The organism is Serratia sp. ME47, assembly GCF_903970925.1.
Classification (GTDB): Bacteria; Pseudomonadota; Gammaproteobacteria; order Enterobacterales; family Enterobacteriaceae; genus Serratia; species Serratia ureilytica.
Map to the genome: position 1 here is coordinate 57672 of NZ_CAJCKE010000002.1, position 330230 is coordinate 387901.

At 60.4% G+C, this 330230-nt stretch carries 292 protein-coding genes, 3 tRNA genes, 1 other RNA gene, 1 pseudogene and 1 riboswitch (1 of these 298 only partly in view); of the genes and pseudogenes, 129 read left to right on the forward strand and 168 right to left on the reverse strand.

Annotated features, from left to right (window positions below; all coding sequences use genetic code 11):
* From lplT to H7A77_RS02475, 3 genes are all read right to left on the reverse strand, one after another.
* On the reverse strand, positions 1-307 hold the 5' end (the start) of the coding sequence (gene lplT / locus H7A77_RS02465; RefSeq protein ID WP_033644843.1) for a lysophospholipid transporter LplT. 878 nt of this gene lie to the left of the window's left edge; 307 of the gene's 1185 nt are visible here — the first part of the coding sequence; its start codon is at positions 305-307; the stop codon falls past the left edge of the window.
* On the reverse strand, positions 307-2460 hold the full coding sequence (aas, locus tag H7A77_RS02470) for a bifunctional acyl-ACP--phospholipid O-acyltransferase/long-chain-fatty-acid--ACP ligase (protein WP_182073775.1): 2154 nt from the start codon (positions 2458-2460) through the stop codon (positions 307-309). The genes lplT and aas overlap by 1 nt, the downstream gene beginning before the upstream one ends.
* A gap of 343 nt (positions 2461-2803) precedes the next feature.
* Positions 2804-5062 (reverse strand): molybdopterin guanine dinucleotide-containing S/N-oxide reductase, encoded by a 2259-nt coding sequence (locus H7A77_RS02475; RefSeq protein WP_182073776.1) that lies wholly within the window; start codon positions 5060-5062, stop codon positions 2804-2806.
* Between the two features lie 220 nt (positions 5063-5282).
* Between H7A77_RS02475 and galR the strand changes: the two genes are divergently transcribed.
* From galR to H7A77_RS02490, 3 genes are all read left to right on the forward strand, one after another.
* Positions 5283-6302, forward strand: coding sequence for an HTH-type transcriptional regulator GalR (galR, locus tag H7A77_RS02480; RefSeq protein WP_182073777.1), 1020 nt, complete (start codon positions 5283-5285; stop codon positions 6300-6302).
* Positions 6303-6460: 158 nt separating this feature from the next.
* Positions 6461-6805, forward strand: a complete 345-nt coding sequence (locus tag H7A77_RS02485) for a type II toxin-antitoxin system RelE/ParE family toxin (protein ID WP_033652133.1) — start codon at positions 6461-6463, stop codon at positions 6803-6805.
* A 5-nt stretch (positions 6806-6810) separates the two neighbouring features.
* Positions 6811-7113, forward strand: a complete 303-nt coding sequence (locus H7A77_RS02490) for a helix-turn-helix domain-containing protein (RefSeq protein ID WP_025304078.1) — start codon at positions 6811-6813, stop codon at positions 7111-7113.
* Positions 7114-7140: 27 nt separating this feature from the next.
* Here H7A77_RS02490 and lysA read toward each other — a convergent pair whose 3' ends face one another.
* Positions 7141-8403 carry a diaminopimelate decarboxylase gene (lysA, locus tag H7A77_RS02495; RefSeq protein ID WP_033644838.1) on the reverse strand — a complete coding sequence of 421 codons (1263 nt, stop codon included), beginning with the start codon at positions 8401-8403 and terminating at the stop codon, positions 7141-7143.
* A gap of 133 nt (positions 8404-8536) precedes the next feature.
* Between lysA and H7A77_RS02500 the strand changes: the two genes are divergently transcribed.
* The gene (locus H7A77_RS02500) at positions 8537-9460 is read left to right on the forward strand and encodes a LysR family transcriptional regulator (RefSeq protein ID WP_047026615.1); all 924 of its coding nucleotides are present in this window, start codon (positions 8537-8539) and stop codon (positions 9458-9460) included.
* Positions 9461-9487: 27 nt separating this feature from the next.
* On the opposite strand, the gene H7A77_RS02505 is transcribed toward H7A77_RS02500, so the two are convergent.
* Positions 9488-10396: a LysR family transcriptional regulator gene (locus H7A77_RS02505; protein ID WP_033644836.1), complete on the reverse strand. Its 909-nt coding sequence runs from the start codon at positions 10394-10396 to the stop codon at positions 9488-9490.
* Between the two features lie 108 nt (positions 10397-10504).
* Between H7A77_RS02505 and H7A77_RS02510 the strand changes: the two genes are divergently transcribed.
* Both H7A77_RS02510 and H7A77_RS02515 read left to right on the forward strand, forming a co-directional pair.
* The gene (locus H7A77_RS02510; protein ID WP_046687735.1) at positions 10505-11389 is read left to right on the forward strand and encodes an MBL fold metallo-hydrolase; all 885 of its coding nucleotides are present in this window, start codon (positions 10505-10507) and stop codon (positions 11387-11389) included.
* 68 nt (positions 11390-11457) lie between these two features.
* Positions 11458-12105 carry a DsbA family protein gene (locus H7A77_RS02515; protein WP_033644834.1) on the forward strand — a complete coding sequence of 216 codons (648 nt, stop codon included), beginning with the start codon at positions 11458-11460 and terminating at the stop codon, positions 12103-12105.
* Positions 12106-12133: 28 nt separating this feature from the next.
* Here the strand turns inward: H7A77_RS02515 and H7A77_RS02520 are convergent, their stop codons facing one another.
* On the reverse strand, positions 12134-12841 hold the full coding sequence (locus H7A77_RS02520) for a hypothetical protein (RefSeq protein ID WP_033644832.1): 708 nt from the start codon (positions 12839-12841) through the stop codon (positions 12134-12136).
* A gap of 205 nt (positions 12842-13046) precedes the next feature.
* Here H7A77_RS02520 and H7A77_RS02525 point away from each other — a divergent pair, with 205 nt between their 5' ends.
* Positions 13047-14774 carry an ABC transporter ATP-binding protein/permease gene (locus H7A77_RS02525; protein WP_182073778.1) on the forward strand — a complete coding sequence of 576 codons (1728 nt, stop codon included), beginning with the start codon at positions 13047-13049 and terminating at the stop codon, positions 14772-14774.
* A 30-nt stretch (positions 14775-14804) separates the two neighbouring features.
* Here the strand turns inward: H7A77_RS02525 and agaF are convergent, their stop codons facing one another.
* Genes agaF through agaR form a run of 6 tightly spaced genes read right to left on the reverse strand, consistent with a single transcriptional unit; the run spans position 14805 to position 19485 of the window.
* Positions 14805-15239, reverse strand: coding sequence for a PTS galactosamine/N-acetylgalactosamine transporter subunit IIA (gene agaF, locus H7A77_RS02530; RefSeq protein ID WP_033644830.1), 435 nt, complete (start codon positions 15237-15239; stop codon positions 14805-14807).
* A gap of 10 nt (positions 15240-15249) precedes the next feature.
* Positions 15250-16143: a PTS system mannose/fructose/sorbose family transporter subunit IID gene (locus H7A77_RS02535; protein WP_033644827.1), complete on the reverse strand. Its 894-nt coding sequence runs from the start codon at positions 16141-16143 to the stop codon at positions 15250-15252.
* A complete protein-coding gene (gene agaW, locus H7A77_RS02540; protein ID WP_182073779.1) occupies positions 16133-16912 on the reverse strand; it encodes a PTS N-acetylgalactosamine transporter subunit IIC in 780 nt (259 codons plus the stop codon). Before agaW ends, H7A77_RS02535 begins: the two co-directional genes overlap by 11 nt.
* Positions 16913-16926: 14 nt before the next feature.
* The gene (gene agaV / locus H7A77_RS02545) at positions 16927-17403 is read right to left on the reverse strand and encodes a PTS N-acetylgalactosamine transporter subunit IIB (RefSeq protein WP_182073780.1); all 477 of its coding nucleotides are present in this window, start codon (positions 17401-17403) and stop codon (positions 16927-16929) included.
* A 1-nt stretch (position 17404) separates the two neighbouring features.
* The gene (locus tag H7A77_RS02550) at positions 17405-18688 is read right to left on the reverse strand and encodes a D-tagatose-bisphosphate aldolase, class II, non-catalytic subunit (protein ID WP_182073781.1); all 1284 of its coding nucleotides are present in this window, start codon (positions 18686-18688) and stop codon (positions 17405-17407) included.
* Positions 18689-18711: 23 nt separating this feature from the next.
* Positions 18712-19485, reverse strand: a complete 774-nt coding sequence (gene agaR / locus H7A77_RS02555) for a transcriptional repressor AgaR (RefSeq protein ID WP_033644822.1) — start codon at positions 19483-19485, stop codon at positions 18712-18714.
* A gap of 503 nt (positions 19486-19988) precedes the next feature.
* Between agaR and H7A77_RS02560 the strand changes: the two genes are divergently transcribed.
* Positions 19989-21209, forward strand: a complete 1221-nt coding sequence (locus H7A77_RS02560; protein WP_182073782.1) for an MFS transporter — start codon at positions 19989-19991, stop codon at positions 21207-21209.
* Here the strand turns inward: H7A77_RS02560 and H7A77_RS02565 are convergent.
* The 3 genes from H7A77_RS02565 to H7A77_RS02575 form a co-directional block, all read right to left on the reverse strand.
* A complete protein-coding gene (locus H7A77_RS02565) occupies positions 21206-21367 on the reverse strand; it encodes a hypothetical protein (RefSeq protein WP_172448720.1) in 162 nt (53 codons plus the stop codon). The two genes, H7A77_RS02560 and H7A77_RS02565, sit on opposite strands and share 4 nt — an antisense overlap.
* 23 nt (positions 21368-21390) lie before the next feature.
* Positions 21391-21504 (reverse strand): YmiA family putative membrane protein, encoded by a 114-nt coding sequence (locus tag H7A77_RS02570; RefSeq protein ID WP_071883595.1) that lies wholly within the window; start codon positions 21502-21504, stop codon positions 21391-21393.
* A 389-nt stretch (positions 21505-21893) separates the two neighbouring features.
* The gene (locus tag H7A77_RS02575; protein ID WP_042785285.1) at positions 21894-23546 is read right to left on the reverse strand and encodes a multidrug ABC transporter permease/ATP-binding protein; all 1653 of its coding nucleotides are present in this window, start codon (positions 23544-23546) and stop codon (positions 21894-21896) included.
* A gap of 372 nt (positions 23547-23918) precedes the next feature.
* On the opposite strand from H7A77_RS02575, the gene H7A77_RS02580 reads away from it, so the two are divergent.
* Positions 23919-24470 (forward strand): tyrosine-type DNA invertase, encoded by a 552-nt coding sequence (locus H7A77_RS02580; RefSeq protein WP_033644817.1) that lies wholly within the window; start codon positions 23919-23921, stop codon positions 24468-24470.
* Positions 24471-24690: 220 nt separating this feature from the next.
* On the opposite strand, the gene H7A77_RS02585 is transcribed toward H7A77_RS02580, so the two are convergent.
* The 17 genes from H7A77_RS02585 to H7A77_RS02665 form a co-directional block, all read right to left on the reverse strand.
* Positions 24691-25374, reverse strand: a complete 684-nt coding sequence (locus H7A77_RS02585; protein WP_096242564.1) for a response regulator transcription factor — start codon at positions 25372-25374, stop codon at positions 24691-24693.
* Between the two features lie 45 nt (positions 25375-25419).
* Entirely contained in the window at positions 25420-26115 is a 696-nt protein-coding gene (locus H7A77_RS02590; protein WP_047026621.1) for a response regulator transcription factor, read from the reverse strand.
* A 59-nt stretch (positions 26116-26174) separates the two neighbouring features.
* Entirely contained in the window at positions 26175-26702 is a 528-nt protein-coding gene (locus H7A77_RS02595; protein ID WP_089192206.1) for a fimbrial protein, read from the reverse strand.
* Between the two features lie 60 nt (positions 26703-26762).
* Complete coding sequence (locus H7A77_RS02600; RefSeq protein ID WP_182073783.1) at positions 26763-27821, reverse strand: fimbrial protein; 1059 nt, start codon at positions 27819-27821, stop codon at positions 26763-26765.
* 10 nt (positions 27822-27831) lie between these two features.
* The gene (locus tag H7A77_RS02605; protein WP_089192207.1) at positions 27832-30381 is read right to left on the reverse strand and encodes a fimbria/pilus outer membrane usher protein; all 2550 of its coding nucleotides are present in this window, start codon (positions 30379-30381) and stop codon (positions 27832-27834) included.
* Positions 30382-30486: 105 nt separating this feature from the next.
* Complete coding sequence (locus H7A77_RS02610; RefSeq protein ID WP_089192208.1) at positions 30487-31164, reverse strand: molecular chaperone; 678 nt, start codon at positions 31162-31164, stop codon at positions 30487-30489.
* Between the two features lie 87 nt (positions 31165-31251).
* Positions 31252-31776 (reverse strand): fimbrial protein, encoded by a 525-nt coding sequence (locus H7A77_RS02615; RefSeq protein ID WP_042785288.1) that lies wholly within the window; start codon positions 31774-31776, stop codon positions 31252-31254.
* A gap of 482 nt (positions 31777-32258) precedes the next feature.
* The gene (locus tag H7A77_RS02620) at positions 32259-32807 is read right to left on the reverse strand and encodes a tyrosine-type DNA invertase (RefSeq protein ID WP_033644811.1); all 549 of its coding nucleotides are present in this window, start codon (positions 32805-32807) and stop codon (positions 32259-32261) included.
* A gap of 543 nt (positions 32808-33350) precedes the next feature.
* Entirely contained in the window at positions 33351-33593 is a 243-nt protein-coding gene (locus H7A77_RS02625) for an acyl carrier protein (protein ID WP_033644937.1), read from the reverse strand.
* Between the two features lie 11 nt (positions 33594-33604).
* Positions 33605-34867: a beta-ketoacyl-[acyl-carrier-protein] synthase family protein gene (locus tag H7A77_RS02630; RefSeq protein ID WP_047026626.1), complete on the reverse strand. Its 1263-nt coding sequence runs from the start codon at positions 34865-34867 to the stop codon at positions 33605-33607.
* Between the two features lie 2 nt (positions 34868-34869).
* Positions 34870-36219 (reverse strand): efflux transporter outer membrane subunit, encoded by a 1350-nt coding sequence (locus H7A77_RS02635; RefSeq protein WP_047026658.1) that lies wholly within the window; start codon positions 36217-36219, stop codon positions 34870-34872.
* Between the two features lie 26 nt (positions 36220-36245).
* Positions 36246-38204: an ABC transporter permease gene (locus tag H7A77_RS02640; RefSeq protein ID WP_182073784.1), complete on the reverse strand. Its 1959-nt coding sequence runs from the start codon at positions 38202-38204 to the stop codon at positions 36246-36248.
* Complete coding sequence (locus H7A77_RS02645; RefSeq protein WP_370528295.1) at positions 38194-39315, reverse strand: efflux RND transporter periplasmic adaptor subunit; 1122 nt, start codon at positions 39313-39315, stop codon at positions 38194-38196. The genes H7A77_RS02640 and H7A77_RS02645 overlap by 11 nt, the downstream gene beginning before the upstream one ends.
* A gap of 43 nt (positions 39316-39358) precedes the next feature.
* On the reverse strand, positions 39359-41476 hold the full coding sequence (locus tag H7A77_RS02650) for a peptidase domain-containing ABC transporter (protein WP_042785293.1): 2118 nt from the start codon (positions 41474-41476) through the stop codon (positions 39359-39361).
* 19 nt (positions 41477-41495) lie between these two features.
* Complete coding sequence (locus H7A77_RS02655) at positions 41496-42440, reverse strand: ABC transporter (protein ID WP_147881120.1); 945 nt, start codon at positions 42438-42440, stop codon at positions 41496-41498.
* On the reverse strand, positions 42440-43105 hold the full coding sequence (locus tag H7A77_RS02660; RefSeq protein ID WP_047026629.1) for a DsbA family protein: 666 nt from the start codon (positions 43103-43105) through the stop codon (positions 42440-42442). The genes H7A77_RS02655 and H7A77_RS02660 overlap by 1 nt, the downstream gene beginning before the upstream one ends.
* Before the next feature lie 171 nt (positions 43106-43276).
* Complete coding sequence (locus H7A77_RS02665) at positions 43277-43480, reverse strand: DUF4762 family protein (protein WP_033652154.1); 204 nt, start codon at positions 43478-43480, stop codon at positions 43277-43279.
* Positions 43481-43905: 425 nt separating this feature from the next.
* On the opposite strand from H7A77_RS02665, the gene H7A77_RS02670 reads away from it, so the two are divergent.
* The 3 genes from H7A77_RS02670 to lldD all read left to right on the forward strand — a co-directional run bounded on the left by H7A77_RS02670 (position 43906) and on the right by lldD (position 47915).
* Entirely contained in the window at positions 43906-44826 is a 921-nt protein-coding gene (locus H7A77_RS02670) for a LysR family transcriptional regulator (protein WP_033644801.1), read from the forward strand.
* Positions 44827-45149: 323 nt separating this feature from the next.
* Positions 45150-46733, forward strand: coding sequence for an L-lactate permease (locus H7A77_RS02675; protein ID WP_182073786.1), 1584 nt, complete (start codon positions 45150-45152; stop codon positions 46731-46733).
* 42 nt (positions 46734-46775) lie between these two features.
* Positions 46776-47915 carry an FMN-dependent L-lactate dehydrogenase LldD gene (gene lldD / locus H7A77_RS02680; protein WP_182073787.1) on the forward strand — a complete coding sequence of 380 codons (1140 nt, stop codon included), beginning with the start codon at positions 46776-46778 and terminating at the stop codon, positions 47913-47915.
* Position 47916: 1 nt separating this feature from the next.
* Here lldD and H7A77_RS02685 read toward each other — a convergent pair whose 3' ends face one another.
* Together H7A77_RS02685 and H7A77_RS02690 are read right to left on the reverse strand one after the other, a co-directional pair.
* A complete protein-coding gene (locus H7A77_RS02685) occupies positions 47917-48726 on the reverse strand; it encodes a MoaF C-terminal domain-containing protein (protein WP_033652157.1) in 810 nt (269 codons plus the stop codon).
* 36 nt (positions 48727-48762) lie between these two features.
* Positions 48763-50028, reverse strand: a complete 1266-nt coding sequence (locus tag H7A77_RS02690; protein WP_046687745.1) for an MFS transporter — start codon at positions 50026-50028, stop codon at positions 48763-48765.
* A 670-nt stretch (positions 50029-50698) separates the two neighbouring features.
* Here H7A77_RS02690 and H7A77_RS02695 point away from each other — a divergent pair.
* Both H7A77_RS02695 and H7A77_RS02700 read left to right on the forward strand, forming a co-directional pair.
* Positions 50699-51616 (forward strand): TIGR03571 family LLM class oxidoreductase, encoded by a 918-nt coding sequence (locus tag H7A77_RS02695; protein ID WP_108681883.1) that lies wholly within the window; start codon positions 50699-50701, stop codon positions 51614-51616.
* 158 nt (positions 51617-51774) lie between these two features.
* Positions 51775-52206 (forward strand): VOC family protein, encoded by a 432-nt coding sequence (locus tag H7A77_RS02700; RefSeq protein ID WP_033644796.1) that lies wholly within the window; start codon positions 51775-51777, stop codon positions 52204-52206.
* 6 nt (positions 52207-52212) lie between these two features.
* On the opposite strand, the gene H7A77_RS02705 is transcribed toward H7A77_RS02700, so the two are convergent.
* Positions 52213-53757 carry a BCCT family transporter gene (locus tag H7A77_RS02705; RefSeq protein WP_182073788.1) on the reverse strand — a complete coding sequence of 515 codons (1545 nt, stop codon included), beginning with the start codon at positions 53755-53757 and terminating at the stop codon, positions 52213-52215.
* Positions 53758-53915: 158 nt separating this feature from the next.
* Here H7A77_RS02705 and betI point away from each other — a divergent pair, with 158 nt between their 5' ends.
* On the forward strand, positions 53916-54512 hold the full coding sequence (betI, locus tag H7A77_RS02710) for a transcriptional regulator BetI (protein ID WP_042785301.1): 597 nt from the start codon (positions 53916-53918) through the stop codon (positions 54510-54512).
* Positions 54513-54521: 9 nt separating this feature from the next.
* On the opposite strand, the gene H7A77_RS02715 is transcribed toward betI, so the two are convergent.
* Positions 54522-56291, reverse strand: a complete 1770-nt coding sequence (locus H7A77_RS02715) for an ABC transporter ATP-binding protein/permease (protein WP_182073846.1) — start codon at positions 56289-56291, stop codon at positions 54522-54524.
* Positions 56292-56472: 181 nt separating this feature from the next.
* Here H7A77_RS02715 and H7A77_RS02720 point away from each other — a divergent pair, with 181 nt between their 5' ends.
* On the forward strand, positions 56473-57330 hold the full coding sequence (locus H7A77_RS02720) for a GyrI-like domain-containing protein (RefSeq protein ID WP_033652160.1): 858 nt from the start codon (positions 56473-56475) through the stop codon (positions 57328-57330).
* 34 nt (positions 57331-57364) lie between these two features.
* Here H7A77_RS02720 and actS read toward each other — a convergent pair whose 3' ends face one another.
* Positions 57365-58120: an amidase activator ActS gene (gene actS, locus H7A77_RS02725; RefSeq protein ID WP_033644792.1), complete on the reverse strand. Its 756-nt coding sequence runs from the start codon at positions 58118-58120 to the stop codon at positions 57365-57367.
* A 148-nt stretch (positions 58121-58268) separates the two neighbouring features.
* Here actS and H7A77_RS02730 point away from each other — a divergent pair, with 148 nt between their 5' ends.
* The 6 genes from H7A77_RS02730 to H7A77_RS02755 all read left to right on the forward strand — a co-directional run bounded on the left by H7A77_RS02730 (position 58269) and on the right by H7A77_RS02755 (position 64075).
* Entirely contained in the window at positions 58269-58838 is a 570-nt protein-coding gene (locus H7A77_RS02730) for an HdeD family acid-resistance protein (protein ID WP_033644791.1), read from the forward strand.
* A 136-nt stretch (positions 58839-58974) separates the two neighbouring features.
* Positions 58975-59313, forward strand: coding sequence for a hypothetical protein (locus H7A77_RS02735; protein WP_033644790.1), 339 nt, complete (start codon positions 58975-58977; stop codon positions 59311-59313).
* Between the two features lie 259 nt (positions 59314-59572).
* A complete protein-coding gene (locus H7A77_RS02740) occupies positions 59573-60187 on the forward strand; it encodes a 2OG-Fe dioxygenase family protein (RefSeq protein ID WP_223524591.1) in 615 nt (204 codons plus the stop codon).
* The gene (locus H7A77_RS02745) at positions 60184-61416 is read left to right on the forward strand and encodes a cysteine desulfurase-like protein (RefSeq protein ID WP_182073789.1); all 1233 of its coding nucleotides are present in this window, start codon (positions 60184-60186) and stop codon (positions 61414-61416) included. The genes H7A77_RS02740 and H7A77_RS02745 overlap by 4 nt, the downstream gene beginning before the upstream one ends.
* 149 nt (positions 61417-61565) lie before the next feature.
* Positions 61566-61913 carry a hypothetical protein gene (locus tag H7A77_RS02750; RefSeq protein WP_052752701.1) on the forward strand — a complete coding sequence of 116 codons (348 nt, stop codon included), beginning with the start codon at positions 61566-61568 and terminating at the stop codon, positions 61911-61913.
* Between the two features lie 164 nt (positions 61914-62077).
* Entirely contained in the window at positions 62078-64075 is a 1998-nt protein-coding gene (locus tag H7A77_RS02755) for a choline BCCT transporter BetT (RefSeq protein WP_182073790.1), read from the forward strand.
* A 98-nt stretch (positions 64076-64173) separates the two neighbouring features.
* Here H7A77_RS02755 and H7A77_RS02760 read toward each other — a convergent pair whose 3' ends face one another.
* Positions 64174-64563, reverse strand: coding sequence for a DUF3224 domain-containing protein (locus tag H7A77_RS02760; RefSeq protein ID WP_182073791.1), 390 nt, complete (start codon positions 64561-64563; stop codon positions 64174-64176).
* Positions 64564-64810: 247 nt separating this feature from the next.
* On the opposite strand from H7A77_RS02760, the gene H7A77_RS02765 reads away from it, so the two are divergent.
* Positions 64811-65650, forward strand: a complete 840-nt coding sequence (locus H7A77_RS02765; RefSeq protein ID WP_182073792.1) for a helix-turn-helix domain-containing protein — start codon at positions 64811-64813, stop codon at positions 65648-65650.
* A 118-nt stretch (positions 65651-65768) separates the two neighbouring features.
* Here the strand turns inward: H7A77_RS02765 and H7A77_RS02770 are convergent.
* From H7A77_RS02770 to xerD, 6 genes are all read right to left on the reverse strand, one after another.
* Positions 65769-65842: transfer RNA gene (locus H7A77_RS02770), tRNA-Gly, on the reverse strand.
* Positions 65843-65989: 147 nt separating this feature from the next.
* Positions 65990-67507: a lysine--tRNA ligase gene (gene lysS / locus H7A77_RS02775; RefSeq protein ID WP_004931697.1), complete on the reverse strand. Its 1518-nt coding sequence runs from the start codon at positions 67505-67507 to the stop codon at positions 65990-65992.
* Between the two features lie 9 nt (positions 67508-67516).
* Positions 67517-68615 (reverse strand): peptide chain release factor 2 gene (gene prfB / locus H7A77_RS02780; protein WP_099783420.1). Its coding sequence is split into 2 segments (ribosomal slippage): positions 67517-68539 and positions 68541-68615, totalling 1098 coding nucleotides; the frame shifts between segments, so codons are not numbered across the junction.
* 168 nt (positions 68616-68783) lie between these two features.
* A complete protein-coding gene (recJ, locus tag H7A77_RS02785; RefSeq protein ID WP_033639478.1) occupies positions 68784-70517 on the reverse strand; it encodes a single-stranded-DNA-specific exonuclease RecJ in 1734 nt (577 codons plus the stop codon).
* A gap of 6 nt (positions 70518-70523) precedes the next feature.
* The gene (gene dsbC / locus H7A77_RS02790) at positions 70524-71240 is read right to left on the reverse strand and encodes a bifunctional protein-disulfide isomerase/oxidoreductase DsbC (RefSeq protein WP_033644784.1); all 717 of its coding nucleotides are present in this window, start codon (positions 71238-71240) and stop codon (positions 70524-70526) included.
* A 26-nt stretch (positions 71241-71266) separates the two neighbouring features.
* On the reverse strand, positions 71267-72166 hold the full coding sequence (gene xerD, locus H7A77_RS02795; RefSeq protein WP_033644935.1) for a site-specific tyrosine recombinase XerD: 900 nt from the start codon (positions 72164-72166) through the stop codon (positions 71267-71269).
* Positions 72167-72272: 106 nt separating this feature from the next.
* Between xerD and fldB the strand changes: the two genes are divergently transcribed.
* Positions 72273-72791, forward strand: coding sequence for a flavodoxin FldB (gene fldB / locus H7A77_RS02800; protein WP_033635825.1), 519 nt, complete (start codon positions 72273-72275; stop codon positions 72789-72791).
* Positions 72792-72856: 65 nt separating this feature from the next.
* On the opposite strand, the gene H7A77_RS02805 is transcribed toward fldB, so the two are convergent.
* Both H7A77_RS02805 and sdhE read right to left on the reverse strand, forming a co-directional pair.
* A complete protein-coding gene (locus H7A77_RS02805; RefSeq protein WP_042785308.1) occupies positions 72857-73279 on the reverse strand; it encodes a protein YgfX in 423 nt (140 codons plus the stop codon).
* Positions 73260-73526: an FAD assembly factor SdhE gene (sdhE, locus tag H7A77_RS02810; protein ID WP_019455657.1), complete on the reverse strand. Its 267-nt coding sequence runs from the start codon at positions 73524-73526 to the stop codon at positions 73260-73262. The genes H7A77_RS02805 and sdhE overlap by 20 nt, the downstream gene beginning before the upstream one ends.
* Positions 73527-73846: 320 nt before the next feature.
* Between sdhE and ygfZ the strand changes: the two genes are divergently transcribed.
* Positions 73847-74839 carry a tRNA-modifying protein YgfZ gene (gene ygfZ, locus H7A77_RS02815; protein WP_047573794.1) on the forward strand — a complete coding sequence of 331 codons (993 nt, stop codon included), beginning with the start codon at positions 73847-73849 and terminating at the stop codon, positions 74837-74839.
* A gap of 38 nt (positions 74840-74877) precedes the next feature.
* Here ygfZ and H7A77_RS02820 read toward each other — a convergent pair whose 3' ends face one another.
* Both H7A77_RS02820 and H7A77_RS02825 read right to left on the reverse strand, forming a co-directional pair.
* Positions 74878-75375, reverse strand: coding sequence for a DUF2165 family protein (locus tag H7A77_RS02820; RefSeq protein WP_072627048.1), 498 nt, complete (start codon positions 75373-75375; stop codon positions 74878-74880).
* A gap of 150 nt (positions 75376-75525) precedes the next feature.
* Positions 75526-76200, reverse strand: coding sequence for a hemolysin III family protein (locus tag H7A77_RS02825; RefSeq protein ID WP_033644772.1), 675 nt, complete (start codon positions 76198-76200; stop codon positions 75526-75528).
* A gap of 183 nt (positions 76201-76383) precedes the next feature.
* Between H7A77_RS02825 and H7A77_RS02830 the strand changes: the two genes are divergently transcribed.
* Positions 76384-76992, forward strand: coding sequence for an HD family hydrolase (locus tag H7A77_RS02830; protein WP_033644771.1), 609 nt, complete (start codon positions 76384-76386; stop codon positions 76990-76992).
* Between the two features lie 40 nt (positions 76993-77032).
* On the opposite strand, the gene rbsK is transcribed toward H7A77_RS02830, so the two are convergent.
* The 12 genes from rbsK to H7A77_RS02890 all read right to left on the reverse strand — a co-directional run bounded on the left by rbsK (position 77033) and on the right by H7A77_RS02890 (position 87108).
* Positions 77033-77959 (reverse strand): ribokinase, encoded by a 927-nt coding sequence (gene rbsK, locus H7A77_RS02835; RefSeq protein WP_033644768.1) that lies wholly within the window; start codon positions 77957-77959, stop codon positions 77033-77035.
* Positions 77956-78864, reverse strand: coding sequence for an allose kinase (alsK, locus tag H7A77_RS02840; protein ID WP_182073793.1), 909 nt, complete (start codon positions 78862-78864; stop codon positions 77956-77958). Before alsK ends, rbsK begins: the two co-directional genes overlap by 4 nt.
* Positions 78865-78874: 10 nt before the next feature.
* Positions 78875-79546 (reverse strand): D-allulose 6-phosphate 3-epimerase, encoded by a 672-nt coding sequence (gene alsE / locus H7A77_RS02845; protein WP_033644765.1) that lies wholly within the window; start codon positions 79544-79546, stop codon positions 78875-78877.
* Between the two features lie 30 nt (positions 79547-79576).
* On the reverse strand, positions 79577-80611 hold the full coding sequence (locus tag H7A77_RS02850) for an ABC transporter permease (RefSeq protein ID WP_147838252.1): 1035 nt from the start codon (positions 80609-80611) through the stop codon (positions 79577-79579).
* Positions 80612-80621: 10 nt separating this feature from the next.
* Positions 80622-81608 carry an ABC transporter permease gene (locus H7A77_RS02855; protein ID WP_182073794.1) on the reverse strand — a complete coding sequence of 329 codons (987 nt, stop codon included), beginning with the start codon at positions 81606-81608 and terminating at the stop codon, positions 80622-80624.
* A complete protein-coding gene (locus tag H7A77_RS02860) occupies positions 81601-83118 on the reverse strand; it encodes a sugar ABC transporter ATP-binding protein (RefSeq protein WP_033644760.1) in 1518 nt (505 codons plus the stop codon). Before H7A77_RS02860 ends, H7A77_RS02855 begins: the two co-directional genes overlap by 8 nt.
* A gap of 2 nt (positions 83119-83120) precedes the next feature.
* Positions 83121-84104: a substrate-binding domain-containing protein gene (locus H7A77_RS02865; protein WP_182073795.1), complete on the reverse strand. Its 984-nt coding sequence runs from the start codon at positions 84102-84104 to the stop codon at positions 83121-83123.
* A 48-nt stretch (positions 84105-84152) separates the two neighbouring features.
* A complete protein-coding gene (locus H7A77_RS02870; protein WP_033644759.1) occupies positions 84153-84971 on the reverse strand; it encodes a DeoR/GlpR family DNA-binding transcription regulator in 819 nt (272 codons plus the stop codon).
* Positions 84972-85352: 381 nt separating this feature from the next.
* The gene (locus H7A77_RS02875; RefSeq protein ID WP_016929995.1) at positions 85353-85670 is read right to left on the reverse strand and encodes a BrnA antitoxin family protein; all 318 of its coding nucleotides are present in this window, start codon (positions 85668-85670) and stop codon (positions 85353-85355) included.
* Complete coding sequence (locus tag H7A77_RS02880; RefSeq protein ID WP_182073796.1) at positions 85633-85956, reverse strand: BrnT family toxin; 324 nt, start codon at positions 85954-85956, stop codon at positions 85633-85635. The genes H7A77_RS02875 and H7A77_RS02880 overlap by 38 nt, the downstream gene beginning before the upstream one ends.
* A 77-nt stretch (positions 85957-86033) precedes the next feature.
* Positions 86034-86777: an SDR family oxidoreductase gene (locus H7A77_RS02885; protein ID WP_182073847.1), complete on the reverse strand. Its 744-nt coding sequence runs from the start codon at positions 86775-86777 to the stop codon at positions 86034-86036.
* Between the two features lie 97 nt (positions 86778-86874).
* Positions 86875-87108 (reverse strand): hypothetical protein, encoded by a 234-nt coding sequence (locus tag H7A77_RS02890; RefSeq protein WP_182073797.1) that lies wholly within the window; start codon positions 87106-87108, stop codon positions 86875-86877.
* Between the two features lie 189 nt (positions 87109-87297).
* Between H7A77_RS02890 and H7A77_RS02895 the strand changes: the two genes are divergently transcribed.
* Genes H7A77_RS02895 through H7A77_RS02905 form a run of 3 tightly spaced genes read left to right on the forward strand, consistent with a single transcriptional unit; the run spans position 87298 to position 89907 of the window.
* Entirely contained in the window at positions 87298-87957 is a 660-nt protein-coding gene (locus H7A77_RS02895) for a response regulator (RefSeq protein WP_033652176.1), read from the forward strand.
* Between the two features lie 4 nt (positions 87958-87961).
* Complete coding sequence (locus H7A77_RS02900) at positions 87962-89380, forward strand: ATP-binding protein (protein ID WP_182073798.1); 1419 nt, start codon at positions 87962-87964, stop codon at positions 89378-89380.
* Positions 89380-89907, forward strand: a complete 528-nt coding sequence (locus H7A77_RS02905; protein WP_049866730.1) for a GNAT family N-acetyltransferase — start codon at positions 89380-89382, stop codon at positions 89905-89907. Before H7A77_RS02900 ends, H7A77_RS02905 begins: the two co-directional genes overlap by 1 nt.
* A 9-nt stretch (positions 89908-89916) precedes the next feature.
* On the opposite strand, the gene H7A77_RS02910 is transcribed toward H7A77_RS02905, so the two are convergent.
* The 8 genes from H7A77_RS02910 to H7A77_RS02945 all read right to left on the reverse strand — a co-directional run bounded on the left by H7A77_RS02910 (position 89917) and on the right by H7A77_RS02945 (position 100411).
* Entirely contained in the window at positions 89917-90882 is a 966-nt protein-coding gene (locus tag H7A77_RS02910; protein ID WP_042785323.1) for a zinc-binding alcohol dehydrogenase family protein, read from the reverse strand.
* 108 nt (positions 90883-90990) lie between these two features.
* Positions 90991-93870, reverse strand: a complete 2880-nt coding sequence (gene gcvP / locus H7A77_RS02915; RefSeq protein WP_015378983.1) for an aminomethyl-transferring glycine dehydrogenase — start codon at positions 93868-93870, stop codon at positions 90991-90993.
* A 92-nt stretch (positions 93871-93962) separates the two neighbouring features.
* Positions 93963-94349: a glycine cleavage system protein GcvH gene (gcvH, locus tag H7A77_RS02920; protein WP_025304150.1), complete on the reverse strand. Its 387-nt coding sequence runs from the start codon at positions 94347-94349 to the stop codon at positions 93963-93965.
* A gap of 46 nt (positions 94350-94395) precedes the next feature.
* Positions 94396-95493: a glycine cleavage system aminomethyltransferase GcvT gene (gene gcvT, locus H7A77_RS02925; RefSeq protein WP_004931631.1), complete on the reverse strand. Its 1098-nt coding sequence runs from the start codon at positions 95491-95493 to the stop codon at positions 94396-94398.
* A 506-nt stretch (positions 95494-95999) separates the two neighbouring features.
* Positions 96000-97202: an FAD-dependent 2-octaprenylphenol hydroxylase gene (gene ubiI, locus H7A77_RS02930; protein ID WP_182073799.1), complete on the reverse strand. Its 1203-nt coding sequence runs from the start codon at positions 97200-97202 to the stop codon at positions 96000-96002.
* Between the two features lie 78 nt (positions 97203-97280).
* Positions 97281-98459: a 2-octaprenyl-6-methoxyphenyl hydroxylase gene (gene ubiH / locus H7A77_RS02935; RefSeq protein ID WP_182073800.1), complete on the reverse strand. Its 1179-nt coding sequence runs from the start codon at positions 98457-98459 to the stop codon at positions 97281-97283.
* Between the two features lies 1 nt (position 98460).
* Positions 98461-99777, reverse strand: a complete 1317-nt coding sequence (pepP, locus tag H7A77_RS02940; RefSeq protein WP_033652182.1) for a Xaa-Pro aminopeptidase — start codon at positions 99775-99777, stop codon at positions 98461-98463.
* A 55-nt stretch (positions 99778-99832) separates the two neighbouring features.
* A complete protein-coding gene (locus H7A77_RS02945; protein WP_004931622.1) occupies positions 99833-100411 on the reverse strand; it encodes a YecA family protein in 579 nt (192 codons plus the stop codon).
* Positions 100412-100730: 319 nt separating this feature from the next.
* Here H7A77_RS02945 and zapA point away from each other — a divergent pair, with 319 nt between their 5' ends.
* The 3 genes from zapA to H7A77_RS02960 all read left to right on the forward strand — a co-directional run bounded on the left by zapA (position 100731) and on the right by H7A77_RS02960 (position 101944).
* A complete protein-coding gene (gene zapA / locus H7A77_RS02950) occupies positions 100731-101060 on the forward strand; it encodes a cell division protein ZapA (protein ID WP_004931621.1) in 330 nt (109 codons plus the stop codon).
* 41 nt (positions 101061-101101) lie between these two features.
* Positions 101102-101284, forward strand: a non-coding RNA gene (gene ssrS, locus H7A77_RS02955) — 6S RNA.
* 51 nt (positions 101285-101335) lie between these two features.
* On the forward strand, positions 101336-101944 hold the full coding sequence (locus H7A77_RS02960; protein ID WP_047026646.1) for a 5-formyltetrahydrofolate cyclo-ligase: 609 nt from the start codon (positions 101336-101338) through the stop codon (positions 101942-101944).
* Between the two features lie 48 nt (positions 101945-101992).
* Here the strand turns inward: H7A77_RS02960 and serA are convergent, their stop codons facing one another.
* Both serA and rpiA read right to left on the reverse strand, forming a co-directional pair.
* Positions 101993-103231: a phosphoglycerate dehydrogenase gene (serA, locus tag H7A77_RS02965; RefSeq protein WP_182073801.1), complete on the reverse strand. Its 1239-nt coding sequence runs from the start codon at positions 103229-103231 to the stop codon at positions 101993-101995.
* Positions 103232-103523: 292 nt separating this feature from the next.
* The gene (gene rpiA, locus H7A77_RS02970; RefSeq protein ID WP_033644746.1) at positions 103524-104180 is read right to left on the reverse strand and encodes a ribose-5-phosphate isomerase RpiA; all 657 of its coding nucleotides are present in this window, start codon (positions 104178-104180) and stop codon (positions 103524-103526) included.
* Between the two features lie 204 nt (positions 104181-104384).
* Between rpiA and H7A77_RS02975 the strand changes: the two genes are divergently transcribed.
* Positions 104385-105278, forward strand: coding sequence for a LysR family transcriptional regulator ArgP (locus H7A77_RS02975; protein ID WP_004931613.1), 894 nt, complete (start codon positions 104385-104387; stop codon positions 105276-105278).
* A 48-nt stretch (positions 105279-105326) separates the two neighbouring features.
* On the opposite strand, the gene H7A77_RS02980 is transcribed toward H7A77_RS02975, so the two are convergent.
* Together H7A77_RS02980 and argO are read right to left on the reverse strand one after the other, a co-directional pair.
* A complete protein-coding gene (locus H7A77_RS02980; protein ID WP_031300626.1) occupies positions 105327-106058 on the reverse strand; it encodes an oxidative stress defense protein in 732 nt (243 codons plus the stop codon).
* A 121-nt stretch (positions 106059-106179) separates the two neighbouring features.
* The gene (gene argO / locus H7A77_RS02985) at positions 106180-106797 is read right to left on the reverse strand and encodes an arginine exporter ArgO (RefSeq protein ID WP_004931603.1); all 618 of its coding nucleotides are present in this window, start codon (positions 106795-106797) and stop codon (positions 106180-106182) included.
* Between the two features lie 214 nt (positions 106798-107011).
* Here argO and H7A77_RS02990 point away from each other — a divergent pair, with 214 nt between their 5' ends.
* Positions 107012-107710, forward strand: a complete 699-nt coding sequence (locus H7A77_RS02990) for an RluA family pseudouridine synthase (RefSeq protein ID WP_182073802.1) — start codon at positions 107012-107014, stop codon at positions 107708-107710.
* Between the two features lie 7 nt (positions 107711-107717).
* On the opposite strand, the gene H7A77_RS02995 is transcribed toward H7A77_RS02990, so the two are convergent.
* Entirely contained in the window at positions 107718-108257 is a 540-nt protein-coding gene (locus H7A77_RS02995; protein WP_033644743.1) for a DUF2058 domain-containing protein, read from the reverse strand.
* Between the two features lie 316 nt (positions 108258-108573).
* On the opposite strand from H7A77_RS02995, the gene H7A77_RS03000 reads away from it, so the two are divergent.
* The 3 genes from H7A77_RS03000 to H7A77_RS03010 all read left to right on the forward strand — a co-directional run bounded on the left by H7A77_RS03000 (position 108574) and on the right by H7A77_RS03010 (position 112145).
* A complete protein-coding gene (locus H7A77_RS03000; protein ID WP_033652185.1) occupies positions 108574-109551 on the forward strand; it encodes a DUF1852 domain-containing protein in 978 nt (325 codons plus the stop codon).
* A 25-nt stretch (positions 109552-109576) separates the two neighbouring features.
* A complete protein-coding gene (locus tag H7A77_RS03005) occupies positions 109577-110608 on the forward strand; it encodes a methionine synthase (RefSeq protein ID WP_033644741.1) in 1032 nt (343 codons plus the stop codon).
* A gap of 187 nt (positions 110609-110795) precedes the next feature.
* Positions 110796-112145, forward strand: coding sequence for an MFS transporter (locus tag H7A77_RS03010; RefSeq protein WP_182073803.1), 1350 nt, complete (start codon positions 110796-110798; stop codon positions 112143-112145).
* Between the two features lie 81 nt (positions 112146-112226).
* On the opposite strand, the gene mscS is transcribed toward H7A77_RS03010, so the two are convergent.
* Positions 112227-113093 carry a small-conductance mechanosensitive channel MscS gene (gene mscS, locus H7A77_RS03015; RefSeq protein WP_015378992.1) on the reverse strand — a complete coding sequence of 289 codons (867 nt, stop codon included), beginning with the start codon at positions 113091-113093 and terminating at the stop codon, positions 112227-112229.
* A 204-nt stretch (positions 113094-113297) separates the two neighbouring features.
* Here mscS and H7A77_RS03020 point away from each other — a divergent pair, with 204 nt between their 5' ends.
* A complete protein-coding gene (locus H7A77_RS03020) occupies positions 113298-113966 on the forward strand; it encodes a DUF1345 domain-containing protein (protein ID WP_033644737.1) in 669 nt (222 codons plus the stop codon).
* A gap of 218 nt (positions 113967-114184) precedes the next feature.
* Here the strand turns inward: H7A77_RS03020 and fbaA are convergent, their stop codons facing one another.
* From fbaA to H7A77_RS03040, 4 genes are all read right to left on the reverse strand, one after another.
* Complete coding sequence (fbaA, locus tag H7A77_RS03025; protein ID WP_025304179.1) at positions 114185-115264, reverse strand: class II fructose-bisphosphate aldolase; 1080 nt, start codon at positions 115262-115264, stop codon at positions 114185-114187.
* A 116-nt stretch (positions 115265-115380) separates the two neighbouring features.
* On the reverse strand, positions 115381-116544 hold the full coding sequence (gene pgk / locus H7A77_RS03030; protein WP_025160206.1) for a phosphoglycerate kinase: 1164 nt from the start codon (positions 116542-116544) through the stop codon (positions 115381-115383).
* A 70-nt stretch (positions 116545-116614) separates the two neighbouring features.
* Complete coding sequence (gene epd, locus H7A77_RS03035; protein WP_004931582.1) at positions 116615-117631, reverse strand: erythrose-4-phosphate dehydrogenase; 1017 nt, start codon at positions 117629-117631, stop codon at positions 116615-116617.
* Between the two features lie 311 nt (positions 117632-117942).
* A complete protein-coding gene (locus tag H7A77_RS03040) occupies positions 117943-118902 on the reverse strand; it encodes a LysR substrate-binding domain-containing protein (protein ID WP_172698345.1) in 960 nt (319 codons plus the stop codon).
* Positions 118903-118984: 82 nt separating this feature from the next.
* On the opposite strand from H7A77_RS03040, the gene H7A77_RS03045 reads away from it, so the two are divergent.
* The 5 genes from H7A77_RS03045 (at position 118985) to H7A77_RS03065 (ending at position 125698) form a co-directional block, all read left to right on the forward strand.
* Complete coding sequence (locus H7A77_RS03045; protein WP_182073804.1) at positions 118985-120070, forward strand: tartrate dehydrogenase; 1086 nt, start codon at positions 118985-118987, stop codon at positions 120068-120070.
* Positions 120071-120434: 364 nt separating this feature from the next.
* Entirely contained in the window at positions 120435-122045 is a 1611-nt protein-coding gene (locus H7A77_RS03050; protein ID WP_069100438.1) for a BCCT family transporter, read from the forward strand.
* Between the two features lie 26 nt (positions 122046-122071).
* A complete protein-coding gene (locus H7A77_RS03055; RefSeq protein WP_033644732.1) occupies positions 122072-123196 on the forward strand; it encodes an aromatic ring-hydroxylating dioxygenase subunit alpha in 1125 nt (374 codons plus the stop codon).
* 46 nt (positions 123197-123242) lie between these two features.
* Positions 123243-124691, forward strand: a complete 1449-nt coding sequence (locus H7A77_RS03060; RefSeq protein ID WP_182073805.1) for an NAD-dependent succinate-semialdehyde dehydrogenase — start codon at positions 123243-123245, stop codon at positions 124689-124691.
* A gap of 41 nt (positions 124692-124732) precedes the next feature.
* Positions 124733-125698 carry a PDR/VanB family oxidoreductase gene (locus tag H7A77_RS03065; protein ID WP_042785339.1) on the forward strand — a complete coding sequence of 322 codons (966 nt, stop codon included), beginning with the start codon at positions 124733-124735 and terminating at the stop codon, positions 125696-125698.
* A gap of 30 nt (positions 125699-125728) precedes the next feature.
* Here the strand turns inward: H7A77_RS03065 and H7A77_RS03070 are convergent, their stop codons facing one another.
* From H7A77_RS03070 to H7A77_RS03080, 3 genes are all read right to left on the reverse strand, one after another.
* Positions 125729-126799 carry an ABC transporter ATP-binding protein gene (locus H7A77_RS03070; protein ID WP_033652192.1) on the reverse strand — a complete coding sequence of 357 codons (1071 nt, stop codon included), beginning with the start codon at positions 126797-126799 and terminating at the stop codon, positions 125729-125731.
* Positions 126792-128561 (reverse strand): iron ABC transporter permease, encoded by a 1770-nt coding sequence (locus tag H7A77_RS03075; RefSeq protein ID WP_033644727.1) that lies wholly within the window; start codon positions 128559-128561, stop codon positions 126792-126794. The genes H7A77_RS03070 and H7A77_RS03075 overlap by 8 nt, the downstream gene beginning before the upstream one ends.
* Before the next feature lie 78 nt (positions 128562-128639).
* A complete protein-coding gene (locus tag H7A77_RS03080; protein ID WP_147838243.1) occupies positions 128640-129728 on the reverse strand; it encodes an ABC transporter substrate-binding protein in 1089 nt (362 codons plus the stop codon).
* A gap of 569 nt (positions 129729-130297) precedes the next feature.
* Between H7A77_RS03080 and brnQ the strand changes: the two genes are divergently transcribed.
* A complete protein-coding gene (brnQ, locus tag H7A77_RS03085) occupies positions 130298-131620 on the forward strand; it encodes a branched-chain amino acid transport system II carrier protein (protein ID WP_182073806.1) in 1323 nt (440 codons plus the stop codon).
* A 69-nt stretch (positions 131621-131689) separates the two neighbouring features.
* Here the strand turns inward: brnQ and tkt are convergent, their stop codons facing one another.
* Positions 131690-133684: a transketolase gene (gene tkt, locus H7A77_RS03090; protein WP_108681712.1), complete on the reverse strand. Its 1995-nt coding sequence runs from the start codon at positions 133682-133684 to the stop codon at positions 131690-131692.
* 238 nt (positions 133685-133922) lie between these two features.
* On the opposite strand from tkt, the gene H7A77_RS03095 reads away from it, so the two are divergent.
* Positions 133923-134675: a M48 family metallopeptidase gene (locus H7A77_RS03095; protein ID WP_004937650.1), complete on the forward strand. Its 753-nt coding sequence runs from the start codon at positions 133923-133925 to the stop codon at positions 134673-134675.
* A gap of 41 nt (positions 134676-134716) precedes the next feature.
* Here H7A77_RS03095 and H7A77_RS03100 read toward each other — a convergent pair whose 3' ends face one another.
* From H7A77_RS03100 to H7A77_RS03165, 14 genes are all read right to left on the reverse strand, one after another.
* A complete protein-coding gene (locus tag H7A77_RS03100) occupies positions 134717-136357 on the reverse strand; it encodes a thiamine pyrophosphate-binding protein (RefSeq protein WP_182073807.1) in 1641 nt (546 codons plus the stop codon).
* A 52-nt stretch (positions 136358-136409) separates the two neighbouring features.
* Entirely contained in the window at positions 136410-137879 is a 1470-nt protein-coding gene (locus H7A77_RS03105) for an aldehyde dehydrogenase (protein WP_182073808.1), read from the reverse strand.
* Positions 137880-137895: 16 nt separating this feature from the next.
* Positions 137896-138690: an aspartate dehydrogenase gene (locus H7A77_RS03110; RefSeq protein ID WP_182073809.1), complete on the reverse strand. Its 795-nt coding sequence runs from the start codon at positions 138688-138690 to the stop codon at positions 137896-137898.
* A 15-nt stretch (positions 138691-138705) separates the two neighbouring features.
* Positions 138706-139500 (reverse strand): SDR family oxidoreductase, encoded by a 795-nt coding sequence (locus tag H7A77_RS03115; protein ID WP_033644722.1) that lies wholly within the window; start codon positions 139498-139500, stop codon positions 138706-138708.
* Positions 139497-140315 (reverse strand): alpha/beta fold hydrolase, encoded by an 819-nt coding sequence (locus H7A77_RS03120; RefSeq protein WP_072627020.1) that lies wholly within the window; start codon positions 140313-140315, stop codon positions 139497-139499. Before H7A77_RS03120 ends, H7A77_RS03115 begins: the two co-directional genes overlap by 4 nt.
* Complete coding sequence (locus tag H7A77_RS03125) at positions 140315-140839, reverse strand: cupin domain-containing protein (protein WP_004937634.1); 525 nt, start codon at positions 140837-140839, stop codon at positions 140315-140317. The genes H7A77_RS03120 and H7A77_RS03125 overlap by 1 nt, the downstream gene beginning before the upstream one ends.
* A gap of 32 nt (positions 140840-140871) precedes the next feature.
* Positions 140872-142128, reverse strand: coding sequence for an MFS transporter (locus tag H7A77_RS03130; RefSeq protein WP_072627019.1), 1257 nt, complete (start codon positions 142126-142128; stop codon positions 140872-140874).
* A gap of 23 nt (positions 142129-142151) precedes the next feature.
* Positions 142152-143363, reverse strand: coding sequence for an NAD(P)/FAD-dependent oxidoreductase (locus tag H7A77_RS03135; protein ID WP_182073810.1), 1212 nt, complete (start codon positions 143361-143363; stop codon positions 142152-142154).
* Positions 143360-144301 carry a VOC family protein gene (locus H7A77_RS03140; RefSeq protein WP_182073811.1) on the reverse strand — a complete coding sequence of 314 codons (942 nt, stop codon included), beginning with the start codon at positions 144299-144301 and terminating at the stop codon, positions 143360-143362. The genes H7A77_RS03135 and H7A77_RS03140 overlap by 4 nt, the downstream gene beginning before the upstream one ends.
* A gap of 109 nt (positions 144302-144410) precedes the next feature.
* Positions 144411-145205, reverse strand: a complete 795-nt coding sequence (locus tag H7A77_RS03145) for an IclR family transcriptional regulator (protein ID WP_004937625.1) — start codon at positions 145203-145205, stop codon at positions 144411-144413.
* A gap of 37 nt (positions 145206-145242) precedes the next feature.
* The gene (locus H7A77_RS03150; RefSeq protein WP_108681955.1) at positions 145243-145998 is read right to left on the reverse strand and encodes an SDR family oxidoreductase; all 756 of its coding nucleotides are present in this window, start codon (positions 145996-145998) and stop codon (positions 145243-145245) included.
* Entirely contained in the window at positions 145995-147038 is a 1044-nt protein-coding gene (locus H7A77_RS03155) for an aromatic ring-hydroxylating dioxygenase subunit alpha (protein ID WP_033652735.1), read from the reverse strand. Before H7A77_RS03155 ends, H7A77_RS03150 begins: the two co-directional genes overlap by 4 nt.
* A 20-nt stretch (positions 147039-147058) precedes the next feature.
* Positions 147059-147367 carry a recombinase-like helix-turn-helix domain-containing protein gene (locus H7A77_RS03160; RefSeq protein WP_019456046.1) on the reverse strand — a complete coding sequence of 103 codons (309 nt, stop codon included), beginning with the start codon at positions 147365-147367 and terminating at the stop codon, positions 147059-147061.
* A gap of 2 nt (positions 147368-147369) precedes the next feature.
* A complete protein-coding gene (locus H7A77_RS03165) occupies positions 147370-147687 on the reverse strand; it encodes a non-heme iron oxygenase ferredoxin subunit (protein WP_004937614.1) in 318 nt (105 codons plus the stop codon).
* Between the two features lie 397 nt (positions 147688-148084).
* Between H7A77_RS03165 and H7A77_RS03170 the strand changes: the two genes are divergently transcribed.
* A complete protein-coding gene (locus H7A77_RS03170) occupies positions 148085-149326 on the forward strand; it encodes an MFS transporter (protein ID WP_182073812.1) in 1242 nt (413 codons plus the stop codon).
* 110 nt (positions 149327-149436) lie between these two features.
* Here H7A77_RS03170 and H7A77_RS03175 read toward each other — a convergent pair whose 3' ends face one another.
* The 3 genes from H7A77_RS03175 to speA form a co-directional block, all read right to left on the reverse strand.
* Positions 149437-149589 carry a Hok/Gef family protein gene (locus H7A77_RS03175; RefSeq protein ID WP_182073848.1) on the reverse strand — a complete coding sequence of 51 codons (153 nt, stop codon included), beginning with the start codon at positions 149587-149589 and terminating at the stop codon, positions 149437-149439.
* A 337-nt stretch (positions 149590-149926) separates the two neighbouring features.
* Positions 149927-150847: an agmatinase gene (speB, locus tag H7A77_RS03180; protein ID WP_004937606.1), complete on the reverse strand. Its 921-nt coding sequence runs from the start codon at positions 150845-150847 to the stop codon at positions 149927-149929.
* 194 nt (positions 150848-151041) lie between these two features.
* Positions 151042-153018 carry a biosynthetic arginine decarboxylase gene (gene speA, locus H7A77_RS03185; protein ID WP_028127388.1) on the reverse strand — a complete coding sequence of 659 codons (1977 nt, stop codon included), beginning with the start codon at positions 153016-153018 and terminating at the stop codon, positions 151042-151044.
* 908 nt (positions 153019-153926) lie between these two features.
* On the opposite strand from speA, the gene metK reads away from it, so the two are divergent.
* Positions 153927-155081, forward strand: a complete 1155-nt coding sequence (gene metK / locus H7A77_RS03195) for a methionine adenosyltransferase (protein ID WP_033644710.1) — start codon at positions 153927-153929, stop codon at positions 155079-155081.
* A 124-nt stretch (positions 155082-155205) separates the two neighbouring features.
* Here metK and H7A77_RS03200 read toward each other — a convergent pair whose 3' ends face one another.
* The 7 genes from H7A77_RS03200 to hrpB form a co-directional block, all read right to left on the reverse strand.
* On the reverse strand, positions 155206-155358 hold the full coding sequence (locus tag H7A77_RS03200) for a Hok/Gef family protein (protein WP_004937610.1): 153 nt from the start codon (positions 155356-155358) through the stop codon (positions 155206-155208).
* Positions 155359-155668: 310 nt separating this feature from the next.
* On the reverse strand, positions 155669-157657 hold the full coding sequence (fhuB, locus tag H7A77_RS03205) for a Fe(3+)-hydroxamate ABC transporter permease FhuB (protein ID WP_182073813.1): 1989 nt from the start codon (positions 157655-157657) through the stop codon (positions 155669-155671).
* Positions 157654-158562: a Fe(3+)-hydroxamate ABC transporter substrate-binding protein FhuD gene (gene fhuD, locus H7A77_RS03210; RefSeq protein ID WP_164106403.1), complete on the reverse strand. Its 909-nt coding sequence runs from the start codon at positions 158560-158562 to the stop codon at positions 157654-157656. Before fhuD ends, fhuB begins: the two co-directional genes overlap by 4 nt.
* Entirely contained in the window at positions 158562-159359 is a 798-nt protein-coding gene (fhuC, locus tag H7A77_RS03215; protein ID WP_033651341.1) for a Fe3+-hydroxamate ABC transporter ATP-binding protein FhuC, read from the reverse strand. Before fhuC ends, fhuD begins: the two co-directional genes overlap by 1 nt.
* A gap of 47 nt (positions 159360-159406) precedes the next feature.
* Complete coding sequence (fhuA, locus tag H7A77_RS03220; protein ID WP_182073814.1) at positions 159407-161599, reverse strand: ferrichrome porin FhuA; 2193 nt, start codon at positions 161597-161599, stop codon at positions 159407-159409.
* A 251-nt stretch (positions 161600-161850) separates the two neighbouring features.
* Positions 161851-164343 (reverse strand): bifunctional glycosyl transferase/transpeptidase, encoded by a 2493-nt coding sequence (mrcB, locus tag H7A77_RS03225; protein ID WP_182073815.1) that lies wholly within the window; start codon positions 164341-164343, stop codon positions 161851-161853.
* Between the two features lie 118 nt (positions 164344-164461).
* Positions 164462-166900, reverse strand: coding sequence for an ATP-dependent helicase HrpB (gene hrpB, locus H7A77_RS03230; RefSeq protein WP_182073816.1), 2439 nt, complete (start codon positions 166898-166900; stop codon positions 164462-164464).
* Between the two features lie 190 nt (positions 166901-167090).
* Between hrpB and thpR the strand changes: the two genes are divergently transcribed.
* From thpR to folK, 6 genes are all read left to right on the forward strand, one after another.
* Positions 167091-167633, forward strand: a complete 543-nt coding sequence (gene thpR, locus H7A77_RS03235) for an RNA 2',3'-cyclic phosphodiesterase (RefSeq protein WP_089192239.1) — start codon at positions 167091-167093, stop codon at positions 167631-167633.
* On the forward strand, positions 167630-168337 hold the full coding sequence (gene sfsA, locus H7A77_RS03240; protein ID WP_004937572.1) for a DNA/RNA nuclease SfsA: 708 nt from the start codon (positions 167630-167632) through the stop codon (positions 168335-168337). The genes thpR and sfsA overlap by 4 nt, the downstream gene beginning before the upstream one ends.
* Before the next feature lie 183 nt (positions 168338-168520).
* On the forward strand, positions 168521-168976 hold the full coding sequence (gene dksA, locus H7A77_RS03245) for an RNA polymerase-binding protein DksA (protein WP_004937569.1): 456 nt from the start codon (positions 168521-168523) through the stop codon (positions 168974-168976).
* Positions 168977-169171: 195 nt separating this feature from the next.
* Positions 169172-170083, forward strand: coding sequence for a tRNA glutamyl-Q(34) synthetase GluQRS (gluQRS, locus tag H7A77_RS03250; protein ID WP_033644703.1), 912 nt, complete (start codon positions 169172-169174; stop codon positions 170081-170083).
* A 61-nt stretch (positions 170084-170144) separates the two neighbouring features.
* Positions 170145-171692, forward strand: coding sequence for a polynucleotide adenylyltransferase PcnB (gene pcnB, locus H7A77_RS03255; protein ID WP_182073849.1), 1548 nt, complete (start codon positions 170145-170147; stop codon positions 171690-171692).
* Complete coding sequence (gene folK, locus H7A77_RS03260) at positions 171692-172192, forward strand: 2-amino-4-hydroxy-6-hydroxymethyldihydropteridine diphosphokinase (RefSeq protein ID WP_004937558.1); 501 nt, start codon at positions 171692-171694, stop codon at positions 172190-172192. The genes pcnB and folK overlap by 1 nt, the downstream gene beginning before the upstream one ends.
* 5 nt (positions 172193-172197) lie before the next feature.
* On the opposite strand, the gene qseC is transcribed toward folK, so the two are convergent.
* On the reverse strand, positions 172198-173556 hold the full coding sequence (gene qseC, locus H7A77_RS03265) for a quorum sensing histidine kinase QseC (RefSeq protein ID WP_042785354.1): 1359 nt from the start codon (positions 173554-173556) through the stop codon (positions 172198-172200).
* Complete coding sequence (qseB, locus tag H7A77_RS03270) at positions 173553-174215, reverse strand: quorum sensing response regulator transcription factor QseB (RefSeq protein WP_033651337.1); 663 nt, start codon at positions 174213-174215, stop codon at positions 173553-173555. Before qseB ends, qseC begins: the two co-directional genes overlap by 4 nt.
* A gap of 166 nt (positions 174216-174381) precedes the next feature.
* Here qseB and panB point away from each other — a divergent pair, with 166 nt between their 5' ends.
* From panB to panD, 3 genes are all read left to right on the forward strand, one after another.
* On the forward strand, positions 174382-175176 hold the full coding sequence (gene panB / locus H7A77_RS03275; RefSeq protein WP_004937548.1) for a 3-methyl-2-oxobutanoate hydroxymethyltransferase: 795 nt from the start codon (positions 174382-174384) through the stop codon (positions 175174-175176).
* Positions 175177-175199: 23 nt separating this feature from the next.
* On the forward strand, positions 175200-176054 hold the full coding sequence (gene panC / locus H7A77_RS03280) for a pantoate--beta-alanine ligase (RefSeq protein WP_033651336.1): 855 nt from the start codon (positions 175200-175202) through the stop codon (positions 176052-176054).
* 145 nt (positions 176055-176199) lie between these two features.
* Positions 176200-176580 (forward strand): aspartate 1-decarboxylase, encoded by a 381-nt coding sequence (gene panD / locus H7A77_RS03285; protein WP_004937544.1) that lies wholly within the window; start codon positions 176200-176202, stop codon positions 176578-176580.
* 36 nt (positions 176581-176616) lie between these two features.
* On the opposite strand, the gene H7A77_RS03290 is transcribed toward panD, so the two are convergent.
* The 3 genes from H7A77_RS03290 to H7A77_RS03300 all read right to left on the reverse strand — a co-directional run bounded on the left by H7A77_RS03290 (position 176617) and on the right by H7A77_RS03300 (position 179762).
* Positions 176617-177894, reverse strand: a complete 1278-nt coding sequence (locus H7A77_RS03290; protein WP_033644697.1) for a polysaccharide deacetylase family protein — start codon at positions 177892-177894, stop codon at positions 176617-176619.
* A gap of 177 nt (positions 177895-178071) precedes the next feature.
* On the reverse strand, positions 178072-178842 hold the full coding sequence (locus H7A77_RS03295) for an ABC transporter permease (protein WP_033644696.1): 771 nt from the start codon (positions 178840-178842) through the stop codon (positions 178072-178074).
* Complete coding sequence (locus H7A77_RS03300) at positions 178839-179762, reverse strand: ABC transporter ATP-binding protein (RefSeq protein ID WP_033644695.1); 924 nt, start codon at positions 179760-179762, stop codon at positions 178839-178841. The genes H7A77_RS03295 and H7A77_RS03300 overlap by 4 nt, the downstream gene beginning before the upstream one ends.
* A 211-nt stretch (positions 179763-179973) precedes the next feature.
* Between H7A77_RS03300 and can the strand changes: the two genes are divergently transcribed.
* Positions 179974-180630 (forward strand): carbonate dehydratase, encoded by a 657-nt coding sequence (gene can / locus H7A77_RS03305; RefSeq protein ID WP_015379031.1) that lies wholly within the window; start codon positions 179974-179976, stop codon positions 180628-180630.
* A 37-nt stretch (positions 180631-180667) separates the two neighbouring features.
* On the opposite strand, the gene hpt is transcribed toward can, so the two are convergent.
* Positions 180668-181204: a hypoxanthine phosphoribosyltransferase gene (hpt, locus tag H7A77_RS03310; RefSeq protein WP_048234659.1), complete on the reverse strand. Its 537-nt coding sequence runs from the start codon at positions 181202-181204 to the stop codon at positions 180668-180670.
* 98 nt (positions 181205-181302) lie between these two features.
* The gene (cueO, locus tag H7A77_RS03315) at positions 181303-182979 is read right to left on the reverse strand and encodes a multicopper oxidase CueO (protein WP_182073817.1); all 1677 of its coding nucleotides are present in this window, start codon (positions 182977-182979) and stop codon (positions 181303-181305) included.
* Positions 182980-183198: 219 nt separating this feature from the next.
* Here cueO and H7A77_RS03320 point away from each other — a divergent pair, with 219 nt between their 5' ends.
* The 3 genes from H7A77_RS03320 (at position 183199) to speD (ending at position 185355) form a co-directional block, all read left to right on the forward strand.
* Positions 183199-183546, forward strand: a complete 348-nt coding sequence (locus H7A77_RS03320) for a YacC family pilotin-like protein (RefSeq protein WP_033644927.1) — start codon at positions 183199-183201, stop codon at positions 183544-183546.
* 123 nt (positions 183547-183669) lie between these two features.
* Positions 183670-184533, forward strand: a complete 864-nt coding sequence (gene speE, locus H7A77_RS03325) for a polyamine aminopropyltransferase (protein WP_016930071.1) — start codon at positions 183670-183672, stop codon at positions 184531-184533.
* A gap of 27 nt (positions 184534-184560) precedes the next feature.
* Positions 184561-185355, forward strand: a complete 795-nt coding sequence (speD, locus tag H7A77_RS03330) for an adenosylmethionine decarboxylase (protein ID WP_004937510.1) — start codon at positions 184561-184563, stop codon at positions 185353-185355.
* A gap of 32 nt (positions 185356-185387) precedes the next feature.
* On the opposite strand, the gene yacL is transcribed toward speD, so the two are convergent.
* From yacL to pdhR, 6 genes are all read right to left on the reverse strand, one after another.
* Positions 185388-185750 (reverse strand): protein YacL, encoded by a 363-nt coding sequence (yacL, locus tag H7A77_RS03335; RefSeq protein WP_117187623.1) that lies wholly within the window; start codon positions 185748-185750, stop codon positions 185388-185390.
* Positions 185751-185889: 139 nt separating this feature from the next.
* Entirely contained in the window at positions 185890-188487 is a 2598-nt protein-coding gene (gene acnB / locus H7A77_RS03340; protein WP_033644692.1) for a bifunctional aconitate hydratase 2/2-methylisocitrate dehydratase, read from the reverse strand.
* A gap of 514 nt (positions 188488-189001) precedes the next feature.
* On the reverse strand, positions 189002-190426 hold the full coding sequence (gene lpdA / locus H7A77_RS03345; RefSeq protein WP_033644926.1) for a dihydrolipoyl dehydrogenase: 1425 nt from the start codon (positions 190424-190426) through the stop codon (positions 189002-189004).
* A gap of 233 nt (positions 190427-190659) precedes the next feature.
* Complete coding sequence (aceF, locus tag H7A77_RS03350; RefSeq protein WP_182073818.1) at positions 190660-192543, reverse strand: pyruvate dehydrogenase complex dihydrolipoyllysine-residue acetyltransferase; 1884 nt, start codon at positions 192541-192543, stop codon at positions 190660-190662.
* Between the two features lie 13 nt (positions 192544-192556).
* On the reverse strand, positions 192557-195220 hold the full coding sequence (gene aceE / locus H7A77_RS03355; RefSeq protein ID WP_033632104.1) for a pyruvate dehydrogenase (acetyl-transferring), homodimeric type: 2664 nt from the start codon (positions 195218-195220) through the stop codon (positions 192557-192559).
* Positions 195221-195385: 165 nt separating this feature from the next.
* Positions 195386-196150 carry a pyruvate dehydrogenase complex transcriptional repressor PdhR gene (pdhR, locus tag H7A77_RS03360; RefSeq protein WP_004937490.1) on the reverse strand — a complete coding sequence of 255 codons (765 nt, stop codon included), beginning with the start codon at positions 196148-196150 and terminating at the stop codon, positions 195386-195388.
* Between the two features lie 631 nt (positions 196151-196781).
* On the opposite strand from pdhR, the gene H7A77_RS03365 reads away from it, so the two are divergent.
* On the forward strand, positions 196782-198158 hold the full coding sequence (locus H7A77_RS03365) for an amino acid permease (RefSeq protein ID WP_004937488.1): 1377 nt from the start codon (positions 196782-196784) through the stop codon (positions 198156-198158).
* Between the two features lie 63 nt (positions 198159-198221).
* Here H7A77_RS03365 and H7A77_RS03370 read toward each other — a convergent pair whose 3' ends face one another.
* From H7A77_RS03370 to H7A77_RS03380, 3 genes are read right to left on the reverse strand one after another with little or no spacing between them, the layout of a single operon-like run.
* Positions 198222-199457 carry a cytochrome c gene (locus H7A77_RS03370; protein WP_182073819.1) on the reverse strand — a complete coding sequence of 412 codons (1236 nt, stop codon included), beginning with the start codon at positions 199455-199457 and terminating at the stop codon, positions 198222-198224.
* Entirely contained in the window at positions 199454-200008 is a 555-nt protein-coding gene (locus H7A77_RS03375; RefSeq protein ID WP_163966480.1) for a (2Fe-2S)-binding protein, read from the reverse strand. The genes H7A77_RS03370 and H7A77_RS03375 overlap by 4 nt, the downstream gene beginning before the upstream one ends.
* Complete coding sequence (locus tag H7A77_RS03380) at positions 200005-202794, reverse strand: xanthine dehydrogenase family protein molybdopterin-binding subunit (protein ID WP_182073820.1); 2790 nt, start codon at positions 202792-202794, stop codon at positions 200005-200007. Before H7A77_RS03380 ends, H7A77_RS03375 begins: the two co-directional genes overlap by 4 nt.
* Before the next feature lie 208 nt (positions 202795-203002).
* Between H7A77_RS03380 and H7A77_RS03385 the strand changes: the two genes are divergently transcribed.
* Both H7A77_RS03385 and H7A77_RS03390 read left to right on the forward strand, forming a co-directional pair.
* On the forward strand, positions 203003-203587 hold the full coding sequence (locus H7A77_RS03385; RefSeq protein WP_164106414.1) for an NTP transferase domain-containing protein: 585 nt from the start codon (positions 203003-203005) through the stop codon (positions 203585-203587).
* Between the two features lie 8 nt (positions 203588-203595).
* Positions 203596-204648 (forward strand): XdhC family protein, encoded by a 1053-nt coding sequence (locus H7A77_RS03390; protein ID WP_182073821.1) that lies wholly within the window; start codon positions 203596-203598, stop codon positions 204646-204648.
* Here H7A77_RS03390 and H7A77_RS03395 read toward each other — a convergent pair.
* Together H7A77_RS03395 and fumA are read right to left on the reverse strand one after the other, a co-directional pair.
* A complete protein-coding gene (locus H7A77_RS03395; protein ID WP_182073822.1) occupies positions 204572-205438 on the reverse strand; it encodes a helix-turn-helix domain-containing protein in 867 nt (288 codons plus the stop codon). The genes H7A77_RS03390 and H7A77_RS03395 overlap by 77 nt on opposite strands.
* 151 nt (positions 205439-205589) lie before the next feature.
* A complete protein-coding gene (gene fumA / locus H7A77_RS03400; RefSeq protein WP_089192247.1) occupies positions 205590-207236 on the reverse strand; it encodes a class I fumarate hydratase FumA in 1647 nt (548 codons plus the stop codon).
* Between the two features lie 349 nt (positions 207237-207585).
* Here fumA and H7A77_RS03405 point away from each other — a divergent pair, with 349 nt between their 5' ends.
* The 6 genes from H7A77_RS03405 (at position 207586) to ruvX (ending at position 211790) form a co-directional block, all read left to right on the forward strand.
* Entirely contained in the window at positions 207586-208098 is a 513-nt protein-coding gene (locus tag H7A77_RS03405) for a SprT family zinc-dependent metalloprotease (protein ID WP_089192248.1), read from the forward strand.
* Between the two features lie 101 nt (positions 208099-208199).
* Positions 208200-208895 (forward strand): deoxyribonuclease I, encoded by a 696-nt coding sequence (gene endA / locus H7A77_RS03410; RefSeq protein ID WP_025304243.1) that lies wholly within the window; start codon positions 208200-208202, stop codon positions 208893-208895.
* A 69-nt stretch (positions 208896-208964) separates the two neighbouring features.
* A complete protein-coding gene (gene rsmE, locus H7A77_RS03415) occupies positions 208965-209696 on the forward strand; it encodes a 16S rRNA (uracil(1498)-N(3))-methyltransferase (protein WP_025304244.1) in 732 nt (243 codons plus the stop codon).
* A gap of 10 nt (positions 209697-209706) precedes the next feature.
* A complete protein-coding gene (gene gshB, locus H7A77_RS03420) occupies positions 209707-210657 on the forward strand; it encodes a glutathione synthase (protein WP_033651325.1) in 951 nt (316 codons plus the stop codon).
* A gap of 147 nt (positions 210658-210804) precedes the next feature.
* Positions 210805-211368 (forward strand): YqgE/AlgH family protein, encoded by a 564-nt coding sequence (locus H7A77_RS03425; RefSeq protein ID WP_004937452.1) that lies wholly within the window; start codon positions 210805-210807, stop codon positions 211366-211368.
* Entirely contained in the window at positions 211368-211790 is a 423-nt protein-coding gene (gene ruvX / locus H7A77_RS03430; RefSeq protein WP_015379046.1) for a Holliday junction resolvase RuvX, read from the forward strand. The genes H7A77_RS03425 and ruvX overlap by 1 nt, the downstream gene beginning before the upstream one ends.
* Here ruvX and H7A77_RS03435 read toward each other — a convergent pair.
* Entirely contained in the window at positions 211787-212809 is a 1023-nt protein-coding gene (locus tag H7A77_RS03435) for a type IV pilus twitching motility protein PilT (protein WP_182073823.1), read from the reverse strand. The genes ruvX and H7A77_RS03435 overlap by 4 nt on opposite strands.
* Before the next feature lie 20 nt (positions 212810-212829).
* Here H7A77_RS03435 and H7A77_RS03440 point away from each other — a divergent pair, with 20 nt between their 5' ends.
* From H7A77_RS03440 to hemW, 6 genes are read left to right on the forward strand one after another with little or no spacing between them, the layout of a single operon-like run.
* Positions 212830-213537 (forward strand): YggS family pyridoxal phosphate-dependent enzyme, encoded by a 708-nt coding sequence (locus tag H7A77_RS03440; protein WP_042785369.1) that lies wholly within the window; start codon positions 212830-212832, stop codon positions 213535-213537.
* A 19-nt stretch (positions 213538-213556) separates the two neighbouring features.
* Positions 213557-214378 carry a pyrroline-5-carboxylate reductase gene (gene proC, locus H7A77_RS03445; protein ID WP_033651322.1) on the forward strand — a complete coding sequence of 274 codons (822 nt, stop codon included), beginning with the start codon at positions 213557-213559 and terminating at the stop codon, positions 214376-214378.
* Between the two features lie 31 nt (positions 214379-214409).
* Entirely contained in the window at positions 214410-214964 is a 555-nt protein-coding gene (locus H7A77_RS03450; protein ID WP_042785370.1) for a YggT family protein, read from the forward strand.
* The gene (gene yggU / locus H7A77_RS03455; RefSeq protein ID WP_004948014.1) at positions 214961-215251 is read left to right on the forward strand and encodes a DUF167 family protein YggU; all 291 of its coding nucleotides are present in this window, start codon (positions 214961-214963) and stop codon (positions 215249-215251) included. The genes H7A77_RS03450 and yggU overlap by 4 nt, the downstream gene beginning before the upstream one ends.
* A 17-nt stretch (positions 215252-215268) precedes the next feature.
* Positions 215269-215862, forward strand: a complete 594-nt coding sequence (locus tag H7A77_RS03460) for an XTP/dITP diphosphatase (protein WP_182073824.1) — start codon at positions 215269-215271, stop codon at positions 215860-215862.
* The gene (hemW, locus tag H7A77_RS03465) at positions 215855-216997 is read left to right on the forward strand and encodes a radical SAM family heme chaperone HemW (RefSeq protein WP_182073825.1); all 1143 of its coding nucleotides are present in this window, start codon (positions 215855-215857) and stop codon (positions 216995-216997) included. Before H7A77_RS03460 ends, hemW begins: the two co-directional genes overlap by 8 nt.
* 37 nt (positions 216998-217034) lie before the next feature.
* Here the strand turns inward: hemW and H7A77_RS03470 are convergent, their stop codons facing one another.
* The 5 genes from H7A77_RS03470 to trmB all read right to left on the reverse strand — a co-directional run bounded on the left by H7A77_RS03470 (position 217035) and on the right by trmB (position 220507).
* Positions 217035-217469 (reverse strand): DUF29 domain-containing protein, encoded by a 435-nt coding sequence (locus tag H7A77_RS03470; protein ID WP_016930094.1) that lies wholly within the window; start codon positions 217467-217469, stop codon positions 217035-217037.
* A gap of 100 nt (positions 217470-217569) precedes the next feature.
* Complete coding sequence (locus H7A77_RS03475) at positions 217570-218292, reverse strand: DUF2884 domain-containing protein (protein ID WP_015379052.1); 723 nt, start codon at positions 218290-218292, stop codon at positions 217570-217572.
* Positions 218293-218322: 30 nt separating this feature from the next.
* Positions 218323-219246: a glutaminase B gene (gene glsB, locus H7A77_RS03480; protein WP_042785792.1), complete on the reverse strand. Its 924-nt coding sequence runs from the start codon at positions 219244-219246 to the stop codon at positions 218323-218325.
* A 215-nt stretch (positions 219247-219461) separates the two neighbouring features.
* Entirely contained in the window at positions 219462-219788 is a 327-nt protein-coding gene (locus tag H7A77_RS03485) for a YggL family protein (RefSeq protein WP_004937412.1), read from the reverse strand.
* Positions 219788-220507, reverse strand: a complete 720-nt coding sequence (trmB, locus tag H7A77_RS03490; protein WP_004937410.1) for a tRNA (guanosine(46)-N7)-methyltransferase TrmB — start codon at positions 220505-220507, stop codon at positions 219788-219790. The genes H7A77_RS03485 and trmB overlap by 1 nt, the downstream gene beginning before the upstream one ends.
* A gap of 175 nt (positions 220508-220682) precedes the next feature.
* Here trmB and mutY point away from each other — a divergent pair, with 175 nt between their 5' ends.
* The 3 genes from mutY to mltC all read left to right on the forward strand — a co-directional run bounded on the left by mutY (position 220683) and on the right by mltC (position 223192).
* On the forward strand, positions 220683-221783 hold the full coding sequence (gene mutY / locus H7A77_RS03495; RefSeq protein ID WP_182073826.1) for an A/G-specific adenine glycosylase: 1101 nt from the start codon (positions 220683-220685) through the stop codon (positions 221781-221783).
* The gene (locus H7A77_RS03500; protein ID WP_004937404.1) at positions 221780-222052 is read left to right on the forward strand and encodes an oxidative damage protection protein; all 273 of its coding nucleotides are present in this window, start codon (positions 221780-221782) and stop codon (positions 222050-222052) included. The genes mutY and H7A77_RS03500 overlap by 4 nt, the downstream gene beginning before the upstream one ends.
* A 63-nt stretch (positions 222053-222115) precedes the next feature.
* Entirely contained in the window at positions 222116-223192 is a 1077-nt protein-coding gene (gene mltC, locus H7A77_RS03505; RefSeq protein WP_033644661.1) for a membrane-bound lytic murein transglycosylase MltC, read from the forward strand.
* Positions 223193-223240: 48 nt separating this feature from the next.
* Here mltC and speF read toward each other — a convergent pair whose 3' ends face one another.
* On the reverse strand, positions 223241-225406 hold the full coding sequence (gene speF / locus H7A77_RS03510) for an ornithine decarboxylase SpeF (RefSeq protein WP_072626992.1): 2166 nt from the start codon (positions 225404-225406) through the stop codon (positions 223241-223243).
* A gap of 706 nt (positions 225407-226112) precedes the next feature.
* On the opposite strand from speF, the gene H7A77_RS03515 reads away from it, so the two are divergent.
* From H7A77_RS03515 to H7A77_RS03620, 22 genes are all read left to right on the forward strand, one after another.
* A tRNA-Phe gene (locus tag H7A77_RS03515) sits at positions 226113-226188 on the forward strand.
* Between the two features lie 637 nt (positions 226189-226825).
* Positions 226826-227398, forward strand: coding sequence for a sorbitol dehydrogenase family protein (locus tag H7A77_RS03520; RefSeq protein ID WP_182073827.1), 573 nt, complete (start codon positions 226826-226828; stop codon positions 227396-227398).
* Positions 227399-227401: 3 nt separating this feature from the next.
* On the forward strand, positions 227402-229057 hold the full coding sequence (locus tag H7A77_RS03525; protein WP_033651316.1) for a GMC family oxidoreductase: 1656 nt from the start codon (positions 227402-227404) through the stop codon (positions 229055-229057).
* On the forward strand, positions 229054-230472 hold the full coding sequence (locus H7A77_RS03530; RefSeq protein WP_182073828.1) for a cytochrome c: 1419 nt from the start codon (positions 229054-229056) through the stop codon (positions 230470-230472). The genes H7A77_RS03525 and H7A77_RS03530 overlap by 4 nt, the downstream gene beginning before the upstream one ends.
* Positions 230473-230704: 232 nt before the next feature.
* Positions 230705-231907 (forward strand): lactonase family protein, encoded by a 1203-nt coding sequence (locus H7A77_RS03535; RefSeq protein ID WP_182073829.1) that lies wholly within the window; start codon positions 230705-230707, stop codon positions 231905-231907.
* Between the two features lie 1024 nt (positions 231908-232931).
* Positions 232932-234227 carry a lysine N(6)-hydroxylase/L-ornithine N(5)-oxygenase family protein gene (locus H7A77_RS03540; RefSeq protein WP_089195187.1) on the forward strand — a complete coding sequence of 432 codons (1296 nt, stop codon included), beginning with the start codon at positions 232932-232934 and terminating at the stop codon, positions 234225-234227.
* 50 nt (positions 234228-234277) lie between these two features.
* Positions 234278-235162: an ATP-grasp fold amidoligase family protein gene (locus tag H7A77_RS03545; protein WP_182073830.1), complete on the forward strand. Its 885-nt coding sequence runs from the start codon at positions 234278-234280 to the stop codon at positions 235160-235162.
* Between the two features lie 615 nt (positions 235163-235777).
* On the forward strand, positions 235778-236692 hold the full coding sequence (locus H7A77_RS03550; RefSeq protein ID WP_182073831.1) for an alpha/beta hydrolase: 915 nt from the start codon (positions 235778-235780) through the stop codon (positions 236690-236692).
* A gap of 416 nt (positions 236693-237108) precedes the next feature.
* The gene (locus tag H7A77_RS03555; protein WP_182073832.1) at positions 237109-237519 is read left to right on the forward strand and encodes a GNAT family N-acetyltransferase; all 411 of its coding nucleotides are present in this window, start codon (positions 237109-237111) and stop codon (positions 237517-237519) included.
* A 27-nt stretch (positions 237520-237546) separates the two neighbouring features.
* Positions 237547-238236 (forward strand): PAS and helix-turn-helix domain-containing protein, encoded by a 690-nt coding sequence (locus H7A77_RS03560; RefSeq protein ID WP_033644646.1) that lies wholly within the window; start codon positions 237547-237549, stop codon positions 238234-238236.
* A gap of 20 nt (positions 238237-238256) precedes the next feature.
* Positions 238257-239558 carry a cytosine permease gene (locus H7A77_RS03565; protein ID WP_033644921.1) on the forward strand — a complete coding sequence of 434 codons (1302 nt, stop codon included), beginning with the start codon at positions 238257-238259 and terminating at the stop codon, positions 239556-239558.
* Positions 239559-240092: 534 nt separating this feature from the next.
* Positions 240093-240707, forward strand: coding sequence for a helix-turn-helix transcriptional regulator (locus tag H7A77_RS03570; RefSeq protein ID WP_033644644.1), 615 nt, complete (start codon positions 240093-240095; stop codon positions 240705-240707).
* Positions 240708-241604 (forward strand): queuosine precursor transporter, encoded by an 897-nt coding sequence (locus tag H7A77_RS03575; protein ID WP_033644642.1) that lies wholly within the window; start codon positions 240708-240710, stop codon positions 241602-241604.
* The gene (gene queF / locus H7A77_RS03580; RefSeq protein WP_033651311.1) at positions 241582-242421 is read left to right on the forward strand and encodes an NADPH-dependent 7-cyano-7-deazaguanine reductase QueF; all 840 of its coding nucleotides are present in this window, start codon (positions 241582-241584) and stop codon (positions 242419-242421) included. The genes H7A77_RS03575 and queF overlap by 23 nt, the downstream gene beginning before the upstream one ends.
* Before the next feature lie 122 nt (positions 242422-242543).
* Positions 242544-244691, forward strand: coding sequence for a phosphocholine-specific phospholipase C (locus H7A77_RS03585; protein ID WP_182073833.1), 2148 nt, complete (start codon positions 242544-242546; stop codon positions 244689-244691).
* Between the two features lie 86 nt (positions 244692-244777).
* Positions 244778-245914, forward strand: a complete 1137-nt coding sequence (locus H7A77_RS03590) for an ABC transporter substrate-binding protein (RefSeq protein WP_033644639.1) — start codon at positions 244778-244780, stop codon at positions 245912-245914.
* Positions 245915-246074: 160 nt separating this feature from the next.
* Positions 246075-248198 carry a TonB-dependent siderophore receptor gene (locus H7A77_RS03595; protein ID WP_182073834.1) on the forward strand — a complete coding sequence of 708 codons (2124 nt, stop codon included), beginning with the start codon at positions 246075-246077 and terminating at the stop codon, positions 248196-248198.
* 197 nt (positions 248199-248395) lie between these two features.
* Positions 248396-249322: an aminoimidazole riboside kinase gene (locus H7A77_RS03600; protein ID WP_033651307.1), complete on the forward strand. Its 927-nt coding sequence runs from the start codon at positions 248396-248398 to the stop codon at positions 249320-249322.
* A gap of 195 nt (positions 249323-249517) precedes the next feature.
* A complete protein-coding gene (locus H7A77_RS03605; protein WP_089192637.1) occupies positions 249518-250927 on the forward strand; it encodes a carbohydrate porin in 1410 nt (469 codons plus the stop codon).
* Between the two features lie 63 nt (positions 250928-250990).
* Positions 250991-252361, forward strand: a complete 1371-nt coding sequence (locus tag H7A77_RS03610; RefSeq protein ID WP_033644635.1) for a sucrose-specific PTS transporter subunit IIBC — start codon at positions 250991-250993, stop codon at positions 252359-252361.
* Positions 252361-253839: a GH32 C-terminal domain-containing protein gene (locus H7A77_RS03615; protein ID WP_182073850.1), complete on the forward strand. Its 1479-nt coding sequence runs from the start codon at positions 252361-252363 to the stop codon at positions 253837-253839. Before H7A77_RS03610 ends, H7A77_RS03615 begins: the two co-directional genes overlap by 1 nt.
* A 21-nt stretch (positions 253840-253860) precedes the next feature.
* The gene (locus H7A77_RS03620) at positions 253861-254904 is read left to right on the forward strand and encodes a LacI family DNA-binding transcriptional regulator (RefSeq protein WP_182073835.1); all 1044 of its coding nucleotides are present in this window, start codon (positions 253861-253863) and stop codon (positions 254902-254904) included.
* A gap of 56 nt (positions 254905-254960) precedes the next feature.
* On the opposite strand, the gene exbD is transcribed toward H7A77_RS03620, so the two are convergent.
* Entirely contained in the window at positions 254961-255383 is a 423-nt protein-coding gene (gene exbD / locus H7A77_RS03625) for a TonB system transport protein ExbD (RefSeq protein ID WP_004937307.1), read from the reverse strand.
* Between the two features lie 3 nt (positions 255384-255386).
* The gene (exbB, locus tag H7A77_RS03630) at positions 255387-256364 is read right to left on the reverse strand and encodes a tol-pal system-associated acyl-CoA thioesterase (protein ID WP_072626976.1); all 978 of its coding nucleotides are present in this window, start codon (positions 256362-256364) and stop codon (positions 255387-255389) included.
* 430 nt (positions 256365-256794) lie between these two features.
* Between exbB and metC the strand changes: the two genes are divergently transcribed.
* On the forward strand, positions 256795-257991 hold the full coding sequence (gene metC / locus H7A77_RS03635) for a cystathionine beta-lyase (protein WP_089192257.1): 1197 nt from the start codon (positions 256795-256797) through the stop codon (positions 257989-257991).
* 145 nt (positions 257992-258136) lie between these two features.
* The gene (locus H7A77_RS03640) at positions 258137-258799 is read left to right on the forward strand and encodes a DedA family protein (protein ID WP_033644630.1); all 663 of its coding nucleotides are present in this window, start codon (positions 258137-258139) and stop codon (positions 258797-258799) included.
* 10 nt (positions 258800-258809) lie between these two features.
* Here H7A77_RS03640 and H7A77_RS03645 read toward each other — a convergent pair whose 3' ends face one another.
* On the reverse strand, positions 258810-259730 hold the full coding sequence (locus H7A77_RS03645) for a LysR family transcriptional regulator (RefSeq protein WP_042785382.1): 921 nt from the start codon (positions 259728-259730) through the stop codon (positions 258810-258812).
* Positions 259731-259837: 107 nt separating this feature from the next.
* On the opposite strand from H7A77_RS03645, the gene H7A77_RS03650 reads away from it, so the two are divergent.
* The gene (locus tag H7A77_RS03650) at positions 259838-260866 is read left to right on the forward strand and encodes an NAD(P)-dependent alcohol dehydrogenase (RefSeq protein WP_033644628.1); all 1029 of its coding nucleotides are present in this window, start codon (positions 259838-259840) and stop codon (positions 260864-260866) included.
* Positions 260867-260885: 19 nt separating this feature from the next.
* Here the strand turns inward: H7A77_RS03650 and H7A77_RS03655 are convergent, their stop codons facing one another.
* A complete protein-coding gene (locus tag H7A77_RS03655; protein ID WP_202396379.1) occupies positions 260886-261773 on the reverse strand; it encodes an AraC family transcriptional regulator in 888 nt (295 codons plus the stop codon).
* A 226-nt stretch (positions 261774-261999) separates the two neighbouring features.
* On the opposite strand from H7A77_RS03655, the gene yqhD reads away from it, so the two are divergent.
* The 3 genes from yqhD (at position 262000) to H7A77_RS03670 (ending at position 265023) form a co-directional block, all read left to right on the forward strand.
* Entirely contained in the window at positions 262000-263163 is a 1164-nt protein-coding gene (yqhD, locus tag H7A77_RS03660; protein WP_033644626.1) for an alcohol dehydrogenase, read from the forward strand.
* 287 nt (positions 263164-263450) lie between these two features.
* Positions 263451-264275 carry a 2,5-didehydrogluconate reductase DkgA gene (dkgA, locus tag H7A77_RS03665; protein WP_016930128.1) on the forward strand — a complete coding sequence of 275 codons (825 nt, stop codon included), beginning with the start codon at positions 263451-263453 and terminating at the stop codon, positions 264273-264275.
* Positions 264276-264417: 142 nt separating this feature from the next.
* On the forward strand, positions 264418-265023 hold the full coding sequence (locus tag H7A77_RS03670; RefSeq protein WP_033644624.1) for a transglycosylase SLT domain-containing protein: 606 nt from the start codon (positions 264418-264420) through the stop codon (positions 265021-265023).
* 62 nt (positions 265024-265085) lie between these two features.
* Here H7A77_RS03670 and H7A77_RS03675 read toward each other — a convergent pair whose 3' ends face one another.
* Both H7A77_RS03675 and H7A77_RS03680 read right to left on the reverse strand, forming a co-directional pair.
* Positions 265086-267254, reverse strand: a complete 2169-nt coding sequence (locus H7A77_RS03675) for a YgiQ family radical SAM protein (RefSeq protein WP_182073836.1) — start codon at positions 267252-267254, stop codon at positions 265086-265088.
* Positions 267255-267334: 80 nt separating this feature from the next.
* The gene (locus H7A77_RS03680; protein WP_033644622.1) at positions 267335-268069 is read right to left on the reverse strand and encodes a GntR family transcriptional regulator; all 735 of its coding nucleotides are present in this window, start codon (positions 268067-268069) and stop codon (positions 267335-267337) included.
* 658 nt (positions 268070-268727) lie between these two features.
* Between H7A77_RS03680 and H7A77_RS03685 the strand changes: the two genes are divergently transcribed.
* A complete protein-coding gene (locus H7A77_RS03685; RefSeq protein WP_042785387.1) occupies positions 268728-270125 on the forward strand; it encodes a cytosine permease in 1398 nt (465 codons plus the stop codon).
* On the forward strand, positions 270122-271054 hold the full coding sequence (locus H7A77_RS03690) for a PfkB family carbohydrate kinase (protein WP_182073837.1): 933 nt from the start codon (positions 270122-270124) through the stop codon (positions 271052-271054). Before H7A77_RS03685 ends, H7A77_RS03690 begins: the two co-directional genes overlap by 4 nt.
* A 34-nt stretch (positions 271055-271088) precedes the next feature.
* Here the strand turns inward: H7A77_RS03690 and H7A77_RS03695 are convergent, their stop codons facing one another.
* Positions 271089-272339, reverse strand: coding sequence for a nucleoside permease (locus H7A77_RS03695; protein WP_033651349.1), 1251 nt, complete (start codon positions 272337-272339; stop codon positions 271089-271091).
* 81 nt (positions 272340-272420) lie between these two features.
* Positions 272421-273242 carry a xanthosine phosphorylase gene (gene xapA / locus H7A77_RS03700; protein ID WP_182073838.1) on the reverse strand — a complete coding sequence of 274 codons (822 nt, stop codon included), beginning with the start codon at positions 273240-273242 and terminating at the stop codon, positions 272421-272423.
* A gap of 136 nt (positions 273243-273378) precedes the next feature.
* On the opposite strand from xapA, the gene H7A77_RS03705 reads away from it, so the two are divergent.
* The gene (locus tag H7A77_RS03705; protein ID WP_042785390.1) at positions 273379-274290 is read left to right on the forward strand and encodes a LysR family transcriptional regulator; all 912 of its coding nucleotides are present in this window, start codon (positions 273379-273381) and stop codon (positions 274288-274290) included.
* Positions 274291-274307: 17 nt separating this feature from the next.
* Here the strand turns inward: H7A77_RS03705 and ftsP are convergent, their stop codons facing one another.
* From ftsP to parC, 3 genes are all read right to left on the reverse strand, one after another.
* Entirely contained in the window at positions 274308-275723 is a 1416-nt protein-coding gene (gene ftsP, locus H7A77_RS03710; RefSeq protein WP_033644615.1) for a cell division protein FtsP, read from the reverse strand.
* Between the two features lie 132 nt (positions 275724-275855).
* Entirely contained in the window at positions 275856-276590 is a 735-nt protein-coding gene (locus tag H7A77_RS03715) for a 1-acylglycerol-3-phosphate O-acyltransferase (RefSeq protein ID WP_004937266.1), read from the reverse strand.
* Positions 276591-276836: 246 nt separating this feature from the next.
* Positions 276837-279110 (reverse strand): DNA topoisomerase IV subunit A, encoded by a 2274-nt coding sequence (gene parC, locus H7A77_RS03720; protein ID WP_004937261.1) that lies wholly within the window; start codon positions 279108-279110, stop codon positions 276837-276839.
* Between the two features lie 325 nt (positions 279111-279435).
* Between parC and H7A77_RS03725 the strand changes: the two genes are divergently transcribed.
* Entirely contained in the window at positions 279436-280017 is a 582-nt protein-coding gene (locus tag H7A77_RS03725; protein ID WP_042785391.1) for an NAD(P)H-dependent oxidoreductase, read from the forward strand.
* Positions 280018-280050: 33 nt separating this feature from the next.
* Positions 280051-280359: a putative quinol monooxygenase gene (locus H7A77_RS03730; protein ID WP_033644613.1), complete on the forward strand. Its 309-nt coding sequence runs from the start codon at positions 280051-280053 to the stop codon at positions 280357-280359.
* Between the two features lie 8 nt (positions 280360-280367).
* Here the strand turns inward: H7A77_RS03730 and H7A77_RS03735 are convergent, their stop codons facing one another.
* The 6 genes from H7A77_RS03735 to nudF form a co-directional block, all read right to left on the reverse strand.
* Positions 280368-281264 (reverse strand): LysR substrate-binding domain-containing protein, encoded by an 897-nt coding sequence (locus H7A77_RS03735; protein WP_033651296.1) that lies wholly within the window; start codon positions 281262-281264, stop codon positions 280368-280370.
* Positions 281265-281346: 82 nt separating this feature from the next.
* Positions 281347-283242, reverse strand: coding sequence for a DNA topoisomerase IV subunit B (gene parE / locus H7A77_RS03740; RefSeq protein WP_025304305.1), 1896 nt, complete (start codon positions 283240-283242; stop codon positions 281347-281349).
* A gap of 46 nt (positions 283243-283288) precedes the next feature.
* Positions 283289-283873, reverse strand: a complete 585-nt coding sequence (gene yqiA / locus H7A77_RS03745) for an esterase YqiA (RefSeq protein WP_004937252.1) — start codon at positions 283871-283873, stop codon at positions 283289-283291.
* Positions 283873-284700 carry a 3',5'-cyclic-AMP phosphodiesterase gene (gene cpdA, locus H7A77_RS03750; RefSeq protein WP_103101379.1) on the reverse strand — a complete coding sequence of 276 codons (828 nt, stop codon included), beginning with the start codon at positions 284698-284700 and terminating at the stop codon, positions 283873-283875. Before cpdA ends, yqiA begins: the two co-directional genes overlap by 1 nt.
* 27 nt (positions 284701-284727) lie before the next feature.
* Positions 284728-285153 (reverse strand): DUF1249 family protein, encoded by a 426-nt coding sequence (locus H7A77_RS03755; RefSeq protein WP_033651295.1) that lies wholly within the window; start codon positions 285151-285153, stop codon positions 284728-284730.
* Positions 285153-285785, reverse strand: a complete 633-nt coding sequence (nudF, locus tag H7A77_RS03760) for an ADP-ribose diphosphatase (RefSeq protein ID WP_004937242.1) — start codon at positions 285783-285785, stop codon at positions 285153-285155. The genes H7A77_RS03755 and nudF overlap by 1 nt, the downstream gene beginning before the upstream one ends.
* 347 nt (positions 285786-286132) lie before the next feature.
* Between nudF and hasF the strand changes: the two genes are divergently transcribed.
* Both hasF and dhaR read left to right on the forward strand, forming a co-directional pair.
* On the forward strand, positions 286133-287650 hold the full coding sequence (gene hasF, locus H7A77_RS03765) for a multidrug efflux transporter outer membrane subunit HasF (protein ID WP_033644608.1): 1518 nt from the start codon (positions 286133-286135) through the stop codon (positions 287648-287650).
* A gap of 150 nt (positions 287651-287800) precedes the next feature.
* Positions 287801-289750, forward strand: a complete 1950-nt coding sequence (dhaR, locus tag H7A77_RS03770) for a dihydroxyacetone kinase operon transcriptional regulator DhaR (RefSeq protein WP_164057061.1) — start codon at positions 287801-287803, stop codon at positions 289748-289750.
* On the opposite strand, the gene dhaM is transcribed toward dhaR, so the two are convergent.
* The 4 genes from dhaM to H7A77_RS03790 are packed head-to-tail and all read right to left on the reverse strand — an operon-like array spanning position 289747 to position 294052.
* The gene (gene dhaM / locus H7A77_RS03775) at positions 289747-291177 is read right to left on the reverse strand and encodes a dihydroxyacetone kinase phosphoryl donor subunit DhaM (protein ID WP_182073839.1); all 1431 of its coding nucleotides are present in this window, start codon (positions 291175-291177) and stop codon (positions 289747-289749) included. The two genes, dhaR and dhaM, sit on opposite strands and share 4 nt — an antisense overlap.
* An 11-nt stretch (positions 291178-291188) precedes the next feature.
* Positions 291189-291821 (reverse strand): dihydroxyacetone kinase subunit DhaL, encoded by a 633-nt coding sequence (gene dhaL / locus H7A77_RS03780; RefSeq protein WP_047026469.1) that lies wholly within the window; start codon positions 291819-291821, stop codon positions 291189-291191.
* A gap of 9 nt (positions 291822-291830) precedes the next feature.
* A complete protein-coding gene (dhaK, locus tag H7A77_RS03785) occupies positions 291831-292901 on the reverse strand; it encodes a dihydroxyacetone kinase subunit DhaK (protein ID WP_033644603.1) in 1071 nt (356 codons plus the stop codon).
* A gap of 50 nt (positions 292902-292951) precedes the next feature.
* A complete protein-coding gene (locus H7A77_RS03790; protein WP_182073840.1) occupies positions 292952-294052 on the reverse strand; it encodes a glycerol dehydrogenase in 1101 nt (366 codons plus the stop codon).
* A gap of 353 nt (positions 294053-294405) precedes the next feature.
* On the opposite strand from H7A77_RS03790, the gene H7A77_RS03795 reads away from it, so the two are divergent.
* Entirely contained in the window at positions 294406-295068 is a 663-nt protein-coding gene (locus tag H7A77_RS03795) for a DUF1190 family protein (protein WP_004937226.1), read from the forward strand.
* 3 nt (positions 295069-295071) lie between these two features.
* The gene (locus H7A77_RS03800; protein ID WP_033644600.1) at positions 295072-296232 is read left to right on the forward strand and encodes a glutathionylspermidine synthase family protein; all 1161 of its coding nucleotides are present in this window, start codon (positions 295072-295074) and stop codon (positions 296230-296232) included.
* A 47-nt stretch (positions 296233-296279) separates the two neighbouring features.
* Here the strand turns inward: H7A77_RS03800 and ygiD are convergent, their stop codons facing one another.
* The gene (gene ygiD / locus H7A77_RS03805; protein WP_108682014.1) at positions 296280-297062 is read right to left on the reverse strand and encodes a 4,5-DOPA dioxygenase extradiol; all 783 of its coding nucleotides are present in this window, start codon (positions 297060-297062) and stop codon (positions 296280-296282) included.
* A gap of 325 nt (positions 297063-297387) precedes the next feature.
* Here ygiD and H7A77_RS03810 point away from each other — a divergent pair, with 325 nt between their 5' ends.
* Positions 297388-298920, forward strand: a complete 1533-nt coding sequence (locus H7A77_RS03810; protein ID WP_182073841.1) for an alkaline phosphatase — start codon at positions 297388-297390, stop codon at positions 298918-298920.
* 52 nt (positions 298921-298972) lie between these two features.
* Here the strand turns inward: H7A77_RS03810 and ribB are convergent, their stop codons facing one another.
* Positions 298973-299626: a 3,4-dihydroxy-2-butanone-4-phosphate synthase gene (gene ribB / locus H7A77_RS03815; RefSeq protein WP_033636071.1), complete on the reverse strand. Its 654-nt coding sequence runs from the start codon at positions 299624-299626 to the stop codon at positions 298973-298975.
* A gap of 109 nt (positions 299627-299735) precedes the next feature.
* Positions 299736-299896, reverse strand: a riboswitch (FMN riboswitch).
* Between the two features lie 147 nt (positions 299897-300043).
* Between ribB and H7A77_RS03820 the strand changes: the two genes are divergently transcribed.
* The gene (locus H7A77_RS03820; RefSeq protein WP_004937216.1) at positions 300044-300319 is read left to right on the forward strand and encodes an accessory factor UbiK family protein; all 276 of its coding nucleotides are present in this window, start codon (positions 300044-300046) and stop codon (positions 300317-300319) included.
* 51 nt (positions 300320-300370) lie between these two features.
* Here H7A77_RS03820 and hldE read toward each other — a convergent pair whose 3' ends face one another.
* The 3 genes from hldE to H7A77_RS03835 form a co-directional block, all read right to left on the reverse strand.
* Positions 300371-301801, reverse strand: coding sequence for a bifunctional D-glycero-beta-D-manno-heptose-7-phosphate kinase/D-glycero-beta-D-manno-heptose 1-phosphate adenylyltransferase HldE (gene hldE / locus H7A77_RS03825; protein WP_033644597.1), 1431 nt, complete (start codon positions 301799-301801; stop codon positions 300371-300373).
* Positions 301802-301878: 77 nt separating this feature from the next.
* Entirely contained in the window at positions 301879-304716 is a 2838-nt protein-coding gene (gene glnE / locus H7A77_RS03830; protein WP_182073842.1) for a bifunctional [glutamate--ammonia ligase]-adenylyl-L-tyrosine phosphorylase/[glutamate--ammonia-ligase] adenylyltransferase, read from the reverse strand.
* A 45-nt stretch (positions 304717-304761) separates the two neighbouring features.
* Positions 304762-306069: an inorganic triphosphatase gene (locus H7A77_RS03835; protein WP_182073843.1), complete on the reverse strand. Its 1308-nt coding sequence runs from the start codon at positions 306067-306069 to the stop codon at positions 304762-304764.
* A 277-nt stretch (positions 306070-306346) separates the two neighbouring features.
* On the opposite strand from H7A77_RS03835, the gene H7A77_RS03840 reads away from it, so the two are divergent.
* Together H7A77_RS03840 and H7A77_RS03845 are read left to right on the forward strand one after the other, a co-directional pair.
* The gene (locus tag H7A77_RS03840) at positions 306347-306967 is read left to right on the forward strand and encodes a TIGR04211 family SH3 domain-containing protein (RefSeq protein ID WP_033644594.1); all 621 of its coding nucleotides are present in this window, start codon (positions 306347-306349) and stop codon (positions 306965-306967) included.
* Between the two features lie 122 nt (positions 306968-307089).
* Positions 307090-308334 (forward strand): multifunctional CCA addition/repair protein, encoded by a 1245-nt coding sequence (locus H7A77_RS03845; RefSeq protein WP_033644593.1) that lies wholly within the window; start codon positions 307090-307092, stop codon positions 308332-308334.
* A 40-nt stretch (positions 308335-308374) separates the two neighbouring features.
* On the opposite strand, the gene bacA is transcribed toward H7A77_RS03845, so the two are convergent.
* Both bacA and folB read right to left on the reverse strand, forming a co-directional pair.
* A complete protein-coding gene (bacA, locus tag H7A77_RS03850) occupies positions 308375-309199 on the reverse strand; it encodes an undecaprenyl-diphosphate phosphatase (RefSeq protein ID WP_033644592.1) in 825 nt (274 codons plus the stop codon).
* 132 nt (positions 309200-309331) lie between these two features.
* Complete coding sequence (gene folB / locus H7A77_RS03855) at positions 309332-309691, reverse strand: bifunctional dihydroneopterin aldolase/7,8-dihydroneopterin epimerase (RefSeq protein ID WP_015379095.1); 360 nt, start codon at positions 309689-309691, stop codon at positions 309332-309334.
* Positions 309692-309798: 107 nt separating this feature from the next.
* Between folB and plsY the strand changes: the two genes are divergently transcribed.
* A complete protein-coding gene (gene plsY, locus H7A77_RS03860; protein ID WP_033644590.1) occupies positions 309799-310443 on the forward strand; it encodes a glycerol-3-phosphate 1-O-acyltransferase PlsY in 645 nt (214 codons plus the stop codon).
* 30 nt (positions 310444-310473) lie between these two features.
* On the opposite strand, the gene tsaD is transcribed toward plsY, so the two are convergent.
* Complete coding sequence (gene tsaD, locus H7A77_RS03865) at positions 310474-311487, reverse strand: tRNA (adenosine(37)-N6)-threonylcarbamoyltransferase complex transferase subunit TsaD (RefSeq protein WP_004937199.1); 1014 nt, start codon at positions 311485-311487, stop codon at positions 310474-310476.
* A gap of 325 nt (positions 311488-311812) precedes the next feature.
* Here tsaD and rpsU point away from each other — a divergent pair, with 325 nt between their 5' ends.
* From rpsU to rpoD, 3 genes are all read left to right on the forward strand, one after another.
* The gene (gene rpsU, locus H7A77_RS03870; RefSeq protein WP_001144069.1) at positions 311813-312028 is read left to right on the forward strand and encodes a 30S ribosomal protein S21; all 216 of its coding nucleotides are present in this window, start codon (positions 311813-311815) and stop codon (positions 312026-312028) included.
* 136 nt (positions 312029-312164) lie between these two features.
* A complete protein-coding gene (gene dnaG / locus H7A77_RS03875; protein ID WP_025304325.1) occupies positions 312165-313913 on the forward strand; it encodes a DNA primase in 1749 nt (582 codons plus the stop codon).
* 157 nt (positions 313914-314070) lie between these two features.
* Positions 314071-315912: an RNA polymerase sigma factor RpoD gene (gene rpoD, locus H7A77_RS03880; protein ID WP_025304326.1), complete on the forward strand. Its 1842-nt coding sequence runs from the start codon at positions 314071-314073 to the stop codon at positions 315910-315912.
* A gap of 55 nt (positions 315913-315967) precedes the next feature.
* Here the strand turns inward: rpoD and H7A77_RS03885 are convergent, their stop codons facing one another.
* Together H7A77_RS03885 and mug are read right to left on the reverse strand one after the other, a co-directional pair.
* Positions 315968-316420, reverse strand: a complete 453-nt coding sequence (locus H7A77_RS03885; RefSeq protein WP_033651285.1) for an ester cyclase — start codon at positions 316418-316420, stop codon at positions 315968-315970.
* Between the two features lie 16 nt (positions 316421-316436).
* Complete coding sequence (gene mug / locus H7A77_RS03890) at positions 316437-316925, reverse strand: G/U mismatch-specific DNA glycosylase (RefSeq protein WP_072626956.1); 489 nt, start codon at positions 316923-316925, stop codon at positions 316437-316439.
* Between the two features lie 146 nt (positions 316926-317071).
* On the opposite strand from mug, the gene H7A77_RS03895 reads away from it, so the two are divergent.
* The 3 genes from H7A77_RS03895 to aac(6') all read left to right on the forward strand — a co-directional run bounded on the left by H7A77_RS03895 (position 317072) and on the right by aac(6') (position 318391).
* Positions 317072-317147 (forward strand) — tRNA-Ile (locus tag H7A77_RS03895).
* Between the two features lie 212 nt (positions 317148-317359).
* On the forward strand, positions 317360-317836 hold the full coding sequence (locus H7A77_RS03900; RefSeq protein WP_072626947.1) for a GNAT family N-acetyltransferase: 477 nt from the start codon (positions 317360-317362) through the stop codon (positions 317834-317836).
* 114 nt (positions 317837-317950) lie between these two features.
* Entirely contained in the window at positions 317951-318391 is a 441-nt protein-coding gene (gene aac(6') / locus H7A77_RS03905) for an aminoglycoside 6'-N-acetyltransferase (RefSeq protein WP_147838576.1), read from the forward strand.
* Here the strand turns inward: aac(6') and H7A77_RS03910 are convergent, their stop codons facing one another.
* Positions 318392-319108, reverse strand: coding sequence for an HPP family protein (locus H7A77_RS03910; RefSeq protein WP_089192273.1), 717 nt, complete (start codon positions 319106-319108; stop codon positions 318392-318394). It abuts the gene before it with no gap.
* 162 nt (positions 319109-319270) lie between these two features.
* Here H7A77_RS03910 and yfcF point away from each other — a divergent pair, with 162 nt between their 5' ends.
* Positions 319271-319906 carry a glutathione transferase gene (yfcF, locus tag H7A77_RS03915; protein WP_004937171.1) on the forward strand — a complete coding sequence of 212 codons (636 nt, stop codon included), beginning with the start codon at positions 319271-319273 and terminating at the stop codon, positions 319904-319906.
* 73 nt (positions 319907-319979) lie between these two features.
* Here the strand turns inward: yfcF and H7A77_RS03920 are convergent, their stop codons facing one another.
* From H7A77_RS03920 to H7A77_RS03930, 3 genes are read right to left on the reverse strand one after another with little or no spacing between them, the layout of a single operon-like run.
* Positions 319980-321221 (reverse strand): amino acid permease, encoded by a 1242-nt coding sequence (locus tag H7A77_RS03920; protein WP_042785408.1) that lies wholly within the window; start codon positions 321219-321221, stop codon positions 319980-319982.
* Positions 321222-321279: 58 nt separating this feature from the next.
* Entirely contained in the window at positions 321280-322734 is a 1455-nt protein-coding gene (locus H7A77_RS03925) for an NAD-dependent succinate-semialdehyde dehydrogenase (protein WP_042785409.1), read from the reverse strand.
* 12 nt (positions 322735-322746) lie between these two features.
* Entirely contained in the window at positions 322747-324012 is a 1266-nt protein-coding gene (locus tag H7A77_RS03930) for a 4-aminobutyrate--2-oxoglutarate transaminase (protein ID WP_079451624.1), read from the reverse strand.
* Between the two features lie 121 nt (positions 324013-324133).
* Here H7A77_RS03930 and H7A77_RS03935 point away from each other — a divergent pair, with 121 nt between their 5' ends.
* A complete protein-coding gene (locus tag H7A77_RS03935) occupies positions 324134-325606 on the forward strand; it encodes a PLP-dependent aminotransferase family protein (protein ID WP_042785411.1) in 1473 nt (490 codons plus the stop codon).
* Positions 325607-325628: 22 nt separating this feature from the next.
* Here the strand turns inward: H7A77_RS03935 and H7A77_RS03940 are convergent, their stop codons facing one another.
* Positions 325629-327248 (reverse strand): ABC-F family ATP-binding cassette domain-containing protein, encoded by a 1620-nt coding sequence (locus tag H7A77_RS03940; RefSeq protein ID WP_182073844.1) that lies wholly within the window; start codon positions 327246-327248, stop codon positions 325629-325631.
* Between the two features lie 424 nt (positions 327249-327672).
* On the opposite strand from H7A77_RS03940, the gene H7A77_RS03945 reads away from it, so the two are divergent.
* Positions 327673-329694 carry an NADPH-dependent 2,4-dienoyl-CoA reductase gene (locus H7A77_RS03945; protein WP_182073845.1) on the forward strand — a complete coding sequence of 674 codons (2022 nt, stop codon included), beginning with the start codon at positions 327673-327675 and terminating at the stop codon, positions 329692-329694.
* A 194-nt stretch (positions 329695-329888) separates the two neighbouring features.
* On the opposite strand, the pseudogene H7A77_RS03950 reads toward H7A77_RS03945, so the two are convergent.
* Positions 329889-330128: pseudogene (locus H7A77_RS03950) on the reverse strand (methyltransferase); the annotation flags it as partial.
* Positions 330129-330230: the final 102 nt, after the last annotated feature.

A 330230-nucleotide genomic window follows, 5' to 3' on the forward strand; every position in this document is an offset into this window, starting at 1 on the left:
CCAGAAACGGATTACCCCCAAAACAGATCACCAATGCCCCCGCCAATTTCAGGGCGTTGGCGAACATCATCACCCGCCCTTTGGCAAAGCTGTCGGCGATCTGGCCGACGAACGGAGCCAGAATGATATAGGTGGCGACAAAGGCCATCTGCAGGATCGGCTGGCTCCAGTCCGGATACAGCTGCTGCTTGATCAACGCCAGCGTGGCGAACAGCAACGCATTGTCGCCGAACGCCGAAAGGAACTGCGCGCTGATCACCGCGATCATGCCGCGTGACAACAAAGGGGATTCGGTCGAAGGATTCATCAGGCACTCTCCGGCTGTTCGGCCATATGACGCAGGGTGACGAAATCAGGTTTGCCGCTGCCGAGCACCGGCAGCGTTTTCAACAGACGAATATCGCGCGGCACCGCCAGCTCCGGGCTGCCCAGTTCGCGCGCCACCCGCAGCAATGCCTCGCGGGTAATGGCGGGATCGGTGGTAAACAGCACCAACGCCTCGCCTTTGCTGCTGTCGCTTTTGACCGTGGCGGCATGCAGTTTATCCGGCGACAGCCGTTGCGCCAGCAATTCGACGCTCTCCAGCGACACCATCTCGCCCGCCAGCTTGGCGAAGCGCTTCACGCGCCCGCGAATGGTGCAGTAACCCTGCTCATCCAGGCTGACGATATCGCCGGTGTCATACCAGCCCGGCTGCAGCACGCCGTTCGCATCTTCCGCCGCCGGCGGCTCCAGTTCGCCGGGGCGTTCAACCCGCAGATAGCCTTTCATGATATTCGGCCCCTTCAGCTGCAGACGGCCGCCGTTATCAATACCCGGCACCGCGATCAGACGCGCCTCCATCTGCGGCATGATACGGCCGACGGTGCCCACCTTGGTCGCCAACGGCACGTTGATCGAGACCACCGGCGCGCACTCGGTCACGCCATAGCCTTCCAGAATGCGGATGCCGTATTTGTCCTGATAGATCTGTTTGGTGCTATCCGCCAGTTTCTCCGCGCCGGCCACGACATAGCGCAGGCGGGCAAAATCATACGGATGCGCGAAGCGCGCATAGTTGTTAAGGAAGGTCGCCGTGCCGAACAACACCGTGCAGTTACGGTCATACACCAGCTCCGGTACCACGCGATAGTGCAGCGGGCTGGGGTAGAGGAAAATGCGGCTGCCGGTGATCAGCGGCGTAAGCAGCCCCACCGTCAGTCCGAACGAGTGGAACAGCGGCAGCGACGACATGAAGCGGTCGCGCGGCGTGAAATCGGCGATGGTGCGGATTTGTTCTACGTTGGCCAGCAGGCTGGCGTGCGAATGCACCACGCCCTTGGGATGGCCTTCGGATCCGGACGTGAACAGGATCAGCGCCGGGTCCTCCGGACGTTGCGGCAACGCCGCGCGCTGCGGCTGCAGCAAGTGACGCAGGATCCACAGCTTATCCGCCAGCGTGACCGTATCTTTCAGATCTTCCAGATACACCCAGTTAGCCTGCGGCACCTGTTCCGGCAGGTGGGTCAGCTTGCCTTTCTCCAGAAACTGGCGCGAGGTGACGATGGTCTTGATGCCGGCGGCCGTCATCGCGCTGTTCAGGCCGTTGGCGCCGGCGGTGTAGTTGAGCATCGCCGGGATGCGATTGCGCAGCGAAGCGCCGAAGATCGCCGCCGCGGTAATGGTGGCGTTGGGCAACAGCAGCCCAACGTGCTCCCCCTCGGCAGTAAAGCGCTGCAGAATGCGGCTGACGCCCAGCGATTTCTTGACTAGCGTCTGGTAACTGTCTTCTTTGAAAGCGATGTCTTCGATGCAAGGCTTGCGGCGCCCATAGCGGTGCTGCGCCGCCAGCAAAGCATGGAACAGCGTTTGCGGCTCGCGCGTCTCCATCCGCGCCCGCATCATGATCTGCATCAGCCGATCGCCCGCCAGCGCCCGGCGTTCACGCGCGCGCGGCGCTTCCGGCATCGGCAGCGTGGTCGGCGGCAAGATGCGGATGCTGATTTGCGGGAACCAGCGGATCTTGAACACCCCGGCCATGCGGCCAAACGGGCTGAACTCCGGGCCATCGATCCGCACCGGCACCACGGTCGCGCCCGATTTGGCGGCGATAAACGCCGCTCCGTCGTAAATTTTCATCAGCGCGCCGGTCACGGTGATGCGCCCTTCAGGGAACACCACGATCGGCCGTCCCTGCTCGACCATGCGCACCAGTTGCTTGATGGCCATCGGCTTGGTGGGATCGAGCGAGACAAAATCGATGTAAGGCCGCAGCCAGCGCATAAACCAGCTCTCGCCGATACTGGCATAGACCGCAAACACCGGTTTTATCGGCAGGAACAGCGCCAGCAGTACGCCGTCGAGGAAAGAGACGTGGTTCGGCGTAATCAGTAATTTTTGCCGTTCGAAGTGCTGGACGTCCCCTTCGACCCGTACCCGAAACAACAGGCGAAACAGCGCGCGCAGCAGTGAAAAGATCATGCCCTTCTCCCTTGGCCATGGAGGCGTAAATCGTTGTAGGGAAAAGAATACTATATGGCAGGCAAAAAAAAACCTACGCATCCGCGTAGGTTGGTGCAATTGAAAATGGCTTCAGCATGCAAGGCACGCTGATTTCTCACCAATCAATACCTCTGGGATCACCTACTCTAGAGAGATGGCGTGCAGGAAACTACCGGCGAATCGCAAGAGTTCTGCTCCAAATGCAACCAGCTGTAAATTTCCCACGATCTGCTGTAATAACTCAATGAAACTTAAACCTTCCCGCAGCGACGAAAATAAATATAACAACGACGAGCCAGTGACCCAGACGTGACATCTTCGCTCATCGTGCGCTGACCTCGACCAGGCAGCTCATGGCGTTCGGCCCCTGCGTCAGCGGCGAGGTGCCGATATCCAGCGTCAGCACGTTCGGGTTGCCCGCCTGCTCGACCGGCCGGCGCTGCGCGTCGAAACCCGGCTCGAACCAGGCACCGGTCGCCATCAGCACCACGCCGCGCGTCACGCCATCGGTGAGCGATACCCCCGCCAGACAGCTGCCGCGCGCGTTGCTGACCAGCACTTCGGCGCCGTCCGCCACACCGCGCGGCGCCGCATCGTCCGGATGCATGTACAAGGTTTCTCGCCCGGCGGTCTTGTTGCCCTGCGCCAGCGGCGCCGGATCCATCTGGCTATGCAGGCGATCGCTCGGCTGAATGGAGATCAGGTGCAGCGGCCAGTTTTTGGCCTGCGGCGCGCCCAGCCACTCCACCGGCGGCCGCCACTGCGGATGCGGAGCGAAATCTTCGTAGCGATAGCCGGCGATCCGCTCGCTGAACAGCTCTATCTTGCCGCTGGGCGTTTGCAGCGGGTTAGCCTGCGGATCGGCGCGGAATGCGTCAAAAAATACGAACTCTTTAGCCGGCGCGGGCAGCTCGACATAGCCCCGTAGCCAGAAGGCCTCAAACTCGGGCCAGGCGACGCCGGCGCGCTGCTGCGCTGCGCCGCATTGCCGGTAGATAGCTTCGATCCAGGCCCGCTCGTCGCGATTCTCGGTAAAGCGCTCACGATAGCCGAGACGCTCCGCCAGATCGGCGAAGATATCGAAATCGTTGCGCGCCTGATGCTGCGGCGCAATGGCCTGATGCATCGCCAACACGTAGCGATCGCGCGACGAGCCGCCGATATCGTTACGCTCCAGCGAACTGGTGACCGGCAGCACGATGTCTGCCATTTTGGCCGCCGCCGTCCACCAGATATCTTGAACGATCACCGTGTCCGGCTTCTGCCAGCCCTCCACCAGCCGATTCAACTGCTGATGATGATGGAACGGGTTGCCGCCGGCCCAGTGCACCAAATGGATATCCGGATAATGCCGCGTCTCGCCGCAAAATTGATAGGCCTCACCGGGGTGCAACAGCATGTCGCAGATGCGCGCCACCGGGATCGCCAGCCCGGCCGGATTTTCGCCTACCGGCATGGTCGGCGCAGGCGTGTCCACGCGTGGATTGCCGACGCCGTTCATCGAGCCGTGGCCGAACGAGAAACCGCCGCCCGGCAGCCCCACCTGGCCCAGCATCGCCGACAGCGCGATCATCATCCAATACGGTTGCTCCCCCCGATGCGCGCGTTGCACGGAGTAGGAACAGGTGATAAAACTGCGCACGCCGATCAGTTGCCGCGCCAGCAGCGCGATGCGCGCCGCCGGAATGCCGGTAATGGCGCTGGCCCAAACGGGGGTTTTCGCCACGCCGTCACCGGCGCCGTTCAGGTAATCCGCCAGCTGTTGATAGCCCACGCAGTGGCTGTGCAGGAAGGCTTCATCCTGCGCGTCCAGCCGCTGGATTTCGTAAGCCAGCGCCAGCATCAGCGCCACGTCGGTATTCGGCCGGATCGGGATCCATTCCGCGTTGACAAACTCGGGACAATCATCGCGCATCGGGCTGATGTTGATAACCGGCGTGCCCTTGCGCGCCAGCTTTTGCAGCCAGGGCTTGAGCGCATGTTCCGCCGCGCCGCCGGAAGAGACCTGAGCGTTTTTCAGCGCCAATCCGCCAAACGCCACAAACAGCTCGCAATGCTCCACCACGCTCGGCCAACTGGTGACGCGCCCGGTCAAGGGGGAAAAAGTGCCGATCACATACGGCAGAAAGAACTGCGCCGCGCCCCAGCTGTAGTTGCCCTGCTGATCGACGCCGCCGCCGCCGCTGAAGTAGAACCGCCGCACCAGCGAGCGGGCATGGTGCAGCCGCCCGGCCGACGACCAGCCATAAGAGCCGGTAAACAACCCGGAGGCGCCGTAACGCTCGCGCACCCGGCGATTCTCTTGCGCCACCAAATCGAGCGCCAATTCCCAGTCCACCTCGACGAAATCTTCCCTGCCGCGCAGCGTCCGGTCGCTGCCCTCGCGCTTTTGCAGCCACGAGCGGCGCACCGCCGGCTTGCGGATGCGTTTATCGGAGTAGACCATCGGGACGATGGAATCGAGCAGCGGCGAAGGGTCAGGATCGTCGACGAAGGGTTCACAACGGATAAGCCGGCCGTCTTCAACCACGGCGGTATAAGCGCCCCAATGGGCGAGCTGCGGATAGCGTTTAATGGACATGGCGTTCTCGGCGCAAATCGGAATGCACAGACGTTACCTCAGCCCGCCGCCAGTGCCAACGTACAAATTGCGCTATCGTTCGGTAGCAGTCGGTTATGCGTACAGACGCGAAGAGATTCTGCAACCGCCGCCACAAGTTGCGCACGAGACCGCTTGCAGCCCCGGTTTTTTTCCGCAAAACTGGGGGATGTAAGCGATTACCCAGGATGTGTTGACTGATATGGCTACGATAAAGGATGTTGCCAGGCTGGCGGGTGTTTCCGTGGCCACGGTATCCCGCGTGATAAACAATTCCCCCAAGGCCAGCGAAGGGTCGCGCACTGCGGTGCAGGCCGCCATGGAACAGCTGCAGTATCACCCTAACGCCAACGCACGAGCGCTGGCGCAGCAATCCACCGAGACGCTGGGGCTGATCGTCTCCGACGTTTCCGATCCCTTCTTCGGCGCGATGGTCAAGGCGGTCGAGCAGGTGGCCTACGCCACCCACAATTTTCTGCTGATTGGCAACGGTTACCACGACGCCGAAAAAGAGCGTCAGGCGATTGAACAGCTGGTGCGGCACCGCTGCGAAGCGCTGGTGGTGCACGCCAAAAGGCTGAGCGATCAGGAACTTTGCGGCTGGATGCAACAGATCCCGGGCATGGTGCTCATGAATCGCACGCTGCCGGGGTTTGAAACGCGCTGCGTGGCGCTCGACGATCGCTACGGCGCCTGGCTGGCGACCCGTCATCTGATCCAGCAAGGGCACCAGCGCATCGCCATCATCTGCTCCACCCACCAGATTTCCGACGCCACCGATCGTCTGCAAGGCTATCTCGACGCGCTGCAGGAACACGGCATTGCGGTGGATGAAAAGCTGATCGCCTACGGCGAACCGGACGAGATCGGCGGCGAACAGGCGATGACCGAATTGCTCGGCCGCGGCCGTTCGTTCTCCGCCATTACCTGCTATAACGATCCGATGGCCGCCGGCGCGCTGTCGGTGCTGAGCGATAACAGCGTCGACGTACCGGGAGAAATTTCGCTGATCGGTTTCGACGACGTGTTGATTTCGCGCTACCTGCGCCCACGCCTGACCACCATTCGCTACCCTATCGTGGCGATGGCCACCCAGGCGGCGGAGCTGGCGCTGGCGCTGGCCAACCGGCAACCGCTGCCGGAAATCACCAACATGTTCAGCCCAACGCTGGTGCGCCGCCACTCGGTCGCCACCCTCAACAACGCGCACGAACAGCCGTAATCATGCCGCCGCATGGGTGAGCCGTCACCCATGCGCTCAGATTGCGCAGCCCGCCGCATTTCTCACTTTTGGATTTTTTCCGCTCCCTGCATTCGTGCAGATTGTTGGCACAATAACCTTTACGCTATATAGCATAAACACTATATTCGAAGCGCATCATGTGGCAAGTGGTGACCGTCGAACGATTCGACGACTGGTTTTTGGCGCTGAACAACGCCCAGCAAACAAGCATCCTGGCGGCGATCTTCAAATTACAGACGTTCGGCCCGCAGTTGGCGCGGCCGCACGCCGATACGCTGCATTTTTCCGACGCGGCCCGGCAGTTGAAGGAGTTGCGCGTTCAACATCGCGGGCGCCCTTTCAGGGTGTTTTTCGCCTTTGACCCACAGCGGCAAGCAGTATTGCTGTGCGGTGGCGATAAAACCGGCGACAAACGCTTTTACCAGCGCATGTTGCCCATCGCTGCCATGGAATTTTCACATTATCTGGCAACCCGGAGGTAGTGCAGATGGCCAAACCGTTATCCCAACTGATCGACAAGCTCGATCCCGCCGTCGTTGCCGCAGCCAGGCAAAAAGCGGACAAGGAAATTTTCGAACTGCGGCTGGCAATGCTGAGGGAAGAGCTGGCGGTCTCTCAGGTTGAATTGGCGAAGCGGCTCGGCATCAGCCAACCCTCCGTCGCCAATTTGGAAAAGCGCGGCAGCGAAATAAAGCTGTCGTCGCTCAAACGCTATATCGAGGCGATGGGCGGCACGCTGTCGCTGGATGTGCAATTGCCCAATGGCCAGCACCGCCGCATGACGCTGTGAAGCGGGCGCAAGGCGCCCGCCCGCTTATCAGATAAGTTCCAGCGCGATCAGTTCTTCGATGGTTTGGCGGCGGCGGATCAAACGCGGCTCGCCGTTTTCGAACAGCACTTCAGGCAACAGCGGACGGCTGTTGTAGTTGGAGGACATCGATGCGCCGTAGGCGCCGGTATCGTGAAACACCAGATAATCGCCGATCTGCACCGGCGGCAGCTCGCGGGTTTCCACGCCGCCGCCCGCCTGCTGGGTGAAGACGTCGCCGGATTCGCACAGCGGCCCGGCGATCACCGTGTCGCGCAGCGGTTGTTCCGAGGTGTCGCGCCCATCGGCCGGCAACAGCGAAATATGGTGATAGCTGCCGTACATCGCCGGGCGCATCAGATCGTTAAAACCGGCATCCACCAGCACAAAGTGGCGGCTCCCCATGTCTTTTACCGCCCGCACCTCGGCCACCAATACGCCCGCCTCCGCCATCAGGAAACGTCCGGGTTCAATCTCCAACTGCACCGGGTGCCCCAGATGCGCGGCGATGCGCTCACGCGCCCGGTTCCACAAACCGAAATAGTGTTCGGTATCGATCGCCTCTTCGCCGTACTGATACGGGATAGACAGGCCGCCGCCGGCGGAAATGGCGCTGATGTCATGACCGAGATCGATCACCTGCTGCACCATCGCATCGCAGACGCGCTCCAAATGCTGGTAATCGACGCCGGAGCCGATATGCATATGCACGCCGATCAGCTTCAGGCCGTAGCGGCGGATCTTCTCCACCGCCTGCGGCAGGTCGGCATACCAGATGCCGTGCTTGCTGTTCTCGCCGCCGGTGTTGGTTTTCTGGCTGTGGCCATGGCCAAACCCCGGATTAATGCGCAGCCACACCGGATGCCCTGCGGAAGCCTGGCCGAGCTGATCCAGCATATCGATGGAACCGGCGTTGACCGGGATCTTCAATGCGCTGACGCGCGCCAGCGTCGCGTGATCCAATACGTCCGCGGTAAACACGATATCGCTCGGCTCGCCGCCCGGCTGAAAACCGGCCTGCAGCGCCCGCTCGATTTCGCCGAGCGACACCGAATCCACCTTCACGCCCTGCTCGCGCATCAGGCGCAAAATATGAATGTTCGAACAGGCTTTCTGCGCGAAACGGATAGTGTCGAAGTGGCGCAGCTGCGCGATGCGCTGGCTGATGATGTCGGCATCATAAGCCCAGACCGGGCAACCGAAGCGCTGCGGCAAGGCCAGCAGGTTAGCGGCGTTCAACGCGGTGGAGGTGTCGTGCAACGGGCGTGGCATGGCGATATTCCCAATTCGAAAGTGACGGCAGATAAGCCCATAGTGCCGCACGCTGAATCGGGTGGAAAATATCTATTTAGCCGTAGTCTATTCATTTATGATATAGCTTTCTCTACAGTCGAGCAGCCTCGTCATGCACAGCATCTCTTTGCGGCAGATAGAAATCTTTCGGGCGGTGATGACCACCGGCAACCTGACCGAGGCGGCGGCCCTGCTGCAAACCTCGCAACCCACCGTCAGCCGTGAGCTGGCGCGCTTTGAGAAGCTGATTCGGCTGCAGCTGTTCGATCGGGTTCGCGGGCGCTTGTCCCCCACGGTGCAGGGCCTACGGCTGTTCGAAGAGGTGCAACGCTCCTATTATGGCCTCGATCGCATCGTCAACGCCGCCGCCGGCATTCGCCAGTTTCAGCAGGCGCAGCTGTCGATCGTGTGCCTGCCGGTATTTTCCCAATCGCTGCTGCCGGCGGTGTGCCGGCCCTTTATCGAACGTTACCCGGAAGTCAGCTTCAGCGTGATCCCGCAAGAATCGCCGCTGCTGGAAGAGTGGCTGTCGGCCCAGCGCCACGATCTGGGGCTGACGGAAACCACCCTGACGCCGGCGGGCACCGAGCGGGTAACGCTGATGACGTTGAATGAGGTCTGCGTGCTGCCGGCGGGCCATCCTTTGCTGGCGAAAGGCCAACTGACGCCGCAGGATTTCGCCGGGCAAAACTTTATCAGCCTGTCGAGCACCGACAGCTATCGCCACTTGCTCGATGCGCTGTTCGCCGAGCAGGGCGTCGAGCGCCGCATGGTGATGGAAACGCACAGCGCGGCGTCGGTGTGCGCCATGGTGAGAGCCGGCGTGGGGGTCTCGATCGTCAACCCGCTGACGGCGCTCGACTATGCCGGCAGCGGCGTGCACGTGCGGCCATTCAGCATCGACGTGCCGTTCACCGTCAGCCTGATACGGCCGCTGCACCGCCCTTCATCGGCGCTGGTGACGGCCTTTATCGACCATCTGCATCAACAGGCGGCACTGTTCTCCGCCCGCCTGGCCGCCGCCGTCAAACGGTGAAAACGGCGTGGGAATGTTGCCGCGGCCTTAGCGCAGCGTCGCCTGCCACTGCGGATCGCTGGCGAACCATTCCACCAGAAAGTCCAGCATGGTGCGCAAGGTGGCGGGCATTTGTCGGCGTGAGGTGTAGATGCCGTAGATGCCCATCGATTGCGGCCGGTAACCCGGCAGCAGCTCCACCAGTTCGCCGCTGGCCAACAGCGGCGCCGCCGAATAGTAGGGCTGCAGGGAGATGCCCGCGCCCTGCACCGTACCGGCCATCAGCACCACCGATTCGTTGGCGCTCAGGTTGCCGCTGACCGCCACCGCCGATTTCACCCCCTGAGCGTCGAAATGCCACAGGCTTTTGCCGAAATAGGAATAAGTCAGGCAGTTGTGTAACGCCAGATCCTGCGGCTGGCGCGGCGTGCCGTGCGCCGCCAGATACGCCGGCGCGGCGCACACCACCGACGCGCAGGTGGACAGCGGCCGGGCGATCAGGTTGGGATCCAGCTCATTGGTGATGCGCAGCGCCAGATCGATGCGCTCTTCCACCAGGTTCACCGCCCGGTTGTTCATCTGCAGATCGACCGCCACCTGCGGATGACGCTTCAGATACTGGGCGACGGCCCCCACCAGCGCCGTTTGTCCGAGCGATTGCGAACAGGTGATGCGCAGCAGGCCGCGCAGTTCGTCGCTCTGCCCTTCCTCCACCAGATCGATTTCCCCCGCCAGCGCCAACATTTGTCGGCAGCGCTCCAAAGTACGTTCACCGGCGTCGGTCAGACTAAGCTTACGGGTAGTGCGGTGCAGTAAACGCGCCCCGGCCCATTGCTCCATCTGGGCCAGGTAGCGAGTGACCATCGCGCGCGACATCTCCAGCGTTTCCGCAGCGGCGATCATGCTGCCGCGATCGACGATGGTGACAAAAACCTCAGCGGCGGTAATGCGATCCATGATTAGTCCGATTTATGCAACGAATAATTGCTTATTATCCGGTTTTTCTATCGCTTTATGCAACCTAACATCATTACAACATTAACCGATACCTAAGGACCTCTGCCCATGTTTAAGAAATCACTGTTAACTCTGGCCTTCACCGGCGTCGCCACCCTGAGCACCTACGCCACCGCTGCCGATACCCTGACCATGGAAGTGTATAACCCGGGCGAGAAAAGCGTGTTCCCGGTGTCTTCCGAAATCATCAGCGGCAAACACGAAGTGGCGCTGATCGACGCACAGTTCCAGCGCAACGATGCCGAAGAGCTGGTGAAAAAGATCAAGGCGACCGGCAAGAAACTGACCACCGTCTACATCAGCCACTCAGATCCGGATTTCTATTTCGGTCTGGACGTGATTAAGGCCGCTTTCCCGGAGGCGAAAATCATCGCTTCGCCTGGCACCATCAAGGACATTAACGCCACCAAAGACGGCAAAATCGCCTACTGGGGCCCAATCCTGAAAGACAACGCGCCGAAAACCGTGATCGTGCCGCAGCCGCTGCAGGGCGACAGCTTCACCATCGACGGTCAAAAAGTGGAAGTGAAAGGCCTGAACGGCCCGACCCCCGATCGCACCTTCGTGTGGATCCCGGCGCTGAAAGCGGTCGTGGGCGGCGTGGCGGTCGCCGGTGACAATATCCATCCGTGGATCGCCGATAACCAGAGCGTAGAATCGCGCCAGCACTGGCAGCAAACGCTGAAAAACATCGAAGCGCTGAAGCCGCAGGTCGTCGTGCCGGGCCACTTCCTGCCGGGTGCCGCACAGACGCTGGCATCGGTGCACTTTACCCAAAAATACCTGACCACGCTGGAAGCCGAACTGCCGAAAGCCAAGGATTCCGCCGCGCTGATTGAAGCGATGAAAAAGCACTACCCGACGCTGAAAGACGAATCGAGCCTGGAACTGAGCGCGAAAGTGCTGAAAGGCGAGATGAAGTGGCCGCAATAAGCGCCCGTGCGTGATTGAACCAGCCCTGGCGCCGCGGCGGCTTGCCGCGCGCCAAGCGAGGAGTAAAAATGACCGAAACCACTCTGCATTACATTTTCGATCCGCTGTGCGGTTGGTGCTACGGCGCCGCGCCGCTGGTGAAAGCGGCTCAGAGCCTCCCCGGGCTGAAGGTCGTGCCGCACGCCGGCGGCATGATGACCGGCAACAACCGCCGTCAGATCACCGACGAATGGCGCAACTACGTCATTCCGCACGACAAGCGCATCGCCGAGATGACGGGCCAGCCTTTCGGCGAAGCCTATTTCAACGGCCTGCTGCGCGACACCACGGCGGTGATGGATTCCGAGCCGCCGATCACGGCTATCCTGGCGGCGGAAAAACTGGCGGGACGCGGGCTGGACATGCTGCACCGCATTCAGCAGGCGCACTATCAGGAAGGGCGACGCATCGCCGACACGCCGGTGCTGGAAGCGTTGGCGAAAGAGCTGGGGTTGCCTTCGGCGGCGTTTATCGCCGAAATGCGCTTCAACAGCGGTGCGCCGACCGCGCAACACATCGCGGAAAGCCGGGCGCTGCTGGCCAAAGTGCAGGGCCAGGGCTTCCCGACCTTTGCGCTGCAGGATAGCGAGGGCCAGCTGCATCTGCTGCCGGCCGGCAATTATCTGGGCAATGTGGAAGCCTGGAAGAATCTGTTGGGCGCCGCCGCGCTGGCGTAACCCTTCTCGCCCCGGCCACCGGGGCGGGTCATTCGACCCGCACGAACCGCCCTTCCGCCCGCACATTGTGGCCGAACCCGCAATCCCCCCGCGTATGCATCTCCAGCGCTTGCTCGCCAAACGCCATCGTCACGTCGCAGACCTGCGCGCTTTCCGAGTCATGTTGATGGTAGACGGCCTTGCCGTGCTCAATGGGCAGCTCGGCGGTGAAGTCGCCCATGTTCGGGCCGTAATACAGCCCCATCTGCGGCATGGCGTAGCCGGAAAAATCGATCAGCCAGCGCTCGCCCTGCGGCTTCACCACCACTTCGCTCCACACCCCGCGCCCGGCGTATTGCCAGTACACGCCGCCCGGCCCCTGCGGCTGCGGCCGCTGCGCCAGGCGTTGGCGCAACAGACTCATGTTGTGCTGCGATTTGTCATCGTGCGGCGCCAGCGCCAGATAGGCCTGCGCCTTGAGCAATTCGCCGGCGTGCATCAGCGACAGCGCCACGTTGTTGTAAGCCGTGGCGACAGCCTGCTCGCTCAGACCGCAAAACTCGCTCCAGGCCGCCTGATCGCGAAAGATGTCGGCGGCTTTGGCGTAATCCTGGCGCTGATAGGCCTTTTTTCCCAGTTCGGCGTAGCTCGCCACCTTTTGGCAGTCGGCGGCGATGTCCGGCTCGTCAATGTGCGCCCAGGCCCGGGCGCTGGCGAAGACGCCGCAGGTCAGCAACAGGGGAAACCAAGCCTTCATCGTTTATCCTTTCTGCAAAAATTCGGCGCCAGTATAACCGCCCGGCGCCGGAGTGTATGCCGCAATTGCGCTCACCTGCGCGCCGCCGGCGATTCAGCCGCCTTATTTCAAACGGTTAGCGGAGTCAAAACTGCTTACAGTCGCGGTTTGTTTGTTACCGGCCCGCAGCCCATGCTGAACAAAATACCGCAATTATCGAGCCGTTATGAACGCAACCCCCTTGCAGAGACACGCCATTTGGCAGTTGATCAAACCCTTTTGGGTGTCGGAGGAACGATGGCGCGCCTGGATGATGCTGATCGCCATCGTCGTCCTGTCGCTCGGCCTGGTCTATATCAGCGTGCAGATCAACCAGTGGAACCAGGTGTTCTACGACGCGCTGCAGAACAAAAACTACCCGGTATTCAAGGCGCAGCTGTGGCGCTTTACCTATCTGGCGCTGATCTTCATCGTGCTGGCGGTCTACAAGATCTACCTGACTCAGGGGCTGCAGATGCGCTGGCGGCGCTGGATGACGGAAAGGTTCATGGGAAAATGGCTGGCGCACCAGGCGTATTACCACACCGAGCAGCAGCAGATCGTCGATAACCCCGATCAGCGTATCGCTGAAGATCTCAACGTGCTGACCCAATATACCCTGTCGCTGTCGCTCGGGCTGCTCTCCAGCCTGGTGACGCTGTTTTCCTTTATCGACATTTTATGGCACGTCAGCGGGCCGATGACCTTCGCGCTCGGGCAACACGCCATCACCTTGCCCGGCTATATGGTGTGGTTCGCGCTGCTGTATGCGGTGTTGGGATCGCTGCTGATCTGGTGGGTCGGCAAACCGCTGGTCATGCTGGGCTTCAACCAGGAACGGTATGAGGCGAACTTCCGTTTCGGCCTGATCCGCATCCGCGAAAACAACGACGCCATTGCGCTGTACCACGGCGAACCGCGCGAGGCGCAGCAGTTGGGCGACCGTTTCGACACCATTCGCAGCAACTGGTGGGCGATCATGCGCATCACCCGGCGGCTCAACATCGCCACCAACTTCTACGGCCAGTTCGCCATCGTGTTTCCCCTGCTGGTGGCGGCGCCGCGCTACTTCTCCGGCGCCATCCAGATGGGCGGCCTGATGCAGATCGCCTCGGCCTTCGGCCAGGTGCAGGGCGCGCTGTCGTGGTTTATCGACGCATTTAACGATTTGGCGACCTGGAAAGCCTGTGTTAACCGTCTGGCCGGCTTCAACGCCGCCGTCGATCAGGTTCACCATCAGCCGCGCGGCATTCAACTGCGGGAGGAGACCGCCCATCCGTTAACGCTGGACAACCTCAGCCTGCACTTGCCCGACGGCCAGCCGCTGCTGACCGGCGCCGAGATGACGCTGCAACGCGGCGATCGCCTGCTGATCGTCGGGCCTTCCGGCTGCGGCAAGTCAATGCTGCTGCGCGCCATCGCCGGTATCTGGCCTTACGGCGCGGGCGCCATCGGGGTAGAGGGCAACGCCAACATGCTGTTCCTGCCGCAGCGCAGCTACATTCCGATCGGCACGCTGCGCGAAGCGCTGAGCTACCCGAGCCTGGCGTCGGAATACAGCGACGCGCAGCTGATGCGGGTGTTGGAAAACTGCCGCCTGAAGCACCTGCAGCGTTGGCTGGACACCTCCGCCAACTGGAGCCATCGCCTGTCGCCGGGCGAGCAACAGCGGCTAGCCTTCGCCCGCGCCCTGTTGATTCGCCCGAGCATCCTGTTCCTCGACGAGGCCACCAGCGCGCTGGACGACGAAACCGAGCAACTGATGTACTGCCTGCTGGTGGATGAACTGCCGGACGTGACGCTGGTCAGCGTGGCGCACCGCAACAGCGTGGCGAAATACCACCAGACCTGCTGGCGCTTCAGCCGCGGCGAAGACCAACCGGCGCGTCTGGCGCTGAGTCCGTTGCCGGCCTAACTCACGGAGCCGGGCGCGCCCGGTTTTCGTTCAGATGCCGTCGGCCTGCGCGTCTTCGCACTTCACTCGGCGGCGTTCATGCCACAGGCTGGTCAGGCCGCGTTTACCGCACGCCAGCGCCACCTCGCGAAATTCATCCAGGCTCAGTCCGTCACGTTCCAGCATCATTTCCGCCGCCAGCTGCATGTTGACGCCGGTCAGCACTTCGCAATCACCCCGCGCATCCGCCAGTTCACAGGCGCTGCGAAACGGCGAACCGCCGAGCATGTCGGTCAGGAACACCACGCCGTCCGGCTGCGCCACCGCGACCAGCGCCGAGCGTAAGGCGTCCCTGAGCTGCGCGGTGCTCATCTGTTCGGGGAAATCGACCGCCGCGCAATGTCGCTGCGGCCCCACCACCTGTTCCACCGCCTGCAGCAGCCCGGAGGCAAAGCCGCCGTGGCCGGTAATCACAATGCCTGGCATATCCCGCTCCTCATAAAATGCCGATAAATTTGCCCGCCACGCCGATCGCTACCGTGACGCCAATCAGCTTCACCGGCGAGAATCCGCGCTTCATCAGGAAGAAAATGAGCAGCGTGAAGCACAGCGGCAGCAAGTTGGGCATCAACTTGTCCAGCACGTCGGTCTGCAGCGCCACGCTGGCCTTGCCGGCGTGCATCACCAGCGGCGTGGACAGGTGCACGTACGAGGCCACCAGCGCGCCGATCACCGTCATGCCGACAATGGAAGCGGCGTGAGAAATGCGCCGGGTATGGGTCTTCAGCAGCGCCAGCGCGCTGGTGCCGGCCTGATAGCCGTAGTGCGCCAGCCCAAAACGCAGGCCGAAGTGGAACAGGTTGAACAGCAGCAGGAAGACGATCGGCCCGAACAGGCTGCCCTCCAATGCCAGCGAAGCGCCTATGCCGGCGCAGATCGGCAACAGCGTCAGCCAAAACAGCGCATCGCCGATACCGCCGAGCGGCCCCATCAGCGCCACTTTCACCGCGCGAATGGTGGAGATCTTTTCCTTGTTCTGCTCCATCGCCAGCACCAGGCCGGACAGGAAGGTGACGTCGAACGGGTGCACGTTGATAAATTCCATGTGCATCTTCATCGAGTTGGCCAGATCCTGCGGGTTGCGGTGGATCTTGCGCAGCGCGGGGATCAGCTGATACAGCCAGCCGCCCGCCTGCATGCGCTCGTAGTTGAACGACGCCTGCAGCAGCAGCGAACGCCAGGCCATGCGGTTGATGTCGCCGCGCGTCAGCGCTTCGGCGGGCCGGCTGTCCAGATAGTCGTCCTGCTCCACCTGGCTGGTGGCCAGCGCCTGCGCCATACGCTGCTCGGCCTTTTGCGCCAGCAGATCGTCGGAATCGTTAAATGCCATCTTCGGCGTCCTCCTGCGGAGCGGGCCGGGCCGTCGCCTCTGCCGCGCCGCGTTGCGTGTTGAAGAAATCAATCAAAGCGATCGCCAGGGCGCCCAGCGCCACCGCCAGGATCGGCAGCTTGAGAAACGTGACCGAGATGAAACCGAGGATAAAATAGGCCACGTAGGTTTTTTTCATAATCACCTTCATCAGCAGCGAGAAACCGATCGCCGGCATCATGCCGCCCGCCACCGCCAGCCCGTCCAGCAGCCAGCCCGGCGCTTTCTGCACCATGGCGCTGGCCGCATCGGCGCCGAAGTAAATCGGCAGGAACGCCACCACGAAATAGAAGATGAACAGAATGCCGATGCCGAGATAGTTCACCCGTTCAATGCCGCGCCAGTTCAGCGCTTTCACCATGCGATCGCAGCGGTGCATCATCGGCGAGAACAACGTAAACAGCAGCGTGATGCAGCCCTGCACCGCGATCGAGAACGGCACCGCCACGCCGATCGCCACTTTAGGATCGGCTTTGGTCAGAATGGCGAATGCGGTGCCGATCACCCCGCCGATCACCACGTTAGGCGGTTGGGCTCCCGCCAACGGCACCATCCCCATCCACACCAGCTCCAGCGTGCCGCCCACCAGCAACCCGGTATAGACATCGCCCAAAATCAGCCCCACCAGCGGCCCCATCACTACCGGCCGGTGGAAGTGGGTCAGACCGTCGAACAGGTCAACCCCCGCCAGCCCGGCCAACAGCGCAATCAATAACGCATCCGTCAACATGCTTTCCCCCTGGCTCAAAAGAGCAGTTTGCCGATCGCCTCACCCGCTTCATCCGGCACCCGGCGCACTTCGCACTCCACGCCCAGTTCCGCCAGCGCGCGGAACGCGGCCACGTCGCCGTCGTCCAGCGACACCGTTTTGTGCACCTGCCGCTTCCCCTCGGCGAAGTGCATATTGCCGATGTTGACGAAACGGATCGGCACCCCGCCGCGCACCAGCGTCAACACGTCCTGCGGCGTTTTGCACACCAGAAAGATCTTCTGCCGATCCGCCGCCTTGTGGATCACGTCAATGGTTTTCTGCAGCGTGAAATAACGGGTCTGCACCCCTTCCGCCACCACCATGTCCATCAGGTTCTGCTGCACCGGATCGGCGGCGGCCTCGTCGTTGGCCACCACCACCAGGTTGGCGCCGAGGGTATTGGTCCAGGTCACGCCCACCTGGCCGTGCACCAGGCGATTGTCGATGCGGGTCATTAAAATGTTCGGCATGCTAGCGGCCCTCCGGGTAACAGGCGGCGTGGTAATCGTCGAGTACCTGCGTCACTTTATGCAGCACCCACTCCTGCGGATCGGCGCTCAATTCGCCGGCGTTCAGCGCCCGCGCCTGATCCGGCAGGTACTGGCTGAGCAGCGCCAACGGCGCCGGGTTGCGGCGCAGGTTATCCAGCAAGCCGTCGACCGCCTGCTGCACCTGCGGCTGCGGCCAGTAGTAACGCACCCGATCGCTCAGGCTGTAGTGGCGATCGAGATACTGTTGGTGCGGCGTGCCGTGGTAATAGCGGCTCCACTGCTGCGGCTGCTCGCGCATCACCTGTTCCAGCGTGGCGCGCAGCTGCGACGACTGGCGTTCCCCCAGCCATTCACGCTCGATGCGATCGAGGGCGAACAGCGCTTCTCGCAGCGCAAAGGTCAGCGCCGGCCCCACCTTCAGGATGGCGAAGTGATCGCGCACCAACTGGCGATAGGCCTGCGGCGGTTGGTAATCCGTAGAGTGCGCTTCATAGATCATGCCCGGCTGCCGTTCGATGAAACAGCTCAATGCGTCGGCGCGCTGCGGCTGATAACGTTCGACGCTGTGGTGATCGAACTCGACGCCCGGCTGCACCACCAGCGCAATGGTTCGCTGCCAGGCATCGTTCAGCTCGGCTTTTTGCCAGGCGATACGGTGCATTTCCAGCGTTTGCGCCACCGCCTGCGGCGTGGTGACCTGCAGGCCCGCCAACGCCTCCTGCGCGCCGCCCGGCACCGGCACCTCGGTGCCGATCACATAGACCGGCGCTTCGCCGCCGCTCTGCGCCCAGGCGCGTTCTGCCACCGCGCACAGGCGTGCCGCACGCTCGGCAACCGCCGCATCACCCAGGGGCGAGGGATCGCCGGCGCACGACATGGAACAATCGAGATGAATTTTGCGAAATCCGGCGCGAACGTAATCGTCGATCAACGTTTCCGCCAGCGCCATCGCTTCCTGAGCCGGGCGATCCTGCCAGGCGTTCGGCCCCAGATGGTCGCCGCCCAGCCACACGCGCTCGCGCGCCAGGCCAACCTCATCCGCCAGACGCCAAAGCGCATCGCGGAACTGGGCCGCCGTTTGGCCGGTATAGCCGCCGAACTGATTGACCTGGTTGGAGGTCGCTTCCACCAACACCGGCGTGCCGCGGCTTTTAGCCTGCCGCAGCGCGGCCTTCAGAACCCAGGGATGGGCGGAACAGACGGAAAAAATCCCGACCGGCATACCGGCCTTGTGCTGCTCGACAAGCTGTAACAACTGCTGCATGAAGCCCCCATGCAGGCGCCGTGCTACCGATCGGCGATGATGACCTCCACGCCCAGCTCGGTTAACGCCCGCTCGTAATCGTCCGGAAGACGGCTGTCAGTGATCAGCCGATGGATTTGTCCGGCTTCGCGAATCATGCAAAAGCTCTTGCGACCGAATTTGCTGGCATCCGCCACCGCGATAATCTCGCGCGCCACCTCGCACATCACGCGATTGAGGTGCGCTTCACCGGGGTGAGGCGTGGTGATGCCGGCGCTCAGATCGAACCCGTCGACGCCCAAAAACAGCTTGTCGAAGCGGTACTGACGCAATTGCTGCTCGGCAGCCGGACCGTAGAGCGAGTAAGAGTTGCGGCGCACGCTGCCCCCCAGCACCATGACTTCCACCCCGTCGTTTCCCGAAAGCTCATAGGCAATGTTCAGCGCGTTGGTCATCACCACCAGATCGCGCCGCCCCTTCAGGAACGGCACAATCTGCGCGGTGGTTGAACCGGAATCGAGGATCAGCGCCTCGCCGTCGCGCACATAGCCGGCCGCCGCGTTGGCGATCAGCGTTTTGACATCGCGATTCAACCGCCCTTTGTCCCGCAGCGGCCGATCGAAAGCGAATTGCTGATTGAGCATTGCGCCGCCGTAAGCGCGCAGCGCACACCCTTTTCGTTCCAGAAAGCGCAGATCGTTGCGGATCGTCACCGTGGATACTGCAAACTGTTTGCTGAGCTGTTCCACACGCACGCTGCCGTGCTCGCATAACAGATCGATGATGTGTTCACGTCGCTTTGCGGTATTCACTGGCATGAGCTGCGGTCCTCAGGTTTCCGGTATCGCCGGGGAGAAGATGGCTTTCGCTCTACTGCGCTGGCATTACAGCAAAGCGAAAGCAATGAAATTGTGATCGGGCTTACAGCCCCGTTTTAGCAAAAAAACCGCCAAAAAACCTTTCGAATCGAAACGAATCGAAAAGCAAAAAAATGGAATGGGAGAAAAATGAAATGCCATGACGAGCATGAGCGCCGGAGAGCAGCCGCACCGGCGGCGGCAGAAGTGAAAGCGCTGCAGACCCCGTCCTGCTCCATGACTTTTAGTTCGCTAAGTGACCAGGATCACATAATGGTAATTATCCTGCAGCCGGCGGGGGTCAGCCCTCTCCATCCCGCCGGGCCATCCCCTTGTCAGCACGAGCCATCTTCCCTACACTTGCGATCAGATATCGGCTCCTTGTCGGTACGTAAGCGTTAACGTCAATCAACGCATCACGCCATGCAGCGCTGATTGTCTGCATGCCCTGGTGCGAGGAACTCATGCCGCAACCCGCTTCATCTTCATCATCCATCGCGACCCCGCGTCGCCGTTTGCATCGCCCTGCTCTGCTGATCGTTGGCATCATGCTGATCGCGGCTAACCTGCGCGCCGCCCTCACCAGCGTCGGCCCGCTGCTGGAACAGATTCAGCAACAGCTGGCGTTGTCCGCCACCGCCGCCGGCCTGATCAACTCGCTGCCGCTGATCCTGTTCGCCGTCCTCTCGCCACTCACCCCGGCGCTGGCGAAACGCTTCGGAATCGAACGCACCCTGGGCTTCGCCCTCGCACTGCTGGTTTGCGGCATCGCGCTGCGTTCCCTGCCGCAAGACGCCATGCTGTGGCTGGGAAGCGTTCTGATCGGCGCCGCCATCGCCTTCGCCAATGTGGTGCTGCCAACGCTGGTGAAAAGAGATTTTCCTCATCGCGCCGCCGCGATGATAGCGGCCTATGCGGCGGTGATGTCACTGGTCGCCGCCATCGCCTCCGGTCTGGCGGTGCCGCTGGCTTCCCTGGCCGATCTCGGCTGGCGCTTCTCCTTGCTGTGCTGGGGATTACCTGCGCTGTTGGCGCTGTTGATCTGGTTGCCCCAGCTGCGGCGCACAGCCATACCCGCAGCCAAAGAGCCACAATCGGCAGAGCCGCAACGCTATCGCTCTCCCTGGGGCAGCGCGCTGGGCTGGCAAGTGGCGATGTTCATGGGGCTGCAATCGATCGCCTTCTACACCATTATCGGCTGGTTCAGCACCTTTGCCGTCAGCCACGGCGCCTCAGCCCAGCAGGCGGGCTTCGAGCTGTTCGTTTATCAGGTGGTGGCGATCGTCGCCAACTTTGTCATGGTGGTGATTTTGCCGCGCGCGCGCGATCAGCGGGCGATAGCGCTGGGCAGTTCTCTGCTGATCTTTATCGGCGTCGGGGGATTATTGGTGCAACCCGCCAGTTCACTGGTGTGGCTGACGTTTGCCGGGTTGGGAGCGGGGAGTTCGCTGGTGCTGGCACTGTCGTTCTTTGGATTGCGCAGTCAGCATCATCATCAGGCGACGCTGCTGTCGGGCATGGCGCAATCCGTCGGTTATCTGTTGGCGGCGCTGGGGCCCACCTTATTCGGCCTGTTGCACGATCTGACGGAAGGCTGGCGCTGGCCGTTGATCGCTCTGCTATGCCTGACCGTCTTGCAAATGCTGTTCGGCGCGCTGGCCGGCCGCAGCCGCGTGATCGGCTAACGTCGCTGAGCGATGGGCCGCGCCGCTTCGGGGTCGGTATCCTGCCATAAATCTTCAATAAAGGCGCGCTGCTCATCGCTCAGCCCCCATGAAGGCGGAATTTTTGACTGCGCGCGACGCTGAGCGCCCTCACGGTTTTTAGCCTGCTTCTTGTTCACGAATCGTCTTCCTGCTTAACCTGCTAACTCAGTAACCAGTAAATCACGGCAGCGGTTAGCAGCCAGAACAGCCCACTAACGATAAACACGCATAGCCATGCTTTACGTTTGATATTTGATCCATCCTTGCTCACCACAGCGCCCCTAACCAATAGATTAAACCACTCAAAATAAAATTATTGATCTATTTTAACGATCAATAAAGTCGTTTTTTCCTATGGAAATTTAAAAAAATGCTGCTACCCATAGGTCTGCATTGCCGAATCAGCCAGAACGGCACCGTGGATATCACTGTTATCGGCAGGCGAGAACGTGTTTTGATAGGCGAACGAATGCGCAGTGTGCCACACCTTTAAAGGTCAAAATTAAACCACCGGTAAATAATTCAAACATCAATTATTTGACTGGTCGTAAGCCAAATCGGCAGCAGACAGCATTGGAGGAGGGAGAGAAAATGAAGCGACGCACTGAAATAATGCGCGGGAGAAGCGCCGGCCCGTTTTGGTCTGGCACGGGCCGACGTAAGTTAACCGATCCTGCTGACGGAATCCCGGCTGGCGTGTTCACGCTCGCTGCCGGTCAACTCGCGTAAATGGCCTGAGCGCATCTCCAGCAACCGATCGGCGTGTTCGAAATAGTGATCGTCATGGCTGATGGCGAACACCGTTTTGCCTAACGCGCGCAGCGCCGGCAACAGTTCGCGATAGAAAATGCGCCGGAACTGCGGATCCTGATCAGCGGCCCATTCATCCAACAGCAAAATATCGCGTTGTTCCGCCACCGCCAGCAACAGGGCCAGACGTTTGCGCTGCCCCTGCGACAGTTGCGGGTTGGTCACTCTGGCGCCGTCGAACTGCAATTTGCTTTTCATATTCAACCGTTCAAGCCAATGCGCGACCAGCGCCGCATCAGGTTCGCCGCCTTCCGGTCCTTGTAAACGATCGAACTGATGAAAATCGGTGAAAATCGCTGAAAACAGCCGGCGATAGTCCGGCATATCCGCCGCGGTCTGTGCGACACCATCCAGAACGATGTGCCCGCTTACCGGCCGATACAATCCGGTCAACAGCATCGCCAGCGTTGACTTGCCGCTGCCGTTGCCGCCGATAAGAAACACCAGCTCACCGCGCCGCAGCGTCAGATTGAGCGGCCCGACGGTAAAACCGGGCTGTTGTTCCGCATCTGCATAGTGAAAAACCACGTCGCGCAGCTCCAGCGTCTGCCAGGAACGGCCAACGGCGGCTGGAAACCCCGGCTGATACTCGGCCAAACGCAGCGCTTTCAGCTTGTTGAAGGCCACTTCGGCGCCGACCAGCGTCGGAAACGCCCCCACGGCCTGCAGTAAGGGCGTGCGCAAGAACAGCAGCGTCAGCGAGTAGGTCGCGGCCACCGTCGAGTCCGCCCATCCCAAACTGTTGGCCATAAAGAACACCAGCCCGATCGCCCCTAACATCATGATGTTTGACCAATTGAGCGCACTCAAATGGAAGGTATCGGCGCGAATGATATGGTAGCGATAGGCTTGCGCGTCGGGCTGATAGGCCTGCTCGTATAACGCCTGCGCCCGTTTGCGGTTCAACGTCAGTTCCTTACGGCCGTCAATCACCGATTCATAACGATGATAGAGACGCTCTTCTGACTCGCGCAAACTGGCCATATGGCGATAAACCCGTGACACCAGGCAGCCGCTACCCACCACGGTCACCGCCACCCAAACCGCCGTGACCGCCAGCATTTTCGGCGATAACCACCCCAGATAGGCCGCTGCCCCCAGGGTCAAAATCACCCCTTGCACCAATTCGGGCAAGCGCACGAAGGCGATGGTGATATTGCGGATGTCACTGGACAGACTGGCCAGCAATGAGGCGCTGCCTAACTGTTCGAGGCGCTCGATCTCGGTATCCAGAATGCGCTTCACCAGTTGCCCACGCAGCCGATAGACGAAGTAATGGCCCAATGTGGTCAGCGCCAGCTGTGAACCCAACGTGACCGCTATCAACAATGCCAGCAGGGCGAGAAACATCGGCAACACGGCCAATGGGTTGCCGCTGACGTCCATCAGATATTGATTGATAAAAGCAATGATACCGATGCCTAACCCGGCGCTGGCCATGGTCAATGCCATAACCGCCAGAAATGGCCAACGATACTGGCGATAAACCACCCGTAGCAGTTCCATGAACAAACCTCTGAAGTCGCGATCTGGCAGGCATTGTAAGCGGCGTGAGAATGAGATCAAGACGAATTCTCATCGCAGCTTATCAAGCACCGGTTGGGGTGAGACGTTATCGCGGTTGCCGCCTGCCGGCGGCCAATTCGCAGCATCGTTCGCTCTGGGCACTAAATATTCGCCAATTAAATAAGCTGCTAAAGAAAATAGATCTATAAAATCAAAATACATTCACTAAAAGAATAACAAAAAGAAAAATATAAAATAAACCCATGCTTTAGCAAGTAAAATTATTTATTTTCTTTGCCGCCTATTATGTTCCAATGCTTTAATAAAACTTCATGATGGAAATCGACAGTACCAGATACGCAGGAAAGGAAAATGAAAAAAAGGAAATTCCTTAGCCAGATTGAAATTGAACAACTGATTGCCGCCGTGCATGAGGGTAAAAATAGCATTCGAGATCGTTGTTTACTATTAATGTGCTTCATTCACGGCTTGCGGGTGAGCGAACTGCGATCATTACGCCTGCAAGATATTGATCTTACCTCCCATCGGATCCATATATCTCGGCTAAAGAACGGTTTTTCCGTTCAGCACCCCATTCAGCCGCGAGAACGACAGGCGCTGTTAAACTGGCTGGCCCAGCGGGCGAACTATCCTGACGCCAATTCCCCATGGTTATTTCTGTCGCGCCACGGCGGGCAAATTTCACGTCAGCAACTGTATCGCCTAATGAGAATGTACGGTGAAATGGCCGGTATTAGCGTTCAAGTTCATCCTCACATGCTGCGACACTCCTGCGGTTACGCGCTTGCAGATAACGGGGTCGATACGCGCTTGATTCAGGATTATTTAGGGCACAAAAATATCCAGAATACGGTGATCTACACCGCAACCAATGTAGAGCGATTCCGCACGATCAGCATTTAATCTTACGATGGAAATAACGGTGCAGGCGCTCATCTTCTTTTAACATGCGCATCGAGTAAGGTAAAAATATCGGATGGAAAAATGCAGCCCGGCACGTCAACAACGGTCTAATTCAGCACTATTCCAACGCCGAGCTGCTTTCATCCACCCGCCCAGGGGAACACTTGTTTGATTGTTTTTTCAACGCCTATGCTACCTGCTTATACCCTGTCATTAACGATTAAGTCCCCTTTGACCACTTCCCGCCAAATTGCCGCGTAATATTGCCGTGCAATGAAAATAGTTCGCTGTCATTCTTCACCTGCAGTTTGCGCATGGCGCTGCATTTATGCGCGCTGATCGTCTTGATGCTGCGGCGTTGCAATTCGGCAATTTGCCGCAGGCTCATGCCGTTGAACAAAAAGGCCAACACATCAGTCTCGCAGCGAGTCAGCTTTCGGGTGAACACCTCATCTGCGCTAACCGAGGGTGCCAGAAAAGTCCCTATCTGTGGGCTCAACACTCGCTCCCCAAGCAAGACCCGATTAAAAAACTCCGCCACCAGCGGTAAAGCGTCATCTCTGGCGACGATGCTGACATTGGGCTGAGGCAACAATCGCCCTAACTCTTCTGCATTACGGCAACGGGTATAGGCAATCACCCGTAATTCGGGCAGTTGCGTGCACAGGGCCAGCAACGCTTCCCTGCCCTTAGCGGGCGTCTCATCTTCACCGTCCAGTTCGGTAATCAGCACGTCAGCCTGCTGATAGACCACGCTATCCACTACCGCACGTACGCTGGTTTCCTTTACGACGACTTTTACCTGGGTTGGCAGCGTTTTTAAAAAACTGGCCAACCCTTCCAGCGTCAATGGACATCTGTCCATTAATGCTATGTTCAGCGGTTGCTGACGCCATAAATGCATAATCTGCTCCTATGCTTGCTTGCCCACGAGACCTCGTGCGCTTGCCTAGCGAACCAAGGATGAACCTTGCGCAGCCATCCATTTCCCCTGAAGATACAGTTCCCCATCGCTGTGAAACCCCAGCTTCAACATCGCATTGCGTTTATGGGTGCTGACGGTGCGGATATCACGGCACATGGTCAGCGCCACGCTGGTCACGCTCTTACCGGAAAACAGTTGGGTCAACACATCCAATTCCTTCGCCGTCAGCGGTTTATCGGCGCCAGCCTCATGCAATTGACGTTGGCGTACCCGGTGGCTGAAGCTGCAACTGCCTGTCAGGACTTGCTGAACACAGTGGGTCAATGCAATAGCCGGTTCCTGCTTCAGCATCAGGCCGCGAATGCCGGAAGCGATGAGCTGCCGCAACAGCCTCGGTTCATCCAATGCCGTACAAATGACAATCGCGGTGTCCGGCGAATTTTCCCGCACCTCAGCGATCAGCTTGAATCCCTCCAATACCGACTCTGATTGACCACACAGCTCCATCACCAATAAACGATGCGGATGCTCAGTCAATAAGGCTCTCAGTTCCACCAGATTCGCCACCTGCCGAATGTTGCCAGGTTGGAGACCGCAGGATTCAATCAACCGGTTTCTCATCCCCAGAGCCGTCATGGCGCAGGGTTCCATGATAGCCACGGCACTCGCCGCTTCATTGCCCGCCGCCAAGGCCATTCCATTGGGATAATTGATTTTCATATCATAACCTTAACTCTGTCGTTAACCTTCCGCCCACGCCGGCCCTTTTGTCCCATTGCCTACTGATAGACAAAAGTGACCTGCAGAGCGCCGTCTATTGAACCTGGCGTCGATCCGCCATGGGTGCTGTATGCGCGCGCACGCAAATCGAATCTGGCATTATTCGTCGCGCGATCCACCAGTTGCGTCATGCTCTTGCCATTGCCCAGGTTGGCCCCCTGGCTATTCTGCAACTCAATTTGCACCCGACGAGAGCCGCCGTTGCTCTTGTACAAGCTGGCGCTTTCCTCGGCGGGCGTCCCGCTGAAGGTCGCGACAACAGAGGTGGTGGTGCTTGGGCAGTTTTTTAACGTCAGAGGAAACTCTATCCAGGGGCTGAAAGCCCCGGACGTCGCCAGGGTAGCAGCGGAAATATCGTCTCCCAAATTGACGGACACAGTGCCGTTCGCACCGTCGATTTCGCAGGGGGCGGCTTTAATGTTGCCGCTAATCACTATTTTCGATACCGCGTGCGCCGCCGATACGGTCAAAAGCAACGCGCCGGTCAGCGCCAGGTTGCAGCCAAAACGATTACACATTTTCACCATAATCTGCTCCTTGTCGTTAAACGCAGGGGCCCGTCAGCCCACTGCCGTTGAAATATCCGTTTATTGGATTTCGGCCTGAATGGTTGCCGTGGCATTGAACTGCCCCACTGAAGGGGCTTGCCCGGTGGTATTGATCGGATATACGCTGATCCGCGAACTGCCGCTTTGGTCGGGATAGTTGAAGTCATCGATGGGCAAGCGCCCGCTCTGCGGCCGAATCACATTGCCCTGCATATCCTTAATCATCACGCCGATGTCGCGGTTGCTGGTCTTCAGCGCCTCCGGCATGTTGCCGTCGGCCTCGCCGCGAAATGACAGGCTGACTTTGACGCCCTCGGAAATATTGCGACAAGACAGCGTCAGCGTTCTCTCTGCCGGTGTGAAGCGAGGTGGCATCGCGCCTTTCGTTTGGAAATGGGTGCTGACGATATCGCCAAAGTCGACCACCACCGTCTGGGGACTGATCTCGCAACTCTGCGGCACCGTCACGGTACCGCTCATAGAGATGGTAGAAACCGGCGTATCGCTTTTCACGCCACTCACTACCGATACATACGTTTCCACCAGTCGGGTATTCGGGATCGCCGTCACGCCAACGAAGGGCCGACGGAAATACAGGTGAATGCGCCCACGCGCGCCGCTGTTGTAGGGCGAACGGGCGCAGGATTCATCATCGCCATCCATGCTGGTCTTACGGTTAGTTTCATTGGTAAAGGGTGCCGCAAGGTATTCATTGCGCTGCCCCGCCACGAAGACCTCGCTGGCGACGCCCAGATATTCGTTCAACGCGTAATACGTCAATCCGCCCTCCTGAAATACCGGGTTGGTCAACAGCATTTTGGCGGTGATGTAAGAAGCCGTGCGAGCGGTACATTCGCATTTCACATAATACGAACCGGGCAAGTTCCATGCGTTCTTATCCGCGTTCTTGATAATCCGCCCCGTCACGTTTTGCGATGGGTCGCTTAAGCTTGGGGAAAAGGCAAATGAAAAGCCGTGCGTTCCTGATATCGGCGTACACTGCCCTGGCGCCGCCTGCGCCTGCTGTACAGCCAGTATTGCGCACGCCAGCAGCCCACCGGCGATCGCCCTGCGTTGAATCGATATTCCTGTCGCCATTGTCTGCACCTTATAAACACTGTCCGTTAACGAGACGTATTCCGCCGCTCTCTGGCTGATTAGCCAATTGATAGTTAGCCTGACACTGCTGAGCCGCGTCATTGCCCCACTTAACCTGCAGCCGGCCACTCTCCGCCATGCCGGCCAAATAAACCTGCCCGCCGTCGCCGACAATGCCGGCATTATCAGAGGGGCTATTGAGATTGCTGACGGTGGCGCCGAACGGCACCGGATTGCCACTGCGCGTCAGTAATGTCAGCAACACGCGGGCACCAACATCCGGATTGAAGCTGGCACGCACCACGGCGCCACGGGTTGGGATCACAGTTTGGCTGCTCAAGGTCATGTCGACATCCTCGGCGAAAGACTCGCCGTCCAGGCCGACGGTATTGCGCCGATAAGGCGTCAGGTAAGGCACAACCGCATAGCCGCGCCAGTCGGTGCTGACCCCGGTCTGGTTCAAAACATCCACCCCTGAAGCGCCGGGTGCCTGCACTAATGCCACCGTATCGCCCAGCGGCTGCGACAGCGTGACGCCGTTTTGATGCACCAGAACACCGCCCTGCACGCCGTAGTTCACCTGTTGGCGATGGCGATCGTAGCCATATCCCAGGTTCCACTCGGCGAGGGCGCCTTTGTAGTCCGCCTGAATATTGCCGTTCGCCCCCACGCCCCTGCCGGTGTAGCCCTGGCTGATGCTGTAGTTCAGGTTGTTGCCCGGCAAAGCGGTGCCGCTCAACCCAAGGTTGTTGCTGGTGGCACCGTTGCGGCTGGCGTTCATGTTGTAGGTGGCGTAGCTGCCTGGCAGCCATTTGCTGAGCGGCACGCTGACGTTGAAGGCCACGATATGGTCGCGAATATTGCTGCGGTTGCCGTTGTTGTCATACCCGTTTTGGCTGAAGGTGTAATTCAGTCCGTAACTGACAGCTTCCCAACTGTTGTTGTAGCTGAGGCTGACCGACTGCGAACGACGATTGTCATTCCAGTAGTCTTCGTTAAACAGGCTGAGCGACAGCGTTCCCCCCAGATCCCACAGGCTCTGGCTCATCGTCAGCTCGGCGCGGCTCTTTTTGTGATCGTTATAGATCGCGCTGTTGCCGCCGTAGCTCTCCAGCGCCTCTTGCAGGTTATAAAAACCGCGCGTGGAATAGCGGTAGCTGGCCAAGCTGAAGTTAGTGCCGGTTTCAATGAAGTTTTTGCCGTAACGCAGGCGCCATGATTGCCCTTGCTCTTTCGGCCGAGTTTCCTGCTTGGTCCATGCCTGAGTGACATCAGCGGACAGCGCCCCCAGCGCCCCCATGTTCTGCCCCCACCCCAGCGCCAGAGACTGGTACTTACTGGCGGCTTGCACGCCGCCGTACAACGTGGCCCCCCACGGCAAACCGTAGATGCCGGTGGCCTGGCTGAACGGACGTTCATCAACGCCGCCGCTGTATGAACGGTATTTCCCGCTGGTCAGGCTGTATTTGAAACGCCCTTCGCGCTGAAGCACCGGCACCACGGCGTAAGGCACCACGAAATGTTGCTCCTGCCCGTCAGCCTCACGCACGCTGACGTTCAGATCGCCGCTGCCGCCCGTGGGGTACAGATCGGTAATTTCAAACGCACCCGGCGGCACATAACTTTGATATATCACGTAGCCGTTTTGCCGGATCACGATTTGCGCGTTAGTGCGCGCAATCCCGCGCACCACCGGCGAGTAGCCCTTCATGCTGTCCGGCAGAATGTCATCTTCAGAAGCCAATTGCCCGCCGCGGAACTGTACGCTGTCGAACACCTCGCTGGACGTTGTGCTGTCGCCCAGAGTCAGGCGGCTTTGCAACGCAACAATATCGCGCTGCAGATAGGTATTGATTGAACGCCAGGATGAAGCGCCGCCGGTGTAGTGATTCCAGATGGAATAGTTACGCAAACGCCAGGCGCCCCAGTTAATGCCCGAGCGCAGATTGAGGTAATAGTTATTGTTGTTCTGCCGTTCGCTGTCGCGTGTTTGGCTATTGGCGCCGCTGAAGTTGTAATTGACCAACAGCGCCGGTATGCCGGAGTCCCATTTATCCGGAGAAACATAATCGCGCGCATTTAAGTTCAATGCCGCTTGCGGAATGCTCAGATTCAATCTCAGCTGATTAAACAGGAACACCGCCGAAGCCTGAGGAATGGCCTGCGCCAGATTGACACAGCGCTCCTCCGCCGCAATCGCCGGGAACATGGAGACTCTCACCCCCAATTCGGCCAATTTTTCCGCGCTGAAACAAGGCTGCAGCGCTTGCTTTCCGCCAGCCGTCGGCATCAGCCGGAACTCGACGTCTAGACTGTCAACCTGTTCGCCGTTAAGGTAAAGATCGACCCGATAAGTGCCGGGCGCCTGGCTGTTGTTTTCCTCAAATACGGAGAGATCGGCGCCGCGCAGCGCCGGGTTGTCAATCTCCAACAGCGCCGGGTTGAAGTAATCGCGCGCATGCGCCGCACCGATTGGATAAAGCAGCGCCACCTGGCAAGACATCAAACCGGCCAAAATCGATCGTGTCCCTGGTAAACCAATGCAATTCGGGTTATTCATCCTTTTAACTCCCTGTCCCGATTGGCTCAGCCGCCTAAAATTCAGGTAAGCCGAACGCCGGCCCCAGCGTTACTCCGGGACCAAAAAACACGCATCGCGGCCCGGCTATAACGTGCCGGTAAAGGTCTGGCCGGTTCCGCCATAGTCGTTGATGATTTGCCAGCTCAGACTGCCTCCCCCACCTTGCGCCATCGGTAACGGAAAACTGGCGGTAGCTTGCGGCGCAACCATGGTGTTGCCGGTAATGGCACTGCCGTTCAGCTTCAAATTAAAAAAGGTGAGGTAATAGGGTGAAGGGTTGGTCACCTGCAGCCGATCGCCGCTGCGCCGCCACGTCACTTTGCCGGCCGCTTCTTCCGGATTGCCGGCCAGCCCCTGGGGACGATAAATCAGCTTGATGCGGGTCTTGATCGCAATTTGCAGCGTGTTTTCTTTCTTTTCTACCGAAGGAATAGACTTCACATTCAGCCAATACAGCGATTCTCTGTCCGTCGGCAAATTGCCGCCCGCACGCACTACGCGCAGCAGGTTATTTTGGCCACCATCCAAGCGAAACAACGGAGGCGTGATGATGAAAGGCGCTTTAGCGCTTTCACCTTCTTGAGCATCGACCCAGGATTGGATCAAATAAGGCACCGCATCCGGATTATTGATATTCAGAGCGGACTCTTTTTTACCCCCGTCGTATATCAGCCGAGTCCCGCCCACGATCACGCCGGCCTGAGCCGGAGCCCAAAGCGCCATCAATAACGCTGCCGTCAGCGCAAAATATCCCGCTTTCATTTTGTTACCTTCCCCGATGAATAAAGAGCCAGAGACGCAGCCTCTGGCCCATTTTTCTAACGCTCACGCCGACATAACGGCGTGAATTTACTGATAGACAATAGTGAAGTTGGCGGTGGCGTTCGCACTACCGACAGAGACGGTGTCGTAAGCGAAGTAGCGCGCCACGAAGCCCAGAACGTTGTCTTTGTTCTCTGCCAGCGCATATACGCGGGAATCGTTGCCGATATTGAGTACGTTGCTGCCGTCGTCCAGCAGCTGTACGCCAATGCCGCCTGCCACCCCAGGGGTGCCGGCGCCGGTCAGTTTCAGCAGCCCGGACTGACCCTGCACCTGAGTGCCATCAAAGCGAACGGTAGCGCCAGTCACGGTGTCCGGGCAGTTTTTCAGGATCAGGTTGAACGCTTTGGCGCCAGCGGTGGCGCCAGCGTTAGGAAACGCATCTTTAGCGATTTTGCCCAGAGCAACCTGCTTGTTCTGGGAATCCGGATCGACGGTGCAAGACTGATCGGTAATGGTGCCAGTGATATTCAGCGCGCCGTCAGCAGCAAATACAGAGGTGGTAAATGCAGACGCGGTCAAAACAGCTACAGCCAGCAGATTCTTTTTCATCCTACTTTCCTTAAAATTATGCAAAATATGCATGGTTTTATTTCCGACATATCCTTAATGTCATTCCCTTTTATTTAGTTCCACGAAGAGCAAATACCCTTGACCAAACTTATTGATGGCCTAAGGCTTATTCACCCAAACGATTCATTTTGAACTAAAGTGACTCCTTTGGTTTTTAAAACCAAAAAACAAATAAAAGACAGAATTTAAAGCCAAATAGAAAACAAAATAACCTCAAATCAGACCAAAAAACCAAGGGATTGGCCGATTGATTTAAAATGACTTTTCTTTGATTAGGATTTTGCTTAGATGGCGGGAGTGCGGAAGAAATGAAACATGAACACAACGATATGTTTTTAAAAAAAATTTTCCTTTATCAGGCAAAGTGAGCGTAGGAATATTGACATTGTTTTTACGCGTCCTTACAGTATGTTTCAGTTTAGTTCAAAGTGACTCCTTGCCGTTACTCTATTAAATCGCGCTTACCAAATTTCTTTAAAGCGCTGTGCATTGCTGGCGGTATAAATCACTGTATTCTGAATATTTCGATGCCCGAGGTAATCCTGAATTAATCGGGTATCGATACCTCGGTCCGCCAACGCAAATCCGCAACCATGCCGCAGCATATGCGGATGGGCGTTAATCTCCAGTTTCGCCACCTTACTGTAATGACGAAGCAGGCCGTAAATACGTTGGCGCGACAAACGCCCGCCCCGATTGGAAAGAAATAACCATTCCTGATCGGCCCAGCGGTGTTGCCGGCGTTTATCCAGCCAACGCCGCAAACATTGCCTTTCTCGCAGATACAGCGGATGTACCGTGGAAAAACCATTCTTCAAACGATGAACATAAATGTTGCCGCCTTCCAGATCGATGTCCGACAAACGCCATCCCCCAATTTCGCTGGCGCGGCAACCATGAATAAAACACATATAAATCAGACAATAATCGCGTTCTGGATTCTTTCCATGCAGCGTGACCTCAAGCAGTCTCTCCACTTCAGAAGGCGTCAGATGTTTACGATTAGACATACAACCTCATTACTTTGATCGGAAAAATGTGGCTGTCATTTTCCTTTTACATCACCACAATGGACACTCAGGGTTTCCCCTGGCTATGGATAGGTTCCTGCATCCAGCGCGGAGTATAACGGATTTGCCAAACGCGAACAGTGTACAGGGATTAATCCCCCCTTCAGCGCCCCCCTTGAGGCCCCCTCATTAATGAAAACCGCAGCTCAACTGCCACCATCAGAAATAATAAGGACGGCATACTTCCCGATTCACTTTAGTTTGCGTTAATACTTCCATTTCACACATGCGCTGAAATTGGCAAACAAACCGACAAAACAAAGAAAAATCCTAATAAAATCGCGAGGCGCCATGGGTTTCAAAGCGTTATACGGCTCGTAAAAAAACGAAATAAATCCGCCGGCGCGAACGTATCTTAACCAAACCGATAAGTTTTAATCTTTATGTGAATCGATAAGAGGAAAAATCAGGGCAGGAGGAAATAAAGTCACGATGGGGAATAACCCAGGCCTGACCGCATCACACGGCCGCCTGGGGGGAGAATTATTGACTGGTCATAACGTGACACAGCTCGCCAAGGGTCAGGTCAGGCCGTTCGATAAACATTTCCGCATTGAGCGTAATGCCGAACTCACGCCTAACCAGCAGCATCAACTCCATATAATCCAGGCTGTCCAACCCCAACTGTTGCAGCGGCATATCGGCCGACAGCAGCGTTCTGTCCAATCCTTTGGCTTCATACAACAGGCCGCAAATCGCCTCATACAATCGATGATACTTTTCCATAGGCCCTACCGTTATTCATTGTGATAACCAAATACCAGCGCCGCATTAGCACCGCCGAAACCGAAGTTGAGACTCATGACATTGCGCAAACGACCGCGACGATGCCCCTCGCGAATATAATCAAGATCGCATTCGGGATCGCTCTCGTGCAAATGGCAGGTTGCCGGCATCATTTGCTGCTGCAATGCCTGTAGGCAGACGATCGCCTCAAAGCTGCCGGATGCGGCGAGCAAGTGCCCGGTATAGGATTTCGTGCTGGAAATCGGCGTGCGATAAGCATCGCGCCCCAGCGCCGCCTTGATCGCAACGGTTTCGTTCACATCGCTTTGCGCCGTCGACGTGCCATGCGCATTGATATAGTCGATCTCATGATTGCTTAGCCCCGCCTGCTCCAGAGCCCGTCGAATGGTTTTCACCTTGGCCTGCGGATCCTCCGCCGGCGCGGTAAGATCAAAAGCGTCTGAAAAGTTGCCGTATCCCTTGACCTCCCCCAGTATTGTCGCGCCGCGCGCTAAAGCCGCCTCTCGCTCCTCGAGACACAACACGGCGGCCCCTTCCGCCAACACGAAGCCGCTGCGCTCCCGGCTGAACGGGCAACTGGCCTTGGTGATATCCTTTTGCTCCCGACTCAGCAAACGCAACGCGTCGATGTTCCATATCGCGCCATTGCCGCTCAGTGATTCCGACGCGCCGGCCAACATCATTGAAGCGCGGCCGCTGCGGATCACCTCAAACGCATCGCCAATCGCGATGCCACCGGTCGCGCAGGCCGCCGCCGGCGAGCCCTGATAGCCCCGCAGCAACCAATGTTGGCCGCATATGGCGGTCGCGATATTGGGCATCGCGTGAAAACAGCCAAACAGCTGCCCCATGCCGGATTGCAGATAATCCGCATTGTTTTGCATGATCTCATCCTGGCCGCCCCAGCCGCTGCCGATAATCGCCCCGCACTCCAACGACGAATAAAAGTGCGCAGGCCCCACAAAACTGGATGAAAACGCCATGTCGATCGCCTCCGAGGCGGCGGCCAACGCCAGCCTGGCGAATCTGGGCAGCCGGCGGCTTACCCGCGCGGCTACGCCTTCCAGCGCCGGTTCGGCCTCCAGCAAAGCAAAAAAGCGCGCGTGGATCCCCGCCGCCGATTTATCGTGATAGCGATAGGCCAAACGGTTGGCCATGATAGCCTGCCAGTTTTGCTGCGCGTTGCCACCCAGCGCGGTGACGGCGCCGTAACCGGTGACCACCACACGTCTTGTATTCCGTTCTTTGTCCATGCTTACTCCCCTTGCCCGGATGCGAAAGCCTCGTTGCCGCCCAGCGCCAGCCAGAGCTGCATCGTGGCGTTCAGGTAGCGATATTGCAGTGCCGACAGTGAATTCTCGCTGGCTAACACCGCCTCTTGCGCGTCCAGCAACGTTTGCAGCGCGACGGAACCGGCCTGATATTGATGGCGGGCCAATGCCACGGCTTGTCGCCCCATCGCCAGATGCCGCTGCTGATTGCCGATTTGCCGCTGCGCTTCCAGACGTTCCCGCATAGCGCTGTCTACCTCTGCCAGCGCGCGGTAAACCGCATCGCGAAATTGAATCTCCGCGCGCTGCGCCTGCAACGTCGCTTTGTCGCTGGACAAGCGCATCTTGCGCCACTCGATGAACGGCAGCGTCAACGTCGCGCCCAGCGAGCGCGAAGGTTCACTGAACCATTGGCGGAAAAGCCCGCTGCCGGCATCCAGTGCGGCATCCAGACTCAGCGCCGGATAAAAACGCAATGTAGCGGCCTCCGCACCGGCCAGCGCCGCCCGCAGGCGCCGCTCCGCCGCCTGCACATCCGGCCGTCGCGCCATCACCGCCGCCGGCAGACGTGGCGCAATGGGCACCTCGTTGATCGGTAGCGCTCGCCTTTCGCTGTATCGCAGCAAGGGTGAACGGCCGAACAACAGCGCCAGCGAGTTGCGAGCGTCTTCCCGCTGCCGTGCCAGTTCATCCCGTTGATTCTCACGCGCCAATAGGTTTTGCTCCGCCTGCAACAACTCGAATCGGCCGACGTCGCCGGCGGTGTGACGTGCCGCCACCAGCCGTACAGTCTCACGCGCGAACGCCACCGCCTGTTGCTGATGGGTGACTTGCTGATTCAAATCGGCGATCTGCCAATACCCGCGAGCGGTAGCGCCGATCAAAGTCAACGCGGTATTGCGCCGATCCAACTCCGAAGCGACGGCCAGCCACTGAGCCTGCTCGCGAATGCGCGCCAGCTTGCCCCATAAATCCAGTTCATAACTCAGTGACAGTCCTGCGCGGTAACTTTCTTGCGGCCGCGCCGCGCCGCGCAATGCCTTGGTATTGCGGCCACTCAGGCTGGCGGCCAGGTCGGGGGTCGCATTGCCGGCTACCAACCCGGCCTCCAACATCGCCTCACGCCACTGCAATCCAGCCAGCGCCAGATCCTGATTCGCGATGAGAACGCCATCGATCAGCGAGGAAAGCTGCGGATCATTGAAGTTTTCCCACCAGGCGACGCCTGCCCGCAATGAACCGGAACGTTCATCGACCACGCGCCACTGCTGCGGCAACGACGGTGGCGCCGTGGCGTCGATCGGCCGCCCTCCGCAAGCGCTCAAAGACAGCATGACCAGTCCATAAATCCAAAGTCGGTTCATTCTCGCGCCAACGCCTCCACCGGCTGCAGGCGCGCGGCGGCACGGGCTGGAAAGAAGCCGAACCCGACGCCGATCAACGCCGAAAACCCGCAGGCCAGCAGCAATGGCGGCCAAGTAAAGATCATCGTCACCTGCGGCGCCAAGCCGCTCAGAATCCCTTTAACCAGCGCGGCGCAGGCGATCCCCAACACGCCCCCCAGGCTGCAGATCACCACCGCCTCAATCAAAAATTGCCGCATAATGTCTTTCTCAGCGGCGCCCACCGCCAATCGAATGCCGATCTCATGGGTTCGTTCCGTCACCGAAACCAACATGATGTTCATCACCCCCACCCCACCGACCAGCAGCGAGATGGCGGCAATCGCGGTAATCAGCAATCGCATGGAGTCGGAGGCACGCTGAATGGATTGCGTCAGTTGATCGTCAGTCAGCGTGAAAAAATCCCGCCGGCCATGTTCTACGGTCAAACGCCGGGTCACATCCCGCCTTGCCGCTTCCAACGTCAATTTTTCATTCACTCGCATCACAATCGATTCCAGCGGCATATCGCCGGCGATGCGGCCAGTCAGGGAGGTATGGGGCAGCCAGGCAAGCGGTTGAGAACCGGCGTATTGGGCGCCGCGGCGCTGCGCGACGCCGATCACCCGATAAGGCACACCCGCGATCAGCAAAACCGCGCCCACCGGATCTTGCCGGGAAGAAAACAGAGCCTGTTGCAGCAAGGGATCGATCACCGCCACCGGTGCGCGGTCACTCAGATCCTGCGCAGTAAACAGGCCACCGGAAAGCAGCCGAATGCCCTGCGTGCGGAAATACCCTTCGCCGACGCCCATCACGGCGAGCGGCACCTGCTTGCCTTCGCGCACGGCCGACAGTTGAGTGCTGATAACCGGCGAAACGCTGTCGACATAAGGCAAGGCCGCCAGCAGCGCTGCATCCCGCGCACTCAGCGAACGCGCAAAATCGGGACGCGTTTTTTCCCATCCCAATCCGGGACGAATGTCCAACGTGCTGGAGCCGAGCTGGCTGATTTCCCTGAGGATGCTTTGGCGCGTGCCTTCACCGATGGCGATGGCGGAAACGACCGCCGCAATGCCGATGATGATGCCGAGCATTGATAATAATGCCCGAACCCGATGCCCTAATAATGCCCGCCAAGCCATGCCGAGCGCCTCTCGCAGCGCCGCCCAAGGGCTCATGCGTTTCAGCGGCGCAGCCAACGCCAGCGGCCTCTCGAACGCAAAACGCTGTCGGGCGGCATCGTGGCGACGATCCGCCACGATCTCGCCGTCGCCGATCTCAATGATCCGCTGCGCCTGCTCGGCGATCCGCCGATCGTGCGTCACGATGACCACGGTGTGTCCGACAGCGTTCAGCTCATGCAAAATGGCCATCAGCGCCTGACCGCTGGTGCTATCCAACGCGCCGGTAGGTTCATCGGCCAAAATGATTTCCGCGCCGTTCATAAGAGCTCGGGCAATACTGACCCGCTGTTGCTGCCCACCGGAAAGCTGCGCCGGACGATGGCCACCTCGCTGCGCCAACCCGAGGCGAGCCAACAAATGCGCGGCCCGCAAGCGGCGCTCGGCGGCCGGCATGGCGGTATACAATGCAGGGATCGCCACGTTCTCACCGGCCGTCAGATAGGGCATCAGATGATAGCGCTGGAAAATAAAGCCGATATGCCGACTGCGGAGCCGCGCCAGGCGATTGCCGTCGGCTTGCCCAATCGCCACCCCGTTGATGTACACATCCCCCTGAGAAGGCTTGTCCAGACAACCGATAATATTCATCAACGTCGATTTTCCGGAGCCGGAGGCGCCGACGATAGCGACCATTTCTCCCCGCTGAATGCTCAGGGAAACGCGTTTGAGGACCGTGATTTTCTGCTCTCCGGCTTGAAACTCGCGCGAAACGTTCTCCAAAACGATAATGGGATCCGTGCTAGCTGACATGCTCACCCTCCGTATCTGACTGGTGTTCCAGCAGCACTTGCTCACCCACTCTCACGCCTTCCAACACTTCCGCATAGCGGCGATCGCGCTTCCCGATGCGCACGCTGCGCGCGACAACCCGCTGGCCTTCCAACACTCTGATCTGATAGCGCTCGCCATCCCGAGCCTCTCCCAATGCCGCCATCGGCAGCCGCACCACCCCCGTGGCGCGTTCGGTAATGATGAATACCTGCGCCGTCATCGAGGTGCGTAATCGACGTTCGCCGTTGGCGACGGCAAATACGCCGTTGTAATACACCGCCGCCGTTTGCTGGCTTGAATTTCTGCCCAGCGGGTCGGCTTCCAGCGCTTCTGCCGGCGCTTGCTGTATCGCGCCCATGACCCCCTCATATCGGCGGCGGGGATCGGCGGCGACATAAAACCACAGCGGCTGCCCCGCCCTCACCTGCAAGATGTCATTTTCCGATATGCGGGTATGCACCATCATCGTATCCACGTCCGCCATCACCAAAATGGTCGGTGCGCTTTGCGATGAGACGATGGTTTGCCCTTCCTGAGTGACGATACCCAGCACTTCGCCGTCGATAGGCGCGGTAATACGGGTAAAAGCCAGGTTGGCTCTCGCCGTTTCCTGCGCGACTTCGGCCTGAACGATCTGCGACTCGTTCACTTTCAACTGCGCCAGTTGCGCGTCGTGCTGCGCCTGCGCTTTTTCCAAATCGCTGGCCACGCCGGCACGATCTCGCGCCAACGCCCTTTGCCGCGCCAACTCCAGTTGGTACTGCTTGAGCTGCGCCTGACTCGCCAATTTCTGCGCCTGCGCGCTGCGTAATTCGGCCTGCGACTTGCGCAGTTCGTTAAGTTGCAACGTCGGATCTATCTCGGCCAACAGCTGGCCCTGAGCCACTCTGTCCCCCGGTTTGACATACAGTTTTTTCAGTTGGCCGTTGACCTGCGCGCCAACGTTCACCTGCCGGGCCGGTTTCAAAATGCCGGTAGCCAACACGCTTTTTTCGATGTCGCCGCGATCGACGCGCGCCGTCTGTGGCGGTGATACGTCAGGCGCCCGATTCAACCCTAACAGCCCGCCGGCCAGCCCCCCCAACACGATCGCCACCAGCGCCACACGCCGCCAGCGTTTCTTTCCGGGCACGTCACTCCACCTCAGCACAGTCATTCATCCTGGTGTCGACGGCGGCCAACAACCGGCCCTGCGACAAGTGCAGCACCCGATCAAACAACGGCAGCAGCCGCGGGTTATGCGTCACGGTCACCAGGGTTTTACCCTTCTCACGGCAATGCGCTACCAGAGCCGACATCACCGCCGCAGCGGTTTTTTCATCCAGATTCGCCGTCGGTTCATCCAGCACCAACACCGGACAACGGCTGTACATGGCACGCGCCAGCAACAGACGCTGCCGTTGCCCCAGCGACAGCCCGGCATGGCTCTCTCGCACCAGAGCGTTCACGCCTCCGGGCAGCTGCGCCACCGCATCCGCCAGCCCCAAACTGCATAGCGCCTGTTCCACTTGTCTCTGCTGGCCCGGCGCCGACGGGGCGAACAGCGTGACGTTTTGCAATACCGAGGCATTGAACAGAATGTCCTCCTGGCTTTGCAGGAAGAACAGCCGCTGCGCGGCGGCGTTAGCCAGCACGCGGCCATCCAGCGTCAGTTCCCCCCGCTGCGGCGTCAACAGACAGGCGAGCACCTTCAGCAAGGTGCTCTTGCCCGCGCCGGAACCGCCGCAGATGGCGATACACTCGCCCCGTTCCAGCGTCAGCGACAGGTCGCGCAAAACCGGTTGGCCGGCGTCGTACGCGAAGCTCACCCCCCGATACGCCAACTGCACATCAAAATGGTTCACGCTTTCGTCGCCAGACCCGGTACGCAGAGATACGGCAGGAAACAGATCCCGCGCGCGCTCATCGATCACGTGCAGTTGGTTTTTCTGCAGGACGGCAAAAAAGATCTTGCTGGTGTAAGAGGTAAAAATTTCGCGCAGAAAGCTGTAGGCGAAGAATGCCCCCAGACTGAGTTCGCCACCCTTTAGCAGCGGCAGCGCCAGCAGCATGAACACCACCATTTCCAGGCTGCCAATCAGTTGATAAATGCTGCCCTTGACCTGCTCATAGACTTTTTGCCGCTGCAGGCAGTTGAACAGCGAACGGGCATGCTCGGCAAAGCCCTCTTGCCGCTGGCCGGCGAGCCCGGCGGACTTGATGGTCGAAAACCCCTGAATGGTTTCCAGAATAAAATCATTCTGCGCCGCCCCTCTCACCTGCAGCTGCTGGGTGAAGTGGCGATCGCGATAAATGGCCCAAACGCTGATCGCCCCCATCAGCAGTACGCCGGCAATCGGCACCAGCGCCAACATCGGGCTCAAATAGCCCATCACCGCCAGCGCGATAGCAGCGATGATCCAGTCGGTGCGCAGGCCGTTATCCAGCTCGATTTTCTGGCCGGCGGCCATCTGCCAGCTGGTGAAACGACTGAAAATCTCGCCGGGCGCGCGCTTGCTGAAGAAATTCAGCGAATTTTCCAGCAGGCGGGAAAACCCGGCGGCGCCGTGCAGCAACACGAAGTTTTTGATAAAACGCTCGGTGATGATGCGCGCCATCAGGGCCAGCGCCGTGGATGCCACAAACGCCAGCAGATAGTAGGCGTAAGGAAACGCGACCTCACCGGCCATGGCGAACACCTGATTGATCGCGCTGGCGACCATCATCGGCATGATGAACAGCGTCAGCGAGATAAGAAACGTCATCGCCGCCAGGCGATAAATGCCGGCGATGCCGGCGGTATCCTTCAGGCTTAAACTGGCGAAAGCACCGCGTCGGTGGCTCCGCGCGGCGGGGGTGGTGGACGGTAAATCGTCGCGATCGAGCACCAATGCGTAGCCGCTGATTTCCGCTTTCAAAGCGGCGTACGGCAGCAGCTGTTGCCCCAACGCCGGATTCATTACGCACACGTAACCGCCCTGACGATATGCCAGCAATACATAGTGGCCCGCGCCGTAATGCAGAATCGCCGGTAAAGGCAGCGCCGCCAGATCCCGGTGCTCGAACGCCACCGGATAAGCCGGCAACGCCAGCTCCCCTAAAATGGCGCACAGCGTCGCCAGCGAAGTGCCGTGTTGCGAAGCGGGGTAACGCTCACGCAGTTCCGTCAATGGCGCGCGAACGCCCTGCGTTTCCGCCAGCATGGCGATGCAGGCCAGCCCGCACTCATTGATTTCGCTCTGCAAGACCGGCGTAGGGAGGGTGTTTTCCATGCGTAGTGATATCCCTGACTTATTCGTTGATAAAAAATAGAGAGTGCGAATGCCACAGCAGCCAATCATCCGCATGTCGCCACAGGGTGCGCTCGACGATCTCCGGCACGGCGCGGCCGACCAGCTCTGTGGCAATCGGTTCTTCTATGTGAATGCGAACGCCGCGATCGTAATAAAGCGAATAGCACACCACTCGAGCCCGCATCGCTCGGGATAATCGAACGATGCCGCTATGCAAATGCGCTGGCCGGTTGAACAAACGGCAAGCCAGTTTGGCCGAGGCGTCCCGGGTGCTGTTCAAGGTGTAATCCGGCGTGATGTCCGGGAAGAGGATGATGTTGCGCCGATGCTCCGTCGCCTCCAGCAGCGCCTGCGACAAGGTGCCGGCAATATGCCGGGGATCGTCGTGAATCGAGCAATAGTCGAGCCGCTGCCGCCATTCCCCCTCAGGCGCTCGCCGCGCTAACGTCTGTGCGTCACCGGAAACGATCACCGTTGCCCGCCCGGGATAAACGCCCGCGCCGACCAGCGTCGCCAACACATCGGAAACCGTGTGCATCGGCGCCAACAACACCGGCACCCCGGCGCGATGCAGCGGCTCCACCACCTGATTGAGCTGTGAAGTGCACTGCGCCAAATGCTCCATCAACACGGCGTTGCGGGCCTGGATCGCCGCCAAATCCAGCCATTGCCGCCGCTGCATCAGCCAGGCGAAGTCCAGCCTGCCGTCGCCCAACAGGCTTTGGCGATTCGCCTCAGCGACCGCTTGCCGGTGGCGAAAACGGCGTTGCTGCAGACTCCACCTCAACCACCTCTGCATCTTTAGCCACAGGCGATAATCCACGCGCCGCAGCAGAGCGCACGTCAGACTCCGGCTCACCCCGGTGCGGACAGCAGAGAGACGCGCCACGGCGTCCAGGCCGTTACGCCAGGCCAGATAACCCCGAACCGCGAGCAGGCGCATCAGGGGGCCAGCGGCTTATCGTGCTGCAACAGCGACAGCAGTTGCTGGCTGAAAGCGGAAAACTCGCGGTCTTGCAACGCCAGCCATTTGCGATTGACGATAAAGCTGGGGGTCGCGTTGACCTGGTAATAGCGGCTTACCGCCGTCATATACGCCAACAGTTCCTTGACCCGCTCTGAATCTCTGGTCCGCTGATAGGCGGCCTCGTCGATGCCGTTGGCCACCAACCAGGCACTGAGTTGCTTTTCATCCGCCAGATTGAGGTTTTCTTTGATAATGGCGCGGTAAGCGGCGGGACGATGCTGCGCCTCGATCCCCATGACCGTCAGGGTGGCGAAGAGGGGCGCAAAGGCCGCCATGCCGGCGTGATCGTCGTCGCTGAGATGCAGGCGCACCAATTTGGCTCCCGCCGGTAAGCGTTTTTCCAGCTCGGCCACGCCGCTTTCGTTAACTTCACAATAGTGGCAGGCGTAAGAGAAGACTTCGACAATGGCGTTATCGTCTTGCAATGGGCTTTGCTCTATTTTTTCCGGAGAGATAAAACTCAGGCTTTCCGCCGCCGGCGAGGCCATAACGTAATGCTGGAAATAAAGTGCAGTCAAAAAAGAAGAGGCGAAAATAATGACGAGCGTGTAACTAAAAAACAGCAAAGGACGTTTATACATAGCAGACGCATCCTGCGCATAAATAAATACTCACTTGAGCATGAGCGTTATAAATCAGAAAGGGAGATTGACGGTTCAGCGATAAAAAAGGAATTCATCTCCGTTATCAGGCGGTGCGCGCAAGCGCCCCGCCTGTCCATCACTAACCTAACTGCAAGCGTTCAGCTCGCATCAGCTCGGGATTGTCGGCGTGGAAGGGCAGCTCGCCACCGGCGCCGGACGATAGTTTTTGGTCACGCCGCCAAACTTATCGGAACAGGTGGTCACCAGTTGGCAAGTGCGGTTATTGCCACCGCCCACCCAGGCAAATTCCTTGGTACACACAAAAGTACCGCCGACGATGTTTGCCGCTTCAGACAGATTGATTTTCTTCATTACAATATCCTTATATATATTAAAATATAAACACACTACCCATCACTCTGCCTGCAAGACAGAGTAATTCTTCAATACATTGAAAAACATTTAATTGATAACAATGAGAGCGCCGCGGGAAAAAGAATAGCCCTCTCACACAAGCAGATCAATACAATTATTTACACTGCACCGCAGGCTTAGTGGAATAAGTAACGTTTGATATAAGGATTATTCTAATTTAATTACTTATAAAAACATGGAAGTTAATTTCACCCCCGGAATAGCCTCGATTTATTTGAAGGATAATTCTCAGTTTAAGAGGTAATTAACCAAGAAAATTTCAGATCCGACCAGTTAACCGGCACTGGAAACAGGCTGAAAAGATTGCTTCCTGCCGCGCCGGACTTACACTGGGCAACAGGACTCTCACTCTTAGGATGCCCATGCTCGCGACTCACGAATACGCCAACGACCTGATTCTGTTTGCCCTGATTGTCGACTGCGGCTCGTTCAGCAAGGCGGCGGAGAGCGCCGGCATTACCAGTTCGGTGGTCAGCAAACGCATCGGGCGGTTGGAAAAATCGCTCGGCGCCCGGCTGATGTACCGCACCACCCGCAGCCTGACGCTGACCGAAAGCGGCCAGGCGCTCTACCAGCAGGCCAAGGAGATCGGCGCCAAAGTGCAGGAAGCGCTGTACGCCGTCAGCGAAAAGAGCGAAGAGCTGACCGGCACCATTCGTATGTCGGTGCCGACCATTTCGGGTGAGCTGCTGCTGAGTGAAAGCGTGGCGGAGTTTTGCGCCCAGCACCCCAGCCTGAAGGTCGAGATGCGGCTGGAAAACCGCTTCGTCGATCTGGTGGAAGAAGGCATCGATCTGGCGATCCGTACCGGCACCATGCCGGACTCCAGCCTGATTGCGCGGCCGATCTTCGATTCCCGCTGGGTGATCGTCTGCTCGCCGGGCTATCTGGAGAACCACCCCGAGCCGCGCAATCCCGACGATCTGCTTAGCCACAACTGCCTGACCTATACCTATCAAGAGAGCGGCACCGCCAACTGGCTGATGAAGCGGCCAGGGCGCAACGAAATCTACGAGCTGCAGGTTGACGGCAACCTGTCGGCCAATAATGCGCGGGCGATCCGCAAAGCGGTGATCGGCGGCCATGGCATCGCCATGGTGCCGCGCTGCATGGTGTACGAAGATTTGCAGGAAGGCAAACTGACGGAGATCCTGGCCGGCCACTGCGGCAAGGTATTGGGCATTTACGCCGTCTACCCTTATACCCGCAATCTGCCGTTAAAAACTCGCCTGCTGATCGAACATATCATCGGTTCCTATCAAAATATCAGCCACTACTTTTAAGTTTCCACTCCTGATTATTTCCACGCGTCGTAAAGTACCGCGTGGATTACCGCATTTTTGGACATGAACTCGTGAACATTAACGCCTAATTAATGTGATCCAGCGCATTCATTACACAACATAAAAACCCATCCAATTGATTTTAAATCAATTTAATTCAGCCTCAACAGCCGACATTTTTCCCGCCGCCGGCACCATTCGCCGACGTTAAAAAATTATCGCGTGGCATCATCGCCAACGTTGTGATTAGAATGAAAATGTTGCGGTAATTAACCTTTCAGTTACATATCTCTGCCCATAAAAATAATAACCCTGAGGATCTTATGCCCCTGCTTTTCAGTATTGCGCCCATCGTCCTGCTGATATGGATGATGACCAAAAGGAATGGCGTGCCCTCTTATCTGGCCCTGCCGCTGACGGCCGCCGTGGTATATGCCCTGCAGCTCTGGTGGTTCGATGCCTCACTGCGGCTGCTGCATGCCAATATCATCACTGCGCTGGTCTCGACGCTGACGCCGATCACCATCATTGCCGGCGCCATCCTGCTCAACAAACTGATGCAGGTAAGCGGTGCGGAAAACGTGGTGCGCCGCTGGTTGGAAACCGTTAGCCCCAACCCGGTGGCCCAACTGATGATTATCGGCTGGGCGTTCGCCTTTATGATCGAGGGCGCCAGCGGCTTCGGCACCCCGGCCGCCATCGCCGCGCCGATTCTGGTCGGGCTGGGCTTCAACCCGCTGCGCGTCGCCCTGCTGACGCTGGTGATGAACTCGGTACCGGTCTCCTTCGGCGCCGTGGGCACCCCCACCTGGTTCGGCTTCGCCAACCTCGGCCTGTCGGACGCCAGCCTGCTGGAGATCGGCCGGCAAACCGCGCTGATCCACGTTGTCGCCGGCTTCGTCATTCCTCTGCTGGCGCTGCGCTTTATCGTTTCCTGGCAGGATATCCGCCGCAACCTGCCGTTTATCTTGCTCAGCGTGCTGAGCTGCACCGTCCCCTATCTGCTGCTGGCCCAGGTGAACTATGAATTCCCGGCGCTGGTCGGCGGCGCTCTCGGTCTGGCGCTGTCGGTGCTGCTGGCGCGCGGCGGCATTGGCCTCGCCCGCGCGGAAAAACCGCAGAGCGCCGCGCAGGCGGTGCCGTTCATGCAGGTGGTCAAGGCGATGACGCCGACCCTGCTGCTGATTGCTATCCTGATAGTGACGCGCATTCACCAGTTGGGCCTCAAGGCGCTGCTCAACACCACCACGCTGCTGTGGCAGGAAAACCTCGGCTGGCTCGGGGAGCTGCGCATCAGCCAGGCGCTGATCGTCGAACTGCAGCAGGTGCTGGGCACCGCCGCCGCCGCTGGCTACAAAACGCTGTATGTCCCGGCGCTGATCCCGTTTCTGCTGGTGGTGGTGTTGTGCATTCCGCTGTTCCGTCTGAATGGCGGCCAGGTGCGGCAAATGTTCAGCGAAACCGGCGGGCGCATCACGCGCCCCTTTATCGCCCTGTTCGGCGCGCTGGTCATGGTCAATCTGATGATGCTGGGCGGCGACAACGCGCCGGTGATCCTGATCGGGAAAGCGTTGGCGGCGATGACCGGCGACAGCTGGCTGCTGTTCTCTTCGTTCCTCGGCGCGCTGGGCTCGTTCTTCTCCGGTTCCAACACCGTTTCGAACCTGACGTTCGGCGGCATTCAGCAATCGATCGCCCAGAGCAGCGGCCTCGACGTCAATCTGACGCTGGCCTTGCAGTCCGTCGGCGGCGCCATGGGCAACATGGTATGCCTGAACAACATTATCGCGGTCTGTTCGATCCTGGGGATCGGCAACGCCGAAGGCAAAATCATCAGAAAGACCGCGCTGCCGATGCTGGCGTACGGTGGGATCGCGGCCGCTATGGCGGCGATCCTCTCGCTCTGACTGACAACCCGTTATTTGCAAGAAGACAAGAAGGTAAACACTATGATCATCTCCGCGTCAACCGACTACCGGGCCGCCGCCCAGGCCAAACTGCCGCCGTTTCTGTTTCACTACATCGACGGCGGGGCCTACGCGGAGCATACGCTGAAGCGCAATACCGCAGATCTGGCCGATATTGCCTTGCGCCAGCGCGTGCTGCGTAATATGTCCGAACTCAGCCTGGAGACCACGCTGTTCGGCGAGCAGCTGGCGATGCCGGTGGCGCTGGGGCCGGTGGGGCTGACCGGCATGTACGCCCGCCGCGGCGAAGTGCAGGCCGCGCGCGCCGCGGCCAAAAAAGGCATTCCGTTCACGCTGTCCACCGTGTCGGTCTGCCCCATCGAAGAGGTGGTCCCGGCGATCGATCGGCCGATGTGGTTCCAGCTCTACGTGCTGAAAGACCGCGGCTTTATGCGCAACGCGCTGGAGCGCGCCAAAGCCGCCGGCGTGAAAACGCTGGTATTCACCGTCGACATGCCGGTGCCCGGCGCCCGTTACCGCGACGCCCACTCGGGGATGAGCGGCCCCAACGCCGCCCTGCGCCGCGTGCTGCAGGCGTTTACCCATCCGCAGTGGGCCTGGGATGTCGGCCTGTTCGGCAAGCCGCACGATCTGGGCAACGTCTCGGCCTACCGCGGCAAACCGACCAGCCTGGAAGACTACATCGGCTGGCTGGGCGCCAACTTCGATCCGTCGATTTCCTGGAAAGATCTGGAGTGGATCCGCGAATTCTGGGACGGCCCGATGATCATCAAAGGCATTCTGGATCCGGAAGACGCCAAAGACGCAGTGCGCTTCGGCGCCGACGGCATCATCGTCTCCAACCACGGCGGCCGCCAGCTGGACGGCGTGCTGTCGACCGCGCGCGCCATGCCGGCGATCGCCGACGCGGTGAAAGGCGACATTACCTTACTGGCCGATTCCGGCATCCGCAGCGGCCTGGACGTGGTGCGCATGATCGCGCTGGGCGCCGACAGCGTGCTGCTGGGGCGCGCCTTCGTCTATGCGCTGGCGGCGGCCGGCGAAGCCGGGGTGGCTAACTTGCTGGATCTGATCGACAAGGAAATGCGCGTCGCCATGACGCTCACCGGCGCGAAAACCATTGCGGAGATCAACGCCGGATCGCTGGTCAGAAACGCCTGACTCACAGCGGCTGCACGCCCTCCGGGTAGACGTTGTAGCTCATCTTGCTGATGAAGGCCCCGGCCGGTGACACCAGAACCCGGCCGGCGGCGTCCAACCCGAGGAAGGTGCCGGTGCAGCGCCCGGAGATAAAGTCGAAGAAGAACACCGAGCACACCGGGATAATCTTTTCCCGGAAGGTGAACAGGAACATCTCGTCCTCAAACTTGTAGTAAGTGGCGTAATCCATGTCGCCGTGCCCGAACTGCTCGCCGCGCAGGTTTTGCCAGGCATAACGCTCGGTGTTGACGTAGAAGTGCTCATAGTAATGGTTGGGGCTGTAAACGTTCAGCGTGCGATAACCGATCAGCTCGCGGGTCAAATGCGGCGCGATGCCGCCCGGCGTGACGCCGGCAATCAGCCCAACGTGGAAGCTTTGCTTGAGGCGGGATCCCTTTTCCACCGTTTGTTCGGGCAACAGCGTGCTGCGCACCAGCAGCGCCCGGCCGCTGTCGCGGTTGAGCACCAGCGTCAGGCATTCGTTGCCCGGCGACTGCAGCGGAATATTGAAGAAATAGCGCGCGGCGGAGGTTTGCACCTCTTCGTAAGCGTCCTCACCGCTCTCCCCTCCCCAGGCCCACAGCACCCGTTGCCGGTCGGCGCTGAAACGCAGCGTGATGTCCCCGCCGTCTTCAAAGGCGATCTGCAGCGTTTTGCCGCGCCAGTCCTGGGTACCCGGCAACCGGTTGGTATCGATGCCACGCGCGAAATCGTCGTAATTCTTCCAGTCCGGCTCGGCATTTTGATTCAGTACGGATGATTCTGCTGACATCTTCGCTCTCCTTGATTGAATGGGATAAAAATCGTCTCAAACGTCGGCGACGCCCGCCGGCTTCACCGCTCGGCGGTTCACCACGGCAGGGGCGGTTTCATCGAGAAAACAACTCAGTACCCCGGCGCACACGGCACCGGCGGCCGCCAGCCACATTACGCTGACCAGGCCGTAGCGATCGGCGATCAGCCCGGCGATAAACGGCGCCAGGCAGCCGCCAATCACCTCGCCGATCCCCATCACCAGCCCCAACGCGGTGGCGATGCGCGCCGGCGACACCGTTTCCGACGGGATGGTGGCCATAAACAGCGTGAAACAGCCAAGGCCGGTATAAGACAGGAACACCAGCACGCCCAGCAGCCACGGATTGGCGACGTAGCTCAGGAACAGCGGGCAGCACACCGCCAGCAGCGAAAAGAAAATCAGCGTCGGTTTGCGCCCGAGGCGATCGGAGATCGCCGGTACCGCCACGCCCCAGAACACCCAGGCGGCGCCGATGGCGCTCATGATGCCGCCCATCGTGCCTTCACCGAAGCCACGGTCGGTCACCAAAAAGTTAGGGGTGAAGGTTATGATGATCATGAACCAGGTGACGAACACGCAGGAGATCAGAATGCACAGCGCCACGTTCTTGATTTTGAACAGCTCGCCGTAAGCGGCCTTGCCCGCCGGCTTACCGGCCGCCGGCGCGGCGCTGAAAGCGGGATCCTTTTTGCCGTTCACATAGCGATAGATCAGCCACGCCAGAATGATGCCCGGCACGGCGGTCAGGTGAAACGCCATGCTCCATCCCCACTTCTGCGCCAGATAGATGATCAGCGGCGGCGCGATGATGCCGCCCAACAGCCCTGGCGCCGCGCCCTGGATCAATCCCATGTTGAAACCGCGGCGCTGCGGCTGCGATCTTTCCACCATCAACGATTGCGCGATCGGCAATACCGGCCCCTCAGCAATCCCCATCAGCGCCCGGAAGATCAAGAGCATGGCAAACCCGCTGACCAGCCCCGACAGTGCGGAGAACAGCGAAAACACCAGGATCGACAGGATCAGCATCGGTTTACGGATATTAAACCGATCGGCTATCGCCCCCAACCCGGCGCCGGACAGCGCCCAGGTTAGCGCCAACACCGCCGACAGCGTGCCGAGATGCACATTGCTTAACTTGAGGTCGGCGGCAATCATCGGAAACAGAAACGAGATGGTCAGACGATCGACGAACACGCAGCCGAACACGAAAAACAAAATAATCAGCAACCGGTTCTCTTCACTTAATGCTCTGCGTGCCGCTGGCGATGTATTCATAGCGTCATTTGTCCATAAGTTAACTTATGAATGGCGACCCGCCATGGCATAAGTGTGTTAAGCGCTCGGCCAAGAGAGAAATTGGCCCTCCGTCACGACAACAACTCATTAACATGTTAATGACATAAAATTATCGCAAGCCGGCGGTCTGTCAACCGGCGCTCTTCGAGAGACAAATGAAATTCTGAACGGGTACTATTTCAATATCGCATTATCACCTTCAGGTTATTTATCCTTCTGTTCTTGATACATATAAAATAATGTCCGGTACTTTCTTGCGATTAAAAAAAGCCTGTTTGCGCGTTATTTGCGAATAATCCCATCGATGACGCTTCAGGCTTATTAATTTTTTATCGGCATTGAATGATCCCCGCTCGTGCTTCAGAGCCATTTTTATCTATTGAATCATCTCGTTTTATTTTAAGGCCGCAGAAAAAACTAACTCTTACGAGGGAAAGGCCAACGGCGGGGTTATATAACCCCGTCTGGACAATAACAAAAGCGCAGAGCGTGACGTAAATCACGACAAGCATGCCGCATCCAGCAAAGCAATTATGCTCGCAACAGCAATTATCTATTGCGATTAGGGCTGTTTATCTCAATTAAGCGCCATGCAACACTTCGTGCCATCGTTCGACACCGCGCCGCAAGGCCTGAGACGGAGTGACACATGAGCATCGAAAAATTAACCCGGGAGCCGCTTTCCATCGGCATCGAGTTGCCGCTGGACAACGATTGGTCCACCAGCGGGCAGCTGAAACGCCAGCAGGACGGGCGGCCGTTCGGCGTGCCGGACATGAGCGAACACGCTGCGCGCATCAAGCTGGCCGATGAGCTCGGCTTTCGCGCCGCCTGGGTTCGCGACGTGCCGCTGTATGATCCGGACTTCGGTGACGCCGCGCAGGTGTTTGAGACCTTTACCTACCTCGGCTACCTGTCCAGCCTGACGCGCAATATTCTGCTCGGTACCGCGGCCGTGGTGCTGCCGCTGCGGCAGCCGTGGCTGGTGCGCAAAGCGGCTTCCACGCTGCAAACGCTGAGCGGCGATCGTCTGTTGCTCGGCGTCGCCAGCGGCGATCGCCCCGTGGAGTACCCGCTGTTCGGCGCCGATTACGCCGCGCGCGGTGAAAGCTTCCGCGCCAGCGTCGGCATTCTCAAAGGGGAAGCCGACAGCGCGCTGCAACCGGGACTGCGCCTGCTGCCGGCCACGCCGCCGCCGCCGCTGCTGGTCGCCGGGCTGGCGCAACAAACGCCCGAGTGGGTGGGGAAAAATATGGATGGCTGGCTGTCGTATCCCGGCACGCCTGCGGACCACGTTTCGCGGGTCAAACTCTGGCGCAACGTAGCCGGTGACAAGCCCTACGTCAGCTTTATTCATCTCGACCTCACCGATAACGCCGACGCGCCGATTCAGCGTCATCGCTTCGGCATCAAGAGCGGCCGCAATGGATTGATTCAGGAACTGAGCGCCATGCGTGACACCGGGGTCAATCACATCGGCCTGCATTTCCGCCGCAACCAGCGGCCGCTGGAAGAGACGATGCAGGAGATCGGCCAACTGGTGTTACCGGAATTCCATCGCGCCTGACGCCCGCTTTAGCCCGCTATTCCGACCTGAGCGGGTCTTTGCCCCGTTACCGGGGCTTTTTTATTTCCGCCGCTGCTGGTTCATAACAACTCGGTCTAATCCCTGCCGTCAAACGGCGGCATGATGACAAGGAAACGAGCCACCATGAGGAATGAGCAATGACGGCAAAACTGACAGAAGCAGGCTTTTGGCGCAAAACCGCCGACTCTTCATCGCTGCGCGAGCCGCGCGTGCTGATCCGGGTCTACGTCAACGAAGGCGAGATTGACCGCGCCATCGCGTTTTACGAGCAGCTGCACGGCGTGGAAGCGGATATGCGTTTCGACTTCCCCGAGCATCGGCTGGTGCTGGCGGCGGTGGGGCCATTTCTGATCCTGGAAGGCTCGGAAGAAAACCTGCGTCCTTTTCGCAGCACCGTCGGCACGTTGCTGGTCGATGACATTTATCCCTACCACCAGCGGCTACAGGCCGCCGGCGCCGATATCTTCTTTGGCCCGGTGGAAGTGCCCACCGGCGCCTGTTTCAATGCGCGCCTGCCGGATGGCACGATTATCGAATACGTGCATCATCGGCCGCGCGCGGACGAATAAGCCGCCTCAGGGGAGCGCCGGCTTCATGGCGTAGCCGCGCAGATCCTTGCGCAGGCTGAGCATGTACAGCACGATCACCGCCGAGAAAGGCAAGCCGCACAGCACCACGGCAGTCTGCATCGCGCTGAAACTGCCGGCGTACAGCAGCCCGGCGCACACCAGCGTGGTGACCGCCGCCCAGAACACCCGGAGCCAGGCCGGCGCGTCATCGTGGGCGGAACCGCCCTGGCAGGACAGATTCGCTATCATCAGCGTGCCGGAGTCCACCGGCGTCAGGAACAGCACGAAGCTTATCACCACCACAAAACCGGCGGTCAGCTGGGTATAGGGCAGGTATTCGAACAGCTTGAACACCGCCATCGGCGGATCGCTTTGCGCCACCTGCCCCAGAATCGCTTGCCCGCCCTCCAGCACCAGACTGATGGCGGTATTGCCGAAGATCGACAGCCAAGCCAGCGTGAACCCCAGCGGGATCAGCAACACGCCGAAGATCAGTTCACGGATGGTACGGCCTTTGGAAATACGCGCGATAAACAGCCCGACAAACGGCGCCCACGCCACCCACCAGGCCCAATAGAACAGTGTCCAGGCGCCCTGCCACTGGCGCGCCTTGCCGTACAGATACATATCGAAGCTGCGGCTGACGAGCGAGGTCAGATAATCCCCAATGTTCTGCAACATGCCGTTGAGCAGGTTCAGCGTCGGGCCGGCCAGAAATACGAACAGCAACAGCAGGCACAGGAAGCCGACGTTGATGTTCGACAGCATCGCGATGCCCTTTTCGACGCCGGTGACCGCCGCCAGCGTGGCCACCACCATCATCACCACGATCAGCGCCAGCAGCACGCCGGTGCTTTGCGGGATGTCGAACAGGTAGAACAGCCCCGAGTTCACCAACAGCGCGCCGATCCCCAGGTTGGTCACCATCGAGATAACCGTCACCAGAATGCCGAAGCTGTCCACCAGATGGCCGACGCCGCCGTGGATGCGCTCGCCGAAGATCGGGTACAGCGCGGAACGCAGCGCCAGCGGCAAACCGCGACAATAGGCGAAATAGGCGAGCGCGGTGGCGATCAACGCATACAGCGCCCAACCGTGCAGCCCCCAGTGTAAAAAGGTCAGCGCCATCGCCTGCCGCGCCGCCTGTACGCTGCCGCCGTCGCCTTCCGGTGGCGACAGGAAGTGATCCAACGGCTCATAGGCGCCGTAATACACCAGCGCAATGCCGATGCCCGACGAGAACAGCATCGCCACCCAGGAGGGATAGCTGAACTGCGGCGGCTCATCATCCTGGCTGAGGCGAATATGGCCAAAGCGCGACAGCGCCAGCCAGAACACGAACACCATGCTGGCGACCATCAACAGCATGTAATACCAGCCGAACACGTCGGCCACCCAACTTTGCGCGACATTCAGCCACTGTTTGCTGGCGGCGGGAAACAGCACAATCAGCGCCCCCAGCAGCAAGATCACCGCGGCTGAGCCGAAAAATACCGGGACATTCAATCTGACAGGTTCTTCGTCAAGCGATGGAGGAGTTTTTATTGTCATTGGCAGGCTTCCATGATGCGAAAGACAGACGATTTAAATGCAACTTTTGATTAACATTTTATCGTCATTTATTTGACATTTTCGCAGCATATAGAGTATTGATTGACCGTTCAATCAATCAAATTCAAAGTGTGATTTGCCTATCAGTTGGGGAAAATATGTACCGCAGAGACATTCCTGAGCAGCGCAAGGAGCAGTTGATTAACGCCGCCTTCGAAACCATCAGCGTGGTGGGGTTGGCCGGCGTCACCCTGTCGCAGGTGGCGAAAGAAGCCGGGCTGTCGACCGGCATCGTCAGCCACTATTTTGGCGATAAGGAGGGATTGTTGAGCGCGACCATGCGCAAGATCCTGCGCGATCTGCGCGACGCGGTGGCCGAGTGCCGCGCTCAGGCAGCGAGCGACAGCCAGTCGCAGCTGTGCGCCATCATTCAGGGCAACTTCCACCCCAGTCAAACCAACGCCATTTCCATGCGCGCCTGGCTCGACTTCTGGGCCGCCAGCATGCACCAGCCGGTGCTGCGCCGCCTGCAGCGCGCCAACGATCGGCGGCTCTATTCCAATATATGCAGCCAGTTCCGCCGCGAGCTGCCGCTGCAGCAGGCGCGCGACGCGGCGCGCGGGCTGGCGGCGATGATCGATGGGCTCTGGCTGCGCGGCAGCCTGGCCGGGGATGACACCGATCTGCAGCAGGATTACCGCATCGCCTGCGAGTACGTGATACAACGGCTCAAGGCCGCGCCATCGATGGTGTGAACGGCAGCGTCAGCGCGGCTCCTGCTCTTCGCTGTACTGGGTTTGCCACATGGCGGCGTAGCGGCCGTTCGCCGCCAACAGCGCCTCATGCCCCCCGCGCTCGACGATTTCCCCCGCCTCCAGCACGATGATCTCATCGGCGTCCACCACGGTGGAGAGCCGATGGGCTATCACCAGCGTGGTGTGGTTGCGGCTCACCTCGCGCAGGTGCCCCTGGATTTCGCGCTCGGTCTGGGTATCCAGCGCGCTGGTCGCCTCGTCGAACACCAGGATGGCCGGATTTTTCAGGATGGTGCGCGCGATCGCCACCCGCTGCTTTTCACCGCCCGACAGCTTCAGCCCGCGCTCGCCCACCCGGGTGTCGTAACCGTCGGGCAGACCGACGATAAAATCATGGATATGCGCCAGCCGCGCCGCACGCTCGATTTCTTCATCGCTGGAGCCGGTTTTGCCATAGCCGATGTTGTAGCGCAGCGTATCGTTGAACAGCACCGTATCCTGCGGCACGATGCCGATCGCCTGCCGCAGACTGGCCTGGGTCAGTTGGCGAATGTCCTGGCCGTCGAGGGTAATGGCGCCGCCCTGCACGTCGTAAAAGCGAAACAGCAGGCGCGACAGCGTGGACTTGCCCGCGCCGGAGGCGCCGACCACCGCCACCGTGTGGCCCGCCGGAATGGTAAAACTCACCTGCTTGAGGATCGGCCGGCGCGTGTCGTAACCGAAGCTGACCGCGTCGAACCGCACTTCGCCGCGCTCGAGGCGCAGCGGCTGCGCATCCGGGCTATCGACGATCTCACGCTTTTCCTGCAGCAGATCGAACATATTCTCCATGTCGATCAGCGCCTGGCGCACCTCCGAGTAGATAAAGCCGAAGAAGTTCAGCGGCTGGTACAGCTGCAACAGGTAGGCGTTGACCAGCACGAAGTCGCCGACCGTCATCGTCCCCTGCGTAATGCCCTGCGCCGCCATGGCCATCATGACGATCAGCCCGATCGAGATAATGGCGGTTTGCCCCAGGTTGATCGCGGTAAAACTGAATTGGTTCTTGATGGCGGCGTATTCGTACAGCCGGCGCGACAGATCGAAGCGCTCAGCCTCGAACGTTTCATTGCCGAAGTACTTCACGGTCTCATAGTTCAGCAGGCTGTCGATGGATTTGCTGTTGGCGTCGGCGTTGGCCTTGTTGAGCTCGCGGCGAAAGCGGGTGCGCCAGCTCACCGCCAGCACGGTGAACAGGATGTAGCAGCCGACCGTGGTCAGGATCGCCAACGCGAACCAGCCGTTCAGCATATGCCACATGATCGCCGTGACCAGCGTCAGCTCGAACAGGATCGGCAAGATGGAGAACAACAATCGTGACAGCACCGTGGACACCGCCTGGGTGCCGCGCTCGATAGACAGCGACAGCCCGCCGGTCTGGCGCTCCAGATGGAAGCGCAGGCTCAGCGCATGCAGCTGGCGAAACACCCGCACGCCCAACAGGCGCGTGGCGTTCTGGCTGACGTGGATAAACATCACGTTGCGCAGTTCCTCAAACAGCGCGCCGCCCACCCGCGCCACGCCGTAGGCGACGATCAGCCCCAGCGGCACCGCCAGCATTTTCGCCGTCTCGCCGCTCAGCGCATCGACCATCGCTTTGTAGGCCAGCGGCACCAGCGTGGTGCTGACCTTGGCCGCCACCATGAACACGAAGGCCACCACCAGATACCCCCGCAGCCGCGGGTTGTCTTTCGGCCACAGATAGGGCAGCAGGAATTTCAGCAAGCGGGAACGATCCATCATGTAATATTCATCTTCTCGGTCGGGCTCGCGGCGCATGGCCGCGCGGGGGTTATGAGTTTGGCTTGGCCGGCAGCGAACGCCGCAGCCATTCCGTTTTCCTGCGATGGCAACTCAGCATCATCCGTCAGGAGAAGCGGCGGCGACTCGGGCAAAGTTCAGGCATGGAGGAGACAATCACATGACCCAGACGTATGCAAAGCGCTTTGCGCAGGTCTTTGACTATATCGACCGCCACCTGGACGAGGCGCTTACCGTCGACAAGCTGAGCGAAGTGGCCCATTTTTCGCGCTTTCACTTTCAACGCCAGTTTAGCGCGTATTGCGGCATCTCGGTGTGGCGTTATATCCAGTGGATGAGGCTTAAACGCGCCTCTTACCGCCTGGCGTATAACCCGCTGGAGCCGGTGATTGACATTGCGCTGGACGCCGGCTTTCAAAACCCGGAGTCCTTCAGCCGCGCCTTCAAACAGGCGTTCAGCCAAACGCCGAGCCAGTTTCGCAAACAGCCGGCCTGGATCGATTGGCAGCAGCGCTTTCCCGAACCGAAACACAGAAGGAAACACCCCATGAAGGTAGACATTGTCGACTGCCCGGCCACGCCGGTGGCGATGCTCGAACATCGCGGCCCGTCCGCGCTGGTCAATGAAACCGCCGCGCGCTTTATCGAGTGGCGTAAAACCAGCGGCCTGTCGCCGGTCAGAAGCAGCCGCACGTACGGCATCGCGCCGCACGATCCGGCCACCACCGAAGCGCAGGACTTCCGCTTCTACCTCTGCGGGGAGGTCACGGCGCCGATCCCGGAGGACAACGCCTTCGGCGTGGTGAACAGCATGCTGCCGGCCGGACGCTGCGCGGTGCTGCGCCATCTCGGATCGCTGGATGGTCTCTCGGAAAGCGCCCGCTATCTCTACAGCGAGTGGTTGCCGGCCAGCGGCGAGGAACTGCGCGACTTTCCGCTCTATTTCCACTACCACAACTTCGTGCACGAGGTAGCGGAATATGAACTGGTGACCGATCTTTATCTGCCGCTGAAATAGCTGACATCCGGCCCCGCAAGGAGCCGGATTGACGTTAACAGGACGGCGACGATCCCTGCGGCGGCAGATAGCGCTGCGGATCGAGCGCGGTGGCGCGGTAGCGGATCTGGAAATGCAGGAACACCGAATCGGTGCCGGTGCTGCCCATGGTGCCGATCTTCTGCCCCGCTTTCACATCCTGGCCATTGCGCACCAGCGTGGTGTCGTTGTGCGCATAGGCGGTAATAAAGTCTTCGCCGTGCTTAATCATGATCAGGTTGCCGTAGCCGCGCAATTGGTTGCCGACGTACACCACTTTGCCCTTGGCGGAAGCATAGATCGGCTGGCCGCGTTTACCGGCGATGTCGATGCCCTTGTTGCCGCCATCGGCATTGGAGTACGCCTGCACGATCCGGCCGCTGGTCGGCCAGCGCCAGCAACGTGCGGCGCCCGGCGGCGGCGTTTGCTTGGCGATCGCGGCGGAAGACGAGGATGTTTTACGGCGCGTAGCGGCGGTTTTGGTCGGCGCGCCGCCGCTCAGCCGCAGTTTTTGCCCCACTTCCAGATTATAGGGCGGGCGTATCTTGTTGATTCTGGCCAGATCGCCGACTTCGCTGTCGGTGATCCAGGCGATGTAGTACAGCGTATCGCCCCGTTTGACGGTGTAGGACTTGCCGGTGTAGCTGCCCTTCGGCAGTTTGTCGTAGTCGCGGTTGTAGGTGTTTTTACCCGAACACCCGGCCAACAGCAGCCCCAATGTCAGACACACCGCGATGCGGCGCCACCTTGCCAGCTTGCTTCCTGTGCTCAAATCCTGTCCCCAATCGTCTTTCGGTTCTGATACGCGTCAGCCGCACAGTGTAACATTTGCGCCGGGTCAGTCAAAAACCCCCAGACGGTCTATGCTAAACAGGTAAGGATGACTGATTAATTACCCAACGACGAAATGGAGTACTGTCATGTTGAACCTCGACCGCAATAATCTGCCCCTCCTGAGCGAAGAGCTGCTCAAAAAGCAACGCACCACCCTGCTGATCATCGCCTTCCTGCTGCTGGCGGGCGGCATACTGTGCCTGGTGAATCCTTTCGCCTCCGGCGCAGCGCTGAGCATCGTAGTGGGCATCCTGCTGCTGTTGAGCGGCGCCGGGCTGATTATCGCCATGATAGCCAACCGGGCGCAGAATACCTGGCCGATGATCGGCGGCATTCTGCTGGGCGTGGCCTACCTGATTATCGGCTATGTGTTCATCACCAGCCCGCTGGCGGGCATTCTGGCGCTGGCGGTCTACCTCGCCGTGCTGTTTGCGCTCGGCGGCATCGCGCGCCTGGCGGCAGGCTATATGCGCCGAGGCCTGCCGGGCAACTGGCTGCAGTTCGTCATCGGCGTGCTCGATTTGATCATCGCCTGGATGCTGATCGGCTCAGGCCCGGCGGCGTCGGTGACGCTGGTGACGGCGATCGTCGGCATCGAGATGCTGGTCAGTTCCTTTGCCCTGTTCCAGGCTGCGAATCTGTTTAAACGCGCCTGATCGTAACGGCCCGCCGACGGCGGGCCGCCATCCCCTCCCCATTTGCAAACAAAACAAGGCGATACCCCCTCAGCTTGTCCGTGGTTATCTTCATCGGTAAGTGCCAATATAGGCGAAGACAAGGGAGCTGAAACCGATGACAACCCATTCCAAACCGTTGAACTCGCGGGAAGTCTGCCTGCAATTACGCCACTTCAACCAGGTAATCGGGCAACAATGCCGCAATATGGCGCGCCAAAAAACCGCTTGCCCGTGCTGCCTGACAGACATCGCCACCGGCTGCGACGCCGGTATCAAACTGTGTGGACAGCAGTTGGCCAAACCCAACCCGCAAACCCCGTTATTCCGGCAGATTCGCAACCTGCTGCTCGACCTGCGCGCAGAAGCGATAGGGGTTCACAGAATAGACGTCCTGAACCGCACCAATAACGAAATCTCCTGGCTGTTGCGCGAGCTTTATTTCGAAACATTCTGAACACGAGGGCCGCGCGCCCATCGCTTGATACCTGCCGGTGCGGGCAAGATGCCGCACCGTTTCACCGCCGCACCAGCCGACTTTTCGCCACGTTATCTTTTTGCGTTCTCCCCACTTTACGACCGCCATCACACCTCGCCAACCCCACATTGCGTTGGTTATAGAGTCGTCTACAATTCAATCGAATTACCCCCTACAACATCAGAAATTATTATTATTAGAGGTGATTATGTTACAGAAACACGAAAACGTAATAAGTATGACTGTACTAAGCCCGCAAGCCACCCAAGAGCTGATGCCCTCATTTTCTTCCTTGCCCCACACGCAACATGCCGACGGCAAATATCGCCTGCGCCGTTATTCCGTCGTGAAATACCTCAACCCCAACATCGCCGAAGTGGGGCCGCGTACCTTCATGCAGTCGGATCAGATCAACCATTTCCAGGGCAACGTGGTGCGCCGCTTCGAGCCTATCGACAGCGCCGTGCTGCAGAGCGCCGGCATGGCGGAGATGTGCAACCTGTTTGCCGAAAATAACGAACTGCCGGAAGGCGCCGAAATAGAGATCCACCAGATGCGCGTGGTCGCCATCCAAAAAGATACGCTGGTGGCGCCGGAAGGCATTCACCAGGACGGTTTCGACCATATCGCGATGATCGCCATTCACCGCCACAATATCGTCGGCGGCGAAATCATGCTGTACGACGACAGCCGCCACGATCCTTTCTTCAAAAAAGCGCTGGCCGACGGTGAAGCCGTGCTGTTGGCGGACAGTAAACTGTGGCACAACGCCACGCCGATCAATACCGTAAGCCCGAATGAAGAAGGCTATCTGGATCTCTTCGTCCTCACCGCTCGGGGAGAGAAAGCATGACCTTTACCCCCGAGCTCGCCCGACGCCAGTTCAGCGCCCTGTCCCGGCAGATCGACGGCAAACCGGCGATCTTTTTCGACGGCCCCGGCGGTGCGCAAGTTTCCCGGGGCGTGCTGGAAAAAATGACCGACTACCTGGGGAAGTACAACGCCAACCTGGGCGGGCACTACTTCTCCAGCCGGGTTACCGGCGAGGTGATGAGTCAGGCGCGCGAATCGGTGCGCGCCTTGTTAAATGCGCCGTCGCCCGACAACATCGTCTTCGGCATGAACATGACCACGCTGACCTTTCATCTCAGCCGCATCATCAGTCGCGATTGGCGGGACGGCGATGAGGTCATCGTCACCGCGCTGGATCACTACGCCAACGTCTCCAGCTGGCAGCAGGCCGCCGCCGACAAAGGCGCCGTGGTGCATCAGATAGCGCTGGAGAGCGCCGATTGTTCTCTCGACGCGGCAAAAGTGTGCGCGCGCATCAACGCCAACACGCGTCTGGTGGCGGTCAGCTACGCGTCCAACGTCACCGGCAGCATCGTCGATATAAAAACCATCGTTGAAGCCGCGCATCGGGTGGGCGCGCAGGTGTATGTCGACGCCGTTCATTACGCGCCGCATAACCTTATCGACGTGCAGGCGTTGGGATGTGACTTCCTGGTGTGCTCCGCCTACAAATTCTTTGGCCCGCACGTCGGCATGGCCTACATCGCGCCGCAGTGGCTGCAGCGCCTGCGGCCGTACAAAGTCGAGCCGGCCTCTGACGTCGGCCCCGGCCGTTTCGAGACCGGCACGCAGAGCTTCGAAGCGCTGGCCGGCGTCGCGGCCGCTATCGAGTATTTGGCGCAGTGGGGCACGCCCGACGCGCCGTTAAGGCAGCGCTTGCAGGAGAGCTTCGCCGCCTACCACCGGCATGAAGAGGCGCTGTGCCGCCACTTTTTGCAACGGCTGCAGCAACTCGACGGCGTGCGGCTCTACGGCAATCCGCAGGCGGACAGCGCACGCCGCACGCCGACCTTCGCCCTGACCTTCAGCGGCCAGGCGCCCGACGCGATCGCCCGACGGCTGGGGCACCACAACATCTGCGCCGGTAGCGGACATTTCTATGCGCTGGGCCTGATTCAGCAACTGGGGCTGCAGGACGGCGGCGTGCTGCGCATCGGCATGATGCACTACAACACCCTTGATGAGATCGATACGCTGTTTGAAATACTCGCCGAGGAGATCCTCGGTTAATGCGTCATAACGGCCCGCCCGGTTTTCCGGCGGGTCACACCGCATGAATAGCCGTGCGTCTCGCCGGAGGCGTTAAACGTGAATAACGCTCCCCCTGTTTGAGGGGTTGGGTAGAATAGGCGGGATTTTTTTGAAAAGGGATTTTTACGTTGAGAAAATATGCCGTTATCACCGCCGCGTTGATGATGTCTTCCTGCGCCACGCCGGAAAAGTGGGAAGCGCAAACGGCGGCTCCGACACCCCTTGAAGCCGCCAGAGCAAGCTGCCGACAAGAAGCCGAACAACGCTATCCCGTGAGCCTGTCTTTAGACACCCGCTCGCCTGTATTCTCCTCCATGAATATCAACGGCGCGGATATCCCCAATACTCACGGCGTCGTTTTTCCTTCGGACCGCAATGAAATGCGCAGAAAAGAACACGTTAATGCCTGCATGAAATTGGAGGGATGGGAAAATAAGAATAAGGTGACGGGGTTATTGGCCTTTTTATTTAACTAACGGCAACGTGAATTATTCGGAATTACCGCACAGAGACAGCGGTAATTCCGCTCTATAGAGCGGCGTCGGCCTCCTGCGCCAGCCCGACTATTTTGCTACGATATTACAGTCACCACCTTTCCTCCATTCAGGGCGATAATCAAACAAATGGAATAAATCAATTTATGAGTGAGAAAGACACCTCCTTAAATAAGCCGCAAAGCCATATCAACAAAGCGGTATTCTTCACCTCTGCAGTCCTCATTTTTCTTCTGGTCGCCTTCGCCGCCTTTTTCCCCGACGTCGCTGACAAAAACTTCAAGCTTCTGCAGCAACAAATCTTCACCAACGCCAGCTGGTTTTATATTTTGGCCGTGGCGCTCATATTGCTCAGCGTGACGTTTCTGGGGCTTTCTCGTTACGGCGACATCAAACTTGGCCCCGATCATGCGCAACCCGATTTTCGCTATCACTCCTGGTTTGCCATGCTGTTTTCGGCGGGGATGGGCATTGGTCTGATGTTCTTCGGCGTGGCAGAACCGGTTATGCACTATCTCTCGCCGCCGGTCGGCACGCCCGAGAGCATCGAGGCGGCCAAACAAGCCATGCGCCTGACCTTTTTCCACTGGGGGCTGCATGCCTGGGCGATCTACGCCATCGTGGCGTTGATTCTGGCCTTCTTCAGCTATCGGCATGGCCTGCCGTTGACCCTGCGCTCCGCGCTTTATCCGATCATCGGCGATCGCATTTATGGCCCTATCGGCCACGCCGTCGATATCTTCGCCGTCATCGGCACCGTATTCGGGGTCGCGACCTCGCTGGGTTATGGCGTATTGCAGGTCAACGCCGGGCTTAACCACCTGTTTGGCGTGCCAATCAACGAAACCGTTCAGGTGATATTAATCGTGGTGATTACCGGGCTGGCCACCATTTCCGTGGTTTCCGGGCTGGAGAAGGGCATACGCTTTCTGTCGGAGCTGAACCTCAGCCTGGCGCTGTTGCTCCTGGCCTTGGTCTTGCTGTTGGGGCCAACCGTTTTGCTGTTGAAATCCTTTGTGGAAAATACCGGCGGCTATCTGTCCGAGCTGGTCAGCAAGACGTTCAATCTGTATGCCTATGAACCCAAATCCAGCAACTGGTTAGGCGGATGGACGCTGCTCTACTGGGGGTGGTGGCTCTCCTGGTCGCCTTTCGTCGGTATGTTCATCGCTCGGGTTTCCCGCGGCCGAACCATCCGCGAATTTGTCACGGGCGTGCTGTTCGTCCCGGCAGGCTTCACCCTCATGTGGATGACGGTGTTCGGCAACAGCGCCATTTACCTCATCATGGAACAGGGCGCGACAGACCTCGCCACTACGGTACAGCAAGATGTAGCGTTGGCGTTGTTTAACTTCCTGGAGCATTTCCCGTTCTCCAGCGTGCTTTCGTTTATCGCCATGGCGATGGTGATCGTCTTTTTTGTCACGTCCGCCGATTCCGGCGCCATGGTCGTAGATACGCTGGCTTCGGGCGGCTCCAGCAACACGCCTGTTTGGCAACGCATTTTCTGGGCGTCGCTGATGGGCATCGTCGCCATCGCCTTGCTGATCGCCGGGGGGCTCAGCGCGCTGCAAACCGTCACCATCGCCAGCGCATTGCCGTTCTCGGCCATCTTGCTGATATCCATTTACGGTTTGCTTAAAGCGCTGCGCCGCGACCTGACCAAGCGCGACAGCCAAAATATGGCCACCATCGCCCCCACCGCCGCCCGCAACCCCATTCCCTGGCAGCGCAGGCTGCGTAATATCGCTTATTTGCCAAAGCGCTCGCTGGTTAAGCGCTTTATGGACGAAGTCATCCAGTCGGCCATGACGCTGGTGCAGGAGGAGCTGAGTAAGCAAGGCACGCTCAGCAGTATCAACACCGGCGCGGAAGATCGCATTCGTTTCGAGGTTGATTTAGGCGATGAGCTTAACTTTATCTATGAAGTCAGACTGCGCGGCTACAGCTCGCCGACCTTCGCCCTGGCCGGGCTGGATAATGATGAACAGCAAGCCGAGCAGCACAAATATTATCGCGCGGAGATCTACCTGAAAGAAGGCGGCCAGAACTACGACGTCATGGGCTGGAATCAGGAGCAGTTGATCAACGATATTCTCGACCAGTACGAAAAGCATCTGCATTTCTTGCATCTGGTGCGCTGAATGCCGACATGCCGTCCCCCGGGGCGGCATTTTTTTGCCCTGCTTTCTTCACCACGGCGCTGACACAAGTTTGGGTCGCCGTTCACCTCGTTCTTCCCCTAGGGAAGGACATAATCCATCGTGTAGCGGTGCGCGCCTTGGTCGATCTCGATCGTCATCGTTCCACTCAATTGCGTCAGCTCACCCGTCCCGGAATCGGGGACGACCGTCAACTGCAGCGACGAAACCCCACGGTTCATGGTGCCGCTGTGCTGTAACACGAAGCTGCCCTTGTGGCCATGCAAGGTCCCCGTTACGCGCTCCATTGCCACATAACCGGCGGAGCCATGCGCATCCATGCGTACAGCCAGCATTTCTCCGAGGCTGGCCGCAGTCAGGTCACCATGAAATTGCTTATCAATCGTCATCCGACTGAGCTTGGCCGTCTCAATTTCAGCCGTTGCGGTTTGCGGCGTCAATTTGACGTCGAATGTTCCTGTCGCATGCATTTTACAAACCCCTTTGTTAAGGTTGATGACACAGACGCATCGGTGCGCGCTGCGTTCCTGGCAATGGCCGCGGCAAAGATTAAACGCGCCCATACAGATCAATCTGTCGAGTTATAAAATCGTCATTATCTTCCAGCAGCTATCGCGGCGCATAACGCGGCGCGAAGACATATGTGAATGTATCAGGAGCGACCAGGTAGATGATTGCAAAAACGCGACAAGTCGCCCCGCATGACGGTAGCTCAAGATGACGGCCGGGAATGCCAAACCGCGCGGAGTGCTGCATCCGCAGCCGACGCAAAGTCAGTTTATACACGAGCGCCACTCGCCATCAGCTGCGTTGGCCGATCTGGTCGAGCACTACTGGTGCGTGCGCTGGGATCTGCGGGAGTTACCGCCTCAGCGGCAAGCGACGCTGCCCCACCCCAACGTACATCTGGTGATCGAACGGAATGAATCATACGTTTACGGCGTTCACACCGATCGCTTCGAGCGGCTCCTTGAAGGGCGAGGCTTCGCCTTCGGCATCAAGTTTAAGCCGGGCGGCTTCCATCCCTTTCTGCAAGCGCCCATATCGACGCTCGCGAACCGCTCGATGCCTGCGCAGACCGTGTTTGGCGCTGATTGCCAGTCGCTGGCGACGCGTATCGCCACGTGCGCTACGACGAGTGCGATGACGCTCGTGGCGGAGACTTTCCTGCTGGCGCAGCGGCCCCAACCCGACCCTAACGTCGCGCGAGCGAACAGGCTCGTGGCCGCTATCGCCGACAACCTTGGCATAACGTCGGTAAACCAATTGCTGGGCACTGCGGCGATAGACAAACGCGCGCTACAGAGGCTATTTCATAAATACGTAGGCGTCGGCCCCAAATGGGTGATCCAACGCTATCGTCTGCATGAAGCCATCGCGCAACTGCAGGCTCACGCGCCTCGCGATTGGAGCAGGCTGGCGCTGGAATTGGGCTATTTTGATCAGGCCCATTTCGCTCGCGATTTTCGCGCTCTGGTGGGCCAGTCGCCCAGCGAGTATGTCAGGTCCCTGCACGCGAAGAATAACGGCATACAGGCGGCCTTTGCCAAACGCTGACCTGCTTTATTGAGAGACAAGGCGCAATGTCAGAATGACTTCGGCGAGATGAGTGCCAGAGGCTGAAACGGGAAATAACGCGTGCTGTGAACGTGTAAGACGAAGGAGTTAACGGGCTTGGAGCGGGTGAAGGGAATCGAACCCTCGTATGCAGCTTGGGAAGCTGCCGTTCTACCATTGAACTACACCCGCATCGGTGTGCGACAGGCATTATAACCGGTTATCGGCGGCGGGCAAGCGGAGATGGCGCGTAACTGTCGATGTTTTAAGCGGTTAAGTCCCGTAGACGAAAAAAAACCGGCGCAGTTGCCCGCACCGGTTGTTGCACGCTAAACGCGATTATTTCTGCGGGCGCATCGCCGGGAACAGAATCACGTCGCGGATGGTGTGGCTGTTGGTGAACAGCATCACCATGCGGTCGATGCCGATGCCCAGACCGGCGGTCGGCGGCAGGCCGTGCTCCAGCGCGGTGACGTAGTCTTCGTCGTAGAACATCGCTTCGTCGTCGCCGGCGTCTTTGGCGTTCACCTGATCGGCGAAGCGCTGCGCCTGGTCTTCGGCGTCGTTCAGCTCGGAGAAGCCGTTGCCGATTTCACGGCCGCCGATGAAGAACTCGAAGCGGTCGGTGATTTCCGGGTTCACGTCGTTGCGGCGCGCCAGCGGCGACACTTCAGCCGGGTACTCGGTGATGAAGGTCGGCTGAATCAGATGGCTTTCCGCCACTTCTTCGAAGATCTCGGTCACGACGCGGCCCAGGCCCCAGCTCTTCTCGACCTTGATGCCGATGGATTCCGCGATGGCCACCGCTTTGCCCATGTCGGCCAGGTCAGCCAGATCGGTTTCCGGACGGTATTTCTTGATCGCCTCGGTCATGGTCAGCTTCTCGAACGGCTTGCCGAAGTCGAACACTTCGTCGCCGTACTGCACCTGAGAGGTGCCCAGCACTTTCTCGGTCAGGGTGCGGAACAGCGTCTCGGTCAGCTCGATCAGGTCTTTGTAATCCGCGTAAGCCATGTAGAGTTCCATCATGGTGAACTCTGGGTTGTGACGCGGAGAAACGCCTTCGTTGCGGAAGTTGCGGTTGATTTCGAACACGCGCTCAAAGCCGCCGACCACCAGACGCTTCAGATACAGTTCCGGCGCGATGCGCAGGTACATGTCGATATCCAGCGCATTGTGGTGGGTGATGAACGGACGCGCCGACGCGCCGCCCGGGATCACCTGCATCATCGGGGTTTCGACTTCCATGAAGCCGCGTTCCACCATGAAGTTACGGATAGCCGACATCACCTGAGAACGCACCTTGAAGGTGTTGCGCGATTCTTCGTTGGCGATCAGATCCAGGTAACGCTGGCGGTAACGGGTTTCCTGATCCGCCAGGCCGTGGAATTTGTCCGGCAGCGGACGCAGCGCTTTGGTCAGCAGACGCAGTTCGGTGCAGTGGATCGACAGTTCGCCGGTCTTGGTTTTGAACAGCTTGCCGCGCGCGCCGAGGATATCGCCCAGGTCCCACTTCTTGAACTGTTCGTTGTACACGCCTTCAGCCAGATCGTCGCGCGCGACGTACAGCTGAATGCGGCCGCCCACGTCCTGCAGCGTAACGAAGGATGCCTTGCCCATAATGCGGCGGGTCATCATGCGGCCGGCGACGGTCACTTCTACGCCCAGCGCTTCCAGCTCTTCGTTGTCTTTATCGCCGTATGCGGCGTGCAGTTTGTCGGAGGTGGAGTCGCGACGGAAGTCGTTCGGGAACGCAATGCCGTTCTCACGCAGGCCGGCCAGTTTCTCGCGGCGGGACTGCAGCTCGTTATTGAGATCCAGCGCCTGATCGGCGCCCTGTACTTGTTGTTCAGACATTTCTATTCCTCATAACCCGGCTTTCAAACTTGCCTCAATGAATTTATCCAGGTCGCCATCCAGTACGGCCTGCGTGTTACGCGTTTCGACGTTGGTGCGCAAATCCTTGATGCGGGAGTCATCCAGCACGTAAGAACGGATTTGGCTGCCCCAGCCGATGTCGGACTTGTTGTCTTCCATCGCCTGTTTATCAGCATTTTTCTTTTGCATCTCAAACTCGTACAGCTTGGCTCGCAGCTGTTTAAACGCTTGATCCTTGTTCTTATGCTGAGAACGATCGTTCTGGCACTGCACCACGATGTTGGTTGGCAGGTGAGTAATACGTACGGCGGATTCGGTTTTGTTGACGTGCTGACCGCCCGCACCGGAGGCGCGGTACACGTCGATGCGCAGATCCGCCGGGTTGATATCGATGTCGATATCGTCGTCCACTTCCGGGTAGATGAACACCGAGCTGAACGAGGTGTGGCGACGGCCGCCGGAGTCGAACGGGCTCTTGCGCACCAGGCGGTGAACGCCGGTTTCAGTGCGCAACCAGCCGAACGCGTAGTCGCCGATGATCTTGATGGTGGCCGATTTCAGGCCCGCAACGTCGCCGTCGGACTCTTCGATCACTTCGGTCTTGAAGCCCTTGGCTTCGGCCCAGCGCAGGTACATGCGCAGCAGCATGCTGGCCCAGTCTTGCGCTTCGGTGCCGCCGGAGCCGGCCTGAATGTCCAGATAGCAGTCGGCGCTGTCGTATTCGCCAGAGAACATGCGGCGGAATTCCAGCTGCTCGAGCTTGGCGATCAGTTGATCGAGTTCGGCGACCGCTTCGTTGAAGGTCTCTTCATCGTCGGCTTCCACCGCCAGCTCCAGCAGACCGCTGACGTCTTCGCTGCCCTGCTGCAGGTGATCGATGGTTTCAACGATGGCTTCCAGCGCGGCGCGCTCTTTGCCGAGCGCCTGTGCGCGCTCCGGTTCGTTCCAAACGTCCGGCTGCTCCAGCTCGGCGTTGACTTCTTCTAGGCGTTCCTTCTTGGCATCATAGTCAAAGATACCCCCTAAGAACCGCAGTCCGCTCGGACAGGTCCTGAATTCGGTTTTTTACCGGGTTAATTTCAAACATGGTTTTGCGTTCTTTTACGTTGATGTCGTCGATGGCGGAATGCCATTGGAACCGCTAATTCTAACGGATCCGGGCGGCAGTTTATAGCGAGTTGGTCAGTTTTTGTGGCGATCGGGAAGGATGCCGGGGATTGGAGAGCCCAATCCCCGAGTTGTGTTCAATTTCGCCTCAGCGCGGCCAAAGGTGCTGGATCAGCAGTTGCACGTTGCGGTTGCCGCGAAACTCGTTGACGTCGAGTTTGTAGGCCAGTTCCACTTCGCGCACGCTGCTGTCCGGCCACAGCGTGGTGTCCACGTTGAACGCGATGCCGTCGAGCAACGGGCCGCCGCCAAGCGGTTCCACCATCAGCTTCAGGTGTTTCTCACCCACCAACCGCTGCTGCAGGATGCGGAACTTGCCGTCGAAGGTCGGTTCCGGGAACGCCTGGCCCCACGGGCCGCCCTCGCGCAGCAGCTCCGCCGTCGTCAACGACAGCTCCTGCATCGCCAGTTCGCCATCGGACCAGATCACCCCTTCCAACATTGCCGGATCGAGCCATTCGCCCACCAGCTCGCCGAAACGCTGGCGGAACTCGTCGAATTTAGCCTCTTCCAGCGACAGCCCGGCCGCCATCGCGTGGCCGCCGAACTTCATCATCAGCCCGGGGTTCAGCATATCCAGCCGCTCCAGCGCGTCGCGCATGTGCAAGCCGGGCACCGAACGGCCGGAGCCTTTCAGGATGCCGTCGCCCGCCGGCGCGAAAGCGATCACCGGACGGTGGAAACGCTCTTTGATGCGCGAAGCGAGGATGCCCACCACGCCCTGATGCCATTCCGGGTGATACATCGCCAGCCCGTAAGGCAGCTCGGTGCTGGTGCGCTCCAGCTGATCGCACAGCTGCAGGGCTTCCACCTGCATGCCCTGCTCTATCTCGCGTCGCGTCTGGTTCAGCGCATCGAGATCGTTGGCCAGCATGCGCGCCTGCGCGATGTCGTCGCTCAGCAGCAGCGCCACACCGATCGACATGTCGTCCAGCCTGCCGGCGGCGTTGAGCCGCGGGCCGAGGGCGAAACCGAGATCGTTGGCCGCCAGTTGGCGGGCGTCGCGGTTGGCCACTTCGAGCAGCGCGCGGATGCCCGGTCGGCATTTGCCGGCACGGATGCGGTTTAATCCCTGATACACCAGAATGCGGTTGTTGGCGTCCAGCGGCACCACGTCGGCCACGGTGCCGAGCGCCACCAGATCCAGCAGTTCCGCCAGATTCGGCATCGCCAGCGCGCGCTGCTCGAACCAGCCGCTGTCCCGCAGCCGGGCGCGCAGCGCCAGCATCAGGTAGAACGCCACGCCTACCCCCGCCAGCGATTTGGACGGGAAGGCGCAGCCGCGCAGGTTGGGGTTAACGATCGCTTCAGCCGCCGGCAGGGTCTCGCCCGGCAGGTGGTGATCGGTCACCAGCACCTGCATGCCTTTGGCGTGCGCCACGTCGACGCCGGCGTGGGAGGAGATGCCGTTATCGACGGTAACAATGAGTTCCGCGCCGCGCGCCGCCGCCTGCTCCACCACTTCGGGGCTCAGGCCGTAACCGTCTTCGAAACGGTTTGGCACCAGATAATCGACGGCTGCGCCGCCCATGCTGCGCAGCGCCAGCACCGTCAGCGCGGTGCTGGTGGCGCCATCGGCGTCGAAATCGCCCACCACCATAATGCGGCGGCCGTCGGCCAGCGCTTGCTGCAACAGGCTGACGGCGTCGTCGATGCCGTCCAGCTGTTGCCAGGGCAGCATGCCTTTGACGCCGCGCTCCAGCTCTTGCTCAGCCTGCACGCCGCGCAGGGCGTAAAGCCGACGCAGAAGCGGCGGCAAACTGGCGGGCAGATGCGTGTCGTCCGCCGCCGGGCGGCGGCGTAGTTGCGTTTTGATACTCACCGGCGATTAACCACCGGCTTTGGTGGCGGCCTGATGCGCGTCCAGCATGGCGGCCATCTCTTTCGGCCCCTGATAGCCCGGGATCATCATGCCGTTTTCCAGGATGATGGCCGGCGTGCCCTGAATGCCGAACTGCACGCCCAGCTCGTAATGCTTGCTGATGTCGGTTTTGCAGGTCGCCGGAGAAACGGCGTCGCCCTTCATGGCGGCGTCGAACGCCTTGGCCTTGTCGGCGGTGCACCAGATCGACTGCATGTCTTTTTCAGCCTGGGAAGCCAGCCCCTGGCGCGGGAACGCCAGGTAACGCACGGTAATGCCCAGATCGTTGTACTCTTTCATCTGCTGATGCAGTTTGTGACAGTAACCGCAGGTGATATCGGTGAACACGGTGATCACGTGTTTCTCTTTCGGCGCTTTGTAAACGATCATCTGATCTTTCAGCGCGTCCATCTTGGTGCTCAGCAGTTGGTTGGTCACGTTGACCGGCTCTTTGCCGCTGACGTCGAACAGCGGGCCCTGCAGGATGTGCTTGCCGTCTTCGGAGGCGTACAGCACGCCGCTGTCGGTCAGCACGGTTTTCAGACCGTTGACCGGCGAAGGCTGCACGTCCGCCTGCTGAATGCCCAGGCTGGCGAGCGCTTTTTTGATCGCCGCGTCATCGGCATGGGCGGCGCCGGCCACCGAAGCCACCAGCAGAGAGAGCAGCATTAAACCTTTTTTCATTGTTCCAATCCTTTCGAACCCGCCGCTCAGGCGCGCGGGTGATGCTGTTGATGTAGCTGTTTCAGTCGTTCGGTCGCTACATGAGTATAAATTTGCGTGGTCGAGAGATCGCTGTGGCCTAACAACATCTGTACGACACGGAGATCGGCCCCATGGTTCAGCAAATGGGTGGCGAACGCGTGCCGCAACACGTGCGGCGACAGACGCTCGCTGTCGATGCCCGCAAGGATGGCATAGTGTTTGATGCGATGCCAGAACGTCTGTCGGGTCATTTGCTGACACCGGTTGCTGGGGAACAGCACATCCAGCGTCTGGCCGTTGACCAGCCACGGGCGACCGTGCTCCAGATAATTTTCGATCCAGTAGACCGCTTCTTCGCCCAGCGGCACCAGCCGCTCCTTGTTGCCCTTGCCGATCACCCGCACCACGCCCTGACGCAGGCTGACATCGCTGATGTTCAACCCCACCAGCTCAGAGACCCGCAGCCCGGTCGCGTACAACACCTCGAGCATCGCCTTGTCGCGCAGCTCCAGCGGCTGATCGACGCAGGGCGCCTGCAGCAGCGCATCGACCTGCGCCTCGCTCAGATCCTTCGGCAAACGCTGCGGCAGCTTCGGGGAAGCCAGCTGTGCGGTGGGATCGTCGGCGCGCAGCTTTTCGCGGTACAGATACTGAAACAGGCGACGCATGGCGCTCAGCAAGCGCGCAGAGCTGGTGGCCTTGTAGCCGCCGTCCACCCGCTCGGCGAGAAACGCCTGCAGATCCAAGGCCTGAGCCTGCAGCAAGTCGGTGTTTTGCTGGCCAAGCCAGGCGCCCAGGGCCTGCAAATCCAGCCGGTAGGAGGCCAGCGTATTTTCCGCCAGATTGCGCTCAAGCCACAGCGCATCCAGGAATTGCTCAATCAGCGCATTGTCTTGCTGTTGCACGCGGTCCTCTCTTCGTTGCATTTCCACCCGCGCCATTATGCCTTAAGCCGACGCAAATCAGGTATACTCGCTGCAATTCTCTAAACAGCAACGTAACGGTTTACACATGAAGATTGGTCTGTTTTACGGCTCCAGCACCTGCTACACCGAGATGGCGGCAGAAAAAATCCGTGAGATTCTGGGTGAAGACCTGGTCGACCTGCACAACCTGAAAGACGTCTCGCCCAAGCTGATGGAGGACTATTCCATTCTCATCCTCGGCATCCCGACCTGGGATTTCGGCGAACTGCAGGAAGACTGGGAAGCGATCTGGCCGCAGCTGCCGGCGCTGGATCTGAAAGGCAAGATCGTCGCCATGTACGGCATGGGCGATCAGCTCGGTTACGGTGAGTGGTTCCTCGACGCGCTGGGCATGCTGCACGATCACATCGCGCCGCTGGGCGTGCAGTTCATCGGCTTCTGGCCAACTGAGGGCTTCGAGTTCACCAGCCCCAAACCGCTGAGCGCCGACGGCAAACACTTCGTCGGCCTGGCGCTCGATGAGGTCAACCAATACGATCTGAGCGAAGAGCGCCTGCAGCAATGGTGCGAACAGATCCTGTTGGAGATGGAGCCGCTGCTGTAGCCGCTATCGGGCGATCTTCCCCAAACGCCGAGCGCCGGCGACATGATTCGCGCCGGCGCCCCCTATCAGTCTTGTTCGCCGTCACCCGCCGGCGGATACAGCAACAGCTGCCGCAGGTGGCGCCACTCCTCTTTGCTCATGCAGTCGGAAGCCAGCCACAGCCGACGGCGCTTTTTGCCCTCCATAGGCTGTAGCGTCAGCAGCAGGCCGTAGCCCGGCATCCAGGGCTTTTTCGCCAGCCGCCATTCTCGGCCGTGCCAGCTGAAACGCCTGTCCGCCAGCAGCCGCAGTTCACCCTGCACCGCAGCGATGCGCTTCTGGCTGCGAATGCACTGAAACACCACCAGCGTCAGCAACACCAGCCAGAGCGGACCAAAGCCTTCCGGCCAGGGCGAAATCAGGATCAGCAGGATCAGGACGCCGTGGGTCAACAGAGAGAACAGCTGGGTGCGCCAGGAAATGCGGATATCACATCGCCACTGGGCCACGATCTTTATTTCGCGTTTGGATCAGGGTCACCATTCTTTGCAGCTCGCTGTCCTGCGGCGCGCCATGATTCATCAGCCAGTTGAACAAATCGGGATCGTCGCACTCGAGCAGACGGATGAACAGCGCCTTGTCCGCGTCATTCAGGCTGTCGTATTCGTATTCGAAGAACGGCATGATGGAGATGTCCAGCTCGCGCATGCCACGACGGCAAGCCCAGTGAATACGTGCTTTGTTGTTAATATCCATGTTGTTATGACTCACCTCTTTTCAGCGCGGCAGCGCCAGCGCAGGGTTCAAATGACACACTGTATGGCAACGCCGTCGCAATATAATTCCATCAACCGGGGATCTGTCTGCAAGGGTGCCCTGGCCGCAAGCCTATAGAGTAACAATTTGACATACACGCCGGGAAGGCGCTTTGTGGCGGAAAACGCAATAAAGCGCAAAATGCCAAAAAAAGCGCCCCCCGGCGCCGCGGCGCGAATAACAGTTTGCAAAGCCCGCCGCCTCTTTTACCATGGGTTCAATACCCTTCAGGTAAGCTAAACGTTGAGCAGGAACTTACTATGGCGCATAACATTCCATTCCCACCCCGTCAGCCCTCCGCTTCCACCCATCTGCCCCTGACGCTGATCTCGCTGGAAGATTGGGCGCTGGTGACGCTGAACGGGCCGGACGCGGTGAAATATCTCCAGGGCCAGGTGACGGCGGACATCGACGCGCTGGCGGCCGATCAACACGTGCTGTGCGCCCACTGCGACGCCAAGGGCAAAATGTGGAGCAACCTGCGTCTGTTCCACCGTGGCGAAGGCTTCGCCTATCTGGAGCGCCGCAGCGTGCTGGACAGCCAACTGGCTGAAATCAAAAAATATGCGGTGTTTTCCAAAGTCACCATCGCCGCCGATAATGACGCGGTATTGCTGGGGGTCGCCGGTTTCCAGGCGCGCGCCGCGCTGGCGGGCCTGTTCGCCACGCTGCCGAGTGCCGAGCACCCGGTGGTGCAGGAAGGCGAAACCACGCTGCTGCACTTCGCTGCGCCGGCGGAACGTTTTCTGCTGGTGACCCGCCCCGCCGTGGCCGAACAGCTGATCGGCAAACTGCATGATCAGGCGGAACTGAATGACAGCAGCCAGTGGCTGGCGCTGGAGATCGAAGCCGGTTATCCGATTATCGACGCCGCCAACAGCGCGCAGCTGATCCCGCAGGCCACCAACCTGCAGGCGCTGGAAGGCATCAGCTTCAGCAAGGGCTGCTATACCGGCCAGGAGATGGTGGCGCGCGCCAAATTCCGCGGCGCCAACAAACGCGCGCTCTACTGGCTGGAAGGTAAAGCCGCTCGCGCCCCGCAGGCGGCGGAAGATCTGGAGCTGCAGCTGGGTGAAAACTGGCGCCGCACCGGCACCGTACTGGCGTCGAGCCAATTGGCCGACGGCACGCTGTGGGTGCAGGTGGTAATGAACAACGATTTGGACGCCGACAGCAAGCTGCGGGTGCGCGACGATGCCGCCAGCCAGTTGGCGATCAAACCGTTGCCCTACTCGCTGGCCGAAGAGAAATAATTCGTCGGCCGCAGGCGCCCTGCCTGCGGCCATCTTCGTTACTCGTCCAACTCCCCGTCGCGCTGCACCAGATAAATCAGCACCAAAATGATGGTGATGAAGAAACGAAAGGCATCGGGAACGCCGTTCCACTGCTTCGACATCCACATGCCGAACCACTCGCCGCCTATCGACATGAAACCGACCTGCCAGGTGAGGAAGCCCAGCGTCAGGCCGACCACCGCCAGCTTTTTGCGGCCGTTAAAGGCCCTGGCGGGCAGTTTAAGGCCGCCCAACAGTCGCAGGCCGCCGATCCAGCACAGCAGCGCGGTCAGGCTTTCCAGCGCAATGATGAAAATATAACCGGCGTGATGCAGCCACGGCGTCTGTATCGAGCGATAGCCGATGGTGGCGTCGGGGAAAATCGTGTCCATCATAAAGACATGGCGCACAAAGGCGAAGTTGGAGCCGTAGTCGCTGATGTTGCCGAAGGCGACCAGCGAAGCGAACAAGGCGATAGCGCAGACCAGCAGCGCTTTGGATAAGCGAACGATCATCTTGGTGAGTCCTGAACAGAGGTTAAAGAAACGGTATGCGGGCTCAGAAATGAAGGAACGGGCTTGCTGGATACCCGAAAGAAGCAAGCGCCTCTTTTTTAAAACAAAAGAGGCGCCAGTTCAATACGCATTCAGACGTAGCGGCAACGCTTAGACGTACAGGTAGATCGCCATGAAATGGCAGGCGCTGCCGCCGAGCACAAAGCCGTGCCAGATGGCGTGGCCAAAGCGAATGCGCTTGGAAGCGTAGAAAATCACGCCCAGGGTATAGACCACCCCGCCGATCGCCAGCAGCGTGACGCCGCCGGCCTCCAGCCGCGTGACCAACTGATAAATCACGATCAGCGACAGCCAGCCCATCGTCAGGTAGGTCACCAACGACAGGGCTTCAAAACGGTGGGCGAAGGCCAGTTTGAACAGCACGCCGAGCAGCGCCAACCCCCAGATTACCGCCATCAATCCCTTCGCCAGCGGCGAATCCAGCCCCACCAGCAAAAACGGCGTGTAAGTGCCGGCAATCAGGAGATAAATGGCGCAGTGATCGAACTTTTTCAGCCAATGCTTGGCCTTCTGGTGCGGAATCGCATGGTACAGCGTGGAAGCGAGAAACAGCAGGATCATGCTGCCGCCGTACAGGCTGTAACTGGTGATGGCCGTCGCATCGGCGCCGGTATTCACCGCCTGCACCAACAGCAACACCAGGCCGACGATGCCGAACACCAGCCCGATGCCGTGGCTGATGCTGTTGGCGATCTCTTCCGCCCACGGATAAGCCGCGGCGACAATCTTATTGGTCCCGGCTTTCACTACGTCCGTTTTCCCCATAACGCGCAACCCCTCAAAATGCCCTGCTTTGTTCGAAATTAACGCAAAGCAGCTTAACTGAGAATAATTCCAGTGTACACGTGTACGCTAAAATAAAAATGTGAACGCGTGTAACCATCGAAATCCCCTGCCCGGTGGTCTACAATCGTCAGGCTTCAACCCACCCACCTTGAGGTTTACACCATGTCATCCGCTGTACCCGCGTTAGATTTCGGTTCAATGACCCAGGCCATCCAGTTCCTGATGGAAATCGATAAGTTGAAAGGCGTGCAACGCCGCACCAAAGTACTGGGCACCCAGCGCCAGGAAAACTCCGCCGAACACAGTTGGCACTTCGCCATCGCCGCCATGAGCCTGGCCCCGTACGCCGGTGATGACGTAGACATTCAGCGCGTGATCCAGATGGCGCTGCTGCATGACATCGTGGAAATCGACGCCGGTGACGTACTGGTCTACGATCTGGCCGCCCGCGCGGCGATCCACGATCAGGAAGTGGCGGCGGCGCGCCGTCTGTTCGGCATGCTGCCGCAGACACAGCGCGAGTATTTCACCGCTTTATGGCAGGAGTATGAAGAGGGCGAAAGCGCCGATGCCCGCTTCGCCTTGCTGCTGGATCGCACCATGCCGATGCTGATGAACCTGCACAACGAAGGCCAGAGCTGGGTGGAAAACGGCATCAGCCTGGAGCAGGTACTGTCGCGCAATGCGGCGATCGCCGACGTGCATCCCGAGCTGTGGCGCCACCTGGAGCAACATCTGCGGGACGCGCAGCGCAAAGGCTGGTTGAAATAAGGGAACCGGGCTGCCGCCTCCGCGCCGCAGCCCGTTATCGTCACGCGAACGTCCGTTGGCGTTCCAACGCCTCCTCATAGCTCGGCATCGATCCCGCCGCACCGGCGCGCTCCACGCAGACCGCCGCATAGGCGGCGGCAAAGCGCACCGCCTCGGCTAACGGCACCTGATTCGCCAGTTGCGCCGCCAAGGCGCCGTTAAACGCATCGCCCGCGCCGGTGGTGTCTTTCGGCTGTGCCGGAAACGCCGGGATCAGCTCGCTGTTTTCCCCGTCCGAGAACAACGCCCCCTGCGTGCCCAACGTCACGATCAGCAAACGAATGCCCTTGGCGTGCAACACCTGCGCCGCCTGGCGCGCCGAAGCCACATCGCGCACCGGCACGCCGGTCAGCAACGTGCACTCGGTGGCGTTGGGCGTCAGCAGATCGACCTGCGCCAACAGGCTGTCCGGCACCGGCTGAAACGGCGCCGGGTTGAGTATGATGAACGTTTGCGCTTCGCGGGCAATGGCGATCACCTGCTCGATCGCCGGCAGGTTGTTCTCCAATTGAGTCAGCAGAATATCCGCCGCGGCGATCGCCGGCCGGCACTGACGCACCTCGTCTTCGCTGACCGTCAGGTTGGCGCCGGGATCGACGGCGATCATGTTTTCCGCATCCTCGCCGGCAACGTAGATAAGCGCATTGCCGGTGGGGCAATCGCCGGTAGAGAACAGCGTCACCGCATCGAAACCGGCGGCGGCGAGGTGGCGCCGGGCGAACGTGCCGAAGTCGTCGCGCCCCACCTTGCCGATATAATGCACCCGCGCTCCGGCGCGCAGCGCGGCGGTCGCCTGGTTGGCACCCTTGCCGCCCGCCCCCATCATGCTGTTGCGGGCGATCAGCGATTCGCCGGGCTGCGGAAAGCGCGCCATGCCGGCGACGATATCCAGGTTGAACGAACCGAACACGCAGACTTTGCCTTTCATTGCTGGTACTCCCTGCTCAATTGGAGGTGGCGCCGGGCGGCCAGACAGGCGCCTTTGCTGCCGGTTTCATCGCTGAGGCGGCTGACGGAGATCGTCAGCCCCTGCGCCGGCTGCGGCGCGCGCAGATGACGGCGGATCTCTTGCTCCAGCCGCACCAGCGGAAAACCGCGCATGGCGATCACGCCGCCGCCCAGGATCAGGCGCTGGGGGTCGATCACGTTCATTTCGACGGCGATGGTCTGCGCCAATCGCTCGACGAAGCGCTGCAGATCCGGATGATCGCCGTGGCGTTCGAACAGCCGGTCGAACGGCGTTTGCGCCGCATTGGCGCGCGCCCAGCCGGTTAGCCAGTGACCGGACGTCAGACTCTCGACGCAGCCCCGTTTACCGCACGGGCATTCGCCCTGATGGCCCGGCCAGGGAATGTGCCCCAGCTCGCCGGCGGCGCCGTGCGCGCCGTGGTAGAAATCGCCGTTCAGCCACAGGCTGTTGCCCATGCCGGTGCCCAGATACAGCCCGACCGCCACCTGCGGCAACGCCGGCAGCTGCTGCAGATCCCACCACAGCAGATGATTGACGTCCTTGTCCATTCGCACCGGCAGCGCCAGCAAATCGGCCAACAACGCCGCCACCGGCTGAGCGTCCAGCGCCGGGATAAACGGCAGCGACAGCACCCGCGAGCGATCGCGGCTGAGGATCCCCGGCAGCCCCAGCATCACCTGCGCCACCTGACGATCTTGGCACTGCCCGGCGATCAGCCGGCCCAACGCCGCCAGCGGATCGGCCTGCCGCGCCCAGTCGGCGGTCGCTATCTTGCGGTAACCGCTGAATTCACCTTCATCATCCATCAACAGCAGGCGGGTATTGGTGCCGCCGACGTCAACGCCAAGAAAATACCGCATCATGTCCCCCGCCTCAGGCCGCCTGCCGCATCTGATCCAGCATTTTTTCCCATGCCGTCTCCAGATCCGGATCGAGATTGAACAGCCCGGAGCTGCCGACGATCAACACTTCTGCACCGGCGCCCATCAGATCGCGGTAAGTGCGCTGGTTGCAGGATCCGTCGATCTCGATCAGATAGCGCAGATTTTGTTGGCTTTTCAGATCGCGCAATTGGCGGATCTTTTCCAGCATTTCGGGAATGAACGGCTGCCCGGCATAGCCCGGATCGACGGTCATGACGGTGACCTTGTCCAGCAGGTGAAGGTAGTGGCGAATAAACTCCACCGGCGTGGCCGGGTTCAGCACCACCCCCACTTTTTTGCCCAGCGCGCGGATTTGATTGATCACCCGAAACGCGTCGCGGTTGATGGTTTCAGCGTGCGGGCAGATAAAGTCCGCGCCGGCGCGGGCGATTGGCTCGATAAAGTCGGTCGGGTTCTCCACCATCAGATGCACATCCAGCAACAACGAAGTGTGCGGGCGGATCTGTTCGATAAAGAACGGCGACAGCGTGATGTTTTTAACGTAATGCCCGTCCATGATGTCGATATGCAGCATATCGGCGCGGCGGTTCAGCACCGCCAATTGCTGGCGGATATCCATCAGGTTCATGCACATCAGTGAAGGCGAAATCTGGTATTTCATTAGCGTTATCCTGCGCAAAAGGGAAAAGGATCAGTGGCCCGCCGCGGTTCTGGCCTGGGCCGCGCTGCGGCGCATCGCCCGCCGCTGCCGATAGCGATGCCGGAAAAACTTCAGCGCCAGCACCGCGATCAGCACGGCGCCCCACATCGCCAGACTGAAATGCGGGCTGACGTTCATCAGATTCAAACCGGTCGCGATCACCTGTAGCACGATTAGCGCCAGCACCACGCCGCTGACCCGGCCAAAACCGCCGAACGGATCGGTGCCGCCCAGAATGATCGCCAGCACCGTCAGCAGCAGGTAAGAGTCGCCGTAGCCCATGCGCGCCGAGTTGAAGCGCGCCATCATCACCAGCCCGGCAATGACGCACAGCAGGCTGGAGAGGGTGTAAATGGCGATCAGCACCCGATGAGTATTCACGCCGCTGAAGTGGGTGGCGTTGATGTTGCTGCCGCTCATGTAGATGCATTTGCCGAGCCGGGTTTTCTGCAGGAACAGTGCCAGCAAGGCGGCGACCACCAGGAAGATCCACAGTGGCACCGGCACGCCCAGCACGCTCTCGGCGCCGATAAACCGCACGATCTCCGGCATGCCGCTCAGGGCTGCGCCGCGCGTCAGGTAGATGCCGATGCCGTTGACCGTGGTCATGGTGGCCAGCGTCACCAAAATCGGGTGCGCGCCGACGTAGGCCACCAGTGCGCCGGTCGCCGCGCCGATAAGCCCGGCCAGCAGCATCGCCGCCGCCAGCGCCAAGGCCAGCCACAGCGCCTGCAAGCCCAGCCCGGCGTCCGCCGGCAGGTAGCTGATGAACAGCCAGGCCATCAGCAGGCTGGTCAGGTTGGCGCTGGCGATAATGCACAGGTTCAGGCCGCCGCTGAGGATCGGAATGAACATCGCCAGCGTCAGCAGGCCCAGCTCCGGCAGCTGGAAGGCCACACTGGTGAAGGTGGCGCCGCTGAAGAAGCGCCCCGGCATCAGCAGGCTGAAGGCGAGCACCACCGCCAGCAGCAACGCCAGCAAACCGACGGCGGCCCCGTCCGGACGAAATTTCAGGTTGTTGCCCATCAAGCGCTCCTCAGGCGAAACCAACGTCGGTTTCTTTGCGTTTCTTGTAGTGAGTGACGGTGATCGCCGCGACGATCACCAGACCGATCACCACGTTCATGAAGTAGCTGGACACGCCGATCAGGTTGAGGCCGTTTTTCAGCACGCCGATCAGGAACACGCCCATCAGCGTGCCGACAACGCTGCCCTTGCCGCCGTTCAGGCTGGCGCCACCCAGCACCACCGCCGCCAGCACGTCGAGCTCGCCGCCCACCAACGCGTTGGGCACCACTTCCCCCATGCGATACACCTGCACCAGGCCGCCGATCGCCGCCATCGCGCCCAGATAGCCATAGGCGAACAGATGCAGCAGGCCGACGCGAATGCCGATGCGCCGCGCCGATTCCGCATCCCCACCCACGGCAAACAGCTGGCGCCCGAGGTGCGTTTTGTTCAGCAGCAGCCAGGTCAGCAGCGCCACCGCCAGCATCACCAGCGTCGGCAAACCGAGCTGATAGCTCTGCTCACCCAGTTGGAACGGCAGCACGCTGCGCGGCAGCGTCCACCAGTCCGGCAATGCGTACAGGCTGCGGCCGTTGGTCAGCCACATCAGCATGCCGAACAACAACGCCTGCATGCTGATGGTGACGATGATCGAGACGATGCGCAGGCAGTAGATCAACAGCGCGTTGACCATGCCGAGCGCGGCGCCGATCGCCAACGCCAGCAAAATACTGCCCGCCGGGCTGACCAGGCCGTAATGCGTCGCCAGCGTGGCGATCAGGTACTGCACCACCGAGGCGACTGCGGCGAAGGAAATGTCGATGCCGCCGGTCACCAGCACCACGAACAGGCCGAGGGCGAATATGCCGCTCACCGCGTAGCTTTCGCTGAGATCGAGCAGGTTTTGCACCGTCAAAAACTGATCGCTGAGCAGCGAAAAGACGATGACCGTCAGCAGCAGCACCCAGGCCAGGTAGCCTTCGTTGCCGCGCGGTTTCAGACTGAATCTACGCATTAACCGCCTCCGCCAGCTGCTGCTGGCTCACCTGCTCTGGCAGGTACTCGCCGATCACGCTGCCGCCGCTAAAGTGCAGCACCCGATCGCAGTTGTAATACACCTCGGGCACCTCGTCGGAGATCAGCAGAATCGCTATCCCCTCCTGCGCCAGCAGATGAATCAGTTGGTAGATGCTGGCCTTGGCGCCGACGTCGACACCGACGGTCGGCGAGTCGAGGATCAGGATCCGCGGTTGGGTCAGCACCCACTTGGCCAGCACGATCTTTTGCTGATTGCCGCCGGACAGCGTCGAAACCGCCTGATCCGGATCCGCCACCCGCACGCCGAGTTTGGCGATCCACTCCGCGACGATGCGATTCTTGCGGTAATCGTCGATCAGGCGAAAACGCCCGCGCAGCTTATCGAGAATGGTCAGCACCGCGTTGTCCGCCACCGACTGTTGCTGCACCAGCCCCAGCGTCAGGCGATCCTCCGAGACATAACCGATGCCGGCCCTGATCGCGTCCTCATGGCCGCGAAAGCGCACCGGTTTGCTGTCGAGGTAAAGCTTGCCGCTGTCCGGCCGGGTCATGCCGAACAGGCTCAGCGCCAGCTCGGTGCGCCCGGAGCCGAGCAGTCCGCACAGCCCGAGCACCTCGCCCTGATGCAGGCGGAAGCTGACATCGTGATACTGCCCGGCGCGGCTGAGACGATCCGCCTCCAGCATCACCCGATCCTTATTCATGCTCGGTGACTTCAGGCGATAGTCCAGCGTCAGGCCGGTCATCAATTCGGTCAGGCGATCGCCGGTGATCTCCGCCGCCGGCCAGGTGCCGATCTTGTTGCCGTCGCGGATCACCGTGACGCGATCGGAGATCTCCAGCACCTCGTCCAGCCGATGGCTGACGAACACCACGCAGATGCCCTGCGCTTTCAAATAATCCACCGTGCGCAGCAGCTGATTGACCTCGGTGCGGGTCAGCGAGGCGGTCGGTTCATCCATGATCACCAGCCGTGCCTGCGCCACCAGCGCGCGGCAAATCGCCACCTGCTGGCGCTGGGCGATCGGCAGTTCCGCCACCGGTTTGTCGAGATCGAGATTGAAATTCAGCTCCTGCAGCAGGCGCTCGGCGGTGCGCCGCAGCCTCGCCGGGCGGTGCCATCCCAATAGCCCGTGCAGGTTGTGCTCAAAGGCGATGTTTTCCGCCACCGTCAGGTTGGGAAACAGCGACAGATCCTGATAGATCACCTGAATGCCGAAGGCGCGCGCCTGATCCGGCGATAGCCGGCCGAAGGTTTGCCCATCGAAGGTAATGCGGCTGCCGTCATCCGGTTGGTACACGCCGGCGATCGCCTTGATCAACGTACTCTTGCCGCAGCCATTGGTGCCGGCCAGGCAGTGCACCTCCCCCGGCATCAGCGCCAATGAAATATCGTTCAGCGCGCGCTGCCCGCCGAAGGTCATCGACAGCTGTTGCAGTTCGATCAGCGGCGCGCCCCGCGTTGCCGTATTGCCGGAAATCGCCATGATTACAGCCCCATCTTCACCAGCTTCGGCAGGTTTTGCTTATCCAGGCTTTCGGTGGCATTGCCGAGAATGGTGTGCAGCTGCGCATCCACCTGCACCTTGCCCATGCCTTCGATGGTCATGCCATCGGTGATTTTTTCGCCCTTGTGCATCATGTCGGCGATGCGCACGAACACTTCGCCCGCCACCATCGGGTTCCAGATATAACCGCCCTTGATGGCGCCGCGATTGACCAGCGAAGCGCCCTGCCCTGGGCTGAACGGCCCGATGACGCAGATATCGTTGCTTTTGCCGCGGTTGAGCACCGCGCGCCCGGCGCCGATCGGCCCCTGCGAACCGAACGCCAGCACGCCTTTCAGATCGGGATATTTGGCCATCAGATCGTTGGTGGTGCGCACGCTGTCATCCAGCGATTCCCCCACGCCGAACTTGTCGCCTACCAGCTGCATGTTCGGGTAGTGCTGCTTCTGGTAATTGATGGCCGAGTCCGACCAGGTGATGTGCAGCGGCACCGTCAGGCTGCCGACGTACACCGCATACTTGCCCTGCTCTTTCATGCAGGCGGCCAGCGCTTTCATGTGGTTGACCCCGTGCTGCGAGGCGTCCACCAGCTCAAAATCCCAGTCGGCGTACTTCTGGCCGGGGGACTCGTGCACGATCACCTTGATGCCCGCCTCCTGCGCGCGCTTGAGCACCGGCTCCAGCACCCGGGCGTCGTTCGGCACCACGCCGATGATGTCCACTTTCTGCGCGATCAGATCTTCGATGGCGCGCACCTGCAGCGCCGGATCCGCCGCCGTCGGCCCGACCATCCAGGCGTCGATGCCGCGTTTGGCGCTCTCGCTTTTGATGCCGGCCTCCATGGCGTTGAACCAGGGAATGCCGCCGATCTTCACCACTACGCCCATCTTTAGCTTGTCCGCCGCCTGCGCGGAGACCGACAGCAGCAGCGAGGCAAACAGACCGACCAGTACGGATTTTTTCATTGTTCTCTCTCCACAAGTGTTGGCTGTAATAAAAGGTTTTCGTTGTTGTTATCGCGCCGCCCTTTTCGCGGCGGGTGAAACTTCAATCACATCGACGTTGTTCCAGGCCAATTCCTGACGAAACTCGTCATCGCCAAGCCTGTCGGTGATCAGCGTATCTATTTCCCGGTAATGGCAAATGCGGGCGAACGAGCGGCGGCCGAACTTGTTGCTGTCCACCAGCAGGAACTTGCGCTCCGAGGCCAGCAGCATCTGTTGCTTCAGCCGCGCATGGTGCTCATTGCTCTCGCGGATGCCGCCGTCCTGGCAAATGCCGTGGCAGGAGAAAAACAGCTTGTTGATCACGAACTCTTTCAGCATCTGCTCCGCCAGCACGCCGATAAAATCCTCGTACTTGGCGGAATACTCGCCCCCCAGCCCGATGGTGCGCACGTTCGCCTTGCAGGCCAGCGTCTGGATGATGTGCAGTGAGTTGGTCAGCACCACCAGCGAGATATCCGGCAGCTGGCGCGCCAAAAACCAGCTGGTGGAGCTGCTGTCCAGCAGCAGGCAATCCCCGGGCGCGATAAACTCCAGCGCGCGTTTGGCGATGCGCGTCTTCTGCTCCGGCGACTCATTGCTGCGCTGGCGGAAGGACTCCCCCTGATCTATCTCGGCGGGCACATAGGTTTTTTCCACCGCCGGCGGCTCGACGAAGACCGCGCCGCCGTGGCTGCGCAGCAGCAGGCCGCGCCGTTCCAGCAGGGCCAGATCACGCCGCGCCGTCTCGATAGAGATGTGGCACAGCTGCGCCACCTCCTGCACCATCACGCGGCCGCGCTGGCTCAAGACTTCGGTAATAAAGCGATGACGTTCTACAGGCAGCATGTTTCTTTTCTCCTCCACGACGATGATTACGATATCGATTTGCCGCGCCGCGTTTTGCGCGCAGACGCAAAGCGCATCGCCCCGCGATCGGTCAACGATCGCGCTGTGATAGTTGTCAAAAAAATCGGGAAGGAAATGAAATGAATAATTACGAAAGTGTGGAGTAACAGACAGTTATGATGCACGACCGCCTGAGGCAGACAGGAGAGAAACGGTAAACGGTCACAATTCCACGTTCCGCGGAATGACCGTTAATGACCGTTTGTGTGGTTTTGACCGAGCGCCGCAAGGAGACAGCCGGCGTTGATAACGCATTACCTGAAAAAACAGCAAAAAAAATCCGGTGAGAATCTCACCGGATCGTTAGCCGCCTGACACAAATTATTCCTCGTGCTCATGCTCTTTCAACATCGCCTCACGCAACACGGCGTTCAGGCGTTTCTGATAGCCTTTGCCTGGTCGCTGAAGCCAAGCCAACACATCCGCATCGATTCGGATGGTTTTTGATACTTTCATCGGCTTATAAAAACGCCCCTGAACCGCAGTCTGCCACGTTTCTTCCCCCAGCGCCGGCGCATCGGCATAATCGATGCCCTCGTCCGGCAACGCACTCAGTGAAGCAATTTGCGCTTTCTGCTCCTCCGTCAACGGCGGGAGTACGCTATGAGCCAGATTTTTGGCGGAATTTTTGCGCTTCATATCTTCCCCTCTCTTTGGCATCGGCCTTGCGTGCTGAAATGATACGCACGATCTCTACTGTATCGCCTTCGACATCCGTTTCGATCGTCGTATGTGCCACCAGCAACAGCAAACAGGATCCGACCATACCGATCGTTTGCCAACGTTCTTCTCCATCCTCGATCCTTTCCAGCACAGCCAAATGGTTAGGATCCAGAAAAACCCGTTGCGCTATCTCAAAACTGACACGGTGTTTGCGCTGGTTACTGTGATTTTTATCCTGATTCCATTCAAAATAAACATACATTTTTGTAACTACATTTTGGTTGTTATTTAATCAAAATACATCACCTCCGAAGGGATGTCAAAATTCTCCGGATGCGTTCAACGCCCGCCTGCGGCCTCGATAAAGGTGCCGGTCACGTAAGACGCGGCGTCAGACAGCAGCCAGGCGATCGCCTCCGCCACTTCCTGCGGCTGGCCGCCGCGCTGCATCGGCAAACTGCTCTTCACGCGATCCACCCGGCCGGGTTCGCCGCCGCTGGCGTGTATCTCGGTATAGATAAGCCCAGGCCGCACGCCGTTGACGCGGATGCCCTGCGCCGCCACCTCCAGCGATAGCCCGATGGTCAACGAATCGACGGCGCCTTTCGAGGCGGCATAATCCACATATTCCCCCGGCGCGCCTAAACGGGAAGCGGCGGAGGACACATTGACGATAGCGCCGCCCTGCCCGCCATGGCGCTGCGCCATGCGCTTCACCGCCTCGCGGCAACACAAGAAATACCCGGTGACGTTGGTGCCGAGCACCTGATTGATGCGCTCGGCGGTCAACTGTTCAATGTTCGCCTGCCGGAACAGAATGCCGGCGTTGTTGACCAGCGCGCTGAGCGTGCCCAGCCCGGCATCCAGCGCCCTGAACATTGCCATCACCTGCGCTTCATCGGCCACGTCGGCCTGCAGCGCCAGCGCCTTGCCGCCCTGCGCCTCAATCTCCGCCACCACCTGCCGCGCCGCACTTTCGTCGCGCAGGTAATTCACGCCCACTGCATAGCCCTGCCGGGCCAGCAGCAAAGCGGTCGCGCGGCCAATTCCCCGGCTTGCGCCGGTCACCAATGCCACTTTCATCATCGTATTTTTTCTCTGGTTGGCGATGTCGACAACGGCCTGCGCACAGGCCTTCCGTTTGCCCGTCAGAGTATAGAGCGGCGCCCTAAAAAACGCTTCAAAGCTGAGCCAGGCGGCGCAGCTGCTTTTTAATGCGCGACTTGGCGCAGCCGTAAGCGTCCGTCGCCGCCGCCTGATGCACCCGCTGCAAAGCGGAAGCATGATGTCCGCCGTGGCTATGGCTCTGCGCATCACCGCGAAAAGACAGCATCAACAGAACGAGCAGTATCGCCACGCCTGAATACATCAGCCGTCGCGAGGCGCCCGCGTTCGGGAAACCTTCAGTCAGCATGTTTCGCTCCCTCAGCCATGATTTCGAATGGCAGCAAAATAACTGAAATTCCCCCCCGCTCCCTTAACGCGAGATTAAAGCCAGATTAAGGTTTGCTTAAGAACGCGCAGGCAGAGCGGTTTTCCTCGTTGTCTTCCCGTCAGCGTTATAGTTAGATAATCGCGACTCAAGGCTCTCAGCGGAAATAACGTGAACATACTGTTGGTGGAAGACGACCTGCAATTAGGCAAGGCGCTGTGCCGAGCATTGGAGCTGGCCGGCTTTAATTTGTGCTGGGTGCGTCTGCTCACCGACGCGGAAAATAAACTTTCACCCGGCGGGTTCGATTTGATGCTGTTGGATCTCACGCTGCCGGACGGCGACGGTTTGCAGAAGCTGATCGCCTGGCGCGCCGCCGGACAAAATATCCCGATCATCATCCTGACCGCCCGCGATCGCATCGAGAGCCTGGTGAACAGCCTCGACTCCGGCGCGGACGACTTTCTGGCCAAACCTTTCGCGCTGCCCGAACTCATCTCGCGCGTCAAGGCAGTCAACCGGCGCATGGCGGGCTTCGCGTCTCAAACCTGGAGCCTCGGCGCGCTGTATCTCGATCCGGTCAACCATCAGGTCATGCTGGATAACGAACTGCTGATGCTGTCGAAAAAAGAGTATCACCTGCTGCACGAACTGATGCGCTGCGCCGGCACCGTGGTGCGCAAAGCGGTGTTGGAACAGCGGCTGTTCGGCCACGGCGATAGCGTGGAAAGCAACTCGCTTGAAGTACACATGCATAATTTACGCCGCAAGATTGGTAAAGAAAGAATCATTACCGTACGCGGCATTGGCTATTTGCTGAAGAAAGAGTAGCGGGATGATCGGTTTCAAATCCTTCTTTATGCGCACCATTATTTTCCAGGTCCTGGCCATTTTATTATTGTGGGGGATCCTCGTCGCCTGGGTGAAGTACTGGTATTACCCCGACATGGAGAAATATTTCGATAACCAGCAACGCATCGTCGCCGCAGGCATCGCCAATATTCTCGATGAAACCGGCACCGATAATATTGATTACCGCGGCATCATCAAAACCATCGAAAGCATGTACATTGATTCCATCAATAATGGCATGCAGGATCAATTCGACTATCATCCGCTGTTCGTGGTTTACGATCGGGATAACCGGGTGCTTTACTGCTCACAAACGCAGGAAGAACCGCTGCGCCTGCCGCCTTCGGTGCTGTCCGGCTCCGTCAATTACGCCGGCGCCAACTGGCACCTTGCCGGCAGCTGGAGCGAAAAGCGCCAGTACCGGGTGATCGTCGGCGAGTCTTTCAACGATCGCACCACGATATTCGGCAATCCGGCGGAAAGCACCGCCGTACCGCTGTTGGGCATTCTGGCGGCGATCATCATTACCTTGCTGTTTACCGCCTACTTCAGCCTGCGGCCACTGCGCCAGATCGCCCGCACCATTTCCGATCGTCAGCCGGGCAACCTGTCGCCGCTCAACGTCAGCGAGCAGTATCAGGAAATCCGGCCGGTGGTGATGGAGGTCAACAAACTGATGGCGCGCATCGACGCGGCCAATCAGCGCGAGAAACGCTTTATGGCCGACGCCGCGCAAGAGCTGCGCACGCCGATCGCCGCCGTGCTGGCGCAGCTGCATCTGCTGACCCAGGTCAGCGAGCAGCAGGAGCGCCGGGAAATCATCGGCGACATGCAGCAAGGGCTGGATCGCGCGGCGTCGCTGTCACGCCAGCTGATCAACCTGGCAAAGCTGGAGGCGGAAGATTTTCCGCTGAAGATTGAGGCGGTGGACATCTATGCGGAGATCGGCAAATGCATCGCGCAGCACGTCCCCTATGCGCTGGAAAAAGATGTCGAACTGTCGCTCGACGGCAGCGAGGATGTGGTGGTGAGTACCGACCGCCATGCGCTGATCGCCATCTTCACCAACCTGCTGGATAACGCGCTCAAGTACGCGCCGCCCGGCAGCCGCATCGAGGCCAATATCCGCTCGCTGGCGCCGCTCGGCTGCTATATTACGTTGCGCGATAACGGCCCGGGGGTGAGCGAAGAACACCATTCCCGCCTGTTTGAACGCTTTTACCGCGTGCCCGGCACGCAGCAAACCGGCAGCGGGCTCGGATTGGCCATCGCCCGAAACCTGGCCGACAAAATCGGCGCGCAGCTGCGCGTCACCGAAGGCCTTGACGATCGCGGCATCGGCTTCATCATCGATTTGCCGGAAAGTTATCGGCCACAGACTGAGAGTGAACCACGACCATGATTGCCCCTGTTCTGCTGCAACGGCAGCAACTCGACCGGCTATGGGATATCGACCGCAGCGAAATTATCGACACTCTGTATCGCCTGCAGGACGGCAAGTTGCAATCCTATGCGGAGTACTACGACGTGCGCGGCTGGGATCCGCACGATCGGGAAACCTATACGCCAATCCACGCAGCGTGCTTCGATCGCGGCGGCGCGTTCTTCGCGCTGTTCGAAGGCGAGGAGATCGTGGCGGCGGCAGCGCTGGACACCGAGCCGCGCGGCCCACAGCGGGATCTGCGCCAGCTGCTGTTCTTTTACGTCAGCGCGCACAAACGCGGCCAGGGGTTAGGCAGGCAGCTGTTCCAGCTCTGCCTGCATCAGGCGGCGCAAGACGGCGCCGCCGGGCTGTATGTCTCCTCCATCCCCAATAAAAGCACCGTAGACTTCTATCTGGCGCAGGGCTGCCGGCTCATCGAACAGCCGGATACCGAATTGTTCGCCCGTGAGCCGGAAGACATTCATCTGGTCTGCCCTTGCCGCTAGCGGCCGGGGTTAACGGGCGATGCGCATCACCGAACGCACGTCGCTTTTCTTGTTCAGATCCCACACCTCGGCGATCTCCGCCAACGCGTGCTCCTGCGTCTCGATAGTGAGCGCTCCGGTCGCCGCCAGCGCCAAAATCTCGGTCGCGTAGCGCTGCATCTCCGGGATCGGCGGGAAGTTGCCGGTACCGCTGCCGAGGATCTGCAGCTGGTTGCTGCGCAACACCGCCGCCGGCAGCCGGATGTCCGGCGCGGCCATCGAACCGACGTTGACCAAGCGAATGCCGCGTCCGCCGGCGTAAGACGAGAGATCGTGATTGTTGAGCGTTGCCAGCAGCGCTTCAGTCGCCCGGCCCCAGATGTAATCGACGATCACCTGATAACCGCCCGGCCCCGCCGCCGCCGCGAAGGCCTGCGTCAGCGCCTCGCCCTGCAGGCTCAGATCCACCGTGGCGTCTACACCCAATGCCTCCAGCACGCTCAGTCGACGGCCGGCGGCAACAATGCGTCCGGCCCCCGCCTGACGCGCCGCCGCGACCGCCAGCTTGCCCGAGGTGCCGGTGGCGCCGATGATCAGCACCGTTTCACCGGGCTGCAGATCCGCCCGCCAGCGCAGCGGCAGCCAGGCGGCGAAGGCCGGATTGATCAGCGCGGCCGCCGTAGCGTCGTCCACCGTCGCCGGCACCGGCACCGTCCAGGACGCGACGCTGCGCTCTGCCATCGCGCCGTAAGGGCGACGGAAAGAGGCGAAGTACACCCGTTGCCCGTCCGCCGTACGGCCCACGCCGTCGGTGCCGGGCACGATCGGCAATTGCTTCGGGCTGGAATAGTGGGTTCCGGCGACGGTGGCGCGATCCAGCTGTTTGATGCCGGCCGCCAGAACGTCGATCGGCACTTCATTCGCCTGCGCCTGAGGCTCCTCAAAGGTGCCGAAAACCGGGGGTTGCCCCAGCGCTGTTACGATTGCCGCTTGCATGGTGACTCCTCAAATCGTGGGAACGTACAGGAAAGAATAGGCCGCTATAAAATAAAAAGGGACACCGCATGATGCGGTGTCCCCCGAACACAAACTTTGCCGAACGTGTTATTCGTAATCGCTCATCGGCACGCAAGAGCAGAACAGGTTACGGTCGCCGTACACGTCGTCCAGACGCTTAACGCTCGGCCAGTACTTGTTCTCGCGTACGCCGGCCACCGGGAACACCGCCAGTTCGCGGCTGTACGGATGCTGCCAGTCGTTGACCAGCTCCGCCTGCACGTGCGGCGCATTCACCAGCGGGTTGTCTTCCAGCGGCCATTCGCCCTTGGCGACGCGGTCGATTTCGCTGCGGATCGCCAGCATCGCATCGATAAAGCGATCCAGCTCCACCTTGCTTTCCGACTCGGTCGGCTCGACCATCAGCGTGCCCGCCACCGGGAACGACATGGTCGGGGCGTGGAAACCGAAGTCGATCAGGCGCTTGGCGATGTCCATTTCGCTGATGCCGGTCTCTTCCTTCAGCGGACGAATATCGAGGATACATTCGTGCGCTACGCGGTGATCGCGGCCGGTATACAGAATCGGGTACGCGTCTTTCAAACGGGTGGCGATGTAGTTGGCGTTCAGGATCGCCATCTGGCTGGCCTGCTTCAGGCCCTCCGCGCCCATCATGCGGATGTACATCCAGCTGATAGGCAGGATGGAGGCGCTGCCGAACGGCGCCGCGGAGACCGCGCCCTGCTGGGTGGTCACGCCGTCGATCTGCACCACGCTGTGGCCCGGCACGAACGGCGCCAGGTGCGCTTTCACGCCGATCGGGCCCATGCCCGGGCCGCCGCCGCCGTGCGGGATACAGAAGGTCTTATGCAGGTTGAGGTGCGACACATCCGCGCCGATGTAGCCTGGCGTGGTGATGCCCACCTGGGCGTTCATGTTGGCGCCATCCAGATACACCTGACCGCCGAACTGATGCACGATCTGGCACACTTCACGGATGGTTTCTTCATACACGCCGTGGGTCGACGGGTAGGTCACCATGATGCAAGAGAGTTCTTCGCCTGCCTGCTCCGCCTTAACGCGCAGATCGTGCAGATCGATGTTGCCGTTCTTGTCGCAGGCCACCACCACCACGCTCATGCCCGCCATCTGCGCGGAGGCCGGGTTGGTGCCGTGTGCCGAACTCGGGATCAGACAGACGTGGCGGCCCGCTTCGTTGCGGCTTTCGTGGTAGCGACGGATCGCCAGCAGGCCGGCGTATTCGCCCTGCGCGCCGGAGTTCGGCTGCATGCACACCGCGTCATAGCCGGTCAGCTGCACCAGCCACTGGGACAGTTGGCCGATCATCTGCTGGTAACCGGCCGCCTGCTCTGGCGGGCAGAACGGATGCAACTCTGAGAATTCAGGCCAGGTGATCGGGATCATTTCCGCCGCGGCGTTCAATTTCATGGTGCAGGAACCCAGCGGGATCATCGCCTGGTTCAGCGCCAGATCTTTGCGCTCCAAGCGATGCATGTAGCGCATCATCTCGGTTTCGCTGTGATAGCGGTTGAATACCGGGTGGGTCAGGATCGGATCCTGGCGCAGCATGGCGGCCGGGATCGATTGGCTGTTTTTGCTCACCGCCGCGTCCAACGCGTCGATGTCCAGACCGTGATTGTCGCCGGCCAACAGTGCGAACAGCGTTTGCACGTCTTCACGCGAGGTGGCTTCATCCAGCGTGATGCCGACGGCGCCGTGAATGTCGGTACGCAGGTTGATGCCGAAGCTCAGCGCGCGCTCCAGCACGGCGGCCTTGTCCTTCACTTCGACGGTCAGGGTGTCGAACCAGGTGTGGTGACGCAGCGTCAGGCCGGCTTTCTGCAGCCCGGCGGCCAGAATGTCGGTCAGGCGATGGATGCGCCCGGCGATGCGCTGCAGGCCTTGCGGGCCGTGATACACCGCGTACAGGCTGGCGATGTTGGCCAGCAGCACCTGCGAGGTACAGATATTCGAGTTGGCTTTCTCGCGGCGGATATGTTGCTCGCGAGTCTGCATCGCCATGCGCAGCGCGGTGTTGCCGGCGGCATCGCGGGAAACGCCGATAATGCGGCCCGGCATCGAACGCTTGAACTCGTCGCGGCAGGCGAAGAAGGCGGCGTGCGGGCCGCCGTAGCCCATCGGCACGCCGAAGCGCTGCGCGGAGCCGAACACCACGTCGGCGCCCTGCTTACCCGGCGCGGTCAGCAGCACCAGGGCCATGATGTCGGCGGCCACGCTGGTGATGATTTTGCGCGATTTCAGTTCGGCCAGCAGCGCGCTGTAGTCGTGCAGTTCACCGGTGGTGCCCACCTGCTGGAGCAGCACGCCGAACACGCCGTCCAGCTCCAGCACTTTTTCCGCTTTATCGACGATGACGTCGAAGCCGAAGGTTTCGGCGCGGGTGCGCACCACGTCCAGCGTTTGCGGATGCACGTCGTCAGCCACGAAGAAACGGTTGGCGTCTTTCAGCTTGCTGGCGCGTTTGGCCAACGCCATCGCCTCGGCGGCGGCGGTCGCTTCATCCAGCAGCGAAGCGGAGGCCAGATCCAGACCGGTCAGATCGAGGGTCACGGTCTGGAAGTTCAGCAGCGCTTCCAGACGGCCCTGCGACACTTCCGGCTGATAGGGGGTATAAGCGGTGTACCAGCCCGGGTTTTCCAGCATGTTGCGCAGGATCACCGGCGGCGTCAGCACGGCGCTGTAGCCCATGCCGATATAGGATTTGTAGCGCTGATTCTGCGAGGCGATCGCCTTCAGCTCAGCCAACGCCTGATGTTCGGTCGCCGCGTCGCCGACCGGCGGCGGCCCCGGCAGCTGAATGTCCGCCGGCACAATCTGTTGGATCAGCGCGCTGAGCGAGCGAGCGCCCACCGCTGCCAGCAACTCCTGGCGTTGTTCCGCAGAAGAGCCGATGTGGCGTTCAATGAACGCTTCGCTGTGTTCGAGTTGGCTGAGTGTCTGAGTCATTGCTACAAATTCCTGAATGCTTGCGTGATACGGGATATAGCTTGAACGGTAACTAAAACGCCCCGGCCGAAAGGCCTGGGGCGTGGTCACGATTACTCGTCGATCGAGGCCTGATAAGCTGCGGCGTCCAGCAGGTTCGCCAGCTCGCCTTCGTCGGAGGCTTTAATCTGGAACAGGAAACCGTCACCGTAAGGTTCGCTGTTCACCAGTTCCGGAGAGCTTTCCAGCTCGCCGTTCACCGCCACGATTTCGCCGCTGATTGGTGCGTAAATGTCCGATGCCGCCTTGACGGATTCCGCCACGGCGCAATCTTCACCGGCGGCGACGCTGCGGCCCACTTCCGGCAGATCGACAAACACCATATCGCCCAGCAGTTCCTGCGCATGTTCGGTGATGCCTACGGTGTAAACGCCGTTACCTTCTGCACGAACCCACTCGTGGGAGGATGCGTATTTCAATTCTGTTGGCACATTGCTCATCGCCGGTTACTCCTTCGAAGAAATAAAAGAATCAATCAATAAAAAATCAATTTGTCAGCGGCTTGCCGGCGCGAACGAAACCGGGCTTGGTCACTTTGACCGGCATTTCACGGTTGCGGATCTGCACGATAGCCTGCTCGCCGATGCCTGCCGGCACGCGCGCCAGCGCGATGCTGAAGCCCAGCGTCGGAGAGAACGAGCCGCTGGTGATCACGCCTTCGTGGGTTTGCCCCGCCGCGTCGGTGAAACGCACCGGCAGCTCATTACGTAATACGCCTTTTTCCGTCATGATCAAGCCGACCAGTTGCTCGGTGCCCTGCTCGCGCTGTTGTTCCAGCGCTTCGCGGCCGATGAAACGGCGATCTTCCGGCTGCCAGGCGATGGTCCAGCCCATGTTGGCGGCCAGCGGCGAAACGCCTTCATCCATCTCTTGCCCGTAGAGGTTCATGCCCGCTTCCAGGCGCAGGGTGTCGCGCGCGCCCAGACCGGCCGGCTTGACGCCCGCGGCCAGCAATTTTTGCCAGAAATCCGCCGCCTGCTCTTTCGGCAGCGCGATCTCATAGCCGGCCTCGCCGGTGTAACCGGTGGTGGCGATGAACAGCTCGCCGGCCTGCACGCCGAAGAATGGCTTCATGCCTTCGACCGCGCTTTTTTGCTCCGGGGTGAACAGGGTGCCGGCGCGCTCTTTGGCCTGCGGGCCCTGCACCGCGATCAGCGCCAGATCGTCGCGCACCGTCAGCGCGACGCCATACGGCGCGGCGTGCTCTTCGATCCAGGCCAGGTCTTTGTCGCGGGTGGCGGAGTTCACCACCAGGCGGAAATAGTCTTCAGTGAGGAAATAAACGATCAGGTCGTCGATCACGCCGCCGGAGGCATTCAGCATGCCGGTGTACAGCGCTTTGCCGGGTTGGGTCAGTTTGGCGACGTCGTTCGCCAGCAGGTAGCGCAGGAACTCGCGGGTGCGGGCGCCGTGTAGATCCACAATAGTCATGTGAGACACGTCGAACATGCCGGCATCCTGACGCACCGCGTGGTGCTCATCGAGCTGCGAGCCGTAGTGCAGCGGCATCATCCAGCCGTGAAAGTCTACCATGCGCGCACCGCACGCCACGTGCTGGTCGTACAGTGGGGTTTGCTTTGCCATCTTTTCCCTCTTTCCACTCGTCGCTAGAAGTTAGGGTGCTGCCACGCAATGCGGCGGAGCCTGGCTCGCGGCCCGATCGCCATGGCGCACTGACTGCTCAACACAAATGCTGCGCCGGGACGGGCGGAAACTGCGTGCAACCGCCGTGACGCAAACGATACCTTTCCCTCGAACTTATCACCGAACGACCACATTAACCATAAGTTAAAATAGGCTCATTGCCGTTCCGGGGCGGTAAAACGCCGGGCTAGTGTGCAGAGTTTTTCACTGGAAAAATGCGCCTTAAGGCACAAAATTAACAATTAAAGCGGCAAAACACCGAACTTATATAACAAACCTATGGCCTCACATGGGATCCGGACTTTTGATAACCGAACATGGAATTAGAAAAAGTAATGATAAAAAGCGGCTGAAATTAGATTATTTCAAATGAAGGGTTATATAAGGAAAAGCGATGGAATAAGGCGAGAAGCGCGAGCCCGATGCGGGCCCGCAGAAGGAAGGGATCAGGCAAGCCACTCGGGCAGATCGTTCAGGCCCATCGCCTGACGCACCAGCTTCGGTTTGACGCCCGGCAGGCTGTCCGCCAGCCGCAGGCCCACGTCGCGCAGCAGCTTTTTGGCCGGGTGATTGCCGTCGAACAGTTCGCGGAAACCCTGCATGCTGGCCAGCATTACCGCCGCGCCATGTTTGCGGCGGCGCTCATAACGGCGCAGATAGAGGTGCTGGCCGATATCCTTGCCCTGCCGCTGCAGGCGGCGCAGTTCGGAAATCAGCTCGGCGGCGTCCATGAAGCCCAGGTTAACGCCCTGGCCGGCCAACGGATGCACGGTATGCGCCGCATCGCCCACCAGCGCCAGGCGGTGCGCTGCGAAGCTGCGCGCATAGCGGCCGGTCAACGGGAACGCCAGCCGTTCGCTTTCCAGGCTGCAAGCCCCCAGGCGCATGTCGAAGGTCACCGCCAGTTCGCGGTTGAACTGCGCCGGTTCCAGCCGTTTGAGCCTTTCGGCTTCTTCCGGCGTCACCGACCAGACGATAGAGCTCAAATACGGATCGCTGAACGGCAGGAACGCCAGAATGCCGTCGCCGTGGAAAATTTGCCGCGCCGTCGCCTGATGCGGTTCTTCGGTGCGAACGGTGGCCACCAGCGCGTGGTGGCGGTAATCCCAGAAGGTGAGCGGGATATCGGCATGCTGGCGCAGCCACGACTGGGCGCCGTCGGCGCCAATCACCAACCGGGCGGTCAGCATGCGGCCGTCCTCCAGCGTGACGAAGGCGTCGTTCTCGCCCCACGCCACCTGCTTGAGCGCGGCCGGGGTAATCAGCGTGATGTCCGACAGGCTTTCGGCGCGTTTCCACAGCGCCTGCTGGATCACCGAATTTTCGATGATGTGGCCGAGATGGCTGAAGCCGCACTCGTCGCCGCGGAAGGCGATTTTGCCGAAGCTGTCGCGATCCCACACTTCCATCGCGTTATAGGCGCTGGCGCGCAGCTGGAGAATGTCGTCCCACACGCCGATGTGCTGCAGCAACCGCTCGCTGGCGGCATTGATGGCGGAGACGCGCAGGGCCGGCTGTTCCGACGGCGGCGCCATCTCCGGCTGGCGCTGCTCCAGCACCGCCACGCGCAGCCCGCTGCCCTGCAGGCCGCAGGCCAACGCCAGCCCCACCATACCGCCACCGGCGATAATCACGTCAAATGATTGCATGCTGCTCGATTTCCTTAAATAACGCGCGACGCCTTGCCGCGCCGCGCTTTGGGCGCGTTAAAGCGCCCGACCATGTCTCTAACGTTCCACCCAGCCCAGCGTACGCTTGGCGAAGGCATCGCGTATCGCCGGCAAACGTTCCATCGCCATCAGCCCCAGATTGCGGCCGATCACCAGCGGGCCATAACGGTTGGCGAACAGATGAATCAACCCGTCGGTCACGCCGATCGTCGCCCGCTGATCGTTTTGCCGCCGCTGCTGATAACGGCTCAGCAGTGCGTAACCGCCGGCGTCTTCGCCGCTGTCTGCCGCTTCCGCCAGCGTTTCCGCCAGCGACATCACGTCGCGCAGGCCAAGGTTGAACCCCTGCCCGGCGATAGGATGCAGCGTTTGCGCCGCGTTGCCCACCAGCGCCAGCCGGTGGCTGACATGGCGATCGGCGGTCAGCAGACCGAGTGGGTAACTGTGCCGTTTACCGGCTTTGAGGATGCGCCCCAGCCGCCAGCCGAAGGCTTGTTGCAGCTCGGCGATAAACCGCTCGTCGTCCCAGGCATCCACCTGGGCGCGATCTTCGCGCGCATGGCACCATACCAGTGAACTGCGCCCCTGCGACATCGGCAACAGCGCCAGCGGCCCATAGCGGGTAAAGCGCTCAAAGGCGCGCCCCTGCGGATCTTCCGCCGTGGTGACGTTGGCGATGGTGGCGAACTGCGGATAGTCCTCCTGCCGCCACTGCATATTGCAGGCTTGCGCCAGCGCAGAACGCGAGCCGTCGGCCGCCACCAGCAATTGCCCGCGCAGACGCTGGCCGCTGTCCAGCAGCACTTCCGCGCGCTCTGCGGTGCGAATCACGTCCACCACCCGCGCCGGGCAGTGCAGCGTAACGCCGGGGGCCTTGGCCAGCAGCGCGAACAACCGCTGCCCGGCGTCGTGCAGTTCGATCACCTGGCCGAGCGCATCGACCTGATAATCTTGCGCCTGCAGATTCACAAACCCGGCGTGCCCGCGATCGCTGACGTGCACCTGAGTGATCGGCGTAGCGCAATCGCGCAGCGCCGGCCAAACGCCGATGCGCGCCAGCTGTTGGCAGGTGCCCTGCGCCAGTGCGATGGCGCGGGCGTCAAAGCCCGGATGGCTTCGGTCGTCCGGCCGGGTCGCCTCGACCAGATCCACCGCCATTCTTCCCTGAGTGAGCGACGAAATGGCCAGCCCCAACGTCGCGCCCGCCATACCGCCGCCAACGATAATAACGCTCATGCTACGACCTTGCCGCCGCCATCAAAGCCTCGATGGCATCGGCGTCTTTCACCACGGTGGCGGTCAGGTTTTCATTGCCGTCGGCGGTGATCACGATATCGTCCTCGATGCGGATGCCGATGCCGCGGTACTCCGCCGGCACGTCCGCATCCGGCGCGATGTACAGCCCCGGCTCCACGGTCAGCACCATGCCCGGCTCCAGCAGCCGATCGCGGCTCGGCGTGCCGTAGTGGCCAACGTCGTGCACGTCGAGACCCAGCCAGTGGCTCAGCCCGTGCATGAAGAACTGACGGTGCGCCTGCTCGGCGATCAGCAGGTCGACTTCACCTTTCAATACGCCCAGCTCCACCAGCCCGACCACCATGATGCGCACCACTTCGTCATTGACTTCGCGAATGCTGGTGCCGGGTTTGAACAGTTCCAAAGCGCGCTGCAGCGACGCCAGCACAATGTCGTACACCGCGCGCTGCGGCCGGCTGAACTTGCCGTTGACCGGGAAGGTGCGGGTGATGTCGCCGGCGTACCCCTGGTACTCGCAGCCCGCGTCGATCAACACCAGATCGCCATCGCGCATCTGGCTCTCGTTCTCGGTGTAGTGCAGGATACAGCCGTTTTCGCCGCTGCCGACGATGGTGTTGTAAGACGGGTAACGTGCGCCGAGGCGGGTGAACTCATGATGAATTTCCGCTTCCAGCTGGTATTCGAACATGCCCGGACGGCATTTTTCCATCGCGCGGGTGTGCGCCAGCGCGCTGATCTCACCGGCGCGGCGCATCACCGCCAGCTCTTCCGGCGACTTGAACAGCCGCATGTCGTGCAGCCACGGCCGCCAGTCGGTAACGGTGGCCGGCGCCTGCAGGTTCTGGCGGAACCCCTTGCGCAGCTTGTCCAGCGCGCTGAACAGGATCTGATCGGCATAGGCGTATTCGCCCTGCGCGTGGTAGACCACGTCCAGACCGTTGAGCAGCAGGTGCAGTTGGTCATTGATTTCATCGAACGGCAGCGCGCGATCCACGCCCAGCTTTGCCGGTGCGGCGTCTTGCCCCAGGCGGCGGCCAAACCAGATTTCCGCCGTCAAATCGCGCACCCGGTTGAACAACACGCTGTGGTTGTGCGTTTCATCGCTTTTAATCAGCACCAGCACCGCTTCCGGCTCATTGAAGCCGGTCAGGTACCAAAAATCGCTGTTCTGCCGGTAGGGATAGTCTGAATCTGCACTGCGCGTCGTTTCCGGCGCAGAGAAAATAACCGCCGCACTGGCCGGCGCCATTTTCGCCAACAGCGCCTGGCGGCGGTTGTTGAATTCCTGCTGAGTCATTACCTTCTCCTGAAATCATGCCATCCGCACCGCCGGCGGAGAGGCGATAGAACGTTTAGTGCAGCGTCGGTTTGATATTTTCCGGCGCCGTCGGTTTGTGACGGGTGAATTCGCCGTGGCACATGATGGCGGCGACCCGCACATACTCCGCCACTTCTTCCAACGACTGTTCCAATTCTTCCTGATCTTCGTCTTCGTCGTAGCCCAGCTGCGCGATATTGCGCAGATCGTCGATCGCTTCACCGACTTCGTCTTTCACCTGAGCCAGCTTCGGCTGCATCATGCCCAGACCGAGCAGGAAGTGGTTGACCCAACCGGCCAGCGCGTCGGCGCGGTCGAACACGCTGACGATCTCCCCTTCAGGCAGCATCAGTTGGAACAGGAATTCGTCATCTTCCAGCGTGTCACGCGTCGCTTCATACAGCTGCTGCAACGGTTGGCTGAGCGCCTGCGGGAAGGCGACGCCTTCGTTGGTCAGATCGTGCACCAGCGCCTGCCAGCCGGCGTCACGGCTGCCGCCGCACAGCAGGCCGCTGATCAGGCCGTGCATTTCTGCCGCGGTCAGCGCCACCGACTGCTGGTTGAGGGCCACGGTCAAAGATTGGTAACTTGGAAATGTATTCTGTATAGACATGCGCATTCGTCATCGTTGGCAGGATAAGTTCGTGTTATGCTACCACCAAGGTCCGTCGCTATACCAGATAAGCGCGACACCTCAGTGGCTAGTTATAATCGCGATGTGGCAGGTTTCACACTGCGCCGGCGGGTGACGAAAGTGCGGTAAATACGCATTTTGAAACCCTTTTTTGACTGGCAATGTCCGCCACAGTAGATTACAACCAGGTACTGAAAAAGGGGTTGTATCTTGGTACCGAGGTATATATAGTGGCGCCCGCTTTGACGGCCCGGCCCGGGCGGACAAGGCTGGCGCGAAATTTAGGCAGGAAGGTGGCATGTCTGCACAACCGGTAGATATTCAAATTTTTGGCCGCTCGTTAAGAGTCAATTGCCCGCCAGAACAACAAGATGCGTTGAATATGGCGGCGGACGATCTTAACCAACGGTTGCAAGATCTTAAAGTTCGCACTAGAGTCTCCAATACTGAGCAACTGGTTTTCATCGCGGCATTGAACGTCTGTCACGAACTTGCTCAAGAACGGTTGAAAACCCGTGACTATGCGTCCAATATGGAACAACGCATACGGATGCTGCAGCAGACCATTGAACAAGCGCTGCTTGAACAAGGTCGCATCTCTGAACGTCAGGATGCACAATTCGAATAACTTAAGTTGTTGAAAGCCAAGTTTTCGGCAACGAGTACAAAATTTCTCTGAGATGTTCGCCAGCGGGCCAGTCCCCTGAGCCGATATTTAGTACAAACAGAATGTGTTGCTCCGCGATCGGTGAGCACGCTCGGTGCGCCGAGAAGCCTTAAGATTGCGACGGCACGTTCACCTTGAACCATGGGTTCAAGGGTTACAGCCTGCGACGGCATCTCGGAGATTCCCCTTCTCAGCGGTTTTGTGTGCTGAACGCCACACTGAGCAAGCCTGATACGATGTCTTTTCAACCCCAATTCGCGCAGCAGCGCCAAGCCATTCGTCAACTCATTCGCCAACGTCGGCGCGAGCTTACGCCCGAGCAGCAACGCTTTGCCGCAGAAAAGATAACCGAACGCCTCACCGCACACGCGCGCATTCAAGCGGCGCACAACATCGCGGTCTTCCTGTCGTTTGACGGCGAACTCGATACCGGGCCGCTGATCGAGCGTCTGTGGACGCTCGGCAAACGGGTTTACCTGCCGGTGCTGCATCCGTTCAGCCCGGGACACCTGTTGTTCCTGCGCTATGCGCCGGAAACGCCGCTGGTGCGCAATCGCTTCAATATTCTCGAGCCGCGTCTCGATGTGCGCCATGTGTTGCCGCTGGGTGAACTGGAGGTGGTGCTGACGCCGCTGGTGGCATTCGATCATACCGGACAGCGTCTGGGCATGGGCGGCGGCTTTTACGATCGCACCCTGCAAAACTGGCGCAGCGGCGGCCCCTATCCCATCGGCCTGGCCCATGATTGCCAACAGGTGGAGCACCTGCCGACCGAGCACTGGGATATCCCGCTGCCGGAAATCCTCACCCCGCTCTGCAGCTGGGCGTGGCGGGAGCCCAAATAGCAAAAGGCCGGATCGCTCCGGCCTTTTTCGTTGCGGCGAGCCGCCGAATCAGAACAGCAGACGGGCACGAATGGTGCCGTCGATGGCCTTCATGCGCTGCAGCGCGGCGTCGGCGCGCGCGGTTTCCGCTTCGATGTCGATCACCACATAGCCGATTTCCGGCCCGGTTTGCAGATACTGCGCGGCGATGTTAACCCCCTCTTCGGCGAAGATCTGGTTAATCTGCGTCAGCACGCCCGGACGGTTTTCATGGATGTGCAGCAGACGGCTGGCGTTCGGGCCATGCGCCGGCAACGACACTTCCGGGAAGTTGACCGCCGACAGGGTCGAACCGTTATCGGAATATTTCGCCAGCTTGCCGGCCACTTCGTCGCCGATGTTCTCCTGCGCTTCCTGAGTGGAACCGCCGATGTGCGGCGTCAGCAGCACGTTATCGAACTCACACAGCGGCGAGTTGAACGGATCGCTGTTGGTCGCCGGCTCTTCCGGGAAGACGTCGATCGCCGCCCCCGCCAGGTGATTGCTGGCCAGCGCGTCGCACAGCGCGGGGATATCCACCACGGTGCCGCGCGAGGCGTTGATCAGAATAGCGCCCGGTTTCATCAGCGCCAGCTCTTCCGCCCCCATCATATTCTTGGTCGCCAGCGTTTCCGGCACGTGCAGCGTCACCACGTCGCTCATATTGAGCAGATCGGACAGATGACGCACCTGTTGCGCGTTGCCCAGCGGCAGCTTGTTCTCGATATCGTAGAAGAACACCTTCATGCCCAGCCCTTCGGCCAGAATGCCCAGCTGGGTGCCGATATGGCCGTAGCCGATGATGCCCAGTTTTTTGCCGCGCGCTTCATAGGAGCCCACGGCCAGTTTGTGCCACACGCCGCGGTGCGCCTTGGCGTTGGCGGCCGGAATGCCGCGCAGCATCAACAGCAGCTCGCCCAGCACCATTTCGGCCACGGATCGGGTATTGGAGAACGGGGCGTTGAAGACCGGAATGCCACGTTTGGTCGCCGCTTTCAGGTCAACCTGGTTGGTGCCGATGCAGAAGCAGCCCACCGCCACCAGTTTTTCTGCGGCGGCGAACACCTCTTCGGTCAGATGCGTGCGCGATCGGATGCCGACGAAGTGCGCATCGCGGATGGAGGCCTTCAGCGATTCGGTGTCTAACGCACCCTTGTGGTATTCGATGTTGGTATAACCGGCGGCACGCAAATTATCGACCGTGCTCTGATGAACCCCTTCCACCAACAGGAATTTAATCTTGTCTTTCTCCAATGATACTTTTGCCATTTACCCGACCCTATGTTCAGACTTCAGAAGCGGCTGTGACGACACAGCTCCCATCCAACATAACAAAAATAACGCAGGCGGCAATACAAACGATTGCCTGCCCGGCAGGACAAGGCGCAGCGTTGATGGCGGTTTACGGCAGAAAATGCCATAGGGAAAGTTTTCGGCAGAAGCTTTGGGGAGTCAGTTTTCACAATGTGACATAAGTCACCAAATTTGCCGCTTTTCAGAAAAGATATTTTAACCGAAGAAATATGCGGCCCGGCACTACCGGGCCACAGGCCGCAGAGGCTTATTTGACCACTTTCACGCCTTCCGGGGTGCCGACCAGCGCCACGTCCGCGCCGCGGTTGGCGAACAGCCCCACGGTCACCACGCCGGCGATGCCGTTGATCTTGTTCTCCAGCGCGATGGCGTCGGTGATGTTCAGGTTATGCACATCGAGGATCACGTTGCCGTTGTCGGTCACTACGTTCTGGCGATACTCCGGCAGGCCGCCCAGTTTCACCAGCTCACGCGCCACATAGGAGCGGGCCATCGGGATCACTTCCACCGGCAGCGGGAATTTGCCCAGCACGTCCACCTGCTTGCTGGCGTCGACGATGCAGATGAATTTCTTGGCGATGGCGGCGATGATCTTCTCGCGCGTCAGCGCCGCGCCGCCACCTTTGATCATCTGCATGTGGCCGTTGATTTCGTCCGCGCCGTCCACGTAGATATCGAGCGAGTCCACTTCGTTGCTGTCGAACACGTGGATGCCGAGGCTTTTCAGCTTGGCGGTGGAGGCGTCTGAGCTGGACACCGCGCCTTCAATCTGGTGCTTGATGGAGCCCAGCGCGTCAATAAAGTGGGCGGCGGTAGAGCCGGTGCCCACCCCGACGATGGTGCCCGGCGTCACGTATTCCAGCGCCGCCCAGCCCACCGCTTTTTTCAGTTCATCCTGCGTCATAATATGTCCCTTGCCTCTGTACGAAAACGTGTGCGTATTATAGGGTAAAACGCTGTTTTTCACGCCGGCAGGATCACACTTATTTACCGCAGCCCGCATTTTTACCCGCTTGGCGGCGAGCTGGGGGCGTGATTTTTCCACCTGCGCCGCACGCAAAATGTGGCATAGTGCCGGTATCATTCTAATTTAAGGGATATCTTTCCGATGAAACGCCCAGACTATCGTACGCTGCAAGCGCTGGACGCGGTGATCCGTGAGCGCGGCTTCGAGCGCGCCGCGCAAAAACTCTGCATCACGCAATCGGCGGTATCCCAACGCATCAAACAGCTGGAAAACCTGTTCGGCCAACCGCTGCTGGTCCGCACCGTGCCGCCGCGCCCGACCGAACAGGGGCAAAAGCTGCTGGCGCTGCTGCATCAGGTGGAGCTGCTGGAAGAAGAGTGGCTGGGCAACGACACCGGCGTCGATACGCCGCTGCTGCTGTCGCTGGCGGTCAACGCCGACAGTCTGGCGACCTGGCTGCTGCCGGCGCTGAAGCCGGTGCTGGCGGACTCCCCCATTCGTCTGAATCTGCAGGTGGAAGATGAAACCCGCACCCAGGAGCGGCTGCGCCGCGGTGAGGTGGTGGGCGCGGTGAGTATTCAGCCGCAGCCGCTGCCGAGCTGCCTGGTGGATCGTCTGGGGGCGCTGGACTACCTGTTCGTGGCCTCCAGCGGCTTCGCCGAGCGCTATTTCCCGAACGGCGTCACCCGCTCCGCGCTGTTGAAAGCGCCGGCGGTGGCCTTCGATCATCTCGACGACATGCACCAGGCATTCCTGCAGCAGAACTTCGATCTGTCGCCAGGCAGCGTGCCCTGCCACATCGTGAACTCATCGGAAGCCTTCGTGCAGCTGGCCCGTCAGGGCACCACCTGCTGTATGATCCCGCATCTGCAGATCGAAAAGGAGCTGGCATCCGGCGAACTGATCGATCTGACGCCGGGGCTGTACCAGCGCCGTATGCTGTACTGGCACCGCTTCGCGCCGGAGAGCCGCATGATGCGTAAAGTGACCGACGCGTTGCTGGAGCACGGTCACCAGGTGCTGCGCCAGGATTAAAACGAAAAAAGGTTCGCCGCAGCGAACCTTTTCTTCATGACAACACCCTTACTGCGCGGCGTTGCGCTGCAGCTCGAACACCACATCCACCTGATCGTCGAAGTGAATGCTTTGCTGTTCATAGGTTTGCGCCGCGTCGTTTTCCGCCGCCGCGCCGGCCGCCTTATACATCCGCGCCACCGGCATCGGCTGGTAGTTGGCGACCCGGTAGCGAATGCTGTACACCGGCCCCAGCTTGGCGTGGAAGCCCTTGGCCAGGGATTCGGCCTGCTGAGTCGCGTTCTCGATCGCTTTTTGCCGCGCCTGCTCGCGATACACATCCGGCTTGGCGACGCCCAGCTCCACCGCGCGGATCTCGTTCAGGCCGGATTTCAGCGCGCCGTCCAGCAGCTCGTTCAGCTTGTCCAACTGGCGCAGGGTAACCTGCACCTGACGCACCGCCCGGTAGCCCTTCAGCACCGACTCGCCGGTTTTCAGGTAATCGTATTCCGGCTGGGTGCGCAGGTTGGCGGCGCTGATGTCTTTCTTCTCGATGTTGTTTTTCTGCAGGAAATCAAAGTACTGCGCCACGCGCTCGTCTACCTGCTTCTTCGCCTGGGCGGCGTCTTTGGAGGAAACGCTCACTTCGATCGCCAGAGTGGCGATATCCGGCGTGGCGTCCACGCTGGCGGTGCCGGAGGTGACGACGTGCGGCCCTTCAGGCAATTCAGCCGCCTGCAGCGCCATCGGTAGCGTCCCTAATCCGACCATTGCGGCCATAGCCAATGCTTTTAGCTTCACAGTGTCTCCTTAATGACAGGCTGTCTCTGATCGCCGGCTTTTCCCTGCGAGAACCGCCGGTTTCCTGGCATCAAACGTAGCATATCGCACGGCGTTTTGAATTCGGATTAGTGACAAATTCTTATAAATTTGCCCCCTGCCAGGCCAGCTGCAGCGCGATGCCCCACATCACCAGACCGACCAGCGCGTTGATGATGCGCTGCGCCCGCTGGGTGTTCAGCCACGGCGCCAGCCAGGAGGCCAGCAGCGCCAGGCCAAAGAACCACACCGCCGACGCGCTGACCGCGCCAAGCGCGAACCAGGAACGCACGTCCGCCGTCAGCTGTCCGCCCAGGCTGCCGAGCACCACGAAGGTATCCAGATAGACATGCGGATTCAGCCAGGTGACCGCCAGCATGGTGACCACGATGCGCCAGCGGCTCTGCGCCAGCTCCTGCGCCGCGGCCTGAGCCGGTTGCGGGCTGAAGGCGGAACGGAACGCGCCCCAGCCGTACCACAGCAGAAACGCCACCCCGCCCCAGGTCACCAACGCCAGCAGCAGCGGCGAGCGGGTCAGCAACGCGCTGCCGCCGAAAATACCGGCGCAGATCAGCACGATATCGCTCAGCGCGCACAATGAGGCGATCATCAGATGATACTGACGGCGAATGCCCTGATTCATCACGAATACGTTCTGCGGGCCCAGCGGCAGGATCATGGCGGCGCTCAGGGCAAAGCCCTGCAGGAAGACGGCTAGCATGGGAAATTCCTCGAATGATAAAAGGCGCCGGACGTGGGCGCGTATCGGTCAACACGCGCATCATACGAGGAAGCGATCATTAGGTGAAATTGATGTTTCTAATCAAGTATCAGAGATGCTAATACCCTGTGGGCGCCAGGCCAGCGCCGCCAGATTCGCCCATCGGCGAAAAATTCGCTATCATCCGCCCCTCTCCACTCCAGCCGGCCGACCGATGTCTACGATTACCGATACCTTCATCGCCCCGCCCTGTCATGACCAGATAGAGATCCTCTATCAGGACGATCATCTGGCGCTGATCAATAAACCCGCCGGGTTGCTCAGCCTTTCGGGCAAAAATCCGCAAAATCTCGATTCGGTACACCACCGGCTGGTGCAGATCTTCCCCGGCTGCACGCTGGCGCACCGCCTGGATTTCGGCACGTCCGGGTTGATGGTGGTGGCCCGCAATAAGGCCGTCAATGCCGCGCTCTGCCGGCAGTTCAGCGAGCGCACCGTCGGTAAAGTCTACAGCGCGCTGCTCTGCGGCCATGTGGCGGATGACGAAGGGGTGATAGACGCGGCGATCGCCAAAGATCCGGCGCTGTTCCCGCTGATGTCGATTTGCGCCCTTCACGGCAAGCCCGCCCGCTCCCGCTATCGGGTCGTCGAGCGTTTTTATCGTGAAACGGAAGGCGGGATCTCGCTGCCGCTGACGCGGGTGCAGCTTACCCCAGAGACTGGGCGCACCCACCAGCTGCGTATTCACAGCTGGCAATTGGGCCACCCTATTTTAGGCTGCGATCTTTACGGCGGGCGCCTGCTGCCGGGTACCGAGCAGACGCCGCGGCTGATGCTGCACGCCAGCGAACTGGACTTTGTGCACCCCATCAGCGGAGAGCGGATAACCGCTCGTCACGCCGCGCCGTTCTGAACGCGGCTTACCACATCAAATCGTCAGGCACTTTAAAGTCGGCGTACGGATCGTCTTCATCCTGCTCTTCCTGACTCAGCGCGCTGTGCAACACAATGCTGCCCGCATCGCGCTGCGCGATTTTATCGGCGACGCTCGCGGGGATAATCGCGTATTCACACTCTTCCCGGTTCTCGATCAGCAAACGCGCAATGGCGAGGCGGCCATTGATCAGTTGGGTCTGCGTCGCCTTATCCACCAGGATTTTTTTGATCAGGTTGCCGTCGGTAAAGTTAAAACCGATATCGCCTTTCGCCAGCACGATACGATTCATCTCGATCAGTTGCTTCACCTGCGCCTTGTATTCTTTGGACAGCGCTGCTTGCTTTTGCTGCTCGTTCAACTGCTTATCGCGCTCAAGCTGCGCCTTTTTATTCTCTTCCACCGCCTCTCTGGCCTCACGGGCCTGAACGCGTGATTTTTTAGCCGTTCTTTGGACTTTGGCCATTTTCTTGCTGGTTACCAAGCCCGCTTTGAGCATCTGCTCTTGTAAGGTGAGTTTTGTCATGTTCGTGTCTGAAGCCGTGGGATCATGGAGGGATTATACCCGTAATTTTTCAGGCTGCACCAGGTTGCCGGCCCAACCCACCGGCGGTTTGCGCCGCAGAGCAACGGCGGTAAAACGGCCCGAACGCCCGATCATGAATACCGCTCATGTGGTAATGAAATTAAGTCTCTTTCACTCCCTCCGGGACTCTGGCAAAAATAGACCTCATTAACGACAGACAATATGAAATCGGCTGAATAAAAAAATAGAAAAACAAGCCATTGAAAGAAATGGATAAATCCAGCCTTCATATCATATAACAGGATGCTATAAGACGATGAATACAGACTTTACCTTTACGATTAAGAGCAGTTCTTTCGACGAAGATTATAACCCTTCTGAAAATACGCGTATCACCACCAACTTTGCCAATTTGGCCAGAGGGAAAAACCGCCGGGAGAACCTGCGCAACACGTTGGTGATGATCGACAATCGCTTTAATGCATTAGCCTATTGGGATAACCCCAAGGCCGATCGCTACTCTGTCGAGCTGGAAATCATCTCGGTTGAGATGCGCATTGAAGATCAGGGCGCCAGCTTTCCGGTTATCGAAATCCTGAAAACCAACATCATCGATAAAAAAACGCAAAAGCGTATCGAGGGCATCGTCGGGAACAATTTCTCGTCTTACGTGCGCGATTACGACTTTAGCGTCTTGCTGCCGGCGCACAATAAAAACGCGGCGGAATTTACCATTCCGGATGATTTTGGCGATTTGCACGGCAATATCTTTAAGCACTTCGTCAATTCAAACGAATACCATGAAAATTTCAGCAAACCGCCGGTGATCTGCCTCAGCGTATCCAGCAAAGACACCTACCATCGGACGGGCAATCAACACCCGGTCTTGGGCGACGAGTATCGGCAAGACGGCGCTTCATTGACCGACCGGTATTTTAAAAAAATGGGCCTGCAGGTGCGCTATTTCATGCCGAAAAATAGCGTTGCGCCCCTGGCCTTTTATTTCCCCGGGGATTTGCTGAGCGATTACACCGATCTGGAACTGATCGGCACCATCAGCACGATGGAGACCTTCCAGAAAATCTATCGGCCTGAAATTTACAATGCCAATTCGGCGGCGGGGCAATGCTATCAGCCAAGCCTGAATAACCAGGATCATTCATTAACCAAGATTGTTTACGATCGCGAAGAGCGTAGCCAGTTAGCGATTGAGCAGGGGAAATTTACGGAAGAGCAATTTATCAAACCCTACAAGCCTATTCTTGAGCAATGGTCTGCTCACTACGCGCTTTGATTCACTTAAATACAGGTCACCTATCATGAAAATATTGCTCCCCACATCGACCGCCGGCAGCTTGCCCAAACCGGTCTGGCTGGCCCAACCGGAAACCCTGTGGTCGCCCTGGAAATTGCAGAATGAAGAACTCATCGAAGGGAAACAGGACGCCCTGCGTTTGTCACTGGCAGAGCAACAACAGGCCGGCATCGATATCGTCAGCGATGGCGAACAAACCCGTCAGCACTTCGTCACGACGTTTATCGAGCATCTCAGCGGCGTCGATTTCGAAAAACGCGAAGTGGTTAAAATCCGCAATCGCTATGAGGCGAGCGTGCCGACGGTCGTGGGGGCAGTCTCGCGTCAAAAACCCGTTTTCGTTGAAGACGCCAAATTTTTACGCCAGCTGACCACACAGCCGATTAAATGGGCCCTGCCGGGGCCGATGACCATGATCGACACACTCTATGACAACCACTATAAAAGCCGCGAGAAATTAGCCTGGGAGTTCGCGAAGATCCTCAATCAGGAAGCCAAAGAGCTCGAGGCCGCAGGCGTCGACATTATTCAGTTTGATGAGCCCGCATTTAACGTGTTCTTTGACGAGGTGAATGACTGGGGCATCGCCGCCCTGGAAAGAGCCATTGAAGGGCTTAAGTGTGAAACCGCCGTACATATCTGCTATGGATATGGGATTAAAGCCAATACCGACTGGAAAAAGACGCTGGGCTCGGAATGGCGACAATATGAAGAGGCGTTTCCGAAACTGCAAACGTCTAACATCGATATCATCTCGCTGGAGTGCCATAACTCGCACGTGCCCATGGATCTGCTTGAACTGATCCGCGGCAAAAAGGTGATGGTCGGCGCCATCGATGTAGCGAATCATGCCGTTGAGACGCCGGAGGAAGTGGCCGACACGCTGCGCAAAGCGCTGCAGTTTGTCGATGCCGACAAGCTCTATCCGTCGACCAACTGCGGCATGGCCCCCCTGCCCCGTCAGGTCGCCCGCGGCAAGCTGAATGCGTTAAGCGCAGGCGCCGAGATCGTGCGCCGAGAGCTGTTAGCCAAATAACCTTGCCTGCGCCCGCCACAGACACCTCCTGCGGCGGGCGATTATCAGCAATTCCCCCTCCCCGCAACGCCCCCGCTCTGGTGTATACTCGGATTTCTACGCGATGCCAGCCACAGCGGTTTTGGTTCAGGCCTGGCCTGAACAGCCCTCAGCCAGCCCACACCAGCCGAATAACAGTGGAATAACCATGAGCCCAAATACCGCTCGCATCAGCGAAATCATCGATCGTGCCAGGATCTCCCCCTACCAAATCCTGATCCTGACCCTGTGTTTCCTCATTGCCCTGCTGGATGGCTTCGATACCGCCATCATCGGCTATATCGCGCCGGCGCTGCGCGAAGAGTGGGGCCTGCAGCCCGATCAGCTCTCTCCCGCCTTCGGCGCGGGGCTGTTCGGCCTGCTGATCGGCAGCCTGCTGTTCGGGCCGATCGCCGACGCCCTCGGCCGCAAACGCGTGCTGCTCGTCGCGGTGCTGGTGTTTGGCGGCTGTACTCTGGCTTCGGCCTATACGCATTCGATCGAATCCCTGACCCTGCTGCGCTTCATCACCGGCATTGGCCTCGGAGGCGCGATACCGACCTGCATCACCCTCAGCTCGGAGTATTCGCCGGCGCGCCGCCGCATGCTGATGGTCACCCTGAGCTGGAGCGGCTTTACCGCCGGGTTGGCCCTGGGCGGCCTGCTGGCCGGCCAGATCATCCCGGCGTTCGGCTGGCGCGGCCTGCTGCTGGTCGGCGGCATTGCGCCATTGGCGCTGCTGCCGCTGTTGGCCTGGCAGATGCCCGAGTCGGTACGTTTTATGGCTGCCAGCGCCAAACATGCCGATCGGCTACGCCGGGTGGTCGAGCGTATCACCGGCCAGCGTTGGACGGGGATAACCATCGTCGATGACGAGCGCCCGGCGCAGGCCAGGTCGCCGATATCACACCTATTTATCGAAGGCCGCGCCGTGCGCACCCTGCTGCTGTGGGTGGCGTTCTTCTGTTCGCTGTTCGTGTTCTACCTGCTCACCAGCTGGCTGCCGACCCTGCTCAAAGACGCCGGTTACGACATCGCCCACGCCTCGCGTATCGGCGCGATGGTGCCGCTCGGCGGCACCCTGGGCGCCATCCTGATGGCGCTGCTGATGGATCGGATCGGGCCTTACCGCGTACTGGCCGTCTCCTACCTGGGCGCCGCGCTGGTGATCGGCGCGACCGGGTATCTGATGGGCGACGTCTACACGCTGGCCGCCGTCGTGTTCCTGATCGGCTTCGGCGTGGCCGGCGCGCAAAACGGCCTGAACCTGGTTTCAGCCACCCTTTATCCGACCGCAGCCCGCGTCACCGGCGTCAGCTGGGCCATGGCCAATGGCCGCTTCGGCTCAATTGTCGGCTCGATGCTCGGCGCCTGGATGATGGCCGCCGCCGGCTCGACGGAAGTGTTCTTCCTCTGGCTGGCGCTGCCGGCGCTGCTGGGCGCCGCCGCCATCTTCCTGCTCTATCGCCTCAGCCTGCGCCGCCGCACGCCGCTCACCGAACCGGCTGCGGGCATCTGACCTCGCGGAAAATAAAAGGCCGAGACGCCATCGGCAGCGTCTCGGCCTGCAGTAAAAAAGGGGGCAAGGCCCCCTTCTGTGTTATTCCGCCTTGGCGGAAGCGTCTTCGGTACGATACAGGTGCACATCCATCTGCGGGAACGGAATGCCGATGTTGTGGGCATCCAGCGCGCGCTTGAAGTTTTCCATCAGATCGAAGTACACGTTCCAGTATTCCGCATTGGTGGTCCAGGAACGGGTCACGAAGTTCAGCGAGGACGGCGCCATCTCGTTCAGACGCACGGTCACGCCTTTGGCGTGCATGATGCGTTTGTCGGCGGCGATCACGTCGCCCAGCACCTTCTTCACCACGTCGATATCGGCGTTGTAGGCCACGCCCACCACGATATCCACGCGGCGGTTCGGTTCGCGGGAGTAGTTGATGATGTTGCCGGCGATGATTTTACCGTTCGGCACCACGATGGTTTTGTTGTCGGCGGTGCGCAGGGTGGTGGAGAAAATCTGCACCTGATCGACGGTACCGGCCACGCCGCCCAGATCGACATATTCACCCACGCGCAGCGGACGGAAGATCACCAGCAGCACGCCGGCGGCGAAGTTGGACAGCGAGCCTTGCAGCGCCAGGCCGACGGCCAAACCGGCGGCACCCAGCACCGCGATCACCGAGGTGGTCTGCACGCCGACGCGCCCCAGCACGGCGATAAAGGTGAACGCCAGCACGCCGTAACGCACGATCGCCGACAGGAAGTCGGCCACCGTGGCGTCGATGCCGCGCAGCTTCATCACGCGGTTCAGCGCATTGCCGACCACGCGGGCCACGATCGAACCGATGATCAGGATAACGATGGCGGCGACGATATTCACCGCGTACTGGATCAACAGATCCTGATTCTTCACCAACCAGTCGCCGGCACCGTTGATGCCGTCTACTACATTCAAATCTTTCATTCGTGTCGTCCTAACTCAGTCCCTAACGGGAGAAACTCGCAAAAATACACTGGCCTCGGCGGCCAGTAGGAAACCACGCCTAAGGGTAACCAACATTAAAGGCTCATGCCAACCATCAGCATTAAAAATAGCCGAAACCGCCCGCCGCTTCTTCTATGCTGAGAACAGCGCGTTGGCCATTTCACGACAAGGGATCCGTTCTTCATGCACATTCGCTCTTCGCTCAAACACTATTGGCAAGTGCGGCCCAGGCTGCTGTTTTCCGTCGGCGCCGGGCTGCTATGCTTTCTGCTGCTGCCCGCCCAGCTCTCGCTGCTGCAACGCTTGATGATCGGCTGGAATACGCTGGCCTGGCTCTACCTGCTGTTTCTCTGGCGGCTGATGCTGGTCAGCACGCCGCAGCACATTCGCCAAATCGCCCGGCGGCAGGACGAAAGCGCCAGCATGGTGCTGGCGTTAGTCAGCCTCGGCTGCCTGGTCAGCTTACTGGCGATCCTGTTTGAATTGAGCAGCGCCAAACAGGTGGCCGGCTCTCTGAAAACGCTGCATTTGCTCCTGACCGGCGCCACGCTGGCGGTCTCCTGGCTGCTTCTGCCGACCGCCTTCACCATGCACTATGCTCATCAGTTTTATCGCCAGGGCGCACAGCAGGATCCTTTGCCGCTGCTGTTCCCCGGCAATCTCGCCGATCCCACCTATCTGGATTTCGCCTACTTCTCCTTCACCATCGCGGTCGCGTCGCAAACCGCCGATGTGGCGGTCGGCGCGGCAGAGGTGCGCAAGATCACCCTGTTGCAGTCGGTGATCTCCTTCGCGTTCAACATGCTGATCCTGGGCCTGTCGATCAATGTCGGCGCCGGCCTGTTGGGCTGAAAACGAAAAAGGCTCCCCGCAGGGAGCCTTTAAATTGCAAACAAAGGAGGAAAAAACGTGGTTTTTCCTCCTTTGTGATCATCAGTCGAAAATCAATAAATTGATTTTCCTTATTTTTTATATTTTGCCTACGGCAAGCCAAGCCACGCATCAGGCTTGCCATAAACAAAAAGGCTCCCCGCAGGGAGCCTTGTACATCATGCAACAGGTGCCGAAGATTACAGAACGTCTACCGCGTTCAGATCTTTGAAGGCCTGCTCCAGACGCGTCACCATGCTGGTTTGCGCTGCGCGCAGCCATACGCGTGGATCGTAGTATTTCTTGTTAGGCTGATCGGCGCCTTTCGGGTTGCCCAGCTGGCCCTGCAGGTAAGCTTCGTTCGCTTTGTAGTACTGCAGGATGCCGTCCCAGGTCGCCCATTGGGTGTCGGTGTCGATGTTCATCTTGATCACACCGTAACCCACAGACTCTTTGATCTCTGCGTCGGTAGAACCGGAACCACCGTGGAACACGAAGTTCAGGCTGTTGTGCGGCAGGTTGAATTTCTTGGACACGTAATCCTGAGAATCGCGCAGGATGGTTGGAGTCAGCTTAACGTTACCTGGCTTGTACACGCCGTGCACGTTACCGAACGATGCAGCGATGGTGAAGCGCGGGCTGATGGCGTTCAGTTTTTCGTACGCGTAAGCCACGTCTTCCGGCTGGGTGTACAGAGCGGAAGCGTCCATATGGCTGTTGTCCACGCCATCTTCTTCACCGCCGGTGCAGCCCAGTTCGATTTCCAGCGTCATGCCGATTTTGGCCATGCGCTTCAGGTAGGCGCTGCAGATCTCGATGTTTTCTTCCAGAGACTCTTCAGACAGATCGATCATGTGGGAAGAGAACAGCGGTTTGCCGGTAGCGGCGAAGTGTTTCTCGCCGGCGTCCAGCAGGCCGTCCAGCCATGGCAGCAGTTTCTTCGCGCAGTGGTCGGTGTGCAGGATCACCGGCACGCCGTAGTGTTCAGCCATCTGGTGAACGTGGTGTGCGCCGGAGATAGCGCCCAGAATCGCTGCGCCCTGAGGCACATCGGTCTTCACGCCTTTGCCGGCGATGAATGCGGCGCCGCCGTTGGAGAACTGAACGATGACCGGCGCGCGCACTTTAGCCGCGGCTTCCAGCACTGCGTTGATGGAGTCGGTACCCACGCAGTTTACCGCTGGCAGCGCAAAGTTGTTCTCTTTAGCAACTGCGAAGACTTTCTGAACGTCATCACCCGTGATGACACCCGGTTTTACGAAATCAAAAATTTTAGACATGTTACTTTGTCCTGTTTCGTCGGCCGTAGATGGATGTAAATCGATGTTTTCACGCCGCGCAGCATTTGCCGCGCGGTATAAAACAAACGGGCGGCTTTCGCCTCCCGTTGTCTGAATTACTGCTTAGCGCGCTCTTCCAGCATCACGACTGCAGGCAGCGGTTTCCCTTCAACGAATTCCAGGAATGCGCCACCGCCGGTGGAGATGTAGGAGATTTTGTCAGCGATACCGAACAGATCGATGGCTGCCAGAGTGTCGCCGCCGCCAGCGATAGAGAAAGCGTCGCTATCGGCGATCGCGCGGGCGACAATTTCGGTGCCCTTACGGAAGTTAGGGAACTCGAATACGCCAACCGGGCCATTCCACAGAATGGTTTTGGCGTTCTTCAGGATAACGGCCAGACGCTCGGCAGAGACGTCGCCCATATCCAGAATTTGCTCGTTGTCCTGGATCTCGTTGGCCTGCTTCACGGTCGCGGTCGCGGTCTCAGAGAACTCGGTCGCCACGCGCACGTCGGTCGGCACCGGAATGTCGCAGGTTTCCAGCAGTTTCTGCGCGTTCGGGATCAGATCCGGTTCGTACAGGGACTGGCCCACGTTGTTGCCCTGCGCCGCCACGAAGGTGTTGGCAATGCCGCCGCCGACGATCAGCTGATCGGCGATTTTGGACAGGGAATCCAGCACGGTCAGTTTGGTGGAGACTTTAGAACCGCCCACGATGGCGACCATCGGACGGGCCGGGTTACCCAGGGCTTTGCCCAGCGCTTCCAGCTCGGCGGACAGCAGCGGGCCGGCACAGGCGACAGGCGCGAACTTGCCCACGCCGTGGGTGGAAGCCTGCGCGCGGTGCGCGGTGCCGAACGCGTCCATCACGTACACGTCGCACAGCGCCGCGTATTTCTTGGACAGGGTTTCGTCATCTTTCTTCTCGCCCTTGTTGAAACGGACGTTTTCCAGCACCACCAGTTCACCTTCGGCGACGTCGACGCCATCCAGATAATCCTTCGCCAGACGCACTGGGGATTTCAGGTGATCTTTCAGGTAGTTGACCACAGGCAGCAGGGAGAATTCTTCGTTGTACTCGCCTTCGGTAGGACGACCCAGGTGGGAGGTTACCATCACGCGGGCGCCTTGCTTCAGCGCAGCTTCGATAGTCGGCAGGGAAGCGCGGATACGCGCGTCGGAAGTCACTTTACCGTCTTTTACCGGCACGTTCAGATCGGAGCGGATCAGTACGCGTTTACCCGCCAGATCCAGATCGGTCATCTTAATTACAGACATGGTGAACCCTCTTTATTGAATCTCTATAAAATTGCCTGAGCAGCGCGCCAATCACGCCGGCGCCGCCGTACTAGAAACCGCTGGCGGCCATTGCCCGTGTTGTATCCAACATCCGATTGGCAAAGCCCCATTCATTGTCGCACCAGACCAAGGTCTTTATCAGGTGCTGCCCGCTGACCCGGGTCTGCGTACCGTCGACGATAGCGCTGTGCGGGTCATGGTTAAAATCGATCGAGACCAATGGTAATTCCGTGTAGTCAACTATACCACGAAATGATTCCCGTGCGGCCTTTTGCAACAGCTGGTTGACCTCCGCCACCTTCACCGCGGCGCTCACGCTGACGCTAAGATCGATAGCCGTCACGTTGATGGTCGGCACGCGCACCGAGATAGCCTCGAAGCGATCGCAAAACTGCGGGAAGATGCGGGTGATGCCCGCGGCCAGTTTGGTATCGACCGGAATGATCGACTGGCTCGCCGCGCGGGTGCGCCGCAAATCCGCGTGATACGCGTCGATCACCGGCTGATCGTTCATCGCCGAGTGAATGGTGGTCACGGTGCCGGACTCGATGCTGTAGGCGTCGTCCAGCAGCTTGATCACCGGAATAATGCAGTTGGTGGTGCACGAGGCGTTGGACACGATGCGATGTTCCGCCAGCAGCGTCTGATGGTTGACGCCGAACACGATGGTGGCGTCCAGATCGTTGCCGCCCGGATGGGCGAACAGCACTTTCTTCGCCCCCGCCGCCAGATGGGCCTCGCCATCCGCCCGGCTGCCGTACACGCCGCTGCAGTCCAGCACCACGTCGACGCCCAGTTCGCCCCAGGGCAACTGCTCCACCGCCGGCTGATGCAACAGGCGAATCGCGTCGTCTCCGACGCTCAGCGTGTCGCACTCCTGCCGCACATCCCAGGCGAAGCGGCCATGGCTGGAGTCGTACTTCAGCAGATGGGCCATGCCTTCGGCGTTCGCCAGCTCGTTGATCGCCACCACGGAGATTTCCGCCCGTCGGCCCGATTCGTACAGTGCGCGCAATACGCTGCGGCCGATGCGGCCAAAGCCGTTTATCGCTATGCGGATGGTCATGCTGCTCCTGAAAAAGGGCCGTCCACGCCGGGTGACTCACCGGCGCCGCCCGGCGCTGACTGGTTGTCTCACTAACCCGCATAGAGTAGTGGATCGTACCGCCCGCTGTGAATCGCCGAGTTTGCATTATTCCCGCGCTTCAGCGGTTTTTCACCGCCGTCACATCGGCATTTCTGTCGAAGAGTGCTTCAACTGAAACGCTTCAGCTGAGCATAAACCAAAGTTTTGGCAAAAGGAACACGTGCGACAGTTCCTCAGGTAACGGGCGGGAATTTTACGAGCATAAGATGATCTGGCGCACATTTTTGGCCTTAAGACCGCGACGGATTTTCACTCGCCGGCACCGTTTCGCCGTAGTGCTCACGAAAATAGTCGCGCAGAAATTCGACGGTCACCCGTACTTTCGCCGACGTTGCCAGCCGGGAAACGTACACCGCCCAGATATTGGCCGGCTGATAATACTCCGGCAGGATGTGCACCAGTCGGCCGCTGTCGATGTTCTCTTTCACGTCCCAGGCGGAACGCAGCGCGACGCCCTGCCCGTCCAGGCACCACTGGTGCACGATCTCGCCGTGGTTCGACGCCAGCGCGCCCGTCACCTTTACCGTTTCTTCACCGCTCGGCCCCTGCAGCCGCCACAGCCCGAACGGATGATCGCGTTCTTTGATCACCAGACAGGAACGGCCCGCCAGCTCCGCCGGGTTTTTCGGCGCCCCATGGCGCTGCAGGTACGTCGGCGAAGCACACAGGATGCGCTGGTTGTCCGCCAGCTTGCGCGCAATAAGATTGGGGGCGATATCGTCGCCGATGCGGATATCCAGATCGAAACCTTCGCTGACCAGATCCACCAGCCGATCGGAAACGTCGAGCCGCAGTTCCAGCTGCGGATACTGCCGCGCCAGCGCCGACAGCGCCGGCGCGACGAAACGCCGGCCAAAGCCGAAGCTGCTGACCACTCGCAGCATGCCCTGCGGCGCCTGGCGCACTTCGGACAGCTCGTCCATCATCTGATCGACATCGTTGAGAATGCGCTGCGCCCATTCGTAGATGCGCTCGCCGTCTTCGGTGATCGCCACCCGCCGCGTGGTGCGGTGCAGCAACGACACGTCCAGAGCCTTCTCCAACAGCGCGATGCGCTTGCTGATAAAGGCCGGCGAAACGCCCAACTCTTCGGCGGCGGCGGCAAACCCGGCGCGGCGCGCCACCAGCACGAACACCCGCAGGTCACTCAGGATCGGCATATTGTTCATGATTCGTGTTTTATGTTTCACCGTTTTCAGGATTGATTAACAGTTAGTCAATTATAGGATAACAGTGTTGTCAATCTCCCCTACCTACAAATGAGACCTCTGTATGAGCAAAACTTACAAGATTGCCGCCATCCCCGGGGACGGGATCGGGCGGGAAGTGTTGCCGGAAGGCATACGAGTATTGCAGGCGGCGGCGGCGCGCTGGGATCTGTCGCTGGAATTCGCCACCTTCGAGTGGGCCAGTTGCGACTACTACCAGCACCACGGCCAGATGATGCCGGACGACTGGTTCGAGCAACTGAAAGGCTTCGACGCCATCTATTTCGGCGCCGTCGGTTGGCCGGACACGGTGCCCGACCATATCTCGCTGTGGGGTTCGCTGCTGAAATTCCGGCGCGACTTCGAACAGTACGTCAACCTGCGTCCGGTGCGGCTGTTTCCCGGCGTGCCCTGCCCGCTGGCGAACAAGCAGCCGGGCGATATCGATTTCTACGTGGTGCGCGAAAATACCGAAGGGGAATACTCCTCGCTCGGCGGACGGATGTTCGAAGGCACCGAACGCGAGATGGTGATCCAGGAATCGGTCTTCACCCGTCAGGGCGTGGACCGCATCCTGAAGTACGCCTTTGAGCTGGCGCAACAGCGCCCGCGCAAACGCCTGACCGCCGCCACCAAGTCCAACGGCATGGCCATCAGCATGCCGTACTGGGATGAGCGCGTGGCGGAGATAGCGCGCCAATACCCTGATATCACCTGGGACAAACAGCACATCGATATTCTGTGCGCGCGTTTCGTGCTGAACCCCGAACGCTTCGATGTGGTGGTCGCCTCCAACCTGTTCGGCGATATTTTGTCGGATCTCGGCCCGGCCTGCACCGGCACCATCGGCATCGCCCCCTCGGCCAACCTGAACCCGGAGCGCAACTTCCCGTCGCTGTTCGAGCCGGTGCACGGCTCGGCGCCGGACATTTTCGGCAAAAACATCGCCAACCCGATCGCCATGATCTGGAGCGGCGCGATGATGCTGGACTTCCTCGGCGACGGCGATGCCCGCTACCGCCAGGCGCACGACGGCATCCTGCAGGCGATTGAGCGCATTATCGCCGACGGGCCGCGCACGCCGGACATGCGCGGCGACGCCTCCACCCAGCAAGTCGGCCAGGCGATCGCCGCCCTGCTGCAACGCTGAACGCCGCAGATTTTCCCGTGCAGGGCGCCCTTCCGCGCCCTGCTTTGCCACGTCCGTTTTTCCGCTTCGATCGCTGCCGCAAATCCGTTGAAAACCACCGCAGAAGGCACGCCAATACCCCGGTCAAGATCACAACAAATTGTTTACATACTGTGTTTTATCCTTTTACAGATGCCCTAATTGTGGCCCTCCTGTAATTTGTGCACACTCGAAAATGTTAATGAAGAGTGAATATTCCCGGTAGCGACCTACCGGGCCGTTTGCTCCTCGCGGTGTAACAAAACAAATGGTTTAAGCCAATAAGGCCCGGGCGCACCCTACGCTTTGCGCACCGGCCCACCACCGATAACAGGAGTTCACTCCCATGCAGAGCAATCCCAAAAAGGATGTCACGCTCATCGCCATCAGCCTGTGCAGCATTGCGCTGATCGCCCTTTGCCTGATGCTCTTTCCGGCTCAATCCGCGCTTATCGCCAACACCATTTTCAACGGCGTCACCCGGCTGTTCGGTTCAACCATTCAAATCCTGGTGCTGATCGCCCTGCTGGTGGTGCTGTATCTGGCGTTGAGCAAATACGGCAATATCCGCCTCGGCGAAGGCAAACCGCAATACTCCACGCTGGCCTGGCTGTTCATGTTCATCTGCGCCGGCCTGGGCTCGTCCACCCTGTACTGGGGGGTGATGGAATGGGCGTATTACTACCAGACGCCGGGGCTGAACATCGCGCCGCGCACCCCGAAGGCGCTGGAATACAGCATCAGCTACTCCTTCTTCCACTGGGGCCTGAGCGCCTGGGCGACCTACGCCCTCGCCTCGCTGATCATGGCCTATCACTTCCACGTGCGTAAGAACAAAGGGCTCAGCCTGTCGGGGATCATTTCCGCCATCACCGGCGTGCGCGCCAACGGCCCGGTCGGGCGGGCGGTGGATCTGATCTTCCTGGTCGCCACCGTCGGCGCCCTCACCATTTCACTGGTGCTGACCGCCTCCACCTTTACCCGCGGGCTGACGGCGCTGACCGGCATCCCGGACAACTTCGCGGTGCAGGCGACGGTGATCCTGCTGGCGGCGGTGATCTTCTGTCTCAGTTCTTACATCGGCATCGACGGCGGCATGCAGCGCCTGAGTAAAATGGTCGGCTGGGGCGCATTCGCTTTCGCCGGGCTGGTGCTGCTGGTCGGCCCGACCGAATTCACCATCAACAACACCATCAACGCCATCGGCCTGACGGCGCAAAACTTTCTGCAGATGAGCCTGTTCACCGATCCGATGGGCGACGGCAGCTTCAGCCGCAGCTGGACGGTGTTCTACTGGCTGTGGTGGATCTCCTATACTCCGGGCGTGGCGATGTTCGTCACCCGCGTCTCGCGCGGACGCAAGATTAAAGAAGTGATCTGGGCGTTGCTGCTCGGCAGCACCCTCGGCTGCTGGTTCTTCTTCGGCTCGCTGGAAAGCTACGCCATGCACCAGTTCATCAGCGGGCAGCTCAACGTGCCGGAGATCCTCAGCACCCAGGGCGGCGAAACCGCCGTGCAGATGCTACTGACGGCGCTGCCGCTCGGCAAGCTGTTCCTCGCCGCCTATCTGTTCATCATGATCATTTTCCTGGCCTCGCACATGGACGCCGTGGCCTACACCATGGCCGCCACCAGCACCCGCAACCTGCAGGAGGGGCAAGATCCCAGCCCGATGCTGCGGCTGTTCTGGTGCGTGGTGATCACCCTGATCCCGCTGTCGATCCTGTTTACCGGCGCCTCGCTGGACACCATGAAAACCACGGTGATCCTGACCGCACTGCCGTTCCTGCTGGTGCTGCTGGTGAAAACCTACGGTTTCGCCCGCTGGCTGAAGCAGGACTACGCGGCCATCCCGGCGCACCTGATCGAAAGCAGCCCGCCAACGCTGCCCGAAGCGCCGCCGGCCGCCGAACTCTCCGCTCCATCGTCGTATCAACCGCGCCCTATGGCGAAATGACAATAAGAAAAGAGGAAGGTTAACTTATGAGCACGCTGATCCCTGAATTTACCTTACCGAAAGATTTCTGCGCCGACGCCCGTGAGGCTTACACCATACCGGCCCGGTTCTACACCCACCAGGCGGCGTTCGAGCACGAAAAAGAGCAGGTGTTCGCCACCAGTTGGATCTGCGTGGCGCACCGCAGCGAGCTTGCCCAACCGAACGACTACATCACCCGCGAGATCATCGGTGAAAACATTCTGGTGGTGCGCGGCCGCGACAACGTGCTGCGCGCCTTTTACAACGTCTGCCCGCACCGCGGCCACCAACTGCTGGCGGGCGACGGCCGGGCGAAAAACGTCATCACCTGCCCTTATCACGCCTGGGCGTTCAAGCTGGACGGCGAACTGGCGCACGCGCGCAACTGTGAAAACGTGCAGAACTTCGATAAAGAAAACTCGCACCTGGTGCCGGTGCGGGTCGAAGAGTACGCCGGGTTTATTTACGTCAATCTGGACTCGCAGGCCGGCACGGTGGAAGACCAACTGCCGGGCCTCGGCGCCAAAGTGCGCGAAGCCTGCCCGCAGGTCGACGATCTCAAGCTGGCGGCGCGTTTCGTCACCCGCACCCCGGCCAACTGGAAGAACATCGTCGACAACTACCTCGAGTGCTACCACTGCGGCCCGGCGCATCCCGGTTTCGCCGACTCGGTGCAGGTCGATCGCTACTGGCACACCCTGCACGGCAACTGGACGCTGCAGTTCGGCTACGCCCGCCCTTCCGAGCAGTCGTTCAAGTTTGAAGAGGGCAAAGAATCCAGCTTCCACGGCATCTGGCTGTGGCCGTGCACCATGTTCAACATGCCGCCGCTGGAAGGCATGATGACGGTGATCTATGAGTTCCCGGTCGATGCGGAAACCACTCTGCAGCACTACGACATCTACTTCACCAACACCGATTTGAGCGACGAACAGCTCAAACTGATCGACTGGTACCGCGACGTGTTCCGCCCGGAAGATTTGCGGCTGGTGGAAAGCGTGCAAAAAGGCCTGAAGTCGCGCGGCTATCGCGGCCAGGGGCGCATCATGGCCGACGGCGCCGGCAGCGGCGTCAGCGAACACGGCATCGCCCACTTCCACAACCTGCTGGCGCAGGTTTATCAACCTTGATGCGACGGGGCCCGCGGGTCCCTTTCCCCTGACTTGTGAGGTTCTTGTGAAAATTTCCGATCGGGCGCTATTCCGCCAACAGGCATATATCAACGGGCAATGGCACGATGCCGACAACCAGGAAACCCTGCCGGTGAGCGATCCCGCCACCGGCCAACTCATCGGCAGCGTGCCCAACATGGCGAGAGCCGAAACCCAACGGGCGATTGACGCCGCCCAGCAGGCGCTGGAAGGCTGGCGCGCGCTGCCGGCGCAACAGCGCGCGCAGCTGCTGCGGCGCTGGTTTGAACTGATGCTGGAACACCAGCAGGATCTGGCCAACCTGATGACGCTGGAGCAAGGCAAACCGCTGGCTGAATCGCTGGGCGAGATCCGCTACGCCGCCTCCTTTATCGAATGGTTCGCCGAACAGGCCAAGCGCGCCAACGGCGACATCATTCCTTCGCCGAGCAGCGATAAACGCTTGATGGTGCTGAAACAGGGCATCGGCGTGTGCGCGGCGATCACGCCCTGGAACTTCCCGGCGGCGATGATCACCCGCAAGGCTGCGCCGGCGCTGGCGGCCGGCTGTACGCTGGTGGTCAAACCCGCCAACGAAACCCCTTATTCGGCACTGGCGATGGCCGAGCTGGCCGAACGCGCCGGCATTCCCGCCGGGGTATTCAACGTGGTGACCGGCAATTCGCAGGCGATCGGCGCCGAGCTGACCCGCCACCCGCAGGTGCGCAAACTCAGCTTTACCGGCTCCACGCCGGTGGGCAGGCTGCTGATGCGCCAGAGCGCGGACACCATCAAGAAAGTGGCGCTGGAGCTGGGCGGCAACGCGCCGTTCATCGTATTTGACGATGCGGACATCGATGCCGCGGTGGAAGGCGCGCTGATCGCCAAGTATCGCAACGCCGGGCAGACCTGCGTCTGCGTCAACCGGTTCTACGTGCAGCGCGGCGTTTACCCGCAGTTCGTCGAGAAGTTTGTCGCCCGCGTGGCAGCGCTGCAGGTCGGCAACGGCTTCGAAGCCGGCGTACAGATTGGCCCTCTGATCAATCGCAAGGCGCGCGATAAGGTGTTGGAGCTGCTCGATGACGCGCTGAGCAAAGGCGCTCAGGTGCTGACCGGCGCCACGCCGCACGCGCTGGGCGGCAATTTCTTCACCCCGACGGTGCTGGGCGACGTGCAGCCCGGCTCGCTGCTGCTGGAAGAAGAGATCTTCGGCCCGGTCGCGCCGCTGGTGGTGTTTGATGACGAAGCCGAGGCGATCCGCCAGGCCAACGACACCATTTACGGCTTGGCCGCTTACTTCTACACCCGCGATGCGGCGCGCATCTGGCGCGTTTCGGAACGGCTGGAGTACGGCATGGTCGGCATCAATACCGGGCTTATCTCCAACGAGGTGGCGCCGTTCGGCGGGGTGAAACAGTCGGGGCTGGGGCGTGAAGGCTCCGAATACGGCATCGAAGACTATCTGGAGCTCAAATACCTGTGCCAGGCGGTATAACTTTTTCATGCGCGGGGACGCCCGCGCTTTGGAGCCAATGAATGACCAGCTATCAGATGCTTGATGTCCGCGTCGTCGACATCGAAACCGTCACCGCACGGGTCAAGCGCTTTACCCTGGCGGATCCGCAAGGCCGGCCGCTGCCCGCCTTCAGCGGCGGCAGCCACATCATCGTGCAAATGCAGGACGGCGAGCAGCGCTACAGCAACGCCTATTCGCTGCTCAGCTCACCGTTCGAACTCGAGCATTACCAGATCGCCGTTCGGCGCGAGTCTCCTTCCAAAGGCGGTTCCGACTTCATGCATGACCGGCTGGCGGTCGGCGATACGCTGACCATCAGCACCCCGAATAACCTGTTCGCGCTGGCGCCGGAAGCGCAACATCACGTGCTGATCGCCGGCGGCATAGGCATCACGCCGTTTATGGCTCATCTGCATGAGCTGCAACGCAGCGGCCAACGCTACCATCTGCACTACTGCTTCCACAGTGAAGAGCACAACGCCTTCCAGCAGCAACTGATGCAAGCGCCGTTCGCAGACAACGTCAGTTGCCATGTTTCCAGCCTTGGCGGCCGGTTGGATCTGGCGCGCACGCTGGCCGATGTGGAACCCGGCGCCCATATCTACGTCTGCGGCCCGGCGGCGCTGAACGAAGCGGTCTACCGGATCGCCGCCGAACGGGGTATCGATGCCGGTCGCTTGCACAGCGAAGCCTTTGCCGCCGAAGACACGGCGGGCGGCGCCTTTACGCTGGTGCTGGCTCGATCGGGTATTGAGCTTGAAGTGGCGCAAGACATGACCATCCTGCAGGCGCTGGAAAACAGCAAGGCGGCCAGGGTCGAGTGCCTGTGCCGCGAAGGCATTTGCGGCACCTGCGAAACCCGCATCGTCGAAGGGGAAGCCGATCACCGCGATCAATATCTCAGCGAGGAAGAACGCGCGGCGCAGCAGACCCTGTTGATCTGCTGCTCGCGCGCCAAAGGCAGCCGGCTGGTGCTGGATTTGTAAAAGGAGCGCCCGCAACGGCGGGCGTCCTGGTTAAGCTTTCGGGAATATCCACAGATGCTCGGCCGGCAGGGAGAGCCGGCACAGCGCCCGATCGCGCGCCTCGTGGCCATAGGCGCGTACCACGAAATCTTCGGCCACGGTGCGGAACAGGTATTCCCAGCGATCGCCGAGATACATGCTGGTCAGCAACGGCAGCTCAAGCTGATTACCCTGTGGATCTTCACCCAACCGCACGCGCTCCACGCGGATCACCGCCGTGCCCTCCTGTCCGACCTGCACGCCTTCGCCCGCTTTGCCCCACAGCGCCCAATCCTTACCTTCGATGCGCGCCCGGCCGTCTTCCAGCGCCACGATCTTGCCCGGCAACCGGTTGTTGCTGCCCATGAATTCGGCGGTGAACAGCGTGGCGGGCGAACCGTACATCTCCTGCGGCGTGCCCTGCTGTTCGATTTTGCCGTTATTGAGCAGCAGGATGCGATCGGAAATGGCCATCGCCTCGTTCTGATCGTGGGTCACCATCAGCGCCGACAGACCGAGCTTGATGATCAGCTCGCGCAGAAATACCCGCGCTTCTTCGCGCAGCTTGGCGTCGAGGTTGGACAGCGGCTCATCCAGCAGGATCACTGGCGGGTTGTAGACCAGCGCACGGCCGATCGCCACGCGCTGCTGCTGGCCGCCGGAGAGCTGGTGCGGATGGCGCTTGGCCAAATGCCCCAGCCCGAGCTGATCCAGCACCGCCTGTACCCGTTGTGCGATTTCCGCCGAGGCGGTCTTACGCAGCTTCAGCGGATAAGCGACGTTCTCAAACACCGTTTTGTGCGGCCACAGGGCGTAGGACTGAAACACCAGCCCCAGGTTGCGCTCTTCGGCGGGAATTTCGCTGCGCGCGCTGCCGTTGTAAACCGCGCTGTCGCCGATGACGATTCGCCCCTGGCTCGGCTTCTCCAGCCCGGCCACCGCCCGCAGCAGCGTGGTTTTGCCGCTGCCCGACGGGCCCAGCAGCGAGACCACTTCGCCCCGTTTCAGATCCATCGACACCCCTTTCAGCACCGGGTTGTCGCCATAGGTCAAATGCAGGTTCTCTACCGAAAGTTCAATCATGTAATTTCACTCCAAAGCGCAAGGCGATCCCCAGCCCCAGCACCACCAGCAGGATATTGATGAACGACAGCGCGGCGACGATATCGATGGCGCCCGCGGCCCACAGGGAAACCAGCATCGAGCCGATGGTTTCCGTGCCCGGAGACAGCAGATAAACCCCGGTGGAATATTCGCGTTCAAAGATCAGGAACATCAGCAGCCAGGAGCCGATCAGGCCGTAGCGCGACAGCGGAATGGTAACGTGTCGGGTGATCTGGCCGCGGCTGGCGCCGGCGCTGCGCGCGGCTTCCTCCAGTTCCGGCCCCACCTGCAGCAGCGTGGAAGAGATCAGCCGCAGGCCATAGGCCATCCACACCACGGTGTAGGCCAGCCAGACGCTGAAGATGGTGCTGCGCAGCGAACGCAGCCAGACGATCACGTTCTCGCGCAGCCATTCGGCCATCGGCAGCACGGACAGCCAGCCTTCCTTGAGCGACTTATCCAGCCACATCGGCAGGAACAGGAACACCCACAGAAACGCCAAACCGGCCAACAGCCCCGGCACCGCGCGCGGCACCAGCACGCTGTAGTCGAGGAAGCGCGTGGCGCCGTCCGGCTTGCGGTGCATCGCGATGCCGATAAACAGATAGCACGCGACCGCCAGCGCCCCGCCGATCACCCCGATCGCCATCGAGTTGACGATGGCGCGCAGCAGGTTGGGCTGCGCCCAGATGGTGCGGAAGGTGTTGATCGACAGTTCGTCCCAGACGGAAACGCCCACGCCCCAGTTGGAGATAAAGGCGCGCAGCACCACGCCGATCAGCGGCACGCCGATGGTCACGGTCAGCCAGAACATCACCACCGCGCCGGCCACCCAGCGCCATTTGCCCAGCGGCAACGCGCGCGCCTGCGAGGCTTTGCCCTTGACGGTGACGAAACGGTTGGCGGTACGCATCAGCCTGCGCTGCAGCATCACCAACGGAATGGTGATGCAGATCAGCACCACCGCTACCGCCGCCATCAGGTGGTAAGACGGCGTGCCCAGCTTGTTGGTCAACTGATACAGGTAGGTCGCCAGCACCAGGTTGCCTTCCGGATCGCCCAGCACCAGCATCAGGCCGAACACCTCCAGCCCGAGGAAAAACAGCAGCACCCCGGCGTACAAGATAGACGGCCGCACCATCGGCAGGCTGACGGCGGTCATCACCTGCAGCGGCGTAGCGCCGGCGGTGCGCGCCGCTTCTTCAACGTCGGAGCCCACGCTGCGCAGCGCCGAGGAGATGTACAGGTAGGCGTGGGGCACGTGCGTCAACCCGGCGATAACCACGATGCTGGCCATCGAATAGATGTTCCACGGCACGAAGCCCAGCAGCGCCTCCGCCCACAGCGAGAAGAAGCCCACCGGCCCCGCCGCCACCACGTAACCGAAGCCCAGTACCATCGGCGACACGAAGATCGGCACCAAAATCAGCGGTTCGATGATCCGCCGCCCCGGCAGATCGGTGCGCACCATCAGGAAGGCCAAAATGCCGCCGAGCGGGATAGCGATGATCACCAGGCCGAATGCCAGAATAAAGCCGCTTCTCAGCGCCTTGTAGAAATCCGGATCGGTAAAGATGAACTCGAAGGCCTCCAGACTGAAGACCTTGGAGGGAGAGAAAAACGGAGCCGAGAGGAAGCTTTGAATGATGATAAACGACAGGGGGACATAGATAACCAGCGCGGTTATCAACACCACCAGGCCGCGCGGCAGGCTCTGCCACTTTCTGCGCCATGCTTGCATAAATGCTCCCTATGGTTGTAAACGACGACCAAAGGGCGCGCGCCTGTACGTCAGGCGCGCGTCCGAATGCAGTCCCTGTTATTTCGCCGCGGCGGCGCGCCATTGTTTGATGTAGTCGAGACGCTTGGCCGGCTGCAGATACTCCAGCAGGCTGTCGTCGACCGGGATCGGTTTGAGCGCGTTGCCCAGCAGCTTGGTCATGCCGTCGATGTCGTTCTTGCCTTCGACATCGTTGCGGATCGAAGGGATATCAGCCTGATTGGCGAGAATATTTTGTCCTTTCTCCGACAGCACGTAGTCGAACCACAGCTTGGCGGCGTTAGGGTGACCGGCTTCTTTGCTGATGAAGCTCACGCGCGACAGCACCAGGGTATAGTCTTTCGGATAGACGATGCCGAGCGACGGATCGCTCTTGGCGCGGGCCTCGGCGTACGAACCGAGGATGTTGAAGCCGATCAGGTTTTCACCGGAGGAAACGCGTTCCATCATGGTGCCGGTTGAGGATTGCACCGCCAGCCCGCCCTTGGCCACGTCGGCCAGCGTTTTGAAGTAGTTGGGATCGGCCTTGAAGTCCTGCACCGACAGCATGAAGCCAACGCCGGATTTTTCGATGTCGTAAGTGGTGACTTTCTTCTTGAATTTGTCCGTCTGGCTGGCGATCAGCTTGGCCAACGCCGCGTGCGAATCCGGCACATCGCCCTGCGGGATCAAGCGTTTGTTATAGATGAACACCACCGGCTCATAGGTGGTGCCATACACTTTATCTTGCCATACCGCCCATTTTGGCAGCTGAGCCCGCTCCGGAGAGGCATACTCCTGCGCGTAATCGCCCGCCAGTTTCAAAATGGTGTCCATCGACGAACTCCACACCAGGTCGCCGCTGGTGCCGCCGGCCGCCTGCTCGCTGATGAAGCGGTTATACAGTTCGGTGCTGTTCATGTCGTTGTATTCGACCTTGATGCCCGGATACAACGCCTCAAATCCCTGGATCAGCGGCGCCGCCGCCTTGGTGTCGGTGGTCGAGTAAATCACCACCTTGCCTTCTTTCTTCGCGCCGTCGACCAGTTTCTGATAGTCGGCGGGGTAGCCCGCCGGGAAGACCGCATAGGCGGAAACGGAGCCCAGTAAGGTGATTGCAGCCACGGTAGCGCTGATTTTTTTCATCATCATCCATCCCCAGATCACATTTAATAAACCAAAAATTAACATACAGTTAATAATTACAACGAGGCAACGACGTTGCTTGTTATCTTTCGGTTTTGTGAGGTTGGACGTTTTTCAGTCAATACCCACGCCCGGCGGCGCGGGCTTTGCGGTCATCCGTGTCGCAGACTATTCTGCCAGGCGTGAGCGCCGCAGCAGGCGAATTCGCTGTACGATGGCGCCCCGGCAACGTCAGAACAAAGCCGGCATTCAACCCGCGATATGCCGATCTTTTTCCCCCGTAAACCGGTCGAAGACGGCACGTCTCTTTCAAGCCGCACATCGAAATTCCGCTGTCGATAGACAGGGTGGCGCGCTAACGCGCTGCCGGGCCGGCCGCCATGATCCCTCTGTGTGGCCGGTTCACGCCAGGATAAACAGCGCTGTATTAATCAGGTTTTTGTCGCCGAATTATTATATCCTGCCGGACGAAAATTTTTGCGGGCGTACGCAGCCCCACGCGCCTCCTTCTGCAGCGCTTCATTTCGCAGCCAGGCCGTTTATTTCATGAATACAGGCAGTGCCATACCGTTATGACCAAGAGTTTATCCCCGAAAGACATTATCGCCCTGGGCTTTATGACCTTCGCCCTGTTTGTCGGCGCCGGCAACATCATTTTCCCCCCGCTGGTGGGGCTGCAGTCCGGTGAACATCTGTGGCCGGCCGCCCTCGGGTTTATGGTGACCGCCGTCGCTCTGCCGGTGATCGCCGTGATCGCGCTGGCGCGCGTCGGCGGCAGCATCAGCCTGCTGACCGGCCCCATCGGCCGCACCGCCGGCCTGCTGTTGGCGACCGTCTGCTATCTGGCGCTGGGTCCGCTGTTCGCCACCCCGCGAACCGCCAATGTTTCTTTCGCCCTCGGCATCGCGCCCTTCACCGGCGACGGCGCCCTGCCGCAGTTCATCTACAGCCTGCTGTTCTTTACCCTGGCGATGGTTGTGTCGCTGTATCCCGGCCGCTTGCTCGATAACGTCGGCCATATTCTGGCGCCGCTGAAAATTCTGGCGCTGGCCGCGCTCGGCATCGCCGCCCTGGTGTGGCCCGCCGGTGCGCCGGTCTCCGCCGTCGGCAGCTATCAGGCAGCGGCGTTTTCCACCGGCTTCGTGCAGGGTTATCAAACCATGGACACGCTGTCGGCGCTGATGTTCGGCTCGATTATCGTCACCGCAGCCCGCTCACGCGGCGTCAGCGACAGCGGCCTGCTGCTGCGCTACACCCTGTGGGCCAGCCTGATCGCCGGCGTCGGCCTGACGCTGGTCTATATCTGCATGTTCAAGCTGGGCGCCGGCAGCGGCAGCCTGGTCGGCAGCGGTGCTCAGGATGGCGCAGCGATCCTGCACGCCTATGTGCAGCACACCTTCGGCGATCTGGGCAGCGTCTTTATGGCGGTGCTGATGTTCATCGCTTGCCTGGTGACGGCGGTCGGCATGACCTGCGCCTGCGCGGACTTCTTCTCTCGCTACCTGCCGCTTTCTTATCGCGCGCTGGTGGTCATCCTCGCCCTCTTCGCCATGCTGGTTTCCAACATGGGGCTGGCCAATCTGATCCGCGTCTCACTGCCTGTACTGACGGCGATCTACCCGCCTTGCATCGCGCTGGTGTTGCTCAGCTTCAGCCAGAACCGCTGGCGCAGCGCCAGACGCGTCTTCGCGCCGGTGATCGCTACCAGCCTGGTGTTCGGCCTGGCCGATGGCCTGAAGGCTTCAAGCTTCAGCGGCCTGCTGCCCGCCTGGTTCGATAAGCTGCCGCTGGCCGAGCAGGGTCTGGTCTGGCTGCAGCCTACGCTGTTGGTGCTGTTGCTGGCGGCGGCTTACGACCGGTTGCGCAGCGCCGAAAGCGTCAAGGTCGCGTCGTAATCGCGATTTCCTCCCATAAAAAAAGCCGGTCATGATGACCGGCTTTTTTATCGGCTTGCGCCCGGCGGCTTACTTCAGCAGCGCCTGCGCCTTGGCCACCACGTTGTCCACGGTGAAGCCGAACTCGGCGAACAGCTGCTCCGCCGGCGCCGACTCACCGAAGGTGGTCATGCCCACGATAGCGCCGTTCAGGCCCACGTACTTGTACCAGTAGTCCGCGATACCCGCTTCCACCGCCACGCGCGCCGTTACCGCCGCCGGCAGCACCGACTCGCGGTACGCCGCATCCTGCTTGTCGAACGCGTCAGTCGACGGCATCGACACCACGCGCACCTTGCGGCCCGCCGCGGTCAGTTTGTCCGCCGCCTCCACCGTGATGCCCACTTCGGAGCCGGTGGCAATCAGGATAACGTCCGGCGTGCCCGCGCAGTCTTTCAGCACGTAGCCGCCGCGGTACACGTTCGCCAGCTGCTCTGCGGTGCGCGGCTGCTGGGTCAGGTTCTGGCGCGAGAACACCAGCGTGGTCGGGCCGTCGTTGCGCTCGATGCCGTACTGCCACGCCACCGCCGATTCCACCTGGTCACACGGACGCCAGGTGCTCATGTTCGGGGTCACACGCAGGCTCGCCAGCTGCTCCACCGGCTGGTGGGTCGGGCCGTCTTCGCCCAGACCGATGGAGTCGTGGGTGTAGACGAACACGTTGCGCAGCTTCATCAGCGCCGCCATGCGCACCGCGTTGCGGGCGTATTCCACGAACATCAGGAAGGTCGCCGAGTACGGCAAGAACCCGCCGTGCAGCGCGATGCCGTTGGTGATGGCGGTCATGCCGAACTCGCGCACGCCGTAATGAATGTAGTTGCCCGCCGGGTCAACGTTCAGCGCTTTCGAACCGGACCACATGGTCAGGTTGCTCGGCGCCAGGTCGGCGGAGCCGCCCAGGAACTCCGGCAGCACCTTACCGAACGCCTCCAGCGCGTTCTGCGACGCCTTGCGGCTGGCGATGTTGGCCGGGTTGGCCTGCAGTTTTTCCACGAACGCTTTGGCGTCGGCTTTCCAGTCCGCCGGCAGCTCGCCGTTCATGCGGCGCTTGAACTCGGCGGCCAGTTCCGGGAAGGCCCTGGCGTAGGCGGCGAACTTGTCGTTCCAGGCCGCTTCTTTGGCCTGACCGGCTTCCCTGGCGTCCCACTGGGCGTAGATGTCCTGCGGGATTTCAAAGGCGGCGTATTTCCAGCCCAGCGCTTCGCGGGTGGCGGCCACTTCGGCGGCGCCCAGCGCGGCGCCGTGCACGTCATGGGTGCCGGCCTTGTTCGGCGAACCGAAGCCGATAACGGTCTTGCACATCAGCAGCGACGGCTTGTCGGTCACCTTGCGGGCTTCTTCAATCGCGGCCTTGATGGCGTCCGGGTTGTGGCCGTCGACGTTGCGCACCACGTGCCAGCCGTAGGCTTCGAAACGCAGGGCGGTGTCGTCGGTGAACCAGCCGTCGACGTGGCCGTCGATGGAGATGCCGTTGTCATCGTAGAAGGCGGTCAGCTTGCCGAGCTTGAGGGTGCCGGCCAGGGAGCAGACTTCGTGCGAAATGCCTTCCATCATGCAGCCGTCGCCCATGAAGGCGTAGGTGTGGTGGTCGACGATGTCGTGACCAGGGCGGTTGAACTGCGCCGCCAGGGTGCGTTCGGCAATGGCGAAGCCGACGGCGTTGGCGATACCCTGGCCCAGCGGGCCGGTGGTGGTCTCAACGCCCGGGGTGTAACCGTACTCCGGGTGGCCCGGGGTTTTTGAATGGAGCTGACGGAAGTTTTCCAGCTCGCGCATCGGCAGGTCGTAGCCGGTGAGGTGCAGGAGGCTGTAAATCAACATGGAGCCGTGGCCGTTGGAGAGCACGAAACGGTCGCGGTCAGCCCAGTGCGGGTTAGTCGGGTTGTGGTTGAGGTAGTCGCGCCACAGGACTTCGGCGATGTCCGCCATGCCCATAGGGGCCCCCGGGTGGCCGGAATTTGCTTTTTGTACGGCGTCCATGCTGAGTGCGCGGATGGCGTTGGCAAGCTCTTTACGAGAGGACATGTTTTACTCCAGGTCGGATAAAAAAAGCAGTCAAGTTCCCTATTTTCTCAGACTCCACATCACAACGGCAATCCCTAATGCCAAATGAGAGCGAGTTCACCACTTATTAGCACGATTGGACGCTTTTTCGGAATAACACTATTCTCGCCCCGTCTGGCGTACACTAGGCTCTTGCGGCAAGATAGCCTCAAAGCAAAATGACTCTTTTACCTTGTTACCTTCACAGGAAGATGGCGTTATGAAGATCCGTACCTCTTTGATTGCGTTGGGCATTGCCACCTTGGCAACCGGCTGTCAAAACCTGAATACCGAAACCCTGATGCAGTCCGGCGCGCAGGCGTTCCAGGCGGCGACCCTGAGCAACAACGACGTTAAGGCCCTGAGTGATAAATCCTGCGCCGAGATGGACAGCAAGGCACAAATCGCGCCGGCCGACAGCACCTATGCCAAGCGTCTCAACAAAATCGCTGCGGCGCTGGGCGACAACATCAACGGCACCCCGGCCAACTACAAGGTCTACGTGACCAAAGACGTCAACGCCTGGGCGATGGCCAACGGCTGTATCCGCGTTTACAGCGGCCTGATGGACATCATGAACGACAACGAAGTGGAAGGCGTGCTGGGCCACGAAATGGGCCACGTGGCGCTGGGCCACACCCGTAAAGCGATGCAGGTGGCTTACGGCACCGTGGCGCTGCGCACCGCGGCGTCCTCCGCCGGCGGCGTTATCGGCTCGCTGTCGCAGTCGCAGCTGGCGGACATCGGCGAGAAGCTGGTCAGCGCCCAGTTCTCGCAGAAGCAGGAAAGCGAAGCGGATGATTACTCGTTCGATCTGCTGAAAAAGCGCGGCATCGATCCGAACGGCCTGGCCACCAGCTTCGAAAAACTGGCCCAAATGGAAGCCGGCCGTCAGAGCAGCATGTTCGACGATCACCCGTCTTCCCAAGCGCGCGCGCAGCACATTCGCGATCGCATCGCGGCAGAGAAGTAACAACGAGAACGCCCGGCAACCGCCGGGCGTTTTTTATCGTCTCAATACAGGGTTTTCTGCGGCGGCCCGGCGAAGGTCAGCGGCCCGACCTGCTTCATGTCCACCTCGACCACCGACGGCCCCGGGTAGTTGATCGCTTCGGCCAGCACGCCGTTGAACTGCGCCGCCGCCTCGACCTTCCAGGCTTTCAGCCCCATCGCTTCGGCTATTTGAGTAAAGGCCGGCGTATGCAGCTCGTTGTAATACTGGCGCCCGGCGAAATACTTGTCCTGAATGCCGCGCATCACGCCATAGCCGCCGTCGTTCATGATCAGCAGGGTGATGTTCACCTGTTCCTGCGCCATGGTCGCCAGTTCCCCCAGGCCCAGCGCCAAACCGCCATCGCCCACCAGCCCCACCACCTTGCGCTGCGGGTTGGCGATCGCGGTGCCGATCGCCATCGGCAGCCCCATACCGATAGCACCGGCCAGCGAGTGAATGTTGCACAGCGGCGAGATCGCGCGGAACAAACGGCTGCCCCAGACGCTGCCGGAAACGGTGATATCGCGCACCAGCAATCCGTCCTGCGGCAGCGCGTCGTCGATGGCGTCGTTGAGTTTGGCGTATTCACCGGACTGCTGACGCAACGCGCTCTCCGCCTGCTGCACCGCCCCCGCGATCTCGGCATCCCACTCTGCGTTGACCTTCTCGCCGGGGCTCAGCCGCGCCGCCAGCGCGGCCAGCAGCGCTGCACAGTCACCATTGATCTGCTCATCGGCCAGGTAGTTGCGGTTGGCCGCCGCCGGATCGATGTCAATTTGCACCAGCGGGCGCGGCAGCGGCAGCGTCCAGGTGCGGGTCTCATTACTGCGCAGCCGTGAACCGGCCACCAGCGTCAAGTCGCACTGCGTCAGGATAGCCTCGATGCTCGGCGAGTTGTGGAACGCCCGCAGGCTGCGCGGATGGCTGTCCGGCAGAATGCCGCGCCCGTGGGTGCTGGAGATCACCGCCACGCCGGCGTCCGCCAGCTTGCGCACCGCATCGCCGCAGGCCAACGCGCCGCCGCCCAGCCACAGCAACGGGCGCTTGGCCTGTTTCAGCCGCTGATGCAGCCGCTCCACCGCCGCATCGTCCGCCTTCGGCAGCGGCGCCGGCGCCAACGCTTCGGTCAGCACCGAGCGGGAAACCAGGCTGCTTTGGATATCGATCGGGATCTCGACCGCCACCGGGCCGCAGGGCACGGTTTGCGCATCCAGGATCGCTCGCTGGATCACCGCCACCGCCTGTTCCGGCGAATTGACCCGGTAGGCGCGCTTGGAGCAGGCGCGCAGAAAACCGAGCTGATCGCGGGTTTCATGAATAAACCCGGCGTCGGCGTCCAGATAGGCTTTTTCTACCTGGCCGGTGATATGCAACAGCGGCGTGTTGGCGTTAAGCGCTTCAATCATCGCCCCCACCGCGTTGCCCGCGCCGGCGCCGGTGCTGGTCAACGCCACGCCCAGGCCGGAGAAGCGCCCATGCGCATCGGCCATGGTGACCGCGCCCGCTTCGCCGCGCGCCGGCACGAAGCGAATTTTATCGCGCTGCCCCACCGCATCGGCGATCGGCAGATTATGAATCGAAATGATGCCGTACATCGCCGACACCGCGTACTGTTCCAGAGTCCGGGCTATCGCCTCGCCAACCGTGATTTTATCGCTCATCATCTGCCTTCTTAGGGTAGTCGTTATTAGGGTTATGCGTAGAGGTGTCGGCCTAGTCGCTCCAGCGGTTCACCTGATGGCTCAGCGCCAGATACACGCTTTTCTGCTGCATGTAGGCCTTGATGCCGTTCAGGCCCTTTTCGCGGCCCAGCCCGCTTTCCTTGAAACCGCCGAACGGCGTGGAAATCGAGAACGTTTTGTAGGTGTTGACCCAGACGGTGCCGGTTTCCAGCCGCTCCGCCAGCGCCATCGCCCGCGGGAAATCGCGGCTCCAGATGCCGGCCGCCAGGCCGTACACCGAGTCGTTGGCCTGTTCGATCAGCTGTTGCTCGTCGTCGAACGGCAGCGCCACCAGCACCGGCCCGAAGATCTCCTCTTGGCAGACGCGGGCGTCGTTGTTCAAACCTTCAATAATGGTCGGCAGGTAATAGCTGCCGCTCGCCAGTTGCGGATCGGCCGGCGCTTCACCGCCGATGAGCACCCGGCCGCCCTCCTGCCGCGCCAGCGCCACGTAGTCCGCCACGCTTTGCCGATGTTTGGCGCTGATCAGCGGGCCGAGATGCACGCCCGGCACCAGCGGGTTGCCGATGCGCAGCCCCGCCGTCAGTTCGGTCAAGCGCGCCAGCAGCGGCTGATACAGCGAACGATGCACGAACAGCCGCGAGCCGGCGATGCACGCCTGGCCGGCGGAGCTGAAAATACCGTAGCAGATGCCGCGCGCCGCCTGCTCCAGATCGGCGTCCTCCAGCACGATGGTCGGCGATTTACCGCCCAGCTCCAGCGAGGTGGGGATCAGCTTGTCGGCGGCGATGTGCGCCAAATGGCGCCCGGTGCTGGTCCCGCCGGTAAAGGCGATCTTTTTCACCAACGGATGGCGCGCCAACGCCTCGCCGATCACCGAACCTTTGCCCGGCAGCACGCTGAGCAGCCCAGCAGGAAGCCCCGCCTGTTCGAACAGCTCGGCCAGCTTCAGCGCCATCAGCGGCGTGGCTTCGGCCGGTTTGAGCACCACGGCGTTACCCGCCGCCAGCGCCGGCGCCACCTTCTGCATTTCGCTGGCGATCGGTGAGTTCCACGGCGTGATGGCGGCGATCACCCCCATCGGTTGATACTGGCTGAGCGTCATCACTTCGGCGCTGCGCGGGGTCGGCAGCTCGCCCTCCAGCACTTCGCAAGCGGCGGCGAAGTAACGCGCGGTCGCCGCCGCGCTGGCCACCAGCCCGCGGGTCTCCGCCAGCGGCTTGCCGTTGTCGCGGGTCTGCAGCTCGGCCAGCTGTTCCTGTTGCGCCAGAATCAGGTTGCTCACGCGGTAGAGAATTGAGGCGCGTTGGTGCGGCACCAGCCCACGCCATTCCGGCGCGCGCCAGGCCTTTTCCGCCGCCTCAACCGCCTCGTTGACATCCTCGACGTTAGCGGCGCGCAGCCGCGCGTTGACGCTGCCGTCGGCCGGGAATACCGAAGCCATCTCTTCGCCGCGCCCTTCACGCCAGCGCCCGGCGACAAAAATATTCAATCGTTCCATGCTCCGCTCCTGCCGTTCAGGCAATAAAACCGCCGTCCACCAGACGGCGGCAGGCTTGTACCGCGCTCAGCGCCGCCAGGGTTGATGTTTTGGGATTGCTCGCCAGCGGGGTGCCGCTCAGCTCGATGTGAAACTCGCCAAAGTCGCCGCATACCTGCAGCCGATGGGTATTGCGCCGGGTGGCGGGATCGACCTGCAGGCGCACCCGAGTGGCATCCATCCCCAGGCCGTTGAGCGCAATGGTGGCCGCCACGTTGGCGTTGGCCGGGAATAAACGCGCCGCTTCGCGCGCCGACCCTTCAAAAAATACCTGCGCTTCGCTCACCGCATCGAGATCGATCAGCTGCTCCGCCGGGCTGCCGCGCCAGCTGGCCGGGCTCTTGCTGGCCTGATAGGTCACGCTTTCCAGCCCGCCTTCGCGCGCCGACGCCAGCCCGTCCATGCCCGCCACCGCGCCGGACAGCACGATCAGTTGCCCGTGATGGCTGCGGCAGGCCTGCTGCAACCGCTGTTGCAATGCGGCGTCCGCCAGCGCGCCGGTCGAGATCAGCGCCAGCGGCCAGCCGCGCTGCAGCACCGCTTCGCCAAACTCCACCACCGCCTGCTGGCTGGCGCACTCCAGCACCAGATCCGGCCGCTGCGAACACTGCTCGGGATGAGTCAGCGCCTGCACCCGCCCGCCAAAGGCCTCGGCGATCGCCGCATGATGAGCTGCGCGCGCCAGGATCCAGCCGATCTCCACGCCTTCCGGCAAACGGGCGATCACTTCCTTCGCCATCGCGCCGTAGCCAATCATCATGATCTTCTTCATCTTTTTCGGCCCCTGTTACACATGGCGGTTAAAGCCGCCGGAAACGTCCAGCGCCGCGCCGGTGGTAAAGGAAGCCAGCGGCGAAGCGAGGAACAGCAGCGCCTGCGCCGGTTCCTGCGGCTTGCCGAGGCGCTTCATCGGGATGCCGCGGCGTTCGGCGATCGCCGCCGTCCACTGCTCCCAGCTTTGATCTTTATCGCTGCGATCGTCGAAACGGCGGCGCCATTGGCCCGACTCCACCATCCCCAGCAAGATCGAGTTAACCCGAATGCCTTTGCCCACCAGCTCTTTCGACAGCGTCAACGTCATATTGAGCAGCGCGGCGCGCGCCGCCGAGGTGGCGATCATGTGTTCTTCCGGCTGCAGCGCCAGCAGCGAGTTCACGCAGGTGATAGACGCGATATCCGATCGTTCCAGCGCCGGTAAAAACGCCTGCACCGGGTTGATCACGCCGAACAGCTTCAGCTCTGCCTCATGCAGCCAGGCTTCGCGCGGCGTCTGGTCAAAGTGGGCGACGAAGCCCTGACCGGCGTTGTTGATCAGCAGATCCACGCCGCCGAAACGCGCCGTCACCTGAGCGGCGAACTGCGCCACCTGCTGCGCATCCAGCACGTCGCAGCGCAGCGCCAGGATCTCCGCCTGCGGGAAGTCCGCGCGCAGGCTGGCCTCCGCGCCGGCCAGTTTGTCCGGATCGCGGCCGCAGAACGCCACCTTCGCCCCTTCGGCCAGCAGCAGTTTCAGGGTTTCGAAACCGATGCCCGATGAGCCGCCGGTCACCACCGCCACCCGATCCTCAAGCTGAAAATTCATCGTTGGATTGCTCCCGTAAAGTCCCGCAGATAGCGGTTGAAACACGCCGGCGCATCGAGGTAGCTGGCGTGACCGGCGGCGGCGATCAGACGCAGCGTCGCGTCTTGCTCACGCGCCAGCTCGGCCGCCTTCTCCGGCGGCGTAATGCGATCCAGTTCACCGCACCACACCTCCAGCGGGCCGCGATAGCGCGCCAGATAGCGGCCAATATCATCGTTGGCCAGCATCCAGGCGGCACTCAGAAAACCGTCGGGATCGAGCTGCTGCATGCCGTTGCGCACCCAGGCGATATCCTGCGGATCCGCCCCTTCGCGCAGCAAGGCCGCCGCCCGCTGCTCGCCGTAGCCCACCGGCCCCAGCGTCTCCATCATCTGTTGGCGCTGGCCGTACACCTGTCGGCGTTTTTCCTCCGGCGCCGCGGCATAGCCCTGCGCCGGATCCGCCAACACCAGCCCACATAGCCCGTCCGGATAGCCGGCGGCGTAGGCGCTGCCGATCAGCGCTCCCAGCGAATGGCCGACGATCAGCGGCTGCCCCAGCTGCAGCTCATCAATCAGCGCCGCCAACGCCGCTGCATAACCGGCGGCGTCAGCCTGCGGATCCGCCAACGGCAGGCTGCCGCCGTAGCCCGGCGCGTCCCACGCCAACAGACGATGGCCGTCCGTCAGGCCGCTGTCGTTAAACTGCTTGATCCACGAGGCGGATCCGGAACTGATGCCATGCAGCAACACCACCGGCCGCCCCTGCCCGGCCTCGCGCCAGCTCAGGGTGTACGCCCCGCAGCGCGCCCGTTGGCGTTGCGCCAGGCCGTTCATCAGTTACGCTTCACTTTGGACAGCGGGTGATCCGCCGGATAAGTCGGGATCTCCGGCTTGGCGGTGCCCAGCATCACGCACATCAGCGCCTCTTCCTCGCCGTGATTGAACAGGCCGCGATACACCCCCGCCGGCACCGAAATCAAATCGCGCTCTTTCAGCCTGGTTTCGTAATACTCTTCGCCATCCTGGATCATCAGCGTGATGCTGCCTTTCAGCATGAAGAACACTTCTTCCACGTCGTCGTGCAGGTGCAACGGGCCCTCGCACTTCGACGGCAACACCATGGTGGAGAAAGTGAAATTGCCCGCCGGAATGGTGTTGGCGTCGCTGGCCACGCCGGTAGCGCCGGTGCCGATGTAGCGCATCTGCGCGCGGCGGTATTTCGGGTCGAAATCGGCCTGGAATTTCAGCGCGTTCCAGTCGTATTTGCGGCCTTCAAAACGGGCGATGCGCGACTCCACCCAGTTTTCCATCGACAGATCCTGCGGCTTGACGCCGGCTTTGTTCTCAACCTGAGACATGTTGTCACTCCTCTGTTGAAACGATTGATTAATCAGTACTTTATCAGCAACGGCAGCAGAATGAGGCAGCCGACGAACGCCATCACCACCAGGAACAGCAGGCCGTTATCCATATTGCCGGTGGCGGCGATCAACGCCCCCATCAGCACCGGCGCCAGCGCGCCGGCAAAATTGCCCAGTCCGTTGAAAATGCCGCCGGCGGTGGCGCTGACCTTGCTGCTGGTCGCCTTCGCCAACAGCGCGAAAATATTCGGCGCGCCGGCGCCCCACATAAAGGTGCTGAAAGCCATGGCGGCGATCACGCTGTAAGTGCCCTGCAGGTGCAGCACCACCGCCAGGCCAAGGCCGGCGCCGCACAGCGACAGGAAGCAGGCCAGCGCGCGCCGATCCAGCTTGTCCGACAGCCAGGCGCCCAGCACTTCGCCGAGCAGCATGGCGATGAACGGCAGCGAAGAGAGGTAACCGGCATGCTCCAGATGAATGCCTTTGCCCTTGATCAGATAGCTCGGCAACCAGCCGTTCATGCCCCACAGGTAGGTCAGGAAGGCGATATTGAACAGGCAAATCATCCAGAAATGCGGGCTGCGCAACAGCTCGCGGCGATGCTGTTGGCGTTCGGACACCGCCGGCTTGGCCGCCGCCGCCGGACGCGACACGTTCAGGTGGCGCATGCCGAACAGCACCAGCAACATCACCGGCAGCGTCAGAAACGCCATAAAGAAGAAGGTGGCCTGCCAGTCGAAGGTATTGAGGATGTACAGGGTGACCGGGAAGCCGAGCGCGGCCCCGAGCGGCGTGCCGAGCAGCCACAGCATGGTGGCGCGCGCCTGCAGCTGCGGCGGGAAGGCCTGACGAATAATGGCGTAGGCCATCGGCAGCAGCGGCCCTTCGGCGATGCCGAGCAGAATGCGCAGCGTCATCATGGCGTGATAGGAGCGCACCAGCCCCATCAACACCATCAGCACGCCCCACACCACCATCATGCCAATCAATACTTTGACCGGATTAAGCCGATCGCCGATGCCGCTGAGCAGCATCGAGGAGATGCCGTAGGAGAACAGAAACGCGCTCATCAGCAACCCCAGCCGCGCCGGGTCAAAACCGATGCCCAGCGCCTGCTGAAACTCGGCGTCGGAAAACAGCGCCGCGATGCTGATTTTGTCGAAAAACGCCAGCAGCACGCAGGCGAACAGCGCAATCGGCACCGACCAGCGCACCCGCTGCTGCGGATTTTCGGCAACGGTTTCCCCCGCCCGTCCAGCGCGGGCGTCAATGTCTTGCGTAGTCATAAAACGCTCCCGAGGTTCGGGCGTTATTTCAACGCCATCAAAGAAAACTCCGCATCCGCCAGCTGCTGCGGATCCAGCACCCGGCCGCTCGCCAGCCAACGCTTGCCGAGCTTGATGGTGCGCGCGTCGTTGAACGCCACCATCTGCACCAACTGCCGCTCGGCGTTCAGCGTGAAGAACACCTGCGACTGCGGCGTGCGGCGCACCACATGGTGCACACCGCCGCTCGGCACGCCGAGGATCTGGATATTGACGTCGTATTGATCCGACCACAGCCAGGCCACGTCGTCATACGGAGCGGCGAAGGCGTCGAGCATTGCGCAGGCGGTGCTGATGGCCTGATTTTGCGCGTAGGCCCAGGACTGCAGGCACAGGCCAAGCTTCGGGTGGCGCGCCACATCGCCGGCGGCGAAGATCGCCGGATGGCTGGTGCGCCCCTGGCCGTCGACCACGATGCCGGACTCGATAGCCAGCCCGGCGCTGCGCGCCAGTTCGAGATTCAGCTCGACGCCGATCCCCACCACCACCAGATCGAAGGCCTGCGGATCGCTGACTTCGCTGCCGATCCAGGCGGCGCCGTCGCGATCTTCCAGCGAGATCTCGCCGCAGCCGCACAACACCGTCACGCCCTGCCGGCGATGCAGTTCGAGCAACGCCTGTGAGACATCAGCGCCGACGCTGCGCATGCACAGCGCAGGCTGGCGCTCAAACACCGTCACCTCAACGCCGAGACGGCGCGCAGAAGCGGCGATCTCCAGCCCGATCCAACCGCCGCCGACGATCGCCAGGCGACGGCAACTCTGCAGGCCCTGCCGCAACCGGGCCGCATCATCCCAGGAACGCAGCGTCATCACGCGCGGGTGCTGCGCCCAGGCGGCGCCCGGCAAACGCGGCCGCCCGCCGGTGGCGATCAGCAACTGCTCGAACTGCAGCCGTCGCCCGTCGCTGAGCGTGACGATTTGCTGTTCGGCGTCGATAGACTCGGCGCGCAGCGGGCGACGCCAGTCGATGTTCAGCTCCGCCACCGCCTGTTCGCTGAACAGCCGGCTCAGGGGAGCAGCGGCATCCAGCAGCGCCGCTTTCGACAGCGGCGGCCGCTCGTAAAAATCGTAGGGTTCGTCGCTTATCACCGTCAGCCGGCCGCTGTAACCCCGGTCACGCAGCGTCTTGGCCGCCCAACCGCCGGCCTGGCCGCCGCCGACGATGACAATGCCCGCCTGTTCCGGCCGGTTCATAACGCTTGCGCCTTTTTATGCTGGCGGCGCGTATCGTGATCGATGCCGCCTTCTACCGCCCATTCGGTGAAGGAGACCAGCGAATGTTCCAGCTCGCGCGGCTGCCAGTTTTCCGTCAGATAATCGTCGTTGGTGTAGTACTCGAACGCGCCGCCGGTCGGGCTGTTGACGTACCAGAAATACGCCGAGGAAATCGGGTGGCGGCCAGGGCCGATGAAGGTGCTCCACTGCTCTTTGTTCATGGCGATGCCGCCGCCGATCACTTCATGGATATCGCGCACGGTGAACGCCACATGGTTCAGGCCGCGTGGGCGGTTGGGCAGCTTCAGCAGGAACAGATTATGGTGACCACCGCGCGCCTGGGTGCGCAGGAAGACGGCGCGATCGATATAGCGATCGGAAACCTGGAAATCCAACAGCTCGCGGTAGAAACGCTCGGTCGCCGCCAGATCGTCAACGAAGAACACCACGTGGCCGATATTGATCGGCTGCGCCTGCGAGTAGACCGGGCTGGGTTGATCGATGCGGCGCACGTCGCCCCATTGGTTGATCGGCGTGACCGGCACTTCGACCGCCTGCTGGCGGCTGACGACGAAGCGCAGCGTCATGCCGTTGGGATCGCGGCATTCCAGCTCTTCCCCCACCTGACGAAAGCCGGGCATCAACGCCAAACGCGGCTGCAGACGCGCCAGATCCGCGGGCGATGCCACGCCCCAGGTCATGCGGCGCAGGGTGGAACCGTCTTCAAACGCCGCAGGCAGCGCCGCGCTTTGCAACGGGTGCAGAACGACCCGCGCCCCGCTCAGGGTAGTGAATTCGCGCTGCGGTTCGCCCCAATGTTGCGTGGCGGGCTGCAGGCCAAAGTCATGCATGAATTTTTCGCAGATTGGCAGATCTTCGACGCCAAACTCCAGTTTTTCGATTCCGATTACGCTCATTGCTCAGCCTCACGTTCTCGCTGTATACGGTTTTCAGGCATGACTGAACCCCGGCCCCTGTTTGCTGTGGGCCTTATCCCTGCCTGAGTGAAAGAGTCGGTCCTGTCGGTTAGCCGACGTTGGCCTGCGGCGGCGCGCCGAGGAAGCCGGAAATTTTCTCCGCCGCATCGCGCACTTCCATGCGCAGCCGCTCGCGATCTGCTTTCGGGATCTCATCGGACGGCACCATGATGCTGACCACCGCCTCGACCCGCTGCTCACGGTTGAAGATCGGGTAGACGATCGAGGAGATGCCGTGGCGGAAGAATGATTCGCCGATCACATAGCCGCGCGCCTTGTCTTGCTGCACCATCTGCCACAGCGTTTCGCGATCCGCCGGGGTGCCCGGCGCGTTGCCCGGCAGCTGCGCGTCCGGATAGAGTTGTTCGAACTCGCTGCGGGTGGCGCTGGTCAACAACATGCGGCCGAGCGAGGTTTGGTGCACCGGCAAACGGGTGCCGACGCTGACCTGATTGATCTGAGAACCGGCGGCGCTGACGCGGGCGATATAGATAACGTCGCGCCCGTCGCGGATCGCCAGATGGCTGCTGCACTGGCTGCGATCGCGCAGCTGTTCGATCACCGGCTGGCCGGCCTGCGCGACGTCCAGCGACGCGATGTATTCGAAGCCGAGACGCAGCACCTTGATGCCCAGCGCGAAGGTATTGGTGCGCGGATTGCGCTCCAGAAAGCCCAGGTGCTCGAGCGTCTGTACCACGCGGTAGGCGGTGGCCTTCGGCATATCGACCAGGCGATGCAACTCGGCAAAGGTCATTTCCTTATGCTGCTCGCCAAACGCCAGCAGCAACTGCAATCCGCGATCCAGTCCCGGGATCAGATACTTACATGCTTGCTCGTCCGCCATCTCTCGCTCCTGCGCTGTGCGCCTGCCCTGCGGGCCGTCAGTTGAATACGAAGCCGCCGTTGACCGGCAGCAGTTGGCCGGTGACGAAATCCGCCAGCGGCGACAGCAGATAAAGCACCGTGCCGTTCACATCGTCCGGATGCTGCGCCCCGGCCAGCGCGCGCCCCTGTTCATACAGCTGATGGCGCTCGGCGGGCACATACTCGGTGGCTTCCACCCGCGTCAGGCCAGGCGCAATAGCGTTGACGCATATGCCCTGCGGGCCCAGCTCGCGCGCCATCGATCTCGTCATCGCGATCACCGCGCCTTTGCTGGCGACATAGGCCATCAGGCGCGGCGCGCCCCACAGCGCGGTGTCCGACGCCACGTTGACGATCTTGGCGTGCGGGTTGCGCGCCAGCAGCGGCACTGCCGCCTGGCTCACCAACCAGGTGCCGCGCACGTTGACCTGCATTACCCGATCCCACAGATCGATGTCGTATTCCATCATGGTTTTACCGCCGACGCCGGTCGCCAGCGCCGCGTTGTTCACCAGCCCGTCGATCCCGCCGCCTGTGGCGATCTTCTCGAACGCCGAACGGATCGAATCCGGTGAGGCCAGATCGATGATTTGCATTTCCACCTGAGCGCCCTGCTCGCGCAGCGCGGCGCCGCTCGCCGCCAGCTCATCCGCCAAAATGTCGCACATCACCACCTGCGCGCCGCCAGCGGCGATGGCGGCGGCGAAGCTGTAACCCAGGCCGCGCGCCGCACCGGTAACCACGATACGTTTACCGTTCAACAGGCCGTTCACTGCGCCGCCTCCCGCTCGCGCAGCGTCGCCAGCTGTTTCTGCGCCTCTTTCTGCATCAGGCGGCGCAGGCGTGAAAGACCGACGTCGTGCTGGTACAGGTATTCGCGGCCACGGGCGTTAGGCGCCATGTTTTCAAGCACGATGCGATCCTGCTCGAGGACGTCCCAATGCAATGATTCCAGGCGATTGCGATACATGAAGCGCCACATGTCGCGCTGCCAGTCTTTGACCTTACGGATGCGCCAGAAGAATACCCGGCAGTGATCCTTGTCTTCCGGCACCACCATGCCGATGATCCAGAAGTGGCCGCCCGGCCCGAAACGTTTTTTGTACGGGATCGACAGACGCATCCAATACGCGCCGCTGTTGCCGAACTCCACCCAGTCGAAATTGACGCCGATCTGGCCGTTTTTCTTGAAGATAAACCCGCTGTCGGTCGGCTCCAGCCCCATGTCCGCCTTGCGATCACCTTCCGCCATCGAGTGCGAGGAAGAGTGCAGGTAGGTGCCGTGCATCGGATCCATCACGTTTTCCAGGGCGTATTGGTAGTTGCAGTTCCAACTGGCGGTACACAAGAAGTGGCTGTACGACGCTTCGTCCGCCAGCTCTTGCGGGAAAGTCAGCTCCGCCGGCGCTTCATCCGCCGTCACGCCAAAATAGAGGAACACCGCGCCGTAGGCTTCTTTGGCCGGGTAAGCGCGCAGGCATTTTTGCCCCACCAGCGGGCAGCGATCCACCGCCGGCACGTCTTTCACCGTCCCGTCGCCGCCGACTTCCACCCCGTGATACCAGCAGGCGATGCGATCGCCGAGGTTCCACCCCATGGAAAGCCGCGCGCCGCGGTGCGGGCAGCGATCTTCCAACGCGTGTATCTGGCCTTCACCGTCGCGCCACACCACGATTTGTTGCTCAAGGCGGGTGATGCCGACCGGATTGTTGCCCACTTCCCAACTGGCCAGCACCGGATACCACATGCCGCGCAGCCCCTGGTCAAGATAGTCCTGCAAGCTCTGTTCGGAGGATGTTGTGTTTGCTGTCATTGTCTTCTCCCGGGTGTCGATCAGAAACCGTTAACGTGAAGGAATTCGCGGAACGTCGCCTCATTCCACGGCTGGCCGCTGCGATCGAACAGGCGGCGCTGATTCAACGCGCTGACGATCTGTTCCAGCTCTTCCGCGCCCTGATCGAAAATCGTTTCCAGCGCCGCCACCAACGCGGTTTCGAAACCGTCCGGCACCCGGGCGCGGTTTTGCCACACAACGTTGCGGAACTGGCCCGGCTGATGGATTTGACCGTTGCCGCCTTCGCGGGCTGGCGTCACCTGTTGGGTGTCCGGCAGCCAGGGATTGAAATCGGTGATGTGCTGCATGATTACTCCTCCGCGATAAAGGTGATCTGGATTTGGTTGTCGACCACCCGGGTGGGATAGGTTTGCAGATCGCGGCCGCCCGGCTCGCGCAGGCACTGGCCGGTACGCACGTCAAACAGCGCTTCGTGCAGTGGGCACTCAACCTTGCCGTCGTCAACAAACCCCTGGCTGAGCAAGGCGTAAGCATGCGGACAGACGTCTTCCAGCGCATAGTAGTTACCGTCGAGCAGGTAAACCCCGATCTCTTTGCCTTCCACTTTGCCGGAGAAAGGAAAATCTTCTTTCACCTGAGACACTTCGCACACATTCTTCCAGCTCATTGCTTTTATCCTCTATCTGATTGTTTCATATATGAAACTCAGTTTCTTATTTAATACAGTCACTATAAGTCTGGCGAAACTTTCGTCAAGCGAGCGGCGCGGCAAATGTTAATGAAAGGTTGTTTAAAAATGACAAATGCGGGAAGGATCACGAAATAATGCACCGATATGAAAAACCTATGTCAGTTGTGCGCTCTTCAGCTAATTTATGGCAAAAATTGCGTTGATCCTGGCGGCGCATTGCGCGTAAAAGAGTTCTCTCGCTGTCTTTTACACCTAATTTTATAACAATAAATTTACATGAATCGGCCTCATCCCCGCGTTTGCACGTAATGGCATCCGCAGGTGAGTTTACTGCTGCCTGAATTCGTCAACCGCTCGCACTGAGGAACGCGCCGTGCAACAACGTCAACGCTGGTTTGGGGTGATCGCCCTGCTGTTTCTGATCGTTATCGCCTATGCGGATCGGGTTAATATCGCCGTGATGTTGGTCAATCCCGACTTCCTGCAACACTTTCAACTCGGCGGCGACCGCGCCCATCAGGGCACGCTGATGACGGTGTTTTTACTCGGTTACGGCCTGTCCGCCATGTTGCTGACGCCGTTTCTGGAAACGCTGATGGGTTACCGCCGCGCGCTGACGCTGAGCGTCGTGCTGTGGGCGCTGCTCACCGCCGCGTCGCCGCTGGCGGGATCGCTGCTGTTGCTGTGCGCGGCGCGCGCGCTGCTTGGCGTCAGCGAAGGACCGCTGTTCTCGCTCAAGACCATGTACATCAGCGATCATTTCGCCGCCGACGAGCGCGGCAAACCCAACGCGGTCAGCGCGCTGGGCGTCTCGTTGGGGCTGGTGATCGGCTTTCCGCTGGTGAGTTTTCTGATGGCGCACTTCGGGTGGGCGATGTCGTTTCACCTGTTGGCGCTGCTCAACCTGCTGTTGGGCCTGGCGCTGGTGCGGCTGTTCGTTCATCCGCTCGCCTTACCCTCATCTTCACGCCCCGCCGATCCTCAGCCGGTGTTGAGCCGCGTCTGGCACACCTTCGCGCTGGCCTGGTGCACGCCGATGCTCGGTTGGATCCTGCTGATCGAGATCGCCACGCTCAGCTATCTTTGGGGGTCCAGCGCCTGGCTGCCGGCCTACCTGACCGATGAAAAAGGATTCTCCATCAAGCAGATGGGGTGGATGGCCGCACTGCCTTTCATCGTCAGCATCGCCTCAAAATACCTCGGCGGCGTGCTGCTCGATCGTATCCGCCCCTATCAGGCACCGCTGATCTTCGTCTTTGGCGGCGCGGCGACCGCGCTGTGCATCTATGGCGTAATGAACAGCCATCAGCTTGGCTGGATCGCGTTCTTCCTGCTGGCGGCCAACGCCTGTTGGGGCGCGCAGGGCGCGGCGATCCCCACGCTGCTCCAGCATTATGCGCGGCCGGAGGCGGTCGGCAGCGCCTATGGGCTGATCAACGGCATCGGCAATCTGTTCTCGGCGTTTGTGCCGATGGCGATGGGCATGGTAATGGCCAGCCAGGGCAAGGTGTCCTCGGGCTTTGCGGTGCTGATTGCCTCACAGCTGCTGACGCTGCTGGCGGGCGGCGCGCTGTTTGGCCGCATGTTGCTGGCGCGCCAGGTGAAGCGGGCATAGCCTGTTCCCGCACCGTTGCGGCAGAGAAAGCCAATGGCCTTGAGAGGGTGCTCATGGATCTGGACGCCAACAACCAGCAGACGGGGGACATCCCCCGTCGCCGGGTTGCCTTACCGTTCGGATTCGTAAGCCAAAATGGCCGCAACCTCCGTAGTGCCCGATCGGATACGCAGCTCACACAGCGTGCTGCGGGTTATCCATGCCAGTGATATTACCGTGGCACAAATAACCACCAATCTTAACAGGCTCCGTTTGTTCGGCATCATGCCTTCTTCTCCTTGCCTCGCGGCGGGTAAGAGGCTAACTTAACGTTGTCTGGCGTTAGAGTTGGCCTCGGGTTGATGAATATCGACTCGGGGCTTTTCTCTTTGTACCTTTCACGCAGGCTCTAGATACAAAGATCCAGAGCACCCGCCCGCAGTATATTCATCCTCCCCGTTATCCCGGTTCCTTTTTACTGACTCCGTTTCATTTCTGCGCAAAATTGCGCAAAGGCGTTGCAACAGACTGAAAATCGCCGCACGGATGGCGACAAATGAAATAAAAAAAAGCGGCCCCCATACGATGGGAGCCGCTTTTTCAGCGAGGCGTGGCCTGGCGTCAGGCGTGTTTCTTGGCCGCCTGCAGGTACAGCATCTCCAGACCCAACGTCGCCGCGGCCAGCGCGGTGATCTCGGACTGGTCATAGGCCGGCGCCACTTCCACTACGTCCATGCCGACGATGTTCAGCGACTGCATGCCGCGCACCAGTTTCAGCGCGCGATCGGAAGTCAGGCCGCCGATCACCGGCGTGCCGGTGCCCGGTGCGAACGCCGGATCCAGACAGTCGATGTCGAAGGTCAGGTACACCGGCATATCGCCGACGATGCCTTTGATCTGGGTCAGCAGGTCGTCCACGCTGCGATCGTTCACCTGCGCGGCGTCCAGTACGGTAAAGCCATTGTCGTGATCGAACTCGGTGCGAATGCCGATCTGCACCGAGTGATGCGGATCGATCAGGCCTTCGTTCGGCGCATGGTAGAACATGGTGCCGTGGTCGAACTTGCTGCCGTTGGCGTAGGTATCGGTATGGGCGTCAAAGTGCACCAGCGCCAGCTTGCCGAAATGCTTGGCGTGCGCGCGCAGCAGCGGCAGGGTGACAAAGTGGTCGCCACCGAACGAGAGCATGCGCTTACCGGCCTTCAGCAGTTTCTCCGCGTGCGCCTGCAGCTTGTCGCTCATGTCCTGCGCATCGCCGAAGTTGAACACGATGTCGCCGCAGTCAACCACGTTCAGGCGATCGCGCAGATCGAAGCTCCACGGCCAACGGTTGCCTTCCCAGGCCAGGTTGGTGGACACCTGGCGGATGGCCGCCGGGCCATGACGGCCGCCGGCGCGACCGGAGGTCGCCATGTCAAACGGAATGCCGGTGATGACCCACTCTGCATCGCTGTCGTAAGGCATGAAGTTCAGCGGAAAGCGCAGGAAACCAAAGGCGTTGGACACTAATGAATTATCGGACTGATGGCCTAAGGTGCTCATAGTAAACCCTCGTAGTTCAACAAGTTGCCGGGCGCAGACGCCGGGCCGTGACAAAAAAAAATCCCTCCCGCGTCGTTAGCCCGACGAGAAAGGGATTTATTCGATGTGTGTTTCGGTGCTACCGATACAGCAGATTATGGCCGCATTTTGTTCATGCTTCAAGGGGGCCGATATCGCCCCCCTGAAGAAGGCGGTTACTCGTCTTCCAGATACGTGTAGCCGTACAAGCCAGCTTCAAACTCTTCCAGGAACTGCGCCTGCAGCTCGCTGTCCAGATCGGTTTCTTTGACCTGATCGCGGAACTTGGACAGCAGCGCGCTCGGATCGAGCTGCACGTACTCCAGCATATCCGCTACGGTATCGCCCTCGTCGGACAGCTCGGTCTCAACGCTGCCGTCCGGGAACACGTACACGTCAACCGAGGCGGTGTCGCCGAACAGGTTGTGCATGTTGCCGAGGATCTCCTGGTACGCACCGACCATGAAGAAGCCCAACGCCGGCGGGTTCTCCGGATCGTATGGCGGCATCGGCATGGTGGTCGCCACGCCGTCGCCGTCGACGTAATGGTCGATGGTGCCGTCGGAATCGCAGGTGATGTCGAGCAGCACCGCACGGCCTTCCGGCGGCTTATCCAACCCTTCCAGCGGCAGCACCGGGAACAGCTGATCGATGCCCCAGGCATCCGGCATCGACTGGAACAGCGAGAAGTTGACGTAGAACTTGTCCGCCATGCGCTCTTGCAGTTCGTCGATGATAGGACGGTGCGCGCGGTTGCTCGGATCGAGCTGCTGCTGGATCTTGTTGCAGATGTTCAGATACAGCTGCTCGGCCCAGGCGCGCTTGGTCAGGTCCAGCATGCCGTGCGCGTATTGGGTATGCACGTCGTGCAGATCCATCTGGCTGTCGTGCAGCCATTCGCGCAGCGAGCGGCGGTTTTCCGGCTCGTTCATTTCCAGCCAGGTTTCCCACATGCTTTCCAGCGCGCGCGGCGCGTCGGCTTCCGGCGGCTGCGGTTCGCTGAACTCGTTGCGCTCTACGCCGATCACGTTGGAGACCAGCACCGTGTGGTGCGCGGTCACGGCGCGACCGGACTCGGTGATCACCGTCGGGTGCGGCAGGCCGTGTTCGTTACAGGCGTCGCCGATGCCCCAAATCACGTTGTTGGCATATTCGTTCAGGCCGTAGTTGACCGAGCAATCGGACTGCGAACGGGTGCCTTCGTAGTCGACGCCCAAGCCGCCGCCCACGTCGAAGCACTGAATGTTGACGCCCAGCTTGTGCAGCTCAACGTAGAAGCGCGCCGATTCGCGCACGCCGGTGGCGATGTCGCGAATATTGGCCAGCTGCGAGCCCAAATGGAAGTGCAGCAGCTGCAGGCTGTCGAGGCGGCCCGCTTCACGCAGGGTTTCCACCAGCTTCAGCACCTGCACCGCCGCCAGACCGAACTTGGATTTTTCGCCGCCGCTCGACTGCCATTTGCCGGAGCCTTGCGATGCCAGACGCGCACGCACGCCCAGGCGCGGTATGACGTTCAGCCGTTCGGCTTCTTCCAGCACCAGATTGATCTCGGACATCTTCTCGATCACCAGGTACACCTTGTGCCCCAGCTTTTCCCCGATCAGCGCCAGACGAATATATTCACGATCTTTATAACCATTACAGACGATCACCGAGCGGGTCATGCCGGCATGCGCCAGCACCGCCATCAGTTCGGCCTTGGAGCCGGCTTCCAGCCCCAGCGGTTCGCCGGAGTTCACCAGCGATTCAATCACGCGGCGATGTTGGTTCACCTTGATCGGATACACCAGGAAATAGCCGCCCTGGTAACCGAAGGACTCACGCGCGCGTTTGAACGCGGCGTTGATAGAGCGCAGGCGATGCTGAAGGATCTGCGGGAAGCAGAACAGTGCCGGCAGACGTTGGCCGTCTTTCTGGCGCGTTTTCACCAGTTCTGCCAGATCGACGCGCGCCTGCGGGACATCCGGATCCGGGCACACGCTGATATGGCCCAGCTCGTTGACGTCATAGTAATTGTTGCCCCAGTAGGCGACGTTATAAGTACGCAGCATCTTGCTGGCATTACGATCATTCATGGCAACCTCCTGCATGGAGCGCAAAGATAAAGACTCGCCCGCAACCGGCGGACGGTGAATCAACAGATCATCAGACATGGTTCGCCTCACATTCCGTACTGACGAAACCGTCAGCCACTATCGCAGCTACAACCCGCGAGAACAACCCAACAAGCCGCGCCGGCGGCAGCGAAGAGAACTGCCGTTCGCGGTCAGCGATCGGTTTATCACTCATATAATTGTAAGACACCCTGTTCAAACCTCGTGAATCGGGCCAAGAAACATCCCACAGGAAGGCTGCAGGCTACCCTTGTTCAGTTCTTCAGACGACCGTTAGCCGGCCCGAGAATCCTGAGTAGCGGCCAAGTGTTTATCGCACCTGGTAAGTGACAGAGAGACAAGACGGGAAATAGCAGAAGAATGTGCGCCAGAACGGCACTGCTGTTGAGAACCAACAACCGGTAGACAACGGATCATTAATCCAACCACCTCCACGCGCGCCGTTCGGAGTGAACGACCCAGCCTCTAAAATAGTGTAAGAACGTGACCGTTCGATGAAGCGGCGGCGCCACGGCGAACGCCCGCGACGGATAATAGCGCAATGCCGGCGAATGCAAAGCGGAAGTTTATCGTACCTTCCCCCACGCCAGACCGCCGTACTGTGCAGCAAATGAACCGCGCGCGCAGTTTATACCGGTAAGCAGGTGAAAAAGCAAAATGAAAATTCGCCGAAAACTGTTTCAAGCGATGAAAATGGCGCCAACCCGTTTGCGCAAAAGAGCGAAAGCGCAAAAAATTACTGGCAATCTGGCTAAACCCTGACCTAAAATAGACGTCCAGATGTTAATCCATCTATACTGGTTAACTGATAAACTGCTTAACGGCTTTGCCTGAGGGGCGTTGCAGGATGCATCTCGCGCCATCAGCGGAAGACCCTTCGCTTCGATGCCGGATCTCCAGCGCTGTGCAGTAATTTCTAACCCGTCTTATGCAAGGTAAAGAACACAATGGCTAAACACCTCTTCACGTCCGAATCCGTCTCCGAAGGACATCCAGATAAAATCGCCGACCAGATCTCCGATGCCGTCCTCGACGCCATCCTGGAACAAGATCCGAAAGCGCGCGTCGCCTGCGAAACTTACGTGAAAACCGGTATGGTGCTGGTCGGCGGTGAAATCACCACCAGCGCCTGGGTCGATATCGAAGAGATCACCCGCAAGACCGTGCGCGAGATCGGCTACGTTCATTCGGACATGGGCTTTGACGCCAACTCCTGCGCAGTGTTGAGCGCCATCGGCAAGCAATCCCCGGATATCAATCAGGGCGTTGACCGTACCGATCCTCTCGAGCAGGGCGCCGGCGATCAGGGCTTGATGTTTGGCTACGCCACCAATGAAACCGACGTGCTGATGCCTGCGCCTGTCACCTACGCGCACCGTCTGGTGCAGCGCCAATCCGAAGTGCGTAAGAACGGCACCCTGCCGTGGCTGCGCCCGGACGCGAAGAGCCAGGTGACCTTCCAATACGACGACGGCAAAATCGTCGGCATCGACGCCGTCGTTCTGTCCACCCAGCATTCAGAAGACATCTCGCTGAAAGATCTGCAAGAAGCGGTGATGGAAGAGATCATCAAGCCGGTACTGCCGGCGGAATGGCTGACGGCGGGCACCAAATACCACATCAACCCGACCGGCCGTTTCGTTATCGGCGGCCCGATGGGCGACTGCGGCCTGACCGGCCGTAAGATCATCGTCGACACTTACGGCGGCATGGCTCGCCACGGCGGCGGCGCCTTCTCCGGTAAGGACCCGTCCAAGGTTGACCGTTCCGCGGCATACGCGGCGCGCTACGTGGCGAAAAACATCGTCGCCGCCGGCCTGGCCGATCGCTGCGAGATCCAGGTGTCTTACGCTATCGGCGTAGCGGAACCGACCTCCATCATGGTGGAAACCTTCGGTACCGAGAAAGTGCCAACCGAACAACTGACGCTGCTGGTGCGCGAATTCTTCGATCTGCGCCCATACGGCCTGATCCAGATGATGGATCTGCTGCAGCCGATCTACCGCGAAACCGCCGCCTACGGCCACTTCGGCCGCGAACACTTCCCATGGGAAGCGACCGACAAAGCTGCGCAGCTGCGCGATGCCGCCGGCCTGAAATAAGCCCCGACATCAACATGAAAAACGGCGAGCCAAGGCTCGCCGTTTTTTTTGAACGGATGGGTGCTCATGGATCAACGCATCGACTGCCGGCCAGCGGAGGCAAAGCCCCCGCCGCCGGGTTGCCTTACCGTTCGGATTCGTAAGCCAAAATGGCCGCAACCTCCGTAGTGCCCGATCGGATACGCAGCTCGCACAGCGTGCTGCGGGTTATCCATGCCAGTGATATTACCGTGGCACAAATAACCACCAATTTTAACAGGCTCCGTTTGTTCGGCATCATGCCTTCTTCTCCTTGCCTCGCGGCGGGTAAGAGGCTAACTTAACGTTGTCGTGCGTTAGAGTAGGCCTCGGGTTGATGGATATCGACTCGGGGCTTTTCTCTTTGTTCCTTTCACGCAAGCTCCAGAGACAAAGATCCAGAGCACCCGCCCGCAGTATATTCACCTCCCCCTCTCTTCCCGCGTTCCTTTTCACGTTAAATGTCTTTCTTGCGCAGCGACACGCAACGCCTTGCAAGGCGTTGAAAAAAGGCCCAGCAGCGCTGGGCCCTTGATGGCGGAGAAAGCAAAGTAGGGGAGGGGTGAAGCTTACGACGTCTGCTTACGCAACAGATAAACGAAGTACGGCGCGCCGATAAAGGTCGCCAGTAACCCCGCGGGGATCTGATACGGAAACAGCAGCATCCGCCCGCACCAGTCGGCAAATACCATCAGCAAACCGCCCAACAGCGCGGCGATCACCATTTGCGGCAGCGCGCGGCGGAAGCCCAACATGCGCGCCATGTGCGGCGCCATCAGCCCGACAAAGCTCAGCGGCCCCACGGTCAGGGTCGCCATGGCGGTCAGCGTGGCGGCCAACAACAGGATGGTCAATCGCGCAGGCGTCAACGCAATCCCCACCGAACGGGCGGTGGCCCCGCCGAGCGGCAGAATGGTCAGCCAGCGGCGGCACAGCGGCGCCAATATCATCAATCCGGCGGCGATCAGCGCGGTGCGCAGCGCCTGCGCAGGCTCCACCGAATAGGTTGAACCGGAGAGCCAGGTCAGCAAGCCCCCCATACGCGGATCGCCGCTGGCCAGCAGCAGGAAGATGACGGTGGTAAAGGCGGTGCTGAGCGCGATGCCGGCGAGCAACATGCGTTCGGTCGAGAAACCGCCGCGGCCAGCGGCAATCATGATGATCAGCAGCGTAACGGCCGCCCCCAGACTGCCGGCGGGCAACAGCCAAACGAAGGCGTCGCCCGGCACCATAAACAGCATCATCACGACGCCAAAAGCGGCGCCGGAGCTGATGCCCAGCACTTCCGGGCTGGCCATCGGGTTGCCGGTCAGCTTCTGGATCAGCGTGCCGGCGACCGCCAACATCATGCCCGCCGCCAACGCCGACAGCACCCGCGGCCAGCGCCACGGCAGCAAGGCGTCCAGCTCCGCGCCCAGGCTCCAGTGCCAGCCGCCGGCGTTTTTGCCCAGCATCAGCGCCAACGTCAGGCCGATCAACAGCACGGCACCGGCCAGCGCTGCCCAGCCAGGCAGATTCCCGCGCTCGGCAGGCACCTTGTCGCCAAGGTTCATCGGTGGCGGCGTGGCGGCGCTGCGCAAACGCGGCAGCAGCCACAGCAGCAGCGGCGCGCCGAACAGCGCAGTGGCTGCCCCGGTCGGGATCTCACGCCACACCTGCGCCACCCCAATCATCACCTGATCGGTCAGCCACAGCAGCAACGCCCCCAGCAACGGCGCCAACATCATGCGATGCGCCAGGCGGCGAGCGCCCAGCATCTTCGCCATCAGCGGCGCAAACAGGCCGATAAAGCCGATAACGCCCACCGCGCTCACCAACATGGCGCTGAAGATGATGGCCAGCCCCAGGGCGCAGAAGCGCGCCATCGACAGCCCCAACCCCAGGTTGCGCGCCACGCCGTCGTCCAGCCCCAGCAGCGTCAGCGGGCGCAGCAATAGCGCCGCCAGCGCACCGGCCACCAGCAAACGCGGCAGGATAAACTGCACCGCGCTCCAGTCCTGTTGGTTCAACGCGCCGGTGCCCCACAGGAACATGCCCTGCAGCTGATCGTAATTAAACAGCGCCAACAGGCTGTTGACTGCGCCGCAGTAAAGCCCCAGCACCAGCCCGGCCAGAATCAGCGTCACCGGCGACATCCGCTTGCCCCAGGCGACGCCGAACACCAGCCCGCCCACCGCGAGCGCCCCCGCCATAGCGGCCAGCTGACGAGTGAACTCGCCCCCCGGCAGCACCCACAGCGTGGCGATGGTCAAGCCGAGCTGCGCGCCGGCGGCCACGCCGAGCGTCGACGGTTCCGCCAACGGATTGCGCAACACCTGCTGGAACAATACGCCGACCAATCCCAGACCGGCCCCGGCCAACAGCGACACCGTCAACCGCGGCAGCAGGCTGTAATGGAACAGCATTTGCCGCACGTCGTCGATGTCCGGCGCGCTCAGCGCCCGCGCCCATTGCGCCGGTGGCAGCTGCTGCGTCAGGTTGTATATCGTCAAACCGCCGGCCGCCGCCAGCAACAGCAGGATCAGCGTCAGCGGCAATTTCCGGATGCCCGCATTCATGCCGCACTCTCCTGAGCCTGCGCCAACAGGCGGCAAAACCGCATCGTCGACAGCGTAGCGCCATAGAACCACACCGCCGGCACCTGCCGCAGCTGGTTTTGCCGCACAAAAGGCAATGACTGCCACAGCGGCGTCGCGCTGACCTTGTTCATCATCGCCTGATTACCGTGATCGAGATAAATGACCCGGGCGTTACGCACCGTGGCCAACCGTTCAATCCCCACCACCGCCGTGCCCCAAAAGTCGGTTTGCTCCTGCCAGGCATTGCGGATGCCGAGCTGATCCATCGCTTCCTGGAACAGGCTTTTTTGACCGATGATCAACGCATGGCGGGTGTCTATCAGGGAAAACAGCAGCAACGGTTGCCGGGTGTAGCTTTGCAGGCGCTGGCGCGCATCCTGCATAAAGCTGTCGAACTGCGCCAGGTGGTTTATCGCCCGGCTTTCTATGCCTAATCGTTGCCCCAGCGCCAGCAGCGACTGGCGGGCGACGGTCAGCGGTTTGCCGCTGCCGTCGTTGAAGCCGAAGCTCATGGTTGGCGCGATGGGTTTGATTTTGCGCGGCGTCGGGCCATAGCCTTGCGACAGCAACACCAGCGAAGGCTGGAGCTGCTGCAGCAGTTCGAGATTCGGTTCAGTGCGCTGGCCGACGTCGACGACCGTCGTCGGCAGCTTCGGCTCCGCCACCCACAGGTTGTAGTTATGGACATCGGCCACCGCCAGCGGCGTCACGCCCAATGCCAACAGCAGCTCGATCGGCAGCCATTCCAGTGCCGCAACGCGCGCGATATCCGGCGGCGCATCCGCCGCTCGCCCGGGCAACGATCCCAACAGCGGCGACAGCGCCAGCGCCATCAACAGGCGGCGGCGCAGCGGATCGTGAGAAGAAGTGAATGCAGAGGACATCAGTAGACAAAACTCACCGGCGCGCCGCCGCTCGGATGCGGCAACGTGCCCATAGGAATACCGTAAATTTGCTCCAGCACCGGCCCCTGCATCAGTTCCAGCGGGCCGCCCTGGGCGATCATGTCACCGCCGCGCAGCGCCACCAAATGGTCGCAGTAGCGCGCCGCCATATTGATGTCGTGCAGTACGGCGATCACCGTGAGATCGCGTTCGCGGCTCAGGCGCTGGATCAGCGCCAGCACCTCGACCTGGTGCGCGATGTCCAGCGCCGACGTCGGCTCGTCGAGCAACAGGCAGCGGCTGTCCTGCGCCACCATCATCGCCAGCCAGGCGCGTTGGCGCTCGCCGCCGGACAGGCTGTCCACCAGGCGGTGGGCGAACGGCTTCAGCCCCACCAGCGCGATAGCCTCTTCCACCTGTTGGCGATCGTTGGCGCCAAAACGCCCCAGCGCGCCATGCCACGGATAGCGGCCGACGGCCACCAGCTCGCGCACCGTCATGCCTTCCGCCGCCGGCAACTGCTGCGGCAGGTAGGCCACCTGGCGGGCGAAGGATTTGCTGTCCCACTGCGCCAACGGCTGCCGATTGAGCAAGACCTGACCGCCGCTGGGCGCATGGTGCCGCCCGAGCAGTTTCAACAGGGTGGATTTACCGGAACCGTTATGGCCGATCAGGCCGCAGACTTTGCCCTGAGGAAAACGGAGCGACAGCGGTTGCAACAGCACCCGGCCGGGAACGGCGAAGCTGGCGTTATCCAGCGCGAACGTCGCGCCGGGATTAAGAAGTTTGTCCTGCATAGATCCTGCTTTTTCCGGGGCGACGCGCCGCCGCCCCGGCTATCCGGTTAGAAACGGAAGGTTGCGGTGGCGACCACCTGGCGTTCTGCGCCCCAGTAGCAGGCGTAGTCGCGGTAGCAGCTCGATACGTAAGTCTTGTCGAACAGGTTGTTGATGTTGACGCCCACGGACGAGCCCGGCAGGCCAAAGCGCGCCAGATCGTATTTAATGGTGGCGTCCACCAGCGTGTAGTCCGGCACCTTGAAGGTGGTGTTATCGCTGTTGAAGCTCGAGCTGGAGCCAACGTAACGCACGCCGGAACCCAGCGTCAAACCGCTCACCGCTGTTTCGTGGAAGGTATAATCCGCCCACAGCGACGCCATGTGTTTCGGCACTTCGACGGTCGGTTTGCCCTGATAGGTGTTGTCCTTGGTGTACTTCGCATCGGTGTAGGTATAGGAGGCGATCAGGTTGACGTTGGCATTCAACGCCGCCTTGGCTTCCAGCTCCACGCCGCGCGAACGGATCTCGCCACTCTGCACGCTGAACTGCGCGTTATCCGGATCCGGTGTCAGGTTGTTGTTCTTGGTCAGCTGATACAGCGCGCCGGTCAGCACGATTGGGCGATCCTTCGGCACGTATTTCACGCCGGCTTCATACTGCTTGCCGATCGAAGGTTTGAACGTACTGCCCCCTTGCGTCGTGCCCAAATTCGGCTCAAACGACTCGCTGTAGCTGAAATACGGCGTCACGCCGTTGTCGAACAGATAGTTCAGGCCGCCGCGCCAGGTGAACTGCCGGTCGGTCTGCTGGCTCGTCGAACTCGCATCACGGTTGTAAGCGGAGGTCTTCGCCCAGTCATAGCGCCCGCCCAGCGTCAACAGCCACTGATTCCACTCCCCTTGCTCCTGCACATACAGGCCGGTTTGCTCCTGACGGTTCAAGAAGTTGTAATAAGAACCCACCTCAATAGCATCATTGCCATACTGCGGATGAGTCATGCTCAGAGGGCTGGCGCTGCCATAAATAGCATTAATGTCGTTACGCATGCGTGAGTAATCCACCCCAAACAATAAGGTGTGATCGATCTGCCCCGTTTTCACCTTCGCTTGTGCCTGAGTATCTACAGAGAAGTTGTTCAGGTGTTCCTTCGATTGAACATAGAGGCGATTGATCGTCGTCGGTGATGACAAGCCGAATCCGTAGATGCTCTTCATGTCGGTGTCCACCTGCAGATAGCGCAGATTCTGGCGCACCGCCCAGGTATCGTTGAAGGCATGTTCGAAGCTGTAGCCGATCATCCGCTGCTTGTGCGCCATATAGTTGCTGGCTTCGCCTTCGTTGAAATCGGTCGGCAGCTTACCGCCGTTCGGCAGCGGGATCAGCGTGCCCTGCTTCGGCAGCCAGCCGTAATAACCGGTATAAGGATCGTTTTGAATGTTGGCCAACAGCGTGAAGTTGGTTTTGTCATCCGGGCGCCAGCTAAAGGACGGCGCGATCGCATAGCGCTTCTCTTTGCTCATGCTCTGCTGCGAATCGCTGTCTTTCGCCAGGCCGGTCAGGCGGTAAGAATAGATACCCTGATCGTCCAGCGCGTCGCTGAAATCGAAACCGGTTTGGAACAGGTTATCGGTGCCCATTTTGAACTGAATTTCGCGCAGCGGCTCGGTGGTTGGCCGCTTGCTGACCAGGGCGACCAGGCCGCCGGGGTTGCTTTTGCCGTACAGCACCGAGACCGGGCCGCGCAGCAGCTCGGCACGCTCGAGGAAATAAGGATCGATGGACGCTTCGCTGTAGTTATCGCCCAGCAGCCGCAGGCCATCCAGATACTGAGTGGTGTTGGTGGCCGGGAAGCCGCGGATCGCCACCGCGTCATAGGTCGTGGAGCTGCCGCGGCTGGCGAATACGCCCGGCGCATAGGCCAGCGCGCCTTTCACCGTATCCGGCTGGCGCATGTCCATCTCTTCACGCGTTACCACGGAAACGGACTGCGGGTTCTTCTCGATCGGCGTATCGGTTTTGGTGCCGGTGGCGCTGCGCTTGGCGACATAGGTGCCGACCGGCCCCCAGGCGCTTTCCTGCTGGGCGGTGTTGCTGCTGCCCACAACGGTAATCGTGTCTTCCTTGGCGGCCGGCTTGGCGTCGGCGGAAAAAGCCGGCATCGCCAGCGTACCCAACGCCGCAGCGACGGTGATCGCTAACGCGCTGACGGGGAGACGGCCCTGCTTGGCCGCGGATGATGAAAGACGCTTGGTCAGCATGATTTATTTCTCTGATGAATTATTAAATGACGAATGTAAACGATAATAATTATTATAAGCGTCGCATTTTATGCAGAAGCCAAATTAAACTGCAAGCCGAATTCATAGGGCAAATAGGTTAAGGATTAGGCGCTTAGCCTTGTGGTTAACAGGGAAATAAAACGAGCGGAAAAATAAAAAAGCCCGCAACCAAGGTTACGGGCTTAATAACAAAGCAAAAATTTTCGCCGGGGCCGACGCCCCGGCAGCAATTACTGACCGAACATATCCTTGATCCAGCCGGCGACGCCATCGCCATCTTTTTGCTCACCCGCCGCCGGTTGCTGCAGTTGCTGCACCGCCGCCTGGCTGGCCTGACACAGTCCCTGCGGATTGTCGGTCCAGACCGGGATGGTGCGCCAGCTGCCGCCGCCGCAGATAAAGTTGCCGGCGGAGTCGATGCTCATCTGGTTAATGCCTTCCGGCGGCTGCAGCATCAGCGGCAGCGGCGTCTGATTTTCCAGATAGCGGCGATACAGGGTCAACGCGCCGTTGGCGCCGGTCAGCTTGGCCGGGCCGTTGTTATCGCGCCCGACCCAGGCGATCGCCACTTCCTTGCCGTCGATGCCGGCGAACCAGCTGTCGCGCAGATCGTTGGTGGTACCGGTTTTCGCCGCCAGGTTGTAGTTCGGGAACTTCACCGACAGCGAGCGGGAGGTCCCGCGCGCCACGCCCTGCTGCATCGCGTACAGCGTCAGGTAAGCGGCCTGCGCCGGCACCATGCGCTCCGCCTGCGGGAAGCTCTGGTACAGCACCGTGCCGTCTTCGGCGATCACCGAACGCACCGCCGACAGCGGCGCACGGTTACCGCCGCTGGCGATGGTCTGGTATTCCTGCGCCACTTCCATTGGCGTCAGGCCGATCGCCCCCAGCAGCATCGAAGGCACCGGATTGATCTCCGCTTTCGGGATCCCCAGGCGTTGCAGCGTGGCGCTGATCTGATCCAGCCCAACCGACAGGCCGAGGTTCACCGTCGGCACGTTCAGCGAGTTGGCCAACGCATCCACCAGCATCACCTGACCGCGGAATTTGCGATCGTAGTTGTTCGGCTGCCAGACGGCGCCGTTCGGCTGTTTCAGCGACAGCGGCGCATCCGCCAGCCAGGTGTTGAGGCGGTATTTGTCCGGCTCGGACAGCGCGGTCAGGTACGTCGGCGGTTTGGCCAGCGAGCCGACCAGGCGTCGCGCCTGCATGGCGCGGTTGAAACCGGCGAACTGCGGGTTGGCGCCGCCGACCATGGCGCGCACTTCACCGCTGAAGCGATCGACGATCACCATCGCCGCTTCCAGATCCTGCAGGTGACGCGCAGCGCGCAGCGCCGGGATGCCGTCTTCAACCGCTTTTTCCGCCGCGTCTTGCGACACCGGATCCAGCGTGGTGAAGATCTTCACGCCGGACAGGTCATTCACCTTATCGCCCAGCTTGGTCTGCAGTTCCTGACGCACCATCTGCATAAACGCCGGCTGCGGCGTAATGACGCCGCCTTTCGGCTGCACGCCCAGCGGACGCGCGCTCAGCATGTCATACAGCTCGCCGTCGATCACGCCCTGGTTCTGCAGCAGTTTGAGCACCAAATTGCGGCGTTCCAGCGCCAGTTTCGGGTTACGCCACGGGTTGTACAGCGACGCGCCCTTGACCATGCCGACCAGCAACGCCTGTTGATCGAGGCTCAGCTCATCCACCGGGCGGCCGAAGTAATACAGGCTGGCCAGCGGGAAGCCGCGGATCTGGTCGCTGCCGCTCTGGCCGAGGTATACCTCGTTCAGATACAGCTCCAGGATGCGGTCTTTGCTGTAACGGTAATCCACCAACAGCGCCATATAGGCTTCGTTGGCCTTACGCCACAGCGAACGTTCGTTGGTCAGGAACAGGTTCTTCACCAGCTGCTGCGTCAGGGTGCTGCCGCCCTGCACCGCGCGGCCGGCGGTCAGGTTGGCCAGCACCGCGCGGCCGATGGAGTACGGGCTGATGCCGTCATGCTCATAGAAGTGGCGGTCTTCCGTGGCGATCAACGTATCCACCAACAGATCCGGGAAACCGGAGCGCGGCACGAACAGCCGCTGTTCGCCGTTCGGCGACTGCAGCATGGTGATCAGACGCGGGTCGAGGCGGAAGAAGCCGAAGCTGCGGCCGCTGTCCAGGTTTTCGATCTTCGCCAGGCGGTTATTCTGGAAATCGAGGCGGGCGCGGATCTGCCCTTCTTTACCATCCGGGAAGTCGAACGGACGGCGCAGCATCTCGATGCTGTTGGCCTGCACGGTAAACTCGCCCGGACGCGTCATGCGGCTGACCTGGCGGTACTGCATGCCTTCCAGCAGGTTAACCATCTCCTTCTTGCTGTACGGCATGCCCGGTTCCAGGTTGACCATGCGGCCGTACACCGCCGCCGGCAGCTGCCAGACTTTGCCGTCGATGCGGCTGCGGATCTGCGAGTCCAGGTAGACGCCATAGATCGCCAACAGGACGGCGAGCACCAGGATCAGTTTGATAAACAGGCCGAGCCAGCGGCGTTTTTTACGCGGCGGAGTCGCTTTCACCTTACGCGGCATGCGTTCCTCCTCCTCTTCATACTCGTCATCGTCATACTCGTCTTCTTCGTAATCGTCATAATCGTCGTCTCGGCGACGGCGCGGCGGCTTGCGCGACGCGGTGCTTTTTGGTTGTTTTCCTTTGCGCCCGATGGGCTCGCGGTCATCCCCAGCCATGGCTGTTGTTCTCCGAGCTTGCCGACACTGCCGGCCATAATGAGTCGCTTAATCTGTGCCGACGCCGTGGCGCTGAACAGAAGAAACATCTGAATTCCAAACCTTAAACGATCGCGGCCTACTGATATTTCTTCGTTCGGCGCGTCGGGGCCGCCGTGGCCGGATCGTCCGGCCACACGTGTTTCGGATAGCGGCCCTTCATCTCTTTTTGCACCTCGCGGTAGGCGCCTTGCCAGAAGGCCGCCAGATCGCCGGTGATTTGCAACGGCCGGTGCGCCGGTGAGAGTAACTCAAGCACTACCGGGATGCGACCCTCCGCCAACATCGGGCTGCGCTGCTCGCCGAACATTTCCTGCAAACGCACCGCCAGCGCCGGCGGTTTGCCGGCCTCATAACGGATCGGTAGGCGGCTGCCGGTCGGCACAGTGTAATGAGTGGGTAATGCATTATCCAGCCGCTGTTTTTGCTGCCAGTCCAACAGCCGGGACAACGCCTCGGCGAGGTTGACCTGCTTCAATCCGCGCAGATCGCGCACGCCGTTCAGCGACGGCAGCAGCCACTGCTCCAGCGCCGCCAGCAGCGGCTCTTCATCCATCGCCGGCCACTCCGCTTCCGGCAGCCAGGCTTGCGCGCACTGCAGGCGCACCCGCAATTGTTCGGCGGCGCCCTCCCAGTTGAGCACCGCCAGCCCCTGCGCACGCACCCAGTCGAGCAGCGCCTGCTGCAGCTCTTCGTCCGCCGGTTTGGCCAGCGGCTGCGCGCGCAGCGTCAGACGACCGATCTGCTGGCGCTTCCAGGCGCGCAACGTGCCCTTCTCTTCATCCCATTCCACCGCCGTGCGCTGCATGACAATCGCCGGCAGCTGCGCCGCCAGCGCTTCGATGTCCACCGGCAACGCCAGCAGGATGCGCGCATCGGGGCTGTTGTGGCCCAGCAACAGGCTGGGAACGATGAGCCAGGACGCGCGCGACAGCGCCTCGTCCTGGTTCATTGCCGCCCCCAGACCGTTGGCCAGCAGGTAACGGCCGTCCTGGCCTCGGCGCTGGGCGATGCGATCGGTAAATGCCTGCGCCAACAGGCGCGGCGCCAGATCGACGTCGACTTGCCCCGCACGTTGCGGCAGGCGTTTGGTCAACTGCGCGGCGCGCTGCCGCCAGTTCGGCTGCGGGCGGCTCAGCCAATAACCGATATCCATCTGCCCGCCGCGCGGCGGTTCTTCCAGCAATGCCGCCAGCAACGCGGCCGTCGCCAGGTCGTCGGCGCTCAGCGCCGAGCCGGCGACCAGCATCGCCGCCAGCCGCGGTTCACATCCCAGAGCGGCCATTTGGCGCCCCGGCGCGGTGAGTTTGTCGCCGTCATCCGTGGCTCCCAGCCGGTGCAGCAACGCCCTGGCCGCCGCCAATGCCGCTGCCGGAGGCGCGTCAAGCCAGGTCAGCTGCGCCGGATCATGGCACCCCCACTGCAGCAGCTCGAGCCAGAAGCCGGTGAGATCGCTCTGTAAAATTTCCGGCTCAGCATGTTCCACCGCGCGCTCCGCCTGCTCTTTGGCGAACAGATGCCAGCAAATGCCCGGTTCCAGACGCCCGGCGCGCCCGGCGCGCTGCACCATCGAGGCCTGACTGATGCGCTGTGTCGCCAGCCGCGTCAGACCGTTGCGCACGTCGTAGCGCGCCACGCGCTCCAGACCGCTGTCCACCACCAGCCGAATGCCCTCGATCGTCAGGCTGGTCTCGGCGATGTTGGTCGCCAACACCACTTTGCGGCGGCCCGGCGCCGCCGGCTGAATCGCTTTTTGCTGTTGCGCCAGAGGCAGAGCGCCATACAGCGGGCAAAGATCGGTATCACTCGCCACTTCGCCGGTCAAACGCTCCAGCACCCGGTTGATCTCCGCTACGCCCGGCAGGAACAGCAGCAAAGACCCCGGCTGTTCGGCCAGCATGCGCTTCACCGCCGCCGCTACGCCATCCTCCAGCCGCTGATGGCTGGCCAACGGCTGATACAGGCGTTCAACCGGGAAACTGCGCCCCTCGGACACTACCACCGGCGCCTGCGGCAGCAGTTGCGTCATACGGGCGTTATCCAGCGTGGCCGACATGATCAACAGTTTCAGATCGTCGCGCAGCCCTTGCTGCACGTCGAGCAGCAACGCCAGCGCCAAATCGGCCTGCAGACTGCGTTCGTGAAATTCATCGAGGATCACCAGCGACACGCCCTGCAGCTCGGCATCCTGCTGCAGCATGCGGGTGAGAATGCCTTCCGTCACCACTTCCAGCCGGGTCTGCGGCCCGCTTTTGTTTTCGGCGCGCATGCGGTAGCCCACGGTCTGGCCGGGCTCCTCCCCCAGTTGCTGTGCCAGGCGGTAAGCGACGTTTTTCGCCGCCAGCCGCCGCGGCTCCAGCATGATAATGCGCCCCGGCAACCCGGCCTTCGCCAGGAGCTGCAGCGGCAGCCAGGTGGATTTACCGGCACCGGTCGGGGCGTGCAACAGCACCTGCGGGGCAGACTGCAGCGCAGCCAGCAACTCATCGAGCACTGCGCTGACGGGCAATGAAGACACTGAATTCTCCGTAGTGGTTAGCGTTAAACGGCGTACAGTGTAGCATTAGCTTTATCCCCGTAACCTTTCAAACTGTTGCGGCGTTAGCTATAGTACGGAGCTCATTCGTGCGCCGCGCCCCTCGCGGGGCCGCTGCCAGTAACGTTTACCGCTGTTCCCGACCGTATTGTCATGCATTTGCCGAGCCTTTATGTCCAATTCGCGCCGCCTGTTTTTCGCCCTGTCCTTGCCTGACGCCCTGCAGCAGCAGGTGGTCCGCTGGCGCGCCGAGGCGTTTGCACCTGAGGCCGGTCGGCCGGTGGTGGCGGCCAATTTGCACCTGACGCTGGCGTTTCTCGGTGAAGTCAGCGCACAGAAAGAACTGGCGCTGCGTAAGTTGGCCGGCCGCATCGCTCAACCCGGCTTCAGCATGCGGCTCGACGATCTCGGCCATTGGCCGCGCCCCGGCGTGGTCTGGCTCGGCACCCGCCGCGCGCCGCGCGGGTTGCTGCAGTTGGCCGAGCTGCTGCGTTCGCAGGCCGCACGCAGCGGCTGCCATCAAAGCGCGCTGCCGTTCCATCCGCACATCACGCTGCTGCGCGCCGCCACCCAGCCGGTGGCGATCCCGCCGGCGACGCCGGGCTGGGCGTTCAGCGCCGACGCCTTTTCCTTGTATGAGTCGGTGTTCGAAAACGGCCGCACCCGTTACCAACACCTTGAACAGTGGCCGCTGGCCAAGCAGGCATCCCCATGATTTTTTCTCCACCGCTGCGCTCCGCCACGCTGATCAAACGTTACAAACGCTTTCTGGCTGACGTGATCACCCCGGAAGGGGAAACCTTTACGCTGCACTGCGCCAATACCGGCGCCATGACCGGCTGCGCCACGCCCGGCGACACCGTGTGGTACTCCACCTCGGACAACCCCAAACGCAAATACGCCCACAGCTGGGAGCTGACCCATACCCAACAGGGGCACTGGATCTGCGTCAATACCCTGCGCGCCAACGCGCTGGTGCGCGAGGCGATCGAACACAATTTAATCAATGAATTATCCGGTTACAGTAAAATTAGCGGCGAAGTGAAATACGGCGGTGAAAACAGCCGTATCGATTTGTTATTACAGGCAGAAAATCGGGTTAACTGCTATATTGAAGTTAAGTCAGTCACATTACTGCAACAACAACGTGGTTACTTTCCTGATGCGGTAACGCTCAGAGGGCAAAAGCACCTGCGTGAGTTGCTCAGCGTGGTTGAAAGCGGGCAACGGGCGGTATTGTTCTTTGCCGTGTTACACAGCGGTATTGAGCAGGTCGCACCGGCACATCATATAGATGAGCGCTATGCGGCGCTGTTGGCACAGGTCCGGCAGTTGGGAGTGGAAGTGGTTTGCTATGGGGCAAAATTATCACCTGACGGTATTTATCTCTGCGATAAGCTGCCGTTTTTTATCGATTAGCGCAGCCGGGTCCCTATAAATAGACAACCGGCCAGCACGATCGCCAAATACGCCTTCCTTCACACGATTGTCAAGCGGGCGACAGGAATAATTGCCAACCTACCTTCCTTCTGTTATTTATAGCGGCCTGTTTTTCCCCCGCATTGGGGATTCGATAGTGCGTGTGTATGTAGGAGAAGCAACATGCAAGAAGGGCAAAACCGTAAAACCTCGTCCTTGAGCATTCTCGCCATCGCTGGGGTGGAGCCGTACCAAGAGAAGCCGGGCGAAGAGTACATGAACGACGCCCAGTTGTCGCATTTCAAGCGCATTCTTGAAGCGTGGCGCAACCAGCTCAGGGACGAAGTGGACCGTACTGTATCGCATATGCAAGAAGAGGCAGCCAACTTCCCTGATCCGGCCGACCGCGCTACTCAGGAAGAAGAGTTCAGCCTTGAACTGCGTAACCGTGACCGTGAACGCAAACTGATCAAAAAGATCGAGAAAACGCTGAAGAAAGTGGAAGACGATGATTTCGGCTACTGCGAATCTTGTGGCGTGGAGATCGGTATTCGTCGCCTCGAAGCGCGTCCGACCGCCGATCTGTGCATCGACTGCAAGACGCTGGCTGAGATCCGCGAAAAGCAGATGGCCGGCTAATACCGCTACTCTACATGATTGGAGCTGCATCAAGGCGGCAAGAATGCGCATGCCGATGAGCTTACTCAAGTAAGTGATTCGGGTAAGCAGGCGCAGCTAACACAGATGCAGTTTCAAGCATAACGAGTATGTTACCGCTGCGGCGTGCGCATCCGCGTGCGCCGCACAGAGAAAAGGGAACCCCTCCCCTCTGATATGCAAGAAAGTCATTATGTGGGGCGCTTTGCCCCATCGCCTTCCGGGGATCTGCATTTCGGCTCGCTGATTGCCGCTCTGGGAAGCTACCTTCAGGCTCGCGCCCAACGCGGGCAGTGGCTGGTTCGCATCGAAGATATCGACCCGCCGCGCGAAGTCCCCGGCGCCGCCGCTCGCATCCTGTCCGCGCTGGAACATTATGGTCTCCACTGGGACGGCCAGGTCATCTATCAATCCCAACGTCACGACGCCTATCGCGCCGCGCTGGATCTGTTGCAGCGCCAGGGGCTCAGCTATTACTGCACCTGCACCCGCAGCCGCATCCAGCAAATCGGCGGATTGTACGACGGCCACTGCCGCGATTTGCAGCTCGGCCCGCAGGGCGCCGCCATCCGCTTGCGTCAGACCGCCCCCGTTTACCGGTTCCACGATCGCCTGCAGGGAGAATTGCACGCCGATCCGGCGCTGGCGGGAGAAGACTTTATCATTCGCCGCCGCGACGGGCTGTTCGCTTACAACCTGGCGGTGGTGATCGACGACCATTTTCAGGGCGTGACCGAGATTGTCCGCGGCGCCGATCTGATCGAACCGACGGTGCGCCAAATTGCCCTTTACCGCCAGCTGCAGGCGCCGGTGCCCGCCTATGTGCATCTGCCGCTGGCGCTGGGTGCCAACGGCATCAAACTGTCGAAGCAAAACCATGCGCCGGCGTTGCCCGCTGGCGATCCGCGACCGGTGCTGATCGCCGCGCTGAAATTTCTGCGCCAACCGCTGCCGGAAAGCTGGCAAGATCTTGACCTGCCATTATTATTGAGCTGGGCGATCGAACACTGGCGGTTGGAAAACGTGCCGCGTCAGGAGGCTATCCCTCTGGATGAAAACACGCCGGCATTCTCAAAGGAGCCATGGTGAGCTATGATTAGCCGCTATTTTTTGTTAGCTCCATTTTTATCAGTCACTATCGAGGTGTACCATTTTTACCCGAGTAGCCAACTTCTGTCGTAAGGTAATGACCCGCGATGACAAGCTGCCCCGCGACGACGCGGCGGCCGGCGATAAAAACGTAGTCCGCGAAGAGCGTGCCGCGGCGCCAAGCCGCCCTGCGCCGCAGCCGCGCGCCGCCGATAACGGCAGCAACGCCCCTGCCCGCCGCTCAACGCCGCGCAAGCGTCCGCCTTTCCCCCTCGCCGAGAGCAACGACTCGATGACCGTGATCCCGCGCGAACAACACTCGATTTCGCGCAAAGACATCAGCGAGAATGCGCTGAAAGTGCTTTATCGCCTGAACAAGTCAGGCTACGAGGCTTATCTGGTCGGCGGCGGGGTGCGCGATCTGTTGCTCGGCAAAAAGCCGAAAGACTTCGACATCACCACCAACGCCACGCCGGAGCAAGTGCGCAAGCTGTTCCGCAACTGCCGCCTGGTCGGCCGCCGCTTCCGTCTGGCGCACGTGATGTTCGGGCCGGAGATCATCGAAGTGGCCACCTTCCGCGGTCACCACGAACAGAATCAGGAATCCGACAAGAATTCCTCCCAGCAGGCGCAAAACGGCATGCTGCTGCGCGACAACATCTTCGGTTCGATCGAGGAAGACGCCCAGCGCCGTGATTTCACCATCAACAGCCTGTACTACGGCGTGGCGGATTTCACCCTGCGCGATTACGTCGGCGGCCTGAACGATCTGAAACAAGGCGTGATCCGCCTGATCGGCGATCCGGAAACCCGTTACCGCGAAGATCCGGTGCGCATGCTGCGCGCGGTGCGCTTCGCCGCCAAGCTGGATATGCGCATCAGTGAAGAGACCGCCGAGCCGATCCCGCGTCTGGCTTCGCTGCTGCATGAGATCCCACCGGCGCGTCTGTTCGAAGAATCCCTCAAGCTGCTGCAGGCGGGTTACGGTTTCCAGACCTACCTGAAGCTATGCGAATATCAGCTGTTCCAACCGCTATTCCCGCTGATCGCCCGCAACTTCACGCCGAACCACGATACGCCGATGGAGCGCATTCTGGTGCAGGTGCTGAAGAACACCGATCATCGCCTGCAGAACGACATGCGCGTCAATCCGGCCTTCCTGTTTGCCGCCATGCTGTGGTACCCGCTGCTGGAGCACGCGCAGAAACTGGCGCAGGAAAGCGGCCTGGCGTACTACGACGCCTTCGCGCTGGCGATGAACGATGTGCTCGACGAGCAGTGCCGCTCGCTGGCGATCCCGAAACGCATTACCACGCTGGTGCGCGATATCTGGCAGCTGCAGCTGCGCCTGTCTCGTCGTCAGGGCAAACGCGCGCACAAACTGATGGAACATCCGAAATTCCGCGCCGCCTATGATTTGCTGGCGCTGCGTGCGGAAGTGGAAGACAATCAGGAGATGCTGCGTCTGGCCGAGTGGTGGGGTGAGTTCCAGGACGCCACGCCGGCGCGGCAGAAAGCCATGTTGAGCACCCTGGGTGACGATCCGGCGCCGCGTCGCGCGCGTCAACGCCGTCCTCGTCGCCGGGCACCGCGTAAAGAAGGGGCATAATGATCCGCGTTTATATCGCGCTGGGCAGCAACCTGGCGCAGCCGCTGCAACAGGTTAACGCCGCGCTGGAGGCGCTGGAGCATCTCCCGCGCACCCGGCTGGTCACCTGTTCTTCGTTTTACCGCACCAAGCCGCTGGGGCCGCAAAACCAGCCGGACTTTCTCAACGCGGTGGTGGCGCTGGATACCCTGTTGCCGCCCGAACAGCTGCTCGACCATACCCAGGCGATAGAACGCAATCAGGGGCGCGTGCGCAAGGATGAACGCTGGGGGCCGCGCACGCTCGATCTGGACATCATGCTGTACGGCGACAAGGTGATCCATACCGATCGCCTGACCGTACCGCATTATGGCCTGAAAGAGCGCGAATTCATGCTCTACCCGCTGGCGGAAATCGCCCCCGATCTGATTTTCCCCGATGGCGAACCGCTCGCCAGCTGCCTCAAGCGCGTGCCGGAAAACGGCATGGCGCTGTGGCACTCGCCAAAACCGAAATCCTGACCCGCCTACAGCGCCAGCCGCGCGACGAACCCGCCTGTCGGGCGATTGGCGAAACTGACCTGTAAACCATGCAAGCCGGCGATACGCTGCACGATCGATAACCCCAGCCCGCTGCCGGTTTGCTCCTGTCCCGGCGGGCGATAGAAGCGTTCCCCCAACCGCGCCAGATGCTCTGTCGTCACCCCCGGCCCCTCATCCTCTACCGTCAGCGAGCGCTCGCTCAACGTCACGGTGACCGCGCCGCCCTGCGGGGTGTAACGCACCGCGTTGTCCAGCAAGTTGCGCAATAACAGTGACAGCAGCAAGGTCTGCCCCTGACGCACCGGCGGCGTTCCCTGCTGTTCATAACGCAGCGTCACGCCCGCCGCATGAGCCAGCCGATCCTGTTCCGCCAGGGTCATCATCACCAGTTCGTTCCAGTCAATGGGCGCCAGCTCGGCCAGATCCGACAGCGAATCCAGCCGCGACAGCGTCAACAGCTGATCCACCAGCCGGGTGGCGCGATCGATGCCGACCGTCAGATTGTCCAGCGCGTGCTCGCGCATCGGCGCATCGTCCCCCGCCAACTGCACCACTTCGGTCTGCACCCGCAATGCCGCCAGCGGGCTGCGCAATTCGTGCGCGGCATCGGAGGTGAAACGCCGCTCCCGCACCAGCAGCGCATTGATGCGGGCGAACAGCGCGTTGAGCGCATCCACCAGCGGGCGCACCTCGGTTGGCACCTGGCGCGCATCCAGCGGCGTGGCGTCATCGGGCGCGCGCCGGCGCAAACCGGCGGCTACCGCACGCAGCGGCCGCAGCTCGCGCCCAACCATCAGCGCGATCAGCAGCATCAGCACCGGCAGCGTCGCCAGCCAGGGCACCAGCTGGCCAGTCACCATGCCCAGCGCCATATCGCGCCGGTAATCCCACTCCTGGCCGACCACGATGCGGTAGCGCCCGTCGGGGCTGGTCAACCATACCAGGCGCCAACTGTCGTCATCGCCTTTGCGTTCGCCGTCGGTAAAACCTTCACGCTCCCCGTCAAACAGGAAGTCGGCACCGTTCTCGCCGTCGTTGAGCAGCATCTTGCCTTGGCGATCGAAGATGGCGAACGCCAGCGCGTCATCATCTTGCTCGCCCCGTTTGCCATGATGCACCAGCTTCTTGGTTTTCGGCAGGCTGCGCGCGCTTTCATCGGCCAGCAGATCGCCGAGGTTAGCGGTCGCCAGCCGCTTGGCGAACAGCATCTGCTGGGTGTCGAACACTTCGTTGATGGTATTGCGCGACATCACCCAGGCCACCACGCTGGCAGTGCACCAGGTCAGCAGCGCCAGCAGGCTGAAAATCAGGATCAGACGCAGCCGCAGGCTGAGGCGCTTCACGGGGCATCCCCCAGCGTATAGCCCACACCGTGGATAGTACGGATGAAGCCGTTGCCCAGCTTGCGCCGCAGGTGGTGAATATGCACCTCCACCGCGTTGCTGCTCACCTCGTCGTCCCAGTTGTACAGCTTCTCCTGGATCAACGGCCGCGCCAACACGCGCCCTTTGTTGTGCAGAAACAGCTCCAGCACCGCCAATTCGCGCGGCGTCAGCGTCACCGGTTCGCCGTTGCAGCTCACGCTGCGGGTGGCGCTGTCGAACACCACGTTGCCGTGCGTCAGCTGTGGCATCAGTTGGCCGTGACGACGGCGGATCAGCGCCTGCAGGCGCGCCGCCACTTCGGCCAGCGCGAACGGTTTGCACAGATAGTCGTCGGCGCCGCTTTGCAACCCGCTGACCCGTTGCTCCAACGCATCGCGGGCGGTAAGGATCAGCACCGGCACATCCTGCCCGGCCTGGCGCCACTGGCGCAGGAGATCCAGTCCATCGAGGCCCGGCAGGCTGAGATCGAGGATCACCGCGTCATACGGCGCGCTGCCCAGGGCGTTTTTACCAACCGCGCCGTCGGTGAACCAGTCCAGATTGAAGCCGAGTTTGGTCAGCCCGGCCTTGATGCCGTCCCCGATCAGTTTGTCATCTTCGATCAGCAGAATTCGCATGAGTATCCCTTTTGAGTCATGACGCCATTGCACCACAAGGTTCTTAAGAACCGCTTAAGCATGGCGATCCGCGCTACCCACCCCGATAGGGTTACAGTAGAATGGCTGCACTTTTTTGCAGCCTGGGCCTGCGTAAGCCGCACGGCCCGTTTCAGGAGACGTTGTGATGAAACCCACCACCGTGACCCATTTGCGCCAGTGGAAACAGGAGCAACGCAAGTTTGCTACCCTTACCGCCTACGATGCCAGCTTTGCCAAGCTGTTTGAAGAGCAAGGCATTAAAGTCCTGTTGGTGGGCGATTCGCTGGGCATGACGCTGCAGGGCCACGACTCCACGCTGCCGGTCACCGTCGCCGACGTCGCCTATCACACGCGCGCCGTGCGCCGCGGCGCGCCGGCCTGCCTGTTGCTGGCCGATTTGCCGTTCATGAGTTACGCCACCCCGGAACAGACCTTCGCCAACGCCGCCGAGCTGATGCGCGCCGGCGCCAACATGGTGAAACTGGAAGGCGGCAGCTGGCTGTGCGACACGGTGAAAATGCTCGCCGAACGCGCGGTGCCGGTATGCGGCCACCTGGGGCTGACGCCGCAATCGGTCAACGTGTTCGGCGGTTATAAGGTGCAAGGGCGCGACGAACTGGCCGCCAAACAGCTGCTGCAGGACGCGCAGAATCTGGAGCTGGCCGGCATTCAGCTGCTGGTGCTGGAGTGCGTGCCGACCGAACTGGCGCGCCAGATCACCGAAGCGCTCTCCATTCCGGTCATCGGCATCGGCGCCGGCAACGGCACCGACGGCCAAATCCTGGTGATGCACGACGCCTTCGGCATCACCGGCGGCCACACGCCGAAATTCGCCAAGAACTTCCTGGCGCAAAGCGGCGATATCCGCACGGCGGTGCAACACTACATTCAGGAAGTGGAGCAAGGCCTCTATCCGGCGGCTGAACACTCTTTTAACTAAGCGATGGTTCCAGGAGTCACCCAATGATTATTATCGAAACCCTGCCGCTGCTGCGTCAGCAGATCCGCCGCTGGCGCCAGGAAGGCAAGCGCATCGCACTGGTGCCGACCATGGGCAACCTGCACGACGGCCATATGACGCTGGTCGATGAAGCGCGCGCCCGCGCCGACGTGGTGGTGGTGAGCGTCTTCGTCAACCCGATGCAGTTCGATCGCCCGGACGATCTGGCGCGCTACCCGCGCACGCTGCAGGAAGACAGCGAGAAGCTGACCCGCCGCGGCGTCGATCTGGTGTTCGCGCCGGCCCCGGCCGCGGTCTATCCGCACGGGCTGGAGCAGCAAACCTATGTCGACGTGCCGGGCATCTCCACCATTCTGGAAGGCGCAAGCCGGCCGGGCCACTTCCGCGGCGTTTCCACCATCGTCAGCAAGCTGTTCAACCTGGTGCAGCCTGATTTGGCCTGTTTCGGCGAGAAGGACTACCAGCAATTGGCGCTGATCCGCAAAATGGTGGCGGACATGGGTTACGACATCGACATCGTCGGCGTGCCGACCGTGCGCGCCAAAGACGGCCTGGCCCTCAGTTCACGCAACGGTTACCTGACCGCCGAAGAGCGCAAGGTTGCGCCGCAGCTGAGCAAAATCATGAACGCGCTGGCGCAGCAGCTGGCCAATGGCGAGCGCCATGTCGAAACGCTGTTGGAACAGACCGCCGAGCAACTGCGCGCCGCCGGCTTTACGCCGGATGAGCTGTTTATTCGCGATGCCGACAGCCTGCAGCCGCTGACGGTGGACAGCCAACGGGCGGTGGTGCTGATGGCCGCCTGGCTGGGCAAAGCGCGGCTTATCGACAACCAGCAGGTTGACCTGACGCTGTAAGTCATTTTTTATACTGTCGTCATCCTGCCGCCCTGACCATAGGTAGACAATGGCGGAACGATCGGTGACGATAGAGATTGCAGGGATGCAGGAGAGATGTTCAACCCCAACGCCTGTGAAGGCCGATATTCAGTTAGGTAAAGCTATGATACGTACTATGCTGCAAGGCAAGCTGCATCGCGTCAAAGTCACTCAGGCTGACTTGCACTATGAAGGATCCTGCGCCATCGATCAGGACTTCCTGGAAGCGGCCGGCATTCTGGAATATGAAGCGATCGATATCTACAACGTGGATAACGGCCAGCGCTTCTCCACCTACGCCATCGCCGCCGAGCGCGGTTCGCGCATTATTTCGGTCAACGGCGCCGCCGCGCGCTGCGCCTGCGTGGGCGACAAACTGATCATCTGCTCCTATGTGCAAATGACCGACGCCGACGCCCGCCAACATCACCCGAAGGTCGCCTATTTCGAGGGTGACAACAACCTGCAGCGCAAGGCGAAAGCCGTGCCGGTTCAGGTCGCCTGACGGTAAAACGGGCGCCTCGCGCGCCCGTTCTTTTCCTTACTGCACCACCGTGCCCGGCTTGTTGGCTATCCGATCCGCCATGGTCTGGATCGAGTCGGTGCGCAGAATATACAGCCGCTTCAACGTATAGGGATTATCCCCCGGCTTCACCTTGCCCTGCACCGTGGTCACCGCCAGATGGAAACCGGCGTCCTGTGCCGCCTGGATAGCCCGCTGGTTATAGCCGCCGAACGGGTAGGACAGATACAGCACGTGCGGGTTGAACTGCGACAGCGCGCGGCGCGAGCGCTCAAAATCGAACTCGATATTATGCAGCGAACGGCTCAGCAAAATCGGCTGGCGATTGCCGTCAGTGCGATGCAGGAAGTGGGTGTGCGACTGCACGTCGAACACGTCCTGAATCTGCTTAAGCTCCGAGACGCTCATAAACTGCAGCGAGTCCGGGTTCCATTTCTGCGGATGACGCTTGATGCGCGAAGAGATGATGAACGCCGTTGCGCGGAAACCGTAATCCTTCAATACCGGGTAAGCGTAGCGATAAACCGATTTCAGCCCGTCGTCGAAGGTCAGCACGATCGCCTTGCCCGGCAGGTTGATCTGATTCTTCAGGTAGGCTTCCAGCTGATACAGCGAAATGGTGTCGTAGCCCGCCTGCTTGAGGTAGGTCATCTGGTTGCTGAACGCCACGTCTGAGGTGGTGGTCGAAGTATGGCGGAAGCGCTTGTTCTCTTCGTTTTTCAGCAGGTGATGGTAAGTCAGCACCGGTATGCCGTTATCGATCTCACAGTCCAGCTCATTGACGAATCCCAGCCGATCGCCGATGTTGACCTCGTACCAGGTATTGTTCAGCCGATCCTTCAGCTTGCCGATGATCGGATAACGCAGATTGCCTTCCAGCGTGCCGAAGACCTCGCTGTCCTTGTCCGCCGCGGTGTATACGTCGATCGCCTTTTGGGTGATCAGATTCTGGTTGGTCAGCGGCTTGTTCAGCTCGCCCAGATCGTCTTGCACCTTGCGCGACTTCTTCAGCTCGCGCACGTCGTCTTTATCGATAAAGCCGGTGCCGTGCCCGAATTTGAATTCGTAGTATTCCGCATCCGCCGGGAACACCTGGATCAGTTGCCCGCGCTTCACTTCCCCTACCGGGATCACATGCTCGCCCACCAGCGAATAGACTTCGCTGTCGCGCTGCGCTTCCATGTATTCAGATTTAACCGCGCCGTCTTCCGACAGCAGATTCGCCAGGCTCACAGGGGAAACCAACGACATCAGAATGCCGAGTAACCCAGTCGCCAACTTGTATTGAGGCCGCATGATGATGTTCTGCTTACGAGTGCGTAATGACAAAAATGAAGGAAATGTGGAGCGCCAGCATAGCACGATTTGAACAGCGGGGAACTAGCGGTTATTTGAGCGATTCTATTGATTTACGCGCCGCCTGCGCCAAATCGGGAAAAGCGCCCCCGCCGGGAAAACGAGGGCGCATCAGGATCAGCTGCGCAGGCCGCGGCCGCGTTCGATCAGGTACCAGGACAGCAGGTAGAACACCGTGATAAACGCCACCAGCACCGCCATGGTGAACGCCAGCGGCACGTCGTTGATGCCGAGGAAACCGTAGCGGAAACCGCTGATCATATAGACGATCGGGTTCAGCTTCGACACCGCCTGCCAGAACGGCGGCAGCAGCGACAGCGAGTAGAACACCCCGCCCAGGTAAGTGAGCGGCGTCAACACGAAGGTCGGGATCAGGCTGATGTCGTCGAAAGTGGTGGCGAACACCGCGTTGATCAGCCCCGCCAGCGAGAACAGGATCGCCGTCAGCAACAGCGTCAGCGCAATCACCCACCAGGCGTGCACCTGCAGCGGCACGAAGAACAGCGAGATGATGGTCACCAGCACGCCGACGCAGATACCGCGCGCCACGCCGCCGCCGACATAGCCGGCGATCACCACGTGGGTCGGCACCGGCGCCACCAGCAGTTCCTCAATGTTGCGCTGGAATTTGGCGCTGAAGAACGACGACGCGACGTTGGCGTAAGAGTTGGTGATCACCGCCATCATGATAAGGCCGGGCACGATGAACTGCATGTAGCTGAAGCCGTGCATATCGCCGATGCGCGAACCAATCAGATTGCCGAAGATGATGAAGTACAGCGTCATGGTGATCACCGGCGGCACCAGGGTCTGGATCCAGATGCGCGCGAAGCGGTTCACCTCTTTGGCCCAGATGCTCTGTAAGGCCACCCAATACAAACGCGTCATGCTTTCTCTCCATTGCCGTTAACCAGGGTGACAAACAGCTCTTCCAGGCGGTTCGCCTTGTTGCGCATGCTCAGCACCTGCACGCCCTGCGCGCTCAGCTGGGCGAACAGGCCGTTCAGCCCCTGTTCACGCATCACCTCCACTTCCAGCGTCGAGGTATCCGTCAGGCGGCTGCGGTAACCGTCCAGCTTCGGCAGCGGGCTTTTCGCCGCCAGATCGAGGATAAAGGTTTCCGACTTGAGCTTGGCCAGCAGCCCCTTCATCGAGGTGTTTTCCACCAGCTCCCCGTTCTGGATGATGCCGATGTTGCGGCACAGCATCTCCGCCTCTTCCAAATAGTGGGTGGTGAGGATGATGGTGGTGCCCTGTGCGTTCAGCTCTTTCAGGAAGCCCCACATCGAGCGGCGCAGCTCGATATCCACCCCGGCGGTCGGTTCATCGAGGATCAGCAGCTTTGGTTGGTGCATCAACGCGCGGGCGATCATCAGACGGCGCTTCATGCCGCCGGACAGCATGCGAGCACGCTCGTTGCGCTTGCCCCACAGGTCCAGCTGATTGAGGTACTTTTCGGCGCGCGCCATCGCTTCACGCCGCGTGACGCCATAGTAACCCGCCTGGTTCACCACGATCTGCAATACGGTTTCAAACGGGTTGAAGTTGAACTCCTGCGGCACCAGGCCAAGCTGGCGTTTGGCGTTGACGATGTCTTTATCGATGTCGTAACCGAACACCCGCACGCTGCCGGCGGTTTTGTTCACCAGCGAGCTGATGATGCCGATGGTGGTGGACTTTCCGGCGCCGTTTGGCCCCAGCAGGGCATAAAAATCCCCCGCCTCGACGCTCAGGTCGATGCCGCGCAGCGCCTTGACGCCACCGGCGTAAGTCTTGGTCAGCTGCGCTAATTCCAGTGCATAATTCATATGTAAAATAGTACCTTATAACGATGAGTATGCCGCCGCGCCCCCTGTTTGCGAGGCTTGAAACAATAACAATAATCCTAGCATCGACGGCGTTTTCACTGCGTCGAATCCGTGCGGTAAATGAGGTTGCACCACTGTTCCGATTTCCAAATTGTGACGCTTACCCTATATTACCCCAACGCAATCTGTTCGTTACGGGTCAATCACCTCCATGAAAGAAATCGAAGAGCTTATCGCCAACAACCAGGCCTGGTCGGCCAATATCAGTCAGGAAGACCCGGATTTTTTTGAACGTTTAGCCCAGGCGCAAAAGCCCCGCTTCTTATGGATTGGTTGCTCTGACAGCCGCGTTCCCGCAGAACGCCTGACCGGCCTCGAGCCGGGTGAACTGTTCGTCCATCGCAACGTGGCGAACCTCGTTATCCACACCGATCTTAACTGCCTGTCGGTGGTGCAGTATGCGGTAGATGTGCTGGAGGTCGAACACATCATCATCTGCGGCCACCTGGGCTGCGGCGGCGTGCAGGCCGCGGTGGAAAACCCGGAGCTGGGGCTGATCGACAACTGGCTGCTGCACATTCGCGATCTGTGGTACAAGCACAGTTCGCTGCTGGGCGAGCTGCCGCCGGAACAGCGTTTCGACATGCTGTGCGAGATCAACGTCATTGAGCAGGTATACAACCTGGGCCACTCCACCATCATGCAATCGGCCTGGAAACGCGGCCAGAAGGTGATGATCCACGGCTGGGTGTACGGCATTCAGGACGGCCGTCTGCGCGATATGGAAGTGCTGGCGACCAGCCGCGAGAGCCTGGAGATGGGCTACCGCAAAGCGATAGCCAAACTGAAGCAGGATAAAGGCGTATAATCCCGCCGCGGGCGCGGCAGGCCGCGCCCCACATCAATTACTCGTCCAGCAGCACCACTTTGCCGACGTACGGCAGATGACGGTAGCGCTGGGCGTAGTCGATGCCATACCCCACCACGAACTCATCCGGGATCGAGAAGCCGACATATTCGACCGGCACCTGCACTTCACGGCGCTCAGGCTTGTCCAGCAAGGTGCAAATCGCCAGCGATTTCGGCCCACGCAGCGCCAAAATCTCGCGCACTTTGTTCAGCGTGTTGCCGGAATCGATGATGTCTTCCACGATCAGCACGTCTTTGCCGCGAATGTCTTCGTCCAAATCCTTGAGGATCTTCACGTCGCGAGTGGTGGACATGCCGCTGCCGTAGCTGGAAGCCGTCATGAAGTCGACTTCATGCGGCACGTCAATCGCGCGGCACAGATCGGCCATGAACATGAAGGAGCCGCGCAGCAGCCCGACCAGCACCATGTCACTGCCGCTGTCGCGGTAATGTTCGGTGATCTGGCGGCCAAGTTCGGCGATACGGGTCTTAACTTCCTGCTCGGAAATCATTACGTCTACAGTGTGTTTCATAGTATTCAGGTCAGTTGCCGGAAGAAAGGCGCAGAGTTTAGCATAGCCTTTCGCCGGTGGCGACGCGAGCGCACCGCCACCTGAGCGATAGGCCGCGATCAATCGGCGACGGTAAAGCCCATCATCATGCCGGTATCTTCGTGTTCCAACAGGTGGCAGTGGGCCATATACGCATGTTCGCTGCTTGCCGGATGATCGAAACGCACCAGCACTTCGCTGCGCCAACCTTCGACGCGCACCGTGTCCTTCCAGCCGCTGCGATGCGCCGCCGGCGGTTTGCCGTTTTCCGACAGAATACGGAACTGGGTGCCGTGAATGTGGAACGGGTGCAGCATCATGTCGCCCTCGCCGGAAATGGTCCACTTTTCATACTGGCCCCGTTTGGCGGCAAACATCGGTTTGGTCATATCGAAGGCCTTGCCGTTGATCATGTTGCCGTGGCTGAAGTCGAACGGTTTGGCGTTGCCCTGCGCGCCGCCATGATCCATCCCTGCCATCTTGCCATGATCCATGCCTTTCATGCTGCTCATGTCGCCGTGGTCCATGCCCTGCATGCCGCCCTTCTCCATGCCCTTCATGTTACCGTGGTCCATACCTTTCATGTCTCCAGCGCCCGTCGCGCCATGATTCATGCTCATGCCGGCCATCGCCTGATGACCATAACGATCCATCAGCGCCTGCATGCCGAGCATATCCAGCTGCGGATCCATCATCAGCTGCAGCCAACGCTCCTGGATGCCGGCGGTGGCAGGCAATGTCGGCAGCTTCACCAGGCTGTCCGGCATGGTTTTGATGCCCTGCGCCAACGACGGCTGAATGCGCAACACCCGCAGCGGCCGATCGAATGGCGCCAGCGTCATACCCATCTGTTTCACCGGCAACGTCACGATGTCGAACGCTTTCCCGTCGGAGGCATCGACCAGCACTTCAAAGCGTTCGCCCATCAGCATCGGCAGCTCGGTCAGCTTCACCGGCTCAGCCAGGAAACCGCCGTCGCTGGCGATAACATACAGCGGACGGTTGTCACTGGCCGCCAGATTCAGCGAGCGGGCGTTGCAACCGTTGAGAAAACGCAGACGCAGCCAACCGCGCGGCGCCAGATGTTGCGGGTACTGCGCGCCGTTGGTAAACATGCGATCGCCAAACCAACCCACCGCCGCGCTCATCACGTCCAGGCGATATTCGATCTGGGCATCTTTGCCCAAGCGCTTATCCTGCAGGATCACCGGAATGTCATCCTGCCCCCAGGTTTTCGGCAGCGGCAGTTTGGCGCTTTCATCGTCTTCCAGCAGCACCAGCCCCGCCAGCCCCATCATCACCTGGCTGCCGGTTTTACCGTGGGTATGCGGGTGGAACCAGCAGGTGGCCGCCGGTTGATCGACGGTGAAATTCACCGTGCGCGTTGCGCCGGGATGGATCAACGCCTGCGGGCCGCCATCGACGTCGCCGGGGATTTCCAGGCCGTGCCAGTGGACGGTACTGGCTTCCGCCAGGCGGTTTTTGATATCGACCGTCACCGGCTGACCCCGCTGCAGCTTCACCGCCGGCCCGAGCAGCGCGCCGTTGAATCCCCAGGTTTTGGTGGCGGCGCCGGGCAACCAGCGGGTTTCCCCCGCCTGCAGCGCCAGCGCAATCTTTCCCTGCGCGTCGGGCGTTAACAACGGGGGCACCGGCAGAGCCGGCCGCTCGGCCGCTAAGGCGGCCCGGCTCCATAACGGCAATGCGCTCGCGGCGCCCAATGCAGCGGTCAATTTAATAAAATCACGGCGTAACATCGCTGACTCCCTTTTCTCAGTGACATAACTCAACGCAGCCAGCCTAAACCTTCCCCCAGGCGGAAGGTCAAGCCTTTCCTGGCGGTATTTTAAGCTATGCCTCACAATCAAGAGCGCGCCGTGGGTGAGCGCTATGGCAGCGCCCGTCAGCAATAAAATTTGGTGCCTTTACAGGCAAGTGTGGTAACGTCTGCAGACGACAAACAGGCCTATTTCATGATGAAAAAAACAACGTTAACGATGCTGTTGCTGGCGATGCTGGGCTTCTCCAACGCCAGTCTGGCGCTGAATGAATCCGAGGCGGAAGATCTGGCCGATCTGACGGCGGTATTTATTTATTTGAAAAATGATTGCGGCTACAACGATTTGCCAAATGCGCAAATCAAGCGCGCCATCGTCTATTTCGCGCAACAAAACCGCTGGGATTTGAGCAACTACAACAGCTTTAACATGAAGGCGCTGGGCGAAGACAGCTATCGCGATCTGAGCGGCATCGCCATTCCAACGCCCAAGAAGTGCAAATCGCTGGCGCGCGACTCCCTGAGCCTGCTGGCCTACGCCAATTAATCTTCCCCCTCGCCCGTCCGCCCTCCGCTCTCTCTGTCTGAAATTCAACCGTGCATCGCCAGGCAGAGTTAGCTATGATGTTGCGCCGATTTTTCATGGCTGTTATTACGGAGTTTCCCGCACATGACCCAGAAAGAAATTTGGTACGAAACGCTGCATACGGGCTTCGGCCAGTACTTTTCGGTAGAGAAGGTGCTTTACCGCGAGAAGACCGATCATCAGGATCTGGTGATCTTCGAGAACCCGGTGCTGGGGCGCGTGATGGCGCTCGACGGCGTGGTGCAAACCACCGAGCGTGACGAGTTCATCTATCACGAAATGCTGACCCACGTGCCGCTGTTGGCGCACGGCCAGGCGAAGAAAGTGCTGATCATCGGCGGCGGCGACGGCGGCATGTTGCGCGAAGTCAGCCGGCATCCTGGCGTTGAGCAGATCACCATGGTCGAAATCGACGCCGGCGTCGTCGAGTTCTGCCGCCAGTACCTGCCCAACCACAGCGCCGGCGCCTATGACGATCCGCGCTTCAAGCTGGTGATTGACGACGGCGTCAACTTCGTGAATCAAACCGACGAAACGTTCGATGTGATCATCTCCGACTGCACCGATCCGATCGGCCCCGGCGAAAGCCTGTTCACCTCGGCGTTTTATGAAGGCTGCGCCCGCTGCCTGAATGAGGGCGGCATTTTCGTCGCGCAAAACGGCGTCTGTTTCCTGCAGCAGGACGAGGCGGTCAACAGCCACGCCAAACTGAGCCGCTACTTTAGCGACGTCAGCTTCTATCAGGCGGCGATCCCGACCTATTACGGCGGCATCATGACCTTCGCCTGGGCGAGCCAGAACCCGGCGCTGCGCCAGCGCGATCTGCCAACCCTGCAACAGCGCTTTAACCAAAGCGGCCTACACTGCCGTTATTACAACCCGGCAATTCACGTCGGCAGCTTTGCCCTGCCGCAATATTTGCTCAATGCCCTGAACGTAACACGTTAAGCGAGAAGATAAAGGAGGTGGCCCAAATTGCATAAGCTAAAACTGCACGGCTTCAACAACCTGACCAAGAGCCTGAGTTTTTGTATTTACGATATTTGTTACGCCAAAACCGCGGACGATCGCGACGGCTATATCGCCTACATAGACGAACAATATAACGCCAACCGGCTGACCGAGATCCTGAGCGAAACCTGCTCGATCATCGGCGCCAATATTCTGAACATCGCGCGTCAGGACTACGAGCCGCAGGGCGCCAGCGTCACCATCCTGGTCAGCGAAGAGCCGATCGATCCGAAAGACGTCGATACGTCGGAACACCCCGGTCCGCTGCCGAATACGGTCGTCGCGCACCTGGACAAGAGCCATATCTGCGTGCACACCTACCCGGAAAGCCATCCGGAAGGCGGGCTGTGCACCTTCCGTGCCGATATCGAGGTCTCGACCTGCGGCGTCATTTCGCCCCTCAAGGCGCTGAACTACTTAATTCACCAGCTGGAATCCGACATCGTCACCATGGACTATCGCGTGCGCGGTTTTACCCGCGACGTGAACGGCGTGAAACATTACATCGATCATGAGATCAATTCGATCCAGAACTTTATGTCGGAAGACATCAAGGCGCTGTACCACATGATGGACGTGAACGTTTACCAGGAAAATATCTTCCATACCAAGATGTTGCTGAAGGATTTCGATCTGAAGCACTACCTGTTTAACGCGGAGCCGGAGGCGTTGAGCGCAGCCGAACGCAAGCAGATCACCGATCTGTTATGGAAAGAGATGCAGGAAATCTATTACGGCCGCAATATTCCGCATCTGTGATGGAAAGGGCGCGGCGCGCCGCGCCCTGATGCTTAGTACTTCAGCATGAAAGAACGATAGGCCTTCAACACCAGCAGGAAATCCTCAACGCCGCAGAATGAGAGGCTTTCTTCGTCGTAGTAGTTCATCCCCTCTTCCATTTCGTCGCCCTCGAACTCCAGCTGATTGGCGCGGATCATCACTTCTTCACCATCCATCAGCAGCGTATATTCATGGCCTTCCAGCTGCCATTGGCGCTCGCTGCCTTTGACCTCGGCCACGCCGGCTTCAATGCGGTCCAGCAGGTTAAAATCGCCTTTGACTTCTTCGTTGATCCAGTGGCCAATCGCTTCATGCCCCATCGAAAATCTGACGATCACCTGACCGGTGACGTCACGCAGAAATTCGTAATCCATAGCATGCCCTCCTGAGCCCTTTTTCTTAGTGTAAACATAAATGGCGGACTAACTCAGTGAGCGCTCGCAAAGTTGGCAACTGAGCAAAATAAAACGGGAGGCCAAGGCCTCCCGTTAAACAGTTGCGCAATATAGCGGCTTACACGGCGGTTTGGAAGATCACGCCGTCGGCTTTTTCGGTGTACTGGCCCAGCTGGTCAAAGTTCAGGTAGCGGTAGGTATCCGCCGCCGTCTTATCGACCTGCGCCATATAGGTCTGGTACTCGTCCGGCGTCGGCAGGCGGCCCAGCAGGGACGCTACCGCGGCCAGTTCGGCAGACGCCAGATAGACGTTGGCGCCGGTACCCAGACGGTTCGGGAAGTTACGGGTTGAGGTGGAGACCACCGTCGCGCCGTCCGCCACGCGCGCCTGGTTGCCCATGCACAGCGAGCAGCCCGGGATCTCGATACGCGCGCCGCTCTTGCCGAAGACGCTGTAGTAGCCTTCTTCAGTCAGCTGAGCCGCATCCATCTTGGTTGGCGGCGCCACCCACAGACGAGTCGGCAGCTGGCCCTTGTGCTGATCCAGCAGCTTGCCCGCCGCGCGGAAGTGGCCGATGTTGGTCATGCAAGAACCGATGAACACTTCATCGATTTTGCTGTTGGCCACGTCAGACAGCAGGCGCGCATCGTCAGGATCGTTCGGCGCGCACAGGATCGGCTCTTTGATCTCGTTCAGATCGATGTCGATCACCGCTGCGTATTCCGCATCCGCATCGCCTTCCAGCAGTTGCGGATCCGCCAGCCATTTTTCCATGCCCTGAATACGGCGCTCCAGCGTACGGCGATCGCCGTAGCCTTCGGAGATCATCCACTTCAGCAGCACGATGTTGGAGTTCAGGTACTCTTCAATCGGCGCCTTGTCCAGCTTGATGGTACAACCGGCGGCGGAACGTTCGGCGGACGCATCGGTCAGCTCAAACGCCTGCTCGACCTTCAGATCCGGCAGGCCTTCGATCTCCAGAATGCGGCCGGAGAAGATGTTTTTCTTGCCCTTCTTCTCGACGGTCAGCAGACCCTGCTGGATCGCGTAGTAAGGGATGGCGTGCACCAGATCGCGCAGGGTGATGCCCGGCTGCATTTTGCCTTTGAAGCGCACCAGCACCGACTCAGGCATATCCAGCGGCATCACGCCGGTCGCGGCGGCAAACGCCACCAGGCCGGAACCGGCCGGGAAGGAGATGCCGATCGGGAAGCGGGTGTGGGAATCGCCGCCGGTGCCGACGGTGTCAGGCAGCAGCATGCGGTTCAGCCAGGAGTGGATCACGCCGTCGCCCGGGCGCAGCGAGACGCCGCCGCGGTTCATGATGAAGTCAGGCAGCGTGTGGTGCGTGGTCACGTCGACCGGTTTCGGGTACGCGGCGGTGTGGCAGAACGACTGCATGACCAGATCGGCGGAGAAGCCGAGGCAGGCCAGGTCTTTCAGCTCATCGCGGGTCATCGGGCCGGTGGTGTCCTGAGAGCCGACGGAGGTCATCTTCGGCTCGCAGTATTCGCCAGGGCGAATGCCGGCGACGCCGCAGGCGCGGCCGACCATTTTCTGCGCCAGCGAGAAGCCTTTGTTGCTGGCGGCTACCGGTTTGGCGATGCGGAACACGTCGCTGTGCGGCAGGCCGAGCGCTTCGCGCGCCTTGGTGGTCAGGCCGCGGCCGATGATCAGCGGGATACGGCCGCCGGCACGCACTTCATCCAGCAGCACGTCGGTTTTCAGCTCGAAGTTGGCGATCAGCGCGCCGGTTTCGTGGTTGCGCACTTCACCTTTGTACGGGTAAACGTCGATCACGTCGCCCATGTTCAGCTCGGACACGTCCACTTCGATCGGCAAGGCGCCGGCATCTTCCATGGTGTTGAAGAAGATAGGCGCAATCTTGCCGCCCAGCACCACGCCACCGCCGCGCTTGTTCGGCACGTGCGGGATGTCGTCGCCCATGAACCACAGCACCGAGTTGGTGGCGGATTTACGGGAGGAACCGGTGCCGACCACGTCGCCGACGTAGGCCAGCGGGAAGCCTTTCTTGTTCAGCAGCTCGATCTGTTTGATCGGGCCGACGCTGCCCGGCTGATCCGGCACGATGCCTTCACGTTCGTTTTTCAGCATCGCCAGCGCGTGCAGCGGGATATCCGGGCGCGACCAGGCGTCCGGCGCCGGAGACAGGTCATCGGTGTTGGTTTCGCCGGTCACTTTGAACACGGTGACGGTGATCTTTTCCGCCAGCTCCGGGCGCGACAGGTACCATTCGGCATCGGCCCAGGACTGCATGATCTGCTTGGCGTGCGCGTTGCCAGCTTTCGCCTTCTCTTCTACATCGTAGAAGTTGTCGAACATCAGCAGCGTGTGGGACAGCGCTTTAGCGGCGATCGGCGCCAGCTTTTCGTTGTCCAGGGCTTCGATCAGCGGATGAATGTTATAGCCGCCCTGCATGGTGCCTAACAGTTCAATGGCTTTCTCGGGGGTAACCAGGGGGGATGTCGCTTCACCTTTGGCGATGGCCGCCAGGAAACCTGCTTTGACGTAGGCGGCTTCGTCGACGCCCGGTGGAACACGGTTAATCAGCAGGTCTAACAGGAATTCTTCTTCGCCTTTTGGCGGATTCTTCAGTAGTTCGACCAGCGCGGCCATTTGGGTGGCGTCTAGCGGCTTAGGGGCGATGCCCTCAGCAGCACGCTCGGCTACGTGCTTACGGTATTCTTCTAGCACGACGTTCTCCTCGCTCTCATTGTCATTTATTGTGCCTGGCGTATATGCAAACCGGGTTTATACCCTTTGGGTTTCACTCTGTGGCTAGGCGATCGGCCCGTAAAGGCCCCGAAACGGTGATTGGGGCAAACAAGCACGGTCAAACAGCGTTACAGCATGAAAGACTGATGGGTAGAGCGCACGGCGATATTGATGCCATCTATCCTGACGGGGCACTGCTGTCGATGTCCTGGACTGTAAGGTACAGTGCCCGGTTCCGCTCAGCCAGCATATCAGGATTTGAAACGGTTGTTAATTCGTTCACATAAAAGCAACATTAAATCTTTGCTGAATCGTTGAGCGCAGCGTAATCGGCTGCCGGACAAACAGGGCATTATATCCACATAATTAAAACGGATATAAGCATGAGGATCGGAATTTGGCGCAGCGGCCACAAAAAACCGCGTTCTGCATCTGAGCAAAAAAAAACGGCCCCTTCTCAGGAGCCGCTTGTTAACCGGTCAAACCAGCAGAATTACTTCTTCTTGGCTTTCGGGTTAGGCAGATCGGTGATGCTGCCTTCGTAGATTTCCGCCGCCAGGCCCACGGATTCGTGCAGGGTCGGGTGAGCGTGGATGGTCAGCGCGATGTCTTCCGCGTCGCAGCCCATCTCGATAGCCAGACCGATTTCACCCAGCAGCTCGCCGCCGTTGGTGCCGACAATCGCGCCACCGATGATGCGGTGAGTTTCTTTGTCGAAGATCAGTTTGGTCATGCCGTCTGCACAGTCGGAAGCGATCGCACGGCCGGAAGCCGCCCACGGGAAGGTGGAGGTTTCGTAGCTGATGCCTTTCTCTTTCGCTTCTTTCTCGGTCAGACCCACCCACGCCACTTCCGGCTCGGTGTAAGCGATGGATGGGATCACTTTCGGATCGAAGTAGTGCTTCATGCCGGCGATAACTTCTGCGGCGACGTGGCCTTCGTGCACGCCTTTGTGCGCCAGCATCGGCTGACCGACGATGTCGCCGATGGCGAAGATGTGCGGCACGTTGGTGCGCAGCTGTTTGTCGACGTTGATGAAGCCACGCTCGTCAACTTCAACACCGGCTTTGCCGGCATCCAGCAGTTTGCCGTTCGGCACGCGGCCGATCGCCACCAGCACCGCGTCGTAACGCTGTGGCTCTGCCGGCGCTTTTTTACCTTCCATCGTGACGTAGATGCCGTCTTCTTTGGCTTCTACCGCGGTCACTTTGGTTTCCAGCATCAGGTTGAACTGCTTGCTGATACGTTTGGTGAAGACTTTCACCACGTCTTTATCTGCCGCCGGGATAACCTGATCGAACATTTCAACGACGTCGATCTGTGAACCCAGCGCATGGTATACGGTGCCCATTTCCAGGCCGATGATGCCGCCGCCCATAACCAGCAGACGCTCTGGGACGGTTTTCAGCGCCAGCGCATCGGTAGAATCCCACACGCGTGGATCTTCATGAGGAATGAATGGCAGTTGGATCGGACGAGAACCTGCAGCGATGATGGCGTTGTCGAAGTTGATGGTGGTTGGGCCGTTTTCGCCTTCAACAACCAGGGTGTTAGCGCCGGTGAACTTGCCCAGGCCGTTGACCACTTTCACTTTACGGCCTTTCGCCATGCCAGCCAGACCGCCGGTCAGCTGAGTGATGACTTTTTCTTTCCAGACGCGCACTTTGTCGATGTCGGTTTTCGGCTCGCCGAAAACGATGCCGTGTTCGGCCAGCGCTTTGGCTTCTTCGATCACTTTGGCAACGTGCAGCAGTGCTTTGGAAGGGATACATCCCACGTTCAGGCAAACCCCGCCCAGAGTGGAATAACGTTCAACCAGAACGGTTTCAAGACCTAAGTCAGCGCAACGAAAGGCTGCAGAGTAACCTGCCGGGCCCGCCCCAAGTACCACGACCTGAGTTTTAATTTCAGTACTCATCATGACCTCTTAATTGATTGTCCGGCGGGTCAGACGTCATTTTTATTGCTAATCGATCTCATAACGCCCTTCATCCACCGGGACGCTTACACCGCGAGCAGTTTACAGAATTGTTAATAATCTGCAAAGCGTGTTCGAGTGACCCGTGTCTCAACAATTTTGTCGAGTTATGCAAAATCCGACAAAACTGCTACAGAATCGTCAGGGGCGCAGCATGCTGCGCCCCTTTTGCATTACATCACCAGACGGCGAATGTCGGACAACATGTTGTTGATGATGGTGATGAAGCGCGCACCATCGGCACCGTCGATAACGCGGTGGTCGAAGGACAGCGACATCGGCATCATCAGGCGCGGCATGAACTCTTTACCGTTCCAGACCGGCTCCATCGCAGACTTGGAGACGCCCAGGATAGCCACTTCCGGCGCGTTGACGATCGGCGCGAAGTGAGTTGTCCCGATGCCGCCCAGGCTGGAGATGGTGAAGCAGCCGCCCTGCATCTCGCCCGCGGTCAGCTTGCCGTCGCGCGCTTTCTTGGAGATGGTCATCAGCTCGCGAGACAGCTCGGTGATGCTCTTCTTGTTCACGTCCTTGAACACCGGAACCACCAGGCCGTTCGGGGTATCTACCGCCACGCCGATGTTGATGTATTTCTTCAGCGTCAGCTTCTGACCGTCTTCGGACAGCGAGCTGTTGAAGCGCGGCATCTGCTCCAGAGCGGCAGCGACAGCTTTCATGATGAACACGACAGGCGTGAACTTCACGTCCAGCTTGCGCTTGGCCGCTTCTTCGTTCTGCTGCTTGCGGAACGCTTCCAGATCGGTGATGTCGGTTTTGTCGAAGTGAGTCACGTGCGGGATCATCACCCAGTTGCGGCTCAGGTTCGCGCCAGAGATCTTCTGGATGCGGCCCATTTCGACTTCTTCGATCTCGCCGAACTTGCTGAAGTCCACTTTCGGCCATGGCAGCATGCCTGGCAGACCGCCGCCGGCAGCAGCCGGGGCCGCTTCAGCGCGTTTCACCGCGTCTTTCACGTAAGCCTGAACGTCTTCGCGCAGGATGCGGCCTTTACGACCGGTGCCTTTCACTTTCGCCAGGTTAACGCCGAATTCACGCGCCAGACGACGAATGACCGGAGTCGCGTGCACGTAGGCCGCGTTCTCGGCGAACTCGCCTTTGTCTTCAGCTTTCGCAGCCGGAGCGGCGGCTTTAGCGGCGGCCGGCGCCGGAGCAGCGTCCGCTTTAGCGGCTGGAGCGGCGGCAGCGGCAGGCGCAGCGCCTTCCACTTCGAACACCATGATCAGGGAGCCGGTTTTCACTTTGTCGCCGGTCGCGATCTTGATCTCTTTCACGGTGCCCGCGAACGGCGCTGGCACTTCCATGGAGGCCTTGTCGCCTTCCACGGTGATCAGAGACTGCTCGGCGGCAACCTTGTCGCCCACCTTGACCATCACCTCGGTCACTTCGACTTCGTCACCGCCGATATCCGGCACGGCGACGTCTTTAGCCGCAGAGGCCGCAGGCGCTGCAGCGGCAGCCGGTGCTTGCGCCGCAGCCGGGGCCGCAGCGGAAGCGGCGCCGGCCACTTCGAACACCATGATCAGGGAACCGGTTTTCACTTTGTCGCCGGTCGCGATCTTGATCTCTTTCACGGTGCCCGCGAACGGCGCAGGGACTTCCATGGAAGCCTTGTCGCCTTCCACAGTGATCAGGGACTGCTCGGCTTCCACCTTATCGCCCACTTTCACCAGGAGCTCGGTCACTTCGACTTCGTCGGCGCCGATATCCGGCACGGCAACGTCTTTGGCCGCAGCGGTAGCCGGGGCAGCTGCTGCTGCTGCCGGTTTTTCTTCCGCTTTCGCCGCCGGTGCAGCTTCCGCTGCGCCTGCCGCTTCGAAGATCATGATCAGTTTGCCGGTTTCGGTTTTATCGCCGACCGCCACTTTGATCTCTTTCACCACGCCCGCCTGCGGGGAGGGCACTTCCATGGAAGCCTTGTCGCCTTCCACGGTGATCAGCGATTGTTCCGCTTCAACTTTATCGCCGACCTTCACCAGAATCTCGGTGATTTCGACTTCATCTGCACCGATGTCCGGTACGTTGATTTCGATAGACATTATTCAGTACCTCTTAGGCCAGACGCGGGTTAACTTTTTCCGGGTTGATGTCGAATTTCTTGATTGCATCAGCAACCACGGAAGCTTCGATCTCACCGCGTTTAGCCAGTTCACCCAGAGCAGCAACCACCACGTAGGACGCATCGACTTCGAAGTGGTGACGCAGGTTTTCGCGGCTGTCCGAACGACCGAAGCCGTCGGTGCCCAGTACGCGATAATCGCTGGCCGGCACATAAGTACGAACCTGTTCGGCGAACAGTTTCATGTAGTCGGTAGAGGCTACCGCCGGCGCGTCGTTCATCACCTGAGCGATGTAAGGCACGCGTGGCGCTTCGGTTGGGTGCAGCATGTTCCAACGCTCGCAATCCTGGCCGTCGCGCGCCAGTTCGGTGAACGAGGTCACGCTGTAGGTGTCGGAACCCACGCCGTAGTCCTTCGCCAGGATCTGCGCAGCTTCGCGCACGTGGCGCAGGATGGCGCCGGAGCCCAGCAGCTGCACCTTGCCTTTGCTGCCTTCCAGCGTTTCCAGCTTGTAGATACCCTTGCGGATACCTTCTTCCGCACCCTGCGGCATCGCAGGCATGTGGTAGTTTTCGTTCAGCGTGGTCAGGTAGTAGTACACGTTTTCCGGGTTGTCGCCATACATGCGCACCAGACCGTCGTGCATGATGACCGCCACTTCGTACGCGTAAGCCGGATCGTAAGAGATGCAGTTAGGGATGGTCAGAGACTGAATGTGGCTGTGGCCATCTTCGTGCTGCAGACCTTCGCCGTTCAGGGTAGTACGGCCCGAGGTCCCGCCGATCAGGAAGCCGCGCGCCTGTTGGTCGCCCGCTGCCCAGCACAGGTCGCCGATGCGTTGGAAACCGAACATCGAGTAGTAGATGTAGAACGGAATCATCGGCAGATCGTTGGTGCTGTAGGACGTCGCTGCGGCCAGCCAGGAAGAGGCTGCGCCCAGTTCGTTGATGCCTTCCTGCAGGATTTGGCCTTTCTCGTCTTCTTTGTAGTAAGCAACCTGCTCACGGTCCTGCGGGGTGTACTGCTGGCCGTTCGGGCTGTAGATACCGATCTGACGGAACAGACCTTCCATACCGAAGGTACGCGCTTCGTCGGCGATGATTGGCACCAGGCGATCTTTGATCGACTTGTTCTTCAGCATCACGTTCAGGGCACGCACGAAAGCGATAGTGGTGGAGATCTCTTTGTTCTGCTCTTCCAGCAGCGAGCTGAAATCTTCCAGCGCCGGCATTTCCAGCTTCTGGGTGAACTCCGGCAGACGGGTAGGCACATAGCCTTTCAGAGCCTGGCGACGTTCGTGCAGGTATTTGTACTCTTCGGAATCTTTCTCGAAGGTGATGTACGGCAGTTTTTCGATGTCAGCATCGGCAACCGGCACGTTGAAACGATCGCGGAAGTGGTGAACCCCTTCCATGTTCATTTTTTTCACCTGGTGAGCGATGTTTTTACCTTCCGCGGTTTCACCCATGCCGTAACCTTTGATGGTGTGAGCCAGGATAACGGTCGGTTTGCCTTTGGTGTCCTGCGCTTTTTTCAGTGCAGCGAAGATTTTCTTCGGATCGTGACCACCACGGTTCAGCGCCCAGATTTCGTCGTCGGTCATGTCTTTGACCAGCGCCGCGGTTTCCGGGTAACGGCCGAAGAAGTGCTCGCGCACGTAAGCGCCGTCTTTGGATTTGAAGGTCTGGTAGTCGCCGTCCAGGGTCTCGTTCATCAGCTGAACCAGTTTACCGCTGGTGTCTTTGCGCAGCAGCTCGTCCCAACGGCCGCCCCAGATCACTTTCAGCACCTGCCAGCCTGCGCCGGAGAAGATGCCTTCCAGTTCGTTGATGATCTTGCCGTTACCGGTGACCGGGCCGTCCAGGCGCTGCAGGTTGCAGTTGATGACGAACACCAGGTTGTCCAGCTTCTCGCGGGTGGCGATGGTGATGGCGCCTTTGGATTCCGGCTCATCCATCTCACCGTCGCCCAGGAAGGCGTAAACGGTCTGCTCAGAGGTGTCTTTCAGGCCGCGGTGTTCCAGGTATTTCAGGAACTTCGCCTGATAGATGGCGCTGATTGGGCCCAGGCCCATGGATACGGTCGGGAACTGCCAGAATTCCGGCATCAACTTAGGATGCGGGTAAGAGGACAGGCCGTTGCCGTGCACTTCCTGACGGAAGTTGTTCATCTGTTCTTCGGTCAGGCGGCCTTCAAGGAAGGCGCGCGCGTAAACGCCCGGAGAGATATGGCCCTGGAAGTAGACCAGGTCGCCGCCGTCTTTCTCGTTGCGTGCGCGGAAGAAGTGGTTAAAGCAGACTTCATAGAAGGTCGCGGAAGACTGGAAGGAAGCCATGTGGCCGCCCAGCTCCAGGTCTTTCTTGGATGCGCGCAGAACGGTCATGATCGCGTTCCAACGGATCGCAGAGCGAATGCGGCGTTCCAGATCCAGGTTGCCTGGGTAAGCCGGTTCGTCTTCTACCGCGATGGTGTTGACGTAGTTGTGCGCTGCAGCACCGGCCGCAACGTTAACGCCGCCTTTGCGGGCTTCTCCCAATACCTGATCAATCAGAAACTGAGCTCGCTCAACACCCTCTTCACGGATGACCGATTCGATCGCCTGCAGCCAGTCGCGGGTTTCGATCGGATCCACGTCATTGTTTAAACGTTCTGACATGGTGGTATTCCTTATCTGTCTAATGGTTTGTTTGGAGCCTGTCTTCCTGTGCTCTGTGAAAAAACACACGAAGACAGGCCCATCAGTTTAGTTGCCGCTTAAGTACTTAACTAAGTACCTCGAACTTAACCCCCGCAGGCTGGTGTACCCTGAAGAGGACAGCTCTTAATCCTTGCGTTGCTGGAGACGCCGCAGCGATCTCTCGCGCCGAGTATGCTCCCGGCTGAGATCCAGCAAGATTTCCTCGATAAACGCCAAGTGGCGATGCGAGGCTTCACGGGCCTTTTCCGGCTCGCGTGCCACAATCGCCTCAAAAATTCCGGCGCGGTGGCTGCTCACTTTTGCCAACATCTCACGGCGCGAGTAGAGCAATTCAAAGTTCTGACGCACGTTCTGTTCCAGCATCGGCCCCATGCAGCGTAGCAGGTGAAGTAACACAACGTTGTGAGCGGCTTCAGTCACGGCGATTTGATACTGCATGACCGCATCGGCTTCGGCGTCGAGATCGCCGCTGTCTTGAGCCTGTTGAATCACGATATGGCAATCGCGGATGCGCGCCAGATCTTCATCGGTGCCGCGCAGCGCCGCGTAATAGGCGGCAATGCCTTCCAGCGCGTGACGGGTTTCCAGCAGATCGAACTGTGATTCGGGATGGTCGGCCAGCAGCTCGGCCAGCGGATCGCTGAAGCTCTGCCACAGATTAGTTTGCACGAAGGTGCCGCCGCCCTGACGGCGCAGGAGCAGCCCTTTCGCTTCAAGGCGCTGAATGGCCTCTCTCAGAGAAGGACGGGAGACATCAAATTGTTTCGCCAGCTCGCGCTCCGGAGGCAGTTTTTCGCCTGGGCGCAGTGTCCCCTCGAGGATCAGGTATTCGAGCTGTTGCTCGATAACATCTGACAACTTGGGTTGGCGGATTTTGCTGTAGGCCATGAGTGAATTCTTCTCTGCGAATGGCGCGGAGTCAATTGGTAATACCAATTTCAAAAACGTGACGGTAAAGTAACAAAGTATTCACCTCCTGTCCATACGGGCCTTGATCGAAATCAGGTTACCCGCACATTTTAACACCCCGCTGAAAACCCCGCTGCAAACCGGTAACGCCGTGATGGTATTACCATTTACGCGGCGGGTTGGGGATTTAACTTTTACCAAACCTTACGCAAGGCAGAGTGCAAACTTTTTGCCCGAGTTTTATTGCATGGTTATTACGCTTTAATGAATGGCTATTTGGCGAGCAGCGCAACGGCGGTTCGTTCATTATTTGAACGCGACCCACCGTTCAGATCTACGTTATTTTTGCGCATTATGTGATTTGTTGCTTATTTCATGCACTGAATCCCCCCTGCCGTCACACAACCCGCATTTTGTTTCCTAAACTGCTGCAATCTTAATCACTCACACGACAAAGCAGGTGCAAACCGACGCGCATAACATTATTCTCTGCCAAACGGTAGCGGCGCCGTGGAATTAATAGCTATAACGCCGTAAATAAAACAAAACACACATCGTAACCACTGCTTTACAGGCAGGTGGGCATTCACAACGACAGAGGGTTAGATTGATGGATGGTCAACAGCATGGTGACCAGCTGAAGCGCGGCCTGAAAAACCGCCATATTCAGCTCATCGCCTTAGGTGGCGCAATCGGCACCGGGTTATTTCTCGGTATCGCTCAAACAATAAAAATGGCCGGCCCGTCAGTGCTTCTCGGCTACGCCATCGGCGGCTTCATCGCGTTTCTGATCATGCGCCAGCTGGGGGAAATGGTGGTGGAAGAGCCGGTCGCCGGTTCCTTCAGCCACTTCGCCTACAAATACTGGGGCAACTTCGCCGGCTTCGCCTCCGGCTGGAACTATTGGGTGCTGTATGTCCTGGTGGCGATGGCGGAGCTGACGGCGGTCGGCATCTACGTACAGTACTGGTGGCCGGAGATCCCCACCTGGGTTTCCGCCGCGGTATTCTTCCTGGCGATCAACGCCATCAACCTGGCCAACGTGAAAGTTTACGGCGAGATGGAGTTCTGGTTCGCCATCATCAAAGTGGTGGCGATTATCGGCATGATCGTGTTCGGCGCCTACCTGCTGTTCAGCGGCATGGGCGGCCCGGAAGCCACCGTCACCAACCTGTGGGCACAGGGCGGGTTCTTCCCGAACGGCGTCATGGGCCTGGTGATGGCGATGGCGGTGATCATGTTCTCCTTCGGCGGCCTCGAGCTGGTCGGCATCACCGCCGCCGAAGCCGACAACCCGCAAAAAAGCATTCCGAAAGCCACCAATCAGGTGATCTACCGCATCCTGATCTTCTATATCGGTTCACTGGCCATTCTGTTGTCGCTGTACCCGTGGGGCAAAGTGGTTGAAGGCGGCAGCCCGTTCGTGCTGATCTTCCACGCGCTGAACAGCAACCTGGTGGCGACCGTGCTGAACATCGTGGTGCTCACCGCCGCGCTGTCGGTCTACAACAGCTGCGTCTACTGCAACAGCCGCATGCTGTACGGCTTGGCGCAGCAGGGCAACGGCCCGAAAAGCCTGCTGAAGGTCGACGGCCGCGGCGTGCCGGTGGTGGCCATCGGCATTTCCGCCCTCGCCACCGCGCTGTGCGTGCTGATTAACTACCTGATCCCGGGCCGCGCCTTCGAACTGCTGATGGCGTTAGTGGTATCGGCGCTGGTGATCAACTGGGCGATGATCAGCCTGGCGCACCTGAAATTCCGCGCAGCCAAAAACCGCGAAGGCGTGGTGCCGAAGTTTAAAGCGTTCTGGTACCCGTTCAGCAACTACCTGTGCCTGCTGTTCATGGCCGGCATCCTGGTGATCATGTACCTGACGCCGGGCATTCAAATCTCGGTGCTGCTGATCCCGGTATGGGTGGCGATCCTGGCCGTCGGTTACGCCATCAAACAGCGCAGCCAACGTGTCGACGGCGTCACCAGCCGTTGAATCGCGTGACCGCGCAATAAAATGGCCCGCAGATGCGGGCCATTTTTTTCGTCTGTACGCCGCTTACTTGCGCAGCGCTTTCACCTGCTCGGCGGTGACGTCCGCCGGCAAACCGCCCCAGGTCACCCGCAGGTAGTTTACCAGTTCCGCCACGTCGGCATCGCTCAGACGCTCGCCGAAGCCCGGCATGCTCTGCATGCTTTCACCGTTCGGGAACTGCTGGGCCGGCAGGCCGTCCAGCACCGACACGATCAGGTTCTTGCCGTCCGCCTGGCGCAGCGTGGCGTTATCGCGCATCGCCGGTGCGACGTGCGGTTTGCCTTCGCCTTCGCGCGCATGGCAGCCGGCGCACTGATCCAGATAGGTCATGCGCCCGGCATCGCTGCCCTGCCCCATTTTCACCGGCACTGCCGCCGGCGGCTGCTCGCCCATCAGATACAGCGCCAGCGCCTGATGGTCTTCCGGCGTCAAATGACGGGTGCTGAGATCCACCACCATATGCATCTCACTGAAGGCCGAACCCTGCGGCGCGAGGCCGGTGCCGAGGAAGCGGCTGACGTCCTGCGGCGTCCAGCCGCGCTGCGCCAGACCGCGCGGCGTAATGTCCGGTGCCATGAAGCGGCCGAGATCGCCGCCCTGCATCGGCTTGCCGAGATCCATCTGTCCCAGCGCGCCGCGCGGCGTGTGGCATTCGCCACAGTGGCCCAGCACGTCGGCCAGATAGCGGCCGCGCTGCCATTGCGGCGAGCTGCCCTGCGAACTGGCCGGCAGCGGATCCTGGCTGCGGAACAGCAGATTCCAGCCGATCAGCGCCATGCGCTGGTTGAACGGGAACGGCATGTCGTTGGCCGGAATGGCCACGTCCACCGCCGGGCGCGTCATCAGGTAAGCGTAGATGTCATCGGCGTCCTGACGCGAAATGCCCTTGTACGAGGTGTAAGGCATCGCCGGGTACAGGTGCCGTCCGCCCGGCGCCACGCCCTGCGTCAGCGCCAGGAAGAAGTCGTCCTTGCTCCAGCGACCGATGCCGTGGTCGGCCGACGGCGTCAGGTTGCTGCCGTAAATCGTGCCGAACGGCGTGTCCAGCGGATAGCCGCCGGCCAACGGCGCCCCGCCGCTGGCGGTATGGCAGGCGGCGCAGTCGGCGGCCTGCGCCAGATAGCGGCCGCGCGCGATCTGTTCGGCGCTGGCAGTCACCTGCTGCACCGGGCCGTCGTAACGGCGGTTTTCCCGCCACCACAACAGCGCAATCACCACGATCGCCACCAGCACAATCAACACTGCGAGACGTTTTTTCATTGCGCCGTCTCCTTCAGCAGGCCCGGCGTTTTCAGCACCACGTCGCGCACCGCTTCGTAGTAGCGCACGTAGCCGGTGCAGCGGCAGATGTGGCTGTCCAGCGCCTGCTCGATGGCGCTCTCCAGCTGATCGCGGGCGATCGGCTCACGCTTGAGCTTTTCCACGAAGATGGTGGCGGCGTTGACGAAGCCTGGCGTGCAGTAGCCGCACTGGAAGCTGTAGTGCTCCAGAAACGCCTGCTGGATCGGCGACAGCTCAACCACCTCCCCCTGTTCGTCCACCCTGGCGTGGCCTTCGACGGTGCGCACTTTCTTGCCGTTGAAGAAATGCGCGCCGGTGATGCAGGTGCGCACCTCTTCGCTGGTGCCGCTCGGGTGATCGACAATAGCCACGCAGGCGTGGCAAATGCCCTGCCCGCAGCCGAGGCGCGAACCGGTCAAATCGAGATACTCGTGCAGGAAATCGATCATCATCAAGCCTTCCGGCACCTCGATCGGGCCGTACTGTTTCTCGTTGATGGTCAGGGAAATCGGCTGGGTTTTAATGCTCATTGTAATACCTCACGAATATTTTCTGCACGAACGGGCAAATCACGGAAACGGTGGCCGGTGGCGTCGGCAATGGCGTTGACCAGTGCGGCCACGATCGGGATCATCACCACTTCCGCCATGCCTTTCGGCGGATCGGTTTCCGACAGCGCCGGCAGGATGTCGCCGCTCTGTTTCCATACCGCCACGTCGCTGGCGCGCGGCAGGTGGTAACGGTTGAAGTTCCAGGTGCCGTTGCCCGGGCCGTCTTCGTACAGCGGTAAATATTCGTGCAGCGCATGGCCGATGCCCATCGCCAGCCCGCCCTGCAGTTGGCCGGAAACCAGTTCCGGCACGATCAGGTTGCCACACTCCATGATCGAGTGGTGATTCAGCAATTCCACCTGGCCGGTGGCGATATCCACCGCCACTTCCGCCAGCGTGCCGACGGCGCTGTAGTAGGTCACCGCCGCATTGTTGCGCTGGGTCGGCGGGTAGTAGACCTGCCCGCGCGCCAACGGTTTGAATTCGCCGCCGGCGTTGCGCAGCGCCATGCCGTCGATCGGCAGGCGTTCGCTTTTGCCGTTCAACGTGAAATCGGCCTCCGCCCACTGCCAGCGGTTGAACACATGCACCGCCGCGCCGGTGACGCCGCCCATCTGATAAGCCGTCTTGGCCAGCAGCTCGAGGCTCAGCACCGACATGCCCGCCGCCGTCAGGCCGCCTTCGACCCAACGCGCATCTTCGCGCCGCACCACCAGCGGCGCCGCCTGGCCGCCGCCGATACCGGCCTGCCACAGCGCCATCGCCGCCGGCCACAGGCCGTGATCGAAGATCAGGCGCGCCGCTTCGCGGGTGCTGTGCGAGAAGTAATAGGCCGAGTTGCTGGCGCTCGAAGGCGAACAGTAGCTCGGCGTCCAGTTGGGGTTGGTTTGCAGCTTATCCTGCTCTTCCTGCGACATCAGGTAAGGATCGCCGCTGGTGACCATCGGCAATACCGACCAGTCGGTGACCGAGAAGTGCGCTTCGTCGGCCGGTTTGCCCAGCCACTGCGCGCACAATACCGACTGCGAGGTCGACATGCCGGTGCCCATCTCCGCGCCACTGTGATGCAGGGTGATGCGGCCGTCTTCGCTCAGCTCCACCCGGGCGAACGAGGTTTCCGCCCCGGTGCCGAAGTCTTTCTGCACGCAGCCGAAGCCGACGCCATAGCGCTTGCCGGGATGGCGGCTCTCAAACTCGGCCTTGCGTTCGGCGCGCTTAAGCCATATCTCATGCTTCGCCGCCTTTTCCAGCACTTCATCGGCGCGGATCGCACCGGCCGGGATCGCCCCCTGGGTGTTTTTCATGCCGGATTTCAGCACGTTGCGCAGGCGGAACTCGATCGGGTCAATCTTCAGCTCGGCGGCCAACTCATCCACCATCATCTCGGTGGCGGCCATGCTCTGCAGCGTGCCGTAACCGCGCGCCGAACCGGCGTCGATGGCGCGTGAAGCCAGCCCGACCGACGACAGATCGCTTTTCGGGAAGTAGTAAATCGACTGGGCGGCGGTTGCGCCGACCATCACCACTGAAGGGGTAAAGTTGCTGCGACCGCCGCCGTCCGCGGTCATGTCACCGAGGAACGACTGCATGACGCCGGTCTGCTTATTCACCGCGATGCGGTAGTTCATGTCGAACGCGTGGCGCTTCAACGCCGTCTGGAACTGTTCGAAGCGATCGTTGGCCAGGCGCACCGGGTGGCCGTCGCCATACATCGCCGCCACCGCGCCGTAATACGGGAAGTTGTAGTGGTCTTTCGAGCCGTAGCCCACGGTGTAGCACGGGTGCAGGATCAGCTGTTTCACCGGCGGATTGCGCTTGGCCAGCATGCGCGGCATCTCGTCGGCCACTTCCTGCGGCGACTGAGTCGGCACCACCAGATGCAGGGTTTGCGTCTGCGCGTCGAACCAGCCGTTGGCGTTGTCCGGCTCCAGCGCCGAGGTGTCGATCGACTGCGTGGTGTAGCGGCGTGACATCACCAGCCAATCGGCCGGCGGGTTTGCCATCTCGTCGGCGATCAGGCCCGCATAGCGCATGCCTTCCTGATCCAGCTTGCCGCCCTCGCGCCCTTCCGGCCACACCGGCAGATGTTTTTTCATCGATACCGGGAAGATTGGCGTGTCCTTCAGGCTGGAGAAGCGATCGTCGTCGAACGGCTGATCGCCCCCCACCCGCACATAGCGGAAGCTGCCCCAGGGATCGCGCTCCAGCGGGCCGGTGACCGCGCCGTATTTGATGGTTTCTTCGCGGAATTTCAGCTTGTCCTTGGCGAAGCGGAAACGGGCGAAGTCGTGATAGATCAGGATCGCCACCGCCTGGCCGAGGTAGGCCGGGGTTTTGCCGCTCGGCAGCAGCATGTCGTCACCGTAGAACGCCGGAAAGGCCAGGCCGTCGCGCGCCAGATCTTCCGCCGTCACCAGGCGATCCGGCTGCAGATCGTCCCCCAACAGCGACAGATCGACCCCTTCGAACAACCGGTCGGCCTTGGTCACGCGCAGAATGAAGGCGTGCGCCTGTTTCTGCGGCCAGTGCGGCATGTCCACCGCGCGGATGTCGCGCGCGAACACCTTCTGCCCCATGACCTTGGCGCGGCCGTCGATACGGAAACGCACGCGCTTGGCCTGCGGATCCCAATTGGGCGACTGGAGGATTTTTTGCTCGAACAGCGCGGCGTAGGCGCGGCTGTACAGGGGCGCGAGGTACACGGAGACCCCCGCAATCACGGCGCTTTTGATAAAGCGACGCCGCGACGGGTTGAAATTGCTCATAAATAAGTCCTTCACGTCTTTCTTGTAATTGGTTTTTGTTCGCGGTGTTGTTGCGCAAACGCTGACGACCTTGCCGTAGACGTCATAAGCATATGCTTATAACTAAAATTATGTGATGATTAACAGGCTGTTTTCAACAAAAAAACATTTGCAAAACACATAAGGTTTGTACGCTAATAAATAATTTGCGCAAACGCGGGCTTGAACCATGATCACGGGCATCATTATTACCGCCGCCGGACGCGGGGAGCGCTTTATTCGGGCCGGCGGCCAGGGCAACAAACTGAACGCCGGGTTTGCCGATGCGGCGGGCGAGCGGCGTTCGCTGTTCGAACACACCCTGCGCCAGGCGCTGGCTTCCGAGCTGCCGGTGCAGGTGGTGACCCGTCCGGATAATCTGCCGGTGCTGGCAGCCTGCGCCGCCAATCAGGTGCCGGTTACCCTGCTCGCCAGCGCGGGCCTCGGCGACTCGATCGCCGCAGGCGTTGCGGCCACGCCGCACTGGCAAGGCTGGCTGATCCATCTGGCCGATATGCCGTTCGTCGGCGCCGATGTCTTCCGGCAGGTGGCGAGCGCCTTACGGCAACACGCGATCGTACGCCCCAGCTATGCGCAACAGCCCGGTCACCCGGTCGGCTTTTCCGCCCTATTGCGCAAACAACTTTGCCAACTGCGCGGCGATAATGGCGCCCGTGGGCTGCTGCAAGGCACAGCGGTGCACCTGTTGCCGCTTGAGCACCCCGGCGTCGTGCAGGATATTGATCTTCCATCGCAACTTCCGGCCAGCGAGTAAATTCACCTATGCAACATCTTGATGTCACCGTGGTCAGCCAGGCGATAAACTGGCTGCAACACCAGCCGGTCTGGTTATGCACCGTCCTCAGCACCTATGGTTCTTCGCCGCGCTCGCCGGGCGCGCTGATGGCGGCGACCCGCGACGGCCGCTACAGCGGTTCGTTGTCGGGCGGGTGCGTGGAGGAGGACTTTCTGCGCCGCGTAGCCGCCGGGGAGTATCAGGCGGCCAGCCAGGTGATCCGTTACGGCGAAGGCGGTATGACGCCCAATGTGGCGCTGCCGTGCGGCGGCGTGCTGGACGTGCTGATCGAGTATCTGCCGGCGGGAGAAGCCAGCGTCGCTTACCTGCGACGCATCGCCGGCGCGCTGGAAGGGCATCACGCGCTGATCAAACGCCTGACGCTGCCCCACGCCTGCCACAGCCTCGAGCAGAGTCATTTCACCAGCGCCACCCAGGTGGAACGCCGGCTCGAACAGATTACCCTGCATATCGCGGCCGCGCCGCGCCTGCTGATCGCCGGGCTGTCCAGCGTGGCGCTGTACTGCGCCGATTTCGCCGTGACGCTGGGGTTTGAGGTGCTGGTTTGCGAGAATCGCCCGGAGGCGCTGGATAACTTCGCCGCCGAGTTAAAACCGGGCGTGACGCTGCTGCGCCAGTTTCCGGCCAAGTTCATTGAGGACGGCGGTTGCCACGCCAATACCGCCGTCGTGGCGCTGACCCACGATCCGCGTATGGACGATCTGACGCTGATGGAAGCGATCCACACTCCGGCGTTTTACATCGGCGCCATGGGATCGCTGAGAAACAGCGCGCGGCGGCGCCAGCGGTTGCAGCAGATTGCCGAATTCACGCCGCAGGAGTTGGAACGCATCCATGCGCCGATCGGCCTGCCGCTGGGCAGCAAAACGCCGGCGGAGATCGCCCTGGCGGTGATGGCGGCGATCGTGCAGCAGAAAAACCGGCGGCCGGCCGCCGACGGGATCAGTGCAACGGCACCACCGGCACCAGATGCTGCAGCTCCAGATGCAGCTCCTCTTTCCCGCTCAGCGAATAGCTGAACACCGTCATGTCCGGCCCGTCAGCGCGGGCCAGCCCCATTTCGGGCAGCACCTGCGTGTAAATTTTAATGATGTGATCATTGAGCGCCACCGGCTTGCCGGAATAGCGAAAACGGCAAAACTCGCCGTGGATCTCCGGCAGCGGCTCCAGCGCCACGCCTTCACGCAGCGGATAGTCCGTCGTCACGCCCAGGGTATAGTCGACTCTGACCCGCTCGCCGTCCGGCACCAGTTGGGTAAACGAATAGGTTTGCGTCGGGCGCTCGCCCAACAAGGTGTAAAACTGCGCCCGCAGCGCGCTGCGCTGCGGCAGATGCGACTTATCCAACCTCTCTATGTCCAGGTGGTAAGCGTACTGCTTGCCGTGAAAAGCGTATTGCCCTCTGGCGATGCTGACGCGTTCAACCTCAATATCGCCGGGCTGGCTGGCCGCGAGTGAACGCACCAGATTGCTGAAGTCCTGTTTGCGGGCATGACGATAAACGCTGGGCGACTCGGCGAAGTGTTTCTTGAAACAGCGCGAGAACGTCTGCTGATTATCGAATTGATATTCAACCGAAATGTCCAGAATGCTCTTCTGCGTGAAGCGCAAGGCGAAGGCGGCGAGGTAGAGGCGACGAGCGCGGATGTAGGAGGCTAACGACAATCCGGTCTGCTTCTTGAACATGCGCTGCAGGTACCATTTCGTATAGCCTGACTTGGCGGAAACGATATCCAACGACAGCGGATTGGTCAGGTTGTCTTCAATCCAGACCAGCAATTCCCTGATGTGACTTTCCTGCGTACCCATGTGCTTGCCGAACCTTATGTTACCGATATTCCATTAGTCGAATTTTAGTGCTATCCGCGTAGGGTATACAGGTTAAAACTCGCCGTCCAGCAAGCTACAGGACTTTACACAGTCCCCCATCACCGCCCGCGGGCGGCGAAGGGGGCAACGCTTATTTCAGGCAGCTGGCGCATTGGCCGGCCTGGATCTTCTGGAAGAAGTCATTGCCTTTGTCATCCACCAGGATAAACGCCGGGAAATCTTCCACTTCGATTTTCCAGATCGCTTCCATGCCCAATTCAGGGTACTCCACGCACTCCAGGCTCTTGATGCTCTGCTGCGCCAGCACCGCCGCCGGGCCGCCGATGCTGCCGAGGTAGAAGCCGCCGTGCTTGTGGCAGGCATCCGTCACCTGCTGGCTGCGGTTGCCTTTCGCCAGCATGATCATGCTGCCGCCGTGAGATTGCAGCAGATCGACGTAGGAATCCATACGCCCGGCGGTGGTCGGCCCCAAGGAACCGGACGCATAGCCTTCCGGCGTTTTAGCCGGGCCGGCGTAGTAGATCGGGTGATCCTTGACGTACTGCGGCAGGCCCTCACCGCGATCCAGGCGCTCTTTCAGCTTGGCGTGCGCGATATCGCGGCCAACGATGATGGTGCCGCTCAGCGACAGGCGGGTGGAAACCGGGTACTGCGACAGCTGTTTGAGGATCTCGGCCATCGGACGGTTGAGATCGACCTTGATCGCCTCGCCTTCCCCGGCCTGGCGCAGCTCCTGAGGAATGAATTTACCCGGATTGTGCTCCAGTTTTTCCAGCCAGATGCCGTCGCGGTTGATCTTGCCTTTGATGTTGCGGTCCGCCGAACAGGAAACGCCCATGCCGACCGGGCAGGAGGCGCCATGACGCGGCAAACGCACGACGCGGATATCGTGCGCGAAGTATTTGCCGCCGAACTGCGCGCCCAGCCCCAGTTTTTGCGCTTCTTGCAGCAGTTCCGCTTCGAGTTCCAGATCGCGGAACGCCTGACCATGCTCGTTGCCTTCGGTCGGCAGGCCATCGTAATACTTGGTCGAGGCCAGTTTGACGGTTTTCAGCGTCGCTTCCGCCGAGGTGCCGCCGATGACGAACGCCACGTGGTACGGCGGGCAGGCCGCAGTGCCCAGCGTGCGCATCTTGTCGACCAGGTAGTTTTTCAGCTTGCCCGGCGACAGCAGCGCCTTGGTTTCCTGATACAGATAGGTTTTGTTGGCTGAACCGCCGCCCTTGGCGATGCACAGGAACTTGTACTCTTCGCCGTCAACGCTGTAGAGATCGATCTGCGCCGGCAGGTTGCTGCCGGTATTGACCTCTTTGTACATATCCAGCGCGGCGTTCTGCGAATAGCGCAGGTTCTCTTCGATGTAGGTGTTGTACACCCCACGCGACAACGCTTCTTCATCGCCGCCGCCGGTCCAGACGCGCTGGCCCTTTTTGCCGACGATGATCGCCGTGCCGGTGTCCTGGCAGGTCGGTAAAATACCCTTGGCGGCGATTTCTGAGTTACGCAGAAATTGCAGCGCAACGTACTTGTCGTTTTCGCTGGCGTCCGGATCTTTGAGGATATCGGCCACCTGCTGTTGGTGCGCCGGGCGCAGCATGAACGACGCGTCGTGGAACGCATGCTGGGCAAGCAGGGTTAACGCTTCTGGGGCAACTTTCAGTATTTCCTGGCCTTCAAACTCGCTCACGGAAACGTGGTCGCGGCTCAGCAGGTAATATTCGGTATCGTCTTTCTTCAGCGGGAACGGATCTTGATAGTGGAACGGTTTATTCGACATTGATCTCTCACTTGCAACATCAGCTGCGTTAAATTCACACTTGCGGCGCGCGAGGCGGCGCCTTGTCAAAAAACTGCCTTCACCTTACGTATTTTTAATCAGTCAGTTATTGCGCCAAATCGCAAAATAACCGCTCTTTGCGTAAGGGATTGCCACAGGCGGCGTTTCAACCTTGCTCGGTGAGAACTGCGGGTACAGGCTCATCATGCACGCTTTATTATCCCGCAGTTAACACATTGATTACAATCCATCGGTGGCGATCGCTTTATCAATGTGGCGAAAAAGCGCCGGATGCGATTTGCGCCGGTGCGTATTGTCAGCCGCCGCGCCATTGCTTAAGCTAGCCGCAATGAACAAACCGAGAATCCCCATCGTGCTGCAACAAGCGGTGATGCGCTGCCTGCGAGAAAAGCTGCAGTTGGCCCGCCAGCATTTTGCCGTCGAGTTCCCCGAACCCAGCATCGTCTATCAGCAACGCGGCACCAGCGCGGGCACCGCCTGGCTGCAAAGCTGGGAAATCCGCCTGAACCCGGTGCTGCTGCTGGAAAACCAACAGCCGTTTATCGATGAAGTGGTGCCGCACGAACTGGCGCACCTGCTGGTGTTTCGCCAATTCGGCCGGGTGGCGCCGCACGGCCGCGAATGGCGCTGGATGATGGAAAGCGTGCTGCTGACGCCCGCCAGCCGCACTCACCGTTTCGAAACCGCCTCGGTGCAAAGCAAGACCTTCCCCTACCGCTGCGCCTGTGGGCAGCACCCGCTCACCATTCGCCGCCATAACCGCGTGCTGCGCGGCGAAAGCGAATACCGCTGCCGCCGATGCGGCGAAAAACTGAAATTTCTTGCTAGCGAGAACCTTTAGTTAAACGATTTATACGTTAAAACAAGCAAATATCGCCATTTGCCACTACCGGCAAGTTCCGTTACCCTGCCTGCTTTTCCAATTTTGAGCTGTTTTGGAATATGCTTCGCAGAATTTTGTTTATGGCGGTTTTCGCCGCAGGCGCCGTACAGGCGCACGGCATCAATAACTTCTCTCAGGCCAAAGCGGCGGCGGCCAAGATTAACCAGGATGCGCCGGGCAGCTTTTACTGCGGCTGCCGCATCGACTGGCAAGGCAAGAAGGGCATCCCGGATCTCGCCGGCTGCGGCTATCAGGTGCGTAAAAACGCCCAGCGCGCGCAGCGCATCGAGTGGGAACACGTGGTGCCGGCCTGGCAGTTCGGCCACCAACTGCAGTGCTGGCAAGACGGCGGACGCAAAAACTGCAATAAGGACGCCACCTATCGCCAGATAGAAACCGATCTGCACAACCTGCAGCCGGCGATCGGCGAAGTGAACGGCGACCGCAACAACTTCATGTACAGCCAATGGAACGGCGGCGCAGGCCAATACGGGCAGTGCCCAATGAAGGTGGACTTCAAGAATAAACAGGCGGAGCCGCCCGCCCGCGCCCGCGGCGCCATTGCCCGCACCTACTTCTACATGCGCGATCGCTACCAGCTGCGGCTGTCACGCCAGCAAACCCAACTGTTCGAGGTGTGGAACCGGCAATATCCGGTGAGCCAATGGGAATGTCAGCGTGAAGCACGTATCGCCAAGGTGCAGGGCAACCACAACCCCTATATTCAACAGGCTTGTCAGCAGCGGAAAAGCTAACCTACTATAGCCTTTATCTTTCATGGCGCCGCCAACCCGCGGCGCCGTTTCGTCAGGATCAGACTACCCATGCGCATACCCCGCATTTACCATCCGCAGCCGTTGACCGACCGGGCGGAGATCGCCCTCAGCGAGGACGCCGCCAACCACGTCGGGCGCGTGCTGCGCATGAGCGCCGGCCAGGCGCTGCAGCTGTTCGACGGCAGCAACCAGGTGTTCGACGCCGAGATAGTCCGGGTGGACAAAAAGAGCGTGCTGGTGCGCCTCGGCGACGGCCGCGTGGAGGACATCGAATCGCCGCTCAACCTGCATCTGGGCCAGGTGATCTCGCGCGGCGAGAAGATGGAGTTCACCATCCAGAAATCCATCGAGCTGGGCGTCAACGTCATCACCCCGCTGTTTTCCGAGCGCTGCGGCGTCAAGTTGGACGGCGAGCGTCTGGCGAAGAAAATCCAACAATGGCAGAAGATCGCCATCGCCGCCTGCGAACAGTGCGGCCGCAACCGCATTCCCGAAATCCGCGAGGCGATGTCGCTGGAGGCCTGGTGCGCCGAGCAGGACGGCAGCCTGAAACTCAACCTGCACCCGCGCGCCAGCCACAGCATCAACACGCTGCCGCAGCCGGTAGACCGCGTTCGCCTGCTGATCGGCCCGGAAGGCGGTTTGTCCGCCGACGAAATCGCCATGACCACCGACCACGGATTTACTGATATTCTGCTGGGACCACGCGTTCTGCGTACCGAAACCACAGCGCTCACCGCCATTACCGCTCTGCAGGTCCGCTTCGGCGACCTGGGTTAAAGGAGAAAAGATGATTAAGCTCGGCATCGTGATGGATCCTATCGATTCCATCAACATCAAGAAAGACACCAGCTTCGCCATGCTGCTCGAAGCGCAGCGCCGCGGTTACGAATTGCACTACATGGAGATGAACGATCTCTATCTGCACGCCGGTGACGGGCGCGCCCGCACCCGCCTGCTGAGCGTGAAGGAAGACAAGGAGAGCTGGTTCAGCTTCGGCGCCGAGCAGGATCTGGCGCTGCACGATCTGGACGTGATCCTGATGCGCAAGGATCCGCCGTTCGATACCGAATACATCTACGCGACCTACATTCTGGAACGCGCCGAAGTCAAAGGCACGCTGGTGGTCAACAAGCCGCAAAGCCTGCGCGACTGCAACGAGAAGCTGTTCACCGCCTGGTTCTCGGAACTGACGCCGGATACGCTGGTCAGCCGCAGCGCCGCGCACATCCGCAAATTCCACCAGCAGCACGGCGACATCATCCTGAAACCGCTGGACGGCATGGGCGGCGCGTCTATCTTCCGCGTGAAGCAGGACGATCCTAACCTGTCGGTGATCATCGAAACCCTGACCGAACACGGCAGCCGTTTCTGCATGGCGCAGAACTTCCTGCCGGCGATCAAGGACGGCGACAAGCGCATCCTGGTGGTGGACGGCGAGCCGGTGCCTTACTGCCTGGCGCGCATTCCGGCGCAGGGTGAGACCCGCGGCAACCTGGCGGCCGGCGGCCGCGGCGAAGCGCGCCCGCTGAGCGAAAGCGACTGGAAAATCGCCCGCGCCGTCGCCCCGACGCTGAAAGAGAAAGGGCTGATCTTCGTCGGCCTGGACGTGATCGGCGATCGCCTGACCGAAATCAACGTCACCAGCCCAACCTGCGCGCGCGAGATCGAGGCGGCATTCCCGATTTCGATTACCGGCATGCTGATGGACGCCATTGAAAAGCGCCTGGCGGCGAAATAATGCGTCATGCGGGCGGCATGCCGCCCGCTATTCTGTATCGCGCCCGCCAAAGCCCGCCTTTCCGGCAGCGGCTTGAAAGGCGGCGGGTATAGCCGCATACTGGCGGCTGTTTATTTTCTCACCCATTGATTACCTTATACTAACGCCATGAATTTACAGCACCATTTTCTGATCGCCATGCCAACGCTGCAGGATCCTCGCTTCAAGCGCTCGGTGATTTACATTTGCGAGCACAATGAAGAAGGCGCCATGGGTTTGGTGATCAATAAACCGGTGGAGCAGTTCACGGTAGCCACGGTGCTGAGCAAGCTGAAGATCATGCCGCCTGCGCGCGATCCGGCCATCAGCCTGGACAAACCGGTGTTCGCCGGCGGCCCCCTGGCGGACGATCGCGGATTTATCCTGCATACGCCGCGCCACGGCTTTGGCGCCAGCATTCAAATTTCCCCCAACACCATGATCACCACCTCGAAAGACGTGCTGGAAACGCTCGGCACGCCGGAGCAACCGGACGACGTGCTGGTGGCGCTGGGTTATGCGGGTTGGGAAAAGGGCCAGTTGGAGCAGGAAGTATTGGAAAACGCCTGGCTGACCATCGAAGCCAACACCGACATTTTGTTCCGCACGCCGATCGCCAGCCGCTGGCGCGAGGCGGGGAACCTTTTGGGTATCGACATTCGCAGCATCGCCAACCACGCAGGACACGCCTGATGAGTAACCGCACCATTATCGCCTTCGACTTTGGCACCAAAAGCATCGGCGCGGCCGTCGGCCAGGAGTTGACCGGCAGCGCCCGCGCCCTGCCGGCTTTCAAAGCGCAGGACGGTTCGCCGGACTGGCTGAAAATCGAAAAACTGCTGAAGGAGTGGCAGCCGGATTTGGTGGTGGTCGGCCTGCCGCTGAACATGGACGGCACCGAACAGCCCGTTACCGCCCAGGCGCGCAAGTTCGCCAACCGCCTGCACGGCCGCTTCGGCATCCAGATCGATCTGCATGACGAGCGCCTGAGCACCGTGGAGGCGCGCGCCAACCTGTTCGATCGCGGCGGCTTCCGCGCGCTTGATAAAGGCAGCGTGGATTCCGCCTCCGCGGTGGTTATCCTCGAAAGCTGGTTCGAACGGCAGCTGGGCTAAACGCCCGTTCCCTCCCCCGCGCAGTCCCCCAACACACCGGCGTCGATCCGCTGCTGCAAACCTTGCTCAAAGGTTTGCATGCCGGACTGCGCGCCGGTTTGCAACACGCTCGCCAACTGATGCGTTTTCCCTTCACGGATCAGGTTGCTGACCGCCGCCGTCGCCGTCAGCACTTCAAAGATCGCCACTCGTCCGCCGCCGGGGCGCCTCATCAGCTTTTGCGCGATCACCGCTTGCAGGCTGCCCGCCAGCTGGGCGCGCACATAGGGTTTCTCTTCCGCCGGAAACACGTCCACCAGCCGTTCTACCGCCTGCGGCGCGCTGCGGGTATGCAGCGTCGTCAGCACCAGGTGGCCGGTCTCCGCCGCAGTGAGCGCCAGCCGGATGGTGGCGGTATCGCGCAGCTCGCCCAGCAGGATCACATCCGGATCTTCGCGCAGCGCGGCGCGCAACGCCGCATCGAAGCTGTGGCTGTCGCGGCCGATCTCCCGCTGCTGGATCAGCGATCGCCGGCTGCGATGCAGGAACTCGATCGGATCTTCCAGCGTCAAAATATGCCGCTGCTGGTGCCGGTTGATCTCGTCGATCATCGCCGCCAGCGTGGTGGACTTGCCGCTGCCGGTGGCGCCGGTGACCAGGATCAATCCGTCGGCGCGCCGCAGCAGCGCCGGGACGATGGCCGGCGCCGCCAGCTCGGCAAGCGAAGGCGATTGCCCGGCGATACGCCGCAACGCGAGAGAAATCCCCGCGCTTTGTTGAAAAACGTTGGCGCGCAACCGCTCCCCGCCCGGCCTGTGCAACGCCAGATCGACCTGCCCCAGCCGCCGCAGGCTCTCGCGCTGCTGCGCATTCAGCAATCCATCGCAGAGGGCCTGCGCGCCTTGCGCCGTCAGCGTTGGCGCCGCCGCCAGCGGCTGCAGTTCACCGTCGATGCGCAACATCGGCGGATGACCGGCACAAAGGTGCAGATCGGAAGCATTATGCTTTACACTAAGGGCCACGAATTCATCGATATCCATATCACTCTCCCGGGTCAATAATGAGCACTATCCAACAGAACCTGCAGGATGTCAGAAACCGCATCGCGGCCGCCGCGCAAAACTGCGCACGGGCGCCGGAAGACGTTGCTCTGCTTGCAGTCAGCAAAACCAAACCTGTGGCGGCGATCGAAGAAGCCATCGCCGCCGGCCAGCGCGCCTTCGGCGAGAACTACGTGCAGGAAGGGGTAGACAAGATCCGGCATTTCGCCGAGTCGCCGCAGGGCGGTGAGTTGGTGTGGCACTTTATCGGCCCGCTGCAATCCAATAAGAGTCGGCTGGTGGCGGAACATTTCGCCTGGTGTCATACCGTGGATCGGCTGCGCATCGCCCAGCGCCTGAGCGATCAGCGCCCGGCCGACATGCCGCCGCTCAACGTGCTGATTCAAATCAACATCAGCGATGAGCAGAGCAAATCCGGCATCGCGTTGAACGAACTGCCGGCGTTGGCCGACGCGATCGCGGCGCTGCCGAATCTGGCGCTGCGCGGCCTGATGGCCATCCCGGCGCCGGAAACGGATTATCAGCGGCAGTTGGCGGTATTCAGCCGGATGAACGACGCATTTCTCGCCCTGCGTCAGCGTTATCCGCAGGCCGATACGCTGTCGATGGGCATGACGGACGATATGGCGGCGGCGATCGCCGCAGGCAGCACCCTGGTGCGCATCGGCACCGCAATTTTTGGCGCCCGCGACTACTCGCAGGCCTGACAAACAGACGAGGGATTTGATGCAACATCGCAAGATTACCTTTATCGGCGCCGGCAACATGGCGCGTGCAATCATCGCCGGCCTGGTCGCGGGCGGCTATCCGGCCAAATCCATCAGCGTCTGCGCCCCTTCGCCGAAAAACCGTGACGCGCTGGCGGCGGACTACGGCATCGTCAGCAGCGGCGACAACGTCGCCTGCGCGCGTGAAGCCGACGTCGTGGTACTGGCGGTCAAACCGCAAATGATGGCCGACGTGTGTCAGCCGCTGCGCGAACAGGTCGATTTCGGCGGCAAACTGGTGCTGTCGATCGCCGCCGGCATTCAGGTCAGCCGTTTCTATCAGTTGCTCGGCGACCAACTGGACATCGTGCGCATCATGCCCAACACCCCGTCGCTGGTCGGCAAGGGCATGAGCGGGCTGTACGCGCCGGCGCAGGTCAGCCAACAGGATCGCGACTACACCGGCGATTTAATGGCCTCGGTCGGTAAAGTTTGCTGGGTAGATGACGAAAATGGCATCAACGGCGTGATCGCCGCTGCGGGCAGCGCCCCGGCTTATTTCTTCCTGTTTATGGAAGCGATGCAAAAAGAGGCCGAACGCATGGGCTTCGACAGCCAGACCGCGCGCGATCTGGTGCAGCAGGCCGCTACCGGCGCCGCCGCGCTGGTTGAAGCCAACCCGGATACGCCGCTGGGCACGCTGCGCGAGCAGGTGACCTCCAAAGGCGGCACCACCGCCGAAGCGCTGCGGGTGTTCAACGAACGCCAACTGCCGGAAACCGTGGCGCAAGCGATGCAGGCCGCCGTTTCTCGTGCGCAAGAAATGGAAAAATTATTTTAAATAACCCCGAGTTAAGGAGAAGGACCACTTCATGCTAACGCTGACTTTCCTGGTCAAGACCGTTATTGATCTGTACGTGATGGTGCTGTTGCTGCGCATTTGGATGCAATGGACGCGCACCGATTTTTACAACCCGTTCTCGCAGTTTGTGGTGAAGATCACCCAACCGGTGGTCGGCCCGCTGCGCCGCATCATCCCATCGCTTGGGCCTATCGACAGCGCTTCGCTGCTGCTGGCGTTCCTGCTGATGACCATCAAGTACCCGCTGCTGCTGCTGATACAAAGCCACGCGCTGTCGCTCAGCCCGTATAACCTGCTGTTCGGCCTGATCTCGCTGGTTAAGTCCGCCGGCTACCTGATCTTCTGGGTGATGATCATTCGTGCGCTGATGAGCTGGGTAAGCCAGGGCCGCAGCCCGATCGACTACGTGATGTACCAACTGACCGAACCGTTGATGGCGCCGATCCGTCGCATCATCCCGGCGATGGGCGGCATCGATTTTTCCGCCATGGTAGTGATCCTGATCCTCTATCTGATCAACTACCTGGGCATGGATGTGTTCGGCGAGATCTGGTTCCTGCTGTGAGTGCAGTCACTCCCGTGCTGGACGGGCTGGCGATCAGGCTATATATTCAGCCGAAAGCCAGCCGCGACCAAATTATCGGCTTGCATGGCGACGAACTGAAAGTCGCCATCACCGCCCCGCCGGTCGACGGTCAAGCCAACGCCCATTTGATCAAGTTTATCGCCAAGCAGTTCAAAGTGGCGAAAAGCAACGTCACCATCGAGAAAGGCGAACTGGGGCGGCATAAACAGTTACGCATCGTGAATCCGCAACAGATCCCCGCCGTGGTCGCGGCGCTCATCGAATAATTTTCAAGGTAGTCATTATGCAAAAAGTCGTTCTTGCCACCGGTAACCCGGGCAAAGTGCGCGAACTCGCCGACCTGTTGGCCGATTTCGGCCTGGACGTGGTCGCGCAAACCGATCTGGGCGTGGAGTCCGCCGAAGAGACCGGCCTGACGTTTATCGAAAACGCCATTCTGAAAGCGCGCCATGCGGCACAGGTCACCGGCCTGCCGGCGATCGCCGACGACTCCGGTCTGGCGGTAGATACGCTGGGCGGCGCGCCGGGCATCTACTCCGCGCGCTACGCCGGTGAAGACGCCGACGATCGGCAGAACCTCGACAAGCTGCTGGCGGCGATGAAAGACGTGGCGCCGGGCCGGCGCGGCGCGCAATTTCACTGCGTGCTGGTCTATCTGCGCCATGCGCAAGATCCGACGCCGCTGGTGTTCCACGGCAGCTGGGCCGGCGAAATCACCGAACAGGCCGCCGGTGAAGGCGGTTTCGGTTACGATCCGGTCTTCTACGTGCCGGAGCTGGGCCGCACCGCCGCCGAGCTGAGCCGCGACGAGAAGCGGGCGATTTCGCACCGCGGCAAGGCGCTGAAGCTGATGTTGGAAGCCATGCGCAATGCTTAAGCTGCCCCCGCTGAGTCTCTACATCCATATCCCGTGGTGCGTGCAGAAATGCCCGTACTGCGACTTCAACTCCCATGCGCTGAAGGGTGACGTGCCGCATCAGGAGTATGTCGATCATCTGTTGGCGGATCTGGATGCCGACCTGCCGCTGGCCGGCGGCCGGGAAATCAGCACTATCTTTATCGGCGGCGGCACCCCCAGCCTGCTGAGCGCCGAGGCGATGCAAGCCTTGCTGGACGGCGTGCGGGCGCGCATTCGCGTCGCCGACGACGCCGAAATCACCATGGAAGCCAATCCCGGCACCGTGGAGGCCGATCGCTTCAGCGGCTACCAGCGCGCCGGCGTCAACCGCATCTCCATCGGGGTGCAAAGCTTCAGCGCCGAGAAGCTGAACCGTCTGGGGCGCATCCACGGCCCGGAAGAAGCCAAACGCGCGGCGACGCTGGCGACCGATCTTGGCCTGCGCAGCTTCAACCTCGATCTGATGCACGGCCTGCCGGATCAGTCGCTGGAAGAGGCGCTGGACGATCTGCGCCAGGCTATCGCCCTCAATCCGCCGCACCTGTCGTGGTATCAGCTGACCATCGAGCCGAACACCCTGTTCAGCTCGCGCCCGCCGGTTTTGCCGGACGACGATGCGCTGTGGGACATCTTCGAGCGCGGCCACCAGTTGCTGAGCGCCGCCGGCTATCAGCAGTATGAAACCTCGGCCTACGCCAAGCCGGGCTACCAATGCCAGCACAATCTCAACTACTGGCGCTTCGGCGACTATCTGGGGATCGGCTGCGGCGCGCACGGCAAGGTGACCTTCAGCGACGGACGCATCCTGCGCACCGCCAAGACCAAGCACCCGCGCGGCTTTATGCGCGGCGACTACATGGACAAGCAGCATGAGGTGGCGGCGGCGGATCGGCCGTTCGAATTCTTCATGAACCGCTTCCGCTTGCTGGAAGCCGCGCCGCGCGCCGACTTCGCCAACTACACCGGGCTGACGGAAAGCGTCATTCGCCCGCAGCTGGACGAAGCGCTGGCCAAAGGCTATCTGGAAGAAACCTCGGAGCACTGGCAGATCACCGAGAAGGGCAAACTGTTCCTCAACTCGCTGCTGGAACTGTTCCTGGCGGACGACGAGTAAAAAAAAGCGCTGAATGATCAGCGCTTTTTTATTAGTGTTAATCCGGGTAAAACGTCTGAGACAGAATCTGCTGAGTTTCCCAGATGCCGTTTTCCGGATACACATCCAGCCCGGTTTCGGCCGTGGCGAGCGCAACGGCCTTCGACCAGACGACATCCAGCCAATCGGCATCGCTCAGTTTACCTTTTAGGCTGGGCGACTCTTTCAAGCTGTAAAGCACCTCTTTGCGCTGCGCTTTAATCGTTCTTTCCCAGCTGGTTCCGCGCCTGGCCGGCTGATATTTCCATTTAAGCAAATGTGCAATCAGCACCGTCATCCGGCTAGCAAGTTCCCTTTGCTCGCTCTTCCCCACGTCCTCAATCTCCTCGGCGATCTTTTCAATATCGATCTCAGACAATTTTCCGGAGCGCAAAAGAGCGGCCTGTTCATTTGCCCAGGCAACAACATCGGTTTCGTAACGTGTATGGCTCATAGCGTCCTCCGTAAACATCCATAAATCTGTACGTAGTTTGATCAGTCTGTCAGATAAGCTTCAGAAGGTCAAAAAATGGTCTACCAAGAAGATTCTTATTTCACTTCAACGCCTTAAGCAGATCCTTGCGCTGGGTTTCCAGTGCGGTGACGCGGTTGCACACGTCATGACCGAAGTTCTGGAAGTCCTGCTCCTGGTTGTTCCATTCGTTCTGGATCGCCTTCTGCAAGCCGCCCAAATTGCCCATGATCGCCTGCAGCGGGTTGCCGCCGCTGTTGGCGGCCTGTTTGACGCCCATCTCGTTCAGGCTGTCCTGCAGCACGCCGCCCATGCTCTGCTGCACGATGTTGCGGCCGTCCTGCTCCACCTGGTCGATCGCCTTGTGGTGGAAGGTCAGGCCGTCGCTGCGGTGCTCGATGATGCGGTTCATCTGCTGTTTCAGTTGGCCATTCAGGGTGGTCAGCCGGTTGCGCACGTTGCTGTTGCTGCCCAGCTCTTTAACGATCACTTTATCCAGCGCTGCGCGGGCTTTCTCCAGGTGTTTCTGCGCGCCGTCGTCGATCCACGGCAGCTGTTTGCGCAAGGCGCTCTGGTAACTGAAGGCTTTCTGCCGCTGGCTGTCGTTCAAGCTCAGCGCCTGGCCGTTGCGGATCACGTCGCCATCCGGCGATATTTGCAGATCGCCGCTGGCGCCTTTCACCTGCACGCTCTGCGGGCTGATGATCACATCGTCCTGGGGTTTAACGCTGCACTGGTACTCGGCATGCGCCTGCGCGGCAGTCGCCGCCAGCAGCAGTAAGGCTAACCCGGTTTTCTTCAACATAGCTTCTCCTGACTCCCATCCAGACTGGGATTAAAAAATCGAACGACCGATACGTTGAGACAACAGTTCCAGCGCCGCAGTTCCCGCCAGCGAGTTGCCGGAAGCATCCAGTTCCGGCGACCAAACGACGATCGACAGTTCGTCCGGCACGATGGCCACGATGCCGCCGCCCACGCCGGACTTGCCCGGCATCCCCACCCGATAGGCGAATTCGCCGGCGCCGTCGTACATGCCGCTGGTCATCATCAGGGCGTTGATCTGCCGCGCCTGCAGCGGGCTGATCACCGCCTCGCCGCTGAGATCGCGGCCGTGATTGGCCAGATAGACGAAGCTGCGCGCCAGTTCCACGCAGCTCATGCGCAGCGCGCAATAGTGGAAATAGGTTTGCAGCACGGTGATGACGTCGTTTTCGAAGTTGCCGAACGATTTCATCAGATAGGCGATGGCCGCATTGCGATCGGAGTGTTCGAACTCGGAGCGCGCCACCCGCAGGTCATAGGCCAGGTCGTCTTCACCGGCCAACTGACGCACCACCTCCAGCATGCGCTGTTTGGGGGCGCTGAGCCGGGTTTGCAGCATGTCGCACACCACCAGCGCGCCGGGGTTGATAAACGGATTGCGCGGTTTGCCCTGCTCCATCTCCAGCTGCAGCAGCGAATTGAACGGCAGGCCGGAAGGCTCTTTGCCAACGCGCCGCCAGATCTCATGCTCCTGATAGCGCGTCAGCGCCAGCGTCAGGCTCAGCACTTTGGAAATCGACTGGATGGAGAAGCGCTCCGCGGCATCGCCGGCCTGGAACAGTTCGCCATCCACCGTACACACGGCGATCGCCAGCCGATCGGCGGGCACTTCCGCCAACGCCGGGATGTAGTCGGCCACTTTTCCCTGGCCAATCAGCGGGCGCACCTGTTGCAGGATCTCTTCCAGCAACGCGTTATCCAATGTTGTTACCACCTCGGTCACACTCCGGGCAAAACAAAGGCGCCGTTAAGGCACCTTAAATCCATCCCCGTCATACTTGAATCCGCATCTGTGTTGGCTGCGAGCGCTCACCCCAGTCACTTACTGAAGTAAGCTCCTGGGGACTCACCCTCTTGCCGCCGTGATGCGAATCCAATTATTTAGGGGGAAATAAGCGGCGCGAAGCCGCGCTCATCGGGCAAGCGCGATCAATCCCACCAGATATCGAACAGATCGCTGACCTTAACGTCGGTCAGTTTGCGCGCTTCCAGCCAGTTTTTCACCAGTTCGCGATGCTCGTCGGTGCAGTGGCCGATCTTCTGCAGGCAGATCAGACCTTCCCACTGCAGGTAGCCGCTGCCGTCAAACGCCAGACCGTTCGGCTCGATCACTTCATCGATGAAGGTATCCAGCGTGCTGTCGATATCTTCCACCGACGTGCCTTCGGCGAAGCGCCAGGCTACGGAGAAACCCAACTCCTGAAATTCTTCAATGTGCAACTTTTTACGTAAACGACGACTGCGGTTCTTAGCCATTATTCTTTCCTCTCAAACATCAAGTCCCAAACGCCATGTCCCAGGCGCTGGCCGCGTAATTCAAATTTCGTCAGTGGGCGCGAATCCGGACGCGGCACATAATCATTATCGCTGGAAAGATTACGGTAGCCTGCGACCCCGTTCATAACCTCTAACATATGTTCCGCATAAGGTTGCCAATCGGTGGCCATGTGGAAAACGCCGCCGGTCTTCAGCTTGCGCAGCACCAGTTCGACAAACGGCGTTTGCACGATGCGGCGCTTGTTGTGGCGCGCCTTGTGCCACGGATCGGGGAAGAACAGCTGCACCATGTCCAGCGAGCCGTCCGGGATCATGTTTTCCAGCACTTCAACCGCATCGTGGCACATTACGCGCAGGTTGCTCAGCTTCGCCTCGTGGGCGTCGGCCAGGCAGGCGCCCACGCCCGGCGAGTGTACTTCGATCCCTAAAAAGTTCTGCTGCGGGTTGTTGCCCGCCATGGTCACCAGCGAGGCGCCCATGCCAAAACCGATCTCCAGCACCGTCGGCGCTTCGCGGCCGAACAGCGCGGCGAGATCGACAGCGTCAGCCTGATACTCCACGCCCATCACCGGCCAATAGTTCTCCAGCGCGTGCTGCTGGCCTTTGGTCAGCCGCCCCTGGCGGCGGACAAAACTGCGGATACGGCGCATCGCGCGGCCGTTCTCATCAAATTCCGGGGAGATGACGTCATTAATCATAGTGCTTTCTGTCTGTTTGGCTGCCAATTAGGGAAACGCGCATTATGCAAAGATACATTGGTTTAGCAAGTGTTCATCTTCTGTACCCGCCGTGCGGCGTCGGAAAGTTCCGGTTTACAGCATCATGACTCTATGCTGCAATCTCGCTTCATTTTCTGCCGGATAACGACTCTTCATGATGCAAGCACAACAATTCGCACAGGTGGTGCTTGACTGGTACCAGCGCTACGGCCGCAAAACCCTGCCATGGCAGCTGGAGAAAACCGCCTATCAAGTATGGCTCTCCGAAGTGATGTTGCAACAGACTCAGGTTGCCACCGTCATTCCTTATTTTCAGCGCTTTATGGCCCGTTTTCCCAACGTGCGCGCGCTGGCGGAGGCCCCGCTGGACGAAGTGCTGCATCTGTGGACCGGCCTCGGCTATTACGCCCGCGCTCGCAACCTGCACAAAGCGGCGCAGACCATTGTCGCACAGCACGGCGGCGAGTTCCCGACAACCTTCGCAGAAATCGCCGATTTACCGGGCGTCGGCCGCTCCACCGCCGGCGCGGTGCTGTCGTTGGCGCTGGGCCAACACTATCCGATCCTCGACGGCAACGTGAAGCGCGTGCTGGCTCGCTGCTACGCGGTGGAAGGCTGGCCGGGCAAAAAAGAGGTCGAAAATCGGCTGTGGAAAATCAGCGAAGAAGTCACCCCGGCCCAAGGCGTCGGCCAGTTCAACCAGGCGATGATGGATCTGGGCGCCATGGTCTGCACCCGCTCCAAGCCCAAGTGTGAGCTCTGCCCGCTCAACGTCGGCTGCCTGTCTTACGCCAACCACAGCTGGGCCAACTACCCCGGCAAGAAGCCCAAGCAGACCCTGCCGGAAAAAACCGCCTACTTCTTATTGCTGCAGCACGGCGACCGCGTGTGGCTGGAGCAGCGCCCGGCGGTAGGCCTGTGGGGCGGCCTGTTCTGCTTCCCGCAGTTCAGCGCGCGCGTGGATTTGGAACTCTGGCTGCAGCGGCGCGGTCTGAAAGGCAAGCGCCTGGAACAGCTGACCGCGTTTCGCCACACGTTCAGCCATTTCCATCTCGATATCGTGCCGATGTGGCTGTCGCTCGACGCGGCGGGCAGCGGCATGGATGAGGGAGCGGGTCTCTGGTATAACTTAGCGCAGCCGCCGTCGGTCGGGCTGGCAGCGCCGGTGGACCGCCTGTTGCAACAGCTGGCGAAGCAGCCCCCGATCCAACAAAACTTATATGGCGATAGCGCCATCGATGAGGAATTAGCATGAGCCGCACCATTTTTTGTACTTTCCTTCAACGCGACGCCGAAGGCCAGGACTTCCAGCTTTATCCCGGCGACGTCGGCAAGCGCATCTACAACGAGATCTCCAAGGAAGCCTGGGGCGAGTGGATGAAGAAGCAGACCATGCTGATCAACGAGAAGAAGCTGAACATGATGAACGTGGATGACCGCAAACTGCTGGAAGAGGAAATGATCAAATTCCTGTTCGAAGGGCACGACGTGCACATCGAAGGTTATACGCCGCCGAGCGAATAACGCTGTTGGGGCCAGGCGCTGGCCCGCTTCAATCCTCTTATACTTCTTCCAAACGGCTTTAAGATGAAGAAAATTTTAGCTTTGCTCGTAATAGCGCCTTTGCTGATCTCCTGTTCCGGCAAAAAAAGTGAAGAAATCAACGAAGCCTGGATCAAAGACACCAACGGCTTCGACATTCTGATGGGCCAATTCGCCCACAACATCGAGAACATCTGGGGTCTGAACGAAGTTCTGATCGCCGGGCCGAAAGACTACGTCAAGTACACCGACCAATACCAAACCCGCAGCCACATCAACTTCGACACCGGCGCCATCACCGTCGAGACCATCGCCACCACCGATCCGGCCGCGCACCTGCGCCAGGCGATCATCAGCACGCTGCTGATGGGTGACGATCCGGGTTCGATCGACCTCTATTCCGACGCCAACGATATCCAGATCAGCAAAGAGCCGTTCCTGTACGGCCAGGTGCTGGATAACAAAGGGGCGCCGATCCGCTGGGAATGGCGCGCGGCGCACTTCGCCGATTACCTGCTGCAAACCAAGCTGCAAAAACGCACCTCCGGCCTGCACGTCATCTACTCGGTCACCATCCAACTGGTGCCGAACCACCTGGACAAACGTGCGCATAAATATCTGCCGATGGTGCGCAAGGCGTCGGAAAAATATGGCGTGGACGAGTCGCTGATCCTGGCTATCATGCAGACCGAATCGAGCTTCAACCCGTATGCGGTGAGCGGTTCGGACGCGCTGGGCCTGATGCAGGTGGTGCAGCACACCGCCGGTAAGGATGTGTTCCAGATGCGCGGCAAATGGGGCACCCCGAGCCGCAGCTACCTGTTCGATCCGGAGAACAACATCGATACCGGCACCGCCTACCTGGCGATCCTGCAGAACAACTACCTGGGCGGCATTCAGAACCCGACCTCGCGCCGCTATGCGGTGATCACCGCTTACAACGGCGGCGCCGGCAGCGTGCTGCGGGTGTTCTCCAGCGACAGAACGCGCGCGGTGGGCATCATCAACGGCATGCAGCCGGGCGACGTGTACCAAACGCTGACCACCAAGCACCCGGCCGCCGAGTCGCGCCGCTATCTGGTGAAAGTGAATACCGCGCAGAAGAGCTACCGCAGAAAGTAGCGCTTCCCGCGTGGATAGAAGAAGGGCCGGTGCGAACCGGCCCTTTTTTCATGGCTTGATCATATAGCCGAAGATGCGCTTCCAGCCGTGATCTTTTTTCTCGATGTAGACCCCCTGCAGCTCCGGCGAGAAGCCCGGCAGGCGGTTGATGCCCTCCTCGAGCGCCAGGAAGTAGCGCTGCACCGCGCCGCCCCACACTTCGCCCGGCACCACGCACAGCACGCCCGGCGGATACGGCAGGGCCCCTTCCGCCGCGATGCGCCCTTCCGCCTGGCCGATCGGCACCAGCTCGACGTTGTCGCGGATAAACTCCACGTTGGCGTCCTGCGGGTTCATCACCACCGGCGGGAAATGATCCTGACGGAACATCTCCTTTTGCAGCTGCTTAACGTCAAAGCTGACGTACAGATCGTGCATCTCCTGGCACAGCCGACGAATGCTGTAGCCGCGGTAACGCTGCTCGTTCTTGCGGTACACCGTCGGCAGCACCACGCTCAGCGGCGCATCCTCTTCGACATAGCGTTCGAACTGCGCCAGCATCTCCACCAGCTGTTCCATCTTGGCCGGGTTCTCCGCCGGGGTCAGCAGGAACAGGATCGAGTTGAGATCGCACTTCTCCGGCACGATGCCGTTCTCGCGCAGGAAGTTGGCCAGAATGGTGGCCGGCACGCCGAACTCGGTGTATTGGCCGGTCGCGGCGTCAATCCCCGGCGTGGTCAGCAGCAGCTTGCACGGATCCACCAGATACTGATCCTGGGCATAGCCTTCGAAGCCGTGCCACGTCTCCCCCGGCACGAAGGTGAAGAAGCGCGCGTCGTTGGCGATCAGATCGGTATCGTAATCCTGCCAGTCCTTGCCCGCCACCTGCAGCGGAATAAACGGCTTCAGCTGCGAGCAGCGCGTGAGCAGCTGTTTGCGCGTCTCGATGCCCAGCTTGACGCAGTCCATCCACATGCGGCGCCCGGCGGGGCCGGCATGCATCTTGGCGTTGACGTCCAGCGCGGCGAACAGCGGATAGAACGGGCTGGTCGACGCATGCAGCATGAATGCGTTGTTCAGGTGCTTGTGGTTGCAGTGGCGCTTTTGCCCTTTGATGTGGTCGTCTTTCTTATGGATCTGCGACGTCTGCGAGAACCCCGCCTGCTGTTTATGCACCGACTGGGTGACGAAGATGCCCGGATCGTGCTCGTCCAGCTCAAGCAGCAGCGGCGAACACTCTTTCAGCATCGGGATAAAACCTTCGTAGCCCACCCAGGCGGAGTCGAACAGGATGTAATCGCATAGGTGGCCGATGGTGTCGATCACCTGGCGAGCGTTGTAAATCGTGCCGTCGTAGGTGCCAAGCTGAATGATCGCCAGCCGGAACGGCCGCGCCGCCGCGGCCTTCTCCGGCGCCACCTCGCGGATCTGCTCGCGCAGGTAGCGCTCGTCGAAGCAGCGCGCATCGATGCCGCCGATAAAGCCGAACGGGTTGCGGGCGGTTTCCAGATACACCGGCGTGGCGCCGGCCTGGATCAGCGCCCCGTGGTGATTGGATTTGTGGTTGTTGCGATCGAACAGCACCAGATCGCCACGGGTCAGCAGCGCGTTGGTCACCACCTTGTTGGCCGCCGAGGTGCCGTTGAGCACGAAGTAGGTTTTATCAGCGTTGAACACCCGCGCCGCATGCTTTTGCGCATCCTTGGCCGAGCCTTCGTGGATCAGCAGATCGCCCAGCTTGACGTCTGCGTTGCACATATCGGAACGGAAAAGAGTTTCACCGTAGAAATCGAAAAACTGCCGGCCGGCCGGGTGCTTGCGGAAGAACTCGCCGCCCTGATGGCCTGGACACGCAAAGGTCGAATTCTCCATCTCGACGTAGGTCTTCAGCGTTTTGAAGAACGGCGGCAGCAGCGCTTGCTCGTAGGCGTCGGCGGCTGCCTCCAACTGCGCCATGTAGAATGGCTTGCTGGCGCCGGCCAGCAGCGCGAAGACCCCGCTGACAAACGGCAGATAATCCGGGGAAAGATGCTCGTCCCCTTCCACCGCCACGAAGGTCGGAATATCGAACCCCGTCGCCTGCAAGCGCGCCAGAATGCCGGCGTCCACGTCGGCGACCGACACCACCACCGCCGCCACGTCGGTGTAGTCCGTCTGCTCTACGCGCACGATCTGGCGCAGCGTCTCAATGGTGGCGACCAGGCTGGCGCTGGTTGCGATTTTCAATTCTTTCATCATGCTGACTCTCAAACGGTGAAGGATGAGGGTGTGCCACCGGCACGGTAATGAGATAACGCGGTTATCCCGGTAAAAGCGATACCCGGGCACGGCAGCATAAGCGGCGTGCGTGACCGCCTCATGATCGGGGACCATCAGGCAGCTATCGGGGGGAACTGGTCTTGGCAGCGTCCGACAGGCATCAGTAAAATCAGGGCCGCAGCGCTGGCTTTACGCATGCCTAACAGCGAGCATCAGGCGGCCTTACCGCATGATCGGCAGGCGTATTCGGACGGATGGCGTTCGGAGCAAGCAAAGACGGAACGGTGGCGGCGTCAGAGATCTGGTGCGCGACAGCGCTTGAGCGACAAAACCAGTCATGCCAATAACCCTCTGACTTATAAGAAGCGGGAACACCGTCAGGGAACGGAGAGTGCTAAAATTTGCGCAATGATTGCATGATTCGTTACGAGGTTCAAGCGAGAATCCTCTGGGTTGAGCTTGCGTTAATGCAAATGTAATGCATTGTTATTTAACAACAAAAATAAAAAACAATATTGACAAAGTGGTATAAATACACGTTTTTTATGCATATTTATTGGGTGGCGATATCGCCACAGGCTCTAGCGCTTCGGGTTCGCTGCCTGAAAATAGAGCAACCGATCGGCTTTGTGACAGAAAGCGATTGACGCCATCCGGCCAATACGGTTTAATGCGCCCCGTTGCCCGGATAGCTCAGTCGGTAGAGCAGGGGATTGAAAATCCCCGTGTCCTTGGTTCGATTCCGAGTCCGGGCACCATATTTAGAGAACCCAGCCTATGGCTGGGTTTTTGCTTTTCAGGGACAGGACTCTCCATCGAACTGCGTTCGATTATTCGGCCAAGGGCCTCACCCTGCGGGCCAGCGCTGAGACCTTGAATACCGAGCAGAAGTCCTCCTGTTCCTATCTCTTTAACCTAAATCTCGGCCTTTATATTCGCAGTCTTAATTGATGCCCGCCCCCTGCCCTGTGTTTACGACACTGTATTATTTCCATTTGCGCCATAACCCGACCTTACTTATTTTCGCCGTCATTTGAATTAATACGCAAACACGGGTTACGCAACAATGCCATTAATGTTTTCATTCTGCGCCTGATAAAAACCCACAGCCAAAAACCGATAAAAACATTAAATAACAATCAATTAAAAAGAACTCCGCCACATAATTCCCTGCCGTTATTAAAAATAAACCAAAAATGCGGTCGGCACTCACCTTGTGATTTTTTGATAAATACCGTCCGTTGCCGCTGCTAATTTACCGACAGGCGTTCTTAAAACATCACATCGGTGAAGATCGTCATATCACCGTAATAGAACGCTTAATTTAGCCTGCTCACCCACTGATATTTTGGCCTTTTTTGGCTCTGGCATTAAACACCCGTTGAGAAAAAACATATGGAATATGGTTTATCAGACAATGGCGAACAGCCGGATCAACATGGCAAGGGCGTCAGCCGCAGAAATGTCTTGCTCGGCCTGGCGTCAACGCTTGTCGCCACCGCATTGGCCGGCGCCCCATTCCTCACGCTGGCGGAACAGCATACCGCCGCGCAAAACCCCCTGCTTTTTGCCCGTTTCTTCGCGCTCTCCCGGCAATTGACAGAACGTCAGGATATTGACCCTGGCCTTTCGGCTCGTATTTTCACTGCGTTGAGCCTCGCAAACCCGCAATTCTCATCACAGGTTGAGCGATTAAGCGCACGCGTGAAGGCCGGACAAAGCGCCGGGCAACTTCAGCAAATCGCCGGCCAACTGGGGCTCTCGGCATTGGTCTCGGCCATCGTCACCGCCTGGTATACCGGTACCGTGGGCCAGGGGGCAAACGCCAGTCTCATCGCTTATAAAGATGCCCTGATGTATCGCCCGGTTAAAGACGCCTTGATTGTGCCCACCTATTGCGGCAACGGCCCGCTTTGGTGGACCGCCGCCCCGCCTGAGGTTAACGCCTTACTGCCCTCTGAGAGCTGAATCATGAAAAAACCGGTATTCACGGCTGATGGCGATGCCTCGGCCGATATTGTCATCGTCGGCTCGGGGATCGTCGGCGGCATGATGGCGGACCAGTTGGCCGGCCAAGGCTATTCCGTGCTGGTATTGGAGGCGGGCCTGCGTATCGATCGCGCGCAGGCCGTCGAAAACTGGCGCAATATGCCGTTTGATAACCGTGCGGGCTCCGATTTTCAAGGCTTGTACCCGCAATCAGCCTACGCCACCGCGCCGCTCTATTTTCCGCCAAACGATTATGTCGCGTTAAGTGGCCCAAGCGCGGACAGCTTTAAGCAGGGCTATTTACGCACCGTGGGCGGCACAACCTGGCACTGGGCGGCCTCCTGCTGGCGCCATCTGCCAAACGATTTCAAAATGAAAACGCTGTACGGGGTTGGCCGCGACTGGCCCATCGCCTATGACGATCTGGAGCCCTACTACTGCCGCGCGGAGGAGGCGATTGGCGTCGCCGGCCCAAACGATCCGGCCAAACAGTCGCCTTCAGCGCGCAGCAAGCCTTATCCCATGGATATGGTGCCCTGGGCCCACGGAGATACGCGCTTCGCCGAAGTGGTCAACCCGCACGGTTACCGCTCCGTACCGATCCCCCAAGGGCGCAGCACGCGACCATGGCAGGGGCGGCCCACCTGCTGCGGCAACAATAACTGCCAACCTATCTGCCCGATTGGCGCCATGTATAACGGCATCCATCACATCGAACGCGCCGAAATGAAAGGAGCGCTCGTGCTGGCGGAAGCGGTGGCGTACAAAATCGATACCGATGGGCAAAATCAGGTTACCGCCGTGCATTGGCTGGACAACCAAAAGCGGTCGCACAAAGCCAGCGCCAGCGCGTTCGTCCTGGCATGCAATGGCATCGAAACCCCGCGCCTGCTGTTGATGGCCGCCAATGCGCAAAACCCGAATGGGATCGCCAACAGCTCCGATCAGGTTGGCCGCAATATGATGGATCACTCCGGCTTTCACTGCACCTTCCTGGCGAAAGAGCCGCTGTGGCCAGGACGCGGCCCGGCGCAGAGCAGCTGTTTGGTCGGCCCGCGCGATGGGGATTTCCGCAAGCATTACTCAGCCAACAAGATGATCCTCAATAACATCAACCGCGTTTTGCCGGCTACGCGTCAGGCCCTGGCGCAGGGCCTGGTGGGGAAAGCGCTGGATGACGAGATCCGCCGCCGCGCGGCGCACGGCGTCGATTTGTCCATCAGTCTGGAACCGCTGCCCGATCCCAATAACCGTCTGACGTTGAGCGCAACGCGCAAAGACGCCCACGGTTTGCCTTGCCCGGACATTTACTATGACGTGGGGGACTATGTGCGAAAAGGGGCTGAAGCGGCGCACCGGCAGCTCAAGCATATTGGCCAATTGTTTGATGCCGATGAATTCACCATCACCACCAGCCTGAATGCCAATAATCACATTATGGGCGGCACCATCATGGGCAACGATGAGAAAAATTCCGTGGTGAACGGCGATTGCCGTGCGCACGATCATCCGAACCTGTGGCTGCCCGGCGGTGGCGCCATCCCTTCAGCCAGCGTGGTGAACAGCACGCTGACGATGGCGGCCCTGGGCCTTAAAGCGGCGGACGATATTGCCCGCAAACTGGCGGTGAAATCATGAGAAAACCTGCAAGGATAGCCTGGCTGGCGCTGCTCCTCGCGGCGGGCGGCGGCTCGGCGTTCGCCGCCGACGAAGGACCGTATTTCAGCGCCGAGCTGATTGAAAAAGGCGAGCGGCTCGCGGTGGCGGCGGACTGCCAGGCCTGCCACACCCAAACGGGAGGCGGCGAGCGATTTGCCGGCGGTTACAGCATCGCCACGCCGGTAGGCGTGATTTACACCACCAACATCACCCCCGACAAGGAAACCGGCATTGGCCGCTACAGCGAAGCGCAATTCGCCCGCGCCGTGCGTGAAGGCATTCGCGTGGACGGCACCCCGCTGTACCCGGCAATGCCTTATACGTCATACGTCAAATTGAACGACGAGGACATTCACGCGCTGTACGCCTACTTTATGAACGGCGTCGCCCCCGTCGTTCAGCACAACAGGCGAACCGAACTGCCCTTCCCCTTTAACCTGCGCTTTATCATGCCGGCCTGGAACAGTTTGTTTCTGGAAGAGGGGCATTTCAGCGCCGACAGCAGCGAAGATGCGCAATGGAACCGCGGCGCCTACCTGGTCAACGGCCCTGGACACTGCGATACCTGCCATACGCCGCGCAACGTGTTACTGGCTGAATACAGCGGGCAACCGCTTTCCGGCGCCATGGTCGGCAGTTGGTATGCGCCCAATATTACTTCCGACCCGATCAGCGGCATTGGCGGATGGAGCCAGGCTGAGCTAATCCAGTATTTGAAAACCGGGCGCGCGGCGGGAAAAAACCAGGCGGCGGGGGGCATGGCGGAAGCGATAGAAAACAGCCTGCAATATTTGTCGGACGACGATCTGGCCGCGATTGCCGCTTACCTGAAAAACAGTCCGCCGATCAGAGATCGACGCGATACGCGGCCGGCAGACAGCTTTGGCAAGCCGTTCAACGTTGAACCCGAGCTGCGCGGCGCGCATCCGCCGACCGCCAACGAGACGGTGATTGACGGCGCCGCCTTGTTTAGCGGCAACTGCGCCAGCTGCCACCAACCCGACGGCAGCGGCAGTCAAAACCAGGCCTATCCATCGCTGTTCAACAACACGGCGACGGGCTCGCGCAATCCCTCCAATCTGATCTCGGCCATTTTGTTCGGCGTCGAGCGCCGCGTCGGGGATCAACATATCCTGATGCCGAATTTCGGCCCGCAATCCTATGTCAATCCCTTGAACGACCAACAGATTGCGGCGATCGGCAACTATGTCTTGCAACATTACGGCAACCCCGCGGCGCATGTCACCGCCGAAGACGTTGCGATCCTCAGACGAGGGGGCCCGGCGCCCTTGCTGGCCGAGATGCAGCCCTATATGGCACCGGGGTTGGGCGGCGGCGCGCTGGCGCTACTGGCCGCCATCGCGTGGCGGGTGCGCAAACGCCGCGGCGCGTGATTCACGCCAATTAAAGCTCCCTACGCTGGCGGCCGCAGGGAGCTTGTCTGTCGGCGCGCAAGGCTCTGATGCCATACGCCAATGATGTGCTAAAAATAGGCCCCGCCGGCGTTTTGCACTATTTTGGTTATGTCTGCCTGTTCATTCTGGGCGGTGCCTCGCTACGACGATAAACCCTGTACACCGTTCGCCTCGGTCACAAAACACAGTCAATCACGCCAGGAGCCCGACCATGAAAAACGCAACGTTCCCCAGCATCGCCAAGTTTTCCTTTCTGTCTTTATTATTGCCGGCCTGGATCACCCAGGCCGCTCCCCCGCAGCCGCAGCCGGGCAGCACCGCGCAAATCGTTTTGATTGGCACCTGGACAGGGGAAAGAGACGGCGATCGGGTTCAGCCGCCCGTTTATCCCAGCCAGGGGATGTATCGGTTGGCGCTCAACGAAGACGGCAGCCTGCTGCCATTGAATCGCATAAAAATGGACAGCCCTTCCTGGATAGTTCTGAGCAAAAATCGCCAATTTGCCTATACCACCAATGAAACTCAGCAAGGCCAAATCAGCACGCTCAGGCTCGGCAAAGACGGCGACCCGCAACGCATCAGCGGCATCGACTCGCAGGGACAAGAGCCGACGCATGCCGCCATCAGTCCAGACGGGCGCTACTTATTGGCCGCCAATTACTCCAACGCCCCCGGGCATGCCAGCGTCATCGTGGCCCCCATTCTCCAGAACGGTGAACTCGGCGAGGTGCTGCAGCGCTTTCCCTTCACCAAGGGCTCAGAGGCCGTTGCCGAGCGGCAAGCCAGCGCCCATATTCACTCCGTCAACTTCACCCCCGACGGGCGCATGATGTACGCCGCCGATTTGGGCGGCGACATCATTCATGCCTTCTTCTACGACGCGGCAAATAAGGCCGCGCCGTTCAGGCTCGCGCCGGATTACGATTTGTCGTTTCCGCCGGGCACCGGCCCGCGACATATGATCTTTTCCGCAAATGGCAGATTCGCCTACGTGATCAGCGAAATGTCGGCGAATATTTTTGCCTACCAGATTAATAACGATCGGTTGGAGAACATCCAGACATTAGCGCTGACGGAAAGCACCCGCGCGGATGCAAAGGGCGGCGGCGGGCTGGCGTTTTCCCCTGACGGAAAATACCTCTATGCGAGCAATCGCCAAAAAACCAACGAAATCGTGGGTTATAAAATTAACCCGGAGAATGGCAAACTCACGCTGATTGGCCGCACGCTTTCCGGCGGAATCGAACCGCGCGCTTTCGCCTTCGATAAAAGCGGAAAGTTTTTGCTAGTCGCCAATGTGTTTAGTAATAACGTTACCGTATTACAACGCGATCTGGATACCGGCGAATTATATGGCAACGGCGTGAGCGTCCAGATAGGTACGCCAACTGACGTTAAATTTATCCACGAGTAAATTATTGCTGCGGCAATCCGTTTGTCGCAGCGCCAACATCGATTCTCTTGCCCACGAGCGCCATACTTTACCCCATTCCCATGGCGTTTAACGCTCAGGTAATGAGAATCATCATCAGCGGCAAAGGAATTATAAAAGAGAAACGCCAAAACAATTCAAACCGGGTTGATATAATGGCGGCTACATTCAGGCAAGTTCCGGCGGCACACGGATATCCTTGCACGTCACGCCGTCGCTGAACCTAAACGAACCTAAACGTCGAACTGTCGGCCAATCGGTTTTTAATTGGCGCTTTTCCAACGTCAACAGGCGCCTCTGTATATAACATGAACATTCACTCATTGAAATTAATGCATATAGGGATAATTTCCCGCCATACAGGCCCGCAAACAACAAAACTGGGCGCATTGGCCGATGTGAAAGCGGATACCCCCATGCCGCCCAGACGCAATAGCTCTCGCATCCAAAAGATAATAACACATTGAATACAATGATAAAAATACCATCAAAACGGCCTAATTTCATAATTTCACTTTAATTTCATCTTTTCAAAAAGCGCTCAATGCCTAATATCATGTTATTTCACCTTCCCAGAATCCCTTTTAACGCTATTCTAAGCAGCGAATACCTGATTCAAGAAACACAAGCCGAACGCAGAACGGCGTATACACGTTAACAGTCAATAGTCGATGCCAATCCCATGCGGCTTATCCTCTTTGCGGAGTGTCGTTTACATGGAATGATGAACGCGGTTTCTAAGATTATTGCTTAAGAATATTAATTAAACACATACGCACGCTTTCGCAGGGACTTTCATGGAAAGAAATACACCCGTAGCCTTTACCTGATGTGCTACCGAATTCTAAACGGGCATTTAAAAATGACGCATTTTTAACCCGCATATCTTTTAATTATTTTTAATTCATGTCGTTTACTTATAAGAAAAAGGCAGCCTGGTTGCTATAAGCCAACCCCTTTGCAGCCGTATTTCTGGGTATTATTCTCATTATACTGGAGCTTATTAATGAATCAGCGTTTCGATATCATCGGTATTGGCCTTGGCCCGTCGAATCTTAGCCTGGCGGCCTTAGGGAGCGAAATCGAGGGATTTACGGGGCAATTCCTTGAGCGCAAACCTCATTTCTCCTGGCACCCGGGCATGATTTTGGCTGACTGCAACATGCAAACCAACTTTTTAAAGGATTTGGTGAGCGCGGTTGCCCCAACCAATCCCTACAGCTTTCTCAACTATCTGGTAAAAAACCGAAAATTCTACCGTTTCCTGACGACCGAACAGCGTACCGCATCGCGTGAAGAGTTCGCCGATTACCTCACCTGGGCCGCAAGCGGGATGGGATCGTTGGCGTTCAATCAAGACGTTCAGCGAGTCGAGTTTGACGATCGGCAACGCCAGTTCGTGGTGACCACCTCACGGGAGGTCTTCCACGCCAGACACGTAAGTATCGGTATTGGCAAGAAAATAAAGTTACCGGATTGCGTGACGGCGCAAAACGATCGCTGTTTCCACGCCAGCGAAATGATGCTGCGCAACCCTAATCTGGCAGGCAAACGCGTGGCGATCGTCGGCGGCGGCCAGAGCGGCGCCGATCTGTTCCTGAATATTTTTAAAGGGGAATGGGGGCAGCCGGAACAACTCGACTGGATATCGCGGCGCAACAATTACAACGCGCTTGATGAGGCGGCCTTTGCCAATGAATATTTCACGCCAGATTACGTCGAGAGTTTCTACTCACTGGACAGCGCGGCCAAGCGGCATATGCTGGCCGAACAAAAGATGACCTCAGACGGCATCACCAGCGAGTCGCTGCTGGCCATCTATCGCGCCATGTACCACCGCTTCGACGTACTGCGCGAGAAATTATGGGTGCGCCTGCTGCCCAGCCGTTCGCTGACGGCCGTAAAACACACGCTGGATAACGCCTACCAACTCGAAACGCGTCATCATCTCGATCACGGCGAGGAAACCTTCAAGGCGGACGTGGTGATCTTTGCTACCGGTTATCAATCGGCGACGCCTGAGTTCCTTGCGCCTCTGGCCCACCGACTGTTGACCACGGCGGACGGCGAGTACCGCATAGCCCCGGACTTTACCTTTGAGTGGGAAGGCCCGGCGGAGAACTGCTTATTTGCGATGAACGCCAGTATGCACAATCACGGCATCGCCGATCCGCAGCTGAGCCTGATGGCGTGGCGTTCGGCCCGCATTCTTAATCGGGCGTTAGACCACCAGCCATTTGATCTGGGAACAACACCGACAGCCATTCAATGGCGCAGTGAAGGCGCGCCACCCGCGTTTTAAGTACAAGAACGTCTTAATCATTGTCACTATGCTTTGATGGAATTACGTATATGAAAAGACAAATAAATAAGTTCATTATGAATCAATTGGCCGTATTGGCCCCCGAATTCAAGGCCAGATTGATCTACAAAAGGGCATTTGGCAAACCGCTGAACTTGCAGGCGCCATCGACCTGGAATGAAAAAATCAATCACCTTAAGTTGAATGACTACAGTAAAAATGCCTTAGTCACTCAATGCGCAGATAAATATGCGGTTAGAGAGTACATCAAGGCACAAGGATGTGAAGAGATCCTTAATGAGCTGTACTTTGCCTGTGATTCGGTACAGGAGATCCCATGGGAAACGCTGCCTGAGAAATTTGTCATCAAGGGAAATCACGGCTCAGGATATAATTTAATTTGCCAGAATAAACAATCGTTGAACATTAAAAGCGCCTCCCAGCTGATCGATGGCTGGATGAAAGACGATTACTGGAAAACCTATGTAGAACTCAACTACAAAGGGATACAAAAAAAGATCATTGGAGAAAAGTATATCGAATCGGCCAATGGTCACGGGCCTGAAGACTACAAAATTTATTGTTTTCGCGGCGTGCCTTACTGCACCTTGCTGTGCGTCGGCAGGGATACCGGGACGCCGAAATATTACTTCTTCGACAAAGATTTCAAGTTCCTTTGCTATAGCGAGGACTGCCTGGCGTTGAGCCAGGAGGAGATAGACGCCTTCGTGAAACCGGAGGGATACGATGAGCTGTTTGAGTATGCCGCTCGCTTGTCGGCGCCCTTCGAGTTCGTGCGCGTTGATTTCTACATCTCTCAGGGCCAAATCATTTTCGGTGAGCTGACCTTTACCCCCTCGGCCGGGCTGGATACGGATATTCTGCCACCGACCGATGTTTTGCTTGGCAAGATGCTGACGCTGCAACAGCACTGATTATCATCAACAAAAGGCGGCGCAATTCCCCTGCGCATCCATCAAACAGGAGATACCGGCCGGCGTTTTCGCAGGCCGCCCGCCGGCATCTCACTGTGGGGCGGCGGGCCGGCACCGCCCCGACGCCTGCGCTTTATCCACTGCGGAGTGGCTTGCACCGCCATCGGGAACGTTCCCCTTTGGGCGACATAACCCCTTGAAAAACAATGGCATTAGAACATTAATAAGAATCGTTTACATATTTATAATAAAATGTTCTATATGTATAGGAAGCTATAATATAAGATACCGGAAAGTTTCCCTGGTGTTGTTGTGTGTCTTTGCCCTATTTTATAGGGCTTTTTTTTCGCTAACACCCATTGATGATTGAGTGTTTTTGCACCCATCAGCAGATTATCCCCTCCCAAAAAACATAATCATTTCTAATTAATCTTAACCCTTCTTATTCCTGACTTGCCAATAATAACAATGAGTTGCTATTAACCCTGCGAAGCATCAGGCGGCCACCGCCTGATCCCGGCCGCACTTCGCCACTGAAATACCCGCCCGAAGGAGAGGTTTTTACTGGGCGCGTACCGATGCTAATATCGGCCTTTTTCGAGGACGCTGCCCCGCATGTTATTGTCTCACCGGCATTTTATCTGCACGCTTCTGGCGCTCGCCATCGGCTTTTGGTTGCCGACTGCCGTGCAGGCCAGGCCCGATCTGGAACGCAGGATCGGCGTGACCGTCGCCGATAGCGACTCTGCGGATTACCGCTTCAGCGATCTGCGCTTCACCTCCGCCGATGGTCAACGGCGTTACCGCGTCCGTATCGCCCAGCCGCGTCGGGCGCCTGCGCCTGACGGCTATCCGACGATTTATTTCCTCGACGGCAATGCGGTGCTGATGGAGCTGAACGCCAGCTTACTGGCCAGATTGGCGACGGCGAAGCGGCCACCGGTGCTGGTGATGATCGGCTATGACAACGATCTGCGCATCGATGCCGCCGGCCGCGCCTACGACTATACGCTGCCTCTGCCGACGGGCATGAAGAAACCGCCGCAGGCGGGCGGGGGCGCGGAGGCCTTCCTGCAATTGATTGAAACGCGGATCAAACCGGCGATCGCCGCCAAACTGGCGGTCGATCAGCAGCGGCAAACGCTATGGGGCCATTCCTACGGCGGGCTCTTCGTTCTGCATACGTTATTCGCCCATCCCGCCGCCTTCCAGCATTATATCGCCGTGGAACCCTCGCTGTGGTGGGGCAACGGCATGATCCTGCAAGAGGCGCAGCAGTGGGCGGAACGGCATCCGACGCCGGCGGCAAGGCTGCAGTTGTGGGTGGGTCTGGCGGAGCGCGAACGCGCGGCCCCGCCCGGCGTGAAGAGCCCTGCACTGCCGGCGAACGCGGCGCAAATGCTGGCGGAACGCCTGGCAAAGCTCGACGGTCTTACCGTCGGCTATCGGGAGTGGCCCGGCTTGGGACACGGCGCCATGCTGGGTGCCGCCATCGAGCCGGCACTGAGCAGCGTGGCATATGAAGACTAAAGGAGGGTATCGACCGCATTTTCATCGGCGGCTCATATCTTCTGATAAGAAGAGCGTTTAATATCTGAGACAGCGCGCAGTCATCGCGGAACGGATGCGCAAAAACAAAGTGGCTCCCCCGTCGGCAAGTTAGCTTGCTCTATCCGGTGGAGCCGTACAGTACTGCAGTTTTCCCGGTGGGGCCCTGGTGAGGCGCAAGTAGGAAAAGATGGTGTTGGCAGGGCATTTCAGCGTTTTAATACTGCCTGTTTCGCTATTTTCTTCACCCTGTGATGCTTACTATAAGCGCCCGCCTGCACGGCGGAAAAGGGTGAAAACCACCCTTGAAATACATTAATAAAAGTGATAATAGAAGCGGTTGGGGCGAAAGCGTCTAGTTCAGATTTGAATAATTAAATCAGGGAATTATATTAAAAATGAATATTAATATCACCGACACACCCAACCCGCAGGATGAAGAGTTCGTTATCGACAGCCTCTGGGCGCACAACCATAAAACCCAGCCCGTAGACATTCACCCGCTGTTCCTGACCGTCACCGACGACAACCAGCAGATCGTCGGCGGTCTGGTCGCACGTACCTGGTGGGGCGGCCTGGAAGTACAGTATCTTTGGGTCGGCGATCAATGCCGCAAAAGCGGTTACGGTCGCCAACTGATGCAGCTGGCCGAAGAAGAAGCCCGCAAGCGCGGTTGCCATATGGCCTACGTCGATACCTTCGATTTCCAGGCCAGAGGCTTCTACGAAAAACTGGGCTACCGGGTCTATGGCGAGCTGGGTGACTATGCGCATCGCCATACCCGCCATTACCTGGCTAAAAGCCTGTAACGCGGCCTGAGCGGCGCAGAGGTGGGTATGGGTTCATCGCATAAAAATAATGAATCTTATTTCAAGGGCCTCATCACCATGATGGAGCACCTGAGCGAGCCCTGGGGCATCAAAGACCAGCTGTCCCGCCACCTCTATATGAACCGCGCCGCTTATCTCTATACCAATACGCCGCTGAATTTCGACGTCGCCGGAAAATATGACCACGAATTCCCCGCCGACTGGGCCGATTCCGCCGCCGACTTTATCGAGCATGACAAGATGACCGAAGCGGCGCGCGATCGGGTCACGGTCATCGAGACGCACTACTGGTATGGCAAGGACAGCCTGACGCCGTTTATCAGCGAAAAGCTGCCGGTCTACAACGATGACAAACAGGTGATCGGCGTGATCTGGAACGCCAAGCCGATGAACAGCCTGTCGCCGCTGAAATACATCAATCAGCAAAAACCCAGCATCTTGACCACCGAAGTTAACAACGAGCTGTTCACCCGCGCCGAGCTCGATGTCATTTTCCTTATGCTGCAGCGATTTACGGTGAAAGAGATCGCCAAAATCTATAACGTCAGCAATAAGACCATCGAAAACCGCATTTATAATATTTACCAGAAGGCCAACGTGCATACTCAGCAACAGTTTGAGGAGTATTGCAAATACGCCAACCTGGATAACTACATTCCCGATCGCCTGATAACCAAGGGCATTCAGTTTATTTGAACCGCAAGGAAGATCTCACCGTGATAAAGATCGAAGATTATCCGCTCACCCGGGTGCCGCAGGATAAAAGAGTCTCGTTTTTAAGCGTGGCCATCGTGCATATGGGCATGCTGACCGCGTTGGACCAGTTCATGCTCGGCGCCGTGCTCGGCAACTCCATGACGCTGATTGACGCCTTCACCGCCATTTTCGTCGGCAGCCTGATCTTCGGCGTGGTGACCTATGGGCTTGGGATGGCGGGCATGCGCGAAGGGATTTCTGGCAGCCTGCTGGCGCGCTGGTGCGGCTTTGGCCGCCTGGGCTCGGTGCTGATCGGCGTGGTCGTGGCCGTCAGCCTGCTGGGTTGGTTCGGCATTCAAAACGCCATTTTCGCCAAGTCGCTCGATTTCGCGCTCGGCAATAAGCTGGGCTTTGGCCTGGCCGCCGGGCTCTCGGGCACGCTGTTGACCATCCTGGTGGCATTCGGCTTCAAGGCGTTGCGCATCGCCGCCCGTATCGCGGTGCCGATGTTCATTATGCTGGTGGCCTATATTTCAGTGACCGCGCTTTCCGGCCATAACCTGCAGGAGATCATCCAGCTGGCGCCGCCGGGTGAACCATTGACCATCAGCGCCGGCATCACCATCGTCGTCGGCGGCGCCATCGTGGCCAGCCTGATGACGCCCGATCTGACCCGTTACTCCAAAAACGGCAAACACGTGCTCGGCGTTACGATCTTCACCATCGTCGCCGGCGAGTTCGTGGTGAATGGCCTGGCTATCCTGATCGCCAAAACCCTGGGCACTGCGGATGTGGTCACCATCATGTCGCAAGCGGCCGGCGGCGCCGGTTTGCTGGTGGTGGTGTTTTCCACCCTGCGCGTCAACGATCTCAACCTGTACTCCTCTTCGCTGGGCATCGTCAACGCGGTGGAAGGCATCACCGGCAAAAAGCTGAAGTACACCTACACCACGTTGGCGATCGGTATTCTGGGCACCACGCTGTCGGTGCTGGGCATTCTCGACCGCTTCGTCGACTTCCTGACGGTGCTTGGCGTGGTCTTCCCGCCCATTATCGGCATCATGCTGGTGGACTATTACCTGCTGCGCAGCCACCGCAAAATCCTGGACGAGAGCCGCCGTACGGGCCAGTTGCCGAACGAAACCCCAACCATCGGCTGGGCGGCGATCGTCGCCAGCATCGCCGGCGGCGCCGTTGGCCTGGCGACCGAATGGGGCGTACCGACCATCAACTCACTGGTGGCCGCCAGCCTGCTGTATTGGGTGCTCAAACTGGCCTTCAGTCGGGCGCAAAAACCCCTGGCCTCGCAGAAGTCGCTCTGATTTTCGCACAGGCGTTAACGCACTCCTCCGATGATGGGGGAGTGTTTTATTGCTCGCAAAGTGCGGAGTTCAGCGCAAAGGAATAGGCCGATCGCGCAGACAAACGGCCGTGGTGATGAGGGTCCCTGGTGTCGGTAGCAAGCTATCCATTATGCTCAGAGTGCGGGAACATCCCCCTCTGAGCTTTTTATTATAAAAGTCGTTAGCTTCAGTGTTTTGATCGTAAAGAAAAACTTCAGCTTGCATGAACAGTAGCCCATGAAATCGCCTTTGGTCAACATAAAAGTGAACATAAAATTGGCTTTTGTGTTCACTTTTCCATAAGCAAAAGCTAATCAATTGATTTGCACAGCTTTATCATTTCCCCAAACCGCCTTCCGCATCCACGTCGCCCGCCCCCCGCCAAGCCGCTGACAGAAAGCAATAATTAACGAAAATAATCAGTCTGTTATCCTATTTCCTGCGCCTTTTTATCTGGACAACGCCAACGCGTAAGATATAGTGAAGCCAGCGTAATGTTTGTAAGGACAGCCTATGAAAACCCCCAACGCACAGCGCAAAATCAACATCATTAAAAATATTGAATATCTAATGCGTACCCGCGGTGAAACCAAGGCTTCCTTTTCCAACCGCAGCGGCCTGACGCGCACTACCCTATACAAAATTCTTGATGGAAGAGTGAACAACGTTCAGCAATCCACCGTTAATCGGATTTCAGATTTTTTCGGTGTCTCCTGTGAAGAGATCGAAGACTACGATCTGGAAAAACTGGAGCTGCTCAACGAAACGTTGTCCACCGAAGGCAACAAGAACCCTTCCGCCATTCCTGTGATCCCGCAGTCGCGCTATCTGGCCGTCTCGCAGCGCAAGATCGGGCAACTGGTCACCGAGTTTCCTTTGACTTATTTCTTCGGCGATGAGTCGAACATGTTGGCAATGAAAATAGAGACCGAAATTAAAGGGTCATTCATTCCGGGCGAAGTCATTATCATCAAACGTCCGCCGGTACTGATTTGCGATTCACCTTTGCTGTATCACTCGGGAAAAAGCGGCTTCTTTGTGGTTGACGACAAAGACAGCGAAAGCATGGACAAACGCCTTCAGGAGACGGTGCAATTCCTGGGTTATATCGTTGGAGAAAGGTTATAAATGGAACCGAATCAGAAGTTCAAGCTGTTGGGCTTCACCCGACATGGCACCATCGCGGCCAATGTCATGGTATTGGCCACCGGCAAAACCATTACCATGGGGCTCAATGAGCTGGCCGACAGCGAAATATCGGAAGATCTGAGCCGGCACGAGCTGCAGGCGCTGTACCGTAAACTCTACGGCGACAATCAACAAAAAACCGCCTATGAGCTCAGCGATCGCCATGAACGTTCCTGGTACGCCTACCTGATTATTACCGTGGCGCTCAGCGTGATTTATATCTTCTCGACGCTGTGCGGCGTCAAGCCGATCCAAATTCCGGTGCTGAATCTCATCACGCCGCCGGCGATCTTCATCTATCCGCTCACGTTCATCCTGGTGGACATTCTCAACGAGTTCTATGGGTTGCGGCTGGCCAGACGCACCATCATCATCTCGTTCATCGCCAACCTGACCTTCGTTCTCGGCGTCTGGGTGACAACGCTGGTGCCGAGCATTCCACAGTGGGAGTACAGCGAGACCTACAACGGCATCGTGCACAGCATCATGGCGGTGCTGGTGGCCTCTTCGGCGGCCTATCTGATCTCCGAGAACGTCAACTCCTATCTGCTTTGCAAGATCAAGGAGTTGACCAACTCCCGCTACCTGTTCGTGCGCGTGATCACCAGCACCGTAATCGCATCGGCCATCGACAGCGTGGTGTTCTGTACGCTGGCGTTCTACAACGTGCTGAGCTGGGACATCATCAAAACCATGATCCTGTCTCAGTTCCTGATCAAGGTGGTTTACGCCCTGCTGGGCGTCGGGCCGATTTACGCCACCCGCAGTCTGTTTAACCGCTACATCAATACCGAACAAGCAAAGGGCAATGAATATGCATATCCAAAAGCAAGATAAGATCACCCATCTTGGCGCGAACTCCGATTATCCGGACCAATATGCTCCCGCATTGCTCGAAGCCTTGCCGCGCGCACGCGGCCGCGATCTGATCGGCGTGGACGAACGGCAGCTGCCGTTCAGCGGCTTTGATCTGTGGACCGCCTTCGAGTTGTCGTGGCTCAACGGCAAGGGCAAACCGGTGGTGGGCATCGGCGAATTTACCTTCCCGCACTCCTCTTCCAACCTGATCGAATCCAAATCGTTCAAGCTGTATCTCAACAGCTTCAACCAAACGCGCTTCGACAGCGTGGAACAGGTGAGCGCCGCCATGCAGAAGGATCTGTCGCAGGCGGCCAATGGCCAGGTCACCGTCAAGCTCTATCCGGGTCTGGAAGGTTATCCGGCGCAGATCGATCGTCTGCCGGGCATCAACATCGACGATCTGGATATCGCGGTCGACGACTTCGCCTTCAAACCGGAATACCTGAGCGGCGCGGCCGATCAAGGGGAGCACGTAGCGGAGACGCTGTCTTCCAATCTGCTGAAATCCAACTGCCTGGTCACCAACCAGCCGGACTGGGGCAGCGTGGCTATCCGCTATGAAGGCCGCAAAATCGATCGCGAAAGCCTGCTGCGCTACCTGATCTCCTTCCGCCAGCACAACGAATTCCACGAGCAGTGCGTCGAGCGCATTTTCAACGACATCAAGCAGAGCTGCCGCCCGGAAAAACTCAGCGTGTTCGCGCGTTACACCCGCCGCGGCGGCCTGGACATCAACCCCTTCCGCAGCGATTTCGAAACGGCGCCGACGCTCGGCCGCCTGATCAGACAGTAAGCCTCATCCCCAATGCTCCCGCCAGGGAGCATTGTTTCTCTCGCTTTCATCTCCCTGTTATTTTTCGCCATTATCGTCGTCAGCGGCTATCTTCAAAGCACACTGACGGAGATTAACGACGCATGCCTGACCTTTCTCGCAGAGACATCCTGCGGGCTGCCGCCATCGGATCGGCGTTCTCGCTGTTGCCCGCCTCGATTCGCAAAGCGCTGGCCATTCCCGCCAATAACCGCACCGGCACCCTGCGCGACGTCGAACACGTGGTGATCCTGATGCAGGAGAACCGCTCTTTCGATCACTACTTCGGCACCTTGCCGGGCGTGCGCGGCTTCAGCGATCGATTTACCATTCCACTGCCCGGCGATCGCCTGGTCTGGCAGCAACAGGGCGCTGAACGGCTGGTGCTGCCCTACCATCTGGACAGCAAACGCGGCAACGCCCAGCGCGTCACCGGCACGCCGCACTCGTGGGTGGATGAGCAAGCCGCCTGGGATCACGGCCGCATGAGCGCCTGGCCCACCTACAAAACGCCGGCCTCGATGGGCTACTACCGCCAGCAGGAGCTGCCGTTCCAGTTCGCGCTGGCCAACGCCTTCACCCTGTGCGATGCCTATCACTGCTCCATCCACGCCGGCACCAACACCAATCGGCTGTTCCACTGGACCGGCACCAACGGCCCGTCCGCCGCCGACGTGGCGGTAGTGGTCAACGAATGGGACAGCCCCGGCCCGGCAGAGATCGGCTACCGGTGGACCACCTATCCGGAACGGCTGGAGGCGAGCGGCGTCAGTTGGAAGGTGTACCAATTCCTGCCGGACAACTTTACCGACAACCCGCTGGCGGGCTTTCGCCAATACCGCGCCGCCAGCATTCAGGTGGGCAACCCGGCTCGGCCGCCAAAAGACTTCAACGCCTTCGTGCCTTATCGCGACGAGCTCAACGCGACCGCGCCGCTGTACAAAGGTAACGGCAACACCCTGCCGGCCGCCGACGGCAACGATCTGGACGCCATGCTGGCCGGATTCCGCACCGACGTGCAGCAGGGCAAACTGCCGCAGGTCAGTTGGATCATCGCGCCGGCGGCCTATTCGGAACATCCCGATCCCTCCAGCCCGGTGCAGGGCGGCTGGTTCACGCAAGAGATCCTCAACGCGCTGACCGACAACCCGGAGGTGTGGAGTAAAACCGTGCTGCTGGTCAACTACGACGAAAACGACGGCTTTTTCGATCATATGCCTTCGCCTTCCGCGCCGTCGCTGCGCGAAGACGGCAGCTTCGCCGGTAAATCGACGGTGCCGTTCGATACCGAGATCTTCCAGCACGTGGCGCCGCCCGGCTCGCAGGACCAGCCGCCGCCGGACGGCCGCATCTACGGCCCCGGCCCGCGGGTGCCGATGCTGGTGCTGTCGCCCTGGAGCCGCGGCGGCTGGGTCAATTCGCAGGTCTTCGATCACACCTCGGTGCTGCAATTCCTGGAAAAGCGCTTTCAGGTGCATGAACCCAACATCAGCGCCTGGCGCCGCGCGGTGTGTGGCGATCTCACCTCGGCGTTCAACTTTGTCGATCCTAACGGCGAAGCATTGCCGAGCCTGCCCGCCACCAGCCGCCACGCCGCCGACGGTCTGCGTCAACGCCAGGAGCAGCTGCCGCAGGTGCCGCTGCCGCCGCCCGCCCGCCAGCGTTTGCCACACCAACGCCGCCTGGCGCGCCCTTCTCGCGCACTGCCCTATCAGCTGCACGTCGAGGCTAGCGTCGCGGCCGCGCAGCGGCGCATAACGCTGAACCTGTTCAATACCGGCGAGCAAGGGGCGGTGTTTCACGTCTACGACCGGCGAGATCTGACGCAGATCCCGCGCCGCTATACCGTCGAGGCCGGCAAGGCGGTCAGCGACGACTGGCAGACGGAGGACGAGTACCATCTGTGGCTGCTCGGCCCCAACGGTTTTCATCGTGAAATGCGCGGCGCGCTGAGCCGGCCGCAGCCGGAAGTGCGTTTGCGCCCGACGGGCCGCAGCCTGCTGCTGCAGTTGGATAACCCGGGTGCCGAAACGGTGACGGTCACTCTCGACCGCTGCCCTTACATGCAACAAGGCCCGTGGCCCATCACGCTGCCTGCGGGCGGCAGCCACCGCCAAACGTTTGACGCCCGCGCCAGCGGCGGTTGGTATGATCTTGCGCTGCACAGCGCAGGAGGCTGGCGGCGCCGCCTGGCGGGCCGACTGGAGGATGGCGAACACAGCGTCAGCGACCCGCTGATGGGCCAGGAGTAGCCTATCGACAGCGAAGAGGTTCAAAAAGCGAAAGGATATCGCTTATCATTGCGTTCTCGTTCCTAGCCGATTACTCAAGGATCTCCATGTCCGCTGTTCTTATCGCCAAAGCCGGTCGCTGGCTGGCCGCCTGCGTTTTGCTGTTGGCCGGCGCCGCTCAAGCCGCGCCGATCGTCGTTACCGATGTCGCCGGCCGTCAGGTTACGCTGCCGCAACCGGCCAAGCGCGTTATCCTGGCCGACGCCCGCGCGCTGTTGGCGCTGAATATTCTGCATCCGCAGGAGCCGCTGAAAAACATCATCGCCTGGGACAACTCGCTGAAGGTCAAAGCGCCGGATCTGGTTGAGGCCTATGCGAAAAAATTCCCGCAGGTCATGCAAATCCCCACCTTCGACAACCCCTACACCAGTGACTTCAGCGTGGAGAGCGCGGTGGTGCGCCAACCGGACCTGATCATTTTCGACATCGGTCTGCTGAGCAAATTGAAGGACAGCGGCGTACTGACCCAGCTGGAAAAAGTCGGCATCCCGGTGCTGATCATCGATTTCCGCCAGCAGCCGCTGACCAACACCGTCGCCAGCATGGCGCTGTTGGGCAAAGTGTTTGACGAGCAGCCCAACGCCGACGCCTTTATCCGCTTCTATCAGCAACGCCTCGAGCTGGTGCGCCAGCGCGTCGCCACGCTGAAACCGGAGCAACGCCCCAGCGTCTTCATCGAACGCAGCGCCGGCATCAAAGGCGAGCAGTGCTGCAATACCTTCGGCAAAGGCAGCTTCGGGCAGTTTATCGATACCGCCGGTGGCGACAATATCGGCAGCAAACTGTTTTCAGACATGGGCGGTGAAGTGAACGTCGAACAGGTGATCGCCAGCAATCCGGATTTCTATCTGCTGACCGGCGCCGACTGGAGCCGTGGCCATCGCGGTACGCTGGCCGTGCCGCTGGGCTACACCACCGATATGGCCACCAGCCAAAAGAAACTGGCGCATCTGCTGGATCGCACCGGCATTAACGTGTTGAAAGCGGTGAAAGAAAAACGCGTGATGGCGATTTATCATCAATTTTACGACACGCCGCTCAACTTTATCGCGGTCGAGGCGATCGCCAAATTCCTGCACCCGGCGCTGTTTAAAGATATTGATCCGCAAGCGGATATCGAAAGCGTGCACCAGAAATTCACCGCGCTGGATTACAGCGGGGTCTTCTGGCTTACGCCGCAATAATCCCCGCCAGGGCCCGCCAACCGGGCCCTGCTACCGGCATCCTTCATGTAGTTACCCGCTTAACTATTCCATAACAATTCTATTTACTTGCCAATAATTATCATTAAGATTGTCGTTTCTAAAAAAACACATCCGGGTCTGAAACTTCTAAGGCATTATTATGTCAATTCTTTTTCGCCTCTCCCTGCTGGCGACCTCTATCGCCGTTGCTTTCCCCATCCTTGCTGCTGATAACTCATATCAAAACGATGCCGATACGGTAACCGTCGTCGGCAACTGGCTGGACAACCCTGATACCAGTTCGGTGCTGCTCAACCATCCGGGCGCGCGATCCATCGTCACTCAGCAGCAGATGCATGAGCAAGGCGACCAAACCATCGCCGACAGCCTGCGCGGTGTGCCCGGCGTGCAGGTGCGCGACAGCAACGGCACCGGCGGCAGCGACATTTCGCTCAACGTCGGCGTGCGCGGCCTGACCTCACGCCTTTCTCCGCGATCCACCATTCTGATGGACGGCGTTCCGTTGGCCGTCGCGCCTTACGGCCAGCCACAGCTGTCGATGGCACCGCTGTCGATCGGCAACCTGCAATCGGTTGACGTGGTGCGCGGCGGCGGCGCGGTGCGTTACGGGCCACAAAACGTCGGCGGCGTGATCAACTTCGTCACCCGCGACATTCCAAAAGCGTTTGGCGGCACCGCCGGCGTGCAAACTCAGGGCGCCAGCCACGGCGGCCTGAAGACCCTGACCAGCGCCTCGGTGGGCGGCACCGCAGATAACGGCTTCGGCGCCGAGCTGCTTTACTCCGGCCTGCACGGCCAGGGCTACCGCGACAACAACGACAACACCGACATCGACGATTTCATGCTGAAAACGCGTTATGCGTTCACCGATCGTGACGAACTGCTGGCCAATTTCCACTACTACGACGCCAAAGCCGGCATGCCGGGCGGGCTGAGCAGCGCGCAATACGCGCAGAACCCGTTCCAGTCCACGCGTCCCTGGGACCAGTTCGAAGGCCGCCGCAAGGATATGTCGTTCAAATACAAACATCAGGAAGACGACAAACAGTTCGAAGTGTTGACCTACTTCACCGACAGCTACCGCGGCAGCAACATCGAGTCGGAAGGCACCGGCAAAAATGCCGGGTTGCGGCGCATGGTGTCCTATCCGCGCCACTATTCGACCTGGGCGATCGAACCAAGCTATTCGCAGCTGTTTCGCTTCTGGGATATGGCGCACGAGATCACCCTCGGTTACCGCTACCTGAATGAAACCATGGATGAAAAGGCGTCGCGTTCGGCCTGGTATAACCCGGCGAATGTCGGCGCCACGCCGGATACCCCGGACTATTACCAGCACACCTCCGGCGGCACCGCAGCCAACGCGTTCTATATCGACGATACCATTAACGTCGGCAACTGGACGGTCACGCCGGGCCTGCGTTATGAAAGCATTCGCACCCACGTGGACGATTCATTCAACAACATCAGCCGCGAGAAAAGCTACAGCGAACCGCTGCCGTCATTGAACGTGATGTACCACCTGTCCGACGCCTGGAAACTGTTCGCCAACGCCAACACCTCGTTCGGCAGCATGCAGTATTTCCAGCTGACCAAAGGCGGCAACGGCAACCAGCCTGCGCCGGGGCTGACGGCGGAAAAAGCGCATACCTATGAGTTCGGCACCCGCTACGACGACACCGTGGTCAAGGCCGAAGCCACGCTGTTCTATATCGACTTCGATAATCAGCTGCAATACATCAGCAACGATGTGGGCTGGACCAACATGGGCGCCACCAAGCACAAAGGCATCGAGTTGGCGCTCAGCTACGATCTCAGCGAGCTGAACCGCGCGCTGGACGGCGCCAGCGTCTACACCAGCTATACCTACACCAAGGCCAGCACCGACAAGGGCGACTTCGCCGGTAAAGACCTGCCGTTCTACTCGCGCCAGGTCTATACCGTCGGCACGCGCTACGCCACCGGCAACTGGGTATGGAATCTGGACGGTTACGCGCAGTCCAAACAGCATTCGCCGGGCACCGGGCCGGAGTACGTCACGCAGGAAAGCGCCGATGGTCAATTCGGCAATATCGCCGGTTACATGGTGTGGAACATGCGCGGGGAATATAATTTCGGGCCGCAGCTATCGAACCTGACGCTGGGCGCCGGGGTGAAAAACCTGTTCGATCAGCGCTACTTTACCCGCTCCAACGACAATAACTTCGGCAAGTACGTCGGTGAACCGCGCAACTTCTTCGTGCAGGGTTCCGTCGCATTCTGACCCCCAGCGCCCACTACAGGCGCTTCGCTCATCCATACCGCCCGCTCGCATCGCGGGCGGTATTTCCTGCGCCTGACCCGCCCTATTTTTTGATCTTGCTCACTCCCCAAACGCCTGACGCATTATTTCATTGCTTTGCTAAACCGGTTCTTCTATTTTAGCCACCCATCAGACATCGGTAGAAACAGGGATTAAGCATGGCGAATCGCGTATGGGTGCTGGGCGACGCAGTGGTCGATTTGGTGCCAGAAAATTCAAACAGTTATCTTAAATGCCCCGGCGGCGCGCCGGCTAACGTGGCGGTGGGCGTCGCCCGCTTGGGCGGCGACAGCGCCTTTATCGGCCGAGTGGGGCAAGACAGCTTCGGCGCCTTTCTGCAGCAGGTGCTGAGCGAAGAAGGGGTAGATATTGACCATATGCTTTCGGATCCCGAACACCACACCTCCACGGTAGTGGTGGATCTCGATCAGCACGGTGAACGCTCATTCACTTTCATGGTACAGCCCAGTGCCGATCTGTTTTTACAGCCTGACGATCTGCCGGCCTTCCAACGCGGCGAGTGGCTGCATCTCTGCTCCATCGCGCTGTCGCAGGAGCCCAGCCGCAGCGCGGCCTTTACGGCAATGGAAAATATTCGGGCGGCCGGCGGGCGGGTCAGTTTCGATCCCAATATCCGCGAAGAGATCTGGCACCAACCGGAAGCGCTGCGCCCCTGCCTGCAAAAGGCGTTGCTGCTGGCGGACGTGGTGAAACTGTCGCGCGAAGAGCTGGTTTTCATCAGCCATCTTGACGATGTGGAGAACGGCATCCGCTGGATGATGCAAACCTACCCGTTGCGCCTGTTGCTGGTCACGCTGGGCGGCGACGGCGTCTACGTGCATGACGGCCAACGGCTGCGTCATTTCCGCGCGGCGCCTGTCGTGCCGGTCGATACCACCGGCGCCGGCGACGCGTTTGTCGCCGGGCTGTTAGCGGCGCTGGCGCGCCTTCACGCTTTGCCGCAAGAAGCGCAATGGCCGGCGATTATCGCCCAGGCTCAGGCCTGCGGCGCGTTGGCCACCACCGCCAAAGGCGCCATGACCGCCCTGCCGCGCGCCGAAGAGCTCGCCGCTTTTCTGCGCTGATCCTCTGCATCCACGGCGATCCCCTGGGCGCCGTGGTCTTTTAACCCCACGATTTGCGCACTCGATCACAATAGCTGAATCGGGTTAGCAAACTTGATTGCCAGTCCGCTTCTCGATCGTTATCTTTCGCCATGAAAAACCGGTTTAGCAATTTAGCAAAAAATAATAACAACCCTTCCCGGATGATAGACGATGATGAAAAAACTCAGCTATTTGGCGATAACAACAGGGCTTTTCCTCTCCACTTCTGCCGCTGCGGCCTCCGGCGACGGCAGTATCGAGGCGCGTCTTAACGCGCTGGAACAACGTCTGGCGCAGGCGGAACAGCGCGCCGCTCAGGCTGAAACCCGCGCCACGGCGGCGGAACGCCGGGCGCAACAGCTGGAGCAGCGTACCGCCAGCACCGAGCGGCAAACCGCGCGGGTCGCGCAACGCGCCACCGCGCTGGAAACGCAATCCCCCGCGACCGGCGCGCTGAAACTGAACGGCTTTAACGATCTGAAGCTCTACGGCGACGTGGAGTTCAATCTGGACGGCGCCAGCCGCAGCGGCCAACTGACGTCGTTGAAAGGCAGCGATCACAAGGATTGGAAACCCGGCAACAAAGAGCGCTGGGATATCAACGGCCGCATTCTGGTGGGGCTGGACGGCTATCGCCGCAATCCGGACGGCAACTTCTCCGGTTTCAGCGTCCAGCCGCTGGCGGACATGACCGGCAAAATGAACCTGGACGACGCCGCTTTCTTCTTCGGCAATGAAAAGAACTGGCAAACCAAAATCGGCCGCTTCGAAGCCTACGACATGTTCCCGCTGAATCAGGACACTTTCATTCAGTATTCAGGCAACACCGCCAACGATCTTTACGCTGACGGCTTTGGCTATATCTATATGATGAAAGAAGGCCGTGGCCGCAGCAGCAGCGGCGGAAACCTGATGTTGAGCAAATACGCCGGGGATGTCTATTTCGAACTGAACACGCTGGTGGAAGACGGCACCTCGCTGTTCCAGGACAACAGCTACCACGGCAATGCGCTGAACAATAAGAAAAACGTCGCCTATTTGCGCCCGGTGATCGCCTGGAAGAAAGAGGCCTTCAGCATCGCGGCGGCGATGGAAAGCAACGTGGTGAATAATGCCTACGGCTATCAGGACAGCCAGGGCCGCTTCGTCGATCAATCCAAGCGCAACGGCTACGGCATGACCATGAGCTGGAACACCAACGCGGCCGATCCGGATAACGGCGTGGTGGCCAACCTGAGCACCGCCTACCTGGACGCCGCCGGCGAGCAGGACTTGACCGCCGGCGTCAACGTGCTGTGGCGGCGCTTCGAACTGGGTTATATCTATGCGCACAACAACATCAAAGAGTTCAATACCGCCGGGATCGCCGCCGATATCCACAATCCGCTCAGCGAGCCGGGCAACTACGACATCCACACCGTTCACGCGTCGTATCAGATACCTAACATTATGAATATGAAGAATTTCAATGTGTATTTAGGCGCCTATGTTTCGCTGCTGGAAGCCAACGCCGAGAACAAGATCGCCAACGGCGACAACGACCAGCGTTACGGCGTGCGCGCCAGATTCAAGTATTTCTTCTGACATCGATGAACGTATTTCCGCCGCGCAGAGCGCGGCGGCATTTTAATTCAGCAAGGGGACAACATGGACATTACCGCAACCGCCAACGCGCTGTTGCCGCTGCTCGGCGGTAAAGAGAACATCGCCAGCGCCGCCCACTGCGCCACGCGCCTGCGCCTGGTGCTGGTGGACGACAGCAAGGTGGACAAAGAGGCCATCGGCAAACTGGACGGCGTCAAAGGCTGCTTCAGCAACGCCGGTCAGATCCAGGTGATCTTCGGCACCGGGCTGGTCAACAAGGTGCATGCGGAATTCATCAAGGCGGCGGGCGTCAGCGAATCCAGCAAGGCCGAAGCCGCCGATATCGCGGCGAAAAAGCTCAACCCGCTGCAGCGCATCGCCCGCCTGCTGTCGAACATCTTCGTGCCGATCATCCCGGCCATCGTCGCCTCCGGCCTGCTGATGGGGCTGCTCGGCATGGTGAAAACCTATGGCTGGGCGGATGCCGACAGCGCGCTGTTCGTGATGCTGAACATGTTCAGCTCGGCGGCGTTCATTATCTTGCCGATTCTGATCGGTTTCACCGCCGCCCGCGAATTCGGCGGCAACCCCTATCTGGGCGCCACGCTCGGCGGCATTCTGACGCACCCGGCGCTGACCAACGCCTGGGGCGTCGCCGGAGGGTTCCATACCATGAACTTCTTCGGTCTGGAGATCGCCATGATCGGCTATCAGGGCACGGTATTTCCGGTGCTGCTGACGGTGTGGTTCATGAGCCTGTTGGAAAAACGCCTGCGCAAGGTGATCCCCAACGCGCTGGATTTGATCCTGACGCCGTTCCTGACGGTCGTGATCTCCGGGTTTGTCGCCCTGCTGTTTATCGGCCCCGCCGGCCGGGCGCTGGGCGACGGCATCTCCTTCGTGCTCAGCACGCTGATCGCCCATGCCGGTTGGTTCGCCGGCCTGCTGTTCGGCGGCCTCTATTCCGCCATTGTCATCACCGGCATCCATCACAGCTTCCACGCGGTGGAGGCCGGGCTGCTCGGCAACCCCAACATCGGCGTCAACTTCCTGCTGCCGATTTGGTCGATGGCCAACATCGCTCAGGGCGGCGCCTGCCTGGCGGTGTATTTCAAAACGCGCGATGCCAAAATCAAAGCCATCGCGGTGCCTTCAGCCTTTTCCGCCATGCTCGGCATCACCGAGGCGGCGCTGTTCGGCATCAACCTGCGCTTCGTGAAACCGTTCCTGGCGGCGCTGGCGGGCGGCGCGCTCGGCGGCGCCTGGGTGGTGGCCAATCATGTCGGCATGAACGCGGTCGGGCTGACGGCGATCCCCGGCATGGCGATCGTGCAGGCCAGTTCGCTGGTCAGCTATATCATCGGCCTGGCGATCGCGTTTGGCAGCGCCTTCGCCCTCTCCCTGCTGCTGAAATATAAAACGGACGCGCAATGATGGAGGAGCTCAGCTTAATCAAACAGGCAATGCGGGCGGTCATGAACGGCCTGCCACTCGCGCTGCGCGATCCGCACCGCCCGGCCTGGCATCTGGCGCCCAGCGTTGGCCTGCTGAACGATCCCAACGGCTTCATTCAGCACAACGGCGTTTATCATCTGTTCTATCAATGGAATCCGCTGGGCTGCGACCATCGCAACAAGTGCTGGGGACATTGGCAGTCGACCGACTTGCTGCGTTGGGCGCATCAGCCGATCGCCCTGGCGCCGGGCGCCTGTTACGACAGCCACGGCTGTTACTCCGGCTCAGCGGTGGTGGCGGAAGACAAAATCACGCTGATCTACACCGGCAACGTGAAATTCCCCAACGGCTCACGCACCGCTTACCAGTGCCTGGCTCAGGAAAGCGATCGGGGCGAGTACCGCAAACTCGGGCCGGTGCTGCCGCTGCCGGCGGGCTACAGCGGGCACGTACGCGATCCGAAAGTGTGGCGTCATCAGAATGCGTGGTACATGGTGCTCGGCGCGCGGGACTTGCAGGATCGCGGCAAGGTGCTGTTACTGCGCTCCGCCGATCTGCGCGGCTGGCTCGGCGCGCGGGACTTGCAGGATCGCGGCAAGGTGCTGTTACTGCGCTCCGCCGATCTGCGCGGCTGGCAACCGCTGGGCGAGATCGCCGGTTCCGGCCTGAACGGCTTAGGCGAATTCGGCTACATGTGGGAGTGCCCGGATCTGTTCTCGCTGGACGACGCCGACGTGTTGATCTGCTGCCCGCAGGGGCTGGCGCCGCAGCCGGAACGCTACCTCAATCGCTATCAGGCCGGTTATCTGATCGGCAAGCTGGATTACCGCCAGGCGGCCTTCCGTCACGGCGAATTCCGCGAACTGGACGCCGGCTTCGAGTTTTATGCGCCGCAGACGACGCTGGCGGAAGATGGCCGCCGCTTGCTGTTCGGCTGGATGGGCGTGCCCGAGCAAGATGAAGAAGCCCATCCGACGCGACGCTACGGCTGGATCCACACCATGACCTGCCCGCGCGAGCTGTCGCTGCGGCATGGCCGCCTCCAGCAGCGTCCGGCGCGCGAGCTGCAACAGCTGCGCGGCGAACGAACATGCTGGCAGGGCCGCGCCGATGACGCCCCCGCCTGCGCGCTGGGGGCCGCGGAGCTGCAGTTGGCGCCACAGGGCGCGTTCAACGCCGCCTTTGGCGACGCAATGACGCTGAACTGGGACGGCGAAAGGCTGCGGCTGACGCGCGCTTCCCTGGCCGACGGCCAGCCGGAGCACCGTTACTGGCGCGGCCCGGTCACGCATCTGCAGCTGCTGTTCGATCGTTCCAGCGTGGAGATCTTCATCAACCGCGGCGAGGCCGTGATAAGCGCGCGCTACTTCCCGGCCATTGAGCCGCAACTGCGGCTGTCCGGAAACGCGCCGCTGGCGTTGGAATACTGGCCGCTGACGCCATGCATGCTAGAATGACGCATCCTCCGATGACTTCAGATGGCGTCAGTGAAAAAAAATAAACGTATTACCATCAGTGACATCGCCACGCTGGCCGGGGTGTCGAAATCGACCGCCAGCCTGGTGCTGAACGGCCGCAGCAAGGAATACCGGGTGTCCGACGACACCCGCGACCGCATTCTGGCGCTGGCGCACGAGCACCATTATCAGCCCAGCATCCACGCCCGCTCCCTGCGCTCCAACCGCAGCCACACGCTGGGGCTGGTGGTGCCGGAGATGACCAACTACGGCTTTGCGGTGATTTCACGCGAGCTGGAAACGCTGTGCCGCGAAGCCGGCCTGCAGCTGTTGATCGCCTGCACCGATGAAAACCCGGCGCAGGAGATGATGGCGGTGAACAGTCTGGTACAGCGGCAGGTGGACGGCTTGATCGTCGCCTCCAGCCAGTTGAACGACGCAGAATACCAGAAGATCAACGCCGGGCTGCCGGTGGTGCAGATGGATCGCCTGATCGCCGGCTCCGAACTGCCGCTGGTGATCACCGATTCGGTCAATTCGACCGCCGACCTGGTGGAAACGGTCGCGCGCCAACATCCGGATGAGATCTATTTTCTCGGCGGGCAGCCGCGCATTTCGCCGACCCGCGATCGCCTGGCCGGCTTCCAGCTTGGCCTGGAGCGCGCCGGCGTAACGTGCAAACCGGAATGGATCATCAACGGCAACTATCACCCCAGCTCAGGTTACGAGATGTTCGCTCAGCTGTGCGCACAGTTGGGGCGTCCGCCCAAAGCGCTGTTTACCGCCGCCTGTGGCCTGCTGGAAGGCGTATTGCGTTATCTGACTCAGCATCAGCTGATGGAGAGCGACATTCACCTGTGCAGCTTCGACGATCACTACCTGTTCGACTGCATGACGCTGAAGATAGACACGGTCGCGAAAGACTGCCTGGCACTGGCGCAACATAGCTTCGACAATGTCACCGCGCTTATCGACGAGCGGCCGCTGGAACAGAACGCGCTGTATCTGCCGGGCCGCATCCACTGGCGCCATGCCGGTTCCAGGGATTTATTGGCAAAGGCGTGACAGCTCTTTAGCCGTAAAAAAAGGGCGCCTGAGCGCCCTTTATCGTTTTGCTGCCGCTACTTGGCGGCGCCTTCCATGCCCACCAGCCCCACTTTCAGGTAACCGGCTTTACGCAGGGTGTCCATCACGCTCATCAGCGTTTCATAGTCCACGCTCTTGTCCGCCTGGAAGAAGATGGTGGTTTCTTTGTTCGCCTGAGTGCGTTGATCCAGCACCGAGGTCAGCTGATCGGCATTCACCGGCTGATCGCCGACGTAGAGCTGCTTGTCGGCCTTCACCGACAGGAAGACCGGTTTTTCCGGCCGCGGCTGCGGCTTGGCGGAAGAAGCCGGCAGATCGACGCGGATATCTACCGTTGCCAGCGGCGCGGCCACCATAAAGATGATCAACAGCACCAACATGACGTCGATAAACGGCGTCACGTTGATTTCATGCAGTTCGCCGCTGTCGTCCAGATCTTCATTTAAGCGCATCGCCATGACTCACCCCGCCCGCAGTTGATGTGCGTGCTGTGAGCGCTTGGCTTCCGCCGTTGCGGCCAGATCCAGATCGCGGCCCTGCAGCAGCAAGACCTGTGCCGCCACGTCGCCCACCTGGGCGCGATGGCCGCTGATGACGCGGGCGAAGATGTTGTAGATCACCACCGCCGGGATCGCCGCCACCAGGCCCATTGCGGTCGCCAGCAGCGCCTCGGCGATGCCCGGCGCCACAACCGCCAGGTTGGTGGTCTGCGAATGGGCAATGCCGATGAAGCTGTTCATGATGCCCCATACGGTACCGAACAGGCCGACGAACGGCGAGATGGCGCCGATGGTGGCCAGAAAGCCGTTGCCGCGGCCCATATTGCGGCTGTAGGCCGCCACGCGGCGCTCGAGGCGGAAACCGGTGCGCTCTTTGATGCCGTTGTTGTCGTCAGACTCGGCGGACAGCTCCAGCTCGTTTTGCGCATCGTTCAGCAGCACCGCGCTGACGCTCTCCGGGGAGAAATTTTGCGCCAGCTCGGAAGCTTCATCCAACGAGCGCGCGTCGGCCAGCGCCGACTGCTCGCGGCGCAGACGGCGCTTGGCGCGCAGCAGTTCGCTGCCTTTGGCGAACAGAATGGTCCAGGTCACGATAGACGCCAGCACCAGGCCGATCATCACCGCTTTCACCACCGCGTCGGCGTGCTGGTACATGCCCCAAATGGACAAGTCCATACCGCGGGTTTCCGGTGGCTGGATCGTGGGCGCCGGGTTCACCGGCGTGATGCTTTCCGGCGCGGCGGCTGCAGGCGCAGGCGCGGCGGCTGGCGCAACGCTTTCGGCAACGGCCGGATGGGTCGCCGGCGCAGCCTGCGCGCTGCCGGCCAACCCTACGACCAGCACCATTGAAGCCATCAGGCTGCGGCCAAAGGCCTTGCCCCACTGCGCCCGGCCCTGGCCGAACGATCCTTGATTTAAATTCTTGCCAGCCGTTTTCACGCTGTGCCTCCACCCATTACCGATCAAAATTAAGGAATAATTCAGCGTGCGATCATATCAAACCAACCGGGGATTGATAGTAGTTCTCATTATTATTTACCAAATAAACGAGAAAATTTTAGACACCTCCGCAACCAAACGCCAATCCACGCCCGTTCACCGCTAAAAGCCCCTTTTATAGGGCGATTTCGTTACTTTTCTCCCACAACGGCGCAACAACGCCACGCTGCCGAACGGCGTCTCGACCGATGAATGGGCTTCTCTCTGGCCGCTCGGCAGAAGGATGACGCGAAAAATGCGCGGGCGGCAGCCAATTATAGCCGTTTCTATATCCAGAAGTTAAAACGTCTGGATGGCTATAATAACTCATGCTAACGTAAGGGCTATCGCAAACGGGCAGTGCAGAGCAACCAGAGGTGAGCCAGGTACCATGACGTCAAAACACATCGAAACCACGCTGATCGGCGCCGGCCGCGGCAAACGCTACACCCAGGGCTCCGTCAACCCCGTGACTCAACGCGCCTCTTCCCTGGTCTTCGACTCCGTCGCCGCCAAAAAACAGGCCACCGCGCAACGCGCCCACGGCGAGCTGTTTTATGGCCGACGCGGCACGCTGACCCACTTCGCGCTGCAGGATGCGATGGTGGAGCTGGAGGGCGGCGCCGGCTGCGTGCTGTACCCCTGCGGCGCGGCGGCGGTGGCCAATGCGATCCTGTCGTTCGTCGGCGCCGGCGATCACCTGCTGGTCACCGGCTCAGCGTATGAACCGACCCAGGACTTCTGCACCCACATCCTCGGCCGCATGAACGTCAGCACCACCTATTTCGATCCGCTGATCGGCGCCGACATCGCCACGCTTATCCAACCCAATACCCGCGTGGTGTTCCTTGAGTCCCCCGGCTCCATCACCCTGGAAGTGCAGGATATCCCGGCGATGGTGCAGGCCATTCGCGCCGTGGCGCCGGACGTGGTGATCATGATAGACAACACCTGGGCGGCGGGCGTGCTGTTCAAGGCGCTGGATTTCGACATCGACATTTCCATTCAGGCCGGCACCAAATACCTGATCGGCCATTCCGATTACATGCTCGGCACCGCCGTCGCCAACGCGCGCTGTTGGGAGCAACTGCGCGAGTACTCCTATCTGATGGGGCAGATGGTGGATGCCGACACCGCCTACATGGCGAGCCGCGGCCTGCGCACCCTGAGCGTGCGGCTCAAGCAGCACGAACGCAGCAGCATTGAGGTCGCCAACTGGCTGGCCGAACGGCCGGAGGTGGCGACGGTCAATCACCCGGCCCTGCCCAGCTGCAAGGGCCACGCGTTCTACCGCCGCGACTTCAGCGGCTGCAACGGGCTGTTCTCTTTCGTGCTGAAAGAGCGGCTGGATGAGACGCAGCTGGCCGCTTACCTGGACAACTTCAGCCACTTCAGCATGGCCTACTCCTGGGGCGGCTTCGAGTCGCTGATCCTGGCCAACCAGCCGGAAGAACTGGAAGCGATCCGCCCGGCGGGCGGCGTCGATTTTTCCGGCACGCTGGTGCGGTTGCATATCGGTCTGGAGAACGTCGAAGACCTGATCGCCGATCTGGCGGCCGGCTTCGATCGCCTCAACGGCGTGCGCTAAGGCGGATTCCGGTAATTTTCTTCGTCTCGTTTAATGTCGGCTTAAGCTATTAGCGGTACACTAACCGGGTAACTGTCAGATACGGTAACCGCCGCATCCTGGAGAACGTGACCCCGGGCGCAACCGGCATGCAACAGGACATAAAATGGATGTATTACGAGAGATTATTCATGCGCTTTGGCAGCAGGACTTCATCGCCCTCGCCGATCCCAGCGTGATTTGGGTGGTTTACGCCGTACTTTTCACCACCTTGTTTTTGGAAAACGGACTGCTGCCCGCCTCCTTCCTCCCCGGTGATAGCCTGCTGTTGCTGTCGGGCGCGCTGATCGCCAAAGGCGTGATGGGCTTTGCCCCCACCCTGTTGATTCTGACCGCCGCCGCCGGCCTCGGCTGCTGGCTGAGCTATATCCAGGGCCGCTGGCTGGGCCACACCAGCCTGGTGAAAGGCTGGCTGCTGCAACTGCCGGCGCAATACCATCAGCGCGCGCATAACCTGTTCAACCGCCACGGGCTGACGGCGCTGCTGATCGGCCGCTTCCTCGGCTTCGTGCGTACGCTGCTGCCGACCATGGCCGGCATTTCCGGGCTCAACAGCTCGCGCTTCCAGGTTTTCAACTGGCTGAGCGCAGCGATCTGGGTCTGCGCGCTGGTCGGCCTCGGCTACGCTTTCAGCCAAATTCCGCTGGTGAAACGCCACGAAAGCCAGGTGATGACCGGCCTGATGCTGCTGCCGCTGCTGCTGCTGTTCGTCGGCCTGCTCGGCGCCATGCTGGTGGTCTGGCGTAAAAAACGCGCCTCCTCTTCCTGATCCCGGCGCGCTACAGCGCTTTCTCGACCAACGCCAGGCGAGGCGGCAACTTGCTCACCAGCGTATCCACCGCCAGCCGCACCTTCAGCGGCAGGTGAGGCGTGTGCGGCCACACCGCATGCGCTTCAAAGGCGGCGCCGGGCCGATCGCGCAGCAGGCGCACCAGCGCCCCGCTCAACAGCTGCTCACGCACCAGCCAACACGGCAGCCAGGCGATGCCGAACCCGGCCGTCGCCGCATCCGCAATCGCCTGCAAATCGTCCATCTGCAATCGGTTATTCGGCATCACTTCCTGCGGCTCGCCGTTCTCGTCCAGCACCCGCCAACTGCGCCGCGCGCCGGCGCGCATATAGGTCACCGCCTCGTGCTGAGCCAGTTGCTCAATGCTGTGCGGTTCGCCGCACCGCTGCAGATAGGCCGGCGAGGCGCACAGCGTCATGCGGTGATCGCCGATGCGCCGCGCCACCAGCCCATTGCTGTTGGCCAGCGTGCCGTTGCGGATCGCCATATCGAAACCGTCCTCAATCAGATCCACCACCCGATCGCTGAACGACAGCTCCAGCTCCAGGCCGGGATGCTCACGCGTCAGCTCGGTCAGCAGCGGCGCGATGCACATGCGGCCAAACAACACCGGCATCGATACCCGCAGCCGGCCACTGACCTGCCGCTTGCCCGACTCCAGCAGCGTTTCCGCGCCGCGGATCTCCTCCAGCGCCCGCAGGCAACGCTCATAGAACAACGCGCCGTCGTCGGTCAGGCTCTGGCTGCGGGTGGTGCGATGAAACAGCCGCACGCCCAGCCGCTGTTCCAGCCGGGCGATCGTTTTCCCCACCGCCGAGCGCGACAGGTGCAGCCGACTGGCCGCCAACGCAAAACTGCCCGCCTCCACGGCGGTGACGAATACCGAAATGCCGCTCAATCGATCGCTCATGGTTTGTCGCTCTAAAAGAAACAATCTGCGGAAATCTTATCGCCACTGGCGAACCTTCATCAACGATATTATCGACAGGTCGTTAATCGCAGACTTTGGAGAACATCATGACCGACACGATGCAACGCTGGACGATGGACGCCCTCGGGCGTGAACACCTGCAGCTGACCACCGACGCGATCCCGCAGCCGGGGCCGCGCGAGATCAGAGTGAAAGTGAAGGCGGTAGCGCTCAACTACCGCGACAAAATGATGATTGAAAGCGGCATGGGGCTGACGCTGCCGCAGTCGTTCACCCCCGCCTCGGACATGGCCGGCGAGGTCGACGCCGTCGGGCCCGGCGTCAGCCGTTTCCAACCTGGCGCCCGGGTCATTTCTACCTTCAGCCCCGGCTGGATCGACGGCCGGCAAAAACCGTACGGCGATGCGCGCCAGGTGCCTTACCACACCCTTGGCGGCTTCTATCAGGGCGTGCTGGCGGAATATGTGATTTTGCATGAAGACTGGTTGGTGGCGGCGCCGGCGTCGCTGGACGACGTACAGGCCAGCACCCTGCCTTGCGCCGGGCTGACCGCCTGGTTCGCGCTGGTGGAACAGGGCAAACTGCATGCCGGTGAGACGGTGCTGGTGCAAGGCACCGGCGGCGTGGCGCTGTTCGCGCTGCAGATCGCCAAAGCCCACGGCGCGGAGGTCTATGTCACCTCCGGCAGCGATGAAAAGCTGGCGCGAGCCCTGGCATTGGGCGCCAATCATGGCATCAACCGGCTGGACGGCGATTGGGTGGAGGCGATTTATGCGCTGACGCAGGATCGCGGCATCGACCATGTGATCGATACCGTCGGCGGCCCGAATTTGGGCAACTCGGTGCGCGCCGTGGCGGTGGGCGGCCGCATCTCAGTGATCGGCGTGCTGGCGGGCGCCGAGATCACCGCCCCCGCCGGCCTGCTGCTGCTGAAATCGGCGGCGATCCAGGGCATCGGCGTCGGCCACCGCCGCGCGCTGGAAGATCTGGTGCGCGCCGTGGACGCCGTCAACCTGCAGCCGGTGATCGACCAGGTATACCGGCTCGATCAACTGCCGCAGGCGTTGGATCACCTCGATCGCGGCCCGTTCGGCAAGATCGTGCTGACCCCATAGCCCGCCGCCCGGCGGCGGCTCACCCCTCCAGCATCAGCGGATTGGCGTCGCGCAGCCGGGCGACTTCATCCCCCGGCGTGACGCCAAACAGGCGTTTGAATTCACGGCTGAACTGCGACGCGCTCTCGTAGCCGACGCGGATCGCCGCGGTACTGGCCTTCAGGCCGTCATGCACCATCAGCAAACGCGCCTTGTGCAGCCGGTACGACTTCACGTACTGCAGCGGCGAGGTGTTGGTCACCGCCTTGAAGTTATGGTGAAACGCCGACACGCTCATGTTGACCTCGCCGGCCAACTGCTCGACGTTGAGGCTCTCGGCATACTGATTTTCTATGCGCCGCAGCGCCTTGGCGATCTGACTGAAATGGGTATGACGGTTGACCAGCTCCTGCAGCGACGCGCCGCAGGCGCCGCGCAGCACGTAGTAGAGGATCTCGCGCACGATCTGCGGCCCCAACACCCGAGCGTCGAGCGGCTTGGCCATCACGTCCAGCAGACGTTCGGTGGCGCACAACAGCTCTTCCGTCAGCTCGGCCAGGTTTACGCCGTTGCTCTCCGCGCGCGGCTGCATCAGGTAGTCGTCGTCGCCGATGTCGATCAGCAAGTCCTGCAGCATTTGGGTATCGATATTGACCGCCAATCCAACCAGCGGCAGCTCCGGGCTGGCGAAGGTTTCGCACTCGAACGGCAGCGGCACCGTCATCAGCAGGTAGTTGCGCGGATCGTACTGGAACACCTTGTTGCCGCAATAGCCGACCTTGTGCCCCTGAAAGATGATGACGATCCCCGGTTCGTACATCACCGGCTGGCGCGGGCAGTGGCGATCGACATACAGGATCTTCACCCGCGGCACCGGTGACGGCGTATAGCCGTTGCCGGTGGCGATAGCCATCGCCTGGCGCGCCATGCGGCTGCGCAGCGCATCGATTTCAGTCACGGAAACACCCTCTTACAGTCAGAACGATTCGGCATAAATCATAATTTAAAACTCTCTATTTCTACAGTCATCTGTAGAAATAGGCAAGAACCAAACAGGAATGTGCATTGTGCGTTACCGCCAGGTTGCTGACAATACGGGCCAGAAACCTTTGCGCCGCTTTGGCGCCCGCCTGACAGAAAGAGAGAAATCAGCCATGCAAAACTTCATTCTGCATACCCCAACCAAAATCCTGTTCGGCAAGCAGCAAATCGCCGAAGTGGCCGGCCAGATCCCGGCGGACGCGCGCATTCTGATCACCTACGGTGGCGGCAGCGTGAAGAAAAACGGCGTGCTCGACCAGGTGTATAGCGCGCTGGCCGGCCGCGACGTGCGGGAATTCTCCGGCATCGAACCTAACCCGACCTACGAAACCCTGATGAAAGCGGTCGAGGTGGTGAAAACGGAAAACATCGATTTCCTGCTGGCGGTCGGCGGCGGTTCGGTGGTTGACGGCACCAAGTTCATCGCCGCCGCGGCTCGTTATACGGCCGACAGCGATGCCTGGCATATTCTGCAGACCGTCGGCAGCCACATCACTGACGCGGTGCCGATGGGCTGCGTGCTGACGCTGCCGGCCACCGGTTCAGAATCCAACAGCGGCGCGGTGATCACCCGGAAGAGCAGCGGCGACAAGCAGCACTTCTTCTCACCGCTGGTGCAGCCGCGCTTCGCCGTACTGGATCCGGTGGTGACCTACTCGCTGCCGCCGCGCCAGGTAGCCAACGGCGTGGTCGACGCCTTCGTACACACCCTGGAACAGTATCTGACCTACCCGGTCGACGCCAAGGTGCAGGATCGCTTCGCCGAAGGCCTGCTGTTGACCCTGCTGGAAGACGGCCCGCGCGCGCTGGCCGAGCCGGAGAACTATGCGGTGCGCGCCAACGTGATGTGGAGCGCCACCATGGCGCTGAACGGCCTGATCGGCGCCGGCGTGCCGCAGGACTGGGCGACCCACATGCTGGGTCATGAGCTGACCGCCATGCACGACCTCGACCACGCGCAAACGCTGGCCATCGTGCTGCCGGCGCTGCTGCACGAGAAGAAAGCGCAGAAACGCGAAAAGCTGCTGCAGTACGCTGAACGCGTCTGGGGCCTGCGCGAAGGCAGCGAAGACAGCCGCATCGACGACGCGATCGCCGCCACCCGCGCCTTCTTCGAGCAGATGGGCGTGCCGACCCGCATGGCGGATTATCAGCTCGACGGCAGCAGCATTCCCGCGCTGCTCGACAAGCTGCAGCAGCACGGCATGACCGCCCTGGGCGAGCATCAGGACATCACCCTGGACGTCAGCCGCCGCATTTATGAAGCGGCGCGTTAATCGCAAAACGGCGATTTTTTGCTAGGCTTTAGTCTTCGCCAGCCATTTTTCGCCGCATTCTGCGCTCGGCCGATCGCCGGGCGCAGTCGGGCGCCTCAGCGCGCCGCCGCTCGTTTCGCACCCTTCGTCTTACCGCTCATTCGCAGGGAGAGCGGGGAGAAAATCGCCCTCCCGCCACCGCTGAAATTAGGCTGGCAAACCCGGCAACCGCCCATTTTGCCAACTAGAATTTATCTATAGCCGTTTCGGTGCCGCAGGCGCCGCAATCCGTACACAAGGAGATGCGCATGACAACGCAACAACCCATCATCAAACTCCACGATGGTAATCTGATGCCGCAGTTGGGTCTCGGCGTTTGGCAGGCGAGTATTGAAGAGACCACCCGCGCGGTCAGCAAAGCGCTGGAGATCGGTTACCGCTCCATCGACACCGCCGCGATCTACAAGAACGAGGAAGGCGTCGGCGCCGCGCTGCAGTCCAGCGCGCTGCCGCGCAGCGACCTGTTCATCACCACCAAGCTGTGGAACGACGATCAGGGCGATCCGCTGGCGGCGCTGGAAACCAGTCTGGAAAAGCTCAAGCTGGACTACGTGGATCTGTATCTGATCCACTGGCCGCGCCCGCAGCAGGATCAATACGTCTCCGCCTGGCGCGAGCTGATCAAACTGCGCGAACAAGGCCTGGTGAAAAGCATCGGCGTGTGCAACTTCCATACGCCGCACCTGCAGCGTCTGTTGGATGAAACCAACGTGGCGCCGGTCGTCAACCAGATCGAGCTGCACCCGTTGCTGCAACAGCGCCAGCTGCGCGCCTGGAACGCCACGCACCATATCGCCACCGAATCCTGGAGCCCGCTGGCGCAGGGTGGTGAAGGGGTATTCGACCAGCCGCTGATCAAGGCGCTGGCCGAGAAATACGAGAAGACTCCGGCGCAGATCGTGGTGCGCTGGCACCTGGACAGCGGCCTTATCGTGATCCCGAAATCGGTCACGCCGTCGCGCATCCGCGAAAACTTCGAGGTGTTTGATTTCAAACTCGATAAGGACGAACTGGGCGAGATCGCCAAGCTGGACGTCGGCAACCGCCTGGGGCCGGATCCGGATACCCTGTAACCCCCCTCAAGCCCTCTCCCGCCGGAGGGGGCTTTTCCTTCCCGCACATTGCTCCTTTGCGCCGCCTGACGTTATGATGACGACGCCGGAGGCTCCGGCCACCGGTTAACGCCGTTAAAAAAACAGACAAGCACGGAGCACCATGAAATTCTCTTTCTCACACGGGTCACGGCTGGGCATGCTTTGCATCATGCTGGTGCTGGCGGGTTGCGCCGGCAAGAAACAGCGCGTCAGCTACGATCGCCACGCCTTCGATAGCGCCATTCAAGACGCCGCCAGCGAATACGGCGTGGACGCCAAGCTGATCACCGCCATGATCCAGGTGGAGTCCGGCTTCAACCCTTCCGCAGTGAGCAGATCCAATGCGATCGGTCTGATGCAGCTGAAAGCCGATACCGCCGGCTGCGACGCCTACCGCTACAAAGGCAAACGCGGCTGCCCGGACGACGATGACCTGCGGGATCCCGACACCAATATCGATCTCGGCGCCGCCTATCTGGCCACCTTGCAAAAACAACAGCTTAAAGGGATCGCCAATCCCGTCACGCTGCGCTACGCCACCATCATCGCCTACGTCAACGGCACCGGGGCGCTGCTGCGCACCTTCTCCAGCAACCGCCAGCAGGCGATCGCGATGATTAACAACCTGTCGCCGGAAGCCTTTAACTGGCACGTGCGCAAATACCATCCCGCCCCGCAGGCGCCGCGCCATTTGATGAAAGTAGAAGCCGCTTACGAACGGTTGTAATTAGCCAAAGTAAAAAGGAGAACCCGAGGGTTCTCCTTTTTGTTTGCGCGCGGGCCTCGTCGTTACGGCTTGGCCCTGCGAATCGGTTTGCGCGGCGGTCGGTTGGACGGCGTGCGCTGCCGATTGATGTCGGTATGCTTGGTCAACGCCGGTCGGGTGTGGCGCTGCAGCCGTTTCGCTTCGCGCTGCTCGTCGATGCTCGGCGCCGGCACCAGACACTCGCGGCGGCTGCCGATCAGGTGCTGCAGCCCCATCTCTTCCAGCGCGGTGCGGATCAGCGCCCAGTTGGCCGGATCGTGGTAACGCAGCAGCGCCTTATGCAGGCGACGCTGGCGCTCGCCGCGCGGCACCACCACGTCTTCACTCTTGTACCCCACCTTGCTCAGCGGGTTTTTGCCGCTGTAATACATGGTGGTGGAGTTGGCCATCGGCGAAGGATAGAAGTTCTGCACCTGATCGAGGCGGAAACGGTTCTTCTTCAGCCACAGCGCCAGGTTCACCATGTCTTCATCGCGGGTGCCCGGGTGCGAAGAGATGAAGTACGGGATCAGGTACTGCTCTTTGCCCGCCTGCTTCGAATAGTGATCAAACAGCTGTTTGAAGCGATCGTAGCTGCCCATGCCCGGTTTCATCATTTTCGACAGCGGGCCTTCTTCGGTGTGCTCCGGCGCGATCTTCAGGTAGCCGCCGACGTGGTGGGTCGCCAGTTCCTTGATATAGCGCGGATCTTCCACCGCCAGATCGTAACGTACCCCGGAGGCGATCAGGATCTTCTTGATGCCCTCCAGCGAACGCGCGCGGCGGTAAAGCTTGATGGTCGGCTCGTGGTTGGTATCCATATAAGTGCAGATCTCCGGATACACGCACGAGGCGCGGCGGCAGGTCTGCTCGGCGCGCGGGTTGGTGCAGCGCAGCATATACATGTTGGCGGTCGGGCCGCCCAGATCGGAGATCACGCCGGTAAAGCCCGGCACTTTGTCGCGGATCTCTTCGATTTCGCGAACGATCGAATCTTCCGAACGGCTCTGGATGATGCGCCCTTCGTGCTCGGTGATCGAACAGAACGAACAGCCGCCGTAGCAACCGCGCATGATGTTCACCGAGAAGCGGATCATGTCGTAGGCAGGAATGCGCTCCTGACCGTAGGACGGGTGCGGCACGCGCTGGTAAGGCAGGGCGAAGACGCTGTCCATCTCCGGCGTGGTCAGCGGGATCGCCGGCGGGTTGATCCACACGTAGCGATCGCCGTGTTTTTGCATCAGCGCGCGGGCGCAGCCGGGGTTGGTTTCATGGTGCAAAATGCGCGAGGTGTGCGCATACAGCACCTTGTCGCCCTTCACTTTCTCGAAGGACGGCAGCAGCACGTAGGTCTTCTCCCACGGCTTCGGCTTGGCGGCGCGCACCGTGACAGGCTTGGCTTCCGGCTCCTTCGGTTTGGCGCCGTCGGCGCACGGCAGATCCTCGCCGTACGGGTTCGGGATAGGTTCGATGCGGCCCGGCTTGTCGAGGCGGGTGGAATCCACGCCGCTCCAGCCCGGCAGCGCTTCTTTACGCATCACCGCGGTATTGCGAATATCGTGGATATCGCCGATCTTCTCGCCGGCGGCCAGACGGTGCGCCACTTCCACCAGCGGGCGTTCGCCGTTGCCGTAGATCAGCATGTCGGCTTTGGAGTCCACCAGCACCGAGCGGCGCACGGTATCCGACCAATAGTCGTAGTGGGCGATGCGACGCAGGCTGGCTTCGATGCCGCCCAGCACGATCGGCACGTCTTTATAGGCTTCTTTGCAGCGCTGGCTGTAGACCAGGGTGGCGCGATCCGGGCGCTTGCCACCGACGTTGCCGGCGGTGTAGGCGTCGTCGTGGCGCAGTTTGCGATCGGCGGTATAGCGGTTGATCATCGAATCCATGTTGCCGGCGGTGATGCCGAAGAACAGATTCGGTTTCCCCAACCGCATGAAGTCTTCTTTGTTGCTCCAGTCCGGCTGCGCGATGATGCCGACGCGGAAGCCCTGCGCTTCCAGCATGCGGCCGATGATCGCCATGCCGAAGCTCGGGTGATCGACATAGGCGTCGCCGCTGATGATGATCACGTCGCAGCTGTCCCAGCCCAGTTGATCCATCTCTGCTCGCGACATCGGTAAAAACGGCGCGGTGCCATAACATTCCGCCCAATAAGGCTTATAAGAAAACAGTTCACGATCGGGTTGGATCAGGCTGGTGGTGCTCATTCTGCTGCTCTTTTTACAGGTTAATTAATCGCCGGGCGGCGATTATACGCACTAGTGGCAAAAAGAGCATGGTTATTTCGCTAACCATTCACCTCGAATTCATAAACGTCGCTGCGGCACAAGATATCGCTGAACTCCAGCGCCTCGCCCCGGGCGTTGCGGCTGGTTTGGATGATGTGCAACAACGGCGCGCCGCACGGTACGTTGAGCAGCTCGGCGACCTCGCCGCTGCAGGACACCGCCTTCAACAAAAAGTGTTTATCTTCAGGCACGATGCCGCGCGATTGCCATAACGCATACAGCGAATGCTCCAACTGCGCCGGTTCAGGCAGGAAGCGCAGCGGAATATAGGTGGTTTCCAGCGAGACCGGGCTGCCGTTCAGCAAGCGTAAACGCCGCAGTTTGACCACCTCATCCCCTTCCGCGATCCCCAGCGCCGCCGCGGCCTTGGCCGGCGCGCCGACCCGTGCGCGCAGCAGCCATCGGTTGCTGACGCTGCTGCCGTGACGCAGCGCCTGAGCGGTAAAACCGCTGTCCTTATCGAGGGAATAGCCGATACGCATCGCCACGCGGGTACCAACGCCCTGCTGCCGCGAAATCAGCCCCTTCTCCTCCAGCAGTTTCATCGCCTTGCTGACGGTGACGCGCGACAGCGCCAAACCTTCCGCCATGTGTCGCTCCGGCGGCAGAAATGCCTCCGCCGCCAGCACCTGCTGCCTGATCGCGGTTTCTATCGCCGTCGCCAGCTGAATATAGCGCGGCGCCGCCGCCCCCTGCGCCAGATGTTCACGCAGCCAGGCCATAAAATCCGTCATTCGCCCGCCCTCTTACCTATGCCATTTGTCTGGATTTCGTTTTTTATCCTATCGCCGATCCGGCGATAAGCCCCTCACATTAACTAAAATATCGCTAATGTTTTCAGAGTGGCATCACAATTTTTGCCTAATGGACTTTCATTGGATCTAGATCGCGCGTAATCTGTGCTTATTGATGTTGATACATCAATTGCACCAACACCAGGGACCCACTTTAAAAACAATAAAAAACCCGCTGCCAGCCCTAAAGGATACCCTTGATGGCCGGTAGCGGGGATATACTGTCAGCACAAACGGCCGAGAATAAGCAACGTAGCTAATGGATAGCTTGCTCACTGCTCATAGCCACATCACAGGATCCCCTTGCGGTGGGCGCAACGGATCGATGTCGGCAAATAGAAACGTTCCCGCTTCGCCAAACCCCGCTGCAGACCCACTCTTTGACTACACTCATTGGCGCCGTGCGGCCGACGTGCCTCACCCGATCAGGCGGATACCGCCCTCATTTTGACAGACCCGGCGGTCTCAGCCGCTACACACTGCGCGGAATCGGCGTCTTCACCGACAACGGAATAGCCGGCGTCAACCGCGCCAACAAAATCGCTTTTCAGTTAACTGCGGCGGCCCTCAAGGCCCTGCGCAACAGGGATCAATTGCTATGACCGATATCAATCGCAATGAAGCATGGAAGGTAGAGAGCACCGGTATCGACCGGGTGCCGGATGCGGAACAGACCGGGCGGCCCATCGAGCTGTTTTGGATCTGGTCTGCAGCCAATATCGGCATTCTCGGCGTGGTGTATGGCGCCATCATCGTCGGCTTCGGCTTATCCTTCCTGCAATCGGTGCTCGCCGCCTTGTTCGGCGTCGCCAGCTTCGTGCTGGTTGGCCTCACCAGCTTCGCCGGCAAGCGCGGGCGCACCTCTACGCTGACGCTGTCGCGAGTGATTTTCGGGCTGAAGGGCAACGTGGCGCCTACCCTGTTCAGTTGGATCAATCTGATGGGCTGGGAAGCGGTCAACGTGATCACCGGCACCCTGACGCTGGCGGCGCTGTTCGAGGCCTTCGGGCTGGGGGCCAGCCATCTGCTGACCGCGCTCAGCCTGTTGCTGTTCGCCGGGCTCACTATCGTCGTCAGCCTGCTGGGGCAGAATACCGTAGTCTGGATGCAAAGCTGGTTCAGCCGCATCTTCGGCACCATGACGCTGATCGTGGTGCTTTATATCCTGTTCAACACCGAGTGGAGCCAGGTGCTGGCGCTGCCTTCCGGCAGCTGGCTGACCGGCTTCCTGCCGGCGGTCTCGGTGATCGCCGCCGGTACCGGCATCAGTTGGGCGATCGCCGGCGCCGATTACAGCCGCTATCAAAGCCCGAATTCGTCGAGCAAAAGCATTTTCGCCGCGGTGATGGGCGGCGCCTGTTTGCCGCTGATGCTGCTGATGCTGGCCGGCATTCTGCTTTCCGTGCAGCTGCCCGATCTGGCCAACGCCGCCAATCCCATCGCGCTGATAGGCTCAGTGCTGCCCGCCTGGATGGCGATCCCTTATCTGCTGGCCGCCACCGCCGGCATCGTCACCATCGCGGTGCTCAGCCTGTATTCCGCCAGCCTTAACCTGCTGACCATCGGCGTGCAGGTCAAACAGTGGTTGGCGGTATCGATCGACGCCGTGGTAGTGCTGGGTATCGCCCTGTATGTGCTGTTCATCTCCGGCGATTTTATGGGGCCGTTCATCTCCTTCCTGGTGTTCTGCGGGGTGTTCCTGGCGGCCTGGGAGGCGATTTTCCTGCTCGATTACCTGTGCCTGCGCCGCCGCCACGGGTATGATGGCAACGCTTTGTACGGTCTGCATGGCCAGAACCGCGGCGTGCGCAAAGCCCCGCTGTTCTGCTGGTTCCTCGGCGCCCTGTGCGGCCTGCTGGTCACCAAAACCGGTTTTATCGACGGCCCGCTGGCTAAAGGCTTGTTTGCCGACTCCAGCCTGGGGCTGTTTGTGTCGTTTGCGGTTAGTCTGATCGCTTACGGTCTGTACCTGACCCAACGCAGAGAACATCAATGAATGAGTGGGAAGCTGTAACGCCTGTCCTGGTGATAGGGGGCGCGGTCGGCGATCTGGTGATGACGCTGCCGCGCCTGCCGTCCAGCGGCGAAGATATCGAAGCCCAGCCGCAGGCGCGGCAAATCGGCGGTTGCGCGTTCAACGTGGCGCGCGCGCTGACGCGCCTTGAAGTGCCGGTGATCAACGGTATGCCGGTCGGCAACGGCGAATGGGGCGCGGCGATCGAAGCCGCCATGGGCGAACTGGGGCTGGAGGTGCTGTTGCGCCACGGCCAGATGGACAATGGCTGGTGCCTGGCGCTGGTGGAGCCGAACGGCGAACGCACCTTCATCACGGTTTCCGGTTGCGAAAGCCAATGGAATAAAGCGCAGCTGGCCACGCTGCCGCTGACGGAACACACCCTGATCTACGCCAGCGGCTACGAGCTGGCGGGCGAAAACGGCGAAGCGCTGCGCGAGTGGCTGACGCGCATGCCGTTCGACCAACCGCGTCTGATCGATCCCGGCCCGCGCATCGCCCAGCTCAGCGAAGATTTCTTCGCCATGCTCAGCGACAGCCACACCCTGCTGACGCTCAACCGCGACGAAGTGGCCGCGCTGTGCGGCGCCGGCGACGCCGTGGATGCCGCGCAGCGCTATGCCGCCGCCCGTAACCTAACGCTGATCTGCCGCCTGGATCGCGACGGCGCCTGGATCTGCGACGGCCGCACGCCGCCGCTGCACGTTCCCGCCTATCCGGTGGACGTCATCGATACCATCGGCGCGGGCGATGCCCACTGCGCCGGTTTGCTGGCGGGGCTGTCCGCCGGCTGGCCGCTGCCGCGGGCGGTCGATCTGGCCAACCGGGTCGCCGCCTGCGTGGTGGCCAGCCTCGGCGCCGCCAATCCGCCGGACCGGCATCAACTGCAACAACGCTTCCCGCAGGCCTGACGTTTCAGGGCGCCACCATCCAGCGCCCTCAGCCTTACTGCGCCGCCGCCGCACTCTCCTGCGGCGAGTGGCGATAGTTGAAGCTCAACGCGAACACAATCCCCAGCACCAGCGTATACAGCGCAAACACCAGCCAGATGCTCTGCCAGTCTTTCACGCCGTCATGGCTGAAGAAATCCACCACTTCGCCGCTGGCGAGCGCCCCCACATAGGCGCCCAGACCGTTGACCATGGTCATGAACAGCCCCTGCGCGCTGGCGCGGATGCGGTGATCGGCCTCCTTCTCGACGAAAATGGCGCCGGAAATATTAAAGAAGTCGAACGCGCAACCGTAAACGATCATCGACAACAGCAGCAGCACGAAACCAAAACCGACCGGCGTGCCGTAGGCCAGGAACAGAAAACGCAGCGTCCAGGCCGCCATGCTGATCAGCATCACCTGCTTGATGCCGTAACGGCGCAGGAAAAAGGGAATGGTGAGGATAAAGAACACTTCAGAGATCTGCGACAGCGACAGCAGCACCGCCGGATACCGGACGCTGAGGCTGTCCTGATACAGCGGATTGAGCGACAGATCGTGCAGGAACGGGTTGCCGAAGGTGTTGGTTATCTGCAGCGCCGCGCCGAGCAACATGGCGAACAGGAAAAACAGCGCCATGCGCCGCTGGCGAAACAGCACCAGCGCATCCAGCCCCAGCACGCTCACCCAGCGCTTCGACTCGGCCGCGCGGTTGGTCGGGCAGCGCGGCAGCGTCAGCGAATAGGCGGACAGCAGCAGCGACGCCGCAGAAGCCAGATACAGCTGCAGATTACTGAGCTCGATTTGGCTGAAACCGACCAGCCACATTGCCAGAATGAATCCCACGGTGCCGTACACCCGCACCGGCGGAAAGTCCTTTACCGTGTCAAAGCCGTGCTTCTCCAGGCAAAAATAGGAAATGGCGTTGGAGAGCGCGATGGTCGGCATATAGACCATGGCGTTGAACAGCATTACCCAGAACATCAGCATCGGTTGCTCAACCTGCGCCGCACAGTACAGCGCCAACGCCCCGAGCAGGTGGCAAAGCGCATACAGGTAGTTGGCCCTCATCCAACGGTCGGCGATGATGCCCGCCAGGCCCGGCATGATCAGCGCCGCGATCCCCTTGGCGCTGTACACCATTCCCACCTGCATGCCGCTGAAATGCAGCGTGTTGATCATATAGGAGCCCAGCGTCACCAGCCAGGCACCCCAGATAAAGAACTGCAGGAAAATCATCACCTTCAATCGTGTTTTTATCGCCATCGCCATCACCTTGTTATTATGCTTTCAACGATGATTGGTGCGGCGGGCCCACTGCAGCCCGCCGCCGGTTTGCTTACGGTGTCACAGCGTTTTGAACAGCTCGCGGATAAGGCGCATGAAATCGTCCGCCGCCAGCGCCGCGCAGCTGAGCGTTTGTTCGTGAGAAAGAGGCGTATCCGACAGCCCTTCGGCGTAGTTGGTCATCGCGGACACCACCAGCACCTTGAGACCGCAGTGGCGCGCCGTCAGGACTTCCGGCACGATCGACATGCCCACGACGTCGCAGCCGAGGGTCTGCATCATGCGGATCTCCGCCGGCGTTTCGAAGTTCGGCCCGGTGTAAGCGGCGAACACCCCTTCCGCCAGCGGGATGCCCGCGCTTTCGGCCACCGCCGCCAGTTGGGCGCGCAGATCGCGATCGTAGGCGTTCGCCAGGCTGAATAAGCGCGGCCCGAAGCGCTCGTCGTTGGCGCCGACCAGCGGCGATTCCGGCATGAAATTGATATGATCGGTAATGGCCACCAGGCTGCCCGGCGCTACCGAGCGGCGCAGCGAACCGGCGGCGTTGGTCGCCAACAGGAATTCGCAGCCCAGCAGTTTGAAGGTGCGCACTGCGGTGGTCATCACCTGCATGCCGCGCCCTTCATAGAAGTGGCCGCGCCCTTTCATGCACAAGACCGGCACGCCCTCCAGCTTGCCGGCGACCAGTTGCCCGGCGTGGCCGACGACGCCGCTCACCGGGAAGCCAGGCAGCGCCGCGTAATCGAGGGTGACGGTTTCAGTCATCACCTCCGCCAGAGCGCCGAGCCCAGAGCCGAGAATCAAGGCCGCTTTCGGCTGAAAACCCGGCAGACGTGCGCGGACAACATCGGCGCAGATAAAAGCATCTTCTTGATTAAACATCGTATTCTCTCTTTAAGCGGGGGACAATAAGCCCCATAGTAGAGAGCGAGGCGCGGCCGAGACCAATACATTCTTGGCGGCCGATTTATTCCATTTATCTATAAGTTGAGCTGCGTCACAGGAGGCGATACCCCGGATGAACCCGCCCCATGCCCTGCCCGATCCCGGTCGGATTAACTTCCGCCTGCTGCACTATTTCCGCGTGGTGGCGGAAGAGATGAATTTCACTCAGGCGGCGCGGCGGTTGAATATGTCACAGCCGCCGCTCAGCAAGCACATCAAGGAACTGGAGAGCCAACTCGGCGTGGTGCTGTTCAAACGCACCACCCGCTCCATGACGCTGACGCCGGCCGGCCGCACGCTGCTGCGCAACGTCGAGCGGCTGCTGGATCAGGCCGACAGCGCGCTGCATCAGGTGCAACAAATGGGGCGCGGCGAAGGCGGCCACATGGTGGTCGGCATGGTCGGCACCTCGGCCTGGGGCGGCTTGATTGCGGCGCTGCGGCGGTTCAGCGAGCAGAGCGTCGGCGCTACCTGGTCGTTGAATGAGCTGACGCCCAGCCAGCAAATCGCCGCGCTGCAAAAGCGGCATATCGATATCGGGGTATGGCGAGAGGCGCAGCAGCAGACGCTGCCGGGATTGAGCTGCCAACGGCTGGCGCGCGAAAGCATCGCCGTGGTGCTGCCGCTCGATCATCCGCTGGCGCAGCAGGAGAATATCCCACTGGCGGCGCTGCAAAACGACAGCTTCATCGTGCTGCCGCCGCATGAGGCCAGCCTGGGGCTGTATCTGCACAATCTGTGTCTGCAGCAGGGATTTTTGCCGGACGTCGCTTATCAAGTCAATGAACCGCAAACCCTGCTGGCGCTGGTGGCGGAAGGCTGCGGCATTACGCTGCTGCCGGACAGCTACGGCCGCATTCCGTGGCCCGGCGTGCGGTTTTGCTCGCTGCAGCAGGCGCCCCCGGCGGATCTGTATGCGGTATACCGTACCGACAGCGTCACGCCGGTGGTGCAGGCTTTTTTGGCGATGCTGCGGGCGCCCTAAGCGGCCCGCAGAGCGGGTTACATCGTCGGCTGCACCATCAGCTGGCCGGCGGTGCCGCGATCGGCCATCTCCAGCGTCTGGCTGTAATACAGGAACGGGAAGTGTTCGGAGGTGGATTGGTTGAAATACACCAGCAGCTCGACGTCGCCATCGACCCAGACGGTATCCTTCCAGCCGCGATCTTCCGCCATCGGCTGCGCGCCGTTGACGCGTTTGATCAGGAACTGCACGCCCTGAATATGGAACGACTGCGGCGTATCCGCATGAATGTTCCAGCGTTCCCAGGTGCCTTGCTGCGCCTGTACGTCGATGCGGTTCATGTCCCAAATTGCGCCGTTGATGCCGACGCCGCCGTCGCCCAGGCGGAAATCGCGGGTGCGGCTGGCGCTGCCGTCCAACAGCTGATCCGCCAGCAGGCGCATCGGCAGGTTGTCGGTTACCAGCGGCAGCAGGCCGGTCGGGCGCAGCGTCAGCACCTGGGTGGACACCAGAATGCTCGACGGCTCGAACAGGCCGCGCAGGCGATCCATGATGCCCGCCGCTTCACCGGCGGTGATGGTCACCTCGTCGCCCTTCGACATGTCGATCAGCACTTCCCGGCGCTCGCCCGGCGCCAGCGACAGCTGCTGCACCGCAACCGGCGCAGGCAGGAAGCCCTGATCGCTGGCGATCACGTTGAACGGCCGCCCGTCGCTGAGCTGCAGGGTATAACGCCGCGCGTTGGAGGCGTTGAGCAAACGCAAACGCACCCAGCCGCGCGACACGTCGACATACGGGTTTTGCACGCCGTTGACCAACAGCGTATCGCCGACGAAGCCGCCCTGCGACGGCGCATCGTATTGCGGCGTGCCGAAGTTATCGAAGCGTTTGTCCTGAATGATCAGCGGGAAATCGTCGACGCCGTAGTGGTTGGGCAGCGGCAGCGCTTTGCTGACGGCATCCTCCACCAGCCACAGCCCGGCCAGCCCGTTGTACACGTGCGGCGCCATGCGGTTTGGCGTGTTGGCGTGGTACCAGCAGGTAGCCGCCGCCTGACGAATGGGCAGCACCGGCGACCAGTCGACGTTGGGCGACATCATGCGCGGCGCGCCGCCCATCAGCGTGCCCGGCACCTGCAGACCGCTGATGGTCATCGCCACCGGCTCCTGCAGGCGGTTGCTGTAGATCAGTTTGACGTCGTCGCCGCTGTAAACCCGCACCGTCGGCCCCAGGTACATGCCGTTGATGCCCCACACCGCCGCTTTGCGGTTATCCATAAACGCCCAATGGGCGCGCTGCAAGGTCAGGAACAGCGGCTGACCGCGGCGAGACTCCAGCAGCGGGGGAATGGGTAATGGGGTCTGCGTTCCGCTCGCCTCAGCCCTCAGCGGCACGGCGCCCGCGCACAGCGCCAGGCCCGATGCCTGTAAAAACTGACGTCGACTGAGTGACATATTTTCTCCATGAAAAGCAATAACTAAACCGTGTGCAAAACCCAAACGCCCGCCAATCAAGATTAGCAGGCGCTCAGGCGTTAACGGCGCTGAACGCCAATTAAAAAACTCTTCTTTGAAGCCGGTAGACTCTTATTTTTTGGCGGCGTTGCGCTGGGCGACTTCGGCGTCCAATTCGGCGATTTTCGCCTCCATCAGCTCGCGGCAATGGGCCGCCAGCTCGCGCACGTTTTCTTTGCCGTATTTGCTGGTATCCACCGGCGCCAACATCTCGACGATCACATGACCGTTATTCCAGCGATTAAGATTTATATTACCGCTGGTGGTGGATACGCAGATAGGCACAATCGGCACGCCGGCGGCGATGGCCGCGTGGAACGCGCCGGTTTTAAACGGCATCAGCCCACGGCCGCGGCTGCGGGTCCCTTCCGGGAACATCCAGATCGAAATGTCTTTCTTCTTGAACTGCTCCGCCACCTGGGCGATGGTGCCGTGCGCCTTGGCGCGATTATCACGGTCTATCAGCAGATTACCGGTCAGCCAATACAGCGGGCCGAAAAACGGGATCCACACCAGACTTTTTTTACCGACCGTCACGGTGCGCGGCTGCACGATATTAGAGGCCGTCACCATGTCGTAGTTATTTTGGTGGTTGGCGATATAGATGCAGTTGCCGTTGTTGGCCGCATCGGCCGGCACGCGGGTTTCAACCTTGATGCCGAACAGCGTCGACAGACGGCCGAAAAGATGGCCGAAGGTCGCCACATGGCGAGGATTACGCGGACTGAACAAGCAATAAACCGAACCGAAAATACACACCAGAATACAGAAAAGAGTGGCGAGAACGGCACGCAAAATCAATAACATAACAACCTCATTAGCACACTGCCAACGCAGTTTACTTCGCTGCGCAGATTCCTTTACTCATTATTTGCCGACCAGGCGGAAAGCACGCCTATGTCGCCTGCATTTCTCGCTATTTTCCCGCCAGGCGGCAGTACGCACAATAATTTTATGCGCAGAAATGTTAACTATTTGGAAAATAAACGCCAGCAAAAATAAATAAGGCGGCCACAGCATGCTGCGACCGCCCGTTAACGCTGGTGCCAACGCTTACTCTTCGCTGTCGCCACCCGACGCCCGCACCGGCGCATCCACTTCGACGCGATCGATGCGCTGCAGGCCGCGCGGCAGTTGGGTGCCCTTGCGGCCGCGCTCCGCACGGAACTTCTGCAGATCTTCCGGACGCAGCGTCAGCTTGCGTTTGCCGACGTGCAGCGTGACAGACGCCTGCGGCGGCAGCACGAACAGCCAGGCCAGCTTGTCTTCACCGGCGGCGGCCTGCGCCGCCGGAATGGAGACGATCTTGTTGCCCTTGCCCTTCGACAGCTGCGGCAGATCGGCGACCGGGAACATCAGCATGCGCCCGGCGGCGGTGATCGACAGCAGCATATCGTCTGCGCCGTGGATCTCCATCGGCGGCAGCGCTCTGGCGTTGTCCGGCAGCGTGATCATCACCTTGCCGGCGCGGTTGCGCGCCACCAGATCGTTAAAGGTGCAGACGAAACCGTAACCGGCGTCAGACGCCATCAGCAGCTTCTGATCGTCGGCCGCCATCAGCACCTGCTCGATGGTGGCGCCCGGCGGCGGCGTCAGCTTGCCGGTCAGCGGCTCGCCCTGCCCGCGCGCCGAAGGCAGCGTCATCGGATCGAGCGCATAGCTGCGCCCGGTAGAGTCGATAAATACCACCGGCTGATTGCTCTTGCCGCGCGCCGCGCCGCGGAAGCTGTCGCCGGCCTTGTAGCTCAACCCGGTCGGATCGATGTCATGGCCCTTGGCGCTGCGCACCCAGCCCATTTCAGACAGCACGATGGTCACCGGTTCGGACGGCACGAAGTCGTGCTCGCTCATCGCCTTGGCTTCCGCGCGCTCGGTCAGCGGCGAACGGCGATCGTCGCCGTAGGTCTGCGCATCGGCTTGGATCTCTTTCTTAATCAGCGTATTCAGCTTGCGTTCGGACGCCAGCAGCGCCTGCAGCTGATCGCGCTCTTTCGCCAGTTCGTCCTGCTCGCCGCGGATCTTGACCTCTTCCAGCTTGGCCAGGTGACGCAGTTTCAGCTCGAGGATCGCTTCCGCCTGAGTATCGGAGATGCCGAAACGCTGCATCAGCACCGGCTTCGGCTCATCCTCGCTGCGGATGATGTGGATCACCTCGTCGATGTTGAGGAACGCCACCAGCAAACCTTCGAGGATATGCAGGCGCTTGAGCACCTTCTCGAGGCGGTAGTTCAGGCGGCGACGCACCGTATCGCGACGGTAGGCCAGCCATTCGGTGAGGATCTCCACCAGCCCTTTCACCTGCGGGCGGTTGTCCAGACCGATCATGTTCATGTTGATGCGGTAGCTGCGCTCCAGATCGGTGGTGGCGAACAGGTGATTCATCACCTGCTCCAGATCGATGCGGTTGGAACGCGGCACGATCACCAGACGCGTCGGGTTCTCGTGATCGGATTCGTCGCGCAGGTCTTCGACCATCGGCAGCTTCTTGGCACGCATCTGGCTGGCTATCTGCTCCAGCACCTTGGCGCCGGAAACCTGATGCGGCAAGGCGGTGATCACCGCGCTGCCATCCTCTTTCTTCCACACGGCGCGCATGCGCACCGAGCCGCGGCCGCTCTGGTAAATTTTGCGAATTTCATCGCGCGGGGTGATGATCTCGGCTTCGGTCGGGAAGTCCGGCCCCTGCACGAACTCGAGCAGGTCATCGAGCGAGGCGCCCGGCTTGTCGAGCAGCGCCACCGCGGCGGCGGCGACTTCGCGCACGTTGTGCGGCGGAATGTCGGTCGCCATGCCGACCGCGATGCCGGTGGTGCCGTTCAGCAGGATGTTCGGCAGGCGCGCCGGCAGCATCTTCGGCTCTTGCAGCGTGCCGTCAAAGTTCGGGATCCAGTCGACCGTGCCCTGGCCCAGTTCGGCCAGCAAGACCTCGGCGTATTTGGACAGGCGCGATTCGGTATAACGCATCGCCGCGAACGACTTGGGATCGTCCGGCGCACCCCAGTTCCCCTGGCCGTCCACCAGCGGATAGCGATACGAGAACGGCTGCGCCATCAGCACCATGGCTTCATAACACGCGCTGTCGCCGTGCGGGTGATATTTACCCAACACGTCGCCCACGGTGCGGGCGGACTTCTTGAATTTGGCGCTGTTGGTCAGCCCCAGTTCAGACATGGCGTAGATGATGCGGCGTTGTACCGGCTTCAAACCGTCGCCAATGTACGGCAACGCCCGATCCATGATGACGTACATGGAATAGTTCAGATAGGCGTTTTCAGTGAATGTGTGCAGCGGTAAACGCTCTACACCGTCATGAGTCAGATCACTCATTACTCAATTATCCTCAGACCGTGGCTTGGCAATCCCTTGGACGACAAAAGGCATCGCTTGTCGATTCTGCCCGCGATAGTAACCCATCTGCAGGGTGGCTGTCACAGTTGGCGCAAGGATCGCCGGCGGCGGCCGGTTGCGCGCTGCGGTTTATGCAAAATTTCGCTGTCTGGCGGCCCGTTTATTGACTGGCAGTCAACACTGTTGTGCGCTGGATCGCATTTTTACTTGTCTGCCTAACGATTACACTCGTCGCCAGCGAGCTGGTTTCCGCCTTTTCGGCGGGAAGCATGCCATATCTTAACTCTGACGGGAGCCGCGAAAGATGAGCAATATCCTGATTATCAACGCTAAAAAACAATTCGGCCATTCCAACGGCGAACTCAACCAAACCCTGAGCGACGTGGCGGAAAGCTTCCTGCGCGATCTGCAGCACGATGTGCAGGTCACCGTGGTCGACGATGGTTATGACATCGAAGCCGAGGTAAAGAAATACCTGTGGGCCGACGCGGTCATCTACCAGATGCCGGGCTGGTGGATGGGCGAACCCTGGATCCTGAAAAAATACATCGATGAAGTGTTCACCGCCGGTCACGGCAGCCTGTATGCCAGCGACGGCCGCTCTCGTTCTGACGAAAGCAAAAAATATGGCTCAGGCGGCCTGATCCAGGGCAAAAAATACCTGCTGAGCCTGACCTGGAACGCCCCGCTGGAGGCCTTCACCGATCCCGATCAGTTCTTCCACGGCGTCGGCGTCGACGGCGTTTACCTGCACTTCCACAAGGCCAACCAGTTCCTGGGAATGGAAGCGCTGCCGACCTTTATCTGCAATGACGTGATAAAACAACCGGATATCGAAGCGGACATCGCACGTTATCGCGAGCATCTGGCGAAAATTTTTGCTTAACTGACGCAGAACATACTCATCAACGAGGTAAGCATGATCACCGTAATCGCAGAAATCAAAGTGAAACCCGGCCACCGCGCCACCGTACTGCAAGCCATTGAAAAGCTGGTGCCGCTGGTGCTGGCGGAAGAGGGTTGCGGCGAATACACGCCGATGGTCGACAGCAATACCCAGGCGCCGTGGCAGAAGCGGTCGCCGGATTCGGTGTTCATGCTGGAGAAATGGGAAAGCATGGCGCATCTGGAAAAACATCTGGCCATTGAGCACATGCTCAAACACCGCGACACCCTCAAAGACAGCGTGCTGGACACCGAGATCTATATCCTGGAAAACGCCCTGTAAGCTCCGCCTTATAACGTCTGCGCGTCGATGTGCGCGCTGACGTAGTCAAGAAAACAGGTGATGCGCGCCGCCAATTGCGTATTGCGGTAATACACCGCATTAATCGGCTGGCGCACGTCCAGCGTCTCCTGCTCCAGCAACGTCACCAACTTGCCCGCTTCCCGATCGCGTCGGGTCATAAAGTCTGCCAGCTGTACGATCCCCTCGCCCCGCAGCGCCAATTGCCGCAGCGTTTCACCGCTGGACGCCGAGATCGTCGGCGTGATGGCGAAATGCGGCGCCTGGCGATAGCGCAACGGCCATTGGTTCAGCGATTCCGGCTGGGTAAAACCGAGCAGACAATGCCGGTGCAACGCCTCCACGCTCTGCGGCGTGCCGTGCTTCTGCAGATAAGCCGGGCTGGCGAGGATGCGCAACCGGCTGGCGCCCAGCGCGCGCGCATGAATGGTCGAATCGCGCAACGCGCCGATGCGAATGGCGATATCCGTGCGTTTTTCCAGCAGATCGATGATCAGATTGTCGGTGTTCAGCTCGAGCGAAATTTGCGGATAACGTTCCCTGAACCCCGCCACCAGCGGCACGATGACGTGCTCCATAAAAGGCGCAGCCGCATTGATCCGCAGTCGCCCGGCCGGCATCTGCCGGCGCACCGCCATTTGTTCTTCGGCATTTTCCACCGAGTTGATGATCGTACGCGCATGGCTCAGGAAGCTTTGCCCCTCTTCGGTCAGCTCCAGGCGACGCGTAGTGCGGCGCATCAGGGTGGTATCGAGCTTATTCTCCAGGCGGCTGAGCGCGCGGCTGATGCCGGAAGTCGTCTGGCCGAGCTGATCGGCGGCGGCGGTGATGGAACCGCTGTCGACCACCGAAGTGAACGCCAGCAATTCTTCGAGCGTGATCTTCATGCATTCCGGCCCAGGTTATCGGGCGCCGCATGAACGCCCTGCGGGAAAGCCGGCCCGGCGTTTCACCGGGCCAGGGTCAGGCTCAGACCGCCAATTCGGCCATGTCGCCCTTGTCTTGCAGCCAGTTGCGGCGATCTTCCGAACGCTTCTTGGCCAACAGCATGTCCATCACCGCCAGCGTCTGATCGACATCATCTTCCGCGACCGTCAATTGCACCAGACGGCGGGTGTTCGGATCGAGGGTGGTTTCGCGCAGCTGCAGCGGGTTCATCTCGCCCAGCCCTTTAAAGCGCTGGACGTTCGGCTTGCCTTTCTTGCGCTTCAGCTGTTCCAGCACGCCGGCTTTCTCTTCTTCATCCAGCGCGTAGAACACCTCTTTACCGAGATCGATGCGGTACAGCGGCGGCATGGCCACATAAACGTGCCCGCCTTTCACCAGCGAACGGAAGTGGCGCACGAACAGCGCGCACAGCAGCGTAGCGATGTGCAGGCCGTCGGAGTCCGCATCCGCCAGGATGCAGATTTTGCCGTAGCGCAACTGGCTGAGATCTTCGCTGTCCGGATCGATGCCGATCGCCACGGAAATGTCATGCACTTCCTGCGAGGCCAGCACTTCGTCCGAGGAGACTTCCCAGGTATTCAGGATCTTGCCCTTCAGCGGCATGATCGCCTGATATTCGCGATCGCGCGCCTGCTTGGCCGATCCGCCCGCCGAGTCCCCTTCCACCAGGAACAGTTCGGTCATGGCCAGATCCTGCGAGGTGCAGTCCGCCAGCTTGCCCGGCAGCGCCGGCCCGCTGGTCAGCTTCTTGCGCACCACTTTCTTGGCGGCACGCAGACGGCGTTGGGCGCTGGAAATCGCCAGCTCGGCCAGCTGTTCCGCCGCCTGAACGTTCTGGTTCAGCCACAGGCTGAAGGCATCTTTCACCACGCCGGAAACGAAGGCCGCGCACTGACGCGAAGAGAGACGCTCTTTGGTCTGCCCGGCGAACTGCGGATCCTGCATCTTCACCGACAGCACGTAAGCGCAGCGATCCCAAATATCCTCCGCCGACAGCTTCACGCCGCGCGGCAGGATGTTGCGGAATTCGCAGAACTCGCGCATCGCGTCCAGCAGCCCCTGACGCAGGCCGTTGACATGGGTGCCACCCTGCATGGTCGGGATCAGGTTGACGTAGCTTTCGGTCAGCAGCTCGCCGCCTTCCGGCAGCCACAGCAGCGCCCAGTCCACCGCTTCGGTATCACCGGCGAAATTGCCGACGAACGGCGCTTCCGGCAGGGTGATCAGGCCGTTAACCGCTTCCATCAGGTAGTCGGTCAGGCCGTCCTGGTAGCACCAGCGCTGCTCGGTGTTGTTCACCTTGTCGATGAAATAGATCTCAACGCCGGGGCACAGCACCGCTTTGGCTTTCAGCAGGTGAGTGAGGCGCGATACCGAGAAACGCGGGCTGTCGAAGAACTGTTCGTCCGGCCAGAAGTGCACGCTGGTGCCGGTGTTGCGTTTGCCGCAGGTGCCGGTCACCGTCAGATCTTGCACTTTGTCGCCGTTTTCGAAGGCGATGCCGTAGACGTTGCCGTCGCGGCGCACGTTGACTTCCACCCGCTTCGACAGGGCGTTAACCACCGAGATCCCAACGCCGTGCAGGCCGCCGGAGAACTGGTAGTTTTTATTCGAGAATTTACCGCCGGCGTGCAGTCGGCACAGGATCAACTCAACCGCCGGCACACCCTCTTCCGGGTGGATGTCCACCGGCATGCCGCGGCCGTCGTCGATCACTTCCAGCGACTGATCGGCGTGCAGGATCACGTCGATACGCTTGGCATGTCCGGCCAACGCTTCGTCGACGCTGTTATCGATCACCTCTTGGCCGAGGTGGTTTGGGCGCGTCGTGTCGGTATACATGCCGGGACGACGGCGCACTGGTTCTAGACCGCTGAGTACTTCAATGGCATCAGCGTTATAGCTGGATTGAGTCATCGTTGATTATTTTTTCGTGGTTAAAGGGAGGTGCCGGAACGGTCCGTCAGACCGCGTTTAGCCCTAAAAAATCCACAATCTGGGGGAAGTAGTGCTCGAAACCGACGAAGGCGTGGTTTCCACCCGACTCCACCGTTTGCCGACACGCGGTGTAATACGCCACTGCCTGGCCGTAATCGAGAATTTCATCGCCCGTTTGCTGCAGCAGCCAGATTAAATCCGGCGACTCCAAAGGATCGATCTGCATCACTTTCAGATCGTAAACGTGACGAGACTCTAACACATATTGCTGGCCGGTGTAGGGGTTCTCGTTGGCGCCAAGATAGTCGACCAGCAGCTCAAACGGCTTGACCGCCGGGTTGACCACCACCGCCGGCAGCGAAAAACACTGCGACAGCCAGGTGGCGTAATAGCCGCCCAGCGAGGACCCCACCAATCCGAGCGTTTGTCCGGCGCGTTCCAGCACCAGATTTTCCAGCATCTCGGCGGCCTCCGCCGGAAAGGCCGGCAGCTGCGGCACCAGCATCTCGATAGCGGGATGGTGTTCGGCCAGCCAGGCCTTGAAGGCCACCGCCTTGGCCGACTGCGGCGAGCTGTTGAAACCGTGCAGGTAGAGCAGTGTCGAAGGCATCAGTATCCATCCGAGTCCATATCGGGGCGGAAATCGTCGTTTTCCAGGCGGAACACCTGCGTCTCGACGCGGCCGTCCGGCAGCAGATCGAGGTAACGCCAGCCGGGGGAGACGTCGTCGATGGTAAAGTTAGTGCAGTGCGGCTTGAATTGCACGCAGGTGGACGGTGTCGCCAACAGGCGCCGGCCCTGCCATTCCAGATCCAGATCCTGGTGAATATGACCGCACACCACGGTATTCACCTTCGGGTAGCGCAACAGGATCGCGCCCAGCATATGCGGGTTGCGCAGGCTGTGCTGATCGAGCCAGGTGCAGCCGGAAGGCAGCGGATGGTGGTGCAGCAGCAACAGCGTGTAACGCTCGGGGTACGCCTGCAGGCAGCGCTCCATCCACTCGAGCTGGTATTCGCTCAGCTCGCCGTGCGGTACGCCGAACACCTGGCTGTCCAACATCAGCACCTGCCAGTTATCGCCCAGCAGCACCTGCTTGGAAGGGGCGATGCCGGCGGCGGCCAACGCGTCGACCATCGCCGGTTGGAAATCGTGGTTGCCCGGCAGCCACACGCACGGGGCCGGCAGTTGCGCGATGCCGGCGGCGAAGTGGCGGTACGCCTCCTGCGAATGATCCTGCGCCAAATCTCCCGTGGCGACGATCAAATCGACATCGCGGCGCTGCGCCTGAATGGCGTCCAGCACCGCGTGATAGCTGCGATAGGTATTGATGCCGAGCAACGTCTCGTGTTCGCCGGCAAAAAGGTGGGTATCTGTTATTTGTAGAATCCTGACCGCGGCCCCACTCGCCACGGGCAGTTTAAACAGGCTTTCCAAATGGTGTCCTTTGTTATTTCAGTCTGTCTAACAAACCGGAACCGCCATCGCTCCATGCGCCAAACAGTAGCGCAGCCAATCAGCAAGAAACTGGTTAATTTGATGCTTTTCGTCGCGTTGATGCAACTTTTTATTAGGATAATCATAACGCGCTTTAAAGCGGTAGATCTGCTGACTGGAACACACTTCCGCAACCATGGCGTCATGGTATAACCGCACCGTCATCGCGGGCAGGCTCCAGTAGCTGACCGCCGGAAAGATCTGCTCGATCTCCACCAGCGACGTGTAACGCGTGGACTCAACAATGGTCAAACGATAGCTAGCGCCGTTCACCTGATAAGTCACCGTTTCGCCCGCTTCGTCGTTGCGCGGCAGCAAGCGGCGCAATTGCGCGAAGTTGGTTTCGCACAATCTCATCATTTCGGGGAAATCAGGGGTATAGCGCTGTTTCATTAGTTGGCCCACTCTTTTCTCAACGATTCATGGTGCAACGCCAGCCATTGCAATGCAATCACTGATGCGGCGTTATCGATCGCGCCCTCTTCCACCCAGCGATAAGCCTGCTCGCGGCTGACCACGTGGACGCGAATATCTTCATGCTCTTCCGCCAGGCCGTGGATGCCTTCGGCGGTGCCGGCGTCTACCTCGCCGACCATGATCGACAAGCGTTCGCTGGTGCCGCCGGGGCTGGCCAGATAGCTCAGCACCGGCTTGCAGCGCCCGACCACCACGCCGGCTTCTTCCTGCGCTTCGCGGCGGCACACGTCTTCGACGCTTTCGCCGGTTTCGATCATACCCGCCACCATTTCCAGCAGCCAGGGCGAATTACTGGTATCGACCGCGGCGATGCGCAGTTGTTCAATCAGCACCACTTCATCGCGCACCGGGTCGTAGGGCAGCAGCACCGCCGCATGGCCGCGCTCGAAAATTTCACGCGTGATTTCAGGACTCATTTCGCCATTGAACAAGCGATGGCGAAACCGGTATAAATTGAGTGAAAAAAAACCACGGTACAGCGTCTCGCGTGCAATAATTTCTACATCTTTTTTATCGAAGGTGACGGGTGACGGCTGCGAACGGTTCATGCGCGAATTCTCCTGCGTGAGTATGCCGATAAAATAAACGGTTTTGATGACAGAAACAGCGGGTCTCACCGCCGCCGCTTTATGTTAGGCTGTTTTTCGCCGCCGGACGCGGCGCGTTTGTGCGCTCGCGGGTAATAGCGGGAAACAATCCTGATTGTCAGCCATAATATCAGCTGCAGTCGGCCCGGGCAGTACGCCAAGGTAAATGGGCGGTCTGAAAGGTAAAAGTTACGTGAGATGGCACATTCAGCCACCTGATGCGTACCGCAGACTCTGCTAGAATCGGCAACTATTTCGTCTATCGTCAGCGCTAACATAGCAATATTGCTGCACAACAAGGAATGCAAATGAAGAAACTGCTCCCCCTTCTTATCGGACTGAGCCTGGGCGGCTTCAGTGCAATGAGCCAGGCAGAGAACCTGCTGCAGGTCTACAAACAGGCCAGGGAAAGTAACCCGGATCTGCGCAAAAGTGCTGCTGACCGCGACGCCGCATTCGAAAAGATCAATGAAGCGCGCAGCCCGCTGCTGCCGCAGCTCGGTTTAACCGCAGGTTACGATTACACCAACGGTTATCGTGACAGCAATGGCGTTAACAGCAACGTCACCAGCGGTTCGCTGGCGTTGACGCAGACCCTCTTCGACATGTCGAAATGGCGCCAGCTGACGCTGCAGGAAAAGAGCGCCGGCATCTCCGACGTCACCTTCCAGACCGCAGAGCAGTCGCTGATTCTCAACACCGCCACCGCCTACTTTAACGTGCTGAAGGCGATCGACACGCTGTCGTACACCCAGGCGCAGAAAGACGCGGTGTACCGCACGCTGGATCAAACCACTCAGCGCTTCAACGTGGGCCTGGTGGCGATCACCGACGTGCAGAACGCCCGCTCGAACTATGACACCGTGCTGGCGGCGGAAGTCTCCGCCCGCAACGATCTGGACAACGCGCTGGAAACGCTGCGTCAGGTCACCGGCAGCTTCTACCCTGAGCTGGCCTCGCTGAATACCGATCGCTTCAGCACCCAGCGCCCGGAAGCGGTGAACAACCTGCTGAAAGAAGCTGAAGCGCGCAACCTGAGCCTGCTGTCCGCCCGCCTGAGCCAGGATCTGGCGCGCGAACAGATCCGCGCAGCCCAAACCGGCTATATGCCGACGATTGACGTCAGCGCGTCAACCGGCATCAGCAATACCAAATATAACGGCTCAAACACCGGCGGCGCGAATGCCGCACGCTACAGCGACTCCGATGCGGGCCAAAATAAAGTGGGCATCAGCTTCAACCTGCCGCTGTACAGCGGCGGCGCGACTAACTCACAGGTTAAACAAGCGCAGTACGGCTTTGTCGGCGCCAGCGAGCAGCTGGAAAGCGCTCACCGCAGCGTGGTGCAGACCGTGCGTTCATCGTTCAACAACGTTAACGCTTCGATCAGCAGCATCAACGCCTACAAACAGGCGGTGATCTCCGCACAGAGCTCCCTGGACGCGATGGAAGCCGGTTATCAGGTCGGTACCCGCACCATCGTCGATGTGCTGGACGCCACCACCACGCTGTATAACGCCAAACGTCAGCTGTCCGACGCGCGTTATACCTATTTGATCAACCAGCTGAACATCAAGTCGGCGCTCGGCACGCTGAACCAGAACGATCTGCTGCTGCTGAACGGCGCGTTGGGCAAGCCGGTATCGACCGCGCCTGACGCCGTCGCACCGCAAAACCGCGCGCAGGACGCCTATGCGGACGGTTATCAGGACAATGCGCCGATGCAACAGACTGCGGCGCCGGCACCGGCGGCCACTCGCGCATCCGCGCCGGCCGTTACCACCAGCCAACCGGCTCGCCACAGCGGCAATCCATTCCGCAACTGATGTCCGCACGCTGATAAACACGGGGTCCGGCCTGCGCCGCGCCCCGTTTTTTTTGTCCCGATTTTCCCCGCTTCTGCCCGCCGCCTCACAGCCGCCGCTGCGCCAGGTGATATCATCGTCACTCTCGTTTTCGCAGTTGGATGAGGTTCGATGGACAACGATTCACGTTGGCAGCAACTGATTAACGACGGCGAACTGCCGCCGCCGCTGCGCCCGACGCCGGCGGTGTACGCCTCCTGGCTGCGTTGCCGCAGCCTGATGCAGCCCGATGTCTGGCAAGCGCCGCACCGTGCGCAGGGCGCCACCTTCGAATCGATTTGCCGCCGCAAGAACGATCTGCTGACGCTCGGCCAGGCGGCGCTGGAAGACGCCTGTGAATACATGGAGCCGCGGCGTTGCCTGCTGATGATCCTCGACGAGAGCGGCTGCATGCTGTGGCGCTGCGGCGACGCCCAAACCTGGGAACATCTGCAGCAACTGGGATTCGCCCCCGGCGCTTACTGGGCCGAAGGGCAGATAGGCACCAATGCCCCGGCGCTGGCGGCGGCGGAAGGCCACCCGGTGCGGGTGAGCGGTGAAGAACACGTGCGCCGAGCGCTGCACGGCTGGTCGTTCTGCGCCACACCGGTCTACGACAACAGCGGCCGCCAGCGCGGCTCGATCGCGCTGGGCTGTCTGCTGGCCGACTGCGCCGCCGGCGATCTGTCGCTGACGCTGGCCATCGCCCGCGAAATCGGCAACTCGCTGAACGCCGACGGCCTGCTGGCGGAATCCAACCGCCATCTGAATCAGCTTTACGGCCTGCTGGACGGCGTGGACGACGGCGTCATGGCCTGGGATCACCGCGGCTACCTGCAATACATCAACCAGCGCGCCGCCGGCCTGCTGAAGCTGGACGAACAGCAGAGCCAGGGCAAACCGTTGGCGCAGCTGTTGACGCTGCCCGCGCTGCTCAAACGCGCCATCGCCGATCGCCAACCGCTGCAACACGTCGAAGTCACCTTCGAAAGCCAGCGGCAGTTTATCGCCGCCTTGCTGACGCTCAAGCCGATTTTCGACGGCGATCGCTGCAGTTTCATCGCCCTGCTGCACCCGCTCGAACGGCTGCGCCAGTATGTCAGCAGCCAGCTGGGGCGCGTCAGCCACAGCTTCGAACAGATGCCTTCCGCCTCGCTGGAAATGCGGCGACTGATCCGTTACGGGCAGCAGGCGGCCAAAGGCCAGCATCCGATCCTGTTGCGCGGAGAAGAAGGCGTTGGCAAAGAGCTGCTCAGCCAGGCTATCCACAACGCCGGCGAGCGCGCCGCCGGGCCGTATATCGCCCTCAACTGCCAACTGCTGCCGCAGGCGCAGGGGCTGCGTGAGCTGCTGGGCAGCGACGCCAGCGAAGAAGAGGCGGGCCAGCTCAGTAAATTCGAATTGGCTAACGGCGGCACGCTGTACCTGGAACAGATCGAATACCTGCCGGCGGAGATGCAGTCGGCGCTGCTGCAGGTGCTGAAAACCGGCGTGGTGATCCGCCTCAATTCCAGCCGGGTGATCCCGGTCGATGTGCGGGTGATCGCCGGCAGCGCCGCCGATCTGCCGCTGCTGGTGCAGCAAAACCGCTTCCGCCGCCAGCTGTTTTACAGCCTGCAGGCGTTCGAGATCCAAATCCCGCCGCTGCGTCAGCGGCTGAGCGATATTCCGCTGCTGGTCAAACACCATCTGCGCACGCTGGAGCAACATTTTCAGTGTCGCTTCCAGGTGGATGACGAGGTGATGGCTCAGCTGGCGCTCTATCTGTGGCCGGGCAACGATTTGGAACTGAAAGGGGTGGTGGAGCGCGCGGCGATGATTTGCCACGGCCACCACATCCAGCTGGCGGACCTGCCGGCGCACCTGCTTGGCCAACCGTCGCTGCTGGAAAGCGATCCGCAGCCCGGCGCGCCGCTGTTGACGCTGACGGACATGGAGCGCCAGGCGATCCTGCGGGCGGCGACCGTCAGCCGCGGCCAACTGACGGAAATGGCGCAGTTGCTGGGCATCGGCCGCACCACGCTGTGGCGGAAGATCAAACAGCACGGGATCGACATCCGCCAGTTCAAGCTGCGCGCCTAGTGACTGAGCTGCAACACCCCGCGCGCGGCGTCCAGCATCGCCTTCTGGCCGCTGCGGGTTTTGCTCAGGCAATCCTGCATGCCGACCACCATCGGAATGCCCATCGCCTTCGCCAGAATGGCGCTGTGCGAGAGGGCATTGCCGCCGCTCAGGCAGATGCCGAGCACCAGACGGCGATCCAGCATCACTACCTCTGAGGGCATCAGCTCATCCATCACCAGTATTGACGGCTCTGCGAGCGCAATGGTCGGCAGCGGCTGCCCCTGCAGATGGCACAGCGTGCGGCGCAGCATGTCGCGCACGTCCAGTTCGCGCGCCCGCATGTAGTCGTCATCCAACTCGCGGTACTCTTCGGCGATCGCCTCCAGCACCTGCCGCCAGGCCTGCTCGGCGCTGCACAACTGCTGCGCAATGCGGGTGTAAGCCGCCTGCTGCAGATCCGGATCGTCCAGCAGCATGCTATGGGCGCCGAAGATAGCCGCCTGCGGCTTGCCGATCAGCGTGCCGGTGCGCTCCGCCAGCCGGTTGAGATCGCTCAACGTGTGCTGCAGCGCCTCCCGCAGGCGTTGCTGTTCGCCCAACACCTCGTCCGCGCCGATCCGGCGCTCGGCGGCTGACGGCCAGACACTGCGGGCCTGGAACACCGGCCCGCTGGTGACGCTTTCCGCCACCGGAATGCCGTGCAGCGAAGGCTGCTGCCGCTCGGAGACCGTCTCGTCGAAATGCTGCTCCGCCAGCGTTTTGAACGCCGCCAGCGCCTCGTCCGCCTGCGCGCCGTCGGCGATCAAACGGATGGTGTCGCCGTGGCGCACCTGCAGCAGCGCCAGCTGATTGAGGCTGCGCGGATCGACGCACTGCCCCTGTTTTTCCAGCACCAGCTCGGCCTTGAACGGCGCCAGCGCTTCGACCAGCCGCGCCGCCGGGCGCGCGTGCAGTCCGTGCGGGTTCTGCACCGTCCAGGTTGCGCTTTTGCCCTGCGCCAGCGGCAAGGCCGCACGCTTCGCGGCCGGTGAAGCCTCGCCCAGCTGCGCTTGCTTGGCCTGCAGCGCCCCCTGCGCCTCCGCCACCACCTGCTCAAGCGAAGCGCCGGAGTTGGCGGCCACCACCGCCGCCAGCGTGCCTTCGATCAGCGGCGCGGCGCACAGCCGCACCTTGGCGGCCAACTCCGGATCCAGCAGATCGAGCGCGGTTTCGGCACTGAGCAGCGCGCTGCCCAGATCCATCAGCACCAGAATGCCATCGCCGTCGGCGACCGCTTCGATCGCCTCCATGACGTTGACCGCGTCGGTACCGATCGGGTGCTCCTCGTCATCCACGCCCGCCGCCAGCGCCAACTTGCAGCCGTCGCCGCGCATCATCTGCCGCGCCAGTTGCTCAACGCCGCGCGCCAGCAACGCGCTGTGCGACACCACCACGATATTAATCATCTCGCCTCCTGCTAACTGCCGGCGACCTCGGCCAGCGTTTTCATCATCAGCATCACCGAAGTGGCGCCAGGATCCTGGTGGCCGATGCTGCGCTCGCCCAGGTAACTGGCCCGCCCCTTGCGCGCCTGCATGGTGATGGTGCTCTCCACCGCCCGCTCGGCGCTGTCGGCGGCGCGCTGCAGCGCATCCGCCACGCTCAGGTTCTGCTGCGCGGACTGGCCGAGGCTTTCCACCACCGGCCACCAGGCATCGCACATGGTCTTGTCGCCCGGCTCCGCCTTGCCGCGCATCACCACGCCTTCCACCCCTTCCTGCATCATTTGATGCAGCTCCGCCAGATCCAGGCTTTGCTTGGCGTTCGCCGCCTGCGCCGCGCGGATGAAGAAGGTGCCGAACAGCGGACCGCTGGCGCCGCCTACGCTCGACAGCAGCGTCATGCCGGTGTTTTTCAGGATAAAACCGATATCCTTGTCCGCCACCGACGGCAGCTTTTCCACCACCTTATTGAAACCGCGATTCATGTTCAGGCCGTGGTCGGCATCGCCGATCTCGGTGTCCAGTTGGGTAAGAAAATCGCGCTCCCGGCTGAACACTTCGCCGCAACGCATCAGCCAATCGACGACCTGTGGTTTGGTCAACGCCATAATTCCTCCTCAGCAACCCCAACGCAGCGCAGGCGTTTTCACCGGCGCATCCCACAAGGACAACAGTTCGTCGTCCACGTTCAACAACGTGATGGACACGCCCTGCATATCGAGCGAAGTGCAATACGCGCCCACCAGGTTGCGTTCGATGATGATGCCCGCCTCGGCGCAGCGCTCCGCCAGCCGATGGTACACGCCGTACAGCTCGGACAGCGGCGTGGCGCCCAGGTTGTTGACCAACGCGATCACCCGATCGCCGCGCGTCAGCGGCTGCTTGGTCTGCATCTCGTCGCGCCACTCACCCTGTTGGCGATCCCAGACGCGGATCGTGCGCTGATAGTGGCCGTGGTCGATCAGCGTATGGAACATGTCATCCACCGCCGCGTTGAGCGTGGTGAACGGACGGCGCGCAATGCCCGGCTCGCCGTGAATGCCGACGCCGAACTCCATCTCGTTCTCCGCCAGGGTGAACGACGGTTTGCCGGCGGCGGGGACGGTACAGGCGCCCAGCGCGATACCGATCGAATGCCCGTGGTTGTTGATGCGATGCCCCAGCGTCACCACGCTGTCCAGATCGTCGCCGCGCGCCGCGGCGGCGCCCAGCAATTTCTCCATCAGCACGGTGTTGGCCACCCCGCGCCGCCCGGCGGTGAACAGGCTGTCCTTGACCGCCACGTCGTCATCTACCAGCACCGTCGCCACCGCGACGCCGCTGTCGTGCAGCAGCTCGGTGGCGGTTTCGAAGTTGAGCACGTCACCGGTGTAGTTCTTGATCAGCAGCAGCACCCCGGCGCCGCCGTCGATCGCCTGACCGCACTCGTACATTTTATCCGGCGTCGGCGAGGTGAAAATCTCGCCCGGACAGGCGCCGTCGAGCATCCCTTCACCGACGAAACCGCAGTGCATCGGCTCGTGGCCGCTGCCGCCGCCGGACAGAATTGCCACTTTGCCCGCTACCGGCGCGTCGGCGCGGGTGACGAACGCCGGATCCGCATGCACCAGCAACTCGGGATGAGCCTCCGCCAGCCCCTGCAACTGCTCTTCCAACACCGACTCGACCTGATTAATCAGTTTTTTCACGATGGTTTCCTCTGTAAGCCAGGGGCGCGGCGCACCGCGCCCCAACGGTATCAATGACGCAGCAGCCAGGCGGCGCCGAGCCGATCCGCCGTCAGGATCGCCGCCTGCACGCCGGCAGGGGTGACCTTGAACGGCATGTTGTGAATGGTTTCGCCGGCGGCGCAGCTGGCCTCGGCCACCGCCATCGCCTTCGTCGCCGCGTCGCCGGTAACGCCCATCTGCGCCAGCGTGATCGGCAAGCCGATGCCATGACAAAACGCCAGCACGGTTTCAATCTGCGCCATCGGGCTGTTCTGCAGCACCAGCTGCGCCAGGGTGCCGAACGCCACTTTTTCGCCGTGATACAGGTGGTGACACTCCTCCAGCACGGTGAAACCGTTGTGAATGGCGTGCGCCGCCGCCAGCCCGCTGCTCTCGAAGCCGATGCCGCTCAGATACGTATTGGCCTCAATGATGCGTTCCACCGCTTCCGTCACCACGCCGGCCTCGACCGCCAGCTTGGCCTTCACCCCTTCGGCCAGCAGCGTGTCGTAGCACAGCCGCGCCAGACTGAGCGCCGCCAGCGTCGATTTGCCGCCGGCCATGCTGGTGGCCTGAGCGTCGAAGCAGGCCTGCGCTTCGAAATAGGTGGAGAGCGCGTCGCCCATGCCGGCTACCAGCAGGCGCACCGGCGCTTTGGCGATGATGGCGCTGTCCATCACTACCATGTCCGGGTTGCGCGGGTAGATCAGGTATTCGGCGAATTCGCCCTGTTCGGTGTAGATAACCGACAGCGCGCTGGTCGGCGCATCGGTGGAGGCGATGGTGGGAATGAGCACCACCGGCAGCCGTTGGTAGTGGGCGACGGCCTTGGCGGTGTCGAGCGTCTTGCCGCCGCCGACGCCGATCACCCCGCGGCAACCGTGGGTCTGCAGCTCGCGGCCAAGCCGGTCTATCTCTTTACGGCAGCACTCGCCGTTGAAACGGGCCGCATGATGTTTCACGGCGTGCTGCTGCAGGCTGCCCATCAGGGTGTCTCCCGCCAACTGCATCACGAAGTCGTCGGCGATCACGAAATAATGGTCGGCGAGGGATTTGGCGTATTCGCCGACGGCGGCCAGCGCATTGGCGCCCTGAATGTATTTGCCTGGTGACTGGATGATTCTCAACATAACCGGATCCTTGTAGGGAGTTGGCGATGGTAACGTTCAGATATCAGGTGATGACGCGCCGACTTCGCCGCCGGCTTGTTGTTGTGCTTCGACTATGAGCGTCTGCCGCCCGCCTGGCGAGCCACGCGATTTTTGTTCCATTATGGAACATCATCATAGCGATAACGTTTCATGATGAAACGCCAACGCGCGTTTTTTCGCCGCGAAAGCGAACTGGCGCACACCCCAACGTATAACTGCGTAAAGAGTGGATTCTGCGGGCGTTTCAGCTTTAATTTTGACCATGTTTCCCCTATCCTTAGCGCCACTACTGGGAAAGGGCGAAAACAGCCCGCATGATGGGATTGATAACGATGAAACGGACAAAAAACATCAACCAAGAGACGTTCCGCAAATCCTGGCGCAGCTACCGTGTCGCGCCCGTGGCCTTGGCGATCAGCGCCGTCTTTATGCTGGCCGGCTGCGAGAAGAGCGATGAAACGGTCTCCCTGTATCAGAATGCCGATGACTGTTCGCGCGCCAACCCTTCGATGAGCGAGCAGTGCACCACCGCCTACAACAACGCCCTGAAAGAAGCGGCGAAAACCGCGCCGAAATACGCCACCCGCGAAGACTGCGTCGCCGAGTTCGGCGAAGCGCAGTGCACCCAGGCTCCGGCGCAGGCCGGCATGGCGGCGGAATCGCAAAGCAGCGGCAGCTTCTGGATGCCGCTGATGGCGGGCTACATGATGGGCCGCCTGATGGGCGGTTCCGGCTTCGCGCAGCAGCCGCTGTTCACCTCCAAGAACGCCGCCAGCCCGGCGAACGGCAAGTTTGTCGACGCCAGCGGCAAGAGCTACGGCCCGGCCACCGCCGGCGGCCGCACCATGACGGTGCCGAAAACCGCCATGGCGCCGAAGCCTGCGGTCACCAATACCGTGACCCGCGGCGGTTTCGGCGAGACCGTGGCCAAGCAGACCAGCATGCAGCGCAGCAGCGCCACCTCCAACTCCGGCTCTCGCAGCATGGGCGGTTGATGCATGAAACGTATTGCCATTACCGAGCGCCCGGACTGGCGCGAAAAAGCGACCGAGTTCGGCTTCCGTTTCCACACCATGTACGGCGAGCCGTACTGGTGTGAAGACGCCTATTACCAGTTCACGCTGGCGCAGATTGAAGAGATCGAAAACGCCACCGCCGAGCTGCATCAGATGTGCCTGCAGGTGGTGGAGAAAGTGGTCGCCAGCGACGAGCTGATGGCCAAGTTCTGCATCCCGAAACACACCTGGGAATTCGTGCGCAGCTCCTGGCGCACCAACCAGCCGTCGCTGTATTCGCGTCTCGATCTGGCCTACGACGGCGTCAATCCGCCGAAGCTGCTGGAGAACAACGCCGATACGCCCACCTCACTGTATGAAGCGGCCTTCTTCCAATGGCTGTGGCTGGAAGACCAGATCAACGCCGGCAAACTGGATCCGGAATCGGATCAGTACAACAGCCTGCAGGAGAAACTGATCGAGCGTTTCGCCGAGCTGAAAGCGCATCACGGCTTCGGCCTGTTGCACCTGGCCTGCTGCCAGGACAGCGAAGAAGATCGCGGCACGGTGCAATACCTGCAGGACTGCGCGCAGGAAGCCGGTCTGCCGACCGAGTTCCTGTTCATGGAAGAGATCGGCCTCGGCGAGAAAGGCCAGTTCACCGATCTGCAGGATCAGGTGATCGGCAACCTGTTCAAGCTCTATCCGTGGGAATTCATGCTGCGCGAGATGTTCTCCACCAAGCTGGAAGACGCCGGCGTGCGCTGGCTGGAGCCGGCCTGGAAAAGCATCATCTCCAACAAGGCGCTGCTGCCGCTGCTGTGGGAAATGTTCCCGAATCACCCTAACCTGCTGCCGGCTTATTTCGCGCAAGACGATCATCCGCCGATGGATCATTACGTCACCAAACCGCTGTTCTCACGCGAAGGCGCCAATATCCAGATCGTCGAAAACGGTCAGGAAGTGGCGCGCGTCGATGGGCCGTACGGTGAAGAAGGCATGATCGTGCAGCAGTTCCATCCGCTGCCGAAGTTCGAAGACAGCTACACGCTGATCGGCAGCTGGCTGGTGAACGATCAACCCTGCGGCATCGGCCTGCGCGAAGATCGCGAACTGATCACGCAGGATCTGTCGCGCTTCTATCCGCACACCATCCTCGGCTGATCGCCCCGCTGAAGGCAAAAACGCCAGTCTCTGACTGGCGTTTTTCTTTAGCCCACCTGCACCGACAGCATGCTCAGCGCTCCCATTTCGATACCGTCGATCGGCACGCTGATGGCCTCTTTTCCATCCCAGCCGCCGAGCACATACAGCAATGGCAGATAGTGTTCCGGCGTCGGGTTCGACAGCGCTGCGCCCTCATGGCGCATGAAATCCACCAGCGGGTGGTTATCGCCCCGATAACGCAGGTTATCCCGGACAAAGTTATTGAAAGACTCCGCCCACGGATAGGCGCTGGTATCGCCCTGCCATTTCACCATGCGCAGGTTGTGCACCACGTTGCCGCTGGCGACGATCATCACGCCCTCATCGCGCAGCGCCGCGAGTTTGCGGCCCAGCTCATAGTGGTAAGCCGCCGGCTGAGTGCCGTCGACGCTGAGCTGCACCACCGGGATATCGGCATTGGGATACATCTTGATCAATACGCCCCAGGTGCCGTGATCCAACCCCCACTCGCCGAGATCCGCCGTTACCGGCACCGGCGCCAGAATGTGCTGCAGCTGCGCGGCCAGCGCGGGGGAACCCGGCGCAGGATAGCGGGTATCAAACAGCGCCTGCGGGAACCCGCCGAAGTCGTGAATGGTTTTGGGTTTTTCCATCGCGGTGACCGCAGTGCCGCGGGTATACCAATGCGCAGAAATCGCCACGATCGCCTTCGGACGCGGCAATGACTCACCCAACGCACGCCATGCCTGGGTGTAGCGGTTGTCTTCCAGCACGTTCATCGGGCTACCGTGGCCAAGAAACAGTGCCGGCATACGAGAGGTGTTCATAGAGCGATCCTTAGTTCAAATTGTGCTATGGCGTTACATTACGCGCTTTGCCGCAGCAACACAGCCGGATAACCGTGATGAAGATATTCAATAAATTTGAATTAAAAATCGCAAAAATGCACTGGCAAACAAAAAGTTAAAAAATGCATGATTTTCAAATGATTAATAAAAATCATGAATACCATGGCATTACTGCCACACAGATCTAAATTGTGAACAATTTATGTATTTTTTGTTAACACAATCGATACACTCCTCCTTCCGTCGACAGGGTGTTGGCAGCCCGTCGGCGCTACGGGAATCACGTCTCACCAAGGAGGAATTCATGTTCAGACTCACACTAGCAACCCGCCTGGCGCTTTCCATGTCCTTGTTAGCCACCGGGGCGGCAGCCGCCAAAGCGACGGACAACGCGCCGCTGACGCAGCGCGAAGACCCTTACTTCCTTCAGGCGCAAGCTCAGCTGCAACAGCGACTGAAACAGACCCCAAACACCAACCGCGCCAAAAACGTCATTCTGGTGGTCGGTGACGGCATGGGGTTTTCCACCGTGACCGCCGCCCGTATTTTTGAAGGACAGCAGCGCGGCGTAGACGGCGAATCCAACGTGCTGGCCTGGGAGGCCTTCCCCTATCTGGCGGCGGCCAAAACCTACTCCGCCGACGCCCAAATCACCGACTCTGCGCCCAGCGCGGTGGCGATGACCACCGGCGTCAAAACCATCAACGATCTGATGGGCCTCAACCATACGGCCGCCCTCAACAACTGCGAGGATCAGCAAACCAAGGCCGTCACCACGCTGTGGGAGATGGCCGCAACGCTCGGCATGTCCACCGGCACCGTGACGACCGCGACCATTACCCACGCCACGCCGGGCGCCACCTATGCCCATATCGCCAACCGCGACTGGGAGTCTGACGCCAAAATGCCGGCGGATGCCCTGGCCGCAGGCTGCCGCGACATCGCGCGCCAGCTGGTGGAAATGAAGTACGGCAACGGCCTGAACGTGGCGATGGGCGGCGGGCGCGCCAACTTCCTGCCCGACAGCGTGAGCGATCCTGAATATCCCGGCAAGAAAGGCGCCAGAAAGGACGGCCGTGACCTGACGCAGGCCTGGCTGCAACGCTACGGCGAGCGCGGACAATACGTCTGGAATCAGGCCCAGTTCGACAAAATCGAACCAGGCAACGTCGACCATTTGCTGGCCCTGTTCGAGCCGTCGCACATGAACTTCGAGCACGACCGGCGGCAAGACGCGGCGGGAGAGCCTTCGCTGGCGGAAATGACCGGCAAGGCCATCGATATTCTGGCCAGGAATCCCGAAGGCTATCTGCTGCTGGTGGAAGGCGGGCGCGTCGATCACGGCAGCCATAACGGCAACGCCTACCGCACGCTGAGCGACGCGGTCGCCCTGAACGAGGCGGTGAAAACCATTGTCGGCAAGGTCAACCTGGACGAAACGCTGGTGATCGTGACCGGCGATCACAGCCACACGCTAACCATCGCCGGCTATGCCAAGCGCGGCAATCCTATCCTCGGCATTTCCATCGGCGTCGACGGTAAACCTCGGCTGGGCAGCGACGGCAAGCCCTACACCACCCTCGGTTTCGCCAACGGCCCCGGCGGCGCGATCCCGCTGACCGAGCGCCCGGCATTGACCATGGAGCAAACCACCGCGCCCGACTTTATTCAGCCGGCGCTGGTGCCGCTGAAAAGCGAGACGCACGGCGGGGAAGATCTCGGCATCTACGCCATCGGCCCCTGGGCACATCTGTTCCAGGGTACGGTTGAGGAGAACTACACCTTCCACGTGATGAATTACGCCAGCCGCATCGGCGAACGCCTGTCAGAACGGTAGATACAAAAAAGCCGCATTACGCGGCTTTTTTATCGTTGAAAGCGGCCGGCTATCAGCTGGCTTTTTTCTCGTGCGCCTGGCGGTAGGCCACCAGATCTTCGATGGTCAGCACCACCATGTCGTGCTGTTTGGCGAAGGCGATCACTTCCGGCGCATGCGCCATGCTGCCATCGTCGTTGGTCAGTTCACACAGCACGCCGGCAGGTTTGAAACCGGCCATGGAGACCAGATCGATGGTCGCTTCGGTGTGACCGCGACGGCTCAGCACGCCGCCCGGCTGCGCGCGCAGCGGGAACACGTGGCCCGGACGGTTCAGGTCGCTCGGCTTGGCGCTGTCTGCCACCGCCGCACGGATGGTGGTCAGGCGATCGGAAGCGGAAACCCCGGTGGTCACGCCCTGCGCCGCTTCGATGGTCACGGTGAAGGCGGTCTGGAACTGGCTGGAGTTGTTGGTCACCATCATCGGCAGCTCAAGCTGCTGACGACGTTCTTCGGTGATGCACAGGCACACGATGCCGCTGCCGTGGCGAATGGTCAGCGCCATCTGCTCAACGGTCATGGTTTCCGCGGCGAAGATCATGTCACCTTCGTTTTCACGGTTTTCATCATCGAGCACCATCACGCCGCGCCCGTTGCGCAGTGCGTCGATCGCGCGTTCAACGCGTTCTGTCGGCGTGCCGAAGTCTGAAAGTAGCGTCTGATTCATGGTAAAAAACCTCATTAAAAATTATGGATTACCAGAACCAGGGCGATCTTGAGGAGTAGCTAGCAATAGCTAAAAAAATAACGCAAGCGGGCGCATGCCCGGCAGATACCGTTACTCTCTCCCATCCGGACTATAACCGTCGGCCCCGGAATTACACCGGATCTGCTGACCTCTAACCGGCCTTTACAGGCTGGCTGAGCGCTCGCGGGCTTTCACCGTAGAAGGTGATTTACCGCCGGTGGGGACTTTCACCCCGCCCTGAGAATAAGCAAGATGACTATAACGCTAATGGATAGACAGGGCAATTGGCAAAAGCACAATTCGGCCACGCGCGGCGAATGCGCTTAATGGTGTTTATCCGGCGGGCAACTCGCATTACACTAAGCGGCAGCTATTAAACTCTGAAAGGGATACGCCATGATTGACCCGAAAAAAATCGAACAAATCGCACGCCAGGTTCATGAGTCCATGCCTAAAGGCGTTCGTGAATTCGGGGAAGACGTTGAGAAAAAAATCCGTCAGGTGCTGCAGTCGCAGTTGACCCGCCTGGATTTGGTTAACCGCGAAGAGTTCGACGTGCAGACTCAGGTGCTGTTGCGCACCCGCGAAAAGCTGGCGCTGTTGGAACAGCGCATGGCCGAGCTGGAAAGCAAGCTGAGCGCGGCGCCGGCCGCCAAACAGGAAGACGAATAATTCCCGCCAAGGGCGCGCACCGCGCGCCCTTGTTCTTTACGTCGCCCGGCGTTAGCCGCGCCCGTCTTTGATCGCTTTGATGATGTTGGTGGTCGACAGGCCGTCTTCAAAGTTCAGCACTTTGACATCGCCGCCGTTGGCCCACACTTCCGCACTGCCGGCAATCTCTTCCGGCTTGTAATCGCCGCCTTTCACCAGCAGATCCGGCAAGATGTCGGCGATCAAGCGCTGCGGCGTGTCCTCCTCGAACGGCACCACCCAATCCACCGCTTCCAGCGCGCCCAGCACAATCATGCGGTTCTCCAGCGCGTTGACCGGGCGTTTTTCCCCTTTCAGGCGTTTGGTCGACGCATCGCTGTTCACCGCCACGATCAGGCGATCGCCCAGCTTGCGAGCATTGGCCAGATAAGAGACGTGGCCGGCATGCAGAATGTCGAAGATGCCGTTGGTCATCACCACTTTTTCGCCGCGCTGACGCGCCTGCGCGACGGCCTGTTTCAGCTGCGCTTCGGTCATCACGCCAAAACCGGTCTCGGCGCGGCCGCGCACCGCGTTCTCCAGTTCGATCGGCGACACGGTGGAGGTACCGAGCTTGCCCACCACCACGCCGGCGGCGGCATTGGCCAGGAAACAGGACTCTTCCAGCGAGTTGCCGGCGGCCAGCGAGGCGGCCAGCACGCCGATCACGGTGTCGCCGGCGCCGGTCACATCGAACACTTCCTGCGCCTGGGTCGGCAAGTGCAGCGGCTCAACGCCCGGCTGCAGCAGCGTCATGCCGTGTTCGGAACGGGTAACCAGCAGCGCCGACAGCTCGAAATCCGCCACCAGCTTCATGCCGCGTTCCACCAGTTCCGCTTCATCCTTACAGTGGCCCACCACCGCTTCGAACTCGGACAGGTTCGGCGTCAGCAGCGTCGCGCCGCGATAGCGCTCGAAATCGGATCCTTTCGGATCGATCAGCACCGGCACCTTGGCGGCGCGCGCCAGTTGGATCATGCCCTGCACCTGGCTGAGCGCGCCCTTGGCGTAATCGGACAGCACCAGCGCGCCGATCTGCGGCAGCGCCTGCTGAATGCGCTCCAGCATCGGCTGCGGATCAACGTTGGAGAAGCCTTCTTCGAAGTCAAGACGGATCAGTTGCTGGTTGCGCGACAGCACGCGCAGCTTGGTAATGGTCGGATGGGTCGGCACCGAGACGAAGTCGCAGCGCACGTTGACTTCATTCAGCTTGGCGCTCAGCGCCCGCGCCGCATCGTCAATGCCGGTCAGGCCCACCAGACGGGAAGTGGCGCCCAGCGAAGCGATGTTCATCGCCACGTTAGCCGCGCCGCCGGGACGCTCTTCGATGGTATCGACCTTGACCACCGGCACCGGGGCTTCCGGTGAAATGCGGCTGGTCGGCCCATACCAATAGCGATCCAACATGACGTCACCGACCACCAGCACACCGGCGCGGCGAAAATCAGGCAGCGTAACTTTCATCCGATAACTCCAAAAAAGAACAAAATTTTAGTGGCGCAGATATTACCACAGACCGCCGGAATACCCGCAAAAAGGTATTAATCCAGCCATTTGGCCCAGCTGGCGCGCACCTGCTCGCGCTCGGCGGCAAACAGCTCGCTGCCGACCTTGCCGGAATGTTCCTGCAGCGCCAGGTGGTGGATCTCGTCGCGCATGGTGACATAGGCCTGGGTCAGCGCGCGCGCCTCCTCTTCCGGCATGATGTCATAATTGGCCATCAGCTCGAAGATGCGCACGTTGTCCGACCAACGCGTCAGGCGCGGTTCACCCGGCGCATAGCGTAAGACCAGATATTGGGCGATAAATTCGATGTCGGTAATGCCGCCCTCATCGGTTTTGATATCAAACAGATCGCGCTGCTTGTTGCCGAGATGGTTGCGCATTTTTTCGCGCATCTCGCGCACTTCGCGCTTCAGGGTCTGCGCATCGCGCGTTTTGCACAGGATCTCGCGCCGGATCGCGTCGAACTGCTGATGCAGCGCCGGGTCGCCATGCACGATGCGCGCGCGCACCAGGGCCTGATGTTCCCAGGTCCAGGCTTCGTTTTGCTGGTAGTCGGCGAACGCCTCGACGGTGCTGACCAGCATCCCCGCGGCGCCGGAAGGCCGCAGGCGCGCGTCCACCTCATACAGAATGCCCGAGGACGTGCGGGTGCTGAACAGATGCATCACCCGCTGCGCCAGCCGCAGGTAGAACTGGCGGCCGTCGATGCAGCGATCGCCGTCGGTCATCACCTCCGGCGGGCAATCCAGCAGGAACACCAGATCGAGATCGGAACTGTAACCCAGCTCCCAGCCGCCCAGCTTGCCGTAGCCGATCACCGCAAAGCCGCGCCCTTCGCGCTCCTGCAGATGGGTGGGCTGGCCGTAGCGCGCCACCATATCGCTCCAGGCCTGCTGCACCACCGCGTCGATGATCGCCTCCGCCAGATAAGTCAGGTGATCGCTCACTTTCATCACCGGCAGCGCGCCGGCGATATCCGCAGCCGCGATGCGCAGCTGCTGCGCCTGTTTGAACTGGCGCAGCGCCTCCAGCTTTTGCTCTTCGTCGTCTTCCGGCACCCGCAGCAGATACTGCCGCAGCTCGCTGCGGTAAGCGTCCAGCGCCACCGGCTGATACAGCGTGGCCGGATCCAGCAGCTCGTCCAGCAGCAGCGGGTAACGCGACAGCTGGTTGGCGACCATCGGCGACGCGGCGCACAGGCGGATCAGATGGCTGAGCGCCGCATGGTACTCCACCAGCAGTTCGAGATAGGTAGTGCGGGTGACGATGCTCAGCAGCAGCTGCGCCAGCCGCACCAGCGCGGTCGGCGCGTCTTGCCGCGGGCATACCTCCGCCAGCAGGCGCGGCATCAGCTGATCGAGCACGTCGCGGCCGCGCGGGCCGATGGTGCGCTTGTCGACGTCGTGACGAAAATCGGCGATGGTGCGCAGCATCTGTCGACGCGCCTCTTCGTCCAGGTGCGGCGTCAGCGGCGCCAGCTCGTTCTCCTCCAGTGCGTCTTGCCACAGGCTGTGATAGTGCTGGTAATCGGGATCTTCGCCGACATCCGGGCTATCGTCGCCGATCAGGTCGTCGAACACCGCGCGCACCGCCTGCATGTGCACGTCCAGCGCCGCCATCAGCGCCGGCCAATCCGCCAACCCCATGCCGTAGGCCAACCGCGCCTGATCGAGCGCCTCCTGCGGCAGCGTCTGGGTTTGCTGATCGCCGATCGCCTGCAGCAGGTTCTCCAGCCGCCGCAGGAACAGGTAGGCGGCGCTCAGCGCCCGCACCTGCTCGCTTTCCAGCAGCCCCAGCTCGCCCACCGCCTGCAGCGTCGGCAGCAGCGAACGCCCCTGCAGCGCCGGTTCACGGCCGCCGCGGATCAGCTGGAATACCTGGGTGATGAATTCGATTTCGCGAATGCCGCCGGCGCCCAGCTTGATGTTGTCCTTCAGGCCGCGCCGCCGCACTTCGCGGGCGATCATGCCCTTCATGTTGCGCAGAGACTGAATGACGCTGAAATCAATGTAACGACGGAACACGAACGGCCGCAGCGTTTTACGCAGCTCCTGGCTGTAGGCGTCTTCCGCCCCGCCCATCAGGCGCGCCTTCACCATCGCATAGCGTTCCCAGTCGCGCCCCTGTTCCTGGTAGTAATCCTCCAGCGCCGCAAAGCTCATCACCAACGGGCCGCTGTCGCCGAACGGCCGCAGCCGCATGTCCACGCGATAGACGAAGCCATCGATGGTCTGTTGATCCAGCGCCTTGATCAGCCGCTGGCCGAGACGGGTGAAGAACTGGGCGTTATCCAGCTCGCGCCGCCCGCCCTGGGTTTGACCATTTTCCGGGTAAGCGAAGATCAGATCGATGTCCGACGAGAAGTTCAGTTCGCCGCCGCCCAGCTTGCCCATGCCGAGGACCAGCAGCGGCTGCGGTTCGCCGTCGGCATTGCACGGCGTGCCCCACTCGCGGCAACAGGTTTGGTACAGCCAGTCGCGCGCGCTGACGATCAGCGTCTCCGCCAGCCCGCTCAGCTGCAGCAACGTTTCTTCGGTCGAACACAGCCCCTGCGCCTGCGCCCAGGCGATGCGCACCAGCGTTTCGCGGCGAAACAGACGCAGCGTGCGCATCAGTTGCGCTTCGTCGCGCACCTCTTCCAGCTCGTCCTGCAACCAGGCGGCGTAGTGTTGCCACTCGCCGGGCGCCGGCGGCTGTTCGCGCAGCGTCGCCAGCCAGGCCGGCTGGGCGAGCAGCGCGTCGCTGACGAAGTCGCTCGACGCCAGCACCCACTGCTCTTGCTCGCTAAAGGCGCAGTCCGCGCCGTGAACTTCCTGAAAACGCTGCACAACCTGCTGTGCCTGAGCCTGTAACGCGGCTGAAAGTGGCGACATAGTGTATGACCCGTTCTGCGGCCCACGGCTGGCGGGCCGGCTGGATTAACGAAACGCGCCGTTTAACCAGAATGGCGCATGCGATAAGGCCTGTTTGCGGCTGGCTTCATACCAGCCCTGGCGGCGCTCGCTCAGCGCCGCCTGCAGCTCGCGCCAGGCGTCGATATAAGGCCCGGTCTGCTCGTCGGGGTAAGCGCCCGACAGCAGGATCAGCGCCGAAATCTGACGCCTCAGGCGCGGCAATTGTTCCTGATATTCATCTTCGTTCAGCGTACGGCTGAAGGCTTCTTTCAGCTCCGCGCCGCTGCGCCCCAGCATGATGTCGCTGAAGCGTTTGAAAGAACCGTCCAGTTTGGCCTGCCCTTTGGCGTCGATAAACGGCCGCCAGGCGCCGCGCACCAGCCATGATGTGAGCGCCAACTTACATTGCAGATAGGCCGCGCTGTAGCACAGGCTCTCCGGTTGCGCGGCTTTGTCCGCCAACAGCGGTTCGAGCTCGGTCAGGCGGGCGCGCAGATCGGCGCTGGCCTTGCGCGGCACCAGGCCGCCGAAGATCACCAGCGCCTGGCGGATGGTGCCGACCGCTTCGAGGACCGCCCCGCGCGCCTGCGCATCGCCGCGCAGCCACAGCTCCTCATGGTACTGCCAATGGCTGAGCGCCAGCTCGAAGGCGGCGATCATCCCCTGCTCCACGGTCGCCTTCGCCGCCGGCTTCAGCACCCGCAGCGGGCGCACCTCGCGCGGCGGATTGCCCTGCGCCAGGTGGTAGCCGCGCGCCGCCTTGCTCAGGCTGCCCTGACGCAGCCCGCCATGGGCCGCCAGCTCGCCGGCCAACGCCAGCAGATCGGCGGTGTTGCCTTTCAGCAGCTCCAGTTCGATCTCGCTCAGGGCTTCGCTGAGGTCACCGGCGCGCACCTCTCCCTGATCCAAACCAATCTCGATCTCGCTTTGGCCGTAAGTGACCACCCACTTTTCACGCGCAAAGTCGGTACGGAACAGCGGCTGCAACGCCTGCTGCAGCGCCGCGATATCACAATCCTGTGGCCAGATGTCGGCAGGAAACTGCGCCAGCGCCAGCTGCGGCTCGGCGATAGCGACGTTGTATTCCGGACGTTGGTGCAGGCCGGCCACCACTTTACCGGCGGTTTTGATGGTCATCTCATAACGATCGTCGAAACCGCGAATGCGCAGCCCCATGTCGTGATTGCGCAGGAAGTTATCGGCCGTTTCGAAGTAAATGTTGGTCAGTTTTTGCGGCGCGGAATGCTGATGCGGCCAGGCGGCAAGCCATTGCGGCAGAGCGGCCACCGCTTGCGGCGCGGCGATGAATTTCAGTTCAATTTCAACGGTCATAATTCTTTAACACCAATAAGTTATGCATTCACGTCTGTTTCAGCGCGGCGCGTTCGGCCGCCGCATACTGCCCAATGACGCACAGTTGCCGTTATCTTACCGCGATTCCCGGCGCCTTAACCCTGCTAACTGTAGAAAAAACCTGTTACGTTATAAAACGCCGCGCAACTCACAGAATCAGCCACAGTAAGATAGTTCTCATTCCGGTTTTGGCGTTGCGTCGTCAGACTGAACGCTCTACTATCGTTCCATAAATTCACCCAGAAACGATGAACTAATGCAGAAATTACGCCTGATTTGCCTTGCCGCGCTGAGCTTCAGCATCACTTGGGGCGCACATGCCGAAGATAAACGCTATATCTCCGATGAGTTAAGCACTTACGTCCATAGCGGCCCAGGTAATCAGTACCGTATTGTCGGCACTCTGAACGCCGGTGAAGAAGTCACCCTGCTGAGCGTCAACGACAGCACCAACTACGGCCAAATCCGCGATCCGAAAGGCCGCACCACCTGGATCCCACTCGATCAGCTCAGCCAGACGCCGAGCCTGCGCACCCGCGTGCCCGAGCTGGAACAGCAGGTGAAAACCCTGACCGACAAGCTGGCCAACATCGATAACACCTGGAACCAGCGCACGGCGGAAATGCAGGAAAAAGTCGCGGGCAGCGACAGCACCATCAGCAGCCTGCAGAAGGAAAACCAGGATCTGAAAAACCAGCTGGTGGTCGCGCAGAAGAAGGTTAACGCCGTTAACCTGCAGCTCGACGACAAACAGCGCACCATTATTCTGCAGTGGTTCATGTACGGCGGCGGCGTCGCCGGCGTCGGCTTGCTGCTGGGCCTGCTGTTGCCGCACCTGATCCCGCGCCGCAAGAACAACAATCGCTGGATGAACTGATCTCAGTATCGTTCAGTTTGAGTATGGGCGCCTGCGGGCGCCCTTTTCATTGGCGCCGACATCCCGCGGCCAATTCATGTAATCTGATAGACAGAGCCTTACACGATATTCAGGAGTCAACAGTGCAGATTTATCTGGTCGGCGGCGCCGTTCGCGACAGCCTGCTCGACATTCCGGTGGTCGATCATGATTGGGTGGTGGTGGGCGCCACGCCGGCCGAGCTGCTGGCATTGGGCTACCAGCAGGTCGGCAAAGACTTTCCGGTATTCCTCAATCCCGACACCCACGAGGAGTACGCGCTGGCGCGCACCGAGCGCAAATCCGGCCAGGGATACACCGGTTTTACCTGCTATGCCGCGCCGGACGTCACGCTGGAGGAGGATCTGCTGCGGCGCGATCTGACCATCAACGCCATCGCCCGTTCCGCCGAGGGGGAGCTGATTGATCCTTACGGCGGCGTGGCCGATCTGCAGGCGCGCGTGCTGCGCCACGTTTCCGACGCCTTCGGCGAAGATCCGCTGCGCGTACTGCGCGTGGCGCGCTTCACCGCCCGCTTCGCCCACCTGGGTTTTCGCATCGCCGACGAAACGCTCGCCCTGATGCGCCGGATGGCGCATAGCGGTGAACTGGCCGCGCTGACCGCCGAACGCGTCTGGAAAGAAACGGAAAAGGCGCTGCAAAGCCAGAGCCCGCAGGTCTATTTTCAGGTGCTGCGCGACTGCGATGCGCTGGCGGTGCTGTTCCCGGAAATCGACGCGCTGTTCGGCGTGCCGGCTCCCGCCAAGTGGCACCCGGAGATCGACACCGGCGTGCACACGCTGATGGCGTTGGCGATCGCCGCCCGCCTCACGCCGGAGGTGGACGTGCGCTTCGCCACCCTGTGCCATGACCTCGGCAAGGGATTGACGCCAAAAGAGTTCTGGCCGCATCACCACGGCCACGGCCCGGCCGGCGTGCGGCTGGTTGAGGCGCTGTGCCAGCGGCTGCGGGTGCCTAACCCGGTGCGCGATCTGAGCAAGCTGGTGGCCGAGTACCATGATCTGATCCACACCGTGAACAAGCTGCGGCCGGAGACCCTATTGAAGCTATTCGACGCCATCGACGTCTGGCGCAAGCCGCACCGGCTGGAGCAGATGATCCTGACCAGCGAGGCGGACGCGCGCGGCCGTACCGGCTTTGAGGAGAATCCCTATCCGCAGGGCGACTATCTGCGCCAGGCGTATCAGGTGGCGAACGCGGTATCTATTAAAGAGGTGGTGGCCAGCGGGCTGCAGGGCACCGCGATCCGCGACGAGCTCAAACGCCGCCGCCAGCAGGCGCTGGCCGAGTGGAAGCTCACCCAAACTATCATCAACGATCAGGCATAAAAAAACCCCGCGGAGCGGGGTTTTTTCCTGGCGTGAAGGCTTACAGGAACACCATGTAAACCACGGCCGCCACGATAAAGCGGTAGATAGCGAACGGCACGAACGAGATGCGTTTGATCAGCGACAGGAAGGTCTTGATCGCAACCAGCGCCACCACGAAGGCGGTGACGAAACCGACGGCGAACATCGGCAGGTCGCCCCAGGTCAGGAAGTGCAGGCTCTTGTACAGATCCAGGCCGCTGGCGCCAATCATCATCGGCACAGCCAGAATGAAGGAGAACTCGGACGCCGCATAGCGGTTCACGCCCACCAGCATGCCGCCGGCGATAGTGGAACCCGAACGGGAGAAGCCCGGCCACAGCGCCAGACACTGGAAGCAGCCGATCATGAACGCCTGACGGTAAGTGATGTCATCCAGCCCTTCCGCGCTCGGCTTCTTCGGCTTCAGCCATTCCGCCGCCAGCAGCAGCAGGCCGCCGACCACCAACGCGTACATCACGTTTTTCGGCGCAAACAGCGACTTGATGAAATCATGGAAGGCCAGCCCCAGCACCACCGCCGGGATCATCGCCAACAGGATGTGCCCCAGCTTCAGCTGGCCGCTGGTTTTGCCTTCGTGCTCCACCGGCTTGCCGCCGAAATGGATGCCGATCAGACCGAACAACCGGCGCCAGAACATCACGACGACGGCCAGGATCGACCCCAGCTGGATAATGACTTCAAAGGTTTTGGCTTTGTCGCCGGTAAAGCCCAGCCACTCGCCAACGATGATCATATGCCCGGTGGAAGAAACCGGCAAAAATTCGGTTAATCCCTCGACAACCCCAAGAACAAACGCAATAAACAGTGAATGCATGTCTGCCATGTGCTTCGCTCACCCCATAAAATAACGGCTATCACATAAAAAAGCGGCAATGCTTAAAGACAATGCCGCTAAAACAATTCTCAGGATTAAGACCAGGTTAACGGTCTTTCGTTGCAAGCAGATGACATAAAATCATGCGGGACGAGTGCCGCGCTCAATGATCACGCCGACCCGATTGGCATGTGCTACAGCGCCCGGTTTGCTGACCTTAATACGGACCCAGGGGGAATTGAAGCGCTGGAGCAAAATTTCAGATATTTCCTCCGCCACGCGCTCCACCAGCGCGAACCGGTTCGACTCCACGTGTTGGATCACGGCATCGCTGACGTCGGCATAGCTCAGACAGTCATTTACGTCGTCGCTGGCGGCGGCCGGCCGGTTATCCCAGCCCATTTCGATATCGAACACCAGCTTCTGACGAATGCCCTGTTCCCACTCATAAACGCCAATGGTGGTAATTACGGTAAGCTCTTCAATAAATACGATATCCATCACGTCATTCTCTGTTTTTGGCCTTGCCGGATACCACTTCCAGCGGAATGTGCGTATTATCCATAGATGTTGCGAGTAAAACGACCATTATTAAACGGAACCGCGTTATGAGTGCTACCGCGCTTGGCATGATTATCTTCGCGTATCTGTGCGGCTCGATTTCGAGCGCGATCCTGGTTTGCCGGATCGCCAGGCTGCCGGACCCGCGTGAGCATGGCTCAGGAAACCCCGGGGCGACCAACGTCCTGCGCATCGGCGGCCGGCTGGCGGCGGCGGCGGTGCTGGTGTTCGATATTCTGAAAGGGATGTTGCCGGTCTGGCTGGCCTACAAACTCAATGTGCCGCCGCTGTATCTGGGCCTGACGGCGATCGCCGCCTGTCTTGGGCACATCTATCCGGTATTCTTCCACTTCCGCGGCGGTAAAGGCGTGGCGACGGCGTTTGGCGCCATCGCGCCTATCGGCTGGGATCTGACCGGCCTGATGACCGGCACCTGGCTGCTGACGGTGTTGCTCAGCGGCTACTCTTCGCTCGGCGCCATCGTCAGCGCGCTGATCGCCCCGTTCTACGTCTGGTGGTTCAAACCGCAGTTCACCTTCCCGGTGGCGATGCTCTCCTGCCTGATCCTGATGCGGCATCACGACAATATTCAGCGCCTGTGGCGCGGCCAGGAAGGCAAGATTTGGGGCAAGTTCCGCAAGAAGAAAAACGACGCGGATGAGGATAACGGCGACCAGCCGAAAGACGAATAACGTAAGGGCCGGATAATCCGGCCCTTTGTTTTATACCGCAGGCAGTTCCGCCAGCGGCCAGCGCGGCCGCACCGACACGCTCAGCTCCGGGTTGGCGCCGCTCTTCAGCCGCACCATGCCGGCATAGGCGATCATCGCGCCGTTGTCGGTGCAAAATTCCGGGCGGGCATAGAACACTTCCCCGCCGCGTTTCTGCATCATCTCCGCCAGTTTGGCGCGCAGCGTGCGGTTGGCGCTCACGCCGCCGGCCATCACCAGGCGTTTGAAGCCGGTTTGCTCCAGCGCGCGTTTGCATTTGATCGCCAGCGTATCCACCACCGCATCCTCGAAGGCGCGGGCGATGTCGGCACGTGTCTGATCGTCGTTGCCGTTGGAGCGGATGGTGTTGGCGGCGAAGGTTTTCAGGCCGGAGAAGCTGAAGTCCAGCCCCGGACGATCGGTCATCGGCCGCGGGAAGGTGAAACGCCCCGCCGTGCCCTGCTGCGCCATCTTCGACAGCATCGGCCCGCCGGGATAATCCAGGCCGAGCAGCTTGGCGGTTTTGTCGAACGCTTCGCCGGCGGCATCGTCGATCGACTCGCCCAGCAGTTCATATTCACCGATGCCGGTGACGCTGATCAGCTGAGTGTGGCCGCCGGAGACCAGCAGCGCGACGAACGGGAACGCCGGCGGGTTATCTTCCAGCATCGGCGCCAGCAGGTGGCCTTCCATGTGGTGCACCGGCACCGCCGGCACGTTCCAGGCGAACGCCAGCGCGCGCCCGACGGTAGCGCCGACCAGCAGCGCGCCTACCAGGCCCGGCCCGGCGGTATAGGCCACGCCGTCGATATCGGCCGGGGTCAGGTTGGCCTCTTTCAGCGCCGCCTGAATCAGCGGCACGGTTTTGCGCACGTGATCGCGGGAGGCCAGTTCCGGCACCACGCCGCCGTAGTCGGCGTGCAGCTTCACCTGGCTGTATAATTGGTTGGCCAACAAACCGGTTTGATCGTCATACACTGCAATTCCGGTTTCATCGCAGGACGTTTCTATACCCAGTACTCGCATTACATTTCCCATCATTCACGTGCGGCCGCCAGTCTACCACATTCCGCCGCATTTACCGCCGATGCGGCGCATCTTGTCACCGGCTTGCGCCTATGTCGATGATTCATCCAGAAAATGCCCGAGCGATTAAACACGAGCATTTTTTTCTGATTAGTCTATAATCAGCGCCCGGTGCAAAATTGCGCACGTTGCGGCAGAGCGACGCGGGTTTCAATTTGCGGTGATGCTTTACAAAGCAGCATCCATTGGAGTAAAATTCCGCACCATTTTGAAAAGGCTGGCGCTTGGCCAGCAGCAAACCGAATTTTATTGAGGTGAGAGGCACATGCCGGTAATTAAAGTACGTGAAAACGAGCCATTTGACGTTGCTCTGCGTCGTTTCAAACGCTCTTGCGAAAAAGCGGGTGTTTTAGCTGAAGTTCGTCGTCGTGAGTTTTATGAAAAACCAACTACCGAACGTAAACGCGCTAAAGCTTCTGCTGTGAAACGTCACGCGAAGAAACTGGCTCGCGAAAACGCACGCCGCACTCGTCTGTATTAATTCTTCGGGGGCAACCCCACCGCGTGAATTTCTGATTTTCAAAATCGCGCAGACCGAGTAGTTGCATACGAAGGCCGTGCTTTCCGAAAGGAATGCGCGGCTTGTTCTCGTTTATAGGCTAATGAAGTAAGGGCTTATGGCTGGACGAATTCCGCGCGTATTTATCAATGACTTGCTGGCTCGCACCGACATCGTCGATTTGATCGACGCCCGCGTGAAGCTCAAGAAGCAAGGCAAGAACTACCACGCGTGCTGTCCGTTCCACCACGAAAAGACGCCTTCATTTACCGTTAATGGCGAAAAGCAGTTTTATCACTGTTTTGGGTGTGGTGCGCACGGCAACGCCGTCGACTTTTTGATGAATTACGACCGACTCGAGTTTGTCGAAACCATCGAAGAGCTGGCGACCATGCACGGGTTGGAAGTGCCTTACGAAGCGGGCACCGGGCCGACCCAGATCGAACGCCATCAGCGCCAGAGCCTATACCAACTGATGGAACAGCTCAGCGCGTTCTATCAACAGTCACTGCAGCAGTCCTCCGGGGCACCGGCGCGCAGCTATTTGCAGCAGCGCGGATTAAGTGACGACGTTATTCGCCATTTCGCCATCGGCTTCGCGCCGGCGGGATGGGACAACGCCCTGAAGCGTTTCGGCCGCGACGCCGACTCGCGCCGCGCATTGAACGATGCCGGCATGCTGGTGACTAACGATCAGGGGCGTTCGTACGACCGTTTCCGCGAACGGGTGATGTTCCCCATCCGCGACAAGCGCGGGCGCGTCATCGCCTTCGGCGGCCGCGTGCTGGGCGACGGCATGCCCAAGTACCTGAACTCGCCGGAAACCGAAGTTTTCCATAAGGGCCGCCAGCTGTATGGCCTGTATGAAGCACAGCAGAATCACCCTACCCTGCAGCGGCTGCTGGTGGTGGAAGGGTATATGGACGTGGTGGCGTTGGCGCAATTCGGCATCGATTATGCCGTCGCCTCGCTCGGAACCTCGACGACGGCTGAACACATTCAGCTGCTGTTCCGCGCTACCGACAACGTCGTCTGCTGTTACGACGGCGACCGCGCCGGCCGCGAAGCGGCCTGGCGGGCGCTGGAAACCGCGCTGCCGTACCTGAACGACGGGCGCCAGCTGCGGTTCATGTTTTTGCCCGATGGCGAAGACCCGGACACCCTGGTGCGCAAGGAAGGCAAAGAAGCCTTCGAACAGCGAATGGAGCAGGCGCAGCCGCTGTCCACTTTCCTGTTCGAAAGCCTGCTACCGCAGGTGGATTTGAGCAGCCCGGACGGGCGCGCCAAGCTGAGCACGCTGGCGCTGCCGCTGATTACTCAGGTGCCGGGCGAAACGTTGCGCTTGTACCTGCGTCAGGAGCTCGGCAACAAGCTGGGGCTGCTGGACGACAGCCAGCTCGACAAGCTGATGCCCAAGCAGGCTGAAAATGCGAATCCTTATCAGGCGCCCCAGCTAAAACGCACAACCATGCGTATACTGATAGGGTTACTGGTGCAAAATCCGCAGTTGGCTACACTTATCCCTTCGCTGGAAGGGTTGGAGCAGACCAAACAGGCGGGATTGCCGCTGTTCGTCGAACTGGTGCAGACCTGTTTGGCGCAGCCGGGCCTGACAACCGGGCAATTGCTGGAGCTGTATCGCGACAACAAATTCAGCCAGCAGCTTGAAACCTTGGCGACCTGGAACCATATGATCGTTGAGGACATGGTCGAACAGACCTTTTTGGATACGTTGGCCAGCCTGTACGACTCGGTGCTCGAGCAACGGCTGGAAACGCTGATCGCGCAGGCCAGAACGCGCGGCCTGAGCCCGGAGGAACGTGAAGAAGTCCGTTCCCTCAACCAGGTTTTAGCGAAGAAAAACTGAATACCAAACGGCTTAAGTGCCGATAATTGCGAGGGCAGAGCCCTGCACAGTGCCGCCATAGTGGGCCGCGGCGATAACGAAAACGCCCCAAATGCTATTGTTGGCGGTTTCGCCGACCGACACCAACCTAAATACTCTGAAGTGTGGATACCGTCTTATGGAGCAAAACCCGCAGTCACAGCTGAAGCTACTTGTCACCCGTGGTAAGGAGCAAGGCTATCTGACCTATGCTGAGGTCAATGACCATCTGCCGGAAGATATCGTCGACTCCGATCAGATCGAAGACATCATCCAGATGATTAACGACATGGGCATCCAGGTGATGGAAGAAGCACCGGACGCCGATGACCTGCTGCTCGCCGAAAACTCGAACAGCACGGACGAAGATGCGGAAGAAGCCGCCGCACAGGTTCTGTCCAGCGTGGAATCCGAAATCGGCCGCACCACCGACCCGGTGCGCATGTACATGCGCGAAATGGGTACCGTCGAACTGCTGACGCGCGAAGGCGAAATCGACATCGCCAAGCGCATCGAAGACGGCATCAACCAGGTGCAGTGCTCGGTTGCCGAATACCCGGAAGCCATCACCTACCTGCTTGAGCAGTACGATCGCGTCGAAGCGGGCGAAGCGCGCCTGTCCGATCTGATCACCGGCTTCGTCGATCCTAACGCGGAAGAGGACATCGCCCCAACCGCGACCCACATCGGTTCCGAACTGTCGAGCGAAGAGCAAGACGACGACGAAGAAGATGAGGATGCCGAAGACGACGACACCGAAGACGACAACAGCATCGATCCTGAGCTGGCGCGTCAGAAGTTCGCCGAACTGCGCGATCAGTATGAAGCGACGCGTCTGGTGATCAAAAAGAACGGCCGCAGCCACGCCAGCGCCGCGGACGAGATCCTGAAGCTGTCTGAAGTGTTCAAGCAGTTCCGCCTGGTGCCGAAACAGTTCGACTTCCTGGTCAACAGCATGCGCACCATGATGGATCGCGTTCGCACCCAGGAACGCATCATCATGAAGCTGTGCGTTGAACAGTGCAAAATGCCGAAGAAAAACTTCGTCACCCTGTTCGCCGGCAACGAAACCAGCGATTCCTGGTTCGAAGCCGCACTGGCGATGGCCAAGCCATGGTCGGAAAAGCTGAAAGACGTTGCTGAAGACGTGCAGCGCAGCCTGCAGAAACTGCGTCAGATCGAAGAAGAAACCGGCCTGACCATCGAGCAGGTCAAAGACATCAACCGTCGCATGTCGATCGGTGAAGCGAAAGCTCGCCGCGCGAAGAAAGAGATGGTTGAGGCCAACCTGCGTCTGGTTATTTCCATCGCCAAGAAATACACCAACCGCGGCCTGCAGTTCCTGGATCTGATCCAGGAAGGCAACATCGGCCTGATGAAAGCGGTAGACAAGTTCGAATACCGCCGCGGCTACAAGTTCTCGACGTACGCCACCTGGTGGATCCGTCAGGCTATCACCCGCTCCATCGCCGACCAGGCGCGCACCATCCGTATTCCGGTGCATATGATTGAGACCATCAACAAGCTCAACCGTATTTCGCGCCAGATGCTGCAAGAGATGGGCCGCGAGCCGACGCCGGAAGAGCTGGCCGAGCGCATGCTGATGCCGGAAGACAAGATCCGCAAGGTGCTGAAGATCGCCAAAGAGCCAATCTCGATGGAAACGCCGATCGGCGACGACGAAGATTCGCATCTGGGCGACTTCATCGAGGATACCACCCTCGAGCTGCCGCTGGATTCCGCGACTTCGGAAAGCCTGCGTTCCGCCACCCACGACGTGCTGGCCGGCCTGACCGCGCGCGAAGCGAAAGTGCTGCGCATGCGTTTCGGCATCGACATGAACACCGACCACACGCTGGAAGAGGTTGGCAAGCAGTTTGACGTTACCCGTGAGCGTATTCGTCAGATCGAAGCCAAGGCGCTGCGCAAGCTGCGTCACCCAAGCCGCTCCGAAGTGCTGCGCAGCTTCCTGGACGACTAAGTCCGGCGGTTGCACTCAAAACAAAAACCCCGGCCTGCCGGGGTTTTTTTATGCCTCAGAACATGCTGTTGCCGCTGGCGGTCTTCTCCGGCACCGGCTGCGTCACGTCCCAGTGCTCAACGATTTTTCCGGCGCTGTCGAGACGGAAGATATCGATGATCGCCGCGGTTTTACCGGCCTCGCGCCCGCTGACTTCCACATGCAAAATCACATAGTCACCGTCGACGAACGCCTGTTTTACCTCACTGTGCGAGTTGGGATAACGCGTTTTCAGCAGCTCGACAAATTGACGAAAACCCGCCACGCCGTCTTTGGCGTTGGGGTTATGCTGCTTGTACTGTTCGCCCAAAAACGGCCGCGCCGCCGCAAAATCCTTGTTGTTCAGCCCCTGCCGATAAAACTCCAGCACGTTCTGCTTGTTGCGCGCTTCCTGTGGTGAATGCCCCGCCTGGGCAGCGCCGGTCACCAATAACAGCGCCATCACACAGCCTTTCATTATCGATGTCATCGCATACTCCCTTATGTCATTGCAGCGCCAGGAACAGCTCGCGATAGCTGGCGGTAAGCTGCTCCAACGTGGCGCGGTTCAATCCGCTGGGGTTGGGCAATACCCACACCTCGGTTTGCCCCAGCATCATCGCCTGCTTGCCCCAGGGCGCGTTTTTCACCCCGAAGGCGGTGGTGAACGCCTGCTTGCCTAAAATCGCCAACGCGCGCGGCTGATAGCGCAGGATCTTCTCTTGCAGCGCCTCACCGCCGCTGCGCAACTCGTCGCGCGACAGCTCGCTGGCCGCCACCGTCGGGCGCGCCACCAGCGCGGTAATGCCGCAGTCGTTATCCTTCAGCTGCTGCCACTGCTCCGGTGCCAACTGGCTCTCGGTAAAGCCGGCCTGATGGATCACCTTCCAGAAACGGTTGCTGCCGTTGGCGAAAGGGTAGCCCTGATGGGCGGAAGAAAGGCCGGGGTTGATGCCGCAAAACACCACCCGCAGGCCAGGCGCCAGAAGTTCCATGAGTATCGTGAGTCCATTGCAGGGATTTACTGCGGTTATCGCAAAATCCGCCAGCAATTACAACAGGCTAGAACTGCGCAGAAAAGCAACATACGGGCGGGTAACAGTAGACCGCCGCTTAAGGATTCCCTATAATCTCGCGGCTTGGCCCCTTAGCTCAGTGGTTAGAGCAGGCGACTCATAATCGCTTGGTCGTTGGTTCAAACCCAACAGGGGCCACCAAATTTTAGCTGATATAACAGTAAATTAAGCCAGCCTGTGTGCTGGCTTTTTTAATGTCTGAAATAACGATGCCCCTTCACGCATTGCAGGCATGTTATAACAAACAACGGACGCAGCCTGATTTACGAGCGGTTTTTCCCGGATAGGATACGGCAAACAAGTCATGCTTGGCTGAATCTTGCAAAACCCCATAACAACGAGCGAATTGAGTCATGAAACTTGAATTTATCCGCCTCAGCGCCATCGATCGCAGTGAGATCGTTGCCCTAAATACTCACCCATTGGTTTTGCGACAAATGCCGCTGGGGGACTCAAGCTTCGATGACGCTGCATGTCTGGAATGGGTAAAAGGTAAAGAATCTCAATGGGATGAGCACGGCTACGGCCCCTGGGCATTTACGCTAGACGGCAAGTTCGTCGGCTGGGGTGGCCTGCAAGATGAAAATGGGGACGCTGACTTAGCCTTAGTACTTCATCCCGATTATTGGGGGCTGGGAAAGCAGATTTATAACGAAATTGTGGATCGCGCTTTTAACCAGATGGGCTTCGAATCCATTACCATCCTGCTCCCTCCTACCAGGGTAAGAATTAAAGCGATATTCCGCCTGGGTTTCCAATGCGATGGCGATATCGACTATGACGGCGTCCGATTTAATCGCTATCGCCTGTACGCGCCACGGTCACGGTGAAGCCGCCATCTTTGTCGCAAGCCATCCTGTCCGGGATGGCTTTTTTGTTTCCCGCCGCCGTGCCACACTTCCCTCTCGGCATACCTGATTTATTCCGACTCATAAGGACCCCGCATGATCGTCAACTGCGACCACGACAACCTCGATGCCTGGCTGGCTCTGCGCTCGGCGCTGTGGCCCACCTGCCCGCAGGAAGAACACCGCGCAGAAATGCGCGAAATATTGGCTTCGCCGCACCACACCGCGTTTATGGCGCGGGGGCTGGATGGCGTTTTTGTCGCCTTTGCCGAGGTCGCGCTGCGCTACGATTATGTCAACGGCTGCGAATCGTCGCCGGTGGCGTTTTTGGAAGGGATTTATACCGTCGAACGCGCCCGCCGCCAGGGCTGGGCGGCGCGTTTGATCGCGCAGGTGCAAGAGTGGGCCAAGCAGCAGGGGTGCAGCGAGCTGGCGTCGGATACCGACATCGCCAATCTGGACTCCCAGCGCCTGCATGCGGCGCTGGGCTTTGCAGAAACGGAGCGGGTGGTGTTTTACCGCAAAACGCTGGGCTGATCAGGCGGCCTTGCTTTGCCGCTGATGCGCCAGCTGCTCGGCGCGCAGCAGGATCTCCTGCAGATCGTCCTCGTCGATATCGAACAGATCTCCCTCCATCAGCGCCTCGTGCAGATCGGCGCGGGTGATGGCAACGGCATCGATCGGCAGATTGGCCGGCTTGGCCTCCGCCGGCGCCAGCGCGTGCGGGTAGCGTCGCCCGGCCAGGTTATTGAACAGAATGGCCAGCGCCGCCAGCAGCACCGAGTTCAGCAGCACCGGGTACAGCACAAAGTGATAGCCCATCTGGTGAATGCCGGGGCCACCGAGGATGGCGGTCAGCGCCACCGCGCCGCCCGGCGGATGCAGGCAGCGCAGCTTGAACATCAGGCCGATGGCCACCGCCGCCGCCGCGCCGCAGGCCAGGCCCGGATCGGGGATCAGCAGACCGACGCTGACGCCCACCGTCGCCGCCAGCGCATTGCCGCCGACGATCGACCAGGGCTGCGCCAGTGGGCTGTTGGGCACGCCGAACAGCAGCACCGCCGAAGCGCCCATCGGCGCGATAAACCACAGGTTCACCTCACCCAAAATAAAGTGGCTGATCCAGCCGGCGAGCATCAGCCCCAAACCGGCGCCGACGCTGGAAATCAGCATCTCTCGCTTGCCCACCGCCAGCGGGTGCGGCCACAGGCGCGCAACTCCCACTCTTACCCGTTCTATCCACTGCGTCTTCATGTTACCCGATACGGCTCAATTCACGTGTTGGCAACAAATATATCACGTCGCGCCAGCGCCGCCGTCCGCCGCGTCATAAAAGAACTTTTAGGCTAACAGATTGATTTTTAGCCTCCCCTCAACAATGATGAATGTTCCCCCCTTAACCCCGAGGAACCGCCGATGTCTCAACCGATCACCGAGCTTTACACCGACAGTGAATTTTTCAGCCCGTACGCCATGTCCGCCTTTGTCGTGCTGACGGAAAAAGGCATTCCGTTCACCGTGAAGCCGGTGGACCTGGCGAAAGAAGAGAACAAAGAGGCGGCCTACGCGGCGCTGTCGCTCACCCGCCGGGTGCCGACGCTGGCGATCGGCGAGTTCCAGCTCTCGGAGTCTTCGGCGATCGCCGAATACCTGGAAGACATCCACCCGGCCCACGCCGTATACCCGCGCGACGTGAAGCTGCGCGCCAAGGCGCGCGAGATCCAGGCCTGGCTGCGCAGCGATCTGCTGCCGATCCGCGCCGAGCGCTCGACCGAGGTGGTGTTCAACAACGGCAAGTTCCCGCCGCTGTCCGAAGCCGCGCAGGAGGCCGCGCGCAAGCTGATCGCCGCCGTAGAAAAACTGCTGAGCCACGGGCAGGACAATCTGTTCAGGGAGTGGTGCATCGCCGACACCGATCTGGCGCTGATGCTTAACCGGCTGGTGATGCACGGCGATCCGGTGCCGGAGCGAGTGCGCCACTATGCGCACAAGCAGTGGCAGCGCCCGTCGGTGCAGGCCTGGCTGGCATTGTCGGAAAAACGGCGCGCGTGAGAAAAAAATCGGCGGCCACGACGCCGCCGTTCTCAATGCCGAGAAACAACATCACTGCTTGAGGGAAGGCAAATCACCATCCAGAGGGCAGATAGCCTAACAATGAAGCGATGGCGTACACCGCGCTGGCCAGGTACAGCAACACAATGCTGATCTGCAGCAGCGGATGCGTGATCCAGTTACACTGCCAGCGTGGGGTTTGGTCGCCGTGTTTGCGCGCGCCGCGCAGGATCAGCATCGGCATGATCGACAGGATCACCCCGCTGAACACCCCGGCGAAGTAGAGCGCGTTGACGAACGACACCAGCCCGCTGTAGGCCAGCACGAACGGCGGCACCACCACCAGCAGCAGCACGCCGAAACGGCGCAGCGGCAGCTCGTCGTTGCCCAGCCTAAACTTGTCGAAAATATTGGTCAGAAAGCTGCCGCCCAATCCCCAGTACGAGGTCAGCATCGCGCACAGCGCAAAGATGTTGGCGGAGAAGAACGCCCACTGCCCCAGCGCCTGGCCCCAGGAAATGGTGGCCACGTCGGAGATGTCATCCAGCCCGCTGAGCGCAATCACCGACATCGGCACCGCCGCCAGCAAAATGAACGTCACCACCATGCCGACAATGATCGCCTTCGGCAGTTGCTCCGGTTTGTCGGCAAAGCCGCGCGCCATTTCCGGCACGATGTATTGCGCCGAGAAGCAGAACACCACCACGTTGAACACCGGCACCATATAGCGCCAGTCGCCGTCTAACAGGTTGCGCATCTGGGTGGTGTCTTTCAGCAGCGTCGCCGCCACCAGGGCGGTCAACATCACCACCATGCCGATGCTGATGAACTTCTCGCCGCGGCCAATCGCTTTCAAACCGAGGTACAGCACGCCGGCGGCGGGCACGAAGAACAGCAGGCTGCCCAGCGCCGGCGAGATGCCGAACAGCGATTGCAGCAGCTTGCCGCTGCCGGTCATATAGGCGGTGAGCGCCCCAACGCTGTTGACGCACACCGAAGCGAACATCAGCCAGGCGCCCAGGCCGCCGACGTAGCGCTTCGCCAGCCCGCTCAGCTGCAGATGCGCGCGGGTGCGCAGCGTGGATTCGGCAACGTACAGCATGGTGATGGTGGTCAGGCTTCCCACCAGCACCAGCCAGAACAGCAGCGGCAGAAAGCCGGCCTTGCTGGAGGCGTAGGCGATGGAGAGCACCCCGGCGCCGATGTTGGTGCCGACGATCATCGCCACCCCTTCGAGGAAACTTAACGATTTGGCGGGTGCAGGTGCTCGCACCCCGGCGGCAAGCGCCGGAGAAACAGAGATATTATCAGACATGCATCATCCTTTATCGCCCGGCGACGCTGGCCGCCGGGATGGGTTAACGTCCTGACGCTCAACAGCTCACATCGATACACAGGTATTTCAGCTCCAGATATTCTTCTATCCCGTAGCGCGATCCTTCACGCCCGAGCCCTGACTGTTTCACGCCGCCGAACGGCGCCACTTCGTTGGAAATCAGCCCGGTGTTGATGCCGACCATGCCGTACTCCAGCGCCTCCGGCACGCGCCACTGGCGCGCGGCGTTCTGCGTGAACAGGTAGGCGGCCAGGCCGAATTCGGTGTCGTTGGCCATGGCGATGGCTTCTGCCTCGTCATGGAAGCGGAACAGCGGCGCCACCGGCCCGAAGGTCTCTTCTTTGGCGAAGCGCATCTTCTGCGTCACGCCGGTCACCACCGTTGGCTGGAAGAAGGTGCCGCCCAGCGCGTGCGGCTGGCCACCGGTGGCGATCTGCGCCCCTTTGATCAGCGCGTCGTCGATATGGCTCTGCACCTTCGCCACCGCATCGCTGTCGATCAGCGGCCCCTGGGTGGTGCCTTCCTGGCTGCCGTCTCCCACTTTCAACTGCTCGACCGCCGCCACCAGTTTCTCCGCCAGCCGCTCGTAGATGCCGTCCTGCACGTAGATACGGTTGGCGCACACGCAGGTCTGGCCGCTGTTGCGGAATTTGGAGGCCATGATGCCCGCCACCGCCGCGTCCAGATTGGCGTCGTCAAACACGATGACCGGCGCATTGCCGCCCAGCTCCAGCGACAGTTTCTTGATGCTCGGCGCGCACTGCGCCATCAGGATGCGGCCGACCTCGGTCGAACCGGTAAAGCTCAGCTTGCGCACCACCGGGCTGTCGCACAGCACTCTGCCCACCTGCGCCGCTTCGCCGGTCACCACCTGCAACACGCCGGCGGGAATGCCGGCGTCCTGTGCCAGCTTGGCCAGCGCCAGCGCGGTCAGCGGCGTTTGCTCGGCCGGTTTGACGATGATGGCGCAACCGGCCGCCAGCGCCGGCGCCACCTTGCGGGTGATCATCGCCGCCGGGAAATTCCACGGGGTGATGGCCGCGCACACGCCGATCGGCTGCTTCACCACCACCAGACGCTGCGAAGCCTGCGGCGCCTGCAATACCGCGCCGTCCACCCGCTTGGCCTCTTCGGCGAACCAGGTGATGAACGACGCGGCGTACGCCACTTCGCCGCGCGCTTCCGCCAGCGATTTGCCCTGCTCGGCAGTCATCAGCTGCGCCAGATCTTCCTGTGCGGCCAGCACCTTATCAGCCCAGGCCAACAGCAGCGCGGAACGCTGCTTGGCGGTCAGCTGTTTCCAGTCGTTTTGCGCCCGCTGCGCCGCCGCGATCGCCTGCTGGGTTTCCTCTTCGCTGACCAGCGGAATGCTGGCCAGTTCGGCGCCGGTGGCCGGGTTGATCACCGCTTCGCGCTTGCCGCTCAGGGCGTCGCACCATTCGCCGTTGATCAGACACTGGCTGCGCAACAGCTCGGGATTGTTCAATTTCATGCCGTTCGCTCCTTAGTGGGCCAGCGCGCGGGACAGAATGCCCATCGCCTTGGTGAACTGATCGTCCGGAATGGTCAGCGGGTAGAGGAAGCGGATCACGTTGCCGTTCACACCGCAGCTCAGCAGCAGCAGCCCTTCCTCCATCGCCTTCTGCTGCACCTGACGGGTGATCTCAGCCGAAGGCTTGCCGGTAGCCGGATCGTTGAACTCCACCGCCACCATCGATCCCTGCGCGCGCACATCGGCGATCGCCGGGCTGGTTTTGCGCGCCTGCTGCAACACTTCCACCAGGTGCTGCCCCAAGCGCTCGGCGCGCTGGCACAGCTGCTCTTCTTCGATCACGTCCAGCACCGCGTGCGCGGCGGCCACCGCCAGCGGGTTACCGGCATAGGTGCCGCCCAGCCCGCCCGGCGCCGGCGCGTCCATCACCTCGGCGCGGCCCGCCACCGCCGACAGCGGCATGCCGCCCGCCAGGCTTTTCGCCATAGTGATCAAATCGGGCTTAACGCTGTAGTGCTCCATGGCGAACAGCTTGCCGGTACGGGCGAAGCCGGTCTGCACTTCGTCGGCGATCAGCAGGATGCCGTGCTGGTCGCACAGCGCGCGCAGCGCCTGCATGAAATCGGCCGGCGCCACGTTGAAACCGCCCTCGCCCTGCACCGGCTCCAGCACAATGGCCGCCACCTGTTTGGGATCGATATCCGCTTTAAACAGGCGATCCAGGCTGTTCATCGCGTCTTCGGTGGTCACGCCGTACAGCGCGTTCGGGTACTGGCCGTGGAACACCGAGCCGGGGAATGGGCCAAAGCCCAGTTTGTAAGGCGCCACTTTGCCGGTCAGCGCCATGGTCATATAGGTGCGGCCGTGGAAGCCGCCGCCGAAGGTGATCAAGCCCGGACGGCCGGTGTAAGCGCGGGCGATCTTCACCGCGTTTTCCACCGCTTCCGCGCCGGTGGTGAAGAAAGCGGTTTTACACGGACCGGCGATCGGCGCGCGCTGGTTGATGCGCTCCGCCAAAGAAACATAGCTTTCGTAAGGAACGATCTGATAGGCGGTGTGGGTGAAGGCCTGCAGCTGCTTTTCAATTGCGGCGATCACCTTCGGGTGACGGTGCCCGGTGTTCAGCACGGCGATCCCCGAAGCAAAGTCGATCACTTCTTTGCCTTCCACATCCCACAGCGTGGCGTTCTCTGCGCGCTCGGCGTAAAAACCACACATCACGCCCACTCCGCGCGGGGTGGCGTCCTGACGGCGTTGGTTCAATTCTGCGTTTTTCATGCTGTTCTCTCCGGTCGGTGCCAGTTACACGTTTCGTTCACATTCGTGAAACAATGCCGTTTATTTACACAGGATGTGGCCCTATAATCGAGTGCCAGTTACGAATAATTGAGGGATCCAATTGCGCTCATTGAGTGGTGATCTGTTGCTGCAGCGCCTCGGCGAACAGCCCGATGACAAGCTGCACAAGCGGCTTTACAACGCGATCCGCACCAGCATTCTCGACGGCAGCCTGCCGCCCTCCAGCCGCCTGCCCGCCTCGCGCGATCTGGCGCAGGAGCTCAGCCTGTCCCGCAACACCGTGTTAACCGTTTATGAACAACTGCTGGCGGAAGGCTACGTGTCGGCGCGCGCCGGCAGCGGCACCTTCGTCGCCGACACGGTGCCGGACAGCTGCCTCTCCACCGGCGGCGCCCCGGCGGACGGCAGCGGGCAACCGCGACGCGTCGAACTGTCGGCGCGCGGCGCCACGCTGCTGCACCACGCCAGCGCCAGCCCCAAACAGTGGGGGGCGTTCATTCCCGGCGTCCCTGACGTCAACGCCTTTCCCCATCAGTTGTTCAGCAAGATCCAGGCGCGCCTCAGCCGCCGCCCGACGCCGCAGCGGCTGACCTACAGCAATCAGGGCGGCAGCCCGGAGCTGCAGCATGCGTTGGTGGAGTATTTACGGGTGGCGCGCTCGGTGCGCTGTTCGCCGGAACAGATCCTGATCACCGAGGGCATCCATCAGGCGATCGATCTGGTGACGCGCATGTTGTGCAATCCGGGGGATGACGCCTGGATCGAAGAGCCGGGCTATTGGGGGATCCGCAATATTCTGCGCATCAATGCGCTGAACATCTGCCCGCTGGCGGTGGACGAAGCCGGGCTGGTGCCGCCGGAGCAGCCGACCAACCCGCCGCGGCTGATCTTCGTCACCCCGTCGCACCAGTATCCGCTCGGCTCGGTGATGAGCCTGGCGCGCCGCCAACGGCTGCTGGCGCTGGCGCGCAACGCCGGCGCTTGGATCGTCGAGGACGACTACGACAGCGAATTCCGCTTTTCCGGCCAACCGATCCCGGCGCTGCAAGGGCTGGAAGCCGACGCGCCGGTGATTTACATCGGCACCTTCAGCAAAACACTCTACCCGGCGCTGCGCCTCGGCTATGTGGTGTTGCCGCCGCCACTGGTGCAGGCGCTGAAAACCGCCCACGCCGAGCTGTACCGCGGCGGGCACCTGCTGATCCAGAGCGCGCTGGCGGAGTTCATCCAGGCGGGGCACTACACCGCGCATATCCGCCGCATGCGGCTGCTGTACGCCCGGCGGCGCGCCTTCCTGACCGGCTTGATCGAACGGCACCTCGGCAAACAGGCGCTCAGCGAGTTCAACAGCAACGCCGGATTGCACCTGATCCTCAACCTGCCGGACGAGGCCGACGACGTGGCGATCGCCGCCGCCGCCGGCGCGCAAGGGGTGCTGGTGCGGCCGCTGTCGCGCTACTACATGCTGCCCAATCGGCGGCGCGGCCTGCTGATGGGTTTTGCCTGCGTGCCGGAAGAGCAGATGGCCGCCGCCTTCACCCAACTGCTGGCCTGCATCAACGCCCCGCACTAAGTCAGAGCGCCGCCCACCTGCCTCACCAGGCCTGAAGCCACCAGCCGTCCGCCTGTCGGTGCAGGCGGTGCGTCGGCCGCAGCGCCTGCAGGAAGTCTTCGTCGTGCGACACCACCAGCATCGCGCCGGGGAAATCCGCCAGCGCGGTTTCAATCGCCAACGACGACGCCAGATCCAGGTGGTTGGTCGGCTCGTCGAGCAACAGCAGCTGCGCCGGTTGTCGCCGCCACAGCGCGCAGGCCAACGCCGCCTTGAGCCGTTCACCGCCGCTCAGCGAGCCCAGCGGCAACGCGATGCGATCCGCGCCAAGCTGCAACTGCGCCAGCCGGGTGCGCAGCGCGCCTTCCGCCAACGGCGAATCCTGTAGCCCCAGATGCTCCATCACCGACAGGCCCGGGTCGAGCTGCGACAGGGTTTGATCGAGGTAGGCGGTCGACAGCGGACAATGACAATGGCCGGAAAGCGCCGCCAGCCGGCCGAGAATAGTCTCCAGCAAGGTGGATTTGCCGCAGCCGTTGGGGCCGGTCAACGCCACGCGCATCGGGCCGTCGATACGCAGATCGAGCGGCGGCGCGCTGACGAACGGCAGCTGCAGCCGCTCGAGCACCAGCACCTGCTTGTTCGCGTTCACTTCGCTGCCCGGCAGCGCCAGCAACACCGGCTGTTCCTCTTCCACCCGCTGGTAGGCTTCGCGCACCGCCGCATCGAGGCTGTCGCGCCGATCCTGATGCTGTTTGCGCAGCGTGCCGAGGCTCTCTTTCGCCGCCGACTTGTAGGCCACCCGCTCGAAAGAGGCGATATTCAGCGTATCGACGACGCGCAGCGTTTGCGCCGAGCGCCGCTGGCTCATGTCGTGCTCTTTCTGTTGGCGGGCGCGGGTACGGCGGCGCTCCTCGCGCGCATGCTCCAGATCGGAGCGCGCCGCCTGCTGCTCCGTATCGCGCTGGCGACGGTAGTCATCATAGTTGCCGCCGTAGCTGCGCAGCGCGCCGGGCGTCAATTCGACGATGCGCTCCATGCGCGCCAGCAGCTGCCGGTCATGGCTGGCGATCAGCAACCCGCCCCGCCACTGATCCAGCTGCTGATACAGCCAGGCGCGCCCGACGCTGTCGAGGTGGTTGGTCGGTTCGTCCAGCAGCAGAAAATCCGCCTCGCCGAGCAAGGCGCCGCACAGCGCCGCGCGCATCCGCTCGCCACCGCTCAGCGAACCGGCGGATCGCAACGGATCGAAGGCCGGCAGCCCGGCGGCGGCGAAGGCGTTTTGCAGGCGATCGTGGAGATCCCATCGCCCTTCCAGACGATCGATATCGTCCGCCAGCGGCCGCCCCTGCTCGAGACGCGCCAGCGCGGCGAACGCCTCGCCATAGCCCAACAGCTGGGCCAGCGTGGTGTCCGCGGCGATCTCCGGTTGCTGTGCAACGTAAGCTACTGCGGCATGAGATTCGACGTGCCCGTTGCCCGGTTGATCCAGCCCGGCGATCAGGCGCAGCAGCTGGGTTTTGCCGACGCCGTTGCGCCCTACCAGGCCGCAGCGCTGCCGGTCGAAAGCGAGATCCAGCGGGCCGAACAGCGTTTCGCCGTCAGCAAATTGGCAGGTCAGTTGATGTAAAACGAAATAAGGGGACTGCGCTGAATGAGCCATAAGCACTCCTGAATGAGATCAAAACATCCCCACAGGGCGCGAGAGCGCACAGCGTGGGACACGATATCAACAGGTGTGGGTGTTCATTTTCGGTAATGGCTCCGCAGAGAGAAGGTATTTACAACGCGTAAAGGCTAACCGATCTTTTGTTCGTTATGCAAACAGAGTCTGAGATTCATGACATCTATCACATTCGGCGCAACGCAAATTCCCAAGCGGCGCGACAACGGCTAGATTTATCTCATCCGACCACTTGTGTTCACATAATAATAACAGATGCTCATCCCCAATCGCTTTCAACCTGCAGCTAGGCGGCAAGTTCGGGCGTTCCCAGGAGCTTACTCAAGTAAGTGACTGGGGCGAGCGAACGCAGGCAACAACGCTGCAGGTTGAAAGAGGCGGGGGATGAACGATGGAGAGTGCAATGAGCAATTACCCTCACCTGCTGGCGCCGCTGGATCTCGGCTTCACCACCCTGAAAAATCGGGTGCTGATGGGATCGATGCATACCGGCCTGGAAGAGCTGCCCGACGGCCCGCAGCGCCTGGCCGCGTTCTATGCCGAGCGCGCCGCCGCCGGCGTGGCGCTGATCGTCACCGGCGGCATTGCCCCGAACGAACAGGGCGTGGTGTTTCGCGGCGGTTCGATCCTCAACAGCGAGGAGCAATTGCCTCACCACCGCCCGGTGACTGAAGCCGTCCACCGGGCGGGCGGCAAAATTGCGCTGCAGATCCTGCACACCGGCCGCTACAGCTATCAACCCAAGCTGGTGGCCCCTTCCGCGCTGCAGGCGCCGATCAACCCGTTTACGCCGAGCGCGCTCAGCGCAGCGGAGATCGAGCAGACTATCGCCGACTTCGCCCGCTGCGCGGCGCTGGCGCAGCAGGCCGGCTATGACGGCGTTGAGGTGATGGGATCCGAGGGTTATCTGATCAACCAATTCTTGACGACGCGCACCAATCAGCGCGACGACCAATGGGGCGGCAGCTTCACCAACCGCATGCGCTTCGCCGTCGAGACCGTCAGGGCGGTACGCCAGGCCGTGGGCCCGGAATTCATTCTGATCTACCGGCTGTCGATGCTCGATCTGGTGGAAGACGGCTCCAGCTGGCAGGAGATCGAGCAGCTGGCGCTGGCGATCGAACAGGCGGGCGCCACGATCATCAATACCGGCATCGGCTGGCACGAAGCGCGTATTCCGACCATCGCCACCATGGTGCCGCGCGCCGGATTCAGCTGGGTGACCCGCAAGCTGATGGGCAAGGTCAGCATCCCGCTGATCACCACCAACCGCATCAACGATCCGGCGGTGGCCGAGCAGGTGCTGGCGGACGGCTGCGCCGACATGGTGTCGATGGCGCGTCCGTTCCTCGCCGACGCCGCCTTTGTGCAGAAAGCCGCCGAGGGGCGCGCCGACGAGATCAATACCTGCATCGGTTGCAACCAGGCCTGCCTCGACCAGATCTTTGAAGGCAAGCTGACTTCCTGTCTGGTCAACCCGCGCGCCTGCCGTGAAACCGAAATGCCGCTGACGATGGCGGAAAAGCCGAAAAAACTGGCGGTGGTCGGCGCCGGCCCCGCCGGGCTGGCGTTTGCCACCACCGCCGCCAGCCGTGGTCATCAGGTGACGCTGTTCGACGCCGCCGAGCAGATCGGCGGCCAGTTCAACATCGCCAAGCAGATCCCCGGCAAGGAAGAATTCCATGAAACCCTGCGTTACTTCCGCCGTCAGCTGGCGCTGCGTGAAGTGACGGTCAAACTGGGCGTCAAGGTCGAGGCGGCGGATTTAAGCGAATTCGATGAGGTGATCCTCGCCTGCGGCATCGTGCCGCGCACCCCGGATATTCCCGGCATCGGGCACGCCAAGGTGCTGAGCTATCTGGATGTGCTGCGCGATAAAAAACCGGTCGGCCAGCGGGTGGCGATCATCGGCGCCGGCGGCATCGGCTTCGACACCGCCGAGTACCTTAGCCAGCACGGCGTCTCCAGCAGCCTGGATCAGACGGAATTCAACCGCGAATGGGGCATCGACGGCCGCCTTGAACAGCGCGGCGGGCTGGCGGCGCAAGGCCCGCAGGCACCGCGCGCCGCCCGGCAGATCTACCTGTTGCAGCGCAAAACCAGCAAGGTGGGCGAAGGCCTGGGGAAAACCACCGGTTGGATCCACCGCGCCAGCCTGGCGATGCGCGGCGTGAAGATGCTCAATAGCGTCAGCTATCGGCTGATCGACGACGAAGGGCTGCACATCACCCGCGCCGAGCAAGACAGCTGCCTGCCGGTGGACACGGTGGTCATTTGCGCCGGGCAGGAACCGCGCCGCGAACTGCAGCAGCCGCTGCTGGCGATGGGGAAAACCGTGCATCTGATCGGCGGCGCCGACGTGGCCGCCGAGCTGGACGCCCGCCGCGCGATCGATCAGGGCACGCGGCTGGCGATGGCGCTGTAAAAAAGGGGCGCATCGCGCCCCTGATATTGATGACAAATCTCATCCCCATGCCGGGTTGGCAGAGAGCAGCGAATAGAAAACAAGGAAAATCAATTTATTGATTTTCGGCTGATAACCACAAAGGGGGAAAAACCACGCTTTTTCCCCCTTTGTCTACAGCCTGAGGGGCGTATCGCGCCCCTTGTTATTCACGCTCAGCGACGCGCGCCGGATTTCACCGCTCTCAAGATCACGAACTTCTTGTTCGAGGCCACCAGCGTGCAGTTGCCGAACAGACGTTTGAGCTTCTGATGGTAGTCGAGGTGACGGTTGCCGACGATGCGCAGTTCGCCGCCCACTTGCAGGCAGCGCTTGGCGTCGCAGAACATCTGCCAGGCGGTGTGATCGGTAATGGCGTGTTGCTGGTGGAACGGCGGGTTGCACAGCACCGCCCGCCCGGGATCGGGAGAGCACACGGCTGAACTCCAGTCACGAGATTCCATCTCGTATGCCGTCTTCTGCTTGAAAAAAAAAAAAAAACTGTATACAGCACCGGC

What these genes read in the sequence shown, in the direction of transcription:
- H7A77_RS03050 (WP_069100438.1), top strand. Translation starts at nt 120,435, where the DNA reads ATGCAGAGCAATCCCAAAAAGGATGTCACGCTCATCGCCATCAGCCTG.
- H7A77_RS03020 (WP_033644737.1), top strand. Translation starts at nt 113,298, where the DNA reads ATGCACATTCGCTCTTCGCTCAAACACTATTGGCAAGTGCGGCCCAGG.
- mrcB (WP_182073815.1), bottom strand. Translation starts at nt 164,343, where the DNA reads ATGGCTGGGGATGACCGCGAGCCCATCGGGCGCAAAGGAAAACAACCA.
- H7A77_RS02505 (WP_033644836.1), bottom strand. Translation starts at nt 10,396, where the DNA reads ATGGATCGCATTACCGCCGCTGAGGTTTTTGTCACCATCGTCGATCGC.
- dksA (WP_004937569.1), top strand. Translation starts at nt 168,521, where the DNA reads ATGCAAGAAGGGCAAAACCGTAAAACCTCGTCCTTGAGCATTCTCGCC.
- H7A77_RS02485 (WP_033652133.1), top strand. Translation starts at nt 6,461, where the DNA reads ATGTGGCAAGTGGTGACCGTCGAACGATTCGACGACTGGTTTTTGGCG.
- H7A77_RS02535 (WP_033644827.1), bottom strand. Translation starts at nt 16,143, where the DNA reads ATGGCATTTAACGATTCCGACGATCTGCTGGCGCAAAAGGCCGAGCAG.
- H7A77_RS03620 (WP_182073835.1), top strand. Translation starts at nt 253,861, where the DNA reads ATGGCGTCAGTGAAAAAAAATAAACGTATTACCATCAGTGACATCGCC.
- thpR (WP_089192239.1), top strand. Translation starts at nt 167,091, where the DNA reads ATGTCCAATTCGCGCCGCCTGTTTTTCGCCCTGTCCTTGCCTGACGCC.
- xapA (WP_182073838.1), bottom strand. Translation starts at nt 273,242, where the DNA reads ATGTTTAATCAAGAAGATGCTTTTATCTGCGCCGATGTTGTCCGCGCA.
- H7A77_RS03055 (WP_033644732.1), top strand. Translation starts at nt 122,072, where the DNA reads ATGAGCACGCTGATCCCTGAATTTACCTTACCGAAAGATTTCTGCGCC.
- H7A77_RS02740 (WP_223524591.1), top strand. Translation starts at nt 59,573, where the DNA reads ATGACTGTACTAAGCCCGCAAGCCACCCAAGAGCTGATGCCCTCATTT.
- H7A77_RS03715 (WP_004937266.1), bottom strand. Translation starts at nt 276,590, where the DNA reads ATGTTATTGATTTTGCGTGCCGTTCTCGCCACTCTTTTCTGTATTCTG.
- H7A77_RS02855 (WP_182073794.1), bottom strand. Translation starts at nt 81,608, where the DNA reads ATGCGTAGATTCAGTCTGAAACCGCGCGGCAACGAAGGCTACCTGGCC.
- H7A77_RS02760 (WP_182073791.1), bottom strand. Translation starts at nt 64,563, where the DNA reads ATGCATGCGACAGGAACATTCGACGTCAAATTGACGCCGCAAACCGCA.
- H7A77_RS03105 (WP_182073808.1), bottom strand. Translation starts at nt 137,879, where the DNA reads ATGGAACGATTGAATATTTTTGTCGCCGGGCGCTGGCGTGAAGGGCGC.
- H7A77_RS03655 (WP_202396379.1), bottom strand. Translation starts at nt 261,773, where the DNA reads ATGGCGCGCCAGGCGATGGCTATCGCCACCGGCAACGGCTATACGCCG.
- speE (WP_016930071.1), top strand. Translation starts at nt 183,670, where the DNA reads ATGACCCAGAAAGAAATTTGGTACGAAACGCTGCATACGGGCTTCGGC.
- rbsK (WP_033644768.1), bottom strand. Translation starts at nt 77,959, where the DNA reads ATGAAAGGCAAAGTCTGCGTGTTCGGTTCGTTCAACCTGGATATCGTC.
- qseB (WP_033651337.1), bottom strand. Translation starts at nt 174,215, where the DNA reads ATGCGAATTCTGCTGATCGAAGATGACAAACTGATCGGGGACGGCATC.
- H7A77_RS02820 (WP_072627048.1), bottom strand. Translation starts at nt 75,375, where the DNA reads ATGATCGTTCGCTTATCCAAAGCGCTGCTGGTCTGCGCTATCGCCTTG.
- H7A77_RS02605 (WP_089192207.1), bottom strand. Translation starts at nt 30,381, where the DNA reads ATGAATAACCCGAATTGCATTGGTTTACCAGGGACACGATCGATTTTG.
- H7A77_RS02975 (WP_004931613.1), top strand. Translation starts at nt 104,385, where the DNA reads ATGAAACGCCCAGACTATCGTACGCTGCAAGCGCTGGACGCGGTGATC.
- H7A77_RS03300 (WP_033644695.1), bottom strand. Translation starts at nt 179,762, where the DNA reads ATGAATTATGCACTGGAATTAGCGCAGCTGACCAAGACTTACGCCGGT.
- H7A77_RS03440 (WP_042785369.1), top strand. Translation starts at nt 212,830, where the DNA reads ATGAGCACTATCCAACAGAACCTGCAGGATGTCAGAAACCGCATCGCG.
- H7A77_RS02640 (WP_182073784.1), bottom strand. Translation starts at nt 38,204, where the DNA reads ATGTCAGCTAGCACGGATCCCATTATCGTTTTGGAGAACGTTTCGCGC.
- H7A77_RS03590 (WP_033644639.1), top strand. Translation starts at nt 244,778, where the DNA reads ATGTCCGCTGTTCTTATCGCCAAAGCCGGTCGCTGGCTGGCCGCCTGC.
- H7A77_RS03900 (WP_072626947.1), top strand. Translation starts at nt 317,360, where the DNA reads ATGAAACTTGAATTTATCCGCCTCAGCGCCATCGATCGCAGTGAGATC.
- cueO (WP_182073817.1), bottom strand. Translation starts at nt 182,979, where the DNA reads ATGTTACGCCGTGATTTTATTAAATTGACCGCTGCATTGGGCGCCGCG.
- H7A77_RS02875 (WP_016929995.1), bottom strand. Translation starts at nt 85,670, where the DNA reads ATGAAGCGCAAAAATTCCGCCAAAAATCTGGCTCATAGCGTACTCCCG.
- pdhR (WP_004937490.1), bottom strand. Translation starts at nt 196,150, where the DNA reads ATGGCCTACAGCAAAATCCGCCAACCCAAGTTGTCAGATGTTATCGAG.
- rpoD (WP_025304326.1), top strand. Translation starts at nt 314,071, where the DNA reads ATGGAGCAAAACCCGCAGTCACAGCTGAAGCTACTTGTCACCCGTGGT.
- H7A77_RS03925 (WP_042785409.1), bottom strand. Translation starts at nt 322,734, where the DNA reads ATGAAATTGAACAATCCCGAGCTGTTGCGCAGCCAGTGTCTGATCAAC.
- panC (WP_033651336.1), top strand. Translation starts at nt 175,200, where the DNA reads ATGATTATTATCGAAACCCTGCCGCTGCTGCGTCAGCAGATCCGCCGC.
- H7A77_RS02870 (WP_033644759.1), bottom strand. Translation starts at nt 84,971, where the DNA reads ATGCTGCCTGTAGAACGTCATCGCTTTATTACCGAAGTCTTGAGCCAG.
- mscS (WP_015378992.1), bottom strand. Translation starts at nt 113,093, where the DNA reads ATGAAAGATTTGAATGTAGTAGACGGCATCAACGGTGCCGGCGACTGG.
- H7A77_RS03675 (WP_182073836.1), bottom strand. Translation starts at nt 267,254, where the DNA reads ATGAGCACCACCAGCCTGATCCAACCCGATCGTGAACTGTTTTCTTAT.
- H7A77_RS03425 (WP_004937452.1), top strand. Translation starts at nt 210,805, where the DNA reads ATGAATTTACAGCACCATTTTCTGATCGCCATGCCAACGCTGCAGGAT.
- H7A77_RS03095 (WP_004937650.1), top strand. Translation starts at nt 133,923, where the DNA reads ATGAAGATCCGTACCTCTTTGATTGCGTTGGGCATTGCCACCTTGGCA.
- H7A77_RS03165 (WP_004937614.1), bottom strand. Translation starts at nt 147,687, where the DNA reads ATGAGCTGGAAGAATGTGTGCGAAGTGTCTCAGGTGAAAGAAGATTTT.
- H7A77_RS03945 (WP_182073845.1), top strand. Translation starts at nt 327,673, where the DNA reads ATGAGCAATTACCCTCACCTGCTGGCGCCGCTGGATCTCGGCTTCACC.
- ubiH (WP_182073800.1), bottom strand. Translation starts at nt 98,459, where the DNA reads ATGAGCGTTATTATCGTTGGCGGCGGTATGGCGGGCGCGACGTTGGGG.
- dkgA (WP_016930128.1), top strand. Translation starts at nt 263,451, where the DNA reads ATGACAACGCAACAACCCATCATCAAACTCCACGATGGTAATCTGATG.
- H7A77_RS03545 (WP_182073830.1), top strand. Translation starts at nt 234,278, where the DNA reads ATGAAAAGACAAATAAATAAGTTCATTATGAATCAATTGGCCGTATTG.
- H7A77_RS02655 (WP_147881120.1), bottom strand. Translation starts at nt 42,440, where the DNA reads ATGCGCCTGCTCGCGGTTCGGGGTTATCTGGCCTGGCGTAACGGCCTG.
- aceF (WP_182073818.1), bottom strand. Translation starts at nt 192,543, where the DNA reads ATGTCTATCGAAATCAACGTACCGGACATCGGTGCAGATGAAGTCGAA.
- folB (WP_015379095.1), bottom strand. Translation starts at nt 309,691, where the DNA reads ATGGATATCGTATTTATTGAAGAGCTTACCGTAATTACCACCATTGGC.
- can (WP_015379031.1), top strand. Translation starts at nt 179,974, where the DNA reads ATGAAAGAAATCGAAGAGCTTATCGCCAACAACCAGGCCTGGTCGGCC.
- speA (WP_028127388.1), bottom strand. Translation starts at nt 153,018, where the DNA reads ATGTCTGATGATCTGTTGATTCACCGTCCGCCGGTTGCGGGCGAGTCT.
- H7A77_RS03680 (WP_033644622.1), bottom strand. Translation starts at nt 268,069, where the DNA reads ATGACGGATTTTATGGCCTGGCTGCGTGAACATCTGGCGCAGGGGGCG.
- gcvP (WP_015378983.1), bottom strand. Translation starts at nt 93,870, where the DNA reads ATGACTCAGACACTCAGCCAACTCGAACACAGCGAAGCGTTCATTGAA.
- H7A77_RS03485 (WP_004937412.1), bottom strand. Translation starts at nt 219,788, where the DNA reads ATGGCTAAGAACCGCAGTCGTCGTTTACGTAAAAAGTTGCACATTGAA.
- aceE (WP_033632104.1), bottom strand. Translation starts at nt 195,220, where the DNA reads ATGTCAGAACGTTTAAACAATGACGTGGATCCGATCGAAACCCGCGAC.
- H7A77_RS03725 (WP_042785391.1), top strand. Translation starts at nt 279,436, where the DNA reads ATGAGCAATATCCTGATTATCAACGCTAAAAAACAATTCGGCCATTCC.
- H7A77_RS03525 (WP_033651316.1), top strand. Translation starts at nt 227,402, where the DNA reads ATGAAAAAACCGGTATTCACGGCTGATGGCGATGCCTCGGCCGATATT.
- aas (WP_182073775.1), bottom strand. Translation starts at nt 2,460, where the DNA reads ATGATCTTTTCACTGCTGCGCGCGCTGTTTCGCCTGTTGTTTCGGGTA.
- H7A77_RS03575 (WP_033644642.1), top strand. Translation starts at nt 240,708, where the DNA reads ATGGAACCGAATCAGAAGTTCAAGCTGTTGGGCTTCACCCGACATGGC.
- H7A77_RS03200 (WP_004937610.1), bottom strand. Translation starts at nt 155,358, where the DNA reads ATGCCGAACAAACGGAGCCTGTTAAAATTGGTGGTTATTTGTGCCACG.
- fbaA (WP_025304179.1), bottom strand. Translation starts at nt 115,264, where the DNA reads ATGTCTAAAATTTTTGATTTCGTAAAACCGGGTGTCATCACGGGTGAT.
- H7A77_RS02550 (WP_182073781.1), bottom strand. Translation starts at nt 18,688, where the DNA reads ATGCAGCAGTTGTTACAGCTTGTCGAGCAGCACAAGGCCGGTATGCCG.
- H7A77_RS02595 (WP_089192206.1), bottom strand. Translation starts at nt 26,702, where the DNA reads ATGGTGAAAATGTGTAATCGTTTTGGCTGCAACCTGGCGCTGACCGGC.
- fhuC (WP_033651341.1), bottom strand. Translation starts at nt 159,359, where the DNA reads ATGCAGGACAAACTTCTTAATCCCGGCGCGACGTTCGCGCTGGATAAC.
- pgk (WP_025160206.1), bottom strand. Translation starts at nt 116,544, where the DNA reads ATGTCTGTAATTAAGATGACCGATCTGGATCTGGCGGGTAAACGCGTA.
- H7A77_RS03370 (WP_182073819.1), bottom strand. Translation starts at nt 199,457, where the DNA reads ATGAAAAAACGTCTCGCAGTGTTGATTGTGCTGGTGGCGATCGTGGTG.
- H7A77_RS02865 (WP_182073795.1), bottom strand. Translation starts at nt 84,104, where the DNA reads ATGAAAAAATCCGTACTGGTCGGTCTGTTTGCCTCGCTGCTGCTGTCG.
- fhuD (WP_164106403.1), bottom strand. Translation starts at nt 158,562, where the DNA reads ATGTCCTCTGCATTCACTTCTTCTCACGATCCGCTGCGCCGCCGCCTG.
- H7A77_RS03110 (WP_182073809.1), bottom strand. Translation starts at nt 138,690, where the DNA reads ATGAAGAAGATCATGATGATTGGCTACGGCGCGATGGCGAAGGAAGTG.
- panD (WP_004937544.1), top strand. Translation starts at nt 176,200, where the DNA reads ATGATACGTACTATGCTGCAAGGCAAGCTGCATCGCGTCAAAGTCACT.
- serA (WP_182073801.1), bottom strand. Translation starts at nt 103,231, where the DNA reads ATGGCAAAAGTATCATTGGAGAAAGACAAGATTAAATTCCTGTTGGTG.
- agaW (WP_182073779.1), bottom strand. Translation starts at nt 16,912, where the DNA reads ATGTTGACGGATGCGTTATTGATTGCGCTGTTGGCCGGGCTGGCGGGG.
- H7A77_RS03065 (WP_042785339.1), top strand. Translation starts at nt 124,733, where the DNA reads ATGACCAGCTATCAGATGCTTGATGTCCGCGTCGTCGACATCGAAACC.
- speB (WP_004937606.1), bottom strand. Translation starts at nt 150,847, where the DNA reads ATGAGCACCTTAGGCCATCAGTCCGATAATTCATTAGTGTCCAACGCC.
- H7A77_RS02850 (WP_147838252.1), bottom strand. Translation starts at nt 80,611, where the DNA reads ATGGGCAACAACCTGAAATTTCGTCCGGACGGGGCCGCCGTCGGTTTG.
- H7A77_RS03755 (WP_033651295.1), bottom strand. Translation starts at nt 285,153, where the DNA reads ATGAAACAGCGCTATACCCCTGATTTCCCCGAAATGATGAGATTGTGC.
- H7A77_RS02625 (WP_033644937.1), bottom strand. Translation starts at nt 33,593, where the DNA reads ATGGAAAAGTATCATCGATTGTATGAGGCGATTTGCGGCCTGTTGTAT.
- H7A77_RS03080 (WP_147838243.1), bottom strand. Translation starts at nt 129,728, where the DNA reads ATGATGAAAAAAATCAGCGCTACCGTGGCTGCAATCACCTTACTGGGC.
- H7A77_RS03500 (WP_004937404.1), top strand. Translation starts at nt 221,780, where the DNA reads ATGAGCCGCACCATTTTTTGTACTTTCCTTCAACGCGACGCCGAAGGC.
- ubiI (WP_182073799.1), bottom strand. Translation starts at nt 97,202, where the DNA reads ATGCAATCATTTGACGTGATTATCGCCGGTGGCGGTATGGTGGGGCTG.
- lysA (WP_033644838.1), bottom strand. Translation starts at nt 8,403, where the DNA reads ATGCCACGCCCGTTGCACGACACCTCCACCGCGTTGAACGCCGCTAAC.
- tsaD (WP_004937199.1), bottom strand. Translation starts at nt 311,487, where the DNA reads ATGCGAGTACTGGGTATAGAAACGTCCTGCGATGAAACCGGAATTGCA.
- H7A77_RS02675 (WP_182073786.1), top strand. Translation starts at nt 45,150, where the DNA reads ATGCCCCTGCTTTTCAGTATTGCGCCCATCGTCCTGCTGATATGGATG.
- H7A77_RS02705 (WP_182073788.1), bottom strand. Translation starts at nt 53,757, where the DNA reads ATGACAATAAAAACTCCTCCATCGCTTGACGAAGAACCTGTCAGATTG.
- H7A77_RS03000 (WP_033652185.1), top strand. Translation starts at nt 108,574, where the DNA reads ATGAATACAGACTTTACCTTTACGATTAAGAGCAGTTCTTTCGACGAA.
- H7A77_RS02830 (WP_033644771.1), top strand. Translation starts at nt 76,384, where the DNA reads ATGTCATCCGCTGTACCCGCGTTAGATTTCGGTTCAATGACCCAGGCC.
- H7A77_RS02825 (WP_033644772.1), bottom strand. Translation starts at nt 76,200, where the DNA reads ATGGGGAAAACGGACGTAGTGAAAGCCGGGACCAATAAGATTGTCGCC.
- H7A77_RS03550 (WP_182073831.1), top strand. Translation starts at nt 235,778, where the DNA reads ATGTTATTGTCTCACCGGCATTTTATCTGCACGCTTCTGGCGCTCGCC.
- zapA (WP_004931621.1), top strand. Translation starts at nt 100,731, where the DNA reads ATGTCTGCACAACCGGTAGATATTCAAATTTTTGGCCGCTCGTTAAGA.
- H7A77_RS02665 (WP_033652154.1), bottom strand. Translation starts at nt 43,480, where the DNA reads ATGAAGAAAATCAATCTGTCTGAAGCGGCAAACATCGTCGGCGGTACT.
- H7A77_RS03155 (WP_033652735.1), bottom strand. Translation starts at nt 147,038, where the DNA reads ATGACAGCAAACACAACATCCTCCGAACAGAGCTTGCAGGACTATCTT.
- yfcF (WP_004937171.1), top strand. Translation starts at nt 319,271, where the DNA reads ATGTCTCAACCGATCACCGAGCTTTACACCGACAGTGAATTTTTCAGC.
- rpiA (WP_033644746.1), bottom strand. Translation starts at nt 104,180, where the DNA reads ATGACGCAGGATGAACTGAAAAAAGCGGTGGGCTGGGCGGCGCTGGAA.
- H7A77_RS02880 (WP_182073796.1), bottom strand. Translation starts at nt 85,956, where the DNA reads ATGTATGTTTATTTTGAATGGAATCAGGATAAAAATCACAGTAACCAG.
- fhuA (WP_182073814.1), bottom strand. Translation starts at nt 161,599, where the DNA reads ATGCTGACCAAGCGTCTTTCATCATCCGCGGCCAAGCAGGGCCGTCTC.
- fhuB (WP_182073813.1), bottom strand. Translation starts at nt 157,657, where the DNA reads ATGAATGCGGGCATCCGGAAATTGCCGCTGACGCTGATCCTGCTGTTG.
- H7A77_RS02735 (WP_033644790.1), top strand. Translation starts at nt 58,975, where the DNA reads ATGACAACCCATTCCAAACCGTTGAACTCGCGGGAAGTCTGCCTGCAA.
- H7A77_RS03365 (WP_004937488.1), top strand. Translation starts at nt 196,782, where the DNA reads ATGGATGGTCAACAGCATGGTGACCAGCTGAAGCGCGGCCTGAAAAAC.
- yqhD (WP_033644626.1), top strand. Translation starts at nt 262,000, where the DNA reads ATGCAAAACTTCATTCTGCATACCCCAACCAAAATCCTGTTCGGCAAG.
- H7A77_RS03320 (WP_033644927.1), top strand. Translation starts at nt 183,199, where the DNA reads ATGAAAAAAACAACGTTAACGATGCTGTTGCTGGCGATGCTGGGCTTC.
- H7A77_RS02560 (WP_182073782.1), top strand. Translation starts at nt 19,989, where the DNA reads ATGCCGCAACCCGCTTCATCTTCATCATCCATCGCGACCCCGCGTCGC.
- H7A77_RS02685 (WP_033652157.1), bottom strand. Translation starts at nt 48,726, where the DNA reads ATGTCAGCAGAATCATCCGTACTGAATCAAAATGCCGAGCCGGACTGG.
- H7A77_RS03585 (WP_182073833.1), top strand. Translation starts at nt 242,544, where the DNA reads ATGCCTGACCTTTCTCGCAGAGACATCCTGCGGGCTGCCGCCATCGGA.
- bacA (WP_033644592.1), bottom strand. Translation starts at nt 309,199, where the DNA reads ATGGCAGACATGCATTCACTGTTTATTGCGTTTGTTCTTGGGGTTGTC.
- dhaR (WP_164057061.1), top strand. Translation starts at nt 287,801, where the DNA reads ATGGACAACGATTCACGTTGGCAGCAACTGATTAACGACGGCGAACTG.
- exbD (WP_004937307.1), bottom strand. Translation starts at nt 255,383, where the DNA reads ATGGCGATGCGCTTAAATGAAGATCTGGACGACAGCGGCGAACTGCAT.
- H7A77_RS03120 (WP_072627020.1), bottom strand. Translation starts at nt 140,315, where the DNA reads ATGAACGGCCTGGCGCAACGCCAACGGGCGCGCTGCGGGGCGTACACC.
- H7A77_RS03075 (WP_033644727.1), bottom strand. Translation starts at nt 128,561, where the DNA reads ATGCAAGCATGGCGCAGAAAGTGGCAGAGCCTGCCGCGCGGCCTGGTG.
- H7A77_RS02960 (WP_047026646.1), top strand. Translation starts at nt 101,336, where the DNA reads ATGTCTTTTCAACCCCAATTCGCGCAGCAGCGCCAAGCCATTCGTCAA.
- H7A77_RS03535 (WP_182073829.1), top strand. Translation starts at nt 230,705, where the DNA reads ATGAAAAACGCAACGTTCCCCAGCATCGCCAAGTTTTCCTTTCTGTCT.
- gluQRS (WP_033644703.1), top strand. Translation starts at nt 169,172, where the DNA reads ATGCAAGAAAGTCATTATGTGGGGCGCTTTGCCCCATCGCCTTCCGGG.
- agaF (WP_033644830.1), bottom strand. Translation starts at nt 15,239, where the DNA reads ATGCCAGGCATTGTGATTACCGGCCACGGCGGCTTTGCCTCCGGGCTG.
- yqiA (WP_004937252.1), bottom strand. Translation starts at nt 283,873, where the DNA reads ATGCCTTCGACACTGCTCTACCTGCACGGTTTCAACAGCTCGCCGCAG.
- H7A77_RS02700 (WP_033644796.1), top strand. Translation starts at nt 51,775, where the DNA reads ATGACGGCAAAACTGACAGAAGCAGGCTTTTGGCGCAAAACCGCCGAC.
- H7A77_RS02585 (WP_096242564.1), bottom strand. Translation starts at nt 25,374, where the DNA reads ATGCATTTATGGCGTCAGCAACCGCTGAACATAGCATTAATGGACAGA.
- H7A77_RS03735 (WP_033651296.1), bottom strand. Translation starts at nt 281,264, where the DNA reads ATGAAGATCACGCTCGAAGAATTGCTGGCGTTCACTTCGGTGGTCGAC.
- H7A77_RS03145 (WP_004937625.1), bottom strand. Translation starts at nt 145,205, where the DNA reads ATGGCGGACGAGCAAGCATGTAAGTATCTGATCCCGGGACTGGATCGC.
- H7A77_RS02590 (WP_047026621.1), bottom strand. Translation starts at nt 26,115, where the DNA reads ATGAAAATCAATTATCCCAATGGAATGGCCTTGGCGGCGGGCAATGAA.
- H7A77_RS03810 (WP_182073841.1), top strand. Translation starts at nt 297,388, where the DNA reads ATGTTCAGACTCACACTAGCAACCCGCCTGGCGCTTTCCATGTCCTTG.
- H7A77_RS03795 (WP_004937226.1), top strand. Translation starts at nt 294,406, where the DNA reads ATGAAACGGACAAAAAACATCAACCAAGAGACGTTCCGCAAATCCTGG.
- H7A77_RS03115 (WP_033644722.1), bottom strand. Translation starts at nt 139,500, where the DNA reads ATGAATTTTCAGCTTGAGGATCGGGTGGCGGTGGTGACCGGCGGCTCA.
- H7A77_RS02670 (WP_033644801.1), top strand. Translation starts at nt 43,906, where the DNA reads ATGCTCGCGACTCACGAATACGCCAACGACCTGATTCTGTTTGCCCTG.
- lysS (WP_004931697.1), bottom strand. Translation starts at nt 67,507, where the DNA reads ATGTCTGAACAACAAGTACAGGGCGCCGATCAGGCGCTGGATCTCAAT.
- H7A77_RS02910 (WP_042785323.1), bottom strand. Translation starts at nt 90,882, where the DNA reads ATGCAAGCGGCAATCGTAACAGCGCTGGGGCAACCCCCGGTTTTCGGC.
- H7A77_RS03820 (WP_004937216.1), top strand. Translation starts at nt 300,044, where the DNA reads ATGATTGACCCGAAAAAAATCGAACAAATCGCACGCCAGGTTCATGAG.
- H7A77_RS02660 (WP_047026629.1), bottom strand. Translation starts at nt 43,105, where the DNA reads ATGTATAAACGTCCTTTGCTGTTTTTTAGTTACACGCTCGTCATTATT.
- tkt (WP_108681712.1), bottom strand. Translation starts at nt 133,684, where the DNA reads ATGTCCTCTCGTAAAGAGCTTGCCAACGCCATCCGCGCACTCAGCATG.
- H7A77_RS03615 (WP_182073850.1), top strand. Translation starts at nt 252,361, where the DNA reads ATGGAGGAGCTCAGCTTAATCAAACAGGCAATGCGGGCGGTCATGAAC.
- H7A77_RS02520 (WP_033644832.1), bottom strand. Translation starts at nt 12,841, where the DNA reads ATGAAGGCTTGGTTTCCCCTGTTGCTGACCTGCGGCGTCTTCGCCAGC.
- fldB (WP_033635825.1), top strand. Translation starts at nt 72,273, where the DNA reads ATGAAGATTGGTCTGTTTTACGGCTCCAGCACCTGCTACACCGAGATG.
- H7A77_RS02635 (WP_047026658.1), bottom strand. Translation starts at nt 36,219, where the DNA reads ATGCTGTCTTTGAGCGCTTGCGGAGGGCGGCCGATCGACGCCACGGCG.
- H7A77_RS03130 (WP_072627019.1), bottom strand. Translation starts at nt 142,128, where the DNA reads ATGACTACGCAAGACATTGACGCCCGCGCTGGACGGGCGGGGGAAACC.
- H7A77_RS03730 (WP_033644613.1), top strand. Translation starts at nt 280,051, where the DNA reads ATGATCACCGTAATCGCAGAAATCAAAGTGAAACCCGGCCACCGCGCC.
- H7A77_RS03395 (WP_182073822.1), bottom strand. Translation starts at nt 205,438, where the DNA reads ATGGGTACGCAGGAAAGTCACATCAGGGAATTGCTGGTCTGGATTGAA.
- H7A77_RS03010 (WP_182073803.1), top strand. Translation starts at nt 110,796, where the DNA reads ATGAGCCCAAATACCGCTCGCATCAGCGAAATCATCGATCGTGCCAGG.
- H7A77_RS02720 (WP_033652160.1), top strand. Translation starts at nt 56,473, where the DNA reads ATGACCCAGACGTATGCAAAGCGCTTTGCGCAGGTCTTTGACTATATC.
- gcvH (WP_025304150.1), bottom strand. Translation starts at nt 94,349, where the DNA reads ATGAGCAATGTGCCAACAGAATTGAAATACGCATCCTCCCACGAGTGG.
- H7A77_RS02995 (WP_033644743.1), bottom strand. Translation starts at nt 108,257, where the DNA reads ATGACAAAACTCACCTTACAAGAGCAGATGCTCAAAGCGGGCTTGGTA.
- ribB (WP_033636071.1), bottom strand. Translation starts at nt 299,626, where the DNA reads ATGAATCAGACGCTACTTTCAGACTTCGGCACGCCGACAGAACGCGTT.
- H7A77_RS02525 (WP_182073778.1), top strand. Translation starts at nt 13,047, where the DNA reads ATGAACGCAACCCCCTTGCAGAGACACGCCATTTGGCAGTTGATCAAA.
- H7A77_RS03920 (WP_042785408.1), bottom strand. Translation starts at nt 321,221, where the DNA reads ATGTCTGATAATATCTCTGTTTCTCCGGCGCTTGCCGCCGGGGTGCGA.
- H7A77_RS03640 (WP_033644630.1), top strand. Translation starts at nt 258,137, where the DNA reads ATGGATGTATTACGAGAGATTATTCATGCGCTTTGGCAGCAGGACTTC.
- parE (WP_025304305.1), bottom strand. Translation starts at nt 283,242, where the DNA reads ATGACTCAATCCAGCTATAACGCTGATGCCATTGAAGTACTCAGCGGT.
- parC (WP_004937261.1), bottom strand. Translation starts at nt 279,110, where the DNA reads ATGAGTGATCTGACTCATGACGGTGTAGAGCGTTTACCGCTGCACACA.
- rsmE (WP_025304244.1), top strand. Translation starts at nt 208,965, where the DNA reads ATGCGCATACCCCGCATTTACCATCCGCAGCCGTTGACCGACCGGGCG.
- dsbC (WP_033644784.1), bottom strand. Translation starts at nt 71,240, where the DNA reads ATGAAAAAAGGTTTAATGCTGCTCTCTCTGCTGGTGGCTTCGGTGGCC.
- ruvX (WP_015379046.1), top strand. Translation starts at nt 211,368, where the DNA reads ATGAGTAACCGCACCATTATCGCCTTCGACTTTGGCACCAAAAGCATC.
- H7A77_RS03645 (WP_042785382.1), bottom strand. Translation starts at nt 259,730, where the DNA reads ATGAGCGATCGATTGAGCGGCATTTCGGTATTCGTCACCGCCGTGGAG.
- glnE (WP_182073842.1), bottom strand. Translation starts at nt 304,716, where the DNA reads ATGTCGCCACTTTCAGCCGCGTTACAGGCTCAGGCACAGCAGGTTGTG.
- H7A77_RS03910 (WP_089192273.1), bottom strand. Translation starts at nt 319,108, where the DNA reads ATGAAGACGCAGTGGATAGAACGGGTAAGAGTGGGAGTTGCGCGCCTG.
- H7A77_RS02890 (WP_182073797.1), bottom strand. Translation starts at nt 87,108, where the DNA reads ATGCTGACTGAAGGTTTCCCGAACGCGGGCGCCTCGCGACGGCTGATG.
- H7A77_RS03560 (WP_033644646.1), top strand. Translation starts at nt 237,547, where the DNA reads ATGGGTTCATCGCATAAAAATAATGAATCTTATTTCAAGGGCCTCATC.
- metC (WP_089192257.1), top strand. Translation starts at nt 256,795, where the DNA reads ATGACGTCAAAACACATCGAAACCACGCTGATCGGCGCCGGCCGCGGC.
- H7A77_RS02745 (WP_182073789.1), top strand. Translation starts at nt 60,184, where the DNA reads ATGACCTTTACCCCCGAGCTCGCCCGACGCCAGTTCAGCGCCCTGTCC.
- alsK (WP_182073793.1), bottom strand. Translation starts at nt 78,864, where the DNA reads ATGATGCGGTATTTTCTTGGCGTTGACGTCGGCGGCACCAATACCCGC.
- agaV (WP_182073780.1), bottom strand. Translation starts at nt 17,403, where the DNA reads ATGCCGAACATTTTAATGACCCGCATCGACAATCGCCTGGTGCACGGC.
- H7A77_RS03140 (WP_182073811.1), bottom strand. Translation starts at nt 144,301, where the DNA reads ATGAGCGTAATCGGAATCGAAAAACTGGAGTTTGGCGTCGAAGATCTG.
- H7A77_RS03295 (WP_033644696.1), bottom strand. Translation starts at nt 178,842, where the DNA reads ATGACGCGTTTGTATTGGGTGGCCTTACAGAGCATCTGGGCCAAAGAG.
- ygfZ (WP_047573794.1), top strand. Translation starts at nt 73,847, where the DNA reads ATGGCGCATAACATTCCATTCCCACCCCGTCAGCCCTCCGCTTCCACC.
- H7A77_RS03385 (WP_164106414.1), top strand. Translation starts at nt 203,003, where the DNA reads ATGATCACGGGCATCATTATTACCGCCGCCGGACGCGGGGAGCGCTTT.
- H7A77_RS03520 (WP_182073827.1), top strand. Translation starts at nt 226,826, where the DNA reads ATGGAATATGGTTTATCAGACAATGGCGAACAGCCGGATCAACATGGC.
- folK (WP_004937558.1), top strand. Translation starts at nt 171,692, where the DNA reads ATGATCCGCGTTTATATCGCGCTGGGCAGCAACCTGGCGCAGCCGCTG.
- H7A77_RS03450 (WP_042785370.1), top strand. Translation starts at nt 214,410, where the DNA reads ATGCTAACGCTGACTTTCCTGGTCAAGACCGTTATTGATCTGTACGTG.
- H7A77_RS02630 (WP_047026626.1), bottom strand. Translation starts at nt 34,867, where the DNA reads ATGGACAAAGAACGGAATACAAGACGTGTGGTGGTCACCGGTTACGGC.
- H7A77_RS02475 (WP_182073776.1), bottom strand. Translation starts at nt 5,062, where the DNA reads ATGTCCATTAAACGCTATCCGCAGCTCGCCCATTGGGGCGCTTATACC.
- H7A77_RS02715 (WP_182073846.1), bottom strand. Translation starts at nt 56,291, where the DNA reads ATGGATCGTTCCCGCTTGCTGAAATTCCTGCTGCCCTATCTGTGGCCG.
- metK (WP_033644710.1), top strand. Translation starts at nt 153,927, where the DNA reads ATGGCTAAACACCTCTTCACGTCCGAATCCGTCTCCGAAGGACATCCA.
- yacL (WP_117187623.1), bottom strand. Translation starts at nt 185,750, where the DNA reads ATGGATTACGAATTTCTGCGTGACGTCACCGGTCAGGTGATCGTCAGA.
- H7A77_RS03540 (WP_089195187.1), top strand. Translation starts at nt 232,932, where the DNA reads ATGAATCAGCGTTTCGATATCATCGGTATTGGCCTTGGCCCGTCGAAT.
- H7A77_RS02695 (WP_108681883.1), top strand. Translation starts at nt 50,699, where the DNA reads ATGAGCATCGAAAAATTAACCCGGGAGCCGCTTTCCATCGGCATCGAG.
- H7A77_RS02490 (WP_025304078.1), top strand. Translation starts at nt 6,811, where the DNA reads ATGGCCAAACCGTTATCCCAACTGATCGACAAGCTCGATCCCGCCGTC.
- sdhE (WP_019455657.1), bottom strand. Translation starts at nt 73,526, where the DNA reads ATGGATATTAACAACAAAGCACGTATTCACTGGGCTTGCCGTCGTGGC.
- speF (WP_072626992.1), bottom strand. Translation starts at nt 225,406, where the DNA reads ATGAAAGAATTGAAAATCGCAACCAGCGCCAGCCTGGTCGCCACCATT.
- H7A77_RS03470 (WP_016930094.1), bottom strand. Translation starts at nt 217,469, where the DNA reads ATGAGCCATACACGTTACGAAACCGATGTTGTTGCCTGGGCAAATGAA.
- hpt (WP_048234659.1), bottom strand. Translation starts at nt 181,204, where the DNA reads ATGAAACACACTGTAGACGTAATGATTTCCGAGCAGGAAGTTAAGACC.
- H7A77_RS02580 (WP_033644817.1), top strand. Translation starts at nt 23,919, where the DNA reads ATGAAAAAAAGGAAATTCCTTAGCCAGATTGAAATTGAACAACTGATT.
- H7A77_RS03160 (WP_019456046.1), bottom strand. Translation starts at nt 147,367, where the DNA reads ATGCAGCACATCACCGATTTCAATCCCTGGCTGCCGGACACCCAACAG.
- agaR (WP_033644822.1), bottom strand. Translation starts at nt 19,485, where the DNA reads ATGCCAGTGAATACCGCAAAGCGACGTGAACACATCATCGATCTGTTA.
- H7A77_RS03405 (WP_089192248.1), top strand. Translation starts at nt 207,586, where the DNA reads ATGAACAAACCGAGAATCCCCATCGTGCTGCAACAAGCGGTGATGCGC.
- H7A77_RS03125 (WP_004937634.1), bottom strand. Translation starts at nt 140,839, where the DNA reads ATGTCTCAGGTTGAGAACAAAGCCGGCGTCAAGCCGCAGGATCTGTCG.
- H7A77_RS03070 (WP_033652192.1), bottom strand. Translation starts at nt 126,799, where the DNA reads ATGATTGAACTTTCGGTAGAGAACCTGCATTTGACCTATGGCGACAAC.
- H7A77_RS02765 (WP_182073792.1), top strand. Translation starts at nt 64,811, where the DNA reads ATGACGGCCGGGAATGCCAAACCGCGCGGAGTGCTGCATCCGCAGCCG.
- rpsU (WP_001144069.1), top strand. Translation starts at nt 311,813, where the DNA reads ATGCCGGTAATTAAAGTACGTGAAAACGAGCCATTTGACGTTGCTCTG.
- mutY (WP_182073826.1), top strand. Translation starts at nt 220,683, where the DNA reads ATGATGCAAGCACAACAATTCGCACAGGTGGTGCTTGACTGGTACCAG.
- H7A77_RS03135 (WP_182073810.1), bottom strand. Translation starts at nt 143,363, where the DNA reads ATGAACCGGCCGGAACAGGCGGGCATTGTCATCGTCGGCGGCGGCCAG.
- queF (WP_033651311.1), top strand. Translation starts at nt 241,582, where the DNA reads ATGCATATCCAAAAGCAAGATAAGATCACCCATCTTGGCGCGAACTCC.
- H7A77_RS02990 (WP_182073802.1), top strand. Translation starts at nt 107,012, where the DNA reads ATGTCTACGATTACCGATACCTTCATCGCCCCGCCCTGTCATGACCAG.
- H7A77_RS03530 (WP_182073828.1), top strand. Translation starts at nt 229,054, where the DNA reads ATGAGAAAACCTGCAAGGATAGCCTGGCTGGCGCTGCTCCTCGCGGCG.
- trmB (WP_004937410.1), bottom strand. Translation starts at nt 220,507, where the DNA reads ATGATTAATGACGTCATCTCCCCGGAATTTGATGAGAACGGCCGCGCG.
- H7A77_RS03380 (WP_182073820.1), bottom strand. Translation starts at nt 202,794, where the DNA reads ATGAGCAATTTCAACCCGTCGCGGCGTCGCTTTATCAAAAGCGCCGTG.
- H7A77_RS03670 (WP_033644624.1), top strand. Translation starts at nt 264,418, where the DNA reads ATGAAATTCTCTTTCTCACACGGGTCACGGCTGGGCATGCTTTGCATC.
- hasF (WP_033644608.1), top strand. Translation starts at nt 286,133, where the DNA reads ATGAAGAAACTGCTCCCCCTTCTTATCGGACTGAGCCTGGGCGGCTTC.
- H7A77_RS03595 (WP_182073834.1), top strand. Translation starts at nt 246,075, where the DNA reads ATGTCAATTCTTTTTCGCCTCTCCCTGCTGGCGACCTCTATCGCCGTT.
- endA (WP_025304243.1), top strand. Translation starts at nt 208,200, where the DNA reads ATGCTTCGCAGAATTTTGTTTATGGCGGTTTTCGCCGCAGGCGCCGTA.
- brnQ (WP_182073806.1), top strand. Translation starts at nt 130,298, where the DNA reads ATGACCAAGAGTTTATCCCCGAAAGACATTATCGCCCTGGGCTTTATG.
- H7A77_RS02610 (WP_089192208.1), bottom strand. Translation starts at nt 31,164, where the DNA reads ATGAAAGCGGGATATTTTGCGCTGACGGCAGCGTTATTGATGGCGCTT.
- H7A77_RS03375 (WP_163966480.1), bottom strand. Translation starts at nt 200,008, where the DNA reads ATGAGCATTAAAACCCAGCCGATTTCCCTGACCATCAACGAGAAACAG.
- H7A77_RS03100 (WP_182073807.1), bottom strand. Translation starts at nt 136,357, where the DNA reads ATGAGCGATAAAATCACGGTTGGCGAGGCGATAGCCCGGACTCTGGAA.
- H7A77_RS02860 (WP_033644760.1), bottom strand. Translation starts at nt 83,118, where the DNA reads ATGGCGATTTCCGGCAATACGGCAACGCGGGGCGCGCCGCTGATCGAA.
- H7A77_RS02600 (WP_182073783.1), bottom strand. Translation starts at nt 27,821, where the DNA reads ATGGCGACAGGAATATCGATTCAACGCAGGGCGATCGCCGGTGGGCTG.
- H7A77_RS03460 (WP_182073824.1), top strand. Translation starts at nt 215,269, where the DNA reads ATGCAAAAAGTCGTTCTTGCCACCGGTAACCCGGGCAAAGTGCGCGAA.
- argO (WP_004931603.1), bottom strand. Translation starts at nt 106,797, where the DNA reads ATGCTAGCCGTCTTCCTGCAGGGCTTTGCCCTGAGCGCCGCCATGATC.
- dhaL (WP_047026469.1), bottom strand. Translation starts at nt 291,821, where the DNA reads ATGGCGTTGACCAAACCACAGGTCGTCGATTGGCTGATGCGTTGCGGC.
- H7A77_RS03475 (WP_015379052.1), bottom strand. Translation starts at nt 218,292, where the DNA reads ATGTTGAAGAAAACCGGGTTAGCCTTACTGCTGCTGGCGGCGACTGCC.
- betI (WP_042785301.1), top strand. Translation starts at nt 53,916, where the DNA reads ATGTACCGCAGAGACATTCCTGAGCAGCGCAAGGAGCAGTTGATTAAC.
- H7A77_RS03705 (WP_042785390.1), top strand. Translation starts at nt 273,379, where the DNA reads ATGAACCCGCCCCATGCCCTGCCCGATCCCGGTCGGATTAACTTCCGC.
- H7A77_RS03390 (WP_182073821.1), top strand. Translation starts at nt 203,596, where the DNA reads ATGCAACATCTTGATGTCACCGTGGTCAGCCAGGCGATAAACTGGCTG.
- epd (WP_004931582.1), bottom strand. Translation starts at nt 117,631, where the DNA reads ATGACCATCCGCATAGCGATAAACGGCTTTGGCCGCATCGGCCGCAGC.
- pepP (WP_033652182.1), bottom strand. Translation starts at nt 99,777, where the DNA reads ATGACTCAGCAGGAATTCAACAACCGCCGCCAGGCGCTGTTGGCGAAA.
- mug (WP_072626956.1), bottom strand. Translation starts at nt 316,925, where the DNA reads ATGGAACTTCTGGCGCCTGGCCTGCGGGTGGTGTTTTGCGGCATCAAC.
- H7A77_RS03885 (WP_033651285.1), bottom strand. Translation starts at nt 316,420, where the DNA reads ATGACATCGATAATGAAAGGCTGTGTGATGGCGCTGTTATTGGTGACC.
- hemW (WP_182073825.1), top strand. Translation starts at nt 215,855, where the DNA reads ATGCTTAAGCTGCCCCCGCTGAGTCTCTACATCCATATCCCGTGGTGC.
- H7A77_RS03610 (WP_033644635.1), top strand. Translation starts at nt 250,991, where the DNA reads ATGGACATTACCGCAACCGCCAACGCGCTGTTGCCGCTGCTCGGCGGT.
- H7A77_RS02885 (WP_182073847.1), bottom strand. Translation starts at nt 86,777, where the DNA reads ATGAAAGTGGCATTGGTGACCGGCGCAAGCCGGGGAATTGGCCGCGCG.
- H7A77_RS02500 (WP_047026615.1), top strand. Translation starts at nt 8,537, where the DNA reads ATGCACAGCATCTCTTTGCGGCAGATAGAAATCTTTCGGGCGGTGATG.
- H7A77_RS03600 (WP_033651307.1), top strand. Translation starts at nt 248,396, where the DNA reads ATGGCGAATCGCGTATGGGTGCTGGGCGACGCAGTGGTCGATTTGGTG.
- H7A77_RS02510 (WP_046687735.1), top strand. Translation starts at nt 10,505, where the DNA reads ATGTTTAAGAAATCACTGTTAACTCTGGCCTTCACCGGCGTCGCCACC.
- lldD (WP_182073787.1), top strand. Translation starts at nt 46,776, where the DNA reads ATGATCATCTCCGCGTCAACCGACTACCGGGCCGCCGCCCAGGCCAAA.
- H7A77_RS03650 (WP_033644628.1), top strand. Translation starts at nt 259,838, where the DNA reads ATGACCGACACGATGCAACGCTGGACGATGGACGCCCTCGGGCGTGAA.
- dhaM (WP_182073839.1), bottom strand. Translation starts at nt 291,177, where the DNA reads ATGATTAATATCGTGGTGGTGTCGCACAGCGCGTTGCTGGCGCGCGGC.
- H7A77_RS03930 (WP_079451624.1), bottom strand. Translation starts at nt 324,012, where the DNA reads ATGAAAAACGCAGAATTGAACCAACGCCGTCAGGACGCCACCCCGCGC.
- H7A77_RS02690 (WP_046687745.1), bottom strand. Translation starts at nt 50,028, where the DNA reads ATGAATACATCGCCAGCGGCACGCAGAGCATTAAGTGAAGAGAACCGG.
- H7A77_RS03790 (WP_182073840.1), bottom strand. Translation starts at nt 294,052, where the DNA reads ATGTTGAGAATCATCCAGTCACCAGGCAAATACATTCAGGGCGCCAAT.
- galR (WP_182073777.1), top strand. Translation starts at nt 5,283, where the DNA reads ATGGCTACGATAAAGGATGTTGCCAGGCTGGCGGGTGTTTCCGTGGCC.
- sfsA (WP_004937572.1), top strand. Translation starts at nt 167,630, where the DNA reads ATGATTTTTTCTCCACCGCTGCGCTCCGCCACGCTGATCAAACGTTAC.
- H7A77_RS03940 (WP_182073844.1), bottom strand. Translation starts at nt 327,248, where the DNA reads ATGGCTCATTCAGCGCAGTCCCCTTATTTCGTTTTACATCAACTGACC.
- H7A77_RS02755 (WP_182073790.1), top strand. Translation starts at nt 62,078, where the DNA reads ATGAGTGAGAAAGACACCTCCTTAAATAAGCCGCAAAGCCATATCAAC.
- H7A77_RS02615 (WP_042785288.1), bottom strand. Translation starts at nt 31,776, where the DNA reads ATGAAAAAGAATCTGCTGGCTGTAGCTGTTTTGACCGCGTCTGCATTT.
- H7A77_RS03435 (WP_182073823.1), bottom strand. Translation starts at nt 212,809, where the DNA reads ATGGATATCGATGAATTCGTGGCCCTTAGTGTAAAGCATAATGCTTCC.
- proC (WP_033651322.1), top strand. Translation starts at nt 213,557, where the DNA reads ATGCAACATCGCAAGATTACCTTTATCGGCGCCGGCAACATGGCGCGT.
- H7A77_RS03045 (WP_182073804.1), top strand. Translation starts at nt 118,985, where the DNA reads ATGAGCAAAACTTACAAGATTGCCGCCATCCCCGGGGACGGGATCGGG.
- H7A77_RS02945 (WP_004931622.1), bottom strand. Translation starts at nt 100,411, where the DNA reads ATGTCTATACAGAATACATTTCCAAGTTACCAATCTTTGACCGTGGCC.
- H7A77_RS02620 (WP_033644811.1), bottom strand. Translation starts at nt 32,807, where the DNA reads ATGTCTAATCGTAAACATCTGACGCCTTCTGAAGTGGAGAGACTGCTT.
- H7A77_RS03570 (WP_033644644.1), top strand. Translation starts at nt 240,093, where the DNA reads ATGAAAACCCCCAACGCACAGCGCAAAATCAACATCATTAAAAATATT.
- ftsP (WP_033644615.1), bottom strand. Translation starts at nt 275,723, where the DNA reads ATGTCACTCAGTCGACGTCAGTTTTTACAGGCATCGGGCCTGGCGCTG.
- mltC (WP_033644661.1), top strand. Translation starts at nt 222,116, where the DNA reads ATGAAGAAAATTTTAGCTTTGCTCGTAATAGCGCCTTTGCTGATCTCC.
- H7A77_RS03840 (WP_033644594.1), top strand. Translation starts at nt 306,347, where the DNA reads ATGCAGAAATTACGCCTGATTTGCCTTGCCGCGCTGAGCTTCAGCATC.
- H7A77_RS03835 (WP_182073843.1), bottom strand. Translation starts at nt 306,069, where the DNA reads ATGACCGTTGAAATTGAACTGAAATTCATCGCCGCGCCGCAAGCGGTG.
- H7A77_RS03690 (WP_182073837.1), top strand. Translation starts at nt 270,122, where the DNA reads ATGAATGAGTGGGAAGCTGTAACGCCTGTCCTGGTGATAGGGGGCGCG.
- panB (WP_004937548.1), top strand. Translation starts at nt 174,382, where the DNA reads ATGAAACCCACCACCGTGACCCATTTGCGCCAGTGGAAACAGGAGCAA.
- H7A77_RS02650 (WP_042785293.1), bottom strand. Translation starts at nt 41,476, where the DNA reads ATGGAAAACACCCTCCCTACGCCGGTCTTGCAGAGCGAAATCAATGAG.
- ygiD (WP_108682014.1), bottom strand. Translation starts at nt 297,062, where the DNA reads ATGAACACCTCTCGTATGCCGGCACTGTTTCTTGGCCACGGTAGCCCG.
- alsE (WP_033644765.1), bottom strand. Translation starts at nt 79,546, where the DNA reads ATGAAATACCAGATTTCGCCTTCACTGATGTGCATGAACCTGATGGAT.
- H7A77_RS02730 (WP_033644791.1), top strand. Translation starts at nt 58,269, where the DNA reads ATGTTGAACCTCGACCGCAATAATCTGCCCCTCCTGAGCGAAGAGCTG.
- H7A77_RS03605 (WP_089192637.1), top strand. Translation starts at nt 249,518, where the DNA reads ATGAAAAAACTCAGCTATTTGGCGATAACAACAGGGCTTTTCCTCTCC.
- H7A77_RS02515 (WP_033644834.1), top strand. Translation starts at nt 11,458, where the DNA reads ATGACCGAAACCACTCTGCATTACATTTTCGATCCGCTGTGCGGTTGG.
- lpdA (WP_033644926.1), bottom strand. Translation starts at nt 190,426, where the DNA reads ATGAGTACTGAAATTAAAACTCAGGTCGTGGTACTTGGGGCGGGCCCG.
- plsY (WP_033644590.1), top strand. Translation starts at nt 309,799, where the DNA reads ATGAGTGCTACCGCGCTTGGCATGATTATCTTCGCGTATCTGTGCGGC.
- dnaG (WP_025304325.1), top strand. Translation starts at nt 312,165, where the DNA reads ATGGCTGGACGAATTCCGCGCGTATTTATCAATGACTTGCTGGCTCGC.
- hldE (WP_033644597.1), bottom strand. Translation starts at nt 301,801, where the DNA reads ATGAAAGTTACGCTGCCTGATTTTCGCCGCGCCGGTGTGCTGGTGGTC.
- H7A77_RS03005 (WP_033644741.1), top strand. Translation starts at nt 109,577, where the DNA reads ATGAAAATATTGCTCCCCACATCGACCGCCGGCAGCTTGCCCAAACCG.
- H7A77_RS03685 (WP_042785387.1), top strand. Translation starts at nt 268,728, where the DNA reads ATGACCGATATCAATCGCAATGAAGCATGGAAGGTAGAGAGCACCGGT.
- H7A77_RS03175 (WP_182073848.1), bottom strand. Translation starts at nt 149,589, where the DNA reads ATGCCGAACAAACGGAGCCTGTTAAGATTGGTGGTTATTTGTGCCACG.
- H7A77_RS03695 (WP_033651349.1), bottom strand. Translation starts at nt 272,339, where the DNA reads ATGGCGATAAAAACACGATTGAAGGTGATGATTTTCCTGCAGTTCTTT.
- fumA (WP_089192247.1), bottom strand. Translation starts at nt 207,236, where the DNA reads ATGTCGAATAAACCGTTCCACTATCAAGATCCGTTCCCGCTGAAGAAA.
- H7A77_RS03290 (WP_033644697.1), bottom strand. Translation starts at nt 177,894, where the DNA reads ATGCGGCCTCAATACAAGTTGGCGACTGGGTTACTCGGCATTCTGATG.
- H7A77_RS03800 (WP_033644600.1), top strand. Translation starts at nt 295,072, where the DNA reads ATGAAACGTATTGCCATTACCGAGCGCCCGGACTGGCGCGAAAAAGCG.
- gshB (WP_033651325.1), top strand. Translation starts at nt 209,707, where the DNA reads ATGATTAAGCTCGGCATCGTGATGGATCCTATCGATTCCATCAACATC.
- gcvT (WP_004931631.1), bottom strand. Translation starts at nt 95,493, where the DNA reads ATGGCAAAGCAAACCCCACTGTACGACCAGCACGTGGCGTGCGGTGCG.
- H7A77_RS02575 (WP_042785285.1), bottom strand. Translation starts at nt 23,546, where the DNA reads ATGGAACTGCTACGGGTGGTTTATCGCCAGTATCGTTGGCCATTTCTG.
- H7A77_RS03555 (WP_182073832.1), top strand. Translation starts at nt 237,109, where the DNA reads ATGAATATTAATATCACCGACACACCCAACCCGCAGGATGAAGAGTTC.
- nudF (WP_004937242.1), bottom strand. Translation starts at nt 285,785, where the DNA reads ATGAACCGTTCGCAGCCGTCACCCGTCACCTTCGATAAAAAAGATGTA.
- H7A77_RS02900 (WP_182073798.1), top strand. Translation starts at nt 87,962, where the DNA reads ATGATCGGTTTCAAATCCTTCTTTATGCGCACCATTATTTTCCAGGTC.